This is a genomic window from Paenarthrobacter sp. AMU7 (assembly GCF_041200195.1).
In the GTDB taxonomy this organism is placed as follows: domain Bacteria; phylum Actinomycetota; class Actinomycetes; order Actinomycetales; family Micrococcaceae; genus Arthrobacter.
The window spans coordinates 849,666-1,311,038 of record NZ_CP165735.1 but is presented as its reverse complement, the minus strand read 5'-3'; the positions used below and the strand labels follow the sequence as shown (position 1 = coordinate 1,311,038).

The window sequence follows — 461,373 nt, the reverse complement described above, 5'->3', positions numbered from 1 at the left end:
ACCCGGTACCCATCCGCCTCATCCACGATCGTTGGGTGAGTAAATACGCAGAACCATGGGCCGCTGCCCTCAGCGACCTCAAATCCAGATTGGAAAGTCCCATGGAAAAGATCTTCGAGATTTACATCAAGACCACTCCCGAACGGCTCTGGGAAGCCATCACCGACAGCGACATCCGCAGCAAGTACCAGTTCGGAAACACCTTCACATCGGACTGGACGCCCGGAAGCCGCTTCGAGATGCACAACGTCAACGCTGACGCACCACTCGGCGAGGGCGAGAACATCGAAGTCGATCCTCCGCGCCGGCTCGTCCAAACCATGCGTGCACTCTGGGGCGAGGACGTGAAGGCAGAGGGAACCTCGCGGATCACCTGGGAGATTGAACCCGTCGGCGACTCCTGCCACCTGACCGTCACGCACGATCAACTCCGCGAAGGCGCCAACGACCAACTTTACGGAGGCTGGCCCATGATCCTCTCCGGCCTCAAGACGTGGTTGGAAACCGGCGAAAAGCTCACCACACCTGGCTCGCTCATGTACACGTAGGCGGCTTAAACGAGGACGACGACGGCGGGCCGCTGCCGCCGTCGTCGTCGATACCCCAGTCTCCCGCCTGTCAGGCGACGGGCACTGCCTCCTGCTCTTCAGGGAGCCAGGCCCCCTGCAGGGTTCCAAGCAGGTGCGGTGCGAAGTCCTCGCCAATTTCCATCACTACCCGGCAGCGTGCCCCGCGCTGCTCCGGGAAGCCCGCGTACTGTCCCCGGAGATCGCACACCGTCTGGCCGCGACCGGGTCCGTCAGTGGTGTCCACCTGGACACGAACGGTGGGAGCCAGCGTCAGCTCCACTCCCCTGACGGCGATGGCCGCGGCAAGGGGATCGTGCATCGCCGAGCATGCCCGGCCGAAGATGTCGACGTAGAAGCCAAAGTAGTAGCCCAGCATTTCTCCCAGCGCCTGCGAGACCGGGTGCTCGGTGGCCAGCAACTCCTGGCGGTGTTTTTCCTCCAGGACGTTGGTCATGGTGACATCCAGGGGTACCAGGGTGACGTTCCAGTCGGCGGCCAGCACCTCGGCAGCGGCTTCGGGGTCGTTGGCGATGTTGGCCTCGGCTACCGGCGTAATATTCCCGGGGGCCAGTGCTGCGCCGCCCATGATGGTGACCTCAGCAATGAGCTCCGGAAGCTTGGGTTCCAGGCGCAGCGCCTCGGCAATGTTGGTCAGCGGGCCGATGGCCACCAAGCGCAGTTCCCCGGCGTACTGGTGTGCCAACTGCACCAACAGTTCGGCGGCCGTTGCGTCCACCGGTTCGCGGTCAGACTGGACCAGGTCCACTCCGCCGATGCCGTTGTCGCCGTGGACATGTGGGGCACCGCCGTGGAACGTACCCACCTGTGGATCGTGCGCACCGACAGCCACCGGGATGTCCGGGTGGCCGGCCAGGTTCAGCAGGTCCAGGGTGTTCCGGGCGCCGCCTGCTGCACTGACGTTGCCACTGACCGTGCCGATTCCTACCAGTTCCGCCCGCGGGGCGGCCAGGAGGTAGGCGAGGGCGAGGGCGTCGTCGATGCCGGTATCGCAGTCAAGGAAGAAGGGTGCGGACTGGGTCATGATGGTCTCTCGTTTCAGGATGGAGCGGGTCGTGGGGCGGGCGGGGTGAAGTTCTGGTCTGTGGCACGCCCAGCCAGGTGCCGGCGTCGTGCGTTAGATTTTTTCGCCCTTGGGTGCCGCGATGAAGAGGCTGACGATGAAGGCAAGTGCTGTGATGGACACCGAAATCCAGAGGGCTGTGGAGTATCCGGCGGCAGTTCCCTGACCTGCGAAGGGGGCAACAATCACGACGCCGAGGCTCGCGCCGATGCCGAAGGAGGCACCGTTGATGCCCGGCAAGGCGGCCGGTGCTTCCTTGGGAGAGAGCAGCACGGACAAGCCGTTGATGGCCGTGAGGAAGAAGCCGTTGTAGAAGATGCCCAGGGCTGCAATGGCGATGAGGACCGCGATCTGGTGGTGGGCGAACAGTGCTGCGACGATCGCGCAGGCGAGGCTGGTTGCCGTGCCGACGCGGACGGTCTTGATCCAACCGCGGCGGTCGGCGATCCATCCGGCCAGGGGTGCGGCGAACACGCCGATGAGTGCCGCAGGGGTGAGGAACAGCAGGGCGGCGACCGAGGCGGACAGACCGAAGCCGTTCTCCTTGTCCTGGCTGAGCAGCACCACAGTGAAGTTGATGATGGCGAAGATGCCCGCGAGCGTCAGCACGGTGGTGGCAATGACGGGCCAGACCTGGCGTGAACGGAGGTGGTGTACTGCAACCAGCGGAGTTTCGCGCTTCTTTTCGATGAGCCAGAACGCCGCAAAGGAAGCGATGCTGCCGGCCAACAGGCCGAGGGCGGCAGGCGAGGTCCAGCCGGCTGAAGAACCGGTGGAGACAAAGTAGGTGATGAAGACCAGGAACACGGACAGCGAGCCTGCGCCCCACCAGTCCATCCGGCCCGGAGCCGCCGCGGACTTGCCGCCGGGGACCACTTTAATGACGCAGACGACGGCGATCGCGGCCAAAACCAGGACGGCGACAAAAATCGACTGGAAGCCAAGGGTCTCGGCCATGAGTCCGCCGAAGTAGCCATCCACGCCACCAACGCCGCCATTGATGGCCGCGATGATGCCGATGGAAGTGCCGAAGAGCCGCGCCGGCAGGTACTCATTGAGGACGATGTAGGACAGCGCAAAGATGGCACTGGAGACACCCTGCATGAAGCGGCCCGTGACCAGCAGGGGCAGGGTGGGCGCGAAAATACACAGGACCGTTCCGGCGCCCATGATCGCCAGCACCAGCAGGAGGGCATTGCGGCGGCCAATGAAGTCGCTCCATCGCCCGATGACTGGACCAGCAATGGCGCCCGCCAGGAAGAACATCGACTGGACCTGCGCAACGGCCTCGGGCGTTTCGCCGAAGAAGGAGCCGATGTGCGGGAGCGCCGGGGTGATCATGCTGGCGTTGAGCTGGAAGGCCAGCACTGCCAGGACCAGCGTGGTGATCAGCAGCGCGGCGGCTTTTCCGTGGAAGCGGCTTTCTTCCGCGGCTGCTGGTGTCTGCGTTGATGCCGGGGCCTGCGGGTCTGCAGGCTGCTGGCCAGTGGCGGTGGGGATGTTCACATCAAACTCCTTTGTCCGAGGGCGCGGGGCGGCGCCACGAGATGTGAGTTGTTATACAAGCATGTATTACGAGCTTGTGCAACCTGTCACAGTCATCCGGTACAGTGTCGGTAACCCATCTCAAGTGAGGCACCCTTGACCGACAACGCCGTCCAATTCCTGTCACGACCCATCGCTGCCCAGCCAGGTCAGCCATTGCGCGTCGCGGCCTACTCCCGCATCGCTGAGGCCATCCGCACCAAGATCCTGCCGCCTGGTTCGCTGCTCCCCACGGAGACCGAGCTGGGCACCATGATGGACGTCAGCCGCACCGTGATCCGGGAAGCGCTGATGTTGCTCGAAGAAGACGGCCTCACCCGGGCTCGGCGCGGCGTCGGCCGCTTCGTAGCGGATTCGCTTCCCCGTATCGGCATCGAACACATCCGCCCGTTTGACCAACTCCTTGGCGGACCCGACCAGGACATCCAGGTCAAACGGGTCGCGGCGATCAAGCAGCCGGCGTCGGAATTCGTGGCTCCCGGCATCGGCGTGCAGCCTGATGAAGACGTGTGGTTCTGGGAAAGCGTGCTCATCCGCAACGGTGAGCCTGTTGCCCACCTCCAGGAAAACGTGGCCCAAGGGATCCCCGAAGCCCAGGCCCTGGCCGAAGCGGCAGAAGCTCCCACCCTTTCCGCGTCCACGCTGCTCGAAGTCCTCAGCGGACTTCCTGGGGTTTCCCTCGGACCCGGCGAATGTGAAATCAGCCTCAGCACCGCAGGTCCCAGCCGTGCAAAGCTGCTGGGCCTCCGCCCGTCCGACCCCGTACTGGTCCTGACCCAGTACGTGCGCCGGAACGGCAACGCCTTCTACCTCGCCAAATGCCTGGTGGCTGCCAAGGCCGGCCACCTCTCCGTCATCCAGTCCTCCTGAAATTACCCGTAAAGGACCTTCCATGAGCACGTCCCCTCAGTTTGCCGCGCCCTCATCCCTGACCGTGGTGGGCAGCATCAACCTCGACATCACGGCCACCGCCGACAGGCTCCCCTCACCGGGTGAAACCGTCGGCGGCGGCATCCTCCGCCAGCAGCCCGGAGGCAAGGGCGCCAACCAGGCCGTTGCGGCGGCCCGGCTCGCGGGTACTTCCCGCATGGTGGGGGCAGTGGGCCAGGACGACGCGGGACTCAGCCTCATCAGCGCGATGGCGGGTGCCGGCGTCGATGTCCGGGACATTGCCCGCGTGGATGCCGCCACGGGAACGGCGCTGGTGCTGGTGGACAGCGAGGGCGAGAACCAGATTGTGGTCTGCCCCGGCGCCAACGGCTCCGTGGCCTTGAACGGTGTCTCCTTCGGTGACGGCGAGGCCCTGCTCTGCCAGCTCGAAGTGGACCAGGACCTGGTGTTGGAGGCCGCCCGCCGAGCAAACGGATTCTTCGCCCTGAACGCGGCCCCGGCCGCACCGATCCTTCCCGAACTCCTGGAACGCTGCGACCTGGTGATCGTGAACGAGACAGAGTACGAACTGATTCCGGCCCTTCGAAATGCCCCGCTGGTTGCCGTCACTTACGGGGGCGACGGCTCAGCCATCTTTGTCGATGGAGAACGAGTGGCCGAGGGCCCGGCCGTACGTGTCACGGACATTGCCAACACCATTGGAGCCGGGGATGCTTTCTGTGCCGCTTTGGTCCTGGCACTCCAGTCCGGCCTTGAGTACGGTCACGCACTGGCCGTGGCGAACGCCGTCGGCGCGGATGCAGTCCGGGATGCTTCATCCCAGCCGGCGCTGAAGCCTTTGGAGCATTACATCGAAGCGACCCGGGCAGCCCTCCACGCAGGTTCGGCCACCAAATAATCAGTCGCTAGTCGGTGATCCTGAAGTCCTCGAAATCCCTGGTGGCCTCCGAGACTTCGAAGTCCACGTTCTCCACCCGGCCCGGCGCCCGTGTTGAATGCAGCCACGTCACCATGCTGTCAACGTCTGCCGCTGACCCCTCTGCAACCAACTGCACGGATCCGTCATGGTTGTTTCGGACCGTTCCCGTCAGCATGAGTTCTTCAGCTTTCCTGGCAGTCCAATAGCGAAAACCCACACCCTGGACAACGCCGGTGATGCGGGCTGTGAGGCGAACGGTTTCGTCAGTCATGGACCCACCTTAACGAATCCCGCCCTTGTTCGGCCCCTGCCGTTCAACGGCTCATGGGACGAACAAGGGCGGGATCCAGCCAGGAAATACTCAGCCGATCACAATGTCCCGCGTCGCGTGGCTGTACGTGATGGTGACGGGGCCGCCGTCGTGGTTCAACTCGTGGTTGGCGCCATCGCGGGCGCCGAACGCACCATAGTTCTCGTCCCACGACCGGTTGAGCGCGATCTTGTACGTGTAGAAGCCGGCAGGCAGTTCAGCCGTGATGGTCCACACCTGGACCAGCGGGTTGAACTCCATCTGGGCTTCGTCGTACTGCGGCGCCCAATCTTCGGGCGCACCGAGGATCTTGTTGAAGTCACCGGCAATCGCGACGGCCTCGGGCTGCGGCACGGTTTCGACGGCGGTCGCCGCCGCTGCCTTGGCCGGCGCCTTCCGCGTGGACTTCTTCGCGGCAGGCGCTGCCTTGGCTGTCGCAGCCTTGGCTTTCGGCGCAGAAACCTTGGCAGCGGCAACCTTCGGCTCGGCGACCTCAGCAGCCGCCGCCTTGGGCTCGGTGGTCTTTTTTGCAGCGGCCCGCTTGCTGGCAGCTGCCTTCCTGGCCGGAGCCTTTACCGGCGGGGCCGTCGGAACCGGAACGTCGGCTGGTACCGGAGTTCCGGCGTCGAGCGCTGCCGCAAAAGCGGCGACATCAGGGAACGCCACCGTCGCACGCAGGCCGTCCTCCGGAATGGTCCAGCCGGAACGGCCCTTGACCAGCCAGCCGGCCTTGACCAGCTTGGCCGATGCCGAGGTAAGGGTCTTGTGGCCGCGGGGGATGCCGCCACTGAGGAGTTCAGCCTCGTGGTCATTGAAAGGTACGCGGACGATCGCTTCGGCCAGGACCTCGCCGGCGTTGAGGGTTGTCTCGGACCACACGCTTTCAGCGAGGATGTCCAGTACGGCCTTCAGACGAAGGTTGGTGTTCTCGGCGGTGTTCGCGCCCATGCTTCTCCTTCAACGGGTGAATACTTTCTTGCAGTTTGCCAATGAATTGTTAATTCCCGCGACTGCAGAAGGTAAACACCGTGTGTCGTGACCGAGTGTGACATTGCGGACGCCGCAAGTGATCCACGGGTATCGGCTGACTGGGTTTATGGGCCGTTTAAGCGTGGGGTACCGATGCCTTGACCCATTCGGTGACCTCGTCCAGCAGCACCGATTTCCGGGCGTCACTGGCGAACGAAGAACGGATGGAGTTGGCCGCCAACGTGGCCTGCTCCGGTACGGAGAACTCCAGGACTTTGGCCAGCTGCTCAAAGTTGTCGTCCACATAACCACCGAAATAGGCGGGGTCGTCGGAGTTCACGCAAACGTTCAGGCCGATGGCGAGCATTTCGGGCAATGGGTGGTCCTCCAGCTTGTCCACTGCCCGCAGCCGGACGTTGGAGAGGGGGCACACTGTCAGGGGCACCTGCTCAGCCACCAACCGCTGCACAACGTCCGTGTCTTCCATGCAGCGGATGCCGTGATCGATCCGCTCGACATGGAGCACATCCAACGCCTCAGTGATATAGCTGGCCGGGCCTTCCTCGCCCGCGTGGGCGATCCTGCGCAGCCCGGCCTCGCCGGCGCGCTGGTACAGGCGCTCAAATTTCGACGGCGGATTGCCCACCTCTGCGGAGTCCAGGCCGATGCCGGCAATCGGAGCCTTCATGGCCAGGAGCTGGTCCAACACTTCGAGGGCGGAGTCCTCGGACATGTCCCGCAGGAAAGCGGCGATGAGGAGGGTGGAGACACCAAAGTCTTCTTCGGAGGTGGCCAGGGCGTTGGCCACACCATTGACGCAGGTTTCCAATGCCACACCCCGGGAGACGTGGGCTTGGGGGTCCATCATGATTTCCGCGTGGCGCACTCCCCCGGCGGCTGCCCGCTTCAGGTAGGCACGCGTCATGTCAGTAAAGTCCTGCTCGGTTTGCAGGACGGCCATGTTGGCGTAGTAGAGGTCCAGGAAGGACTGAAGATCCGTGAACTCGTACTTCTCTCGGAGTTCCTCGATGTCTTGGTACGGCAGCTCGATGCCGTTTCGTTCGGCCAGGGCAAAGATCAACTCTGGCTGGAGTGTCCCTTCGATGTGCAGGTGCAGTTCGGCAACCGGGGGCGCCGTGGTGACAGTTTTCTCGTCAAAAGTTTCCACCCTGCAACTCTAGGCCCCAACAAAGGCACGTGTCCCGGAGCACTCAACTTGGTTCTCACGCCCGGCACCCTCAAACTGAAAGGATGCAGACTTTCCTCCCCTTCGCCGATTTCCGTGAGAGTGCCAAGGCTCTCGACACCTCAAGGCTCGGCAAGCAGCGCGTCGAAGCACTCCAGGTCCTCCGCGCTTTGGTGATCCCGGAGTACGGTTGGCAGCAGCACCCCGCCGTGCGCATGTGGATGGGCCACGTCCCTGCCCTCACCATGTACGGCCTGGCCATGGCAGACGAATGGATGGACCGCGGGCACCCGGACAACACGCGCGCGAACATCGCCGAATTCGCCCCGCAGGCAGCCCACCCGGACTACGCTTCCCGGATTGTCATGCCGCCGTGGCTCGGACACGAGGACCTGCACCTCAGCCACCGCTCCAAACTGTTGGGCAAGGATCCCAAGCACTATGCGGAGATTTTCCCCGGCATCGAGGAAAAGCTGGAATACGTGTGGCCCGAGCCCAAGCACGAGTTCCACCCGGAGGACCCGGAAGAGGACCGCCTCCTGATCCTGCGCTCCAACGTGGAGGACCTCCGCCCGGAGCAGCTCACCACCGTCAGCATGCCGCCGCACGGCAAGGCCAAGTCCACGCCTGTTGCGGACCCTGACGAGTACCAGTTTGTGTACGCGGAGGAGAAGTCCCGCCGGCAGGTAGGCGGCCCCAAGAAGCGCCCGGTGGCACCGCGCGAGAAGAAGCCTACGCGGAAGCGCCAGGCACAGGAGCGGGCCTTCAACACCTTGCCCGGCAAGACCGAATTGGCCGTTCCGTTCGATGATGGCCAGACGTTCGCCGTTGGCTTGATCCAGGGCCGGCCCATCACGGTGGATGGCCGTTTCGCCCGCAACTTCGAGGTCACCAACGTGATCAAGCGCTCAGACTTCGACTATCCCGCGCTTCTGCAGGATCCCCGGGTCTTCTTCCCGGTCCCGGCACCCGCGCTGTAGCGGCAGCCTGCAACATCGCACGACTCAACAGCGCACGACGACGGCAGCCAGGTTCTGTTTTTACAGAACCCGGCTGCCGCCGTCGTTGGTTGCTGTGTGAGACGGTGGAGACACGCAGCTATGGAGGAGGGCCATGGATTTCCAGCACGTCATCGAAGAAGTCGGCCGGTACATGGACGCAGCCGGGGTGGCGGTCATGGTGATCGGCGCACTGGTTTCCATTCCGATGGCCTTGCGCGGCTACCAGCCAAAGCGCGCCGCCGGCCTCACACCGTTCTCTCCCTACCGTTCCTACCGGCAGCTCCTGGGGCGGTCCATCCTTTTGGGGCTCGAGCTCCTGGTGGCCGCGGACATCATCCGGACCGTCGCCGTCACTCCCACTTTTGAGAGCGTGGGCGTCCTCGCGATCATCGTGCTGATCCGGACCTTCCTCAGCTTCTCGCTTGAGCTGGAAATCACTGGCCGCTGGCCCTGGCAGAAGGAAAAGGACGCATGAGGCAGGAATGGGTCCCGGACATTCTTGGCGAAGGCTTTGAGCAGCAAACGCTCAACCTCGACGGCGGCGCTGTCGCCACCGTGGTGCGGTACCTAGGAGCCGAACCAGAGTGGCCTTGGACTGCGGGCGGAGCTCCCGTCAACAGTGCAATCGACGCAGACGTCCTCTACGTACACGGCTGGTCCGACTACTTCTTCCAACGCCACGTCGCTGAGTTCTGGCACCGGGCCGGAGCACGCTTCCATGCCCTGGACCTGCACAACTACGGCCGCAGCCTGAGCCCGGGCATGGTGCCGGGATTCGTCACCGACCTGGCCGACTACGACGCTGACATCGCAGCAGCACTGTCAGCGATGGGACGCTCAGGTGATCCTGGGCGGGATCGGCCGCTCATTCTTTTGGGGCACTCCACTGGTGGGCTCACCCTCAGCCTGTGGGCTGCCCGTCATCCTGGAATGGCGTCGGCGTTGATCCTCAACAGTCCCTGGCTGGAATTCCAGGCGACTGAGCTCGGCCGGCGGGCGATCGCACCCTTGGTAGGCCTCCACGCCCGGCTCCACCCCTTGGCACCACTGCCGCCAGTAGATCCGGGCATCTATACCCGGGCCGTGTCAGCCACCCTCGACGGCGAGTGGGACTACAACCTCGAGTGGCGGCCTGACCGGGGCTTCCCTGTCACGCCCGCATTCCTTGACGCCGTATTCCGCGGCCAAGCCACCGTCGCAGCGGGACTGGGTATCGACGTTCCCGTGCTCGTGCTGCTCTCGGACAAGAGCTATCTGCAGCCAAAGTGGTCCGCTGATGCACTCACCGCCGACGTCGCCTTGAACGTTGACGCCGTGGCCCACCGCTCGCTGTCCTTGGCGGACACCGTCACGGTGAGCCGGCTGCCGAATGCCTTCCACGACATTTTCCTGTCGCCCGAACCTGTCAGGCGACAGGCATTCGAACGCATCGGACGTTGGCTGCCTATGGCCCTCCAGCCTTCGGACGCAGAAGTGTGGGACGCCAGGACCGCAGGCCTGTAGGGCCCGCGGTACCTCCCGGCTCCTGATACTTCCTGCTACTTCCCGGTTCCGGCTACTTCCCGAGTCCGGCCCGGCGCAGTGCTTCAGCCATGGCCGTGTTCGCGGCCTCCGGAGCCTGCCGGGGCTTGCTTTGCCGTGCGCCGCCATGACGACGATCACCCTGCCCGCCCGAAGCACGCCCGCCGGAGCCGCGTCCGGCAGCGGCGCCGGGTTCGTCGTCGAGCCTCAACGTCAGGGAGATGCGCTTCCGCTCGGGGTCGGCTTCAAGGACCTTCACCCGGACCACCTGGCCGGACTTCACTACTTCGCGGGGATCCGAGACGAACTTGTTGGACAGCGCCGAAACGTGGACCAAGCCGTCCTGGTGCACTCCGACGTCGACGAAAGCGCCGAAGGCAGCCACGTTGGTGACTGTTCCTTCCAGGATCATGCCGGGCTTGAGGTCGGAGATCTTCTCGATCCCTTCGGAGAACGACGCCGCCTGGAACGCAGGACGCGGATCGCGGCCCGGCTTCTCCAGTTCGGACATGATGTCCTTGACCGTAGGCAGACCGAAGGTGCCGTCCACGAAGGCCTGCGGATCCAGCGCCGCGGCGGGCCCACCGCCTGCTGCGACCAGAATCTTGCGGGCAACGGAGTAGGCCTCTGGATGGACACTGGAGGCATCCAGCGGCTCCGCTCCCCCGGTGATCCGGAGGAAGCCCGCGCACTGTTCAAAGGCCTTGGCGCCCAGACGCGGCACCTTCTTCAAGTCGCTGCGCTTGGCGAACGGGCCATTCTCGTTCCGGTAAGCCACGATGTTCTCGCTCAGCAACGGGCCAACGCCGGCAACCCGGCTCAGCAGCGCTGGCGATGCTGTGTTCACATCCACCCCCACGGCGTTAACGCAGTCTTCCACCACGGCATCCAGGGACCGGTCGAGCTTCGCGGCGGTGACGTCGTGCTGGTACTGCCCAACGCCGATGGACTTCGGCTCGATCTTGACCAGTTCCGCCAGGGGATCCTGAAGGCGGCGGGCAATGGACACGGCACCGCGAAGCGATACGTCCATGCCCGGAAGTTCGGAAGCGGCCAAGGCAGACGCCGAATACACGGAGGCTCCGGCTTCGGACACCACCAGCTTCTGGATCCCCTTGGAGCCGGAAGCTTCGAGGGACTTGATGAGCTCCGTGGCCAGTTTGTCCGTCTCGCGGGAGGCGGTTCCGTTGCCGATCGCGACGAGTTCCACGTTGTGCTGCCTGGCGAGCCGACCGAGAGTGGCCAACGCTTCGTTCCACTTGTTCGCTGGGGCATGCGGGTAGATGGTGTCTGTGGTGACTACCTTGCCCGTACCGTCCACCACGGCCACTTTCACACCGGTCCGGAGCCCCGGGTCCAAGCCAAGCGTGGCCCTGTTCCCGGCAGGAGCGGCCAGCAGGACGTCGCGCAGGTTGGCGGCGAAAACGCGAACAGCTTCATCTTCGGCGTCGGCAAACATGCGTCCGCGAAGATCAGTGGTCAGCCGGTCCAGGATGCGTCCCCGCCAGGCGAGCTGAGCGGTTTGCATCAGCCAGGTATCGGCGGGCCGCCCCTGGTTGGCGACTCCGAGGCACTTGGCCACAGCGTTCTCGTACTTTCCGCGGGCGGCGGCCAGGGCGTCGTCGTCGGCTGGGTCTGCCTCAGCGAGATCCAACTCCAGGACGCCGTCCTTTTCACCGCGCAGCAGGGCCAGCACGCGGTGCGAGGGCATGCCGGAGGGCACCTGCGTGAACTCGAAGTAGTCCTTGAACTTCTGGCCCTCGGCCTCCATGCCCTTTTTCACGCGGGACACCATGCGTCCCTGCTTCCAGAGGCGTTCTCGCAGATCTTCGGCGAGATCGGCATCCTGCCCGACGCGCTCCACCAGGATGGCGCGGGCTCCTGCGAGCGCCACGGTGGCGTCGTCGATGGAGTGCTCGGCATTCAGGTACTTGGCGGCCTCGGTAGCGGGGTCAAGCTGGGGATTGGCGAGCAGGACATCGGCCAGCGGCTCCAACCCGGCTTCGCGGGCTATCTGGGCCTTGGTGCGGCGCTTGGATTTGAAGGGGAGGTAGATGTCCTCCAGGCGCGCCTTGGTATCGGCACCGACGACGGCGGCTTCCAGCTCCGGGGTCAGCTTGCCTTGGGCTGCAATCGCCTCGAGGACTGACTTGCGCCGTTCTTCCAGCTCGCGCAGGTATCTGAGCCGTTCTTCGAGGTCGCGGAGCTGGGTGTCATCGAGCGTCCCGGTGACTTCCTTGCGGTATCGGGCGATGAAGGGGACGGTGGATCCGGCGTCGAGCAGTTCCACCGCGGCCTTGACCTGCCAGGCCTTGACGCCGAGTTCAGCGGCGATCTGGGCGTGGATGGCGGTATCAGCTGACTGGTGTTGGAGATTTAAAGTCACCATGACAGTTTGCCTCACGTGGCCGACAGTTTCCGAAGACGGGTAGCAGGAAGGCCTATCCCGGGGACGCTGATAGTGCTGTAGTTGGACCATGCAGGAACTGCTGATCATCCTTCAGGACGGATTTGATGCCGATGACGTGACCGTCACCGTCAACGGCAAGGAAGCCGTGTCCGAGCACGGCATTTCCACCAAGATGCTGTTGGGGATGGCCGACGAAGTCACGGTGGAACTTCCCGCCAAGGGTGCCACCGTGGGGGTGGAAGTCAGCAGCAGACAACTCAGCGCAACCAGGAAGCTCGTGGGGAAACCCAAGAGCCTGATCGTCTCCATCGAAGAGGGCGAACTCGTGATGCGTGAAGGAACGGGCCGCGAGGCCTTCCTCTGAGGGAAGGCCTCGCGGCGGCTGGAGTGGATACTGGGAACCGCTGTGACTGGCTCAGCGGGACATGTGCTCCTTGGCCGAGATGTGCTCCACCATCTCGCCGAGGCGCTGTTCCGCGTAGTGGTTGCGGGCGATATCGCCTTGGCTGATGATGCCCACCAACTTGTGGTCGCTGATAACGGGCAGGCGGCGGACTTGGCGTTCCTCCATCATGGTGACGGCCTCGTCCACGTTGGCATCGGCGTCCACCCAGTAGGGCTTTCCGGTGGCGAGCTCGCGGGCAAGGACTTCGCGGGCATCCTTACCTTCGGCCAAACACTTGACCACGATGTCGCGGTCGGTGATGAAGCCGGTGAGCTTGCCGTCGCTGCCGCAGATGGGAAGTGAACCGCAGTCCAGATCCCTCATCAGCATGGCGGCTTCCTGGAGAGTTTTATCCTCGGCGATGCACTGCGCATTCGTGGTCATGAATTCACGTACGGCACTCATGGGTCCTCCTTCATCGATTGGGGTGATCGACGCGGGGCCTTCGGCATGGTTCCTTCGGCTCCGAGCGCCGATGATGCCAGCCTACGCCCGGCGGGTACCGCTGACCAGATCATGGGGACCCTCTGGAGGCCAAAAAATGGCCGCGTTTCTCTAGATATAGTCCATTCGCTGGAGTATCCTCAGTGTGGGTTACACACGGCTTCCGGGCATCGGCCATTTCGTCTCATCTGAGCCTCATCACGCGCACCCCGCCCCGCCCTGGACCGTCATGCCGCCTCTGCGCCAAGCGCGCGGGCGATCGCATATTTGACTGCTTCAGCGTGAGAAAGATCCCCCATGGACACCCCCAACGTCCCCAGCACCTACTACACCCCTGCCCCCGCCTCCGATCTTTGGAGTTGCCGCCAACCCAGCACGGTCAGCGGACGCTATGAAGGCTTTCAAGGCAACCCCGGCCCCATCGGGAGCGCCCTGGACCTCCGGCTGGACATTGACGCCCGCAACGGGGTCGAGTCCCCGGTCATGAACAAGGTCAGCGGCGATCTGTACAGCACCCGCTTCGTGAAGGTCGCCGGCGTCAACCAGTTGGTGAAGACGTATGTGGAGTCCTGGATTGTGGACACGCCTCTTGTGACATTCACAGATACCGACGTGCATATCGTCGGGACCGTCCGCTATTGGAAAGGAACCCACCCTGCCACCACGGTGGACATAGTGGTCTCGTGGTCCTCCGGTGCTGTGACCGGGGCTGTTGCCACGTTGACGTCCGGCGGGATCCTCGGCCAGCCCTATGCGTGCTCTTACCGTTCGGAAGCCTTCCGCGACATGAACCTGGAGTTGGACTACTGCTCGTCCGTGGACATCGAGCCCAAGGTCCCCGTCTACAACAGCCATGCCCACACCAACCGTCCCCCTGACCTGCCCCACCGGACCATCACCATCGAGTCCTCATACAGGGATGCCGGGATCGCGGTCACTATCGATCCGGTGCACACAGTCATCGACGACACCGCGCCAGGCTTCGCTTCCTGGAATGTCGGCGAACTCCACGACGCCATGGAAACCTCGTTCGGCAAGTACAACTCGGGGTGGCCCGCGTGGAACATGTGGGGCATCCAGGCCGGCATCTTTGACAGCGCGGGGGTGGGTGGCATTATGTTCGACGCCGCTGCGGGCTTTGGCGGCGCAGGTCGCGGACCGGACCGCCAAGGTTTTGCGGTCTTCCGGAACCACTCCTGGTTCACCAACCTCGTCTCCAATCCGGTCACCCAGGATCAGGCGTGGGCCATGCGGCACTTCCTCTACACCTGGGTCCACGAAGCCGGGCACGCGTTCAACTTCCTGCATGCCTGGGACAAGGCCCGCCCGGACTCGCTGTCCTGGATGAACTACGACTGGAAATACGATCAGCGCAACGGCACTGACTCCTTCTGGGGCAACTTCCGCTTCCGCTTCGACGACGACGAACTGCTCCACATGCGCCACGGAGACCGCGCCTCCGTGATCATGGGCGGCGATCCATGGGCCTCCGGAGGGCACTTGGAATCCCCTGCCGGCGCCATGACGGTTTCCGGTCCGGGCAGCGACGTGGAACTGACGCTCTCCGCAAAGGACCATTTCGACTACATGGAACCTGTGTCCATCGAGTTCCGGTTGCGGAATACCACTGACGTGCCGGTTATGGTGGACGGCCGGCTGGACCCCCGCTATGGCAACACCACCGTGTACGTCCAGAAGCCCAACGGAACCGTGATCCTGCATGAATCAGTGGTCTGCTTCTACGGCCTCCCGGAAATGGTCACGCTGGCACCGGCTCCGGTGGGCGACGATGACGGCAGCGATCGCTTCAGCCAGCTGGTCCACCTCGCATACGGAGTGGAGGGCTTCGCTTTCGACGAGCCGGGGCAGTATCTGGTTCGCGCCATCTATTCCACGGACGGCATCGTACAGGCGTCCAACACGTTGCCGTTGCGCGTTGGTTTCCCCGTCACCAGGGAAGAGGACCGCTTCGCTCCCGAGTTCTTTACCCGGGAAGTTGGCCTGACCTTGGCGTTTGAAGGGTCCATGTCACCCTATTTGGAGAGAGGGTTGAATGCCCTGACCGAGGCCGCCGAACGCTTTGGCGGTGAGCCTTTGGGCGTCAAGGCGGCCACCGCCGTCGCGCAGTCTGTGGGCGATGATTTCTATCGCCGCAAGGACGAAAAGATGGTCAAGCACCATAGCGCTGATCCCCAGCGGGCGCTGGCGCTGACCGACGCCGGCCTCGCCGGCTATCAACAGTCTGCCGGTGCGGCGAGCAACCTTGCCTACCGCGGCCTGGTGGAACTGCGCACGGAACTCCATGCGAAGGCGGACAACAGCGCCGCCGCAAGGTCGGAGGTGGAAACCCTCGCAAAGGACCTGGGCGCCCGGGGCGCCAACTCCACCGTGGTGGCCCAGATCAAGGAACTGATTTCCCCCACTCCGACGACCCGGTCCCGCCGGGCGGCGCCGAGGAAGCCCGCCAAAAAGTCGTCGGATGGCTAGCTGGTATATGGACCCTTTGTAGCCGGCGACGGTTATTCCGCGATGTCCTCTGCCCACAGTTCAGGGTGCTCGTCCTGGAACGAGCGCATCATGTCCACGCAACGGGGATCGTCCAGGACCACCACCTCGACTCCACGTGAACGCAGGAGGTCGAATTCGCCGGGGAAGGTCTCGGCTTCGCCCACGACAACCCGCGGGATCTTGAACTGGATGATGGTTCCCGTGCACATCGCGCAGGGCGCCAGGGTGGTGTAGAGCGTGGTGTCGCGATAAGTCTTTTGGCGTCCGGCCGCCCGGAGCGCGGACATCTCGCCGTGCGCAATCGGGTCGCCGTGCTGGACACGTTCGTTATGGCCACTGGCGACCACCACGCCGTTGCGGGCCAACGCGGCACCGATGGGAATGCCGCCCTCGCTAAGGCTCTTTTGTGCGGCCTGGAAGGCGGCTTCGAAGGCTGGGTCCACGGTGGGGGCTGAATCGGTCATGGGTGCAGTCTAAAGTGGCCGATGCTGTTTTGCCGGAAGTCATTTTGTCGGTGCCCGCTGATAGCTTGGCTACAAGGATTTCAACCGGCATGGAAGGAAGGTGGGTCGCTGTGTTCTTTCTCGATCCGGAGACGGCGGGCGCCCCGCAGGACTTAGTCTTCTCTGCCAGCGACCTCGTCATTGCAGCAACCTGCGAGTACCAACTTCTCCGCAAACTCGACGAAAAACTCGGCCGTTCGCCCAAGCCGGACTTCGCGGCAGACGCCATGTTGGAACGTACCGCCGCCCTTGGCGATGTTCACGAGCATCGGGTACTGGATGGGTTCGTAGACAAGTTCGGGCACTGGGATGCGGCCACCGGAAGGGGCGTTTACGACGTCGTCCCCGCCACGGTGATGGACCGCGCCACTCTTTCGGCAAAGCACGCGGAATCCATCGAAGCCCTGCGCTCCGGAGCGGATGTGGTGTTTCAAGCCGCTTTCTTCGACGGTGAGTTCCATGGGCGTTCCGATTTCCTGGTGAAGCAGCCCGGCGGGCTTTTTGCGGTGTTCGATACCAAGCTGGCACGTCATGCCAAGGTCACAGCCCTCCTGCAGCTCGCGGCCTATGGAGACCAGCTGCTTAAAGCAGGAATCACTCCGGATCCCACCGTCACCCTGGTGCTGGGCAACCGGGTCCACAGCGACCATCCCCTCTCGCAGATCCTCCCTGTGTTCAAGGAACGGCGTCAACGCTTCCTTGGCATGACTTCTGCGCATGCCTCGGAGCCGGGTCCGGTGGAATGGGGCGACTCCCGCTACTCAGCCTGCGGCCGCTGCGACTATTGCGCCGAACAGGTCCAACTGCACCGCGATCTCCTCATGGTCGCGGGCATGCGCATCAGCCGCCGTAAGAAGCTGCTCGAGTCCGGCATCACCACCATCGACCAACTCGCCACCATGCCGGCAACCGGAGACTCCACGCAACTGAGGCTCCGCGAGCAAGCCCAACTGCAAACTGGTACCGGCAGCCCTGACGGCACCGTCACGTACTCGGACAAGTCCGGAGAAACCAAGGCCATCAGTTACAACGTCCTCCCGGACAACACCCTCGGCAGGCTTCCCGCGCCGGACCCGGGCGACATCTTCTTCGACTTCGAAGGTGATCCCCTCTGGCAGGACCCCGCCACGGGCAAGTGGGGACTGGAGTACCTCTTCGGCGTCATCGAAAACCCCGTGGCTCCCGGGACGGAGCCTGTGTTCCGCCCTTTCTGGGCGCATTCACGCGCTGAGGAAGGCCAGGCATTCGTCGACTTCCTGGACTACGTAGCCCAGCGCCGTGCCAAGTATCCCGGTATGCACATTTACCACTACGCCTCTTACGAGAAAACGGCGCTGCGGAACCTGTCCCTGACGCATGTGGTGGGCGAAACGGCCGTCGACGACCTCCTGCGCCAAGGAGTCCTGGTGGACCTCTTTGACACCGTCCGGCACAGCATCCGGGTCTCCGAGAACTCCTACAGCATCAAGAAACTTGAGCCACTGTACATGGGCCAGCGCCTGCGCTCCGGGGACGTCACCGACGCCGGAGCTTCCGTGGTGGCCTACGCGGACTATTGCACGGCCCGCGACAATGGGGATCGCGGGCAAGCTGCCGCCATTCTCGATGGGATCAGGGACTACAACGAGTACGACTGCTTGTCGACGCTGGAGCTGCGCAACTGGCTGCTTGCCCGTGCTGCGGAGCGATCCATCGTTCCCGGCAGCCCTGTGCAGGAGCAACCACAGCCAGACACCGAGCCGGAGAAGTACGAGGCACCGCCCGAAGAGACGGCGCTGTTCGACTATGTGGCCGGCCTGCCCGTGGAGCAACAGACAACGCCGGATTCCCGGGCCATCGGCATCGTCGCAGCCGGCGTCGGGTACCACCGCCGCGAGGACAAACAGCACTGGTGGGAACACTTCGACCGTCTGGAAAAGCCGACCTCGCAGTGGGACGAATCCCGCGACCAGTTCTTGGTTGACCACTCGGAGTTGCTGCAGGACTGGGCCAAACCAACACCTCGCAGCAACCCTGCCCGGATCGTCAAACTCCTGGGCCGGTCCGGTGACGGCGCGGGATTGGATCCAGGCAGGAAGTACTTCAGAATGTATGCGTCTCCGTTGCCGGATGCTCTTGCTGCCAAGGAATCCTCAGTGCTGGGCCGTGCGGGTTGGGGCGGGACGGAGGTTATCGAGGTCGGTGAAGAGGGCGACCTCGAGTCCGTCACCATCGTCGAGAAGCTTCGAAAAGACTCCACGGAGTTCGTCCAGACCCCTATGGCGCTGACCCCTGACAGCCCGATTCAGACAACCGGGCAACGGGCTGCGTTGGCCGCATTGGCCACCAAGCTCCGCGCGGCGTTGCCTTCCTGGCCCAAGGATCCTGCCTTGGACCTGGTGCGCCGACTGCCGCCAAGGCTGCGCACCCTCGCCAACCTTCCAGCAGTCCCCTCCGGCCCCGATGGCTACATTAATGCCATCACAGCGGCGGTCAAGGACCTGGACCATTCCTACCTGGCCGTCCAGGGTCCTCCCGGCAGCGGGAAGACATATGTTGGCGCCCACGTGCTGGCCAGGCTGGTGGCCGACGGGTGGAAAGTCGGCGTCGTTGCGCAATCCCACGCCGTAGTGGAAAACATGCTCTGCGCTGCCGTGGAGAAGGCGGGTATTGATCCCCGTCTGGTGGCCAAGGACGTCAAGCACAACGATCCTGTGCCGTGGACCAACTGTGCCAAAGGCGACGTGGAAGAGCTCTTGTCCCAGCCGGGTGGCGCCTTGATCGGCGGCACCGCGTGGACCATGGTGGGCAAGGAAGTCCCTGCCGGATCGCTCGATCTCCTGGTCATCGATGAAGCGGGACAGTTCTCGCTGGCCAACACCATGGCTGTCAGCCGGGCCGCCACGCGGCTCCTGCTCCTCGGTGACCCGCAGCAGCTTCCTCAGGTCACTCAAGGCAAGCATCCGGAACCCGTTGATGAATCGGCCCTGGGTTGGTTGTCGGATGGCTACAACACTTTGCCGCCCCATCTGGGCTACTTCCTGGCGTTGTCATGGCGTATGCATCCGGAATTGTGCAGCGCAGTGTCAGAGCTGTCCTACGACAACCGGCTCGAGGCTGCACCTGCCGCCACCCTGCGTGAACTGGAGGGGGCGAGCCCCGGAATTTCCTGTGTCTACGTTACGCACAACGCCAACTCCACTGCCTCGCAGGAAGAAGCTGTTGAGGTTGTCCGGCAAGTCCAAGCCCACCTCGGCCTGAAATGGCTGGACCCTTCGGACTCCCCGGAACGCCGCTCCCTCGAGGAAACCGACATCCTCGTGGTAGCGGCGTACAACGCCCAGGTACAACTCATCAAACATGAGCTCCGGTCTGCCGGCCTCAGGACAGTGCGGGTAGGTACCGTGGACAAATTCCAAGGCCAGGAAGCCCCGGTGGTCATCGTCTCCATGGCCGCATCAGCCGCCGGCGAAGTTCCCCGCGGCATGGAGTTCCTGCTGTCCCGCAACCGGATCAACGTGGCGGTGTCGCGCGGTCAGTGGCGTGCCGTCGTCGTGCGTTCGCCTGAACTGACCAACTACCTGCCGACCCATCCGGAAGGCCTCGAAAACCTCGGCGGTTTCGTGGCCCTCTGCCAGCGAGCGGCCCTCTAAGACCGGCTGGCGATATCCAGAGCTTCGTCCAGGACCCGGCCGAAGTTGCTGGCGTCGTGCGCGAAGCGGCCAAGGAAAAGCCCGGAAACCCCGTCCAGTTGCGGCAACAGGCCGGGTTTCGCCGACCCGCCATAAATGATGGGAAGCCCGGCCAGCGCGTGCCGGGCAAGCACCGAACGCAAGGTACCGACGACCCGCGAAACATATGCCGCTGAGGCAGGCTCAGGAGCGCCGATCGCCCAGACGGGCTCGTAGGCGACCACAAGCTTCGAGGCAAGGGACCAGTCGCCGGACACTGCGGCTTTGATCTGCCCGAGTACCGTGTCCGCGGCTGCCTCCGGTTCCAGCATCTCGGACTCTCCCACACACAGCAGCGGAGTCAGCCCGGCATCGACGGCTGCACTGACCTTGAGAGCGATCATCGCCTCATCTTCGGCAAAGTAGCGCCGCCGCTCAGCGTGACCGATTTCCACCAATCCCACTCCAAGCTCAGCGAGCATGGACGGTGACACCTCACCTGTCCACGGCCCATCGGCCCAGCCACAGTTCTGAGCGCCCAAGACCAGTGACGTGCCGTGAAGCATATGCGCCGCTGCGGGCAACACTGGATGCGACGGGATCACGAACGGGACCACCCGCCCGGCCGCGAGGGCCGGGCGGGCGTCTGCTTCTGCCACCAATTGCTCCAGCCACGCCAAGCTCTGCCCGTAGCCCATGTACATCTTGGTGCTGACGCCAATGAATACCGTGTCCAGCGCGGCGTCCTTCGCAGAGTCCGCAGCAGAAGGGAAAGCAGGCAGGTTCACGACCTATTTCTCCAGCAGTTCGTCGGCCTTGTTGCTGAAACGCTTCGTACCGAACATCAGCAGCGCGGCCAGGAACGGCAGGACACCCAAGGCGTAGACACCCATGGTTCCGGTGTCCGAGGCCGTGACCTGGTTGACCGTAGTCCGCAGGATCGGCGCCACGAAACCACCCAGGTTTCCGAGGGAGTTGATCAGGCCGATACCGGCGGCCGCGGCAGTTCCGGTGAGGAACGCCGTCGGATAGGACCAGCAAATGGGGCCGGTGGACAGGAAGCTGCACACCGCGAGGGTGATGAAGATGATGCCCAGGGCCGGCATTTGGTTGGCACCGGCCCACGCGGAACCAAAGATGCACAGGCCCGTGGAGATGAACAATGCTGTACCCCAGCGACGGCGGCGCGCCACGGTGTTGGCTGCCTTGCCGATGAAGTAGCAGGCGAAGATGCCGAAGAACCACGGGATGGCCGCGAGGAGTCCGACGGCGATGCCCACCTTTTGCCCGGTCAGCTGCGCCACCTGCTGTGGCAGGTAGAACGTCACGCCATACACGGCCACCTGCAGGCAGAAGTAGATGACCGTGAAGTACCAGACCCGGCCGTTACGCATGGAGGCAAGGACGCCACGAGGGCCGGATTCCTCCTTCACGGTATCTTCGAGCGCCATGACATCGGACAAAGCCCGTTTCTCTTCCTTGGTCAGGAACTTGGCATCCTGGGGACTGTTGATGAGGAAGAAGTAGGCGGCAATACCGGCCAGGACGGCGAGCATGCCCTCAACGAAGAACATCACCTGCCAGCCTGCGACGCCCGGAACCTGGTCGCCGATGTTGATGAGCCAGCCGGACAGGGGTGCACCCATCATCTGGGAGAACGGCTGGGCCAGGTAGAAGATGGCGAACATCTTCACACGAACCTTGTTGGGGAACCAAGCCGCCAGGAACATGATGACGCCGGGGAACAGACCGGCTTCGGTGACGCCCAGCAGGAACCGGAGGATGATGAAGGACGTTTCACCCTGGACGAACGCGAAACACGCAGAGACGATGCCCCACGTGATGGCGATGCGGGCCAGCCACACCTTGGCACCAAATTTGGTGAGCAGCAGGTTGCTGGGAATCTCGAACAGGGCGTAGCCGATGAAGAAAATGCCGGCACCCAGGGCGTAAGCCCCGGCGGTGATGCCCCTGTCCACTTCCAGCGCAGCTTCGGCGAAGCCAACATTGGTGCGGTCCAGGAAGGCCACCACGTAGAGGATGACGAGCATCGGCATGAGTCGCCGCGAAGCTTTGGAGATCGCCGATTTGAGGACCGGCGTGTCCAGCAACTCCTTGGTGGAATTGGTGGCAACAGACATTGAAACTCCTCTTTGAGTGACAGGAAATGACCAGCGCAGCGCGGTCAGCCGCGCACAGGCGCGGTCAGCGCGGGAAGAATATGAGCACCAGGCCCACGGCGCAGGCAAGGACGCCCACGGCAAGGTAGATCTTGCGTTCTCGAGTCCAGGTCCGCATGACGGCCTAGTGCATGTACAGTCCGCCATCCACATTCAGCGTCTGGCCGGAGATGTATCCGGAGTCCTCGCTGATGAGGAAAGCGATAGCGGCTGCGATGTCACGGGTGGAGCCCACGCGGTTCACCACAAGGTCCTTGGTGAGTTCATCCTTGCGTTCCTGGCTCAGCGTGCCACCCATGATGTCGGTGTCGATGGGGCCCGGAGAAATGGCGTTGACGGTGATGTCGTATTCGCCGAGCTCCCTGGCCGTTGCGCGGGTCAGGCCAATGACGCCGGCCTTGGCCACGGAGTACGGGGTCTTGGAGAAGGTGCCGCCGCCGCGTTGAGCGGACACGGAGGAAATGTTCACGATGCGGCCGATGCGGTTCTTGACCATGGACTCGGCCACACGGCGGGTGGCGTAGTGGACGCCGTTGAGGTTGATGTTCAGGACCCGGTCCCACTCAGCAGGTTCGAGTTCCAGGTAGCCAACAGGCGAGCTGACTCCGGCAACGTTGGCCAGCGCGACAATCTGCGGCAGTTCCTTTTCAAGCTCGTCAATGGCGGCGCGGACCTCGGCTTCGCTGGCCACGTTGGCACCAACGCCATGGGCCTGGACGCCATATTCGGCGGCGATCTCTTTGGCTGCGATCTTGCATGCGGCGTCATCAAGGTCGATGATGCCGATGTTCCACCCTTGGGCAGCCAGGTAATTCACGGTGGCACGGCCGATGCCGCGCTCGGAAACGGCGCCGGTGACAATTGCTGTGCGTTCTGCGGGGAAAGTCATAGGTCTTCTCCTGAAAGGTCTTAGTTGATGGGGGCGGGGCCGAGCTCTTCAATGAGCTTCTGCATGGCCACGTAGGCCTTGTTGCGGTAGGCGATGAGTTCCGGAGTGCGTTCGGCGGGAACATTGAGGAAGCCTGCACCGGTCTTGGTGCCCAACTTGCCTGCGTCCACCAGGTCCGAAAGGATCTTCGGCGTCGCGAAGCGTTCCGGGAAGCCGGTCTGCAGCGACTTGTAGCAGAAGTTGTACACATCCAAACCGGCCATATCCGCGATGGCGAACGGGCCGAAGAAGGGCAAGCGGAAGCCGAACGTCGTACGCACCAGCGTGTCGACGTCGTCCGCTGTAGCGACTCCCTGCTCCACCAACTGCGCGGCTTCGTGGAACAGCGCGTACTGCAGACGGTTCAGTACGAAGCCGGTGACGTCCTTGACGACGGCGGTCTGCTTACCGGCCGCGTGGACCAGCTCGCGGGACGCGGCAACCGTTGCGGCATCCGTGCCGGCGTGCGGGATGATCTCGACGCCGGGAATGAACGGTGACGGGTTGGAGAAGTGCACACCCAGGAACCGCTCCGGGTTGGTGACGGCTTCTGCCAGTGCGCCAATGGAAATCGTGGAGGTGTTGGAACCGATCAGGGCGTCCGGGCGGGCAGCGGCACTGATGCGGGCGAGGGTTTGGTGCTTGATGTCCAGGACCTCAGGAACGCACTCCTCAATGAAATCTGCGTCCGCAACGGCCTCTTCGATGTCCTTGGCTGCCCACAGATTCTGCTTGAGGATCTCCGTGGACCCTGCCGGAAAGAGCCCGTCGGCGATGAACTGCTCCGACTCCTCCAGCAGGCGGTCGTAGTTCTTCTGCGCGACCTCGGCAGAGACATCGGCCAGGGCAACACGTGCCCCGCCAAGAGCCAGCACCTGGGCGATGCCGCCACCCATGTAGCCGGAGCCGACGACGGCGATCTTCCGGGCTGCGTTGTCGGCTGTAGCTTCGGTTGTCTCGGGAGTGGTCATGATCAGACTGCCTTCGTGTAGTCGGGCTCGTACGAGCAGATGGCGTCCACCTTGGCGGCGGAGGAGGAGGTGTGGTCGAAGCGGTGGCCCAGCCACTCCCCTACGAGCTTTTTGGCCAGTTCCAGGCCAATCACCCGCTGGCCGAGCGTGAGGACCTGTGCGTTGTTGCTCAGGACGGACCTTTCCACGGAGTAGCTGTCGTGGGCAGTGACGGCGCGGATTCCGGGGACCTTGTTGGCCGCGATGGCTACACCGAGGCCCGTTCCGCAGATCAACAGTGCACGGTCGGCTTCGCCTTCGGCCACTTTGCGGGCGGCGTCAACGGCGACGTGCGGGTACGCGGTGGAGTCGTTGAAACCAACGCCGACGTCCGTCACTGTTGCCACGCGGGGATCCGCTTCCAGCAACGCCATGAGTGCCTGCTTGTATTCGACTCCGGCTTCGTCATTGCCAACGACGATGCGCCAGCCTTCGGTGTTGCTCATGCTTGGGCTCCGTTCCCGGCCGACCGCTGCCCCGTGGGGGCAGCCGAGGCCAGTTGTGAATCGATGAATTGCGAGATCCTGGCGGCGATCAGCCCGAAGGAGACCGCCCCTGGATCGGGATGGCCAAGGCTCTTTTCCGCGAGCGGGCGTGCCCTGCCCTTGAGCGGGCGCAAATCCGCGGTTGTGGCGGCAGCGGACTCAGCAGCCGCAGCGGCAACTGCCAGCGCCCGGTCAACGGGAGCCCCGCCGTCGAGCTCTGTCAGGAAGGCGTCCCGGAAGGGCAGGAGCGCGTCCACCATGGTCTTGTCCCCAGGCTCTGCCTTGCCGAGCTCGGTGATGGCGCGGACGAACGCCTGTACAGCGGCCCCTGCGTCCTCCGATGTGTACGTTTCGCGGTTCCCGAGCGACAACCCGGCGGCGATGACCGCTGAGCCCCACAGGGCTCCCGAGGTTCCGCCGGCGCGCTCACTCCAGGCCTCGCCGGCTGCGGTCAGGACCCGCGCCGCGGATCCACCGCTCACAGCTTCCCCAGCCGCAGCTGCAGCGTCGACGCCGCGGCGCATGCCAATGCCATGGTCGCCATCGCCGGCGATCGCGTCCAGCTTGCCGAGTTCCTCTTCATGCTCGACGACGACGTCCCTCACCTGGGCGAGGACGGCCACGGCCAACTGCCCAAGGTCAGCCGCAGCGGCGGTGGGCTGTTCGACGTCGGCGGTTTCGGCGTCGTCGGCTGCGATGCCAGCACGGGGCGCGCGGGGCGCCATACTGCCCTTGCGGAACGCCGGAGTGTTCGCGGGTGCGGCCCAGAACTGCTCAAGCTCTTCGTCCAGCCACAGCAGCGTCAGCGACAGTCCGGACATGTCCAGGCTGGTTACCAGCTCGCCGCACTCGGGTTCAACAACGGTGAGTCCCGCGGCCGTGAGCAGCTTTTCCACCTTGCCGAACAGCAGGAAGAGTTCGTCGTACTTCACCGTTCCCAGTCCGTTGACGATAGCCACCACGCGGTCCCCGGCGTCCTCGGGCTTGTCGTTGAGAAGCTTCGACACAAGGAGTTCGGCCAGCTCGGATGCTGTGGGCATGGTGTGCTCGGAAATGCCGGGCTCGCCATGAATGCCCAGGCCGAGCGACATCTGCCCGGCAGGCACATGGAACAGCGGATCCTTGGCACCGGGAAGCGTGCAGCCGTCAAAGGCCACTCCCAGGGAACGGGTCCGATGGTTCGTCTTGATGGCCAAGCGTTCGACGCCGTCAAGGTCCAGTCCCGCCTCGGCCGCGGCGCCGGCAATCTTGAAGACGGTGAGGTCGCCGGCAATGCCCCTGCGCTTCTCGAGTTGTTCGATCGGCGCGCTGGCGATGTCGTCAGTGACGGTGACTGTCCGCGTTTCGATGCCCTCGGCGTTGAGGCGGAGCTGCGCCTGGCCGAAGTGCAGGACGTCCCCTGCGTAGTTGCCGTAGCTGAGCAGGACGCCACCGCCGGCGTTGGCAGCCTTGGCCACCCGATACACCTGGCCTGCCGCCGGCGACGCGAACATGTTGCCGCACGCCGAACCCGTGGCAAGTCCGGGTCCGACGAGTCCAGCGAAGGCCGGGTAGTGCCCGGAACCGCCGCCGACCACCAGTGCGACCTGGCCGTGGGGGACTTCGGTGGAGCGGACGACGCCACCGTCAACGCGGGCGACGTAGCCGCGATTGGCGGCTACGAAGCCGTCCAGCGCTTCATCGGCAAAATCTGCCGGGTTGTCAAAAATCCGGGTCATCTTCCTACACTCCTGCGAGCTGCGTTGCCGGTACCTGGCGTCCTTGGGCCACCTGGCTCTTGCCGAGTTCATAGCCTGCGGTCTTCGGCAGGACGTGGCGGCGGAGGTAATCCTGGTTGCTGGCCGTGACGCTGAGACCGTCGCCACCGTAGTGCTCAGTGCAGAGGATGCCCTGGAATCCGACGGACAGCGCGAACTTGAAGGCCTCGCGGTAGTTGATGAGACCGCTCTCCATCGGCGCCGGCATGGTGATGTAGCTGTCGCGCGCCACATCTTCGTCCCGGAGGTAATTCTTCATGTGCCAGTAGTTGGAGTACGGCAGGGTCTTTGCCACCATCTCGCGCCAGTCCTCGATGGGCCGGTGGAGGCGGATCAGGTTCCCGAGGTCCGGGTTCAGGCCGACGTTGTCCAAGCCAATGTCCTGGACCAGCTGAACCGAGGAGTCAGCAGTTCCGAGGTAGGTGTCCTCGTACATTTCCAGCGAGATCAGCACCCCCGCCTCTGCTGCGTGCTGACCGAGCTCGCGAAGGCGGGAGACGGCGTTGCCCCATGCTTCCTTGTCCCCCACCGGATCCTTATAACCCTCAACGGTCCAGAACCAGAGCTGTTTCTGCTGCTCTGGGGTGATGGCTTGGTGAAGCCCGAAGGACACCACTTCACAGCCAAGCTCGGCAGCGGCGTCGATGGTGCGGTGGCTGTAGGCGAGGTTGTTTGCCCAGTCCTTTGCGTGGATGATGCTGCGGCGGATAGCGGAGATGACGGGAACCCCGATGCCAACCTCGTCGGCGGTTTGCTTGAACTCGGCCAGCCGGTCCTTGCTGAGGTCGCCAGGACGAACCCAGCTGTCGGTGAGGTCCGCCTTGGCGAAACCGGCGTCCTTCACTTCCTGGAGGACTGCCGCCCAAACGGAAGCATCGGCGTCGTTGACGTGGTTTCCCGAAGCGTCGGTGCCGGGGAACTGCAGGAGGGCCGCCGTAATGGGCCAGTCCTTGGCGGTGTACGCCATAGTGATCACTCCTTCGTGGAATCCTGTTTCCTATAGGATTTACGAACCAAGCAAGACTGTCAACCCTTTTGCGAAACTTCCTAGATCCTATATGTCATACATTTGACTGTGAAGGGGGTCACGAAACCCAGCAGGAAGGGCCCGCCGGCAAGGGCCAGCGGACCCTCGTGGGTCCGGGAGCTAGTCCTCCGGAGCGTCAGCCATGGCCCTGCCACGAACCTTTTCGACGTGGTCGATCATCATCTTCGCGGCCTTGTCCGGATCGCCGCTGGCCATGGCGTCGAGTACGGCCTGGTGTTCGGCGATGGCCTGCTCGGCGTCGGTGATGCCCACTCCCCCGAACAGTCGGAACCGCTGGATCTGCCCACCCAGGGTGTTGTAGGCCGCGAGCAGGAACTGGTTGTTTGCCTGCGCGGCGATGAGTTGGTGAAAACGTTCGTCGGCCTCGAGATAGCTGCGGTACTCGGCAAAAGTTCCGCCCCGGGGTGCAGTCTTCAGGTCTTCGACGGCCTGCTTCAGGGCATCCAATCCCTCCGGCGTCATGCGCGAACACGCCAATTTTGCATTGACGGGTTCAATGGAGAGCCTGGCTTCCATCAGTTCCGCGAAGTCTTCGCGGGTAAACACGGGGGCAACCCTGTAGCCCTTGAGCGCCACCCGCCGGACCATGCCTGTGTGCTCCAACCGGGCCAAGGCTTCTCTCACGGGAGTCGGCGAGACGTCCAGTTCACGAGCCATCCCGTCGATGCTCACTGCCGCCCCCGGTTCCAAACGGCCGTCCATGAGCCACTCGAGGAGGGCTTCGTAGACGTGGTCGGCCAGCACTTGGCGGCTGACGGGAAAGCCAGCGCGGGCACCGGCCGGGGAAGGATCAGACATGCCACAAATCCTATAGGAAGCCGCGCTCGGGACCGGGCACGTGGTCCTGTCACCTTCCCTCACCAGCTGCCAGTCAATGGGGTGGCCACAGGTTAAACCACGACGTCGGCACTCAGGTGAGTGCCGACGTCGTGGTTTTACTGGGGGTGCTGGGCTTTAGTTCGCGTAGAACGGGTAGTCCGTGTAGCCCTCGGCGCCGTCGGCGTAGAAGGTGGAGGCGTCCGGCTCGTTGAGCGGCAGGCTCTCGCGCCAGCGGCGGGCAAGGTCCGGGTTGGCGATGGCGGGGCGGCCCACCACCACAGCGTCCGCGAGGCCGTCTTCGATGATGGCGAAGGCTTCATCGCGGGTCGTGATTTCGCTGAAGCCGGTGTTCACCAGGAACGTTCCGTTGAACCGTTCGCGAAGATCCTGGACCAAAGCACTCTTGGGGTCGTGGTGCAGGATGCTCAGGTAAGCAAGGTTGAGCGGGGCGATGGTGTCCACCAGCACCTCGTAGGTTGCCCGGACGTCGGCAGCATCAACCTCGGCGATGCCCTGGACGTTGTGCTCCGGAGAAATCCGGATGCCGACGCGGTTGGCACCGAGGGCTTCGACCACGGCATTGACCGTCTCGATCACGAAGCGGGCGCGGTTCTCCGGGGAGCCGCCGTAGCTGTCTGTGCGGACGTTCGAGTTCGGTGCAAGGAATTCGTGCAGCAGGTAACCGTTGGCGGAGTGGAGCTCGACGCCGTCGAACCCTGCCTCGATAGCGTTCTTGGACGCTGTGACGATCTCCTGAATGACGCCCGGAAGTTCGTCGGTGCGGAGTTCACGCGGTACGGGGTACGGCTGCTTGCCATTGGGGGTGCGGACATCACCTTCGATGGCAACAGCGCTGGGGCCCACGATCTCGTGCCCACCGGTGATGTCGGCATGGGAAACGCGGCCTCCGTGCATGACCTGCGCGAAGATGCGGCCACCCTCAGCATGCACGGCGTCGGTTACTGTCTTCCAGCCGGCGATCTGAGCCTCGGTGACGAGCCCTGGCTGTCCCGGGTAGGACTGACCGGCCGGAACCGGGTAGGTTCCCTCGCTGACGATCAGCCCCAGGGAAGCCCGCTGGCGGTAGTGCTCGGCGATCAACGGACCCGGCACGCCGTTCTGACCGGCGCGAAGACGCGTCAAGGGCGCCATCACCAGTCGGTTGGAAAGTTCAAGCTCGCCGAGGGCCAGAGGGGAAAACAGCATGCGCAGTTCCTTTCAGAATGAAACAGGTTCACTCTGCGCAACTGCATGGCGTCTGCAACTATTCCAAACGAGGTGCAGATCACACGCCCGGGCTGGCCTTCTCCGCCACCCGGCCCAGTCAGTCCGGGGTCACGCCGGCTTGACGTGCTTCAGTGCGTCATCAAAGCATTCGCAGAGAGCCAACACCGCCACCAGATGCGCTTCCTCGGCGTGTGGCGGATCGGTGTTGATGCATATTGCTTCATTGACCGACTGCGCGAGCTCCTTGGACTCCTTACCCGTCAGGGCCCACACGATCGCACCACCCGATTTTGCGGCGGCAGCAGCGTCGCGGAGCTCGTCGGTGATTCCCTTGGCAGCCAGCAGCACCACGATGTCTCCACGCCGCACCTGTTCAGAGAGCTGGGCACTGATGCTTGGGGTAGTCCCGTTGGAGCCACTGGCGCCCTTGGGAATGTAGATCGCTTTGAAGCCGGACCCGTCTCCGCGGTCGTGAGCCGCCAGTTCCGAGGTGAACCTCTGCGCCTCGTGCGAGGATCCGTCGCTGCCTGCGGCGAACACAGTTCCACCGCGCAGCCTGACAAGCGCCAGTTGTTCGCCCCATTCGGCCAGCCTGGACGATTCGCGGCGCAGGGCCGCAACGGCCGGTCCGATCTCGCCCAAGTGTCCCAGAACCACATCTACCGCATGCCGCGTCGCCTTCGACTCAGTCGACCGCACAGCCTCACCTGTTCGCCTCACCACGATGCTCACTTCCCGCCCTCCGTTTCTCCTGTGAAACTACAAGTTCCTGTCACCTTCGTGTGGGGTTCGTTCGCGCGTGGCGCCGTCGCGGCCACTGCGGTCCCGAGTCAGGCGTTCGCCTTCAACTGCGGCCGGGCGGCCCTCGTCGGCCCGGCGATCCGGGTCCTGTGAGCGATCTGCGTCAGTCGAGCGATCCTGCCCGGTATTGGGGTCCAACTTGTCTGCGTGCCGCAGGTGTTCCTCTACCCGCCCATGAGCCTCGTTGGCCTTCTCCGCGTGGCGTTCCGCTTCCTGCCGGAGCCGATTGGCTTCGACCTCGGCCTGCAGCGCATTCGCCTCCGCCTGGGCCGATTCGGCCTTGGCTTGGTGGGCTCCGATGGCTTCTTCCGCGGCCTTCTCGCGAAGTTCCGCTGCTCGGTGGCGGTTGACCTCCGCCTTCTTCCGACGTCCGATGACGACCGCGACGATCACAGCGGCGATGACGACGACGGCCACCACGATGATGAGAACCAGCTGTCCTGTATCCATGCGGATTACCTCCCTGGTGAGCGGCTTCTATGGGCGCCGCTCGTAGCCCACGCTGTGGTTGCTGCTTGGGACGTACCCAGTTCAGGGCGCCCCCAAACGATGCCCGCCTTCATGCCGGCAGCTCCATCCGGAAGCCGCACCGGCACTCGATGACGCGCGTTTTCAAGTACACCTCGAGGAGGCCGTCCTCAACGACTTCCGTGGTCATGGGTGCATAGACGCTTCGAGCTGAGGATTTGGTGAACTGCATTGGTTCACCGCAATGGAAGTACTGTCCGCCAAATTGCAGCAGTCCCGACGCCGACCCGTTGCGGTTGAGGACCGCGGCCACGTCGTGGAAGGCAGCGTTGTGGGTGTACGGGACTTCACAGGCCAGGCAACTATAAGAGACCCGGACCATCAAGTCGCCGGCATGCGGCTCAAGGGATTCGATGGTTTCCAGATCCAAGTGATCGTCGGACCGGCATTGACGGCACTGGAGGGGTTCGGCGTGGGGACGGGTTGCGTCGCCTGGAACCAGAGGGTTTTTCATCGATGACAACGCAGACACTCCTCGGTCAACTCTGCCCGAAACTCTCCCTTGCCCACCATGTTAACACTACTGGTCAGATTACTTACTAGTTTTAGCTTCCCGTCGCTTCGGGATGCTCCCTGGCCCGCTTCTCCACCGGGGATTCGCCGCTTTCATCAGGGATAAAGGTGGGGTCCACTTCCGTGGTGAAGTCACCGTTTCCGGCGGCACTTTTGTCATGCTCGACGCCGGCAGGCACCGTGGGTTTGGAGGCTTCAGAGGGCGCAACGTCAGCTTCGTTCGGTTCTTCGCTCATAGCCTCAATCTAGGCTCGGCCGCGAGCAGTGTCGAGGGCGGCCGGCCTTGTGCGCCGATGCCATCTCTGATTCGCTGGGGTGGTCTCCTGCAGCGCGGGACACCTCCAGCCGAAAGCAGGGAGAGTAATTGTGAAAGCAGTGACATGGCAAGGCCGGCGCTCACTCAGCGTTGAAGACGTCCCCGATCCCAGCATCCAAGAGCCTACGGATGCGATTGTCCGGATCACCTCCACCGCGATTTGCGGCTCGGACCTCCACCTTTACGAAGTGCTCGGCCCGTACATGCACAAGGGCGATGTCATCGGCCACGAGCCGATGGGAATCGTCGAAGAAGTGGGCCCGGGTGTCCACCGGCTCAAGAAGGGCGACCGTGTTGTGGTGCCCTTCAACATCTCCTGCGGGCGCTGTTACATGTGCAACCAAGGCTTGCAGTCGCAGTGCGAGACCACCCAGGTCAAGGAGAAGGGATCCGGGGCGGCCCTCTTTGGCTACTCAGAGCTCTACGGTTCCGTTCCCGGTGGCCAGGCCCAGTTCCTCCGCGTTCCCTATGCCGACTACGGCCCCATCAAAGTGGAGTCGGGCGCCCCGGATGAGCGCTACCTCTTCCTCTCGGACATCCTTCCCACGGCCTGGCAGGCAGTGGACTACGCGAACGTTCCGGAAGGGGGCACCCTCGCGGTGCTCGGACTGGGTCCCGTGGGCCAGTTTGCTGCGAGGATCGGGGCCTACAAGGGCTTCCGGGTGATCGGCGTTGATCCGGTTGCTGAACGCCGCGCGATGGCGGAGGCCCACGGCATTGAAACCATGGATTACAGCTCAGACGTGGCCGGCCGGATCCGCGAACAAACACTGGGTCGCGGCCCGGATTCCGTGGTGGATGCTGTGGGCATGGAGGCCCATGGATCCCCTGTGGCGTCCTTCCTTCACAAGGCGGTTTCCCTGCTGCCGGACAAACCCGCGCAGATTGCCATGGAAACCATGAGCGTCGATCGGCTCGCTGCACTGCATACAGCCGTGGATCTGGTGCGTCGTGGCGGGACGATCTCGCTGAGCGGGGTCTACGGCGGGCAGGCGGACCCGATGCCCCTGATGACTATGTTCGACAAGCAGATCCAACTCCGCATGGGGCAATGCAATGTGCGCCGCTGGACTGACGATCTGCTTCCCTTGGTGGAGGACGACGCCGATCCGCTGGGCGTCATGCATCTGGTCACCCACACGGGAGGACTGGATGAAGCACCGGCACTCTACGAGAAGTTCCAGAAGAAGCAGGACGGATGCATCAAGGTGGTCCTCAAGCCATAATGACGCTCAGACAAACCACTAGGCGAGGTGTTTGCCGCCGGTGACGCCGATGACCGATCCGGAGATATAACTGGAATCTTCGCTGGCCAGCAGGACATAGGTCCCGGCAAGTTCGGCAGGCTGCCCTGCGCGCCCCAAGGGGGTGTCCTGGCCAAACTCTTGGATCTTTTCCGCGGGCTGGGTGGGCGGCTGCAGTGGCGTCCACACGGGACCCGGCGCTACTGCATTGACGCGGATCCCCTGAGGACCCAGTGACTCTGCCAACGAAAAGGTCATGCTGTTGATGGCTGCTTTCGTCGCTGCGTAGTCGATGAGTGATGGGCTGGGATGGTAACCCTGGACGGACGAGGTGTTGATGATCGCGGCGCCGGGCTTCAAATGCGGTAGGGCCGCCTTGGTGAGCCAGAACAGCGCATAAACGTTGGTTTTGAAGGTTTGATCGAACTGTTCGGTGCTGAGGTCTTCGATCCCCCGGCTCGTGGTCATCTGGAACCCGGCGTTGTTCACAAGCACATTGAGCCCACCGAATTCGGCAACGGTTTGGGCAATGACTTCCTGGCAGAACTCTTCGTCCCGCAAGTCACCAGGTAGCGCGAGCGCCCTGCTGCCGGCGTCTTCGATCAGCTGGACAGTATGCTCGGCGTCCTGCTCTTCTTCAGGCAGGTAGGTGAAAGCGACGTCCGCACCTTCACGGGCAAAAGCAATCGCTACGGCTTTACCGATCCCGCTGTCGCCGCCCGTAATCAGGGTCCGGCGGCCCAGCATCCGGCTGTGCCCCACGTAGCTTTGTTCGCCGTGATCGGGGCGGGGAGTCATGGCCTCGGTCCAGCCCGGATAATCCTGGGTTTGTGGCTCGAACCCTTCGGACGGGTATTTGGTACGGGGATCCGATGCTTCGTCCTCCGGATCGTAGGATTCGGAGACCACATTGTTAACCAGGGCCATGGCGATGTCCTCGTCCAGGTCCGTTTGCTCCGTCTGTTCGTTCAGGATCTCCTCAGCCATGATCTCAGTGTAAGCATCCTGACTATCTTGGAAGTCGTTCAGGAAGTACCCAGAATTGCTCGCTAGCCTAGCAATCGTCAACGTTGGATTACATCGAAGGAGGGCCCATGGGACTCGGAGACAAGATCAGCAACAAGGCACAGGAAGTTTCGGGCAAGGCGAAGGAAGCCTTGGGAGACGCCACCAACAACGAGAAACTGCAGGCCGAGGGTGTCGCTGACCAAGCCGCCGCCAAGACCAAGCAGGCTGGCGAGAACGTCAAGGACGCCGCGAAGGACGCCTTCGACAAGTAAGCCTCACAGCAGCAATACACAGCACGAAAACACACAGCGCAACGCCCCGGCTCCCTTGATGGAAGCCGGGGCGTTTCGCGTGGGCCCAAGTAGGTAACAGCACACGCTCCAATGACCACTCAATAGAGCAGGTGCTGTTACTTAGTTGGGTTGGGAGGGTTATTTCTGGGCCGGGAGCACCAACTCGCCCGACTTATCCGTGGACAAGGCGAGGGACGAGATGTACTGGGGTTCGCCGTCGGGCCCATCCTGACCGGACCGGAGCATGTCCGGGCGTTCGAATTCAAGACCGGTGACGTGGCAGAGGAGTTTCTGGTCGCTGGGGTTGCCGTCGGCGTCGAACATCGGGAGGTCAATGCCGTCGTCGGTGCGCCGCAGGTAGTAGCGTCCCTTGGTGGCCAGAGCCAGCACGGGCGGCAGGATCAGCGCCAGGCCCACTGCGAAGATCGGCGAGAACGGCTGGACACCGGAACCAAAGGCCCCGAAGAACACTGCGATGGAAACCCCGGCAGAGACCAGCATGGACACGAAGCCCACGGGGTTCACGGCGTAGAGCATCCCGCGACGGAACTCCGGAACCTTGGGTGAAATCTTCAGCAGGTATTTGTTGATGGCGATGTCAGAGGCAACAGTGACCACCCAGGCCATGGCGCAGTTGGCGTAGAAGCCCAGGATCGTGTTGAGGAACTCGAACATGTTCGACTCCATCAGGATCAATGCGATGACCAGGTTCACCACCACAAACACCATGCGCCCCGGGTAGGTCTTGGTGACGCGCGTGAAGGAGTTTGTCCAAGCCAGCGAGCCGGAGTAGGCGTTGGTGACGTTGATTTTGATCTGGGAAATGACGACGAGCACCACGGCCAGGGTCATCGCGAGCCACGCCGGCATCATTTCTTCGTAGACGCCCAGGAACTGGTGGACCGGTTCATTCGCGGTAGATGCCGCTGCGGGGTCGAGCTTGGCGATGAGGTAGATGGCAATGAACAGGCCGATGATCTGCTTGATGGCGCCGAAGATGACCCAGCCCGGTCCAGCGAGGATCACTGCGCGCCACCAGGCGCCCTTGTTTTCGGCGGTCTTGGGCGGCATGAAGCGAAGGTAGTCGATCTGCTCAGCGATCTGCGCCATCAGGGACAGGCAGACGCCCGCAGCCAGCATTACCGAAGCCAGGTTGGGACCACCTTCGCCGGATGCTCCGGTGAAAGCGAAGAACGCGTCGATGCTTTCGGGGTGGGACAGCAGCAGGTAGCCCACTGGGACCACCATGAGCAGCAGCCAGAGCGGCGTGGTCCACACCTGCAACGTGGCGAGCGTCTTCATCCCATAGATCACCAGCGGGATGATGATGATGGTGGACACGGCGTAGCCGATCCACTGCGGAATGCCCAGGCCCAATTGCAGGCCCTGGGCCATGATGGAGCCTTCGAGGGCGAAGAAGATGAACGTGAAGGTGGCGAAGATGATGTTCGTGACCACCGAACCGTAGTAGCCAAAACCCGAGCCGCGGGTGATCAAGTCCAAATCGATGTTGTACCGGGCTGCGTAGTACGCCAACGGGAACCCCGTGGCGAAGATGATCACCGCGGCCACGATGATGCCGAAGATGGCGTTCACCGTTCCGTAGGCGATGCCGATGTTCGCGCCAATGGAGAAGTCGGCCAGGTAGGCAATGCCACCCAGCGCACTTGTGGCCACCACACCGGCACTCCACTTCCGGTAGGAACGCGGGGCGAACCGGAGCGTGTAATCCTCCAGGCTCTCCTTGGCCGCACTCATGGCATCGGCGTTGCCTGGAGCCGTTGAAACGGAGCCGCCGATTCCGACGGCGGTGCTTGCCGCCGTCGTCGGCTCCAGTGTTGCGGTACTCGTCTTGTCGTCGCTCATGCGTGGTCGCTTTCGTCCGGGGAGGGGTGCCTCGTCCCCGACGCTAGTCACGCAGCGCGTCAATTCAGTCACGTGCATGTTTCACAGCTGTAACTTCTGCGCCAGCCGCCCCGGACAGTCACCTCCAAAATCCACCACGTCAGTTTGTACGCACCCCACAAAATCGCCCTTCACCAGCGCGGATACCGTCAAGGACATGACCACGAAAGCACCCCAAGAAGCCCCTGAATCCACTGGCTACGGCATCCTGGACACCGCCCGGGAGCAGGTCCTCGAACGCGGCGAGGGCCTGAACGAGGCCCAGCTCATCGAGATCCTGGAGCTACCGGATGACGCCATCCCCGCAGCCCTGCAACTTGCCCACGAGGTTCGGCTCAAGCACTGCGGCGAGGACGTGGAGGTGGAAGGGATCATCTCCATCAAGACCGGGGGCTGCCCGGAAGACTGCCATTTTTGCAGCCAGTCCGGGCTGTTCGACTCCCCCGTCCGCGGAGTCTGGTTGGACATCCCGGAGCTGGTCAAGGCCGCCAAGGAAACCGCAGCCACGGGGGCCACGGAGTTCTGCATCGTCGCAGCCGTCCGCGGGCCTGACATCAAGCTCATGAACCAGATCAAATTCGCGATCGACCGCATCAATGAAGCCGTGGACATCAACATCGCCTGCTCGCTGGGCATGCTCACGCAGCGGCAAGTAGACCAGTTGGCCGAGTGGGGCGTCCACCGCTACAACCACAACCTGGAAACCGCGCGCAGCTACTTCCCCGAGGTAGTTACCACCCACAGCTATGAGGAACGCCTGGAAACCTGCGCCATGGTCAAGGCGGCCGGCATGGAACTGTGCTGCGGTGCCTTGATCGGCATGGGTGAGTCGTTGGCGCAGCGCGCTGAACTTGCCGCCCAACTCGCAGCCCTTGAACCCCATGAAGTCCCGCTGAACTTTCTCAACCCACGCCCCGGTACACCCCTGGAAAACCAGGGAATCATGGACGGCAAAGATGCCCTCCGGGCCATCGCCGCGTTCCGGCTGGCCATGCCCCGCACCGTTCTTCGTTATGCGGGCGGCCGCGAACTGACCCTCGGCGACCTCGGCACACGGGAGGGCCTGCTCGGCGGAATCAACGCGGTCATCGTAGGCAACTACCTCACCACACTGGGCCGCCCCGCCAACGCCGACCTGAACCTGTTGGTGGAGCTCAACATGCCCATCAAGGAATTCCAGAAGTCGCTGTGACCACGGCGTTTAGCCAGCAGTACTGCGGCCACTGCGGCGGTGGGGGCGACGGCAACGGTGACAGCCCGACGTCGGACGCCCACGATGGCTGCCAACAGCGCCTGACGATGGAGCCACCGCGCTTTTGCCCGCAATGCCGCCGCCGCATGAAAGTCCAGGTCACCCCGTTGGGCTGGACCGCAGAGTGCTCCAGGCACGGGAGGCTCGCGTCATGAACTCGCGGCTGAAGCGCGACCGGTGCCATGGTGCCGACATCCTGCGGACAGCGGTGGCGGAGCCTGGGTAGGCTGGGATTATGGGCGAGAGCCGGGACCTCCTGACGCCGGAGCAGCGCAGCCGCAACATGTCCAGAATCCGCGGCAAGAACACCAAGCCGGAGCTGCTGGTCCGCAGATTGCTGCATGCGAAAGGTTACCGGTATCGGCTGCACGGACAGGCCGGAACGGCAAAGCTTCCCGGGCGACCAGACTTGGTGTTCGCGGGCCGGCGAAAAGTCATCTTCGTCAACGGCTGTTTCTGGCATTTTCATACGTGCCGCGTAGGGCAGCATGCGCCTGCGGCCAATGCGGAGTTCTGGGAAACCAAGCGGACCCGGACCCGCGAGCGCGACGCCCTGCAACGGGAGCAACTAGCCGACAGCGGCTGGGACGTGTTGACGGTGTGGGAGTGCGAACTGAAAGACCAATCGGTTCTCGAAGACAGGCTCACACAGTTTTTGGAGGGCGGTCTGCAGGCCCCTACGGCTACGGGGCGGAAGTGGGCGGTGCAGAGCTTGCGGTCTGGTCGGTGACGGTGGTGCGGGTGCCCTGTTCCCATAATGCGTAGGCGGCGGTCCCGCCAATGCCCAGAAGGACGGTCATGCACAAAACGATGGTGACCATCAAGCCAGGTGATGGACGAGGACTGCTGTTCATGCTTTTTCCCGATCCTTGATTCAAGCCTGGAATCCCCCAGATCCGTGATCTTGCCTCTGCTGTCCTACTCTGGGGGGCGGCAATCAAGACTCCCTCTGAGTCCGCTCAAGATTGGATCAAGCTTTCGTTTTCTGGCGCTTCCGCCGTTCCACGGGTCCTACTGTTGAATCGTGAATCTATTGTTTGGAGGCGGGAGGAGTCAGGTGTCTGAGTACGACGAGTGCACTGACTCCCTGGTAGATCGGACCGTCCTCACCGAGCTCCAGGCGGAGCTTGGCGGAGACCATGCCATCATCAGCGCCTTCGTCCGCAACTACGTAGCCTTGCTGCCTTGGCGGGTGTCCCGGCTCCATAGGGCCCTAGAGAACCTGGACATGGAAGACGCCATGGACGCGGTCCTCAGCCTGAAGACCTCCAGCCACATGGTGGGTGCCATCTGCATGAACCGCTTGGCTACGGAGTTGGAGATCAGCCTCAGGCTCCTGCCCAATGCGGACCATCTTAACGAGCTCGGGCCCCAGGTTGTGGAAATCGAACAGTTTGTCTTCGGCACCATTACGGAGCTGGAAACGCCGATCCTCTGAGCATGCCCGAGGACCCCGCCCGCAACCACCCGGTGATCGCGGCGGAGCCCCAGCGCGTGGCTAGTTGTTGCTTGAGGAGGGCGCGAGTCGGTATCCGACGCCGCGGACTGTCTCCAGCCAGCGGGGGGCCTGGATGCTGTCGCCAAGTTTCTTGCGCAGGTTGCCCATGTGCACCTCGACGGCGCGTTCGTCGGCATCGCTGACGTAACTTCCGACGTCGTACGGTTCGTTGCGGAGGCGACGGGCCAGGTCTGCCTTGGTCCGGACGATCCGGCCGGTTTCCAGCAGCGCGAGCAGGAGGTCGAATTCGGTCCTGGTGAGTTTCAGTTCCGCACCGTTCAGAACGGCGGTGCGGGAACCTGCAGAGACGGCCAGGCCGTTGTGGCTCACCTCGGGGTCAACTTCTTCAACAACGTTCTTGGTGTCCGACGACGCGCGGGGCCTTCGCATCATGGCCTCAACACGGGCGCGCAGTTCGCGGGGACGGAACGGCTTGGTGAGGTAATCGTCGCCGCCGGCCTCCAGCCCCATGAGGGTATCGAGTTCCTCGGCGCGGGCGGTCAGCATGATGATGTAGGCATCGGAGGACTTGCGGATCTGGCGGGCAACCTCAAAGCCGTCAATATCCGGGAGGCCGAGATCCAGCGTAATGACATCCGGATTCAGTTCACGTGCCGACGTCACACCAGCAGAACCGGTGGACGCAGTGTGAACATCGAACCCTGCCTGGGATAGGACAACCCTTACCAGCTCGCGAATATCCTGGTCATCTTCAATGACCAGCCCCACACGTACTTCACTCATCGCTGCCCCTCAGCCCCTTCGATAACCTCAGAAGTATATCCATTATGGTTAGGCTGATCTTATGAACCGACTTTCTTCTGCATCCGTGGTGGATGTGCCATGACCCACCCTTCGACGTGGGACATCGGTGAAAAGAAGAAACTGTTGGTTTTTCAGCGCTCGTTCCACGAACATACCCTGCGGATGCGGGTTGTCCTCAGCCAACTGCCGTTGTCTGTCTGTGTTTGTCTTTCGGCCATTCTGGTCTGGCTGTTTTTCCCGGCAACACTGGAGAATCCATACTTCCTGATATTCCTGCTGAGCCAGGCATTCCTCCTTGCCGCATGCGTCATTGTCCCGTGGCACCGGTTACCCTTCCCCAGCTTCCTCGTCATCCCTGTCCTTGACATGGTTTCCATAGCCTTCGGACGTGAAGGTGGACAAGAAGCACTCACTGGCCTCAGCGTTTTGGTGGTTCTGCCTGTCATCTGGCTCTGCGCGTCGGGCCTCTATCCAAAGCTGGCCATAGTCCTGTCATTCCTCGGGCCCTTGGCTATCGTGTGGGTTCCTGTGTTTGTCAAGGGTGACATCACCGAACAGGCGCTCACCAAGCCGTTGCTCTTCCCCATCCTGATCCTGGGAATCGGGGTGTCCGTCAGCGTCCTGACCTTGAGCATGGTGCGACAGCAGCGCGCCTTGGAGGAAAAGGACGAGGCCCTCAAAGAAGCCTTGGAGGTCAGCACCAAGCAGGAACGGCTCCTGAATACCGTGATGGAAGCACTGCCGCTGGGAGTAGTAGCGGTCGACGGCGAGGGACACGACATCCTCATGAACCGCCGCCAACGCCAAACCCACGTGTTGGCCACTCCTACCGATATCGACGATCCCAACGAGTCCCAGTTGCTGGTCTTCGACATCGACAGGACCACGCCGCTGGACGCGGACCGCCGGCCCGTCAGACGCGCCGTTCTGGGCGAGCGGTTCACCGATCAGTTGGTCTGGCTCGGTGCCGGAGAGGGTCAACGCGCCTTCACCGCCAGTGCCCGGCCCATGGTGGACGACGCTGGAAAGTTCACGGGATCGGTGGTGGTGTTCAGCGACGTCACAGACCTGATGAACGCCTTGGCGGCCAAGGACGACTTTGTTTCCAACGTCTCCCACGAGTTCAGGACCCCGTTGACGTCCATCCTGGGCTACGTGGAGTTGATCTTGGACGATCCCGACGCCCTCGATGTCCGGTCCCGTCAACAACTCGACATCGTCAGGCGCAACGCCGAGCGGCTCCTCACTCTTGTTTCCGACCTCCTGGCCGTGCGCTCAGGCCAGATCGTCATCCAGCCACACGCCGTTGATGTGGCTGAGCTGGTGCGAGGCAGCGTGAGCTCCGCGGAACCCCGGGCAGCCAAAGCAGGTATCCGCCTCTCGGTGGACCTTCCCGATGCCCTGGAAGCCCACGTCGATTCCTCACGCATTGCGCAGGTACTGGACAACCTTGTGTCCAATGCGATCAAGTACTCACCCGACGGCGGCGACGTGGAAGTGGCAGCGTGGGAGGACGAGGACTTTGTGTTCTGCCGCGTCACTGACACGGGCATGGGCATGAACGAAGAGGAACAGGCGGAAGCTTTCACCAAGTTCTTCCGGGCCGGCGGGGTTCGCAAGAGCGCCATACCCGGTGTGGGGCTGGGGCTGCCCATCAGCAAGGCAATCGTCGAAGCCCACGGCGGCACCATCACGCTGGAGAGCGAGCCGGGCCGCGGCACCACGTTTACGGTGAAAGTGCCCGCCTGAGCCCTTCTTAGTTCTTCAAACCCGCTGCATCACGTCGGCGGCCGAACAGGAAGTAGCTGACCGGGCCGAAGAAGTTGATGAACGACACCGCGCGCCAGACAGCCTTCTTGCCCCTGATGTCTGAATCCGGGGTCTTGGCGATGCTGCGCTGCGCGGCCACCAACAAAGCCAGGTTCAGGGCTCCGCTGGCCAGAACCGAGATGCGTTGGCCCTTGCTCATGTCACGCCAGGATTTCTTGCCGGCCATGGTGCCTCCTAATCGCCGAACGGTTTACCTCTCAGGCTAGTCCGACGCCGACCGGCCCGCCACAGCCTGGCGTACTACTTCACCCCAGGACTGTTCAGCGAGGTCAGCCACCGCAGCCAGAATTTCCGAGGGCGGCAGCGACAGGTCCAACGGGTACTCCACGATGTCGATATCCGTGTTCAGGATGCGCCGCAGCTTCACTTCCCCTGAACCGGCGTAGACCAACCACGCTGTGGGAACCCGGAGCGCCGTGCAGTACGCCAGCAACTGGTAATGATCGGCACTGAGCGAGGCACCGGCGTCGGAAGCTGCCTTGTATTTGGAGTCGTAAACCACCACCGGACGGCCGCCCAGGAAATGGACGGCGTCGGGGCGGACTGTCAGTCGGTCCGAGTCATTCACGGCCTCGTTGAGCAGCGCACCGTACTGGAGCCGCATCTCACCCGGGTGGGCGCTCATGGCAGCGCGCAAGGCAGCACCTACGAATTCCTCAAACACCTGGCCCATATCCACCACGAAGGACGCGGTCTGCTGCTTGCCTTCACCGGCCTCGGCAGAGGCATTGCGGAGGATTACCTCGGACAGGCGCAGCACAGCGTGGTATCTGAGATTCATCCGGCTGGCCCGCCACGCCGGCAGCGGCGCACCGGACTGAAGCCGGGTGACGGCGTCGAGCTTTCCTTTGAGCTGCCGCAAGCGGCTCAGGACGTCGGGCCGGACACCGGGAACCTTACCCATCCTTTCCAAGGCAGCCCGGAGGATGCGGTTCTCAGCGATGTCCTCGGTGAATTCGTCGTAGGAGACTTCCAGCGGCACCATCATTCCGGGCCGGCGCGAGATCTGGTCAGAGATCCGGATCCGGCCTTTCACGGTCCGCAGTGACTCTTCCACTGTCAGGTAGCCCTGCAGGACGCCGCGGCTGAGGGCCCTGTCCGCCAACTGAGCCAGCGATTCCGACAGGGCACTCCACAAATCCGGGTGTTCCACGGCCTCCACTGAATGGTCCCGGAAGCCCTGTTCCCCGGCGTAGCTGAGCAGGAACAGCAACCGGCTCAGGCCAAGGCGATCCTTGGGCCGGACTTCCAACTGCACCGCGGCAGTCCGCACCGAACCCACTTTGCCCACCGGCTCAATCCGGTACAGGCCCATGCCCATGGGCGAGGTCTTCGCCAGGCCGCTGGTATTGATGAATGCCGCCGACTGGGGGTCGAGCTTATCCACCACGCCTCCGGAGAGCTCGTCCAGGACGATGTGCCGGGGGCCCGCGGTGATCCGGCCCGCGCTGGTGACCCGGGCGGCGCTGGCGGGCGCCCGGCCCGGCCGCGGCGGGATGGCCTTAGCGGGCTGCAAGACGTCCCAGCAGCTGGTCCAGGCCGAAGCGCTCCTCCAGCTGTGCCCGGTTCAGTTGCCCGTGGTAGTGCTCTTCCAACAGCGGCATGAGCTCGTATTTCCAGATCCGGCGCAGGCCCGTGGGGTTCTGGGCGGCGTTCTTCATGAAATACGACGGCCCGATCATCAGGTCCCGGTCCCAGTCGTCAATCGCGTCGTTGAGCGCATCCAGCAGGTCCGCGTTGAGCGTGTCCAGCCCCCGCGCTTCTAGGAACCGGCGCAACGTGCCGCGGATCGGTTCCTCCTTGGGGTGCAGCTCGATGAACGCGAAACGGCGGCGGATGGCCGCATCCATCATGGCGATGGAACGGTCAGCGGTGTTCATGGTGCCGATGATGTAGAGGTTGTCAGGCAAGCTGAACGGCTCATTGGGGCTGTATTGCAGGTAAATCCGGTCGTCCCGGTACTCAAGCAGGAAGTACAGCTCACCGAAAACCTTGGCCAGGTTGGCGCGGTTCATTTCGTCGATGATGAGGAAGTACGGCTTATGCGCGTTTTCCGGTTTGGCGGCTTCCTCCGCGAGCCGGCGCAAGGGTCCCGCCACGAGCTTGAAGGAGACCTGGCCGTCGTCGGTCTTGTCCGGGCGGTAGCCCTCGAAGAAGTCCTCGTAGGCATACGACGGGTGGAACTGGACCAGCTTCACCCGTTCATCGGTGTGATCGCCCGCGAGCTCGGCGGCAAGGTGTTTGGCGAGGTACGTCTTACCGGTTCCCGGAGGACCATAGAGAACCAACTGCCGGTTCTCCTCCAGCAGCTCCGCGATCTCCTCGAGGGGTTCGAGGTCCATGTGCAGGGACGCTGCAAACTCTTCGGTCAGGGGCCGGAAACCTTGTTGGACAACCTCGACGACGGCGGTGGGCGGGGCCTCGTCCTCGCCGTCGGTTTCGGCTTCTACCGGGAGCAGTTCCTGCAGGGCCTGGATGACCCTGGTGACATCCACCAGGATCCCGGGCGTGGACAGTTGACGCTGGGCATGCCGCGGAAGTTCGGGGATGGCGTAACTGTCATCGAACCAGCGGACCTTGCGGCGGATGCGGCGGTTGTCCTCGTGGTGTTCGGGCTCGCCCAGGACAACGCCAACACGGACCCTGCCCGCATGCTGGTAGAGCGTGAGATCGCCCGGTTTCATCACCGTCAGGAAGGCAAAGACGGCGGTCTTGGTATCCTCGCGTTCCACATAGCCAAGGTGTTTGTAGTCCTCGTCCACGGCGTGCTGGACCACGCCTGCAGTAACGCCTGCCGTCAGGGTCCGCAGGTGTTCCACATCCAAGGTGGCCTTCTCTTCGGCTACCCAGGCAGCCAAGAGGTCCGCATTATCGTGATGGGTGCGCAGGAGCCAGGAGCGACGACCTGGATCTCCCACTTTGCGCCATTGGCTCACCAGTTGGCGGGCGTACCAGTCGATGCGCTGCCCGGCTTGTTCGTCCAGGTGCAGGCGGATGCGGTGGATATCCGCAGTGATGTCCTCGTCCGAGTCACCCTTGGCTCCGCCCACGAGCGAAGCAAAGGCGTCCCGGATCTCCTGGCGTTCTACATCGGCCACCACGGGCTCAAAATAACTGGGCCACACCAGGTACTCGATGCTGCGGCGCAGGGCAGGTTGGTCTTCGGGTGTTGCGGCTGCGAGTTCGTGGAACTTCAGCGGGTCCTCAAGAGCCTGATTGATGGTGGCTGTGCTCTGGCGGTCCACGTGGGCCACAAAGCGGCACAGCCACTTCAAGTGATCCCAGATGGTCCAGTTGAACTCCGCCGTACGGTCACGGATGACTCCATGGTCCGTCATGCCCTCGTAGAGTTCTTCAGGCAGCTCAATGGCCGGCTCAACCCAGGACGCGGCCTCGGCAACACGGGCACGCTTCACCCTGAGGGACTTGACCTCGTGCGCGAGCGGCAGCGACTGCAGGAACAGCAATTCCACAGCCAACAACTTGGCCTCACGCGACGCGCCTTCCAGGTTCTGCCGAAGATTGGTCATCATGGGAGCTTTGGAATCTTCCACCCCACGCTCAAGCCGTTCCAGCAGCTCACCGGCGGCATCCGCTGTCCACGTCAGTGTCCGGCCGTCCAGCGCCGAAGGTCTCCCCTGCAGCGCCGGACCGAGCACGTACCAGGCCGCGTCCTCGATCTCCTTGGAGACTCCGGGGGCGCGGTCAATGGCAGGTTTCACGGAGGGAATCACCATGCCAACTTACCTTGTTTGGTTTACCCAAGCATCTGGATATCCACAGGCAGCCGCTCCACCCGTTTGACCCGGGCTAACTTCCGTCGCGCAAATCTGCCGGAGGTTCTTCCGTCCATTCGATGGCGTCAAAACGCGCCTCGCAGCTCTCTCCCATGGGCGCCTGCGACATGAACCCGACGTGCACGGGTTTGTCCGAATCCAACCTGAACAGGCGGACAAAGGACCATTCCCTGCCATCGGCTGATGAGTGGAACGCCCACGCTGGACCAACCCTGCTGACCCGCAAATAGATCCAAGGCGCCGTAACCAGCGGGCCGTTGGAATCGTCGGAATATCCGTTGGTGACCACGCTGACCACCATGGCTTCCCCTTGCGGCGAGTACTCGAAGCAGAGCTTGGCCCAATGATCGCTGTCCGCCCACAACGTCAACACGCCGGCGTCGAACGTTGTCCTGGGCGAGGCCACCAGAACCCGGGCCGAGAGCGAGAAAGCCGCCGGCGCCCTGAAGCCCAGCGCCGTGGCCGCATGCTGCGGCTCCCCGCCCAGGGAATCGTTGGTCCAATCGACGCCGGGAGCTGCCGTGAGCGTCAGCGTCCCCTCCGCCTCGTCGTAGCTCACGTGTCCAAGCGAAGACGTCCACTCCATCTGCGGCAGTCCTGGTATTTCGGGGATCAATCCGTGCTCCGTTCGTCGTCGCTGATTCGTCCAGAACACGCTTTCAGACATTGACCCGGATGTGCGGGAGGCCACACCGGGGCAGGGGTCAGTGCATTCCGAATTGGTAAGGAGCCGGAACAGGCTGGTCCGGGCAGACTTCTTCCCACAGGGCCGCGATGGCGTCTTCACCTTCACGTAGGTCCGGAATCTCCACGCCCTCACGCAGGATCGCGGCCGCCTCCCCCGGATTTCCGGTTCGTGCAAGCGCCAAGGCCCTCAGGAACCGCAAACGTCCGACGCCGATCCCCTCCTTGGGCGCCGATGCACTCAGTTCCAGCGCCATGGCCGGGTCACCGTGCCGGATGCTGAGGGTGACGGCTTCGGTCAGCAAGGCTGCGTTTGAAGGGTCGCTGTCCACTCCGTTCCTGAGCTCGGCGAGCCCTTCCGTGTCCTGGCCGCCGGCTAGCAGCGCCAATCCCAGCCCACGATGTGCGAGCGCCTTTGTCCCCGGCGTGGCGTCCGTGGCCAGCACCTCGCTGTAGGCAGCCTTCGCTCCCTCCAGGTCCTGCCGGGCGTGCCTCATGGTGGCCAGATGCAGTTTCGCGCCAGGGCTGTCCTGCCGTGCCAGCAACTCCTCCCAGTCCGCCCCGGCGACGAAGCTGGGCGCGCCGTCGAACGCTTTTCCTTGCAGTAGCCCAAGCCAGGGCTCCTGCTCCCCTGTGACGCTCTCATCCATGAATGGGGTTCCGGTCTCATCGATCCACGCCCTGCCTGTTTTCAGGCGGCGCGCACGCTCCACCACGCCCCACCCGCTGCCGCGCAGCAGCATTGTCGACGGTGGGACGTTGGCGTCGGCAATGGCTGCGGGAAGCATCGCTTCGAGTACGTCGTGCGGCAGAAGCTGCTCCAAACGTTCGCCGGCGTGTGCCACCGCGGCGTCCCAGTCGGTGCCATGCGATGCGTCCGGATCCAGATGCCCGTTCCCGTACGCCTCTACCCACGCCCACTCCGCGCCGGCTGGCATCACCAGGTGTTCAAACTGCGTCTGGGCCAACCCAGCCTGGATCTCGGCATAAGGCCCGGCACCGGGGCTTAACCACTCCTGCCACCGTTTCCCGCCTTGGCCCTGGCCCCACACGAAGAGCTTCTTTCCCCTCAGGAGGTCCGTTGACAGCATCGCCAGCCCATCGCCGTCGTCATCTGCGGCCACAACCCAACGCCGCTCGGAGGGGTCGATGTCGAAGAAAAAGTCAGCCGCGTGCGGGCTGTTGACCAGCCACGTGCCGTCATAGCCTTCGTGGTTGGTGGGTCGGACGCGGGTGATGTCCGTGGTGTAGTCGCTGCCGTAGGCTTCGCCCGCCGGCGCGATCACGCGGGTGCCGGCCGTTTCCGGGATGGCGGCGTTGCTCCACCAATACATGGGAACGTCATGGTCGTTGGGGTTCCGCAGCCGGACGGCGGCGAACAAAACGGCTGAGTCTTCCGGCAACCAGATGTCCACTTGGAACACCACTTCCCGCAGCCGTTCGAACTCCCACATCCGCAGGATGTGCTTCCCGCCCGGGGTGTGCACGATCGCGGTGTGCAGCGGATCGCAACTTGTGGGCGAATGGCCGCGGGTACCGATGTTCCATTCCAGCCCGCCCGCGAACCACGCCTTGCGCAGCGCGATGTTGGCCAGCTGCGGGGCGTCGTGGGTGTGGAGGAGCTGTTTGCCCGTCGCTTTGTCCAGCAGCTCCCAGATGCGCCCGCCCAGGGACGGGAGGACTGTCACCTTGAGCTTGCTGTTTTCAAGCACGACGGCGGGGACCTCCCGGGGTGCCGCGTCGCGGCTGTACCCGTCCTGCATGAGATACGGGTAGACGTTGGGCACCACACCATAGCGGGCCGACGCCTGGAGTTCCTCCGGGACGCCTTCGCCCACGGTGTAGGGCTGGTCAAGCTCGGCGGCTACCACGGGCAACGGGTTGAGCGGACCGAGCTCGGCCATGGTCAGGGTAATGGTGGTGACGGTGAGGTTCGAGCTGGTAGTGGTGGCCACGTCAGTATCCGATCGTGAGGAGGAGGCCGCGCTGCGGATCAAGGGTGATGGAATCGCCGGGCGCATAGCTCGCGGCGGGTTGGAAACCGGGGATCGCCGGGGCGATGATGCGGCTGGTGGCGGCAGCGACGTCGTCGAACAGCAACCTCACGTGTTCAGTGTGCCTGGCCCAGGAAGCCAGCGCCACCACCATTCCGCGTTCCGTGAGCCAGGTGGTGGCCCGGATGTCCGGATGGCTGGACCGCACGGGTGATTGCGGGTCCCAGAACCCCTGCATGTGGGCGTGCTCCAGCCCGGTTTCGGACCAGAATTCCCAGAGCGGCCGGTTGTCGACGGCGGGCGCCCGGCCGGTCATGCCGAACACCATTCCCCGCCACGGATTGCCGCCGCCTTCCAACATCTCGCCCATAAGCCCGAACGGAATGCCGGACAGTTCCACCAGCCAATACTCGGGATCGGTGGAGTCATAGTCGAAATACTCCCCCAGCCAGAGCCTGTCCACATGGGGAAGCTGCTCCATGTACAGATTGGCCGAGGACGCGTACCCGTCGTGCGCCGTGAACTGGTTTGCAGAGTGAAGGTCTATCTCGGGACCGTCCACGCCACGGGCGTGGCAGGCCCTCTCCAGGACCTTGCGGACCCGAAGCATCGCGTGGCGGTCGTAGGCAATGTCGTCAAGATAGATGCCGTCGATCCCATCCTCCCCGCTGGCCAGCTCCTGCAAGCTGCGAACGTAGAAGTTCTCCCACCGGGACTCACCCGTCGTCACCACTGCGATGTCCTCCACATCAGGAGCGAACCAGGCGGACACGTAGCCGTTCCCGGCATGCTCCTGGAGCCAGATGTGTCCCTTGCCCCGGCCGTCGCTGAAGATCTCGTGGTCCAGTTGCAGCAGCGGCAATAACTCCGGGCTGTGGAACGTGAGCTCACGGACCGTGTTGTACACCTTGGCTTTCAGTCCGTGCCGGTGGCATTCGTCGATGTACTTCCGCAGCGGGTCCGCAGTCAGCAGGGGGTCGTTGATATAGGGCGCCGGTGCCGTGGCGTGGTGGACGTTGACTACCGTGGCTCCGGCAGCTGAGATGTCCGCGGGGGCCGCAGGCTGATGGAAGTAGCGCTTGGCCAAGTGGCGGCCGGGTTGGAGTGGTTTGAACGGTGTCAGGAGCAGGCGAAAGTTGAAGTCCAGTGGCTCGTTCGCCGCGAGCGTCCGGGCGCCGCTGAAGGCGTTCAGTGTCACGCAGCCCCCGCCGGTCCGGAGGGTGACCCCGCCGCGGACTGTGCTTTCGCCGCCTGCCTCCTGCCGATTGGCCCAGGACACCGGTTCCACCAACGGCTTTTCCCGGTAGAAATTGGTGTTCAGAGGCCGCTCGTAGCTCCCATCCCGAAGGGCCACCTGTATCCCCACGTTCACGTTCCCGAGCCATAGCGCATCTTGGTTCTTCGTCGCCACGTCCCACGTCCAGTCCAAGGACTCCGGACGCCGCCCGCCGGGAAGTCCCAGGCCCATCGCGAGCGGAACCGCAGCCTCTTGAAACTCAAGCTGCAGGCCGACGTCGTTCACGTCCGTGGTTCCCCCGGGACTGAGCCGCAGCGAGTACGAAACCGCTCCTTCGGCGTCGAGCACGCCGTTCAGCTCCAGAGCCAGCACGGCCTTGGCCTCCTTCAGCCCCGTCCACGTGGATCGCCACGAGATCCGGGCTGGCCCCTCCTCTCTGAAGGCTATTGGTGCATAGCTCCATTCGATGCCGTCGACGTCCAGGCGTATCGGGCCACTGAAGAGCTCGACGTCGGGACCGTCCGTTGCGGTCACGGCGGCGGTGAAGGTCGACGTCACCTGCGCAGGGAGTCCCGACTCCGCCAACCGCAGGGACCTGCCCAGAATCCCCAGCGTCCTGCTGGATTGGTCCAGCGTGATGGCCGTGAAAGGGCTGACGAGCTCCGCATCCTGGGCCACCCGCGAATCCAGCCACGCCAAGCGGCGCAGCAAACGGGGATCGCCGAAGCCGCCGGCGGCAACCGCCGGGTCCGCACCGCTGTCGGCGGCCACGTCCAGCCTGACCTCAACCTCTTGGGCCGCTTGGCCGGCGGCAGTGACCCTCAGCAACGCTTCCAGAGTGGTTCCGGCTCTTTCCTGGGGGACCGGCAGAATCACATACAGCGCCTGCACCTGTCCGGCCGGAACAGCCAGGCTGGTGTGCCACGGCTTCCCAAGACGGTCTACGCCATCGGTGTTGAGGCAATGACCGCCGGCCGACGAGGTGACGTCGACCCTCACGCCGTGCAGATCCTCCAGCGCGTAGAGGCCTACCTGGACCACGTAGTCCTCCCCCGGTTCTGCACTCGCGTGGAAGCTCCGCTGCGGTCCATTGATGACCCAATGCGCCGGCAGATCCCCTTGCATGGAGACCGGATTCAGCCGGTCCTCGGGGAAAAGCAGGAAAGCCTCGCCCGCATGTCTGGTGTTGAGTACTTCCGCCTCGTCCGCCCGGGCCGTGAAGTTCATCGGAGCGAAGGAGTCGCGTCCGCTGGCGGCTTCATAGCGGAGGACGGTTGCCTGGGGTAGTTCGTTGTCCGGATGTTCGGCGTCAGCCGCCTGCCACCACGGTGAAGGCACGACGCCGGCGGCCCATCCAGGCTCTGCCGATGGACGATGCGGGAGGTACTCAGCTTGGGGGTAGTGGGGCTTCCCCAGCATGGCGTAAGGCAAGTAATAGAAGAAATAAATCCCGTGGCCGTCGATCGCTTCGAAAACGATGCTTCCGGACTCACGGGTGGCCACTTCCACGATCACGTTCCGGACCCTGGAACCGGTCCTTTCCGAGACGACGATGACGTCCACCGACGCCGGGTCCTTGTCCTGTCGACGCCATGGGAGGACCACCCTGTGGGCCTGACCCGCGCCGTGGGGGGCTTCCACAACTTCCACGACGAATCGGTGGTTTCCATAGAGCAGCTTGTCCCATGCCCCCAGGCCACATTCCACCTCCGGGTGGCCTGTTGTCCTGTTGCTTGGGGTGATGATGGGTGGGGACGTGACGGCCGGTGAAACCGGCGTGGGCAGCGGCATCGCTGGGACTCCTGAAGGGTAGCGTCCGGGGCTTTTCACCACGTTGGTGAATCCTTACATCATCCCGGCCTTCAGAGGGCTCGTAAAGGGTTATTGCGATGCGTACTTACTGGGATTTCTGCCCCAAGACGGTGGATGTCTGGGTTATCTTGCGGCGGCCAGGTCCAGCGCGTTCACCATCGCCTTTGCTGCCCGAACCACTTCGCGGTCGGTGACGGTGTAGGCGGTGGGGTCTGCCCCATCCTGGGCGCCAAGGGAGATGGCACCATCCCCGAGGGTGGATACCGTCTTCTTGGCGGACAAGTGAACGGCGGACAGGCCCGCGGCGTGCATGGCAGGGATGTCTTCAAGGGTCAATCCTCCACCAGCCATGATTTCCACAGCACCCCCGAACCGTTCTGCCATTGCAGCCAAGGTCTTCAGACCCGCACCAGCGGTGGCTTCGTGTCCGGACGTCAGGACCCTGGTGAAGCCCAGCTCAACAAGCTGCTCCAGCACGGCCAACGGTTCCTTGGATTGATCGATGGCCCGGTGAAAGGTCAGCTGGGCTCCGGGGTTGGCCGCCCTGGCGGCCTCCACCAGGCGCTGGATCGTGTGAACGTCCAAATCTCCGGACGGAGTCAGCGCCCCCACCACCACCCCATGGGCACCCTGCGCCAGAAGGTGGCGGATCTCATGGACCATCGTGTCCACGTCCGAGGCTGAGTATCGGAAGTCGCCGGGCCTGCAGCGAATCAACGGATGGATCTCCAGACGGCCGTCAACGTGCTCCATGCTGGCTTCCATGAGCCCCTGGCTGGGCGTGATGCCACCCAGTTCCAGGCTGCTGCAGAGCTCCACCCTGTGGGCTCCCTCAGCGGCAGCGGTACCCGCACCGGCGGCACTGACCACGGCAATTTCAAGTTTCATGCTGAAACTCTACGCGCGGTAACGCTCCAACTTTTCCTTCTGCCCGGGAGTGAGCCTGAGGACCCGGCCGGTGTCCTCGGCAACGAACGCCAAGTGCGTGGTGGCCTTGACGCAATCCTCCCGCGTAACGGGGTCCTTGATGACGTAGTGAAGATCGAAGCTTGCGCCTTTGACGGCACCAACCCAGATCTCCACGACAGCCGGCATGTTGCGGTACTCCAAGGTCCGGACATACCGGACCTTGTGCTCCACCACGAGTGTCATGATGCCTTCTTCAACGTCGTTGAAAAGGGCAGCTGGAGGCTCTACGCCGGGAAGTCCCGCGCCGCGGGGAGGCCCGAAGGCTGCGATGCGGGCCTCCTCCAACATGCGAACGATCTGCACATTGTTGATGTGTCCATAAGCGTCCATGTCACCCCAGCGCATGGGTACAAGGACCTCAATGCGCTGGGGTGCAAGGGAATTCCGTGCAGGTTGCCCGGTCTTCAATGAATCGGTACTCAGCTGTGCACCGCCGTCGAATCATTCACAGCGGTCTCTTCCTCGCCGGCGAACTGCGACATGTACAACCGGTAGTACGCGCCTTGGAGGGCGAGCAGTTGGGTGTGGTTGCCCTGCTCCACGATCTTGCCGTTCTCCATAACCAAAATGGTGTCAGCGTCCCGGATGGTGGAGAGGCGGTGGGCGATCACGAAGCTCGTCCGGTCCGTGCGGAGGGCAGCCATGGCCTTCTGCAGCAGCAGTTCGGTGCGGGTATCCACGGAGCTGGTGGCTTCGTCCAGGATCAGCAACGAGGGATCGGAGACGAAGGCCCGGGCGATCGTGATCAGCTGCTTCTCACCAGCACTGACGTTGTTTCCTTCTTCGTCAATGATCGTCTGGTAGCCGTCAGGCAGTGCACGGACGAAGCGGTCCACGTAGGTGGCCTTGGCCGCCTCCATGATCTGCTCCTCTGTAGCGTCCAGGTTGCCGTACTTGATGTTGTCGTAGATGGTCCCGCCGAAGAGCCAGGCATCCTGCAACACCATGCCCACCTTGGATCGAAGCTCGGAACGGGTGAGGTCCTTGATGTCCACGCCATCCAAGGTGATCCGGCCGGCGTTGAGCTCGTAGAAACGCATCACGAGGTTCACCAAGGTGGTTTTACCGGCACCCGTGGGTCCTACGATGGCCACCGTGTGGCCAGGTTCAGCCGAGAAGGACAGGTCCTCAATGAGCGGTTTGTCCTCCACGTAGCTGAACGAGACGTGCTCGAACTCAACGTGACCATCGGTCTTGGAAGGCAGGTGACGTGTGCCGTTTTCTTCGACTTCTTCATCAGCATCAAGGAACTCGAAGACGCGCTCGGCAGAGGCCACGCCGGACTGGAGCATGTTCGCCATACCGGCGATCTGGCCCAGGGGCTGGGTGAACTCACGCGAGTATTGGATGAATGCCGTGGCATCGCCCAGGCTCATGGAGCCCGACGCAACCCGGAGGCCACCCACCACGGCGATGCCGACGTAGGACAGGTAGGACACGAAGTTCATGGCGGGGAAGATGACGCCGGACACGAACTGCGCACCGAAGGAGGCCTTGTAGAGTTCCTCGTTCTTGTCGTCGAAACGCTCCAGCATGTCGGCATCGCGCCCGAAGACCTTCACGAGGTCGTGGCCGGAGAACGATTCTTCGATCTGGCCGTTCAGTGCGCCGGTGTTCTTCCACTGTGCTGCGAAGAGTTTCTGGCTGCGGGCACCAATAACACCTGCCACGATGCCGGACAACGGCAGGGCGATCAAAGCAATCAGCGCCAACTCCCAGGACACGATGAACATCATGACCGTGATGCCAAGGACTGTGAGCACCGAGCTGACCAACTGGGAGAACGCCTGCTGGAGGCCTTGCTGGACGTTGTCGACGTCGTTGGTGACGCGGGACAGGATGTCACCGCGCTGGCGGGTGTCGAAGTAGTTCAACGGAAGCCGGTTGAGCTTGGCCTGGACGTCGTTGCGGAGCTTCTTGATGACCCGCATGACGATCCTGTTGAGCAACCACCCCTGGGCCCACAGGAAGATATTGGCCACAAAATACATGAGGAGCACGATCGAAATCAGGAACGTCAGCTTGGGGAAGTCGATCCCGTTGGTGAGCTCCATCTTGGAGACCATGTCCGCAAAGTTGCCCTCGCCCTGCTGGCGCATAAGCTCCACGAACTGCTCTTTGGAGACGCCCTCAGGGATCTGCTTGCCCATGACGCCCCCGAAAATGACGTCCATGGCATTGCCCAGGACCTTGGGGGCGATCACGTTAAGGACCACCGATACGATGACGAGCCCGATCACGATGTACACGCCAACGGCCTCGGGCTTGAGCAAGCCCATGAGTCGCTTGGCGGACGGCCAGAACTCCTTGGCCTTCTTTGCCGGGACATCGCCGAACATGCCGCCATCGGCTTCTGAAGGGACGTATTCCTCTTCGACGAAGTCGTCGTCGTCAAGTGCTTCGGTTGCTGCTTCAGCCTCGGCTGTAGCCTTGGCATCCTTTGCGGCTTGTGCTTTGTCAGCCCAGCCGCGCTTCTTCTGCTGGTCCTGCTCGCTCATGCCACTTCCTCCACGCTCAGCTGGGATTCAACGATTTCCTGGTACGTGGGTGACGTCTCAAGCAGTTCGTCGTGCGTTCCGCGGTCAACGATCCTGCCGTTATCCAGCACAAGGATCTCGTCCGCGTCCGCGATGGTGGAGACACGTTGGGCCACAATAATGACCGTCGCATCCCGGGTTTTGGCCTTCAGGGCCTTTCGGAGCCGGGCGTCCGTAGCGACGTCCAAGGCAGAGAATGAGTCATCGAACAGGTAGACGTTGGGTTTCGTCACCAAGGCACGGGCAATGGAGAGTCTCTGGCGTTGTCCACCGGAGACGTTGGTTCCGCCCTGGGCGATGCGCCTGTTCAGGCCCGAAGACTTTTCCTCCACGAAGCCCTTGGCTTGGGCGGTTTCCAAGGCATCCCAGAGTTCCTCGTCAGTGGCGTCCGGTTTGCCAAAGCGCAGGTTGTGCTCGATGGTTCCGGAGAACAGATACGGCTTCTGCGGAACGGCCGATACCCGGCTGGTGATCTCTGAGGCATCCATGTTGGTGACGGGGACGCCGTCGAGCAGTACTTCGCCGGAGGCGACATCGTAAAGTCGCGGCAGCAGCGAAACCAGGGTGGTCTTGCCGGCACCCGTGGAACCAATGATGGCCAGGGTCTTGCCCGGCTCAGCAGTGAAGGAAATGTTGCTCAGCACCGGAGCCTCGGCACCGGGGTACTTGAAGGTGACGTCCCGGAATTCGACGCGTCCCTTCTTCTCTGCGGGAACCACCGGCGAACTGGGGTTGTGGATGGACGGCTCGACATCGAGAACCTCGCCGATGCGGTCTGCACAAACCGACGCACGGGGGATCATCATGGCCATGAACGTGCCCATCATGACGGCCATCAGGATCTGCAGCAGGTACTGGAGGAATGCCGTGAGCGCACCCACCTGCATCTCGCCGGAGTCCACGCGCTGGCCGCCGAACCAGAGAACGGCAGCAGTGGAGAGGTGGAGGATCATGCCGATGGCCGGGAACATCAGCACAAACAGGTTGCCGATTTTCACGGATACAGCCGTGAGGTCGTCATTGGCATCGCCGAAGCGCTTGGCCTCGTGGGGTTCACGCACAAAAGCGCGAACCACCCGGATACCGATGATCTGCTCCCGCAGCACGCCGTTGATGGCATCGATCTTGGTCTGCATGGAGCGGAAAAGCGGCATGAGCCGGACCACAAGGTAGCCCACAACCGCTACCAGGACGGGAACGGAAACCCACACGAGCCAGGAGAGGTTGAGGTCCTCGCGGAGCGCCATAATGATGCCGCCAACGCACATAATAGGCGTGGACACCATGAAGTTCAGGCCCATGAGCACCAACATCTGAACCTGCTGGACATCATTGGTTCCACGCGTAATCAGTGTGGGAGCACCAAACTTGTTGACATCCTGGGCGGAGAAACTACTCACCTGACGGAAGACGCTGCGGCGCAAATCCCGACCGATCGCCATGGCAACGCGGGAGCCGAAGTACACGGCGACGATGGCAGTGAGCACCTGCCCAAGGGCGACGGCGAGCATGAGCGCACCCGTCTGCCAGATGAAATCGGTGTCGCCTCGGGACACTCCCTCATCAATGATTCTGGCGTTGAGGCTGGGGAGATAGAGCGTGGCGATGGTGGACGCCAGCTGAAAGATCAGCACGGCCACAATCTGCGGCAAATACGGCTTGGAATAGCGCCGTATAAGGGTGACAAGCATGCCCACGGGTCCTTAGAAAAAGTGCGCGAATGAGATAAGAGAAGTGTTGCAGCAAGGGCTGACAGTATTAGCCTCCCTACTCTACGAAATCCGTTGCCCGGGCGAAACAACCTACGGAAAAGATCATCCCAGCGGAGTATTTGCCGTGTCGCAGGTGACCGGACGGCAGCCGGCACCAGAGGCCCGGAGACAGCAAAAAAGCGCCGGCTGGAATCCCACCCGGCGCTTCCGTCCGCCTCTCTTCAGCCCGGCGGTGTCAGCCTGCGTGCTTGCCGTGGTCCGGACGCGCTTCCACGCCTTGGATAAGCAGTAACGCCATCCGTTCCTGCTGCCGGCGTTCCCGCTTCAGTTCCTTTCGGATTGCTGCGAGTTCCTCGGCGGTGCTGGCCTGCTGTTCAGCGATGGCCTGCTGCTCCCGCAACCTCGCCTGCAGTTCGACGTTGGCACGGCTCAGCTGCAACTGCTGTTCGGCCAGGACGTACTGGGTGCGTGACAGTTGCTCCTGCACTTCCCTCACGTCATTTCCCGCATGCGGGCGTTCCTGCGTAAGGATCCTGGCGAACTCAAGATCCAGGTCGGAGCCGGAGTCCGGACTGGAGGTAGTGCGTTCGGTCTGCGGAACCTGACGTTCGCCCACCGGAACCTGACGCCCGGCACCCAGGGTGCCGGCGCCGTCGTCGTCCGCGTTCAGACCGTCAGCAGTCAGACCGGCAGTCTTCAGATCCTCCGCCTTCAGCGCGTCCATCGACGCCGTGTCCAGGGACATCCCGGCGTCCGAGGAGGCCGTCGCAACAAGTTCCTTCTCCGGAGCTGCATCCACGGTTCGGCGCAGCGGCCGTTCCTTGATGAAGAGCACTGCCAGGAGTGCCACGACGCTGATGATCGCGGAGATCAGGAAGATCTGGGCAGTCGCGTCGCCATAGGCAGCCCTCATGATGTCGGCGACGGGGGCGGGCATATCGGCCAGGTCCATGCTGGCACCGGAGGCACCGCCCTGGACAGGAATACCCGCAGCCGCCATGCCTTCAACGGCCAGGTCTTTCACATGGGTGGACATGATGGCGCCCAGGACGGAGACACCGATCGCGCCACCGACCGAGCGGAAGAACGCCACCGAAGCACTGGCCGTTCCGATGTCCTTGGCCTGGACCGTGTTCTGCACGGCCAGCACCAGGTTCTGCATCAGCATGCCAAGGCCCAGGCCAAAGACGCCCGTGTAGATCGCCACGATCCACAGTTCCGTGGTGTGGTCCATGGTTCCAGCAAACGCCAGCCCGCCGATCAGCAGGACGGAGCCGGCGATCAGGAACCTCTTCCACTTACCGAAGCGGCTGATCAGGATGCCGGATGCGACCGAACCAATCAGGTTGCCGGCGATCATCGGAAGCGTCAGCAGGCCCGCCTCTGTGGGCGTAGCGCCGCGGGCAACCTGGAAGTACTGGCCCAGGAAGGTAGAGGAACCGAACATGGCGATGCCGACGGCAACCGAGGCAACAATAGCCAATGCCGTGGTGCGCTCGGAGATGATCTTCAGCGGAATGATCGGCTGTGCAACTTTGGTTTCCACGAACACCAGGACGGCCAACAGGGCAACGCCGCCACCCACCATGAGGGCCGACTGCCAGGAGAACCAGTCGTAGTAGTCCGGGTTGCCTGCGAAGGAAACCCAGATCAGGAGCAGGCTCACGCCGGAGGTCAGCAGGATGGAACCGAGCCAGTCGATCTTGGCGGGGCGTTTGATGTGCTGGATCTTCAGGGTCACCTGGAGCAGGATGAGTGCGACGACGGCCAGCGGTACGCAGACGAAGAACGTCCAGCGCCAGCCGAGCGGGCTGTCAACGATGAATCCACCCAGCAGCGGGCCACCCGCGGTGCCTACAGCCATGACGGCGCCCATGTAACCGGAGTACTTGCCACGATCGCGCGGCGGGATCATCGAACCGATAATGGCTTGCGCCAAGGCCGTGAGGCCACCCATCGCCACACCTTGGATGACGCGGGCGGTCAGCAGCAGCGGGATGGTTTCGGACAGGCCCGCCATCACCGAGCCGGCCACGAAGATGATGATGCTCAGCTGGACCAACAGCTTCTTGTCGAAGAGGTCAGCGAGTTTGCCCCAGATGGGCGTGGTGGCCGCGTTCGCAAGCAGCGCGGCGGTAATGACCCAGGCGAAGTCGGTCTGCGTGCCCTTGAGCTCGGACATGATGGTGGGCAGGGCGTTGGCAACAATGGTGCTGCTGAGGATCGCCGTGAAGAAGGCTGCAAGGAGCCCGGTGAGGGCTTCCATGATCTGCCGGTGGGTCATGGGCGCGGCGGCCTTGCTGGCCGCAGGGCTCACTGAGGCGTCCACCGCCTTGGTGTTCTGAACTGCTGGTGTGGCCATGGTGGCTCCTAAGCTGTCTGGTGTGTTGTGATGGAGCCGGCCGCCGTTGCCCGGATTGAGTCCTTGAGGGACACAGTGAGTTTGTTGATGACCTGGGAGGCCTCGAGGGCGTCTGCCTCGCTCCAATCCGCCAGGTAATCCCGCAGTCTCACGCTGCGTTGTTCTTCGAATTCGCGCAGCTTGGCCGCGCCACTTTCTGTCAGGGCGAGGAGTTGGGCCCTGCCATCCGCAGGATCCGGTCGCCGCACCACAAAGCCAAGGTCCTCAAGCTCGGTGACATGCCTGCTCAGGACCGGAGCGCTGACGCCCAGGCGTGTGGCCAGTTGGGTAGCCCGGGCCTCCCCCTCGCCAATGAACCGCATGACCCCTTGGAGCGCCATTCCGACGTCGGGAACGCGGGCCATGTGGGCGGTCACCACGCAACGTAGGGTGCGCTGGAGGTCGAAAATTTGATGAACAAGATCTGTTGCCGTGGCCGAACCGACGGACATGGAAAACACCCCTCTTTTTGTTTGCCTAAAGCAACTATAACTCAGATTGATTGCTTTGGGAAACTAAAGATGGCTTGGACTGGTGTTGCGGGGCCTGCTCGGCGCTCTGTCTCCCAGGATTGGGGCGCAGAGCAGGCCCCACAACGCAAGCAGCCCCCGCACGGTATTCCGTGCGGGGGCTGGCTAGGGGATATTCAGTCGCGGCTGCTTAATCCAAATGCGTGGGGCCGAACATCTTCAGCAATGTTTCAACCACGACGACGTTGGGTCCGTCCGCTTCGAAGGAGGCCTTGAGCGCGTCGCCCACTTCTTCCGGTGCTACCCGGCGTGCCGGGACACCGAAGGACTCGGCAAGCTTCACGAAGTCCGGACGGGCAAGTTCGGTGGCAGTGGCCTGGCCGAAGGCACCCACCATGTACTCCCGCAGGATGCCGTAACCGCCGTCGTCCACGATCAGCCACGTGACCGGGACGTTGTGCTGCTTGGCCGTGGCGAGTTCGGAGATGGAGTACATCGACGAGCCGTCACCGGACACAGCCAGCACGCGACTCGGTTTGCCCGTGGTTTCCAAGCCGACGGCACCACCGATGGCAGCCGGGAAACCGTAGCCGAGGCCACCGGCGCCTTGGGCGGAGTGGAACTGGCCCTGCCGGGCGTCCCAGCAGCTCCAGCCCCAATAAGCGGAAATGGTCATGTCCCAGAACGTCTGCATGTCGGCCGGGACGGCCTCGCGGATGTCCGACATGAACTTCAGTTCCTTGGCAAGGTCCTGGGATTCCAGGCGGGCCTTGACCTTGGCCAGAGAATCCTTGACTACGTCTTCCGGGCTGGTGCCGTGCCAGGATCGCGTCACCTTGTCCGCGGCCCCTGCCGCCGCGAGGGCTTCGTCCAGTGCTGCGAGGGCCTGGCCGGCGTCGGCACGGATGCCCAGGCCCGGCCTGTTGGATTCGAGGACACGGGGTTCGGCGTCGATCTGGATGATGCGGCCGCGGGGTTCGAACGTGAAGTAGTTGGATGTCACTTCGCCCAGCGACGAGCCGATCACAATGAGGACGTCGGCGTCTTCCAGGACGTCGGTCATGTACCGGTCCTCGATCCATGACTGCAGGGACAGCTCATGGGTCCACGGGAACGCACCGTTGCCGCCCGGAGTGCAGATGACCGGAGCACGGAGCTGTTCGGCGATGGAGAGCAGCGACTTCTCAGCACGGCCACGGCGTGTACCGCCGCCTGCGATGATCGCCGGACGTTCCGCCGTCGAAAGCCACTTCACGGCCTCGCGGATCAGCTCGACGCGGGGCGGGTTGTCGAATGCCTCGGCGAGGGCGTCCTCAACCGGGGGCACCATGATCGGGTCCAGCAGGACATTCTGCGGGATTTCGATCCAGACCGGACCCTGCGGCGAGGAAATCGCTTCGGTCCAGGCGTCCTGGATGGCCGACGGGATACCGGAGGCGTGCTGGATCAGTCGCTGGCTCTTGGTGACGTTCGCGGCCGAAGCCTTCTGGTCATCAAGCTGGTGCAGCATGCCCTTGCGACGTGCACCCAGGCCATCGAGCGGGATCTGGCTGGCGACAACCACCATGGGAACGCCCGTGGCGTAGGCCTCCTGCAAACCTGCCAGGGACGTCAACGCGCCCGGACCGGTGGACAGGAACAGCACACCTACCTCGCCGGTGGCGCGGGAGTAGCCGTCGGCGGCGAACGCCGAGTTGTTCTCCACACGGGAGGAGACAAAGTGGAGGTTGCCGCGGCCCATGGCGTCAAAAAGACCCAGTGCGTGCTGGCCTGGAATACCGAAAACGGTTTTCGCGCCCAGCGCTTCAAGGGTCTCGACGACGAGGTCCCCGCCGTTACGCTGGTTGGTCCCCTTGGTGGGCGCTGCCGTGCCGGGATCAAAATCAATCATCGCTGGTCTCCCGTTGCCTTGGCGAGCTCCGCGATGCGGGCGCCCAGTGCCTGCTGTGCATAACCGTTCGGGGCACCTTGGCGGTCACCTTCGACGGCGTTGTCGGCCATGAGGGTCACGAGCTCGTAGGCTACGTGGCTGCCTGCCACACCGGTAATTTCTGCGTGGTCATACGCCGGGGCGACTTCCACGATGTCGGCACCGACGAGGTTCATGCCGCGGAAGCCACGGATGATTTCGAGGAGTTCGCGGCTGGTGATGCCACCGGCCTCGGGGGTGCCGGTACCCGGGGCGTGGGCCGGGTCCAGGACGTCGATATCGACTGAGATGTACAGCGGACGGTTGCCGATGCGGTCACGGATCTTGGCCACAGTTTCCAGCACGCCCTGGTAGTAGACGTCTGCGGAGGTGACGATTCCAAAGCCGAAGCGGTGGTCGTCGTCGAGGTCCTTCTTGCCGTACAGCGGGCCGCGGGTACCCACGTGGCTGATGGCTTCGGTGTCCAGGATGCCTTCCTCGACGGCTCGCCGGAAGGGCGTGCCGTGCGTGTACTCGGCACCGAAGTAGGTGTCCCAGGTGTCCAGGTGTGCGTCGAAGTGAAGCATGGCAATCGGCTCACCGGCGCGCTCGGCGGCTGCGCGGAGGAGGGGCAGGGCAATGGTGTGGTCGCCACCCAGGGTGACCAGCTTGCTGCCGTTGGCCGTGAGGTCCAGGGCGTTCTGCTGGACGGTTTCGATGGCCTCGTTGATGTTGAACGGGTTCACGGCCATGTCGCCGGCGTCGGCAACCTGGATGTTCTCGAACGGGCTCACGTCCCAGGCGGGGTTGTACGGGCGGAGCAGGCGGCTGGCCTCGCGTACGTGGTTGGCGCCGAAGCGCGCGCCGGGGCGGTAAGAGACGCCGGAGTCAAAGGGAACGCCAACTACCGTGACGTCGGCTTTGGAGACCTGATCCAGGCGGGGCAGACGGGCATAGGTGGCGGCACCGGCATAGCGCGGGATGCGGGACGAATCGATGGGACCAAGGTTGCCGTTGGCCTCAATACGGAGCTCTTCCAAAATGCGCCACTCCTTAGTGGATAGCTGGGATAACTGTGACACCCATCATACACTCAAAGTTGCCTAATATGCATCACCTGTTTACAAGTTGATTTTGATGGCGCGCTTCATGAGATGCCGGTCACAGTGGGCGTAAAGATTCCATAAAAACCGGGGTCCCGGCGTCGAAAGCGGCCATACGCTCCTTGCGGAAGCAGCACCGTGCTGCACGAAAGGACACAGTGACAACCTTGTCGAGGCCTCCGGCCGATCCGGCCAACCGGCCAAAGAACTCCTTCAAGCTCAAGCCCTGGCTGCTGGAAGGAATGCCGGACACCTCGGGCAAGAGGCAAGGCCCCCACGGCCGCCCGTCGGACGCCCACAAGCCACAAGCCTGGTGGAAGGTCATGTGCCTCACCGGCCTGGACTACTTCTCCACGCTCGGCTACCAGCCCGCCATCGCCGCACTGGCAGCGGGCCTGCTGTCCCCCTTGGCCACCCTGCTCCTGGTGCTGGCAACCCTGGCCGGCGCACTGCCCGTCTACCGGCGCGTGGCCCGCGAGAGTCCTCGCGGCGAAGGCTCCATTGCCATGCTGGAACGACTCCTCCCCCGCTGGGGCGGCAAGCTCTTTGTCCTGGCCCTCCTGGGATTCGCCGCCACGGACTTCATGATCACCATCACGCTCTCAGCTGCCGACGCCACAGCACACTTGATCGAGAACCCCTTCGCGCCGCACTTCCTGGAAGGCCAGCACGTTGTCATTACACTGGCTTTGATCGCCGGGCTGGGTGTGGTCTTCCTTCGCGGATTCAAGGAAGCCATCAATGTGGCAGTGGTACTGGTGGCAGCGTTCCTGGCACTGAACCTTGTGGTCATCGTCGTATCCATGACCCACCTCTTCACCGAAGCCGGAGTCATTACCGACTGGTGGACCGCACTCACCACCTCCCACGGCGACCCCATCATGATGATCGCCCTGGCCCTTCTGGTCTTCCCACGCCTGGCACTGGGGCTCTCCGGATTTGAAACCGGCGTGGCCGTCATGCCCCAGATCAAGGGGCACGCCACAGACACCGAAGCCAACCCCGCAGGCCGGATCAAGGGCGCCCACAAGCTCCTCACCACGGCCGCCATCATCATGAGCTCGTTCCTCATCACCTCCAGCTTCACCACCGTCATGCTGATTCCAGCCGCCGAGTTCCAGGACGGTGGCAAAGCAGAGGGCCGCGCGCTCGCCTACCTTGCCCACAAGTTCCTCGGCGACGGCTTCGGTACCGTCTACGACGTCAGCACCATCGCCATCCTCTGGTTCGCCGGGGCGTCCGCCATGGCCGGGCTGCTGAACCTCGTTCCGCGATACCTGCCCCGCTACGGCATGGCCCCCGCCTGGGCCCGGGCACTGCGCCCGTTGGTCCTGGTGTTCACCGTGATCGCCTTCATCGTCACCATCATCTTCCAGGCCGACGTCAACGCCCAGGGTGGCGCGTATGCCACCGGCGTACTGGTCCTGATCACCTCTGCTTCCATCGCAGTCACCCTGTCCGCACGCCGAAAGAAGCAACGTGGCCAGTTCATCGGCTTCGGAATCATCTCCCTCGTCTTCATCTACACCACAGTGGTCAACTCGATCGAGCGTCCTGACGGCCTGAAGATCGCGGCACTCTTCATCCTGGGCATCATGGTGGTCAGCTTCATCTCCCGCATGCGGCGCGCCTTCGAGCTCCGGGCCACCCACATCAAAATGGACGAGAAAGCCCTGGAATTCACCGCCAATGCTTCCGAGGGGCCCGTCCGGATCATCGCGCATGAACCCAAACACCTCAGCGCCAGCAGGTACCGCGAGAAGCTACAGCACGCCCAGCAGGCCAGCCACCTGCCCGTCGACTGCGACGCCGTCTTCATCGAGGTCATTGTGGATGACAGCTCGGACTTCGAACAGGAACTCCAGGTTGTGGGCAAGATCCGGCACGGTTTCAAGATCCTTGAAGTACACAGCAACAACGTCCCCAACACTGTGGCGGCCGTGCTGCTCCACATCCGGGACGTCACTGGATTCATGCCCCACATCTACTTCCGCTGGACCGAGGGCAACCCGATTTCAAACCTCAGCAAGTTCCTCTTCTTCGGCGAAGGCGAGATCGCGCCGGTGACCCGGGAAGTGCTGAGGGAAGCCGAGCCGGACATCACCCGCCGGCCGTGGGTGCACGTGGGCTGACCGCATCAGCGGCGCGGGGAGAAAAACTAGCGGCTCGCCGCCGGCACCAACACCCAGAGCACCTCGACGGTCTCGTCCGTGGGGTTGATCCACGTGTGCGGTTCGCGGCCGGGGAAGGAGAGCGTGTCCCCTTCCTCGAGGTCGTATGCCTCGTTGGTCAGAATGAGCTTGATCCTGCCCTTGATCACGTGCAGGACATCGACGTCGCAGTCCACGGCGTAGAGCTCGTTCTCCCCGCGGCCCCGCGGCTCAATGGTGGCCTGCAAAATCTGGAGCCTGCGTTCGGAGCGGGCCGTCAGCAACCGCTCCACGATGCCTTGGCCACCCAGGGAGATGCGGGGGCCGTCGTCGCGCTTGGTCAGGTGCGTCTCCGGGGCGGCGAACAAGTCACCCACAGAGACCGACAACACCTGGCACAGGGTGACCAGTGAAGCGACCGACGGCGACGTCAGGTCACGCTCCACGCGGCTGAGGAAGCCCTTGGTCAGCCCGGTGGCATCAGCCACCTGCTCAATGGTGAGGCGCTGCGCCTGCCGGGCTGCGCGGATTCTGGAACCGATGGCAACGGGAACATTGCTCGGTTCAACGGGGAGAGCCTTCATTCACGAACCTTTCAGGCCTGTCATCTGGCCCTGTCATTGGAGCAATAGTAGCCGGGAGACGAGCCAACAGGACCAGAACCGGCGGAACCGTGACTAAAGCATCTTGACTGTTACTCCGATCACAACATATCCTCATAGGCAACAAGTGTTGTCTGTGAGGCACACAACACCCTTCCCCAATCTCCAACCATCAGCACAGAGACTTCGACGCTTCGCAGGAGTATCGTCGAAAACCCCAACCTCCGTGCATCAGCTCCAAGGACCGCTCATGGAATCTTCGGCTATAAACATCGCAATCGTGGTGGTGTACCTGCTCGCCATGCTGGCATTCGGCTGGTGGGGCAAGTCCCGCACCAAGAACAACAGCGACTTCCTGGTGGCTGGCCGCCGCCTGGGACCGTTCCTTTACACCGGCACCATGGCCGCTGTGGTCCTCGGTGGCGCTTCCACCGTGGGCGGCGTCGGCCTCGGCTACAAGTTCGGCATCTCCGGCATGTGGCTGGTAGTGGCCATCGGCGCAGGCGTTCTGCTGCTCAGCCTCCTGTTCGCCGGTACCATCCAGCGCCTGAAGATCTACACGGTCTCCCAGATGCTGAGCCTTCGCTACGGCAGCAGGGCCACGCAGACCTCCGGCATCGTCATGCTGGCGTACACGCTCATGCTCTGCGCTACTTCCACCGGCGCCTACGCCACCATCTTCGTGGTGCTCTTCGACTGGGAACGCTGGCTTGCCATCGCCGTTGGCGGCGCGATCGTCCTGGTTTACTCCACCATTGGCGGCATGTGGTCCATCACGCTGGCCGACCAGGTTCAGTTCATCATCAAGACCGTCGGTATCTTCTTCCTGATGCTCCCGTTCGTCCTGAACGCTGCCGGCGGCATGGACGGCATCCGTGAGCGCCTCGATGACACCTTCTTCCAGATCGATGGCATCGGCGCCCAGACCATCATCACGTACTTCGTGGTCTACACACTGGGCCTCCTGATCGGTCAGGACATCTGGCAGCGCGTCTTCACTGCCAAGACCCCCGCCGTTGCCCGTTGGGGCGGCGCCACGGCCGGCGTCTACTGCATCCTCTACGGCATCGCCGGCGCCCTGATCGGCTTGGCCGCCCGGGTGGCACTGCCGGACATCGATGTCACCAACCTCGGCAAGGACGTTGTTTACGCCGAGGTGGCAACCCACATCCTGCCTGTCGGCATCGGCGGCCTGGTCATGGCCGCGGCTGTTGCGGCCATGATGTCCACCGCTTCCGGCGCCCTGATCGCCGCAGCCACGGTGGCACGTGCGGACGTTGTCCCGTTCGTGGCCAGCTGGTTCGGCAAGAACATCAACACCGATGACAGCGAAAACCCCGAGCACGACGTCAAAGCCAACCGCTACTGGGTTCTTGGACTCGGCATCGTGGCAGTACTGATTTCCATGGCGGCTCAGGACGTGGTGATTGCCCTCACCATCGCCTACGACATCCTGGTGGGTGGCCTCCTGGTCGCAATTCTGGGCGGTTTGGTGTGGAAGCGCGGCACGGGCATCGCTGCTGCATGGTCCATGGCAGTTGGATCGGTGCTGACGCTGACCCTGCTGATCCTCTTCGCCCTGGGTGTCATTCCGAGCGCGGACGGCGTCTACGCCAACGAACCGATCTACTACGGTCTCGCCGCTTCGTTCATCGCCTACGTAGTGATTTCACTGCTCACCCCGCCCACTGATCCCGCAGTCCGCGAGGCCTGGGACAAGCGCGTTGCCGGTGCCGTCTCTGAGGAACTCCCGCCTGAGGCCCACCCGGTCAGCAGCCACAAGTAGCGCTGCAAGCAACAGAGCAAAATTCGACGGCGGCGCCTCCCCTTTCCGGGGTGGCGCCGCCGTTGTTTTGTCCCCGGGAAGAGGGCGCCCCAACTTGCTGGACAGCCGTGCGGTAAGGTGGTCCCAGCTTCAAGAGATGTGGTGCCAAGCTCCGACTGGCCACACACCAACCCCATGTTCACGGGTGGTTCGGATGAGGAAGCGGCCCGTCCCGGACCAGAGACAACCGAGCGGGCAAGAGCACTCCCCCAAGGAGCAGTCCCTTGCCGTACCAAGGCGATACCACCCCGGCTACCAGTACCCCGGCAACAACAGCCACCCACACAGTCGCGGTGATTCCCGCCGTCGACCTCTTCCTGGGCACGGTGACCATCACTGCCAAGGCCGGAACCATGCGGTTCGGACATCCCCAACCGCACCTGATCGCGCAGGCGTTGGCCCGAGCGGTCCGGCCGACCCTTTGGTGTGATGCGTCGAGAACCCTAACCGTGACTGTTGCGGCGGCCGGCAAACGCGCCGGCGTGCAGCTTCACTACACACTCAGCCACGAGGAGCCCGCCTAGATTTCCTCGTCTGCTTCGCGGAATTCCTCGGTCTCGTCGATGGGGACCACACGTTCGTCGTCCTCGGGGGCGTCCACTTCTTCCACCCAGGCCTCGTCCACTTCCTGGTCCTCGGCGTAGTCATAGGCCGGATCTGACTCAATGGTGGTCCGTTCCGGGTAGTTGGCGTGTGATTCGGTGGTGTTCATGGTGCAACCTCCGTCTCGTGGGCCGCTCAAGCCCTGTTGAACGTGCGCGGGGTGGGCCCCCGCCCCTGTCCTTCCATCTGAGCACCGGCTAAGTCGGGGGTCAAGGACGGCCGGAAATTACGGTGCGCCGAACATTCCAAGTGAGGAATACCAGCCAAAAAACCGCGCAGATAAGCGGTACAGTGGGGCGTGCAATGGGGCCGCAACTACCCCACCCAGCACAGGAGAGAAAGTGCAACAGCACCAGGAATCCCCCGGTTCGTCGAGCCCAGCTCCGGACCCCACCCCGGAATCGGCAGCCATCGAGAACGTCGGAACGCAACCCGCGGCGCCCTCGCACGCCGACATCCGCCGGTGGCGTCAGTACCTCGCCGACGAGCGCGCCGAGGCCGCGGTCTACCGCGAACTCGCCCAGAGGCGCGACGGCGAAGAACGCCAAATCCTGCTGGCCCTGGCCGAGGCCGAAGGCCGGCACGAGGCCCACTGGCTCAAGCTCCTGGGTGAGCACGCCGGAATGCCCAAGGCCGCGTCAGCCCGCAGCCAGTTCCTGGGATTCCTGGCCCGCAACTTCGGGTCGGTCTTTGTACTGGCCCTGGCCCAACGCGCAGAAGGCCGCTCCCCCTACGGCTCCGAACCCGCGGCAACACCCGCCATGGTGGCTGACGAACAGATCCACGAAGAGGTGGTCAGGGGCCTGGCTACCCGTGGTCGGAACCGGCTCTCCGGGACCTTCCGTGCCGCGGTCTTCGGCGCCAACGACGGCCTGGTGAGCAACCTTTCGCTGGTCATGGGCATGGCCGCCACCGGCGTACCCAGTCCGGTGGTGCTGATGAGCGGTGTGGCAGGTCTTTTGGCGGGCGCACTGTCCATGGGCGCCGGCGAGTACGTCTCGGTCCGCTCCCAGCGGGAACTGCTCAACGCGACGCTGCCCACCCAAGCCACCCTCACGGCAGCACCGTCGTTGGACATCGAACACAACGAATTGGTACTGGTCTACCTTGCCCGCGGCATGACGCGCGAGGCCGCTGAGCATCGCGCCGCAGAGCGCATGGGCCTGTTCAGCTGCGACTGCGATCCCAGCCTCTCCTTGCAGCCCGAGAAACCTCCCACCGACGAGCACGAATCCGTCGGTTCGGCATGGGGCGCAGCGATGTCCAGCTTCTGCTTCTTCGCGTCCGGTGCCATCGTTCCCATCCTGCCCTTCATCTTCGGCATGACGGGCTTTGCCGCCTTGATGGTGGCCGGTGTGCTGGTGGGCATCGCGCTCTTGGCGACCGGCGCCGTCGTGGGCTTGCTGTCCGGGACCTCGCCGCTGAGCCGCGGGCTGCGCCAACTCGCGATCGGCCTGGCAGCGGCTGCCGCCACGTACGGGCTGGGCCTGGTGTTCGGGGCAACCATCGTCTAGTTTGGACGGTTCCCCCCGCAGCCCGTAATGTTGGTTCGTCCTCCGCGCTGCCCCGCGTGACCAGGGCGTGAGGAATGGAGAACCGTGGACTCGGAGCGGGAAACGCGTGCGCCAAAGCACCGGCGGACCGGCACGGCCTGGCACATTCTCCGTGGCGTGCTCATGGCCGGAATTGCCGCTGTGGTGGCAGTGTTGGTCAGCGGATTCCTGCATGGAGACCCGCGGATCACCGCCCTTTTCCCGGGTGTGAGCGTCCCTGGTGCCGCGCACGACGGGACACCCGGGCAGAAGCAGACGGCGCCAGCACGTGCAGCAGACGCCCCGCCGCCCGGATTTGAGGAGGCGGACGCCCCGCTGGCCTCGCCGAAGGTGCCGGAGACTACCAACGAGTCGTATAAGTTCCTGGCTACCAACGACGACGGCACTCCGGTGGGGTACTCGCCATGCCGCCCGCTGCACTACGTGGTGAACGAAGGGTCCGCGCCGGAAGGTTCCGATGCACTGCTGGAGGCAGCGATCGCGAACGTCTCCGCAGCTTCAGGAATCCAGTTCGTCAACGACGGGACCACCGACGAGTTGCCGGTAGACCGACGGGAGCCATACCAACCGGCCAAGTACGGCGACCGATGGGCGCCCCTGCTGATTTCGTGGACCACTCCGGAGGCAGCACCGGCGTTGGCGGACAAAGTCATTGGTACGGGCGGCAGCACCATGTACTCGCTGAACAATGGACCCAAAAGCTACATCACGGGCAGCCTGGAGCTGGACACCCCGCAGGTCGCTGAACTCCTTGCTGATCCCGAAGGCGCCGACTACGTCCTCGCCGTCATGAAGCACGAGTTGGGGCACGTCATGGGCCTGGACCATGTTGATGACCCGGTCCAACTCATGTACCCGGAAATCGGCGCCCCTGACGGCCTTGCGGCCGGCGACCTGACCGGACTGCACCTCCTTGCCTCGGCCCCCTGCCGCAAGGACATCTAACAGCCGGTTCGGGGGGCCATGGACTCCCGGCCTGTCCGGACTTATGCTGGCGGCTACGGTCGACGGCGGCGCCCCACCTCCCGTCGCGGCCTCCACGTCAGGGGGTTCCATGGAACCTAACGGGTCGCCCCAGTGGCAGGACCCCGATCCCCTTCGCCCGCATGATCCTCCGAATGGCCCCTACCGACCCGGGGCCGCGCTGCCACCGGCACCGCCGGTCAAGCACAGCAGCATCGCCGCAATCCTGTTCTTCCTGGGCATCCTCGGCCTGGTGTGCGCGGGGGCGTATTTCAGCGGCGACCTGCAGCGGTTCCTGTACGGCTCCTCCGCCTCGCAAAGCCAGGCACCCCGGCCCGGGTTGGTCCCGTTCGGGCAGCGCCAAGAGCCTGTGCCCGGCCTGGAAGAAGCCGATGCGCCACTGGGAACTCCGGCACCGGTGAACCGGACCAGTACCTCGTACAAGTTCCTTGCCATCAAGGAGGACGGCACTCCCCTGGCCTACTCCCCGTGCAGGCCCATCCACTACGTGGTGAACGCCGATCTCGGGGATCCGTCCTGGCAACCACTGGTGGACGAGGCCATTCGCCAAGCCAGCGTGGCCACCGGATTGAAGTTCGTCTACGACGGCCCCAGTTCCGAGGTCCCCTCCACCAACAGGCAGGGATACCAGCCCGCCAGATATGGTGACCGATGGGCGCCCGTCCTGATTGCGTGGAGCACTCCGGAGCAGGTGCCGCGCCTGACCGGCCAAACCGTGGGCCTGGGAGGGAGCTCCTCGATTGGCCTGAGCGACGGCTACAAGGCCTATGTCACCGGTACGGTGTCCCTGGACGCCCCGCAGTTCGCCGGCATCGTGGACACCTCCGAGGGCAAGGAGATCGGCGTAGCGGTGATCATGCATGAGCTGGGACACCTGCTGGGCCTTGACCACGTGGACGATCCCCGGCAACTGATGTTCGACCAGGCGTCCTGGGTCCGCCAGTACGCTGCCGGCGACAGGACCGGCCTGGCCCAACTCGGCTCGGGTCCCTGCAGCAAGGACTTCTAGCCGCGCCTTACGCCTGGCCGGCCACCACTGCGAGCGCTTCTTCCACGGTGTCCACCAGGAAGATCTTCTCCTCCATGGGTCTTCCCGCGGCCAGGCTCTGCAGCATGGGCCAGGCCGGGAGTGTCCGTTCCCAGTGTTCACGTCCCACCAGCACCATGGGGCTGATGGTTTCGGGCGCTCCGTAGTAGTTCTCGCAGGCGTCCTGGAAGATCTCCTGCACCGTTCCAGCGGCGCCCGGAAGGAAGACGATCCCGCCGGTGCACAGCTCCAGCAGGATGGCTTCCCTGACGGCATTGGCGAAGTACTTGGCAACATGTGTGGCGAACAGGTTGGGAGGCTCGTGGCCGTAGAACCAGGTGGGAATCCCCAGGGTCGGTGTGCCTTCCGGATGACGTTCGACGACGGCGGCTGCTTGCCGTGCCCAAGCCGTCACCGAGGGTCTGAACCCCGGCACTCCGGCGAGGCTTTCCAGCGCGGCCTCAGCATCGGCGTCGGACGTTCCACTCAAGTAGGCACCCAGGTTGGCCGCCTCCATGGCCCCGGGTCCCCCGCCGGTGGCGACGGCAAATCCTGATTGGGCGAGCAGCCGGCCCAACCGGGCGGCGTCGGCGAAGTCGCTGCTGCCGCGCTGGGCGGCGTGTCCACCCATGACACCCACCACTTGGGTCCCGGAAAGTGCCCCGTGGTCCAGGAGTTCGTCCAGGGCATCGCCGATTGCGTGGTCGTGCAGGGCCGCGGCCAGGGTGGCGTCCAGGCTTCCCCGCTGCCCGGGGAGGATACTCCACTGGTAGACCAGGGCGTCGAGGGTTGACTCGTACTCAGTGGCGGAGATGTTCTGGTAGAGCTCCCCTGCCGTGTAGAGGCTGTTCCGGTAGGGATCGAACGGTACGCCGTGAAGCTTGGGAAAGATCAGCGCGCCACGGCGACGCAGGCTCTCTTCCACGCCGTCGTCGAAGGTGCACCCCAGAAAGATCGCGCCTTGGGCATCCATGGACTTGAGCTCCCGTGCGTGGCCACGCAGGTCCAGCGACTGCGCGTGCCAGCCATTCATGGTCCCGGCTCCTGCGGTTACCAGATGGCGGAACTGGACCACGCTTTCTATGTCGAGTGTCCGCGGGCTCGGGTTCAGGGCTCCGGTGCGATTCATGGTTTCAGCGTAGTATCGACGGACCGTGACGCGGGCGTTTGCGCCCCGGGCGGCTGTCCAGTGCATCATGAAACATGAAGAGTTCAGAAGTTGCCCGTCCGCGTATCGGTGTTCCGATCCGTCTTAGCAGTTCGGACACCCCCGATGCCCGGGTGGGCGAAGCCAATCGACTTTTCACCTTCATCGTGGATTTGTTGCGCGAGGCCGGTGCGCAGCCGGTGCTGCTGACGCCGGTGTCGGCAGACAGCGCCGGCCGCCTGGCTGCCGAAATGCAGATGCTCGACGGCGTGCTGCTGCCGGGAGGCGGCGACATTGATCCCCGCTTGTACGGCCAGGATCCCGAGGATTCGCTGTACGACGTGAACCAGGAGCAGGACCATTTGGACGTGGATGTTGCCCGGGCAACCATCGACGCCGGCCTGCCGCTGCTGGGTGTCTGCCGCGGCCACCAGTTGTTGAACGTGCTGTACGGCGGAACGCTGATTCAGGACATGGCCGCTACCTCGGTAACCCACAGTGGCCTGGATCCACACGATCCCGCTGCCGGCGAGTGGGCTTGGCATGACGTTCGCCTTACGGCTGGATCCAAAGCGGCGGCACTCTATGGAGCTCCCGGGGGGACCACCATCAAGATTGCTTCCGGGCACCACCAGGCGGTGGACAGGGTGGGCGAGGGCCTGGTGGTCACGGCCATCGCCGAAGACGGGACGGTGGAGGCCTTGGAGGATCCCACCCGGTGGGTAGCCTCCGTGCAGTGGCATCCCGAGGCGTCCGTCATTCCCGATGCGGAGCGGTTGCTGCCCTTCAAGAAGTTCGTGGACGTTTGCCGGCACTCTATTCACGCTCCCGCAGTTGGGCTACAGTAACTCTCACTGCATCGCTTTCAGTTCCGTCGGAAGTACAGCCAGTACCAACTTCATTCATAGACGTCCGGGGGGCGTCGTAAGTTTGCCGGCTGGGGGGCCCAACATCTGCTCAAAGGAGCATGGTTGTGGACCGTCCAAAATACGCCAGTCGTCCTCTCCTTCAGATTAGCCGCCCTTCTCTCACCAAACGCCTTCTGGGCCTTCTCCTGGGGCCCGCGTTGGTCGTAGGCGGATTCGCCCTCACCACCGCAGCTCCCGCCGCTGCTGCTGAACCGCCGTGCGCGGGCACCGGCGGCGCCATGCAGATCGTGGCGCACACCGACGATGACCTGCTCTTCCTCAGCCCGGACTTTATGCGCGACATTCAGGCGAAGCGCTGCGTCCAAACGGTGTTCGCCACCGCCGGCGAGGCCGGAGAGGGAGCCACCTACTGGCGCAGCCTCGAATCAGGGATCCAGGCCAGCTACGCCAAGATGGCCGGGGTCTCCAACAGTTGGACTACCTCCGATGCCGGCGTCCCGGGACGCCCGCTGACCCTGCGGACCCTCAACGGCGCCCCGAACATCTCCGTGGTGTACATGCGGCTTCCGGACGGCTTCCCCAATGGCTTGGGCAGCGCAGCATACAACAGCCAGAGCATCCTCAAACTCTGGGACGGCCGGCTGTCCTCCATACGCCCGGTGGACAACGCCGCAACCTTCACCAAGTCCCAGTTCCAGTCAGCGTTGAACCGCCTCGTGGCGAACTTCCAGCCCACCACCTTCCGCACCCAGGACTGGACCGGGAACTTCACCAGCCCGTACGACCACAGCGACCACTGGGCCACCGCAAAATTTGCCCAGCTTGCCACCCGCAGCTACACCGGACCGCACACGTCCATGGCCTACGACGCCTATGTCATTGATGAATACGCCCAGAACGTGACCGGGGCTGAGCTCACCGCCAAGGTGGACACCTTTGTGCGGTTCGCTGATTTCGACATGTACGTCTGCAGCAGTCCCGGCGAGGGCTGTCCGGATTCTCCCTACGACGAGTGGCTGAAACGGCAGTACATTACGGCCATCGAGTGGGTGGGCAACGCCGCTAAATCGGCAGGTACCACCGTCACGGCGTCGTCGCAGAAGGCTGCAGCGCAGAGCCCCGAAAAGGTCCGTGACGGTTACCACTGGGGCACTCCAATGGATGCCACGCGTGAATGGGTCTCCGCCGGGGAAAAGGCCGGCAGCTGGATCCAATACAATTTCACCCCCACCCGGACCATCAATGCGGTCACCCTGTCCGACCGCCCCCTCCTGACGGATCAGATCACCGGCGGGAACCTGCAGTTCTCGGATGGAAGCACTGTGGCGGTCCCGTCCCTGCCCAATAACGGATCGGGGCTCACCATCAAGTTTCCTGCCAAGACAGTGAGCTCGGTACGGCTCAACATCACCTCAGTCAGTACCGGCACCACCAACGCCGGGTTGGCCGAATTTGAGGCCTACCTTGGCGCGGACACCGTGGCCCCCGTCGTCACCGCGGCACCCCCGGGTGGAACCTACGCGGTGGGCCAGTCCATCACCCTGACCGCCAATGAAACATCCACCATTTACTACACCACCAATGGAAGCACTCCCACGACGGCCAGCAGCAAGTACACCGCTCCACTGACGTTGAGCGGCCCGCTGACCCTGAAGTACTTCGCCGTGGACAGCGCGAACAACGCCTCCGCTGTGGTCACGCAGACCTACTCCACGGGCCCGGATGTTATCAAGCCCGTGGTGACCGCCAACCCGGTGGGTGGCCAGTATGCTCCGGGCACCACCATCACACTGTCCGCGAACGAGCCCGCCGATATCCGATACACCACAGACGGTACCGATCCTCTGACGGCCGGGCTTTCCTACACCACGGCGATCCCCTTCAACGGTCCCGGCCCGATGACGTTGAAGTACTTCGCCAGGGATACCGCGGGCAACGTTTCCGAGGTGGCCACCCAGACTTACACCGTGCCACCGGACACTGCGGCCCCCACTGTGACGGCCAACCCCACCGGCCGGGCCTTGGCCAGTGGAGCCACCATCGCACTGTCCGCCAATGAGCCTGCCGCCATCTACTACACCACTAATGGCAGTACGCCCACGGCCACGGAGTCAGCCACCAACATCAAGTACAACGCCGCCAATCCGATCGTCATGGGCAGCTCCACACTGGTGCTCAAGTACATCGGCGTAGATACCGCCGGCAACACCTCGGCTGTGGGGACGCAGACCTACACCGTGCCTGCAGCGGGACCGCCGTCGGCCCATGACTACGACGGTGACGGCCGCGCTGACGTACTGGCCGCCGATACTGCCGGAAACCTGTATCTCTACCCCGGCAACGGATCCGGCGGACTGGACCCCAGGAAGATCGCGCTGGCCGCACCAGCCTGGTCCACCATCACGGACACCGTCACCCCCGGCGACTTCAACAAGGACGGCAAGCCCGACCTCCTGGCACGGGCGGGTGACATCCTCTGGTTCTACCCCGGCGACGGGGCAGGCAGCTTCGGGGCACGTACCCAGGTCAGCACGGGCTGGAGCACCATGACGCAGCTCTTCTCCCCCGGCGACTTCAGCGGCGATGGCATCCCTGATTTCATCGGCCGTCGAAGCAACGGCGAGCTCCGCTTGTACGAAGGAAACGGCACCGGAGGACAGCGGACGCCCTACACGGTCGGCTGGGGCTGGGACGTCATGAATGCCATCTTCAGCACCGGTGATTTCAACGGCGACGGCAAGGGAGATGTACTGGCGCGGCGGACCGACACAGGCGCATTATGGCTGTATCCGGGAAATGGTTCCGGGGGCTGGCTGCAGTGGACGCAGATCGGCACGGGCTGGGGAACCCGCACTGCGATGGCCGGGCCGCGGGACCTTGACGGCGACGGCAAGAACGACGTCGTAGGCCGCATCGGAGACACCTTGTGGCTGTATCCCGGATCGGGAGGCGGAACGTTCAGCAGCGTACCGCCGATCAGCCTCGGCACCGGCTGGCAGGCCATGAAAGTCATCGCCTAGCCGGCCCCATGAACCTGGCGCGGGTCGGAGTTTTCCCCCAGACTCTTCGGCCCGCGTCAGCCATGTCCAGCACGTGGAAAGACCATCGCTTAAAGCGCGACGACGGCCCGGTACCTTCCGTGGGGAAGGCGCCGGGCCGTCGTCGTACTTCAGGTGCCTTTCGGCGATAAACCTAGAGCGTTGCGAAAACTTCGCGCAGCAGCTTGGCGGTCTCGGACGGCGTCTTGCCGACCTTCACGCCGGCAGCTTCGAGAGCTTCCTTCTTGGCCTGTGCGGTGCCAGCGGAGCCGGACACGATGGCGCCTGCGTGGCCCATGGTCTTGCCCTCGGGAGCCGTGAAGCCGGCAACGTAGCCCACAACCGGCTTGGTGACGTTGGCCTTGATGAAGTCGGCTGCCCGCTCTTCAGCGTCGCCACCGATTTCGCCGATCATGACGATTGCCTTGGTCTCGGGGTCAGCTTCGAACGCAGCCAGGGCGTCGATGTGCGTGGTGCCGATGATGGGGTCGCCACCGATACCAATCGCGGTGGAGAAGCCGAGGTCGCGGAGTTCATACATCATCTGGTAGGTCAGGGTACCGGACTTGGACACGAGGCCGATGGGGCCCTTGCCCGTGATGTTCGCCGGGGTGATGCCCACCAGGGCTTCGCCCGGGGTGATGATGCCGGGGCAGTTCGGCCCGATGATGCGGGTGATCTGCTTGCCGTCAGCGTCAACCTTGGACTGGGCCAGTGCCCAGAATTCGGCGGAATCCTGAACCGGAACGCCTTCTGTGATGACCACAACGAGGCCGATGCCGGCTTCGATGGCTTCAACAACGGCGTCCTTGGTGAATGCCGGCGGGACGAAGACGATGGAGACGTCTGCGCCGGTTTCAGCGATGGCTTCCTTGACGGTGCCGAAGACGTTGATTTCCTTGTCGCCGTGCAGGACCGTGGTGCCGGCCTTGCGGGCGTTGACGCCACCAACAATGTTGGTGCCCGCCTTGAGCATCAGGGCGGTGTGCTTGGTGCCTTCGCCGCCGGTGATGCCCTGAACGATGACCTTGGAGTCTTTGTTGAGGTAGATAGACATTGTCGCGTCCCTTTACTTAGCTGCGTTGGCGAGCTCGGCAGCCTTGTCGGCGCCCTCGTCCATGGTGGCGGCCAGGGTTACCAGCGGGTGGTTGGCCTCGGTCAGGATGCGGCGGCCTTCCTCAACGTTGTTGCCGTCGAGGCGGACTACCAGCGGCTTGTTCGCGGAGGAACCAAGCTCAGCAAGTGCACCCACGATGCCCTTTGCCACGGCGTCACACGCAGTGATGCCACCGAAGACGTTCACGAACACGCTCTTGACCTGGGAATCGCCAAGGATGACGTCCAGACCGTTGGCCATGACCTCGGCGGAAGCTCCACCGCCGATGTCCAGGAAGTTGGCGGGCTTGACGTTGCCGTGGTTCTCACCTGCGTAAGCGACGACGTCGAGGGTGGACATCACGAGACCGGCGCCGTTGCCGATGATGCCTACTTCGCCGTCCAGCTTGACGTAGTTGAGGTCCTGGGCCTTGGCCTTGGCCTCGAGCGGGTCAGCTGCGTCCTTGTCTTCCAGCGTGGCGTGGTGCACGTGGCGGAAGTCAGCGTTCTCGTCCAGGGAGACCTTGCCGTCGAGGGCGACGATCTCGCCTGCGCCGGTGCGGACCAGCGGGTTGACCTCAACCAGGGTTGCGTCTTCCTTCTTGAAGACGTCCCACAGCTTCAGAATGACGTCGGCGACTTTGCCGCGCAGTTCTTCAGCGAAACCTGCAGCTGCGACGATCTCGTCAGCCTTTGCCTGGTCGATGCCCACAGCGGGGTCGATGGCGATCTTGGCCAGGGCCTCGGGACGCTCGACAGCAAGCTGCTCGATCTCCATGCCGCCCTCTACCGAGCACATGGCCAGGTAGTTGCGGTTGGCGCGGTCCAGGAGGACCGAGAAGTAGAATTCCTCGGCGATGTCAGCACCCTGGGCGATCATCACCTTGTTGACGGTGTGGCCCTTGATGTCCATGCCCAGGATGTTGGTGGAGTGCTCAAGTGCCTCTTCGGCAGTCTTGGCAACCTTGACGCCGCCAGCCTTGCCGCGGCCACCAACCTTAACCTGTGCCTTGACGACAGTTACGCCGCCGATCTTCTCGGCAGCTGCCTTTGCTTCTTCAGGAGTGTGCGCCACGATGCCGGCGAGCACGGGTACACCGTGCGCTTCGAACATATCGCGCGCCTGATATTCAAACAGGTCCACGGTTTAGTGTCCTTCTACGTCGAAGTAGTTTTCTGTTCAGCCGGGAACCGCGATGACCGCGATAGCCAGCTGCGGAAAGTACGCGGTAACAACCAGGATTGAAGCCGGTCACATTGCGTAAGGTCCTCTCGGAACTTTAGCCCTATGAGGAGTCCCGCCAGCTACACACTACCTGTTAAGTGAGTAACCTTACACTTCTATCTCCTGTAGAAAAACCGCAGAATGGCGCGGTTTTTGGGCCTTTCGCCGCCCGTCCGTCCGGCCTCAGCCGGCCTGTTTCAGGTTCCCCGTGACTGTTTTGCCGCCGTCGGAAATCAGTTGGTACCCCTCGGGAGTCACGAAGAATGCCACGCCACCGGAGACGTTTCCGCAGGCAACACCGCTGTTGTAGGCAGAGCAGCGCAGCCCGTTGCGCTCGATGTTCTGCCCATCGGCCAACTCCCGCAGCTTGGAGATGGGCCCGTTGCGGCTGCCTTTGGGCCCAAACTCCGACTCCATTTGTGTTACGCCGGAACGACATGAGCCGTAGACGGCTTTGTCCGGCGAGAGGAGGGCCGTGCCGCCGAGGTAGCCCAGGCCCGTTCCGGCGCAGTCATCGGCGATGTCGGCCAGGTCCGGCTTGGCATACTTGGCCAGTTCGCAATGAGCCACAGGGACTACGGCGAACTTGTTGTTGGCGGCGTCCGAGTAGGAATTGGCCTCGTAGGGCAAGTTCAGGTGGCCACCCCTGGCGGATGTCAGGGCGCACACGATGGTGCGGTCCTTGGTGACGAAGGCGGTGACATCCTCGCCTGCGGACAGGGTGGTCTGCTCGGTGACGGGAACCTGTTTCAGTTGCTCCAGGGGCGCCAACGGGGCCGGAGGGACGTAGTCCGGATCCTCCGTGGCGAAGGAACACCCTGTGGTCAAGACCAAGAGCGCGGCAGCAAGAATCCCCAAAACAGTCCGTCGCATGCCACCAATTATGCCGGTTGCCTCACACCGGGCTGCTTCGCCGGCGCCTGAGGCTGTTGATCGCCGTCAGGGCAGCGCCCGCAGCCAGCAGACCCACGGCAGCCCACAGCGTGGCGTTCAGGCGTCCGGACTCCAAGCCGGTCGCCGCGAGTTCAACGCCGGTAAGGTCAGCGCTGGTAAGTTCAGCGCCCGACGCCGGGACCACCGCTCCTGCCGGTGTCACCGCCGCCGGAGGTGCTGGAACTGCCGGCGGCGGCGGGTTCTCCGCGGGTGGCCGGGTGGCCAGGACCGTCACGGTCGTCCAGAAAATGCGCTGCTTCAGCTGATCGGAGTCGCGGACCCACACAGCGATACTGAAACTGCCAACGCGGGTGGGTATCCCCGTAAGGAATCCGTTCGCATCCACCTCCAAACCCTCTGGCCCGGGATCGCTCGACGACAGACCACCGGCAAAGTGCCTCCGCGTGGAATAGCCGAAGACGTAGGGGGCTACTCCCCCGGTTGCCTCTGCGATCTTGGCCGAGTAGGGCTCGCCCAAGACAGCCGGCGGAACGTCGAATCCAGTGGTCTGCATTCCCAAGGCATGGACGATGATGCTGGACGTCCTGTCCGAGGAACCGAAACGGTCTTGGACACGGAGGATAAATCCATAGGTACCCGCAGTGGTCGGCACTCCGGAAACCGATGCTTCGCGGAGCTCAAGGCCCGGGGGAAGTTGCCCCGAGACCAATGAGATCCGGGCGTGCTCACGGTCTACCCCGGAGTACTGAAGGAACTCGTCGTAGTGCCACCCCACCACACCGTCGTCGAACGTGCCCATGCCCGGCAGCAGCTCGGCATCCGACACGTAGACGCTCGGCGGGTAGTAGCTTTTGACCTCGATGTTTATCTGTTCAGTCAGTGTTTGTTGGGGATCCGATGAGTCTGAAACAGTGACCGACGGCGATGGGCTGTACAGCTCTGTAGGTGTTCCTGTGAAGCTCAGGGTCGCGGAGTCGAAAACCAAACCTGCCGGGACATCGGTCGCCACAACGGTGTACGGAGCGGTCCCGCCGACAACCTGGAGCTGAGCCTCAAACGGTTTGCCCACGAAAGCGAGGTCCTCGCTGATCTTGACCGACAACGGGGCTGTCGCCTCGATGACGGCTTTTTCGACGGCGGGTGCCTGGGCTTCTGCAGGGCTGACGGTTGGTGACGGGGTCGCCGGCGAAGCGTCGGGAGCTGAGGGGCTCGCGGTTGCTGTCGGCGTCGGACTGGCCGTCGGGCTCGCTGTGGGGCTGGGAGTGGCACGGCCGGTAGCCGTCGGACTGGCGGTTGCTGCCGGCTCGCTGGACGACGCTGACGGCTCCGCATCGGCTGTCCCAGGAGGAGCGAACTGGAGCGCCATGGCGCTCACCACGGCCCCAACCAGCAGCAGCCTCGAGGCCTTAGCCAATAATCGACGTTCCCCAGCAAAAGAGCCCACGCGCGTCCTCCCCCACAGGAATACAACCTTTTTGGCGTTGCAAGGTGGGGCAGCAAACAGACGGTGGCCCCAGTGCAACGCCCGGTCAGTCTAGGCCGGGAAGGAGATCAGGACAATGGGTACGGCACCCTGCGAAGCTTAAGCATCCAGTTTGGTCAGCGGCGCGTAGCGCAACAGCAGGCGCTTCTCGCCGACGTCGAACTTCACCTTGGCCACTGTCTTATCGCCGGCACCTTCGACGCCCAACACCACACCATTGCCGAAGCTCGTGTGGTTGACCTTGTCCCCCACCACCACGGAAATGACTTCCTTTTGCGGCTGGACCCTGTTGCGTGCGACGGCGGCAGGAACGTCGGCGTCGAACCCTGCAGTGGGGCTGGCGGCAGCACCGCGTGAGGTGCCCGCTCCCCAGAACGATCCGCCATAACGATTGGAGCCGATGGGGGCGCTGCCCCAACCGCCCGCCTGGCGGCTCATGCCTTCGCGCTTCCACTCCACCAGTTCGGAGGGTATTTCTTCGAGGAACTGGCTGGCAGGGTTGTACTGGCTTTGGCCCCACATGCTGCGGACTTCGGATCGCGTGACGTAGAGCCGCTTGCGGGCGCGGGTGAGGCCCACGTAGGCGAGCCTGCGTTCTTCAGCGAGTTCCTTGGGGTCCGTGGCTGAGCGCTGGTGCGGGAAGATCCCGTGCTCCATGCCGGTCAGGAAGACCACCGGGAACTCCAAGCCCTTGGCGGTGTGCAGGGTCATCAAAGTGACCACGCCCATGCGCTTGGCCTCGGCCACGGCGGCATCGATGTCAGCGCCGGGAGCATCGGGAATCTGGTCGGCGTCCGCTACCAGGGACACCTGCTCCAGGAACTCCCCCAGGGAACCTTCGGGGTTGTCGCGTTCGTACTCGCGGACCACGGCCACGAGTTCGGCGAGGTTCTCCACCCGGGATTCATCCTGCGGATCAGTGCTGGCCCGCAGCCCCGCAAGATAGCCGGTCTGCTCCAGGACGGCTTCCAGCGCGGCAGCGGCACCGGAACCTGACGCGACCTCGGCGAGGTCATCCATCAGCTTCACGAAACCGAGGACCAGGTTGACCGAACGGCTGGCCATTCCGGGCGCCTGGTCTGCGCGGCGGGCTGCCGCCATGAAGGAGGACCGCTCGCGTTCCGCCAGGGCAGCAACGGCGCCTTCGGCCCGGTCACCGATCCCGCGCTTGGGTTCGTTGAGGATACGGCGCAGGTTGACGTCGTCGTCCGGGTTCACCAGGACGCGCAAGTAGGCAAGGGCGTCCTTGATTTCCTTGCGCTCATAGAAGCGGGTGCCGCCCACCACTTTGTACGGCAAGCCCACCCGGACCAACACGTCTTCTATGGAGCGTGACTGGGCATTGGTCCGGTAGAAGATGGCGACGTCGCCGGGCCGCAGGTTTTCCTCGTCCTGCAGGCGGTCGATTTCCTTCGCGATGAACTGGGCTTCATCGTGTTCGTTCTCGCCCACATAGCCAACGATCTTCTCGCCATCGCCCTCGGCGGTCCACAAGCGCTTTTCCTGGCGGTTGGGGTTCCGCGAGATCACCGAGTTGGCGGCGCTGAGGATGTTCTGGGTGGAGCGGTAGTTTTGCTCAAGCTTGATGGTCCGGGCATTGGGATAATCGGCCTCGAACTCCACGATATTGCGGATATCCGCACCGCGGAAAGCATAGATGGACTGGTCGGAGTCGCCCACCACGGTCAACTCGCTGGGCTCGACGTTGGTATCTGTGCCTACGCCCACGATTTCCCTGACAAGGGCGTACTGGGCATGGTTGGTGTCCTGGTACTCATCCACCAGGACATGCCGGAATCGGCGCCGGTAGGACTCAGCGAGCGCAGGGAAAGCGCGGAACATGTAGACGGTCTCGGCAATGAGGTCGTCGAAGTCCATGGCGTTGGCTTGGCGGAGGCGCTGCGTGTACCCCTTGAAGACTTCCGCCACGGCGGTGTCGAAAGGGTCGTTGTAGTTCGCCGACGACGCGTAGGAATCAGCGTCGATCAGCTCATTTTTGAGTGCTGAGATCTTGTGCTGGATGGCCTTGGGCGCGAACTTCTTGGGATCAAGGTCCAGGTTCTTGGCTACCAGGGTGATCAGGCGCAGGGAGTCCGCGGAGTCGTAGATGGAGAAGTTCGAGTTCAGACCCACCGTGGTGGCTTCCCTGCGCAGGATGCGGACACAGGAGGAGTGGAACGTGGAGATCCACATGGCCTTGGCCCTGCCGCCAACCAAGGCTTCGATGCGTTCCCGCATTTCCGCTGCCGCTTTGTTGGTGAAGGTGATGGCCAGGATTTCCCCGTGGTGGGCGCGCTTGGTGGCGATCAGGTAGGCGATCCGGTTACTGAGGACACGTGTTTTGCCGGATCCCGCACCGGCCACAATCAGCAAGGGGCTGCCGGCGTGCTTGACGGCTTCTTCCTGCTGCGGGTTCAGCCCCTGCAGGAGTGCATCGGCAGACGGAAGTCCCGACCCTCCGGTGTTGCCCCATCCTCCCGACGCCGGCCCGTCAGCAGTGTCCGACGACCCGCTGCTGCCCCCTTGGAGGCGGGCACCGGCAGCGCCTCCCCCTGAGTGGGAAAGCTCCGGGGCAGCCTTGGCTGCGGCTTTGGTGCCTGCTTTGAAGGGTCCGTCTGCGTAGGGGTCAAACAACATATCCATGGTGCCTACCAGTCTAGGCGGTGGCCCCGACACAATAAGGCGCCGGGTAGTCGGCCCTCGCCAAGCGACGCTGCAAACGCCTCAGCGACTAAGCAAACTGGGGAACCGAGGCCAGCGCGGCGCTCAACCCGCGCACCGCCGTCGGGCCTCCAGCGACGAACCAGTTCAGTCCGTTGACCTTCACGACGGCGGTGTCCCCGCCTGCTGCGCGGACGATCGCTTTTCCGGGCAACCAGTCCCATTCCGGGCAGCTGTGTTGGAACCAACAGCCGAGTTCGCCGTCGGCTACGCGGCCGAGGTCGCACGAACCCGAGCCGAACATGCGCAGGGACGCCGCGGTGACCGCAGCGGCGTGCCAAGGCATTGCCGCGCGGGGATCTGCCAGCCAGGTGGGATGAATATAGGTGGCAGCGCTGATTTCACCCACGGCACGGTCACCCGAGCCGGAGATCGGTTCGCCGTTCAACGTGGCGGGGTGTCCTTCCCCGCCGAGCCACAGCTTGTCCAGTTCGGGCTGGTAAATGGCGCCGAGCAGCACGTCCGGATCTGCAACGGGGTTGGTTCCATGGTCGGAGCCGTCCCGCTTGAGGGCGATCGCCGAGCACCAATAGGTGGATCCGTGCAGGAAGTTATAGGTGCCGTCCACGGGGTCAATCACCCAGGTTCGGCCGCTCGTTCCCGCCACGGACGCACCTTCTTCGCCGAGGATGCCATCCTCAGGCCGGCAGCGCCGCAACTGTTCCAGAACATACGCCTCGGCTGCGTGATCGGCTGCAGTGACGACGTCGGACACCGAGGTCTTGCGTTCGCCCTGCAGGCCTCCCATCCGCATGAGCAGCGCCAACTGGCCTGCCTCACGGACCAGCGCGCTGGCCAGTTGGTAGTCATTCAGTGTTGGATCGAGTTCAGTTGCTGTGTGCCTGCCGGTGGTCATGGTTCCAGCTTATGTGGCGGGATAATGAATGACATGGCCAAGACACCAGCCCAGCGCATCAAGAAGCACGGAGCAAAGGCAGTGGTTCCTGATCACACGCTGCCTCCCGTGATCAACACCACCACCCAACGCACCCCGCAGAAGGCGCAGAGCAACTCCAAGCTCATTGTGATCGCGGGCGTGGTGGCCAGCTTGTTCCTGTTCTGGTATCTGCACCTGCTGACGTTGAACCAGATGACCCAGCTCTCAGGCGGCTTGGCCATGCCGGATTCATTGATCGGCGGATTCTCGCAGGAATACGTCAGTCAGCTCCGCGCGGCCATGGACGAATCCGCGCGCGGCCAGCTGAACTACGTACACAAGACCGCAGGCACTTTGTTTCCCCTGATTTTCGGCTTCAGCTGGCTCCTGCTCATCGGCACCAACGTGGCCCGGAAGTCATGGCGTTGGGCCATGTGGGCGGCTCCGATGCTGTTCGCCGTGGCCCATCTGTGGTCCAACGTCGCCATCGATTCGATGCTGGCTTCGGACGCGCCCGACGCCGGATCGGTGGCTTTGGCTTCCGGCCTCACCATCGCGTCGTGGGTACTGTTCCTGGTCAGCCTCGGGTGCGGCGTGCTGGCTGTTTTCCTGGGACGGAAGAGCGCACAGCCCTCCTGACAATCCGCCGGTGCTTGGTCCGCGCCCGGCGCATCCCTGGTTACCGCAACCGTGCCGCTTTCCGTTCCGTGTGCACCCGCTGCGCGATGACCAAACCGGCGGCAGCCAGCCCTATGGTCACCGGATACCCCATGAACCGCTCCAAGAGCCCGGGCAAGGGCACCTCCATCCCGGTGAGCCCGCCGATAATAAGCGCACCGATACAGATCAGGCCGCACGCCCCAAGGAACCAGCTCATCGGTGTCTGCCGGAACCACAGGATGCCCAACAGCAGCAGCGCGAAACCACCACCGATGAAGAACATCAGTGCACCCGCAAAATGCCAGGGCGAGCCGAGGTCTTCGGGCACCAGGCCAACAATGACGGTTCCGACGCCGGCCACTCCGGTGAGGACACGGATGGCCACAGCCAGGATCCACGGCACGGTCAGCACGCGGGCCGGAACGGACCCAGCGCCACCCGCCCCAGCCCTACCAACTCCGGCCCCACCCGCAACTGACCGGAATCGGCGGGCCGCCACACCCGGCTTTGCCGCGACGCACAGGAGCCCCGCGGTCAGGAACAACGCACCCAGCACCAGGGCCAGTCCCTGCACCACGAACGAGGCATTCATCAGCACGTGCAACGGCGAGCACACGGCCCGGTCCTCGTACACACCGCAGGACACTGCTCCGAGGTCGCTGATGTATCCGGTGGCCCGGCTGTAGGGCTCGGGGCCCGCCCACGCCTGGATCACGGCGGCCTCGGCCACGAAGTACTGGACGACGCTCAACTGCGCCCACCCGCCGATGTTGGCCCGGATGTTATGGAGGTCGGGAAAGAACGATCCGGCCTGCGCCGGTGCAGTGGAAGGCCCTGTCATGCTCGCCAGCCTAGCGGTGTTCGGGCAGCGCCCCGGCAGCTTGTATGCTTGTAGTCGTGTCCGGGCCCCTGAGCTCCAGCAGTGGGATTCAGAGCCATGGACATACAGGCCCTCGTAGCTCAGTGGATAGAGCACGGCTCTCCTAAAGCCGGTGTCGTTGGTTCGATTCCAATCGAGGGCACTTGAATCACCAGCAACCCACCCAGGACTTGCAGGCCTACCTGGCCGGCAGCTGGAGTGTGGAGCGAACCCTCCTGGACCGCGCCTCAGGCACCAACGGTACCTTTACCGGCGTCGTGCGCTATTCCTTGAATCCCGACGGCGGACTGGACTACCGCGAAGACGGAACCATGCAATGGCCTTCGCATTCAGGCCCGGCTTTCCGCGAATATTCCCTCAAACCAGGCGCCACAGCGGATTCGATGGACGTGTTCTTTCCCGACGGCAGGCCATTCCACGTCATGAGCTTCTCTGAGCAGGGCCATCAGGACAAGCACTGGTGCGATCCCGACGATTACCGCGTCAACTACATCTACCGGGGCCCGGATTCGTTCAGCTTCACGTGGGATGTCCATGGACCGGCGAAGGATCTCCTGTTGGAATCGCATCTGGTCCGCCTCGATGCCGGGAGGCCAGTGTGACCGGACCAGACCTGATCGTGGTGAGCGCCGTCTGCGTCTACAACCAGGATGGCCAACTGTTGACCGTCCGGAAGCGTGGCACAAACAAGTTCATGCATCCTGGCGGTAAGCCGGAGCCCGGCGAAACGGCGGCTGAAGCAGCGTCGCGGGAACTGCATGAAGAAGTGGGCATCGAGGTAGCACCGCACTTGCTCCAGCCGCTGGGCGTCTGGCTTGCGGTCGCTGCCAACGAAGCGGCGACCACCATCGAGGCCACCGTTTTCACAGCCCCTGGAACCTGGGAAGCGCACCCCTCAGCGGAGATCGCCGAGATCCGCTGGCTGGACCTCAACGGACCTTTGCCCAGCGATCTGGCGCCGTTGCTGACGGATCACATCATCCCGCTGCTCACGTAAAAAGCCCTACAGCTCCGGGACAGCTTCCTGCGCCACCGCCGTGGCCTCAGCGAACTGCGTTTGGTACAGCTCGGCGTAACGTCCGTCCGCGGCCAGCAGTTCGGTGTGCGTGCCACGCTCCACGATCCTGCCGTCTTCCACCACCAGAATGGCGTCGGCCGCACGGATGGTGGACAACCGGTGCGCAATCACGACGGCGGTACGCCCCTCGAGTGCCTCACCCAGGGCCGCCTGGACGGCGGCTTCGTTGGTGGAGTCCAGCGCTGCTGTGGCCTCATCGAGAATCACTACGCGGGGCTGCTTGATGAGCAGGCGGGCAATGGTGAGCCGTTGGCGTTCGCCGCCGGACAGCCGGTAGCCGCGCTCTCCCACCACGGTTTCGAGGCCATCGGGCAAGGACCGGATCATCGGCTCCAGGCGTGCCCGCCGGAGCACATCCCACATGTCCTCTTCGGTGGCATCGGGCCGGGCGAGGCGCAGGTTGGAGGCGATGGTTTCGTGGAACAGGTGCCCGTCCTGGGTCACCATGCCCATGGTGTCCCGGAGGGAATCGAAACTGAGGTCGCGAACGTCCACACCGGCTCCTGGCTGTTGTCCGCCCAGGCGCACCGCGCCGGAGTCGACGTCGTACAAGCGTGAGAGCAGTTGGGCCACGGTGGACTTGCCGGCGCCCGAGGAACCCACCAGGGCTACGGTCTGTCCGGGTTCAACCCGGAAGCTGACCCCGTGCAGGACTTCCTCCCCGCCGCGGGTATCCAAGGTGGCAACGTCCTCCAGGGAAGCCAGCGATACCTTTTCGGCGGAGGGGTAGGAGAACCGGACGTCGTCGAATTCCACAGCAACCGGCCCGGTCGGAACAGCCACTGCGTCGGGCTTCTGCGTGATCAGCGGCTTCAGGTCAAGGATTTCAAAGACCCGCTCGAAACTGACCAATGCGCTCATGATTTCCACCCGGGCATTGGACAGGGCTGTCAGTGGGGCGTAAAGCCGAGTGAGAAGGAGCGCCAGGACCACAACATCGCCCGGGGCAAGCTGCCCGCCGAGCGCCAGCCAACCGCCCAGGCCATAGACCAGGGCCAAGGCGAGCGCCGATACCAACGTCAGGGCCGTGACAAACGTGAACTGGAGCATGGCGGTCCGGATTCCGATGTCCCGGACCCGGCCTGCCCGCTCAGCAAATTCACGGGACTCTTCATCCGGGCGGCCGAACAACTTCACCAACGTGGCGCCCGGGGCAGAGAACCTTTCGGTCATTTGTGTGCCCATGGCGGCGTTGTGCGCGGCAGCTTCACGGCGGAGGTCGGCCAGTTTGGAGCCCATGCGCCGGGCCGGGATCAGGAAGATCGGCAGCAACACCATGGCCAGCACAGTGACCAGCCAGGAGGTGTTCAACATGACCACCAGGGTCAGGACCAAAGCCACCACGTTGCTGACGACGCCGGACAGCGTGCCGGCGAAGGCGGACTGCGCCCCGATGACATCGTTGTTGAGGCGGCTGACCAGCGCGCCCGTCCGGGTTCTCGTAAAGAAGGCGATAGGCATGCGCTGAACGTGGTCGAACACGCGGGTGCGGAGGTCCACAATGACGCCCTCGCCAATGATGGAGGACAGCCAGCGGGTCACCAGCCCCACACCGGCTTCACCTACGGCGACGATGGCGATCAGGACCGCAAGCCAAATGACCGTCCCCACCCCGGCGTTGGCGATGATGGCATCAACCACCTGGCCTGCCAGCACGGGCGTGGCGACAGCCAGGAAAGCACCTGCGATTGAAGCGATCACGAAGGCGATGAGCTTGCCCTTGTGCGGTGCGGCGAAGGCCATGACCCGCTTCAGGGTTTCCTTGGAGAACGGCTTGGATCCGCTCTTGGCAGTGGTGATGTTGTACAGCGAGCTCCAGGCCACGCGGTCCATGCTCATGGTTGCTTCTCCTGGCTGGGGGTGTGGTGCAGTTCCTGGACCTGTCCGTTGTTGAGGTGCCAGCGTGAATCGAGGCGCACGTTTTCCAGCAGCCGGCGATCGTGGGTGACCAGCAGGAGTGCGCCCTCGTAGTGTTCCAGCGCCTCTTCGAGTTGCTCGATCGCCGGGAGGTCCAGGTGGTTGGTGGGCTCGTCCAGTACCAGCAGGTTCACGCCACGGGCCTGCAGCAGCGCAAGGGCCGCACGTGTCCGCTCCCCTGGGGACAACGAATCCACCGTGCGCGAGGTGTGGTCGGCCTTCAGCCCGAACTTGGCCAGGAGCGTCCGGACATCGGCGCTGTTCCAGTCCACCAGCACGGCTTCGACGGCGTCACCAAGCGGCTGCCCGCCGTCGAGCAGTCCACGTGCTTGGTCAATCTCGCCGACGGCGACGGAGGCACCCATGGAGGCATCGCCGTCGTCCGGTTCCTGCGTTCCAAGCAACAGGCGCAGCAGTGTCGATTTACCGGCGCCGTTGGGTCCTGTGATGCCGATGCGTTCGCCGCCGTTGAGTTGGAGGTTCACCGGTCCCAACGTGAAGTCACCTTGGCGCGCGACGACGTCACGCAAGGTGGCGACGACGGCACTTGAGCGGGGTGCCTGGCCGATGCTGAACTGCAGCTGCCACTCCTTGCGCGGCTCCTCCACCTCGGTGAGGCGGGCAATGCGCGACTCCATCTGCCGGACCTTCTGGGCCTGCTTCTCAGACGATTCGCTGCTTGCGGCGCGACGGATCTTGTCGTTGTCCGGGTTCTTTTTCATGGCGTTCCGGACGCCCTGGGAACTCCATTCGCGCTGGGTGCGCGCACGGGAGATGAGGTCTGCTTTGGTGTTGGCGAATTCGTCGTAGCGTTCACGGGCGTGGCGCTTGGCCACGGCGCGCTCTTCGAGGAACGCCTCGTAGCCGCCGTCATACACGGCCACGGAGTTCTGCGCGAGGTCCAGTTCCACCACAGTGGTGACGCAGCGGGCCAGGAATTCGCGGTCGTGGGACACCAGGACAGCGCCGCCCCGCAGGCCCTGAACAAAAGCTTCAAGACGGGCAAGGCCGTCAAGGTCGAGATCGTTGGTGGGCTCGTCGAGGAGGACGACATCGAAGCGGCTGAGCAGCAGCGCGGCCAAAGCCACGCGTGCTGCCTGCCCACCGGAGAGCCCTGTCATGAGGGCGTCGGCGCCAAGTTCCAGACCGAGATCGGACAGCACAGCCGGAATGCGGTCCTCAAGGTCCGCTGCCCCGGAGGCCATCCAGCGGTCGAAGGCCAAGGAGTACGCGTCATCGGACCCCGGAGCCCCGGACCCGAGGGCCTCGGCGGTTGTTTCCATCTCCACGGTGGCCTGGGCGCACCCCGTCCGGCGCGCAATGTAGGCAGCGATGGTCTCCCCCGCAGTGCGCTCGTGCTCCTGGGGCAGCCAGCCCACAAACGCGTCCGACGGCGCCAGGCTGACGCTGCCCGCTTGCGACTGGTCCACGCCGGCCAGGATGCGAAGCAGCGTGGACTTTCCGGCGCCGTTCGCCCCCACGACGCCCACAACGTCGCCGGGCGCAACGGTCAGGGAAAGGTCGGAAAAAAGGGTGCGATGGCCGTGGCCACCGGCAAGATCCTTGGCCACCAAGGTTGCTGTCATGTGTCTATCCTCCAGCAGGGAAACGCAGGAACTCAGGCCGCGATTCCCGCAGGCATGGAAAAACCCGTTGGTCCGGACTTGGGGGGTGTACGGACCAACGGGTTCAAGCATCAAGCATAATTCAATGTGGCGTCGGCGTAAAATCGTTTCGTACTCCCACGTGCGGCTTTCTCATACCCTCCCCCGCGACCCGTCCCGGAAAGTTCCCCATGCCCTTACCGTCCAAGGCGTTCCAGCGCTGGCTTCACGGCGTCGCGCCCAACGCCAGCACGGCTGATGTCTGCAGGATCGCCGGCATCAAACGGACAACGCTGGCCCAGCAACTGGTCCGCGGAAAGGTTGCCGAGTCCACGCTGGTGAGCATCAGCCGCGGATTCCAGGTGGATCCGGTGCAGGCCCTGTCGACGTTTGACCTTTACGCCGACCTCAGGGGTGGCCCGGTGCCCCCGACGCCCTGTGAACTGGTCAGCCAGGTCGCCACGATCGATCTGCTGCGGCCAGTGGTGGAACGCAGCGAGCCAAGCGCTGCCCCTGCGGCCCTGCTTTCCGAACCTCCGCACCCTACGTCGGTGCGGAACTGGGTAGACGCGATCGACGACGGCGAGTTGCGGCACCGCGTCAGCGAAGCCACCGGGATTGCGCCGCAGAACTTCTCGGCCCATCTGACGGCCAACAGGCTGCCGCCGGAACTGGCCATCGCCACTTCCCGGGCTGCCGGCGTCGGACCCGCCGGAGGACTGGTAGCTGGCGGGCTGATCACTGAGGCCGAGGCCGGGTGGCCACCGAATGCCCGCCGGGAAGCCCTGGACCGAATGACCCAAAGCTCGCTGGTTACCCTGGCCGGCGAACGGCTCCTGGCACTGGGCAAGACCTTGAAGCGCCAGGAACAAGACCACGAACGTACCGAAAGAATTTGGGAGAACCTAGGATGACGGCTGTCCTGCCATGGGTGACGCTGGTTGTATGCCTGGCTGTCACGGTCGCACGGATCCCCAGCGCATTGCGGGGCGAGAACCGTGTGGTGTTCTACATCTTCTCCCTGATCTCGTTGAGCATTTTCATCAGCATCGAAGCGCCCTACCTGGTCCTTGACGGCTGGCTTGGCGGAATAAACGTCGGGAACCTGATCCTGCGCTTCCTCCTGTATGCCACGTTCTTCCTCATGGGCATCAAGATCGCCACCGCGTTCGGTTCGCCCTCTGCCGTCCGTGCCATCCGGGGTCCCGTTGGTCTTTGTGTCGGGGCCATCGTGGCAATCCTTACCGTCTACTTCTTCGTCATCACGGACACGCGAGGGTCCTCAGCGGGCATGAGCGGACTGACCTGGGGGCCGTCCCTGGAGGCCTATGCGTTCATGGGGCGCTTCTACCCGGGATTCGTAGCGGCCTGCTTGGTGCCCGCGATCTGGCGGACCGTGGTGAGCGCGGCCCCTGTGCTGCTCCGGGTAGCTTCGGCGTTGCTGCTCCTGGGATTGAGCCTGCTCCTGCTGTCCCAACTTTTCCCGTTGATCCCCTTTTCCGAGGCATGGCTAAGGGTCCTCATCAACTACTCGGCAGCCATGTCCACGTGCATTGGCCTGGCCGGAATCTGGTTCTCCAAGGCCTATTCGCGAAGAAAACAACGTCTCGCAGCGTAAGACTTTCACAAAAGCATTAGATCGTGGCACAATCATGAATGTGTGAACACGGTTTGCAGCCTGACACCGGAATCAGAGAACGGGTTTCCGGTGGATGTGGCGCCCATGCGATCACAATTGGGGGGATGAGTGGTGGCGGGCTGTTGGGGACCGCCCCCACTCAGCCTTTTTAACGCCCTTGGTGCGGGCATCAGCGGTCCCACTCCCAGCAAGGCTCCTTACGGTGGCTAAGATGGCTCCATGAACAGCCTTCGCACCCGCCGCTCCGTCATTGCCGCCACTCTGGCCTCGGCCGCCCTAGCGCTCACAGCGTGCGGTGGGGGTTCAACTCCCGCTCAGTCAGGCGGAGACACCTCCCTTTCGGACGTCAAGTCCAAGGGTGAGTTGGTCATCGCCACCGAGGGCACCTACCGCCCCTTCAGCTTCCATGCAGAGGGCGCCGGGGACCTCACAGGTTTCGATGTCGAGATCGCACAGGCTGTGGCCGGAAAGCTCGGCGTGAAGGCAACGTTCCAGGAGACACAGTTTGATGGCATCTTTGCCGGCTTGGACTCCAAGCGCTTCGACACCATCGCCAACCAGATTTCCATCAACGACGAACGCAAGGCCAAGTACGAGTTCTCCACTCCGTACACCATCTCCACAGGCGTCGTGGTGACCAAGTCGGACAACACCGGCATCAACAGTTTCGCGGACCTCAAAGGCAAGACCACCGCCCAGTCGCTGACCAGCAACTTCTACAAAATGGCCGTGGAAGCCGGCGCCAATGTGCAGGCAGTGGAAGGGTGGGCACAGTCCGCCACGCTGGTCCAGCAGGGCCGCGTGGACGCGACCGTGAATGACAAGCTCACGTACCTCGACTACGCCAAGAACACCCCTGACTCCGGTCTGAAGGTCGCGGCCGAAGCGCCCGAGAAGACCGAAAGCGCGTTCGTCTTCCGCAAGGGTTCAACGGAACTCACGGCGGCCGTGGACAAGGCCCTGGCCGACCTCCAGGCAGATGGAACCATGGCAAAGATCTCCGAAAAGTACTTCGGCGCGGACGTCACCAAATAGATGAACTGGGACCTCATCTGGAGTTCCTTCGGGCCGATCATCACAGGCGCCGTGACGGGCACCATTCCCCTGACGCTCGCTTCATTCGCCTTCGGGCTGGTTCTGGCGTTGGTTGTTGCCCTATTGCGGCTGAGCCCCAACTGGCTGCTGTCCGGAATCGGCCGGTTCTACGTATCGGTCATCCGCGGCACTCCCCTGCTGGTGCAACTCTTCGTGATCTTCTTCGGCCTCCCCAGCATTGGCATCCGGCTTGATCCCTGGCCGAGTGCCATCATCGCGTTCTCGTTGAACGTGGGCGGTTACGCCGCCGAAATCATCCGGGCAGCCATTTTGTCCGTGCCCAAGGGCCAATGGGAAGCAGGCCACACCATCGGCATGTCCAGGCCGCAGACGCTGGTGCGCATCATCCTCCCCCAAGCTGCCAGGGTGTCAGTACCGCCTTTGTCCAACACCTTCATTTCGCTGGTGAAAGACACCTCCCTCGCGTCGCTGATCCTGGTCACCGAACTCTTCCGCAATGCCCAGCAGATCGCTGCTTTCAGCCAGGAGTTCATGACCCTGTACCTGCAGGCGGCCCTGGTCTATTGGGTCATTTGCCTGGTCCTTTCCACGGGGCAGTCCGCCGTGGAAAGGAGATTGGACCGCTATGTCGCCCACTAACGAACCACACTCCACATCAGTCCTGAAGGCCCGCAGCCTCGCCAAGGCATTCGGCAGCAACGTGGTGTTGCGCGACATCGATGTCGATATCCGCCGCGGCCAGGTGGTGGCCCTGATCGGGCCATCGGGATCCGGGAAGACCACCGTCCTGCGATCGCTTAACGGCCTTGAAATTCCCGACGGCGGCACGGTCACCTTCGGGGACAGCGACGGCGGAGGTGAACTCGCCATCGACTTCGGCGCGAAGGTTGGCAAGAAGGATCTTGCCGCCTTGCGTGACCGCAGCGCCATGGTCTTCCAGCACTACAACCTGTTCCCGCACATGACGGTCCTGAAGAACATCACCGAGGGCCCCATCCAGGTCCAGAAGAGGCCACGGGCCGAGGCCATCGCGGAGGCAGAACGGCTCTTGGAACGCGTGGGCCTGGCAGATAAACGCGACGCCTACCCTTTTGAACTCTCCGGTGGCCAGCAGCAACGTGTAGGCATCGTCAGGGCGCTGGCGCTTAAGCCCCAACTGCTGCTGTTCGACGAACCGACCTCTGCGTTGGACCCGGAACTGGTGGGGGAAGTCCTGGGTGTTATCAAGGAACTCGCCGAGGAAGGCTGGACCATGGTGATCGTGACCCACGAGCTCGCCTTCGCCCAACACGTAGCGGACGAGGTCATCTTCATGGACGGCGGTGTGGTGGTGGAACGAGGTCCTGCTGCCGAGGTCCTGCGTGCGCCCACGCAGGAACGGACCAAGCTTTTTGTGAAACGGCTCCAGCACGACGTCTAGGAGACTCAAGGAAAATGGGGGAAAAGACTTTGGATACAGCAGCCGAACCGGGGCGCAGGAAGCCCCGGCGTGCCGTCATCATTGCCGCAGTTGTTGCCGCTGCCGTTGTGGCTGGAGGGCTTGGCACGTGGTTTGTCCTCTCTCGCCCGGCAGGCGTTCAGCGCGCAGATGTTGTCCGCTTGGACAAGGAGCGCGCCATTCTGGACAACTCGATGAACCTCTACGATCCACTGGTCACCCGCTTTTCGGTACGGCTGACGAACGTGATGTCCGAAACTGCCGGGCAAGAGGCACAGGACACTGTCCTCAGCCAGGATGGTGACCTCCTGAAACGCGAGTCCGGGATAAACCGGGATCGCCTTGACCGGATGGGTTCATCACCAGCGGTGCAGGAGCAGGAAATCAGCGAGGCCTACAATCGTTTCAAGGAAAACTACGGGGCCGTCATCGCCTACAACGACCAATTGGCGGTCAACACCGCCAAGGTCACCCAATCCCTCGGTGGGCCATGCGCTCCGCTGCATTCGTCCCTGAATGTTGGCAGCGAGACGTATTCCGAAGACTACGTCAAGGGCGCTGACGCCTGCCTTACCGCCGTTGGCGCTGCCAAAGACGGCACCGATGCCGATACCACCGAACTCCTGACATCGGTTGAAGGCATTATCCGCGGACAGCGGGACAAACAGCAGGAAGTCCTGGATGCCAAGGACGACTTCGAACGCACCGCCAAACGCACGCTGGCCGGACTCGCCATGCTGGAAATCAACGACGCCCTCAAAACCGCCGAAACGAAGTATGAGGGCACCGCGACAGAGAAATACACCCAGCTCATCAACAATGCCAACGAGTCCAACAAGGCCTTTGAAAGTGCCCTCAGGAAACGCACGGACCAGTTTGATGCTTCAGGCAAGGACGGGGAATAGGCCATGACGATCGAACCCGGACCCACGCCTCAACCGGACCCCGCACAGCAGCCGGCGCCCAAGAAGCGCAAGCTGGCCCTCATCCTGGTCTCCAGTGTCGTTGTCCTGCTGCTGGTGGCCGCAGCGGCTGTCGTGGCGGTGACCCAAATCTCCGGCCAACAACGCAAGGAAAGCCTGCAGACGCTGAAGGACCAGCATGTCTCCGCCCTGGTGGACGCCCGGAGCAAGCTTCAGCCTGCGGCCAATGCGTATCTCGCGGCGTACAAGAAGGCGCGGAATGCCCCGGCCTCGCAGGAGGAAGCTGAGAAGAATTCCTCCACGGAGCGCGAGGAGTTCCAACGCGCGGTGGAGGCTGCCCGGACAGCGCTGAAGAACGTCCAGGATGCCCACTCTTCGAAGGAAGACGGGGTCGGCATCGCCGTCGGGCAACTTGGCGGCTCGTACGGTGGCTTCGTTGACCATATGGAAGGCCTGGTGGAGTCCTACCCGGAGTTTGAAGGCCTTTTCCGGGCTGACGGCGCAGGATGCAACGGTTTGTTCGTCGGTTCCAAGGCCTCAACCTTGAGGGAACGCCAAACCTTGCTCAGCCAGGCCGCGGCCCCCTGCAGGGAAGCTGCGAACCAACTCAAGCAATCAAAGAATGTGGCCTATGTCGAATTTGCCCGCACCTTTGACAACAGCGTCGCGCAGCTCGAATCCAACGCGGAGATCACGGCGAAATCGGAAGAGAACTACAACGAATTCGTCCGGCTCAAGGATCAAATGGTCCAAAAGACCGATGATGCCACCGCACGCAACGCCTCCGACGAGGAGTTCCTCAAGATTGCCGACGAACTGAAGGTCCTCAACGCAAGGATCAGGTACAACCGCTCGGAGTTCGATTTTGCCGCCAAACGGTACCTGTCCGGCGTCAAGGACATGCCCGTCTTGGTGGAGGAAGTCTTCTCAAAGAGGATCGCCGACGAAATCAAGAGCTACGACGCCGTGATCCCCTTGCGGGTTCAGATTCTGAAGGATGCAGTGGACGTCGAATTGGTCGAATAACCCACCGCGCCACCACCACAAACGCCGGCGGCCTTGCACGATTTCCCGTGCAAGGCCGCCGGCGTTCTACTGTATTCCGGGTCAGCGTGTGAAGCGCAGGGTCACCAGTTGGAACGGCCGAAGCACCAGCTCCACCTCCGAGCGTTCCCCCACCGTCACTCCAGGCGCCTCTGCAACGCGTTCCAGTAGGTCGGTGGCAGTGGCACCAACTACCTCAAATCCGGGCCGTACCGTGGCAGCTGAGCGCTCCCCCAGCGATTCGTAGAGCCGGACGATCACGTCGCCGGATCCGTCCTCGGCCAGCTTCACGGCTTCCACCACAATGGCCGGGTTCGAGACCGAAACCAGCGGCTCCACGGGGTGCCCACCGGTCACGAACCGTGGCTTCAGGTTGGTGCGGTAGCCCTCTTCCACGGCATCGGCGATTTCAGCGCCGGGCCGGATGGAAACCTCTAAGGTGTGTTCTCCCCTGTCGGCTTCAGGGTCCGGGAACCGGGCCGAGCGCAGCAGCGAGGTGCGGACCGTCGTCGTCGTACCGCCATCGGTGCGGACCGCCCTGGTGACATCGTGTCCGTAGCTGGAGGAGTTGCTGACGGCAACTCCATAGCCTGGTTCTGCGACGTGGATCCAGCGGTGCGCGCAAATTTCGAACTTGGCGGCTTCCCAGGACGTGTTGGTGTGGGTCGGCCGGAAGACGTGGCCGAACTGTGTCTCGGACGCCGAACGATCCGCCCTGACGTCCAGCGGGAAGGCGATCTTCAGCATCTTTTCGCGTTCCTGCCAGTCCACCGTGGTAGAGATCCCCAGGGACTTGGCACCGGCGTCGAGCGTGATGCGCTGGGTGATGGTGGAGGCGCCCACCTTCCGTTGGACCACCACGACGGCGCCACGCGGCGTGCGCTCGAGGTCGATGGTGTCCGCTTGGGTCAGCTGGGTGACGTTCCGGCGATAGAACTCTTCGATGTCCCACGCGTCCCATTCATTGGGGGTATCCCGGAACAGCTCCAGCAGGTTGCCGGACTGCCCGGGGGCTATGGCGTCGCGGCCGCCGGCATGGTCCACCAAGGAGGTGAGCAGGCCGTTGCCGTCCAGAACCGCACGAATGATGCCGTTGTCCAGCACGAAGCCGCCGCCGTATTCCTCCACCTGGACATCGTCGCCGGGTCCATCGGCTTCGGCTATTGCCAGAGCCGGCACGCCGCTGCGCGGATGTGGGGCTGCGTTGAGCAGGTAGCCCGTGCTGCCGGTCCCCACCAGAGCCTGGGCGGCATGGCTGATGATGGCCTCAAGGTCACGGGAAATGGCCTCATAGTTGCGCTCGGCATCCTGGTGGACCCAGGCGATGGAGCTGCCCGGCAGGATGTCGTGGAACTGCTGCAGGAGCACCAGTTGCCAGAGCCGCTTCAGCTCGGCTTGGGGATATGTGTAGTCCGCACCGAGACGGACGGCGGCGGTGGAGCACCACAGCTCGGCCTCGCGCAGCAGGTGTTCGCTGCGGCGGTTGCCTCGCTTGGTCTTGGCTTGGCTGGTGTAAGTTCCGCGGTGCATTTCCAGGTACATCTCGCCCACCCAGACCGGAAGGTTGGTGTACTCCGCCTCGGCCTTGGTGAAGAAGTCCTTGGCAGTGCCCATCCGGACCTTCGGCGAACCTTCAAGGTCTGCAGTGCGGTGCGCGGCGGCCACCATTTCACGCGTGGGTCCGCCACCGCCGTCGCCATAACCGAACGGCACCAGTGACATGGTTCCGCGGCCGTGTTCGCGGTAGTTGCGTTCCGCGTGGGCCAGTTCGCGGCCGTGCAGTTCAGCGTTGTACGTATCCACCGGCGGGAAATGCGTGAACAGCCGGGTTCCGTCAATGCCCTCCCAGGTGAAGGTATGGTGCGGCATCCGGTTGACCTTGTTCCAGGAAATCTTCTGTGTCAGGAACCAACGGGAACCGGCCTCCTTCACGATCTGCGGGATGGCACCGGAGTAGCCGAAGGAGTCCGGCAGCCAGGCCTCCTGGCATTCGACGTCGAATTCCTTCAGGAAGAAGCTCTTGCCCTCCACGAACTGGCGGGCCATGGCCTCGCCTCCGGGCATGTTGGTATCCGATTCCACCCACATGCCGCCCACGGGGATGAACTGACCGGCCTTGACCTTCTCCCGGATCCGGACAAAGAGCTCAGGGAAGTACTCCTTGATCCACGCCATCTGCTGGGCCGAGGAGCAGGAGAACACAAAGTCAGGATCCTCGTCCATGAGTGCCACCACGTTGGAGAACGTCCGGGCACATTTACGGATGGTCTCGCGGACAGGCCACAACCATGCGGAGTCGATGTGGGCATGGCCCGTAGCCAGGAGCTGGTGGGCGGAAGCATAAGCGGGCCGGCCCAGCACTTCCTTCAGCGCTTCGCGACCGGCCGCAGCAGTTCCAGCGACGTCGTCCGGGTCCATGATGTCCAGCATCCGTTCCAGCGCCCGCAGGATTTCATGGCGGCGGGGAAGTTCCATGGGAAGTTCATGCATGAGTCCGCTCAGTGTCCAGATGTCCTGGTTGAGTTCCCACACCGTCTCGTTCAGCTCTGCCATGGCGATGCGGCCCAGGCGGTAGCGGGGCTCGTCGCCGGACGTCGCTTTGTCTCCCAGCGGAGTGGGAGCAAAGGACCACCCCTGGGCAACGTCCGGGTTCGCCGCTGCTTCAACATAAAAATCCACGGAGTGTCCGCCGCCAAGCAGTTTGACGGGGACGTGATAGTTCCGGGGCGAGATCGCCTTGATGATGCTGCCGTCGGCGCGCCAGGCGGTGCCCTCGCACTGGAACCCGGGGACGTCGCTGTTGAAGCCGAGGTCCACGATGATTTCCACCGACGTGGATTCAGCCATACCCCAGTCCTGCGGGACTTCACCCTGCAGGTGGAGCCACTTGGTGCTCCAGGCCTTTCCCCACGGGGCGCCGTGCTCCTGCGGGGTGAAGAGCTGGCGCACAGCCTCTGCCGCCGGCACGGGCTCGCCGGGAACATCCCAGCTGCTGAGCTGCAGCGGTAAGGCTCTCCCGTAAATGGCCGGAAGAATGCGTTCCCGAACGAATCGATCGAGGCGCTGTTCAGTGATCCGGCGGTCGTCGTGCAATTAATTCCCCTTTGGGCTTTAGCTGGATTTCACGCTTGGTACACGCACCAGGCGTGCAGGTTCAGACGGCGATTCTGGGCTCGCCGCGCTTCCAATCGATGGATAAAATCTACTTTGTTCCAGCCTAATAGCCAAGTGATTGACGGCTATCCCCTACGGGCAGCGCATCTGCCGGGGCCGGTTCTGCGAGGATTCTGTCCCGGCCGGCATAGACATTGAGACTATGCCCCCGGCTGAACCCTGCCAGCGTAATCCCCGTTTCTTCTGCGAGTTCAGCTGCGAGGCTTGACGGTGCGCTGACCGCGGAGAGCACGGGAATGCCCGCCATGGCAGCCTTCTGGACCAATTCAAAGGACGCCCTCCCGGAGACCTGGAGGACTGTCCCTCTCAGCGGCAGCATGCCCGCCCGCAAAGCCCAGCCCACTACCTTGTCCACCGCGTTGTGCCTGCCAACATCTTCGCGCAGGCAGAGCAGCTCGGTGGTTCCGTCGTCGTGAATCCGGAAGAGTCCGGCAGCGTGCACACCGCCCGTTTTGTCAAAGACCGCTTGCGCCTCCCGGAGACGGTCCGGCAGTGCGGCCAAGGCGCGGACCGGCACCGTGACGTTGTCCTCGCGCGGACTGTGATGGGAGGACTTGCGGACAGCTTCGATGGAGTCCGTCCCGCAGATTCCACAGGAACTGGAGGTGTAGACGTTCCGGCCGGTATCGGGCCGCACCACGTCAGGCCGGAGTTGTGCGTCCACCACGTTGAAGGTCTGCACACCGTCTTCGTTCTCCCCCGCGCAGAATCGCTCAGAGATCAGTTGGGCGGGCTCCCAGATGATCCCTTCCGAGACGAGGAATCCGGCCACGAGGTCGAAGTCGTCCCCGGGGGTCCGCATGGTCACGGAGAAGGACATCTCCCCCAAGCGGATCTCCAGGGGCTCCTCCACGGCCAGTACATCTTCCTTGTATCGGACAGGATGCTCCAGCGCCTGCGGTGAGCCGTCCAGGACAAACTTATGCACCTTGCGGCGCTGGGTCACGCGTCCCATATCAGGCTCCGTTCTCCACATGCTTGACGAAGTGAACCGTCATGGCCTTATAGCCGGGGGTGTTGGATTCCCTGGCCACCAGTTCGCGGTGGACCAGGGCGTTGGCCTCCGGGAAGTACGCAGCGGCACAGCCCTTGGCCGTGGGGTATCCGATGAGCCGGAACTTGTCGGCCCGCCGTTCCGTTCCCGCGAAGGTGGAGATGACATCCACCAGGTCCCGGTCCTCGAAGCCCAGCTCCTTCAGGTCATCCGGGTGGACCAGGATGACCCGCCGCCCCTCCGAAACGCCGCGATACCGGTCATCCAAACCGTAGAAGGTGGTGTTGTACTGGTCGTGGCTGCGGACGGTCTGGAGGATCAAGTGGCCCGGCGGCGCTTCGAGGTACTCAAGTGGCCGCACGGAGAAACGTCCCTTGCCGATGTCCGTGGCGAAGGTCCGCGTGTCCCGGGGCGGGTTGGGCAGCACAAAGCCGTTCTTGGTCCGAACCCGGGCGTTGAAGTCCTCAAAACCGGGAATGACCCTGGAGATGTGGTCCCGGATCACGTCGTAGTCCTCGGCCATGGACCGCCAGTCCACGCTGTGGTCATCACCCAGGGTGGCTTGCGCCATCCGGGCTACGATCACAGGCTCACTCAGGAGGTGCTCAGAGACCGGCTCCAGCCTCCCCTGCGTCTTGTGGATGACGGACATGGAGTCTTCCACGGACAGGAACTGCTTGCCTTTAGGGTGTTTGTCGTCGGTGTCCGTCCGGCCCAGGGTGGGCAGGATCAGGGAGGTCTTGCCGTGGACCACGTGGGCACGGTTGGGTTTGGTGGAGATGTGGACCGTCAGCCCTGCCCTCTTCAACCCTTCTTCCAAGGCTGCCGTATCCGAGCCGGCCGCAGCGAAATTCCCGCCCATGGAGACGAAAACATCCACTTCGCCCTTCTCCAGGGCGTGTTGGGTCTCCACGGAGTCATAGCCGTGGTCTCGCGGCATGTGGAAGCCGAATTCCTTGTCCAACGCAGCCAGGAACGGCTCCTTGGGTTTCTCCCAGATCCCCATCGTGCGGTCGCCCTGCACATTTGAGTGCCCGCGGACGGGGCAGGCTCCGGCACCGCGCTTGCCGAAGTTCCCTTGGAGCAGCAGCAGATTAATGATCTCGCGCAAGGTATCCACCGAGTGTGGCTGCTGGGTCAGTCCAAGGGCCCAACAGATGATGGTGGCCTTGGACGCGGCCATCATTTCCGCGGCCTTGGTGATCTCTGCACGCGTCAGGCCAGTGGCGCGCCCGGTCTCTTCCCAGTCCAGGACTGAACGTGCTTCCTTGTACGCGGCGAAACCTTCGGTCTGCCCCTCAATAAAGGAATGGTCGACGACGGTGCCCGGGTTGCGCTGCTCTTCTTCCAGGAGCAGGTGGCCCAGCGCCTGGAACAGCGCGAGGTCGCCACCGACCTTGATCTGCAGGAATTCGTCCGCGATGGTGGTGCCACCGCCAATTACGCCGTTGAGGGACTGCGGGTCCTTGAAGTTCAGCAGGCCTGCCTCGGGAAGCGGGTTGACGGCGATGATCTTCCCGCCGTTGTTCTTGCAATCCCGCAGTGCGGACAGCATCCGGGGATGGTTGGTTCCCGGGTTCTGGCCCACCACCAGGACCAGTTCGGCGTGGTGGATATCCTCCAGCGAGACCGTGCCCTTGCCGATTCCAATGGTGGGGTTCAGTGCGCTGCCGGAGGATTCGTGGCACATGTTGGAGCAGTCGGGCAGGTTGTTGGTGCCCAGGCTCCGGGCGAACAACTGATACATGAAAGCGGTCTCGTTGGCCGTACGGCCGGAGGTGTAGAAAACGCATTTGTCCGGCGTGGTGGCGTTGATGTGCTCGCCGATCAGCGCGAAGGCCTCGGTCCAGCTGATGGGCGAATAGTGTGTATCCCCGGGCTTGATGACCACGGGCTCGGACAACCTTCCCTGGCTCCCCAGCCAGTATTCGGTCTTGTCTTCGAGGTCAGCCAGGGAGTGTTTCGCCCAAAATTCCGCGCCCACAGTGCGGGTGGTGCTTTCCTCGGCAATCGCCTTGGCGCCGTTCTCGCAGAACTCGGCGGGGCTGCGCCTGCCGGTAATGGATTCGGGCCAGGCGCATCCCGGGCAATCGAAGCCGTCGTGCTGGTTGACCCTGAGCATGGAACGGACCGTGCGGGCCACTCCGGCCTGGGCGTAACCGCGTTCAAGAGCCACCGTGACAGCCTTGAGGCCGGCAGCGGCTTGTTTGGGTGGGTGGATTTGCAGGTCATCTTCATTGATGTCCTGTTCGGGAGCATGCCTGTTCATAAGTCCATCATTGCACTTTGTTAGCACCCTCACCTGGTTCGCTGCAGTGCTCCGGAGTCCAGCACTCAGGCGTCCAGCGCGCTCCAGTCCACCGGGCCGGAGGGAGTCTTCTTTGCCTGCCGCGCCGGGGCCTTGCGGGGCTTGTCTTCCGCGGACTTGGGCGCGGGCAACGGTTTGCCCCACGGCAAGGCAAACGCCGGGACCAGCTCGCCCAGTTGGACTCCGTGGGGCGGTACCACCATGACCCCGTCCGCGCCGGCCAGGCCCCGCATCATCCCGGGACCCGTGTGCTGCGCCGGCGATGCCAGGCCATACACCAGCTTGAACGGCATCAGGCGGGTCCGGCCGGGATCCGCGTCGATCATGGCGCCGCAAGGAACTTCACCTACCCCGTCCAGCTGCCGATGACCCAAAGCCGCCAGCAACGGCGCACCCACCGTTAGCAGCGCCATCATCGCGGCAAGTGGATTTCCCGGCAGGCCCAGCACAAAACGGCCATCGGGCAGTTCAGCCAGCACAGCAGGATGACCGGGGCGCATGGCAATGCCGTCGATCAACAGCCGGCCGCCGAGTTCAGCCACGGCCCGCCTGAAGTGGTCAGTCCCGGACCGACCGGTCCCGCCGGTAGTGATGACGACGTCCGCCGGGGGCTCAGTTTCCTGGTAAGGGTCATCAGCTGTCAGCTCATCCAGGGCCGGTTCGGTGTCCTGGAGTGCGGAAATCCATTCTTCATAGTTGTCGCCCACCCTGAGCTGCTCTCCTGCGATGCCACCAAGGAGCTCCACCACAGCGCCCAATTGCGGGCCGAAAGTATCACGCACTTGTCCGGGCAGCGGAACCCCTTGTGCCACAACCTCGGAGCCCGTCAGCAGAAACCTGACCAGCGGCTTGCCGAGGACCTCCAGCTGGTCCAGACCGGCCAGCGCAGCCAAAGCGATGTGGGCCGGGTTGAGCACGGTTCCGGCAGTAAGCAAGACCTCCCCCGCCGCCGCTTCTTCTGCGGCTTTACGGATGTGCTGGCCGTTGCGGGGTTCGCCGGGTTTGGCGGTTCCGCCCAGCGCAAGGACCGGAAGGCCGTCGTCGTCGGTGGTTATGACGCCGCTCTCGCTGCGAAGTACTGCTTTAGCACCCGGCGGAATCAGCCCGCCCGTAACAATGGGACTTGCTTGGTGGGGAGCAAGCCTCTGGCCCGGTTCACTCAGGATCCACGGACCGCTTCCGTTGACGGCCCACCCATCCATGGCTGAGGAAGCGTAGTGCGGCATATCCTGCACCGCCCGGGCATCGGCAGCTAGGGTGCGGCCGAGGGCTGACCTGAGCGGGACAGGAGCCGGAGGGATGGGAGCGGCACAATCGAACGCCCGCTGCCGGGCCTCCTGCCAGGTGTGTGCCGCGTGATGGCCCTCGGCGGGGGCCTCCGTCATTCGGCGTCAGCCTCGGACTCCGAGTACTCCTTGGCAACTTTGCGGGCCAGTTCCAAGGCGGCATTCATGGACGCATCATCGCTTGCCTGGCCAATGCCGCGGGCCATGCCCGCCGCGTAGCCGGCAATGAAGGTGGTCAAGGGCGCTGCGGGGCGCACCACTGAGTGCGCCGCCACTCCGGCAACAGCGAGCACTTCATTGACGTCCACTTCAACGCCTTCAAGCTCGAATGCCTGCAGCAGTGTGCGGCACCATTCCTCGAGCGTCTCTTCCTGGCTCTTCACGTCCGCCTCCAACTTGTAGTCAATGCCCAGGGCCGCAGCGTCCTCCCATGTATCCACGTCATCCGTGGAGCCTGGGGGGACGGCTACGTCCAGCAGGTTCAGCCTAGCAAGCAGGCGGAACACTGAAGCGTTCGTTAACCCGGAACCTTCGGAAGCTTGAGCCACTTCCCGTTCGAGGGCACTGGTGCCGTAGGCACCAAGGAGGGGCTGCTTCCGGCCATCGGCAGAGACAGCCATGGCACCGTCCACCCCCGCATGGGCCTCCAGGGCTTTCCAGAGGAACGAAACGCCACGGGACACGTGCGGCATATCGCATGCCAGGACGAGCGTCCAGGGAGCGTTGTTTCCGTTGTCCTTCATCGCCGCCAACCCCGCAGCAATCGCTGCGGCGGGACCCGCAAATGCCGGTTCCTCCCGTGCCCGCAGCACCTCGACCGGTAACGGCTCACCGCCCGTTCCTGAAGCGTCAGGACCTACCACCACCACAGCTGACGCACCCCGGGCCGCCTGCAGGGCGCGTGAAAGGAGCGTCCCGCCGTCGTACATCAACGACGGCTTGGGCACGCCACCGAGGCGGGTGGCCCTGCCACCCGCCAGAATCACGGCATTGAACTCCATTCGCCCAGATTACCGGGGCGGCCGGAGTTCAGCAGAAATCGATCAGGCAGCGGATTCCGGCAACAGGAACGGGTCCCAGTCCGGCGCAGGTTTCTCGAGTTCTTTGATCTGCCACATGGTTCCCTGGGGCACTCCAGGCGTGAAACGGAGTTTCCAACCCATTTCAGCCAGCGTGTGGTCGCTCTTGGCGTTGTTGCATTTCAGACACGCCGCGACCAGGTTTTCCCAGGAATCCGCGCCGCCCCTGGATTTGGGGTGGACGTGGTCTATGGTGTGGGCTGTTTTCCCGCAATAGGCGCAGCGATGGCCGTCGCGGCGAAGGACCCCGCGTCGGCTCACGGCGGTAATCCTGTTGTACCGGGGACGGATGTAGCGGTTAAGGAGGATCACGGAGGGGCGTCCGAGAATCTCCTGTGGCCCGACGACAGGCTCGTCGCCTTCGGCCACTACGCTAGCTTTCCCAGTCAACACTAGGACCAGCGCCCGGCGGAATGTTATTACCGCCAGCGGTTCATATCCAGCATTCAGAACGAGTGTGCGCATGCACGTACCTCTTCACGGCCGCACCCGTCAGGGGCACGAGGGCCGGCTGCCCTCTGCTTGTACGGGCTGTGGATCGACAAGATAAGGGTAAGCACTCATATGCCGTATCAACGAATTTTTCGGTCGTTTCCCGTGCAGTGTCGCCAAGAGTTCATGCGAGGTTAAGGGGCCTGGAGCCGAATCCGTCCCTTAAAGCAGAACACCCCGCCGGCCTGAGCCTGCGGGGTGTTGCTGTCAAAACCAAAGGCTGGATCAGCCGTTCACGCGGATGAAAACCGGGCCGGAGCCTACGTTGACGCTGAACAGTGCCGTGGTGGATCCGTTCCATCCACCGTGGACTGCCTGGCCGTTGCCGACGTATACAGCGATGTGGGCCTGTCCGGCCAGACCGCCGTTGGCGTAGTAGGCGAGGTCGCCCGGCTTCGCTTCCGCTGCGCTGACCGTGCGGCCGAGGGAGAGGTAGCCGGCCGGCCAGTCGTGGAAGTTGATGCCAACAGCTGCCAGGGAGTTGGTTACCAGCATGGTGCAGTCCTGGGTGACGCCGAGCTGCGCATAGGCGGCAGCGGCAATTGCAGCACCCAGGCCACTTGCAGCGGCCGGAGCCTTTGCCTCAGGAGCCGCGGTGTTGACGGCCAGTGTGGCGTTGCCGGCAGTTGCCGTGCTTTCTGCTGCCTTCTTGGTTTCTGCCTTCGCAGGAGCCTTCTTCTCTACGGGGGCCGGAGCCTGCACCGTGGTGACCACGGGGCGCTCGTAGGAGATGGCAACGGTGGAGTCCGCAGCGATGGTGGCCTGGACTACCGACTGGACGTCAAGGGTGGACGTCGCGGTGGACTCACGGTCCACGGTGGTGTCGGCCGCGTTGGCAGCAACACTGCCGGTCAGGACCAGGCCTGAAGCTGCGGCAATAACAGCCGCCTGGCGGCCGACGCCGCCGGCGTTTTCACTGACGGCCTTGGCGATCACGGCAAGCGAGCTGGTCTTGGGGGCCTCAGCGCGATGCCGTGCAACCTTGGATGCACTGGTCATGGTTTTCTCTTTTCGTATCCGCGTGCAGTTGGGGTACACGCGGCTCATTGGCGCGCCAGCACTTGGGGGCATGCTGGCGAACCCCGAACCGGATTGTTTCTAGCGGAGGGTAAAGAAGGAGGACGTGCCCGTGGAGGCAGCCGAGTGCAGGAGCGTGCCCTGTCCCGGGTTCAATGCGCTGATCATCATGCCGTTGCCAACGTAGATGCCTACGTGTGCTCCGCCGTTCTGCATGACCAGGTCACCGGGGACAGGAGTGCTGGTGGGCTTCATGGCCGTCCAGGCGTTGACGCGCGGGATGCTGATGCCGGCCTGGGCGTAGACCCACTGGGTGAAGCCGGAGCAGTCCCATCCGTTGGGCGTGGTGCCGCCCCAAACGTAAGGGTGGCCGATTCCGGTGTAGGCGATCGCGGCGAGGCCGGAAGCGGCGGCGCTGGAAGCAGCATCCTTGGCTTCGGACGACTTCGCAGTCACGGCGCCTGCGGTGGCCTGGTTGCCGTTGGCCGCGGTGCGCTGGGTGGTCTGCGAAGCGCGCTGCACAACCTTGGGAGCTTCCTTGGTGGCCACTACGGGGCTCTCGAAGGAAACGGTGGCGGTGGGCTCTGCGGTGACTACCGCAGTGGTGACCATCTGCTGGGTGCTGGAGGCTTCCGACTTGGAAACGTCGGTGTCCGCTGCCTGGGCCGGCAGACCGACACTGAGGACGAGGCCTGAGGCTGCTGCCAGTACGACGGCCTGACGGCCAACGGTACCGGCGTTGGATGAAACAGCCTTGGAAAGCGTGTTCAAGGGGTTCGTACGAACCGATTCGGCGCGGTGGCGCGCAGGGGTAGTGCGTGATGACACGAAGGTAGCCTCTCCCAATGCCTGCGAGGTGAGCTGTCGGATTCGGATGGGAGTCATCCGGCCACGCTGCTTCAAGGAAGCTTTGCGACTTAACCCCAAGGCCTTCTTGCGAAGACCAGAAGTGGTTCCCCCGCCCCTGCCAGACGATTTATGCGAACGGACCTCGAGTGGTGGCAGAGCTAGGCAATCCACTCAAGTGCACCGGCCCCCTAAAAAGCCGATGCGCTTTGTACGGTACAACAGTTGAACGCGAATGTCACATTCAGGTCACGGGGTGTGTCACCAATGCGAGAGACAACCATCAACTGGACTTAGAGCCAGCCCATGGGGTCAACAACTTCACCGTTGACCTGTACTTCGAAGTGGAGGTGGCAGCCGGTGGAGGCGCCCGTGGTGCCGCTCAGCGCTACAGTGTCGCCGCGGCTGACCGTCTGGCCTACTTTGACGGTGAAGGACGACAAGTGGTTGTACGTGGTCTCAAGGCCGTTGCCGTGGTCTACCACCACGCGGTTGCCTCCGCCGTACTCGTGCCATCCCGCAAAGGTGACCTTGCCACTGGCCGCAGCATGGACGGCCGTGCCGCACTGGGCCACGAAGTCCTGGCCGCGGTGGAAGTCACCGGCACCACCTGTGAGGGGGCTGATGCGGTAGCCGAACGGGGAAGCCGTGGTCAGGGTGTCCAGGGGGCTGGCCATGGTGCCCGTGGACGAGGCACGCTGGATGCTGTCGGCGGACTGCGCACTGAGCAGCTGCTTCAGCTTGCCGTCGGGGTCGGCGGCGGTAGCTACCGCAGCACGGCTGAAGTCGATCTTGGCTGATGCAGCGGCGGAAACCTCGGGCTGGCTGCCCCCGGTGACGGCCAGGGCCGACTCGGTCTGACCGGATTCCGAGGTTGCCATTACCGGGCTGGTGGCCGGCAGACCGACAGTCAGGGCAAGTCCGGTGGCGGCAAGCGCAACTCCGGCCTTTTGCCCTACACCACTGGCTGCGGCGAAATCGGCAACCTGGCGCAACGGGCTCTTACGGCGACGCACCTGGCGTTCGGTGTCGCGTGGCCGGATCTCCGATACGACGCGGGCTGGCCGCAGCTCAGCAGCGGGGCCGGACGCGCGGCGGCGGCCCCTGACGTTCTGCGTTGTCAAACTCTATTCCTCTCTAAAAAGCCTGCGAAGTTAGCTGTCGGATTCGGGTCAGAGAGTTCAAAGACCCGGTCCGCACGAAGCGCTCACGGCACACAGGTATCCCAAGAGGGACTTGCGTAATGGGCACTTCTGCTGCGGACTTCACCCCAAGGCTGCTTCTTTAGACAGCCGCTTGTGGTTCCCCCGCCTCTGCCAGTGGTGGATGGCACACCTGTTCCGCTGGCAGAGCTCGGCTCCGGAACAGGTAACGCTTTGGTATCAGCGCTAGTAGATAACTATAGGCGATTAAGGCTCGCAGTAATAAATTCGTTATCAACAGGAACAGGCGTGGCGCGGCGTCCCCTTATCACCAATCCTGAAAAACTGCAGGTCACACGCGCGCTTGGAGCTCAAAAGTGAGATATGACACCGGGTGAAGGGAAGGGTGCTTCAGCCGACGGAGACGAAGACGTGCGCCGCCACCTCGGGCGGAAGTTCCAGTGCACCCTCAATGCCGGGGACCCGGACGGAAATGTACTCGCCTACACGCTCCAGGGAGACGGCCGCGCCGGGGCGGATACCACCCTCGTCCAGCTGGGTAAGGAGTTCAGGCTCAACCTGGATGGGCTCCGCAAGGCGGGTAACTGCCACGCGGGAATCCGGTGCATAGCCGTCCATGGCCTGCAGGAGGTTGACGTCGAGGCGGGGGAACGGCTGGCTGGCAAGGCCACCGAGGGCTTCAAGGCCCGGGATGGGGTTGCCATATGGGGATTCGGTGGGGTGCTCCAGGAGTTCGTACAGCCGGCGCTCCACGCGCTCGCTCATCACGTGTTCCCAGCGGCAGGCTTCGTCATGGACATAGGCCCAGTCCAAGCCAATGACATCAGCCAGGAGACGCTCGGCGAGGCGGTGCTTTCGCATCACCTCGGTGGCGCGTTTCCGCCCCGCTTCGGTCAGTTCCAGGTGACGGTCATTGGAAACAATCACCAAGCCATCGCGCTCCATGCGTCCGATGGTCTGGGAAACAGTGGGTCCGGAGTGCCGCAGCCGCTCGGCGATGCGGGCCCTGAGAGCCACAATGTTCTCTTCTTCAAGCTCCAAAATGGTCCGAAGATACATCTCAGTGGTATCGATCAGATCCGTCATCCAGCTCAGCTCTCCTCGAACGCAGTTCCTTGCGTAATCTCCACCGTACCGCGTCCCTTGCCGGGTGGGCGGTGTAGACCGCCGCCCCATGAACGCCAACCACCAGCCTAGCTTATTTGGAATTACTCTGGATAATTCCGGTCGCATATGGTGGGCCTGCGTTCCACGTGGCGGACTATGACGGCCACAGGTTCCTGCCTCCGCGCCGGGTCAGGCAGAATTGGGGTGTCGAAGGGGCAGCTGATGCCACCTGCCACGACCCATCTCTAGCCGATACCCATTGGAGCCACACGTGAGCGACAACAGCATCACCATTCCCGCCGATCTGCTGCCCAAGGACGGACGCTTCGGCGCAGGACCGTCCAAGGTCCGTCCGGAACAGATCGAGGCCCTGTCTGCCGCGTCGTCCACCATCCTTGGCACGTCCCACCGCCAAGCTCCGGTCAAGAACCTTGTAGGTTCGGTCCGGGAGGGCCTCAGCCAGTTCTTCCGTGCACCCGAAGGATACGAAGTTGTCCTCGGCGTCGGCGGTTCCACGGCATTCTGGGATGTCGCCGCATTCGGCCTGGTAGAGAAGAAAGCACAGCACCTCTCCTTCGGTGAATTCGGTTCCAAATTCGCTGCTGCCACCAACAAGGCGCCGTTCCTTGATGCTTCCTCCATCATCAAGTCCGAACCCGGCACCCGCCCGGTGGCACAGGCCGAAGCCGGCGTTGACGTCTACGCCTGGCCCCAGAATGAAACGTCAACCGGCGTGGCCGCCCCCGTCAAGCGCGTCGAGGGGGCTGACGAAGGCGCCCTCGTCCTGGTGGACGCCACGTCTGCTGCCGGCGGGCTGGATGTCGACGTCTCAGAGTCTGACGTCTACTACTTCGCACCGCAGAAGAACTTCGCCTCCGATGGTGGTCTCTGGCTGGGCCTCTTCTCCCCCGCCGCACTGGAGCGTGCGGCACGGATCAAGGCGAGCGACCGCTGGATCCCGGACTTCCTGGACCTGCAGACGGCTATCGACAACTCCAAGCTGAACCAGACGTACAACACGCCTTCCCTGTCCACGTTGGTCACCCTGGACGCCCAGGTGCAGTGGCTCAACAGCAACGGTGGCCTGGATTTCGCCAGCAAGCGCACGGCGGACTCCGCCAACCGCATCTACTCCTGGGCCGAGGCCTCGGAGTACGCGACGCCGTTCGTCACCAACGCCGAAGACCGCTCCAACGTCATCGCTACCATCGACTTCGACGACTCCATTGATGCCGCAGCCATCGCCAAGGTCCTGCGCGCCAACGGTGTGGTGGACACCGAGCCGTACCGCAAGCTTGGCCGCAACCAGCTGCGCATCGCGACGTTTGTCGCCATTGAACCGGACGACGTTTCCGCCCTGCTTGCCAGCATCGACTACGTGGTTGGCGAACTGAAGAAGTAGTACCACAGGCTGTCAGTCGGCGTCGTTCGGAATGTTCCGGACGGCGCCGCTGCCGTTTAACACCGCGGCCCTCGAGGGCCTGACTAACGAACCGGCCCCGGGCCGCCGTCGTCGTCCTCGTCGGTGACCGGGCGGGCCAGCAACGACTCCACCCGGAAATGGCGCAGGCCACGGGCACGGCGGTCGAAACGCAGCCGCAGCTGCTTTGCCCGGATGATCCAGGCCAAGCCCACGACGGCGGCGCTGACGCCGGCCAACGCTGCAACGCCCACGGCCCACCGCGGCCCGCCAACATTGGCCACCCACCCCACCAGCGGCGCCCCGATGGGAGTGCCACCCATGAAGATGGCCATGTACAAGGACATGACCCGCCCGCGCATGACAGCTTCGGTGGTGGACTGCACGTAGCCGTTGGCGCTGGTGATCAGTGTCAGGGCGAACAGGCCACAGGGAACGAGGGCCAGTCCGAAGAGCATGGCGTTGGGGGCCAGTGCCGCCAACGCGCTGGCGACGCCGAATCCCCCGGCGGCAATGAAGATCAGCCGCAGGCGGGGCCGACCGCGTCGGGCAGCCAGCAGGGCACCCGTCACGGATCCGATGGCCATGACCGAATTCAGCAGTCCAAAAGCGCCGGCGTCCATCCCGAACTGGGTGCCCACCATCGCGGCAATGAAGAGGGGAAAGTTGAGCCCAAAGGTGCCCACAATGAAGACCGCTGCCAGGACCACCTGGATATCGGGTCTGTTGCGGACGTAGCGGAGGCCCTCGCGGATCCGCCCTTTGCCCGCCGCAGCCCGGGGCTGGACCCGGAGCGAAGACGCCGGAATGAGCTTCAGCGCCCAGAGCATGGCAACAAAAGACACAGTGTTGATAAGGAACACCCAGCCCGGCCCCACCACCACCGTCAGCACACCGGAGACGGCCGGCCCGATCATCCGGGCCACATTGAAGGAGGCACTGTTGAGGGCCACGGCGTTGGGCAGGTATTCGTCGGTAACCAGCTCGGAGACGAAAGTCTGGCGGACGGGAGCGTCCAGGGCCGTCACGATGCCCAGCAGCAACGCGAAGACATAGACGTGCCAAAGTTCAGCTATCCCCAGCAACACCAGGATGCCCAGGCCCGTACTCAGGAGCGCCATGGCTACCAAGGTGATGAGGAGCAGTTTCCGCCGGCTGTAGCGGTCGGCCAGCAGCCCGGCCCAGGGGGCAAGGAACAGCTGCGGACCCAGTTGGAGGGCCAAGGTAATACCCATGGCTCCGGCGTCGTGCGCGGTCAGGTGGTCAAAGACCAACCAGTCCTGCGCGGTACGTTGCATCCACGTGCCGATGTTGGAGATCAGGGCACCGAAAAACCAGATGCGGTAGTTGAGGATTCCGAGTGACCTAAAGGTGGACATCAGCGTCCGCCCCTACTTTGGTCACCCCGGGTTTCCGCAATGCTTATTCAGCCCCGGCTTCGTCGTGGTCATCGTCAGGATCGTCGGACTCGTCGGACTCGTCCGCGTCGTCGGCATCCTCAGCGGGTTCAGTCGCCTCGTCTTCGTCCGCCTGCACGGACTCTTCCGTGACGTCCTCCACGGTTTCCTCCACCAACGGCGTCTCGTCCTCGGGACGGACACGCTTGGCCCACGGAACCCACTCGGGCGCCAGGATGGAGTCCTCGGAGGGCAGCAGGCCAAGCTCGCTCACCGTGACGATCTTGGACCGCGAGTTGCGGGTCACCACGGCGTACCACTGCCACCCGCCGTAACCGGCAAGCCTGGATTCAAACAGGTGGGTCACCACACGGTCACCCTCCGACTTGGCACCGAGGTGTGCCCCGACTTCGCCAGGGTTGGCAATGCCCTCCACTGCCTCACGGGCAACCTCGACGGCGGCAGCGAGGAAGGCATCCGGCTTGCCGGTGCGCCACACGGGCAAACCGGCGCGCGGCTTGTCCGCAACCGGCTTCCGCGCGGGGGCTTCCCCGATGCCAGGAGCCCGGGCAGCGTCAGGGCCGGCTGCAGGGTTTGCCTGGGCGCCCCTTCCGGCCTTTGTTTCCTGTGCGGATTCCGATGTCATGGCCGGTCCTAGGCTTCCAGCTCGTCGGCAACCTTGCGCAGCGCCAGGCTGATGGCCTTGGCCTTGTTGCCGTCCGGGTATTTGCCGGAGGACAACGAACCGGAAAGGTTGTCCAGAACCGTCACAAGGTCCTGCACCATAGGGGCGAGGTCCTTGGCGTTCATCCGCTTGGCCTTGGCAAGGGACGGCGTCTTTTCCAGGACGCGCAACCCCAGTGCCTGTGCTCCGCGGCGGCCATCGGCCACGCCGAACTCCACTCGGGTTCCAGCCTTGAGCTCCGTTACGCCCGCAGGCAGGGACGTCTTGGGCAGGAAAACTTCCTGGCCGTCCTCAGCCGCGAGGAATCCGAAGCCTTTTTCCTTGTCATACCACTTGACCTTGCCGGTAGGCACGTAATCAACCTTCTTCGTTTCTTGCTGTGGGAGACACGTCGGGCCAGACACCGCATCCGCAGGGTTCTGCGGGATCGAGGGTGACAGCCCGGTCCGTGTTGGTCTGTTCCTTCAAGGTTATCCTGCCCGGCCCGCTATTCCCGCCTTGCCGCGGTCACGCCGCGATCACAGAGGGCAGGAGCTGCACCCAAAGGGCGGCAATGACGCAGCAATACCTCCCGTTCCGGCGCTGCTGCTAGCGTTGGGGACATGACTTCCCCGGGTTACCGCCGCCCCCTCATGATCATCGCCGCCGTGATCGCTGTGGCCTCCTTGGCCGCCGTCGGTGCCGTCATGGCAATCGCTTACAACAGCGGAACGGCCCCGGTATGGATTACGACGACTGCCCTTTACGGCTTGCCCGCTGCATTCATGCTGGCAGTGGTCCTGGTATTGGACGCTGTCCGCCAGCGCCGTCGGCAATAACCATCTGAGCTGCCGGCAGGCACCAGCGGCCCAGGGGCGGTAACGTTGGATTGATGTCCCTCATTCGCGCGCTCAGCAAGGAACTGGAAGCGCGCAGCGACGATTCGCTGCGGGCCTTGTTTGCTGCGCGACCGGACTTGATCTCCCCCATGGCGCCGGACTTCGCGGCCCTGGCAGCAAGGGCAAGTGCCCGTGTCAGTGTGCAACGGGCCCTGGAACGGCTGAACAAGCCCGAAATGCAGGTCCTGGAGACACTGCATCTGTGTACCAACGCCGATACAGGCCACAGCATTTCAGCAGCCGGCTTGAAGAAAGTCATTGCCGGCTCCACTCTTTCGGCCCTGGACCCGATCCTTGCCAAGCTGCAGGAGCTGGCCCTCATCCACCGTGCCGATCCACCCGCCGGATCACCGGCCACCTCCTCCCGGCAGCGTTTCTACCTTCCTGTGGGCAGCCTGAAGGATGTCATCGGCATCTACCCGGCAGGCCTTGGCAGGAGTTACACGGAACTGGTTCGGCTGCAGCCGGCCTTTGCCCAGCGGGTAGTGCAGTTGGTAGCCGAGCTCCATCAAAGCGGCGCCGGCATCCACCCCGCCAGCACTCCCATGGATGCCGCGCTCGCCCTGCAGCGCTGGACGTCAACACCGGAGAACCTGCGCGCCATCCTGGCCACCGCGCCGGACCGGACCGTCGGCCTGCTGGATAAATTCGGCAGTTGGGCCATGGGCGCAGTACCCCAGGCACAGCGGCGGGCGTCGGTCACCCACGAAAGCCACGACGTCGGGCCCATCGACTGGCTGTTGGCGCGTGGCTTGCTGGTCCCCTTGGACGCCGGCCACGTGGAACTGCCCCACAGTGTGGGCCTTGCGCTTCGCGGCGGCGCCATTGTGGATGACTTCACACTCTCGCCACCGGTTCCCGAGTTGGGCCACACCAGTGCTGCCCTGCGCCGCAACGCTGCCATGGGGGCCATCGCGGAGATCCTGCGGCTGACCGGCGAGCTGCTGTTCGCTGTGCGGGAACAACCCCTGGCCACCCTCCGGAGCGGTGGTGTGGGTGTGCGCGAACTGCGGCGCCTTGCCGAGTCCATCCGCATGGGCGTCCATGAAACCGCCGTCCTCTTGGAGTTGTGCGCCATGGCCGGGCTGCTCCGCCTGGACGTGGACAGCTCCACGTGGGTGCAGCCGCCGTCGCTGGAGTGGCTCAACCTCCCCCGGCAGGAACAGTGGCTTTGGCTGGTCAATGCCTGGCTGGCCAGCGAGCGTGCACCTTCTCTGGTGGGCCAGCCCCTTACCGGTCCCGCGTCGTCGGCCTCCCATCAGGGCGCCGCCGGGACCACCATCAATGCCTTGTCCGCGGAAGCGCAGCGGCCTGATGCCCCGGTGGTCCGACGACGCGTCCTCGAGATCCTGCACGAACTCACGGCCGAAGCCGCCGCTCCGGATGGGAAAGCGCCCGTCCTGGACGCCAGGGCCGTCCTGCAGCGGGCTGAATGGTCGCAGCCGCGGATGTCCCGGCGGTTCAGTTCACTGGTCCGCGGCATTCTTGAGGAAGCCACGCTCCTGGGCCTGATGGGCTCCGGTGCGTTGACGCAGTTGGGTGCGGCCATTGCCGACGGCCAACCCGAACAGGCCATGACCATCCTCGGCGAGCATTTGCCCGCCGCAGTGAACCACATCCTCCTGCAGGCCGACCTCACCGCCGTGGCCCCCGGCTACCTGGCTCCGGAACTGAGTGAGACACTGCTGTTGATGGCAGACGCCGAGGGCCAGGGTCCAGCGTCCATCTACCGTTTCTCTGCTGCCACCATCCGCAGGGCGCTCGACGCCGGACAAGATGCGGAATCGCTGTTGGCATTCCTTCGGGAGCACTCGGCCACGGACGTGCCGCAGCCCTTGGCGTACCTTGTCCAGGACACGGCGTCCCGGCATGGCCGCTTGCGGATCGGCACCAGTGCCAGCTTCATCCAAAGCGATGACGAAACTGCCATCACCGATTTGCTGCGCGAGGCCCGTACATCGGCATTGAGCCTGGTGCGCATCGCACCGACTGTCCTGACATCCTCAGCCAGCCCCCGGGAAGCCGCACGAGTGCTGCGCGAGCTGGGACTTTCCCCGGCCGTGCAAGAGGCCGAGCCCGCCGTCGTGCGTTTCAAACGGACAACAGCGGTGCCGGGCAGTGCCCGCCCTGTCTACACCGCGCCGCGGACGGCTCCCCCGGACGACGACGTTGATGCACAGTTGTCGGTTCTTCGGCAGCACCGCGGAGTGCGGTCCGAAGCGGCGGGCGAAGCGTCCACGCAGCTTGGCCTGGAGACCCTGCAAACGGCCATCCGGCTCAAACAGGCCGTCACCATGAATGTGGTGGACAGCCTGGGGAATGCCAACACTGAAACCGTTGTTCCTGTATCCGTCTCCGGTGGACGTGTCAGGGTGTTCGACCCCGCGAAGGACACCGAACGGGTATTGTCCATCCACCGGATCATCGATGTGGAACCCGCAGGCGAACTGCGTTCATGAAAACCGCGCCGTGATGCTGCGCAAGTGAGGATTCAACAGTGACCGACGGTCCGCTGATCGTACAAAGTGACAAGACCATCCTGCTGGAAGTGGACCACGAGCTCGCTACCGAGGCCCGGCACGCGATCGCGGCCTTTGCAGAGTTGGAACGCGCCCCCGAGCACATGCACAGCTACCGGCTGACACCATTGGGCCTCTGGAACGCGCGGGCCGCGGGGCTGGACGCCGAGCAGGTGCTGGACACCTTGCTGAAGTACTCCCGCTTCCCCGTGCCACACGCCCTGCTGATCGACATCGCAGAGACCATGTCCCGCTACGGGCGGCTGCGCCTGGAGAAAGATGCACAGCACGGGCTGGTGATGCGCACCGACGACTACCCCGTGCTTGAGGAAGTCATCCGTGCCAAGAAGATCGCTCCCCTGCTGGGGCCCAGAATCGATGGCGAAACCGTGGTGGTGCACTCCTCGCAGCGGGGCCAATTGAAGCAGCTGCTGCTCAAACTCGGCTGGCCGGCCGAGGACCTGGCCGGGTACGTGGATGGGCAGCCCCACCTGATCATGCTGGACGAGAGTGGCTGGCAGCTGCGCCCGTACCAAAAGCTGGCTACGGAGAACTTCTGGGCCGGCGGCAGCGGCGTCGTCGTACTCCCCTGTGGTGCCGGTAAGACGCTGGTGGGTGCGGCCGCAATGGCGACGTCCTCCACCACCACACTGATCCTGGTCACCAACACCGTCTCTGCCCGCCAGTGGAAGGATGAGCTGCTCAAGCGGACCTCCCTGACCGAAGACGAGATCGGCGAATACTCCGGAGCCGTCAAGGAAGTCCGCCCTGTCACCATCGCCACCTACCAGGTCCTCACCACCAAGCGCGGCGGGCTGTATCCGCACCTGGAGCTCGTGGACGGGCACGACTGGGGACTCATCATTTACGACGAAGTCCACCTTCTGCCCGCCCCGATCTTCCGCATGACCGCCGACCTCCAGGCCCGGCGCCGCCTTGGCCTCACGGCCACCTTGGTTCGGGAAGACGGCCGTGAGGGTGAGGTCTTCAGCCTCATTGGGCCCAAGCGGTATGACGCACCGTGGAAGGACATCGAAGCGCAGGGCTACATCGCACCTGCAGACTGCGTGGAAGTCCGCGTGGATCTGCCCCGCGACGAACGGGTGGCCTACGCCATGGCCGATGACGCGGACAAGTACAGGCTCTGCGCAACCTCGGAAACCAAGACCAAGTTGGTGGAAGACCTCGTAGCGGTCCACAAAGGCGAACAGCTGCTGGTGATCGGCCAGTACATCGACCAGTTGGATGAGATCGCCGAGCGCTTGGACGCTCCCCTGATCAAGGGCGAAACCACCGTCAAAGCACGGCAGAAACTTTTTGACGCCTTCCGCAAGGGTGAGATCCACACGTTGGTGGTGTCCAAGGTGGCCAACTTCTCCATCGACCTTCCGGAAGCGTCAGTGGCCATCCAGGTGTCGGGCTCGTTCGGCTCACGCCAGGAAGAGGCACAGCGGCTGGGCCGGCTCCTGCGGCCCAAGCAGGACGGCCGCGCTGCCCGATTCTATTCGTTGGTGGCCCGTGACACCCTGGACCAGGATTTCGCTGCCAAACGGCAGCGTTTCCTGGCCGAACAGGGCTACGCCTACCGGATCATGGATGCCAAGGATGTGGGCAAGGATGTGGGGCAGGAACAGTAAAAGCGCTGGCGTGAAGCGGCAAACCCTTGCTATTCATCTCCAGCAACTTTACGATTCCAAGTGAAGCTCTCCGCCCTTAATGGTTGCCCCCGGTCCAGGCATCCAGGCGGCCAGCCGTCGGCGGTGGGGGAAGCCCGCAGCCAGGGAGCCGGCGGTTCGAAGGCCTAGAAGAATCTGAGAAATTCCACCAGAGGATTCCCCATGCGCAAAGCCCTCTTGGTCCTCTCCGCGATCGTCCTGCTGTCAGCACTCGCACAGCTGTTCTTCGCCGGATACTTCCATTTCCAGAACACCATCGAAGCCCAGCGTGAAGCGGGCGTCTACCACGCGGTGAACGGTCAGTACGTACTCCGCTATTCAGCACTGCTGGCCGCCATCGTCGCTGCCATTGCCCGGATGGGATCCCGGACGATCTGGTTGGCTGCAGGCATTTTCCTGCTGACGTGGCTCCAGTTGTTCATTTTCATCATCGGCGGCATGCTGACCGGTTCTTCGCCGGAATTCATCACCCCGGCGGGCTCGTGGGTGGTCTCAATCCACCCCATCGTCGGCGTGATGATGATCTTCATGTCGTATTGGCTGTTCAACCGCGCCCGGGCGGCAGCCCTCAACCCACAACCGCTGCCTCCCAAAGCTGCATCCCCGGATGCTTCAACGTCGCCCACCACAGCCTGACCAGCGGCAGCTGTGACCACCTCACAGCTGCTGGCGGTTGACCTGGTGTTGTCCGTCCTCTCGGCCGGCGCCTGGATCACCGCTGTTTGGTTGACTGTTTGGTTGACTGCTTCCTCAACCAGGTCCACCACCAACCGCGATATGGCCACGTCACGGGCAGCCGGCTTGGGCGTGCTGGTGGTGGTTGCCGCCGTCGCACTGACAGTGGCGCGTTATGCCGTACTTCCTGCTTTGGTGGCCGGGAGTTGGTGGTTTGCCAGCGAACGCACAACCATCAACCTGCCTCTGACCGCCATCCCCGCGGCTTGGGCCGCGCTGGCCGGTGTTCCGTACTTGCTGAGGAGGCGGAACACCGGCTCCTCACTTGATGGGACAAAACCGCCACGCCCGGGCCGGGGAAAGACGGCCTGGTCCCGGGAGTGGACGGTCCTGGCCATGGTGGCAGCAGCGGCATCGGCTGTGGCTTCCCTCGCCCTGACGTTCATCCTCGGCCCCTTCCCGGCACCGTGGAGCCTCGCGGTGCTGCTGTCGCTGATGGCTTTGACGGTGCTGCTGGCCAAGCTCGCGCTGTTCACACCCCACCGCCCCAGCCCCCGCCGCCTCAACCGGTCAAAAAGGGGAGTTGAGGGCGGCATTGCGCCAGGACCTGAGGATCGAACCAGCGGCCCTCCCCCATGGGGCAGGCGTCCGACGGCGGCTGCCGCGGTAGCCGGGCTCATGGCGTGTACCGCTTTTGGCTCCGGAGTCTTTGCTTGGCTGGGGAGCCGGTCAGCGGACGGTGCGGTGATCGCGGCCGCCGTTGGGCATCATGAGGGTGGCAACGCCACCCTTGCGGATCCGACGCCCGTGACCAGCCTTCTGGGCGAGTCCCCTGCCAATCCCGTGCTGCGGCGCTATGAACTCACGGCCCGGGTGGAGCAGGTGACGCTGCCGTCCGGCCAGCGCACGGAAGCCTGGACGTTCGGCAGCCTTCCGGGCCCCGCATTGGAAGCCACGTTGGGCGAGGTGATGGAGGTGGAGCTCAAAAATCGTGATGTGGCTGCCGGTGTCACCCTGCACTGGCACGGGTACGACGTCCCCAATGCCATGGACGGAGTAGCCGGTGCAACCCAGGATGCGGTGATGCCCGGGCAGTCCATGACCTATCGCTTTACGGCCGCCCAAGCCGGCACCTACTGGTATCACACCCACCAGGACTCAGCCGAGGGGGTCCGCAAGGGCCTCTACGGCGCCTTCGTCGTGCACGATCCCACAGTGTCCCGCGCAGAAATGGACATCGTGGTGGCCGGTCACGACCTCAGCGGTCTGGGGTTGCTGGGCTCCTCAGACCGCAAGAGCATGTACTCGGCCGCGCCGGGATCGAGCGTCAGGATGCGGCTCATCAACACCGATTCCCTGCCGCAGCGCTACCTCGTGGAGGGGACGTCCTTCAGGGCGGTGGCGGTGGACGGGACCGAGGTGAACCAACCTGGCGAGGTGTCCGGCAAGCTGGTGCGCCTGGGGGCGGGTGGCAGGGTGGACATCGCCTTCACCATGACGGACCGGCCCGTGGCTCTTCGCTCCGACTCCGCGTCCAGCGCTGTTGTTGTGATAGCTCCATCGGGTGTCCCGGGGTCGGGCGCGGCTGAGATGAGCGTTCCTGGGAAAGCCCCGACGGGTGTCTTCAACACCACCCCTGTGCTCGACCTGCTGGAATATGGCAAACCATTGGTTGGCAAGAAGGCTGGTTCAGATGGCGTGGCCATCACCCGGGAAGAGGTGGTTGTGCTGGATCGGCAGTTCCGCTTTGTCAACGGCATCCCGCGCTACGCCTTTACGGTCAACGGGGCGGCGTACCCGCTGGTTCCGTCCATCGATGTGGCTCTGGGTGACACCGTGAAAGTGACGGTGGTGAACCGCACCGCGGACCCCCACCCGATGCATCCCCACGGCCACCATGTCCAAGTGCTCAGCAGGAACGGTGTAGTACCGACGGGGTCGCCACTTGTCCTGGACACCGTCGATGTACTGCCAGGCGAAGTGTGGGAGCTGCTGCTGCACGCCGATAACCCCGGGATCTGGATGGACCACTGCCACAATCTGGATCATGCAGCTGAAGGAATGATGATGCTGCTGAAGTACCAAGGCGTGTCATCGCCGTTTGTCCATGGCGGCCATTCGGGGAACCGGCCTGAATAATGCAGGCGTGCCGCGCCTAAGCAACCATCCGGCGGGTGTGCTGGACGGTGACGCGGTCCACCACTGCCCAGCAATTCTCGTCACGAAGCTGGGCACTGGCGAAGCGCTCGGCGGCTGTGAGGTCGTGGAAGTCCTCACGCCTGACCCTGCCCGTCTCGCTGTCGAGGTAGGTCACGTGGAACTCGATGTCCGCCGTGTCCTGATGCTGGTGGATGCTGACTGGAGCTGCTGTGTTTGCCATGTTTTAAGTGTGGAACGGGGCACTGACATTTTTGGAAGCATCCTTGGGCGTGTTCGGATTTCGCCTCGTTCAGGCGGGGCTGAGGTACCGCGCGGATACTTCACGCACCGTATCGCTGAGAACGTCCAATACCCTGGAAGCCGTCTTCCAGCGCTGCCAATAGAGTGGGACATCAAAAGGTCTCTCCGGGGCAAGTTCAATGAGGCGGCCGTCGGCAATATCGGGGCCGCATTGGACCTCCGGGATCAGACCCCAACCCAGGCCAAGCCGGATCGCGTCACCGAAATCGTGGGAGGCCGGAACATAGTGGCGGGGCCCGCGCCCTTCCGTCACTGGTTTTCCGGCTGCCCCCGGCCACGACTGCACAAAGGCCCACTGGTAGGTGTCCTTACGGTCGAAATCCACCGTAGGGGCTGCATTGAGGGCTTCTCCGTCCAGTCCTCGGGGGAAATCAGGGAACCACCGGTCCACGTAGTCCGGCGCTGCGACGGCGCGGTAGCGCATGATACCCAGGCTTTCCACACGGCACCCCTGCACGGGCTCGGGGGTCGCCGTCACCGCAGCCATGACCGTACCGGAGCGCAGCAGGGACGTTGAATGCTGTTCATCATCCCGGTGGAGGTCGAACGTGACGTTGAGATCGTCGGGGACGCCCGCCAGCGCCTGCAGGAACCACACCGCCAGCGAGTCCGCGTTGACCACAATGGGCACGGCGAGCTGCGCCCCGTCCGCACCCAGCCCGAGTTCCCTTCCTGCATCCGCTTCGAGCTGCGCCACCTGTCGGGCCAAGCGGAGAACCACCTCGCCCGCTTCGGTGGCTTTGGCCGGGTTGCTCCGCTGCAGCAGGACACGACCCGCAGATTGCTCCAGGGCCTTCAATCTCTGGGACACCGCTGAGGGCGTGATGTGCAGGAGTCGCGCTGCTGCATCGAGCGTCCCTTCGGAAAGGACGGTGGCAAAGGTCAGCAACTGTTCGGAAGGAAACTGGGGCATAAGGGAATCTTACGTGGCATCAGAATCATTAGCTGGTCTAAACATGGGCCGAACCGTAGTTTCGAAGAGTGACCTTTATCGACTTCTTCCACTCCGCAGGCCTCGGCCTGGCCACCGGCCTTGCCCTTATTGTCGCCATCGGCGCGCAGAATGCGTTCGTGCTGCGACAAGGTATCCGCGGCGAGCACATCGTCCCCATCGTGGCCGTCTGCGCATTGTCCGACGCCATACTGATCGCTGCCGGCGTCCTTGGCACCGGTGCCCTTATTACGGCAGCCCCTGCCGCCGTCGTCGTCCTCCGCTATGTGGGTGCCGCATTCCTGGTGACGTATGGCCTGATGGCCGCCAAGCGTGCATTGCGTCCGCAATCGCTGACTGCAAGCGAGGGATCAGCCCACGACGGCGGCGCGAAACGCGGCCTCGCGGCAGCCGTCACCACCGTCCTGGCGCTGACCTGGCTCAACCCGCACGTCTACCTGGACATCGCCCTGTTGGGTTCAATAGCCAGCGCGCAGGGCACGCCCCAGCAATGGTGGTTTGGGGCCGGTGCCATGCTGGGCAGCATCCTCTGGTTCTGCTCCCTGGGTTTCGGTGCCCGCTTTCTCCGCGGCTTCTTTGCAAAGCCCCTGTCGTGGCGGTTCCTGGACGGCGGCATCGCCGTGACCATGGTGGCGCTGGGGGCGGGCTTGGCACTGGGGGCGTAACCAGCCACGCAGTCCGCTCACATGCAGCGTCCAGATAACTCCCAGTTTCTGGGAGCATCATGGATGTCATGAAAAAGAACGGCCCCGAAGCCAAGCTCCTTGTCGTCGATGACGAACCCAACATCCGCGAGCTGCTCTCCACGTCCCTGCGTTTTGCAGGTTTCGAGGTCGTTGCCGCGTCCAATGGCCGAGAAGCCCTCGCCGCGGCCGACCTCCACGCACCGGACCTCGCCGTCCTGGACGTCATGCTCCCTGACATGGATGGCTTCACGGTAACGCGTCGCCTCCGCGCCGCAGGCAAGCACTTCCCCGTCCTGTTCCTCACCGCGAAGGACGACACCGAGGACAAAGTCACAGGCCTGACCGTCGGCGGCGATGACTATGTCACCAAACCCTTCAGCCTCGACGAAGTAGTGGCGCGAATCCGGGCAGTCCTCCGCCGCACCCAACCGCTGGAAGATGACGACGCCGTAATCCGCGTCGACGATCTTGAACTCGACGACGACGCCCACGAGGTCCGCCGCGGCGGCACCGTGATCGAGTTGTCCCCCACCGAGTTCAAGCTCCTGCGCTACCTCATGCTGAACCCCAACCGGGTGCTTTCCAAGGCCCAGATCCTGGACCACGTCTGGGAATACGACTTCAACGGTGACGCGTCGATCGTTGAGTCCTATATTTCCTACCTGCGCCGCAAAGTGGACATCGATCCCGATGCCGCCGCCCTGATCCAGACCAAGCGCGGCGTGGGCTACGTGCTGCGAACGGCAGAGAAGCGCTGACCTTGCTGCAACGCTGGAAGTCGGCGTCCCTGCGGTCGCAGCTCGTCGCCATCATCATGGGCCTGCTCCTGTTGGCCCTGGCGGCAACAGGCGCGGGAACGCTGACGCTCGTCAAGAGCTACCTGCAAGGCCAGGTGGACGACAAACTCAAGGCTGCGGTAGCGCTGGCGCAGGACCAACAATCCTTTGACAAGTTGACCCAGCCCAACCCCACCGCGCCCAACGACTCCGCCGTGCCCACGGACTACTCGCTGACGCTGTATGTCCCCGGGCTTGATCCGTACCCGTTCGGCGGCAGCCAGACTGACCGTCCCGCAATCTCCAACATCACCTCGACCGAGGCCAAACAGCGTGGCAATACCCCCTTCCAGGTCAGAGGCACAGCAGGCACCAACTGGCGTGTAGTAGCTGTAGGTGTGGTGGCCAATGGACAAAACGGCGTGGTCATCATCGGGCTGCCGCTCACCCCGGTGGACAAAGTGATGGAGCACGCTGTCCTGGTAGTGGTAGGCGTAGGTCTGTTGACGCTGGTACTGGCCTTCTTCATCGCCACCTGGACTGTGGCCCGGTCCTTCCGCCCCTTGGCCAAGGTGGAAAAGACGGCTGCTGCCATCGCTGCGGGAGATCTCTCCCGGCGTGTGGACATCGACAATCCCCACACCGAAGTCGGCAGGCTCGGCGGTTCGCTGAACGCCATGCTCGCGCACATTGAGGCCTCCTTTGCGGCCCGTGCGGCTTCCGAGGGGCGGATGCGTCGCTTCGCGGCGGATGCTTCCCATGAACTGCGCACGCCCTTGGTGACCATCCGTGGCTTCTCGGAGCTCTACCGCCACGGCGCCCTGACGTCGCAGGAAGACATCGCGATGGCCATGGGCAGAATCGAAAGCGAAGCCAAGCGCATGGGCTCCATGGTGGAAGACCTGTTGATGCTGGCCCGCTTGGACGAGCAGCGGCCGCTTCAACTCAAGCCCGTGGACCTGCAACTCCTCGCCCACGACGCCATGGTGGACACCAAGGCCTCCTCCGGGGACCGGAGCATCACGCTCACAGGACTCGACGGCGCCTCCCCCACTGCTGCTCCTGTCCAAGGCGACGAAGCCAAACTGCGCCAAGTCATTGGGAACCTGGTGGGCAACGCGTTGAGGTACACACCAGACGGAAGCCCCATCGAACTTGCCGTCGGCGTTCGAACTACGCCTGAGGGCTCGTTCTCGGTGATAGAGATCCGCGATCACGGGCCGGGTATTCCTGATGCGGAAACCAACAAGATCTTCGAACGGTTCTACCGCGCGGATACGTCGCGCACCCGGGAGACCGGTGGCAGCGGACTGGGTCTGGCGATTGTTGCCGCCATCGTGGGCTCCCACGGCGGTACCGTGCGGGTCACGGAGACCGACGGCGGCGGGGCCACTATGGTGGTCAGCCTTCCGTTCCATGAGGAGCCGGCCGAGCTGGTATCCAGCTAGTGCCGTCCCGGGTTCACAGTCGTCTGATGTGCGCTGTTTGTCCACATAACTGTGTCATCCGGCAGTTGTCCACATAGCGGCAAAGCTGCGTTCCGGGGCTGCAGGCGGGTGCCTAGGCTCAATGGTGTGGCCCACGCATCCCACCGCATCCTGCGGAACATCTTCGTCGAAAGGCACCACCCATGAGCGTCATTTCCGTCGATACCGAGCTGCTTCAGCTCAAGTCGGCCACTGTCAAAGGAACCGTGGATCGCATCAGCTCTGATGTGCTGGCCATGAAACGGGGACTGGACGAACTCGAGGCAACGTGGCGCGGATCTGCCGCCACCAACTTCCAGTCATTGGTCCTTGAATGGTCCATCACCCAGGGCAAAGTTGAAGCCTCGCTGGCATCCATCAACCTGGCACTGTCCTCGGCCGCAGCGAGTTACTCCGAGGTGGAGCAGGGAAACACCCAGCGCTTCGCCTACTAACGATCCCACCCATGAGCTCCTGCGGGGCCGGCTGTCTTCCCCCTGTGCATGCCGGCCCTGCAGGTCATGAGTTTGCGGGTCAGAGTCCTTGGCTCTCCGGAGTCCCTAGCTCTCTAAGGTCCCCTGGTGGAACCGGAGCCGCCATTGGCCACGGTCCAACATCCAAACGGAGCTCCGCAGCGCTGAACCCGTGTGGGCGAGGCTGCGATAGTTCAGCAGGATAGTGTTCTCGCTGAGACGGTCCGCACTGAGCAGCTCCAGGTCAGTGGGTTCGCCGGGTTCCTCTTCCAAAGCCATCATCATGGCGTCCCGGGTCCAGAACCGTCCCGAACTGCCAATCTCGGCGAAGTCGGGGTGGAGCAGCACGCCGATCCTGCCAATGTCAGCACGAACGTCGGGCCGCAGGAGTTCCCGTTCCAAGGCCAGCACCGTCTCCTCGGCGGAGAGCTCCTGGGTGGAAGCATCCTCGAGTTCGCTGAAGAGATCAGGCTGGCCAAAGATCCCGGCCTCGCCAAAGAGTGTTGGCTCAAAATGGGGGCGGGTGCTGCGTTCGGCCTTCGATGGAGCGGAACCAACTGTTGCTCCGGGAACGTTCGCCGACCCCGAAGAGGCAGCCGCTGCCCGTGCAACCACGGGCTCTGCAGCCCGGCTGCGTGTTTGTTCCAGAGGGGCCGACTGCAGCTGCGCCTGGCCCCGCCCTTTCGCGTCTCCCAGCCCCGGGGCGCCAGGGAACCCAGGGCCGCTGCGGTGCGCGACACCCTGCTGGTAGGCCGTCGCTGCGGCGCGTGCACGCTCATCGGCAGCCTCGTTGAGGTCATGTCCGGCGTGCCCTTTGACCCATTCGAATTTGTACTTTCGGCCAACTATCGCCTGGTCGATGTCCTTGAGGAGGTCCACGTTCAGCACAGGCTTGCCGTCGGCTTTACGCCAGCCTTTGCGCTTCCATCCCGGCATCCACTTGCTGATGCAGTTGATGACGTACTGGCTGTCGCAGAGGATCAGCAAGTCCTCCTCCGGCACATGTGCCGTGGAACGGAACAGATCCAGGACGGCCATGAGTTCACCCTGGTTGTTGGTGCCGTGCGGCCAACCTCCTGCGCGCCAACAGGAGTCATCAACGTACCAGGCCCAACCGGCCGGCCCAGGATTGCCGAGGGCGGACCCATCGGCGGCAGCAATAATCGTCATGACCTTAATCCTGCCAGACCCCACCGACACTGAATCCGTGATAGGAGCCCCACCACACAGCAAAACGGCGGCCCCCACCAGGTGGGGACCGCCGTCGCTTGCTCTAAAGCGTGACGCTTGGGCGCTGCATTGCTACAGCGTGGGGGCTTAGAAGCCGCCCATGCCGCCCATGTCGTCGCCGCCGGCGGCCGGAGCGTTCTTCTCAGGCTTGTCGGCAACTACAGCCTCGGTGGTCAGGAACAGACCAGCGATGGAAGCAGCGTTCTGGAGAGCCGAGCGGGTGACCTTTACGGGGTCGTTCACACCGGCAGCCAGAAGGTCTTCGTAGACGCCCGTGGCAGCGTTCAGGCCGTGGCCGGAAGGCAGGCCGCGAACCTTGTCCACCACAACGCCGGGCTCGAGGCCGGCGTTGAAGGCGATCTGCTTCAGCGGAGCGTCGATGGCAACCTTGACGATGTTGGCACCCGTTGCCTCGTCACCCTGGAGGGTGAGGTTGGCGAATGCCTTGGCGCCGGCCTGGATGAGGGCTACGCCACCACCGGCAACGATGCCTTCTTCAACAGCAGCCTTGGCGTTGCGGACTGCGTCCTCAATGCGGTGCTTGCGTTCCTTGAGCTCAACTTCGGTTGCGGCACCGGCCTTGATGACTGCAACGCCGCCGGCCAGCTTGGCCAGGCGCTCCTGCAGCTTCTCGCGGTCGTAGTCGGAGTCGGAGTTCTCGATCTCGGCGCGGATCTGGGCCACACGGCCTGCGATCTGCTCGGCGTCGCCGGCACCTTCAACGATGGTGGTCTCGTCCTTGGTGACAACAACCTTGCGGGCGGTGCCGAGGAGTTCCAGGCCGGCGTTTTCGAGCTTGAGGCCAACTTCTTCGGAGATGACCTGGCCACCGGTGAGGATGGCGATGTCGGCCAGCTGCGCCTTGCGGCGGTCACCGAAGCCCGGAGCCTTGACGGCGACAGACTTGAAGGTGCCACGGATCTTGTTGACGATCAGGGTGGCCAGGGCTTCGCCCTCGATGTCTTCGGCAATGATCAGCAGCGGCTTGTTGGACTGCATGACCTTCTCCAGAACCGTGACGAGTTCCTTCACGTTGGAGATCTTGGAGTTGACGATCAGGATGTACGGGTCTTCGAGGACCGTTTCCTGGCGCTCTGCGTCGGTGACGAAGTAAGCGGAGATGTAGCCCTTGTCGAAGCGCATGCCCTCGGTGAGCTCGAGCTCCAGGCCGAAGGTGTTGGATTCCTCGACCGTGATGACGCCTTCCTTGCCCACCTTGTCCAGGGCTTCGGCGATGAGGCTGCCGATTTCCGGGTCACCGGCGGAGATGGAAGCCGTAGCGGCGATCTCTTCCTTGGTTTCGATCTCCTTGGCGGAGGCCAGCAGTTCGCTGATGACTGCCTCAACAGCCTTCTCGATGCCGCGCTTGAGGGACAGCGGGTCGGCGCCGGCGGCAACGTTGCGCAGGCCTTCCTTCACCAGTGCCTGGGCGAGGACGGTTGCAGTGGTAGTACCGTCGCCAGCGACGTCATCCGTCTTCTTGGCAACTTCCTTGACCAGTTCTGCACCGATCTTCTCGTAAGGGTCGTCCAGTTCGATCTCCTTGGCGATGGAAACACCATCGTTGGTGATCGTGGGGGCGCCCCACTTCTTTTCGAGGACGACGTTGCGTCCACGCGGGCCGAGGGTGACCTTGACGGCGTCTGCGAGGATGTTCAGGCCCCGCTCGAGGCCGCGGCGTGCCTCTTCATCAAATGCAATGATCTTGGCCATAACGGCGGTAGTCCTTTCGGGACAGTCGTTAAGAAGGTACCTGTCAGATGGGGTGCCCGCGACGGACGGTCTTTCGCTCGCAGCCTCTGTATGCCCCGTGCTCCGGACCTCACCCCACCAAGGTGTTTCTTGATCCTCCGCTGGAACGAATGCCGCCCAACGCCGGGGTAACCCGGCCTGGACTTAGCAGTCGAACCATAGGAGTGCTAAATCAATAATTAGCACTCGACCGGGGAGAGTGCAAGCAGAGATGCCACTTTGCTCTATAAACAAAGGGCTTTCAGCCGAGGGCTGACGGAGAGGGAGCGAAATCCTGCAAGAAGCTATGCGACGCGCACACCTTCGGCTTGCGGACCCTTTTGCCCCTCCCCCAGTTCAAACTCAACCCGCTGGCCCTCTTCAAGGGCGCGGAAGCCGTCCATTTGGATGGCGGACCAGTGTACAAAGACGTCGTCACCCGAATCATCCACAGTGATGAATCCGTAGCCTTTTTCGGCGTTGAACCATTTGACGGTTCCCAATGCCATGATGCCCACACTTTCGCAGTAGCCAAGACCGGTTGCCGGGATCTCCGTACCGGAATCAATCCACTGTAACCACAGTCACTCTGCCGGCGCTCCCATGGAGGCCCGGGGCATCACTTTTGTTATTGAGGCTTAACCGGGTTGGGGCTTAAGACCCACCGGGAAGGCCGAGGGTTTACTGGTAGCCAGGTCCTGCTACAACCACCAACTGCTGCTGCACCTCGGGCGACTCAAGGATCGTCTGGATGCCCAACAAGGTGCCCAACGCCTCGGCGTTGACCTTCTGCTCAGGCGCGTTGTAGAAGATCACGGATGTCTGCTGCGGCAGGCCGCCCCAGTTGCCCACGGTGCTGAGCGTCCAGCCGTCGGCTTCCACAAGACCGGCCACGCGGCCAGCCAAGCCAGCGGTGCCGGCACCGTTGTACACGGCAACCGGGGTGGACTTGTCCACCGGTGCGGAGGACGGCGTTGCGGAGGGGCTCTCTGACGGTGTCGGCTCGCTGGAAGCGGACGGTGCACTGCTGGATTCGCCCGGTGCCGCCGACGGCGACGAATCAGTCTGCTGCGGCGCCGGCGTCGAGACGCTGGGCGCGGCATTGGGAGCCACCACGCCGAGGTTCGGAAGGACCAGGAAGGCCACCAACCCCAAAACCAGGGCCACAGCCCCAACAGTCAGGACCGGCCACAACGTGGGGCGTGTGGTTTCCTGGGCGTCCCGGTGAACGCCCTGCCGCGAGGTGTTCTGCGGGACCTGGTCGAATTCGTCCTTGGCATATTTGGTCATGGTGAAGCGTTGTCCTTGCTGGTTGCTGCTGACAGATCAGCCTGGCGATTTACGCGTCGGACCCCAAGCGACGTGCCGTCCGCGCACGCTGGCGGGACGTACGTAGTCTACGCAATCTCTTGACGAGCATGGGATCGTGGGCCAACGCGTCTTCGGTATCTATCAGCGCGTTGAGGATCTGGTAATAGTGTGTTGCCGAGAGATCGAACAGCTCACGGATGGCCTGTTCCTTGGCCCCTGAGTACTTCCACCACTGCCGTTCCAGGGCCAGCATCTGCTGGTCCCGTTCGCTGAGCGGAGAGTCACTGCGGATCCCGGCCGCAAGGTCTGCAAGGGCAAACCCTGTTGACTGCGGCGCCATCGGTTCCGGTGCTGGTTCTGCCACGGCACACTCCTTCGACGCGTGTTGGGGGAAAATGTCCTACCCCTATGTTACGGGCGAATAACAACGCTGTCATTCGCCCGTCCGGGATTGCGCGGGAGACAATGGCGTGGTGAATGGCGAGGATGCACTCTTTGACCTTGAGCCGGACAACCTGGACCAAACAGGTTTTGCCGAGCTCCCTGACCGCCCACTGGAACATCTGATGGCCCCCGACTGGGCCGATGCCCTGCGGCCCGTGGAAGGGGAGCTGCGAAGCGCCTTGGACTTCGTCGCGACCCAAGCCAAGAACGGTACCCACGTCCTTCCGTCGGCCGGCCACCTTCTGCGCGCCTTCCAGCAGCCGCTGGCAGAGGTCAAAGTACTGATTCTGGGCCAAGACCCCTACCCCACGCCGGGACACGCCGTCGGGCTCTCCTTTGCAGTCTCCCCACAGACGCGGCCCATCCCGCGCAGCCTCGCCAATATCTACCGGGAACTGCACGACGACCTCGGGTTACCTCCCCGGGTCCATGGCGACCTCAGCGCCTGGACGGGCCAGGGCGTCCTCCTGCTGAACCGTGTCCTCAGCGTCACCGCCGGAGCTGCCGGCTCGCATCGCGGCAAAGGCTGGGAGGCCATCACGACGGCGGCAGTCACCGCCGTCGCCCGCCGTACGGACGGTGCGGGGCGGCGCAGCCCGTTGGTTGCCATCCTCTGGGGCAAAGACGCCGAGGGCGTCCTGCCGCTGCTGGATGGAGCACCATCCATCGTGTCGGTCCATCCCAGTCCCCTCTCGGCCTCCCGGGGATTCTTCGGCTCCAAGCCCTTCAGTCGCAGCAACGAGCTGCTGGTGGAACAGGGCGCCGAACCCATCAACTGGGAACTGCCTGTCCCGTAACCTTTGACTCATCCCCAGCGCACGTGCAGGAAATTAGCTTAGGCTTACCTACATGTCTGCTCTCCCCGTGACTTCGTCCGCCACCCGTACAACCCGCCCGCAGGTCACCCTGACAGTCCTGCGGAATGAACGCCTTTCACCGCATATGGTGCGGATCGTGGCCGGCGGACCAGGGTTCAGTGACTACACGAACAACCAGTACGTGGACCGCTACGTCAAGATCGTCTTCCCCCAGCCGGGCGTCGAGTACGAGCTTCCGCTGGACCTGTGGGCCATCCGCGAGACCATGCCACGGGAGCTGTGGCCGCACACCAGGACCTACACCATCCGCTGGGTGGACCTTGAAGCCCAGGAACTGGCCATCGACTTCGTGGTGCACGGCGACGAAGGGCTGGCAGGCCCTTGGGCGGCCGCAGCAGAACCCGGCGACTCGTTGGTCTTCACAGGACCTGGCGGTGCCTACAACCCGGCCCCCGACGCCGACTGGTACTTGTTCGCCGGCGACGACGCCGCGATCCCGGCCATTGCAGCATGCGTGGAGGCTCTTGCCCCTGATGCCCGCGGAACGGTGTTCCTGGAAGTGGACAATGAGGCCGACATCCTGCCGATCTCCGCCCCCGCCGGCGTGAAGCTGCACTGGCTGCAGCGCAACGGGGTACCCGCGGGCTCCAGCGACTTGCTGCTCGAAGCCCTGCGCACCACTGAATGGCTGCCCGGCCGGGTGGACGTTTTCGCCCATGGTGAGCGGGGTTACATGAAGGGCCTCCGTGAGATCTTCTTCGTCCAGCGGGGATTGGAGCGTTCCCAGGTGTCACTGTCCGGCTACTGGGCACAGGGTCGCGTCGAAGAAGTGTTCCAAGCGGAGAAGAAGCTTCCGGTCGGACAGATCTAGGTTCGGCGCAGGTACAACTTCAGCACTTAAAACACGAACGGCGCCGCCTCATGGCAGCGCCGTTCGTAGTGTTCCACTTATCGCCTGCGGACCCTGCGCCGCTCGTTGCTGGACAGGCCCTTGGTCAATGGCCGGGCGAGGTTGTCGCCGAGCACGATGCCCGCAGCCACACCAAGGACAATCGCCCCGGCGTTCAGCATGCCACCCGCACCGAGCAGAATGTCTCCCTCTTCGACGGTCAAAACATACATTGACCGGAATATGGTGAGGCCGGGAAGCAGGATCAACGCGGCCGGAACCGCAACCACCAGCTGCGGTGCTCCGAGTTTGAGCGCCACCACACGTCCCAGCAGGCCAATGACCACCGCGGCGACCGCGGGTGACAGGCGATCGCCGAGCCCGGCGGCCCCAGCCCCCCACAGAACGAAGAAGCCCACAATGCCCACTGCCGCCGTCGGGAACAACAGGCGCAGTTGCGTTTGTTCGGTGACACCGATGGCCACCACCGCGATCGCGATCAGGATCGCCTGACCCCACAAGGGATACGCATCGGGGAAGGTGTCCGTGACGTCCAGGACCTCGCTGCCAATCAGTGTTCCAACCACCACGGCGACGCCGATACCTGCCACGATGGCACCGAACGTCAGCGCCGTGGAAAGGAATCGGCCGGCCGCCGTCACCGGGAAGCCGTTGATCGCATCTTGGACAGACGAGACAAGTCGACCCGTTGGCAGCAACAGCAGGATTCCGCCGGCAACCACAATGGACGGAGCAATGTCCACACCCGCCCACCGCAGCATCAGCGCGATAAAGGTGACCAGGAACGCGCACGCCATGGTGTTGAAGAAGTCCGCTGTCCGCCACCGTGCAAGCTGGCGTGAGAGCAGGCTGATCAGGATATTGGAGCAGAAGGCCACCGCGGACGCGCCCAGGCCACCTCCCAGGACGCCCACGAAAACTGCGGAGAAGATGCCGAAGGCAATCGTGACCATCCAGCGCGGGAAAGGCTTGGCGCTGCGGATGATTTCGTTCAAGCGGCGTACGGCTTCATCGCGGCCCACTCCCCCGGCAACTATGTCAGTCACCAGCTGGTGCACCTGCGCCAAGCCGGCGTAGTTGTTGGTCCAGGATCGAACAACACGCAGCAGCGTGATGGGCGTCTGGTCCTTGGGAGCGTAGTTGATGGCCACCGACTGGTTGGTGATGTCCACTTCGACGTTCTTCAGGCCCAGGGCAGCCGTCACCGCGATCATGCTCGTCTCAACTTCAAGGGCGCCCGCTCCATAACGGAACATGACCTCCGCCAGATGCAGGGCGAAGTCGATGGTTTTGCGGGCCGAAGCATCCACTCCCACTACCTGGATGGTGGGGTTGGCATAAGGGCTTCCCGCCAAACGGTCCACGATGTTCATGGGCGCCGTGGGCGGGCTGTCACCTTGGACAAGACGCATGAGCATACGCTTGGCGTTGACGTTTTGCCGGACCTGGGATGGCCTGAGCGGCTGGGTTTTGGGCAACCCGTCAGTATGGGGCCTGCTGGCGGACCCGTCGGGGCGTTCAGTCACGCGGTGATCCTCCCTTGGCTTGTTTGATTAGCGGTTCCTCCGAAATTTTCCTACTACCGGCAATTTCTCCAGTGGCAATCGTCCCAGTACTGTCTGGGCAGCCCCTGCAAGCTTCCTGACCACGCGGTAGGCGTTGAAGATGAGCGGGTTCACCGGTGTAACGAAGTCCCCCACCAGCTGGACCACCTCGCCCCCGAATCCCTTCTTGAATTCGTAACCGCCGTGCCCGGTCTCGTCCTGGCCTTGGATGCCGAACGTGCCGTAGAAGTTGTAGCGCGAGTATCCGTTGTTGAGCGCGTGGAGCATCATGCCCCAGTACAGGGACGTAGCGCCATTGAAGTAGATATAGTCCTGCACGGTGCCGCCAATGACGCACACCAGTTCGTCGCCCGAGCATGCGAAGTGGATGGCAGCCACAGTGGCCACGCCTACGGAGTCAGGGAAGCGTTCGATGTCCTTGAGGCTGCGCTCATAGCTGTCCACGAGGTCCTGGACTACCTTGACGCGGTTGGCCTTTTTCTTGCTGCCAGTCTCTTCGACTTCACGCTTGAGGTCTGCGAGGGTCTTTGATTCAGCCTCCAGCCGTTCCGTGATGGACGCCCGGTACTCAGGGATGTTGATCTTGGCCATCATGAGCTTGGTGAACTCGTCCGAAGTGTTGCGGAGCAGTTGCTCGTAGTACTCGCGTTCGCGGTACGTGAAGCCCTTCTCATCTCCAGCGGTACTCAGCGCGTTGTAGAACTCATCCAGCGTTTCCAGCGTGGCCTGTTCCAGGTACACACCGTTCTTCTCGGCTTTACGGATGGCCTTGCGGGTGCGGTAGTTCATGCCCATGATGAGCTCTTCGGAATCAGCAATCCCGTTGAGCTGTTTGACGAACATCCAGTTGATGTTGGCGAAGTTCATGTCGAAGCCTTGGTGCTTGAAGCCCAAACCCTCGAATTCCTTCAGCAGGGGACGGTTGTCCTCCACCTCGGGGTGCTCTGCGCCCTCTTCGTCGCGCGCGATGTACCGGATGTTGGGTGAGATCCGCAGTTCAGCGGCCTTCTTTGAGGCTGCATGCTTTTTCAACTGCTCGACGACGAAGCGCACCACTGTGGGGTCGCTGTAGTCCATCAGTGGTCCCTTGGCGCAGTCTGCGATCTTGTAGCCCAGGCGGTTGGACGAGTAGACGAGTTTTCCCGCAGCGATCAGGCTGCCGCCCTGCATGACCCCGAAGAGTTCCACTTCCTGGCCACGGGCACGCTGGAATCGCGTGAGGTCCATGGACTGGATGAAGCTTCCCTGTGGGTGTCCCTTGGCAAAGGTCTCGAAATCAGCGTCACTGAGAATCACGAATTCCATGGCGGTTCCAGCCTCAATCGGAGTCAAAGAAATTTCCTCACCTAAATGTAGATTTGCACCCGTTGGTGGCAGGGGCGGGCCTGAAGTTGCTTGGCTTGCGGGCTGCGGTGGCCGTCAGTAGAACTGGCCGCCGGTGCGCATGGTCTCGAGTCGGCGGAAGATTCGTTCCGCACCCTTGAGCCAAAGTTTGTAGCGGACAGGTCCCAGGACGAGGTCGTAGCAGCCCACAAAGTCCGTGACGGTTTTGGTGAAGCTTGTCTTGAACGATCCAAGGCCGTAGAGCGGGTGGCTCTTGTCCTTGATCCTTGCGGCAGGCGGCGTACCGCAGAAGTCGTACTCCACGCAGCCGAGCTCCTGCATGCGCTGGATCGCTGCCCACTGGACCAGATGTGAGTCGCCGTACTGCTTGCGGTTCTGGGTGGATCCGCCGTCCTTGTAGGTGGCCTTGGAGCCGTAGTTGATGACGAAAGCCCCCACGCTCGGTGCCCCATCTTCGTAGACGAAGAAGAAGTGACCCTGGCCCCGGCTGCAGAACTCTTCCCAAAACTTTGCGTAGTACTCGTAGCTCCGCAGTGGCATGGCGCCTTTAGCGTCCATGGTGTTCCGCATGAGGGCGTAAAGCTTGCGATAACTGTCCTCGCCGGGCTCTCCCTGCACAACCTCGCAGCCTTCGCGCTGCGCCCTGCGGACCGCATTCCGGGCGCGCGAGGAAATGCTGCGGAGGACCTCGTTGGCGGGCGCCGAGATGTCCAGCAGCGCGGTGGAATCGTTGGACTGGATGTTGGGCGCCTTGACCAGTCCTGCGGCCTTGAGTTGTGCCGCAACCTCTGGCGATTCAACGATGTCCGGCTCGATCTTGATGGTGAAGACGTTCATCTTCTGCTCCTTGGCCAAGGCGGAGATGGCCTTGAGCAGGGGGCTGATGTCATCCACGGCGGCAGCGTCCGGCCCCTTGATCAGGTACCAAAGCCGGCCCAGGACCGGGAACTTCTTCTCCAGGAGCAGGTTGTAGCTGGTGTAATCGGCGGTCTCCACCACCAGGCGGCGGACCAGCCAGCCGTTGCCGTCCTTGACGGCGGCGTAGGCGTCCGACTGCAGCATGTTGCCGCCGTTCGGATTGGCCGTGACGTGCTTGTCCCAGTTGTCGATTTCCTCGGCGGTGGCAAAGCGGGCGGTAAATTCTCGCAAGGTGGCCGTGTCCAATCTCAGGGGTTTGGTGCGGTGTTCAAAAGCGTGGTGCGCATGCGGACATGCAGCCCCAAGTCTATCGGGCCGGGAAAAATCTGCTGGTTGACGGGCAAACCCACAGTCCTGAGGTTGCCTACAACCTGATCTGGTCCGCGCTATCCAGCTGGATCGCCTTCGGCTGCCTGCCCAGTTCCCGCTGGCCGCTGACGAGCCGGTCCGCGTTGGTGAGCCTGCTGAGGCTCAGTCCTGTCAGGTCTGCTATCTGACCAATAGGAACCTGGAAGGTCCGGAACGGTCCCAGTGGAGGTGGCTCCCCCTCCAGAAGCTTCTGGTTGATGGCCCTCTTCAGTTCCACTTTGCCCAGCAGCGGCGACTGGTCAAGGACGAACCCCACGGCGGCCAGCTTGGCGTCGTTGGTCCAGGCCGCGATCTTCCAGAACTTTCGCGGGATCTGAACGCCCCGGTAGGGCTGGTCATCGTCAAGGAAGACGGGCCCGGTGAAAACACTGAGCTTGGCGTCGTGGGCATCGGCATGGCTCAGCACGTGATCCTCGAGGCCCACCCACAGCTCTTTGCCTTGGTTGAAGTCATCCACCTGCGGCGCAGCGTTGGTGAATGCAAACGTGTCCTGGTTGGCTTTCTTGGCCGTGGCCGCATCTCCCCACACCGGGTCCAGGCGTCTCACCAGGTGGCCGCGGTCGAACGCGTTGTTCTTGTAGACGTCCGGGCCTGCCTGCTGTTCCCTGGGAATCCTGTCGTCGAAATGCCAGGTGCCCTCACGGGCCAGTGGGTTCAGTTCCTTGCCGTGAATGTTGACCCCCACGATCGCCGCGAGTTTCCGGGCAGCCCGGAAACGCACGGAGAAGTGGACGTAGTCCAAAAGAATCGTCGTTGCCGACGGACTGGGCAGCTCGAGGCGTGCCCGCAAAAAATCCCTGTCGTATCCCCCGCTCATGGATACAGCATGGCACTAGGCACTGACAGTAAACAGACTCAGCATTCGACGACGTTGACGGCGAGGCCGCCCATCGCGGTTTCCTTGTACTTATGGGACATGTCCTTGCCCGTTTCCCGCATGGTCACGATCACCTCATCCAGGGACACCCGGTGCGTCCCATCACCCCACAACGCCATCTTCGCGGCGTTGATAGCCTTCGCCGCCGCGATCGCGTTCCGCTCAATACACGGAATCTGCACCAACCCACCGATCGGATCACACGTCAGCCCCAGGTTGTGTTCCATCGCGATCTCCGCGGCGTTCTCCACCTGACCCGGCGTACCACCCATCACCTCAGCCAACCCGGCAGCAGCCATCGACGACGCCGACCCCACCTCACCCTGGCAGCCCACCTCAGCCCCCGAAATGGAGGCCTGTTCCTTGTACAACACACCCACAGCACCGGCAGTGAGCAGGAACTTCACCACCACATCATCCCGATCCTCCTGGGAGGCCTGATCCATGCCCGGGGCATAATTCAACGCGTAATACAGCACCGCCGGAATGATCCCCGCAGCACCATTGGTCGGCGCCGTGACCACCCGGCCACCCGAGGCGTTCTCCTCATTGACGGCCAGGGCGATCAGGTTCACCCACTCCTGCCAATACTTCGGATCGTTCCGGTCCTTGTCCTCCTTCAGCAGCCGCTCCAACCAGTCAGGAGCACGACGCCGGACCCTCAACCCACCGGGCAACACACCCTCACGCTTCAAACTCGTTTCAACACAGGCTTCCATCACATGCCAGATATGCAGCAAACCCTCCCGGATCTCCTCCTCCGACCGGGACGCCCGCTCATTGATGAACATGATGTCGCTGATCCCCAAACCCTTGGACGCACACCGGCCCAACAACTCCGCCGCCGTCCGGAACGGCAACGGCAACTCCTTCTTCGACTCCTCCAACTCCTGCTGTGCAGCGTTCTCCTCACCCTCCCGGACAATGAACCCGCCACCGACCGAAAAGAACGTCGCCTCCCGCAAGGTGTTTCCCTCAGCGTCGGCCACGGCGAACTTCATCCCGTTCGTATGCCGCGGCAACACCGTCAACGGATGCAACACCATATCCTCCACCGCATACGGCAGCTCCACACCTTCACCGGACGCACCGGCCAGGTTGAGCTTCCCCGTCTCCGCGATAGCGGCCAACCGCGCTTCCACCTCGTCAGGCAGAATGAGCTCGGGGTGGTACCCCTCCAAGCCCAACAGTGTGGCAGTCATGGTCCCGTGGCCACGTCCCGTCGCAGCCAACGAGCCGTACAGATCAACCCGCAACGAGGCCACCGAGCTCAGGACACCAGCGTCCTTCAGCTCACCGGCGAACACAGCAGCAGCGCGCATCGGTCCCACAGTATGGGAACTCGACGGGCCAATACCCACGGAAAAAAGATCGAAAACACCAACAGCCATGGTCGGGATTCCTTAATACAGTTTGAAACGGTCCGGCAGATGGTCCTGCCGGATGGCCTCCCCCGCTTGTGGCGGAGATCGACCGAAGCACGACGCCGGATGGCCCCCAAAGGCGGCAACCCGGCGTCGCGAATTATTCAGTTACTACAGTCCCACGCTACGCCACTGGATGCGTGCCTGGGTTGCCCCCTGGAACGGGCGGCATTCCCCGGTTGGAGGAACCTAGGAGAGGTCTCCGCCATTCTTGGAGGCGTATTCCTCGGCCGAGAGCAGCGGGCCGTCGGACTCAGCAGCGACCTTGAAGAGCCAACCGGCACCATAGGGGTCATTGTTGATCAGGGCGGGGTCGCCGACAACAGCGTCGTTGATCTCGGTGACCTCACCGGTAACGGGCGAGTACAGGTCCGAGACGGACTTGGTGGACTCAACTTCGCCGCAGGTCTCGCCGGCGGTCACGGAAGAACCAACCTCGGGGAGGTCAACATACACAATGTCACCCAGTGCGTCGGTGGCAACCTCGGAGATGCCAACGGACACGAGGTTTCCTTCGCCGCGGGAGACCCACTCGTGCTCGTCGGAGTACTGAAGTTCGGGCGCTACTTTGGGCATTCTGTTTCCTTACTATGGTTGGTCAAAACTATGGCTGGGTCGGAGATAAGGCCCCGAATACTTCGGCAGGTGGCCCCCAGCACCTTAGCGGCTCACGAAGGGCTGGCAGGCAGACCCGGCTTATTTTTGGCGCTTGTAGAACGGCAGCGCGACGACTTCGAACGGCTCGCTCTTACCGCGCAGGTCAATGTCCAGGGCGGTACCAAGCTCTGAATGCTCGACGTCGACATAGGCCAACGCTACCGGGTAACCGAGCGTCGGGCTCGGCTGGCCGGACGTGACTTCGCCAACCACTGCGCCGTCCTTGAGGACCGGGTAGTGTCCGCGTCCGGCGCGACGCCCCAGGCCCTTGAGGCCAACGAGCTTGCGCCCGCTGGTGGAGCCGGCACCGTCGGCCTTCAACGCCGCGAGTGCGTCCTTGCCAACGAAGTCGCCTTCCTTGGACAGAGCCACCACGGGCCCGAGCCCTGCTGCGAAGGGGTTGCCTTCACGGGAGAGCTCGTTGCCGTAGAGGGGCATGCCGGCTTCGAGGCGGAGGGAATCGCGGGAAGCGAGGCCTGCCGGGGTAAGTTCGCCTTCTTCAGCGGCGTCGGCGATGGCCTGCCAGAGGGCGGCTGCGGAGTCGTTGGCAACGAAGATCTCAAAACCGTCTTCGCCGGTGTAGCCGGTGCGGGCCAGCAGGAGTTCCTGAGTGCCGCCGTCGACCGTGAACGGGACATCAACCGCCGCGTAGTACTTCAGTTCAGTGACCAGTGCGTGCTGTTCAGCCGGCACAAGGCGGAGGAGGATCGCTTCGGCCAGCGGCCCCTGAACAGCAATCAACGAGGTCTCAGCGGAAGCGTCTTCAACAACGACGTCGAACCCGGCGGCGCGTTCCAGCAGTGCTGAAGCAACAACCGCAGCATTGCCGGCGTTCGGAACCACCAGGAACTTCTGGTCACCCCGCCGGTACGTGATGAGGTCATCGATGATGCCGCCGTCTTCCTGGCAGATCAGCGAGTATTTGGCCTTGCCCACAGCCATGGCGGAGATCTTCCCCACCAGCGCGTAGTCAAGGAACGCTGCGGCCTCTGGACCGGTGACCCAGACTTCACCCATGTGGGAGAGGTCGAACAAGCCCGCGGACTTGCGGACGGCGTGGTGCTCGGCCAACTCGGACGAGTACTTCAGCGGCATCTGCCAGCCACCGAAGTCGGTGAAGGACGCGCCGAGCTTCTTGTGCTCTTCGTAGAGCGCGGTGTAGTTCTCAGACATGGAGTCAGTCCTTAGTTCTCAAAATCTTCGATCGGCGGGCACGAGCAGACCAGGTTGCGGTCACCGGCTGCGCCGTCGATGCGGCCGACGGGCGGGAAGTACTTGTCCTGCTTGAGGTGGTGGACCGGGAAGGCCGCCTGCTCGCGCGGGTACGCCCGGTCCCAATCAGAACTTACGACGGCGGCAGCCGTGTGGGGTGCCTTGCGCAGCGGCGAGTTCTCTACGGTGAATTCGCCGTGGGCAACCTGGTCGATTTCCTTGCGGATGGTGATCATGGCTTCGATGAAGCGGTCGATCTCCACGAGGTCCTCGGACTCCGTCGGCTCCACCATCAACGTGCCGGCAACCGGGAACGCCAGGGTGGGGGCGTGGAAGCCGAAGTCGATCAGGCGCTTGGCCACGTCCTCAGCGGTGACGCCGGTCTTGGCCGTCAGTTCACGAAGGTCCAGGATGCACTCGTGGGCCACGAGTCCGCCTTCGCCGGTGTAAAGCACCGGGAAGTGGTCGTTGAGACGGGATGCGATGTAGTTTGCAGCGAGCAGGGCCGACTTGGTTGCTTCCGTCAGTCCCTGGCCACCCATGAGCTTCACGTAGGCCCAGGAAATCGGCAGGACACCGGCGGAACCGAAGCGGGATGCGGAGATCGGGACGTCGTTGCCCTCGGTCCAGGAGGCTGCATCGCCTGGCATGAACGGTGCGAGGTGTGCCTTGGCAGCAACCGGGCCCACGCCCGGTCCGCCGCCGCCGTGCGGGATGCAGAAGGTCTTGTGCAGGTTCAGGTGGGACACGTCGCCGCCGAACTTGCCCGGCTGTGCAAGGCCAACGAGTGCGTTGAGGTTTGCGCCATCAATGTAGACCTGGCCGCCGGCCTCGTGGATGGCGTCGCAGACCTCGCGGACGTCGGCGTCGTACACGCCGTGCGTGGAGGGGTAGGTGATCATGATGGCCGAGAGGGCATCCCGGTGCGCTTCGATCTTGTTCTTGAGGTCAACGTGGTCGATGGTGCCGTCAGGCGCCGTAGCAACAACTACCACCTTCATGCCGGCCAGCACTGCCGAGGCAGCGTTGGTGCCGTGGGCAGAAGCGGGGATGAGGCAAACATTGCGCTGCTCATCGCCGCGGGACAGGTGGTAGCCGCGGATCGCCAGCAGACCTGCCAGTTCACCCTGGGAACCGGCGTTCGGCTGAATGGAGACCTGGTCATATCCGGTGATCTCGGTCAGCTGCGCCTCGAGGTCGGTGATGAGTTCACGCCAGCCCTCGGTCTGGGAATCCGGAGCGAACGGGTGGATGGAGGCAAACTCCGGCCAGGAAATGGCTTCCATTTCAGCGGTGGCGTTGAGCTTCATGGTGCAGGAACCCAGCGGGATCATGGTGCGGTCCAGCGCGAGGTCGCGGTCCGAGAGCTTGCGGATATAGCGCAACAGCTGCGTCTCGGAACGATGCGTATTGAATACCGGGTGCTGCATGAAGTCGCTGGTGCGCTCCACGGAAGCCTCAAGAGCGAAGCCTTCAGCGGCTTCGGAAACCGAAGCTCCGAAGACATCAAGGAGACCGCCGACAATCTCGGACGTAGTGGTTTCATCAACAGAGATGCCAACCGTGTCAGCGTCGACGCCGCGCAGGTTGATGCCCTTGGCCTCGGCGGCGGCGACGATCTCGCCTGCCTTGCCGGGAACGCGGACGGTGATGGTGTCGAAGAAGGATCCGTGCAGGACCTCGACGCCGGCAGCCTTCAGTGACGCTGCCAGGGTGCGGGCGTGGCCGTGCGCGGTTTCAGCGATCGCCTTGAGACCCTCGGGGCCGTGGTAAACGGCGTACATCGAGGCCACGATGGCCAGCAGTGCCTGCGCGGTACAGATGTTGGACGTGGCCTTTTCGCGGCGGATGTGCTGCTCGCGGGTCTGCAGCGCCAAGCGGTAGGCGGGGACACCGGCGTCGTCCTTGGAAACGCCCACCAGACGGCCCGGCATGGAACGCTCCAGGCCCTTTTGGACCGCCATGTAGGCGGCGTGCGGGCCGCCGAAGAACAGCGGAACACCCAGGCGCTGCGCGGATCCAACGGCGATGTCCGCGCCCTGCTCGCCCGGAGGGGTGATGAGAGTGAGGGACAGGAGGTCGGCAGCGACCGTCACCAGCGCGCCACGCTCCTTGGCCTCGGCGATCACAGCTGAGTGATCGAAGACGCGGCCGGAAACACCGGGCTGCTGGAGGACGACGCCGTTGATGTCACCTTCCGGGAGACCGAGCGAGAGGTCAGCAACCTCGACCTCAAAGCCGAGAGCCTCAGCGCGGCCCTTCACAATGGCGATGGTCTGCGGGAGGCAGTCTGCGTCGAGGACGGTCTTGCCATCCCGTGCACCTGCGGACTTATTGGCCCTGCGCATCATCAGGACGGCCTCGGCCACGGCCGTGGCTTCGTCCAGCAGGGAGGCGTTGGCGATCGGGAGGCCAACCAGATCCTGGACCATGGTCTGGAAGTTCAGGAGAGCCTCTAGACGGCCTTGGGAGATTTCCGGCTGGTAGGGGGTATAGGCGGTGTACCAGGCCGGGGACTCAAGGATGTTACGGCGGATCACCGGCGGCGTCACGGTATCGAAGTAGCCCTGGCCGATCATCTGGACAGCGGTCTTGTTCTTGGACGCAAGCTTGCGGAGCTCGGCCAGAACCTCAACTTCGCTCAAAGCGTTCTGCAGGGTGAGGGCGACGTCCTGGCGGATGTCGTTCGGGACGGCGGTGTCCACCAGCGAATCAACGGTGTCGTAGCCGACGGACTTGAGCATGGTCTCAATGTCGGCTTGGCGGCGGGCGCCAATATGCCGATCAACGAAGGTGGTGGAGGCAGAACTAACCGTCACGAAGGAACTCCATTACTTGGGCGGCGTTTGGGTACGCCACAGCGGCTGGGTTCCTCCCCGCTCTGTATTGGACCTGAGAGTTTCCGCGCGTTGCGTGAACAACCATCGCTTGCACCGTCGGTGAGCACAGCACTCTTTCACCCTTGAGGTGGGCAGAATGCCTGCTGCTTTCCAGAGTTGCCTCGCCGCGGCGGTGCGTGGGCCTGAGAGATTCCTGGGGAGGGTTTGCTCCTACGGCGCCTGCATCACATGCTTGCAGGACTCTCCCGCCGCAGATCAAAGGCATTTTCAGTTATGTATGACCCCGATCAGGGCAGGCCACAGGGGTTAATTGTCCTACGTCACGGTCGCCGCCGCAAATGGACTGCCCGTTACTTCCTCAGCCGCTCGAGGACACTGAGCAGGATTTCGACGTCGGCCTCCCGCCCGGCATTGCCGCCCTCTTGCCCGCCCTCGAACATCGCGTTGAAATAGAGCCCGTCACCCATGTAACTGACTGCCTTGGCAACCTCTGGGCCGACGTCCTCGGCGAGCACGTCCAGCCACCGCTGTTGAATGGCGGCGAATCTGCGACGCGTTTCCTCGTGGGCCACTTCAGCCAATCTGGTGACTGCAACAAAAGCCCGGTCCATCGGCGTGTCCGCCCAGAGCGAGGAGCGAATGAAGTAGGCGGCGGAACCATCGGGCGACGCCTTCATCAGCTCCGTGTCCTCGTCGGCCAAGAGATCCAGCCGTTCAAGCAGGGCCGTGATCAGTGCTTCCTTATTGGGGAAGTGGTAGAGCAGCCCACCTTTGGACACCCCTGCGCGCTTGGCAACGGCGTCGAGCGTGGCAGCTCGCTCCCCCACCTCGATGAGGAGGGCTTCGAAAGCATCCAGGACGGCGTCCCGGGCAACTGGTTTTCGTGGCATGTGTCCATCATTCCCTAAAGGCTCGCCGGGTTGTATTTGAAACTGTACCGTCTGGACGGTATAGTAAATGACATGTACTCGCCGTCCTCAACCCAAGCACCCCGTTCCGCTCGTCCCGATATGGGCCAGGCAGCACCGTGGCGCGATTGGACGGCACTGGCACTCCTGATGTTCCCGGTGCTGCTGGTGGCCGTCGACAACACCGCGCTCACCTTCGCCCTGCCCGAGATCGCCCGATCCCTGGAAGTGGGCGGCGTTCAGCTGCTGTGGATTGTTGACGCCTATCCCCTGGTCCTCGCCGCACTGCTCGTCTCCATGGGCAACCTCGGCGACAGAATCGGACGACGGCGGCTGCTGCTGATCGGCAGCACCGGCTTCGCAGCGGTTTCGGCTGCTACGGCATTCGCGCCTTCCGCTGAATGGCTCATTGCCGGACGCGCGGGCCTTGGTGTCTTCGGCGCCATGCTGATGCCCTCAACGCTGTCCCTGATCCGGAACATCTTCACCGATCCCAACCGCCGGCGGCTCGCGATCGCTGTGTGGGCTGCCGGCTTCTCCGGTGGTGCGGCGCTCGGCCCGATCTTCGGCGGCTGGCTGGTGGAGCACTTCTGGTGGGGTGCCGTCTTCCTGGTGGCAGCGTTCCTGCTCCTGCCGCTTCTGGCCTTCGGCCGGGTCCTGATTCCCGAGTCCAAGGACGCCAATCCTGGCCGCGTGGACGTGAACAGCATTGTCCTGTCCGTGGTCACCATGGCCCCGTTCGTCTACGGCATCAAGGAATTCGCAGTTCACGGCTTCGGAGCGTCGGCTGCAGCTTTCATGGGCTTCGGCCTGGTGATGGGCAGCCTGTTCGTTCGCCGCCAGCAGCGGATCGAAAACCCCATGCTGGACGTCGCTTTGTTCAAGAACAAGGTGTTCAGCACGGCAATCGTGGCAAACGTGCTGTCCTTGTTCTCCATGACGGGCTTCATCTACTTCTTCGCCCAGCACCTGCAGCTGGTTGAGGGACAGTCCCCCATGGAGGCAGGCATCGCCATGATTCCTGCCCTCCTGGCAACAGTCATCGCAGGCCTGCTGGTGGTGCCGCTGGTCAAGCGTGTCCGGCCCGGCTTCGTTGTCGCTGCTGGTCTGACGCTCAGCGCCATCGGTTACTTGATTGTGGTGGTGGGCGACCACGGCAGCGGCCCCATATTCCTGCTGTCAGCCCTGACCGTTCTCGCCGTGGGCGTGGGTGCTGCGGAGACCATCTCCAACGACCTCATCCTGGCCTCAGTACCTGCCGACAAGTCCGGCGCCGCCTCAGCCATTTCCGAGACCGGCTACGAGCTGGGTTCGCTCCTGGGGACGGCCGTGCTCGGCTCGATCCTCACCGCTTCCTACCAGCACAACCTCATCATTCCGGACGGCGTCTCCTCACAAGCCGCCGGGAAGTCAGGGGAAACCCTCGCCGGTGCTGTTGATGCGGCAGCCGCACTCCCGGCGCCATTGTCGGAAGCGTTGACAGTCGCCGCCCGGACAGCTTTGGAGTCCGGCGTCCACATCACTGCGGCGATTGGGCTGGTCCTGATGGCCGGCGCGGCAGTGCTCGCCGCCGTCGTGCTCCGGCGTGTGCCGAAGGCGCAGTAGCGGGCACAGCGCCGAAGGCGCAGTAGGAAACGCGGTGCCGACTGAAGCTAGACAGCTTCGGTCGGCACCGCTTTTTTGTCGACGGCGGCAGTCAGTTCGTCGATCCTGTCGAGGGCGTCGCTGAGTCGGGTCACCGTATTCCACAGCTTTGGATGCTGTTCCCTGACTTCCTGGAGCGTGGTGCCGGCGGAGGTCAGCGACCCGAGGTCAAAGCTAACGTTGGTTCGAGCTCCCGCTATGGCTGCACGGAGGGCTCCAAAGCCCACAACGACATCGGCGATCAACGCAGGGTTCCCGTTGGAAGCGAGCCAGCCCAGGTCTTCGATGGCGTTGATGGCGCGCTCGCCCAGGACGGCTGAAGCCTTGGCAGCATCGACGGAGGCCTGATGGATCGCTGCGTCCCGTTCCGGACCGGGGTCGAGGCGGAAGGCGGCACCGAAAGCGTTGGAGGCGGACGCGTCGTCGTCGGCTAGTTCAAGCGCAGCTTGGCGGAGAGCGTGGGCCCGGGCGTGGATGTCACCGAGCTGTTCGCGTTGGGCCTCTTCCGCCTCGGTGTATCCGGCCACCATGGATGTCAACGAGGCGGCAATGGAGAGCATGACCCCGGTCCCGGCACCCCCGCCCGGGGAACCGGTGGATTCCGCCAAGGACTTGGTCCACTCTTCAACGGTGGATTGCTGAGTGGTGACTGATTCAGAATCTTTCATGCCATCCAGTGTGCAGGTGCTTCCCAGCCTTTGCAGCTTTGGGCTGGATACACTGGCCAGATCCAGGCGTCGAACGAAAAGGGCTGACTCATGACCATTGACCTCGAAAAGCTTTACAAGGACCTGCACGCCCATCCCGAATTGTCCTTCCAGGAAACCCGAACCGCCGGGATCGCCGCTGGTTATCTTGAAGACCTCGGCTTCACGGTTCACCGCAATATCGGAAAGACCGGGGTTGTTGGTGTCCTGGTCAATGGGCCCGGACCGGTGGTGATGCTCAGGGCGGACATGGATGCGTTGCCGGTCAAGGAAGCAACGGGTTTGGACTACGCAAGTACGGCCGTAGGTGTTGATCATGAGGGCAAGGACATGCCGGTCATGCACGCTTGCGGCCATGACGTGCACGTGAGCTGCCTGGTTGGCGCGGTGGAGGTCCTGGCCTCGCAGCGTGATGAGTGGCAAGGCACCCTGATAGCCCTCTTCCAACCGGCAGAAGAATGGGGCGGCGGGGCAGAAACCATGGTTGCCGACGGGTTGTATGACGTGGTCCCGAAACCCGACGTCGTCCTGGGCCAGCATGTGGCCCCTTTCCCTGCCGGATGGTTCGGCATGCGGCCCCTTTCCCTGCCGGATGGTTCGGCATGCGGCCCGGCGTCACCATGGCGTCCGCTGATTCCCTCAACATCACTTTGCATGGACGAGGGGGCCACGGATCGCGCCCGGAGACCACTATTGATCCGGTATTGATGGCTGCTGCAACCACTGTCAGGTTGCAGGGCATCGTCTCGCGTGAACTGGCAGCCAGTGACTCCGCAGTGGTAAGCGTTGGGCAGATTCACTCAGGCACCAAGAACAACATCATCCCGGAGACGGCAACCCTGGGCCTCAGCGTACGCACTTTCAACGAGGCCACCAGGGACAAGATCCTCGGTTCAATTGAGCGTATTGCCAAGGGGGAAGCCACAGCTTCAGGGGCTCCCAAGGAACCGGAAATCCACTTCGAAGAACGGTTCCCGCTGACAGTCAACGACGAAGCTGCCACCGGGAGGGTGTCGGCAGCGTTCAAGGCAAAGTTTGGTGAAACACAGATTATCGACCCCGGGCCCGTGTCCGGCAGCGAGGACGTGGGAGTCCTGGCCAAGGCTGCCGGTGCTCCGCTGGTGTTCTGGTTCCTGGGTGGCGCCGAGCCTGCCTTGTTCAAGGAGTTCGCTTCAACAGGTCGCCTGCCCGAGGACATTCCGTCGAATCACTCGCCATACTTTGCGCCGGTTATCCAGCCAACGCTGACACGAGGAACGGAAGCCCTGGTGACGGCTGCCCGGGAGTTCCTGGCCGCTCCGTCATAAGGCTTCAGCCACCAAACCAGCAGCAAAAAGGGCGAAGGCGCTGCGAGCGCAGCGCCTTCACCCTTTTGCTTCGAGCAAGTGCAGCTTCCTTGACCGTGACAATGAATGCCTAGACTTTCTCGCGGATGCGGTTCATCGTCCGTTCCGGAACCTCCGATTCCTTGCGACGGCGGGCCAGGAAAGTCCACAACGTTCCTTCCGTCCGTTGACGGCTCTCCGTCGGAGCTGCTTCCTTCTTTGCATCAGACTTTGCGTCAGACGTATGCGTCTCGGGCCTGCGCGCGGAGTCCTTCTTCGTGCGCCGCTCGAAGTCGTCGTAGTACGCGTAGCACATACCCAACCTCCTTTAACGGCTGTCCCTTAATCGTCCTCTGGCGGGGCCTGCACGTCGATGGTTTTGTGCTTTGTGATCGGCTGGATCACTGTGCGGCCGCGGCTGCATCCGACCTAGTGGGATAGAGATGCCTGACGCGCTGCCCGCACAGCCGCTTTGGTCTCCTCCATTATGAGATCGGCATTGATGGCAGCCCCTGCCATGACTCCTGACGCTGCAGAAGCCATGACCTGCCCCATGAGATCCGCGACGTTTCCCGCTGCCCAGACACCTGGCACCGATGTGGCGCCGCCCATGGGATTCACTTCCACGTGCCTTCCTACGCCCATGGGGTGCTCCACCGACGGAACTCCCAAAGACTCGAGCACAGTGGACCGGGCCTCCAAACGCGGTCCGGTTACCACAGCTTCCATGGGGATCACTTTGCCCGTAGCCAGGACAACACCGCTCAACACGTCGTCAGTGACTGCCAGCGCTTGGACTTTGCCTTCCACCACAGTGATGGAACGGGCAGCAAGTTGTTCCCATTCTTCTTCCGTTGGCTCCACCACGTCATTGAGGAAAAGCGTGACGTTGGGGCTCCATTGACGGAACAGCAGTGTCTGATGCAAAGCCATCGGTCCTGAGCCCAGAATTCCAATAGCCTTGTTCCGGACCTCCCAGCCATGGCAGTAGGGACAATGCAGGACATCGCGGCCCCACCGTTCCCGGATGCCCTCGATGTCCGGGAGCACGTCCGTCAAACCCGTGGTGACCAACAAGCGGCGGGCACCCGTGGTCCGGCCGTCTGCCAACTCCACCTCGAAGGCGGGTTCCGCTCCGTTGGTGGGGTCCGCCGTCGAACGTGCCGCAACGGCTACGCCCTCCACGATGTCCGCCCCGTAGTGCCGGGCTTCGGTCCGGCCCAGTTCCAGTAGTTCCCGCGGGTCGATTCCGTCCCGGGAAAGGAATCCGTGAACCCCGGCGGCGGGCGCGTTCCGGGGCTCTCCGGCGTCGATGACGAGGACGGACCGCAAGGCCCTGCCCAGCGTCACGGCGGCACTTAACCCAGCTGCGCCACCTCCCACCACAACGACGTCGTACTCCCCGGCCATCTGACGGTCTGTTACTTCTTCGCTCACTGTGCCTCCAGGCGTATCCAGCGGCCCTTCGCCGCTTCTTCCATGGTTGGCCACAGTTGAATCAATCAGCAAGGAAGTTTGCCAATATGGCAAACTGTGGGCATGACTACCGATTTCAGCACCATGCTCGATGCCGTCGGCCCTCGCCTGCGCGCATTGCGGACCCAGCGCAACGTGACCCTCGCAGAAGCCTCGGAAGGGACGGGCATTTCCGTCAGCACGCTGTCCAGGTTGGAATCGGGCCAACGCAAGCCAACACTTGAACTTCTTCTCCCCATAGCGAGGCTGCATCAAGTCCCCCTCGAAGAATTGATTGACGCGCCGCAAACAGGTGATCCCCGCATTCACCTCAAGCCGCACGTTCACGAGTGGGGAACCGCCGTTCCCTTGACCCGACGCCCCGGTGGAATCCAGGCGTTCAAAATGGTCCTTAGGAGTGGGACGGGCAAAGAGACCCCGACGCCGCAATCACATGAGGGCTACGACTGGGTGTATGTCCTCAACGGCAAGCTCCGGCTGGTGTTGGGCGAGAACGACTTTGTCCTCAAGCCGGGCGAGGTGGCGGAATTCGATACCAGAACTCCGCACTGGTTTGCCAGTGCCACGTCGGAGCCCGTCGAGCTCCTTACCCTGTTCGGCCAACAAGGCGAACGCCTTCACGTGCGGGCACGACCCAAACGATAGGAAGGGCTCCCTACGGGACTAGGAGGCAAGCCATTCCCGAGCGTTTCGGCGCGAAGCCACCGGCTCAGCATCGGGCGCAGGGCGGTTGATCTCTGACCACACCTCATCAAGGGACAACCCAAGGACGTCGGCAATCGCGGCCACCGTGGGGAATGCGGGAGTAGCCACCCTGCCGGACTCGATCTTCCGGAGCGTTTCCGGGGAGACCCGGGCATCAAGGGCGATCTCGAGCATTGAGCGTTCACCCCGGGCGCGACGCAAGAGCGCACCGAGACGCTGTCCACGCTCGGCCTCTGCGGGTGTTAGCGGCAACCTGACCATGGCTCCAATTGTAATACCGGGATAATATGGCCGGGATAGTTATTGGTCATACACGAGAAAGGTGCCGCATGATTGAGATCCTGAGCCCCACCGAACTGGACCGGGCAAAAGAGGCAGGCTCGCTGGTTGCCAACATCCTGCAGACGCTGAAGCGCCGGGCAACAGTGGGCACAAATCTCCTGGATATCGACCGCTGGGCCAAGTCCATGATCCTCGAAGCCGGGGCCGTCTCCTGCTATGTCGACTACGCTCCTTCCTTCGGCCGCGGACCGTTCGGCCACTACATCTGCACAGGTGTCAACGACGCCGTCCTGCACGGCCTCCCCCGAAACTACGCACTGGCCGACGGCGACCTGCTGACCCTCGATCTGGCTGTCTTGAAAGATGGAATCGCAGCCGACTCGGCGATCAGCTTCATTGTGGGTGAATCCAAGCCCTCGGAGAGCGTTGCGATGATTGAGGCCACCGAACTCGCCCTGCGAGCCGGGATTGCGGCCGCCCGGCCAGGAGCCCGCATCGGAGACATCTCCTATGCCATCGGGTCGGTCCTCAGCGACGCCGGCTACCCCGTCAACACCGAGTTCGGTGGCCACGGCATCGGGTCAACCATGCATCAGGATCCCCACGTTCCCAACATGGGACGGCCCGGCCGCGGATACAAACTCCGCCCCGGCTTGCTGCTCGCTTTGGAGCCCTGGGTGATGGCAGACACCGCACAATTGGTCACAGACGCCGACGGCTGGACGCTTCGAAGCGCAACAGGCTGCCGCACGGCGCACAGCGAGCACACCATCGCCATCACCGATGGTGAAGCCGAAATCCTCACTCTGCCGACGCTGGCTTCCTAGCCGAAAACGGCCCAGCGGCGGGAGCTAAAAGGCCCATCGGATCCCCATCCGGGTTCCGACACCTCTGGATCATGTTCTGGAGGGTCGGTGTCCGGGGAGTGGTGGGGCTTTGGAGTGGTAGGTGTGTCCGGTGGGTGTACTGATGTGCAGGGTGTGGGTGTCTGCGGGCAGGGGTGTGGCGTTCCAGCCGGGGTTTTCCTTGGTGTGGTTGCACGCTTCGCAGAGCCCTGCAGCGTTGTCCAAGGTGGTGGTTCCGCCGGAGTGCCAGGGCACGATGTGGTCGATGTGCCGGATGGGCGCGTCGCAGTACGGGGTGCGGCAGGTATGGTCCCGGGTTTGGATGAATCGCCGGTGTCGGTGTGGGAAGAGCCGGGCTCTGGAGTCCATGGCCAGCAGTTCCCCGCTGCCGGGCGCGGTGTAGAGCCGCCGGACCCAGACCGCGAAGTCCCGACCCGGCCCTGTCGCGGCTTTTGTCCCGGCCCGGCCGTGTGTCTCTTCAGCGCCGATCAGGGTTCTGGCCCACTCCGCGGGGACGATGCCGTAGCCCTGCAGCCTGGCCGGTTCGCTGTCTCCCTGAAAGAGGGTGCGGTCGGTCATGACGAGGTCCAGGTTGATGCCCGTAAACCCGGCCCGGGTGCCGGTGACACGTTCGACCAGGGTGTCGGCCATGACCTGGCCACGGCCCCGGGGATCACCACTGGAACGGGCAGCATCAGCGGACCGGGTCAACGCCGCATACACCGCCACCCCTTGGGCGACCGGGAGCAGCGCGGTCAGGTACGTCATGGTGTCCGGTGCCGGGCGCAGACTCACGGTCCGCTCACTGGCGGCGTGGCTGGCCCGCTGCGCCACGGACCGTGGGTCACGACGGTACGCGGCCGCTTTCACGGCAGCGACCAGGGCCCGGTCACCGAAACCCTCGAAAGTCCCGGCATCGGGAGCGAGTTCCTCATCCACGGCGGCCCGGTCCTCAACACTGAGGCAGGCTGTTTCCTTCACCAGCAGTGTGGCCCGCCACTCGTTCAACAGGCCTTTGTTCAACGCCGCCAGCGTGTGTGGCATCTCCAGCACCAGGGCCTTGGCAAGGCCCAACAACCTCGAGCCCCGGTTCGGTGATTCCCGACGCGCCAACGCCACCTGCGAACCGACACCCTTGCCACGCTCGGCCGCAGGGATTCCGGCCTCGGCCTGTTCAGCCCGCTGCGCCAGATCAAAAGCCACAGCAATCTGCGCCTGCAAACCGGAGATGGCCGACTTCATCTCCTCCAACACCCGCAACTGACCGATCAGGTCACCGCTGACAGTGCTGGGCTGAACTGAACTGCCGGCCTGAGCCACCCCTCGAGACAGAGCAGGAAGAGGCACAGCAGAGACCGCCGCCCTCGCTTGCCCGTCCCGGATCTGTTTCATACTCCTACTCTCGCAAGAGGCACCGACATTATTACCCCCGCCCACCCCGGCGACCCACCCGTTCCCGGGACCGTATGCCAGTCATGATTGGAAGCCATTCGGTTTGCGCCTTGCGCTTTGGGAGTGACTCGCGCCATACTAAATGAACGCTATTCATTTAGTGACTGTCGTCTCACCGGAGTACATGCCGCCATGATTGAAACCTGCCTGCCTCGAAGTCCCCGTTCCCGGGTCGGCGTCGAGCCCGGGACACGTACCCCGCGATCCTCCAAGTTCCCAACAGTTTCAACGACCCCATGGACGGGAAAGCGCTCCGCATTCCCGCCGACCCTTACCCCGGACGCCGCGTGATCGGTGTTGACACGCGCGAACTCTTCACCCGGGGCGGCGGCATGCACTGCATCACGCAGCAACAGCCTTCGGCCATCTAGAAAGGGCCTCTTATGAGCCAGACAATCCGCCGCAGCGGCAGTGACGCTGCAACGTCGCACGACATCAGCGGCAAGGGACTGAAGACGGGGCAGTTGGGGCTCCTCGCCGTCGTCGTTCTTGGCATTTCAACCATCGCCCCGGCGTATACGCTGACGGGCGCCCTTGGCCCTACGGTCAACGAAGTGGGGCTGCAACTGCCCGTGATCTTCCTGATCGGCTTCATCCCGATGATCCTGGTGTCGCTCGCGTACCGGGAACTTAACGCAGACTCTCCGGACAGCGGCACCACGTTCACCTGGGTCACCAAAGCGTTCGGCCCCTGGGTGGGCTGGATGGGTGGCTGGGGCCTGCTCGCGGCCAATATCATTGTCCTGTCCAACCTGGCGGGCGTCGCCGTGGACTTCTTCTACCTGTTCCTCGCGCAGGCCACCGGCTCACCGGAGCTCGCCGATCTCGCCTCCAACAAGCTCCTTAACGTCGCCACGTGCTTCGTATTCGTGGCCTTGGCCGTCTGGATCAGCTACCGGGGCCTGCACACCACCAAGATTGTGCAGTACGGCCTGGTGGGCTTCCAACTGCTGGTCCTTGGACTTTTCGTGGGCATGGCCTTCGCCAACTGGTCCACGTCAGAGACGGCTGTTCCCTTCAGCTGGGACTGGTTCGACGTCACCAAGATCGAAACCTTTGGCCAGATCGCAGCCGGCATCTCGTTGTCGATCTTCGTCTACTGGGGCTGGGATGTCTGCCTGACCGTGAACGAGGAAACCGCCAACGGCAAGAAGACCGCCGGACTTGCGGGCACTCTCACGGCCGTCATGGTCCTGGGCATCTACCTGCTGGTCACCATCGCCACCATGATGTTCGCCGGCGTGGGTGACACAGGAATCGGCCTGAACAACGAGGAAAACCACGCAAACGTTTTCACCGCACTCGCCTCACCCGTAATGGGCCCGTTCGCAATCCTCATGTCCCTCGCCGTGCTCTCCAGCTCCGCGGCGTCCCTGCAGTCCACCTTCACGTCGCCGTCCCGCAGCCTGCTGGCCATGGCGCACTACGGGGCCCTGCCGGAACGCTTCAGCCACATGAGCAAGAAGTTCTCGACGCCGGGCTTCGCCACCGTCGCGGCCGGCGTCCTGTCCGCGGGCTTCTACGCGGTGATGCACGTGATCAGTGAGAACGTCCTGAACGACACCATCCTGGCCCTGGGCCTGATGATCTGCTTCTACTACGGGCTCACCGCCATCGCCTGTGTTTGGTACTTCCGGAACAGCCTGTTCGCCAATGCCCGGAACTTCTTCCTGCGGCTCGTATGCCCGTTGATTGGTGGCGTAGGCCTGTTCGTGGTGTTTCTGCAGACCGCAGTGGACAGCTGGGCTCCGGAGTTTGGCAGTGGCTCGGAGATCTTCGGGGTGGGACTGGTATTCGTCCTCGGCATCGGCATCCTGGTATTGGGCGCCGTTGTCATGCTGATCATGTCCCGCGTCCGGCCCGGGTTCTTCCGCGGCGAGACAATCCGGAAGGATACCCCGGCTTTGGTGGTGCCTGAATAACGAGCGTCGAAAACGCTGAAAAGCGGCCAGTTCACCCGGAAAGTTCCGGCGAACTGGCCGCTTTCGTACATTCTCGGAGACCCGCGGCTTCAATCACCAGCGATGGGCGACGTCCACTACCAGGCGGGAGCCGCCGTCGGGCCCGTCCAAGGTGAAGACCCTGAACGGAAGCCGGGCCCGGACACCCAGCCCAATGCTCGTGGTGCCCTCAAAGCTGCCGGCATAAACCACCTGGCGGAAGGTCTGATAACCGGAGACGTTGGAGAGCTCCGCTTTGGCTGCGGGCAGGTAGGTGGGCTGGCTGTACTGGTTATAGGACGGCGCAGTCACCACCACTTGCAGGTCTGCGTCACCAAGCACGGGGATCGGGTAGCCGGTGGCGTCCTGGGTGATTACCGGGACATAGCGGACGGAATAGCCGGCCACCTTTCCGGTCATGTCGATCACCAGACGGTCGAAACACGGCTGTTGGCCCGTGCGGACATTGGTGACGTAGGCGGAACTCATGTCGGGGTCGGCTTTGGCCAACGAACCCCAGGCAAGTCCGCAGTAAGATGCCGCCGAGGCAGGCCCCGGCGCCGCCAGACCGAGTCCGGCTGCGGCCAGGACGGCTGCCAGACCCGCTCCAATTTTCCTCATTTTTTGTGCCCCCTTCAGGCGAAGTTGATACTTCAACATTAGGAGGACGCAAGCCACTTTGGACTGGTTGTTGCCGCTTCGGCGCATAACCGTTAAAGGGGCAACAAGGTGGTCACGGGAGGGACATCAAATACCAAATCCACGGCCGGTGCGGGCAGTTTTTAAGGGCCTTCGCACCCATGTTCGTGATCGAAGATAACGAGACCCCGGCGTTATCTAGCCTTCGCAGTCCTTGCAGAACTTGAGGCCGTTCTTTTCGAGCGCAATCTGGGACCGGTGACGGACCAGGAAACATGAACCACAGGTGAATTCGTCCGACTGCTCCGGGACAACAATGACGGTCAGCTCTTCACCGGAAAGATCAGCACCGGGAAGGTCGATACCTTCGGCAGTGTCGTTTTCTTCGACGTCGATGACTGCAGTCTGTGCAGCGTTGCCACGGGATGCCTGAAGAGCCTCAAGAGATTCAGCCGGAGAGTCTTCTTCGGTCTTGCGCGGGGCGTCGTAATCAGTAGCCATTGAGGGTTCGCTTTCGTTGCTGCATAGTGCCTATTCCGGCACCTCAGTGAAGCAGTTTAGGGCATACTCCCCGCGTTTAACGAATAGTGTGCCCAACGCAACATATGGCAGCTTTCGCAGCGTTCTCTATGGCTCTGGCTGCACCCTCGCAGTGTGCGATTGGATGGCCTGGGCGCTGGCCACCGTCACGCCGCTCAGCGCGGGCAGCCACGCCAGACGGTGCTCGTCCCGGGCCTCCACTTCAGCGCAATCCAGGACGTAGGCGGCCTCGATCCATGCCCCCAAGGTGGTGCCGAGACGGGTTGCCAGCGAAGCCAATGAAGCGATCATGCGGCAACCGTATCCAGCCTGCGTTTGGGGTCAGTTTCCGTCTGGTCACAAGCTTGTTAACTACTCGGCTAGGCTCGCATGATGAACACTCGGGGGATGCTGTTGCCAACTAACTCTTGTAACCAAGCTGGAGCAACCTCCTCGCCGCCTCCGGCAATATCACTGAAACAGGCTTTGTGGGCCCTGATGTGGATTGCCGTGTACGTTGCCGCAGTCTTTTTGGGAATGGTTGCAGCGGGATTGTCCGGCCTGGTTCATTTCACTGCAGAAACCGCTGTTCCAGTCATCCTCGGAGGGGCAACAGCAGCCGCAATGCTGGCAACATACGTACATTTGGTTCGAAGAAACCAACTCACTCCGAGCATGCTCGGATTCCGACGCTTTGACTCACGCATGCTGCACTTGCTCTGGCAGATTCCCACAGCCATCGTGGCTTCCGCCTGCGCCCAGGGTCTTTTCCTGGCTGTTCTCAGCCTCTTTGGAGTGGACGGCGCTGCGTCCAGTTCCTCCAACGGTGCGCTGGGCCGGGTTGCCGAACTTCCGGCACCGCTGATTGGCCTGACCGTGCTCATCGCTGCCGTGTTGACCCCTCTCTGGGAAGAAGTCCTCTTTCGGGGAGCTTTTCTGAGCGGGTTGATGCAACGTTGCAGGCCGTTTGCAGCCGCGGCAATTTCAGCGGCAATCTTTGCCGCTGTCCACCTGGTCCTGTTGACCTTCGTATATCTCTTTATGCTCGGCATGGCCCTGGCGCTTCTGAAAAAATTCCACCAAAATCTCTGGGCGCCCGTACTTCTGCATGCTGTCAACAACGCTGTGGTGCTGCTCATCATCTTGTCGGCTACGCAAAATTAGCCACCCTGCAGCGCCTGCTCCACGATGTACTCCGCGATGGCCATCGACGACGTCGCCCCCGGCGATGGTGCGTTACGCACCAAAACCGTGTCCCGGCGTCGCGCAATCACAAAATCGTCCACCAGCGAGCCATCACTGTTCATGGCCTGTGCGCGCACGCCACGGGTGCCGGGCAGGATGCTGGCGCCTTCCAAGGACGGAACAAAGCGCATCGCTTCCCGGATGAATTTCTTCCGGCTCACTACGGTCTGGAATTCTCGGACCGCCGACGGCACATTCTGCCGGGCAAAGTTCCAGAAGCCCGGAAAGAGCGCATAGCTGGCAACATCACGCATCTTCACCTGGTTCCAGGCATAGGACTCCCGCCCGAAGGAGATGAAGGCATTGGGGCCAAGCATCATTTCGCCGTCAATCCGCTTGGTGAGGTGCACGCCGAGGAACGGGTGTTTGGGGTCCGGCACGGGATAGATCAAGCCCTTCACCTGATGGCGGGCTTCGGGGCCCACCAGGAAGTACTGGCCGAAGAACGGGACGATTTTCGGGGTCGCCGGCTCGCCAGTCGCCTCAGCCAGACGGTCCGACTGGAGCCCCGCGCACGCCACCACCAGGTCAAAATGTTCGCCACCATCCCGGGTGGTCACCACTACCCCACTGGCCTGCTGCTCCAGCCCGAGTACTTCCTGCCCCAGCCGGATGGTCCCGCCCATGGCTCGAACGTCCTCGGCGAGCGCCTCGGTAATGGCCGTATAGTCGACGATCGCCGTTTCCGGCGAGTGCAAGGCAGAAAGTCCGACGGCGTTCGGCTCCACCTCGTGTATCTGCCCGCCGCCCAGCATCCTCACTCCGGGGACACCGTTGGCTGTGGCCCGGGCGAAGATGGCGTCCAAACGCGTGGACTCCTCCGGTGTCTGGGCGATCACCAACTTGCCGCAGGCCTCATAGGGAAGGTTCTTCGCGGCGCAAAATTCCCGCAGCAACTCCACTCCCCTGCGGCACAGCCTTGCTTTCAGCCCTCCCGGCTCGTAGTAGAGGCCCGCATGGACCACACCCGAGTTGTGGCCGGTCTGGTGTGCCGCGAGCCGGTTTTCCTTTTCGTAAATGGTGACCTGGACGCCGTCGAGTGTGGTGGCGAGCTCCCTGGCCACCGCAACACCGATGATCCCACCGCCCACCACGGCGCAACGCCTGATGGTTCTCCTGCGTGGACGGTTGGGCATGGCACTCCTCGTCATTGGGGCTCGGTCCGCGTCAGTCCCAGCATGTCATGACCGCCGGGGCGGAACGGTGAAGGGGGACAAAGAGGGCACAAAAAAGGGCGGCACACGAGGCGCCGCCCTTTTTCGTTGGAGCGTTTTACTTAGTGCTTGGCTGACTATGCAGTCGGCTGGTCAAAACGCTGGCCGGCCGGGTTGGACGGCAGAAGCGAGAACACCAGCAGCGCAAGTCCGCCCAAGCCGGGAATCAGGCCGATCAGGACGAGCCACCCGCTGAAGTTGCCGTCGTGGAGGCGGCGAACCAGCAGGGCGATGGACGGGATGAGGATTGCCAGGTAAAAAACGACGGCCAGAATCAGGCCGACAACAGAGCCCGGGCCAGGAGTGGTGGTTCCGTTTGCAGAAACGGTGGCGCCGGCGCTGCCAAGAACCAGGGTCAGGATCTGCAGGACGAAGCCCACGACACCCAGAACCAGTGCCACCCACCAGTATTCGCTGCGGCTGGCGCGGCCGCTGAACGCGGTGTACTTCTTGAAGAAACGCTTGACGGCTGCACCGATCGGAGCGCCGTAGTACGGTGCCCACAGCGGCGGTTCGCCAGCCTGTGCGGTGTAGGGCTGGGTCTGCTGCGGTTGTTGCGGGTAAGTGCTCATTGGTATATCCCCCGGGGTTAGGTGTGAGTCGTTACGATGCGTTCGTACTCAGGTGATGAGTCGTGCCTATCGTAATGCCCCCGAGGCCAATTAGGCAGTTCGATGGATGAAATTAACCCGGATTTAGCCTGATAACGGATTGTGTCGGCCGTTGGCTGCTCTCAGACCCCTCATTACCCGACACGAATTACGTCGATTTCCACCGGGCCCGACCGGCGGCGTCACAGGGCGTAGTGCTTCCGCAGGTCCGTCTTGCGGATCTTGCCGCTGGCCGTGCGCGGCATTTCCTCAACGAACACCACTGACTTGGGGATCTTGTACCGCGCCAGCCGGCCGTCGAGATGCGAGCGCAGTTGCTCCTCGGTCAGGGAACTTCCGTCCCGCAGGGTGACGATGGCGCGGGGCACTTCACCCCAGGTATCGTCGGCAACGCCGATCACCGCCACGCTCCCTACCGCGGTCAACTCCGCGATGGCCGCCTCAACCTCGGCCGGGTAGATGTTCTCGCCGCCGGAGATGATCATGTCTTTGATCCGGTCGGACACGAACAGGAATCCCTCCGCGTCCTGATGGCCCATGTCGCCGGAGCGGAACCACGAGGAATCCGCGTAGCTGTCTGCGGTGGCTTCCGGGCGGTTCCAATACTCCTTGATGACGTTGGGCCCGGAGATCTGGATTTCCCCTACCTCGCCCGCGGGAGCAACGCCGCCCATCGGACCGGCGATCCGCACGTCCGTGAAGAAGTGCGGCAGCCCGGCAGATCCGGCCTTCTCCTTGGACCGCGATACCGGCAGCATCGTTGCGCCAGGCGCGGTCTCGGTCATGCCATAACAACTGGTGAATCCAATACCGCGGGCCTCATATGCTTCCAGGACCCTGCCCGGTACCGCGGAACCACCGCACGTGAGCTTATCCAGGGAGCTGAGGTCCGCCGTCGACCATCCGGGGTGATCACAGAGCATCTGGAAGGTGGTGGGAACGCCGTTGAGCGTGGTGATCTTGTGCCGGCCCACCAACTCCAGGACCCGCCCAGCGTCGAACTTCGCTTCAAGCACCACGGTGGCTCCTTTGAGGAGCATGGGAAGCAGACCCATATCCAGGGACGCTACGTGGAACAGCGGCGAGATCATGAGCGCTACATCGTTGCGGTTCAGGTCCATGTCCACCACCGTGTTGATGCAGTTCCACGTGATGTTGCCATGCGTCAGCAGCGCGCCTTTGGGCTTGCCGGTGGTGCCTGAGGTGTAAAGGATCATGGCGGCGTCGTCCAGCGTCACGGTCTCATCAAGCGGCTCCGCGGTTGCAGCGTCAAGCACCTCGCCATAGTGCTCGACGCCGGACGGCAGCTTGTGGGCGGAACCGTCGGTGGCGTCGTCGGACGCCACTACAAGACGGTGGGTTACCACTGTGTCGGTCACGGACGCGGAGGCCACGACGTCCAGGGCCTCGGCGTTGATCAGGAGCCGCGCGCCGGAATCCTGCAGTTGAAACTGCAGCTCCGGAGCCGCCAAGCGGGTGTTCAACGGAACGAAGATCGCGCCCAGCAGACCGCAGGCGAAGAACGTCTCCACAAAGGACGCGTGGTTCTCACCGAGGTAGGCCACGCGGTCCCCTTTGGTTACTCCCCTGGTTTTGAGGGCGTTGGCCAAACGGTCGGTGCGGTCGGCGAGCGCGTCGTAGCTCAGCGCTTGATCACCGGAAATGAGGGCCGTTGCGGTTCCGGACTTATTGCGGCGGCGGTGCAGCCAGGATCCAACTCCGTTGTTGTCCATGGTGTGCTACTCCTAACTGACCGTTGAAAGGTCGTTGTTCTTAGACTCCCGCGTCAGCAGGATGAAGACAATCGATACCAGCGACATGATGGACAGGAACACCACCACGGGGACGATGCTTTGGCCGGAGTCCTTATAGAGGCCGGCCACAATGCCCGGTGTGAAGCCCGCGCCGATCAGGGTGGCCAATTGGTAGCCGACGGCTGCCCCCGTGTAGCGGTTGGTGGTGCCGAACTGTTCGGAAACAAACGCGGCAAGGGGTCCGTAGAGGGACGAGTGCAGAACCAGCGCCACCGTGAAGGCCAGGAAGACCAAAGCGATGTTGCCGGAGCTGAGCATCCCGAACATGGGGAACAGGTAAAGGATGAACAAGGCCAAGCCAGTCACCATGACCGGGCGGCGGCCGAAACGGTCCGAGAGCCTGCCGCCCAAGAGGACGAACAGGATGGAAATAGCCGAGGCACCTGCGAAAGCATAGAGCACGCCTTGCTGTGGTGCGCCCTTGGATACGGCGTAGGTCACGGAGAAGGTGGGCAGTACTACCTGCAGTCCGAAGCCGGCGGCACCGGCAAACATGATCATGATGAGCGCCTTGGGGCGTTTCAGAACTTCCAGGAGCGGGATTTTGCGCTTGGTCCCCTGGGCACTTTCCTTGGCCACGGCTTCGGCGAAGATGGGGCTTTCGGAAACCCGCAACCTCACGAACATGCCCACGATCAGCAGCACGAAGGACAACAGGAACGGCACCCGCCAGCCCCATGCCAGGAATGCGTCCTGCGGGAGGGCGGAGAAGATGCCCATGACCACGGTGCCCAGGACAGCCCCGGTGGGTGCGCCAGCGTTCACGAACGACGCCGCGAAGCCTCGCCTCTTGGGATCGGAGTGTTCCAGGGCCATCAGTGCGGCCCCACCCCATTCACCGCCGACAGCGATCCCCTGGCAGACACGCAGGACCACCAGGATCACAGCTCCCCACGGGCCAATGACGCTGGCTCCCGGAATCAGGCCAATCAACGTGGAGGCAATGCCCATCATCGCCATGGACACGATCAGCATGCCCTTGCGCCCTATGCGGTCGCCGAAGTGGCCGAAGATGATGCCGCCCAAGGGACGGGCGACATAGCCTGCCGCGAACGTGGCATAGGCAGCAACTACGCCAACCCATTCATCGGTGCCTGCGAAGAAGACTTTGGGGAAAGCGACCGCTGCCGCCGTTGCGTAGAGCAGGAAATCGTAGAACTCGATGGTGCTGCCCAGATAGCTGGACATGATGACCGTGCGCGCCTCTTTGCGCTTGGCGGCCGTGCTCGGCTGTGCGAGCGCAGTGTGTCCTGACATGGCTGTTCCTTGGGAGAGGAGGGAAGGGAATTGGATCTTTATTTGTAGAAACGGGCCAGGAATTCGGCCACGACAGCGGGGCGTTCCTGGCCTTCGATTTCAATGGTGGCGTTGACCTTGATCTGGGCGCCGCCCTTGACTTCGGTAACTTCGGCGATGCTGCCGTTCATACGGACTTTGGAGCCGACCTTGACCGGGGAGGTGAAGCGGACTTTGTCCAGGCCGTAGTTGACCTTGGTGGTGACCCCGTCTACGTCGAACAGTTCGCCCCAGAAAGGGATGATCAGGGACAGGGTGAGGAAGCCGTGCGCGATCGGAGCCCCGAACGGACCGCTCTTGGCGCGCTCGGGGTCGGTGTGGATCCACTGCTGATCGTCCGTGGCGTCAGCGAACAGGTTGATCTGCTGCTGGGTAATCTCGCGGTAATCGGTGGTGCCGAGGTCCTTGCCGGACATGGTGAGCAGGGTGTCGAAATCGACGACGAGATTGGGCATCTTTGCCTCCTGGCAGTTGGTGTTGAGGTTTGAGAAGGATTAGTTGGTAAAGGCGCTGGCACCGGTGAGGGCGCGTCCCACGATGAGGGCGTTGATCTCGTGGGTGCCTTCGTAGGAGTAGACGGCTTCGGCATCGGCATGGAAACGCGCGACGTCGGCCGCGAGGGTGATGCCGTTGCCGCCCACCACTTCACGGGCCAAGGCGACGGTTTCGCGCATCATCAAGGACGTCTGCATCTTGGCCAAGGCCGAGTCCTGGTCCCGGTAGATGCCCCATCCCTGCTGCTCAGTCAGCCGCACCACCAGTGAAAGCGAAGCGGTGATGTTGCCGAGCATCCGGGCCAGCTTCTCCTGGACCAGCTGGAAGGACCCCAGCGACCGGCCGAACTGCTGGCGTTCCTTGACGTAGGCCAGCGCTGCTTCGAACGCGCCTGCTTGAATGCCGGTGGCGATCCAGGCTACGTCCGAGCGCATCGCCCGAAGCATCGAGGCAACGTCCTTGAACGAGTTCACCTTGTGGAGGCGCATGGCCTCGGGTACACGGACCTTGTTCAGGGTGATATGGGCGTTCTGCATCATCCGGAGCGAGGTTTTGCCATGGATCTTTTCCAGGCTGACGCCGGTGGCGGTCCGGTCCACGAGGAACGCTTTGACCTGTCCATCGGCAACGTCCCTGGCGAACACACACAATACATCGGCCGTGGAGGCGCCCCCGATCCACCGCTTTGCGCCGTCCAGAACCCAGCTTCCGCCGTCGGGACCTTCTTCGAAACGGGCAGTGGTGGAAAGCCCTCCGGCGATGTCCGAGCCGTGCCCTGGTTCGGTCAGCGAGAAGACACCTTTGAGGGAGAAGTCGATGACCTTGGGCATCCACTCGCGCTGCTGCTCCTCGGAAGCACCAACACGGATCGCTGTCCTGAACAGCCCCGCCTGGGCGGTGTACCAGGTTGCCAACGAAGCGTCCGTGCGGGCCAGTTCGAAGATCCGGAAGCCGTGGTAGATCCCTCTTGCCGGCCCCTCCACGGTGAGATCGGAAGGTTCCATCACGTCAAGATCGATCAGCGGCTGAGCCAGCTGCTCCGGGAACTCTCCCCGTTCCCAGTACTCAGCCAGCAGTGGCTTCGCTTCCGCCTCCAGGAAGCCGCGCAGCCGGCCCAAAACCTGACGCTCTTCAGTGGTGAGGAGTGCTTCGGCGTCGTACCAGTCCGCCACGGAATAGAGCCGCTGTTCGGCATCTGTTGCTGTACTCGTGGTCATGTCAGCCACCGAGTCCCAGCAGCCGGACAGCGTTGTCCTTGAGGATTTTTGGACGGACTTCATCCTTCAGTGGCAGGTCAGCGAACGCACCCAGCCACTTTTGTGGGGTGATCAGCGGGTAGTCCGTGCCGAACAGGACCTTGTCCTGCAGCACCGAATTCGAGGCTTTCACCAGCGACTCCGGGAAATACTTCGGCGACCATCCGGACAGGTCAATGAACACGTTGGACTTGTGCGTCGCGATCGAGTTCGCCTCGTCCTGCCACGGCACCGAGGGGTGGGCCATGATGACCTGCAGGCCCGGAAAGTCAGCGGCAACAGCATCCAGCAGCAACGGGTTGGAGTACGCGAGCTTGATCCCATACCCACCGGGCAGCCCTGCACCCATGCCGTTCTGGCCCGTGTGGAAAATACACGGCAGCCCAAGTTCCTGAAGGGTTTCCCAGAGCGGATAGAAGGCCTCATTGGACGGGTCGAAGCCCTGCAGCGAGGGGTGGAACTTGAAACCCCGGGCACCAAGTTCAACAGCCTGGTGCTTCGCCCCGGCGATTGCGTCCTCCCCCGTCCGAGGATCAACGCTGCCGAAGGGAATCAGCACATCGTTGTTCCGGGCAGCGCCCTCGATCAGCTCCGGGATGCTGTTGGGCTCATGCTTGAGCTGCGTCCGTGCGTCGACAGTGAAGACGACGGCGGCCATGTTCAGTTCGCGGTATACCTCAGCGATCCGGTCCAGGGACGGCGTCCTGTCCTCGGACTTGAAATACTTCGCCGAGGCCTCCGTCAGCGCTTCCGGGAGCGAGCCATGACCGCAGCTGTCCACTTCCAGGTGGACGTGCATGTCGATCGCGTCGAGCTTCGCAACGTCGATGCCCAGTTCGTAGCGGTCGGCCATGATCAGCGGGCCTGCGCCGGTACGGCCGCCGGCTCGGGCCGGAGTTCCTCAGGCAGCGGCAGGAATTCCTCGCCGTAGCTCTGCAGCGCATCCGAACCAAACAGCGAAGCTGCATTCTCCTGCAGGGCCTCGTAGCTCCAGCCACCGTCGCGGTACTCGGTGGTGGCCGCCGTCGGGTGGGTCCAGACCTGGAGCCGGTCACCACCGGCACCGATTGCCTGGCCGGTAATCCCCGCGGCCGCGTCAGAGGCGAGGAAGGCAATCAGCCCGGCGACGTCGTCGGCCGTTCCGAAACCGAGGTCGTGGCGGAAGAACGCCGGCATGGCCTCGCCACGCTCGTCTGCTTCAACGGCCTTCTGGAAATACGGGACCGTCTTGGTCATCGCCGTCGCCGCCACCGGAATGACGGAGTTGACGGTCACGCCCGCCTTCTTCATCTCAAGCGCCCAGGTCCGGACCATGCCCACGATCCCGGCCTTGGCAGCGGCGTAGTTGGTCTGGCCGAAGTTACCGCGCTGGCCGGTCGGCGAACCGATGGTGATGATCCGCCCGGGAATGTTGTTTTCCTTGAAGTAGGCGAACGCCTCGCGGACGCAGGTGAAGGTTCCGCGCAGGTGGACGTTGATGACCAGATCGAAATCCTCATCCGTCATCTTCAACAGGCTCTTGTCCCGCAGGATCCCGGCGTTGGTGACCAGGATGTCCAGGCGGCCAAATGCTTCAACAGCACCCGCCACCAACGCCTTCGCAGCATCAGTGCTGCCCACCGGAACCACCACGGCGGCGGCCCGGCCACCGTCGGCCTCAATGTGCGCGACAGCCTCAGCAGCGGTTTCAGCATTCACGTCATTAATAACGACGGCGGCACCCTGGCGGGCGAGCTCCCTCGCATAAGCGAGTCCAAGACCCTGTCCACTTCCAGTAACGATTGCAACCTTGTCGTTCAAGCTCATGGCGTGCTCCTTCGCATGCAGTAACCGGCCGGAGCCGGTGAGGCCGATCCCACTGCGTCGTGAGATCCTTGTCATGATCAATGAGAATACGGATCATTGAAAAAGTCAACGATTGTTTTTCATTACTATTGGAGTTGTCATGGGCCCGCAAAGCACCGAAGTGGAAACCCCGCGCTTGGCCGCAGCAAAAATCGGCAGCGATGTGGGCCTGTTGCTGGCCAAACTGCATGCCACGGGTTCATTGCTGAACAACAAGGCCCTGGCAGATTACGGACTCAGGGAACGGTCCTTCTCAGTGCTGACTCTTGCGTGCAGCGGGCTGGAACCTACGCAGCGGGAGCTCGCCGATTTCCTCAGCCTGGACCCCAGCCAGGTGGTCAGCCTTGTGGACGACCTGGAACACCGCGGCCTGGTCAAGAGGGCTCAGGGCAAACAGGACCGCCGGGCGAAGATCATCGTCTCCACAGCCGAGGGCCGGCGGATCCACAACAAGGCGAGGGCTGCCCTTGAAGTGTGCGAAGAGACCCAGCTTGCGGGACTCAGCGAGGACGAGAATGCCCAATTGAGGACCCTGCTGAAAAAGGCTCTCTGGGGCTAGGTGCCTGCCCCGGCCCGGATGGACATTTGCACAGCCGTGCCGTGACGGCGTATGCACCTGTCCATACCGGCCCAGGGCCGCTTCTGTCAGGATCGGGAAGTATGAACCTCCCACTCTTCCACGATCCCCTGCAGGGAGCCGTCACTGTCGACGCGCCCTCGCGCGATCCGCAGCTTCACCGCCCAGCCCGCACGTCCCGACGGCCTGCACACCCGGCAACGCGCAGCAGCAAACCCGGTTCCAATCCAACGCCCAGCGCCCGGCAGCGCGAAGTAGCCAAGGTGGCCGAAGATCTCCAGGCCTTGATGGCCCGGAGCGGCAAGCTGTAACACCCGGGTTGGGGAGGTCCAGCGCGGGTACATTCACACCATGGGCATCCACATCGGCACCTCGGGCTGGAGCTACGACCACTGGGAAAATGTGCTCTATCCGCCGGGGCTTCCGGCATCAAAGCGCCTGGCCCAGTACATGGCCAGGTTCACCACAGTGGAACTCAACGCGAGCTTTTATCGCTGGCCCCGGGACACCTCGTTTGCGAGTTGGCGAAACCGCCTGCCTCCGGGCTTTGCCATGTCCGTCAAAGCGCCACGGGGACTCACGCACGCCAAGAAGCTGTACAGCCCGGAGGTGTGGGTGGAACGGATCATTCGCTGCTGGCACGAGCTCGGCGACAAACGGGCCGTCCTGTTGGTCCAGCTCCCACCCGGTTTTGCCCGCGACGACGCCCGGCTGGACTACTTCCTGGCCGCCCTGCCCCACTGGATCCGAGTTGCCGTCGAGTTCCGCCACGACAGCTGGGACCACCCCGACGTCTATTCACTGCTGGAGCGCCACGGGGCCGCATACTGCATCATGAGTGGCGCCAATCTGCCCTGCATCCTGCGCGCCACCGCGCCGTTTGTTTACGTTCGACTGCACGGCCCGGACCATGAGCACCTCTACGGCGGCTCATACTCCGATGACGATCTCCGCTGGTGGGCGGAACGGATTCGGGAGTGGGACGGTTCCGGCAAGGACGTGTACGTCTACTTCAACAACGACGGCGGTGGTAACGCCGTGCGAAACGCTGACACTTTGCGGTGGCTGCTGGGGGTCAACTGACCTCGCTACGCCAAGCGTCCGCGCACGATCTCGCTGACAGTCTTGCCGTCAAAACGTCCTGCAACCTTGGCGGTGACGGGCTTCATCACGGCTCCGATGGAACGCATGGAAAGCTCTTGGCCATCAGCCTTCAGTGCCTGGACGGCGTCGTCAACGATTGCTTCCACTTCTTCCCTGGTCAGGGCCTTTGGCAGGTAAGCCTCGATAATTTCAGCCTCCGCCACTTCGGCGGCTGCGCGCTCGGATTCGCCGGCCTCCGTGTAGATGCGGGCGGTGTCCCGGCGCTTGGCGGCTTCCTTTTGGAGCAGTGATGTCATCTGGGCGTCGTCCAACTCGACCGGCGTCTTCCCGGACTTCTCACGGGTAGTAATCTCACCCAGCACGTTGCGCACTGTGGTCAGCGCAACCTTGTTGCCCGCCTTCATGTGGTCAACCACGTCGGCTTTCAAGCGTTCTTTGAGGGTCATGATGTTGCTCCTTGCTTCGGGATTCCTTCTGCTATCTTCCCAGTTTGGCCGCTCAATAAGATCCCGCCCCACGGAGACAACCTCGTACCATGGGCGGTGTGATGCTACAGGCTTGCCTCAACGGGGCTCGGAACGTCTCGCTCCACCAACGGCTGGCGGCAGATCCCGCCATGATTGCCCAGGAAGCTGCGGCGGCCGTGGCTGCAGGCGCCCACAGCCTGCATGTCCATCCTAAGAATCCTCAGGGCGCGGACACCATGGAACCGCACTACGTCACCCAATGGCTGCGCGCAGTGCGTCATGCCTGTCCTGACGTACCTGTGGGCGTGACAACGGGTGCCTGGACTTCCCCCGACGCATCGTCGCGCGTGAAGATGGTGGAGTCATGGCGTGAGGCACCGGATTTCGCATCCGTAAATTGGCACGAGGACGGTGCCGAAGAAGTGGCCGGCGCCCTTCACGCCCGCGGTATTGGCATCGAGGCGGGAATCTGGCATGCGGACGCTGCCCGCCGATGGGCCTGCTCGCTATTCCGGGCTGAATGCCTGAGGGTGTTGATCGAGCTACAGGACATCCCGGCCGAGGCTGTGGAAGGCGAGGCCAAATGTCTCTTGGAACTCTTGCGGGAACCAGCGGTCCAGGTGCCGACCCTGCTCCAGGCGAGGAACGGTCCACCTGGGCTGCGCTGAAGCTGGCAGCCCGGTGGGGATTGGACACCAGAATCGGTCTCGAAGATACGCTCCTACTCCCCCATGGAGAGCGCGCTGAAGGCAATGCTGAGCTGATTGCTGCAGCCAAGAACTTGCTTGCCGCCTGAAGAGAAAGCGCGGCTGTTCAACCAGGGACCCCGCAAAACAGCTGCCGGTTCCTCGTCAGGACCCCTGGGAAACCTCCGGGCCCGGTGGATCCTGTTCCGTTGGTTCCTTCTCAATCGGCCCGCTGACTACTACCTGCGCAGGGCTGTGAAGGAGGTAGCCGTTGAGCCAGGAGAACAAGGCACGGATCTTTTGCTGGAGCCCGGACAGCAATGCGAGGTGGACGAGGAGCCAGGATAAGAAGGCGAAAATCCCCTGCAGCTGGATGCGTTTACGGCCAAGTTCCGCCACAGCAGCACCCCGCCCGACCATCGCCATGTAGCCCTTGTCGACGTACCGGAATGGGGTACGGGTCCCGCCATTGAGGTCCGCAAGGATGTTCTTGGCGGCCCACTTTCCTGCCTGTTGAGCCACGGACCCCAGTTGCGGAAGCTTCGCACCGGTGGAGTCCGTGATGTTGGCGCAATCCCCAATGACGTATACGCCCTTCGCGTCCGGAGCCGTCAGGTCAGTGTTGACGTCAATGCGCCCCCCTCTCCCCTGCGTCAGCCCGGACCCGGCAATGAGATCGCCCGCTTTCAGGCCTCCGGCCCACACCACGATCTGTCCCGGCACGGAGCTGCCGTCTGCCAGGATCACTCCGTCCGGCCGGACCTCGGTGACACCCACTCCCATATGAAGGTGAACGCCCACCTTCTTCAAATGATCCGTGGCATAGCTCTGGGATTTCTTGGAGAACATGTTCAGGACACTGGGAACCATGTCCACCAAATGCACCCGGCATCGTGCTGCGAGCTCCGGCGAGAAATACTTGCTCACCACATATTTGACGTTTTCCGCCATCGCTCCGGCGGTCTCCACGCCGGTGGGCCCGCCTCCCACCACCACTACGTCGACGGAACCGTCGGGGTTTCTGTCGGCTTGGTCCAGCAGCCGGGTAAGGCCAGTGCCAAGCCTGGTGGCGTCCGTGACGGAATACAGCGGGAACGCCAACTCCTCTGCGCCAGGGGTATTAAAAAAGTTCGGAACGGCGCCGACTGCAATAACGAGGATCTTCGCGCGCAGGGTCTGTCCGTCTTCCGTGGTGACGGACCGCTGTGCTGCATCCACGGACTCGACCTTCGCCGTGAGGACCTTAACTGACTTGAAGCGTCGGAACACGGACCGGAGTGGCCGCGCAATTGCCGAGACCCCGATCTGGGATGTAGCTACCTGATAAAGGAGTGGCTGGAATTGGTGGTAGTTGTTCGAGTCGATCAGCAAGACCTTGACGCCCTTGCGCCCGAGTTCCTTGGCTGTCGCTACGCCCGCGAATCCGGCACCCACAACGATGACTTGATATGAGTCCTCCATGCGAGCAACTTACTTCACTGAAGGTCCGGGCGACAGAGGTTCCCGGACGCCGTCGTGCGTTTATTCTCTGGACCCGTGGGTACGCACTGGGTAGTGTTCTGCATTCGGCAACACACGCGGAGGAGTGATCTTTGTGAACGAGGACGGACTGACGGACGCAGTCCAGGAGGCCGGTGCCGTGGAGTTGCTGCTGATCCGGCACGGTGAAAGCGAAGGAAACGTGGCCGCGACGGAGGCACGCTTGGCTGGAGCGGAGGTTATCCAGGTTCCTGCCAGGGATCCCGACGTGAACTTATCCGGCACGGGCCGGGAGCAGGCGAAAGCACTGGGAACGGCGCTCGCCCGGATGGCCGAAGAGCTCCGGCCCGATGCTGTGGTGTCCTCCCCCTATGCCCGTGCCAGACAGACAGCGGAAATCGCTGTGGAGACCGCCGGCTGGCCCGTCAAGGTACTCACCGATGAACGCCTCAGGGACCGGGAACTGGGTATTTTGGACCGGCTGACGCGCTTGGGCGTCGAGACGAGGTACCCCGACGAAGCCGAGCGGCGGCTTTGGCTCGGCAAGCTGTACTACCGCCCGCCCGGCGGGGAGTCGTGGGCTGACGTCGCACTCCGCCTGCGTTCGATACTGGATGAGCTCAACACCCTGGGAACAGGGCACCGGGTGATGCTGGTCTGCCACGATGCCGTCATCCTGCTGGTCCGTTACGTCCTGGAAGGGATGTCCGAGGACGAAATCCTGGACCTTGCCGCGACCACGTCGGTGCTGAATGCGTCGATCACCCGTTACGTACGTCCTACCGGCTCAGGCCTGTGGGAACTGGAGAGCTTCAATGTGGCTGACCATCTGGCGGAGCAGGGTGTTGCAGTGACAGAACATGCAGGAGACGCCAGTGTCCACCCGCAGTGAATCCAGTGCCGCCATCCTGGTGACGCCCTCGCTGCTGCGTGACTGGCCGTTGCCGGCACCGGGCGAGGACAAGTACTCGCGGGGAGCAGTGCTGGTGATCGGAGGGGCCCGGACTACGCCCGGCGCGGCGCTGCTGGCCGGCACTGCGGCGCTCCGTGCCGGGGCCGGGAAAATCACTCTGGCAGTCGCCGAGTCCGCTGCGGTGCAGATTGGCGTGGCCTTGCCTGAATGCGGATCTGTTGGCCTGCCCGAAAACCCCAACGGCTCAGTGACCGGAGAAGGCTTGGACCGCATCGCCGGCGACCTGGAGAAGGCGGACGCCCTCCTCATTGGGCCCGGCCTGGACGACCTCGACCTCGCTGAGGCACTGCTGCGGGCGTTACTGGAGCAGGAACAGTCCGACGACGGCGGCGGCACCGCGGGAGGTCCCGCCGTCGTTCTTGATGCTTTTGCCCTGGGAGTGCTGGGCAGGATCGAGGAGGAGCTCGAACCGTGGCGGGGAAGGCTGATACTGACGCCCAATCCGACGGAGACCGGGATATTGCTGGGCCGGGACGTGGAAGACCTCGAACGCGATGTTGCCGCTGTGGCAGACCGGTTTGATGCAGTGGTGAGCTGCCAGGGCATTATTGCCGGGCCGTCGGGCGCAGGTGGGAACTTATGGAAGATCACCACCGGGTACGGCGGACTGGGGACGTCCGGCAGCGGTGACGTTCTCGCTGGCGCCGTAGCCGGTTTGCGGGCGCGGGGAACCAGTGATGCGCAGGCCGCCTGTTGGGGAACCCACCTTCACGCAGCGGCGGCTGACCGTTTGGCCAGCAAGCTCGGCCCGTTGGGTTTCCTGGCACGCGAGCTGGCCGACGAACTGCCGGCCCTGATGCTGGAGCTGAACACCTGAGCTCCAGCCCTGCGGCAGCCGGCCGGCGGCTGCCGCAGGCACCTAGGCAGGCTTCAACAATTCATGCTCGACGACGGCGGAACGGGACAGGGTTTTATAGCCCTCCTGTTCGAACAGGACAGTGATGACGTCATCCTCGTGGCGCATCACCAAGCCCTGCCCCCATTCCTTATGCACCACCGTGGATTGCAAAGGAAACGTCTCCTCCGCGTCGGAGACGGGCGCCCGGTCCAGCCTGCCGTCGTCGTGCCCGTCAGCGCACGAGTCACAGTTGCCGCAAGGCTCCGGCAGGTCCTCACCGAAGTAGCCCAACAGGAACTGGCGGCGGCAACTGTCCGTCTCCGCGTAGGCGCGCATCATGGTGAGCCGCGACTGTTCCACTCGTTGCCGGGCCTCAGCACGTTCGACGGCGCGGCCCACCAGGGTGGACAGCCTGGCTTTCGATTCAAGCCGCGTTCCACGCTTGCCCGTGCTGACGGCATCCACTTCTTCCAACTGGTTCACCAGTGCGGTGATCCGCCGCGCGGGGAAGCCCGTGAGTTCCACCAATGCGGTCTTCGGGGCAGGAGCGCCGGCATTCTTGATGACTTTCAGCACCGCTGTGAGTGCATCGGGGTCCGGGGAATGGGTGCTGAAGAACTTACGCAGCCCCAGGTCCTCCGCCCGGTAATGCAGGATCGCCTCGGCGGGCGCGCCATCCCGGCCGGCCCGGCCAACCTCCTGGTAGTACGAGTCCAATGACGCCGGAATGTCGGCATGCACCACAAACCGCACATTGGGCTTGTCGATGCCCATGCCGAACGCCGTTGTGGCCACTACTACATCCACTTGATCATCCATGAACGACTCGTGGATGGTCTCACGGTCAGTATCCGATCTGCCCGCGTGATACGCCTCCGCACGGAGCCCGGCATCTGTCAGTTTGGCTGCATACTTTTCGCTGTCCTTGCGGGTGGCAACGTACAGCAATCCCATCCCTTTCGCCGCGGCCAGGGAGGCAACGTGGTCCAGCACGGCTTCCCGCTTGGCTTTGTCTTCCTGGTGCCGGACCACTGTGAGGCTGATGTTTGGCCGGTCGAAGCCGCGGATCAGGACCAAGGGGGCCTTCATTCCCAGCCGTTCCACTATTTCGTCGCGCACCGGCGGGGAGGCGGTGGCAGTCAGCGCCACCACAGGTGGGTTGCCCAACTGTTCGCGGACGGTGCCCAAGTCGAGGTAATCGGGGCGGAAGTCATGGCCCCAGGAGGACACACAATGGGCCTCGTCCACCACGAACATGGTGATGTCCAGCGCGGCGATCCGTTCTACGGTCGCCTGCTTGGCCAGTTGCTCCGGAGCGAGAAACAAGAAGGTGGCCTTGCCGGATTCGGCCGCCTGCCAGGCGGCCTCCACTTCGGAATCGCTGCGGGAAGAGTTGATGGCGACGGCGGCATGGTGGCCCAGGTCCTCCGTGAGCCCGTCAAGCTGGTCTTCCTGCAGGGCAATGAGAGGCGACACCACGACGGCGGGCCGTCCCGTCTGCTGGTAAAGGTACTGTGCCGCCACCTGATAGGTTGCGGATTTGCCGTACCCGGTGGGCATGACAGCCAAGACATCACGGCCCTCAGCAAGGGCGCTCATACCCGCGAGTTGGCCATCACGCAGTTCAGGAAGGGAAAAAGAGGACGCCGCGAGGGCGCTCAGGGCAAGGTCAACAGACATTTCGTAGGGTGGCTCCGCATAGAGGTTCCTGCGGCCACTTGCATCAGCCGAGGTGTCCAGCCTAGCGGAGGCGGGGACCCGACGTCGTCCGCTGCTTGACCCGCTGTGGATAACGCCCTGTTGCCTTCGCCCCTATCGGCGGACCCGGTAGACCAGGTGGGTCACCCGGGTGCCCGGCACAATTACGGGCTCATTAAACAGGAGGTCGCCATCCAGTGCTCCAAACCACGGGATACCGCTTCCGAGCAGCACCGGCACCAGGTCCACACGGAGCTCATCCACCACGCCGCGCCTTAGGCACTGCTGCACGACGTCTGCCCCGGCAACTCCGATTTCTCCGCCGGCGGCGTGAACGGCGGCCCGCTCCAGCGCCGTTTCCAGGTCCCCGGCAAACTCGAAGGGCACGGGCTGGCCGTCCCGTCTGGTGGGCGGCCAATCCACTGGGGGTTCGCGGTGCGTCAACACTACGGTGGGCGATTCATTGGGCGGATGGCCTCCCCACCCCTTGGTGATGTCGAACAGCCTTCGGCCTGAGATGAACGCCCCCTCACGCGGAAGTGAGTTCCAGTACGCAGCATCGGCTTCACTCAGGTGGAACGGAACGGGATGTCCCGGCATCCAGGTCTCAACGTCCCCGGCCTCGTACCAATCGAACAAGGGCCCCACGGTGTCATCCACGCGGGCGATGAAGCCGTCCAGGGACATCGAAAACTGGGCCGAGACCCGGCAATTCCTATACATGACATCAGTGTCGTGGGTGCCTGCGGGTTGTCAAGGCTGAGACCACCCACCGGACCGGAAGAACGACGGCGACGCTGCCGCCCGCTTTAGTGTCGCCGTCGTTCTTTCCAACCTTGGAGCGCAGCCTTAGATGGGGGTCCCGAACTCGCGGATGGTGATTCCGGTGAAGTTTGCCGGACCGCCGTCAGCATAAAGGGAGATCCCCGTGTCCCCGACCGCGAAATGCACCTGCTGCGAAATCACCGAGTGCCCGGAATTCACAAAAACCTCAACACTTTGGGTGTCGACAAAGATACGCAGGTGGACGGATCTGGCATTGGCGTCAATTGGCGCCGCGGCGCGGGTGTACGGTGCCAGCGCATAGCCGCTTTGGTCCGATGGTGCGCGATCGACGTACAGTTCGTCGCCGTATTTGCCGATGTTCGTATGACGGCTGCCATTCGACGAGCGGCCCACCGACACTCCAACGTTCGCGGCGGTGTCCCAAGAGATATCGAGCTCCAGCTCATACGCGCGCCCGCTCCACGGCAGTATGAAACTGCCGTTGACCGTGCGGTCCGGCAGTGTGGTGCTGGACGTGGCATAGTTCGAAAGCGCCGGAACGGGCGTGCTGAGCAAGGTGTACCAGCCACCCGGTTGGCGCTCAAGCCTGAGCTCGCGCGTGATGGAATTTTGTCCGTTGTAACCATCGGATGCGTCTGTGGGTACGTCGCGGGCTGCGTATTTCCAATTGTTCATCCATGCGGTGGCAAGTCGCTTCGTCTCAGGTGCTTCCACGGCCGGCCAGGTTACGGCGGCGTACCAGTCCCATCCCCAGTCAAGCCACTGCGGTGTGAGGTTGTCCGCGATGAACGCTGTGCCGTTCCATGAACCTGTCCAGTAGGCAAAAGTCATCGGCAATCCAATGCTGTAGGCGTCCATGCTCGCGCCGAACACCCAATGCCGGGTGCCGTCTCCGGCGGTCATCTCGAACAGATCCGGGCATTCGATGCCACCAAGGGCGTGGTTGGGGAAGTCGAAGTTGGACTTCCATTGCCAATCACGCAGGTTGGGAGAGGTGTAGAAGGCAGCGTAGCGGGCCCTGCCGATGACACAGACCCATTCGTTGCGCGTCGCGTCCCAATGGATCTTGGGGTCGCGGAACCATTCTGCGTTCTCCACCTCGGCGGGGGTGGTGGCCGTCCGTCCATCAGTGTTCACAATGACCGCGTCAGGCAATGCGGTAAAGGTGAAGCCGCCATCCGTAGACCAGTAAAGGTACTGTTCCTGGAATTTGCGGATGCCGTCCGTGGGCTGGGTGGCGAGCGCGACAACTGCGCCGGCACCGAAGCCGGCGGTGTTGGCGGTGTCCACTACGGCCGATCCCGACCAGACGGGGAAGTCCGGCTGCAGTGGCATCACCACTCCATGGTGGGTGTACGACACTCCGTCGGAGGTGGTCGCATGGTCCCATCCGCCCGGTCCGTTGTTCTGGCCTGAGTGAAGGTAGTAGAGCTGGTAGGCGCCGTTGGTATGAACGGGACGTTGCGGATCACACAGCCAGCCCGTGGGCGGCGTCATGTGGTAAATCGCCCGGAGGGACGTCTGGGCGTGGGCTGCCACGGGGACGGCGCTGCTCATGAACAGTGCCAGGGCACCAACTCCTGCACCTTGCAGGGCAGTGCGGCGAGAGATGTCATACGTCATTGATGTGTTTCCTCTCAGTGCTTGGCGGGCGCGACGGCCTGCCAAACGTCATGGTGATGAACGTGCGCGGCCGTCGGGAAAGTCCCGGGCAGCCTGGTACTGCGCGTGAGATGGAGAGCTGGATTGGTACTCATGGCCGGGTTCGGACGGCTCAGCATCGAGCGGCCCGGTGAGTCATCGGCTACGCAGGACATTAGTGGCGGCCGCTTCGACGGTCAAGCGTTTTAGCACCACAATTTTGGTGGAAAACAAAAATTGCTAAAACGCTTGATCGACCGGAGTTTTCACGCTAGCTTACGAGTGATCAAACGCTTTAGCAGAATGGACATCAGCGCAGATGAAACGCCCAGTCTTCTTCCAACCCGCCGACGGATGGGTTGGGGACCTTATCCCCTACGAGAAGGACGGGGAGTTCTGGCTCTTCTACCTTCACGAAGACCGCTCAGACCCAAAACCCGGAACATCATGGAACCTCGTCACCACCAAGGACCTCACCCAGTTTGAGAACCATGGCGTCTCCCTGCACCATGGCAGCGAAAGCGACATGGACTTCAACGCCTACACCGGCAGCGTCGTGGCGGACGGGTCCGGCGTCCACCACCTCTTCTACACCGGACAAAACCCCCGGAACCTCGGGGCCGACGGCGCGCCCCTCCAGTTGGTCATGCACGCCACCAGTACCGATGGCATGCGGACCTGGCAAAAACATCCGGAACTGACTTTCGGCGCTCCGGACGGCTATGAGTCCGGAGACTGGCGCGATCCCTTCGTGTTGTGGGATGACGACAAGAAGCAGTGGAGGATGCTGCTGGCAGCCCGGCACTCCACCGGTCCGGAACGCCGCCGCGGCGTCATAGCCCAGTGTGTGTCCACTGACCTGATGGCCTGGCAGTACACCGATCCGTTCTGGGACCCGCGCCGGTACATCACCCACGAATGCCCGGATGTGTTCGTTTGGGGTGACTGGTGGTACATGGTGTACTCCGAGTTCTCGGAATCGTTCACCACCCGCTACCGCATGGCCAAGAGCCCCGACGGCCCGTGGACTGTGCCGCACCTGGACAGCATCGACGGCCGCGCCTTTTACGCCTCAAAGTCCGCAGAACGCGACGGTCGCCGGTTCTTCTTTGGCTGGATCGCCACCAAGGAAGGCAACACCGATCATGGGCCATGGCAGTGGGCCGGCACCATGTCCGTGCTGGAAGCCCGCCAAAACCCGGACGGAACCTTGGCATTCTCCTTCGCGGACGAGCTGGTAGAGAGCTTCTGGGATGACGTCCCGGTGTCCTTGGCCAGTGCGTTGCCTGCCCGGGTCGATGTGCCGGACGGGTACACGGCTTTGCTGTCCGATGAGGAGTTGCCGCAGCAATTTTACGCAAAGGTGGTCCTGGACATAGCTCCGAACACCACCGAGTGCGGGTTGCTGCTCCGCTCAAGCGCCGACGGCGACCGTTCCTACGTCCTCCGTCTGGAACCCAAGCGTGGCCGGCTCGTCTTCGACCGCTGGCCGCGCGCCATCACCGGAGATGCCCAGTGGCATGTCTCCGGTGACGTGCCGTTCGACGTCGAACTTGAGCGGCCCTGTGACCTCACCCCCGGCGTGCACACGCTTGAGGTCATCGTCGACGGCGACATTTGCGTGGCCGTCGTCGACCGTCAAGTGGCGCTCAGCGCCAGGATGTACGACCTCACAACCGGCAGGATCGGCGTCTTTGCCGGCGAAGGAACCGTCACCGTCACCGAACTTGAGATACGACAGCGCATCGACAACTGAATATCCCACCCCAACCTCTGTTCCAATCAAGGGAGATTGCCGCAATGAAGAAACTACTCCGTGCTGCTGCCGTCGCAGCCGTCACCGCGTTGGCCTTGACAGCCTGTGGCGGCGGAGGAGCTGCTACAGACCCCTCCAACGTCAGCCCCACCGGGGAGATCAAGCCCCGCGAAATCTCGTGGCTCCTCTCCAGGCCTGCCGATGGCGCCGTCATCAACATCATGAAGAAGCTCGCCGACGACTACGCCAAGGACCACCCGGGGTTTGCACTGAACCTCATCACCACCCCGGACCGGCCCTCCTACATCCAGAAGCTCGAAACCCTGGCTGCGGCCAACAAGCTCCCCGAACTGTTTGACACGGACGCCACCCCATTCGCGCAGCAGCTGGCCAAGCAGGGCAAAATGGTGGAGGCCGACAAACTGCTGAAGTCGCTGGACCTCTACGACGACTACCGGCCCGGAGCCTTGGACTACCAGCGCTTCGATGACGGATCCCTCTACATGATCCCGTTCCAGTTCGAGCTGGAATTCATCTGGTACAACAAGGCCCTGCTCCAAAAAGCGGGCGTGGCTGTCCCTCAGTCCTTGGACGACATCCCAGCGATGTGCACGGCTTTGCGCAACGCAGGAATCACGCCGATCGCCATCGACGGGCAGGACCAGTGGCCGCTGGAACGCTATGTCGCCTACCAGCCGTTCCGGGCTGCCGGGCCCGACTTCGTCCAGAAACTCAAGAAGGGCGAAGCTGCGTTCAGCGATCCCGCGGGTCAGAAGACTGTTCAATGGATGGCCGAACTCGGCAAGGCCAAGTGCTTCCAGGAAGGATTCTCTGCGCAGGGCTACTCCGATGCCCAGAACCAGTTCACCTCCGGCCAAGCCGCGATGTACAACATCGGCACGTGGGAACTGCCCAGCCTCGCCACGGACAAACTCAACCCTGACGTCCGGGATGACGTCGACTTCTTCACCCTTCCCACGACACCGGGTTCCGTGACAGCGGCCAACGAGTTCGTTTCACCGTCCGGCATCGGCATGGCCGTGAACTCGAAGACGTACGATCCCCTGGTCAGCGATTTCCTGAAGTTCGCCCTGGAGAAGTACCCGGCTGAATACGCTGCCACCGGGGCGCTCTCCCCCACCACCACCGTGGAAACCACCATCCCCGCGAACGCTACGCCGCTGTACAAAAAGGCCCTCGAAACGGCCAACGCCCTCGGGGAAAAGCAGGCCATGCCGTGGGACACCCAACTGGACCCCACCACCAACGGCCGTCTGCAGCAAGAGCTGGTCCTCCTGGTCCAGGGCAACATCACGCCCGAACAATTCACCAAGACCATGGACGACGCCATCAAGCAGAACGCGCCCAAGTTCTTCAAGTAAACCGAAACGGCGGGGGCCGGTAAGGCCCCCGCCCGAAAGGCCCACCATGCTTCCCAACAGGTCAAGGACCTCAGTCCTGGTTTTCCTGCTCCCACCACTGCTGCTCTACTGCGCAGCAGTCCTCTTCCCCATCCTTCAGTCCCTGTTCCTAAGCTTCTTCTCCTGGAATGGCATCAGTGACATGGAGTTCGTCGGGCTGGCCAACTACGTCCGAATGCTCACGGCTGACGACATCTTCTGGCGTTCCTTCTTCAACGCCCTGGTCTACCTGGCCATCTGCCTGGTCCTGCAGCTGGGCGGTGCCCTGGTTGTCGCCAGCCTGCTCACGTCCCTGCGCAGGGGGCGTGAACTGATCAAGACCCTGTACTTGCTGCCCGCCGTGATCTCCACGGTCGCCATTGCGTTCCTTTTTGTCCGTATCTACTCCATTGACCCTGTCGGCCTGCTGAACCAGCTGCTGCACTGGATAGGACTGGGTTCCTTGGAGCGTGCCTGGTTGTCCGACGTCACCACAGTGCTGGCCGCGGTCTCCGCCCCTGAAGGGTGGCGGTTCACCGGGCTGTACATGCTCATCATTTACGCGGCCTTGATCGCCGTACCCAAGGAACTCGAAGAAGCCGCGGTCCTGGACGGCGCATCGAAGTGGACGCTCTTCACCAAGATCCGCTTCCCTTACATCCGGCCCGTGTGGATTACCACCACCATCATGGCCACGACCTACGGCCTGCGCGGTTTTGATATCCCGTACCTCATGACCAACGGCGGCCCGGGACAATCCTCCGAGCTCCTCACCACCTACATGTACAAGACAGCCTTCACCAGCACGGATTTTGGCTACGCAAGTACCATCGCCGTCTTCATCGTGATCGAGTGCCTTGTCGCCGTCGGCCTCATCTTGTTCATGCTCAAGCGGAAGGCAGATTCATGATCACCCAGACAGCCCCGGCTCAGCCGACCCGCGCCAGGGTTCCTTCCCCCGTCCCCCAGCGCCGGCGTCGGAAGCCCAGCTTGTACCGGACACTCTCGAGGGTCCTGATCCTGCTCATCGTGATCGTCCAGGTGTACCCGCTCGCCTGGCTGTTCGTGACCAGCCTGCGGACCGAAAACGACTTTGCCAGCGGTGATCCGTTCGGGCTTCCCAGCTCGTTGACGTGGGAAAACTATGCCCGCGCCTTTGAAACCGGCGACCTGGGACGGAACATCCTGAACAGTTTCATCGTCACCATGGGCGCCAACATTCTGATTGTCCTGTTCGGCATGATGGCCGCTTACGCCATCCAGGTCCTTGGCTTCCGCCTCAGCAAGTTCGTCCGGGGCTTGTTCCTCATCGGCATCATTGTTCCCGTCCAAATCGCGCTGGTCCCGCTGTTCATCGACTACTCCGCCGTGAACCTGCTGGACACTTACCAGTCGATGATCATCCCACTGGCCGGCTTCGCCCTGCCGATGTCCATCTACCTTTTCTCGTCCTTCTTCGAGTACATTCCGCGCGAAACCTACGAGGCAGCATCCCTGGACGGGGCCGGACCGTACCGGATCTTCGGGCTGATCACGCTGCCGCTCTCCCTCAACACCGTGGTCACCGTGGTGCTGGTCAACAGCATCTTCATCTGGAACGACTTCATCTTCGCCAACACCTTTGTTCTCTCCGAGGACCTCAAGACCATCCCCCTGGGCTTGCAGAACTACATCGGCGCCATGGGCAAGGTGGACTGGACGGCCACCTTCGCCGCCGTCTGCGTGACCATCACACCGCTGCTGCTGGTCTTCCTGGTCCTCAACAAGGCCATGATCCAAGGCCTTGAGAGCGGAGCGAACAAGGGATGACCGCTAAGGCCGACGGTTATACTCCTGATGGAGGACAGATGATTTCGCAGGAGAGAGAGTCAGGCAACGCGGCCGCCCCCGCCGTTCCTGCCAGAACAGGCCGCGCCCATCCGGTGACCCTCCGCGAAGTGGCTGAACTGGCCGGAGTGTCCACTGCCACGGTCTCGCTGGTGATCAACAAGAAGAAGAACGCGCGGATCGCCGACGAAACCCGCCAACGCGTCACCGAAGCGATCACCCAATTGGGATACCGTCCCAACGCCATGGCCAAAACGTTGGTGAGTGGCACGTCCAAGTTCATCGGACTGGTTGCCGACGGCGTAGCCACCACACCATTCGCTGGCCAAATCATTCACGGCGCTCAAGACGAAGCCTGGAAACATGGTTATGCCCTGCTGATCGCGAATACCGAAGGCAACCAGGAGCTCGAAAAAGACGCGATCGCCATGATGCTGGAATACAAAGTACGCGGCATCCTGTACTCCACCTGGTTCCACCGCCCCACGGACATCCCCGAAACCCTGCGGGAATCGGACTTCGTCCTGGTCAACTGTTTTTCACCAGAAGCCGGAGCAGCCCGCGCCGTGGTCCCCGACGAGACCCTAGGCGGACAATCGGCAACCGAGATCCTGCTCCGCGGTGGCCACCGTCGCATCGCGTTCATCAACGCCACCACCCCTGCACCGGCCAGGGATGGCCGGCTCCAGGGATACAAAGACGCGCTCGATGCCGCCGGAATTCCCTTTGATCCGGCGTTGGTGCTGGAGGCCTACCCTGATCAGGAAGGCGGCTACGGGGCCACGGAAAGCCTGCTCACGCTTGGGGTGAGTGCCGTGTACTGCTACAACGACCGTATGGCCATGGGACTTTACGATGGGCTGCGGGAAAACGGGCTGTCCATCCCGGAGGACATTGCCGTGGTGGGTTTCGACAACCAGGAAGTCATCGCTGCCCACCTGCGCCCGCCGCTCTCCACAGTGTCACTGCCTCATTACGAGCTGGGCGCAGCCGGCGTACGCATGCTCCTGGGCCTGGATGCTGCTCCCCTTGAATCCGCTGTGAAGATCGCCTGTCCGCCGGTTGAGCGGGCGTCCGTAGCAGTGCATTCACCGGCTTAGCAATCCTGTACAAAGAACTGCTCATTGCCCACAGGCGCTCATGGGAATAGCGTTGAGGGTGGAAGCCCAGTGGTCCCCCATCACTGGGCTTCCCTTGTGAACCTGTCAGCTCTTGGGAAGGACATCGCTTTGATCGGCTCTCTGGAAACGGGTGGTTCCACCGACGAGCTGACCGGGATCGTCGGTGTCGCCGCTCAAGTAATCGAGGCCCTCGGCGAATGGGGTGTGGGCCTGCTGACCCTTCTGGAGACGGTATTCCCGCCGATTCCCAGCGAGGTCATCCTCCCCCTGGCAGGTTTCCTCACCCAGCAGGGCAGCATCAACCTGCTCCTGGTGTTCCTTACCAGCACTCTCGGCGCCTATGTGGGAGCGCTGCTGTTGTACTGGTTGGGGTACAAAGTAGGGCTTAAGCGCTCCATCCACTTGCTGTCGAAACTTCCACTGGTTGATCGGGAAGATTTCGAGAAAGCCGCCGATTGGTTCGAACGCCACGGTAAGTCCGCGATCTTCTTCGGCAGGCTTTTGCCCGGGGTGCGCAGTCTCATCTCCCTCCCGGCGGGCGCCGAACGCATGAACCTTATGACCTTCAGCATCTTCACCATCGCCGGCACCGGAGTATGGAACGCGCTGCTCATCGGCTTGGGCGCGTTGCTCGGCAAGCAATACCACTTGGTTGACCAGTACTCACGATTCCTCAACTATGCCGTGTACGCAGGGCTTGCCGCCTTCATTGCGTGGCTCGTTGTCCGGAGGGTAAAACGGGGAAAGGAAAGCGCCAAGTAGGCGCTTTCAGTCAGTCACCCGACCCCGTAGGCGTGCAAATCAGCTCACGATCGGCGTGGTTGGACGGGAGCCGTGGGGAAGCGTTTGAGCGGCGGATGGATGTGCCGGTCCGTGGCGGTGAACAGCGCGGCCGGGGCACCGCCGGTTGAACCGCGGGTCTTCCGGCCGGTGTCAGTCAACTGAGGCATCATCTTGCGGGTGAAGTTACCAGCGGCCAGCGTTGTTTCCCACACGGCGTCATAGACGGTGCGAAGCTGAGTCAGCGTGAACTCCTCCGGCAGAAGTCGGGCAGCGACGGTGGTGTATTCCATTTTCCCTGCCAGCCGCGCCAAGCCGTCGCCCAGGATAACGGCGTGATCAAAGGCCAGCCCGTCGCTTCTGAGAATGTCATGGACGGCATACCAGCCAGCAGAGGCAGCATCGGACCCGGCGGCGATCATTGGCAGCGAGGTCCCGCTGGAAGCCAAGAGCGCCAGATGGGCCACCGAGACAACGCGCATCCGGGGATCCCGATCCGGACTCGTGTAGGTAGCCAACTGCTCGATATGGACCGGCAGTCTTCCGAGGTCCAGACCTGTCTCTTCAGCGAGCTCACGCTCTGCTGCTTTTCCGGCTGATTCCTCCGCGCCGACAAAGCCTCCTGGTAGGGCAAGCACATCCTTGAAAGGGTGCTCTCCCCGCCGGACCAAAGCGACTTTCAGCACCCCTCGGGCGACGGCAAAGACCACCAGGTCCACCGTCAGGGCTACGGAGGGATAGTCCCGGGGGTTGTAGCTTTCCAGAAATTTCCCGGCGGAATCCGTTTCGGGTGTCATGCCCCTACTCCTTCCAGAACGGTCCTGGTCGCCCAGGGCGGAGAAGTAAGGCTGCTCCGTTGGGCAAGGATCAGGTCAATAATCTCGACGGCGGTTTTCATGCGCCGTTCGTGGTCGCCCGTGACCAATATCCAGGAGTGCCCTTCCTCAGTTAGGGTCTCTTTAAACCACTCAGTCATTTCTGCACGCCGGTGTTCGCCTTCACGCCACCCATCGTCTTCGAACTCCACACCCTCGTGATCGGTGACCAGGTACACATCACGCCGAGGCAGAACGTCGGCAGCGTGGTACGAACCGAAACTTCCTTCCCCCAGGTAGAACCGCTCCCAGAGCGTGGTCGCCAGTGCGTCCGTGTCTGCAATCACCAAGGGACAGGCGTCAGCTGCCGCATTTTCCATATCGGTCTGTCGCGCGCCAATCAGGCCGAAGTCCTGCGCTGTCCACACCATGTTCTGAAGTTCCGCGTCCGGGGTCCGGGCGCGCAGTTCGTCGAACTTCGTGTAGGTGTATTCGCGGCCAAATTCTGGGACTTCCGTGAGCCGGGGGAAGCGCGGCCGGTAATGCTCGGTCAGCGCCTTGGCCAGTGTGGTGGTGCCCGTGGACTCGGCGCCAACCACAATGATGCGCGTTGCCATCTCCTGGCGGGCGGGTGTGATGATGCAGGACCAGGCCGCCCCAAGGTCATCACGGCATACAGTGCCACTGATCGGGTAGGTGGTCCGGGCCAGGTCCACCAGGACGTGTTCAGCGTCAAAGGCCTCGGCCAATTGGATGCCGTATTCTTCCGAGCTGAACACGGCATCAATGGAGGTTACGCCGTGGGACTTCAGCGCCAGACGCATCAGCTCGGTCTGGGCCTTCCAGATTTCGTCCGAGTAATAATCCTCAGGGCAGTCGTTGCGCATACCGATGACCTCCACGCCGCCGACGCCATCAAACTCTTCGGCAAGCCACGTGGCACGGTCTTCAACGCCGATGGACTCAAAGCGGGTGCCCAGTACCAGGACAGCGACCTTTTCGGCCTGCGCTGCGGCAGTGGTGATCAGGTGGGCGTGGCCTACGTGCGGCGGGTAGAACTTACCGATGACCAGGGCCTGCTTGTACATGTCATGCTCCTGTCTTGAGAGCTTCGGGGATAACCGGTGTTTCAGTGCTGCGGGCACGTTTCCAGTCGATAAGTCCGTAGGTGCAGAGGGCCAGGAACCCGACGTAAAGGATGGCTGTCAGTGCCAGACCGCGGCTGAAGTAGAGCGGGATGGAGACCACATCGATGAGAATCCATACATACCAGTGTTGGAAGATTTTCTTGGCCTGCCCGTATGTTGCTACAAGTGAGGCGGTCAGTACGAAAGCGTCCGGCCAAGGAACCTGGGAGTCGGTTCCGTGCGTGAGGACCAGCGCCACAGCAGCAGTGCCGGCCAAGGTGGCACCGACGCCAAGGAGGATCTCCTTGACAGCGGCGTCGCGGATCCGCAAGTCGTTCTTGTTGTCGGTGTCGGCACTGCCCCGCACCCAGTTGTACCAGCCATAAACGGCAACAGCCGCGAAGATCACTTGCAGAACGGTCTCCCCGTAAAGGCCGGCTCCGAGAAACAACACGATGAACGCAAGATTGTTCAGGATACCGACAGGCCAGTTCCAAAGCTTTTGCCGGGCTACGCCATAAACACATGCAGCACCGGTGACGAAGCCGATGACTTCGATCCAACTCACGGGACTGCCGAAGAGGTTGGGAATTGCTGCGGAATTCATCCAATCGAGCAGTGTCGTCATCGTCGTTCTTCCATCCGTTATTATCAACCTGACAAGAATGACTGTAGCAGAGTTATCGTCAGTCTGACAACAACTCTTCCAGGCGGTCCGGGAGGACAGTCCGGGACCCGGGTTTGGGCCATGGGTGAGTCTTGAGGTTTTCCTGAGGAAGTGTTGCGGGTTTGCAGGATTTGTTCTTGATCCAGCCCCGGCACAGTAGTTCTTGTCAGCCAGAGAGGCTGGAAGAAACGGCCGGCCGGACCCGCGGTGGCCTCCCGAAAGGACCATACTCAGATGGCCATCAGCCTCAAGACCACCTCCGGCAAAATCCTCGCCTCCGTCGCACTGGTCGGCACCGCAGCCGCCGTCGCCGGCATGGGAACCTACGGTGCGTTCACCTCGTCGACCTCCGCGTCGCAGGCTGTCACCGTAGGCACGGTCACCATCGCCCTGGGCGCCCCCGGCCCGGCCAACACCCTCAACGTCCCCATCGCAGGACTGCTCCCCGGAGACAAGGTCGAAAAGCTCGTCACCCTGGCCAACACCGGCAACTCGGACCTGAACAACGTCACCCTCACCACCTCCGCCGGGGCCACCGGGTCCCTGCTCACCACGGACGCCACCAACGGCCTGCAGCTGACCATCGAAAACTGCTCCGTGGCCTGGACCGGCACCGCAGCCCCCTACAACTGCACCGGAACCAAGAGCACCGTCCTGGCCTCCGCCCCGGTCATCACCGCCAACAAGGCCCTCACCAACCTCACCTCCGTGACCTCGGCCAAGACCGACAACCTCAAAGTCACCACCGCATTCCCCACCACCGCGAACAACGACTTCCAAGGCGCCACCTCCACCATCGCCTTCTCCTTCACCGGCACCCAACGCACCGAAACCACCAAGTAGCACCCCCGCTGACCCTCAACGGTCAGTCCGATAGACCCCAGGGGCCGGCCGGTATGCCCTTCCGGCCGGTTCCTGGCCATTTCCTGATCAAGTCTTGAGGCCTACCCGCACGCTCTCTTGAGCGAGGGAGGACAGACTGAAAGCACGTCGAACACCACGAAAGGAACGCCAGGCATGAGCGCACTGAGCACCATCACCACTCCCGCAGTTCGTGGCCGGCGTTCTGCCGCAGCAGAGAACGGGACCCGACCCGCCGCCGTCGTTCCTTCCGTCATTGAGACCGCCGCTGTGAAGCAGCCCGCAGCGGCCACCTCCATTGCAAGCACTACCGGCACCTTCCGCCGGATTGCCGGCAAAGTGGTGAGGGGTATCGGCGTGGGCATGCTGGTCCTCGCTGCGTTGGTGTTCCTGTTCCTCGCGATCGGCCCGCGCGTCCTGGGTTACCAGACCTCCACCATGCTCACCGGATCCATGGCCCCGCTGATCAACCCGGGCGACGTCGTCGTCACCGTCCCCACCCCCATCACCGACGTCAAGGTCGGCGACATCATCACCTACCACATCCCGGTCGAAGACCAGCGGGTGGAAACCCACCGGATCACCGAGATCAGCACCACCGCCGACGGCGGCGTGGCAGTCCAGACCAAAGGCGACGCCAACAACGGTATCGACCCCTGGATAGCCACCCTGCAGGGCCAAACCGTGGACAAGCAGGTCACCACCATCCCCTACGTAGGCAACGCCATCCGCGCCCTTCGCGAACCCATCGTCATGAACATCCTGATGTACGGCGCACCCGCCGTACTGGTCATCGGAATGCTCGCCTCCATCTGGACCAAAGAGCCCGCCAAGACCACACCCGGGGAAACGGCCGGAGGCCGCGATGAAGCCATCGGGTAATCCAGGCGGTGAACTGGACCTGGGCAGGCTCCAATCACTCGCCGAGGAACTGGGAAGCCCTGAACCGGCACTGCGTTTCCTCGCCAAATACCTCGCGATGCTTCCGCAGCGCGTCGAACGCATAGTCCACGCTGTGGACGAGCATGACGCAACGGAGACCACCACCGCTGTTCTTAGCCTCAAGATCAGCTCTTCCATGGTGGGAGCCAGGGAAACGGAGCACCAATGCCGGGCCATCGAATCAATGATCCGGGAAAACCACTTCGACGACGCCGCCCATGCGCTGCCGGCGCTGAGGCAGACGGCAGACCGCTGTCTCGCTTCACGGTCCGACCTCATCAGGGCCGCGCATACATCGCTGAGCCGGCACCGGGGTTTTTTTCGGTCTTGAGCGGACCTTGAGTGTTCACCGAGGTGTTTCCTGAGGCCCGTTCGGCACACTGGAAACACATCATTCGCACTACCGGGACGGCATCACGCACATGCATGGCAAAGGCATCATCCGGCAAGTACCGGCCACCATCCTGGCGGTCATGCTACTGCTGATGGGCGTCTACATTTCACCGGCCCACGCCCAGTTCAGCGACACCGCGCCAGGTGCGATGGCTGTCAGTGCGGCAAAGATCCCCGCGCCGGCAGCCAGCACGGTAAGTGTGTCGAAGTCCTGCGATTCATTCCTCTGGTTTGGCCAAGCCAAAATCAGCGTCAGCAGTTTCGCGGCCGTCGCCTACGCGAACTACCACGAGCTTAAGGTCATAGACCCCGACGGCGTCGTACGGTTCACGGGCGACCTCAGCAAGGCCTCAGGAAAGGCCTACAGCTCAGGGGTCCAAAGCACGAGCAACCTCTCAGGCACCTGGACGTACCAGATCCGTGGCTACTACAAGGTGCCCAACTCCACCAACGCGTGGGCGGACACACCCCTGACAGGGACGCTGAACTGCCCGTGAGCCAGATGTAGGGCTTCTGCCTGTGGGGCTTAGTTGGCGGACATCGCCGGTTTGCGCAGGAACAGGCCCACAACCAGTGCGGTGAGCAGGCAAAGGCCGGCGTTGACCCAAATGGCGGTTGTGACACCGCTGAGGACGGCGGGGGCCTCGTTGTTACCGATGCTGAGGATTTGAGCCGTGAAGATGGCACTCATAATGGGGATGCCCATGGTGATGCCGATCTGCTGGCTCATGGTTGCCAGTCCCGTGGCCAGGCCTTGTTCTTCATCAGGCAGCCCGGACGTTGCAGTGACCATGAAGCCGACGATGACAACAAGGTTTGCTACACCACCGATGAAGGTGGCGACCAGGAGCAGACCGATGGATGCGGGGTCTGCGCTGAGCAGGACGAGGATGCCTGTGGCAATGGCCTGGCCTATAAATCCGTAGACGATGGCTTTCTTGTTGCCGATCTTTCCGATCACCCTGGGTCCGAGGACGCCACCGAGTACCGTGCCGAGACCGAGGACCGCGAAGGCCAATCCTGCACCGAGCGGGGTGTAGCCGAGAACCTGCTGCAGGTACAGCGTCAGCAAGAACACCAGGGACGTTTCAGTGACGAAGGCCAGGATGCCGGCGATGTTGCCCCAGGCGACAGTGGAGCGCTTCAAGATCTCCAGCGGTACCAGCGGCGAGCTTGCCCGGCGTTCGACCGCCACAAAGGCAACAAAGAGCACAACGGCTGCCGCGAGGGAGCCCAAAGTCAATGGATTGGTCCAGGAGTGCTCGGCGGCGTTCGTCAAACCGAAGACAAGGGCCAGAAGGCCGAGGGTAACGGTGACAGCACCCGGAACGTCCAGCTTCAACTTCGTGGTGGGCTTGCTCTCGGCAAGGACGATGGGAGCGATAACCAGTACTCCGATGGCAACAGGCACGTTGATGAAGAACGCCCACCGCCAGCTCAGCAGGTCCGTCAGCAGTCCGCCGAGGATAGCGCCGGTCGTAAAGCCCGCGGCCATGAGTGATCCATTAAGGCCCAGTGCCTTATCGCGCAGCGGGCCTTCCGGGAAGGATGCCAGCAACAGGGACAGGGCAGCGGGAACGACAATGGCCGTCGCGACGCCTTGTCCCACGCGTGCAATGAGCAACAAGGCCGGGTCGGCAGCCAATCCGCCGGCCAGCGACGCCGCGCCAAGCAGGGCCATGCCGATGATGAACATTTTGCGGCGTCCGGCAATATCGGCGACACGTCCGAACAGCAATGTCAGGCCCGCAGCGCACAGGGCGAATGACGTCGCTATCCACTGAAGGTTCTCCAGGCTGAAGCCAACATCGGTGCCGATGGCCGGGAGGGCGACGTTAAGGATGGAGAAGTCAACAGCGAGGGTGAAACTCGCTGCGAGCAGGACAATAAGGGCCAGCCGCTGCCGGCCTGTCATCTGCCTTTTCGAGTCCGGTTGGGGTTCGTGGACGGTGGCAGATGGAAGGCTGGTGCCTTTGGTGACATCCGGTTGTGTCGTCATATCGGTGATCCTTTGCTGGAGCTGTAACCGCCCGTGGGCGGCTTCTTCACAGCTCCAACGGTCTACGCATGTGCCCGGATGAACCACACCCCCTCCTGCCTACCCCTGACAGGGACAGGACACTGCCGGTGGGGACCGGCAGAATGGTGGTCATGACTATGGTGAGTGAACTTGGGGAGTTCCTTCGAGTCCGAAGGGCGGCTCTGCAGCCGGAAGACGTTGGCCTGCTCAATTACGGCATCCGCCGCGTACCAGGCCTCCGACGGGAGGAACTGGCCATGCTCGCGGGAGTCAGCAATACCTACTACACCCGTCTGGAGCAGGGCCTCAGTAACAATGCTTCTGATGCCATCATTGATGCGATCGCCCGGGCCCTGAATCTCAACACTGACGAGCGAGCCCACCTGTTCAATCTTGCCCGGGCCCGCACCACCAAACGCCGCACTGTGACGAAGCCGGACAAGGCCAGGACCGGGACGCTCCGCCTGATTCAGTCAATGTCGAGCACCCCCGCCATTGTGCTGGGACGCCGCAGCGAGGTGCTTGCCTGGAACCGGCTCGGTCATCGATTGGTTGCAGGGCACTTGGACTACGACGCACCGAAGTCGGCTGCAACAAGGCCTAACATGACTCGTTTGTTGTTCCTTGACCAGCACACCCGCGAACTTTACCCACGCTGGCTGGAGGAAGCCACGCGTGCGGTGTCATCACTACGGCTCGTCGCCGGCCGGGCCACAGATGACCCTGAACTCGCTTCCTTGGTGGGTGAGCTCACCTTGAAGAGTGAGGAGTTCGCGAAATTCTGGGCTCGGCACCCCGTTGAGAACTGCATGTCCGGGTTGAAGCATATGCACCACCCCGAAGTAGGTGACCTGGAGCTGAATTTCGAGGTCCTCACACCGCCCGACGAGTCCGGGCACAGGATCCTCATGTACGCTGCGGACCCTGGGACGCCTGCCGCGGAAGCACTTCAACTGCTGGCCGCCGGCGATGCGGTAGGGCCGGAGGGCCCGGCCCGATTGCCCCTTGATCAACGATCGTCCACGCTGCCACAGCCCGATAGTCACTTCCGAATTCGCTAGGCTGGCCGTATGCCCTCGCCGTGGACTTTCCTGATCGCTCTGCACGCCATCGCAGCGGGCTACGCCCTGATCTTCGGCGCCGTCAACCTGCTCCGCCGCAACAAAGGCAGCGCAGCGCACAAAATCCTGGGGCGCATCTGGGCGGTGGCCATGTATGTCGTGGTCCTCACCTCGTTCGGGATCCGGACCATCGACGGCGGATTCAACTGGCTTCACGCCCTGTCCGTGCTGACGTTCTGCACCCTGACGATGGGCCTGGTGACCGTCCGCCGCGGCAACATCCGGGCGCATCAGCGGTTTATGACCGGAAGCTACTTCGGCCTCGTCGGCGCCTTCATTGGCGTGATCGCCGTGCCTGATCGACGGCTCCCCCAAATGGCCATCCACGACCTCACCGGCCTCACACTGTGGGTAGCGGCCCTGGCGCTTACTGCCGGGCTGACTGTCGCCGGCCTGATGCAGCTTCGTCAGAAGACTGCACCGGTGATCAGCGTCCGAAAGTAGCACCTTCCAGCCGCTTTCAGTGTTGCCGCGGACCTGGTGAGGCCAAATAATCCATCCATGTGAGACGCCTCTTGGAGTAGCGCTGTGCGCCGCCAGCGCTGAATTCGACGCCGTTCAGCGCCTGGGTCCGCCCGGACTCGTTGTTGCTGAAATCTGATTCCTGCAACAACAGTCGTGCGTCGCCCAAAACCCGACACAAAAACCCCTCCATCCCGGAAAAATCGCCGGAATGGAGGGGTTCGTGGAGCCCCCTGTCGGATTCGAACCGACGACCCCCGCTTTACAAGAGCGGTGCTCTGGCCAACTGAGCTAAGGAGGCACGCTCCGGTTACCCGAAGCACAGCGCGAAAGAGCGCTAGATAAGGTTAGCCCAGACCATCCCCGTCAACGAAATTCGCCGGGACCAAACCGGAAGCGAACGGTACAACAGCGGCCAGCCACCCAGGAACAAGGGTGACCGGCCGCCGTCGTGCATTCAGCGGGGGCTACTAGCCCTTGGCGTCAACGGCCGTCTGGATTTCAGCGTTCAGATCGGTGCTGCCGTCCCACTGCTTGCCGTCAATGAACACGGTGGGAGTGCCGGTGATGCCTACTGCTGCAGCTTCCTGCGTGGCAACCTTCACCCACGGACGGAACTGCTTGCTGTCAACGCAGGTGTCGATGTTGGCCGCACCAACCTCGGTGGCCATTTTCTTCAGGTCGTTGTCGGAGATGCCCGCTCCTCCTTCAGCCGGCTGGCGCTCGAAGAGCAAGTTGAAGAAGTCCGCGTACTTTTCCGGGGATGAGTTCACTACGCACGCAGCAGCGTTGGCCGCGCGGGAGGAGTAGTTGGTGGTGGACTGGCGGTCCAGGAACCCGAGGGGCCGGTACTCAAGGGAGATCTTGCCCTCATTGCGGAGATTGGTCAGCGACTCTCCGTAAGTGGTCTCGAACCGCTTGCAGACGGGGCAGATGAAGTCGATGTAGGCAATGACCTTGACGGGCTTGCCGGCTTCGGCTTCGCCGCCAGGCACCGTCACGGTGGCAGGCGGGGTAGCTGCAGGGCTGGGGACGTCGGCAACGTTGACGGTGGCCGGCTCCGACTTAACAACTTCACTGTTGGCGAGCAGCGTCACGCCGCCGTGGACGTTGCCGTTGGCCGGCGTCGGGCCCTGATCGGCGATAGGTGCGTTGTTCTGCGCTTGGCCGATGACCACGAACGCCACCAAGGCGATGATGACCACAACGGCAACCACAATGCCCCAGCCGACCAAAAGCTTGTTGCGCTTGTCCTTCTTCAGCTGCTCTTCTCGGATTGCGCGCGCCTTTTCCCGTGCCTGGGCGGTGCGTTCAGCCTTGGACAGGCGTTGTTCGTTTGCAGGGCTCATCAGTTCCTCGGGGTATTCGACGTCAAAGGGCATAGCTAGGGCAACGGGGTCAGTTTACGGGAGCAAACTTGAAGATCTGGCGCAGACCCCTTGCCCGGTTGTTGAACGATCAAGTGCCATGGAAGATTCCGCTAGTAGGCTGGGAGTTGAGTCACAGCAACCCCAGGGAGCATTAATGCAGGATTTGGCAAGCGAGAAACTCAAGACCGAAGAAGGCGTTCGGGCTTCTCCCGTCAAGAAGCCCACGGCAACCAAGTTCGACTTCATGGTGGTCTCCAACAGGCTGCCCGTTGACCGCATCAGCGATGACAACGGGCATGGCAGCGACGGTTGGCGGCGTTCGCCCGGCGGTCTCGTAACGGCGCTGGCGCCAATGATGACGAAGTCCGACGGCGCGTGGGTGGGTTGGCATGGCGCCCCGGACGAGACGGTGCGCCCGTTCAGCCATGAAGGCATGGACCTCATACCGGTCCAGTTGAGCAGCGACGATGTCGAGCTGTTCTACGAAGGCTTCTCCAACGCGACCATTTGGCCGCTTTATCACGACGTCATTGCGCCGCCGGAGTTCCACCGTACGTGGTGGGATTCCTACCGCAAGGTCAACCGGAAGTTTGCCGACGCCGTGACCCGCCATGCCGCCGACGGTGCCACAGTGTGGGTGCAGGACTACCAACTCCAGTTGGTTCCCCGCCTGCTGCGCGAAACCCGGCCGGACCTCAAAATTGGTTTCTTCAACCACATCCCGTTCCCGCCGCCGGAGATCTTCGCGCAACTGCCGTGGCGCCGTGAAATCATTGACGGCCTGCTTGGCGCGGACCTCCTGGGCTTCCAGCGGCCCAGCGACGCCGGCAACTTCATGCGTTCAGCCCGCCGCTTCCTCGGCGCCAGCGTCAAGCAGCAGCAGGTGCACGTCAAGGGTCCCGACGGCGAGGTCACGCACATTGCCAGGGCGCAGGCTTTCCCGATCTCCATCGACGTTGCCCAGATCCGCGAGCTCGCGTCCAAGCCTGAGATCATCCAGCGCGCACAGCAGATCCGCAAGGACCTCGGCAATCCGAAGACCATCCTCCTGGGCGTGGACCGCCTGGACTACACCAAGGGCATCAGGCACCGGCTCAAGGCTTTCGAGGAACTCCTGGCGGACGGCCACATCAAGGTGGAGGACGCCACCCTGATTCAAGTGGCCAGCCCCAGCCGGGAACGGGTTGAACAGTACAGGCTGCTCCGCGAGGAGATCGAAGGCACCGTGGGCCACATCAACGGCACCTACGACACCATCCAGAACACTGCGGTCCGCTACCTGCACCACAGCTACCCGGTGGAAGAAATGGTGGCGCTGTACCTCGCTGCGGACGTCATGCTGGTCACCGCGCTGCGCGACGGCATGAACTTGGTGGCCAAGGAGTACGTCACGGCCCGTTCCGAGGATGACGGCGCGTTGGTCCTGAGTGAATTCGCCGGCGCTGCCGACCAACTCAAACAGGCGCTCCTGATCAACCCGCACGACATCGACGGACTCAAGTCCACCGTTCTGCGGGCCATCAACATGCCCGCCAAGGAAGCGCGCCGCCGCATGAAGCTGATGCGCAAGCAAATTCTGGATCACGACGTCGATCACTGGTCGGCGGAGTTCCTGGCCGCCCTGGAAGAGAAGGTGGTGCGCGATGACAGCTGAGAGTCTTTCCCTGTCACCGGAGTTGCTTGAAGCAGTCCGGCGCATTTCCGGCACGGAGCATCTGTTGGTAGCCCTCGATTTCGATGGCACGCTCTCCCCCATCGTGGACCGGGCGGAGGATGCCCGCCCCCTGCCCCGCTCGGCTGCCGCATTGGCGAGCCTCGCCGAACTTCCGCGCACGACGACGGCACTCATCTCAGGCAGGGCCCTGGACAGCCTGCGGCTGGTCGCTTCACCTCCGGCAGACACGCTGCTGATCGGCAGCCATGGGGCTGAAGTGTGGCTCGGCGAAGGATCCCTTGGCCTGGAACTGGACGATGAGCAGCGCAGCAAACTGGCCTCGGTGCGTGAGGTCCTCGCGGAAATCGTGAACATCGCTCCGGGGACGTTGCTCGAAGACAAGCCCGCCGGCGTCGTCCTCCACACGAGGATGGCCGACGACGACGTCGCGGAAGACGCCGTCGAAGCCGCCATGCGGGTGCTCCGGGAGCATCCGGGCGTCTACCTCAAAACGGGCAAACGTGTGCTGGAGACGTCCGTGGTTCACGCCTCCAAGGGCGAGGCCGTTGAATTCCTGCGTCAGGCAACCGGGGCCACTGCCATCCTGTTCGCGGGTGACGACGTCACCGATGAGGACGCGTTGGGCCGGCTTCTGGGCGATGATGTGGGCATCAAGGTTGGCTTGGACTTCACTCAGGCCCAGTACAGGGTGGAGGCGCCGGTACACGTGGCGGAGTTGCTGGAAGCCCTCCTAAGGGAGCGCCGGAAGGTCACCGCCGAGGCTTAGCGCGTGACCAGGGCAACATGTGATGTTTGTAACAGTTAGGCAGTAAGTCTAAAAGTCTGACATACTCTTGGATGTGATGTGACGCACAGTACCGTGCGACGTCACATGATCCTCCCCGGCCATTGGCCGGGGAGTTCAACTGAAGAAAATGAACCATTCACAACGGATCGTCCGGCACGTACCTGCCGGTGAAGGGATTGATAACTGTGGCTACAGTTACTTTTGATAACGCTACGCGTCTGTACCCGGGCACAGATAAGCCCGCCGTCGATAAGCTCAACATCGACATCGCCGATGGCGAATTCCTGGTCCTCGTTGGACCCTCCGGTTGCGGTAAGTCCACCTCGCTGCGCATGCTCGCAGGCCTTGAGGACGTCAACGCCGGCCGCATCCTGATTGGCGACCGCGACGTCACCGACGTTCCGCCGAAGGACCGCGACATCGCAATGGTCTTCCAGAACTACGCCTTGTACCCGCACATGACCGTTGCCGACAACATGGGCTTCGCCCTGAAGATCGCCGGCGTCTCCAAGGAAGAGCGCGCCGAGCGTGTTCGCGAAGCCGCCAAGCTTCTCGACCTTGAGCAGTACCTGGACCGCAAGCCGAAGGCTCTCTCCGGTGGTCAGCGCCAGCGTGTTGCCATGGGTCGTGCAATCGTCCGTAACCCGCAGGTCTTCCTCATGGATGAGCCGCTGTCCAACCTTGACGCCAAGCTTCGCGTCCAGACCCGTACGCAGATCGCGTCCCTGACCCGCCGCCTCGGTGTCACCACCGTTTACGTGACGCACGACCAGGTTGAGGCCATGACCATGGGCGACCGCGTCGCAGTGCTGAAGGACGGCCTGCTCCAGCAGGTTGACACCCCGCGCAACCTGTACGACCGCCCGCAGAACGTCTTCGTTGCAGGCTTCATCGGCTCCCCTGCCATGAACCTGCTGGAACTGCCGGTAGTCGACGGCGGTGTCCAGTTCGGTGGAACGGTTTACCCCGTGCCGCGCAACATCCTCGAAGAGGCTCACGGCCAGACCGTCACCGTTGGTTCGCGTCCGGAAGACCTTGAGACCGTCGGCAACGGCGAAGGCCTCCAGGTTGAGGTTGACGTTGTCGAAGAACTCGGCGCCGACGCTTACGTCTACGGCCACACCATCCTCGATGGCAAGAGCCACGACATCGTTGCACGCGTCGACGGTCGTCGCCCCCCGATGAAGGGCGAGTCCATCTTCGTTCGTCCGCAGTCCGGCCACGTGCACCTGTTCGACACCAAGACCGGCCTCCGCCTGGGCGACTAGTCCCACCGGCAGTCACATAACTCCGCATGAAAGCGGCCCGACCCCTCCAGGTCGGGCCGCTCTCGCGTTAACCTAACTCCTGCGAAAGAATGGCATGAACACGACGGACACCTTGATCCCCCGCCCCTCCCACGTCGCACTCCTGGACAGCCCTGCCTTCACACTTGCCCCCACAGCACGGATCAGCGCCACAGCCCCAGCCACGCAGCTCGCAGAACAGTTGGCCTCGTTGCTGCGCGCCGGCACCGGTTTCGAACTGCCCATCGTTGAGGCCACCCGCCCCGGTGACATCTCCCTTGAGTTCTCGGAAGCGTTCGACGGCGGCCCGGAAGCGTACGCGCTCAATGTCACCGAGGCTGGCGTCAGGCTCACGGCCGCCACCAGTGTTGGACTCTTCAACGGGGTGCAGACGCTCCGTCAGCTGTTTCCTGCGTCCCTTGAGAAGGCGGACGCAAGCGACGCCGAATGGGTGATTCCCGCCGTCGACATCGCCGACGCGCCGCGGTTCCAGTACCGCGGTCTGATGCTGGACGTTGCCCGCAGCTTCTTCACGGTGGAGGAGGTCAAGGCACAGATCGACGTCATGGCCCAGTTCAAGCTGAACGCCCTCCACCTGCACCTCACGGACGATCAAGCGTGGCGCATCGAAATCCACGATCCCGGGGCTTCCGGTAATCCTTTGGGGTTGCCCTACCGCAAGCTGACCGAGGTGGGCGGCGAAGGCGCGGTTGAGGTCTCCACCGCCACGCCTCCCCGCGGCAACTCCGGCTTCTACACCCAGCAGGACTTCAGGGATATCCAGGCTTACGCGGCCACCAAAAACGTGCTGGTAGTGCCGGAAATCGACCTCCCCGGCCACGTCAACGCCGCCCTCGCCGCCATTCCACAGCTCAACCCTGACGGCCAAGCCAAGCCCATGAGCACCACAGCCGAGGTGGGCTGGTCCACTTTATCGGCAGATCTGCCCGCTACGTACGAGTTTGTCCGCGAGGTCCTTGGCCAACTCGCCGCCATCACGGCAGGCCCGTACCTCCATATCGGCGGCGACGAAGCGAAGGTCACCCATCATGACGACTACGTGGCCATGGTGCAGCAGTTCGTCCGGATCGGTGCCGAAACAGGCAAGACGGTGGTGGGCTGGAACGAATTCGCCGCCGTCGAACTCCCGGAAGGTGCCGTCATCCAGTATTGGCACGGTGATTTCGCCCCGGTGGTCCGGCAGGCTGAAGAAAGCGGCGCAAAGGTGATCATGTCTCCCGCCGCCACTACATACCTGGACCAAAAATATGCCTCTGACAGCCCCATCGGGCTCGAATGGGTGGAAGGCGGGCCCTTCACCTGGTCCGAGTACTACAACTGGGATCCCGCACAGGGCGGCCTCAAGGACCACCAGGTCCTCGGCGTCGAAGGACCCCTGTGGACAGAAACCGTACGGAACAACGAGCAAGCGCAGTGGCTCCTCTACCCCCGGGCTGTTTCCTTGGCGGAAGTCGCGTGGTCAGGCCAGGAAGTCCGCAACGCAGGTGACTTCCGACGTCGTCTGGGCGCCTTGGGCGAGCGGCTCGCCCACCAAGGCGTCGCCTTCCAGGCCGCACCCGACGTCGAGTGGTCAGCCACCTCGAAGTGGCCGTTCCCGGAAGCCGGAACGTCCTCCACCCCCGAGTACGGAACAATTGAGGCATGAGCGAGCAAAACGGAGCCCAGTGGCACGACGAACCTACCGACTACGGGCAGATCGGCAAGCTCCCCCGCACTGAAGCGGCGAGTGCGCAGGACACGGCACCGCCCGCGAGCGTCATCGGTTCCCTGAACATCACGGCGGCTTCGGCCGATCCTGAACTGCTGGATCTTCCGTGGCACATCGCTTTGGAGGATTGGCCGGCGGAGAACCTTGCGGCGCTCCCCCGCGGTATTTCGCGGCACATTGTGCGGTTCGCGCACTTGGGTGGTTCGGTCATCGCCATCAAGGAAACCTCCGAGCACGTGGCCCGCCACGAGTACCACATGCTGCGGAAGCTGGCCCGGCTGGATGTTCCGTGCGTGGAGCCGGTTGCTGTGATCACCGGACGCACCACCGCGGATGGCCGGCCGCTGAACCCTGTGCTGGTGACCCGGCACCTGAAGTTCTCCATGCCGTACCGTGCCTTGTTCTCGCAGATGCTGCGCAAGGACACCCTGACCCGGCTCATTGACGCGCAGGCACTGCTGCTGGTCCGCCTGCACCTTGTGGGCTTCTACTGGGGCGACGTTTCGCTGTCCAACACGTTGTTCCGCCGTGATGCCGGGGCCTTTGCCGCTTATTTGGTGGACGCCGAAACGGGCGAGCTCTATCCGGACCTCTCCATGGGCCAACGTGACTACGACCTCGAAATCGCCCGCGTGAACATCGCTGGTGAACTGATGGACCTGCTGGACGGCGGGCTGATCGAGGAAAAGGTGGATCCCGTGGCCACCAGTGAGCTGATCATGGACAGCTACCGCCGTCTCTGGACCGAGCTGACGGAGAAGGAGTCCTTCGAATTGGGCGAAAGGTGGCGCGTGGCTGCCCGTATCCGGCGCCTCAACGAGCTGGGCTTCGACGTGGAGGAATACGCCATCAAGACCACGGCGGACGGCTCCACCATCCAGCTCCAGCCCAAAGTGGTCGACGCCGGCCACCACCAGCGTCGCTTGCTGCGCCTGACCGGGTTGGACGCCCAAGAGAACCAGGCCCGCCGGCTCTTGAACGACATGGACCAATTCCGGGCGGACAACAACCCGGACCTGGACGAGGAAATCAGCGCCCACATTTGGGTCAGCCAGATCTTTGAGCCCATAGTCCGTTCCATTCCACGGCACCTGGCCGGAAAGCTGGAGCCCGCGGAAGTGGTGCACGAGGTCCTGGAGCATCGCTGGTACATGAGCCAGAAACAGGACAGGTACGTCCCGTTGGCAGAGACGGTTCAGTCCTACCTGGACACTGTGCTGCAACACCGTCGCGACGAGGCTGCCATCATGCTGAACCCGGATACGGAGCTGCTGAAGATCCTTGAGGTCGAGGTGGAGGAATCCGGCCGGTACGACGATGAAGACGAGGACGAATACCCGGACGCCGACGACTGACACACGGTGAGACGAACTCGACGTCGGCACTCAGGTGAGTGCCGACGTCGAGCCCTTTAACTACTACGGTTCCAGGGTTTCGGCGAGGCCAGCCAGGACTGGTTCCCGCCCCAGCTCGATGTGCGAGTATGCCAGCGAGTAGGCCAGGTCCGGCCGGCCTTTCAGAATCGCATTGCACAGTTCCGTGTGCTCGTCGCGTTGGAGTTCGTTGCTGCGGTTGTGGGCCAGCCCGAAGATCCAGCGCATCCGGCCAAAAAGGGGCTTCACGGATTCGATTAGGAGCCGGTTGCCGGACAGGCGGACGATTTCGGCGTGCAACTCGGCGCTGATGACGGCAACGTCGTCTGTCCGCTCCTCGTCGATGGCAGTCTTGGACGCTTCCATGAGTTCTTCGAGTCGTCCGCCATCGCTGCCTTCGGCAACACGGGTGGCAGCCATGCGCGCGGCGAAGGTTTCAAGGCACAGCCGGATATCGAAGAGCTCATTGACATCCGTGAGTGTCAGTTGGCGCACCACGGCACCACGGCGCGGGAACGTTGCGACAAAACCGTCCTGCTCCAAGCGCTGGATGGCTTCCCGGACCGGTATGCGGGACACGTTGTAGAGTTCGGAAAGTTCGCGTTCGCGTAAGCGCATGCCCTGCGCGTAGGTACCCGTGACAATGCCTTCCAACACCAGTTGGTAGACGTTTTCCGCGCGGGCCTCATCATCACGGCCGTTTCCGGTACCCGGCATCGCCTCAGCCACTGTCGAACTTCCTTTCATGCCGACGCCAGTCCTTTGAGTGACGCTAGCCCTACGGTACTTTGGTATACAAGAATTTCACAGCATCCGCTTTCACTGTCTTCGTCGAGTCGATGTTGAACAGGGGCGGCCACCAAGGGAGCAACCATTGAACACCCTGATCCGCGCCGTCCGCCCTTGGGGGCAATCACTGAGCGACGTAACCCTCGTTGCCGCCGAAGGAGGCGGCAAGATCACCGCCGTGAAGCCGCATGACCCTGCCACCGTTGTCCCGGGCGACACAACCGTGGTTGAAGGCCGCGGCCGGATTCTACTCCCGTCGTTCTCCGACGTCCACGTACACCTCGATTCCACCCGGATCGGCTTGCCTTTCCGTGAGCACACCGGCGGTCCGGGCGTGTGGACCATGATGATGAACGACCGTCAGAACTGGCGCAACGCCGAGGTCCCGCTGCAGGATCGGGTGAATGACACTCTGGGGCGGATGATCGCGAGGGGCACCACCCGCGTACGTTCCTATGCGCAGGTGGATGTGGACTGCAGGCTGGAGCGTTTCGACGCCGTTGCTGCCGCCAAGGAGAAGTTTGCCGGTCAGGCTTCGGTGGACATCATCGCTTTCCCGCAGGCTGGACTGTTGCTTGAAGCGGGCACTGTTGACCTTATGGAAGAGGCCTTGAAAGCCGGGGCCAACGTGATGGGTGGCATCGATCCCTGCACGCTGGACCGGGACCCGGCGAAGCACCTCGACATCGTCTTCGGCCTGGCGGAGAAGTACCAGGTTCCCATCGATATCCACCTCCACGAACCGGGCGAGCTGGGTGTGTTCAGCACGGAGCTGGTGCTTGAGCGCACGCGCGCGCTGGGTATGCAGGGCAAGGTGACCATGTCCCACGCCTACCAGCTGGGCAGCGTCAGCGAGGCCACCACCCGCAGGCTGATTGATGCGTTCGCGGAATTGGATGTTTCCCTCGCATCGGTTGCTTCGTCCGCTGCCGGCCAACTGCCCATCCCGCTCCTCACCGAGGCCGGGGTCCGATTGGGCTTGGGCGAGGACGGACAGCGTGATTACTGGTCCCCCTACGGCAACACCGACATGCTGGACCGCACCTGGCAACTCGCCTTCACTCACGGTTTCCGCAAGGACGAGCTGATCGAACATTGCCTGGCCATCGCCACCATCGGCGGCGCCAGCATCCTTGACCCCAACGCGACCCGGCTCAAGAACACTGCCCACCGTCCCGGCGTCGAGGTTGGCGACCCAGCGGAACTGCTGCTGGTGGACGGCGAAACGGTGGCCTCCACTGTGATGGATCGGGGCAAGGACCGCACGGTGATCCATGCCGGCCAGGTGGTGGCAGACCAGTTGGAACTGGTCCAGCGACGACCCTAGCGCTACTCGCTCCGCCCTGTGGGCGCATCATCCAACGGGGTCCACCAGGTGACCGGGGGTGTCACCGTGAAACGGCGGCCCGTCACGGTGGTGGGGGTGATACGGATGAACTGGTCCTTTTGCCCCGCCTCCCACGGAAACAGGAGAAGCCCGACGGTATCCAAGACGTCCTCGGTAAGCTTCACCGCGGCCGCCTGGCCCTTGACCACCACACTCCACGCCACGCCCGTTTCGACGTTGACGCCGTCAGCCTCTATGGCCACCGGGGCGTCGCTGAGGGCGGCATGGAGCTTGGTACCTTCACCCGTCCGGAACACCATGGTTCCGTGGTCCACTTTGTAGTTCACCGGGAAGATGTCCGGGTGGTCGTCCACCCAGACGGCAAGCCGTCCCACTGAGACTCCGCGGAGGAGCTCCCAGCACTGGTTGGTCTCAAGAATTTCCGTGGCGGGCGTGCCTGGTTGATTGGTCCCGGCTGGTGAAGTCGTCATACCGCAGAGGATACGCCGGGCCCCTGACATTCAACAGGCCACGGCTTACCGGACGAGGGCTGGGGTAGCGCCGGCTCCTCGGTCATGACGCGGGCGCGAAGGCCAATCTCGACAGACATCCTTCAGCGGCACCAGCCCAAGGCGCTGCTAGTGTTTCGATGTGACCACCCACGACAATGCTGGCCGCACAAGGGATGCCGCCGAAGACGAACTCCTGGATGCCATGCGAGCGAGTGACCTTGAAGCGTTGGACCGGCTCATTTCCGATGACCTGAAGTTCATCGACCCTGAGGGCACCGTCCTCACCAAGAAGGCAGATCTGGAAGCACACCGCACTGGGGCCACCAACTTTGCCCGAATCGAGGAAACCAACCGGCGCACCCTCGAATCCGACGGCAGCGGCACAACAGACACCACTGCCCGCGCTGTGCTCCACATCAACGGATCACAGATCGAGATCCAGCTGCTCTGGCACCGGGAATGGCGGATCATTGACGGGCGCTGGCAAGTGCTCGCCGGCTCCGTCGTAGTACTCGACTGAGAACTCCGGCCGGTGCCCACTTATCGGAAGAAGCGCCGGTTCGGCCAGGGTCGCAGCCGACGCCTAGCCCCTTAGGCAGAAATACGCCATCCCGAGTACACCCCGGTAGCCCTCTTCATATGCTGCGCGCTGTTCCTCATATCGCCGGCGGACCTGCTCTGCGGCGGGATGATCGGCATCATGTGATTCCAGCCAACGGGTGAACCTGCCGCGATACCCGGCTTCGAAGACATCCCACTCCTGAACGCTTGCCTGGTCATCGTCCACCACCTCGAAACCAGCGGCGCGGATCTGCTCGCGTAGCGCATCTTGGGTGAGGTACTCGTCATCGCGTCCGGCCAGAGGGGCGGTGGCAGCCGGATGAGGTGTGGCTGACCAGATCGCCTCGCCGTAGACGAGCCGGCCGCCGGGAAGCACCAGTGCCCGAAGGGCGCGCAGGGCCGCGGCGTAGTCGAGCGGCTGCGCGTCCTCTACCGGCGGCCCCCAGATTTGGCTCGCGCCGATGCAGATGACAGCGTCTGCAGGGCGATCCTGGACCTCGAGCCCGGGCATCGAATCAAACCTCGCCCTGCCGAGCAGCCCACGAGTCACAGCTTGTTGCCTGGCTCGGTCGATGAACGAGCCAGCACTGTCCACTCCGCGTCCCCGTGCCTGCGGGGCCGCCGTCAAAACCCGAAGTAGTAGTTCACCCCATCCGCACCCCATGTCCAGAACTTCAGCCGGCGCCGGCTCGGACAAGAACGATACAAGGTGCGCGGCGCGTTCCTCGGAAAGCGGGGTAAGCCAGGTCAGGGACTCGTAGAGGGGCGGCAATTCAAGCGAAGTACTGTCGGTCACTCCATGATGCTCTCACGATCCACAGAAACGGCTGCTTGTCCTTAAGCCCGTGGTGCTGCGGACTGCTTGGCGGCCGTGGACGAAGCAATTCGTCGCGTGGGTCAACTGCTGGGCGTGGGACCGGTGGGGAGCCGGGCGGTCCTGGATTTGCAGGCCAGAAGATTCACCCGAGGCCAGCGTCAGGCCAGCGCTATTCGTGCTGAAGAACTCAGGTCGATGTTGCCCTATGGGCGCTGAGGTGGCGCCGGAGGTGTCGCTTCTTGCGCTCCCCCTCGGGAAGGCCTACCCGAAACGACTACTCTTGAGGCCCGGTCACGGTTGTTTGGTGCAGGGCTTTCAGGAATAGGTACCCAAAGTAAATCCAATCATCTGCTGATGCTTTGTCGTCGGCAACGCGATTCAGGCAATCGGCGATCGGCATTTCCTCAAAGGCGGGCAATAGGTGAGGAACGGAGTGGTCCTCCCACGCCGCGATAACGCCGCGGCGGCTTCCCGACTTTTCCATACCAGCCCAGATGTCCCTCCCGGCCTCTGGCCCGTATACGTTCCCGAAGTCTCCTGCTCTGGGCCAAGACTCCCAGGCACTGTTCAACGCCGTCTCTAATGCGAGCCTCTCGCTGGGCAGTCGTTCTACGCCGTAGGCCAGGACACCTAGCGCCAAGCCTTCAGCTATCCGCCTTGTCTGTTGACGTTTTGCCACGGATCCCACACCCGCGACATGCCAAACCTCCCGCCCCGCCTGTACAGGCAGAGCCACAGTCGGCTCCACCTGCGGGTATACCGGCACCTTCCAACTGGCCGGCGGAGGGCAGAGCGGTCTTGTCCACTCCACATCGCGTTCCGGAGACTCGGCTGTCGAAGTCCCCTTCTCGGGCCACGTTCTACTGCCACCCAACTTGCGCTGGATGGCCCTGAGGATCCTTATCGTTTCGTCGTCTTGATAGCCGGTGACCACGGACCAGTCCAGCCCAACACCAACGGTGCTGCTAACGAAAACAATCTCGGTGGCCAGCAGGGCCCGGCGCCAGTCAGCTTTTGTCAGGGATTGCCCGTCCCGGATGAACCCGGCAATCCGCTCGCCTTCAGCAAACAAATCAGCAACGTCACGAAAGCCCATAGCCAAGGCCATGGCCTCCGTGGGGTCCGCCGGTCCAGCCCATTCCATGAGGCCTCGACGCAGGACCTCACGTTCATCCTCATCGAGGTCGAACTGAACCCGATCATGCGCATCCACAGCTCATCCTCCATCACCTCGGCATACAGCAGCCACACTAACCCCGCAATAAGTCCCGGCGCGTCAGGTGGCGGCCAAGAGCAGGGATGTCCGATAAAGGATCCTCAACCGGACGCCTTCTCCTAGCTCACCAACTTGTGGCCGGTAGCCCCATATGGTGGTGCCATGACCGATATGATCGCTTGGAACCTGGCCTTTCGTTGTGGCACTGGCCTTGGCAAAGCACCAGGACGAACTGTCGAAGCTGCCCTGCCAAGCCAGCCGCCCTCAGGGTGGACAGGAAGTCATGGGCCGGGTGTTCGTTGGGAACACTGGCCACGAAGCCTCAACACTGGTTTGCCCATGATGCATGTGCTGACTCTCTGGCTACCCGCAGACTTCCAAAGGCGCGGTGCCCAGTTTTCAGGGATTGCAATTTTTGCTGGTGAGGGCCAATTCGCAGTGGAAGACGAATTTCCCATGCCGAGCGCTGAATCAACCGATCCATTCCTGCGCGACCTTGCAGCAGCCGAGAACCATCCCGGCCTGCTTAGGCGCAGAGACCTGATCGATGGAGAATTTGCGATCCTTTGGCTCATGCATGATGAGTTGGCTGCCGGCCCTACGGCACCTCGTCCCGATCTTCGTGCCAAGGGTGAGCATGTCGACGAGTCGCAAGGTACTAATGCTTGGGACAACGTCGAACCAACCACCGACATTTGGTTGATACCGCGAGTCGATCCGAATGCTGGCAAGACACCTGTTGAACTCTGGGGAGATCAGGTCGGCCCCGATGGGTATGTCCATCCCTCAACAGATGCGGGCAGTCTCGCGGACTGGGCAGAACCTCTATTCGCCAGAAGCCACTTGGGCGGAACGGCCTTCCCTATCCAAGCGATGCCTGACGGGCTTACCCCTTGGTACCTCGAACTGGAAGAGATCTCGGGGCTCAACTTCGGCGGTGGCGGCAACGCTCAATTCGATCTGGAATCCGATACGTTCGATTGGGCCTGCGGATAGCGCAATCGGGATATCTAGCCGGAGGTTTCTAAGCGCCTTAGACGATCGCGAGCGCGGCTACGGGGTGGAGATCACCCGCGCGGGAGCGGCCGTGCTGCGGGCGATGGGTTCCTCCAGTGTGGTGGTGGCCGCAGAAGGCGTCAGCAAGGGCGCTCTGGCAACCTATCTCGCGGCGGGGTTCGTTGCTGCCACGCCTATTGTGGACATGTCACGCTCCGCAACCAGCCCAACCTCATCCACCCGCACCAACGGCCCCCGGATGGCAAAGAAGCCAGCGCCTGCCAGCACCACAGCCTCGGCCGCGAGCGCCCAGAACGTTGCTTCCCACCCGCCTGTCATGGAGTGTAGAAGCCCCGCTCCGAGTGGACCGAGCGACGCCGCAGCGAACCCAAATCCCTGGCTCATGGCGGACAATCGTCCCGCGGATTGCGGCCCGGCCGAGCGAATCACCACCAGGGCCATGGCCAGCCCGAATCCGGCGCTCTGGACGATTCCCAGCACCCCGACAGCAAGGAACTGAAGCTCCGCTGGTGCCACCAGGACACCGAGCAGTGCCACGGCCACCAGCACGCCAAGTCCCGGAGCCATCCAGCGCAGAATGGCCGGTCGGCTGGCAAGGACCGGGGCCAGCAGACTGGCCGGGAGCCCCGCGAGACTGAACCAGGCCAAGAGCGCTGCAGCGTCCGCGGACGCGAGCCCCCGGGACACCAGGTACACGGCCAGCCAGGATGTGATGGCAAAGTAAAGCATCGCCTGGAGCCCGAAGAATGCCGTCACCGCCCAGGCTGTGCGCTGCTTCCGCAGGGGCATAGCGGGTGCGGTGGGGACAACAGCGGACGACGCCGCATCCCACCGCGGCGTCGAAGCGTCCCCCGCCGCTGCGGTGGCTTTGCCCGCGGCAGCCAGTGCCGCCGTCGGGCGTCTTCCGGTGCGCTGGATGAGGACAGCTCCGAAGAGTGCTGGGACCGCCCACACAGCCAGCGCCCCTGCGAGGCTCCCCCCAAAGGACTGCTGGAGAGGTTGAACCAGGCCGGCCCCCAGCGCGGCCCCCAGCCCAAAGCCCATGGTGCAGAGCCCTGTCCACCAGCCTGTGCCCCGGTTGGCTTTGACGATCTGCGGAACCAGCACGCTGGCTGTCATGATCGCCATGCCTGCAACGAAGGTGCCCGGCAGCAAGAGCGCCGGGACTGTGGCCCGGAGGACCAGCGCGGCGGCCAAGGCGGTGAGCGCAATGGCCACCGCTGGACCGGTTCCGAATCGTCGAGCCAGCCAGGGGCCCATCGGCCCGGAGATTCCGAACGCCAGGACCGGCAAGGTTCCCAGGAGCGGCAGCAGTGCGGGGTCAAGGTCGAAGACGTCCGGAATCTGGTCCATCACACCGGCGATGGTGGTGATGGCGGGCCGGAGATTGATGGACACCATGACCAGCGCAAGCAGCACCAAGCCCGTCATCAACCTCGGACTTGCTCCAACCCGGGCCTGCCGCTTCTCGCGCACATCTTCTCCTCATAGCAACTTTGGTATACCAAGTAAGACTATGGGGAGAATGGTGGGAAGTAAATGCAGGTAATTTAGCTGATCAGATGTGACAGGCAGGCCGCATGGACCTTTTGGAATACCAGAAGACCTAAATTGCCTTTCCCGGATTCAGGATTCCCTGCGGATCGAACAGCTCCTTGATCCGCCGCTGCAACTCCCGCACGGGCTCCGGTTGTTCCAGGCCCAGCCAGCGCAGTTTGTATTGCCCCACGCCGTGCTCGCCGGTGATGGTGCCACCCATTTCGAGGCCTATCCGGATGGATTCATCCAACGCCGCGTTGAGCCGCTCCAAAGCAGCCGCATCCGTAACAGGGTCCACACGTTCCATCCAGAACGTCGGGTGCAGATTGCCGTCTCCTGCATGCGCCACCACCTTAAGCATCACGCTGAAGCGGGCTGCCATGGCCTCGAGCTCGGCCACGAAGTCCACCAACCGTGATCGCGGCACGGCAATGTCCTCGCCAACCCTGAATTCGTCATCCACTTCCGCGCCCCGGCTGTTGCGGCGTAGTTCCACCAGCATCTCGGCTTCCTCGCTGGCCTCGGTGGTCACCGTTGCGCCGCCTGCGGCCAGCACCTGCCGCACCACGTCCGCTTCCGCAGCCGCGCCGAAGCCATCGGTCTGGATCAGGAGCAGCGACTTGCCACGGGTCTGGAGGTCACCTCCATGCATTTCATCCAACTGCACCAGGGTTCCGTTATCCAGCAGTTCCATGATGGCCGGCTGGACCCGGGCCTTGCCCACGGCGAGCACTCCGGCGGCCGCGCTGCGGAAGTCCTGGTAAAACGCCGCAATGGTGTGGACCTCTCGCGGCAGGTACTTCAGGCGGACGGTCACGCCCACCACAATCCCCAGCGTCCCTTCGGAGCCCACCAGCAGCGCTGTGAGGTCGTAGCCGGCAACTCCCTTAAAAGTCTGGTGTCCTGTGTGCATCAACGAGCCATCAGCCATCACGACGTCCAGGGCCAGCACGGAATCCCGTGTCACCCCGTATTTAGCGCATCGCAGTCCCCCGGCATTGGTGGCCACGTTGCCACCGATGGTGGACATTTTGTAGCTTGCGGGGTCAGGCGCATACATGAGGCCGTGCTCTGCGGCGGCAGCGTTCAAATCGGCGTTGATGACGCCGGGTTCGACCACGGCTGTCTCGTCGTCCGGGTTGAGCTCCAGGATACGGTTCATCCGTTCAAGGCCCAGGACGATGCAGCCTTCCGTGGCATGGGCTCCGCCGGACACACCGGTGCCTGCTCCCCTGGCCACGATAGGAATCCGGTGCGCGGCGCACCTCCGGACTATGTGCTGAACGTCCTCCACCGATTCCGCCCAGACGACGGCGAGCGGCAGGTGACGCTCCAGCAGTGGTCCTTGATCGACGGAGTACACGGTGAGGGTTTCTTCATCCTCTGCCACCTGCCCGGCACGTAGTCCGGATGCGAGCTCCTTCAGGAACAACTGCCGCCCAGTTGTGGGGTGGGAGGCTTCCCGATGGCCCGTCGTCCTGCCAGTGATGCTTTCCGCTGATGTTCCGGCCATAGCCGTTTCGTCCGACACAGTGGTCCCTCCACGTACGCACCGCGGACACGCCAAACCGGCAGTCTTCGCAGTGTTTTGGTGCTCACAGTCTAGCCAGCACAGAACGGCAGAGCACGGCCACACCCACCTGCTACCCGGCGGGGATCACCATTCCGGGCAGCTCCCAGATCCCGGCAGAGATGCCGTCGGCGCGTAGATAGACACCCTCGACGCCGGCTGGCTGGGCAGGTGCCGACGTCACTGTTCCGGAGCGGTGCAGCGGCGAGGCAAGGAACGCTTCGAGCTGCGCGTCGCTGAGAACCGAGTTGTCGAGGACAATGTCGGCGGCGAACACCACGGGCACCCCCGGCAGGCAGAAGGTGAGCGCGGCGCCCACGTCCGGGCCGGGTCGATCATGACCGTTGCCGCCCGTGCCGTGTCGTGCGTGTTCAGTGCGTTCATGTTGTTTTGTCGCACACTCCAGCTAAATCCCGCGGCGAGGTCCTGGTGCGTCGCGAGGAAGTCCTCGGCGTCGATCCTGTGCGGCCCTGGTTGGGGCGAGCCACAGAAGTTGACGTTGGGGGCGTCCTTGGCGAGCCACGACCACAGCGGGCGGGTGAGGTTGGGGTAGGTCATGGCGCCTTGCCAGTGCTCGCCAGTGAAATCGGGGGCGGCGTCGGACGTGGATTCCGCCAGCAGTGCCGCGTTCGGGTTAATCTCACGAACCCGGTCCGCGATAAGCCGGGCAACCTCATGGTTGAGATCTACAGATCCCAGGCGTCCTGTCATACTGCCGACGTCGATCCTCCAGCCATCGAGGTTGAACGGCAGCTCAGCCAGCGGGCCACTACCAAATCAACTGCAAGCGCTTCCACTCAGTACAGGGCGGCATGCGAATTTGAAAAGCCCAGCCCTCACGCGCATTGCAAAGACAGTAGCCTTAGGACTGGAAACGTTTACACTTTGGGGTATTCTCTTCTACGATGTGTTCATGTCCGTTGATTCATTGCTCTCGGTTGCGACCCACGAGCCCACTGCAGCTTTTACGCAGCTGACCCCGATCCACGATGCCTCCACGGCCCACGGTTGGTGGCGTTCCGCTGTGATCTACCAGATCTATCCGCGCTCGTTCCGGGACCTCAACGGCGACGGCGTCGGAGACTTGGCGGGCATCACCGCAGAACTCCCGCAATTGGCGGCGTTGGGCGTCGACGCCGTGTGGTTGTCGCCGTTCTACCGCTCACCCCAGCGGGACGCGGGTTATGACGTCAGCGACTACTGCGACGTCGATCCCCTGTTTGGCACCTTGGCCGACTTCGACGCCCTTATCGCCGAAGCCAACAGGCTCAACCTGCGCGTCATCGCGGACCTCGTCCCCAATCACTGCTCCGACCAGCACGTCGCCTTCCAAGCAGCACTTGCCGCGGGTGCAGGCAGCGTGGAGCGGGAGATGTTCATCTTCCGCGACGGCCAGGGGCACGACGGCAGCGAGCCGCCCAACAACTGGCAGTCGCACTTCGGCGGTCCGGCATGGACGCGTATCACCGAGCCGAACGGTCAGCCCGGTCAATGGTTCCTGCACCTCTTCGACTCCTCGCAGCCGGACTTCAACTGGGACAACCCAGCCGTCCACGCTGAATTCGAACGCGTGCTCCGGTTCTGGCTGGACCGCGGCATCTCCGGCTTCCGGGTGGACGTAGCCCACGCGCTGGTCAAGGCAGCCGGCCTGCCCAACTGGGGCGGCCGCGCCGACGGCAACAGCTCCGATGGTTTCCCGGGCCAGGACGCTCCGATGTTCGGCCAGCCTGCCCTCCACGACATTTACCGCCGGTGGCGTTCCATCCTGGAAGAGTACGGCCCGGACCGAATCCTCTGTGCGGAAGCCAATGTGGATCCGCTCCCCCGACTGGCGCAGTGGGTCCGCCCTGATGAAATGCACCAGGCCTTCAACTTCCCTTACCTGCACGCCGGCCTGGACGTACATCGCCTGCGCCACATCATCACCGACTCGTTGGTGTCCCTCGACGCCGTCGGTGCCCCCAGCACGTGGGTACTGTCCAACCATGATGTTGTCCGGCACGTCTCACGCTTCGGGTACGACGGACCTGGTCCCCGCGACGGAGACGGCATCGGCCCCGATGACGCGCAGCCCAACGAAGAACTCGGACGACGCCGGGCTGCCGCGGCTACCATGTTCATGCTCGGCCTCCCAGGCGGCGCATACCTCTACCAGGGCGAAGAACTGGGCCTGCCCGATTCTTCCAGCATTCCCGGCAACATGCGCCAGGATCCCACTTTCGCCCGCACCGGCGGAGCCCGTATCGGCCGCGACGGTTGCCGCGTGCCGCTCCCTTGGCGTTCGGCCGAACCCCACTCCGGGTTTGGCAGCGGCATGGACCCTTGGTTGCCGCAGCCCGAGTCCTGGCCCACGCTGGCGAGGGACCTGCAGGAGTCCGATCCGGCGTCGCACCTTAACCTGTACCGCGCCATGCTCACCGAACGCGCCACGCTCCGGCTCGGGCAAGGTTCCCTGGCCTGGGTTGAGGACTACTGCACTTGGTCCTCGCTGGCGTACCTAAATGGCAACACCTTGGTGATCATGAACGTAGGCCCCGATCCCCTGCCACTTCCGGCTGGTAGCACCATCCTGCGCAGCGCCCCTGCATCAGGCGCCGATCAACTAGGCTCAGGGGAGACAATCTGGCTGACAGTCAGCTGATTTTTCACCTAGGAGCGGCATGACGGGCATCAAGGACGTGGCCGAGCGAGCAGGGCTGTCCGTTGCCACCGTGTCACGGGCGCTCAGCGGCAAGGGCAATGTATCGCCGACCAGCCGGGAGCGTGCCCGCGCCGCCGCATCAGAGCTGGGCTTCGTGCTGTCCTACCACGCCTCCAGCCTGGCCTCCGGGCGCACGCACAACGTTGGCTTGGTGGTGCCCTCGGTCCACCGCTGGTTCTTCTCAGCGGTGATCGAGGGCGCATCGGCCGCGCTGCTTGAAGCGGGGTACGACCTCACCCTGTACAACATCGGGGAGAATCCCGAGCACCGGCACAGCGTCTTCAACGACTTCCTGTTGCGCAAGCGGGTGGACGCGGTCATCGCGGTATCGCTGGAACTGAGCGAGGACGAGCTACAGCAGCTCCACGCCATGCACCGGCCGATCGTCGGAATTGGCGGGCCCTTACCCGGAGCATCAACCATCAGGATCGACGACTCCTCGATCGCGCGAAAGGCCACCAACCACCTGCTCGGTCTGGGGCACACCAAGATCGCGCACATCACCGGCAACGAAGCCTACGACCAGGACTTCCATCTTCCAGGAACGCGTCGGAGCGGATTCGAAGAAGCAATGAACGACGCCGGCTGTCCCGTCAGGCCCGAATGGATCGTTTCCGCTGACTTCACCATTGAAGGCGCTTACGCTGCGGCACGGCAGCTGCTGGCCAGTGCCCCGGACAGGCCAACCGCCGTCTTCGCTGCCTCCGACGAAATGGCCATCGGCACCATCCTCGCGGCGCGGGACTTCGGGCTCCGCATCCCGGATGACCTCTCGGTCATGGGGATCGACGGACATGATCTCGGCAATGTCCTGGGCTTGACCACCATCGACCAGGACGCCAAAGGCCAAGGAGCGCTGGCCGTCCGCACCTTGTTGGGTGCCATCACCAAGGGCCTCGTCCTGGAACCTGCCGATACCGAACACCCCACTAAGCTGGTGGTGCGCTCCAGTACCGCGGTTCCCAAAGCAGGTACCTTCTAGCAGCTTCTTGCTGTGCTCCTCGAGTCGACTGCTACGACAGCTGGCGCTCCATGGTGAGCTCAAGCTTGGAAGTGTCCTGCGGATAAGGCCTGCTGGCACCCGTGGTCTCGAAACCGTGACGCCGGTAGAAGGCCAGCGCCCTTGAATTGTCCTCATGCACCCCGAGCTGGATGCTCCCGGCGGCGAGTTCTTCCGAGGCGGCTTTGCACGCCTCGTTGAGGAGTTCGTCGGCCAATCCCAGCCCCCGGTGCCCGGGTGCCACGTAGACGCTGAGCAGCATGGCCTGCAGCGGCTTCTCCGTGCTTTGGCGGTCCTTGACCACCACACGCATCAATCCGCAGAAGGTGCTGCCGTCCTGGCCTGCATCGGCAACCAATGTAAGGCTGCAGTTCCCGGACATTGCAGCCGCACGTTCCTGCCACTGCGTATCGGTCTGCCGCCGCGCTGACTCCAGGCTCTCCACGTAAGCCATAGGTGTGTCTTTGAGCATCTCCAGCCGCACCTCACGCAGCAAACGCCAATCACTGGGTTGGAGCCGGCGGACCCTAGGCACTGGCTCCACCCATGAACCGTACGTAGCATGCCAGCACGCGGGGCCAGCCCTCGGCGTAAGATTCCCTGGACGCTACCGGATCCTCGGCACCTTCCCACCCGTCGTGGATCAGGCGTACCTCCGTGCCCTCATCCACGGCACCAAAAACAACCCGGATCTCCGTGGACCACAACGGCGTTCCAGCCGGGTACCAGCTTGCGTGGAAGGACAGCGGGGGCTGCCAGTCATCAATAGTGCCCCACACCGACGTCCGGCCGTCCTCGGCCGTTTCAAGAATCAGGTTCTCTTCAAACTCAACATGGGACCCCGCACCAAACACGCTTTCCTGCTCCAGCGGCCACCACAGGTGCGGATGATCAGTGAACCCCTGGAAAGCATGCGAAACGTTGGTGGGCACCACAACAGTGAAGATGAGCGGCTGAAGTGCGTCGCCTGCCTGCTGGGACGGTTCGGGTTCAGAGGCTGGGTGGCTGAAGAGGTTTTCCATGACCACCAACTCTACCGCCGGCGCAGGAATTTGAAGGGGTTGGGTGGTTAAAGGGGAAGAGCCCCGACCTGTGGTCGGGGCTCTTGCCTTAATGGTTGTCCGGCGGTGTCCTACTCTCCCACACCCTCCCGGGTGCAGTACCATCGGCGCTGTGGGTCTTAGCTTCCGGGTTCGGAATGGGACCGGGCGTTTCCCCCACGCTATGACCGCCGTAACTCTGTTACCCGTCCCGGCCCCTTTTTGGTGGGGGTGGGTGGGAAGACTTGTGGTTACAACTGTGGTGTTGTTATTTAGTTGTTGGTTCCGGCAACCCTTGGTGCGGGTTGTTGTTCGGGAACCACATAGTGGACGCGTGCAGTGTGTTGTGTGGTGTAAGTTGTTGGCCTATTAGTACCGGTCAGCTTCACGAGTCTTTAGTCCTCGCTTCCACATCCGGCCTATCAACCCAGTGGTCTGGCTGGGGGCCTCTCACACATAAATGTGTATGGAAATCTCATCTTGAAGCGAGCTTCCCGCTTAGATGCTTTCAGCGGTTATCCCATCCGAACGTAGCTAATCAGCGATGCACTTGGCAGTACAACTGACACACCAGAGGTTCGTCCGTCCCGGTCCTCTCGTACTAAGGACAGCCCTTCTCAAATTTCCTGCGCGCGCAGCGGATAGGGACCGAACTGTCTCACGACGTTCTAAACCCAGCTCGCGTACCGCTTTAATGGGCGAACAGCCCAACCCTTGGGACCTACTCCAGCCCCAGGATGCGACGAGCCGACATCGAGGTGCCAAACCATGCCGTCGATATGGACTCTTGGGCAAGATCAGCCTGTTATCCCCGAGGTACCTTTTATCCGTTGAGCGACGGCCATTCCACAATGTACCGCCGGATCACTAGTCCCGACTTTCGTCCCTGCTTGAGATGTCTCTCTCACAGTCAAGCTCCCTTGTGCACTTACACTCGACACCTGATTGCCAACCAGGCTGAGGGAACCTTTGGGCGCCTCCGTTACTTTTTAGGAGGCAACCGCCCCAGTTAAACTACCCATCAGGCACTGTCCCTGACCCGGATCACGGGCCGAAGTTAGATGTCCAAAGTGACCAGAGTGGTATTTCAACGATGACTCCACCCGAACTGGCGTCCGGGTTTCAACGTCTCCCACCTATCCTACACAAGCCACTCCGAACACCAATACCAAACTATAGTAAAGGTCTCGGGGTCTTTCCGTCCTGCTGCGCGTAACGAGCATCTTTACTCGTACTGCAATTTCGCCGAGTTTATGGTTGAGACAGCGGGGAAGTCGTTACTCCATTCGTGCAGGTCGGAACTTACCCGACAAGGAATTTCGCTACCTTAGGATGGTTATAGTTACCACCGCCGTTTACTGGGGCTTAAATTCTCAGCTTCGCCACACAAGGTGGCTAACCGGTCCTCTTAACCTTCCAGCACCGGGCAGGAGTCAGTCCGTATACATCGTCTTGCGACTTCGCACGGACCTGTGTTTTTAGTAAACAGTCGCTTCCCCCTGGTCTCTGCGGCCCACACCCGCTCACGGAGAGCAAGTCTCCATCACGGGGCAGGCCCCCCTTCTCCCGAAGTTACGGGGGCATTTTGCCGAGTTCCTTAACCATAATTCTCTCGATCGCCTTGGTATTCTCTACCTGATCACCTGTGTCGGTTTGGGGTACGGGCGGCTAAAACCTCGCGTCGATGCTTTTCTAGGCAGCATAGGATCACCGGATCCCCCCATACGGGAGTCCCATCAGATCTCAGGAACGTGCTCGAAGCACACAGGAACGGATTTGCCTATCCCTGACCCTACATCCTTAGACCGGGGCAACCATCGCCCGGCCCGGCTACCTTCCTGCGTCACACCTGTTAATACGCTTACCTCCCGGGATCAGGTCCCGCGCTCGGCCAAAACCCACAACACCACAAGGGTGAGCGGGCAGGCTCCGGGCGGTTAGTATCCCCCGCTTGGCATGGGCGGTTTTTCGCCGGTACGGGAATATCAACCCGTTGTCCATCGACTACGCCTGTCGGCCTCGCCTTAGGTCCCGACTTACCCAGGGCAGATTAGCTTGACCCTGGAACCCTTGATCATTCGGCGGACGGGTTTCTCACCCGTCTTTCGCTACTCATGCCTGCATTCTCACTCGTGTAGGCTCCACCGCTGGTTTCCACCGCGACTTCACTGCCCACACGACGCTCCCCTACCACTCCACACCCCTGAACCACGAAGGCTAGGGCAATGTGTGAAATCCACAACTTCGGCGGTGTACTTGAGCCCCGCTACATTGTCGGCGCGGAATCACTTGACCAGTGAGCTATTACGCACTCTTTCAAGGATGGCTGCTTCTAAGCCAACCTCCTGGTTGTCTTCGCAACTCCACATCCTTTCCCACTTAGCACACGCTTAGGGGCCTTAGTTGGTGGTCTGGGCTGTTTCCCTCTCGACTATGAAGCTTATCCCCCACAGTCTCACTGCTGCGCTCTCACTTACCGGCATTCGGAGTTTGGCTGACGTCAGTAACCTTGTAGGGCCCATCGGCCATCCAGTAGCTCTACCTCCGGCAAGAAACACGCAACGCTGCACCTAAATGCATTTCGGGGAGAACCAGCTATCACGGAGTTTGATTGGCCTTTCACCCCTACCCACAGCTCATCCCCTCCATTTTCAACTGAAGTGGGTTCGGTCCTCCACGACGTCTTACCGTCGCTTCAACCTGGCCATGGGTAGATCACTCCGCTTCGGGTCTAGATCACGCCACTACACTCGCCCTGTTCAGACTCGCTTTCGCTACGGCTACCCCACACGGGTTAACCTCGCGACGTAACACTAACTCGCAGGCTCATTCTTCAAAAGGCACGCCGTCACAACTACTATGCGATCACTCGCGGTTGCTCCGACGGATTGTAAGCACACGGTTTCAGGTACTGTTTCACTCCCCTCCCGGGGTACTTTTCACCTTTCCCTCACGGTACTGGTCCGCTATCGGTCATTAGGAAGTATTTAGGCTTATCAGGTGGTCCTGACAGATTCGCACGGGATTTCTCGGGCCCCGTGCTACTTGGGATACTCTCCAGGCTGCACACAACATTACGGTTACGGGGCTCCCACCCTCTCTGGCCGGCCTTTCAAGACCGTTCACCTATGCCTGCACATCACCCCAACGGTCCGGCAGAACCATCACGGAAAGTCCCACAACCCCGCCCATGCAACGCCCGCCGGCTATCACACATGGAACGGTTTAGCCTGATCCGCGTTCGCTCGCCACTACTAACGGAATCACTATTGTTTTCTCTTCCTGCGGGTACTGAGATGTTTCACTTCCCCGCGTTCCCCCCACGCACCCTATGTGTTCAGATGCGGGTCACACAATCACCTTGCAGCGTTGTGCGGGGTTTCCCCATTCGGACATCCTGGGATCAACGCTCGGTTATCAACTCCCCCAGGCTTATCGCAGATTCCTACGTCCTTCTTCGGCTCCTAATGCCAAGGCATCCACCGTGTGCCCTTAAAAACTTGACCACACAAAGATCAAAAACTTACTCGAGAGAACCACGACCACAAGGGCCAGGTTCATTCATAAGAAATTGCTGTAGAAACACACACACCAACCCCGAAAGGCCAGCCATGCATGTCTCAGATGCTCGCGTCCACTATGTAGTTCTCAAACAACAACCCCATCAACCAGACCACCACCACCCCACACAGGGACACGCGGCAGAACCGGAAGCAGGAACAAAAGAAACACCAGAACGATGCCCTCTGCATTGCTGCAAAAAGGTCCTGTTGCCTCAGGACCCAACAGTGCGCCAAACACAACCCCCACAAACCATGCACCCCGGCAGCGTTCCCAACAACACCCACCCCCACAAAAAGCAGAGACACATGCTGCCGTACTGGCACCAGGACACAACCGGTAAAGGCCATGCCAAACAAGTTTGATTCGTTGATATTCCACCCATGAGCACCCACCGCAGAACAGACGCCTGCGCAATGGGCAACACTGACAACCACCACGAACTGCATACACAGAACACGGAACAGCTGCTAGCAGCTCCTTAGAAAGGAGGTGATCCAGCCGCACCTTCCGGTACGGCTACCTTGTTACGACTTAGTCCCAATCGCCGGTCCCACCTTCGACGGCTCCCCCCACAAGGGTTAGGCCACCGGCTTCGGGTGTTACCAACTTTCGTGACTTGACGGGCGGTGTGTACAAGGCCCGGGAACGTATTCACCGCAGCGTTGCTGATCTGCGATTACTAGCGACTCCGACTTCATGGGGTCGAGTTGCAGACCCCAATCCGAACTGAGACCGGCTTTTTGGGATTAGCTCCACCTCACAGTATCGCAACCCTTTGTACCGGCCATTGTAGCATGCGTGAAGCCCAAGACATAAGGGGCATGATGATTTGACGTCGTCCCCACCTTCCTCCGAGTTGACCCCGGCAGTCTCCTATGAGTCCCCGCCATAACGCGCTGGCAACATAGAACGAGGGTTGCGCTCGTTGCGGGACTTAACCCAACATCTCACGACACGAGCTGACGACAACCATGCACCACCTGTAAACCGACCGCAAGCGGGGCACCTGTTTCCAGGTATTACCGGTTCATGTCAAGCCTTGGTAAGGTTCTTCGCGTTGCATCGAATTAATCCGCATGCTCCGCCGCTTGTGCGGGCCCCCGTCAATTCCTTTGAGTTTTAGCCTTGCGGCCGTACTCCCCAGGCGGGGCACTTAATGCGTTAGCTACGGCGCGGAAAACGTGGAATGTCCCCCACACCTAGTGCCCAACGTTTACGGCATGGACTACCAGGGTATCTAATCCTGTTCGCTCCCCATGCTTTCGCTCCTCAGCGTCAGTTACAGCCCAGAGACCTGCCTTCGCCATCGGTGTTCCTCCTGATATCTGCGCATTTCACCGCTACACCAGGAATTCCAGTCTCCCCTACTGCACTCTAGTCTGCCCGTACCCACTGCAGAACCGGAGTTGAGCCCCGGTCTTTCACAGCAGACGCGACAAACCGCCTACGAGCTCTTTACGCCCAATAATTCCGGATAACGCTTGCGCCCTACGTATTACCGCGGCTGCTGGCACGTAGTTAGCCGGCGCTTCTTCTGCAGGTACCGTCACTTTCGCTTCTTCCCTACTGAAAGAGGTTTACAACCCGAAGGCCGTCATCCCTCACGCGGCGTCGCTGCATCAGGCTTGCGCCCATTGTGCAATATTCCCCACTGCTGCCTCCCGTAGGAGTCTGGGCCGTGTCTCAGTCCCAGTGTGGCCGGTCACCCTCTCAGGCCGGCTACCCGTCGTCGCCTTGGTAGGCCATTACCCCACCAACAAGCTGATAGGCCGCGAGTCCATCCAAAACCACAAAAGCTTTCCACCACCTGACATGCGTCAGACGGTCATATCCGGTATTAGACCCAGTTTCCCAGGCTTATCCCAGAGTCAAGGGCAGGTTACTCACGTGTTACTCACCCGTTCGCCACTAATCCCCCAGCAAGCTGGGATCATCGTTCGACTTGCATGTGTTAAGCACGCCGCCAGCGTTCATCCTGAGCCAGGATCAAACTCTCCGTTGAAGAAAAACAAATCAAACAGACACAACCACACCCACCGGAAATAACGGCCGGCACGGCTGCACAAAATTCGAAACCAGCTGAAAACCAGACCACCACACACGGGGGTGCGCAATGATCCAGCCATAATTTCAACCAATCAATAAAACAATCGGTATCAACAAACTTGGCACACTATTGAGTTCTCAAACAACAGGTCACAATCCCAGAGCAGTACCACCAGCCTTCGCTGGATCGCTCCGGAGCAACTTTTCAAACTTACACGCTGCCTGCCTCCGGGTCAAATCGGCGAACTTGACTTGATTTTCCTTGCGGTTTCTTGTCAGCTTCACCGTCCTCCACTGGGGAGCAGCGCGGGTACTAACTATACCCCTACTTCCCCGCGATGGCAAAACCCGGCAACGACACGGTCGCTTAGCCTGGCAAAATCCCCGGAAACAAAGGGAAGAGGGCCCGGAATCCTGGATCCGGGCCCTCTCCGCCTGAAGAGCTACTGCCCTACGGGGTGATTACGAACGCCCGGGCTGCCCGGCCGGTGCGAACCAGGAGGCGCCGAGCGGAGGAAGAGTAACGGTCAGCGCGGCGGGCTGGCCATCGGTTCCGGGTGACGAGGCTTTCAGGGAACCTGCATTCACCACTCCGGAACCGCCGTACGTTTCCGAGTCGGTGTTCAGGACTTCGGTCCATTCCCCCGCTGCAGGCACACCCAGGATGTAGTCCTTATGCGGACCGCCGGAGAAGTTCACAGCGCAGACCAACGGTTTGCCATCCTGGTCCCAGCGAATGAAGGACAAGACGTTGTGGTCGGCATCCCCGCCGTTGATCCACTGGAACCCGCCGGCATCGTTGTCCCGCTGGTAAAGGGCGGGCGTCGAGGTGTAGAGCTCGTTGAGATCCTTGATCAGGAGTTGCAGTCCGCGGTGCGCCGGAATGTCCGCGAGGAACCAGTCCAGTCCATACTGCTCGGACCATTCGGCTTCCTGGCCGAACTCGGTGCCCATGAAGATGAGTTGCTTGCCCGGATGCGCCCACTGGTAGGCGAAGAAGGCGCGGAGGTTGGCCAGCTGCTGCCAGCGGTCACCGGGCATCTTCCGGAGCATTGAGCCCTTGCCGTGAACTACTTCGTCGTGGCTGATGGGCAGCAGGAAGTTCTCGGTGAAGGCGTAAACCAGGGAGAACGTAATGGTGCCGTGATGCCACTTGCGGTTGATGGGGTCTTCGGAGATGTACTTGAGCGAGTCATGCATCCAGCCCATGTTCCATTTAAGCCCGAAGCCCAGTCCGCCGTGGTTGGTGGGGGCCGTGACGCCGGGGAAGGCGGTGGATTCCTCGGCGATGATGATGGCCCCGGGATGGGACTTGTAGACGGTGGCGTTGACTTCCTGCATGAAGGAGATGGCTTCGAGGTTCTCGCGGCCGCCGAACTTGTTGGGCTTCCACTGCCCTTCTTCGCGGGAGTAGTCCAGGTAGATCATCGAGGCAACAGCGTCCACCCGGAGGCCATCGATGTGGAATTCTTCCAGCCAGTACAGCGCATTGGACACCAGGAAGTTGCGGACCTCGCTGCGCCCGAAATCGAAGATCAGGGTTCCCCAGTCCGGGTGTTCACCCAACGCGGGGTCGGAGTGCTCGTACAGCGGCTGACCGTCGAACTGCGCCAACGCCCAGGAGTCCTTGGGGAAGTGCGCAGGTACCCAGTCGAGGAGGACGCCGATGCCGGCCTGGTGGAGTGAATCCACCAGGAAACGGAACTCGTCCGGGTGGCCAAAGCGGGAAGTCGGCGCAAAGTAGGACGTCACCTGGTAGCCCCATGAACCACCGAAGGGGTGCTCGGCCACTGGCATGAACTCGACGTGGGAGAACCCGAGCCATTTCACATAGTCCACGAGCTCCTTGGCAAGTTCCTTGTAGCCAAGACCCAATCGCCAGGAGCCCAGGTGAACTTCGTAAACGCTCATGGGCGAGTTATGCGGATCTTTCGCGGCGCGGGCTGTCATCCACTCCGCATCCTTGAAGCGGTAACTGGTGTCCACAACGCGCGACGCCGTCAATGGCGGGACCTCTGTACCGAACGCCAACGGGTCGGCTTTTTCTATCCAGTGGCCGGACTTGGTCAGGATCTCGTATTTGTAGCACGCCCCTGCTACAACCCCCGGAATGAAGAGTTCCCAGACTCCGGAGGAACCCAGGGAACGCATGCCATGCTGACGGCCATCCCAGCCGTTGAAGTCGCCCTTGACGCGAACTGCCTGGGCGTTCGGGGCCCACACTGCGAACGAGACACCGTCCACCTCGCTGAGCGCGGAGCGGTAATGCTGCACGTGGGCGCCGAGCACATCCCAAAGGCGCTCATGGCGGCCTTCACCGATCAAGTGCAGGTCCACTTCACCGACGGTAGGCAGGTAGTGGTACGGGTCATCGATGGTGACGGGTTCGACGTCGTACACCACTTCCAAACGGTAGTCCGGCACGTGGCCGGCCTGCAGCGGTTCCAGGACGGCGGCCCACACGCCATGGGCTTCATGCTCCATGTCGGTCCGGCCGCTTTCGGTCACCACCGCCACGGACTTTGCGAGGTGCTTCACCGTACGGACGGTGACGTGGCCGTGGTCGTCCAAGTGTGCGCCCAGGACCGAGTGCGGCGCGTGATAGGCGCCGGCTGCCACGCGTTCCAAGGTCTCGGAGTCCACGTGCAAGGGAACTCGGGGCCGTTCGGTGCGTGCAGAGCCAGTCATGTCATTACCTTCCGCTGTAGCTGCCGCATGCTTGCCGCGGCTTGTGTTGTCGAGGATTCGTCGTGATGCGTTGACCGGAATCGACAGCCAGTCGGGCCGGTTCCGCAACTCGTACACCACCTCGTATAAGGCCTTGTCCAGCCACAATGCCACAAAGAGCGGCGAGCGGCGGTCTATGGTTCCGGGGGTGACGTCGCTGTAGCCCTCAAGGAACGCTGCAGCGCAGTCATCCACCCACGTTTCAGGCACGTTGGCATGGGAATTTTCGCGCGTAGCAGCACCCGCCGCATAGTCGAAGGAGCGCAGCATGCCCGTGACATCACGCAGGGGAAGATCAGGACTGTTGCGCTCGTCAATGGTCCGCAGGGGCTCGCCTTCGAAGTCGAGTATTGCCCACCGCCCTGGCCGTCGGTCGTCGCCGGACACCGATTCGTCTGCAGGAACCAACAGGATCTGTCCCAGGTGGAGGTCTCCGTGGACGCGCTGCAGTTGCCCCACATCCCGGGGATCCAGTGCGGCCAGCAGCTGGTCGAGGTTGCCGTCATAGGGCCCGACGGCGGATGCCGCCTCAGCCCACGACTGGCGGACGCGCCGGACTACAGCCGCGATGATATTGGGCCCCTGTTCCTGCCCGTCCTGGGTACCGAACGTTTCCGCCAGCCTTGCGTGAACCGTGGCGGTCGCGGCCCCGAGCCCGCGGGCCTCAGCAGTGAAATCCTTACCGGCTGCGGCTGCTTCGACGGCCAACCGCCAGGCGTCCAACCCACCAAGCAGAAATTCATGTGCCACGGTCAGTTCGCCGGTAGCCGGCGCGGATCCGTTCGATGCCGGGCCCTCCCACGAGCCGGTGATCCAGCCGAGCGTCGCAGGAACTTCGGCGGTCCCGGCGGCGGTCAGGGCGGCGCCAAGCTCTACTTCGGGATTCTTTCCAGCCGCCAGCACGCGGAAGATCTTCACGATCGCGGCCGAATCGCCGTCGTCGATGATGACCGACGTGTTGGACTGCTCGCCGGACAGGACCCGTACGGAGGTGGGGTTTTCAGGGAGCGCGACGCGGCCACGGGTGAGGTGTCCCCGTGCACCTCCCACGCTGCCTTCACTTCGCATCAGTTCCAGCCAGGCGGTGACGAAATCGGAATCGTAGACGGCGTCGTACACCAGGCGCAGGCCCGAGTCGTCCGTAAACTCCCCCAACAATGCCGCCGGGGCGTCCACCAGTGGTTGGCTCCGGTAGCTCAACGGAACCTGCACCACGTCAGTCCGGGGACCGCCGTCGGCCGTCCGGTGGGTCACCGCCAGCAGCACCACCTCAAAAGCAGTGTCGCCGTGAGTGCCAGGGAGGCTGACAGCGCCCACCTGCTCCAGCGCAAAGTCGGGGCTCTGGACCGGGAACCAGCGCTTGCCTGGCAGCCAGTGACGGAGAAGTCCTTCAATGGAGGGGTTCAAGTTTGCCTTGCTCATCTCATCCTTTGGAGGTCACCACGGGAATCGCCTGGGTAAAAGGCGACGACGGATTGGAAAAGGCCGAGCGCACCCGCAGCCAGTAGAAGCTGTGGCTGCCCAGCATCACGGTCAGATGACCGTTGTCGCCGACGGCCGGGAATGGCTGGCCGCCGAAAATATCGCGCAGGCCGCGGCCCGCGAATTCGGGGATGTCCAACGTTGCCGACACAGGGTGCTGGGAGAGGTTGAAGACGCACAGAATCGTTTCGGCGTCCTCGCCCTCGGGGTTGCCTGCCGGCAATTCCCGTACATAGGCCAACACCACTTCATGATCGGCTTCGATGTGCCGGAAGCCGCCCAGACCAAACACCGGGTGGTTCTTGCGGACGCTGAGGATCTGGCGGGTCCAGCGCAGCAGCGAACCGGAGTGCGCGGCCTGGGCCTCAACGTTGGCCATGCCGTAGTTGTAAACCAGCGACTGGATGACCGGCAGGTACAGCTTGCCCGGATCTGCTCCGGAGAAACCTGCGTTGCGGTCCGGGTTCCACTGCATCGGCGTGCGGACGGCATCACGGTCATCGAGCCAAATGTTGTCGCCCATCCCGATCTCATCCCCGTAATACAGGAAGGGACTGCCGGGCAGGGAAAGGAGCAGCGCATTGATGAGCTCAATCTCGGACCGGGAGTTGTCCAGCAGCGGCGCGAGCCGGCGGCGGATGCCGATGTTTGCCCTCATCCGGGGATCAGGGGCATACCAGCCCAGCATCGCGGCGCGTTCCTCGGCCGGCACCATCTCCAGGGTGAGCTCATCATGGTTGCGTAGGAAAGTTCCCCACTGGGCGCCCTTGGGAATGTCCGGGGTCTCCCGCAGGGTCTCGATGATGGGTGCGGCCTTCTGGTCACGCAGTGCGTAGTAGAGCCGCGGCATGATGGGGAAGTGGAACGCCATATGGCATTCGGGTGCTTCCTCGGTGCCGAAGTATTCCACCACTTCATGCGGCGGCTGGTTGGCCTCCGCAATGATCACCCTGCCGGGATAGTTCGCGTCCACCATGCGCCGAAGGTCCTGCAGGAAGGTGTGCGTGGCCGGCAGGTTCTCGCAGTTGGTGCCATCTTCCTCAAACAGGTAGGGAATGGCGTCCGCACGGAACCCGTCAATCCCCTGGTCCAACCAGAACCGGATCACGTCATAGAGGGCCTCGATGACTTTGGGGTTCTCAAAGTTCAGATCCGGCTGGTGGCTGAAGAAGCGGTGCCAGAAGAACTGCCGGCGGATGGGATCGAACGTCCAGTTGGATTCCTCGGTGTCAACGAAGATGATCCGGGCGTCCTGGTATTTCTCATCCGTATCGCTCCAGACGTAGAAATCGCCGTAGGGACCCGTGGGGTCCTTGCGCGACTCCTGGAACCACGGGTGCTGGTCCGAGGTGTGGTTCAACGGAAGGTCGATAATGACGCGGACGCCCCTGGCATGTGCCTCGGCAACCAACCGCTTGAAATCGCTGATGGTGCCGAACTCATCCAACACGGACGTGTAGTCCGCAATGTCGTAGCCACCATCCCGCAGCGGCGAATGGAAGAACGGTGGCAACCAGAGGCAATCAACGCCCAGCCATTGGAGGTAGTCCAGTTTCTCGATCAACCCATGGAAATCGCCGGAGCCATCCCCGTTGGCATCCGCAAAGGCCCGCACCAGTACCTCGTAGAAGACTGCCTTGCGGTACCAGTGTGGATCATGCTGGAGACCGGGGGCGTTCAACTCGAAGGTGTTCTTCGGAGTGAAGTACTGGCTGGGGTTCTGCGGAGAAAAACTCACTAAAGCTGCCTCCGGATGCTCAGGATGTGTGCCGGTTCAACATGCGCATCCAGGCGGACGTAGTTGTGCTCGCCCCACTCCCAGCTCTCGCCGCTGATGAGGTCATCCACCCGGAACCGGCCGTCCTCGTTAAGGTCCCGTGGGTCCAGTTGCAGGGCCGCGAGGTCCAGGGAGACCGTGCTTTCGCGGGTGCTGTGCGGATCCACGTTGACCACGATGATCAAGGTGTCCTTGGTGCCATCCGGCAGCGTCTTGTGCTTGGAGTACACGATCGTGGCATCATCCGTGCTGCTGTGCAGTGTCAGGTTCTGCAGGTCGCCCAGCGCCACGTGCTTCTTGCGGATGGTGTTGAGCCTGGTGATGTAGGGCGCCAGCGTGCGTCCGGATTCGGCGGCGCCCTCCCAGTCCCTCGCCTTGAACTCGTACTTTTCGTTGTCGATGTACTCCTCGGCACCCGGACGGGCCACGTGCTCGTAGAGCTCGAACCCTGCGTAGACACCCCAGAGCGGGCTGGCCGTTGCAGCCAGTGCAGCCCGGATGCGGAAGGCTGCCGGACCGCCATACTGCAGGTACTCGGTGAGGATGTCCGGGGTATTCACAAAGAAGTTCGGGCGGAAGTAAGCCGGGCTCACATGGCTGACTTCGTGGAAGTACTCTTCCAGTTCGGTCTTGGTGTTCCGCCACGTGAAGTAGGTGTAGGACTGCTGGAAGCCCGCACGCCCCAAGGCGTGCATCATCGGCGGGCGTGTGAAGGCCTCCGCCAGGAAGACAACCTCGGGGTTCTTCTTGTTGATCTTGCCGATCAGCCATTCCCAGAACCACACAGGCTTGGTGTGCGGGTTGTCCACGCGGAAAATCTTCACGCCGTGGCTGATCCACAACTGCACGATGCGCAGGATTTCCTTGGACAGTCCCGTCGGGTCATTATCAAAGTTCAGGGGATAAATATCCTGGTACTTCTTCGGTGGGTTTTCCGCATAGGCGATGGAACCGTCCACCCGCGTAGTGAACCACTCGGGGTTGGACGTCACCCACGGGTGGTCCGGGGCTGCCTGCAGGGCAAGGTCCAAGGCAACCTCAAGCCCCAGCTCGTTGGCGCGCGCCACAAAGGCGTCGAAGTCGTCAAAGGTGCCCAGTTCAGGGTGGATGGCGTCATGGCCGCCGTCCTTGGAACCGATGGCCCACGGCGAACCCGGGTCCTGTGGTCCCGGCGTCAAGGTGTTGTTGCGACCCTTGCGGTGCTGGAAACCGATCGGGTGGATGGGCGGCAGGTAGATGACATCGAAGCCCATCTCCGCCACGGCGTCGAGCCTCCTGGCTGCCGTACGGAAATTACCGGAGGTCCACACTCCAGTGGAGTGATCCAGGACAGCGCCCTCTGAGCGGGGGAAGAACTCATACCAGGAACCACGACCCGCGAGGTCGCGCTCCACCTGCAGCGGGAAACGTTCGGAAACAGTCACCAGTTCGCGGATCGGAACGCGTCCGACGGCGGCCAGCACCTCAGGGCTGAAACCGGCGCCAAGGCGCTCCTCGGCAGTCTTGGTGGTATCGGCCAGCACGACGGAAGCGGCACGCAAGGTGCGCTTCTCAACAGCGCTGCGTCCGGCGTCGTCGGCTGCTTCCGCGAGGAGGGCAGCGCCCTCGGCGAGCATCAGCTCAACGTCGATGCCTGCGCCCACCTTGACCTCAGCGTTGTGATGCCAAGTGCCGTAACGGTCGTGCCACGCCTCAATAACGAAAGACCAAGCCCCGGTGCCGGTGGGCGTGATCAGGCCCTCCCAGCGGTCCAGGCCTTTCCACTGCTCACCCTCGGCAGGGGTCAGGCGGACACGCTGACGTTCCTTGCCCCGGGGATCGAGCAGCACAGCGGACACGCCGAGCTGGTCATGGCCCTCACGGAAGACTGTGGCGCCGACGACGAGGTCCTCGCCCGGCAAGGCCTTCGCCGGGAAACGGCCACCTTCAACCACTGGCTGCACGGCAGTGATGGGGAACCGGCCGAAGCGCAGTCCCTGGGTGATGTCCGTAGTCGTCTTGGATTTCAGAGCGGTGATGGTTCGCGCGGTTTTCGTCACAACCACGACGTTAGCGACAAAAATCACAGAATGCTAAGCACACGACCTATCTACTCGACGCAAGATGACTTTTACCTAAAAGAAACCCAATCCAGTTCCGACTGCCATGTCCGTCCGTTAGTGTGGCGCTCGTGAAGGCTATTCGAAGGTTTACAGTCCGTACCGTCCTCCCCGAGCCCATCCGGCCCCTGGCCCGATTGGCGACCAATCTGCGCTGGTCCTGGCACCGGCCCACACGGGAACTTTTCGGGAGCCTCAACCCGGCTCTTTGGGAGGCGTCGCAGCACGACCCCATAGCCCTTCTGGGGTCCATCAGCCGCGAACAACTGCAGGACCTCGCCAACAACGGCGACGTGGTGGAGCGGGTTCAGGCAGCTGCCTCCGACCTGGACCGGTACCTCAGCGAACCGCGCTGGTACCAGGGCCTCGGCGAAGACGCTCCCGCCTGCATTGCGTACTTCTCCCCCGAATTCGGCATCACTGAGGTCCTTCCGCAGTACTCCGGCGGCCTCGGCATCCTGGCAGGCGACCATCTTAAAGCCGCCTCGGACCTCGGCGTGCCGCTGATCGGCGTCGGGCTCCTCTACCAGGCCGGCTACTTCAAGCAGTCCCTGTCCCGGGACGCCTGGCAGCAGGAAACCTACCCGGTGCTGGACCCCGACGGCCTGCCGCTCACGCTTCTTCGCCACCCCGGCAAGGACGGTATGCCCGGCAAGCCCGTCCACATTTCCCTTCCGTTGCCCAACGGCCGCGAACTCCACGCGCACGTCTGGCGTGCCGACGTCGGACGCGTTCCGCTGCTGCTGCTGGACTCCAACGTTCCCTCCAACGATGAAGCCGCCCGCGGCATCACCGACCGCCTGTACGGCGGCGGGGGCGACCACCGGCTTCAGCAGGAACTCCTCCTGGGCATGGGTGGCGTCAAGGCCCTCCGCGTCTATCAGGAACTCACCGGCACCCCCGCGCCGGAAGTCTTCCACACCAACGAAGGCCACGCAGGGTTCCTGGGCATCGAACGCATCCAGGAAGCCATGTCCGATCCCACCGTGCCCCTCAGCTGGGACGAGGCCCTCGCGGCCGGACGCGCGTCCACCGTCTTCACTACGCATACGCCCGTCCCTGCCGGCATCGACCGCTTCGAGACCGTCCAGATCAAGCACTTCTTCGAAGCCGGACTGGCACCTGCGGTGCCCACGGACCGCATCCTGGAACTCGGCCGTGAAAACTTCGACGGCGGAAACCCTTCCGTTTTCAACATGGCAGTCATGGGCCTGCGCCTGGCGCAGCGTGCCAACGGCGTGGCAAAGCTGCACGGCGTGGTGTCCCGCGAAATGTTCGCAGGCCTGTGGCCGGGATTCGACCACTCCGAGATCCCCATCACCTCCGTCACCAACGGCGTCCACGTCCCCACTTGGGTGGACCCCCGCATCTCCACCCTGGCCCGGAACCAGTTTGGCGCCGAGGCTGAAGCGTTGGGTCGGTGGGACCTTGCCTACAACGTCAGCGACGAAGACGTCTGGGCACTCCGCCGGGAGCTCCGCGCCCAACTCATCGAAGACGTCCGACGCCGGCTCCGGGCCTCCTGGAAGAAGCGCGGCGCCGCCGACGCCGAGCTCGGCTGGACCGACTCCGTGCTGGACCCGGACGTGCTCACCATCGGCTTTGCCCGTCGCGTGCCCACCTACAAGCGACTTACCCTCATGCTGCGCGACCCCGCACGCTTGAAGGCCCTGTTGCTCGATCCGAAACACCCCATCCAGCTGGTCATCGCCGGCAAGTCGCACCCCGCAGACGACGCCGGCAAGAAGATGATCCAGGACCTGGTGCGCTTCACCGACGATCCCGAAGTCCGGCACAGGATCGTCTTCCTGCCCAACTACGACATCGCCATGGCCCGGACCCTGTTCCCGGGCTGCGACGTGTGGCTCAACAACCCGCTCCGCCCGTTGGAAGCCTGTGGCACCTCCGGCATGAAGGCAGCCATCAACGGCTCACTCAACCTGTCCGTCCTGGACGGCTGGTGGGACGAAATGTACGACGGCGAAAACGGTTGGGCGATTCCCACCGCCAACAACGGCGCCTCAGCGGATGAACGTGACGACATCGAAGCGTCCGCACTGTACGAGCTCCTCGAAAACCAGGTAGCTCCGCGCTTCTACGGCACCACCGTTGCCCAAGGCGCTGGAGCTGCGGGACCGTCCGAGTCCAGCCGCGAGACCGTTCCCACCCACTGGGTGTCCATGATCAAGCACACCTTGGCAAACCTCGGCCCCGCCGTTTCCGCGGAACGTATGCTCCACGACTACGTCAACAACCTCTACTGCCCGGCCGCTGTTTCCGGGCGCAGGGCTGTGGCCGAATCCTTCAAGGAAGCAAAGGAACTCGCCGCATGGACCACCAAGGTCCGGAACGCGTGGCCCCAGGTAATGGTGGAGCACGTTGACTCCGTGGGGGTCTCCGAGGAACCCCAGGTAGGCGACAGCCTCCAGGTCAACGCCTACGTGGCCCTCAACAGCCTCACCCCGGACGACGTGTCCGTCGAGGTAGCTTTTGGGCGGGCCGAGGAGTCCGACGAACTCGAGGACATCGTGGTGGCTGAACTGGACTCCTTGGAAGACCTCGGCGGCGGACGCCACCTCTTCCACGGCTCCCTGGTCATCAACCGCTCAGGGTCCTTCGGCTACACCGTCCGGGTGTTCCCGAAGCACTCGGCGCTGGCTTCCAAAGCTGAGCTGGGGCTGATCGCGAACGCCTAAGCCTTTGAAAGTGTATGGCCCCGCTTTTCCGTTGTTGCTCAACGACGGAAAAGCGGGCGGCCGCTCGGGGAGGGTACTGTTTTGCATCCACGAAGCTGGTTCGGGGGGAAACTCAGGTGGGATTGCTACGCGCGAATTGCAATAGCGGGATCTTGGCGACTGGCGACCCACGCGGGGTATATGGCACTCACAATACCGGTGGTCGCACCCAGAAGGACTCCCACCAGCCATAGCTCCGGGGGCAATACGGGCGGCCAGGCCTGGATCCAGGAGACGCAAAGCGTGGTCACAGTTCCGATGATGCCGCCGAGCGAACCTGCTGTCATTCCAACGATGAAGCCCTCAAGGATGAAGGATCGGCAAATTAGCCATCGACTTGAGCCGATCGCTCGTCGAAGGGCTATCTCTGCCGATCGGTTCTGAACGGTCAGGTACATCGAGGAAGCCGCAGTGATGATCGCCAGGAGCATCAGGACCAGCGATAGCAAAGCGATGAGCGACCCGAGATCATTTGAGACATCCTGCCTGATTGACTGAATATCGGCTGTGACGTCTACTTTTGCCTTCCCCGGGTCGCTCGGCGAGTATGCAAGCGGTGCTACTCGGGCAATCGCAGCCGAGAAGCCCTTTTCGGTTCGAACTTGAACTTTTAGGTCTGATCTTGAGACGGCACGCATGATGCTGGCGTTTACGAATACGGAGTCAGCGTACTCAGGAAAGTTTGGGCCAGGTTCGAAGACACCAACAATCGGCACAAGTTGGTCATCGATCCATATGCTCACCCCTGCCGCCGGCCCGGATTTCTTGCTGTACGGTATGTCGAGCGCAATTGCCGCCTTTGTCGAGACTACTGCGAGTGGACCAGCTAGTGGGTCATCGAGGGCACTTCGGATGTTGTGGGGAATTAGCTCGATTCCGAAGTCATTGAAGTAGTTCTTCGAGGAGGAGTGAAGTGACAATGGCGTTTCGGGTTCCAGGTCGGAGGGCCTAACCCGTGTTATGTGTACGTCTGCCGGAACCGCTGAGTACACATAGGATGCGCCGACTACATGAGGAAGACGGGCAATGCGATCTACCCCGGAGCGAAGCCCATCGAAATCGTCTCGAAGCACGCCAGGTCCGTCTTCGATGGAGATGGACAGCCGATCCTGTGAGGCGATAGCCAGCCGATTGTTTATGGCATTCGACGTCGTCGAACTGATACCCAGGGCACCCGTCATCCCCCCGATGGCAATCGCAAATGCAAGGATGAGAAGCATTGTTCGCAGGGTACGGGCCGAGAGCGCGCTCACTGCATCGCCCCAGTCATCCATGAGGGAACACACGGTGCGAGAGACCCATGACTGCTGACTGGCTGCACCAAACGGCTCGAGGTCGACCGGAACCCTAGGTTGCGGCATTGGTTGGGACTTCGTTTCGACGTCACTCGTGATTCGACCGTCCCGGATCTCAATTCGGCGATCCGCTTGGTTCGCCACGTCCACATCATGGGTGATGACAATGACGGTGACACCTTCGGAGTTGAGTTTCCGAAGGTATTCAATGACCCGTCTGCTGTTGTTTGAATCAAGATTGCCTGTTGGCTCGTCGGCAAGAATGATCCGCGGGTGCGTCGCAATTGCCCGTGCTATTGCAAGTCGTTGCCGTTCGCCGCCTGATAGGAGCTTGGCTTGGACCTTGCGTTTATGCTCCAGACCTACGAACTCCAGCGCGTCCAAGGCAGCCGACGCCCGCTCGTCCATCGGCACGCCTTGGACCCGTAATCCGATAGCAGCATTGCTGATCACACTATCGTCACCGATGACGTTTGAGGACTGGAAAACGAACCCAATCAGGCGTAATCGCATCGTGTCGAGGCTTCGTTCTGAAGCGGCGTCGACGGCTTGCCCACGAATGGCGAGACGTCCGGAGCTTGCTCTGTCCAACAAGCCCAAGACGTTCAAAAGCGTCGATTTCCCTGAGCCTGAAGGGCCCACAATGGACACGAACTCACCGGACTCAATTGCCAGTGAGACGTCAGATAGAGCGGGGGAATCGGCACCTGGATATGTACGCGATACTCTCTCCAGGCTGATCGCCAATGCGTTATCGGAGCCTGTATATTCTGCTCTGCGCGTGAGAGGCCCCGATCGTGAAATCGTCACGATATTTGGACCTCGTCACCTTGGCTGAGATCACCAGAGACTGCGGCGAAACCTCCCCCCGACCGAAGAATCGTGATGGCGACGCGCGTTGCGGGGACCTTTGAGTTTCTTCCGTCGCCCGAGCTTCTGAGAACGTAGGTGCCTTCGGCATCCTGTCGGATACCAGATAACGGCACAGCGAGGGCTTCTGCCGCGCTACCTTGGCCAGCCACCGTGACACTCAAGTTAGGAGTCAATAAGACCAGATCCGCCTTACTCGTAGGCTCAACCGTCACGGGATGTCCCGCACGTTGGCCATTTCCCGCATCAGTGAATGGACCCAGCCCAGTTATCCGTCCTGTCATTTGCTTTTCCGCGACCCTGACAGTGACATCCTGGCCTGCCTTAAGAGACTCAGCCTGCTGGACCTCGGCGATAAACTCCACGAAGTTATCTTCGGCCTGGAACATGGCGAGAGGACTTTCGGGCGTAACTTTCTGCCCTATGTTCAGCGCGGAGACAACGGTCGCGCTGGCGACGGGAAGGGCTATCAGTTGCCTGTACGGGATCGAGAGCGCGGGGGTTTTAGCGTCGACTGGTGCCGTGGTTTTTGGTGTAGCTCCCGGTTCGACTTGTTGACTTTGCTCGGTAGGCATTCTCCCGCTGCTCAAGGCGAAACCCTCGCTGGCAAAGAAAGAGGATGCAGCATCCATGGTTGCGCTGTCCATGTGACCAGATTCGGAGGAAGAGTACCCCAACTGCAGAAGTGCCCGTTGCAGCGCCAAAACGTCATCTCCCGCATCTCCTCGGGAAAGATTGCGATACAAAGGGAGCGGACCAGGCAGGACGAAATAGGGCTTGCCTGAAACCACACCTGCAAGGTCGCCCCACTTCAACGTGTCCCCCGCCTGAAGCGTCTGGCGCACGACAATCGGTTCCTGACCCTCTAAGTCAATGTGGATAGGCACCGCCGGTCCGGCCTTAACAACTCCTGAGTAGGTAAGACGGTCGTCGACGACACGGTTTTCAACCATGGCATAGACAGGAATCTCAGCCATGGAGTCCTCTGGCCGGATGATCTCTGATTGATCAAAGACGATTCCAGCGAGCAACCCCACCCCCGCGGACATAACTGCGGTGACTGCCAACAGGACGATTAGCCACCGTCGCGAGAGTCGACTCAATCCGACAGCTTCCGCAGCTCTCTGCCGGGAATGTTCATCGATCACTGCGTCTCTTTCAGTAACTTCTCAGCGGCATCTACATAGTTCTGGCTCTTCTTCTTGAGCTCGGTAAGAACTGCCTCATTCTGCTTGATAAGCGGCAGCTGGTAGCTTGCCTGAATATCACCGAGCGTTTGGGTGAGTCGGACTTCCTGGTTGCATTCGGCCTCAATCGTGGCGATTCGGACGCCCTCGGCTGTGTCCGACTTCGACGGGTTTTGCTGATCTGTCCTCGCCTGCAGGTCAAAGGACTGCTGGCTCGACCACTTGGCGTTGGCGGCGTCCCGCCCGGGTGTCAGGCCAGCCGCTGAGATGCATTTGTCCCAGTCGCCCTTGGCATTCTTCCAAGCGTCAGTTTCTGATGCCATACCGAGACTTTTCACAGCGATCTCCGCTGCAGCACCACCATTCATCAGGTCATCAGGTGGAGTGACTTCATCGATCTTGCTCTTTTCACTGGCAAGACACTTGTACCTGGCATCCCCCCACGTACCTGCCTCGTCGTGCTTCTTGTTCGATTGAGCGTCTTCTCCAATAAGCCGAAAGCCGTGCTGTCTCACGCGATCAACGTTCCACACGCCGAAGTTCCGGTTCTCTGCCTTCGGATAAGCAGCATTCGGATCATCGATGAAGCCAAATTTCTTCATGCACGTGGTCATGATGACTTCCCTCGCCAGGAGAATCTGAGAGCGATCACGGGCCGAAATCCTATACGCGTCCACTGGGAATACGATCAGAGAGTTCTCGTAATCCAGATTCACTTTTCCCGATGAGTCCGGCGTGATTGAACTGTCCACACCCTCCGAACACGACGAAATAGCCAACGCTACGCCTATGGCAAGCGAGGCCACAAAATACCTTTTCCAGCATGCCCGTCGCTTAAGAGTTGTCCTCGACACCATCCCGCATCCAATCTCGTTTCTTACGCCTCGACTTAGTAGTAGCCGAGCCTCTTCACAGACAGGAACTTTGACCTGCCGATTCTTTGATCAGCAGGTCAAAGCGTGGTGCTATTCACATTTCGTTATGCGAACGGCCGTGTAGGTTTAGCCCCTGTGGAAGCTGCTGATGTTGTCATTCCACGTACCCAGGAAGGGTACATACCAACCCATGGCGCTATAGTCGTTAGCGCTGCCAAAGCCGGCACCGCCATAGTTTATGTCCTGCCACCAAGTGACGTAGTAGCCGAAGTTCTTTACCGAACTTGCCTTGTTATCAAACGACCCCATCCAGGTCGAGTTGTCGGCTCCGTATGTAGCACCGCCGTAGTTATTGTCTGCATAGAAAATACTGGCATTCGCCGACTGACTGGCGGCAAAGAGCACCGAGGTAGATAGTGTGCGATGACAGCAGCCATCCGTGCAAGCTTCTTCATATCGTGATCCTCATTTCAGCTGGTGCGGAATGAGGTCAGCAATTAATCCTGCGCGTTTCCCAATACGCATTGACGTAGACCCTAAAGGCCCCTCAAAATGTATCGCTCGACACATTTAACGTCAAACTATGGTAATAACCGGAGAAAGCACAGAAATGTTTAAATTCTTGCGTCACGATTGGGTGGCACGCACCACTTAAGCGTCTCGGCGGGCATCACGAACGCACGGGAGTCAATGCTGAGCCACATCCCAGCTCTCCGTCAGAGCACGCAAGCCGCTGTTTGTGCAGTGGCCAGCAACCTTGGCGCGACTAATTCTCGAAAACGGCGATGACTGCGAGGTCGCGGCCGGCGTAGCGCTCTGCGTCTTGGAGGACTTCGCAGACTACCCCGAAGGATCGGTCTGTGCGGTAGGCGGCCGGGACCTGCCAGATCATGGTGACGGGGCCGCCGTCGTCCTCTGAGAGGGCATCGGCGTAGTCGTGCAGGGAGTCGTTCAGGGCGTCCAGGTTCACGCCGTAGTACTCAGGGAAGTCCAGGACCTGGGCGAAGACTTCCAGGACCGCCTGCTTGGTGGTTGCCGGGGGGACCATCACGGTCCTGCGGCCGGCGTCGGAAATCTGTTCCTGCAGTTCTTCCAGGGTCCAGGTGTCTGCGGAATATATCTTCATGGGCTCCTACTTGCCTTCGACGATGAACTTGAACGACTTGTAATGGTCCGGGGTGTAGTACTTGGCTGAGTCCTTGCCCACGACGATTCTGCGGGCGCCCCGGTCCGATTCTCCTGGCGTGGTCACCGTGTATTCCTTGTAGAAGCCGCTGGTCTTCTTGGGCAGGAGGCCTTCAAAGTTACCGAAGCTGACACCGTCACGGTCGTACGGATAAGGGCCGCCCTTGGCGATCAGCGCCAGCGTTTGACGGGCTTCCTTGGGCAACTGGGAGGCATTGATGGCGGGCAGCGTTGAGGGGTTTGCCACCGCTGCGGCCGACGTCGACACGGAGCCAGGTTCCGGCGTCGTGCTTGGCGCTGTGGGTGTGGCCGTGAGCGAGCCACCGCCCACCATGGCGACCACCAACACGACGACGGCGATCACCAACCCCGCGAACGCCACCAGTTTGCTGCGGCTGCGGTTCATGCGAAGAGCTCCTGAAGGGTGAGTGCCTACGTGCGGTAGATGTTGATGGTGTTGGCTTGCAGGATATCCCGCTCGCCTGAGGCCACCAACGCGCCCTTCCGCCGTTCATGCAGCACCGACGTTGTGAAGCGGAGCTCAAACATGCGCTTGCCGATGCCCGTTTCACTCAGGATCTCCGGCAGCACCATCTTCACATCGTGGTTGCTTCCGTTCACTACGATCAAGCCACGGATTTCGCTGTCCTCGTGCCCCATCAGGAGCTGGACGGAGCGCACATTGGGATCGTTCCAACGTGCGGGAGTCATTCGCTGACCTTTGTCGTCGAACCATTGCAGGCTGGAATTGTTCGCGTTGCCGGGGAAACTCTCAGGCTGGTGGCGCAGGAACCAGCGGCGGAGCCGGACAAGCTCACGCGTAGTCCGGAACATGGCGTTGGCTTCCTGGGTGCGGCTCCAATCCAGCCATGCCGTGGGGTTGTCCTGGCAGTAGGCGTTGTTGTTGCCCTGCTGGGTCCGGCCGATTTCGTCGCCTGCCGTGATCATGGGGACGCCGAAGGACAACAGCAGGGTTGCCATCAGGTTGCGGACGGACAGGGCGCGGGCGGCCACAATAGCCTCGTTCTCGCTCCGGCCCTCAACACCGTGGTTGTAGCTGCGGTTATCGCCGTGGCCGTCGCGGTTCTGCTCACCGTTGGCCTCGTTGTGCTTCCGGTCGTAGCTCACCAGGTCCTTCAACGTGAAGCCGTCGTGGGCCGTGATGAAGTTGACCGATGCAAGCCGCGTGCGTCCGGAAGATGCGAAGAGGTTCGCGGAACCGGCCATGAGTTCAGCCAACGATGCCACGGAACCGCCCTGGCCGCCTGCTTCGATGGCGGCACGGTCGGACAGCCAGAAGCTGCGGACGCCGTCACGGAAATGGTCGTTCCAATCCGACCAACCGTGGGGGAAACGGCCTGTTTGCCAGCCGCCGTAACCGACGTCCCACGGCTCGGCAATGAGCTTGACCTCGGACAGTACCGGGTCCTCCGCGATGGCCTGCAGGAAGGGATGCTGGGGGTCGAAGGTGTTGCCCGCGTCCCGGCACAAGGTCACGGCAAGGTCAAAGCGGAAGCCGTCCACGTGGAAGTCGTTCACCCAATACCGCAGGGAATCCAGGGCCAGGTCCACCACCACGGGATCGCTGAAGTCCAAGGTGTTTCCACAGCCGGTGGTGTCCAGGTAGCGCCCATGGGCATCGTGCCGGTAGTAGCGCTTCTCTGCCAGTCCACGGAAGCTCAGGGCCGGTCCATCCGGACCAGCTTCGGCGGTGTGGTTGTACACCACGTCCAGGATGACCTCGATGCCCGCCGCATGCAGCAACTTGATCATGCCCTTGAGCTCGTCCTGTACCGCGTGGGGACCGGCCTTGCGCGCCGCCTCTGTGGCATAGTCCGAATGCGGTGCAAAGAAGGCGGCCGTGTTGTAGCCCCAGTAGTTGGTCATGCCCAGGTCCTGGAGGTGGGACTCATCCAGGTGGAAGTGGATGGGCAGGAGCTGGACGGCCGTGATGCCGAGCTCGGTAAGGTGCTGGATCATCACCGGATGTGCCATCCCGGCGTAGGTACCTCTTAGGTGTTCCGGTATCTCCGGGTGCAGCATCGTCTGTCCACGGACATGCGCTTCGTAGATGACGGAGGTTCGCAAAGGAATGCGGGGCGGACGGTCCTCGCCCCAGTCAAAACCTGTTTCCACGTGCACACTGGTGAGGAACTCGCCCCGCTGGTCCACAGCGCGTCCGTAGGGGTCAAGCAACAGGCGATGATCGCCGTCGTCGTCCAGGTCCACAGCCGGCAGGGACAAGGGGAAGCCGCGCTCGGACGGGGCCTCGCGGAAACCGTAACGGGTGCCCGGAGGCATCCCGCTGACCAGCCCGAAGTGCACTCCATCCTCAAGGTTGGGAAGGATGTGGGCGCGCCACGGCTCTCCGGGAGCCTGGAAGGCGATCTCCACCTGTTTCAGGTCGGGCGCGAAAACTGCCACGTTCACCTGGTGGTCCTGCGTCATTTCGGCATCGTCAAGGCCGGGCTGGGGCGTGCTCAGTCCGAGGGGCCGTGGCCGCGAGGCGTCGACGGCGGCTGCTGTGTCAAAAATAGGCATAACCATTGCTTGCAAGTTTAGTTCCACGCCAAGTATGTGCCGCGCCGGCCGCGCATGTGACGACGTTCCACGTCGCGATTTGATTACTTGCCTGCTGATGGCCGGATTACTTGGGCCGCTCACGTGCTGGAACGCTGTTCCGACGCCACCTGCGCGGCGGGGAGACGACGCGAATAAGTCGCATGGACCAGCTGTTGTCCCACCCCCTTGGCATACTGGGACGGAGACAACAGGAGGTTCTATCGTGCGCGTGGCACTCGCCCAAGTCATCACCGGCCGGGATCTGGCCGACAATCTGCGGCTCCTGGAGGAGTACGCCCGCCTGGCGAAAGGCGGCGGCGCCGAACTTGTGGTCTTTCCCGAGGCCATGATGCGCGCGTTCGGGAATTCTCTGCTGGATGTCGCTGAACCCCTGGATGGGCCGTGGGCCGGGCGGGTGCGCGCCCTCGCCGACGAACTGCAGATAGTGATCGTGGCCGGCATGTTCACCCCCGGCACTCCTTCGGATTCAGGAGCGCGTCGCGTGCGGAACACGCTGCTGGCCACCGGGCCTGGCGTCGAGGCTAGCTACGACAAGATCCATCTCTTTGACGCGTTCGGCTTCGCCGAGTCGGACACCGTTGAGGCAGGTACAGACCCCGTAACGTTCGACGCCGGCGGCCTCACCTTTGGTTTAGCCACCTGCTACGACATCCGGTTCCCTGCCTTGTTCACGGCCAACGCTGATCGTGGCGCGGTGGTGAACATCGTCTCGGCGTCCTGGGGAGCCGGGCCGGGCAAAGCCGAGCAGTGGCAACTTCTTGCCCGCGCCCGCGCCGTGGACACCACCACGTTCGTGCTCGCGTGCGGCCAAGGAGATCCCGCCACGCAGGGCGTTGAGCCCAAAGGTGCCGCGCCCACGGGGGTGGGGTACTCCGCCGTCGTATCCCCGTTCGGCCAGGTCCTGGAATCCCTCGACGGCGAACCCGGCCTGATCTTCTACGACCTGGATCCCGCCGTGGTGCAGGAAGCCCGCCAAAAACTCCCGGTGCTGGCCAACCGCCGCGACTTCTGACTCCCCCACCGATCCTCTCTCACATCCCTAGCCCTTCAAACCAACGCTCTCTCACATCCCTAGCCCTTCCGGCCGATCCTCTCTCACATCCCTAGGGCTCGGAGTGAAGGAAAGCACGCTGGGGTACTGGGACCAGCACCGACAGTAAGTGGCCCGAAGAGTTCAGAGCGTTCGACTCAAGCCCGAGGGACGTGAGAGAGCGTGCCGCTCAAGCCCGAGGGACGTGAGAGAGGGTTGTAGCCGCCTACGGCACTCCAGGCACACAAAAGGCGCCGCAGGGGCCATCCGGAAGCATGCGTCCAAGCGGGGAACGATCGAGCATGCGGAGGATGGCGCTTGCGGCGCCTCAGCGAGGACTACTTAGCTGCGCGCTGCCTCGACACTTCGTACAGCGAGATGCCTACGGCCATGGAAGCGTTGAGCGACTCCATGGCGGAGTCGATCGGGATGGAGACGATCTGGTCGCAGTTTTCGCGGACGAGCCGGCTGAGGCCCTTGCCTTCGGAGCCGACCACGATGCAGACGGGCTCGGTGGCAACGGTGAGGTCAGGCAGGGAGACATCGCCATCGCCGTCCAGGCCCAGGACGTAGATGCCCATGTTCTTGAACTGCTTGAGGGCATTGTTGAGGTTCGACGCGCGGGCCACAGGTACGCGGACAGCGGCACCGGCGCTGGTCTTCCACGCGGACGCGGTGACGCCTACGGAGCGACGCTCGGGAACGATCACGCCGTGGCCGCTGAACGCGGACACGGAGCGGATGATTGCACCGAGGTTACGGGGGTCGGTGATGCCGTCCAGGGCAACGAAGATGGGGGCGTTGGAGATGTGCCCCTTCTTCCACTTGGCCAGGGTTGTCTCTGCGAGGTCATAGGCGTCCTCGTACTCGTACGGCGGGATCTGCAGGACGAGGCCCTGGTGGACAGCATCCTCGGTCATGCGGTCCAGTTCAACCTTGCCGGTTTCGAGCAAGGGGATGCCACGCTCAGCTGCGAGTTTGAGGGATTCCTTGACGCGGTCGTCCATCTCGATGCGGATGGCGACGTGCAGTGCCTTGGCCGGGATGCCGGCGCGGAGGGCTTCGACCACCGAGTTACGGCCGGTGACCAGCTCTTCGGTTGCACGTCCCTTGGGGCCGGAGCGTGCACCCGCGCCACCGGGACGGGTGCCGGATCCGCGCTTGGCAGCTGAGCGTTCAGCCAGCTGCTTGTTCTTGTATGCCTTGTGGTAGGTGCGTTCCTCCGCCTTGGGCGTGGGACCCTTGCCCTCCAGGGCCTTGCGGCCGTGGCCACCGGTTCCGGTGGTGGGGCCCTTCTTCTGCTTGACCGACCGGCGACCATTGTTGGCCATGAGATTCCATCCTTGATTTTGTGAGTAAGTCTGGAATCAAGTCTACTGACCCGATGCAATTCGGCCGCCGCGCGGGTTTCTCAGTCGCGTTTAAGGCTCCAGGTGGCCCCGTCCGCACCATCTTCGACGACGACGCCGGCGGCGGCCAGGGTGTCGCGGATCGCGTCGGATGCGGCCCAGTCCTTGCTGGCCCTGGCGGTGGCCCGGGCTGCGAGTTGAGCGTCGATCAGCACTTCCAATGCGGCGTGCTCGCGCCCCTGCACGGCTTCCGGACGCTTGACCGCATCCAAGCCAAGAACTTCGGTCATGGAGAGCACGCTGTAGAGGGCAGTCTTGGCGGCATCGAGGTCGCCGGACGCCAACGCGGTGTTGCCCGCGCGGACGGTCTCGTGGAGCACACCCAGCGCCTGCGGAACATTCAGGTCGTCGTCCATGGCAGCAATAAAGGCCGCCGGCATGTTGGCCTGCGGTGCCACCTCAGCGGCGGAGCCGCCGCTGAGCCTGGCCGACGCTTTGGCAATGAAACCGTCAATACGCTCGACGGCGGCAGCTGCCTCCTGCAGCGAGGTGGGCCGGTAATCCAGGATGGAGCGATAGTGCGCCTGGCCCAGGTAGTAACGGACCACGCGGGGCGATGCGAGCTCCAGCATTTCGGCCGGGCTCACCGTGTTGCCGATGGACTTGGACATCTTTTCGCCCTCGAAGGTGACCATGCCGTTGTGCATCCAGAAGTTGGCGAATTCATCGCCGGCAGCCTGGGACTGGGCCATCTCGTTCTCGTGGTGCGGGAAACGGAGATCCAGTCCCCCACCGTGGATGTCGAACCGCGGGCCAAGGTATTTGGTGACCATGGCAGAGCATTCGAGGTGCCAGCCGGGACGTCCGGCACCCCACGGGGAGTCCCATTTGGCGGTAACGGGCTCGCCGTCCTTGAAACCCTTCCACAGGGCGAAGTCCCGCGGGTCACGCTTGCCGCGAGGGTCGGCGTCGGGGGCTCCCTGCATGTCATCGATATTCTGCCGCGTCAGCGAGCCGTACTTGCTCCAGGAGCGGACATCGAAGTAGACATCGCCGGAATCGTCCAAGGCAGGGTAGGCATGGCCGCGGTCGATGAGGCGCTGGATGAGCGCGTGCATTTCCGGGATGTGGCCGGTGGCGCGGGGCTCGTAGGTTGGCCGCTGGACTCCCAGGGAGTCGTAGGCGTCCTCGAACTCCTGCTCGTAGCGGTAGGCCAACGCCCACCATTCTTCAGCTTGGCGCGCGCTGGGTTCGGCGTCCCAGTCCGGCCCAAAGGACTGGGCGGACTTGGCAAGGATTTTGTCGTCGATGTCGGTGACGTTCCGCACCACTGTGACGCGGAGGCCACGGAATTCGAGCCAGCGGGTCAGCTGGTCGAAGGCAATGGCCGACCTGACGTGGCCCACGTGCGGCATTCCCTGGACAGTGGCCCCGCAGTAGTAGACGCTGGCCTTGCCGTCTTCGAGGGGAACGAAGTCGCGGACTTCGGCGGAGGCGGTGTCATAGAAGCGCAGGGTCACCGCTCCAGATTAGCCGATGACACGGCATGACCTGCCTACTTGCAGTATTCGCCGATCTTGTTGAACTGGACGGTGAGCTTCTCCTGTTGGTCCTTGGTGGCCGCGCCGAGCGATGAAGCGGCGGCTTCGTCCATGATCGCCGCCATGTCCTTGATCGGGTTGCCGATCTCCGGAGCCAGTTTGTCCGCGATCCCGTGATAGTGCGCAGCGATCTGCTTGGACTGCTGCTGCTGGTTGCCCTCGGGCTTGAAGGTGTCGTTGTTCAGGAACTCGCAGCTGGCCGCCACGTCCATCTTCGGTGTCCCGGCACAACCGCCCAGCAGGAGGACCGCGGCAAGGCCTGCGGACAGCGCCACTGCGGAACGCACGACGTCGGCAGGCAGCTTACGCATGCGGCGCACCTTTCGCGGGACCCGGCTCCGCCGGCGCCACCTCGTGGGCGCTGACCGGGTAAACGAGGGCCGTGGCGACAGCGGAGATTCCCTCGCCGCGGCCGGTGAAGCCCAGGCCATCGCTGGTGGTGGCCGTAACGCTGACGGGAGCACCCGCGGCCTCGCTCAAAACCTGCTGGGATTCTTCCCGTCGGGGGCCGAACTTGGGTCGGTTGGCAACGAACTGCACGGCGACGTTCCCGATCTCGAACCCTGCTGCACGGACGATGCGGGCTGCCTCGCTGAGCAGCGTCACCCCGGAGGCTCCTGCATATTCGGGTCGGTCCGTACCGAAGTGCGTGCCGAGGTCCCCGATCCCGCAGGCGGAGAAGAGCGCATCGGCTGCCGCGTGGGCCACACAATCGCCGTCCGAATGCCCCGAGAGTCCTTGCTCGCCTTCCCAGAAGAGCCCGCCCAACCAGAGCGGTTGGGGATCATCATCGGGGGCGAACGCGTGTACGTCCACACCAATGCCGGTACGGGGCAGGATCATGTCCCGGCTCGACGTCATCAGCCCTCCACCCATCGAATCCCCAGCGGACCTTCCAGGAGGCCTTCAGCGATGATGAGGTCCAGCGGAGTGGTGATCTTAAGGGACTGGCTGGCCCCGCGGACGGAGTGGACCGGAACACCCAGCAGCTCCACCAGCATGGCGTCGTCCGTCACGGTGGCGGCTTGTTTGTCGTCAAAGAGTCCAGCAGCCTCGTGGGCGCGGCGCAGGGTGGCCAGTTCGAAGCCTTGCGGCGTCTGCACGGCCCTGAGGTGTTCGCGCGGCGCCGTTCCCGTGACTACCTCCGGCGCAATGGACGAGTCCGTGCCCGTGGTCTCGGCGACGGTCTTAATGGTGTCCACCACCGGCATGGCCGGAATGACAGCTTTCGCACCGGAGGCCAGGGCATCGGCTACGCGCTCGAAGACGCGCTCCGGGGCCAAGGCGCGGGCTGCATCGTGCACAAGGACGAATTCCGTGCCGTCTTCCAAAGCAGCCAAAGCGGCCCGGACGGAATCAGCACGGGATGATCCGCCGTCGACCACTGAGATTTCCGGGCCACCATCCACCAGGTCAATGGTGAAGTCGGCGATCAACTCGCGGAGTTCGGTGTCGCCCTTGGGCACTGCAATGCAGATCTGGCGCGCAACGTCCGCCGCGACCACCCCACGGAGGGCATGCATCAGGATGGCTTCGCCGCCCAGCGGAACCCGGGCTTTGGGCATGCCGTAGCCGAGGCGCTCACCGGAACCGGCGGCAACCACGATCACGGCCGTAACGGCGCGCTTGGAAGGATTACTCATGGTCACCAGAGTACTTTGTGGCAAAAAGAAACCCGGCGGCGCTTTCGCACCACCGGGGCTCAATTCTTAGGAAGCCAAGACCTCGTCAAGAACGCTTGCAGCCTTCTCTTCGTCTGTCTTCTCAGCCAGGGCCAGTTCTGAAATCAGAATCTGCCGCGCCTTGGCCAGCATCCGCTTCTCGCCTGCGGAAAGGCCGCGATCGTGATCACGACGCCAAAGATCGCGAACGACCTCCGCCACCTTGATGACATCGCCTGAAGCAAGCTTCTCCAGGTTCGCCTTGTAACGACGTGACCAGTTGGTAGGCTCTTCAGTGAACTCGGCGCGGAGAACGTCAAAAACGTGCTCCAAGCCTTCTTTGCCCACTACGTCCCGGACCCCAACAAGGTCAACGTTCTCTGCTGGAACTTCAATGGTCAGATCACCCTGAGCCACCTTGAGCTTGAGATACATCTTCTCTTCGCCCTTGATGGTGCGCATCTTGATTTCCTCAATTTTTGCTGCACCGTGGTGAGGGTAAACTACTGTCTCGCCGACCTCAAAAACCATGTGGACTTTCCCCTTTCCCGCAGATTAGTCTATCACGATTAAGGCATACGACTGGCACCCAGCAGGCCGTTCTACCGCGCCAATACAGGGAAAAAGGCCTTAAACGACTTCCTCCAAGGTCTTGACGTAATCCGGGAAAGATGCTTCGAGCAAGCAACGTGCGACCAAGATCTCCTCCGATGCCCGCGCCATAATGGCCTCCCGAATCCTTATTTTGGCGGGTTTGCCGATAGGCTATGGCTGAAAAGTGTTCCAATGACTCTTGAGGAGTAGGTGTCGTGCGCAATACTGCGATGAACCCTGTCCAGCGCGGCAAGCTGGCAATTGCGGCGGCTGCAATCGGCGTCGGTCTTCTGTCCGTCACCGGCTGCGGATTCGTCAACGCCCAGCAGACTACCCACCAGTACTCGGCATCGGACGGGATCAAAGCTGATCTCGGTCAGTTGCAGTTGCGCAACATCCTGATTGTTGCCTCCGGTGAGAACGAGCCCGGCCGTGTGATCGGCGCCGTCTTCAACCAGTCCAGCACTGATGCGACGCTCACGATCAGCGGCGCGAACGGCGCCCAGACGGAGATCCCGGTCAAGGCCAACTCGGAAACGTTGTTGAACGACACCACGGACGCCGCCATCCTGAGCACCGCAGGCGTGATCCCGGGTGGACTGACTCCGGTCACCATCCGCAGCGGGTCGGATTCCGCCACGATCAACGTTCCGGTGGTCGACGGCACGCTGGCTGAGTACACCAAGTACCTGCCCACCACGCCGACTCCCACGGCAACGCCGACGTCGACGTCGACGTCCACCGAATCCGCAGCAGCCGGCCACTAGCAGGCAGCGCGCTGCAAGACATACAACACAAGGAAGGGTCCCGCCGAGGCGGGACCCTTCCTTTTGTCATTACCGCAGCTATTGCAGCGAAATCTTTACGGCTCGAACTTGTAGCCGAGTCCACGCACCGTCACCAGGTAGCGGGGCGCAGAGGGATCGGGCTCGATCTTGCTGCGGAGGCGTTTCACGTGAACGTCCAGCGTCTTGGTGTCGCCAACATAATCCGAACCCCACACACGATCAATCAACTGGCCGCGCGTCAGCACCCTGCCCGAGTTGCGGAGCAGCATCTCCAACAGTTCGAACTCCTTCAACGGCAGTGATACTTGTTCGCCGTTGACGCTGACCACGTGCCGTTCAATGTCCATGCGGACAGGACCGGCCTGCACGGTGGATGTGATGAGCTCCTCCGGCTCGCCCTGACGGCGCAGGACGGCACGGACTCGAGCCACCAGCTCACGGGAGGAGTAGGGCTTGGTGACGTAGTCGTCGGCGCCGAGTTCCAGGCCAACCACCTTGTCGATCTCCGAGTCCTTGGCCGTGAGCATGATGACGGGCACGCTGGAACGCTGGCGCAACTGTCGGCACACCTCCGTTCCCGGAGTTCCTGGCAGTTGCAGGTCCAGGAGGACCAGGTCCGCACCGTTCCGGTCGAACTCCACCAAGGCATCGCTGCCGTTGTCCACTACCTCGACGTCAAAGCCCTCTTTGCCCAGGAGATAGGACAGAGGGTCGCTGAAGGACTCTTCGTCCTCCACAATCAAAATCCGGCTCAAGCGCTGGCTCCTTGCTCTTGGGCGCCGCTGGCGCCCCCTTGTTGACCCGCGATATGGGGCTGTTGACCCGCGACAGGGGTTTGTTGAATCGCAGTGTTGGCTTGGTTAACCGCCCGGTGGGGTTCGACGGCGGCAGCAGGCGCCTTAGGTTCCCCGGACGCGTCCGCTGTGGCAGCGGGAGCCGGGAGGGCGCCGTCGTCCTCCTGGCCTTCCATCTCCGGCAGGCGGATAGTGAACGTGGACCCCTGGCCGGGCTGGGACCAGACGGTCACCTCGCCACCGTGGTTGGAGACCACATGCTTGACGATGCTCAGGCCAAGACCGGTGCCGCCTGTATGCCGCGAACGTGCGGCGTCAACGCGGTAGAAGCGTTCAAAAACGCGTTCCTGGTCCTCGGGTGTCAAACCCTCGCCCTGGTCCGTCACGGAGATGGCGACGACGCCTTCCCGGGTTCGGATGCCCACTCCCACCCGGGTGTTTTCGGGTGAGTAGCGGATGGCGTTGTCTATCAGGTTGCGCAGCGCAGTCACCAGCAGGTCGCGGTCGCCGAAGACCAGTGAGTCTGAATGGCCGCCCACGACAATCTGGATGTTCTTGCTCTCCGCCGGCAGCTGCGAGCGGTCCACTGCCTCGGTAATCACTGTGTTGATGTCCACCGCATGCCCTTGCTGGGCGACGTTGGCACCCTGCAGGCGGGAAAGTTCAATGATGTCCTGTACCAGGGCTGCGAGCCGGCCGGATTCCTTGTGCATGCGCTTGGCGAAGCGGCGTACGGCTTCCTCGTCATCCGGCGAGGCTTCCAGAGCTTCAGCCAGGAGGGAGATGGCGCCGACGGGAGTCTTGAGCTCGTGGGACACGTTGGCCACGAAGTCGTTGCGGATCTCTTCGGTGCGGGTGATTTCCGTGCGGTCGTCCGCGAGGAGCACGATGTATTCCTGGCCCAGCATGGCCGCCCGCACCTGCACCACGATGGTTCCCTTGCCCAAAGGACCACGGGGAAGCTCGTACTGCTCCTCCAGGATCACGCCGTCGCGGCGGACTTTGGCAGTCATGTCCAGGAGCTGCTTGTGCACCACGGTGTGACCGCGGACCAGGCCGTAGGCATACGCAGCGGGACTCGCACGCACCACGCCGTCGATCACGTCCACCACAACAAACGCACGCCCGACGACGGCTAGCACTTCCGCAGCTCCGTCAGGAAGGCGGGGCTCAGCAACGTCCAGGTCCACAATGCTCCGCTGCCGCTCACTGATCCTGAACGCGAGCATGCCAAAGACGCCCAACGACAGGCCAACGAGGCCGGCGACGACACCTATGAGCAATGGATCCACGGCTCCAGCTTATGCTGTGGAAAGACGGACAAGCATTGATCCGGCGCCAAACGCGGACGGTTCAACTAACGTTCATCTAAAGGTGCCGAACAGTTCACTGGCTCCTGACACAGTTACTGGTTGGACTGCCAATGGTTTTGAAGTCCGGCCCGCATCCAGGGAACCGGATTTCCAAAGAAAGGACGCCTTAGTGCGCAAGGTTTTTCAGGAGGAGCTCACCCAGGTAGGTGACGACCTCATCGAGATCTCCAAGCTGGTTCACGAAGCAATCACGAAGGCCACAACGTCCTTCGAAGGCGCCGACGTGGACCTTGCCCAGGACGTCATCGCGGCGGATGCACGGATCGATTTCCTGCAGAACAGCCTCGACGAGCGTGCCATCGACATCCTTGCCTTGCAGGGCCCTGTGGCCAGCGACCTCCGCATGATCGTGGGTTCGCTGCGCATGAGTGCGTCGCTGGAACGCATGGGTGACCTGGCCCGACACGTAGCCCAGCTGGCGCGTCTCCGCTACCCGGCCACCGTGATCCCTGCTCCGCTGACCCAGACCTTCAAGGCCATGGCGCAGCACGACATCGAGATCACCTCCAAGGTCATCGAGCTCCTTGAAACCCGCGACCTTGAGGTCGCCCGCGACATCCTCAAGATCAACATCGCCGTGGACGACCTCCACCTCAGCGTCTTCAAGGCCATCGCCGCCCCTGAGTGGAGCGAGAGCCCGTCCACCACCGTGGACGTTGCCTTGGCCAGCCGCTACTTCGAGCGCTTCGCTGATCACGGTGTGTCCGTAGCCCGCAAGGTCACCTACCTGGTGACGGGTGAATGGCAGCCTGAAGGCTTCTAGCCCTTCCTATACCGCAGAAACAACGACGGCGGCCGGTCACCTCAGGTGACCGGCCGCCGTCGTGTGGTGCTCAGGCGCTACTTTTTGCCCTGGTTGGCTACCGCGAGGATGGCCTGGGCTGCGGCGTCGGGATCCAGGTAGGTTCCGCCGGGGTTGATGGGCTGGAAGTCCTCATCCAGTTCATAGACCAGCGGGATGCCCGTGGGGATGTTCAGCCCGGCGATGGCGTCGTCGCTGATGCCATCCAGGTGCTTCACGAGGGCACGCAGGGAGTTGCCGTGCGCGGTGACCAGGACGGTCTTGCCGGCTTTGAGGTCTTCCTTGATGTCCGATTCCCAGTAAGGGAGCAGGCGTACCAGGACGTCCTTGAGGCACTCGGTGCGCGGCAGTGCGTCACCAAGATCCTTGTAGCGGACGTCGTGTGCCTGGGAGAATTCGCTGTCGTCGGACAGGGGCGGCGGCGGAGTGTCGTAGCTGCGGCGCCATTCCATGAACTGCTCTTCACCGAACTCGGCCAGGGTCTGGGCCTTGTCCTTGCCCTGCAGCGCGCCGTAGTGGCGTTCGTTCAGGCGCCAGTCGCGCTTGACCGGGATCCAGCCTCGGTTGGCTTTGTCCAGTGCCATGTTGGCGGTGTTGATGGCACGCTTCAAGAGCGAGGTGTAGAGGACGTCCGGCAGGATGTTGTTCTCCACGAGGAGCTCTCCACCGCGGACTGCTTCTTCGCGGCCTTGATCGTTCAGGTCTACGTCCACCCAGCCGGTGAACAGGTTCTTGGCGTTCCAGTCGCTGTGGCCATGGCGCAGCAGAATCAGCTTGTAAGTCATGGTTTTCATCCTAGCCGAGCGGCTCCATTGCCTGCCCGGCATTACGTCCGCGCGAGATAAAGTGGGGGCCGTGGTGCAAAAAGCGGAACGGGTGGGTTCTCCCCGCAGTCGGGGCGGCAACCTGTCAGGCAAACCGATCGGCAACATCACCCGCGGCACCACGAATCCCAACCGCATGCGCCGCCTGGACCGTTGGCTTGCCGGGCCTCAGGCGTGGCGGCTTCGCGCCGCCGTCGAGCCCCTGGTGGTGGACCTGGGGTATGGCGCTTCGCCGACCACCGCCGTCGAGCTTTTTGAACGCCTGCAGTCCGTACGGCCTGATGTCCGCGTCTGCGGGATCGAGATTGAACCGGAACGCGTCAGGACCGCCAAAGCATTGGAGCGGCCCGGGCTGAGCTTCCACGTTGGGGGCTTCGAGGTTCCCGTACCCGGAAATCCGGTGCTGGTCCGCGCCTTCAATGTGCTGCGCCAATACGAGGAGGCCGACGTTGCCCGAATTTGGCGGCTGGTGCAGTCGCGGCTGGCGCCGGGAGGCCTGTTCATTGACGGCACGTGTGATGAGATCGGCCGCCGGGTGACATGGGTGGCCCTGGATTCCGAGCGCCCGTTGAGCCTCAGTTTTTCAGTACGGTTCGGCAGTTTCGAACTGCCGTCCGAAATCGCTGAGCGGCTGCCAAAAGCCCTTATTCACAGGAACGTTCCCGGCGAACCGGTTCACGCGTTCCTGCAGGCGATGGACAAGGCGTGGCTGGAGGCGGCACCTCTGGCGTCGTTCGGAAACCGGCAGCGGTGGACAGGCATGTGCCGTTCACTGCGCGACGCCGGATGGCCGCTTCACGACGGGCCGGCGCGGTGGCGCCTCGGTGAAGTGACCGTGGCGTGGGACGCTGTGGCGCCCCAGTAGCGCTTTCCGGAAGTGCTTACCAGGGACCGTAAGGGCCAACGTTGCGGTTGCCGCCGCTGCCGGCCTCGCGCAGGGCGGGGCGGACATCGGCAAGGTACACGCAGGCCGCGGTGACTGCAGCGATGCCGAAGAGGCCCAAGCCGCTTCCGCCGGTGAAGACCGTCAGTGCCCCGATGGCGAAAGCAATGCCGGTTAGCGCAGTCCAGAACGTCTTGGTCCGCTTGGAAGCGGCCACGAAGAGCGTCGGGCGGTGGCGCAGGCAGTCAGCGAAGGCCCACACTTCCAAGGCAAGGGCTACCAGGCCAAGGATGAAGTACACCGCATTGGTGACAATCGCGATCAAGAATTTTCCGTCCACGCCCTTTAGCCTAGCCGTCCAGCGACTTCAGCGCTTGCTCAAGGTCGGACCAGAGGTCCTCCGCGTTCTCGATTCCAACACTCAACCGGACCAGGTTCTCCGGAACGCTCAGCGGCTCAGCGGTGTGCCGGCGCCGGCGCTCAATCAGTGACTCGACGCCACCCAGCGACGTTGCGGGCAGCCAGAGCTGCAGCGCCCGGACCAGTTCGTCCGCAGCGTCAGCACCGCTGCGCTGTTCGTCTCCGGCAATCTGGATGCACAGGATGGAGCCGAAGCCCTTCATCTGCACCTTGGCGCGCTCGTGTCCGGGATCTGTGGGAAGGCCCGGATAGCGGATCGCTTCAACCCGCGGGTGGGTGCTGAGGCGTTCGGCGAGGGTTGCAGCCGTTGCCTGCGAGCGTTCAATCCGCAGGGCGAGGGTGCGGAGGCCGCGCAGAGCCAGCCAGGCTTCGAACGGTCCGGCGATGCCACCATGGATGATGCGGTGGTGCAGAAGCGTGGCGCGCAGCTCCGGATTGGATGTCACCAGGGCGCCAAGGACCACATCCGAATGTCCGGCCAGGTACTTGGTCACCGAGTGAAGCACGACGTCGGATCCCAGGCTGAGCGGTTGCTGCACCAACGGCGTCGAGAAAGTGTTGTCCGTGACCACGATTGCGCCCACTGCGTGCGCGGCATCGGCCAGTGCACGGATATCGGCGATGCCTAGCATGGGGTTGGTGGGGCTCTCCAGCCAGAGGAGATCGGCTTTCTTGCCGTTCTCCGGGCTGATGAGGGCCTTCACGGCATCCGTGTCCGTGATGTCCACAGTGCGCAGCTCCAGGAAACCCTTCTCTGCCAGCTCCGCGGCCATCACCAAGGACCCCGCGTAGCTGTGGGACGGCATGACAACCACGCCGCCTGCAGGTACCAGCGATAGTGCGGAACTGACGGCCGCGAGGCCGGAGGCGTACAGCAGGCCCGGGAGGGTGGCACCTTCCAACTTGGCGAGTGCATCCTCGAACGGGTCCCACGTGGGGTTGGCATACCGTCCGTAGCCGCGGTCCCCGTCGCTTAATGAACCTGTGCCGAAATAGGTGGAGGACAGGACGATAGGCGGATTCACCGGCTCATCGTGGGCCCGTTCGGGGCGGCCTGCAGCAACGACAACGGTTTCCGGAGACAAATCGGCGGCATGCTGATCGGAAAGGCTCATGGTTTCAGCGTAGCCGCGGGCAAGGCTGCGGATGAAAGGCGTTACGCGTCTTGATGTCAGTGAAGCTCGGTAGGCTAGACGCGTGAGTATTCAGAGCCCAGGTCTTTTTATCGCCTTCGAAGGCGGGGATGGAGCGGGCAAGTCCACGCAGGCCGCCCGGCTCTCTGACGCCCTTCAGTCGCGGGGATTTTCCGTGCTGCACACACGGGAACCCGGCGGCACCCCCATTGGCGAGAAATTGCGTTCCCTGGTCCTGGACCATGGGCACGGAACCATCGATGCCCGTACGGAAGCGCTCATGTTTGCTGCGGCCCGCGCCGCCCATGCGAGCCAGGTGATCCGCCCTGCATTGGCTGAGGGAACGGTAGTCATCACTGACCGCTACATCGACTCGTCAGTGGCCTATCAGGGTGCTGGACGCGGTTTGGGTGCCGAGGGAGTCTTGACGCTCAACCAGTGGGCCACTGATGGCTTGCGCCCGGACCTGACCGTACTGCTCGACGTCGACCCCTCCGATGGCCGCCGGCGGCGGACTGCCGGGGACGCCGCGGAGGACAGGCTGGAGTCCGAGCCTGATGCCTTCCACGCCGCCATCCGCCATGCTTTCCTGGAACTCGCCGAGGCCACACCGTCGGGCTACTTGGTCCTGCCGGCCAATTCCGACATTGACACCCTCGCCGCCCAGATCCTTGAACGGGTGGAATCTTTGCTGGGTGACCGCGTTCCGGGCGACCGTCCGTGAGTGTTTGGGACGACCTCCAAGGGCAGGCACCCGTCGTAGCGCAATTGAAGCAGGCGGCGCAGGGTGAAACCGGCCTCACCCATGCGTGGCTGTTCACCGGTCCGCCGGGATCCGGACGTTCCAATGCAGCCAAGGCCTTCGCGGCAGCGCTGAATTGCGAGCAGGACGACGTCGCCCTTCGCGGTTGCGGTGAATGCGCGGCCTGTCACACGATTCTCGGCGAGACACACTCTGATGTGACATTTGTGCGGACCGAGAAAGTCACCATCACCATTGACGAGGCCCGTGCACTGGTATCCAAAGCGGGTGACAGGCCGGCGACTGGCCGGTGGCGGATCATCGTGGTGGAGGACGCAGACCGCATGGCCGAGCGGACCACCAACGTGCTGTTGAAGGCCATCGAGGAACCCACGCCCCGCACCATATGGATGTTGTGTGCCCCCTCCCCCGCCGACGTCCTGGTCACCATCCGTTCCCGGTGCCGTCCGGTAAGCCTTCGACTTCCGCCGGCATCCGACGTCGCCGATCTCCTGGTAAGGCGCGACGGCGTCGAACGGCAACTCGCTGACCGCGCCGCACGCGCTGCGCAAAGCCATATCGGTATTGCCCGGCGGCTGGCACGCGACGCCGATGCCAGGCAACGCCGCTTGGATACGGTAAGGATTCCCCTTGGCCTTCGCGGCGTCACTGCTGCGGTGATGATGGCCGAGAAGCTGGTGAAAATCGCCACCGAAGAGGCCAACAGCTCCAATGACGAGCGTGATGCGGCGGAGAAAATCGCCCTGTTGGCAAGCCTCGGCGCCCCAGAGTCCGGCACGTTGCCGCCCTCCATGCGCAGCCAGGTCAGACAACTTGAGGACGACCAGAAAAGGCGGGCCAAGCGGTCCATCACCGACTCCCTGGACCGTACCCTGACAGATCTGCTGTCCTTCTACAGGGACGTGTTGATCATCCAGTTGGGGAACGCTGTGGAACTGGTCAACGTTGAGCTCAAGAGCGAACTGGAAGACTACGCCGGCAGTTCAACCCCGGAAACCACCCTGGCCCGGATGGACGCCATCAACAAAGCCCGTGTCCGAATCACCACCACCAACGTGGCTCCCCTGTTGGCGGTCGAGTCCATGGCCACGAGCCTCATCCAGCAATAGGAGAACCCATGACGTCCGCACCCCACCGGCCCGCCGGTGCCCCTTCAAGGGACCGGTCCGCCCAGCGTGGGGCCCGTCGCGGCTTCGTGGCTGTTGGTGTTGCCGTAGCTGCCGCACTGGTGCTGAGCGCCTGCACTGTGCCGTTCCTGCCGGCACCCACGGCCAAGCCGTCCACCAGCACCGTGGATCCCTCAATAGCGGCCTCGGCCCCCAAGGGCCTGGAGAAGTTCTACTCGCAGCCGGTGGAGTGGAGTTCCTGCGAAAATGGCTTCCAGTGCGGCGAAGTCCAGGTGCCCAAGGACTACGCAAACCCAGGGGCCGGCGACATCACGCTCTCCGTCATCAAGTTGCCCAGCACCGGCAACAAGCAGGGATCAATCCTGGTCAACCCCGGTGGCCCCGGCGGCTCCGGGGTGGATTACATCAAGGATGCAGGCAACACCAACTTCACCGAAAAACTGAAGAACAACTTCGATCTGGTGGGCTTTGATCCCCGCGGCGTGAAACGCTCAGCTCCCGTCAAGTGCATGACCGACGCCGAACGTGATGCTGCCCGCGAAAAGGTGTTCCGGAAGAACACCGACGAAGGACTGGAAGCCGCACTGGCCTTCAACAAAGCCTTCGCTGAACAGTGCTTGGAGCAGACCGGGGATGTCCTGGGACAGATTGATACCGTCAGCGCGGCCAAGGACCTGGATGTCCTTCGCGCCGTGGTCAACGACGCCAAGCTCAACTACTTGGGCTTCTCCTACGGCACCTTCCTTGGATCCACTTATGCTGCACTTTTCCCGGACAACGTGGGCCGCCTGGTCCTGGACGGCGCCGTGGATCCGTCCATCAGCAACGAGGAACTGACCGCCGGACAAGCACGGGCCTTCGAACGGGCGATCCGCACCTACGTAGCCAGCTGCCAGGGCCAGAACCAGTGTCCCCTCAGCGGATCCGTAGATAACGGCGTCCAGGAGATCAGGGACCTCATCAACGCCGTGGACCAGAATCCCCAGACCGCCAAGGACGGCCGTTTGGTGACCAGCAATGACTTCGTCAACGGACTGATCCTGCCGCTGTACAACGACCAAAGCTGGCCCGCCCTGACCCAGGCTCTGGAGAGCGCCTTCTCCGGGGACGTGTCCCAGATGATGCGGCTTGCCGATCTTGGGGCCGACCGTGAGGCCAACGGCACCTACAGCTCCAACTCCGCCTTCGCGTTCCAGGCCATCAACTGCCTGGACTACCCCATGGTCACTGACACCGTGGGTATGCGGGCCGAGGAAGCCCGCCTGATCCAGGATTCCCCCACCTTCGGTTCCTTCTTTGCCTACGGCGGAGTCAACTGCAAGGACTGGCCGTACAAGAACACCCGCACGCCTGCACCTGTTGAATACAACGGGTCCGCTCCCATCGTGGTGGTGGGCACCACCGGCGACCCCGCCACTCCCCTGGAGTGGTCCCAGTCGCTGCGCAAGCAGTTGGAAAACGCCTCACTGGTCACTTGGGAAGGTGAGGGGCACACCGCCTACGGCCGCTCGAACTCCTGCGTCAGCACCGCCGTCGACGAGTACTTTGTTGATGGCAAGCTGCCGCAGGACGGCCTGAAGTGCTAGAGGTGCCTGGCTTCGCGTTTTTCCACCAAGAGCGGTAGTTGCTTAATGGAATCCACCACGACGGTGGCGCCGGCTGCTCGCAGCGTCGCTTCGGAGTGCGAGCCCGTCAGCACCCCGGCGATGAGGGACGCGCCCGAGCGGATGCCTGAGAGCATGTCCGAGCTCGTATCGCCGACCACCGCTACCTCGCGCACGTCGTCAAGGTCCAGGGCGAGCACGGCAGTCAGGATCATGTCCGGGTAAGGCCGGCCACGTCCGGCATCGGCAGGACACAGGCTGAGGTCGGCCAGGCCCATCCATCCCAAAGATTCCAGCACCATGTTCTGCGTGTGCCGGCCAAAGCCCGTGGCCAGGCACACCTGCATGCCGGACTCACGCATCCACAGGATGGCGTCCTCCGCGCCCGGAATGGCGCGGACGCCGCCGTCGTCGATCATTTCGTCGTACGCCTTCTCAAAGACCTTGTTGGCACTGGCAGCCACCTCTGCGTCGTCGAAAAGGTGGCTGAACACGGTCATTTTCGAAAAGCCCATGGTGTCCCGGGCATAGCCCAACATGCTCTCGAATCTGCTGCTGCCGGGTTCGATGCCGTGCTCGGCCAGCGCCCGGGACATGGCCAATTCCGTGCGGCCATCATCGGTGATGGTGGTGCCCACCATGTCCACCACCGCCAGCCTCAGCCGGTTGGATGTGTGGCTGGCGTCCCTGGTCAATGCGTCCCCGGTCATTGAGCGGCTCCTTTGGCTTGTCTGTGTGGCGGGTGTACCTCGCCACAGTTGATTCCCCAGCTTCCGGCGGCAGGGAAACGCCTGCCTGAACCCGGCCCGACGCTGGGGTGAACATCCCTGCAACGGCCGCCACCGCTCTCGTTTTGACCCGGATGCGGTGCCTCTACTACAGTTATGTCTTGCGTGATCGCCCGGGAAACCGGTGATTGGCGCGGTGCTTCCTTAGCTCAGTCGGTAGAGCGTTTCACTCGTAATGAAAAGGTCATCAGTTCGATTCTGATAGGAAGCTCAGAGAAAAACCCCGCTGGTTCGTTGAACCAGCGGGGTTTTTGTTTGTTAAGTCCGGGACTGAGCCGCCCAGCTTTATGGTGGAAATATCGAACATTTCCCCAAATTCTCGAAATGTTTGAGAGCGCCGGTGCCGTCCAGGTCCTGTCGCCCGGGGAAGCCCCCCTCGGGAAGGCGCTGCAGAGCCCATGACCGAAGAAGAGGTCATCAGCGTGGTCGAATCCCAAAGGATCTTCAATTTCCCCCATGGGCACCCTCCTAGGACGCTCCAGGCCGTTCAGATCCCTGGACTGTCTGGAACCCGGAACGTGGGTCGCGGGAGTCAGCTGCCCAGCCGGGACATCAGCACGGCGACGGCGGCCGATACTCCCCCGGCCAGAGAACCTTCCAGCTCGGGTGCGAAGAACGGCGAATGGTTGACGGGCACTGGACCTTCAATCCCCGAGGCGGGCGTGCCACCGAACATCCAGAACACCGACGGCACTCCGATCGCGGTACCCAGGTGCCCGAAGTCCTCGCTGCCCATCATCGGCGGTGTGATGTCCACTGCCTCAGCCCCCAACGCCAGCCGCAGTGCCTCGATGACGGGAGGGACGGCGTCGGGATCGTTGAAGCACTGCGGGAAGCGGTACATCTCCTCGATGTCCGGTGCGGGCGCCCCCGAGGCAGCGGCCTCGGCCTCGATGATGCGGCGAACGGCAGCGAGGACCTGGCCGCGGACGTCGTCGTCGAAGGTTCGGATGTTGAGCGTGAACTCGGCCGAGGCCGGGATGATGTTCTCCTTAAGTCCCGCGTGGAAGGTCCCCACGGTGACGACGGCGGACTTCCGCGGATCCAGCTCACGGGACACTATCCCCTGGAGCCGCGTGACCATATGGGCGGCCATGACGATGGGATCGATGGAGTCCTGCGGCTGGGAGCCATGCGACTGCTGGCCGTACACGGTGACCCGCAGCGAATCTGCCATGGCAGCCACCGGGCCGCTGGAAATCGCGACAGTGCCGACAGGCCGGGGCATGACGTGCTGCCCGAAAACCACCTCCGGCCGCGGCGCCTTGTCCCACAGTCCGTCGTCGAGCATGGCGAGCGCGCCGGCGGCAGTTTCCTCGCCAGGTTGGAAAATCAGCACCAGCGTTCCCGACCAAGCCTCCGGATTCCCTGCCAGCACCTCCGCGGCGCCAAGCAGGCTGGCTACATGCGTGTCGTGACCGCAGCCGTGCATAACGGGGACCACTGTGCCGTCCGGGAGGGTTCCGGTATCGGTGCTGGCGTAGTCGAGCCCGGTGGCTTCCTCGATCGGAAGGCCATCCGAGTCGGCACGGAACGCCACCACGGGACCCTCACCGTTCCGCAGGATTCCCACCACGCCCGTCCCGCCGCATCGGAAGTGCTCGAAACCGAGCCCGTCCAACTGTTCCTCAATCAATTCAGCAGTGGCGAACTCCTGCATGGACAGTTCCGGATGTGCGTGGAGGTGCCGGTACAGGGAGTGAAGCTTGGCGGTTTGTTGGGCATCGAGCTGGAGGGCTGTGGCGGTGTGGGTCATGGGCCTGTCTTCCTGGTGATTGTGGGGACGGGGTGCTGGAGAGTGCTATTCGATGTGGATCGGCTTCGCTTCGGTGATGGTGGTCGTACCCCGGAAGAACCATGCGAGCAGGATGGTGCCCAGCACGGCGATAGCGGTTGACACCATGGCGAGCGACGGCGCCAGGGGCAGCACAACAAACACGACGACGGCCGAGACGACCAGCGCAAACACTGTGGTGCGGGGCTGCTTCATGGACACGATGGCCTGCACGAGCACTGCGCCAAGAACGGCGGGCAGCACGTACAGGCGGGTCACCAGCAGCACCGACGGCGGGATGACGCTGATCAGCCAGCTCCCCAGGAGTCCCACGAAGATCGCCAGCGAGATCAGGTGGACTGCCGCGGCACCGCAGATGGCGACCACGGCGGCCAGCTCGGCGCGCTTGCTGCCCGGCTTGGCACCGATATTGGTTTGTGCGATCAAAGCGGCCGGCAGGAGCTTGTTGGAGATATTGCCGATCATGAAGGCCTGGTACATCGCGGCAGGCCCGAGGATCGGGTAGTACGTGAGTGGCTCAACGATCCAGATGATGCCGAAGGTTGCGGCCACCGCAGCAAAGGCGATCCAAAGCTGTGCGGGGCCTATGTCCAGGCCACTGGCGAAGACAAGAAACAGTGGACCAGCTACCGAGACCAGCAGTCCGAAGATCATGGTGATCTGACCCCAACGGGACGTGGTGCGGCCGAACTCAGCCATGGCGGAGGTGCTGGTGGTGATGGGAGCGGAAGTAGTGGAAGACATACGGGGTGTTCCTTTCGTGCTCACAGACAGGGGCTGGACGTGTGGATCAGGCGCCGACGGCGAGGTAGGCAGCGCCCAGTCCGATGACGATGGAGAAGCCGAGCCCCCACTCGCGCAGCCAGCTCTTGCCGAGCTTCCTGGCCAGCAGCAGACACAACCCCATGACTGCCGCGGAGATAAGGAAGGACACAACGTGAACGCCGGACTTGGGGAGTTCGGTGAAGCCCAGGCAGGAGAAGGCTCCCATCAGGGCAGCCGCTGGGACGATGGCCATGGCCGCAGGGTTCACGGAGCGGATCTTGGCATCACCTTTGCGAAGCAGCGGTGTCAGGATCAGGGTGGCGAGCATCCACATGGCACCGCCGATACTCATGGCGAAGAACGCGACGGCGAAGACACTCTGCGTGTAGCTGGCGTCGCCGAGCTTCGCGCCCATGGAGCCTGCGGCGATGCCGGCCGCAGAGACGTCGTACGCAGCAGAGCCGATCAAACCAATCCTGGAAAGCACAGCCGGGGCGCCGAAGAGGCCCAGCAGGGCGATGGCAACGAGTGATACGGCCAGGGATGGTCCGATGGCGGAGACCGCACCGGAACGGAACGAAGTCTTGATGTCCTGCGGACTCATCTCTACGGATGGCGCTGCGCGTTGGGCAGCCTTCATGAAGATGACGGACTGGATGATGATCACGCCGAAGACACCGGCCACGCAGATCCACAGGACAGGATTGTTGGCGATAGCCATGATGTCGGTCGAATCGGTGGGGGTGAACGGTTGCAGTGCCAGGGGTTGGTGCATGGGAACCTCCGGGTGTGAGCCCCCCAGTCCGCGGCCGGACGACGCTGTGCGGCCCGTGGCGTTGTGGGGCAAATCCATACCCAGTAACCAGATCGGCCATGGGGTTACCAACACCATTTACTATGAGCCGGATCACACACAATAGCTGACGGAATCAGCCGGAATGTTGGCTGAATCCGTCACGGCTTGCTTTCTTCGGGTTCCGGCTTCCGCGGTCAGGTGTGACCGGGCACACTTCAAGCAGTAGACATCCAGCAAAGGAGCACCATGCCTGACACCATCGGCGAGCTGTCCGCCGTCGAACTTTCCGCAGCGATCCGGGAGAAGAAGATCTCTGCGCGCGAAGCCCTTGCCGACCACCTGGAGCGCATCGCGGACGTGAACCCCGTGATCAACGCAGTGGTGACTCTCGACGCCGAAGGGGCCCAAGCCCTGGCGCACCGCGCGGACCAACTGACGGCTTCGGGGGCAGACCTTCCGCCACTGCACGGCGTGCCCATGACCCACAAAGACACGAACAATACCGCCGGGATGCGCACCACTCAGGGCTCGCTTGCCTTGCGCGACTTTGTGCCCGACGCCGATGACCTCATCATTGCCCGGCTGAAGGCGGCCGGGGTTGTCAGCACCGGGAAGTCGAACGTTCCCGAGTTTGGCGCCGGATCCCACACGTTCAACGACCTTTTCGGAACCACCACCAACCCGTACGCACCCACCCTCAGCGCCGGCGGCAGCAGCGGCGGGGTGGCCGCCGTCGTCGCTTCCCGCGTCCAGAGCATCGGCGACGGCAGCGACATGGGCGGCTCGCTCCGCATCCCGGCCTCCTTTTGCAATGTGGTGGGTTTCAGGCCATCGACGGCGGTGATCCCCATGCCGTCCGACGTCAACGCCTACGGGTGGCTGGGCCGAACCGGACCCATGGCACGCAGCGTGGAGGACATTGCCCTGTTCATGTCCGTGACGGCCGGCAAGGACCCTCGAGTGCCCCATCCGGAAGGCCTTGATCCGGAGGTTTTCCGAGCTGGGCTCGAGGCCGATATGCGCGGGGTCCGGATTGGCTGGTCACGGGACTTTGGCATTGGGGTGCCGGTGGACCCTGAAATCCTGGAGCATCTCGAACGGCAACTCGCGGTCTTCGAAGGCCTCGGCGCGATCGTGGAAGAAGCCACCCCCGATTTCAGCGAAGCCGACCTTGTGTTCGGCAACACCCGCGCCATGGACTTCGCCGCAGGACTGGGTCCCATCCTGGAGCGCTCTGGTGACGTTATCAAACCGGAAGTGCACTGGAACGTCCACAAAGGTTTCGACCTCACCGCCCGCGACCTGATCGAGACAGCCGCAGCCCGCACTCGCCTGGAACGCAGCGTGCAGTCATTTTTTGGGCGCTACGACCTCTTTGCCAGCCCCTGCGCCCAGGTCCTTCCCTTCGACGCCGCACTGCGGTACCCCCAGGACATCGCGGGTGTTCTTTCACAGACCTACCTCGACTGGATGCGCTCAGCCTGCCTGTTGTCCGCCACAGGGCTGCCCGTGCTCAGCGTCCCGGCAGGCTTCAGCTCCGCAGGGCTCCCCATCGGCTTGCAGCTCGCCGGCAACCACTACACGGACATGCAGTTGCTCCGCTACGGCCGTGCCTTCGAACAGCAGACCGGCTACGCCGCGATCGCTCCTGTTTTTTCTACGGCAGGCGAGGCCATCACTACCGTGCGCGCATAACCCGCCCGCCACGCTTTCGGGCGTCCAGCAGGATGGACACTTCCACAGTGACAGCATGCTGCGCCCACTCCGAGTCCGTGATGAAGCGGTAGAGGTCTGCCATGTCCTCCACCGTGACATCGGCCATAATCTGGTAATTACCGGCGATCGCCGCCGCATAACGGACAGTAGGCAGCTCCGCCAGGCTCTTGCCAACCTGTTCAACGTGCTGCGGAGAAGCCCGGATCCAGAGCAGTGCCTCGACATACAAGCCAAAGGATGCCGGCTCAACGATGGCGCGCAAGTGAACCTGGTTATTGGCAAGCAGCCACTCAGTACGGCGGCGTGCTGTTGCTTCAGAAACACCCACCCGGCGGCCCAACGCTTCAAAACTCATCCGGCCATCGGCACAGAGGGCAGCCACGAGCTCGTGGTCCTGCCTGCTCAAATCCTGCCGCGGCACCAGGATGCCGGAGTCCGGGGTGAGACTGGAGCGGAGCGCCTCCGCCTTGTCACTGGTGAGGATTTCCGGCCGCCACCCCCGGATGGTGCGGAAGTAACGCAACACGGGGTAGCTGGTGGAATCGCGCAGACCGATGGTGGCGGGCAACTCGTCAGAGAGGACATCGGCCATGCGTGCAGGCTCGGTGAGGATCTCTGCCACGCAGTCTCCGGTACCCGTGGTGGTGTAGACAAAGGTGGTATCCGGCCTCTGCCCCAGTGCGTGGGCCGCGGCCCGCACAGTGCCGGGCATGCATCTCATCTCCACCAACACCACGGACGGCCGGGGCCGGATGCCCACTACAGCGACAGCTCCGGACTCCACAAGCTGTGAACCCCGGCGCGCGACAGTTCGTTCTGCTTCCCCAAGGACCGCCGCCATCTTCCGCCAGGGGCACCGCGGATCCAGTTGGAGCGCGGCAACGATCTGCCGCTCCAATGCGTCAAAAACCTCCATGCAAGCTCCGTCCTCCGTCCGCTGGGGTTGCTCAATTCCACCACGGACTGAGGTGCGTTACGTCACGACGGCGAATGCCGGCGTCGTGCCTTAACGGCAGGTGCCCCGCCCCCAAGGAGGGGACGGGGCACCAGGGTCAGGCTTGGGACTTAAGCGAAGTCGGAGACTGCCGGGTCCGGTCCGATGCGGCCTTCGGCACCGCGGTCGAGGCCGTTGATGGCCTCGATGTCGGTGGCATCCAGCGTGACGTTGAGCGCCGCGAAGTTTTCTTGGATGCGGGACTCGGTGACGGACTTGGGAATGACCACATTGCCGATGTCCAGGTGCCAGGCGATGACCACCTGGGCGGGCGTGGCATCGTGCTTGGCGGCGATTTCAGCAACTGTGGCGCTTTGAAGGAGCTCGCCACCCTGGCCCAGTGGGGACCAAGCCTGGGTCAGGATGCCCTTGGAAGCGTTGAATTCGCGAAGGTCAGCCTGGTTGAAGAAGGGGTGCAGTTCCACCTGGTTGATGGCCGGAACAACGCCGGTTTCATCGATGATGTGCTGCAGGCCTTCCTTGGTGAAGTTGGATACACCGATGGACTTGACGCGGCCACGCTTCTTGAGCTCGATGAGCGCCTTCCAGGTGTCAACGTACTTTTCCTGCTTGGGCTGCTGCCAGTGAATCAGGTAGAGATCCAGGGTCTCCAGGCCGAGTCGGTCCATGGACTCCTCGAAGGCTGCGAGCGTGGAGTCGTAGCCCTGGTCTGCGTTCCACAGCTTGGTGGTGATGAAGATTTCGTCGGCGGAGAGGCCGGAGGAGGCGATGGCCCGGCCGACACCTGCCTCATTGCCGTAGATCTTGGCGGTATCGATGTGGCGGAAGCCGGCTTCAAAAGCCTGGCGCACCACCTTTTCGGCTACATCGTCTTCAACTTGCCACACCCCGTAGCCGAGCTGGGGGATGGTGTTGCCGTCGTTGAAAGTAAGTGTTGGTGACGAAGTCATGATTGCCATACTGCCAGCACGAACCTGTGAAAAGCCCGGAATGTTACGGAGATCAGCTATGCGCTTAACTTCTTGTGCAGGAGGAATAAAGGCGCACGCTTGTAGTTGCTCACGCCTTACATCTTTCTCCCGGCCCTTCAGGCTCCGAGCTGGCGCTCTGCATCGGCAACCTGCTCAAAGACGGCTTCCGAGCGCCGCCTCACGGAGAGTGCACCCACAGGAACAGGGCCAACGGCCAACCTCAACATCGCGGCCGCCTCCGCGGTGGTGGCCAGGGAATTTCCAGCCTTGGACAACGCACGGTGCACCCCTGCCAGGGCCCCGGGAACATCCAGGCCGTCGCTTGGGGAGCGTCTCTGCGCCTCGACGCAAATGGTCCTCACGCGCGGAGACAACTCGGCAAGATCATTGGCGATCTGCACAAGCTCGTTGTACAGCTGCTCATCATCAACGCCCTCAAGAACTTGGTGGTACCGGTCCAGGCCGCGGTGGAAACGGTCGTGGGCGCGTCGCCACAACCCCTTGCCGAGCTCCAGATCGTCCTTCCGTCCTTGGCGGACGGCCCCAAAGAAACCCACGAGCGAACTCAGAGGTACTGACCCGGACCGTGGTCGGGGTCTTCCGGCCGGCCGTGCGAAGCAGCACCGGGAGCCCCCGGCGCTGCGGCACGCTGCGGCTGGCCATTTTCGCCAATGACGATGCCCGGCGCGATGACAGTTCCCGGCGGGAGCTGGCGAAGTTGCAGCTGCGCGGCGGCATGTTCCTTGGCGGCCTGCTGTGCGGCGATGGCGGCCTGGATACCGTGGAACAAGCCTTCCAACCACCCCACCAGCTGTGCCTGGGCGATGCGAAGTTCCGCATCGGAGGGCGCCTTTTCGTCGGGAAAAGGCAAGCTGATGCGTTCCAGCTCCTCGATGAGTTCAGGTGCGAGACCGTCCTCGAGTTCCTTGATGGAGCGCTCATGGATTTCGGCGAGGCGCCCACGTGCAGCGTCGTCCAGAGGCGCGGCTTTAACTTCCTCCAAAAGTTGGCGGATCATGGTGCCGATCCGCATCACCTTTGCCGGTTCGTCAACAAGTTCGTGAAGATTGCCGCCCTTGGGCTTGGCATCCTTTCCGGACTCTCCCCCGCCGGGTTGCTGTCCGTTGGGCCTATTGTGGCCCTCTTCCAGCATGGTTCCCTCCACGGGGGTGTCGTCCGAAGCCTCATCCGTGGGCTGAATGTCGTTCAGATCGCTCATTCGTTCATACTCTCATGGGGTTCACGCGAACCCCCGTCCAGTTCCTCGATTCCGACTTCGTTCGTAGCGAAACTTGGTTCTCCGTCAGCAGCAGCGGCCCTGGGGATTGCTGTCCTGCCGGTCCATCCGGTCCCGCCAAAACTCACGCTCCGTCATGGCAGGACCGGTATGGCCGCTGGCATTGAAGTGTTCCAGATACTTGCGGTAGGCGTCTGCACCCATGAGCGAACCCATGTAGGTGGCGAACCCGCGAAGCCCTTTGGCCACCGCATTCATCAGTGATGCCCGGCCTTCTGCGTGCGCTTCTCCGCAGGCAGGGCATTCCACTCCGCCAGCAGGGCCTTCTCCGCTGAGGTGGGGATCAGTCCGGCCGGAGCATACACCTTGGATGGCAGGGCCGGGTCCTCATGGTCTTGTCCGCCGCCTGCACGGATTGCCCTGATGGTCGCCAACAGGGCGGCGACAATCACGATGATGCTCAACGTCACGAAGATGACCGAAAGGACGCCCTGGATCATGGTGTTACGGACCACCGCTTCCATGGCTGCAACGGTCTTTGCCGTGCCGAACTCCGTCTTGCCGTCCGCCAAGGCCTTGGAGAAGGCCTGGTTGTTGGCGAAGTAGCCCACTGCCGGAACCGGCGAGAAGATCTTGTGGAAGCTGGCAGTAATCGTCACTACTGCCGCAAAGGCCAGAGGGACCGCCACGATCCACAGCCACTTGAAGACGCCACGCTTGGCAGTGATGGCCAGGCACACCGCCAGCGCGATGGCCGCAAGGAGTTGGTTGGCGATGCCGAACAACGGGAAGAGCGTATTGATCCCGCCTAGGGGGTCGGTGACACCCATCAGGAGCACTGCACCCCATGCACCCACCATGATGGCGGTGCATAGCCAAGCGCCGGGACGCCAGGAGGCTTCCTTGAACTTGGGAACAAAGTTGCCAATGGAATCCTGCAGCATGAACCGGGCAACACGCGTGCCGGCGTCAACTGCGGTCAGGATGAACAGCGCCTCAAACATGATGGCGAAGTGGTACCAGAAGGCCATCATGCCGGGTCCACCGATGAACTGCTGCATGATGTGCGCCAAGCCTACGGCCAGTGTGGGTGCACCACCGGACCGGGAGACGATGCTCTCCTCGCCCACGTCCTTGGCCGTCTGGGCCAGCACGTCCGGGGTGATGTTCACGTTGGCCAGGCCGAGGCTGTTCACCCACTGCGCTGCGGATTCCACCGTGCCTCCGGTGAGGGCAAGGGGTGCGTTCATGGCGAAGTAGATGCCGCGGTCGATCGAAATCGCAGCTACCAGGGCCATGATGGCCACAAAGGACTCCATGAGCATGCCGCCATAGCCGATGAAGCGCGTCTGGCGTTCTTTCTCGATCAGCTTGGGAGTGGTGCCGGAGGAAATAAGGGCGTGGAATCCTGACAGGGCGCCACAGGCGATGGTGACAAAGAGGAAGGGGAACAGCGCCCCGGAGAAAACGGGTCCGTTCTCACGGCTGGCGAACTCGCTGAACGCGGGGACAGTGATTTCCGGACGAACCACAATGATGGCCAAAGCCAGCATCACGATCACGCCGATCTTCATGAAGGTGGAGAGGTAGTCGCGAGGGGCCAGGAGCAGCCACACCGGCAGGATGGCAGCAATGAAGCCGTAGATGATGATGCCCCAGGCAATGGTGACCTTGTCGAGGTGGAAGAAGGCTGCACCCCATTCGGTTCCGGCCACTGCGCCGCCGCCGATGATGGCCGCCATCAGTAAAACGAAGCCGATGATGGACACTTCCATCACCTTTCCTGGCCGGATGAAGCGCAGGTAAACGCCCATGAACAGTGCGATGGGGATGGTCATCCCCACAGAGAAGACACCCCACGGACTCTCGCCCAGGGCGTTGACCACGACGAGCGCAAGGATGGCCACAATGATGATCATGATGAGCAGGGTGGCCACGAGGGCCGCCGTGCCGCCAATGACGCCAAGTTCTTCACGTGCCATCTGGCCGAGGGAACGGCCACCGCGGCGCATGGAGAAGAACATGACCAGGTAGTCCTGCACGGCACCGGCAAGAACGACACCGATGATGATCCAGATGGTGCCTGGCAGATAGCCCATCTGGGCTGCGATGACAGGTCCCACCAGCGGCCCCGCGCCGGCAATGGCGGCGAAGTGGTGGCCGAACAGCACATTCCGGTCGGTGCGGACATAGTCCTGCATAGTCCTTGCCATCAGCCTTGTACTCGGCAGGAGTGGCGCGGCGATCATCCGGCTTGAGCAAGTAGCGCTCAATAACCTTGGAATAGAACCGGTAGCCAATCAGATAGGTGCATACCGCAGCGAAAACGAACCAGATGGCGTTCACGGTTTCGCCGCGTACCAGCGCCAGCATGAACCATGCCACCGCTCCCAGCAGCGAGATCGCCACCCACAGCCCGATCTTTGCCGGGGTCCATCTACGCTCTTCTGCCTCACGGACTGAGTCATCCACGGCCGGGGAAGGCAGCGTAGGATCCAATCCTTCCGTGAGTCCGGCCTTGTCAGAAACCTTGCCCATATCTCCTCCTTGAGAACTGCTGCAGTGATGGGTGCTGCCGTTGGTGGCGATCTTCGCGGTGGGGGCCGCATCGCCGGGTGCCTTCCAGCACAGTAACAACCGTCACAGACAAGTAAAGGGGGAACGCGCCAACGTGGAACAACGCGGCGGTGAACGGTCACAGCCTTGCGGCGGATGACCATGCTCCCGCACCGGAGGAGACTAGGTGGCTCCCCCGTTGGCCTGCGCCTGCACCATGCGCGCTTCACACAGGTCCAACCAGCGCACTTCGGCTTCGGCTTGGAAAATCAGGGAATCGAGTACCAGCAGCCCCGCGGTGTCCACGGAACGTTGGTTGGCGGACACTGCCTTCCTCGCCAGCGTGTGCTCCTGCAACGCCCTGACGGACACCTCACGCTGGGATTGGATCACCGCGGAGGTATCCACACCGGGCAGCGTCACGGCAAGGGCAAGCTTGATGGCGATCTCGTTCCGCGGCGGGGCGCCACGGTCCACGGCGCCGCCAAACCACGCCTCGACTTCCTCGGCACCGGCGTCAGTGATGCTGTAGATGACGTGGCCACCGCCGTCGTCGCCGTCTTTACTGACCAGGCCATCGCGCTCAAGGCGGTCCAGGGTGGTGTAAACCTGTCCGATGTTCAACGGCCAGGCGGCACCGGTCCGGTCCTCGAATTCGACGCGCAGTTCGTAGCCGTACCGGGGCTGGTCCTGAAGCAGGGCCAGCAGACTGTGCCGGATGGACATATGGCTCCTCGCAGCGGTTGGACGGAACGATCAGAGGAGCAGCAGGACCTTGCCCACGTGCTCGCCCGAGTCGAAATACTGATGGGCTTCCCGGACATGTTCCAGTGGGAAGGATTTGGCCACGAGCGGCCTGATCCTGCCGTCGGTGAGCATCGGCCATACGGACTCGCGGACCGCGGACATGATGATGCCTTTTTCGGCCACGGACCGCGGCCGAAGCGCCGTACCAATCACGGCAGCCCGTTTGCTGAGGAGTTGGCCGAGGTTGATCTCGGCGGTGGTCCCGCCCTGCAGGCCAATGACGATCAGGCGGCCGTACTCGGCGAGCGCGTCGACGTTCTGCTGGAGGTACTTGGCACCCACGACGTCGAGGATCACGTCCGCGCCTTTGCCCCCGTTTTGCGCCTTGAGGCTTTCAGCGAAGTCCTCTTCGGTGTAGTTGATGGCGATGTCGGCGCCCAGGAAGGCCTTGGCGGTTCCCACCTTCTCGTCGGTTCCGGCAGTGGTCGCTACCGTTGCACCGCAGGCCTTGGCCAACTGGATGGCCATGGTGCCGATGCCGCCGGTGGCGCCATGGATGAGTACTGTCTCCCCGGGCTGCATCTGCGCTGTCATGATGAGGTTGGAATAGACGGTGGCAGCAACTTCAGGCAGGGCCGCGGCGGTAATGAGGTCCACACCTTCGGGAATCCGCAAAACCTGCTCCGCAGGTACGGCCACCTGCTGGGCGTAGCCTCCGCCGGAGAGCAGCGCAACAACTTTATCCCCCACGGAGAACGCCTTGGTGACGCCGGGACCAAAGGCTGCGATGCGTCCGGAGACTTCAAGCCCGGGAATGTCGGATGCGCCTGGCGGTGGCGGGTAGAAGCCGCGCCGCTGCTGGACGTCCGCACGGTTCAGTCCGGCAGCCACGACGTCGATCAGGACCTCCCCGGCGCCTGGCACCGGTGCGGGGACCTCGCGGATTTCGAGGACTTCGGGCCCGCCTGGCTCTGAGATGTAGACGGCTTTCATGACGAACTCCCGGTTTCTTGCTGGTCCTCAAACCCCCGGGGAAGGGGCTGGAGGACGTGATGTTTTGGAACAGCCAACTCCCTATGAAACACTACTAGGCGAGGAAGGTTGTCCGAGCGGCCTAAGGAGCTGGTCTTGAAAACCAGTGTGCGGTAACCCCGTACCAAGGGTTCAAATCCCTTACCTTCCGCCAATGAGATGCCCCGGGTTCCAGGACCCGGGGCATTTTTGTTTGTTTGATTGTTGTTCCGCAGGGCCGCCAAGCGCGCAACTGAGAACTGACACCCGTTAGATCATTGAAACTGTCAGACCCCCCGCATAGTGTTCTTTCTGTCTCCACACCACTGACATATGCCGTAGCTTTGGCCGCGGAATAACAACAGGAGCCTGACCCATGCCTAAGCCTGACATCACTCCCGGCGCACCCTGCTGGATTGATCTGATGACGTCCGATACTGAGAAAGCGAAGACGTTCTACAGCGCGCTTTTCGGCTGGACGTATGAGACCGGGGATGAGGAAAAGTACGGCGGCTACATCACGGCGCTGAAGGACGGCCGGATGGTGGCGGGCATCATGGCGAAGCAGGCTGACATGGGTGCCATGCCGGATGTCTGGTCCACTTACCTTCGTACCGATGACATCAAGGCAACCACCGAGGCAGCAGCCACCCATGGGGGTCAGGTGTATTTGGAACCCATGGAAGTTCCCGAGCAGGGCACCATGGCCATGTACGGTGACGCCTCAGGCGCGTCCATCGGAGCTTGGGAATTCGGGGAAATGACGGGCTACGAGCTGGCGGCTGAGGCCGGCGCTCCTGCGTGGCACGAACTCCTTTCCAAGGATTACGAGGCAGCGGTCACCTTCTACCAGGAAGTCTTTGGCTGGGACACGGACGTCATGAGCGATACTCCGGAGTTCCGGTACACCACCCTCGGCGCCGGAGACGACGCCAAGGCGGGCATCATGGATGCCTCCGGTTTCCTTCCGGAACAGGTCCCCTCCATGTGGAGCGTGTACTTCGCAGTGGAGGACACGGACGCCACAGTGGAGCAAGCAACAGCCTTGGGCGCCACCATCACACAACCTGCAGAGGACACACCGTTTGGTCGTTTGGCTACGCTGCAGGACCCCACGGGAGCTGTCTTCAAAGTCATCCAGGACCTGGGCCAAACGGCCTAGGGTTTCACTGCACCGGGTCTGCCCGGCGCCCTCCACCGAGGGCAGCCGGCCGGATCCACTCATTGCCGGCGTTGGGGGATCAGCCGGCGTGGGTCCTTGTCAGGTCCCTCACTGTCGATCGCAGGCCCCTTGCCTGCTGTCCCGCGGGGAATGAGGACCCACATGCACCACTTTTCACGACGATTGAGGACCGCTGCCGTGCTGGGCATGGCATCGATTGCGCTGGCGGGCTGTTCGTTGATCAGCAGCGGCGACGCCAAGCGGGATGAGTCAGGAAAGCCTACGGAATCGTCCAAGGCCGATGCCTTCAAGGTGAAGTTGGGCGACTGCATCGCCAATCCGGACAGCCAGGAAGTTATGGATGTCACCATCATTCCGTGCGATCAGAGCCACGACCTTGAGGCCTACGCGCTGACCAACATGGACGCGTCTGCGTTCCCCGGCGACACTGAGGTGGGCACCCAGGCTGAAGAATACTGCGGTGCCCAGTTCGCAACGTTTGTTGGCCTGCCGTTCGAGGAATCTGCGCTGGATGTGACCTTCCTCCACCCCACCAGCGACTCCTGGAAAAACGGTGACCGGGAGATCGTCTGCCTGATCGGTGGCGAGGCTGGAGCCGCCACCACCGGCACCCTTAAGGGTGCCGCCAGGTAACGCACGAGTGCCAAGGGAACCCAGCGGCCACCCCCGGTCCACCTCCCATTCATTCCATCGTGTTCTGCTATGCCCGAGCAATAGGTTTACCCCGGAGTAACTTCCGGAACAACGCCCACTTCACAAGATTGTGGGCGTCGTCCAAAGGGCCCCACAGGGTCCCCTAATGAAAGTTAGAGCGGATGCACCAACAACAGTGGAAAGTACTGGCAGGAACGGTCTTGTCAGTGGGGTTGCTCGCCGCCCCGCTGACGGCCGCTCCGGCCATGGCGGCGGATGATCCGTCCGCCCCTGCCGGCTCATCGGCGGTAGTCATCAACGAGGCTTACCTCAGCGGTGGCAGTGCCGGCGCCGCGTTCAAGAACAAGTTCGTTGAGCTCTACAACTCCTCGGATTCCCCGGTCAGCCTGGCAGGCTGGTCGTTGCAGTACCGTTCAGGCACAGCCACCGCCGCACCCACGGGGATCACCCCCCTGACCGGCACCATCCCTGCCAAGGGCTACTTCCTGGTCCAGGGAGCCACCAACAGCGGAGCCTCCACCGCCCCGGCCCTTCCCACGGCCGATGTCCAAGCCACCGGGACGCTGAACCCCAGCGGAACCACAGGAACACTGGTCCTGGCCAAGCAGTCCACCGCTGTGTCCCCGCTCCCGGCTGGATCAGTGACCGGCAACGCCGCCATTGCCGACCTCCTGGGCTATGGCACCTCCAACACGTTCGAAACCGCCGCGGCCACTGCGCCCACCGGCAACTCGGACGTCAAGAGCCTGAACCGCACCAACGGGGGGGACACGGACTCCAACGCCACGGACTTCAGCCTGAACGCCACCATTACCCCCACGGCCTCCAACGGCGGTGGAACCCCTCCCACGGATCCGGAGCCGGAGCCCGGTGTCAAGGCCATTGCCGAGATCCAGGGAACGGGTACGGCGAGCCCCCTGGTCGGCAGCACCGTGACCACGCGCGGCAAGGTCACCGCCCTCTACGCCACCGGCGGGTTCAACGGCTACTACGTCCAGACCCCCGGAACCGGCGGCGATACTGCCGGGGCGGCCAGGACGGCGTCGGACGCTTTGTTCGTCTACTCACCCACGACCACGGGAACCGTCCAGCAGGGCGACTACCTGGAACTCACAGGCGTCGTCAGCGAATTCGCCAACCAGACCCAGCTCACGGTTGAAGCTGCAGGGTTGAAGAAGCTCGCTGAGGCGGCCCCCGAGGTCAAGTCCACGCCGTTTGCCTTGCCAGCGAATGAGGCCGCGAGGGAAAGCCTCGAAGGCATGCTCGTAGCCCCCCAGGGCGATTTCACGGTCACGGATAACTACTCCCTGAACCAGTACGGCGAAATCGGCCTCGCGGCCGGGACCTCGCCCTTGGTGCAGCCCACGGCCGTGGCCGCTTACGGCTCGCCGGAGTACGCTGCCGTGGTGGCGGACAACGCGCTGCGGGGCATCAAGCTCGACGACGGTGCGTCCACCAACTTCCTCAAGGACGCCACCACCAAGGCCCAGCAACTGCCGTACCTGACAACCTCGGATCCCGTTCGTGTGGGTTCGCCCGCACAGTTCCGGACCGACGTCATCCTTGGCTACGGCAACAACTCCTGGAAGTTCCAGCCGCTCACCGCACTCAACGCGGCCAATGCTGGTTCGGTCCAACCGGCCAGCTTCACCGCCACCCGGCCGGAAGGTCCTGCCGATGTGGGAGGCAGCCTCAAGCTCGCTTCCTTCAACGTGCTCAACTACTTCCCCACCACCGGTGACCAGCTGGCCGGCTGCGTCTTCTATACCGACCGCGAGGGCAACCCCATCACGGTCAAGGAAGGCTGCAACGCCCGCGGTGCTGCCAACGCGGAGAACTTCGAGCGCCAGCAGGCCAAGATCGTAGCGGCCATCACCAAGTCCGGCGCCGACGTCGTATCCCTCGAGGAAATCGAGAACTCCGCGCAGTTCGGCAAGGAGCGCGACTACGCGTTGTCCAAGCTGGTGGAGGCCCTCAACGTCAAGACACCTGGCGTGTGGGACTACGTGCGGACGCCCGCCAACGCTCCCCCGCTGAGCGATGAAGACATGATCCGCACCGCGTTCATCTACAAAAAGGCCGTGGCGGAGCCCGTGGGCGAGTCCATCATCCACAACGACACCGTGGCTTTCGCCAGCGCACGCAAGCCGCTGGCCCAGGTCTTCAAACCGGTTGGCGGTGCCGATGACAAGAAGTTCATCGCGATCGTGAACCACTTCAAGTCCAAGGGCTCGGCCGCTACCCCGGACGATACCGACAAGGGCCAGGGTGCCTCGAACATTGCCCGCACCAAGCAGGCTGAATCGCTGCTCGCTTTCTCGAAGGATCTTCAGGCGTCCAAGGGCACGGACAAGGTCTTCCTGATCGGTGACTTCAACGCCTATGCCAAGGAAGATCCCATCAACGTCCTCACGGGCGCCGGTTATGCCGATCTTGAGGTGGGCACCGGCAAGCACTCATACCTGTTCGGGGGCATGGTGGGTTCCCTGGACCACATCCTGGCTTCACCTGCCGCAGCCAAGGCCGTCACGGGAACCGACATCTGGAACATCAATTCCGTGGAGTCCGTCGCACTGGAGTACAGCAGGTATAACAACAATGTGACCAACTACTATGCCGCGGACGAGTTCCGGGCCAGCGACCACGATCCTGTGGTGGTGGGCCTGGACCTGACCGCGGAGGCACCCGCAAGCGTTGACCTGCAGTTCCTGGGGATCAACGACTTCCACGGCCGCATCGACACCAACACCGTGCTCTTTGCCGGAACGGTGGAGAAGCTCCGCGCGGCAGCTGCCCCCGGGGCTACGGCCTTCATCTCGGCGGGCGACAACATCGGCGCCTCCCTCTTCGCTTCTTCAGTGGCGAAGGACCAGCCCACCATCGACGTCCTGAACACCTTGGAGCTGCAGGCTTCCGCTGTGGGCAACCACGAGTTCGACGGCGGCTGGCAGGACCTACGCGACCGCGTCGTCGCAGGAGGTACCAACGCAAAGTTCGCGTACCTCGGTGCGAACGTCTACCAAAAGGGCACCACCACGCCGGTCTTGCCGGAGTACAAGGTGCTGGATATGAACGGCATGCGGGTGGCCGTCATCGGCACTGTCACCCAGGAAGTTCCTTCACTGGTGACTCCCGCCGGAATCTCGGACCTCGAATTCGGGGATCCTGTGGAGGCCATCAACCGGGTGGCCGCGAAGATCAAGGCCGACGATCTGGCCGACCTCATCATCGTGGAAAGCCACGACGGCGCCGCGTCCGGCACTCCTGAGGGCGCCACGCTGGAGCAGGAAGTCGCCGCGGGCGGCCCCTTCGCCAAGCTGGTCAACGAAACCACTCCCGACGTCGCTGCCATCTTCACCGGACATACCCACAAGGAATACGCCTGGGACGCACCGGTACTGGACGCCAACGGCCAGCCGACCGGCAAGACCCGTCCCATCGTGCAGACCGGCAATTACGGCGAGAACGTGGGCAGCGTGACGCTCACTGTGGACACCGCCAGCAAGTCCGTGACGGCGTACAAGGCCGCAATCGTGGATCGGACCACCGAGACCGCCGAAAGCCTGGTTGCTGCGTACCCGAGGGTGGCTGCAGTGAAGACCATCGTGGACAAGGCGCTGGCCCAAGCTGCTGAAATCGGCAACCAGCCCGTTGGTGCAGTGACCGCCGATATCACCACCGCCTTCACCCCGGATCCTGCCGGAGGCGCCCCCAAGCGGGACGACCGCGCGAATGAATCCACGCTGGGCAACCTGGTGGCAGACTCCCTGGTGGATACACTCAAGGCACCCGAACTGGGTGCGGCGGAGATCGGCGTCGTGAACCCCGGAGGCCTGCGTAACGAGCTCTACTACGCCCCGGATGGCACCATCACCTACGCAGAGGCCAACGCGGTCCTGCCGTTCGTGAACAACCTGTGGACCACGTCCCTGACAGGTGCCCAGTTCAAGACGCTCCTGGAGCAGCAATGGCAGACCAACGCTGACGGAACCGTGCCCAGCCGCCCCTACCAGCAGCTTGGCCTGTCCAAGAACATCAACTACACCTACGACGCCGCCCGTCCCGCAGGCGACCGCGTCACCGGCATCTGGGTGAACGGCGCCGTCATCGATCCCGCGAAGCAGTACAGGATCGGCACGTTCAGCTTCCTGGCCACCGGTGGTGACAACTTCCGGGTCTTCAAGGAAGGCAGCAACACCAAGGACACCGGACTGGTGGACCGGGATGCCTGGATCAAATACCTGCAGGAGCACAAGCCGGTGTCGCCGGACTTTGCCCGTCGTTCCGTCGCTGTGGTGAACTCCACCGCAGCCGGGGTCAAGGCCGGCGAACCCATCGCACTGGCTGTCTCAAAGCTGAACCTGACATCGATCGGCAGCCCCGCCAATGCCACCCTCAATGCCGTCTTTATTGACAGCAAGGGTGCAGCGGTGACGCTCGGATCCGTACCGGTAACAGCAGGTGCAGCCACGGTGGACCTCAAGGTTCCCGCCTCGGCAGCGGCCGGCACTGGCACGTTGGTGCTCACCGCCGTCGAAAGCGGAACCGTGGTGAAGACGCTCGTGACGGTTGCTGAGAGCGGCCCGAACCCGCCGCAATGCACCGCGCCCACCAAGCCGTCCAAGTGGTACGACATTGTGGGGTGGCTGCGGTACGCGTTCGCCTGGTTGGAGTACCAGAGGTGCCTGCGGGGCTAGCAAACCCGTAACGCCATAAGGCAGGGCCCTCACGAACTTACCCTTCGTGAGGGCCCTGCCTTTGTGCTGAACGCTAAGACTTTGCCGAACGCTACACCGATCCGTAGCCGTGCGTGGCTCAGCGGGCCAGAATACTGCGGGCAATCTCGTCGGCATCCCTGAGGGTCCGCTGTCCGCTGGCGTAGGCCGGTCCGGTCCGGGGCCGGGCTTCCGCAGCGATGGCCGTGCCCCACTGCACCGCGGAGAGCTGAAGACCCAAGACGTACAGGTTCCTTGTGACGGATCCATTCGCCGCCAGGGGCCTGTATGGATGCGGTTCAACGTCCAATCCCGTGGTCTGCACAGGAGCGCCTTCGCCGCCCATCATGATCTTGGTGCGCACCAGGCCATCAGCCATCAGCTGCTCCAGCAGCGGGGAGACGTTCATTCCCACCCTGTTGGCCGGCGACATCGCCTCGATCAAGGTAGGTGCTTCGGCCGGCGCATCGTGCACCCACGGCGAAACCGCCCGGAACACCTTGGCTGCCCGGTCCACGCTGAACTTCGGGTCGGGGCCCACGAAACTCACGACGCCGGCACGCGCCAAAGCGGCCAGCTGCTCCGAGCGCAGTGCAGGGGCTCCGCTGGCCAGCCCTTCGACGAAGGACTCGAACCAGCCGCGCAACCCTGAGAGCCACGATTCGTCCGTGATGCCGCCGTCTGCCACCACCGATTTGAGGATGGCCCGGCCGGTGTGGAGCGCACCGATGGCCATCTTGACGGGGTCCGCCTCCCCGAGGGCCGATCGCCGCGCATCATCATCCAGGTAGGCCGTGATGGCTGCGTCCAGCTCACGTCGAGAGGCAAAGGTGCGTCCTGCCAGTGGAGCGGCCAGTCCGCGGAGGTTCAACCGGCGGGAAGACACAACATGCTTTTCCACGAGGTCGCCCACGCTGCTTTCCCAGTGCGTGGTGGTGTGCGCGTGCGGTTGGAGCGCATCCTCAAGATCAGCCAGGAACTGCGCAGGGTCCTTGATTGCCGTCGGCTGGGAGCGGGCCAGCGTTGAGTAGTAGGCCCACAAGGCGTCGCGGTGCAGGAGTGGCCAAAGATCATGGTCAAAACCAGGTTGGATTCCCGCTGCACGGAACCGGTCCACTGCGTCTTCGGTCAGGTACCGCATGGTGATGCTGCCCGGATAGTAGGCATCCAGGCCGGCCTTGGCCCGGTACGGCGTGCCACGGCGGGAGGCGGCGATGATTTTCGGTTCGCGCCCCGATGCCCTGTACTCCAATACCCCGGCTCCCGGCGCACCGGCGTCAACAAACTTGCCCCCGCGCCCCTCCGTCAGCTGGCCCATGACGTCAAAGAAGTTCAATCCCATGCCCCGGACCAGCACGGGCTCGTTATCCGGCACGGATTGCCAGTCCACGTCGGCCGGCGGTGCGGGCGGAAAATACAGCAGGCCCTGTTCGTCAGCGGCGCGCTTGAATGAGCGCTGTTCCGGATTCAGCCGGGACTCAATGTGCCCCAGGGCGAGGACCACGGAGCCGACGGTGAGGGTGAGGCCATTGGCGAGTTCGACGTCGAACCCGTCCCCCGCGCTGTTCACAAAAGGGCGTGCCGCCACGGCGGTGGTCTCATGGAAGGTGACCTCGACGCCGTCGGGAAGCCGTTCCAGCAATCCCGCCAAGGTTTGGCGCAGGTACCTGCCGTACAGCGCGCGGCTGGGGAAATTGTTCGACTCGAGGGTGGCCAACTCGGCCTTCTCAGCATCGTTCAGTCCCGCACCATCACGACGCCGGGCCTCACGCCACTGGTCGAAGGAACCACCTGCCAGCGGCGGGGCCAGCATCGGGTCTTCGGGGATGAGCGTCGGATAGAAAGACTGGGTGTTCATCAGATACAAGCGCGACTGCTCGGGCTGCCACACGTGGCCCGATCCGGCCGGAAAAGGATCCACCACATCAAGGTGCAGGGTGGTTCCCGGAGGGCTACCGGCAGCCCAATTCGCAAGCAACCGCTCAAGGACGCTGGTGCCCCGAGGGCCGGCCCCAATAAGGGCAACACGGATGGTTTGCGATTTAGCCACGCTCAAGCCTAACTTCCTGTGACTTGCTTACGGTCGAACAGTGTTGCTTGGATGGGGCGATGACCACCACAGAAGCTGATCAGACGCCACTTCCCGAGAATGACACCGCCACCACCTCCGGGCCCCGCCATGCTGCGGACGTGGCGGCTGAGCCCACGGATGAAAACGTCTGGCTCGAGGACATCCACGGCGAGGAACAGCTGGCGTGGGTCCGCGAACAAAACGCCCGCACCGAGGAATTGCTCGAGGATGCCGAATATGCAGCTGTTGAAGCCGGCATCCTTGAGGTCCTCGACTCAACAGACCGCATCGCCATGGTCTCCAAGCGGGGCGACTACTACTACAACTTCTGGAAGGACCAGGAACACCCCAAAGGCCTCTGGCGCCGCACCACCTGGGAAAGCTACCTCACCGACGAGCCCGAGTGGGACGTCCTGCTGAACGTCGATGCCCTTGCCGCCGCCGAAGGTGTGGAGTGGGTCTTCCACGGCGCCGGTTTCCTCCGGCCGGCCGATGGCGACGAGTACCGCCTGGCCATGGTCTCACTCTCCCCCGACGGAGGCGACGCAGACCGCCACCGCGAGTTCGACGTCGAATCCCGCACCTTCGTGGAAGGCGGCTTTGACCTCCCCACTGCCAAGGGAAACGTCAGCTGGCTCGATGCCGACACCCTGCTGGTGTCCAGCACTGCGGAGGGACTGCCTGCGACGACGTCTTCCTATGCGAGGACCGGCGTGAAGCTGAGGCGCGGACAGACGCTGGCCCAGGCCGAGCGCCTCTTTGAGATTCCCGAGGACCACATGCTGGCCATGGTGGCCCACGATTCGACCCCGGGCTACGAGCGGACCTTCGCCGTGGACTACATCGACTTCTACAACCGGAGCACCTGGCTGCTGCGCGAGGACTCGTGGGTGGCAATCGACGTTCCCACCGACGTCAACATCAGCGCCCACCGCGACTGGCTGCTGTTCCGTCCGCAGAAAGACTGGGAGGTTGAGGGCTCCGTGTACCCGGCGGGAGCTCTGCTGGCGGCCGATTTCGACTCCTACCTGGCGGGGTCCCGTTCGCTGCTGGTCCTGTTTACGCCGGATGCCCAAACCTCGCTGCAGTCCTGGAGCTGGACCAAGGATTACCTGCTGCTGAACCTCCTGCGCGACGTCTCCTCGGAAATCCGGGTGCTGGACCCTTCCACGGTTGACTCCGCGGGTGCATGGGCATCCACCCTCCTGGATGCCTGCCCGCCGCTGCACGATGTCAATGCCTATGCCGTGGACGACGAAGACCTGGGCGCAGCCGGCAACGACTTCTGGCTGGTGGCTACCGGCTTCACCACTCCCACCACTCTCACCCGGGGAGCGCTGACACGCGGCGATGACGGGCAGTCCAGCGGCGTGGTGAGCCGGCATGCCGAAGTGAAGCGGTCGCCGTCGTTCTTCAACGAAGCCGGGTACGAGGTCCAACAGCACTTTGCTGTCTCTGCCGATGGAACGAAGGTTCCCTACTTCCAGGTGGCGGCCAAGGATCTGGTACTTGATGGCCAGAACCCCACGCAGCTTTCCGGCTACGGCGGGTTCGAGATCTCGCGGACCCCGGCCTACAGCGGATCCATCGGCCGGGCATGGCTTGAGCGGCGAACTGTGGGCGTTGCCTCCGAGGACGGCACCGGCACGCACTCGCGCGGCGGCGTGTACGTTGTGGCCAACATCCGGGGCGGTGGCGAATACGGGCCCTCATGGCACCGCGCTGCCCTCCAGGAAAACCGCCACCGTGCCTACGAGGACTTCGCTGCGGTGGCCCGGGACTTGATCTCCCGCGGCGTTACCAGCCGTCCGCGTCTGGGCTGCGTCGGAGGCTCCAACGGCGGGCTTCTGGTGGGAAACATGCTGACCCAGTACCCCGAACTGTTCGGTGCCGTGTCCTGCGGCGTGCCGCTCCTGGACATGCGCCGGTACACCAAGCTCTCGGCCGGGTACTCGTGGATTGCCGAATACGGGGACCCCGATGTCCCCGCGCAGTGGGAGTTCATCCGCACCTTCTCGCCGTACCACCTCCTTCATGACGGCGTGGATTACCCCGAGACGTTCATCTGGACTGCCACTTCGGATGACCGGGTGGGACCCGTCCAAGCCCGAAAGATGGCTGCACGCATGCAGGCCATGGGCATCCCGAATGTGTGGTTCCACGAAGCCCTCGAAGGTGGCCATGCCGGTGCCTCGGACAACAGGCAGGCTGCGGCGTTGCAGGCGCGGAGCAACCACTTCTTGTGGCGTTCGCTGGCCGGAAGCAACTAGCCGCTCCGTCAGGTCCGATTCGCTGGTTCGCTGCCTGCCAGGCCGTTCGCACGGCCCGTCCCGCCGCGAACCAGCGAAATGGGCAGGAGAATGGCCGCGTTTTGCGCTCGACGGCACGTTCTGCGTATCCTTGGTGGGCTAGCAATAGCAAAGGGAGACGTGCCAGAGCGGCCGAATGGGCTTCACTGCTAATGAAGTGTGGGGCACAACTCCACCGGGGGTTCAAATCCCCCCGTCTCCGCGAACAGGTCCCGGTTTTCAAACCGGGACCTTTTGCGTTTAACCCCGCTTTGAACCGCCGCTGACTTCAGCCCCCGCATGGCGGTGGAGGGTGAGGCTGTCCACAGTGCTGATCAGCATCAGAACTGCCATGGCCACGAAGGCCCCCTTATAGGCCGCCACTTGATCCGGACCGAACACCTCGGTGGCCTCGAACAGGCGCAGGAACAAAGCACCCACGGCGATCCCGGCCGCTGCCGCCAACTGAACCAGCGTTGCCGATATGGCGTTGGCCGAGGGCAACTGCCCCGGGACGATGTCTGCGTACTGCACCGAGGCGTAGGCGGAGAAACCGATGGAACGGAAGGCGCCGCTGAACAGCAGCAGGGCGAAAATGAGCGGTTCGGGTGTTTGGGCGTCAAGGAAAGCGCATATGGCAAACGTCACGGCCGACGCGAACGAGGCAAAAACGAGCACCGCTTTGAATCCGAAACGCCGGATCAACGGCGTTGTAGCCGGTTTGATCCCAATGTTGCCTACGAACACCGCTGCCACCATGACACCGGCCTTCAGGGGATCCCAGCCAAACCCGTCCTGGAACATCAGGGGCAGCAGGAAAGGGACCGAGCTGATGGTCAACCGGTAGATGAAACCCCCGGTGGATGTTGCCCTGAAGGTCCGGGTACCGAAGACGCTGAGGTTGAACAGGGGAACTTTCGCTTTGCTCATCCACCAGACCGCGCCGGCCAGCGACAGTACTCCGGCAAAGACAACTCCGGCGGCCAGGACATTTGATGCGTGCCCACCCAGGGTCTCCAAGCCCACCACCAACGCGCCTACACCCAGCGTGGTCAGCAACAGGCCGAACCAGTCCAGTCGGCGCTTCCCGTCGAATTGTGTCCGCGGCACCAGCCTGAGGGCCGCAATGAAGGCAGCCAGCCCCAGTGGGACGTTGATGATGAAGATCCAGTGCCATGACAGGAAGGTGGTCAGGGCGCCGCCAACCATCGGAGCCAGCACGGGAGCAAGCAGGCCAGGCCACACGAGGTAGGCGGTGGCCCGGAGAAGTTCGGATTTGGGAGTGCCCCGCAGCACCACCAGGGTCCCCACGGGAACCATCATGGCTCCGCCCATGCCCTGGGCCACCCGGCTGAGCGTGAGCATGGTCAGGTCGGTGCTGATCGCGCAGAACAGGGAGGCAAGAGTGAACACCGAGATTGCGAGACAGAAAATCCTGCGCGCGCCGAAACGCTCCGCCAGCCAACTGCTCAACGGGATGCCCATGGCGACCGTTACCAGATACGCCGTCATGGTGATGTTGATGTCGGCCGGTGCTACCCGGAAATCGGAGGCAATGCTGGGAATGGCCGTGGTGAGGATGGTCCCGTCCAGGAACTCCATGAAAAACGTCGCAGCCACCAGCAGCGCCAGGCGCGGCCGCCACGTCGTCTGGTCGGCGGCATCGACGTCGGTGTTGCTCGGGTTTGCGCTCATGGCTCCGGTCCGGGTTCTGGCGTGTGCCTGCCACGGTGAGCAGGCTGTTTGCTCGATCCTATAGATGCAGCGTGGGAGCGATCACAACATGACGTAGTTCCAGCGGAGAGGGACCGATGGGCTACCCAGCTTGGGCGGCACTACCCGGCTCTCGCCGGACTACCCAGCTTGGGCCAGCGCGAGAGGCAGCACCGCGCCCACTCCGGCTTGGCGCAACGCCCTGGCCGAGACCGTCATGGTCCATCGGCTGTCAATGAGGTCATCGACCAACAGCACGGGTTGGCCACCGAGGCCCGCCAAAGCCTGGGCGAGATCGGGACCGACCACCAGCCTGTCCCACACCCCTGCCAGCCGGTACGCACTGTTCCCTCCACGTGCGCCGGTGGGCTCGCCGTGCTGGGGTTGCAGTTGTCCGAGGTAGGGCATTTGCCCTATGCCCGCGATTCCTTGAGCCAAGGTCCCGACCAACTGCGGCTTGCTCCGTGAGGGGACACTGACCACGGCTGCCGGACGGCCGACTCCGCTCCAGGGAGTCCCGCCCTCAGCACCTGACCATTCGCGCAGGACCTGGACACATGCCTGCAGCATGGCTGGATCCACCGCCCGGTCCGGCGCCCCGGCAGCGAACAGTTCGCGGAGCGCCCCACCCCAGCCAAGGTCGGTGAGCCTGGCAAGAATCCGGCCCTCGGACACACTCTCATCGGGCTTGATCTTTCCCTTGACCGCCACACCGAGCCGGTCCATTCCACTGGGCCATTGAAGGCGTGGTTCCACGGCTATTCCGGCCCGGCGCAGAGTCTGTCCTGCGGCATCGGCGGCGGAGGCTGCCACGTCCACGGGAAACCATCGGCCGGCGCAGTTGTCACAGCGCCCACACGCGGCCGCGGTTTCGTCGTCCAGCACCGAGGTGATGTATTCCATGCGGCACCCGGCGGTGTCCTGGTAGATCACCATGGAATCCTGCTCGTCCACGCGTGCCTCGGCAATACGTGAGTAACGATCGGCGTCGTAGTTCCACGGGACCCCGGTGGAGCGCCAGCCCCCACCGACGCGTTCCACGGCTCCATCGACCGCCAGGACTTTGAGGAGGAGTTCCAGCGGTGTTCGGCGAAGGTCCACCCTGGCTTCCAGAGCCACCGTGGACAGCGCCGAACCGGCTTCGCCGAGGACAGTGAGGACAGCGTTCGCTTTCTCGGCCGACGGCATGGAGGCCGTGGCAAAGTACTGCCAGATTTCACGGTCCTCGGAGCCGGGAAGCAACAGGACATCTGCGTTGGCCGCTCCACGTCCTGCACGGCCAACTTGTTGGTAGTAAGCCACAGGCGAGGACGGCGCGCCGAGGTGGATGACAAAGCCCAGGTCCGGCTTGTCGAATCCCATTCCCAAGGCGGACGTGGCCACGAGAGCCTTTACCTGGTTGTCCTTAAGGAGTTGTTCTGCGCGCTCCCTGTCGGCAGGGTCTGTGCGTCCGGTATAGGAGAGAACATTGTGTCCGGCTTCAGCCAGAAGCCTGGCAGTATCCTCAGCCGCCGAGACCGTGAGCGTATAAATGATGCCACTGCCAGGCATATCGGCCAGATGCGTCAGCAACCAGCCCAAGCGGTCCCGGGAATCGGGCAGTGTCAGGACGCCCAGGCGCAGCGATTCACGGCCCAGGGCGCCACGGATGGTCAGTACACCATCACCGAGTTGCTCCTCGATGTCATGGACCACCCTGGAATTGGCGGTGGCCGTGGTGGCCAGGACGGGAACGGACGCCGGCAGTTGTGCAATGAGGTCCGCAATCCGGCGGTAATCCGGACGGAAGTCATGTCCCCAGTCCGAAATACAGTGAGCCTCATCAATGACCAAAAGGCCGGTACGGCGGATGAGTTCCGGGAGCTGGTTCTCCCGGAAGGAGGGGTTGGTCAGCCGTTCAGGAGAGACCAGGAGGACATCCACCTCGTCAGCGGCCAATTGGGCCAGGACGGTGTCCCATTCCAAGGCATTGGCGGAGTTGATGGCCACAGCCCGGACTCCTGCCCGTGCGGCAGCGGCAACCTGGTCCCGCATGAGCGCCAGCAACGGCGAAACAATCAGAGTGGGGCCCGCACCCCGCCTGCGCAGCAGCAGCGAGGCAACGAAGTAGACAGCCGATTTTCCCCAACCGGTACGCTGAACCACCAAGGCCCGGCGTCCGGCATCAACCAACGCTTCGATGGCCTCGTACTGGCCGTCATGGAACTGGGCTTCCGGGTGCCCCACCAACTCCCGCAGACATTCCAAAGCCTGGTGCTGGGTAGGTGATTGCACGGAAACGGCAGCGTTCTGGGAGTTGTTGGCCATCACCCCAGTATTCCAGCCGACCCTGACAGCCATAACCTGCAGGTCCTGCTATGTGGACAACGATTATCCACAAGCCAGGTTCCGCATTCCAGCCCGTTTGCGTTGCCACAGTAGGATTGAGCGCGTGACTAGCGAGCAGAACAAGACATTCGACCTCTCGGCATCCTTTAAGGCGTATGACGTCCGTGGGATCGTTGGTGAGTCCATCACGGCGGAAATCGTCGAGGCCGTGGGTGCTGCCTTTATCGACGTCCTGGGCCTCGAAGGCGAGACCGTCCTGGTCGGAGGGGACATGCGTCCGTCCTCTCCGGAGTTCAGCCAGGCCTTCGCCAACGGCGCAGCAACGCGCGGAGCGAACGTCCTTCTGTTGGACCTGATCTCCACCGATGAGCTCTACTACGCTTGCGGTGCGTTGAACGCCGCCGGTGCCACGTTCACGGCCAGCCACAACCCGGCCGAATACAACGGCATCAAAATGGCCAAAGCCGGCGCCCAGCCCATCTCCTCGGAGTCCGGCCTGAAGGAAATCCAGGCCTTGGCAGAGCAGTACCTGAACTCCGGGACCATCCCGGCTGCGGGTACCCGCGGCGAGATCGGCGTGCGTGATGTGCTGAAGGACTACTCGGAATACCTGCGCCAGCTCGTGGACCTTTCCGGCTCCCGTCCGCTGAAGATCGTGGTCGACGCCGGTAATGGCATGGCGGGGCTGACCACCCCGGCAGTCCTTGGCGACAAACTGCTCCCGGCACTGCCGTTCGAGATTGTCCCGCTGTACTTTGAACTGGATGGTTCTTTCCCCAACCACCCGGCCAACCCCCTGGAGCCGGAGAACCTGCGCGATCTGCAGGCCGCCGTCGTCAAGCACGGCGCGGACATCGGTCTGGCATTCGACGGCGACGCTGACCGCTGCTTCGTGATCGACGAGAAGGGCGAGTCTGTCTCGCCGTCTGCAATCACCGGCATGGTGGCCCGGCGCGAAATCGCCCGTGCCCAGGCCGCAGGGGAAGACACCCCTGTGATCATCCACAACCTCCTCACCTCAAAAGCCGTCCCGGAGCTCGTCGCCAAGGATGGCGGCCGTGCGGTACGGACCCGTGTGGGACACTCCTTCATCAAAGCCGTCATGGCCGAAGAAGGTGCCGTGTTCGGCGGGGAGCACTCCGCTCACTTCTACTTCCGGGACTTCTGGAACGCCGATACCGGCATGCTCGCCGCCATGCACGTCCTGGCTGCTTTGGGCGAGCAGGACGGTCCGTTGTCCGAACTCGGCCGCCAGTACGAGCCCTACGTCTCTTCCGGAGAAATCAACTCCGAGATCGAGGACAAAGCAGCCGCCGTTGAACGCGTCCGCGCCGACTTTGAAACAGAAGACATTGACATCGACCACATGGACGGCAGCACCTTTACGGCCAAGGACGGCAGCTGGTGGTTCAACTTGCGCCCCTCCAACACCGAACCCTTCCTCCGCCTGAACGCCGAAGCGAAGGATCAGCCCACCATGGAAAAGATCCGCGACCGCGTCCTCGCACTGGTCCGGGCCTAGGTTCAGGCATGAACGATCAGCACGCTGCCACAGACGTCCCGGAAGAAACCGACCAGGACCGCGAACTCCGTGAAACCTTGGGCACCGCTTTGGGCACTGCCCAGGAACACATCCAGCAGAACGGCGGATTTTTCCCTTTCGGCATCACGCTGTCCAACGACGGCGAACTGCGGATAGTGATGATTGCTCCCGGTGAGCCGGACGAAAACGGTGACGTCGACGCCGGCCAAATGCTGACCGACGTCCATGATCTGCTGCGACAGGGCCGGGACGATTACCGGGCCGTAGCAGTGGTGAGCGACGTCAGCCTGCCGGACCATGGGTCCGACGGTATCCATGGTGCAGCCGAACACCGGAACGGCGAAGTCCTGGCAGCGATCATTCCGTACACTCCCACGGCGGAGGGCTTTGCCTTCAGCGCGATGGAACCCGATACACACGAGCCATCCATCTGGGTGGACTAGACCCTGCCCGTGAGCTGGACCCTACCCGGGAGCTGATGCCATGAAAATCAACGCGTTCGCAGATGTCAGCCTCCGCGCCATCATGGTGTTGGCCGCGGCCCCCGAAGGTTTGCTCCTGACCACCCAGGCAGTGGCGGATGCCGTGGGTACACCGTACAACCATGTCAGCAAGGCCATGGTCCGCCTCCGTGCCCTGGGATATATCGACGTTGAACGAGGACGGCTGGGCGGTTCCCGGCTCAATGAATCAGGGCGGCGAGCCACCGTTGGGGAAGTCCTGAGGCATCTGGACAGCCGACAGGATCCAGCGGAGTGTCAGTCCCCCACCAAGAACTGCCCGCTCATCAATGAATGCGCCCTGCGCCACGCGATGAATCGGGCCAGGGAAGCGTTCTACACCGAACTGGATACCGTGGTTATCGCTTCTCTCCCCCACGCCCGCCAGATGAACCCGGTGTTCCAGTCCATCGGGCTGCGGCCGGAGTTCAGGGTACCGGCCACCCAGCCATAAGCGGCCACCCTCCCGGCACTTTGGGTGGGTTGGGCACTCAGTGGGCAATGACGGCAGACGCTGCGAACATCGACTTCCACCCGGATCCACTACGAAGTCTTCGGCCCGGACGTGCGGCCCGCCAAAACCAAGGTAGGAATAACCGCCGGTGACAGCTGCCGCAAGAACGACGGCGGCCCGCCACCTTTCAATCGTAAGGTGACGGGCCGTCGTCGTTCACTTAAGAACGCCGTTGTTCCTAAGAGGTCTAGCCCAGACGGGTCTTCAGACCGTCCAGCTCGGACTGGAGCGCCGCCGGGAGCGAATCGCCGAAGTTCGCGAACCATTCTTCAATGGATGCCAACTCAGTTGCCCATTCCTCAGGATCGACTCGAACAGCCGACTCAACCTCGGCCGGGGTCATGTCCAGGCCCTCGAGGTCGATGGATTCGCCGGTGGGCACGAAGCCGATCGGCGTTTCCACAGCGTCGGCCTTGCCCTCGAGACGCTCGATGGCCCATTTGAGCACACGGGCGTTGTCTCCGAAGCCAGGCCAGGCGAAGCCGCCTTCGGCCGTGCGACGGAACCAGTTGACCAGGAAGATCTTTGGCAGTCGCTCCGGATTGGCCTTGGCGGACAGGTTCACCCAGTGATTCAGGTAGTCCCCCGCGTCGTAGCCGATGAACGGCAGCATGGCCATGGGGTCGCGGCGGACGACGCCGACGGCACCGGCGGCAGCAGCGGTGGTCTCGGAGGACAGCGTGGAACCCATGAAGATGCCGTTGGACCAGTCGCGGGCCTCGGTGACCAGCGGGATGGTGGTCTTGCGTCGGCCGCCGAACAGGATTGCGGAGAGCTCCACGCCTTCCGGGCTGAAGTATTCCTCGGCCAGCATGTCGATCTGGTCGATCGGCGTGCAGAAGCGGGAGTTCGGGTGCGCTGCCGGGGCGTCGGAGTCCGGAGTCCAGGACTCGCCGCGCCAGTCGGTCAGGTGCGCCGGAGTTTCCTCCGTCATACCTTCCCACCAGACGCCACCGTCGTCGGTCAGTGCCACGTTGGTGAAGATGCTGTTGCCCTTGGCGATGGCGCGCATGGCGTTCGGGTTGGTGCCCCAGCCGGTACCCGGTGCAACGCCGAAAAGGCCGGCTTCGGGGTTGACGGCGCGGAGTTCGCCTTCCTTGCCGAAGCGCATCCACGTGATGTCGTCGCCAAGGGTCTCAACCTTCCAGCCCTTGATGGTGGGGTCGAGCAACGCAAGGTTGGTCTTGCCACAAGCGGACGGGAATGCCGCGGAAACGTAGTAGGTCTTCTGCTCCGGCGAGGTCAGCTTAAGGATGAGCATGTGCTCGGCCAGCCAGCCTTCGTCGCGTGCCATCACCGAAGCGATGCGCAGCGCGTAGCACTTCTTGCCCAGGAGGGCGTTTCCGCCGTAGCCGGAGCCGAAGGACCAGATGGAGCGCTCTTCGGGGAAGTGCACAATCCACTTGTCCGTGTTGCACGGCCAGGCAACGTCACCCTGGCCGGCTTCCAGCGGTGCACCCAGCGAGTGGAGGGCGGGGACGAAGAAGGCGTCGGTCTGTGTGATGCGGTCCAGGACATCCGTGCCGATGCGGGCCATGATGCGCATGGAGGCAACAACGTAGGCGGAGTCGGTGATCTCGACGCCAAACTTGGGGTCCTCGGCATCCAGGTGGCCCATGACGAACGGAATGACGTACATGGTGCGGCCGCGCATGGAGCCGGCGAACAATCCGCGCAGCTTCTGCTTCATTTCGGCCGGGGCCATCCAGTTGTTGGTGAAGCCTGCGTCGCGCTCGTTCTCGGAGCAGATGAAGGTCTGCTCTTCTACACGGGCAACGTCAGCAGGGTCGGAGAATGCTGCGAAAGAGTTCGGGAACGTCTCCGGGTTCAGCCGCTTCAACGTGCCGGCCTCAACGAGTTCGTCGGTGAGCTTCTTGTTTTCTGCTTCGCTGCCATCAACCCAGTGGATGCGGTCCGGCTGAGTCAGCTCGGCAACTTCCTCAACCCAGGCCAGCAGGCGTGCATGCGTAGTAGGTGCCTTCTCAAGCAGCGGCAGTCGCGCCAGATCGCCCATTGCGGTTCCCTTCCTCGGGTTCAGTGGTGTGTCCTAAACGATAGGGGCCGCGGACCAGACCAATCCGTTGTCAGACATCGGACATCCACACAGCCCAAAAGTAAAAACCGCTAGAAATAAGGGGTTGGGTTAGCCAGAACGGAGATTTAAGTGACTAAGGTCACGTAGACCGGTCTAGTTGCGCAGATTACAGCTTTTCGATTTGGAACTTCACATGAACTTCTGTAAAGTTTATTGAGGTTCGAGGGGGTCAGAGAAACAGACCGCCGAGAATCACACGAAATGCGCCCATAGCTCAGCTGGATAGAGCGTCTGTCTACGGAACAGAAGGTCAGGGGTTCGAATCCCTTTGGGCGCACAAATCAAGACCCGCACCGGTTCGCCGGTGCGGGTCTTTTGTTGTGCTCGGGCCAGCCCCACTGACTTGCATGTGCGGTGACTTGCACGCCGAACGCAAAGGGCCGTCGTCGTACTTTTCGCAAGTACGACGACGGCCCTTTCGTTAAGTACGGGGCGTTTACTCCCCGACTGCCTCGCTGATGCGGCGGCGGATGCCATCGAAGTGTCGGTTGAGCAGCTCGGACGCCAGGACCTTGTCCCCTGCCGCCACAGCTCCGTAAATGTCTCGGTGCATCGCAGCAGTCTTCGCCAAGTCCTCGTTCCCTGGACCGATCTCCACGTGGATCTTCCGGTACACCTTCCAAAACACGCCCATGAGGTTGATCAGGAGCTCGTTGTTGAGGGGTTCGAAGAGGCGACGGTGGAATTCGGCGTCCGCGGCCACGAAGTTTTCGCCGGCAGCGGCCAGCTCTTCCATCTGCTTCACGGCTTCTTCGATGGACGCGAGCTGTTCCTTGGTCATGACATCCATGGACGAGCCGATCAGGCCGGACTCCAACGCCTGGCGCACATCCACCAGCTGCAGGGCCTCCAGCCCCTGATGCCGCAGGGAGAGCCGGCCCCTGAACGTCAGGCCGTCAGCCAGTGCGTCAAAGTTGCTCGGCGCCACGAACATGCCGAAGCCGTGACGGATTTCGATGACACCCAAGGCCTGTAGCACCTTGAGTGACTCACGGAGCGTGTTGCGGCCCACGCCCAGGGCACCGGAAAGCTCGCTCTCGGTCGGCAACGGATCGCCTGCCTCGAGCTCGCGCTCAAGAATCAATTCCATAATGTCCGACTGCAACGCACGCAGCCGGGCCTGTGCACTGAACCGCGCCTGCGGAACCACACCGGAAGTTGTCATGGCTTTCTCCTTGCCGATGCACCGGCCCCGCAGACCGGCAAAGGCCGGTTCCGAGAGCAGGTGCGGTGTTAACATTGAGGCGAGCTTAGTGCCCACCCCAGAATGAGTGACTCGCAACATACAATATCGGATGTCCCACCTCCGTCATAGCTATGTACTGGGAAATCGTTGAGATTTCCCCTCAGGACCGGCCGCAGCCGGCAGGCCGCCAGGCGCGCGGCAGCAACCCAAGCGCACATTCTCACTTGACGTTCCGTTGTGACCGCCCTTACAGTTTCCATACGAGCATCGGACGTCCTACATCCGATAACCCACGAAACGCGAATGGTGAGGCACCCTATGAGCAAGACGATCCACAGCCTGCCGCTGGTCAACGACGCCAGCCGCCGGAACTTCCTGAAGCTAAGCGGCGCAGTTGGTGCAGCAGCCGCCTTCACGGCAACACTCTCTGCGTGCGGCGGCGCTGCCAGCACCACCACCGGTACCACCACCAACACTGCCGCGGTCAATAAGGACCTCACCATTGAGGCCGGCATCTCCTACGCGCTGTCCACCGGTTTCGATCCCCTCAGCTCCTCCGGAGCCACGCCGATGGCCGCCAACCTGCACATCTTCGAAGGCCTCATCGAACTGCACCCGGCCACCCGCGAGCCTTACAACGCCCTCGCCGCAGCGGACCCCAAAAAGGTCAACGACACCACCTACCAGGTGACCATTCGCGAGGGCGCGAAATTCCACGACGGCTCCCCCGTCACCACCGAGGACGTCGCTTTCTCCTTCACCCGTGTGATGGATCCGGCCAACAAGTCCTTGTTCTCCCAGTTCATTCCCTTCATCCAGGACGTCAAGCCGCTGGACGCCAAGACGGTGGAGTTCACCCTTAAGTACGCCTTCCCCGGCTTCGGACCCCGCATCTCAGTGGTCAAGATCGTCCCCAAGGCACTCGCTACCGACCTTAAGGCGTTCGACGCCAAGCCAGTCGGCTCCGGACCGTACAAACTCATCTCCGCAGTCAAGGACGACAAGATCGTCTTCGAGGCGTTCGCCGACTACAACGGCCCCAAGCCTGCGCTGGCCAAGGGCATGACCTGGCTGCTGCTCTCAGATGCCGCAGCCCGTGTCACGGCGGTCCAGTCCGGCCGTGTCCAAGCGATCGAAGACGTTCCTTACCTTGACGTCGACGGACTGAAGTCCAAGGTCAAAGTTGAATCCGTCCAATCCTTCGGCTTGCTGTTCCTCATGTTCAACTGCGCCAAGGCCCCGTTCGACAACAAGCTGGTCCGCCAGGCCCTGCACTACGGCATGGACAAAGAATCCATCATCAAGAAAGCGCTGTTCGGCAACGCCAAAGCCGCCACTTCCTACTTCCAGGAAGGCCACCCGGACTACGTCAAGGCCAAGAACGTCTACAGCTTTGATACTTCCAAAGCTGAAGACCTCCTGAAGCAGGCCGGCGTCACCACCCTCGAATTCGAGCTCCTCACCACGGACACCGCTTGGGTCAAGGACGTTGCACCGCTGATCCTCGAGTCCTGGAACAAGATCCCGGGCGTCAAGGTCACCGTCAAGAGCCTTCAGTCCGGCGCGTTGTACAGCGACCGCGTGGGCAAGGGCGACTTCTCCGTAGTCGCGGCCCCTGGCGATCCCTCGGTCTTCGGCAATGACGCAGACCTTCTCCTGAGCTGGTTCTACTCCGGCGCAACCTGGATGGACAAGCGCGCCTTCTGGACCACCCCGGAACGCGCCAAGCTGCAGGAACTCATGAACAAGGGCTCCCAGGCATCCGGTGACGCGGCCAAGAAGATCGTGGGTGAAATCGTGGACATGGTTTCCGACGAGGTTCCGTTGTACCCGGTCTTCCATCGCCAGCTCCCCAGCGCCTGGGACGAGAAGAAGCTCAACGGCTTCCAGCCTCTGCCCACCACCGGCTTGTCATTTATCGACGTCGGACGAACCAACTAAGCACCCTCCCTGTTGTGAGGCCCGCCCTGCGGCCTGAATCTCCCTTGTAGCCCCGCGGAGCGGGCCCCACAACCAGCACCACCCCAACCAACCGGAGAACACATTGGTCACGATATTGCGTTTGCTTGGCCGCAGACTTGCAGCATTGCCATTAATGATCCTGGGCATTACGTTGCTCGTCTTCCTCGTCCTGCAGGCCGCTCCCGGCGACCAGGCCAGTTCGGCCCTCGGCGACGGCGCCAGCGAAGAAGCCAAGCAGCAGTACCGCCAGGACAATGGCCTGAACGATCCCCTGGTCCTGCAGTACTTCCGATTCCTCGGCAAGCTCCTGCAGTTCGACCTCGGTGTCACCACCCCACCGGCAAAGTCGGTGGCGTCCATGATCGGCTCAGCGTTTCCCCTGACGCTGCAGCTGACCTTCCTGGGTGTCCTTATCGCGATTGTGCTCTCGCTCGCGTTCGGCATCCTCGGCGCCCTGTATCGCGACAAGTGGCAGGACCAGTTGGTCCGCGTCTTCTCCATCGCCGCGATCGCCACGCCGTCCTTCTGGCTGGGCATCCTGCTCATCCAGTGGTTCGCGCTCGGCGCCAACCCCATGTTCCCCTCGGGCGGAATCGCGACGCCGGAATCCGGCTTCGGCGGTTGGCTCAACTCCATGGCCCTCCCGGCCTTGGCGCTCGGCATCCCGGTGTCTGCGTCGCTGATCCGCGTGGTCCGTACCTCAATGGTGGAAGAACTTGACCGCGACTACGTCCGCACCGCCATCGGCAACGGCGTCCCTTACCGCGAGGTCGTCTCCAAGAACGTCCTCCGCAACGCGCTCGTCACCCCGGTGACCGTGCTGGGACTTCGCGTCGGCTACTTGCTGGGCGGCGCCGTCGTGATTGAAATGATTTTCGCCCTGCCCGGCATGGGCCAACTGATCCTCAACGGCATCACCAACCTGGACGTCAACCTGGTCCAGGGTGTGGTGCTCACCATCTCGGTCACCTTTGTCTTGGTGAACATCGTGGTGGACCTTCTCTACCTGCTCATCAACCCCCGAATCAGGACGGTATAGCTCATGCGCAGCAAGCTCGCAGAACGGCTAAGTGCCCCGGGCATTCGTTTCAAGGCCCTGCCCTGGGGCTCGCGTATCGCCCTGCTCTTCCTCATCGTGATTGTCCTCGCCGCCATTTTCGCGCCGGTCATCGCCCCGCACGATCCACTGGAGACCTTCATCCCGGCCACCCCGCCCGGCGCCGAGCACTTCTTCGGCACCGACCGCCTGGGCCGCGACATCTTCTCGCGCCTCCTCTTCGGCGCACAGTCCTCGCTGATGATCGGCCTCGGGGCGGTTGCGTTGGCCATCCTTGCCGGAGCGCTCCTTGGTTCCTTCGCCGCGACCTCCAGCAAATCCGTCAACGAGATCATCATGCGGCTCATGGACATCCTCATGGCGTTCCCGGGTATCGCTCTCGCAGCTGTGTTGCTGGCCGCGTTCGGCAACTCGGTCCCCACCATCATCATTGCCATCGCCATCATCTACACACCGCAGCTTGCCCGCGTAGTCCGCGCCAACGTGCTGGCACAGTACGGCGAAGACTACGTCCGTGCTGAACGCGTGATCGGCGCCGGACGTTTCTACATCCTGGTCAAGCACATCGTCCGCAACACCGCGGCTCCAGTGCTGGTGTTCGCAACGGTCATGGTGGCTGACGCCATCATCCTGGAAGCCTCGCTTTCCTTCCTGGGGGCCGGCGTCCAGGATCCCGCGCCGTCCTGGGGAAATGTGATTTCCTATGGCCGCAACCTGGTCCTCTCCGGCGGTTGGTGGGCTACCACCTTCGCGGGTCTGACCATCCTGCTGACCGTGTTGTCCCTGAACATCCTGGCTGAGGGCCTCACCGACGCCATGGTGAACCCGAAGCTTCGGCGCGCGCCGGTGGTGAAGGACGACGACGGTGCTTCAGCCGCCGTTGCTGTCGACGCTGAGGTAGCAACCTCGGTGGCCCAGCCGTCCGTGGTTGAGCAACACGAGCTCGACGGCGTTCGTGCGGCTTCCAGCGACACCGTCACCTCCGGTGTCGAGACTGCGGCCGTCCTCACCGACGTGAGGCTGGCAGCCGCCAACCCGCACCTCCTCCTGGACCGCGAACTGGAGCTCCTGGCAGCCATCGAGGCGAAGCGCACCGACCGGCTCCCGCAGGTCTCCCCAGGAGCCCGCAATGTCCTCGAAGTGAAGAACCTGTCCATCCGTTTCCCAAGCCGCTTCGGCGACATCGCAATCGTGGACAACGTCTCTTTCACGGTCCGCGAAGGTGAGACCATGGGCTTGGTAGGCGAATCCGGTTGTGGCAAGTCCATCACCTCACTTGCTGTGATGGGGCTCCTGCCCAAGACCGCCCAAGTCACCGGGTCCATCACCTTCGATGGCAAGGAACTCCTGGACTCCACCACCGAACACAGCAACCCCAAGGCGTACGAAGGCCTTCGCGGCGAGCAGATCGCCATGGTCTACCAGGACGCGCTGAGCTCGCTGAACCCGTCCATGAAGATCAAGGACCAGCTGGAACAGCTCACCAAGCGCGGCGGCCGCAAGACTCCCACCGAGCTCTTGGAGATGGTGAAACTGGATCCCGTCCGGACCCTCGCCAGCTACCCGCACGAGCTCTCCGGCGGCCAGCGCCAACGCGTGCTGATCGCCATGGCGTTGTCGCGTTCACCGAAGATCGTTGTAGCCGACGAGCCCACCACCGCCCTTGACGTCACTGTCCAGAAACAGGTGGTGGACCTCCTCAACGAGCTCCGCGAACAGCTCGGCTTCGCGATGGTGTTCGTCAGCCACGACCTCGCCTTGGTTGCTTCCCTGGCGCACCGCATCACGGTGATGTACGCGGGCCAGGTGGTGGAGTCCGCACAGGCCTCCGAGCTCCTGCAGAACCCCAAGCATGAGTACACCCGTGGCCTGCTGGGTGCTGTCCTCTCCATTGAGGCCGACGCCGTCCGTCTCCACCAGATTCCGGGCACGGTGCCGTCCCCTCGGGACTTTGCCACGGGAGACCGCTTCGCGGCCCGCTCACTGAGGCCCGACGCCGATCCCCACCAGAAGCTGGTCCTCACCACGGTTTCTTCGGTTGACTCCGTCAACGGCGGTGACGCCGACCACTACTGGGCGAGCCATTTGAAGGAGGACGCGAAATGAGCCAATCAATTCACCAAGAATCAAAACCGGTCATTGAGCTCAAGGACGTCAAGGTCTATCACCACGCACGGACTGGTGGCCTGTTCCGTCCGAACATCGTCAAAGCGGTGGACGGCGTGGACTTCACCATCAGCCGCGGCGAAACCGTGGGCATCGTTGGTGAGTCCGGCTGCGGCAAGTCCACACTCGCGTCAGTGCTTGTGGGACTTCAACCGCCGACGTCGGGCAAGGTCCTTTTCCACGGAAAGCCGGCCATCAAGCGGAACGCGGCCATGCGCAAGGAATTCGGCCGTTCGGTCTCCGTGGTCTTCCAGGACCCGGCAACGGCACTGAACCCGCGCATGACCATCCTGGACATCCTGACGGATCCCCTGCAGATCCATGGCATCGGCAACGCGTCATCCCGTGCTGCCAAGGTCAAGGAACTGTTGGCGCTGGTGGGCTTGCCGCAATCGGCAGCCGAAGTGACGCCGTCGCAAGTTTCCGGAGGTCAACGCCAGCGCGTGGCGATTGCCCGGGCGCTGGCCTTGGACCCGGACATCATCGTGGCGGACGAGCCGACGTCGGCCCTGGACGTTTCCGTCCGGGCGCAGGTCCTGAACCTGCTGTCCGACCTGAAGAAGCAGCTCAACCTCGGCATGGTGTTCATCTCGCACGACATCCAGACCGTCCGCTACGTCTCGGACCGGATCTGCGTCATGTACTTCGGCAAGATCGTCGAGCAAGGCACAGCCAGCCAGGTCTTCGACAACCCGAGCAACGACTACACCAAGAAGCTGCTGGGCGCCGCGCCGAGCCTGCTCCACATCTAGTTTTTCCCTTCACAAGCTACAAACAACGGAGAATTCTGTGTCCACTCAGTTCCAGGGCGTCATCCCCCCGGTCATCACCCCCCGCCACGCAGACGGCAGCATCGACACCGCGTCGCTGAAGAACGTCACCAAGCACCTGATCGACGGCGGTGTGTCCGGCCTTTTCGTCCTGGGCTCCTCCGGCGAAGTCCCCTACCTGACCAACGACGAGCGTGAGCTGGTGGTCTCCACCATCGCCGACGCCAATGCCGGGGCGGTCCCGCTGATCGTGGGTGCCAACGAGCAGACCACCACCCGCGTCATCGAGGAAGCCCGCAAGGTGGTTGACCTCGGCGCTGACGCGATCGTGGTCACCTCCATGTACTACGCAATCGGCAACGCCGCGGAGACCGAAACGCACTTCCGCAGCATCCACGCGGCCATCGAAAAGCCGATCTTCGCCTACGACGTTCCTGTCCGCACGCACTTCAAGCTGCCCACCGACCTGCTGGTCCGGCTCGGCCGCGACGGCGTCCTTGCCGGCGTCAAGGACTCTTCCGGCGACGACGTCTCCTTCCGCCAACTCCTCCTCGCGGCCAAGGACATCCCCAACTTCGACATCTTCACGGGTCACGAAGTTGTGGTGGACGGCGCTCTCCTCGGCGGCGCGCAGGGTGTTGTTCCGGGCCTCGGCAACGTTGATCCGGCCGGCTACCGCCGCCTGTTCGACGCCGCCCAGGCCGGTGACTGGGCTCTCGCGGCAAGGGAGCAGGACCGCCTGGCCGACGTCTTCGAGATCGTCTACGCCCCCAACGGCCGCGTTTCCGGTGGTGCTGCGGGCCTGGGCGCCTTCAAGACCGCACTGCAGGTGATGGGCGTCATCGAATCCAACACCATGAGCTCGCCGATGCTTTCCTTGGATGACTCCGAGACTGCTCTCATTCGTTCAATCCTGGAGCGGAACGGGCTGGTCTAAGCTTCGATGACCCCTTCCATGAACCACGTGATCGGCGTTGACCTCGGCGGCACCAAAACCGCCGCCGGAGTTGTCACGCCTTCCGGCGACGTGTTGATGTCGGAGACCATTCCTACGTTGAACCGGGCCGGTGGCGAAGCAATTTTGGACGCCACCGCTGCGCTGATCGCGGGCTTGGTGGAGCGCGCTACCGACGCCGGCATGTCGGTTTCCGGCGTCGGCATCGGCTCCGCCGGTGTGATAGACGCGTCTTCAGGGGTGGTGGTCTCCGCGACCGATGCGATTCATGGTTGGGCCGGGACTGCGCTTGTTTCGGGGCTTGCCGCGCGTCTTTCGCTTCCTGCCCCGGCCGTCCGCGCCGTCAACGACGTCCACGCACACGCGCTCGGAGAAGCTTGGCTTGGCGCCGCCGCCGGGTCATCGAGTTCACTCATGGTGGCGTTCGGAACAGGAGTTGGCGGGAGTTTTGTCCTGAACGGCGTTCCTGTAGTGGGTCACCGTTTTGTGGGTGGGCATGTGGGGCATTTCGCTTCTCCCTATGCCTACTCCGACGGTGTTCCACTGCCGTGCGTGTGCGGTGGTTCCGGGCACGTTGAGGCTGTGGCTTCCGGGCCCGCTCTTTTTGAGGCGTTTCTTCGCTGTGGCGGTTCTGCACGGGAGGCTTTGGACGCGCGGGGCGTGTTTGCGCTGGCCGCTGCTGAAGCCCACGACGGCGGTGCTGCCGCAGGCTCTGCGGACAGCCGCGCCGCGGCTTTGCGTGCTGTCGACATGGGCGCAGCCGCTGCTGGACAGGCAGTGGGCGGCCTTATCAACATCCTTGATCCTGAAACCGTGGTGATCTCCGGCGGCCTTGCCGATGCCGGTGAACTGTGGTGGAAGCCCATGGAAACGGCACTCCGGGAAGAACTCCTGGCTCCCTTGGCTGCCATCCCTGTCCTCCGGGCAACACTTGGCAACACGGCGGCGATTGTTGGCGCCGCGAAACTCGTCCTACCAGGCCCTAAGTAAAGGGAGATCCCATGATTCTCACCACCGAAGGCCTCGAGGCCCTCCGCTCACAACTGATCGTCTCGTGCCAGGCCTACCCCGGCGAGCCCATGCGCGATCCCCGGACCACCGCCCAGGTGGCGGCCTCGGCTGTCATCGGAGGCGCTGCGGCGATCCGCGTCCAAGGCTTGGCCGACGTGCAGTTCACGCGCGCCGCCGTCGAGGTTCCTGTCATTGGCCTGTGGAAAGACGGCCACGATGGCGTCTTCATCACACCCACGCTGCGCCACGCCTTGGCGGTAGCGAATGCCGGTGCGCACGTTGTGGCGATTGACGGAACGCGGAGGGCCCGCCCGGATGGGCTTTCCCTGGGCGAAACGGTGGCTGGTCTCCACGCGGAATCACACGCACTGGTCATGGCTGATTGCGGTTCCTTCGACGACGCTGTTGCCGCCGTCGAGGCGGGTGCTGACCTGATCGGCACTACATTGTCCGGCTACACCGGCGAGCGCCCCAAGACTGACGGCCCGGACCTGGAGCTCCTGGAGCAGATCGCGTCCGCCCAACTGGGCAAGCCACTCATCGCAGAGGGCCGCATCCATACCCCTGCGCACGCACGGCAAGCCCTTGACGCCGGGGCGTTCGCCGCGGTGGTGGGCACCGCCATCACGCACCCGGCCACCATCACGGGCTGGTTCAAAGGCGCAATGCACGCGTGATTCGCAGCGTTGCGAGGCCCGCTCCGCACCTCAAAATCCGCGCCGGGCCCGCAAAGCAGGCCTCACAACCCCGGTGTCAGCGTCGCCTCTGGCATCTCCTGCGCACGGGAGTACTGGGACCACCCGCCGACGAACAGCCTCCCATGGCCCATACCCACATGCTCCATGGCCAGCAGGTTATGGCAGGCCGTTACTCCAGAGCCGCAGTAGGAGACCACGCCCTCTGCGGACAGAACGCCGGCAAGCTCGAAGTTCGCGCGAACCTGCAGTTCCGGGATCAAGTGTCCCGTGGAGTCGAGGTTCCCGCGGCACGGAACATTCACGGCACCGGGTATGTGTCCGGGACGAGGATCCACGGGATCCTGAAGTCCATCGAAGCGGTCACGGTTCCTCGCATCCACTCTCAGGTACGTGGCAGACGAGGCCTCGGAGATATCCGCCAGTAGATGCGCTGGCCAGGCCTGGGCCGAAAAATCCCCCATCCGTGGTGAAGGTGCCTGCGTGGTGAGTTCGCCTTGGTAAGCGGCCATGCCGCCGTTCAGTATCGCTGCGTTGTGTCCTGTCGACCGGAGCATCCACACGAGTCTGGCCGCGATGACTCCTCCGGCGTCGTCGTAGGCGACCACCGTGTCCGAGTCGTTGATCCCTGCACGCCGCATGCCTTCGGCAAACACGTTGGGGTCGGGCAACGGGTTCCTCCCGGCTTCAGGAGACGCCGGCCCGGACAACCATTGGTCAAGGTCCATGAACACAGCACCAGGAAGATGGCCGCTGTCATAGGCGTCCTTCCCGGAGGATCCGTCCAGATACCAGCGGGTATCGGCAAGAACGAATTTTCCGGCGTTCTCCGCGCACCAGTCCCAATCGACGAAAGGCCTCAAATCTTCTCCCATGCGAAGCAGCCTAGCCACCAATCCCACAATATGAGATGTGCATCTCGAAATATGGACGGTGCGGCCGCCTGGCTGGGCCCTTTTGCGCCCCAAAATCCGGCGCTGGCGCGCAGAGCGGGCCCCACAACGTACAGGTGCCGGTTGTAGGCTTCTCCCATGACTGCCGAGACCTCCCGGGAATTCGATGTAATCGTGATCGGCGCGGGCGCCGTAGGGGAAAACGTGGCGGACCGGGTGGTTCGCGGCGGCCTTACGGCGGTGATTATCGAGAGCGAGTTGGTGGGCGGCGAGTGCTCCTATTGGGCCTGCATCCCTTCCAAGGCACTTCTTCGTCCCGGGAACGTGCTCCACGCTGCCCAGGTGGTGCCCGGCGCGAGCGAGGCTGTTACTGGAGTGGTTGACGCCCAAGCTGCGCTGAAGAACAGGGATTGGTTCACCAACAACTGGCAGGACGGCAGCCAGGTGGAGTGGCTGGACAGCGCGGGCATCGAGCTCATCCGTGGCCGCGGCCGCATCACGGGCCCGCGCGAGGTCCAGGTGGATGGCCTCGACGGTAACAGTTACGCGCTCAAGGCACACCATGCCGTGGTGGTCGCGACCGGCTCCACCCCCACCATCCCGGACATTGAGGGCTTGAAAGATGTCCCGTTCTGGACCACCCGCGGAGCCACGGCAGCGAAGGAAATTCCCAGGCGCTTTACCGTGCTCGGCGGCGGCGTAGCGGGCGTGGAGATGGCGCAGGCATTCGCCCGGCTCGGCTCGGACGTGACCCTGATTGCCCGCGGTCGTTTGTTGAGCAGCTATCCGGAAGAGGCGGCCACCCTGGTGATGGCCGGACTCCGCGCCGACGGCGTCACCGTTCACGTCCACACCGATGTGGAGAGAACACAGAAGAACGACGACGGCACAGTGACAGTCGCGTTCGACGGCAAAACTGTCACCGCTGACAAACTGTTGGTGGCCTCAGGCAGGCACCCCGCACTGGCCAATCTGGGCTTGGAGAATGTTGGCGTCGAGCCCCGGAACGGCAAGCCGCTCCGCGTCACGACCGATGCCAGCGGCCTGGTTGAGGGCCCGGCCAGCGATGGCACCAGCGGACTCTGGCTGTATGCCGCGGGGGATGCCGCCGGTAAGGTCCTTTTGACCCACCAGGGCAAGTACGAGGCCCGCGCTACCGGTGACGCGATCGTGGCAAGGGCCAACGGCAAGCTCCAGGGCACACCGAAACCGTGGAGCCCGTGGGCCCATACTGCCAACGACCATGCCGTGCCGAGCGTGGTGTTCACCGACCCCGAGGTTGCCTCCGTGGGGCCCAGCCTGGAGCAGGCCCTCTTGCAGGGAAGGAACGTCACTGGCGTGGAACTCCCCATCAACGTGTCCGGTTCCCAACTGCACTCCCCCGACTACAAGGGCTGGGCCCAGATCGTGGTGGATGAGGATCGGCAGGTGATCATCGGCGCCACCTTCGTGGGCCCAGGCGTTGCAGAACTCCTGCACTCAGCCACCATCGCGATCGTGGGCGAGGTGAAGTTGGACCGCCTCTGGCACGCCGTTCCTTCATATCCGACCATCAGCGAAGTATGGCTGCGGCTCCTGGAAAAGTACGGACTCTAAATCTCTATTTGAACTGACCAGTCAGTTTAGTTAGACTTTCAGCAGACACCATTTCTGCGAAAGGCTTCATTGTGCTGTCCGTACAGCAACTCCAGATCAACGGCCGCCGGGACGATCTCCTGCCGGCAACGTCACTTCAGGTCCGCCGCGGCGAACTTCTGCTCGTTGCCGGAGAGGGCCAGGACCAGCGGACCGCTTTGGCGTTGGCCCTGAGCGGCCGCATGAAGCCCAGCAACGGCGTCCTCAGCTGGGACACCACCACCAAAACCAAAAAGATCCGGCTCGCCAGCGCCCTGGTGGACTCCCCCGGCGTCAACGAACCCGAGCAGCACCTCAGCGTCCGTGACCTCGTCACCGAAGACCTCTCCCTCATCCCCCGCCGCTACCGCGGCGCGTTGCTGAGCAAGCCGTGGCTGAAGGTCAACAGCTTCGAGGACATCGCGGGACTCTGGATCGAACAAATTCCCGCCACCCGCCGGCTCGAACTCCTGACCGCACTCGCCCTCGCAGATCCGGCCACGGACCTCCTCGTGGTGGACTCCCCCGACCGCCACAGCGCAGATCCCGCAGCGTGGTTGCCCAGGCTTCAGGCTTTGGCGTCCGACGCCGGGCGGCCGCTTGCCGTGGTCGCCGTCGTCGGTGCCCTCCCGGAGAACTGGACCGGAGCCGCCGCGGTGATCGGCAACTCCGTGATGCATCCACCCGAACCGGAGGCTGAGGGCCCGCACTCCGAAACCAAGCCAGCGGCCGCCGTCGAGCCTAAAGCCAAACATGCTGCCGAGCCGGTGACTGAAGAGCCGCAAACACTCGAAACTCCAGCGGCGCCCCAGGCGGCCGTCGACCCCGAATCCGAAAACCTCCAAAGGACTGCAAAGTGACTGTTCTGCGGCTCGCCCGCTCCGAACTCAAGCGCATGACCGGCGGGCTCCTGCCCAAGCTGACCATCCTCGCCCTGACGATGGTCCCGTTGCTGTACGGCGCCGTGTACCTCTATGCGAACTGGGATCCGTACGGCAACCTGAACCAGATCGACGCCGCCCTGGTAGTGGAGGACACGGGAGCAACGTCGTCGGACGGCACCGAACTGCAGGCCGGCCGGAAAGTGGCCGACAGCTTGGTGGAGGGACACGTCTTTAACTGGAAGCCGGTCTCCAGCGCCGAGGATGCAGACGCCGGTGTCCGTACGGGTGAGTACGCCTTCGCGCTGCGCATCCCCAAGGACTTCTCCGCCAACCTGGTCTCGCCCGGCAGCTTCGACGCCGCCAACCAGGCCATGCTGCACGTCACCACCAACGACGCCAACAACTACCTTTTGAGCACCATCGTGGACAAGCTCACCACGGCGGTTCACTCCACAGTGGCCAAGGAGGTGGGTGAGGAAACGGCAAACCAGCTCCTCACAGGCTTCGGAACCATCCATGCCTCCATCGTCAAAGCCGCGGACGGAGCCTCGGAACTGGCCACGGGCGTGACGAAGCTGAGCGACGGCGCCACAACCCTCCATGGCGGCACCACCGAACTGGTGGCCGGCGCCGACCAACTCGTGGCCGGTCAAACCAAACTGCGGGACGGTGCTGTCCAGCTCAACACCGGGGCCAGCCAGCTGAGCTCAGGCCTCACGGAGCTGAAGAACAAGACGGCGACGCTGCCTGCGGACTCCAGGAAACTCGCCGACGGCGCCGCCCAAGTAGCCGCCGGAAACGCCGAGCTGAACGCCAAAGTCCAGGACGTCGTCGGGCAGCTCGAAGCGGCAGACAAAGGCCTCCGTAACCGGGTGGTCGAGTCCAACGCGCGGCTGGTCGCGGCCGGTGTGCTGACGCAGGAGCAGGCCGCCAAGGTCCTGGCGGACTTCGACGCCGCCGCGGCATCGAGCCCCGTGACGGACGCGAAGGCCAAGATTTCCGGCGACGCCGCCAAGATCCAGCAACTCTCGGACGGCTCTGCTGCCGTGAGCGCCGGAGCTGCCAAACTCGCCGGCGCCACGCCAACACTCACCGACGCGATTTCGAAAGCCGCCGCAGGTGCCGGACAGCTGAACACCGGCGCAGCCACACTGGCCGCCGGACAGCAGACCGCTTTGGACGGCGCGGCCAAGCTCGACGACGGTGCCCGCCAACTGGACGACGGCGCAGGCCAGCTAGCCAGCGGCGCAGTGACCGCAGCCGATGGATCACACACCCTTGCCACCGAGCTCGCCAAGGGGGCGGGAGACATCCCCAACCCGAACGATGAGCAGAAGAGCAGCGTGTCCAAGGTGATTGCTGATCCCGTGGCGGTGGACAACGTCTCGCAGGCGAAGGCGGGCTCTTACGGCGCCGGACTGGCACCCTTCTTCCTGACCCTGGCACTGTGGATCGGCGTGTTTATGCTGGTCCAGGCCATGCGGCCCATCACCCAGCGGGCCCTGGCGTCGAACGCCCCCGCCTGGAAAATCGCCGTCGGAGGCTGGCTGCCGTTCTTCGTGGTCTCGGTGCTGCAGGCCACCATCCTCACTCTCGTGGTGAACCTTGGCCTGGGATTGAACCCCGCACACCCCATCGGCATGTGGCTGTTCATGCTGGCCGCAGTGATGGCCTTCAGCGCGATCATCCAGGGCATCGTGGCGCTGATGGGGACACCCGGCAAGTTCGTGGTGCTGATCCTGTTGGTCCTGCAGCTGGTGTCCTCGGGAGGAACGTTCCCGTGGCAAACCACCCCCATGCCGCTGCACGTGGTGCACGAGGTCCTGCCCATGGGCTACGTGGTGACCGGCATGCGGCACTTGATCTACGGAGGTGAGCTCAGCATGATCTGGCCCACTGTCCTGGGCCTGCTTGGATACACTTTGCTGGGAATGGCGTTGTCCACGCTCGCCGTCCGCAAGCACAAGGTGTGGACCCTCAAGACGCTGAAGCCGGAGATCGCAGTATGAGCACCACCGAGCCCGTCCCCACCGGTCCTGCAGAGAAGAAACTCCGCCCCGGCCGCACCAACGCCACCAAGCAGCGCCTGTTCGAGGCCTCCATGGAATTGATCGGCGAGCGCGGCGCCGCGGGGGTCACAGTGGACGAGATCGCGGCCGCGGCCGGTGTCTCCAAGGGGACCGTCTATTACAACTTCGGCAGTAAGTCGGACCTGATTGCCCAGCTGCTTCGGCACGGTGTGGACATCATGCTGGTCCGGCTCCAGGACGTTCGCGGACAGGCCAGCGACCCCTTGGAATCCATGAACAACATGGTGGGCCAAGCCATGGAATTCATGGACGACTACCCCTCCTTCGCCCGCCTGTGGGTCAGTGAAAACTGGCGCACGCCCGGCGAGTGGAGCGCCGTATTCGCCGAACTCCGGGCTGAGCTCCTGGCCGTGATTGGTTCGGCCGTGGAAAGCGTTGCGTCCGGGTACAAGGTCAACGAGTCCATTGCCCGCGGTTCACTGGAGGCAGCAATCTTCGGAGCGATCTTCGTGGTGGGACTGGACCGTCAGACGTACAACCCGGAACGGACCCGCGAGCAGAGCGTCGACGCCGTGATGACCATCATGCACGGGTACGTCATCAAGTAGCGCTGTCCGAGCGGGCCTCGGAACGGTATTCAACTGCAATGTACGGCGGCGTGGCGTGGCCACTTGGTCGGCGATGATTAACCTCATGCGTCACATGGGGAACAGTGGAAAGCTTGCGGTAGTGGCAGCCTTTGTGTCGCTCGGGCTCTTGGTACTGGCGGCCGTGGTCTTGGAAGAGCTGGTGCTGTACCTGTTCTTGGGCGCCGTGCTGGTCTGCTATTTGGCGTCCCTCGTCCAGGTTTTCAACCGCCGCCGCTACTTCGTGGTCCTCCTTGGCGCGGCGGGCACCAGCCTGTTCATTGGTTGCGGCATCGCGTTCCTGAGGATGTGGGGTATCGCCTTCAACCAGGATGCCAACGCCTTGGGCAGTGCCGGGAGCACCCAGGACTCCGACATCTACTTCTACCTGGCTGCCGCGGCCGGGGTCGGGACACTGGCTGTGCTGTTCCTCGGCGCGGTGGTGCCGTCGTTTGGTTCGCGTGCCGCTGCCTCTGCCGAAAGGCCTTCGACGGCGGCAAAGCGCACCCCCGCGCCGCGCAAACCCGCGACGCGCGCAGGGACACCGGCCAAGCGACCGGTTCAATCAGCACCGCGTACTTCCGGCGCCACGAAAACCCCGGCCGTGAAGCGTCCCGCACCCCGGACGCCAACGACGCCTGCCAAGCGACCGGCGTCGAGCGCGTCCGCCCAACGCAAGCCGGCCCCCAAGCGCTAACGTCCCCAAGTAGGTAACAGCACATGTCGCAATGGGCACTCATTACGACATGTGCTGTTACTTAGTTGGGAGGGTCAGGAGTCGAAACCCAGCCCGACGGCGTCGAGCGCTTTGAGGATGAGGTTCCGTTTCCCTTGATTGTGGTCGGCCCTGTCCATGGACCAGCGGGTCAGGTTGATGCCCAGGGAGGCCAGCGGCTCGGGAGGGAAGGGAAGCGGCCGTTTCCGAACCATCTCCACCCGGGTGCGCTCGGTGTCGAGGCCGGCCAGCAGGTCGAGGAGGACGTCCGCCGCGAAGGCTGTGGCCCCCACTCCCAGCCCCGTGAAACCAGCCGCGTACGCAACGCGCCCTTTCCGCGCTGTACCGAAGAACGCGCAGAACTGCGTGCTCGAGTCGATGGGACCGGCCCACTTGTGCGTGAACTTCAGTCCCTCCAACTGCGGGAACGTCGTGAAGAAGTGGGAGGCGATCCTCTCCCAGGTCTCCGGCTGGTATTCGTGCCGCTGGTCCACGCGACGGCCCCAGAAGTAGAGAGCATCGTACCCGCCAAAAAGAATCCTGTGGTCCTTGGTGATGCGGTAGTAGTGGAACTGGTTGGCAACATCGCCAATTCCCTGGCGTTTGCTCCACCCGATGGACTCCAGCTGTTTTGCCGTCAGGGGTTCGGTCATGAGCGCATAGTCGTACACCGGAACAGTCATGAGCTGGTTCCGCTTGAGCAGGGACGGAAACACGTTGGTGCCAAGAACCACGTACCCGGCCTCTACGTTGCCTCTTTCCGTGACCACGGTGACGCCGCAATCATGGTCCTTGAGTTCACGCACACGCGTTCCTTCGTGGATCACCACGCCCAACTCCGTTGCCACCCTCGCCAGTTCAAGGCCGAGTTTGTACGGGTGGACCATCGCCACGGAGTCCTTGTGCCAACGTCCCGCCAAGTACGTAGGGGAATTGACCTCTGCCCGGATGGCCTCCTGGTCCAGGAAGACACTGCCGGGGCTGTCGTCCCCCTGGAGCCACGCCACCTGATGGGGTTCGACGGCAACGTTGAGCTCACCGGTCCGCTCCCAGTCGCAGTCCATCCCGTATTTCTCCACGGCTTCCTGCATGCGGTCCAGGTTCTCCATGCCCAGACGGTCCAGGATCTCCAACTCGCCGGGCCAACGGTTCTTGCCGTTCTCGTGGCCGTGGGTGAGGCTCGCCTCGCAGAAGCCGCCATTACGGCCGGACGCCGCCCAGGCAACGTGTTCTGCTTCCAGCAGGATCACCGTCCGGCCAGGGTCACGTTCCTTGGCGCGAAGTGCTGTCCACAGGCCGGTGTATCCGCCGCCGATAATCACGAGGTCGGCGGCAGCATCGCCGTCGAGCTGTGGGTAATGAGTAGCTGAGTCCTTCAGGTCGTCGATCCAGAAGGGCCGATGGGCGGCACCTTCCAGCGCGTGGGATACGACGGCGGTCTGCGGGACATTCCGTTCGAAAACGGTGGTCTTCACGGGAGGTTCTCCTGTTTCAATGGTGATGTTCTTATCCGGTCAGGCAATGACCGGTTGGACGTCCCACAAGGGCCGGGGACGGGAGGCGATGAGGTTCCGCGTGTACTCATCTCCAGGGTCCTCAAGGATTCGTGCCGTGAGCCCCTGCTCCACGATCCGTCCCTGATGCATCACGATGAGCGCAGAACAGAGGCGTGACACCACGGCCAGGTCGTGGGTGACGAACAGGATGGTCAGTCCAAGCTGGTCACGCAGTTCCTCCACGAGTTCGAGCACCTGGGCCTGGACGGAGACGTCCAACGCACTGGTGGCCTCGTCCAGTACCAACAGGCGGGGTCGTGCGGCAAGGGCCTTGGCCAAGGCGACACGTTGACGCTGTCCGCCAGAGAGGGCCCGGGGCTTGGCGTCGAACCGTTCGGACCCGATCCCCACCCTTGCCAGGAGGTCGCGTGCACTGTCCTTGGCTTCCTTGCGTCCCTGCTTTTGGTGCAGCCGGAAAACATCGGCAACAGCATTGCCAACAGCGATCCGGGGATCCAAGGACAGGTACGGATCCTGGAAAACAATCTGTACTTCCTTGGCCAACACTTTCCTTTCGGATGCCTTCAGCGGCCGGTGTGGCCTGGTGACTCCGCGAAGGGTGAGTTCGCCTGCTGTGGCGGTTTCAAGCCCCAGCACCAGCCTGGCGAGCGTGGACTTCCCGGAACCGGACTCGCCCACGATGCCCAAGGACCCGCCCTCAGGCAAGCTGAAATGGGCGTTTTCCAAGGCGCTGATGACTTCTCCGCCGGGCAGGTGGTAGCTCTTGGACAACCCGGAGACCTCCAGCAAAGGAGACCCTGCCGGCTCATGCCCGGGAGCCGCAGCCAAGGCGGAGCCAGACCCCACCTCTATGACAGGAGTCGCCTCCACCAACTGCCGTGTGTAGTCCTGCTGGGGCGTCAGGAAAACAGCCTGGGTTGGTCCGTGTTCCACCACTTCCCCGCGACGGAGAACATAGACGCGCTCACACAGGCCCGCAGCCAGGTTGAGATCATGTGTGATGAACAGCATGCCCATCCCGCGGGACTGTTGTTCTTCGCGCAGGAGCCGCACAATCCCGGCTTGGGTGGTGACATCCAGGGCGGTGGTGGGCTCGTCGCACAGCAACAGGTCCGGCGAGTTCAGGAGGGCCGCAGCAATCATGACGCGCTGGAGCATGCCGCCGGAAAGTTGGTGCGGGTGCTGGTCCATGAGTTCCTTGGCCCGCCGAAGCCCCACTTGCTCCAGTTGTTTCACTGCGCGTTCTGTGGCCTCGGCGCGGCTCAGGCCGTCAAACCGCACGAGTGTTTCAGTGAGGAAGTCCCCCACGGTCCGGACCGGGTTGATGCCTGCCCGGGGGTCCTGGAAGATCATCGACGCATGTCCGCGGCGCAGCTCCATGAGCCGCTGCTTGCTGGCCGTCAGGGTGTCGAGGCCCTTCACGGACACGACGCCGGAGGACTCTGCACCACCGGGAAACAACCCCAGCGCGGCACGGGTGGTCAGGGACTTGCCTGAGCCGGACTCCCCCACCAAGGCGACCGCTTCGCCGTCGTTCACGTGCAGGGAAACGCTGTCCAGCAGCGGCGGCCTGCCCGGAAACCCAAGCGTAAAGTTTTCAATCTGCAAGAGCTGGCTCATGAAATTTTTCCTCCGATGCGGTCTGAGATTTCCTCGCCGATGACGTTGACGGCCACCACCACCAGGACCACCACCACAGCGGGCCAGAAGGCAGGCAGGAGATAGCCGCCCAGCAGGGCGCCGCGGGATTCCTCGATCATGGCGCCCCAGTCGCTGGTGGGCGGTTGGACCCCAAGCCCGATAAAGGAGAGCGCCGCGAGGTCTGCCAGCACGTAGCCGAAATTCAGGGTCGATTGGGCGCCAACAGTGGGAATGAGGTTGGGGAGAACCCGTCCCAGCACCACCCAGGGTGTCCGGAAACCGAGCACCCTGTACGCCTGGACGTACGGCCTGCTGCGTTCGGCCACCACCAATGACTGCGCGAGCCGGGCCACGTACGGAACGTACGCAATGGTCATGGCCAGGATGGGCGCCAAGAGCCCCTTACCGAACAGGGCGATGGCAAGCATGGCCATGAGCAGCGCGGGAAAAGCAAAGAGGAGATCGAAAAGGCGGCCCAAAACCTTGCCCAGCCAGCCCTCCGACCAGCCAGCCACCAAGCCAAGCAGCAATCCGAGGACAGTGGATCCGATCACCACGATGGTGGGCCCCAGCAGCGACGTCCGACCACCGTGCATGAGCCGGCTGAGGAGATCGCGGCCCAAGGCATCCGTACCCAGCAGATGCTGCCCGCTGGGACCGGCCAAAACGTTGTTGAGGTCTACATAGTCCGGGTCGTACGGCGCCAGGACCGGGGCGAACAGGGAAAGAAGTACGACGGCGGCGGCAACGGCAAGCGCGCCCCACGCCATGGGTGACAAGAGGCTGCCGTAACGGCGAAGCCCCGCCTGTGGCAGCTGGATGGCTAACGTCATCGGGACTCCGTTCCGGCCGCGATCCGCGGATCAATGAGGGGTTGGACGAGATCCACCACGGTGTTGACCAGGACGAACGCTGCAACCACCACCATGACGATCGCTTGGACAACACCGAAGTCGAGCCTGTCGATGGACTGCACCAGGAGTTGCCCGATGCCGGAGAGGCCGAAGGTCCGCTCGATGATGGCGCTGGAGACCAGGAGTCCGGCCACGAGCACGCCGCTCACGGTCAGGATGGGCCCCAAGGCGTTGCGCAGCACATGGCGTGCCACCACGGACCCACGGGTGAGTCCACGGCTGGTGGCCACCTCCACGTGTTCGCGGAGCAATTGCTCGTTCATGGAGGACCGCGTCACCCTGGCAACCATGGCGATGTAGGTGATGCCCAACGCGAGCGCCGGGAGGGTGAGATGCCAGATCCGGTCCCATCCGCCGTCGCCGCTTCCAAAGGAGGGGAACCAGCCCAGCCCCACGGAGAAGAGCGCTACCAGGGCAATGGCCGCAACGAACGGAGGAACAGCCCCGGCCGCAGTGAGCGTGATGAGGATGAAGCGGTCGCTGAAACCCTTGTTAAGGCTGGCGACGATCCCGGCAAACAAGCCGAGGACAGTAATGAACACCGCGGCCAAGGCGACGAGTTGCAGGGTGGTGGGCAGCCGGCCGAGCAAGACGTCGGAGACGTCCTGGCGGTAGGTCAGTGAGCGGCCCCAGTCCCCGTGCAGGATGCCGCCGAGCCAGTTCAGGTACTGTTCCCAGGCCGGCTTATCCAAGCCGAACTGCCGGGTGATCTCTTCCAGTGCCTCGGGTTTGGGGCTGCGTCCCCTGAGCAGGAAGCGGGCAGGGTCTCCGGGGACCAGGAAACGGGAGAAGAACACGGCCACGGATGCAACGAACAACGTCAGCACCAGGGCAAGCAGCTTCTTCACGATGTAGACCGCCGGGCGGACCGCCCTGCGTTTGTCCCGCTTGTGGCTGGGAGCGCCCGGCGTGTTGACAGCCTGGACTTGTTCTGTAGCGGTCATATCAGCGACCTCCTATCTGGGCTGCCCACGGGTAGTACATGTAATTGATGGACGGGTCCGCACCGGTGATGCGTTTGCCGAGCCACATGGAGGTGACGGTTTCGTAGAGCGGTCCCCAGACCACTTCCTCGCTGGCCAGCTTGGCGGCCTGGCCGGTGAGTTTGCCGCGGGCCTCCGGGTCCTGCACGCTGTAGGCGGAGTTCACCAGGTCATCGAATTCCGCGTTGCTCCAGCCGCCGTAATTGCTGAAGTCGCCGGTCCGCAGCACGCTGTACATTTCCAAGGGCTCGGTGCTGGAGAGGTACCAGGACGTCACCAGCAGGTCCACATTCTTGCGGGCCTCCGGGTCCGAGAACAAGGTGGTGTATTTGTCGTTGGACATGGTCTGGATTTCCGGTTCCAAGCCGATCTCCTTGGCTGCGGACGCGATGGCCCGTGCAGTGATGTCGAACGCGGCATTCAGGGAGGCGGTGGCAAAGACGAACTTGCTGCCTTCGGCCCCGGCTTCCTTCACCAGCTTCTTTGCCTCTTCCAGGTCATAGGGCGTGGAGAGGAGCCCATCAAAGGCCTCATCAGCTGTGGCAGCCGGGACGTCCTTCCACACGCTCCTGGTGGTCAGTCCATCCGTGTTCTTGGCGTAGCCCTGCTCCGCGGCCTTGATCAGTGCGTCCCGGTTGATGGCCATCATGAGTGCCTTGCGCACCCGGACGTCCTGGAAGGTCCCGGCCAGGTTGGTGAAGACCATGCTCTGTACGGAGGTGTCATTGCCGAAGTACAGGGACCCGGCGTCCTTGTTGGCTTTGAGGATGTCGATCGCATTGGACGGGATCGCGAAGCCGCCGTCGATTTCGCCCGTTTGGAAGGCGTTGATGCGGGAGGTGGCGTCCGGGAGCATGGTGAACGTGACCTGCTTCGATTTGGGTTTCAGGTCCGGATCCCAGTAGTCGTCGAAGCGTTTGAGGGTGATGCTCTCCCCCGCTTCCCACTGATCGAACTGGAACGGTCCCGTGCAGTTCACTCCCGCTTTTGAGTTGCCGTAGTCCTTGCCTGCTTCCTCAAGGGTTGCTGCGGACTCCACCACACCCGGGGCGCCCACCAGGGAAGAGTTGAACACGTAGTCCGGACGCGTGGTGGTGACCGTGACTTCGTAGTCGCCGGTCTTCTCGATGGACTCCACGTTTTGGTAGGACGATGCCCAGAACGAGCCCACCTCCGGGTCGAGGTGGCGGCTCAGGGAAGCGACGACGTCATCCGCCGTCATCTCGGTGCCGTCGTGGAACTTCACCCCTTGGCGGATGGTGTAAATCCACGTCAGGGGATCAGGGTTCTCCACTCCCGTGGCCAGGCCGGGCGACGTCGAGAGGTCCGCGTTCCATCTGAAGAGCGATTCGCACACATTGGACAGGACGGTGTTGTCCGGGTAATCGAACGCGTAGGCGTAGTCCAGGGAGAACGGCTCCGCGTACATGGCCCAACTGAAGTTGTCGATCTCCTTGGTGGGCGCTTCTGTGGAGTCGGCCAGGGTGTACTTGGCACCGCCCGCGGAGCCGGTCACGCTGGCGGGCTGCGCGCCGCAGCCGCCCAGGACCAGGCCGAGCACGACGCCGGCCACCATCACCGCGGTGATGCGCGACGGCGTCGTCCGCTGTTTGCGGCGCATGGTGCCACCCGCTGTTGGCGGCCTCACTGCATCACCGCCGGCTGCTGGCCGCGGGCTGTTTCCGCGACCGGGCTTTGGGCTGCCGCCCGGTCATAGACGCACTCGCCCCCAATCCACGTCTGCGTCACCACTCCCCGGTGCAGTTCCTCCACAGGAAGCTCGAAAAGATTGACATCCAGGACCGCGAGGTCGGCGAGTTTCCCCGGTTCCACAGTCCCCGTTGCGGCGTCCAGGTGGTTGATCCAAGCAGTGCCGTGGGTGTAGGCGTCCACGATCTGTTTGAGGCTGAGCTTTTGTGATGCCGGGCCGAGCGGGGGGAGGTTTTCTCCCGGGGCTGTGCGGTTCACTGCCACATGGATGGCCGCAATGGGGTCGGCAGTGGAGACCGGCCAATCGCTGCCCGCCACCAATCGGGCACCCGCAGAAGCCAGCTCACCGAAGGGATAGTGTCTGTCCTCGGCGCCCGGTTCAAGGAACGGGAGCGTCAGGGTGTCCATCTGTTCCTCGTGGCAGGCCCACAGTGCCTGTACGTTGGCGGCCGCATTGAGCTCAGGGAAACGGGGAATGTCCTGGCCGCGGACCACCTGCAAGTGGGCGAGGTGGTGCCGGTGATCGTTGGCGCCGTTGCTGTTCCGGGCTGCCTCCAGCGCGTCCAGGGCATCCGTGACAGCGCGGTCGCCAAGGGCATGGAAGTGAACCTGCATACCCTCGGCATCTATGGCGGTGACAAACTCCTTCAACTGCTCTGGCTCGAAGAACTCGATCCCGCGGTTGTCCGTGTGGTGGCCGTGGTGGTCCAGGTAGACGTGGTGCATGGCGGCCGTGTAGTTCTCGGCCACGCCGTCCACCATGACTTTGACCGTGTTGGCGTTGAGCTGCAGGGGGTCGAATGCTGCGGCCACCGTGTTCCGGCGTTCCACGATTGCTTCCAGCTGGGACATACCGGCGGTCCTGTCCCACCACTGGCATGCCGTGACCCTGACTTTGAGGTCCCCTGCCTTCGCTGCGTCCTGGTAGACCTCCAGGTGATCGGCATGTCCGCCCTCCGGGATGGGGACCCAGGCGTCCTGCCAGGCAGTGATGCCTTGGGCGAGCAGCAATTTCTGGGATGCGAGCAACCCTTGGTACGCCAACTCGTAAGGCACTGCCGGCTTTACCGCGTTGAAGAGGTCCATGGCACCTTCGTGGACGGTGCCTGCCGGTGTGCCGTCCTCTTCGCGTTCCAGCCGACCACCGTCCGGATCAGGTGTGTCCTTGGTGATCCCGGCGGCTTTGAACGCCGCAGTGTTGGCCCAAGCTCCGTGGTGGTCCCTGTTGACGAGGTACACGGGCCGGTCCGGGACCACGGCATCAAGCAACTCCCGGCCAGGGGTGCCCCCGTGGAACAGGTCCATGGACCATCCTGCGCCCACGATCCACGGTTGGTCCGGGTTGTCCGCGGCGTAGCGGGCCACTGTTTCTACAGCTTCTTCTGCGCTGCCCACCTCCGTCAGGTCGCACTGGAGCAGCTCTATCCCTGCGAAGATGGGGTGGATGTGGGCGTCCTGGAATCCGGGAAGCACCAGTTGCCCTTCCAGGTCCACACGGCGGGTGTCCGGCGTCGCCGTTGCCTCGAGGTCTTCAGCACCGCCGACGGCGATCACCCTGCCCTCGCCTATTGCCACGCTGGCCTGGACGGGTCCGGCGTCATTGCCGGTGTAAACCCATCCGTTCTCCAACAAAATCTCTGCGTGCACGATCGAGTCCTTTCGTGGGAAATTCAACTCTGCGAGACAGACTATGAGCCGGATCACACTAATGTCAACAGTGTTGACATCAGTGCTGACAAAGACTTTGACTTGTCCTCGAAAGGAGGTGGCCATGGATCATGTAGGTTGATAATCAACCGGGGATCGCATGGAAGGCGGACAACAGATGGTGCAGCCAGCACAGTCAACGGACCGCCGCACGCGCTTGGACCCAGCTACCATCATTGACGCCGTCCTCCGGATTTCCAGCCAGGAACCCAGTGAGCGGCTGACCGTCCGACGACTGGGGCAGGAACTTGAAGTAGACGCCACCGCCGTCTACCGCCACTTCCGGAACCGGGACGCAATCGTCAGGGCAGCGCTGGACAAGTTGTTCATGATGTCCGTGGATCGAACGCTGGCCTCGGCACGCGACCAGGACTGGCGCACCCGGCTGGAGACGTACCTCGATGAACTCCTCCGGGTCTTCATGCAGCACCCCTCCCTGGGCAGCGAGTCCTTCGCCACGGACACTTACGGCCCCGGTGAATTGACGGCAATCGAGTTCGTCCTCCAATGCCTCACCGACGCCGGGCTCGAAGAGGACCGCGTGGTGCACTACTACGCCGCCTTGGAAAGCTACACCCTTGCGCTCGGCGCCGGCATTGCGGTGGAAATCCAACGGCTCCCGGACTCCGAGGGCCACGATCCCTGGCTCAACCCCAGGGTCTTCACCCGAATCACCGGGCACCCGCTCCTTGAAAAGCACCACGCTGCACTGCAAACCCTCGACTCACTGAAAGCTTTCCAAGCCGGTCTCGCAGCCATCCTGGACAGCGCCGAACGCGAAAGCGCGCAGGCGCCGCAGGCCTGACAGCCTGCCACGCACCCAACCCACCTTCACCGCACGCACGCCGCCACCCGGCGTCGTTCCTTCATCACTGCCCGGACACCGACGCCCGGCAGGGAAAGCACGGCACCCCATGCATCAGTTCATTAACGGAAAACTCCTGCCCGGCACCTCGGGAAACACCCTGGACGTCATCAACCCGGCGACTTCGGAGGTGGTGGAAACCGTCAGCCTCGCCTCGGTGGCGGACCTCGAGGCCGCGGTGGCTGCAGCCCGTTCAGCCTTCCCGGCGTGGTCCCGAACTACCGCAGGAGAACGAGCCGGGATTTTGCAAAAGTTCGCCCGGATTATGGAGGAACGGGCCGCGGAGTTCTCCCGGGTGGAAAGTTCACAGACGGGCAAACCGTTGCGGTTGACCCGCGAATTCGACGTCCCCGGCACCGTCGACAACATCGACTTCTTCGCAGGAGCCTCACGCCATCTCGAAGGCAAAGCCACAGCTGAGTACTCGCCCCAGCACACCTCCTCCATCCGCCGCGAGGCGATTGGCGTGGTGGGGTCCATTGCGCCGTGGAACTACCCTCTGCAGATGGCGGCGTGGAAGATACTGCCCGCGATCGCCGCAGGCAACACCATTGTCCTCAAGCCTGCCGAGATCACACCACTGACATCCCTCATGTTCGCGCAGGCGCTCACGGATGCCGGACTGCCCGACGGCGTGGTGAACGTGGTGGTGGGTGACGGAGCCTCAGTAGGGGCCGCCCTCATGCAGCACCCGGACGTGGACATGGTGTCCTTTACAGGCTCCACCGCCATTGGCCGCACGGTCCTGGAAGCTGCTGCCGTCAACGCCAAGCGCGTGCACCTTGAACTGGGCGGAAAAGCACCTTTTGTGGTGTTCGACGACGCCACCTTGGACGCCGCAGTGCATGGCGCTGTGGCCGGCTCCCTCATCAACACGGGTCAGGACTGCACCGCAGCAACCCGCGCCATTGTGCACCGCAGTGTTTATGACGAGTTCGTGGCAAAGGTCGCCGAGCACTTCGAGGGGATCGTTCTTGGTGCACCCGGGGATCCCGACGCGGACCTTGGCCCGCTGGTCTCCTTCAAGCAACGGGACCACGTGGCGGGAATGGTGGAGCGGGCCCGGGGCTACAGCAAAGTGGTGGCCGGGGGCTACGCTCCCACGGGCAAGGGCCTTGCCGACGGAGCCTTTTACCGCCCCACGTTGGTGGTGGATGCGGCGCCTGACTCGGAGATTGTCAAAGACGAGGTCTTCGGCCCGGTCCTGGTGGTTCTTCCCTTCGACACCGATGACGAAGCGATCCATCTCGCCAACGACACCGTCTACGGACTCGCAGCGTCAGCCTGGACCAACAACCTCCAACGAGCCATGCGCGCCACCCGCGAGATCAAGGCGGGTTGCGTCTGGGTCAACGACCACATCCCGATCATTTCCGAGATGCCCCATGGCGGTTTCAAGCAGTCCGGATTCGGAAAGGACATGTCTGCGTACTCCTTCGAGGAATACACCCAGGTGAAGCACGTGATGGTGGAGCTGGACGGCGTCATCAAGAAGGACTGGCACCGGACGATCTTCACGCTGCGCTGATTCCGCCGTTGCGAGGCCCGCTCTGCATGACTCCGCGGGATTTATAGCCGCAGAGCGGGCCCCGCAATGGTCACTTCGGGCCGGATTTTTCGTCCAGTCCCCAGCACTGCCGTGGCCACGCCCAGCAGCAGGATCAGCCCACCCATGATTTCGGTAAGGGTGGGAATTTCATTCAAGACCAGCCACGCCGCCGTCATCCCCACCACCGGGACCAACAGCGTAAAGGGCACGACGTCGGAACTCGGGTACAGCGACAACAACCGGTTCCAGATGCCATACCCGATCAGGGAAGCAAACACCGCCGTGTAAATCGCGCTGAGGATGGTCGCCGGTTGCAGGTCCGTGAGCGTTGCCCACACGGTGCCAGGCCCGTCGACTACCAACGACAACCCCGCCAACGGAATAGGGACCACTGCGCCGGACCACACCACCAGTCCCAACCCGGAAGCGGCTTTGGAGTGCCGGGCCACCACGTTGCCAACAGCCCAGGACAACGCCGCGGCCAAAACGATCATGAGGGGAAGGACCGGCGCCACAGCGCTGCGCCCCAGTGCCACCACGCCCAGGCCTGCGATGCCCAGCACCACTCCGGCCATCTGACGCCGGCTGGGCTTCTCCCCCAGGAACTTCGATGCCAGCAGGATGGTCAACAGGACCTGCGCTTGGAGGACCAGCGAGGCCAAGCCCGCCGGCATCCCGAGTGCCATGCCCAGGTACAAGAGGCCGAATTGACCGGCACTCATGAAGAGTCCGACGCCGACTATCGCCTTCCAGCCCACGTCCGGCTTTCGGATGAACAGGATGAACGGAAAAACGACGAGAAGGAAGCGCATTGCCACGAAGAGCAGCGGAGGGACTTCCCTGCCGTTCGTGTGCAGGCCGAGGTCAATGGCGACGAAGTTGATACCCCATAAGACGGCGACCAAGACGGCAAGGGCAGCGTGGCGAAGGTTCACAAGTACACTCTGCCTCCCTTTAGCGTGAAGCACCAGCGTTGAATTCTGTATCTAACCGCGTAGATTTGCTTCATGATCGATATCTCAGCCCTGAGGGCGCTTGTAGCCGTGGAACAGCATGGCTCGGTAGTGGCAGCATCCGACGTCATGGGGTTCAGCCCCTCCGCGGTGTCACAGCAGATCAAAAAACTGGAAAAACAGACCGGTGTTGTGGTCCTGGAGCGCAATGGCCGCGGCGTGCTCCTCACCGAGCGTGGGCTGGCATTGGCCGGCTATGGCCGCCGGATCATGGGTGAACTCGAGGAGCTTCAGGCAACGCTGCTCGCTGATCCCGCCAAGCCGTCGGGCCTGCTGAGATTGGTGGCCTTCTCCACCGCATGCCGGGGGTTGGTGGGACCCATGCTCGGGCGCATGGCGGCCACCCACCCCGCCGTGAAGATTACGGTGCTGGCTGAAGACCCGCGCGAAGCCGTGCAGCGGGTGGCATCCGGCGAGGCGGAACTGGCAGTGGTCCACAACTGGAACTCCGTACCCCTGGTGATCCCGGAGAACCTGGTCCACGAGGATCTCTGCGTTGACCAAGCCGATGTCCTTGTTAACAGCACCCACCCTCTCGCGTCCCGCACCGCCGTCGAGCGTGAAGACTTGCTGAACGAGACCTGGATCAGCACCCCGGCGGGGGCTATCTGCAACGAGGCCCTGCTGCAGATCTTCGCCGGGCTGGGGCGGGTTCCCGACATCCGCGTTTACGATCCGGACTTTTCCACGCACATCGCCATGGTGGAGCAAGGGGTAGCCGTGGCGCTGGTACCACGCCTGGGAAGGCCGCTGCTCCCACCGGGAGTCGTTGCCATCCCCGTCATGAATCCCGTCCAGCAACGTTCAGTTGGGGTTGTGTACAGGAAAACGATGACCGCCAGCCCCACCATTCGCCAGGCCGTTCGCATACTGCGCGAGGTTTCGGGTGGGTTGCCCCTGCCCTAAGGCTAAGCGGCTGCGATCAACGTCACACAGGGGAACATTCGACGCTCGGCTCTCTGTTAGCTTAGGCTAACCTTACCTAGCGTTCCGCGCCGTCCGGAGCGCGATCGTCAAAACTTTTTGAAGGGGCCCAACTGTGGAAGCAATCCTCTTTCCAACGGACATGAACCACCATCACACCTATGGCCTGGTGAGTTACATCATGATCGACGACGGACTGTATCCGAGTGCCCACAACCGGCGCGATCCCTACGCACTGCCGGCGTTCGATATCCGCGGGCAATGGGTGTACCCCAGCCGTTACAACGAATACATGGCACCGCAATTGCCGGTATATATGTTCGACGGCGAGTATCTGATCGCAACAGGGCACGGAGACGAAGCGGCGGGCCTGCCCGTTTTCGAGATTCGTTGCATGTGCATGCCGCAGTTAGCCCACGGAGACCCAAGTAACTCGCAATAGCAGATTATGCGCGGGGCACAGTGAAGTGCGTCAGCCGCGCGTCCTGCCCGTCCAGCTCAGCCCAGGACTTCTCCGTCTCCAGTACCGTCAACGCACTCGTTGGGTATCGGGTAGCGGCATCCATGTACGCGTCGTGGTCCGAATCACGCGAAGCCAAGTGCATGGCCAGATCCTGGACGCCGGGCATGTGTGAGATGACCATCAGCGTGGTCACCGTGTCAGGAACATGATTGATGACCGTCAACATGCGGTTCGCGGAGGCGGCGTACAGGCCGTCCTCGAGTTTAGGGGTCGGCGCTTTGTCACCCAGCTCATCGCAGACCCAGGTGCAGGTCTGGCGGGTCCTCAGCGCGGACGAGCACAGGATGAAATCCGGCACCACGCCCTGCTTGAGCAACCATTTGCCCGCGAGCGGCGCTTCCCGATGCCCACGCTCTTCGAGGGGACGCTCATGATCAGGCACACCCATGGGCCAATCAGCCTTGGCATGCCGCATGATCACGAGGCGCTTGATGTGGTGGTCGCTCATGAACCAACCCTATCCGCTGCAGACTCCCTCCCCCGGGCCTTCCTGACCTTCTTTGGGAGATCAACAGCCCGTGGTCAACCTGGTGCGGTTGCTCAAGGGCTGTTGGCAGATCAAAGTGGGTCAGGACCCCACGCACGCCGGTCCGTGGGCTTGCGAGGTGGGGGCGGCCGTGGGGAGGAACGAGCGCCGGCGCAGAGGGATGTTGCCGCCTTTCGGCTGCGGTGCTACTTAGATCGAGTATTCCGGAGCGGCCCAGACAATAACTTCGGGGTGCTCGTAGAAGCGGTAGCCCTGGCCGCGGACCGTGCGGACGGTGTTGGCGAGGCGGCCGAGCTTGGAGCGGAGGCGGCGGATGTGGACGTCGATGGTGCGCTCGTTGGGCACCTCTTCGGCGTTGCGCCACAGACCCTCAAGGAGTTCGTCGCGACCCACGGTGCGAGTGCCGTTCTCGACGAGGTAGTTGAGGAGCTCGAATTCCTTGAATGTCAGGTTCAGTGACTCGCCGTCGAGGTGCACTTCGCGGCGGGCGAGGTCGATCAGCACGCCGGAGGGGCGCGATTCCTGCTGGGGCGTCGGACGGGCAGCTTCGGTGCGCTGGCGTGCGGCGACGGTGGGGTCCCCGAACGTGGAACGCACGACGTCGAGTGCGGACCCGGGTGCCCCGGCTGGGGCGACTGCGACGGCAGCGTAGCTCTCAGCGCCGGTCACGAGGGACTGCGCATAGGCCCGGATTTCCTGGGCCAGCTTGGCAATGGAGGTGCCGGCTGCCGCTGCTGTTTCCTCGTCAATGCCCATGTAGAGCACAAAGCCGCGGGCCACATTGTCGTTGGCAACGGGGCGGAGCCTGTCGGACTGGGCAATCACCGGAGTGGGCGCAGTCATGGGTGCCGGCTCGGCGGTAGGTACGGCGCGCAACTGGCCATAGGAGTTGGGGTTGTAACCCTGCGGAACGTAACCGGGAGCCTGCTGGCCTGCGCCCTGCTGGGCGGGGGCGTAGCCGGGGCGGTTGCCAAAGCCGGGGCGGAGCCCCGCGTTCGACGCGGCCTTGTTGGCGTTACGGACGGAGATGTGGACGTATCCAGATGCAACTGACATGGAGTGCTTACCTCAAAAGTGAATAGCCGTCATCGCGGCTTCGAATGCTGGTTGTCCCCGCAATGAGTTTGGGGAGGGGCGCCCAACGCTGGGCTAGGGGGCGAATGCCTGAAACTTCTTGGGGTGGAAAGTTAGGCTTGCATTCGACAACAGCGGTCATCATGGCCAGCGGGTGTGCTGGACCAGGTTGCTGCGGCTGCAGGTGCTGTTGAGTTCTTGTTCACATTGGAAGTGTGCAACGTAACAATGGCAACACGCAAGTAACAAAGCGCCGAACCGTCCACATTTTGAGACGCAGAGGTCTATTGTGTCGCAAATCACAATTCAGTTCTGACCTAAAATGAACGTCTCTCAATTCTGCCGCGACTGCCTTTTTTAGTGCCCTGCCGAATTTCCTTCGCGTCGGAGGGCATTTGGCGCATCTGCCTCCACGCGAACCCTGCCTCCGCGGAATCTCACGATCTGAAACAACTGTTGTCCAATCGCGGAAACGAAAATCCCCGCATTTTCGACCCCGTGTCCCCGCAAATCGCCTCACTCTCGGACGTGAGAGAGCGTCGGCCGGAAACAAACGGGACGTGAGCGAGCGTCGGCCGGAAACCAACGGGACGTGAGAGAGCGTCGGCCGGGGCCGGACACGTGTCACCGCACTTCCACGTCGCTAGTGTTGACTTCACAGCGTTCTCACAGGACCGGCAAAGCGCGGGCTAACCAGCAGATCGGAGAGTTGTCCCATGGCCTCCTCGCACTCCATGACCAACAACCTTCCTCAACTCTCCCACCCGGACGGCTCCCCTATCCGTGCCCTGGTGGTGGATGACGAGCCCAGCCTCGCTGAGCTCATGAGCATGGGGCTTCGAATGGCCGGGTGGTCAGTTGCTGTTGCCGGCGACGGCCCTGGGGCCGTGAAGCTTTCCAAAGAGTTCCGGCCCGATGTCCTCGTACTGGACGTCATGCTTCCCGGATTCGACGGTGTGGAAGTCCTCAACCGCATCCGTGCGTTTGCCCCGGAAGTTCCCGCGCTTTTCCTCACAGCCAAGGACGCCGTGCAGGACCGCATCGTCGGGCTGGCTGCCGGCGGCGACGACTATGTCACCAAACCCTTCAGCATGGAGGAAGTCCTCCTGCGACTGCACCGCCTGGTCCAGCGTTCCGGCGTGGCCGCCATGGACACAGCCGAACTGGTGGTGGGTGACCTTACCCTGAACGTGGACACCCGTGAAGTCACCCGGGCCGGCGAGGACATTCCGCTTACCGCCACCCAGTTTGAGCTTTTGCGCTACCTCATGGAGAACCCTAAACGAGTGGTCAGCAAAGCACAGATCCTGGACCGTGTGTGGGACTACGACTTCGGTGGACAAGCCAACATCGTGGAGCTCTACATTTCCTACCTGCGCAAGAAGATCGAAGCAAACCACCCTCCGATGATCCACACCATCCGCGGCGCCGGCTATGTCATCAAGCCTGCGGACTAGGCGTTGAGCACCCTTTCAGGAGTGGCCAAAAAGTCACACCGCAGTTGGCTCAGCCCCTCCGCGTGGCACCTGCGTACCCGACTGGTCCTGGTCGCCATGGCCTTGCTGGTCGCCATTTGCGCTGCCGTGGGAGTGGTCAGCTACGCCTCCATGGACATGGTGTTCAACAAGCAGCTCGACCGGCAGTTGGAGCAGGCGTCAAGCCGCGCGACCAGCTTCGGCAGGCCGCCGTCGAACTTTCCGTCCTCCCCCTCCGGAAGGCCGGACCCGCTGGAAGCGCGCGGCCAGGCCGCTGGAACGCTGAACGCACGGATCGATGGAACAACCGTGATCAATCCAGGCGTTATTGAGGCCTCCGGCAAGCGGGCCGAACTCACGGCGGACGACAAACAGATTCTGCTGTCGTTGCCCCGGGACAACCGGCCTGTGGACCGATCGCTCTCCTATGGGGATTACCGGCTCGTGGCCGTCGAAACTGCCGGCGACGTGATCGTGACGGGACTGCCTCTCGCGGACAAGCAAAGCGCCGAGGCCTCGCTGGTGTGGACCATGGTGCTGGTGTCGCTCGGCGGACTGGCTGTGATCGGCCTCGCGGGAACGGTAATCATCCGGCGGACCATGCGTCCATTGGAGCAGCTCTCCGAGGTAGCCACCAAAGTTTCCCGCCTCCCTCTCGACGCCGGTGAGGTGGCACTTGCGGTGCGGGTCCCGCCGTCGGCCGCCCATCCCGGAACCGAAGTCGGCAGCGTTGGCCATGCCCTCAACCAGATGCTGAACAACGTCTCCAGTGCTTTGGAAGCCCGCCAGGAAAGCGAAACCAAGGTGCGCCAGTTCGTCGCGGACGCGTCGCACGAACTTCGAACGCCGCTTACGGCCATCCGCGGTTACACCGAACTGTTGAGCATGACCGAGAACTTCACCGATGACGGCCGAAAGTCGCTGGCACGCGTCCGGAGCCAGTCCGAACGGATGACCACCCTGGTGGAGGATCTGCTGCTGCTTGCCAGGCTGGACGAAGGCCAGGCGCTCAAGATCACGGACGTGGACCTCACCCAGTTGGTGATTGAAACTGTCAGCGACGAGAAAATCATGGCACCGGACCAGATTTGGCAACTCCAACTCCCGGATGAACCCGTCACGGTCCGCGGCGACGTTACGCAACTGCACCAGGTCCTGGCCAATCTTCTCTCCAACGCCCGTAAACACACCGATGCCGGCACCACGGTGGTCACGAGCGTGATGCTCTCCGCCGACGGCAGCCCAGTGGTGACCGTAACGGACAACGGGCCCGGCATTCCAGAGGATTTCCAGGGCCGGATCTTCTCCCGTTTTGCCCGCGCCGACGCTGCGAGATCGGGGTCCGAGGGCACGTCGGGGCTGGGTCTGTCGATCGTTGAATCCATCGTGGAAGCTCACGGCGGCAGCGTGCACGTGGCGTCCCGTCCAGGGGGCACGGAATTCACCCTTCGATTCCCTGTGGTCGCCACCGAACAGAAGTTACGAACCCAGCAAGGCGACTCACCGTCGTCGTGATCTCTGTTACCTAAATGTGACTTCTACGAATTCCTCCTGTACCGTCGAAAGGGTGGGTCGCCCCAACTGGCCCACATCCGGGATGCGCCGAGCTCTGCCACTTCCCGGAGTCCGTACTTACTCCGAGGCAGAGACGGGGGACCCAGAGTCTCCGGGACCAGGCATTTATGCCGGACCCTTGGGGTGAAGCCGCAGCGTGATGCGCGGCCGGATGACCTCATCCGAACCCGACAGCTAACTCCGCAGGCGCTGAGAGGTAATCACACATGTCTGAATTTAATGATCAGACGCGCCCTTCCGCGCGTCACCGCGATGAGCACAACGCACCGTTGACCAAGTCGCAGGCTGTCCTCAAGAACGCTGCCCGCCAGGGCAAGTCCGGCCACCGCATGTCGGTTGTTGCCGGTGTTGTAGCTGCTGCGCTGGGCGTTGCATCGCTCGGTACTGCTGCCAACGCCGCCCTGACCCTTCCCGAGGTAAGCCGCGTTGCAGAGACCCAGGCGAATGCCCAGGTCAGCAACAACAAGACAGCTGAAATCTCCGCTTCCTTGGATGCAGCCGCTGCAAAGGGCGCCGCTGACAGGGCAGCCGTGGACAAAGCCGCAGCCGAAAAGGCCGCAGCCGAGAAGGCCGCGGCGGACCAGGCCGCCGCTGAAAAGGCCGCCGCCGAGAAGGCCGCTGCCGACCAGGCCGCCGCTGAAAAGGCCGCCGCTGATGCTGCAGCCAAGCAGGCCGCCGACGCCGCTGCTGCCGCCGCCGCTGCCGAAGCTGCAGCTGCTGCTGCCGCCCCCAAGGCCGTGGACGATCCCGCCGCTGCCAAAGCCTACGCTGCCAGCATCCTTGGCAACTACGGCTGGAGCGCCAGCGAAATGACTGCGCTGAACACCCTGTGGGAGAAGGAATCCAACTGGAGGACGACCGCCACCAACGCTTCCAGCGGTGCTTACGGCATTGTCCAGTCGCTGCCGGCTAGCAAGATGGCAACCGCGGGCGCTGATTGGCAGACCAACTACCAGACCCAAATCAAGTGGGGCTTGAACTACATCAAGGAACGCTACGGATCCCCGTCGGCCGCCCTGGGCTTCCACTTGGCCAACAACTGGTACTAAGCCAGACTGCTTGATTACCGCGCCGGTTGCCGCCGCCCGCACCAGTACAGACTGGAGCGGATGGCGGGAACCGGCGCGGTTTTCGCGTTACACAGACTCCGGTTCGGCTTCCAACGCGCTGCGCACCGCCGCGATGGACGCAGCAACATCCCCTGCATCCGTGGTCCAGTTACTCACCGAAATCCTGAGGATTTCACGGCCACGCCAGGAGGACCCGGACATCCACACCGCGCCCTCGGCCATCAGCCGTTGCGTGACACGGTGTGTGCGGTCATCACTGCCGAAGCTCACCGATACCTGCGTGAAGACGACGTCGTTGAGCACCTCGACTCCCGGAATCGCGGCGAGCCCCTCAGCCAACGCGCGGGCGTTTGCAGCGAGCCGCTCCACCATGGAGATCACCCCGTTACGGCCCAGTTGCCTCAGCGCCGCCCACACAGGGATGCCCCGGGCACGGCGGGACATCTCAGGCACTTTCTCGAAAGGATCTCCCGGGCCGGCATCCGTAGCAATGAGGTAACTTGTGTGAACACTGAAAGCACGCCTCAAGGCTTCCGGCCTCGCAACGATGGCCAAGCCGCAGTCGTAAGGAACATTCAGCGTCTTGTGGGCATCCGTGGCCCAGGAATCTGCTTCCTCTACTCCCGCCAGCCGGGCCCGCAGCGTCGGGCTAACGGCGGCCCATAAACCAAAAGCACCATCCACGTGCACCCATGCGCCGCGATCGTGGGCCACCGCAATGGCTTCCTGCATGGGATCAAAGGCGCCGGAATGCAGGTTGCCCGCTTGCAGACAGACCAGTGACAGTCCTGGTTGCTGGTCCATGGCCTCGGCAAGTGCGTCGGGGAGAATCCGTCCTTCCTCGTCGGCATCTACGGGCACGCAGGCACCCAATCCGAGATACCGCAAAGCCAGGTCCACTGCGGCGTGCCGCTCCCTGCCCGCAAAGGTGGTGATGCGTGGGGCGCCTGTCAGCCCCAGCGCCTCAAGGTCCCAACCCGCCTCGTCCATCAGATATTGGCGGCCCGCTGCCAACCCCACGAAGTTGGCGGTGGTGGCGCCGGTGGTGAATCCGACGTCGGCACTCGAAGGAAGGTGGAGAAGGTCCAGCAACCACGCGGCGGCAGATTCCTCGATGGCAGCAGCCGCCGGCGTAGCGAACCGAAGCCCCGTGTTCTGGTCCCACGCCGAAACGAGCCAATCCGCAGCCATGGCAGCGGGAAGGGTTCCGCCCATGACCCACCCAAAGAACCGTCCGGACTGGATCGCCATCAAGCCGGGCTCAGCCAGAGCGGCGAGCTCATCAACTACCTCCGCAGCATCGGTGGCCTCGTCCGGCAGCCGCGACGTCATGCTGTTGGCTACCTGATCGGCATCGGAGGACGGGCGGACAGGACGTGTTGGGACCGACGCAAGCCAGTCACCGGCATGGACCATGGCCCGCTCCAGTGCAGCACCGTACGCCTCCGGCATCGCAGACATGCCCACAGCCTACGCCCGGTTTATCGCTTGGAACAGTCCTAACCCGGCGGTACTAAAGGGTCAGCGTGAGGAGGTGCCCGCCGTCGTCGTCCTTTACCGAAATGACCGTCACGTCCGAGTAGTCCGGGATGCGCCACATGCCATCTTCAAGATGACCGGCGTCGCCTACTACCACGGTCCGCATCCCGGCTGCGCGCGCCGCAGCGATACCGGCTGGCGCATCTTCGAAGACCACGACGTCGGCCGGGTCGACTCCCAGCAGGGTGGCCGCCTTGAGGTAGCCCTCCGGGTGCGGCTTGCCGAGGGTTACGGCCTCCGAGGTAACGGTGGTGGTTGGCATGGAAAGCCCGGCAGCCTTCATGCGGATGCCCGCGAGGATATGGTCGGCTGACGTGACCAGGGCGATCGCTTCATCCGGCAAGGCACTCAACAGCGCTTCGGCGCCCGGCAGTGCAATCACGCCGTCTGTCCGCGTGCGCTCCATGGCGTCCAACTCAGCAGTCAGAGCCACGACGTCGGCACCCGCCGGAGCATAACGGCGCACCGTATCGCCGGAACGGACACCGTGGGAGGTCCGGAGAATCTCCTCGATGTCCAAGCCGTAGCGGCCAGCGAACTCAGACCACACCTGCTCCACGATGGCCGTGGAATCGACGAGTGTGCCGTCCATGTCGAAGAGGACGGCGCGGACGGTCAGCACGGGTGCGGCAGGATGGCTCATGGTTCCATCCTGCCGCACGCTCATGGGGTAGTGCTGAAGTATGACTTAGCCATTCGGCCGCTGCGGAAGGTATTGCACCGCCCACTGGTTGCCGTCAGGGTCAGCGAAGTAAACGAAGTGACCCCAGTCCTGGACGTCGACGTCGCTGACCTCCACGCCGTTGGCCTTGAGGTGTTCGTGGGCCTTGTTGATGTCCGCCACCACCACTTGCAGGTTGGGCGCAGAACCCGGAGGGGCGTCGGTGAGACCTTCACCGATGGCGATGGAACACGCCGAACCCGGAGGTGTCAGTTGCACGAAGCGGATGCCGTCCATGGGACGCTCATCGAAATCGGCGTTGAAACCAACCTTGTTGACGTAGAAGTCCTTCGCGCGATCGACGTCGGAGACAGGGACAAATACCAGTTCAAGTTTCCAGTCCATGCGCCACAGGCTAACGGGGCACGGCGGAAACCGGTAGGGGTCTACCTTTAGCCAGCCACGCCGTAGAGGCGGTCGCCGGCGTCGCCCAGACCGGGCACGATGTACGACTTCTCGTTGAGCTTCTCGTCAATCGAGGCGAGGACAATGTTCACATTGGCGTCCGCGAGTTCCTCTTCCAGCTTGGCCAGACCCTCGGGAGCGGCAAGCAGACAGATGCACGTGACGTCAGAGGCGCCGCGCTTGAAGAGGAACTTGATGGCCTCGCGCAGGGTGCCGCCGGTAGCAAGCATGGGGTCCAGGACAAAGATCTGGCGTCCGGTGAGGTCCTCGGGGAGGCGCTCGGCGTAGGTGATGATGTCCAGGGTTTCTTCGTCGCGGGCCATGCCCAGGAAGCCCACCTCGGCGGTGGGGACCAGCTTGGTCATGCCCTCGAGCATGCCCAGGCCTGCGCGCAGGATGGGGACCACCAGCGGCGTGGGCTTGGTGAAAGCCGTGCCGATGGTCTTGGTGACAGGGGTCTCGATCTCCACTGGCTGCGTCTTGACCTCGCGGGTGGCTTCGTAGGCCAGGAGGGTGACGAGTTCTTCAGTGAGTTGCCGGAAGACCGGTGAAGGGGTGTTCTTATCCCGCAGAACGGTGAGCTTGTGGGCGACCAGCGGGTGGTCCACGACGAGTGTGCGCATCCCCCAAAACTATCATTGAGACATGAGCGCCACCGAGCCGTATCACGCAGACCACATGGCCTGGATGGGCCTTGCCCTGGACGAGGCCCGGTTGGCGCTGAAAACGGACGACGTACCGATCGGCGCCGTGGTGTTGGGGCCCGACGGCGGCGTGCTGGGTTCCGGACGCAACGAACGGGAAGCGCATGGGGACCCGACCGCCCACGCGGAGGTGGTCGCCATCCGTCAAGCGGCTGCTTCGCTGCGCCAGCGCGCGGCGGAGGCGGGCTCGGACGGTGACGGTTGGCGGCTTGAGGACTGCACGCTGGTGGTCACGTTGGAGCCATGTGCCATGTGCGCCGGGGCTATTGTCCTGGCCCGGATTCCGCGCGTCGTGTTTGGCGCGTGGGACGAGAAGGCGGGAGCGGTGGGATCCGTGTTCGATATTCTCCGCGAGCGTCGTCTCAATCATTGGGTGGAGGTCTACGCCGGTGTGCGGGAGGAAGAATGCGCGGCCCTGCTGAAGGAGTTCTTCGCCTCTCATCGCGTGCCCGGCGGGAGTAACTACCCGGCCTGATCCTCTTCTTTGCAGGAGTAGAAATGCCAGTCTCTTTCAACCACACCATCGTCTACGCAACGGATAAGCACGCCTCAGCCGACTTTCTGGCGCGCATCTTCGGCCTTCCGAAGCCGCAACCCATGTGGTCCTTCGTCACGGTGTTGTTGGACAATGGCGTCACGTTGGACTTCCTGGAGGCGTCCGGGGAGATAGCGCCCCAGCACTACGCCTTCCTGGTCAGCGAAGAGGAGTTTGACCAAATCTTCCTCCGGATCACTGCCGAACACATTCCTTATTGGGCCGACCCTTCCCGTGCTCGTGCACAACAGATCAACCACAACGACGGCGGCCGCGGCATCTACTTTTCCGATCCGGACGGGCACTTCCTTGAGGCGATTACCCGCCCGTACGGATCGGGCTGAGCTGGCCGTTTTGCCCGCGCGGCCGACAGGTGAGCTTAGACTGACACATGCTCGAAAAGTCGTGGGGAGCTTTTTGTCTTGCTGCTGTGGTGGTCGCAGGAACTATGACGGCATGCGGACAACAGGCATGCGATTCGATGCTTCGGCGCACTGACGTGAGTATCGATTTTTCCCGGCTTGGCGCGCCGTGGGAAACCTTGGAGTACACCGTCAACTGTCCGGGGCAGGAATCGTGCGTCTACACACCGGGCAGCAACACCAAGCGCTACGCCGCTGTGGCCGACAACCCGCTCTGGATCGTCGGCGGGACCAAGACCTTGGAAGTGACGGTGTACCTCACGGGTTCCTCCACACCACTGGCAAAGTCGACGGCCGACCTGAAGTGGGATCCCCCGTTCGATCCCTCCGCCTGCTCGACTAGTGCTACAGCAAACTTTGTGGTTTAGTCCCCAGCGCGCTGAGGACAGTGGCTGCCGTGGTGTCCCAGCCTTGTAGATGCTGGCGGGCTTGGAGGGCGTTGTTGCGCCAGCGCTGCTGCAGGGCGGGGTCGGTGAGCCAGTTCCTGAGAGTCCTTGTCAGGTTGTGGGGGTCGCTGAGGTCCAGCGCCGCACCCGCTCCGGTGCCGCCCAAGGCTTCGACTGCACCGGTCCCCTGCCGGACAATCACCGGGACGCCATGGGCCAACGATTCCGTGACCACCATGCCGAAGGATTCTGATCGGGAAAGAAGGACGCTGAGGTCAGCTTTGTGCCACTCCTCATCGAAGGCGTTGCCGGTCAGCTCGCCGGTAACGCTGATGCGGTTGTGGAGCCCGTAATGCTCGACGGCGGCCCTCACCTCAGCTGCGTACATCGGGTCTGCGTCCTCCGAGCCTATGAGGGCGACCGTCCACGGCAGATCCGTTATCTGGCTGAGGGCCTCTACCAAGAGTGTTTGGCTCTTGTTGGGCAGCAGTGCGGCCACGGCTACGATGTGCCGTGGCTGCGACCCCTTGGCGGGGTCTGCTTTGTCGGCCCCGGGCGTGGCGATGACTATATCCTGCGTCCCGTGCTTCGTCTCAAGCTCATCAGCGGCGTGGGCACTCGGGCAGATGATCCCCGTCGCGGCAGCCAGCGCCTTGGCCTCAAGGTCATGGTGATCCGCCAACGCCATATGGGACAGGATCCACACACTGGTTCCTTTACCCACGGCGCCTGCGATCTCGTCCGGCGACCCACTCGCTACCAGCCCATCGGCAATCACCGTTGCGCCGCCGTCGAGCGCTTCCGCGAATCGCTGCCGGTCCGCTGGGCTGCCAACCGGCCAGTCGCCGTCGACCACTACCGTCTCGATGTCCGCGCCCAAGGCGGTCAGGTGCTCCGCGAGTTTGGCGTTGTATTTGTTCCCCCCGGAGCCGTGGCGAACGTTCCCCGGGACCAGGAAGCGCACGTGCATCTACTTGGCCGGGAGCTCCAGCGAGTAGCCGGCCCAAGCATCGGGGTTTTCGCGGAGGACGACGTCGATGCCACTGAGCGCCGGGCCGTCTTCTGTGTCCTGGATCCGGGTGGCCATGGCGTCGGCGATGTGCTTGGCCAGTGCCTCGGTGGTGGAGAGCTTTCCCTTGAACGCCGGGTGCTCGTCGAGGTTCTTGTAGTTCAGGTCCGCCAGGATTTCCTCCAGGATGCCGCCCGCGGCGCCAATGTCCAGAACGATCGCGTCGTCGTTGAGGTCCGGACGCCGGAAGCTGACTTCGGCAACGAACGTAGCCCCGTGGAGGCCCTGCGCTGGGCCGAACGCTTCGCGGGGAAGGCTGTGGGCGATCATGAAGTGGCGTCGGACGGTCAGGCTGAACATGTACTAATCCTCCGGGGTGGGATAGGCGACCACGTGGCAGAAACCGCCGGGCCGTTCGAACAATTTAACGAGTGTGGTGGGCAGGTTCTGGAACTGGCATTCGCTGCTCAGGAACGTGTCGAACAGCGGGTCTTTGAGCTGGTTCACCGCTTCCTGCAGGCGCAGGGCGTTGGTTCGCCGGTGCCTTCTTGGAAGGGCAACGGCGCCGACCTGGCTGGAGCGGATGTTCAGCCTGCGCGCGTGGAAGTCCTCGCCGAGTGGGAGGGTGACTTCCTTGTCCGCGAACCAGGAGAGTTCGATGACGTCGGAGTCGTCGCCGGCCAGTTGCAGGCTCAGCTTGAGTCCGTCGTTGGACGCGGAGCAGTGGAAGACGATGTCGTTATCGTTTTTGGCGTCTTCAGGCTCGGCGAATTCGATGCTGAGCTTTTCGGCGAGGTTGCGCTTCTCCGGGTCCGCATCCACCAGCTGCAGGCGACCGAGCGGGTACTTCCGCAGGAGCGTCGTCAAAACGCCGCCCACAAGGCCACCACCGACGACGGCGACACGGTCACCCAGCCTCGGTCCGGCTTCCCAGAGGGCATTGATGGCGACTTCCACGATGCCCGTGAGCACCGCGCGACGGGCAGGGACATCCTCGGGGATGGCCGTGAGCTGGCTTGTGGGAACGATGTAGAAGTCCTGATGGGGATGAAGGCTGAAGACGGTTTTTCCTACCCACTCTTCCGGTCCTTGCTCTACCGTCCCCACACTCAAATAGCCGTACTTCACCGGGCCTGGGAAGTCACCTTCCTGGTGCGGGGCCTGCATCAGGTCAGCAACGCGTTCCGGGACCCGACCTTCGTGGACCACACGCTCCGTGCCTCGGCTGACACCTGAGTACAGGGTCCTGACGAGGGCTTCTCCTTCTTGCCTTGCTGGCAGGTCTTCCGGGCGCAGCTCACCATCGCCCGTCTCAGTGACCCAGTAGGCGTGGGCTTCGTGCTCTTGTTTCCGTTCGTGTTCCTGAGAAATCGTCATGATGCTTACGAATCTATCGGTGCGGAGCTGTGGACGGAAGTTGGCGTGGATTGAAGGGTGCGCCACCTGCTTATTGGGCAGGGTCCAGAGGGGCTCGTTTTGGGGAACCGGGCCAATCTCGGGTAGCCTATTTCAGTTGGTGACGTGTCCGAGCGGCCGAAGGTGCAACACTCGAAATGTTGTTTGGTGTAAAAGCCAACGTGGGTTCAAATCCCACCGTCACCGCCAATGAGAAAGGCCCTGCTTCCCTTTGTTTATAAGGGAGGCGGGGCCTTTTGCTGTGTTCGGGCTAGCCGTCTGCCCACATTCTGCCCACACCCGACTGTGAAACTGCGTGATCTAGAGCGTCTGAAACTGAGTCTAGGTTGAAGGGATATGCCATGAGCAGGGAAGACGAAATTGTGTATTTGCGCCTCAAGATCGGCCAGTACACGTACGAGGTCACCAACCAAGATCGCAACCTTAATGAGTGGATGATCCGCAGAGTCTGGGATGAGGGTTCGGAAGAGATCGGCGTACTTGTAAAGGATGATGGACCGGATCCGAGTTACTTCACGAAGCCGCTTAATCGACCGGTCGATGGAACTATCATGTGGCACACCATGGAGGATGCAGTCAGGTTTGCTGCGAGGGGCTTCCGGTAGGACGCGCTTGTCCCCTTGAGTTGGCCTGACTTGAGCATGGAACGGATCTGCACCTCACTGGTTGCGAGTTCCTCCGCGACCTGCTCAATCGTCAGGAACCGGCGCTTATTCATTTCATCGGGCATTCATCCATTCTAAAGTCCTGCAGCTGTGGAGTCCTTTGGCCGGCTACATGGGTTATGCTAATCGTTGGATTTATTGTTCGCTTTATGGGGGACGGGCATGAGTTTTAACTTTGGTGACGGCGCGGACGTCGGGATTGTCTTTAATGATGGCGCTGCCGACGCTGTGATCAGTGCTGCTGATTCAGCGGATCAGGTTCTGCGTGGCGAGGGTGGGTTCCTGGACGGGACCATGGATCATGCTGTGGAGGACTTCAAAGGCGGATACGCGCAGCTATTCACCCAGGCTTGTGCCATCAGGGCTGATGACCGCGCCAGGCTTGCCGGGGTTCTCGCAGCGTTGGCGGAGGACGTCCGGCAAGCAAAGCTCAAAGCGCAGGAGGAGAAGTCTCGGCTAAAGAAACTCACCGCCTGGCGGCAACGCGCCGATATCCGTGAACAACACTTTCAGACTTTCCAGAGCGTGGCGAGCGATCCGATGCCCATGGAATGGCCGGTCGCTGCACCGACGATTTCAGCGGTGTTCTCGGCGAGGGACCGGGCCCGGTTCGCCGGCGGAGCGGGGGGCGCAACCAGCTCGGCTGATCCTGGAAAGCTGCGGGAATTTGTAGCCCAGTCCCGCGCCTCCTCGAACATCCTGGACGCGGAGCTGGGGAGAGTCCGGAGCGCGTGGAGCGGATTCACCGCATCGTGTTCCTGGGTGAACATGGGCATTGTCACAGTTGTGTCCGGTTTCGAGCAGCTTCTGATGCAGAACGCCGCTGACGCGGCTTGGCTTGAGCAGATCGCCGCGGCATTCGAAACAGCCGGCAGCGGTTCCATGGTTGACACCATGCTCAACAGCGCCCTCATACAGTACGCGCCAGCCGGGCAAGTCGGTTTGAATGACGTCGGGGCCCTGAACGCCGATCAATTGAAAGCCTGGCTCGCCGCCCCTGCGAACAAGGACCGGCTTCAGGGGCTCCTCAGCCAACCGGGGCTTGACCCCGTGGTGATAGCCAAGTGGTGGGCCGGTCTTGGCCAGACCGTCGCCGGCAGAACAATTAAACCCGGTGCTAGTCAGAAGCTCCTGATCGAAGCCCTCCCCGGGGTTATCGGGAACCTGAACGGAGTCACCGCCACTGCCCGGAATGAAGCCAACCGGATACGTCTCTTTACCGAGCAGGAGCGCATCAACGCCGAACTCGCCAGGACGCCGGAGTCCTTGTTCACCAGCACAGGGCGGTCCATTCAAAACCCGCACTGGATACAGCTGCAAACGCAGCAGAAAGCCCTTGACGGTATCGGTCAAGCCCTCGTCAACGCGGGAGCCTCAGGCGAAGCTGCCCTGCTCGGTTTCGACCTCACCCACGGCCCACCGAAGGCACAGGTCTCTGCGGGCAACCCCGATACGGCCGACAACGTTACCTACGCAGTGTCCGGCATGCTCATCACACCGCAAAGCGGCTTCAACGACTGGGCAACAAACGCCGCGAACCTCCAGAAGCGACAAAGCCGAAACGACCCGGGCAAGTCCTTTGCGGTGGTGGCATGGATCAACTACGAGCCTCCCACTGTTCCGACCGTGAACAGCGGCGATGCCGCCCGGGCCGGTGCCGACCGGTTCGTCGCAGACCTTCAGGGGTTCAACGCCGTCAGAGAGGGTTTGGGCAACAGGACCCCGGAAACCCTGAACGTACTGGCCCATTCCTACGGCACCACCGTGACGTCCAACGCTCTTGCTGCTGCGGATTTGCGCGTCGCCTCCTTCACGATGCTCGGCTCCGCCGGCATAGAAAAAGAGATCCGAAACACCGGAGACCTCCACGTCCCAGCCGGCCAGGTCTACGCCACCCACGCCGCAGGCGATGGACTGGCCCAAATGGGCCGCTTCCTGCGCCAGGATCCGCGCCTGGAATCCTTCGGCGCGAAAGTGTTCTCCTCAGAAGAGGCCACGATCGACGGGACCCAATATCACGGCACCACAGAACACAACACACTGGTACATGAAAATGGCGGCAACGGCTACGGGTATCTAAACAAGGACACCACCGCTCTGTACGAGGCGGCCCTGACAACAACCGGCAACGGAGACCGTATCCTGCCAGGCGCACGACCAGTATCGCCACCGGCCGGATTTGCGGGCCGGTGAACAACTCAGGAAGAGTGAACCGCATGCCCCATGAACCCAAGAACCGTCTAAAGGCGCGCCGCATAATTGTCGCGTTGTTTTGCGCGAGCATTGCACTGAGTGCCTGCACGCCCCCTACCCCGGAGAACACCATGACCGGCTCAAGCAATCCCAGCGACCCCGCAACCGTCAAAGCCCAGGTCGAAGAACTTAAACAGGCCCTCGCGGACCTCCACGCCTTCAAAACGGAAACCCAAAAAGCTATCGGACCCCAGAAGTGGAAGGACGAAGGTCTCCGAAACATGAGCTGCAGCACCAGCGACGGCAAAGACGGCGTGAACTACAGCGTCCTGAGCCAAACTATGGAGCCCCTCGATTTGGAAGCGTCTGTGGAGCTGGTCAAGGCGTTCTGGGAATCCAAGGGTTTCACTACGCAAACCGAACCACGGGATCCAGGGCTCATCGACCTCAACGCTGCCGGGAACGACGGACACCGAATCTCCTTCACCGCAAATGTAAAAGGCTCCAGTCTGGAGATGGACAGCGTCTGCGTTGCCGGGGACCAAACCGCAATCTACAAAGAGCTGTATCCCGAAAATTTCGGCCTCCCTGCCAACCCCAGCACCTCGTCGACCGCAAAGTAGAGCTGTTACAGCACGTTTCTCTCTGATCAGAGCCGATTCCGCGGTGCAGGTTCTCCGTTCCAAAAAGGCCGGTTTTCCGGGTGATGCCGTGAAGTATGCCGGTACGGAGGCGAGAACTTCGTCAAAACAACTGTAGTCTTAGCCCGAGAAATTCGTCTTGGGACTCACTACCGGTAAATATGAGATAAGCCTCGGCGGAAATACTCGGTGTGTTCCCGACCCGGAAAGAAATTCCGCTGGAAGATCGGCTGCACGGAAAGCTGACGGTCTGGCCAGGTGGGCCTCCTGGGTGTAATACCTTCGGAGTTGCCCGTCGCTTCGGGCCGCTATCGATTAGCGCGTGTACGGCTTCCAAGCGTCAAGAACGGTGATGAGCGGCCTGATTTCCCCGTTGGCCTGGGTAATTGCGGCATCGCAGGCTTCGCTTCGTTTGTCTTCGCAGGCGATCGGTGCAGGATTCTTGGCCCAGGACATCCAAGCTGGTAAGCGTCCGGGCGACCAGGCTTTGCAACTCAGCAGGCGGGGTAGGAAGCCTTCGGACCTGAACAGCCGCTTGCTTCGCAGTCAACGCCACCGTGCTCACGGAGTACCCGCAGGTAGTCCGCTTGGCGAAATCAATGGCGGTGTCCCCTATCGACGCCAAGGCGCAGGCAACAATGTTGTCTTCGTACTCACGCCAGGCCTCTTCACGTTCGGTGATGATGCTCGCGAACTGTTCGGCGGACGCCGTGGGAGTCGGCGTAGGCGTAGGGGTCGATGTTGCCGAAGAGGGAGCGCCGGCCTCCGCAGCTCCACCGGGCCCTGCGCAACCAGTAGCTGCGAGCGGAGACATGACGATGCACAGCGCCAGCACCTTGAACAGTTGTTGATGAACGGTGGAACTCATTTGGCCTCCTGGGCCTAGGCGGGAGTTGTGATCATCAAACTTTGTCCGCCCCTCCGCGTACCCTCATGGGCATGGCGAAGTTTGACCCTGAGGGTTTCCAGAAGATGATGGCTGAACTCAACGAGGAGGACCGCGGCGCCGTGGTTGTGCGCAGCCCGTACGAGGACATGGAATCAGACCTGGAGTACCTTTCAACTGGCAAGAACTAGCCCCGCAAGCCTATGTACGCGTAGACATCTTCTGTCGTAGCGTCTAGCGAAGGTGCCGCTCTCAGAACTTCACTCTCCAAGGTGTCCACGTGTGCCTTGGAGGCTGCTATCCATGCACTGTGCGCCTGGAAGTCGTCACCAGTTAAGCCTTCGCTGGCCTCTTGCAGACGAGACAGGAACGCGCGTCTTTCAGTGACCTGCTTCCATACCTCGAAGCGCTTCTCGAATTCAGCAAGCTGCCTCTGCACAAGTATGGAGCGTCCGACTATTCTGCGGAGCTCGGGCATGTGATCGTCAGCCAAGCGAGCCAGCCGCAGGTCTTCTTCCCTACGCCTTAGGGCGAATGTGGATTCAGCTTCTGCTTCACGAAAGAACCGCGGCAGGGAAAGTGGCGCGCCCGTGGAACCACCCCAACTGACTTCAAGCTGACCCGTGGGAACAAAAGTGTTCTGCCTGTCGCGCATCCACGCAGGAGTCTTCGGGTCTGTTCGAACATAGTATTTCTGCCTTTCGGAACCAGTCCCGCGCGTTTCCGAGACGTTAACCGTAATGACCATGTGTGGGGGCCTGATTTGAATGTGAGCACCCTCCGCTAATTTCCCATCCGACGGGCTAGGATCGCCGTGCATGTATGTGCCCCACCCTCGCCGGCGGGCTTCCTGGCGAATCTGCTGAAGGATCAGCGCAGCAGGCTCGGGTATGGGACTCCATTGCCGTAGAAAGTATCCGATGCGAGGTGGTTTCGGCTGAGCCGCGTACTAGTTCAGGCGGATCGAGGGGGTCAGCATCTACTGCCGGTGTTTTAGTGCAGACTTCTAATTGCGGAAGCATTTCGGTGTCCCAAGGAGTAACTTTCCAAAATAAAGAGAAGATTGCGTCGTCTTTCATGAAAGGCAGTGTGTTCGAGTTCGACATCGGTGTGACAGGAAGACGATGTCCAATAGAAATAGACCTTCTGAAGGCAAGGCTCCCAGGCGGAAGTTTCAGAGGCTCTGGCAGGTAGCAGGAGTCCTCATACTCCCTCTCGGGTTTCGTCAATTCATTGCTTGCAGCTATTAAGTACTAGTTCCAGCATGCTTACTGGGCTCATCACTGCGTGAACGGCGCCAGACCGATGCGTTCCGGTGCAATTTGCGGAACAGCCAGATGCACTTAATCCAGCACCATCCAGTAGGTTCCGTCGAGCGATCGCCAGTGTAACCCTGCGAACTGCCGTCGCCCGTCAGCGGGGGTCGAAGCGCCGACCTTCCTCCTTGGACGGCATAAGCGCCAAAATCAAAACAGCCAGTCCGCCGACCATCGGAACAAGCCCAACGAACGCAAGCGGACCCGCAAGATTTGCATCATGCAAACGCCGCCAAAGCAACGACAGCTGAGGCACCACAATGGCCAGCCCCAGAACAACGACGAGAATGAAACCTACCACCATGAGGCTTCCAGTCGGGGCATTCACGATACCAGGAGCGGCCTCATAGAACACTTCTTTACCGGTGGCCGGATCGAAACCCATGGATTGCACATTAGGGTTCTGTTGAGCCCAGGCAGTACTGGCCACGAACCCGACAGTCATCACGAGGTATGGGACCACCATCACCAGGAAAACGAAAAGCTGACTCCACCAGAACTCACTCCGCGAGGCGCGACCAGCGAACTTCGCATACTTGGCAAAGAACCGCTTCACCGACTTACCAAACGACGCTCCATATAGAGGACCAGCCAGCTCACCCGAACCTTTAACCTCCGCAACGCCTCCGCCTGCAGGATCAACAGTCTTCATATCCATCTGTCTTCATGTCCTTCCCAGAAATATCTATAGAAACCAACAAACAACTATCTTCCGAACGCAAACGTTCTGCGCCCGATAATCTCTTCCGTAGAAGATAACTTGAATGAGCAGAACGAATAACCACTGATCAGAAGTGGAAACCTCACAAATTAGACCTTCCCGCGAAACCTCCCTTTTTGGCAGCTCAAGCCATCTGGTGCACTGAACACAAACACAGTCACCAGCTAAAAGCTAACGATGTTCACCGGCAGTCAGCGTCAAGCCAATCAATGGGCCGAGAGGGCATCCCGTCCACAGCGCACCGCCCGTCAAGCCAATCACCGGGATAACATTGGAAAGAACTGCGAAGGCTAAGCTGCCTAGGATGATGGTGGCACCAAACGATAACGTGGCGGCGAAGTTGGATTTCCAATACGTCACACATCCAATGCCAAGGGCAGTAGCAACAAGGACAATAGCGTTAGCAATCCAAACGGATATTCCGTACTCTTCAGTCCTATTGACGCACAGAACCAGCATGAGAATTCCCGGTATAACGCTCCCGGTCCAGTAATACCATTCCGGAGCGACTCGTTTAGTTGGCGCATACACCCTTTGCTTCGAGATCATCTTAGTTCACTTCCACAACTCGTCAACAACGACATTTGTGCTCAAACCCCTCGCTCCTTCAATACTTCAGCACTCATCCTGCTGCGGCGAGGCCGCCACGGGATGAGCCGTCGTTGCTTTCAGGTCCGCGTCGTTCAGGGGCCCGCAACCCGGTCGGGTCAGGAGTGTTGAGGGGATTGTTCCCGGCGTAGCAGTAGAGGCAGACTCAGCAGCGCGCCCCATGCCAAACCCGGAAAGCGACCTCAACGAGATGTCGTCTCCACCCAAGACCGGAAAATTCACGCCACCACAGAACGGAAAGAAATACTAAGTTCCGAAGTAACCGCCTGCAGTAAGGATGGACTGACCCATAACCCACTGGCCAGCAAGACATGCCATGATCATGGCTGTTCCTAGAATGTAGGTCCCGACGCGAGATCCCTTTCGCATCCGGTGCGCATCGGGCTTTCTACCGGACCGCCAAAAGAGGAAGAGCACAAGAAACACAATGAGCATGGCCATCTGCATTGGAATCCCATTGCCAGAGCGATCAAACCTTCCGTCGTAGGGCATTCGCGTATCCCAAGGGACGTGAGTGAAAACAAACACTGCAATACCTACACAAGCAATGCGACAATCACGCAAAGTATGTCTATATATCTACAGGCTTTCCTTCCCAATCGCAGATCTTCATCCGTGAAATCATCCTTTGCCTCCGAATTCCCCTTTGCACCATTCTCATCATCTACCACAGTGGCGCCCCTGTTCCTTGCTTTACAACTTCATTGCCCACAAATTTCACGCTTTCAACGATAGCCCCGGCATGCGCTCCGCCGTAGGCTGCCATGCTGTGAGTCATCCAGCCTGGATTGGGACTCAGTTCCGCGGCCCCTGGGAAGCGTGTAAGCAGCCCCCCGCCCAGTCCGTCATAGACCATCTCCGCGGCTCCGTAGCCCTCACCACGAATCGCATGATCAACGGAGCCGCCAGCGAGTGATCCTCCCGCGCCGACACCGTATTGAACGAATGACGAGAACCGACCTGTCAGCGGTTGGGCTAAATAGCCCGCTTGGGAGCCAATGGCTCCGCTGACGATACCGCCACCTGCAGCTCCGAGGACGCCCTCGGGTTTCCACTCGTTCGGTGATCGCTGTACAAGGTACATGCCTGTGTTGCCTAGTCCCCCCGATATCCCATTCGTCAGTGCCGCCCGGCCCATCTGCTGGGCCGACAACTGCGACAAGTAACTCCCCGCACCGGCACTGACACGGGACACCCCCGCAGTGACCGCAGTCCCAACACGCGAACCCACAGCCGACACAGCAGATCCTGCCCTGGCCGCACCCGACGCAACCACGGAGCCCGCACGGCCCATCGCAGGAAGCAACTGCGTACTCACTGCCGTACCAGCCCGACCGAGCCCTGCCGTCACAACGCTGCTGACCTTCCCAGCCAACGGCCCTGCAACCACGCCAACGGCACCCGTCAAGGCCACCTGCCCCCAATTGACCGAACCGGTGGTTGCTTTCTGGATGATCGTGTCAGCACCCGCACCGATCAAGGCCAAACCAACCGGCCCACCAACACCGGTAGCCATCAACACACCACCAGCAATCACCATCGCACCACCAGCCAAATACTCCCAGTTGTCTCCGAGCCAGTCCCCGGTCGCTGCGAGGGCGCCCCGGGAGGAGCCGTCGTAGGCTTTCAGGTCAGCATCGGTCAGGGGACGCAGGCCGGTGGGGTCGGTGGTGTTGAGGGGGTTGTTTCCGGCGTAGGAGTAGGGGTTGCCGTCCCAGCCCGCGCCAAGGACGGGGGCGAGGGGGTCGGTGGAGAGGAATCCCCGGGTGACCGGGTCGTAAGCGCGCTTGCCGAGCCATTTGAGTCCGACGATGTCGATCCCGGCACCAGCGGTCAGGGCAATACCGGCCGGCTCCGGGTCCGGGCTCTGTGGTCGAATTACGACGGCGACACGAACCGTGCCGCTTTCACCGACGCGCCGGAGCTACTATCACCTAAATACGCCGCGTGCCGGGTCAGCAGTTTGGCGATACCCGTGCCAAATTTGCCGAAGTAGAAGCGGCCCACGCCCAAGTCACCGAGAAGGAGGGCCAATAGGCATGGAGTTAGAAATGACTGTCTGGACCACTGACATGGGAAATTTGCTGACTTCCGGTTGACTGCTAGCCTGCCGGGCCTTGCCAACCGAAGTCGGTTGGCGTCTTGGCGCGCACGTCAGGCGTGACGTTCACTCACAACCACCATCAACGATGACTACCGCGTTCTGTCGCGCTTGTTTATGTAAAATTGCCAGCCTCGCGCAGGATTGTTATGGCCAACATCACCTGAAAGGAAATGAGCACAAAGATTGTTGCTGGTCCGGAAATATAGCGCAGTTTGCGCGCTTTTTCACGAGGGCGATTCTCACTAAACACTCGTTCCGTTGCCCAAAATAGGAAAAGACCAACGACAGGTAGAGCAAGAGCAAAAGGTATTGGTATATGCTTCCCATAATAGATGATCCCGGTATCAATGGGAACATTCACAACGACAAATATCGAAACACCAAGGCAAATAATAAAGCCGACAATACAAATTACGTCTATATAGACGCATGTCTTTTTCGACTTCCAGGCAATTTCACTTACTAATTCCCGCTGCGGAACATCGCTCCTCAATTTGGGATCTACCGGATCATTCACCACGGCCCCTCCCAGCTCATTAAACGTCGATACCAACAAGCCTAAGACTTGCGTCCCCAGCTACTCCGGTCAAAGCACAGCTCACACCTCACAACGCGCCCAGCCCTACCAGGTGCAATCACTAGTGACCGCACAGCGGCAGGCCGCGTCCTGGTTGATGCCGGAAACCAGCACTCCACCGATGACGCCGTAGCTTGGCCAGAAACGTAGGGCCAAGCAGTGAGCTATTTCCCGAAAGCATGTCCTGTCCACCAGGACCATCATCCATTGCAACCTCCGTCCAGCCCCTTGTCCGAGCGCCCACCTATCGTCGTTCACCAGCAGTCAATGTCAGTCCAATCAATAATCCCAGAGGGCACCCCGTCCATAATGCGCCCCCAGTCAACGCAGCCACCGGAATGACATGGGAAAGCCCAGCGAAGGCTAAACTTCCTAAGACGATCGCGGCACCAAACGATAGCGCGGCGGCAATATTTGATTTCCAATATGTTACGCAACCAACAGCTATGGCACAGAGGATAAGAACAATAAAGTTAGCAACCCATACAGATATTCCGAACTCTTCCGTTCTGTTGACGCACAGGATCAGCACAAGAATTCCCGGAACCACAACCCCAGTCCAATAATACCACTCCGGAATGGCCCGGACACTTAGGGTTTTATTACCTGATTCATTCTTCTTCATCTATTTTGGCCACATCTCATCCGTGTAAAAGTTTGCACCGGTTCCTATCCCTCCATTAGCAGCCTCAGTGAACACATTGCCCCAGTTGAAGTACTTTATCGGGGAAGGTGTATTTGGTCCGATAAGATCCCCGTAACCCTGCGGAATTTTGCCACGCAGCGATGCCAGAGTGGAAGACCCTGTACCCGCCATCACAGATGACACTCCGGACTTTAGCGGGTCGAAGGCTTCCCCGTTCACACCACTCTTCACCATTTCGCCTGCGAATCCAGCGCCGATATTGATGCCAAGGGTCGAACCATACTGGAGGCTCTTGGTGGCAGCATGGCCCGCTGCAGGGCCAAGGGCCCCGCTGATAACGTTTGTGGCGGCGCCTCCGGCAACGCTCCCTAACAGTCCTTGGGCCGTCCAAGGACCTCCTTTCTGAACGCGCTCGCGGAGGTAATCTATCGCCCCAACTACACTGCCTGACGCCCCGCTCCCGACCATGTCTTTCATCACACCTGCACCGAATCTCCGCGCGATGACGGCGGCATTTCCTGTCCCACGGGTCAGTGTCGAAGTCGCGTTTGAAGCCATGCTTCGCGCAGCCTGCTGTGCCACCACTTTCCCAACAATATGCGAAGCAGTTTTAGTAATGGCAACCCCGACTCCGCCGCCGATTATGCCGAGGCCGCCGGAGATGGCTGCTTGGCCCCAGTTGACTTGGCCGGTGGTTGCTTTTTGGATGACTACGTCGGCGCCGAAGCTCATCAGTCCCATGCCCGCGACTTGGCCGCCGGGGACGAACATCAGCACGGCCCCGCCGACCACAGCGGCCCCTCCGACGACGTATTCCCAGTTGTCTCCGAGCCAGTCGCCTGCTGCGGCGATGGCGCCGCGGGAGGAGCCGTCGTAGGCTTTCAGGTCAGCGTCGGTGAGCGGCCGCAAGCCAGTGGGGTCAGAAGTGTTGAGTGGGTTGTTCCCGGCGTAGGAGTAGGGGTTCCCGTCCCAGCCCGCGCCCAGGACAGGGGCGAGAGGGTCGGTGGAAAGGAAGCCCCGGGTAGCCGGGTCGTAGGCGCGTTTGCCGAGCCATTCGAGTCCGGCGATGTCGATCCCGCCACCAGCGGTCAGGGCGATACCGGCTGGCAACACACCACCGGCACCCAAACCCGCACCAGCACCGGCACCAGCCAGCCCGGCACCGTTTGTTGTGGGACTGCCCGGGGGTGGGGGTGGTGGGGGTTCCGAGGACGGCCCAGGGGTCGTGTTGGTCGGTGGGGCGGGCGGTACGCCACCCCGGCGCGGTCCACGCCGCGCCTGTGCCGGTGACCCCGCCGGGCAAGGACAACACCTGGGTGGTGTTGGCACCGGCCAGGGTCGGCACGGGCGCGGCGGTGTCCCACCACAACGATGTCCCGTCCACGGTGGCAAGTTCACCGAGCGCGTCGACGTGGAGCCGGTGCCGGGACACCTCGGCCCCGTCCCGGTCCTTCTCGATGGTTCCGGTGAGGTAGCCGATGGGGCCCCAGGCATATTCGGTCCAGGACCCGTCCGCCCCGATCACCCTGACCCGTCGGCCCAACCCGTCATACACGTACTCGGTGACCGCACCGTCAGGTTCCGTCACAGTTAGGAGCTGGCCTGCGGCGTCGTACTCAAACGTTCGGGCCCCGGTGGGGGTGGTTTCGCGGAGAAGCCGCCCACCGGCGTCGTACTCCCACCCCAACACCGACGCCGACGCCGACACGTTGTGGCTGTCGGTGGTGGCGGAGACCAGTTGCCCGGCAGTGGTCCGTGATGACCACCCGGCGACGGGTTGGGTCGCGTTCGATGGCGGCGATCAATGCACCGTCCACCGCGGTGGTCGCTTCCCGGCCCGCAGTGTCGTAGGTCCACGTGGTCGTGCGCCCGTCAGGATGCAGGCTGTTGCTTCTGGTTTCTTTTCTTATCACCCTAGACAGAGAAATCGAGCCGCTGGGCCCCCACGGAGACGTGAGCTAAGCTCCAGCGCTAGCAGCAAGCCAAAGCACTTCCTCAAATTTCAGTTGCTTCGGAAATTTTCTTGCCCAGCGCACAGCCAACAACTCCCCCCGCGGCCGAGGTCAGCGCACCAATCGATAGTCGTGAGCCGACGGAATGCCGCTCCTAAGGTCCTTCATGACAACACGAGAGAACCAGCCAATATCAAACTCATAATCTTTGCCAATTTCGAAAGAAGAAGAAATTTCCTGTTGATTTTCAAAAGTTATACCTTGCGATATGGAAATCGTTCCGCAGTTCGACGTTTCGACTAAAACGCCAGCGCTCGAGGCGGAGCCTCTGGAGCCCCCTGAATTCGTATTCGGCGATGCAGAAACTACCTTGCAACGAATGCTTTCAACTGCAATCGAATCCCAAGTGGGAATAAGCAGAACGAATAAACCAGCTACCAGGATAAGGACTCCCGTAAGCTTCCAGAACCGCTTAGATCTGCGGTTGGGGTTCTGCTGTTCTGAAGCATCGATATTGTTCTTCGACATCCATTTTCCTGTTCCTCACCAACCACTTGAACGACGTCCGCTCAGTGGGCCTGTTGCACCGTTGGCAAATCCTTGAACGGCTCCATTTACGAGGTCATCCGTGGTAGCAGTACCCGGCTGCAGCTCTGTGTTGACTGCACCCACAATTCCACCACCGATCCGATTGACCACCTGCTCAGTCACGACCGAACCCCAATTGTAGGGTGCGCCGCTGTGAGAGCCTCTGGAGATTGGGCCTGTCCAATTGGGCAAGCGCGCAGCCACGTCATCAGCCCATGCGGCTCCCGCCTTGCCGACAACCCAGGATCCCCCAGCGCCGGTCAAGAATCCGGTTCCGGCCGTGGCGAGGTACCCTCCGATCGTCTGATCTTCTTTATCGTCAAGGGCATAAGCCACGACGTTGCTACCCGACCCGCCCACACCGGCTGACAAGGTGCTCCGAACGGTCGTGCTTCCCAGCACTGTGTTTGCCCTCGTCACGAGAGACGACGTTGAGCCCATGGATGTCGCCACTCGAGTCGCGTTCGCAGCACGTGCCAGCAGACCGCCCGCGGCCCCGCCAAACCCACCGCCGACAGCGCCAATGGCGGCATCCTGCCATACCTTTCCCATGTCGACTTTTCCAGAAGAAGCCTTCTGCACGATCACTGAAGCTCCGCCCGATGTCAGCGCGCCCGCAGCCGCTCCGACGAGGGCCATTCCAACTGGTCCTCCAACACCGGTGAACATCAGCCCCACACCCACGGCGATCGCGGCCCCGGCAGCGACGTACTCCCAGTTGTCTTTCCACCAGTCCCCGGCTGCGGCGAACGCGCCGCGGGAGGAGCCGTCGTAGGCTTTCAGGTCAGCGTCGGTCAGGGGCCGCAAGCCAGTGGGGTCAGTGGTGTTCAGGGGGTTGTTCCCGGCGTAGGAATAGGGGTTCCCGTCCCAGCCCGCGCCCAGGACCGGAGCGAGCGGGTCGGTGGAGAGGAACCCCCGGGTGGCCGGGTCATAGGCGCGCCGGCCGAGCCATTCGAGCCCGGCGACGTCGATCCCGCCACCTGCCGTCAGCGCGATACCGGCAGGCAACACACTAGCCAACCCACCAGCGGAGCTTACTCCTGCACCTGCGTTGGTTGTTGTGGTGGGGTGTGGGGTGGTGGGGGTGCCGAGGACGGCCCAGGGGTCGTGTTGGTCGGTGGGGCGGGCGGTACGCCACCCGGGCGCGGTCCACGCGTCTCCGATGCCGGTGACCCCACCGGGCAAGGACAACACCTGGGTGGTGTTGGCACCGGCCAGGGTCGGCACGGGCGCGGCGGTGTCCCACCACAACGATGTCCCGTCCACGGTGGCAAGTTCACCGAGCGCGTCGACGTGGAGCCGGTGCCGGGACACCTCGGCCCCGTCCCGGTCCTTCTCGATGGTTCCGGTGAGGTAGCCGATGGGGCCCCAGGCATATTCGGTCCAGGACCCGTCCGCCCCGATCACCCTGACCCGTCGGCCCAACCCGTCATACACGTACTCGGTGACCGCACCGTCAGGTTCCGTCACAGTTAGGAGCTGGCCTGCGGCGTCGTACTCAAACGTTCGGGCCCCGGTGGGGGTGGTTTCGCGGAGAAGCCGCCCACCGGCGTCGTACTCCCACCCCACCACCTTCGCGGTGGTTCCTGTTTCTGTGGTGGTGGTGGTGGCGGAGGTCAGTTGCCCGGCGGTGTCGTACCCGTACCGGGTGGTGACCCCGCCCCGGGACAGGCCAGTGATCCTGCCGCCGTCCTCCCGGCCAATCAGGGTCACATCAGCTGTTCCTGGGTCATCGGTGGTGGTTCGGATGTGTTCTGCAAGGTCCCCGTCCCGGTAGACCCATTCCTGGGTGTAGTTCCCGGCGGTCGCCGAAACGATGCGCCCGGAGGGGTCGTGGGTGAAGGTGGCGTCCCCGAGCAACGGGTTCGAGACCTTCACAACCCGCCCGGCGGGGTCGCGGGTGTAGCGGGTGGTGGTCCCGGTGGGGTCGGTGAACCCGATCCGGTTCCCGTCACCGTCGTACTCCCACCCCAGCGCCTGCGTCCCGTTCCCGTTGGACTTTCGGGTGAGGAGGCCGCGGCGGTCAAAGCACAGTTCGTGCTCCACCGCATACCCCGCCCCACCCGTGTGGTCCGTGATGACCACCCGTCGGCCCGCCAGGTCGCGTTCGATGGCGGCAAGCAGTGTCCCGTCCACCGCGGTGGTCGCTTCCCGGCCGGCAGCGTCGTAGGTCCAGGTGGTCGTGCGCCCGTCAGGGTCCGTTTGCGACAACTGCCGGCCCGCCGGATCATACGTCGCCGTGGTGGCCCTGCCGAGCGGGTCCGTCACACTATCGACCTTGTCCGTGGCCGTATACGTCCGGGTGGTCACCCCACCCAAAGGGTCGGTGATCTTAGTGAGGCGGCCGCGGGTGTCGTACTCGAACCCGGTCCTGCCCCCCACCCCGTTCGTCGTGGACACTAACTCCCCGGCAAGGTTGTATTCAAAGCGGCGGGTCCCGTACCAGGAATCCTGGGAGAAGCTCAGCCGCCCGACCTTGTCATACCCGTACCGGGCCGTCCCCTCCCCCGGCGTATGCCTCGCGGTCAACCGCCCACACGCGTCGTAGGCGAAGGTTTCGACCTCCCCGGTCGGCAGTCTCCTCGCGGTGAGGCGCTGGTCCGGGTTGTAGGACAGTTCCGTGACGGCCCCGACCGGGTCGATACTGCGGAAGGGTCGGCCGCAGTGGTCGTATTCGAACCGGGTCACCGCCCCTGTGGGGGAGGTGATCGAGGTGATCTTCCCGGCAGCGTCGCGGCCCAGGACCGTCAACCCGCCCTCACCATCGACCAACTCAACCGGGTTCCCCGCACCGTCGTAAGACACCAGCTCCGCGGACCCGTCGACAGATTCGATTTTCGTGGGGCGGCCGTACTCATCAAAACTGTAAGTATTCGTGGCGAACGCATCGGTCAGGGACGCCGTCCCGTTGGACCGGTCCGTGACCGCTCCGGTCCGGACACCGGTCGGATCAACGACGGCAGTCAGGGCACCGACCGTGTCGTACTCCCTCACCCAGTCATGCCCGCCCGGGTCCGTTACTGCGATGAGCCGGGAGAGGTTGTCATGGGTGAACCCCCACCTGCCCCCGTCCGGCAACACCGCCGCGGAGAGGTTCCCGAGCTCATCAACCACCCGCTCGATACTGCGGCCCAGCGGGTCGGTGGTGCGGGACAGTTCACCGTTGGGTGCGTACTCGAACACCGTCCGGCCCCCATCAGGGGCAACCATTACGGTGGTCCGGCCCGCGGCGTCGTGCTCGAACGCCCACACCGCCCCGTCCGGATCCACCCGACGCACCAACACCCCGGCAGCGTCGTAACTGAACCGGGTCTCAGCCCCCGACGGGCTCAACGCCGTCACCGGACGACCCGCCCGGTCCCGGATGATCCGGGCGGTGTCGCCGGCTGCGTTACGGGTTCCGATCAGGTCCCCGAACCCGTCGTACTCAAAACCAATAGTGACCCCGACCGGGTCTGTGACCTGGGTCAGGAGCCCGTCCCGCCATACCAGTTCGGTCCGGCCACCCAACGGATCCACCACCACAGAGGGGTCCCGGGACAGATCATCGGCGTACTCATAGGCCACGACGGCACCGGATGCGGTGACCAAGGTGGTGATACGGTCCTGCTCATCCCACCCATACGTCAGGTCCGCGCCTTCCGGAGTCACGGTGCGGATCTTCCGGCCGCGGGCGTCATAGCCGTGGACCGTGACCGCACCGTCCCGCTCAGTCAAAGACACCAGATTCGAATGCGCGTCATAAGCCATGGACTGGCGCCGGTCCTCCGCATCCAACACCCCCACCAAGCGGCCCTTGGAATCAGCAACCCACGAATTCGACCGGGACCCGTCCTCATCCGAAACCACCGTGACCCGGCCCGGTAAATACGCGAACCGCGTCCGCCGCCCATGCTGTGTGACCTGCATGATGACACGGCCGGTCTCGTCATACGTGTTTTCGGCCTCCACCACACCCGCAGCAGAGACCACCGAACCGATCAGGCCCTGCTCGTTCCACCCATACGTACGGGTGCCGGTCTCCGTGCCGACGGTGACCAGGCGGCCCTCGGCGTCGTACCCGTACTCAACCCGGCGCCCATCCGAACCCCGCACCACCCCGACAACACCGTCAACGTAATCGATCTCCACAAACCGGCCCCGCACATGCACCAACCGGTCAACCGCCCCCAACCCACCACCATCGACCGCAGTCTCCGTATCGGGTGCAGCCGCGGCTTCGCGGTGGGCGGAGATGGTCCGGCCGGGCCCTGCCCCGGTACCGAGCCACACCCCGGCGGTCGTGTAAGCCCACCAACCGCCCTGGTTATCGGTCACGACCAACACCTCGGAGACACCTGTAGGGACCGAGGACAGCTCCGCCAACCACGGTGTGCCGGCATCTTCGCGGGTGAGCCAGTAATTCTCCCCGACCGCACGGGCCCAGCCTGCACCCTCGCGGGGGAAGTCCACCGCCCGGCCGTCAGCCATCACCCACCGGCAACCCTCATCGGACATGACCAGGTGCTGATCCAACACCGAGGCCCACCCAGGACCAAACACCCCAACAGCGTCCAGGCCGGAACCGAGGGAGTTATACATCCGGGTGAGAACCAGGTCCGAGCTGGCCCCGGCGAACCCAAGATCTGTTTCGGGTTCAATGAAGTTACCCGTGGCCGTGTTCACCGGATCATTCGCATACCCGGACGAGGGCATCGCCCCGGCCGCGGTGGGCGGGTCAATGACCAGGCCCGTCCGGTTCGCCGAGACCCCGGCCGCGGCCAGTGCCTCGTTCACCGCCGCGTCCGAGAGGGTCGAGACCGCGCCCTCGCTGCCGGCGGCAGCGAACGCGTCCGCGACCACCACCGCCCACGCCGCGTCCGCCTCGTTCAACCGCAAATACTCCCGGAACGCCGTCACCACACCAGCGGCGTCGATCCGGCCCCACCCGCACCGGTCCGCGAACGAAGACAACTCCGACTCCAAGGACCCCGGCACCGACGCGATCCCGTCATCCAGGCCACGGGAACCCGCAGCGAAACTCCGCAACGACTCCGGACGGGCCGAGGACGTCCCGCCCCCGTACCCGCCACCCGGGCCCGGGGTCTCCCGCCGCCCCGACGCCGGAGACTCCGAAGGGAACGACGGCGCACTGCCGGGCTCCATATTCGGACGGGCCTCCTCACCCCAAAGGTTGTCCCAGCCCTCTTCGAGCCAGTTGCGGTTGTTATGCCGCCGCACCCACTCGTTGTTCTCCCGGCGCCGGTCATCCTCGTCCCGCGCCTCCGAAATCATCGTCCCCACATACCCGGCCACCGTCCGTAACGCCGCGGCCAGGGACTCCGCGTCCCGGGACGCCGTAGCCGCGTTCGCCGCGAACACCTCCGAAAAATGCCCCCAGAAATCCTCCCCCGCCGAGGTCACCAACGGCGTCCGCGAGCCCGAATGCTCCTGGACCCGCGACGCTGCGGACTCAAAAGCACCCTTCACCGACTCGGCAACCCCATACACAAACCGGCCACCATGGCCAGCATCGGAATCCGGCAACAACGGCATCTCAACGAACTCGGTCACAACCACAGCCCCCAACAGAACAAGAACGCGAACAAAACCCAACAACCCACAAAACCCGGCACCACAACCAACAAACCCGGCGCCACCAGACCACAGCGGAACGGCCGGGCAACCACACCGCACTAAAGCGGCACGATCACCCGGCCCCCACACTCACAGCAAAGAAGGAATCAGGCCCCGCCACCGGCAGAGAAAATATCCTGCGAAATCTTCTGCAACTGACCGCGCAACTGCTCCAGCTCTTCCTTGGCCTTATCCAACGCAGCCTTCGTCTCCGGCCACGTCGAACCACGGAACTCAGCAGCCAACGGCCCATCCCACACATTCGGATCCGACAACACACGACCCTGCGCATCCAACGCCGAAATCTGATCCGTAAACCCACCAGTAATAATCGACTGCACCTGACCAATAGCAGCCTTGGCTTGCTCAGTAGACAACACACGCGACATAGAACTTTCCTCCCAATAAGAACAATCGCAACACCCAAGCCAAAAAACCCAGGCAACCAAACACCCACAAACTACCAACACCACCGAATAAATCCAACAAACAGACAAACAAAGTTCGAAAAACATGATTCGTTCGTGAACTGCGGGCGGTGCCCCGCACGGTGGGATTAGTCCATTCGGGAGCGCAACCTTATGATACTCAAGGCACCGTGAACGGAAAGAGGGGGACGATCCATGCCCAGGCAGGCTAGTTTTAACCAGTACAAACCGGGGCGTCGTATCCCCTCGGGCCGTTCTCTGGGCATCGCCCTGATAGCGCTGGGACTGATCGCGACCACTTCGTGCACCCAGACTCCCGAGCCAGAGCCGGTGTCCAACCCGGTCAAACTCCTGCAGAGCGTCCGTGTAGGCCTGTCCCCCGCCGCCGGAGTGCAGAAGATCGAAGGCACCACCATCTCCGTGTCCGCTGCGGGTGACTCTTCGGCGGAAAACACCACCTATGACACCGCCCAGGTAGTGGGCGAACTCCCGGTGCGCGTGAGCCTCCAGTACCGTGCCGGCGAGAAATCGGGTTCCGACCTCGCCGAGTTGAAAGGCCACACCGGCCCGGTAGAGATCAACCTGACGCTTGAGAACCTCACCGTCAAACCACAGACCATCCAGTACGACGCCGCCGGCCAGGCCCGCTCTGACACCGCTCTGGTAGGCGCTCCGCTGACAATCGCAGCGTCCACCAAGCTCCCGGGCATCCGGGCGGACGACGTAACACCCGGCTCAGCCGACGGCACTACCGGTACCAACGGAGTCCTGAGCAGCACCGAAGACGGCGCCACCGTTGTCCAGTGGGCCACTGTCCTGGCTCCCCCGCGTTCCGGCGCCAGCACCACGTTGCGCCTCGCCGCCGACGTGAAGGACTTCCAGGTTCCCGAATTCGACGTCGCAGTCCAGCCTGGCCTCAATACAGACCTCAGTGCCAACGGTGTGCTCGCCAGCGCCTTCTCATCCGGAACCGGTTCGGAGATGGAGCTGCAACGCCGCACCATTTCGCTCGTATCTGATGTCAACACGGTCCTGGCGAAGGCCGGATCCACCATCACCGATGTCCGCAGGAACCTGCAGGCAACCTCGCAGACTCTCGGCGCAAAGACGGCCGGTGAACTGCGGGACAACTCCCAGGCCCTTGCCGCGACGATGTCTGACCTGAAGCAGCAGCTGCAGGTTCTCGGCTCTGATTTGGAGTCTTCAACAACTGCCACCCAGTCCACCACCATGTCGCAGTTGAAACTGACGGTCTCCGCCGTGGACGCCATGCTGGGCGACACTTCCGCGACACCGCCGGTCACCCCCATCACCGGTGACGGCTGCACCGCCGAGGTGGCCAAGGCCGCGCCGGCAGCCACCGTTTACTCCAGCGTTCTCACCATGTCCTCACAGCTGGACGCCTACGCTAAGGTCAGCGCGAGTTGCCGGGACACCGTTGCCGGCGCCCTCAAAGCCACCATGGGACCGGAAAACCCCACGCCAGCGGAATGCGCTGAGCAGGGTTCCATGACCTGCTCCCTTTATGGTTCGGCTGTGACAGTTACCGGAGCGCTTCTGGGCCTGGTGCAAAAGGGCGACGAGCTCGTCTCCGGTCTCCAGCCGCAGGTCATCGAAGGCGCGATCAAAGACCAGGCAACTTCCGCCGTCGCACTTGAAAAAGTGCGCACCGACCTCGGTGCGATGCTTGACGGCTCTGGAACGTCCGAGGATTACAGCAAGGCACTGGCTGCACTGGATACGGCCATCAAGTCCGCCGCCGACTCTGCAGCCGCGACGCGGAAAGCAGCCACGGCAGCCCAGACCAGCGTTGACGCCCTCCGGCAGAAACTGCTCGCCATCGCCACCAATGCCAAGGATGCCAAGGGCGAACTCGGTCAGGGAACCTGGCTGAACGGCTCCATGCTGCAGCAGAACCAGAAGGTGGCGGACGAGCTATGCAAGCTGTCCGATGACAGCCTCATCCCCGGCAAGGGCAAGCTGTCCGCAAAGGATGTTGAGCGGCTGCGTTCCTATTTGACCTCAGTGCCGTGCGAACCGACTGATGAGGACGGCAACCCCACACCCGCGCTGAATCCGCCGGCGGGCTTCAAGGAGCCACTGGACGTGCGGCTCGAAGGTCAGTCAGCCGCTTGGGACGAGGTTCTTGCAGCCACTGACACGACTGCCGCCGACCAGGCAATTGGCCAGGCGTTCACCGCCTTGGAAGCGACGTTCGACGACGCCGACACCAAGCTCGAAGCGATCAAGACGGGCGTCAAGACGCTCGACGGCGCCGCAACAGGAAACGCCAATGGCACCAAAAAGGGACTTGAGGCGCTCGATACTGCACTGGCTGACGCGATTGACTCCTCCGGCACAGTGACGACCGCACTCGCGAAGTTGAAAGAGCAGCAGGACATGCTCGGCGACAAGATCAAAGAGTCACTCCGCGACGTTTCGGCCGAAACCGCCGCCGAGGTCTACAAAACCGTCGGCGAACAAGTACGCCAGGTTGCCGACATCGGCGATGCCAGCTCTGAATCCGTGACCACAGCCTTCAACCGGTCCATTTCCGGGCTGAAGTCCACCTCAGACGACGTTGTGAAGGACGCCGAGGGCACGGTCAACAAACAGCGCGACGAACTCCTCGGTCAAAGCGGTGACCTCACAGCCGCCCTGTCCAAGAGCACTCAGTCCTCGCTGGAGAACATTGCGTCCAGCACGTCCGGCTCCACCCGCGACGTCGAGGGTGCCAGCGCCCTTCTCGCCTCCAGCCTCAATAAAGTGATGCTGGATCTCGGTGACCGCACGGTCAACGGCTCGGGTCTGCTCGGCTCCATGGCCACCAGCGCGGCAAAAGCGGACACAGCGGACTTCCAACTGGCCCTGGCCTCCCAGAATGCTGAAGGCTACGCCAACATACGCTCCCGCGACGTTGCAGGACTTCTCCTGCGCCAGGCCCAGTTCAAGGCCTCGCTCACTGCAGTGGATGAACTGCCACCGTTCCAACTCGAGGTCCCTGCAGGTGCGACGTCACAGACGCTGTACACACTGAAGATCGGCGGCAACGCGTGAACCCCCGCAACCGTCTCTTCGTCCTGATCGCTGCGGGAGCCGCCGTCGTGATTGCTGCTGCTGTGGTCCTGACCATGACACTGAACCGCCCCACGGAAGCTCCCCGGCCCGATCCTGTGGCTGCCACAGTTCCTGTTGCCCTCAAGGCTGACGGCCTGCCGGCGGACTTTTCGATCGGCGTCGTCATGACATTCGGCCAGTCCGGTGAGCCCGGAACCGAATACAACCGCGCAGCACAGGGTGCCGTGGTGGCGGCACAGCGTTTCGCCCAAGGCGGCGCGACAGTCACCCTCCCCACCCAGAACGACCAAGGCACCGAAGACGGCGCCCGTGCCGCAGTCGGCGCGCTTGCCGAGCAAGGTGTGTCCGGCGTTCTCGTTGCCAGCACAGGTCCGCAAGCCCGTGCAGCAGCGAAGGCCGCTGAGGAGCGGGGCCTCCCGGTCATCTTGCCCTACAGCGAGGCGTCGGAACCGACCCAAACGACGTGGACCACTGGACCAACGTCAGCCTCTGTCCAAGCCGCTCTGGGGACCGCACTTGCCGGCAAGAGCCGGGTGCTGCTGGTCAGCGACGGCGGCCAGGTCCCGGCATCCGTCACTCCCGCTGACACACTGACGCTGGAGGGCTTCTCCGACGTGTCCGGCTTGGCCCAGGAAGCAGCCATCCGTACGGGCGACCAGCTTCGACCTCCGGCCAAGGACGCGCCGGCTGATGCTGAAGGCACACGGATTGCCAACCCCGCAGACGCTGTTGTGGTGTCGGCGGCAACCCCGCAGCGCCTGGCCCGGCTGGTCCAAGCCCTCCAGTCACGCGACGTGTCCGTTCCGCTGGTACTTCCCGACGGCGCCATCACCCCCGCGTTCGCGTCCTCGCTCGCGGAGCTTGACGGCACCGCTTCAGGACAACTTGTCAGCGTCGCCCCGGCGACCGGCGATGCAATCGCACTTCAGCAGGACGCCCAAGGGCGGGGCATGTCCGCGTTCCTCTCCGGCATTAGATTGGCTGGCGGGAACCCGGAGATCAAGAACCTGACAGACGATACCCCGTTCTCGGCGGATGCCTGGGCCGCGGACGCCCGAAGCCATGACGCCGTGGTGGCCCTGGTCCGCGCGGCTGCACTGGCCGGCAGCAAGGAACCGTCGAAGGTCGCAGCGTCGCTGCGCACCCTGTCCTTCGGCGCCGGGGAAGGCCTCGCCGGACCGCCGCTGGACTTCTCGCAATCCCAAGCACTGACTGCCGAAGCGATCCCCGTCTTCGCGTCACCTCAGGACCTCGGTCTTCGTCCGGCAGACGAGAACGCTCCACGGCTCGTCTGGGTACCGGCACCAGCCAGCCCTTAACAACCCTTTCTGTCCCCACGCCTGAGGGGAACAGTTCCACTACAGGAGGAGCGCCCGTTGCGTGTGCTGATCGACCTGGACGATCGTCGTTTCGAGTGCGAGGTTGCCCATGCTGCGCCCGCCACCACGCTGTCCGACTTAGTGGAAGCTGCCGGCGGACCCAGGGTTTCGCCTGATGAGCCGGTGTTTGTCAATGAGACAGAGGTCCGGGGTGCCACGCCGCTCTCCGAACTGATTCTGTTGGAGGGCAGCCGCATCTCACGCGCACCGTGGCCCGCGCCGCACCGTGTCCGTGGTTGGAGCCTGACGTTGGCCGGCGGGCAACGTACGGGTGGTGTGGTGGATGTTCCGCAGGGGCGTGACATGCTGGTCGGCAGGTCGCCCCATGCCGACCTCAGTCTCCCCACCGAAAGTGCCTCGTGGGATCACTTCCGTCTTCGCCGCGAAGAGGAGGGGCTCCGGGTGGTGGATGGCGGTTCCACCAACGGCACCTTGGTCAACGGGGAGCCTGTGGGCGAGGACGGGGTTTTGGTCACACAAACGGCCACCATCACGGCAGGTGGCACGGTCCTTCTCCTCCGCCCCACCTTGGATGAGACCCCCGCTCCCGCCCCCGGCAGCCTGCACAACCTGACCCCGGCAGCCACTGCTCCCTTTAACAGGCCACCGCGCCCCGGCCGCGCACCCGCCGGGGATCCGTTGGTCCCGCCGAGCCGCAAGGACGTTCCGCCAGCCAACAAGTTCAGTTACATCACAGTGCTGGCACCGCTGGTCATGGCCGTTGCGATGGTGATGATCCTGAGGGACATGCGCTTCGCGATGTTCGCCATGCTCAGTCCGGTGATGGCGGTGGGCATGTGGTTCGAGCAAAAGCGTCGCCATGCCCGGGGCCTCAAGGAAGAGGCAGAGCGCTTCGACGGAGCCCTCAAAGAGTTTGAGCAACAGATCCGCACAGCCGCAGAGGTGGAAACCGCCCGCCGGCACAAGATGGTCCCCGATCCCGCTACGGTGGTCCGCCGTCCGTCACTTCCGGCGACGTCACTGTGGCAGCGCCGTGCTGACTCCGACGACTTCCTGGTCCTGCACGCGGGCACAGGTGACGTGCCGTGGAAGCCCGAAGTTGACCGCGCTGCGGGCTCGCGCCCGGACGAAAAAGTCAAGGAAACCCTCACCGCAGCCCGTCTCCTGGCAGCCCCTGTTCTGGTGGACCTGACCGACGCCGGCGTCGTTGGCATTGTTGGCTCACGGGAAGGAGCCCTGGCGTTGGCCCGTTCACTGGTTGCCCAGGCCGCGGTGCACGTTGGTCCTGCCGATCTGACGATCGGCGTTTTCTGCGACGCCGGCCGGGCCGATGAATGGGAATGGGCGTCCTGGCTCCCCCACACACGCCAAACCGGCAGCAGCACGGGCGATCGCTGGATGTCCGCGCATCGTGAGACCAGCCTGGCCATGCTGCGCATGCTGAAGGATTCAGTGGAGGAATTGCCCACCCCAGCGCTCATGGTGGTCTTGGATTCCGACGTACTGACAGAGGGCAGGGACGCCCCTGCCCGCGCCTTGCTCGGCATGGGGCGTTCCGTTCCCGGTGGCCACGTCAACCCGCAGCAGCGGCCTCCCCGCGTGGCTGGCATCGTCATAGCGACGTCCGAGGAACAACTGCCGGCGTCCTGCACCACCATTATCAGGGTTGGGACGGATGCTGCAGCCACCGTGGACCAGCCGGAGGACCTGACCCGCGTGGAGGACGTCATCCTGGCAGGTCTCGACCAGGAAGAAGCCCTGCGCTGCGCCACACGCTTGGCACACTTCGATGATCCCGAACTCAGCGTTCCCGGGGCCTCCTTGCCCTCTTTGGTACGGATGCCCGGGCTTCTGGGCTACGAACGCCCCGACGCGGCCACGATCCGCCGGATGTGGCAGGCCCCCACCGGCGTTTCCACGCCAATAGGTACCGGCGAAAACGGACCCCTGACCCTGGACCTCGTCAAGGACGGACCGCACGGGCTGGTGGGCGGCACCACCGGCTCCGGAAAGTCCGAATTCCTGCGCTCCCTGGTAGCTGGCCTCGCCGCCCGCAACGATCCCACCCGATTGAACTTCATTCTGGTGGACTTCAAGGGAGGGGCAGCCTTCAAGGCCTGTGAGCGCCTCCCGCACACCATCGGAACCATCTCCAACCTGGACGAACAACTGGCTGACAGGGCCCTGATCGCCCTGGAAGCAGAGATGGAGCGCCGCCAGCGGGTTTTCGCAGAGGCAGGCGAGGGAATCGACAACCTCAATGCCTACTTGGCCACGAACCCCGCCGAGCCGATGCCGCGCCTCCTGCTGGTGGTCGATGAGTTCGCCATGCTGGCCAAGGATTTCCCGGATGTCCTGACAGCCCTCGTCAGCATTGGCGCCGTGGGCCGCACCTTGGGAGTGCACATGATCCTGGCTACGCAGCGTCCGGCTGGGGTGGTGAGCGACGACATCCTCGCGAACACCAACCTTCGGGTGGCGCTGCGCGTCCAGAGCCGCGACGACTCCAACAACGTTATTGGCGTCCCAGCCGCCTCAGCGATCGGCAGGGCCCAGATGGGCCGCGCCTTCGTGAAACTCGGCCAAGACGACATCACGCCCGTCCAGACCGCGCTGGTCACCGGACAGGCACAGCTCGACGGCGGCCCCGCCGTCGATGTTCGCGACATCCGGCAGTTCGGTGTCCCCGCCCCCGCGCCCGTACTTCCACGGTCCGCTGCGATGGACGAAAACGATCTGGATCTCCTTATCGACGCCGTGGTGGAAGCCAATGCCGAAGCCGGATACGCCCCTCCGCGGCAGGTCTGGCCGGAGGCGCTGGGCGAGCGGGTGGAGCTGGAAGGATTCCTGGCGGAGGGATCTCCCGAGGAGACCTCTACAGCCGACCGTCCATCGGTCGGAAGCGTAAAGGGGTCCACCGTCCTCGTGACCCTGTTGGACGAGCCTGACTTGCAGCGCCAGTCTGCCGCCGGATGGGACATGTCCATGGGCAACCTGATGCTGATGGGTGTAGCGGGCTCCGGTACAAGCACCACCCTGGCGACCATCGCGCTGACCCTTGCGAAGAATACAGATCCCGCCGACTTGGACCTGATGATTCTGGACATGGGTTCCGGCGACCTGGAGATGCTCAAACGCCTGCCCCACACGGTGGCCTATGTGGGAACCGGTGCCGGCGCCAAGGAGCAGCAAGCGCGTTTCCTGCGGCACCTGAACACCGAATTGGAAAGTCGCAGGGCAGCACCAGGTACGCATCGCCGCACGGTGGTCCTTCTCGACGGCCTGGCGTCGCTGCGCGATGAATTCCAGGACTTTGAGGGGCAGCAACTCCTGGGCCTGCTGTACCGGGCCTATGCCGACGGGCCGGCCCTGGGGCTCTCCTTCGCCGTGACCACGACCCGTGCCAAAGCAGTTCCTTCCGTGATGAATGAAGTAACGCTGCAGAAGTGGCTCTTCCGGCTTGCCGACACCTACGACTACTCGTCGCTCGGGGTGCGGGCAAAACATGTCCCGGCCGCCCTCCCCGGACGTTGCGTGGATCCGCGGACCTCCCTGCAGATGCACGTTGCTACTCCCGGCATCGGCTTGGAAGCCGCTGTGGACCGTGTCCGCCAAGGCTGGGGAGATGCGCCTGCCAAGACCACAGCGATCAGGAGCTTGCCCACCAACGTCACTATGGCGGATCTCGGCGTGAAGCCACAACTCGAGACCGAGCCGTGGCACATCCCCGTGGGAATCCGCGAAACAGACCTCTCACCGGCTTTCCTGGAAATTTATGAGGGCGAGCACGCCCTGATTGCCGGGCCGGCCCGTTCTGGTAAATCCACCGTGCTGCTGGCTCTGGCCGAGGCTGTCCGTGGCGTATCCACCTCCCGGGGCCCGGCCCAGGTCTGGGGCATCTGCGACCGCCGCTCCCCTTTGGCCACCGCCGATCTGGACCGGATAGCCGTAGGCACCGACGAAGTACCTGCGTTGTTGGCTTCGCTGCGGATCGAGCGCGGCCCGGTGTTCCTCTTGATCGATGACGCCGAACGCTTTGAGGACACCGATCAGTCCATTGCGGGGATCGTAGCCTCCGGGCTGCCTGGGCTCTGCATTATTGCCTCAGGGCGGGCCGCTGACCTCCGTGGGCTGTACAGTCACTGGACCAAGGCCATCCGAAAATCCCGTCTGGGCGTGGTGCTCCAGCCCGACGTCAATTACGACGGCGAGCTGCTGGGTGCCACGCTTCCGCGGAAGGCACCCGTGGCGCTCACTGCCGGACGCGGATACCTCGGTGTGGGCGGGCAAATGTCGCTGATCCAGTCCCTGAGTCCCGGGAGCTAAACCAACAGCAGATACTTTGCAGGGGTCCGCGGAACGGCCCGGATATCAGATCGACAGCTTTGGAGAGTACGGACATGCAATTGGCACAAACGGGTCAGGCGTTGGGCGCGTCCTACCGCTTTGGGGAGCGCGTGGGCTCAGGGGCAGTGGGCGAAGTCTGGACGGTCACGTCCCCCGACGGCCGCACCCTGGCGGCCAAAGTCCTGCGACCGGAGCATGCCGATGACCCTTCCTTGGTAGAGCGGTTCGTCCGCGAGCGCTCCGTGCTGCTCGGTCTGCAGGATTCCGGCATCGTCACAGTACGGGACATGGTGGTTGAGGGTGAACGGTTGGCCATCGTCATGGACTACATCGCGGGCGGCTCGCTGCGCGACGTCGTCAAGGACGCTGGCCCGATGCCCTCCGAAGAAGCAGTGAAAGTTGCCGCCGAAATCTTCGATGCCCTCGCGTTCGCCCACTCGCGGGGCGTGACGCACCGCGACATCAAGCCGGACAATGTGCTCCTGGCCCGCCCGTGGTCCGAGTGTGAAAGCGGCGACGTGCGTGTGTCCGACTTTGGCATTTCCGACGTCGTGGGCGAGAAAATCCGCCAGACGACAGGCCTGATCGGCACTCCGCAGTACATGCCTCCCGAACTCATCAGCCAAGGGCGGTCCGGGCCCGCCGGAGATGTCTATTCCACGGGAGTCCTGCTCTACGAACTCCTTGCCGGCCGCACGCCGTTCGCGGGTCCGGGGACGGACTTCAGCGTTGCGTACCGCCATGTCTCTTCGCGACCGCCCCGTATTCCGGTGGATGATGCTTTGTGGAGCGTCCTGGATCGGCTGTTGTCCAAGGATCCCAACCAACGCCCAACAGCCGGTGAAGCTGCGTCGTCGCTCCGACGCCTGGCGCCCGGTCTTGCGGGCAAGCCCGCTCTCCTCCGGGGGACAGCGCCCGAAGAGTTCGACGACGTCGAACGTCCCGCTACCGTCGTCCGCGGCGCCTTTACCGATGACGAACTCGCAGCCTTTGCAGCGGCCCCACCCGCCGGCGTCGATGTTGAGGCTCCGGACCTTGGGCAGGCCGGCAGCGCTACCATTGCCCGCCCCATGCCGCGCCGCGAGGTCCTTCCCCAAGCGGAGGAAAAGGCAGAGGAAAAAGACTCGACCCCGTTTTGGCGGACACGCAAGGCGCTGCTTCTGGCCGCCAGCGCGGTCTTCCTGATCGTGGCCATGGTGGTGGGTTTTATTCTCCTGTCCCCCACCACCCAGCAGGCAGCACCCCCGCCTCCCGGACAGCAGCTGTCAGCGCAACTTCAGGACCCTGCCCTTCCGACAGGCCTCGCCATTTCGCGGAGCGCAGCGTACGAGCCTTCGTCCGGCCAGGTCCGTTTAACGGTGTCCTACTCGGCGCAGAAAGCGCCCTTGTCCGGTGAGTTCCTGGAGGTCATCCCCGGACTTGCCGACGGCGAAGCATGCCCGGCTGTGACGTGGGATGGTGGCACGGTGAGCCGTAACCAGGCTTCCATCACCGGCCTGGATGTTGAATGCGGCTGGAAGCTGTCCGGGGTGGAGATTCCCGCCGGAGGATCTGTACAACTGACCGCCAAGGTACCTGTGCAGCCCGCGGACCAGAAGGCAATGGATGCCTGGCTTCGCAGCTCATCGGCTGCAACCACGGCTGCCACGCAAAATCCTGCCGTCAAAGGCACCGCGTACCCGGTGCAACGCCTCAAGGGCGTAGAGGTCCGCACCCCTGCCCGCGTTGTCACGCCCAGTCCCCTGAAAATCACGCTGGTTCCGGTGTGGGCCGGCGGCGCCGATGAACTCAACCCCCTCTACGTCAGCCCGGCCGCGGGTAAGCCATCGCAGATGCTCGACGCAGTCACCGGCGGTGAAAAGGGAGTTCGGTTCGCCGACGGTTGTGGCGGGGCGTTGGCAGTGGACAGCTCAGGACTCACCGTCACTGCCCTGCAAATCACGCCGCAATGCACGGTCCGGGCCAGCGTGGGAAACTTCACCGAACTCAAGTCTGCCCCCTTTGGCATCACATCCCGGGAGAACTCGGGCGAGTAGCTTTGTCTTCGCTTCCGCCGAGGGGCGGGATCTCACCCCTTTCGCGACCGGCGAGGGGCGGGATCTCAACCCTTTCACGCTGTCAAAGGGGCGAGAACTAACCCTTCGACGATGCCAAGAGTAGATTAATCACGGATGCCACCAGACACCCTCGGAACCAGCACGGACCTCGGAGGCAACAATGGCCGGGACCACCAAAAGAACCAGCAAAAGCAGTGACTACGAGTTCGTTACAGTGTGGCGTGTGGCGGGATCCCGCGAGGAAGTGGTGGACATCCTCGGTGATGCCGCGGCGCTCAAGCAATGGTGGCCGTCCGTCTATCTCACGGTCACTCCCGTCGCCGACGGCGGACCCGACGGTGTTGGCGCCAGCTTCGACCTCCACACCAAGGGCTGGCTCCCGTACACCCTGCGTTGGCGGCTGACCGTCACTGAACCGGTGACCCTCGACGGCTTCGCCCTCACAGCACAAGGCGACCTCAACGGAACAGGCCGCTGGACGTTCGAAACCGACGGCCCGGAAGTGGTCATCACCTACGACTGGCGGGTCAGCGCAGCCAAGCCACTGCTCCGTTGGCTGAGCTGGCTTCTCAAACCCGCATTCTCGGCCAACCATCACTGGGCCATGGCACGCGGCGAGGAAAGCCTCAAACTGGAGCTCCGCCGTCGTCGTTCCACGTCGATAGCGAAAGTGCCTCAGCCCCCACAAGCAACCTTCGTCCGGCGGGCGAGGGGTTAGCTCTCACCTCTTTCGTCGCTGCCAAAGTGCCGGGATCCCGCCCCTCGGCGCACCTATCCACATAGCCACCCATCCGAGGCCAGGCCGGCGCCGAACTCCCGATAGAATCAAGACGCCGACAATCAAGCAACAAATGAGATCAGGGAGGACCACGTGCGCACATCGCGGACCCGGGCTCCCTTCCATGCTCTGCGGTCCGGCGCCGTCTCCCTTGTGGTGGTTCTCCTCGCAGCAGGTGCCCACATTGTGGGCGGCGGGACGCTTCCCACGGCCCCGGTCCTGTTGGCGCTCGTGGTGCTGACGGCTCTGGTGGCAACACTGGCTACCCGTTTCAAGCTGAACCTCGTCTCCATGGCGGGCCTCTTAGGCGCGGGACAATTGGTGCTTCACGAGGCCTTCACGGCCCTGGGGCCCATCACAGCCACGGGTCCGGCGGCAAACCACCACCTGGGCGGTGAATCCCTGGACCCCGGGATGGATATCGCGGCGACCCACACCCACGAGCTCGGGACGGCTTTCGGCGCACTGATGCTGGTGGGTCACATCCTGGCGACCCTCGCTTCCGCCGTCGTCCTGGCCAAGGGCGAGGACGCGATGTGGAAGCTGGCTGCCTGGCTTCGTCCCCTGCTCAACCTTCCCACCTTGGTGTTCAGGCCCGACGCCGGCGCCTCCCCTGTCGCGGTTGGCGCACCCGACGTCTTCATCCCCCGCCCTTGGCGGAACCTCAGGCAAGACAGCCGACGCGGCCCGCCCGCCGTCGTCGTACTTCCCTAGTTCCGCCCGGCACCAACGCGACGCGACAATGCGCCGCACACGCAAAGCCTTTGCATGGTGACGGGCCCCAAACCCGTACCCCTGCGCCGGTTCAGCCAGCGCATCTGAAAGGCATTCCCATGAACAAGTCCGCCCTCCGTCGCACCCTTTCCGCTACCGCCGTCGCCGGTGGAACCGCCGCCCTGATGATGGCCGGCCTGGCCGGAGCGTCAGCCCACGTTTCCGCAGACCCGAACAAGACCGCTGCCAACTCATACGCCCTGGTTACCTTCGGCATCCCGCACGGTTGCGACACGTTCGGCACCACCAAGGTAGCCATTTCACTCCCCGAGGAGCTGAACGACGCCCAGCCCACGGTCAACCCGAACTGGACCGTGGAGAAGGTCACGGAGACCCTCGCAGAGCCCAAGAAGCTGGACGATGGCACCACCATCACCAAGCGCACCAGCCAGATCGTGTACACAGCCAAAGCTCCGCTGGACCCGCACCTCCGTGACGCTCTGGTCCTGTCGGTCAAACTGCCGGACGCGGCTGGCAAGACCATCTACTTCCCCACCTTGCAGACCTGCGAGCAGGGCCAGACTGACTGGTCGGAGATCGCCAAGGAGGGACAGGACGAGCACGAACTCAAAGCTCCTGCGCCGTCGGTGACCATCACCCCTGCTGCCGCGGAAGGTGACCACCACGCGGCAACCGCCGTCTCCACCGAGCAGGCCGCCGCGGTGACCTCCGATGACGGCTCGCAAGCACGCAGCTGGGCCGGCCTGATCGCCGGTATCGCGGGTTTGGGCCTGGGCGGTGCGGCGTTCTTCCGTAGCCGCGCTGCCAAGCCCGCAGCGGCCAAGGCTGACTCCGCCAAGTAGTCGTCGTGGATTGGCGCCCGGAAGATCACGATCCGGGCGCCAATCCGCACACTGTGCCGTGGCTCAATTGACTCGCGTCACGGCCGGGGCAAGGCTGGTGCCCATGTGGACTCAGCGCATCAAAACCGGACTTGTCACGACGACGGCAGCCGCTTCATTGCTGCTCCTGGCGGCTTGCGGGCCAAGCCCCAGCCCGGCGGGAACCAGCAGTGCCCCGCCCACTTCTTCAACTCCGTCGGCCTCGTCGACACCCAGCTCATCATCGGCGACGGCCACGACGACGCCCTCCCCATCGCCGACCGCCACGTCCGCCGCGCCAGCAGACGCCACCCTGTGCAAAGCGGCGTCGCTGACGGCGGCTACCGATTCAACCGGCGGCGGAGCAGCAGGCAGCATCTACGAAAAGCTGATCCTGACGAACTCCGGCACAACCCCCTGTGTCCTCGAAGGCTTCGCCGGCGTCTCACTGACAGCCGATGCCAGCGGCGAACCGATCGGCGAACCGGCAACCCGCGAGACCACCACTCCGGTCACCAAGATCGAACTGGCCCCGGGCAAGTCTGCGTGGGCTGAAATCCGTTACACGCAGGCCGGCAACTACGGCGACTGCACCAAGGTCCCTGCCGCCGGCTTCCGGATCTACCCGCCAAACGACACAGCATCGCTGTTCGTCGCAGAGCCCCACGACGCCTGCAGCAATGCCGGCATCAAGCTCCTGACCATCACCGCGTTCCAAGCAGTCTGACGTTGACTCCACGGCTCCCGGCTTATTCTGTCGGGGCCGTGGGGCATGATGGAGGGATGCAGGAGCCGCAGGCGTCGGATGGCGCCATCAGCCGTTTCACCCAGGCAACCAGGGAATGGTTCCTCGGCGCTTTTTCCGAGCCCACCCCCGCGCAGGACGGGGCGTGGAACGCGATCTCGTCAGGTTCGCATGCCCTGGTAGTTGCGCCCACTGGTTCCGGTAAAACCCTCGCAGCGTTCCTTTGGGCCTTGGATCGGTTGCATTCCACACCCTCGGACACCCTCCCAGGGCTGGAGACTGTCCCCGCCAACGGCAAGGGCCGCGCCAAACGTCCCAAGACCAAAACCCGCGTCCTGTATATCTCCCCGCTCAAGGCACTCGGGGTGGACGTAGAGCGGAACCTCCGTGCGCCACTGATAGGCATCACCCAGACGGCCAAGCGATTAGGGCTGCCTGCACCGCTTGTGACAGTCGGCGTCCGTTCAGGAGATACGACGGCGGCAGATCGCCGAACGCTGCTGACCAACCCGCCGGACATCCTGATCACCACGCCCGAATCCCTGTTCCTCATGCTGACCTCCCGTGCCCGGGAGACTCTCAGTGAAGTGGACACCATCATCATCGACGAAGTGCACGCCGTTGCGGGTACCAAACGCGGGGCCCACCTGGCCGTTTCCTTGGAGCGCCTGGATGCCTTGCTTCCCAAGCCGGCGCAGAGGATCGGGCTCTCGGCCACCGTGCAGCCGCGTGAATTGGTGGCGCAGTTCCTGGCGGGCCAGGCTCCAGTGGAAATCGTAGCTCCACCATCCAAGAAAAACTGGAACCTCACAGTCACCGTGCCTGTGGAGGACATGTCGGACCTCCAAGGTGCCGCGGGAGCATTCGATTCCGGGCCGGCCTCCGGGTTGCAGCCCCAGGCGTCCATCTGGCCCCATGTGGAGGAACAGATTGTTGATCTTGTCCTGTCCAAGCAATCCACTATTGTCTTCGCAAATTCGCGGCGCCTTTCCGAGCGTCTGACGGCCCGGCTCAACGAAATCTACGCTGAACGGCAATTGATGGCTGTAGGCGGCAGCGAGTGGGCCGCCCCGGCATCGGACGCCGGAGTACCGGCATCCACAGCCACCCCGGCCCACATGATGGCGCAGGCCGGCAGCACCACCGGCGCCGATCCTGTCCTGGCCCGGGCCCACCACGGCTCGGTCTCCAAGGACCAGCGGGCCATGATCGAGGACGACCTCAAATCCGGCAGGCTCCGCTGCGTGGTGGCAACCTCGTCACTGGAACTGGGCATCGATATGGGTGCGGTGGACTTGGTCATCCAGGTGGAGTCTCCTCCGTCAGTGGCCAGTGGCCTCCAGCGTGTGGGGCGTGCCGGCCACCAGGTGGGCGAGATTTCCGAGGGCGTGCTGTTCCCGAAGCACCGGGCGGATCTCCTGCACACGAGTGTCACCGTGGAACGCATGCTGAGCGGGCAAATTGAACGGTTGAGCATCCCCACGAATCCCTTGGACATCCTGGCCCAGCAGACGGTGGCGGCGACTGCCTTGGGGAGCATCGACGTCGAAGACTGGTTCAGCACTGTGCGCCGGTCAGCACCGTTCGCCAGCCTCCCGCGGTCCGCGTTCGAGGCCACACTGGACCTGTTGGCGGGACGCTATCCATCGGACGAATTCGCCGAGCTCCGGCCGCGCATCATCTGGGACCGGCATGCGGGAACCATCGAGGGCAGGCCGGGGGCCCAGCGTCTTGCAGTGACCTCCGGTGGCACCATCCCGGACCGTGGACTGTTCGGCGTGTACATCATCGGCACAGAAGTTGAGGGCTCAGCCTCGCCGGGCAGCGCGGACGGGAGCGAACCAACTGCCTCGGCCCGCGCGGCCAAGGGCGGCCGCCGCGTTGGTGAACTCGATGAAGAAATGGTGTACGAGTCACGGGTGGGCGACGTCTTTGCACTGGGCGCTACCAGTTGGAAAATCGAGGACATCACCCACGACCGCGTCCTGGTCTCCCCGGCCTTCGGCCAACCCGGCAAGCTCCCCTTCTGGAAGGGCGATTCCCTCGGCCGCCCCGTTGACCTCGGCCGGGCGCTCGGCGCCTTCATCCGCGAACTCTCCGCCGCTGACGAGGCTCCCGCCATGGAACGCTGCCAAGCCAGCGGCCTGGACGCCTTCGCGGCAAGCAACCTGCTTCAGTACCTCAGGGAACAGAAGGAAGCCACGGAGATCGTCCCCAGTGACCGAACCTTGGTGGTCGAACGCTTCCATGACGAGCTGGGCGACTGGCGGGTAGTCCTCCACAGCCCCTTTGGCATGCCCGTCCACGCCCCCTGGGCACTCGCCGTGGGGCAACGTCTGCAGCAGCGTTACGGACTGGACGGTTCCGCGATGGCGGCCGACGACGGCATCGTCCTGCGCGTGCCCATGATGGAAGATGAGCCGCCCGGCGCTGAGCTGTTCCTGTTTGACCCGGAGGAACTGGAACAAATCGTCACCGCCGAAGTAGGGGGAAGCGCGCTGTTCGCCTCCCGGTTCCGCGAGTGCGCGGCCCGGGCGCTGCTGCTGCCGCGCCAAAACCCCGCCAAGCGCCAGCCGCTGTGGCAGCAACGGCAACGCTCGGCCCAGTTGCTGGACGTCGCCCGGAAGTATCCTTCGTTCCCTATCGTGCTCGAAACGGTGCGCGAATGCTTGCAGGATGTTTACGATCTGCCCGCTCTCAAAGACATTGCGGCCTCTGTGGAGCGTCGTGAACTCAGGATCGTGGAGACCACCACGCAGCAGCCGTCCCCCTTCGCCAAGTCGCTGCTCTTCGGCTATGTGGCCCAGTTCCTGTACGAGGGCGACTCCCCCTTGGCGGAACGCCGGGCCGCTGCCCTGGCGTTGGACTCCACTCTCCTCAACGAACTCCTGGGGCGTGTGGAACTGCGCGAGCTCCTGGATGCGGCAGTTATCGACTCCACGGAAAGGGAACTGCAGCGGCTGGCCCCTGACAGGCGCGTGCGTGGGATGGAGGGCGTGGCTGACCTGCTGCGGTTGTTGGGTCCGCTCAGCGTTGAAGAAGTGGCGGAACGGCTTCAAGGCGTGGAGCCAGCTGGAACAGTGCAGCAGGATGGAACGCTGGAGCAGCTTATCAGCGCAGATCATCCGGACGGCACAGATCATCCGGACGGCGCCGAACACCTGGAGGAAGCTCCGCCGGCCGCGCCACCGGGCACCGTCACCGACGCCGGATCCCACCTCGCTGCCCTGCAGAAAGCCAACCGTGCGCTTAAGGTGACCATCGGCGGCGTCGAACGCTTCGCTGCGGTGGAGGATTCCGCAAGACTCCGCGACGCAATCGGCGTTCCCTTGCCGATGGGTGTTCCTTTGGCGTTCATTGAGCCGGTCAATGATCCTTTGGGTGACCTCGTCTCCCGGTATGCACGCACACACGGACCGTTCACGGCGTCGGAAGCAGCCACAAGGTTGGGACTCGGTGTAGCGGTGGTCAACACGGCCCTGAAACGCTTGGCCGGGGACGGCCGGGTGGTGGAGGGAGAGTTCCGTCCGCATGCTGTGGCCGAACCCCAGCCCACGGCGGAAGCTGTGGATCGCGAGCTCATGACCCTGGACGCCCCGCCGTCCAGCGAGTGGTGCGATGCCGAAGTCCTGCGCAAGCTGCGTCGCCGTTCCCTTGCTGCCCTCCGCGCCGAAGTGGAGCCCGTGGACACCGCCGCTTACGGGCGGTTCCTGCCGGCTTGGCAAAACGTCACCCCACCGGGCAAGTCGCGGAGCCAGGCGTTGCGCGGACTGGACGGCATCATCACGGCCGTGGACCAGCTGTCCGGCGTACCAATCCCCGCCTCAGCCTGGGAGCCTTTGGTGCTGGCGAGCCGGGTGGCAGACTACAAACCCGCCATGCTGGACGAACTGATGGCCGCGGGCGAACTCCTCTGGTCCGGGGCGGGCTCGCTGCCCGGAAATGACGGCTGGATCAGCCTCCACGTGGCTGATTCCGCTGAGCTGACCCTCAGCCCGTCCCCCGAGTTCGAACCTGGCGACGCACAGCAGCGGCTTTTGGAGCACTTCAGTGCGGGCGGCGGCTACTTCTTCCGGCAACTCACGGACGTGGCCTGCGGCATGGACGCAGTGTTGAGTGACGACGCCGTGGTCTCCGCGCTGTGGGACCTGGTCTGGGCCGGCAGGGTGACAGGAGATACTTTTGCCCCGGTGCGCGCCATGATCGCCGGCGGCAAAACCGCACACCGGCAGGTGGCCAAGGCGCCAAGGGCGCGGGCTCCCCGCCTCAGCAGGCTGGGCCGCTCCCATGGGTCAGGTCTGCTGGGCTCGCCCGGGCTTACTGGTGGCCGCTACGGATCGGTTTCAGGCGGAATTGCTGCTGCACCGCCGTCTGCTGTGGGCCGCTGGTCGGCCCTGCCTGCCCCGGAATTGGATCCCACCATCCATGCCCGCGGCACGGCCGAACTGCTGTTGGACAGGTACGGCGTGGTCACCAGAGGTTCGGTCATGGCGGAGAACATCATTGGCGGCTTCGGGCTCATGTACAAAGTGCTTGCCCGGTTGGAGGAGGCAGGCCGGTGCCGCCGCGGGTACTTTATCGAGCATTTGGGTGCTGCCCAGTTCGCAGTCCCGGCAACGGTGGACCGGCTGAGGTCCTTCACAGAGGATGCCCGCATTTCCAAGGCAGAACCGTCGGCTTTGGCCTTGGCCGCAACGGATCCGGCCAATCCGTACGGCGCGGCCCTTCCGTGGCCTGCTTTGTCAGTCGACGCCGGGTCCGGGCACCGTCCCGGTCGGAAGGCCGGAGCGCTGGTGGTGATGGTCGACGGCGAGTTGGTCCTTTACGTGGAACGCGGCGGCAAAACGCTGCTCACGTTCAACCAAGACGAGGCCGTGCTGACACTTGCGGCCCAGGCTTTGGTGGATGTGGTGCGCCGCGGCGCCGTGGACAAGCTCTTCATGGAGAAGGTCAACGGCCACGACCTCCTCGAAACCCCCATTGCCGTTGCCCTGGCAGCAGCCGGCGCCTACTCCACTCCGAAGGGACTCCGGATCCGTGCCTGAGGGTGATTCCATTTGGCGCGCTGCGTCGCGGCTGAACGAGGCCTTGGCCGGACAAACCATCACGGCCTCCGACTTCCGTGTGCCACGCTTCGCCACCCTGAACCTCGCAGGCTGGACCATGACCGAGGTGGTCCCCCGGGGCAAACACCTCTTGATGCGCCTCACCGGCCCCGTGGACGAGGCACCCGGCGCCAGCAAAAGGCCGCGTGCCCTGACCATCCACTCCCACCTGAAAATGGAGGGGAACTGGATGATCTATCCGCCGGGTGGTCGATGGACCAAGCCCGGCCATACGGCACGGTGTGTGCTCCGCACAGCCACGGCTGACGCAGTGGGGTTCTCGCTGGGCATCCTGGAAGTGGTGCCCACCGCCGAGGAAGACAAGATAGTTGGACATCTGGGACCGGACCTGCTCGGCCCTGATTGGAACGAGGACGAGGCTCTGCGGAGGCTGCGGGCCGAGCCGGACGTCACCGTGGGTTTCGCGCTGTTGGACCAGCGGAAACTGGCAGGCATCGGCAACATCTACCGCTGCGAAGCCTGCTACCTCTCCGGCATCCACCCCGCCCTCCCTGTGGGAGAGGTCCCGGACCTCGCCAAGACGGTGAACGACGCCAAGCGTCTCCTCGGCGAAAACCTTGGTCCAGGCCGCCGGACCACTCTGGGCCCACGCGCCTTGAGGCCCGGGTATTGGGTCTACGGCAGGGAACGCCAACCGTGCAGGCGCTGTGGCGCCACGGTTCGGCGTGGCCTGTTGGCCGGCCCGGATGGAACCGAGGAACGGGACATCTACTTCTGCCCGAGGTGCCAGCCGGCTCCGTAACGCGGAAACGGCAATCACTCCACCGAAGAACCAACCCAGCCGTAGCCCGCCCAGCCGGGCCCGGAACAACCTGCCCGGCCGGGCGACCCACCATCCGCCGCGACAACGACGCACACCCACGGCTCCGGCCGACTACTCCAGGAAGCTCCCCAGCCGCCCCAGCAATAGTCGAACGGACCCCGTAAAGCCGCGCGCCGCCGTCGGACGCTTTCCTACGCCATCCGCCACCACTTCTGGTTGGCGGACCCGGCGCAATCCCATAATTGCAGCCGTGCACCGTTGGATGGACTCCAATCGGCGACGTCAACACACTTATTGGCCTGTGGATTAACCAGGTCCCCGGCGTTGTTCAGGACGAACTTCTGCGCCGCGTTGCCGTTGCACCCGGTGAGTTGAATGCGTGCGCCGTTGGATGTGGATCCCCAGGCGACGTCCATGCATTTGCCCAGTGAGCGGATGGTGCCGTCGGCGGCGAAAGTCCACTGCTCCGAGGCTGCTGTGTCGCAGTCCCATAGCTGGAGTTGAGCACCGTCCACGGCTTGCCTCCCGGCGACGTCGATGCACTTGCCCGCGTAGCCCTGGATCCGGGTTCCGGCCGCGCTTGCAGGTGGTGACGGAGGGGCAGCGAGTTCATAGACCCGGACGTAATCGACCAGGAGGGACTGCGGAAACGCTGTGCCTGCGTCCGGAGCTCCCGGCCAGTAGCCGCCGACGGCCAGGTTCAGCAGGAGGAAGAAGTTGTGATCGAAGACCCAAGGGCCCGGAGTTGTGGCTTTGGTTTTCCGTGAGTAGGGAGTGCCGTCGATGTACCACGTGATGGATTCGGGCCCCCAGTCCACAGTGAATGTATGGAACGCGTCGCCCAGTGCTTTGCCGTTGGTTACGGTGTAGCTGGCGTTGGACGAGTTCGCGCCCGAGTAGCCAGGGCCGTGGATGCTTCCCCACACGGTTCCAGGTTCCTTGCCGACATTTTCCATGACGTCCAGTTCCCCGCTGGCTGGCCAACCGTCGGTGAAGACGTTGTTGCCCAGCATCCAGAATGCGGGCCACATACCTTGCCCTTGAGGTAATTTGAGCCTGGCTTCGAACCGACCTTGCGTCCGGCTGAATTTTCCGGCGGTGAGGAGGCGTGCGGACGTGTATTGGCATGAGCCGTAGTGGCACTGGTAGCCGGCAGGATTCTCCTTGCGTGCCGTGATGGCCATGTTTCCCCTGCCGTCTGCTGCGGCATTCCTGGGGCTGGATGTGTAGTACTGAAGTTCGCCGTTGCCCCAGCCGGATCCTCCAGTGTCGTAGGACCATTTTCCGGGGTCCGGCGCGGTTCCGGCAGGGCCGTTGAACTCGTCACTCCACACCAGCGCACCCGGGGCCGGCATGCCCGCGGCGGCCATTGCGGACGGCTCCGGAGCTATGACAGCAGCTGCGAGGGTCAGGCCGGCGACGAGCATCGTCAGGGGCATGAGTCTTCGCTTCATGGTTGCCACTCTGACGGTGCGGCAACCCGCGCGCAAGCCTTTTCAGGACGACACACAAAACGTCACGGCCTGGAAATAATCACCGCGACTTTACTTTTCTTTTTCGTAACAGCGATGAAATAGAAGCGGGGGAAAGTGGAATGAGGAACCATTTGGGTGACGAAAATGATGTCACTCCAGATGGCATAGGGAAATTCCGTTCGCAGCCGAATTCCTTCCTCTGAGCATCGACGATGCATGCTCCAGGCGCGTCAGCCGTGTCCTCCCAACCTTCACTTCGAGGGTGTTCGGGCATGCTGCGCGCCTTGGCCTTTTCCCCAGCAGTTACCGGAGGCTAAAAATGGGCATTTACAGACAAATACTTGTAAGGATTCTTGCAGTTCTGGTGGTTTCCTTTGGATTGATCTACATCAGTTGGCGATGGTCCGGCACGGTCGCGTGGGACGCATGGTGGATTTCGCTGCCACTCGTGGTGGCCGAGACTTACAGTCTGGGCGAATCCGCTCTGTACGCGGTCACCATGTGGAACGCCCGACGACGGCCGCCTCCCCCGCCGGCCCTTCCGGGCAGGACGGTAGACGTGTTCATCGCCACCTACAACGAACCACTCGACCTGGTCCTCAAAACGGCCATCGCCGCCAGGGACATGGAGTACCCGCACCAAACATGGATCCTGGACGATGGCAACCGCACCGAATTCGCGAAGGCAGCCGGGCAGATAGGCGTCGGGTACATCACCCGCGGACCCGAATGGGATGGCAGGCAGCGCTTCGCAAAAGCGGGCAACGTCAACAACGCCCTGTCCTTGACCACGGGCGAGTTCGTGGCCATCCTGGACGCCGATCAGGTCCCGGAACCCCGTTTCCTGGACCGCGTCCTGGGCTATTTCGATGCTGAAGAGGTGGCCTTCGTCCAGACCCCGCAGCACTTTTGGAACGTCACAGACCGGGATCCCCTGGGCAGCCAGGCGGAACTGTTCTACGGACCCATCCAGCAAGGCAAGGATGGCTGGGACGCGGCGTTCTTCTGCGGCTCGAATGCTGTCCTGCGCCGGGAAGCCCTCATGGCCCTGGGCCTGACCCGATACACACGCACAGCAACGGAACAGACGTGGAGTTCCCTGCGTAAGGGACGCTCAAGGCTGCAGGATCTCCTGGGTGAACTCGGCAGGCGCCATCCCGCGGCAATGCCGGTGGTCGAACAGGCCCTGGAAGCGATGGCGCGTGCGGAGCGCCAGCTCCGCAGGGGCGATGTCTTGGCGGAGATCACCTTCGAGCTTCGCGTAGCTTTCCATACGGCCGCATTGTCAGTACCTGATGCCATGGATGATGTGGTTCCCGAACTCGACGCCATCCTGGAGTCGGTGGATGTGGCACACACAGACCAAGCACTGGCCATCCACCCCATGGACACCACCACCATTACCGAGGATATGGCCACCGCCATGCACCTTCACGCGATGGGGTGGGGCAGCGTTTACCACCACGAGGTCCTGGTCCACGGCCTGGCGCCTGAGGATGTGTCCACCATGCTCTCCCAGCGTCATCGCTGGGCAGCCGGAACCATGCAGGTGTTCTTCAACGACAACCCGCTGTTGCTTCGTGGCCTCACGGTGGCCCAGCGCCTGATGTATCTGGGCACCATGACAAGCTACCTCAACGGGTTTGCCGCCCTGAGCTATATCGCAGCGCCGGTGGTTTTCCTGTGGGCCGGCACCTATCCGTTGACGGCCAGCCCTGTGGTGTTCTTCTGCCTGTTCCTTCCCTTCTTCATTTCGTGCCAGGTGCTGTTCCAGGTAGCGGGCAATGGCGCGAAGGGTCTGTGGCGTGGCCAGCAATGGTCTTTCGCGCTCTTTCCCACCTGGATCGCTGCCACTTGCTCAGGAGCAGCTGCCGTTTTTCTCGGCAGGCACCTCACCTTCTCCGTCACAGCCAAGAGCAAACAGGCCACGGGACGCGGTTTCCAGCACGTCAGGCTGCAGGTAGCGGCCATGGCGTTGCTGGCTATTTCCGCGGTAATTGGCCTCGCCCGCGTAACTACCGGGGAAGCGCCGCTGTATCCCACGCTCATCACGTTGGCCTGGGTTGCTTTGGACCTGGCACTTTTGAGCGTGGTGATCGGGGCCGCACGGTACCGCGGTCCCGGCGAGGATCTGGCGGGCCCGGTTCCCACCCCGCATGAGCTCAACCGCGTCCTCGAATCCACGCAAGGTTCACGCCCAACACATCCCTGACAACAAACCTGAATAAAGCCGTTCCAACCCCCAGCCAGGAGCGCCCCATGTCCGTTCTTTCCCATGCCCCGAATTCCATCCCCACCTTGTTGACATCAATCGATCTGACCATCGCGGGCCCTTTGGACGCTTTGAGCGTCCTGGATGTTCGCCACCTCTCCGCAGAAGCCGCGGCCGACGGCCCCATAGTGGTCCTGCTGAACGTTGCCGACGTGACAGCTGTCGGCGCGTCCGGCGTCGTTGGCCTGCTTGAAGTACTGCACGTGCTCCGCGCCCGCGGCGGCGATCTACGTCTTTTCGGCACATCCTCCGCCCTCGACCAAACACTGCTCCAAGCCCATCTGGGGCAGGTAGCCCGTATCTACGCCACCCGCCAGGAAGCGCTCGACGGCGGTACGAACCTGGTGGGGGCACGTCACCTCGCGCCGCAGTCACGCTGGCGTGGGCTCTTCGCGCGTCCGCGCCGCACCCTGGGATGGGGATGACGGTGGCCCCGGCACCTCCCACCTTTAGCGGCCACCCGAATCGCAAGCGCCGGCGGGCCAGCCTGCTCATCCCTTTGGTGGTGACGGCCCTCGCCGCCACTGGACTGGGTTTCGCGTCCAAGGAGGTGGTGCCTGTGGTGCAGGCGCTCTCCCTCTGCAGGGCTGTGGATGCTTCCACCATCGTGCCCAAGGACGGGGTGTTGCTGGGCGTCAACCTGGACTGGAACTCTGAAACCCTTGCAGAACACCAGGCCAATCTCGGGCATGATCCGGCGGTGGTGGTCCAGTTTTCGGACATCCCATACGACGACGAAACGTGGTCCCACACCACCAACGCCGTCACCCAGGTCCGTCCCACAGGCGGCGTCCTCCTCCTGACGCTGGAACCACACGGTGGCTTGGCGACCATGAGCGACGAAGTAATCGCCACGTTGGCCACCGACTTACGGGCCATCAACGATCAGGGAACGCCCGTCGTCGTGCGCTTTGCGCATGAGATGAACGGTTCCTGGTATTCCTGGGGCCAGCAGCCGCTGCGCTACGTGGAGGTTTTCCGAAAGGTGGCAGCAGCCGTGCATACCCAGGCGCCGGGTACGTCCATGATGTGGGCACCGAACTACGGCGGCGGCTACCCGTTTACGGGAGGCCAGTTCGCCGCCAGACCGGGCACCCCGGACTTCGCCACCCTGGACACTGACCACGACGGTACGCTCACCATGAACGATGACACGTACGCCCCCTATTACCCCGGGGACGACGCCGTGGATTGGGTGGGCGTGTCGCTGTATCACTGGGGCAACCAACGGCCCTGGGGCAACAACGACATCTCCGAACCGGGCAAATTCCTGGCCATGCTTACCGGCACCTACAACGGAACCGCAGGCGATGACAGTGCCGTCCCGGACTTCTACCAGGTCTACGGAGTGGACCATCAGAAGCCGGTAGGGATACCGGAGACGGCTGCGATCTTCACGCCGGCGCGCGGTGGAGCGTCAGAGCTGGACGTCAAACGGGCCTGGTGGCGCCAGGTCTTCTCCCCCGAAACCCACCAACAGTTTCCGCAATTGAAAATGATCAACTGGTTCGAGTGGAAGAAGTACGAAATCGAAATTAACGACGACGTCGATTGGCGGAGCGCTGGAACACCCGCCATCCGCGATGCCCTGACGCAGGACCTGCCGGACTGGTTGCGGTACGGCGAGGATCTGGGTGTGTGCCGCTAAGGTCCGCCGGTCAAGCGGCGGGGCTTAGGCGGCTGGCGCTGTCGGCACGGCTTCTGCGGGTTCCGTTGCCGGGCTGGAAGCCGTGCCGTCCGTTGCCTTGGCCCGTTCCGGAACCATAAATTTGGGCAGCAGCACTTGCACGATCGGGCCAATCGCCAAGGCATAGACCACGGTTCCCACTCCTACTGAGCCTCCCAGCAGGAAACCCACGGCAAGGACCACCACTTCGATGCCGGTGCGCACCAGCCTGACGGACCATCCGGTGCGGCGAACCAGGCCTGTCATGAGGCCATCGCGGGCACCGGGACCGAGCCGGGCACCGATGTAGCAGGCGGAAGCAATACCGTTGAGGATCACGGCTCCGGCAAGCATGGCGATCTGGCCTCCAAGGTGGGATAACCCGGGGATCAGCCACAGTCCAAGGTCGGCAAAAAGTCCCACGAGCACCGCGTTGGCGATGGTTCCGATCCCCGGCATTTGCCGCAGCGGAATCCAGAGGAGCAGGACAAGGAAGCTGACCGCGATGACCACAACGCCAATGCTGAAACCGGTCTTCTGGGACACGCCTTGGTGGAACACGTCCCAGGGGTCCAAGCCAAGGCCGGCCCGGATGAACATGGCCAAGGAGATGCCATACATCGCGAGGCCGATCAGGAGTTGTGTGATTCTTCGGGTCATCATGATGTCAATCATCCAAGAGAACTGGCCTTGTATTCCATAGCCAGTTTGGAATACTGGTCTTATGTCCGGCTCACTGAATCCCATTGCACTCGTCCGCCTGCTGGGCTCTTGGAACTCCGGCGCCCTGCCTGCCTACCGCGAGTTGGCCGACGTCGTGCGGTTGCTGGTGATGGACGGGCGCATCCCACTGGACGTCGCGCTGCCCAGCGAACGGGCACTCGCCCAGACGCTTGGCCTCAGTCGCACCACCGTCACCGCCGCCTATGCGAGCCTGCGCGAGCAGGGTTTCCTCACTGCCGGGCAGGGCAGCCGCGGCAGGACCTGCATCCCGCACCGCACGGTGCCCGTCAGCGCGCCCGGGCTTGCCGTTCCGGAGGGGCTGCTGGACCTCGCCTATGCATCGCTGCCCGCCGCCGGAGAAGTGGTGCATCGGGCATTCGCGGAGGCACTGACCGAGCTGCCGGCACTCTTGCCGGGCTTTGGGTACGACTCCGTCGGCGTACCCGCCCTGCGTGAAGCCATCGCGGAAAAATATACCGCCGAGGGCGTGCCCACCACAGCCGGCCAGATCCTGGTCACCTCCGGCGCCCAGCATGCCCTCAACATCGTGCTGCGGACGCTCGCCGGTAAACAGGACCGGGTCCTGGTGGAACACCCCACCTATCCCAACGCGCTGGACGCCATCCGCTCCGCCGGCTGCAAACCGCTGCCGGTGGCGTTACCCGTCATAGAGTCGAGTACATCTCCTGCCTGGGACATCGACGCGATGGTGTCCACGATGAACCAGCAGCGGCCCGCCATGGCCTACCTCGTGCCGGACTTCCACAATCCAACAGGACGCATCATGTCGGATCTGCAGCGGCGGCGGTTGGTGCGCGCTGCAACTGCGTCCGGGACGGTGCTGGTGGTGGATGAGACGTTGCGGGGTTTGAACCTCGACGGCGTCCGTACGGCTCCGATGTCGTCCTTCAGCCCCTCGGTGGTTTCCATTGGGTCGCTGAGCAAATCGCATTGGGCAGGCCTCAGGACCGGATGGATCCGGGCCGATGAAGCGCTGATCACCCGTTTTGTTGCGGCGAGGACCGTCATGGATTTGGGGGGTCCTGTGGTGGAACAGTTGGCGGCTGCGCGCCTGATCAGGTCCTTCTCGGAGCCATTGGACGCCCGGCTGGAGGAACTCCGGCGCAACCGGGAATCGCTGTTGGACCTACTGGCCGAGCACTTGCCATCGTGGGAGGTGGAGCGACCACAGGGCGGACTCACCGCCTGGTGCCGGCTTCCCTCGCCGTGCAGCACGGCGCTGACGGTGCTCGCACCTGACTTCGGGCTCCGCTTGGCCGCCGGTCCGCGCTTTGGAGTGGGCGGAGCGTTCGAGCACTACCTGCGTGTGCCCTACACCTTGCCGCCCGCGCAGTTGGAGTCTGCCGTCGGTGCGCTCCGCACCGCCCAGGACAAGCTCGACGCCGCCCCCCACCTGCGCCGTACCCTCAAGGCCGGGCGACCCGCCGTCGTCGCGGTTGCCTAAGCCGCAGTACTCCGGGTCCCGCCCATGCGCTGCTTCGCCGTGTTGCTGCCGGGTCCCACTGGGACATGCGAGGTTGCCTTGGCTAATCCGAACAGTGGCATCCCGTTGTAAACCACTTCAATGCCCGACGCCGGAACCTGGTACGTTTCGTGCCACACACCGACGTCGCCGCTGCCCGCAATCTCCTTCATGAATTTCCGCCACGGACCCAGATGCGGCGAATCCTTGTCGGCAGCAAATGCGCGAAGATGCCCGGGGCTTTCCCAGTAGCTGAGCAGCATGGTGGTCCGCCCGAACCACTGCTCACTGCCGAGCAGTCCAGCCTCGGGGTTTTCTGCGAGGTGCCGCATCATGGCGGGCATGGCCGAGGCAACCTTCGCCACACGGCCCATCTTCCACCACCGGTTGGCGCGCATCCCGATGAGGAAAAGGGTCACGGTGTCGCGCTCGATGTCCGCCGTGAAGCGGCCGGGGAAAATCTCCTGTGCCATGTGAAGCCTTCCTGGATGCGGTCCTGGTTGCCAGTTTCATAACGCTGTTATGAAACAATGTTATGAAAGACTTGAGGGCATGGCAAGACCCGTCGTTCATGATCAGCACGTCCAGCAGCGTCTCCTGGCGGTCACTGCAGACCTTGTGGACCGCGAAGGTCCTGCCCGCGTCACCCTTCGGGACGTCGCAGCGGCGGCAGAGACCTCCACCACGGCCATCTACTCGCTGTTCGGCGGAAAGGCGCAGCTGCTGACGGCCGCCGTCGACGACGGTTTTCGGTCCTTCGGCCAGTCCCAAAAGGAGGCCGCCAAGGGCGGACTGCTGGAGCTTGGGCGCGCCTACCGAGTGTGGGCCTTGGAACATCCGGCGTTGTACCGGCTCATGTTCGGTGGCGCGTTGGCCGGCTACGTTGACTGCAGCCCGACGCCGGACGTCGCCTCGGATTCCATGCTCCCCTTGGTGGAGGCGGTGGTGGCTGCCCAGTCAGCCGGCAGGCTCCGCGATGACGATCCCACCATGGTGGCAATGGCCATTTGGGGTCAGGTCCACGGGCTGGTCAGCCTCGAGCTGGCTCAAATGAATGACCCCGCAACGGACTGGGCTGGAATCTACGAGGCGGCCCTGGAATCCGTGGCACGGGCCTGGGCCGCCTAACCCGGTCCGCCTACGAGTAGACCTTCTGCAGGAATCCGCCCCAGGCCTTCGCCGTAAGCTCCGAGTCGCCCGAGCCGCTGAAGTCGTGCACGGTCATGCCAACGGGAGCGCCGAAAGCATTCCGGCCAAAAAAGCGGTAAAGGGTGTCGCCGGTCCGCAGACCCAGGAAGTTCTCATTGGAGAAATCCACTTCGCCGCTCAGCTGCCCCACGCCGTCCACGTTCAGGTCGAATCGCGAGCCGGCATCAACATCCTCCACACCCAAGGCCTTCTTCAGCTGCACAAACCCTTCGGGGGTCTGTGAAGAAGCGGGCGCCTGGATGTCGGTGAACACTACGGGCTTGCCGTCGAAGTACTGCAGGTACTGGCCCAACGTGTGGAGGTAGAACTCCGTATGCTTGCTGGCGCCGTCGTACTGCTCGTCCCAGTTATCGGCGAAGATGCCGCTGTGGACGTAATGCAGCTTGGCACGGCCACCGTCGAGCGGCTCCAGGACGTGCTCCAACTGGTTGAACCAGCCGTCCGGGCCATTCATCCGGGACACCAAGTGCGTGGGAAACTCCTCGGTGGTCTTCACGTCGGGCCACTGATCCGTGGGGAACATCCAAGCGGCCGTGTCCGCCGTGACAGCATTCCATACCCGCTCGGGGGTGCCGGGCAGTTCAGTATCCGCCACGATGTCGAATCTCCGGTTGTCAGTCATTGCCTTGGTCCTTTTCTGCTATTGGATCTGCTGGGGGCTCGTGTTGCGTCTTCAGTGCGGGGTGAAGCACGACGACGAGCCGGTGCTTGCGTGCCCCGCCCGCCTCCGCGGCAGCACCGCCGTCGTGGTACTTATCCACCAGTTGGGTCACCGCCACGCCGAGCTCTTCGGCGAACGCTGCGCGTTCCGCCGCAGAGCGGAAGGTGATCTCGCCGTCGATCGCGAAACTGGCCAGCTTCTTCTTCGCCACGGCGGCGCCGGAGATGAGCTTGCCCATTTCCTGCACGGTGCGCGAGGCAAGGGAGAGAAGCCAAAACGCGGAGAAGCGGTCCGCAAAACGTCGAGGGTCCGGCGCCACAGATGCCAAGGCGACGGGCGAGATCAGGTAGGAGGCCGCCGTCGCACGCACCACACGTTCGGTGACATTGCCCTTTCGACGCTCCTCCACCAGTTCCACCAATCCGTGCCGTTCGAGCGCTTTCAGGTGGTAGTTCACCTTCTGCCGCGGCAGCCCGACCTTGAGCGCCAGTTGCGTGGCGGACGCCGGCTCGGCGAGCTCGCGGAGGATGCGGGTGCGGATCGGGTCCAGCGACGCTTCCGCCGCGGCCGGGTCCTCGATCACTTCGATGTCCAACATGCTTCAAGTATGTTTACCGACAACTTTTATTGTCAAGAACTTTTTTATCGTCGGTTGCGGGCTGGTTGTGAGGCCCGCTCTGCACGCTTCAGCGCGGCCAAAGTACGCAGAGCGGGCCCCACAACGCAGCCGGTAGAATTGTCCGGTGATGCAATCCCCCCTCCCCGTGCGCGACGGCGTGAATGCGACCCGCCTCCGCCTCCCGGACGAGGGGCCGTGGACCACCGCCATGGACTACATGATGCATCGTTGGGGACATATCGACCCCCAAGGCATTGAGGACCGTTTCGATGCCGGCGAAATCGTAGGCGAGGGCGGCGTGCCGCTGGACCGGAACACCAAACTGGAGGACCACACCTTCATTTGGTACTACCGGACCTTGCCGCCGGAGACACGGCTGCCGGTGGATATCACCATCCTGCATCAGGACGAACACATCCTGGTGGTGGATAAGCCACACTTCCTCCCCACCACTCCCGGCGGGACCTACATCCAGGAATCCGCTCTGGTCCGGCTCCGGAACCTCCTGAACCTCCCGGACCTCATCCCCATGCACCGCCTGGACCGCATGACCGCCGGCCTCCTCCTGCTGTCCACCAACCCGGACACCCGGGGAAAGTACCAGGTGCTCTTCGAGAAGCGCCAGGTCCAGAAGGAATACGAGTGCGTCTCTGCCGCGACGCCCGCCGCAGGCTATCCCGCCGTCGAGTTCCCCACGGTGGTCCGCAACCGCATGACCAAGTCCCGCAGCTATCTGCTCGCCGAAGTCATCGACGGCGAACCAAACGCCGAAACGCGGATCGAACAAACAGCAACGTTCGACGCCGGCACTCACCAACGCGCGCTGTACCGCTTGGAACCCCACACCGGAAAAACGCACCAACTTCGCGTCCACATGGCGTCGTTGGGCCTGGGCATCATCAACGATGCCTTCTACCCGGACCTGCTGGACAAGGCCCCGGACGATTACAGCAAGCCGCTCCAGCTCCTGGCCCGCGGCATCCGGTTCGTTGACCCCATCACCAAACAACCCGTGGAATACCGGAGCCAGCTGGAGCTCAGCGAAGCCCACGCTTGAGCATCTGGCGCGGGTCTTTCCGGCACTTGTTCCGCGCGGCCCGGTGCGGACCCCGGCGGCTGCGTCAGTCCCCCGGCGTCAGGTGGTCGAAGACCAGGTTTGTTTGAGTGTTCGCGATAGCCGGATCCGAGGCCAGGTGAACCGCAATGAAGTCCCGGAGTTCCTTGGGCGTCCCGCAGGCCACATGCATGAGGAAGTCCTGGTCCCCGGCCAGCAGGAAGACGCTCTGGACGTTCGGCAGCGCCCTCAACCGTTGGACGATGGCCAGCATCTTGTTCCTTGCCTGCGGATTCACGCGCACTGAGATCAGCGCGTAGACCAGGAACCCCAGCGCTTCCAGGTCCACCGAAGCGTGGAAACCCCGGATGATCCCGGCGTCCCGCAGTGCCCGGACCCGTCCGAGGCACGTGGAGGGCGCGATGCCCGCCTTCGAGGCGAGCACGTTGTTGGGGATCCTGGCGTCGGCCATGAGTTCTTTGAGGATCAGCCGGTCGGTTTCGTCGAGTCGAACCCGGTTCGGAACCGCTCCCCATGTACGCGCCGTAGGTGAATCCGACACGAACACACCTCCAATATTCTCGTGATGCTTCGAAATCCGTTGTTCTGCCTTGAGCTGGATTCTATCTTGAAGCGATTTGCAGAATCGACGAGGAGGTCGCGATGGGCAGTTTCGACAAGATCCAGGCACGTGAAGGTGGGCTTAAACGGCAGCTCACCTCCCGCCAGATGACCATGATCGCGCTGGGCGGTGCTATCGGCACAGGACTGTTCCTGGGGAGCAAGTTTGCCATCGGCCTTGCCGGTCCCAGCGTGATCATCAGCTACGCCATTGGAGGGCTGATCGCACTGCTGCTCATGGGCAGTTTGTCCGAGATGACGGTGGCACACCCCACGTCAGGCTCGTTCGGTGCCTTTGCCGAGCACTACGTGAGCCCGCTGGCCGGGTTCCTGGTCAAGTACATGTATTGGTCCTGCATTGTGCTGGCTGTGGGAACTGAAGTAACGGCCGTTGGCGAATACATGAAGCTGTGGTTCCCGGACGTTCCATCAGTGCTATGGGTCATCTTCTTCTCCGCAGTGCTGATCGGCGTGAACACCATGAACGTGAAGGTATTCGGGACCCTGGAGTATTGGTTCTCCAGCATCAAGGTCTTCGCGATCATCGCCTTCATTGTGCTTGGCGCCTACATCGTGTTCGGCGCCCGTACGGAGGGCACGGGCTTCCACAACTACACCGCCGAAGGCGGCTTCTTCCCCAATGGCCTGTCCGGCACCTGGTTCGCCGTGATCGTGTCCATCTTCAGCTACCTCAGCATCGAAATGATCGCCATCGCGGCAGGTGAAGCAAAGGACCCCGCAACAGCAGTAAAGAAGGCTTTCCGCACCACCATCGCAAGGCTGCTCCTGTTCTACATCGTCACCCTGGCGCTCATCCTTGCGATCGCACCGGTCAGCCAGATCCTTGCCGGCGGCAGCCCCTTCGTCACTGTCATGCAAAACCTGGGCATCCCTTTCGCCGACAGCCTGCTGACTTTTGTGGTGATCATTGCCGCGCTCTCCGCCATGAACAGCCAGCTCTACATCTCCACCCGCATGATCTTCAGCCTCTCCCGCAGCGGGGACGCTCCGGCCATGTTCGGAAAGCTGCGCTCCAACGGCGCCCCCGTGAATGCACTGGTCCTGTCCACGGCCGGAATCGCCGTTGCCACGGTGGTCTACGCGATGTTCCCGGAGACAGCCTTCACCTTCATGATGGCCATTTCCATGTTCGGTGCCATGTTCACCTGGTTCATGATTTTCACCACCCACTGGTTCTTCCGCCGCAGTATGAAGCGCAGCGGAACGGAGCTCTCCTACAAGACCCGCTTCTACCCAGCGGGCACCATTCTTGGCGCAGTGCTCATGCTCTCCATCGGCATCAGTACGCTGGGCACCTCGGCCTTCAATATGACGTTGATCTTCGGCCTGCCGTCGTTGGCGCTCGTCGCGGCTCTCTATTTCGTGGTTCAGCGCCGCAAACGTCAGGAGTCCGGCCCCGGTGAGGAACCAAACACCGCCCGGAAGACCGCCGTCGTATCCTCTGAAAACAGCACGAACTCCACCACCTCAAGCAGGTTGTCCGCAGCCACGCCGCCGGAAGATGACGACGAAAACGACCTCACGGCGTCGAGCGCTACCCCGGCAACCTGACGGGCGTCCCATCCGTAAATTCCGGCGCTGATCGCGGGAAAGGCGACCGTCCTGGCGCCCAGACCGGCCGCGACTTTCAGGCTTTCGTGGAAACACGAGGCGAGCAGCGCCGGATCCGTCTGCCCCGCGTGCCGGTTGGGACCCACCGTATGCACCACCCACTGGGCGGGAAGCCGGAACCCGGGGGTCGCGACGGCACAGCCCACCGGCAGCCCGTCCGGCAACGACGTCCGCCTCACCTCGCGACACGCGGCGAGGAGTTCCGGGCCGGCGGCCCTGTGGATGGCCCCGTCCACTCCCCCTCCACCGAGCAGAGACGAGTTGGCGGCATTGACAATCGCGTCCACCGGGCGGCTGGTGATGTCCCCCTTCAAAATGTCGATTCGCATGGCGTCAGTCTCGCGCCGGAGCGGCGGATGCGGCAAGTGCGGTACCTTGTGCCCATGGACATCACCGCCCCTGAGACGTGGGGATCCGCGATTTACCTGTGGATCGTCCCCATTGTGCTGGGCGACGCCATCTTCCCGCCCATCCCCTCGGAAATGGTGGTGATCACCGGCGGTGCCCTCGCCGCCGACGGCCACGCCAACTTCTGGCTGATCTTGTTCCTCGCCGCCTTGGCATCCTGGCTCGGCGACATGGCGGTTTTTATCCTCTTCAAACGGCGCATCAGCCATGTCCTGGACCGGTGGTCGTGGGGCCGTCGGCTACACCGCGGAATCCACGAGGCCATCGCCAAAGCCGGACGCTCCTCCACTTACGGCGCCATCATCGGCGCACGCTTCATCCCCGGAGGCCGGCTTGCTACATCCTCGGCGGCGGGCATTGCCAACGTTTCCGTCCGCGGTTTCAGCCTCTGCGCCGGCCTGGGTGCGGTCCTCTGGGCGGTCTGGCAAGTGGGCCTCGGCTACTTCACCGGCTCAACCACCAAGCTGCCGTTTTGGGCCAGTTCACTCATCGGCGTGGCCGTAGGCCTGGTGATCGGCGTGATGGTGGGACTGATCGTCACGCGTCGCCGCGGCAGCAGCTCACCCGTTGACGAACCGTACAACGCCGATGAGCCCGGCGACGTACCCCAGCCCGAGTAACTTTCCCCGATTTAGACCGGTGACCAGCGTCGTTAGACCGGTGACCAGCGTCCGCGGCTGCGGCGCAATACGTAAAGGCTGCCCGTGATGGCCACGCGTTCGACGGCGTCACGCATCATGGCTGCCGACGTCCGGGCTTCGTCGTTCTCACCTGAATAATCGCGGTCGCCCACTGTGAAGCGCAGGCTGATCTGGGGTACGCCGCCCACGATATCCAGCTGGTTCGACTCCACGTGGTGGCGGGTTTCCAAGGCTTCCACGGCTGCGGCCATCACTGACTCAGGCGCATTCCCCGGTTTGAGGCCAGTGATCTTCAACTTGGTTTGGAACGACGGCATCCCACCACCCTAACGCTCTCTCACATCCCGCGCCCTTGGGCAGCTCCCTCTCTCACATCCCGCGCCCTTGGGCGGATCCCTCTCTCACCAGATGAGAGAGGGATCCTCGAAACACCGAGGGACGTGAGTGAGCGTTTGTTAGCCGGTGTTGCGCAGGCCCGCGGCTACACCGTTGACCGTGATGAGCATGGCACGCTGCAGGCGCTCGTCGATCTCGGTTCCGGACACGGACTCTTCGCGCACGCGGCGAAGCAGCTCCACCTGAAGGTAGCTGATCGGATCCAGGTACTGGTCGCGGATCTCCAGCGACCGCTTGAGCGTGGGCTGGGCATCGAGGAGCTCGATCTCGCCTGTAAGCCGCTCAATTTCGGCCACGGTGAGCTCGTATTCGTCACGAATCATGTGGAACAGGCGGTGAAGTTCCTCCGGTACCAGCGACGAAACGTAGTGACCGGCAATTTCCATGTCAGTCTTTGCCAGCGTCATCTCCACGTTGGAGATGACGGAGCGGAAGAAGTGCCAGCGGTCCATCATCTCCAGGAGCTGGTCGGTGTTGCCTGCCTCGCGGGCAGCCTTCAGGCCTGAACCCACACCAAACCACCCCGGAACGATCTGCCGGGACTGGGTCCAACCGAAGACCCAGGGGATAGCCCTGAGACCCCCGAGGCCTGCGCCGGAATCCGGACGCTTGGACGGGCGCGATCCGATGTTCAGCGAACCCAACTGCTCTACCGGGGTGGAGGCAAGGAAGTAGGCCGGCAACTCGGGATCGTCAATCAGTGCGCGGTAGCGGTCGAATGCTGCGTCGGAGATGGTTTCCATGACGTTCGCGTAGCGCTCGCGCTCGTCCTCCGAAGTACGCGGAGTCCGGTGCAGGGCCGAGCCCTGCATCACCGCTGCAAGAGACAACTCAAGATTTTCGCGTGCCAGTTCGGGCAGGGAGTACTTGTCCGAAATGACCTCACCTTGCTCGGTGAACTTGATCTCACCTTCCAGGACGCCGTTGGGCTGCGCCATGATGGCGTCGTATGTTGGTCCGCCGCCGCGGCCCACGGAACCACCGCGGCCATGGAACAAACGGACTCGCACACCATGTTTGGCCGCAACATCGCGCAGTTTGCGCTGGGTCTTGTGGATTTCCCATTGGCTGGTCATCACACCGGATTCCTTGTTGGAATCGGAGTAGCCCAGCATGACCTCCTGGACATCGCCGCGGAGACGGACAAGTTCCCGGTATGACGGATCGGACAGCAACTGGTCCACGATCTCAGCAGAAGCGCGCAGTTCTTCCACGGTTTCCAGCAGCGGGGCGAACCCGATCTTGGCGTGAGGCTTGGCCCCGAAAAGGTCAATCAATCCAGCTTCACGGGCCAGGACGGCTGCGGCAAGGACATCATCAGCGCCCCGGGTCATTGAGATGATGTACGTCTCCACGACGTCCGGCCCATAGGTGTGAAGCGCCTGCCGGATGCTCCGGAAGACGTCATACGTGCCGTCGGCAGTACCCTCCAGCTTGATGGGGTGCCCGGAGAGCGGGCGGTGGGAGGCCAGTTCTGCGCCCAGGAACGTAAAGCGCTCCTCACGGCTGAGGTCGCCGTACGGCTTCTCCGTGCCGAGTCGGTCCACAAGCTGGCCAACAGCGTCGTGGTGGTAATCGGCGTGCTCGCGGATATCCAGCGTTGCCAAATGCAGGCCGAAGGCTGCGATTGCCCGGCGAACACGGGCCAGAGCACCATCTGCCACCAGCGCGGCTGAGTGGTTCCGCAGTGAGTCCTCCAACAGCCCGAACTCTGCCAGCAGCTCGGAGGTGGTGGCGTAGTCCCGGCCAGGCTCGTGATACGTCGACGCCGAAACGCGGCGTCCAGTGTTGATGAGCTTGGCCTTGATGCATGTCAGCTTGAGCCTGTAGGGCTCTTGAGCGTTCAGTTCAAGGATGCGCTTGTCCAGCCCCGGGAGGTTCTTGAGGTCTTCGGCGATCGAATCCAGCAGTACCTGGTCGGCCCCAAAAAGTGCCGTGGAGTTGGACAAAACCGAAATGAGTTCGTCGATCAAGGCAATGCTGATGCGCACGGCGTTCTGATTCTGCAGCTGCAGGATCTCCCGGGTGACAGCGGCTGTGACGTTGGGGTTGCCGTCACGGTCACCACCGATCCACGAACCGAACCGCAGCGGAGCGGCGGCCACCGGGAGTGCGACACCGTGCTCGGCCAAAAGCTCGGACAGGTCCGTCAGCATTTCCGGCATGGCGTCGGTCAGGATGCTGTTCAAATAGTAGATGGCGTTTCGTGCCTCATCCACGGGCGTGGGGCGGACTTGGCGCAACTCATCGGTCTGCCACATCTGATCAATGATTTCGGCAAGCTGCCGGTCCTGTCGACGACGCGCGGACGTGCCTTCCGCCGTGGGCTCGGCAAGGACATCGGAGAGTTTGCGGACCTTGTCCAGCACGGACCGGCGTGAGGCCTCCGTAGGGTGCGCCGTGAAAATGGGGCGGACATCGAGCTCGTTGATCACGTCCTGCAAGACCTGTGGACCCGCTTGGCCGGCGATCTCGGAAACCGCTTTGGCCAACCAGCCGTCCTTTTCCTGCCGGGTGCGGAGGCCTCGGACACGATGGACTTGTTCCGCCGCATTGGTGAGGTGGAAGTAGAACGCAAAGGCCCTCACCAAATCCGTCGCCTGGTCCAGCGGCAGGGAGGCGAGCAATTCGCGGACCTGGGCAACGACGTCGTGCGCGCTCCAAGGCCCGGTGGCATCAGCACCGCCGCGCGCGGCTTCCTTGGACTCCTTGGTCAGCAGGCGGACCTGCTCCACCAGGGCAAGCAATTCCGGACCGTGCTGGCGAACCAACGATTCACCCAGGAGGGTGGAAACGCGGCGCACATCGGCGCGCAATTCGGCAGCGAGATCGGTGTCTTGAGGGGCAGTGTGAACCATGGATGCATACCTTCGGGATCTGGTTTTGGCCCGTACACTGCGCTGGATACTGTGAGCCGGATTACTAGGGTTTCCTACGGGATCTTACCCGCCCCGAACTCGACCCATGGAATGCGTCTCAGATTCTGGCGTCACCTTTTGATCAGTCCGCCCGGGCAGGACCACCTTGCCACTCATCAGCTCGTCGTGCACCAAGCCGGGCCCCGCGGAGAGCTTCTCGTGCCTGCGCTGCCGCATTTCTTCGATCGCAGCAGCCGCCTCCACTCTGGTAGGCGCACCGGTGGCAGGTTCAATCATCGAGAGGACACTACCCAGTGTGCCTGTTGCCCCCTTCGCGCGAACACCCCGTTTAACAAGTCCCGTGCCAGCCCAAATGGAGCCGCAGATCAGGGCACCACTGACAACGATTGCAACCACTGTGTCCATCCCCATGCGGTCAGCGTACTCCGCGGGGAATCGGCTCAACAGTGCTCACTTCCCCACCCAGGCCTTCCTCAGTTCCCCCCAGTGCTGCTCCTCCATGAGACTGGCGGGCGTCACGGATACAGAAGAGGCCCCGCCGAGCGCCGCCTCCCGCAAAGCTGTACCGAACTCTCCCGCCGTTATCCGGCCCTCATTGGACCAAAGTCCCACCGACAAGGACATGCGGGAACCCGCGCGGCGGTTCATGGATTCAGCCAATTCCCGGGTCTTGGGGGACCGTTCGCTGTTGAGCCCCACGTACTCCCACACGTGAAGCCGGTCCACCTGCTTGAGTAGGAGATCGTAGTCATGTCCGCTGTCCGCCCGGTCCCCGGACGGTGAATCGCGCGGCGAGCGCACGTCCATGTCCAGATTGACACCATAAGGTTCGACGGCGGCACTCACCTTGCGCACGATGTCCGCCATGGCTTCGCTGCGCCACGTATGGATTCGTGGGTCTGACGTATCGATGGTTCCGTCACCGTTTCGGGGCCAGTCCGTGGAGCCGGTGGTGATTTTGAAGTCCTTGAGATCGTTGCCGCCGAAAGTGAAGTCGTCGAACATGAGCTCTGTGAGGTTCACTGCCGAGGGCCTGTACTTCTTGGCGACAGCAGCGGCTAGGGAAGCCAGCCGGGTACCGGCCGCGCCGTGCCTCAATGACCACACACCCGCAAAGGAATCGGATGCCGCCCCGTCAACGTTCCTCCCGGCAAGGGCAGGATCTTCCTTCAGCGCGCGGTCCAATAAGACGTCGATGGTCAGGATGACATCGCGTTTGCTTCCGTCATCCGCAGTCTCCAGCGCCGTGATGGACTCTGCCACGAAGTCCCGTCCTGACTGGGAAACCTCACTGGACTCCGCCCCGGATTGGTCCGGCCATGGGAAAGCTGTCCAATCGGTGCGTCCAACGGAGATGGACACCGCCGTGGCATTCACTGAGTCCAAACGTTCTGAGAGTTTCGCAAGGTAGCCGGGCTCACTGTTCACCACGTCCTCAAAGCCCAGGTTGATCATGCGGTCCGCAGGCTTGGGAAGTGGCTCCCCGGCGCACGAGGCCATCGTCAGGGTCGAGGCCAGCAGGGCGCCTGCGATCGCTGAGGCTGCGCGGTTCACGCGCCCACCTCTTTCGGGACTTTGGCCTCGGCAGCAATCACGCTGATGACACCGGTGCGTTGCAACTTGTTCCATTTGGCCGGTGTGCCACGGATCTCCTTGGCGATTGCGCTGGCCAACGCCAGTCCAACGAACACCGAATAGAAGGGCCATAACGGCAGGGTCCAAAGGAATCGCAGATCCCGCCATGACCGGTTAAGACCAATGGAAAAACACACCAAGGCCAGAGACACGAAAAGGCCCAACCAGCCAAGAATCGCGAAGACCTGGCCCGGCACCGGACCTTCACCGGCGATGTAGAGAAAGGGCAGGACCGCCAAGATGGCAAGTTGCAGCACGGGTATCACCACCATGGTGATGGCGTTGAACACCAGGAACATGCCAAACAGTCCGTAACGACGCCGCCCGAGCATCCCCATGTGCATCCGGAGTGTTTGCAGCAACCCGCGCGACCAGCGCACACGCTGGCGCCACAGTCCTCCTATGGTGGAGGGCGACTCAGCGTAGACCAGGGCACTGGGCTGGAAGCGAACCCGGTAGCCCGCCTTGTAGACCCTCCACGTCAGTTCGAGGTCTTCACCAAGGGTGTCCTCGTGGAATCCGCCCACTTCCCTCACAAGTTCGCTCCGGAAGGCGCCAATGTTCCCGGAAACAATGGGCAGGCAGTGCAACAAGGAGAGAGCCCTGCGGACCAGGCCCGTGCCAACGTGGCTCAGGACGGCAAGCATCATGGTTTGGACACGGTTCAGGTTCACGGGCCGGTCATCGCCGCACACCGCTCCGACCTTTGGATGGTCAAAACCTTCCAGCATGTTCACGAGTGTGTCCGGTGCAAAGATCCCGTCAGCGTCAACAAACATCAGGATGTCGCCGTGCGCTGCGGCGATTCCATTGTTGAGGGCGGCCCCTTTCCCGGCGTTCGTCTGCGACAGGAAGCGCACCCTGTCATACTGCTCCGCCAGTCCCGCCATGATGCGTGCAGTGGAATCGGTGGAGCCGTCGTCTACCAGGATGACCTCGAGCCGCAGATACCTGCTCGCCAGGATCGACTCGACGCATTTGGTGATGACCACGGCTTCGTTGTAGCCGGGGACGATGACCGACACCAAGGGCCTCTGGCTGAGAACCGAGTAGCGATGCTTTGGAGCTTTGGAACGGTGGAACCAGTTGAAATACAAGGCCAATGGAACGTAGGCGATCTTGACCGCTCCGAAACCCAGGATCACCAAGCCACCACACTGGACGAACACCATGGCCGCGTCAACCAAACTCACACAGTCCGTCCGAGCATTGGCCCGTGGATATAGCTCCGCAGGACCCGTTCCAGGAGTTCCGGTGCGAAGGCACTATTGGCACCAAATCTGGCGTTGACCTCCAGAACTACCGGAGTTCCGTCCCACATGCGGCGGACGTCAACGTCGACGGGACCAGCCAGGCCCAGTGCGGCGGAGGCTGCTTCCGCTATCCGGGCGATATCGGGAGCCTCCGGCGTATCCACTCTCCTGACCGAGAGCGCGTTGCCGATGCGACCGTGTTTAAGCTCTGTCTTTTCCAGCACCACCACAAGATCGTCCTGCTCCGACTCCTGCCAGGGCCGAAACACCACAGGCGCATACTCGGCGCCCGGCGCAAAGCGCTGCACGATCCAGGAATCATCCAATGAGGACCATATGCGCGCGGCGCTTCTTCCGCCGTCGGCAGCCCTTTCCAGGATCTGGACTCCGCGTCCACCGCGCGATACCCGGGGCTTGACCACCAAGGATCCGCCAAAGCGGGCCATTGCCTCATTGATTGAGCTGAAATCCCCCGGCAACGCGAAATCCGGAACCCCCACATTGGCGTTGGCAAGGCACTTCATGGTGAGGTACTTGTCATTCGCGAGCCGAACGGGTGTCGGGTCCGCGATCAGGATCTCGACTCCCGGAGCGAAACCATCCCGGGCCTCCGCCACCATCACCAGTTCCTCGCTGACGGTTGGCACCACCAGTTCTATCTCATAAGCGGCTACGAGTCCGCGAAGTTCCCACAAGTAGCCCGGTGCACTAGAGGGTGACACCACAGACACGGCGTCCGCCGCCGAAGCGTGGACCTGTTTCATATCGACGCCCAGAACCCAATGTCCCTGGTCCACCAATTGACGTGCCAAGGAATCCCCAGCCGGCCCGCCAACACCCGTCACCAGCACGCGCACCATCAGAACTCCCCTACGGCAGAGCCGAGCAACCGGACAGGTTCAAAACCCTCTGCATAGGTGGTCTTGACCTGTGAGCCCCGGAAGGCCGCGAGACTGCGGACCCTTTCAGCGCTCATGTACGGCTTTCCCTTTTGATTCCGGTGCATACCCACGGCATGGATTTTTACGTCCACATACCCGGCGATGTCCACGAAAACGCTGGGATCGAACTGCCGCGTGGATGACGGACTTTCAAAACACAGAATGGAGGAGTGCCGCCGCGCCGCCCGCATAGTGGCACTATGGACCGCTTGGTGGTCCTGGTGGTAGTCATTGCGGGAATGCGTGATGACAACGTCCGGACGGAAGTCCTCAATGGCCTCCTCGATCGCTTTGACCATCTCCGGCCCATGCCCGGACAAGTTGGTGTCTTGGAAGTGGTGGACCTGCACTGCAGTGGCGCCCATGAAGTCCGAGCCTGCAGCAGCCTCCGTTACGCGGACTCTGCTGTCTCCGCCCTGGCTCCCGTTACTCATCACCATGGTCCTGACGTCATGGCCGGCGTCGGACAACTTGGCCAGCGTGGCCCCACAGGCCAATTCCAGATCATCGGGGTGTGCTCCGATGGCGAGCACTCTTCGAGGCCGGGCAGCCACCCTGTAGCGGATCCGAAAAGCCGGAGCAACAAGGCACGCAACAATCAGCCCTGCACCGGCAAGCACAACCACCGTATTCAGCCAGGAAGGATGTGTCCGGCCGACTGCGCACCCCGCAAGGGCTACCAGCAGCAAACTTCCAAAACAGGCCAACGTCCAACGGAGCCTGTTCGGTGAGCTGAACTTTCGCGCGAACCAGTTCCGGCCAGCTGGAACCAAAGTCCAGCCAGCTACCAGAATCCCCAACAAACCAGCAACGGAGAACAGCGTTGCTTCCATAATGCCCCCATAATGCGTAGCGAATTAGCACGGTTCCCATCTCCGGAGACCGCCGTAGAAGTAGTGAACTGGGAAGGAGATTCGTGACGCTGCCGATGAATCCCTTTAATAGCGGTACTCAAACTCCCCCGTGACCAGGCCGCTTCCGCTCAGTGAGTACCTCAGCACGCTGTTGGACTTATGGCGCTTGGATTGCACCGTCACGTGGAAGTGCAGATCGCTGCGCTGGACTAAATCCGTGTTGCACGTAACTTCTGTGCCCCCCGCCATGGAACACGACCATCCTTCTGGTGCCTCGATGGAGTTCTCCACAATCCGTGAATCCCTGCCCACTGCAAACACCGCCGTACCTGAGCCCAAGGGTCGGGTGCCTGAGGCATTGAAGTCGATTTCCATGGCAGTGCCGCGGAAGTAGCCCTCAGAGGTGCGCCTGGCAGTACCGGAGACCTGTGCCCGCCCAGATTGCGAAGGCACCGCAGAGGGAACTGGTACAGGCGTGGTGGGGGTGGACGTCGGAACCGGAACGGGATCCGGCTCCGGTACTGGTGGCGCCACGGGCTCCGTTGACGGCTCCGGCACTGACACCGGAGGGGTGGTCTCCACCGGCGCCGGCTGAACCTCGGCCGATGGGGCAGGGGCCGAGGTACTGGTTGGGGACGCTGAAGGTGTAACGAGCGCTCGGCCCGTCCCCACCGGAGGGGCGCCGGTTTCGACAGCGCGCTCTTCCATATAAGCGTCAGGGGTTAGTTGGTCCACTATTCCCACTGTTCCCAAGACCAGTCCCACTCCTGCCGCTGCAATGACGGCCATCACGGCGGGTTTCGCAAGGGCGGGAACGACCACCGCCTTTGCCGGCGCCATCCCGCCAAGAACGCCCAGACCGCCCCCTTTTGCCGCCCACGCAGTCACTGGGATACCCGTCACCAGCGGAAGAAGTACCACCCTCATGCTGTTCTGGACGTCTTTCAGTTCTGCAAGGGCTGCCGTGCATTTGGAGCAGCCGTTCAGGTGCTCGCGAACTTTGCGTTCCGTTCCAGTGGAGAGTCCGCCCCGGAGATAGTTACCCAGTTTCGTGACGAACGCGGCGCACCCGTCATCAGGCTGATCTGCGATATGGAATTGGAGATAATGCCGCCTCAGCCCCTCTCGTGCTCGCAGCGCCAGTGCAGAAACCGCGTTGGCGGACAGCCCAAGAATGGGAGCGACGGCCGCCGGCTTCATGCGCTCAACGTCCAGGTACCACAGCACAGCCTGCCAACGTTCCGGCAGGGCACGGAACGCCCTGGCCACTGTTTGTGATTCGAAGGCGCTGACGGCTGGATCGGAATCTGCCAGAGTTTGGTCCAGGACAGATTCGTCACTGCTTGGCAGGACCCTGCCGGCTTTTCGATTCCGTTGGTGGGACAGCCGGGTTACCGTGGACAACAAGTACGCCCGGAAGAAGGTATCCGGCCCTTTCCCTGCCACCAGGCTTTGCAGCACGGACTGGAACGCCTCGGCAACTACATCCTCGGCATCGCTCGGATTGTCCACGTTGCGCTTGGCTACGGCGGAGGCGATGGAAATGTGGCGCGCGTAGAGCCCGTCGAATGCGGACATCTCTCCGGCACGGACCATCCTGATGAGGTGCCCGTCGCTATCGACGTCGACGTCCGCTTGACTGTCCACTTGTGACCTTCGTGCCATCTATGGCACCCCCAAAACGTAAATAATCCTGCCCATATCTATTGAGTGGGGGTAAGCGGCAAGACGTGACGCGGTTTATACACTGTCTTTAGCAACGATTTTGCCGTCCGCTTCGTCACGAAACGGCTTCTCCGCACACTCTTCGGATATGACATCGTTCCGGACAAAATCATTCGCAGAGTGCACGTTCTCGCGGCACCTTTTGCTGCGTAGATGGCAGACCACCAGTTACCAGACAGGCTGGCGCTTCCATGCTGACTGGTTCTTGCCCGAAGTCCGGACCGTCGTCTCCTCACTGGCTGACAGCGCATCCGTTCCGGCACCTGCAGCAAAATCGCTAGGCGCCGCACGGGCCAGGAATGGCGTGGGCATCGGTGAGACCATGACTGATTTCCGGGCACTCTTTTCGGCCGCGGAAAGGACCCTGGACGTCGATGCCCTGCAGTCAGTGGCGGAAGGCTGGGCGGAGGTTGCGGAAACGGCGCCGCCGATCTCGTGCACGGATGTCTACACAGGACTGGCTACACAGGCACACTTCCAGCGGCGGATCCATGAAGTCTCGTCAATGGGGACCGGGCCCGATTGCCCGGGCGCGCATGCCATGGCCATCATCTCCATCGCCGGCCCTCGAGACGGCCGGAGCCATTGCTGGACCCTCCTGGCCCGGATGGGAGAAGCCGTTAAAGGGCAACTGCATGGCACCGGAGCGATGGCCATATACCAAAACTCCGCCGTGCATGTGCTGTTCCCTTTCAGTGAAAGCAACCTGTGCAGGTTGGTGGAGTGCAAAGCCGCGCTGGAAGCTTTGGGGGATGGCACCCTGGGCCCTGCCCGGCTGCGGTTCTACCCGCTGTCTTCCGCTGCTGCAGCGGTGTCCGCCGACACGGCAACAGCAGCCAAGGATTCATCCTGCGAAACAAAATAGGCCGGCTCCCTACGATGCCGTCACGAACCAGTATGGCCCAACACTCATCTATTGACGGAGCATCTCACCACGGATTCTAAGGACCATCCAGCACATGAAAAATCAGATCCATCTAAAAACCGCGTCATTGGTGGCCGCCCTTCTGGCGGTTGTCATGGCCGTCCTGGGGCTGGGCCTGTCAGCCTTGCCCGCCAACGCTGCAGAGCTGACGGACGCGGACATCACCCTGAGGACGGAATCAGTAGTTTCCAGTCAGTGGGACCAGGTGGATTTGACGTGTGAATGGTCCGTGCCGGACAACTCCCGGCCGGGTGACACCTTCAGCATCCAACTGCCCCCGCAACTGCGGTGGTTTGGAGTCACAGAATTTGATCTCCAGAATCCTGACGGCGAAACGGTCGCCACCGCAAGGGCCAACGACTCAGGCCTGGTGGTATTCACGCTGACGGACTTTGTGGCAGAACAGCCCCTCAATGTCGGTGGGACGTGTTCCTTCAGCACGCAGTACTCGGTTGATCCCGGTGACGGCGAAATTGAAGAACTGAGCTTTAAGGTCGGCTCCACAGTGCTGCGTGTCCCAGTGGCTGTTCAGCCGTGCACGTCGGAGTGCGGTCCGTCCCTCCCGACTGAAGCAGGCAAGGCCATGTGGTGGGTTGACCCTGCCCAGACAGTCCTTGAGTCGATCTTCTACATGCCGCCGATGGCTGCGGAGACCAACGATGTGGTGGTTACCGATACCCCGTCAGCCGGCATGGAGATCGACTGCAGCCGGGTCACACCCCGCGTTGGACGAGTCTTGAACGACGACGGGAACATCACCGAGCCATATGCCAACGAGCAGTACCCTGCAACCCTCGACTGCACTCCGCAGAAACTCACGGCGAGCTGGACTGGCCTTCCCAAAGGCCTTCATGTGGAGCTCTACGTTGTGACCCAGGTGACCGATGCCGCATTGAACGTCTACGAGAACAGCGGAACTGTCACCATCTCGGGGCAGGAAACACCTGTGGCGGCCCAGACCCGCCGGAGCAGCGGAAGTGGCACAGGCAACGGTTCGCCCACTCCGACGGCAACACCGACGGCCACCGCAACACCCACACCTAGCTCAAGCACCCCCACTCCGACGGCCACCGCAACACCCACACCAAGCCCAAGCACCCCCACTCCGACGGCAACTCCGACGGCCACCGCAACACCAACACCGAGCCCTAGCCCCAGCACCCCCACCCCCACTCCCACCCCGACCGCTACGTCAATGCCCACTGAAACGGATGAGCCGATTGTCGTGACTACCGACCCCCTGGTTGTGGCGCCCACGGAGAACCCGTCGGAGCCCGCGGCAGAGGAACCCGAGGAACCGTTGGCAAACACGGGCACGCAGGGATCGGCATTCGTCTTCATAGCGGCCGCGCTCCTGGCCGTCGGATCGTTGCTCGCCTTCGCAGGATCACGCTGGTCCGGCCGCAGGTCGCACTAACAAGGCCCGCTGAGCGCCGGATCGGCTGATGGGCCGGGCACATGATGTCCAGCCCATCAGCCGGTTCTTCAATCTCGGCTCGCGCTGGCATGGGTTGGGGGCCAGCGCGAGCCGTCCCAATGCAGCTGCGCCCCGGCGTCGACTCGAGTTCAGGGAATGCCCACACACGGCGCATAGTTGAGGAAAGTGCAACCACGCCACGTGCCGCGAAGACAAGCCGAGGAGACCCATGAGCTCGCCCACCACAGCAACCGATCCCCAGCTGGCCCGTTGGGAGCGGTTCCGCACGGGCCGGCACACGGCGCTTGCAACCGAGCATGGCTGGCTGACCCTGACCTCTTTCCAGTGGCTGGAGTCGGACCCGGCCGAGGTCGAACTCGCCCCCGGTCTCTGGTCAACCGACGGTTCTACCGCTTTTCTTTCGGCGAGCGCAGCGGACGGCCTCACATTTGTCCAGACTGGCGAGCCTGTGGACGGGACAGTCAGCGCAGTCCTACAGGACGAAGAGTCACTGATGTGGGTTCAGTACGGTGGCGTCGACGGTAAGCAAGTGGTGGTGGAACTTGCCATGCGTGCGGACAAGTACGCCATCCGCACCCGTGACAACAGCTCCCCCGTTCTCACGGAGTTCCAAGGCGTTCCCACCTACGACTACAACCCCGAGTGGGTCATCCAGGGACGTTTCGAGGCGTACGAGGAGCCTCGCGATGTTCCCATCGGCACAGCTAATCCATTGGTGGACGGGGTCCATCGCTCAGTGGGAGAGGTCGTTTTCCGGGTACCGGGTGTGCCCCATGAAATCCGGCTCCATGCGGAGGAAGAGAAGCTGGGCGCCCTCAACGTGACCTTCCACGATGAGACCAACGGTGCCACCACGGACGAGTGGCGAAAGGTCTTCATTCCTCGCCCCCGCCCGGACGGGTCCGTTGTGATCGACTTCAACCGCAGCATCAACTACCCCAGCGCCTTCACCCCCTACGGCACATGCCCTATGCCGGTGCGGGGCAACTCGATCGATGTAAGGGTGGAAGCCGGTGAGAAACTCCCCCGAGACTAAATTACGGACCGCCAAGCCCACCCGGACTAGGTGATTGCTGAAACCCCCGTCACTGCGCGGCCAACGATCAACGAATTGATCTCGTAGGAGCCCTCATAGGTGTAAATGGCTTCAGCGTCGGCGAAGATTTTGGCGATCCGGTAGTCGGTGACAATTCCGTTTCCGCCCAGAATGGACCTGCCCAGAGCCACTGTCTCCCGCATCCGGGCGCTGCAGTAGGCCTTGGCGAGGGCCACTTGGGCCATGTCGGCGCCGCCGTGCCGAATGCCTTGGGCATCCGTGGAGATGTCTTCCTGCAGCTGGGCGATCCTCACCATCATCCCCATGCTGGCTACAGCGTTTCCCAGCATGTCCACCAAATGTTGTTGGATGAGTTGGAATTTGGCGAGCGGCTTCCCGAATTGCATGCGCTCGACGGCGTACTGCCGGGCAACATCGAACGCCGCCAGTTGCTGGCCAACGGCTTGCCAGGCAACCATGATTCGGGAGCCTCGCAATAAGTGGTTGGTGTCGGAGAAGCTGCTGATCCCGGCGAAGCGATCCGATTCGGCGACTTCGACGTCCACGAACCGGATGTCGGCGTTCTGCACCGTCCGCAGCGCGATCTTGTTTTCGATGCGGCTGCGGGTGATGCCAGGCAGGGAAGCGTCAACGATGAACGCGCGGATGGCTCCGTCGGCTTCGTCTTTGGCCCACACCAGCATGTAGTCGCAGAACGTCCCGTTGCCAATCCAGCGTTTGGCGCCGTTGACCACCCAGTAGTCACCGCCGTCGGAAGCTGCCCGTTGGATCCTGCGCGCCGTGGTCTCCATGCCACCTGCCACATCAGACCCATGGTTTGGCTCGGTGAGCGCGAAGGCGCCGGTGGTGCGCAGGTTTGAGGCGTCGTCGAGGTAGCGGTCCTGTTGTGAGTCGCTCCCGAAGTCGTACAGCGACTCAACGAAGAGATCGTGATGGACCATGAAGAACGTGGCGATCGAGGTGTCCACACGGGTCATTTCGGCGATCACCAGGCCGGCGAACAGGTGCGTGTACCCCCGCTGGGCCGGCGCACTGAGCCGCAGCGCCGCGAGCTTGGGCAGGATGTGTTCCGGGAACTCGGCCTTTTCCCACCACTGCCCGGCGTAGGGGGCGATTTCCGAAGCAAGGAAGGCCCGGAGTTCGTTGAGTTTCCGCTGTTCCTGGACGCTGAGCAGCGACTCGAAGTCGAAGAAGTCCGCGGTGGGCAACCCCGCCACGGAGGAAGGTATCGCACCGGCGGAGCCCGCGGGCACCGCCGGCGAAGATGGGGAATCCGCGCCGCCGCTGTAGTCGCCCATTATTTGATTCCCATGCGGATGGCGCCGTCCAGCCGGATGGTTTCACCGTTCAGCATGGCGTTCTCCACGATGTGCGCGGCCAATTGTGCGTATTCAGCCGCACGTCCCAGCCGCGCTGGATGCGGGACCTGCTGGCCCAAGGAATCCTGTGCCGCTTGCGGAAGACCGGCCATCATGGGTGTTTCAAAGATGCCGGGCGCTATGGTGGCCACCCTGATCAGAGAACGTGCGAGCTCGCGTGCCAATGGCAGGGTCATGGCCGCCACAGCGCCTTTCGAAGCAGCATAGGCGGGCTGTCCGATCTGGCCTTCGAACGCTGCCACGGATGCGGTGTTGATGATAACGCCGCGCTCGGGCCCGCCCAGTTCGGTGGAAACCGGTTCCGTTTCCACCATGGCTGCGGCGGCAAGGCGGATCACGTTGAAGGTTCCCACGAGGTTGATTTGGATAACTTTGTTGAAAGTTTCCAAGGGCAGCACGCCGTCGCGTCCCAACACTTTGCCGGGTGTGGCAATGCCGGCGCAGTTCACGACGATCCGCAGCGGGCCAAGGGCGGTTGCAGCATCGACCGCGGCCTGAATCTGCGCTTCATGGGTGACGTCCGCGGGGACAAAGACCGCCCTCGGACCAGAACCTGCACCCAAGGCGTTCAGTTCTGCGGCGTAAGCATCCCCTGCGGACTGCGGCAGGTCCACCAGGACCACCGACGCTCCGGCCTCGAACAACCGCCTTGCGGTGGCGGCCCCCAGCCCTGATGCCCCGCCGGTAATCAGCGCGACCGTGCCCTCGATGTCCATTCATCCTCCTTGATGCAGACCCAAAATCCGTTAATGCATGTTAACTGGAATTGTGGGCCAGCGCACCCTCGGTAGGCTGGGACCATGCCCGCCGACGCTTTCGCTGCCGACCAGCCGCTCCCCCTCACGGACCAGGACGAGTGGGCAACGCGCGCCAACCAGGCCGCCCGATCAGTGACGCGGACCTTCGGCCGGCGCCTGCTCTTCCTTCCCGGCACGCACATCGGGGCGGTCAGCCTTCCCGCCACTACTCTCCGCAGCGTCTTTGGTCCCTGGCATTACTGGTGGCAGGCGCACTATGTCGATTGCCTGGTGGACGCCGGCCGCCGTGAGCTGGCCACCACAACAAAGTTCGACGGCGCCTCCCGCCCCAGTGCGGGCAGGCTCGCTTCGCGGCTGGTCACCACCATCCGGTTGCGGAATCTGCTGAGGTTCGAGAACCACTTCTATGACGACATGGCGTGGCTCGCCCTCGCTACGCACCGGCTGGAGAAGCTGGCGGAGGAAACCAGGAAACCGGGTCGTCGGCGCAATGCGTACGTCCGCAAGAAGCTCACCCTGCAGTTCCACTCGGCCTCCACGGACGATCTGGGCGGCGGAACGTTTTGGAGCACCCAACGGGACTTCAAGAACACTCCTGCTACAGCTCCCGTAGCGCTCTACTTTGCGCGGACCGGGCACAGGGAACGGGCGCAGTCCCTGGTGACGTGGCTCAACAGCAGGCTTTTCGACCCGCAACGGGGTGTCTACTTGGATGGACTTCGCATCCGCAATGGCGAGACCGTCCTCGAGGAGGCGGTCTACACCTACAACCAAGGTCCAATCCTTGGTGCCTTGCTGGAACTTGGTGGCCAGGAGAACCTGGAACGTGCTGCGCGGCTGGTTGAGTCGGTGTCCCGCGAACTGACGGTCCCCGGAACACGAGTCATCCATGGTGACGGCACGGGCGACGGCGGACTTTTCACCGGCATCCTGGTCCGCTACCTCGCACTTGCCGCGCGGGACCAACGGTTGCCCGCAACTGCTCGGGACACTGCCCGGGCCTTGGTGCACGCTACGGCCGGGGCGTTCTGGATGACGCGTCGTGAGGCGTCGGAACCAGCCCCCACCGAAGCCCCGGCGCTCATATTCTCCCCCAATCCGCTGCGGCCGGCGGCCGAGACGTATCCGGTGGGTGCCGCCGTCGAACTGTCCACGCAGCTTCAAGCCTGGATGACGCTGGAAGCTGCGGCCACGCTCTAACCGCCGTCGGCAGCCGGGCGCTTCTTCTGCGGATACGGCGTTTCGTGCCGGGCCAGCATCTCCACGAACCCGGCAATCTTGCGGGCCCGGGTCTCTGCACGTTTCACTCCGTTGGTGCGGTGGATCAACGCGAAGCGGTTTTGGGAGGTCAGGACCTCGAACATCGCCTGCGCTTCCGGCACCGCGGCGATGGCGGCAGCCAGATCGTCAGGGACCACGGAGTCCGCAGGACCTGCATAGGCAGCTTCCCAGCGGCCATCGGCCTTGGCGGCTTCGACGGCGGCACGTCCGGCGTCGGTCATTTTGCCCTCGGATTCCAGCCGGGCAATGTGGCCCACGTTCCGGACTGACCAGATGCTTTTGCGGCCCCGCGGCGTCATGCGCTGCATGTAGCTTTCGTCGTCGCGGCTCTTCGATTAACCGTCGATCCAGCCAAAGCACAGTGCCTCATCCAGGGCGGCATCGTAGTCCAGCTCCGTGACCGTGCCGCCTTTCTTGTGCAGGATCAGCCACACTCCCGGGCTCTCGGCAGCGTGCGCCGAAAGCCAGTCACGCCACGCGGCGCCGTCTTTGAGAAGGAGTTCCGGAAGCTCAATGGGCATGAGCCTATTCTGCTGTGAAACGGGCGGCCCAAGGCAAGTCCACGCGGCATAGGCTGGGAAGTGACTACCCAGCCCAGGAGGACCAATGCTGCGAGCCCGCCCCACCCACTACACGTCCCGCCCCGATCAGTGGTCCACGCTCCTCCAAGCGCTCGGGATGGTGAAGACCGTGGACGACGACGCCTGGTGCGAGTTCGACGCCGGTTCAGGTCGCCTCGCGGTGGGATTCGTGGAGCACGGTCATCCGTTGGACGGCTCCACGATTTTCGGTGTGGAGGTGGGGAACCTGGCGGAATTTGCGCGCCGCACCGAGGAAGACGGCACCCAGGCTGACTGGAACGAAACCCAGGACGGACCCACCGTGCGGATCTCTGCCGAGGACGGTTTCGAGTTCTTCGCGTTCCCTGCGACCAGGGCAGCGGATGGCACCTGGGCCACGTCTACGGAGGCTGACCCGGCGCTGGCCGTAGTAGGCAACTGGATCAGCCCTTTCGTGGGCCTTGCGGCCAACGATCTGCGGAACATCGGCGCCCGGCCGCGCACGGAGGACGACGAATCAGCCACGTTCACCACCAAGAACGGCGGCATCCTGCGCGCGATCCACGGCGCGGACAGCGCCAACGGGGATCTTTCCTTCGAGTACGACGGTGGGCTGGAGCCGTTGTTGCACCGGCTCACCGAAGCGAAAATCGAAGCCAGGATCAGCGAGGACGTGCTGTACGTCGCCAACCCGGATGCTGCGGGTGGGGCAGCGCCGGCGTCGATCGTGATCGAACAATCACCATCGCAGCAGGCGCCGGCGAGCCCAAGCAGCTAGTCCTTGGCAGCTGCCCTGCGGAAGCTCCGTTTGATCGCATCCGCAGGAGAAAATCCTCGTCCACATAACACCCGGGAAGCCGCACGAGACGATTCTGGTCCTCTAATACCGCCGAGAGCGTAACCTCGCAGCCACCGGAACGCCACCAAGGAAGTTCGGCTGGGGATGGGGTAGAACTTAACCATGAGCGTACGTACACCCGACCCGTATCCAGGCTGGCTTTCAGATGAAGACCTCTTCGAAGCCCGCGGCCGACTTCCCATGGTCTACGTGGAGGCTGTTCCGGTCAGGCTGGATCCGCTCGGGTATGTGAATGAGGTTGGCACGCTCCTGCAGGGCGATGCCGACGGCAACATGGTCCGCTACCTCGTCTCCGGCCGCGTCCTCTACCGCGAGACCATCCGCGCAGCTCTCCTGCGTCACATGGAGAAGGACCTCGGTCCCTTGGCCTTCCCGCAGCTCCCCATCAGCCCGGTCCCCTTCACCGTGGCCGAATACTTCCCGGCCCCCTCCCAAACCGGCTTTACGGATGACCGCCAGCATGCGGTCTCGCTGGCCTACGTCATCCCGGTGACCGGCGAATGCGAACCACGCCAGGACGCACTGGAACTCACCTGGATGACGCCGCAAGAGGTGCTGAGCGAGAACGTCCAGCAGGAATTCGACGGCGGACGCGGGAACCTCGTGCGCCAGGCGCTGGCTTTTTCGGGCATCGTTCTCTAGCGGGTCCCCGCACCTGCACCAGCCGCCCTTTGTAGACTGGACGGCGGACCCCAAGAGAACCAAAGGACTTCCGATGACTCACAGCCCAGCCACACAGCAGTACAGAGAGAAGCAGGCTGGGGACCTGCGGCCCGGAGATTTTGTCTATCCGCCCGGCGACGGGCCAGCCGCTGAAATCGCCGGCATCGAGGTGCAGAACGACGATTACGGCGTTGCCGCGTTGCTGCTGGTGACCATGGTCGACGGCGGCACGGTGCGGATCGCTGCCGGGTCCAGTGTCCCTGTGGGGGACGCCGTCGATGCAGGCGTGGATGCGGAGAGCGACGCCGGGACGGCGGGCGCGGGCGCCCCCGAGTCCAATACGCCGGATTCCAGCATTCCGGACTCTGGTGCACCCGACTCCAGCACCCCTGCCTCCAGTACCTCCGCAGAAGGAGGCTCCGATGCCTCCCCCGAGCCGGCCGTCGTCGTTCCTCCCCGTCCGGAAATGCCACCCACGTACACCCGCCCTAGCGCCGAAGAGTTGGCCCTGATCCCCGAACCGAATGGCACCCCGGAGGCCGTGGTGAGCGCAGCCGCGGCCAACCATAAGGGCAAGAACGGCGTCCAGGTCCTGGCGGATCGCCTGACGAAGGGCATCAACACCAAATCAGGCAGCTGCCTCCGGGATCTCAGCAACCTGGCGTTCGACCTCTGCATTGTGCTGCGCGATCCGGACCATGCCCTGGCCGTAGCGGACCTGCTCAACGTGCTGCCCTTTGACGGCAACCTGGACCGCTGGGCATCCATTGAGCGGGCGCTGGCATTGTCCAGTTTCATCTGCCGCGAAGCCGGCCAAGCCGAACGTGCCGCGGTCTACGAGAAACTGTTGCGCGCGCCCGAGTCCCAGGAAGAGGACCCGTTCAAGGCCCGGATCAACGCCCGGGTCCGGCAGCGCTCGCTCAACGAACCCAACCTGTACGACAAAGAAATCTTCCGCGCGATCGACAACGGCAACCACGAGGCCGAACGCGATTGGCGGTTCCTCCGACTCGAAGCGCTCATGTTCCTGCGCGCCCACGGCGGCTCCAAGACCATCGGCGAAGACGAGTTGGCCCGGCGGATCAGCAACGAACTCGAAGCAGTGCGGGCATAAATTTCCGGACCCGCCGCTTCTGGGTATTTCAAGACCTGTTATGCGGGCGCGAACGGCGGTAGATTCGGGGCCATGACGAACAATCTGAGCGTTGTGATTAATGCCGACGCGCAGCAGGTTTGGACAATGCTGCGTGAACCGTCGCTGGTGGCTCAATGGCACGGCTGGGAAGCCGACGATCTCACCGACGAAATCAAACAGATCTATTTCAACACCGACGTTGTGGAGGGGCCCGATCACACGAGCCTGACCGTCAATGGCGGCGATGTCTTTGAGCTCCACCCTGTCTCCGGCGGAACGGAAGTGAGGGTCACCAGGGCGGCGCTCGACCATAATTCCGAGTGGGCTGAATGGGACGAGGACATCACCCAGGGCTGGCTCACCTTCCTGCATCAGCTGCGCTTCGCCTTGGAACGTCACCCGCATGGGCACCGCCGGACGCACTTTATTTCGCTTCCAGGCAAGGGCGGGCCGGCGATTGAAAAGCTGGGACTCGGGGATTTGCCGCCCGTTGGGGAGGAGTATTCGCTCACCCTGGCAACGGGCGAGAAGATCTCCGGCAAGGTCTGGTTCAAGAGCCGGCATCAAGTAGGCCTCACCGTCCACAGCTACGCGGAGCACGGAGACGGCCTGTTGATCGTCGCGGAACAGCTGCCGATTCCGGAGAAAAGGCCCGACGGCGGCTCCATGGTGATCGCCTCCACTTACGATCTGGGGGCCCACACCTTGGAGGACATCCGCTCGTCGTGGGACAACTGGAAGTCTGAGAAATACGGCTCGTAGGGCTTCCTCCGCGGGTTACTTCGGGTAAAGCTGGCACACTTGGTAGCGTGCCAGCTTCCGTTTCTGCTTCCGCGTCTGTGTCTTCCCCTACTCCCGGCCAGCCTGACTTGCCAGGGTTGTCCTCCCGGCAATCCGGGTTCTCCTTTTCGGTGGGCCAGCGCCTGACTGAAACGTGCTCGCCGTCGGACGCCCAAGTGAATGCCAACGGCGGAGCTTTCCTGGGCCGCACCGGAACCATCACCACACCGCACGGAACCATCCAGACGCCCGCGTTCATCGCCGTCGGGACCAAAGCCACCGTGAAAGCGGTGCTGCCCGAGTCCGTCGCCGACCTCGGTGCGCAGGCTGTGCTGGCCAACGCATACCACCTGTACCTGCAGCCGGGGCCAGAGATCCTCGACGCCGCCGGCGGGCTGGGCGCGTTCATGAACTGGTCCGGGCCGACCTTCACCGACTCCGGAGGATTCCAGGTGATGAGCCTGGGCTCTGGGTTCAAGAAGGTCATCGACATGAAGAACGTCGATTCGTCCGGACCCGACGACGCCGTGGCACCGGGCAAGGAACGGCTGGCGCACATTGACGACGACGGCGTCTGGTTCAAATCGCACCTCAACGGGGACAGGCACCGCTTCTCCCCCGAGATTTCCATGCAGGTCCAGCACCAGATCGGCGCGGACATCATGTTCGCCTTCGACGAGCTCACCACGCTGCAGAACTCGCGGGCCTACCAGGAGGAGTCCCTGGAGCGGACCCGGCTGTGGGCGCTGCGGTGCTTGGAGGAGCACGCTTCCTTGACTTCTTCCCGCATGGGCAAGCCCTATCAAGCCTTGTTCGGCGTGATCCAGGGTGCGCAGTATGAGGACCTTCGCCGCAAGGCGTGCCGGGACCTCGGTGCCATGCCCTTTGATGGGTACGGGATCGGCGGGGCGCTGGAGAAGGAAAACCTGGGCACGATTGTGCGCTGGTGCAACGAGGAATTGCCCGAGAACAAGCCGCGGCACCTTCTGGGCATCTCCGAGCCGGACGACATCTTCACTGCCATCGAGAACGGCGCCGACACCTTCGATTGCGTCTCCCCCACCCGCGTGGCCCGAAATTCGGCGTTCTACACACCGTTCGGCCGGTTCAACCTGTCCGGGGCCCGCTATAAAACCGATTTCGGGCCGTTGCAGGACGGCTGCGACTGCTACACGTGCGTGAACTACTCGCGCGCGTACATCCACCACCTGTTCAAGGCCAAGGAAATGCTCTCGGCAACGCTCATCTCCATCCACAACGAGCGCTTCGTGGTGAAGATGGTGGACGACGCCCGCTTGGCCATCGAATCCGGGGATTTCTTTGAGTTCAAGGCGGAGACCCTGGGCCGGTACTACTCGTAGGCGTCGAGATCGCCGGAAGCCTGCGTGGGCGTGCGGAAACTTCCGGCGAACTCACACGGTTCCGGCGAACTCGGCCCGAGCCTAGGCTGCCGTTACCCCGTAGCTTGGCTCGCGCTTCTTGATCCACCCGACAACCAGCACGGTGACGGGCACGAACAGGAACTCCACGGCCGTCTTGTAGACGAAGCCAACCAGGGCGTAGTTCAGGAACGAGCCAAAGTCCGTGATGCCGATGACCGATGCTGCGATGCTGCAGAAGATCAGGGTGTCCACGAATTCGCCCACCACGGACGAGCCCATCAGGCGTGCCCACAGGGACTTCTCGCCGGTGCGGGCCTTCATCTTCACCAGGATCCAGGCGTTGATGGTCTGTCCGGCAAGGAAGGCAAGGAGCGATCCAAGGACGATCAGCGGCACGGGTCCGAGGGCGCCTTCGAGGGCTGCTTGCTTGCCGATGCTGTACTCGTCATTGAAACCGGGCAGCACGATGATGATCCAGTAGCAGAGAGAGGCAAAGACCGAGAGGGCAAACGAGGTGATGATGGCCTTGCGCGCCACCTTGAAGCCGTACACCTCGCTCATCACATCACCCAGGATGTAGGCGATGGGGAACAGGAAGAACCCGCCGTCAGTCAGGATTGGCCCGAGCGCGACGCCCTTGGAAGCGCCGATGTTGGACAGGATCAGCACCACGGCCATGATGGCCAGCATGATGCCGAAATACGGGGAGCCTATTGAAGCAAAGCGTGGGGCGGGCTTGCTCAAGGTACTGGAGCCTGAGGGCGAGGGCATGGGTCATCCATTTCGTAGTGGTTCGCGCAGGCTCCTTCGTTCAGGGCGCCCCGCTGTATTAGCACTGTGGTTGCTGGGGCATGTGGCCCGGCACCGGTTCCATTCTCCCACTCCTTCACCCCAACGCTCACTCACATCCCTCGGGCTTGAACCCAACGCTCTCCCACATCCCACGGGCTTGAACCCAACGCTCACTCACGCCCCCTTTTGAACGTGTTCAGAAATATGCCATACTCAGTCTTGAACACGTTCAAAATACGTCCCAGGGAGCGGCACCATGGCAGCAAAGAGTGAGCAGACCCGCCAATTAGTGGCCGAGGTCGCGCTGAAAATGTTCCGCGAGGTTGGCTTTGAGAAGACCACCATGCGAGCCATTGCCCAGGAGGCCGGGGTCTCCGTCGGCAATGCCTACTACTATTTCGCATCCAAGGACGAGCTCGTCCAGGAGCTTTACGTTCAAGTGCAGGATGAACACGCCGTGGTCGCGGCGCAGGCCTTGGAAGGAGTCCAAGATCTCGCGGGCCGCCTGAAGGCAGTGCTGCACACCGGCGTCGACGTCATGGCGCCGTACCACCAGTTTGGTTCCGACTTCATCGCGACGGCGATCCGGCCGTCGTCGCCCGTCAATCCGTTCGGCGAGGCGTCCACCGCCGCACGGGAGGCTTCGCTCGCGATCTTCCGGTCCGCCGTCGAGGGCTCCTCCCCCGCCGTCGCAAAGAAGCTGCGCGGCGATCTTCCCGAGCTGCTGTGGCTGGCGTACATGGGAGTCGCACTGTTCTGGGTTTACGACACCTCCGAGAACCAGCGCCGCACACGCAAGCTGATCGACGGCGCCGCCCCGCTGGTGGCGCGCGGCTTGTCGCTGGCGAAGATTCCGGGCGTCAGCAAGATGTTCGATGACGTTCTGGGACTCGTGCGCAACGTCAAGGAAGATTCGTGATGCGGCGGACAGTAGTCATCGCCGGCGCTACTGGCTTCATAGGCAGCTACTTTCAGCGGCGGTTCCTTCAAGAGGGCTGGCAGGTCCGGACCGTTGGGAGGGACGCTTCGGCTGACGCGCAATGGCACGACGACGGCGCCATCACCAAAGTGCTGGACGGTGCCGAACTGCTGGTGAACCTCGCCGGACGATCCGTGAATTGCCGTTATGACGAGCGGCACCGCCGGCAGATTCTGGACTCCCGGGTTCTCACCACGCGTGCCTTGGGCCGGGCTGTTGCTGCCTGCGCCGAACCGCCCAGGACGTGGATCAACTCCAGCACCGGAACCATTTACCGGCACGCGGAAGATCACCCGCAGTCCGAGGTCTCGGGTGAATTGGGCAGCGGGTTCTCCGTGGACGTGGCCCGTGCGTGGGAAGACGAGTTGGCGGCTGCCGTTGTCCCCGGCACCCGCAAAGTGCCGCTCCGCATCGCGATTGTCCTGGGGGCGGGCGGCGTCATGAGTCCCCTCCGGAACCTCGCCCGCCTCGGTTTGGGTGGGCACATGGGTCCGGGCACGCAGAAGTTCAGCTGGATCCATGTGGAGGACCTGTTCAGGACGGTGCTGTTCGTCCACGATCACGGAGAGCTGAGCGGTCCGGTGAACGCGGCGACGCCCCACCCAGTGGACAATCGGGAGCTCATGGCCATGGTTCGGCGAAGCATGGGTGTCCCCTTTGGCATCCCGACACCCGCATGGCTGCTCGAGGCCGGCGCCGTCCTCATTCGGACACAGACCGAGCTGGTCCTCAAGAGCCGGTGGGTAGAACCCCGGAAGTTGCTCGACGCGGGGTTCGCGTTTGAGTATCCATCGCTGGCTGGCGCGCTTAACGAGATCGCCAACGCGCACCCCAAACCCTCTCTCACATAACCGCACCTTCAAGCGAACCGTCTCTCACATCCCCGCCCCTTCAGGCGAACCGTCTCTCACATCCCCCGGAGGTATTCATGAGTCAGGAACCCTGGTCAGACAAGGAGGAATTCGCGCTGGCGACGCGGAGCCCGTCGGGAGGCTGGCGATACGGGCCAAAGGACAGAGTGGTGCTCGGCGGCAAAGGACTGGCAGTTGGCATCGCCGTAGCGCATCTGACTTTCTGCGTTCTCGTGAGCATCCAAGCACCTGAGTGGTGGATCATCTTTTTCATTTACAGCTTGCTCCCCGCCTGGGCAGTTGGTGCTGCAGTGGGATCGCTCCTTGGGCTGGCGCTGCGTCGCATTCGGAGCCAGTGGGTTCACGTGGCCGCGTTCTTCTCCATCGGACTACTCATGTGCGCACCGTTTGGCGGACTCTCGGCAACCGGTCCGTTGCTGCTCTCGTTGTCCATCGCCCTCGCCGCCGGCGTAGGCCGTCTGGCTGTCTGGAAACTGGTGCGAATCAATCCCTCTCCCACATGATGGCCTCTTCAGCAGGACGCTTGCTCACATAATCGCCCCTTCAGCCGGACGCTCCTTCACTATCCAGATGGAAAACCGTGAGCCAGGCACCATGGAGTGACGAAGATAAGCACTCTTTGGCGACGCGGAGCCCGTCGGGAGGCTGGCGATACTGATCCAAGGGCCGGGTGGTGCCCAGCGGCAGTGGACTGACTGTGGGAATCGCCGTAGCGCACGTGACATTTTGCGCCTCATGGGCATCCAAGCACCAGGATGGGCCCTCATCTTTTCTTCGCTAAACGTCTGCTCCCGGTCTCGGCCACGCGGGCTCGCTCACCATGGAGTTTGCCCCTGACTCATCGAAGACTTGGGTCACGCCCAAGACCAATGCCAGCCAAACCCGAGGGTGGTGAAAGAGCGTCCGTCGGAAACCCGAGGGTGGTGAAAGAGCGTCCGTTGGAAACCCGAGGGATGTGAGCGAGCGACACGCTCAAGCCCGAGGGATGTGAGCGAGCGTGCGTCCGGACGCGCCAGCCAACGCTTCGCCCCGCCGTCCGGTCCCAACCGCCCTCCGGTCCCGACCGCCGTCGAACCTCACCCGGCACCCGTGATACCAGCCGTACCGGCCGAAACCTAAGGAAGTGTTAGGAAATGCCCTGCCAGCTATGGCTGTGCCGTGCATCACCCATAGCTTGGAACATGTCCTCTTCACCCTGGAGGGCCTTTCTTAGTCGACGAAGAGCCATGCGCAAGGACGCCATGAGCACCAGCTTCATGGACAGAACGAACTCATGCAAGACACGGCTGCCGTATCAGGCGCCGTCCAGGAAGGTTCATTGATGAGCACCCAACAAGCTGCACCTCTGAGCGAAGCCGCCCAGACACGTAAGGCCGTGAGCAACATCCTCAAGGGCTCCGCGGGCAACCTCGTGGAGTGGTTCGACCTCTACGTTTATACGGTTTTCGCGGCGTATTTCCAGTCGCACTTCTTCAACTCCTCGGACGACCTGCAGGCAGGCCTTGAGGCGATGGCTGTCTTCTCGACGTCGTTCCTCATGCGTCCCATCGGCAGTTGGTTCTTCGGCCGCTATGCCGACCGGAAGGGCCGCAAGGCTGCCCTGACACTCAGTGTGACGCTGATGTCGGCCGGTTCCTTCGCCATCGCGATCCTGCCAACGCAAGACGTGATCGGCCTCTGGGCCCTGATCCTGCTGGTGTTCATCCGCGTCGTGCAGGGCTTCTCTGTCGGTGGCGAATACGGCACCAGCGCCACGTACATGTCCGAGGCAGCGACGGCCAAGCGCCGCGGTTTCTTCTCCAGCTTCCAGTACGTGACGCTTATTGGCGGGCAGATGCTTGCCCTCTTGGTGCTCGTGATCCTGCAGAACACCATGAGCAAAGAAGACCTGACCGCGTGGGGCTGGCGTATTCCGTTTGCCATAGGTGGTGTGGCTGCCCTGGTTGTTCTCTGGCTCCGCCGTTCCATGGAAGAAACCCTTTCGGCCGATCAGCTCCGCGCCGCCCACGTCAAGGTTGAGGGCGAAGCCCAGCCAGGCACCATGAAGCTGCTGTTCACCAAGCACTGGAAGCCGCTGCTCATCTGCATCGGAATCACCCTGGGCGGTACCGTGGCGTTCTACACGTACACCAACTTCATCCTGAAGTTCATGAACGATACGTCCGGCATCGCGAAGACAGATACCTCCGTCATCAACTTCTGGGCTCTGTTCATCTTCATGCTGCTGCAGCCGGTGTACGGCCTGATATCGGACAAGGTTGGCCGCAAGCCCTTGCTGATCTGGTTCGGCGTGACCGGTGTGCTCTTCACGTGGCCGCTGCTCTCCACCCTGTCCGGCACCAAAGATCCGTTCATGGCGTTCCTGCTGATGCTCGGCGGCCTGCTGATGGTTGGCGGCTACACGTCCATCAACGCGCTGGTGAAGGCCGAACTGTTCCCGGCTTCCATCCGCGCGCTCGGCGTCGGGCTCGGTTACGCGATCGCCAACTCGCTGTTCGGCGGCACCGTTCCGCTGATTGGCGCAGCGCTGCAGAAGTCGGATCAGGTGGACTTGTTCTTCACCTACGTCACGGCAGCCATTTTCATCTCGCTCCTGGTGTACATCTTCGCGTTGAAGAACAAGAAGGCCACTCACCTGGATGCCGAGCAAGGCAACGCTTTTGTGGCTAAGGGCACTGCGAAGGACGACGACGACAAGAAGGACCTCGTCAACGCCTGACCTGGCCGCTTTGTGAGGCCCGCTCTGCCCCCTTTGGACACTCCGAAGGGCGCAGAGCGGGCCTCACAACGTTAAGCTCTAGTAGCGGACCAGGACCAGCGGACCAGGACCAGCGAACCAGCCCGCAGTAAACCAGCCGAGCAAGACAAAGGACCCTGACAGTGCAAGTGCTCATCGTCGAGGATGACGACGCCATGGCGTCAGCCTTGAGCGCTGCCGTCGCCTCAGCCGGCCACAAGCACACCAGGGTATCCCGTGGCGAGGATGCACTCCTGGCTCATCGGCAGCACGAAGTGATCCTGCTGGACCTCGGCCTCCCGGACCTGGATGGCTTGGACGTCCTGCGGAAACTCCGCCAAGTAACCCAGGTCCCCATCCTGATCCTGACAGCACGCGACGACGAGCGCAGCGTGGTGCTGGGTCTTCGGTCCGGGGCGGATGACTACCTGGTCAAGCCCGTGAAGCTCGTGGAGCTGCTCGCCAGAATCGAAGCGGTCACCAGGCGCACCAATCGCTCAGGCCAGGAAACCCCGCACACCATAGTCCTCGGGGAACTGGAAGTGGACCTCCACCGTCGCGTGGCATCCGTGGGCCAAAGGCACCTCGCCCTCACCGCAACCGAGTTCGACCTCCTCAGCCTCTTGGCCAGGAATGCAGGCTCCGTGGTCACCCGGGAACAGATCCTGGACGCACTCTGGGGAGATGCTTTCCTGGCCCACTCCCGGTCCTTGGACGTGCACCTGACAGGCCTCAGGTCCAAGCTCCAACTTCCCGGATTCATCATCAACGTCCGGGGCGTCGGCTACCGCGTAGAGCAACCGTGAAAGTCCGCGTCCTCGGCATCCTGAGCCTGCTGATGGTGATCATTGTTGTGACGGTATCCAGCGTGATCCTGACCTCGGCCAGCCGGGAACTCACCCAGGAACTGCAGATCAACCGCGTCGCAGCCCTCAACCGCTTCGCGCAACTGGCCAGTGACGCCGTGGAGGACAACAACACAATTCAACTTCAGCGGGAAATGGACCGCTATTCCGAGCTTTATGGCGAGGGAATCCTGATCCGGCTCCAGCAGGAAACCCTCCGCTCCGGCGGTCTCAGCGAAGACCATTCAGAGGTCGAGGACGCCCTCAACCGGGCAAGCCTCAACCTCAGCGACACCACGCTCAACCCGATCCGCGCTTTCGGTACCGGCAACGACTTCATCTCCAGGTCCTTCGGGACAGCCAGCCAGGTACTCGGAGAGGTGGTCCTTGAAGTCGACCTCGATGCAGCCCGGCAGAAGTTACGGGAGCGGTGGCTCGTCGTCGTACTTGCCGCGGTGGCGTTGGGCGTGCTGCTGCTCGTAGCGGCATCGCGCATCACGGGATGGGTTTTGCGCCCGGTCCATCGCCTCAGCAAGGCAGTCCACGAGCTCGAAGCGACGGGAAAAACCAGCCAGCTCCCCGAAGCCGGACCGCCTGAGCTCCGGGAACTGAGCCGATCCTTCACCGCCATGGCGGATACGGTGACCGAGAGCATGGAGTCACAACGCCGGCTCATCGCCGATACCTCGCACCAACTGCGCAACCCCGTAGGGGCGCTGCGGTTGAGGATCGACCTGCTGCAGCTCGCCTTGCGTTCGGTGCCCGAAAAAGAAGCGGCGGCCGGCGTCGTGGCGGAACTTGAGCGGGTGGAAGAGATGCTCGACGGCGTGCTGAAGCTCGCGACGGCGGAACACCGCGCCTTTGAGGGGTCTGCCCGGGCTGAAAAAGCACCGGAACACCAGCGGTTGGCCGTCATCGACCCGTACCCGATTCTGCAAGGCGAGGTTGAACGGGCGACGCCGGCCGCTCACCGTGCCGGATCAGAGCTCACCTTGGAGGGCCCTGGGTCAGAAAGCCCGATCGTCTGCGACCCCGATGAACTCGCGCACATGGTGGGCGAACTCCTCGCCAACGCCATCAAATACGCGCCGGGGGCCACCATCACGGTGGCGACCCGGCAGACGCAAGGAGGCACCGCCGTCGTGATTTCCGACGACGGCCCGGGCCTCCCGGCCGAACAGCTCGCCGCATCCACCACCAGGTTCTGGCGGGCTCCGCAACACAGCAGGATCCCCGGCAACGGGCTGGGGATGACCATCGTGGAGCGGCTTGCAGAAGCAAATGGCGCGAGGCTGGTCCTGGAGGCCCGCGAGCCCCATGGCCTGGCGGCACGCCTCGAGTTCGTGAAACCGGAGGAGGACACGCATGCCTGAACCCCTCAAAGTCTCGCGGCGGAGTGTCCTCCAGACAGCCGTGGCGCTTGGCTTGGGCGGCAGTCTGCTCGCTTCAACAGCAGGCTGCACCACAGAGGAACGCCCTCAGGAAATCACCGTTGCCGGCGGCGAATCGGGCGGCTTCTACCTTGAGTTCGCCAGCCTGCTCGCCGACTTGCTGGAGCGTGAAGGGGTCGCTGGGAGGTCAGTTGCATTAACCACCGGCGGAAGCCTCGAGAACATTCAGCGGGTCTTATCCGGCGAGGCGACGCTCGCCGTCGCGCTGGCCGACGCAGCCGCCCAGGCAGCTCCCGGACGGGGTGAAAGCCAGTTGGTGGCCTTGGGAAAGGTGTACCAGAACTACGTCCACTGCATCGTTCGGGAAGACAGCGGAATCCGAACCTTCGCTGACCTCGCCGGGAAGACTGCGGGCGTGGGTGAGGTGGGCTCGGGAACCACCCTCACGGCCGGGCGCATCATTGCTGCCGCCGGGCTGTCTCCTGAAACGGCCGGGCCGGAACGGGCACTGAAGCAAGCCAACTTTGGGTTGAACCAAGCCCTGGCCGCCTTGCGGGAGGGTTCCCTTGACGTGATGATCCAGTCCGGAGGTGTCCCGACGGCACCCATCGCTGCTGCAGCCCAGGAAACAGGCATGCGTCTCCTCGACATCTCGGAGTTCATCCCGGCGACCCGGGCCCAATCGGGTTTCTTCTACGACCGCGTCCTCATCCCCGCGAACAGCTACGGGAACGCACCCGCCGTCTGGACCGTGGGCGTAGCCAACCTGCTCCTGTGCCGCAGGGATCTGGCCGATCACGTTGTCCGGCAAACCGTTGAACTCCTGGTGGAACAGGCCCAGGATCTGGTGCCGAAATCCAGCACCGGCGTGCAGTTCCTCAGCCCCGAAACACTGATTAACACCGCCGGCGTCCCGTTGCACCCGGCTGCACAGGCTGCCTACCGGGCGCTGCACGGCTAGCCCCGTTTAGGAGTCAAACCGGAGCAACTGCCAAAATGATGACATGACTTCAGCCGTTGCCCCTGCCATTGCCCTGACCATTGCCGGCTCCGAAGCGACCGGTGGCGCCGGCGCGCAGGCCGACCTCAAGACCTTCCAGGAACTCGGAGTGTTCGGCATTGCGAACCTCACCTGCATCGTGTCCTTCAACCCGCAGGACAACTGGAACCACCGCTTTGTGCCGGTGGACCAGCACGTCATTGCAGACCAGCTGGAAGCCACGACGGCGGCCTATGGTGCGGCTTCCGGCGCACCGTCGGTGTTGGACACCGTGAAGATCGGTATGCTCGGAAGCCCGGCAACCATCAGCACCGTGGAGAAGGCACTGACCGACGGATCCTTCAAGCACGTGGTGCTGGACCCGGTCCTCATCTGCAAGGGACAAGAACCAGGCCACGCCCTGGACACGGACCAGGCGTTGAAGGCGCAGATCCTGCCACTGGCCACCTTCGTCACTCCGAACCACTTCGAAGCCGAGTCGCTGTCCGGCCTCACCATTACTGACGAAGAGACGCTCAAGGCCGCCGCCATCCGCATCCACGAGATCAGCGGCGCAGCAGTCCTCGCCAAAGGCGGGGTTCGGCTGGAAGGCCCCGACGCCGTCGACGTTTACTACGACGGCGAGACGCTGGAAGTCCTGCGTGCCCCGAAGGTCGGCGAAGTTGCTGTGTCCGGAGCCGGTTGCTCCCTTGCTGCAGCTGTGACGGCCGAATTGGCCAAGGGTGCCACGCCGCTTGAAGCAGCCCGTACGGCGAAGGCGTTCGTGACCGCGGGTATCAAGAACCGCGTGTCCTCCGGGGCTCCCTTTGATGCGCTGTGGCAGGGCGGGGCCCTGTCCTAACCTCTGCGTCACGCAAAAACAGCCGCCCCGGAAACACTTCCGAGGCGGCTGTTTTTGCGTGCGGGTTAGCGGGAGACCTTGCCCATGAGCGAGGCGATCGGGCGCAGGAACAAGGGCCGGGCGAGGAACCAGGCGGCCGCTGTGAACACAATGGAAGCTGCGAAGATCCCAAAGCCCCACCAGCTGTTGTTGTCGTCGTTTGCGGCGTACATGTGGTTCAGGTTCCTCAGCGCGCCAGTGGCCAGCACCAGCGTCACGTGGACGATCACGAACGCGACGAAGTAGATCATCACCGGGAAGTGGATCTTCCGGGCCAGTTCGATGGGGTAGAACTTGTTGATCGCGGCCTTCTTTGGCCATGCCCCAGACATCCGAAGGCCCGTGATGATGGCCAGCGGGGCCGCGATGAAGACCGTGATGAAGTAGGTGAGGAGCTGCAGGCTGTTGTAGTTGTTCCAGCCGTTTTCGACGGGCCAGTTCAGCGAGGCGTACTGCAGGCCGGCCGAGATTGCGTTGGGGAAGACGTCCCAGCTGGTCGGCACGATCCTCAACCACTGCCCGGTGGCGAAGAGCAACACGATGAAGATGATGCCGTTCAAGACCCAGAGCGCGTCAAGCGTCAGGTGGAACCAAAGGTCCAGGCTGATCTTGGTAGGCGGGTTCTTGGTCTTGATGAAGCCCTTGTTGTTCCGCGTCCAGTTGGCCGCCGGGCGGGTGGTGGTCCGCACCTGCCAGCCCGAACGGATGATCAGGACGATGAAGAACATGTTGAGGAAGTGCTGCCAGCCGAGCCACGCGGGAAAGCCGGTAGGAGTGCCCTCGGGAACGGCCGAGTGCCCGGGGTAGTCCGTCAGGAATTGCTGGACCGGCTGGAGAGTCCGGAGCCATTGCGCAACGAGCACCAGGATCAGTGCCACCACCAAAGCTCCTGCGGTGACGACGACGGGTTTGAACCACCTGTTCGACGTGATCCCGGACGACTTGCTTGAAACGGACATCAGGCCGCGTTCCTCTCTGGCTTGTTTGGCTGCGACCAGTTGGCGCTATACAGCGATTCAACCAGTTGCAGCCCGACGGTGAAAACGGCACCCGGGTTTCGGGGCGTTCGACGTCAAAAATCGCAGCATTCGGATACATGCCGCAATACGTATTTCTAGAACAGACTTCCAGAATTATTTCCTGTGTTTCATGAGCCAGTCAAGGCTTGTTGCTGGCTATCTGGTTTCCTTGGGAGGTAGGATTCCAAAAAATAGCCGTCCGACACTCCGATCTACGTCCTGCCGCGAAGGGAGGCCAAGCGTGGTCCGTAAGACTTCCGAAGTAGCCAGCCATGCCGGCTCCTGGAAATGGAACCGCACCGCGGCAACCCAACGCAACCTGCTGGATGCGGCCAGCGATGTATTCGTCGAGCATGGCTTCACCGGCGCGAGCATCTCGGACATCGTGGCCCGCGCTGGATCCAGCGTCGGCAGCCTTTATCACCACTTTGGCGGCAAGACAGAACTCTTCCTTGCACTATGGGACGACTATCAAAATGAACACGAGCGCTTGGTCGCCGCGGCCGTGGCCAAAGCCCGCAAAGCCGGCGAGAACGATCCCCTGACTCTGTTCAACGTGGGCAGCCGCAGCTACTTCGACTACACCTGGAAACACCGCGGCCTTGAGCGGGTGTTCATTGAAGGCGACACTCCCCCGGGCTTCGAGGTTCTACGACGCGAGCGCGGACGCGAGTGGGTCCGGCAAAACACCGTGCTCCTGGGTGCCAGCGACGACACCTTGGGCCGCCTCACGGTCGCTGTCATCACGGACATCGTCACCGTGGCAGGGCAGGAAGTAGCCCTCAGCGCCACCAAGCGCGAGGCCGACGAAGTGGTAGATGCGGCGGCCATACTGGTGAGCCGCCTGGTCCGCTAACCGCGGCCACTACCGGCACTGAGGTCGCGGGAAAACGCCGGGAACCCCCGGAAACTTCCGGCGTTACCGCAGCGTTCCAGCGAACTCGATTGGCCGGCCCTCACCGCGGGTCAGCCACCCACCCCGTGAACAGAGGCATTCCCGTCTCCACATGCACGATCTCGTAGTGGAACGGGCGGTCGAGGATCAGCTCGCGTTGGGGTTCGGGCGCTGCGGCTGAGCCCACGGCGTTAAGTTGAGTGACGGCCGACGCGATGGTGCCCTTCTCGGCAACCGTAATGTTGGCGGCCTGCGCAGCCTGTGTCAGTTTCATGTCCGGCTGGATGTCGTTGAAGTCCTTGTCCGTGGCCAGCATCTGGTTGAGTCCGAGTGTTTCGAAGACCTTACGCAGGTCGAACGTGGTCTTGTGGTCCCATTTGGGTAGCTGAAGGTAGACCATATCCACAGGAGCGCTGCTCAACCTGGCTGCCACCTCACCCAGCACCTCCGCAGAAACCGCAGCCGAACCAGCCGAACCCGACGCACCGCCGTCGGGCAGTATCAGCCGCATCACGAAGCCCTCGGCGTAAGGCAGGTCCACGGCCTTCCATCCGGGGCCCTCTGCGTAGGCCAACCCCAAGAGGGCGCTCATGGCCGGTACCTCGATGACTTCTCCACCAGCCTTGGTAAAGGGCGCGTCCGAGGTGTCGCTCGCGTCGAAGGGCTCTTGCCAGGTGGCGGCGAAATAGAGGGTATTGAGCAGGCTGAAAGTGTTGTCGGGATCGTATTGTGCGGGTGCTTCCTTGATCCGACCCCTGGTGTTCCTGCTGACCCAGCGGTCGATGGCCGGTTTGGTGACGGCCTCGTCCCGGAACGACACCGGGTACACCCCCGTGCCGAAATGTTTGGCGAGCGTGGCCAGGAAGGCCTCGCCGGTAGGGACGCCTCTATCAATGAACAGCCCGTTGGCAGCATGCATCACCGGTTTGCGCGGCGGGTCGTCTTCGTCCACCGAGCCGGGGTCGCCGTCGAACTTTTCCAAGGAGGCGAGCAGCGCGTTCATCGCTTCGTCGCGCCCCTCGGTGGGCAACCCCAGAGCTGAGTCCATCTCCGTGGCCGTGGCACCCGAGGCGCCTGCGCGGAGCATGCTCAACGCGATCAACAGGCTTGCCGGCGACGACACGACGTTCCCGTTGGAACTCTCGCCGCCATCGGCGAGCAAGGCGGCACCGAGCTTGCGCGCTGACGCGTTGAAGGCTTTAAGCTGCGCCGGGTAGTCCGCCGTTTGCACCGACGCCCGGGTCACGCCGTCGGCCGTTTGGAGTTCGACGCCGGATGGTTGGGGTGCGCAGGCGCTGAGAGTCGCAGAACCACTTACCACTGCGGCTGCCGCGATGGCCGCGGCCACCTTCCGGACTGAATTCATGGCGCATCCCCTGCTTGGCGTTGTCTTCACATGGTGCCCCCTTTGACGTGGGAACTCACTCGATGTGAGAGAGGGATCGCCAAATGTTGCCGGAAGGTGATAGACGGTCACGCTCAAGCACGAGTGATGTGAGAGAGCGTGGGGCTCAAGCACGAGTGATGTGAGAGAGGGTCAGCGGTCGGAGTGGGCGGCCAGGAAGCTGTACACCTCGGTCTCGTCCACGCCGGGGAAGGCTCCTGGAGGCATGGCCGCGAGCAGGTGCGAATGCGCCCTGGCGGATGGCCAGGCGTTGCCCGCCCACTCGTTGGCGAGAGAGGCCGGCGGCCGCTTGCAGCAATTGGGATCCGGACAGTTGGACGTGGCCCGGGCCGTGGTCTCCCGGCCGCGGAACCATTTCACGTGCTGGTAGGGAACACCGATACTGAGTGAGAACTCGCCGTTGGCTGACCGCTCGGTGCGCGCTGTGCACCAGTACGTGCCCGAGGGTGTGTCGGTGTACTGGCTGTAAGCGCTGAACTTGTCAGGCACGTCGAACACGGCACGTGAGGTCCACGCCTTGCACGATGGCTGCCCCTCAATGGCCCCGGTATGGTCCTGCGGGAAAGTGACGCCGTCGTTCTCGTACGCCTTGTAGATGATGCCGGACTGGTGCGTCTTCTGGAAATGCGTGGTGATGCCGAGGTGCTTCGTGGCCAGGTTGGTGAATCGGTGCGCGGCGGTCTCGTAGGACACGGCGAAAGCATCCCGAATGTCTTCCACAGCGATTTCCTTGGCCGCTTTGGCTTTTTGCAGGAACTCCACCGTTGCTTGCTCCGGAAGCAACAAAGCAGCCGCGAAGTAGTTGGTGGCCACCCTCTGTGCCAGGAAATCCCCGTAGTTGCGCGGAGTTTCGTGTCCGAGGACGTAGTGGCCCAGCGCCTGGAGGAGGACCGACCGGGGATCATGGTCCTGGCGTTGATTCTGCGTCAGGTAAATTCTGCGGTTCTTCAAGTCCGTCACGGACCGTGTGGAGTGCGGCAAATCGCCCACATGATGAAGGGAAAACCCGAGGTTCTCGGCGATGTCGGCAATGACGTGCTGGCTCAGCGGACCGGTGGTGTAGCCGACCCCTTTGAGGACCTTCTGCGCCTCGGCCTCATACTCGGGGAAATAGTTACCGCGCTCGCGCATCATGGCACGCAACTCGCCGTTGGCACGGCGGGCTTCTTCCGGCGTCGCAACTTGCTCATTAAGTTTGCGTTCGAGCTCCTGCAGCAGCCCCACCTGCGACTCCAGCACATCAAGCGGAAGCCGCGAGCTGATGCGGATTTTCGGCAGGTTCAGGGACTCGTAGAGTGGTCCGCGCTGGTACCGCTCGAGCTCGATTTCCAGCGCAGCCCTGCGACTCGGCGGCTCGGCCCCCAACAGCTGGTCGATGCTCACATTCAGCGACACGGCCAGCTGCTGCAGCAACCCCAGTTTGGGCTCCCGCTTGCCGTTTTCAAGCAGGCTCAGCTGGCTTGGTGCGGTCCCGACGGCGGCACTCAAGTCGTCCAGCGTCAGTCCGGCCTGCTTGCGCAGGTGGCGCACACGGCGGCCAAGGCTGATGACGTCCAGTTCAGGGGGCGCAGGCGACAACGACGGCGATGCGACTTCACGATTCCAGCTCACAGGCGACATTTCTTGAGAATACGCGAAGAAGTGCATTTCTTTCCATAGTTTTCCTCTAGCAACCCTCTTGGAAGTGCAGAAAAGTAGGACTTACGAAAAAGAAAGACACACCCCGGGTAAGCCGGCCGATGCAGCAAAGGCGCAGCGGAGGCCGGCCCGGGAGCCCCATTTGGATATTAGGAGACATGCAATGACCGCATCGTTTGAACCCGCAGAGCAGTCCGCAGAGCAGCAGGCAGCGGCGCTGGAACTTGAATGGTCTGCCAACCCGCGGTGGGAAGGCGTCACCCGTGATTACTCGGCCACCGACGTCGTCCGCCTCCGCGGTCGCGTCTCCGAAGAGCACACCCTGGCCCGCCGCGGTTCGGAGAAGCTCTGGAAGCAGCTCACCGAGGAAGCTCCCACCGGCGGCTATACCAACGCGTTGGGCGCACTGACCGGCAACCAGGCAGTGCAGCAGGTCAAGGCCGGCCTCCGCGCCATCTACCTCTCCGGCTGGCAAGTGGCAGCAGACGCCAACCTCTCGGGCCAGACCTACCCGGACCAGTCCCTCTACCCGGCCAACTCGGTCCCGCAGGTTGTCCGCCGCATCAACAACGCACTGCTCCGCGCAGACCAGATTGAGTATGCCGAGGGCGTCAAGACCGTTGAGGACTGGCTGGTCCCGATCGTCGCCGATGCCGAAGCAGGTTTCGGTGGCCCGCTGAACGCCTACGAACTCATGAAATCCATGATCACCGCCGGTGCCTCAGGCGTTCACTGGGAAGACCAGCTCGCTTCCGAAAAGAAGTGCGGACACCTGGGCGGTAAGGTGCTGATCCCCACCCAGCAGCACATCCGGACCCTGAACGCCGCCCGCCTGGCAGCCGACGTCGCCGACACCCCCACCGTCGTCATCGCCCGCACCGACGCCGAAGCAGCAACCCTGATCACCTCCGACGTTGACGAGCGCGACCAGGAATTCATCCTCCGCGAAGGCGGACAGCCGGTTCGTACCGCCGAGGGCTTCTACAAGGTCCGCAACGGCATCGAACCCTGCATCGCCCGTGCCAAGGCCTACGCACCGTACTCCGACCTCATCTGGATGGAGACCGGCACCCCGGACCTGGAGCTGGCCCGTAAGTTCGCCGAATCGGTCAAAGCCGAGTTCCCGGACCAGATGCTTTCCTACAACTGCTCCCCGTCCTTCAACTGGCGCAAGCACCTGGACGACACCACCATCGCCAAGTTCCAGCGCGAACTCGGTGCCATGGGCTTCACGTTCCAGTTCATCACCCTGGCCGGCTTCCACGCCCTGAACTACTCGATGTTCGACCTCGCCCACGGCTACGCCCGTGAAGGCATGAGCGCCTACGTCGAGCTCCAGGAGAAGGAATTCGCCTCCGAATCCCGCGGCTACACCGCCACCAAGCACCAGCGCGAAGTCGGCACCGGCTACTTCGACGACATCGCAACCGCGCTCAACCCGAACGCATCCACCCTTGCCCTGGTGGGATCCACCGAAGAAGGCCAGTTCCACTAACCAACACCCGACGGCGGTCCTCGCCTCCGACCTGCAGTGCGGTAATGCTCTGCCTGCTATCCCCATGCCCGCCCCATGACCTCGCAGAACTCGGTCGGGGGCGGGCACAGGGCCCCTTTACGCAGGCTGCCGCATCACCGCACCTCCGGCCTCGTGTCCACCTCACCGAGGCGCCGCCGTCGAACCTTTTTAGGAGAATTAGAATGAACAGCTTCACTGACAACTTCACCATCAATGGCATCACTATCACCGCGCAGCCCATCTGCCGGCAGAACGAGGTTTTGACTCCGGACGCCTTGGAGTTCATCGGCAAGTTGCACAGGGCTACTGCTGATCGTCGTCAGGAGCTGATGCAGGCACGGCACGCCCGCCGTAACCAGATTTCCGGTGGCCAGGATCCGCGGTTCCTGCCGCAAACCGAGGGCATCCGGAATGATCCGAGCTGGCGTGTAGCTCCCCCGGCTCCGGGTTTGGAGGACCGCCGCGTGGAGATCACGGGCCCGGTGGACAAGAAGATGACCATCAACGCCTTGAACTCCGGGGCCAAGGTCTGGCTGGCCGACATGGAGGACTCGTCCACGCCGACGTGGCGCAACGTCATCCAGGGCCAGCTGAACCTGACCGATGCTTTGGAGCGGCGCATCGACTTCACGTCCCCTGAGGGCAAGGAGTACAAGCTCAAGTCCGCCGAGGACCTGCCCACCATCGTGGTCCGTCCCCGTGGCTGGCACCTGCCCGAGAAGCACATGCTGATCGACGGCAAGCCGATCGCCGGCGGCATTGTGGACTTCGGTTTGTTCTTCTTCCACAATGCCCGCCGCCTGCTCGCCCAGGGCAAGGGCCCGTACTTCTACCTGCCGAAGATCGAGAACCACCTCGAAGCCCGCCTGTGGAACGACATCTTCGTCCTGGCCCAGGACCTGCTCGGCATCCCGCAGGGCACCATTCGTGCCACTGTCCTGATCGAAACCATCACGGCCGCATTCGAGATGGAAGAGATCCTTTACGAACTGCGCGACCATGCGTCGGGTTTGAACGCCGGCCGCTGGGACTACATCTTCTCCCTGATCAAGAACTTCCGCACCCGCGGACCGCGTTTTGTGCTCCCGGACCGCGGCCAGGTGACCATGACCCAGCCGTTCATGCGCGCTTACACCGAGCAACTGGTCCGGGCCTGCCACCGTCGCGGGGCAATGGCGATCGGTGGGATGGCCGCCGCTGTTCCCAACCGCAAGGACGAAGCCGCCAACACCGCGTCCTTCGAGAAAGTCCGCGCCGACAAGACCCGTGAGGCCAACGACGGTTTTGATGGTTCGTGGGTGGCCCACCCGGATCTGGTGCCGGTATGCCGGGAAGTGTTCGACTCAGTTCTCGGAAACCGCCCCAACCAGTTGGATCGCTCCCGCGAGGATGTCACCCCCGATGACCGCGCACTGATCGACATCGCCAGCACCGAGGGAACCATCACCGAGGGCGGGGTCCGCCTGAACATCGAGGTAGGCATCCGGTACATCGAGTCCTGGCTGCGCGGCAACGGAGCTGTGGCCATCCACAACCTCATGGAAGACGCCGCCACCGCGGAGATCTCCCGGTCCCAGCTGTGGCAGTGGATCCATTCCCACGCCATCACCGACCACGGCGATATCATCACCCGCGAATGGGTGGAAGACATGCTGGACGAGGAATACGCCCGCCTGGAACGCTTCGATGGAGACCGCTTCGCTGACGCCCGCGCCATCTTCGAAGAAGTCACACTGGCCGAAGAATTCCCCACCTTCCTGACCATCCCCGCGTACGCCCGCTTCCTCACCGAGGCCCGTGAAGAGGCCACGGAGGAGGAACTCGTCGCCGCCTAGCTTTTCGCTGGCCAGCGACACACCAAGCCCCGACGCTGGGCTGCCTGCACTCTTCGCAACAAGTGACCCCGACCGTCGGGGAGGCAGCCCAGCAGCGGGGCTTACCCATGCCCGGCCGATTTACCGCTGCCGGGCCACCCAGCGCACGGACAACGTGGTGCACACACAGAACGTCAGGACCGAGCCGAGGATCACGAACAGCGGCACCGTCCAGCCGTCGGTAACACTGTGCACGAACCCGATGGCAGTAGGAGCCAACGCTGCGAAGCAGTAACCCACCCCCTGCACCACGGCGGACATCCTGCCGGCGGCGGCCTGCGATTGCGCGAACTTGATGATGGCTATGAAGATCACCGTGATACCGCCGCCTTGGGCAATTCCGCCCAGCGAGGACCACACCCACCACCCCGAAGGTGCCAGCAACAATCCGAAGGGTACGGTCAGCCACAGCGCACTCAAGGTGACCGCAACCGTCGTCGTACTGGCGAAACGAGCCAGGAGTGGTACGCCCAGGCCGCCCACAATCGCGAAGATCTGGAAGAGGGAGGATCCTGCCCCGGCTTCGGCGGTGCCCATGGCGAGTTCGTCGGAGAGGAAGCTCGGGAGCCAGGCGGTAACCCCGTAGTAGGAGAATGCCTGCCCCGCGAAGCCGAGTGTGAGGCCCACAGTCAGCCAGCGGACACCCGCGACGCGCCCCGCCGGGGAAGCCGGAGGAGCAGGAACCGCAAGGGGAACAAACGCCCGGCGGGCTCCAACCGTAGGAACCCAGAACAGAATCGCGGCCAAAGCCAGCAGAGCACTGGCCGCGAGGGAAAGCCGCCACCCCACCAGCTCAGCAAGGGGCGCAGTAGCCACTGAGGTGAGGAACGAGCCAACATTCAGCGCGGCGGTGTAAACGCCCATCGCGGTCGCCTGGCGCCGGGGTGCGAAGTCGCGCCGGATGATCAGCGGCACCGCGATGTTGCCGATGGTGATGGCCACGCCAATGACCACCGTGCCCACCATCACCGAGGCACCGCCACCGCTGGAGCGGATGATCACGCCGGCCAACACTCCGAGCAACGTCAGCATGACGGCGAACTCGGCCCCAAACCGGCGTCCCGCCAGCGAAGCCAACGGGGAAGCGAGGGAGAAGCACAGCACGGGAATGCCAGTCAGCAGTCCAAGCTCAACCGGCGAGAAGCCGAGGTCCTGCTGCAGCGAGTCCACCACAGGAGCCACAGCCACAAAGGGGCCGCGCATGTTCAGGGCAATGAGGCCAATGCACGCAAGGATCAGCCAGCCGCGGGGAACTTTAGCGAGGAACTGGGTCATCGGGCGCAGGGGCAAGCACAGAATGCAGGAGGAGTTTTCATCACTTTCATTGCTATCACGCCCTCATCCGGCAACCGGCACCCAACAAGACCTAACCCGCTGCTTGGAGCGTGGCCTCAATCACGGCCGGCGACAAGACATGCTGGGTGACCATTTGGCTGGCGCCCAGGACCGCGGCACGCTGGCCTGCCATGGAGATGCCGATGCGCAGGTGCGTGGTGGCCAGCGGCAAGGACCGCCGGTAGACCACTTCGCGGATGCCGGCCACAAGGTGCTCGCCGGCCTCCCCCACACTGCCGCCGATGATGATCATGGACGGATTGAGCAGGTTGACCACGGTGGCCAGCACATCGCCGACGTCGCGCCCCGCCTGCCGCAGCGCCTGGATCGCCTGCAGATTTCCTTCACCAACGAGCCTGAGGACATCACCGCCGGTAGACGCTTCCAGCCCCTGGGCCTGCAGCTGACGCGCGACGGCGGGACCTGATGCAAGCGCCTCAAGGCATCCGTGATTGCCACACCGGCAGAGAACGTCGTCCCCGCGTGGGACACGGACGTGGCCGAGGTCGCCGGCGGTGCCGTTGGCGCCGCGCTGCAATTGACCACTGCTGATAATGCCGGCTCCGATGCCCGTAGCCACTTTGATGAACAGGAAGTTCTGGTGGTCCGGCCAGTAGGCGGTGCGCTCGCCGAGCGCCATGATGTTGACGTCGTTGTCCACCAAGACAGGAACCGGCCAAGAACGCTGAACGTAGGAGACGACGTCGAATCCGTCCCAGCCAGGCATGATCGGCGGCTTCACGGGTCGCCCGGTATGGTGCTCCACAGGCCCGGGCAATCCGATTCCCATGCCGGCGAGGTCGCCGGGTTTCCGTCCGGCTTCGGCCAGGAGTTCACGGCCCGCAGCCACCACGCGGCCCAGGACCGCGTCCGGGCCGTCGGCGACTTCCTGCGCCAGGCGCCGCTCGGCCAGGACGCTGCCACCGAGGTCGGTGACGGCAACAATCACGTGGGTAGCTCCGACGTCGACGGCCAGGACCACCCTCGCGGCGGGGTTGAAAGCAAAGCGCGACGGCGGCCTGCCGCCACTGGAGGAAGCCTCACCGGCGGGACCCACAAGTCCGGAACTGATGAGGGCGTCAATGCGGGCAGCAACGGTGGAACGGGCCAGTCCAGTGGTTTCAACAAGCTCAGCACGTGTACGGGCCCTGCCGTCGCGGAGGAGCTGAAACAAATTCCCAGGGCGTGAAAGGTTGCCGGCCTCTGGCGCGGAGGTTCTTCCGGCGTCAGTTCCGGCAGCTGATGTCATCCACATAGTGAAGCACGATTGCTTATGCATGTCATCCACCAGAACTTTGTCAGAATATCTTCGACTTTTGCTAGACGATCGGCAAAAGTCCCTCTAGGCTGAAATGAGTGCTCGAACAGTCCATTGCCGGGCGGAATCGGTAGCTCCCCCAGTGGGTGCTCACTAGACTGGCGCCAAGTCCCTGATCTCCCGGAAACACCCTCTCCCGAAAAGGAACCCAATGTCGTATTCACTTCAGCTGTACACACTCCGCGATGCCATCCAGGAGGACCTGCCGGGAACCATCAGGAAGGTCGCCGGGATCGGTTTCACGCAGGTGGAGCCGTACAACTTTGTGGCCACGGCCAAGGAACTCGGTGCAGCGTTGAAGGAGAACGGCCTGACCGCGCCGTCCGGGCACGCCCCGCTGTTGTCCCAGGATCAGGACGAGATCTTCGCAGCCGCCAAGGAACTGGGCATCACCACGGTGATCGATCCTTTCCTTCCCGCGGAGCACTGGCAGGACGCCGAAACCATCCAGGCCACCGCCGCCAAGCTCAACGCCGCAGCGAAGAAGGGCGCCGGGTACGGCATCCGCGTGGGGTACCACAACCACGCCTGGGAGCTGGAGTCCACCATCGAGGGCAAAACCGCACTGGAATACTTCGAAGGGTTGCTGGACCCGGAAGTGGTCCTGGAAATAGACACCTACTGGGTAGCCGTCGGCGGCCAGGATCCCGTGGAAGTCCTGGCCCGCCTGGGTGACCGGGTAAAGCTCATCCACATCAAGGACGGCCCGGCCACCACCGACACCAAAGCCCAACAGCCCGCAGGCCAGGGCACCATCCCGGTCCTGGACGTCATCGCCGCAGCGAAGTCACTGGAAGTAGGCGTGGTGGAATTCGATGACTACTCCGGCGACATCTTCGAAGGCATCACCCAAAGCCTGGCCTACCTCACCGCCGCAGCCAGCGCAGACGCAGCCGAAGGAGTACAGGCATGAGCTTCGCACCCTCCACCCGTAAAGGCCCCGTAGGTGTTGCCGTCATCGGCGCAGGCAACATCAGCAAGCAGTACCTGGACAACCTCACCACCTTCCCTGATGTGAAGGTCCTGGTTGTCGCGGACCTCTTCGCCGAAGCCGCGCAGGCCCGCGCCAAGGAATACGGCATCGCCGAATTCGGCACCCCGGAGCTGGCACTGACCCACCCCGACGTCGAACTCATCATCAACCTGACCATCCCCGCAGCCCATGTGGAGGTCGCCACCGCCGCGGTGGCCGCCGGCAAACACGTCTGGACCGAGAAGCCTTTCTCCCTGGACCGCGACTCCGGGCTGGGGTTGCTTAAAGCTGCCGACGCCGCGGGCATCCGGCTCGGCACCGCCCCGGACACCTTCCTCGGCGCCGGTTTGCAGACCGCCCGCCGCATCATCGAACGCGGTGACATCGGCACACCGTTGACGGGCATGACCACGTTCCAGACCCCAGGTCCGGAATCCTGGCACCCGAACCCCGCGTTCCTCTTCCAGCACGGCGCCGGTCCCCTGTTCGACATGGGCCCGTACTACCTCACGGCCTTGATTCAGACCTTCGGATCCGTCCGCAAGGTCGCCGCCGTCGGCTCATCGGCGAAGGCCACCCGCATCATCGGTTCCGGACCCAAAGCCGGCGAGGAATTCGCCGTCGAGGTCCCTACCCATGTCTCCGCGATGGCGCAGTTCGAGGGCGGGCAGTCCTCCCACAGCGTCTTCTCCTTCGAATCCCCGCGCCAGCGCATGGGCTTCGTGGAAATCACCGGCTCCGAAGCGACCCTGTCCCTGCCGGACCCGAACAACTTCGACGGCGACCTGAAGCTCTGGCGCCCAGGCGCTGAAGAGCCCGAGATCATCCCCGCCACAGGCCCGGCCAACGGACGTGGCATGGGGGCCCTGGACATGGCACGCGCCCTCCGTTCCGGCCTCCCGCACCGCGCCACCGGCGACCTCGCCTACCACGTACTGGACACCATGGTCTCGATCGCAGAGTCCATGGAATCCGGCACGTTCGTACACGTCACCAGCAACGCACCCGTCTCGGCCGCCCTCCCCGAGGACTGGGCACCCGAAACAGCAACGCTTTCCTAAGCAGCGAGGACCCACATCCATGACCACTCCTCCACACCTGCCCTCCACCTTGGGAGTGGCCGCTATTGGTTACGCCTTCATGGGGAAGGCCCACTCGAATGCCTGGCGGAACGTCGCCAGCTTCTTCGACGTCCCGGGGTTCGAACAGAAAGTGCTGGTTGGCCGGGACGCAGAGGCCGTTGCGGAAGCCGCTGCCAAGTACGGCTGGACCGAATCCGCCACCGACTGGCGCTCCGTCATTGAACGGGACGACATCCACATCATCGACATCTGCGCGCCGGGGTGGATGCACGCCGAAATCGCCATCGCTGCTTTGGAGGCGGGCAAGCATGTGCTCGTGGAGAAGCCGCTGGCCAACACCTTGGGTGAAGCCGAGTTGATGACCGCCGCGGCCGCCAAAGCCCGTGCCCGCGGGGTCCAGTCGATGATCGGATTCAACTACCGCCGCGTCCCGGCGTTGGCGCTGGCCCGCGAACTCATCGCCGAAGGACGTCTCGGCACCATCCGGCACGTCCGCGCCGCCTATCTGCAGGACTGGCTCACCGACGCGAAGTCCCCCATGTCCTGGCGCCTGCGGAAGGAAACCGCCGGTTCCGGTGCACTGGGCGATATCGCCTCGCACGCCATCGACCAGATCCTGTTCCTCCTCGGTGACACCGTCACTGAGGTCACCGGCCGCCTGAACACCTTCGTTGACCGCCGCCCCGGGCCGCAGGGCCCGGAAGATGTCACGGTCGACGACGCCGCTTGGGCTACGCTCACACTCGCCTCCGGAGCAATCGCCTCGGTGGAAGCGTCCCGCGTGGCTACGGGCCAGAAGAACTCCCTCAAGCTCGAAATTTACGGGGAAAAGGGAACCATTCTCTTTGACTTGGAGGCCCTGAACGAACTCGGTTTCCTTGACGCGACCGCACCGGTTCGCGAGCAGGGCTTCCGCCGGATCCTGGTCAACGAACCGGAGCACCCGTACCTTGGAGCGTGGTGGCCACAGGGTCACATCATCGGCTGGGAACACACTTTCACGCACCAGATCCGGGACTTCCTCACCGCGATCGCGGCCGGTGAGTCGCCGTCGCCGTCGTTCGAGGATGGACTGAACGTCCAGCACATCCTGGCCGCCGTGGAAGAATCCGCGGCCGCCAAAAGCTCACTGATCCAGCTCAACGCATCCGCTACTGAAGGAGCCTGACATGCCCCGCCCGTACACCTTGTTTACCGGCCAGTGGGCCGATCTCCCCTTCGAGGAAGTCGCGCGCCTTGCCTCGGGCTGGGGCTACGACGGCCTGGAAATCGCCGTCTCCGGAGACCACCTGGACGCCTGGCGCTGGGACGAACCCGGCTACGTCGAATCCAAACTTGCCGTCCTGGAGAAGTACAACCTGAAGGTCTGGGCCATCTCCAACCACCTCAAAGGCCAGGCCGTCTGCGATGACCCCATCGACTTCCGCCACGAAGCCATCGTCGGCTCACGCGTCTGGGGCGACGGGGAGCCCGAAGGCGTCCGCCAACGCGCCGCCGAAGAAATGAAGCACACCGCACGCCTCGCCCGCGCCCTGGGCGTGGACACCGTGGTGGGGTTCACCGGTTCTTCCATCTGGCAATACGTCGCCATGTTCCCGCCCGTCCCCGAAAAAGTCATCGAGGCCGGCTACCAGGACTTCGCCGACCGCTGGAACCCCATCCTGGACGTCTTCGACGAAAACGGTGTCCGCTTCGCCCACGAAGTCCACCCGAGTGAGATCGCCTACGACTACTGGACCACCGTCCGGACCCTCGAAGCGATCGGCCACCGGGAAGCGTTCGGCCTGAACTGGGACCCCTCCCACTTCATGTGGCAAGGCATCGACCCCGTGTCCTTCATCTGGGACTTCAAGGACCGGATCTACCACGTGGACTGCAAAGACACCAAGCTTCGCCCCACCGGCCGGAACACCGTGATGGGCTCGCACCTGCCGTGGGGCGACCCCCGCCGCGGCTGGGACTTCGTCTCCGCCGGGCGCGGCGATGTGCCCTGGGAATCGTCCTTCCGCGCCCTCACCGCCATCGGCTACAACGGCCCCATCTCCGTAGAATGGGAAGACGCCGGCATGGACCGCCTCCACGGCGCCCCCGAAGCCCTCGCCGCCCTCAAGAAGTTCGACTTCCCGGCGTCGCAGACCTCCTTCGACGCCGCATTCAGCAGCAAGGACTAACACGTGACCCTCAGCAACGGCACCTCCGATGGAACAATCCGCTGGGGAATCCTCGGCACAGGATTCATCGCAGGGCTCCAGACCAAGGACTTGAAGGAGAACGGTTTCACGGTGCAAGCCGTGGGATCCCGCTCGTTGGAATCGAGTGAGTCGTTCGCTGAGGAGTACGGCGTGGCCACCGCGCACGGCAGTTATGAGGATCTGGTAGCGGACCCGTTGGTTGACGTGGTCTATGTGGCCACGCCACACCCTTTCCACCACGCGAATGCCCTGCTGGCACTCAACGCTGGAAAGCATGTCCTGGTGGAGAAGGCGTTCACCATGAACGCCCGCGAGGCGCAGGACATCGTTGACCTCGCGGAATCCAAGGGGCTCGTTGCCTTGGAGGCCATGTGGACGCGGTTCCTGCCGCACATGATCCGTCTGCGCGACATCATCGCTGCAGGCACTATCGGTGAGGTACGCAAGGTGGTGGCCAGCCACAACCAAAGCCTCCCCAAGGATCCAGCCCACCGGCTGAACGATCCCGCACTGGGCGGCGGAGCGCTCCTGGACCTGGGCATTTACCCGATCTCCTTCGCGTTCGACATCCTGGGCACGCCTGCGTCAATTAAGGCAAGTGCCTCCATGTCGGCAACGGGCGTCGACCGCCAAACGGCAGCGATCTTCGAATACGCCAGTGGTGCCCAGGCGATGGTGGATTGCGAACTCGACGCCGCCAGCGCCAACCGTGCCATGGTCATCGGCAGCGAAGGGTGGATCGACATCGAGCACACCTGGTACAATCCGGTTCCGTTCACTGTTCATGCCGTGGATGGCACTGTCGTGGAGCGCTACGACCACCCCGTGGACAGCCGGGGCATGCAGTACCAGGCAGCAGAACTCGAACGCCTGATCCGCGCCGGCGAGACTGCCGGGACCATCTTGCCGCCAGCCGAGACCGTGGCCATCATGGCCGCCATGGACGAAATCCGGAAGCAGATCGGGCTTCGCTACGAGTCCGATTCCGTCCTGGAAGGAACAACTAATGACTGATTCACCGCGCCTCGCTGAACTCCGCCAGCAGGAAGATGAGCTGGTCTTCGCTTCGTTCGACCACCACGACGCATGGCGGCTCGGGTCGCTGATCGCCAACCATGCCATCGCTTCCGATCTTGGCGTTGCAATCGACATCCGTCGGCACAACCTCGTCCTCTTCCGCTGTGTCCTGCCCGGTACCACCGCCGACCAGGAAGAGTGGATCCGACGCAAGTCTGCTGCCGTGCTGCGGTTTGAGCACAGCACCGCGTTGTTGGGTGAACAGTTTGCCGAACGCAACCCCCTTGGTGGCGGGTGGCTGGCACCGGAGGACTACACGTTGGACGGCGGTTCTTTCCCCATCCGTGTGCGAGGCGCCGGCGTCATCGGCGCGATTACGGTGTCCGGGTTGTCTTCGGACGAGGACCACCAGATGGTGGTGGACGGAATCCGGAGCTACTTGAAGACGGTGGGGGCTTAGGAGCGGATGCTCCACAGGTTCATCGTCCCGGGTACACCACGGCCTTGAGTTGGCCGGGCTGCTTACCGGCTTTGAGTGCCGCCTCAGACTCAGAGAGGGAGAACTTGCCCGTGACCAGGATGTCTAAATCCACTTTGCCGTCCGCGAGCAGTTGGATGGCAAGGGGCCAGGTGTTGGTGTAGCGGAAGACACCGGAGAGCCAGATCTCCCGGTTCTGGATGAAGGAAACGGGCAGTTCGACCTCATCCGCGCCGAGTCCCACCAGGATCACCCGGCCCGCAGGCCCCACGGCCCTGATCCCGGAACGGACCGCCTGCGGTGCGCCCGACGCGTCAATGAAGGCATCGACGTCGAGCCCTTCCACGCTGTCCGTCTTCGCGTTCAACGCGTGCGTCGCACCGTGTTCCAAGGCGAAGGCGAGACGGTCGTGGGCGATGTCGGTGACGTATATTTCACTCGCACCGTAAGCCCGTGCTGCTTGCACCGCGATGATGCCGATGGGGCCTGCCCCGGCGATCAAGACCCGGCTACCAGGCTTGATTTTTGCACGCTCGCACGCCCAGAGCCCTACGGACAGCGGCTCGATCAAGGCAGCGGCTTCGTCGCTGACATTGTCCGGGATGTCGTATGCGAAGTCACTTTGAATGGTGACGTACTCGGCGAACGCGCCGTCCACGGGCGGCGTCGCGTAAAACTTCATCTCCGGGCAGAGGTTGTAGCGTCCGGCCTTGCACTGCTTGCAGGTCCGGCAAGGGCGTTGGGGCTCTACGGCGACTCTCGCACCAAGGCGGGCGGGGTCTACGGAACTCCCGACGGCGGCAATCCGCCCCGCGAGTTCGTGGCCCAGGATCAAAGGGTGGTCCACCACGTAATCGCCGATCCGGCCATGCTCGTAGTAGTGAACATCGCTTCCGCAGACTCCGACGGCGGAAACCTGCACCAGCACTTGGTCGGCTTCGAGGTGCGGTATGGGGACCGTCGCCAGGGTCATCGCACCCTGGCGATGCAGGATGGCGGCGCGCATGGTGGCTGGCAGTTCAGGCGGGTCGAGCAGAGGGGTTCGGGTGGTTGAGGTAGTCATGATCGGAATCCTTTGGAGTTGGTTACTTAACCGCGCCGAGCGAGAGACCTTGGACAAGCTTGTCCTGGGCGGCGAAGCCGGCGAACAGTACGGGGAGCGAAATGACGACAGCGGCGGCGCAGACCTTGGCGAGGAAGAGACCTTGGCCTGAGACGAAACCGGTCAGGAAAACAGGTGCGGTTCCGGCGACGACTCCAGTGAGTACCCGCGCCAACAGCAGTTCGTTCCAACTGAAGATGAAGCAGATCAGCGCTGTCGCCGCGATCCCGGGCATTGCTACGGGTGCAATGACTTTGCGGAGCGTGACGATGAGGTTGGCTCCGTCGATCTGCGCTGCTTCCAGCATTTCCACTGGAACCTCGGCGAGGAAGGAGCGCATCATCCATACCGCGATGGGGAGATTCATGGAGGTGTACATCAGGATGAGGAACCAGATGTTGTCCAGAGCGCCTACGGTCCTTGCGAAGAGGTACAACGGAAGGATCGCTGCCACGACGGGCATCATCTTGGTGGACAGGAAGAAGAACATGACGTCGGTCCACTTCTTCACTGGCTTGATGGACAGCGCATAAGCGGCCGGAATGGCAAGGATGAGGACGAGGACCGTTGACAGGATGGAAGCGGTAGCGGAGTTGATCAATGATGGCCACGGGCTGACACCGGATGCTTCCCCGAAGAACTCCTTGTAGGCGTCCAGGGTGAGGTTCGCCGCGATGGAGGGCGGGTTGGTTGCGGCATCGGTTTCGGAGTGGAAGGAGGTCAGGATCATCCACAGGACCGGTGTGGCAAAAAGCAGTGCCAGCAGCCAAGCTGCGATTCCGGCGGCTGTGTTGTTGCGGGTGGGCTCCATCCGGGACTTGCCGCGACGACGGATGCCGGCTGGCGTGCTGGATTTTTCAGGCGTGATGCGGGCTGCGGCAGGACTGAGTGTGCTCATCGTGCTGCCTCCTTCTTGAATAGCGAGAAAACGGTGCGGAGGGCGAAGGTCGCCACAAGGATGGTGCCGATGACAACCACAACGCCGGCCGCGGAGGCAAGCCCGTATTCGTTGGCGAAATAGAACGTCTGGTAGATCGCGTAGGGCAGATTGGCTGTGCCGAGTCCGCCCGCTGTGAGGGTGAAGACTGCGTCGAAGTTCTGCACGATATAGATCGCGCCGAGAAGACCACCAAGCTCCAGATACTGGCGAAGATGGGGCAGGGTCAGGTGCCGGAATATGGCCCACGGCGTTGCACCGTCCATTTGGGCTGCTTCCACGGTGTCCATGGGCCGTGACTGAAGACCGGCGAGCAAGATGAGCATCATGAACGGCGTCCACTGCCACACCAGCGAGATGATGACCGCCATCAGCGGCGCTTGGGACAGCAGGTCCAACTGCGGAGGAGTGTCGCTGCCGAACAGGGACCAGATCCAGGTCAGGACACCGTTGATCAATCCGTACGTGGGATTGAGCAGTGCGTGCTTCCAGATCAGGGCAGCGGCCACGGGCACCACAAGGAACGGAGCAATCAGCAGCGTCCTTGCCAGTCCGCGTCCGATGAATTTCTTGTCCAGCAGCAGGGCCAGGCCCAGGCCGACGACCAGGCTGGCCAGGACCACGGCAACTGTGAGGAGGATGGTGGTGAAGATTGCTTGGCGGAGGTCGGGATCGGTGAGGACCGTGACGTAGTTCTCGAAGCCGGCGAAACCCGTGGTGCCGGGGCTCAGGCTGTTCCAGTTCAGGAACGAGATGATCAGTGTCACCACGAACGGGAGCTGCGTGACGATGATGAGGAAGATCAGGGCTGGAAGCAGCGGTGCACGCCGCGCCCAGGCCAGTGCGCGTTCCCGCGGTGCTTTGTTTCGTGATGGTTTGGCTGTGGCATGTCCCGGGCGGGAGATGCGCGCCGTTGCGGTAGTCATGATGTTCTCCTGCGGTTCGGTTATTGCTTGTTCTTGTACTTGTCGCCGACCTTTTGCGCGGCTTCCTGGCCTTTTGCCAGTGCCTCGGCCACACTCCCTTGACCGGCAATGGCAGAGCTGACGCCTTGGGAGACATTGGTGCCAAGCGCGGCAAACTCGGGGATGCCCACAAACTGGATGCCGACCGCAGGACGTTCCTGGAGGCCAGGGTTCTTAGGGTCTGCATTCTCGATGGCAAAGCGTTCGGCTTCGAAGAACGGCGCCGCGTCCTGGAACTCCGGGTTCTCGTACGTGGAGATGCGCTTACCGGAAGGCACCTTGGACCAGCCGAGCTTGGAGGCCACCAGTTCTTCGTATTCTTTTGAACTTGCCCAGGCTATGAACGCTTCCGCGGAGTCCTTCTTCTTCGACGCCGCCTGCAAGGCCCAAGACCACGTCCACAACCAGCCCGATGATGAGGTTTCCTTCACCGGGGCCTGCGCATAGCCAATCTTGCCCTTCACCGGGGAGGCCTCCGCCTCCAGTGCGCCGGCGGCCGAAGTTGCGTCGTACCACATGGCCACTTTGCTTTGCGTTAGGTTATTCAGGCATTCCGTGAAGCCTGACTGGGCTGCACCGGCCTGACCGTGCTCCCGGACCAGTTTGGCGTAGAACTCCGTGGCTTCCGTGAACTCAGGCGAGGTGACCTTGGCGTTCCAGTCTTTGTCGAACCACGTACCACCAAAGGTGTTGACCACAGTTGTCAGCGGCGCGAAGACCTGCCCCCAACCGGGCTGGCCGCGGAGGCAGATCCCCTTCATCCCGGGTTCTGCCCCGTCCACTTGGGCGGCGAGCTCTGCCACTTCGTCCCAGGTTGGCTTCTCCGGCATGGTCAGGCCCTTGGCCGCGAAAACATCCTTGCGGTACATGAGGAAGGACGATTCACCATAGAAGGGTTCCCCGTAGAGCTTGCCGTCGTCCCCGGTGAGGGAGGCGGTATACGCCGGAAGGATGTCGGCCTGGTTGAACTCCGGGTCCGCGGCTACGTTGTCCAGCGGAGCCAGCCAGCCGTTGGCCGAGTAAAACGGGATCTCATAGTTGGACAATGCGGCCACATCGTACTGTCCGGCCTGGCTGGAGAACTCCTGGCTGATCTTTGCCCGGACGTCATTCTCGGGCAGCACCGTGTAGTTCACCCGAATGCCGGTCTCTCTGGTGAAGTTGTCCGCAGTAAGCCTCTGCAGGTCTTCCATCTGCGGGTTGTTGACCATCAGGACGCTGATGCTGTTCTGGTCACCAGTCCCTATTCCACCCGCTCCGGCACAGGCCGTAGCGGTCAGCGCGATGCACAGGGCGCCGGCGGCAAGGGCTGCCGCACGTGTTTTTGGGCGCATTGAGGACTCCTTCGTTCTTCATTGGGGTGCGCAGTCTCTGCACTCCTACCACTGCGTGGAAGTACAAGACTTGGGCGGGGCATTCGACCGGATATCCGGGTCGCCTCGCTGTGTTCCTCAAGACTAGGCGTGTGGGGTGGGGCACAACTAGCGTCATTGATGACGCATACTGATACTTATTTTCCCGATTTCTCCGGAGGCCCCTATGAGTTCCGCCCCTCCTGGCAACGCTGCGGCCCGCCTGGCCCAACGACTGGTGGGGATGCGCGCCAATCGCGAGGTGATCCCGGAGGATCCGAACCATTCGGTCCGCTGGCACCAACATGACTATCCCAGTCCGGTAGCGCGCTGGAACTATCACCCTGAATACGAGATCCACCTGATCCGAAAGGGCCACGGGAAGTTCATTGTGGGCGACCACATCGGTACGTTCGAGGCCGGCCACGTGACCTTGGTAGGGTCCGGACTCCCCCACGACTGGGTCAGTGATCTCGAACCAGGGGAAAAGCTGGCCAACCGTGACGCCGTGATCCAGTTCGACGGAAAATGGTTGGATCAGGCGGCTGCCCTGGTCCCCGAACTAGCCGAAGTGCGTCCGCTGCTGGAACAGGCTGCACGCGGAATCGAATTCACCGGCACCACAGCCAAAGCGGCAGCATCTTCCATCGAAGCCATGGGCACCTCCACCGGCTTGGAGCGCCTACGCCATTTGCTGGCCCTGTTCGCGACCCTTTGCCAGGCGCCGGATCACGAGCGCACTTACCTCGCCGACGAATGGTTCCGGCCGCAATTGGACGGTCAGGCCCAAGCAGTAGTGGACATCGTCCTGGAGTACGTCTTCAGCAACCACGCCGGAAGTATCTCCATGTCAGAAGCAGCAGCCATGGTGGGAATGGCCGAGCCCACTTTCTCCAAGTACTTCAAACGATCCACGGGCCAAAACTTCACGGACCTTGTCCGCAAGCTGCGGCTGGCGCACGCACGCCGCCTCCTGGAACGCACCGACAAGCCCATCTCGGACATTTGCTACGAGGTGGGATTCAACAATCTGTCCAACTTCAACCGTCGTTTCCTGTCAGACGCGGGGGTGAGCCCCAGCCAGTTCCGAAAGCGCCTACAAGGCCAGCCTCATTGACGAATAAGCACAGCCGGGATATCCACCAGCACTAACACGCACCCTCTGTATCACCGCCCCTTCAGCACATATCGCCTTTCAGGACGTCCGACGCCGTACTTGAGTCGCACGTCCAGCGCCCCCTCGTCGTGGAGGTACTCAAGGTAACGGCGGGCGCTGACGCGTGAGGTCCCCAGTTGCTCGGCAAGCTCAGCAGCGGAAAGGTCACCCGGGGCCGACTTCAGCGCGGACTCAACCAGTTCGAGGGTCTCCACGCTGCACCCTTTGGGCAGCGTCCGCTCGGAAACACCCAGGCCAAAGACCCGATTGACGTCTGACTGTTCGGCCTCCTGTTTCGAAGCATCCAGCCCTTGGTAAGCACTGAGGTAGTGCTCCAGCCGTTCCTGCAGGTCAGCTTGGGAGAACGGCTTGATGAGGTAGTGCACAATCCCGCCACGCAAGGCCTTCCGCACGGTCTCCACTTCGCGGGCCGCGCTGATCACCAGCACGTCCAGGTCGGGAGCGACGTCCCGCAGCTGGTGCATGAGGTCCAAGCCATTGATGTCGGGAAGATGGATGTCCAACAACACAAGGTCGGGCTGGAGCCTTTGCGTCTCCGCCAAGGCCTGGGCACCCGTATGCGCCACGCCCACCACCCCGAACCCTGGGGTCCGTTGAATGAATCCGGCGTGCACCTTGGCCACCATAAAGTCGTCGTCAACAATCAGTACCTTGATCACGGCTTCGCTGCCCCTTCGCTTGAATCTGGTTCGTGCTTTCCGAACCGCGCCGTGAACACGGCTCCGTTGTCGTTGGACACAGTGAGGTCTCCTCCGGAGCGCCGGCAGATCACCCGCGACAGCGCCAAGCCAAATCCCCTCGCATCACCGGGCCCCGGGTCCTTGGTGGAAAAGCCCTGACGAAAGATATCTTCCGCGGAGCCGGAGGGAACACCCGGTCCGTTGTCCCGGACGGTAACCGTGACACCGTCCGGGGAGTTGACCACCAACACGCGGACCGAAGCCCCGGCGCGGCCAGTGACGGCGTCGAACGCGTTGTCCACCAGGTTGCCCACCACGGTGGTGAGGTCGCGCGACAGTTCCTCTTTGACGCGTGGCAGCGCAGAGTCCGGATCCAGTTGCAGTTCCACGCCCCGTTCGGTGGCAAGACTGGCTTTGGCGATCAGGAGGGCGGCGAGCGCAGGGTCCTCGATCCGGCTGGTGACGTCGTCATTGAGCCGGGTGCGGTCCACGGTGGCGCCGTTGACGAACTGGACCACGGAGTCGTATTCGCCGATCTGGATGAGCCCGGAGATGACGTGGAGTTGATTGGCGAACTCGTGGGCTTGCGCCCGCAGGGTATCGGTGACGGTCTTGGTGGCGCCGAGTTCGCTCTCCAGAGACGACAACTCGGTCCGGTCCCTCAGCGTTGTCACCGAACCGATGTCGCGGCCGCGCGAGCGCAGTGCCACGCGGTTCATGACCACCAGCCGCTCCCCCACGAGCACCAGCTGGTCGGGGTCGGACTGTTCACGGGTCAGGACGATCTTCAAGGCCGGGTCGACGTGGAGGGATCGCAGCTTCTTCCCGACGCAATCCGGAGGCAGTCCAAGGAGTTGGCGGGCACTCTGGTTGGCCACCGTGATGCGCTCATGGGGATCCAGGGCCACCACCCCTTCCTTCAGGCCCTGCAGCATCGCTTCCCTGTTTTCAACCAGTCCCGTGATCTCCCGCGGTTCCATGCCCAGGGTTTGCCGTTTGACGCGGCGTGACAACAGGAGGGATCCGGCGACGCCCAGGACGCTGGCAACACCCAGGTAGGTGAGGAGGTTGGGCACGGCATCGCCCAGGCGCTCGATGGTGGAGGGGTAGTTCCTGCTGACGGAAGCTACGCCGATCATGATTCCGGCGTCATCCAGGACGGGGACATGGGCGGAAAGTACGGCCCCTCCACCGGTCGGCAGGACGCCGGTCCACGCCCGGCCCTCCATAACCCTGCTTTCACCGAGGGGCAGCGATTGTCCTACCAGGCTGGGATCGGACGAGGCCACCACCGTACCGTCCAGCTTGGCGAGGGCCACGTGGGAAGATCCCGACACGGTGCGGACGGATTCGGCCACGGCGGGAAGGGCGGAACCGGCGCGGGGTTCGGCTGTGGGCAGCAACGCGCGCACGGTGGGGTTGTTGCCCAAAGCCTCGGCAGCGGACAGTGCCCGACGCCCCTCTGTCCGTTCGAAAACAGCAGCGGATTGGGCGAGTGAAATGGCCACCACCGCCACAAGAACAGCCAGGACAATGAGCAACTGCAGCACAAGGTACTGCCCCGCCAGGGACATTCCTCTTCTTCGAGACAGTCGAGTCACTGCTGGGTTCCTTTGGTGGTGCCAGTGAGCGGGAGGGTGGATTGCAGCTTCCCCCGTGGCGTACCGGAACTATACCCCAGCGGTACGTAAGGCCAGATCAAACGGCCAAAAACCGTGAACGCAATGAACTTAAAGATCACTGCGAACACAAGAGTGATCGTCGTCACGTACACGCCTAGCATCAAAGGAACGGGGCATAACGCTGATCGCCCTGCACCGTATTTTCAATGATGAGAAGAGGAACACCATGCGCCAGATCCGCGCATTGCGAGTCGCCGCCGTCGCCGCCGGCATCGCCCTGATGGCCACCGGCTGCGGTGCCACAGGTAAGTCCACAGGTTCTGAAAGCTCCGGCGCTGCCGCGGGGCCCATCACCGGTCTCCAGATCATGGTCCCCAACACTCCCGGTGGCGGCTACGACACCACCGCCCGGGCAGCCGCCAAGGTACTGGACGACGAGAAGATCTCCACCAACACCGAGGTATTCAACCTTGCCGGCGCCGGCGGAACAGTTGGCTTGGCCCGCATCGTCAATGAAAAGGGCAACGGTGACCTCACGATGCTCATGGGCCTGGGCGTTGTGGGAGCCAGCTACACCAACAAGTCCGAGTCGAAGCTGACCGAGACCACCCCGTTGGCAAAGCTGATCGAGGAACCCGGCGCCATCATGGTGGGCAAGGACTCCCCGTACAAGACCATTGATGATCTGGTGAAGGCCTGGAAGGCCAACCCGGCTTCCATCTCGGTTGGCGGCGGCTCCTCGCCTGGCGGCCCGGACCACCTCCTGCCGATGCAGTTGGCGGGCGCTGTTGGCATCGACGCTACCAAGGTCAACTTTGTGTCGTACGACGGCGGTGGCGACCTTTTGCCCGCCATCCTCGGCAACAAGCTTGGTTTCGCCGCTTCCGGCGCAGGCGAGTACCTCCAGCAGATCAAGTCCGGCGAGATCCGCGTCCTTGCCACCAGTGGCGAGAACCGTTTGGAGGGCGTGGATGCTCCCACGTTGAAAGAGTCCAACATTGACTTGGTCTTCACCAACTGGCGCGGCATTGTGGCCCCTCCGGGCATCAGCGAGGACGACAAAAAATCCTTGATCGCCGCCCTCGAGAAGATGCACGAATCTGCCGGTTGGAAGGAAGCCCTGAAGACCCACAGCTGGACGGACGCTTTTGTCACCGGTGACGAGTTCCAGACCTTCCTGACGGACCAGGACAAGCGCGTTGCGGATGTCCTCACCAAGCTCGGGTTGGCGTGAGCTCCACAGCCACAGGCCTTAAAGGCCGCGCCGAGCTGGGGGTAGCCCTTCTGCTCGGCGCGGTGGGCGTCCTGGTCTTCCTGGACGCGAACGGCCTGGTGACCCCGTACTCCCAGTCGGACCCCGTGGGTCCGAAGACTGTTCCGTTCATTGTTTCCGGGCTGCTGATCATCTGCGCCATCCTCCTTGCCATCAACGTCCTCCGCGGCGGCAAGGGCGAAGCCGAAGGCGGCGAAGACGTTGACCTGGCACACCCCGCCGATTGGAAGACCGTCCTCCCGCTGGCCGGAGCTTTCATCCTGAACATCCTGCTCATCGACTGGGCCGGGTGGGTTATCTCCGGAACGGTCCTCTTCTGGGGCAGCGTGCTGGCACTTGGCAGCCGCCGCTACATCCGGGACGGCCTCATCTCCGTCGCATTGTCACTGCTGACCTTCTACGGCTTCTACCTCGGTTTGGGCATCGCCCTTCCTGCCGGGCTCCTGGAAGGAATCCTCTAATGGACGTCTGGTCCTCCTTGATGGACGGTTTCGCCACCGCCCTGACCCCCATGAACCTCTTGTTCGCCGTGATCGGCGTGCTCCTGGGTACCGCCGTCGGCGTTCTTCCCGGGCTGGGCCCGGCCATGACCGTGGCACTGCTGCTTCCGGTGACCGCTGCATTGGAACCCACCAGCGCCTTCATCATGTTCGCCGGCATCTACTATGGCGGCATGTTCGGCGGTTCCACCACCTCCATCCTCCTGAACACACCGGGTGAATCGTCGTCAGTGGTGACGGCCATCGAAGGCAACAAAATGGCCAAGGCGGGCAGGGCCGCGCAGGCGCTTGCCACCGCGGCCATCGGTTCGTTCATCGCCGGTACCATCGGCACCGCATTGCTGGCAGTGTTCGCGCCCATTGTGGTGCAGTTCGCCGTGAGTTTGGGCGCTCCGAGCTACTTCGCCATCATGGTCCTCGCCCTGCTGGCCGTCACCGCGGTCCTGGGCTCTTCCAGGCTCCGCGGTTTCGCGTCGCTTGCCCTTGGCCTGGCCATTGGCCTGGTGGGCATCGATTCGGTGACGGGCCAACGCCGCCTGACCTTCGGCCAGCCCCTGCTGGTGGACGGCCTGGACATCGTGGTGGTGGCCGTCGCAATCTTCGCCGTGGGTGAAGCCCTCTGGGTTGCTGCCCACCTGCGCCGCACTCCTCTCCATGTCATTCCCGTTGGCCGTCCGTGGATGGGTAAGAAGGACTGGGGACGTTCCTGGAAGCCCTGGCTTCGCGGCACGGCTTTCGGTTTCCCCTTCGGAGCGCTTCCGGCTGGCGGCGCGGAAATCCCCACGTTCCTCTCCTACGTCACGGAGAAGCGGCTCAGCAAGCACCCGGAAGAATTCGGCAAGGGCGCCATCGAAGGCGTGGCAGGACCCGAGGCGGCCAACAATGCTGCCGCCGCCGGAACCATGACGCCGCTGCTCGCACTCGGCCTCCCCACCAACGCAACAGCCGCCGTCATGCTCGCCGCGTTCACGTCCTACGGCATCCAACCCGGCCCGCAGCTGTTCTCCAGCCAAGGCCCCTTGGTGTGGGCATTGATCGCCAGCCTCTTCATTGGCAACTTCCTGCTCCTGCTCATCAACCTGCCCTTGGCACCCGTCTGGGCCAAGCTTCTGCAGCTTCCCCGCCCCTACCTCTATGCAGGCATCCTGTTCTTCGCCACCTTGGGCGCCTACTCGGTCAACCTGCAGGCCTTCGATCTTGTGATCCTGCTGGTACTTGGCGCACTTGGCTTCATGATGCGGCGCTTCGGGCTTCCGGTCCTGCCGCTGATCCTGGGCGTCATCCTCGGGCCGCGCATCGAAGGGCAGCTTCGTAAGACGTTGCAGCTGAGCGCCGGCGACCCCGCAGGCCTCTTCAGCGAACCGATTGCAATCGTGGTCTACATCATCGTGGCAATCATCTTGGTGTGGCCATTCATCTTCAAGCTCATCCGCCGCAACCGTCCAGTAGCTCCCGCAGGACCGTCCGGGCAGGCGACTCCCGCAGAACCGGAGACGGCAGCTCCCACCGAGTCAACCACCCCGACCCACCAGAAACAGGAGAAACCATGACCATCGTGGTGGGATACGTCCCCACACCAGAAGGCGAAGCAGCACTGACACAGGCCATCGCCGAGGCCAAGAAGAGCAACGACACCCTCCTGGTTATCAACTCGTCCAAGGGCGACGCCTTGGTGGACAACCGGTACGCCCAGGAACCGGACATCCAGAGCATCGAGGAGCGTCTGGCCGAACAGGGCATCCAGCACATCATCAAGCAGCCGATCCGTGGTCACGATGCCGCTGCCGAAGTCCTGGACGCCGCCGACGAAAACGACGCCGCCCTTATTGTCATCGGCCTTCGCCGCCGCAGCCCCGTAGGCAAGCTCATCATGGGCAGCGTTTCCCAACGGATCCTGCTGGAGGCGGACTGCCCGGTGCTGGCGGTCAAAGCCGACTAGGAGTCCGGTCAGAGGACAGGGAAGCACGACGGCGGCTGGTCACCTAGGTGACCAGCCGCCGTCGTGCCTTTAAACAGGGATTACCACATGGCCCTGGTAAGGGGCGTGACGGTAAGGCTTTCCAGCCGGGCCGTCCCTCCCTCAGAGAACAGGGACAACGAGTTGGCACCCTCTGAAGGAAAGACCTGGTCCGTCAGAGTCACAAGGCCATCCTGCGCAAATACCTCCACGGATGCCCGGTCCACATAGAGCCGCAAGCGGAGCCTGCCATTGATGAGTTGGACGGGGACATCGTCGATCGACGCGAAGGACGGATGGAAGTCCTCGTTTCCGGAGTTGGTCCTGTCAATGAACGCCCGTCCCGAGGCCGTGGTGTAGCCGACTTTGGTTGCCTCCGGGCCGTTGCCCAGCACCTTGAGCCCGAAGGCGGAGGCCGTTCCCGGCGAGAACTCCGCATCGATCTGGACCACGTCCCCCGTGATGGGAAGATTGTTGGTCCCTGGAGCGATGTCCTGCGCCGGCGCGGTAAAGGCGGCAGCCGTGTTTTTCAGTCCGTCCACTTGCGCTACCACTTTTTGGGTTAGCCGGGGACCTTGGCCGGTCTGCGTGAGCTGGACTTCCCGCGGCAGGGCCATGGAGCCCCGCCAGGTGGTTGTTGGCGTGGACTGGCCGTAATCCCAGTTGTTCATCCAGCCCAGCATGATCCGTTTTCCGTCAGGGGCGTTGCTGAAGGAAACCGCAGCGTAGTAGTCCCTGCCCCAGTCCAACCAGTCGTGTTGCTCCAGCCGGTTGATATCCGAGGCCACAAATTCGTCGGCGAGGATGTGACCCCACCCGCCACGGTTGTTGTCCACAATCCGGAGGGTGGCCTGGCTGCCTTTGAGGCCGCTCACGTCCCAGGCTTTCCAGCCCAGGTGTTCGGAATCGGAGCCCGTGGTGCTGCGGACAGCCTGACCGTTGACCATGAGGTTGACCGTGGTTTCACTGCTTCGCGGTTGTGCTGGCTGTGAGCCGAGGACCATGTTGTCCAACGTCAGGTGGCCCCACTGTCCCGCGGCGTTGTCCACGATCCGTAGGCGGGCGATTTGGCCGTAGTACTGGGAGACATCCCAGTTTTTCCAGTTCAGGTCTCCCGAATTGCTGCCGGTGGTGCTGCGGACCGGAACTCCACTCACCAGCAGTTCCACCTGGAGGCTGCCGTCTGTCCGGTTGCCCCCACCCAGCAGAAAACCAATGTTGGTGTTGGTGAGGTAGAACTCCGGTGAGGTGATGGTGCCGACGTTGTTATCGGCGTTGGGGCCGCCCTCGAAGGTGTTGATGCGCTTTCCGATTGCGTATTCACCGCCCGCAGTGGAGGGGTTCCTGGCTGCCTCGAAATCGCCGGTCAGTTGCCACCCTGCTGCACTGAGGGTCCCGGGGTAGTCGAAGCCATCGAATAGGAGGTAGCCAGGCGGCGGCGTGTTCCCGGGCTGTTCACCAGCTTGTCGGGGGTGGTTCCCGCCACCGACCAGGAAATTGATGTAATCCTTGGTGACGGTGAAGGGCGCAGATTCCAAGGTGCCGGTGGGTGCATCCCCGCCGGTGAACCCGTTCACGAGCCCGGCGCCGATGGATCCCGTGACAGTTTGCTGCCCTGGGAGCGCTCCGGGAGCGGGGCTGCTTCCCCAAGGACCTCCGGGGTTGGCGGGGTCATTGCCCACGTTCCACCCGCTGTAACTACCGCCATTGAATCCGGCGAGCAGATTTCCCGGTGGTGCCACGCCCAAGGGATCCGTGGTTTCTGACGTGAAGCGCGTCCCGTCAAAACTTCCGACGAAATACTGGCCGCCGCTGCCGCCTGCCACCGCTCCAGGGTTGATGTTGACTGCCAGCACCCATTTGATGTTGTTGGGATTGCCATCCACGGCCAAGGGGAACATGTCCGGGCATTCCCACTGCCCTCCTGTGGCATTGGCTGGTTTGAAGTCATCCAGGTAGGTCCAGTTTTTCAGGTCGGTGCTCTTGTAGAAAAGGACCCGGTGCTCGTTGGCTTCCACGGCTGACATCACCCAGTACGAGCCCGCTGCCCCTTGGTACCAGAAGACCTTGGGATCGCGGAAATCCGTAGTGTTCCTGCTGAGCACGGGATTTCCGGAGTACTTGGTCCAGGTTTGGCCGCTGTCCGTGCTGTAGGCCAGGGACTGCGCCTGTTTCCCGGGGTACAGGGGATGGTTGCCGGTGTAATTGCTGGTATAGACGGCAACCAGTGGCGGGTTCTGGGCTGTTCCGAATCCGCTGGTGTTCTGCGAATCCACCACGATGGAGCCGGAGAAAATGTCTTCTGTTGCCTGCCCGCTGCCGTTGAACGTCTGGGCAATGGCGAGTGGCTGTTCGGTCCAGTGCAGCAGATCCGCCGAGGTGGCGTGGCCCCAGCTCATGTTTCCCCAGGTAGTCCCGTTGGGGTTGTACTGGTAGTAGATGTGGTAGGTGCCGTTGTGGTAGACCAAGCCGTTGGGATCGTTCATCCAATTCTTCAAAGGCGTGTAGTGCAGGTAGGGCCGGTATTGCTGGGTGGCGGGGTCGGGGTCGGCAGCCTGCGCCGGTGCCGCAGTCAATCCTGCGGCCAATGAAAGAACGACGGCGGCGATCACTCTGGCGATTGCCGGAACTTTAGTACGTCTGGTCATCATTGACAGACCTTTTCTTCCTCTGCGCTGGATCAGGGAGTAGCCCGGAATGAGTAAGAGCTTGTGAAGTGCACAAATTCACCGGCTCCGCCACTGTCCATCACTTTGGTCCCGGTAGTGGAACCGTCCAGCACCACGGTGTTCGCAGCCACCGAAGAGACGGTGTTGTTCGCGGCGATGTAGTTGTTGGCACCGGATGCCACCAGGATGATGGTGGGCTTCTGGCCTGAGGGCCTCACCGAACCCGAGGGCACGTCGTAACTGAAGTGGTTGCCGGTGACCGTGTTCCCGCTGCCTGCCAGATGCACCAGGCCGAACAGGTCATCCAGGCCATTGTTGTACGGCTTCAGGGGGTCGAACGGTTCCATCTGCCGCAGGAAATGGTTTGCTCCCACCAGGTTCTCCGTGCAATTGCCCTCGAAATTCACCATGCCTGGGTAGAAAGCATGGAAGCGGTTACTGGTGACAGTGGAGCGGGTGGTGTTCTTGAAGTGGACACTGCTCTTTCCCCGCGGGAAGACGTTGTTGGCACTGACCAGCAGGCCCATATGTCCTTCTGCATAGATGGAGAAACCCACGTAGCCTGCCCCGATCAGGTTGTCCGTGACTTTGGAGGCTTGCCCAGAGCCTGTGAGTTCCACGCAGGAACCGCACTCTGCCAGGAAGTTGCCGCTGACGCTGAGGGCGTCGGTATCCCGGACCACCAGGCCGTGTTCCAGGTACACCATGCCCATGCCTTCCACACGGCAGGAGTCGTTGGCCGAGTCGAACCGAATGCCGGTTTTGCCGTTGATGTAGGAGTTCTGGTTGGAGTTGAATGAGACGCCGTCCAAGCAGAAGTTCTGGAACACGATCGAGCTAAGCCGCGGGTCTCCGGTGCGGTAGACCCTGAAAGCGTCTGTATTTCCGTCGGTGTTTTCCACGCGGATCCGGCTGCCCCCGGGGTTGATTTCATGCCAGGCGGAGGTGTTGCCGGCGTTGTAGCGGATGCTGCTGGAGGTGAATCCGTGCCCGGATCCACGGATGGTCAAAAAGCTGATGTCCACGTTGACGCGGGTCTTGAGCGAGTAGTCTCCGGGTGGGATGTAGATGACGGCGCCAGGTTTGGATGCTTGATTGCTTTGTTGGGCTTTCACATCGGCGATGATGCTGTTGATGATCACCCCAATATCGTTGTAGGGCGTTGCGGACGGATTCCCGGGGACAGACCAGGTGGTGACGTCGTAGACAGTGGTCACAGCGTTTTCTCCTCACATCGTTGGGGGTACTGCTCGAGTGGCCTTGCGGTGGTGCTGGTGGTGCCGTGGCTTCTAGAGCACACCGATGATGCCCCGGTGCCCTGGCGCTGCCTGGGCACCTCCCGTAGCAGGCACCTGCTGCGCCGGGCCTTTCGCCATGGCTTCCTTTGCTGACAGCACGACGGCGGTGCCGGCAACTGCCGCTGCTGGAATCAGCCGAAGGATGCTCCTTCGGCTGAGGTATGGGGATGGAGTTGGATTCATGGTTCTCCTTTGAACTCGATGGTGACTTGGCGGACCGGCAGCCCTGCGGCCCGGAACGGATCAGGGCTGGGAGGTTTGCCAAAAAATGCCAAATCAGCCAAAATGTGCCAAAACGATTTGTCGGCTGGCGCGGCTTACTTTATGATCAAGTCGCCTCTGGCGTCAAGGGGCCTGAAATCTTTCGCGGAAGCCATTGACAGAACTCGTTCGACAGTCCTAATGTCAATGCCAAGTCGTTTTGGCAAAACGATTTTCCAAGCCAACAGCACTCCCCTTCATCTCTCTGCAATTTCCGTTCAAGAGAAAGTGAGTCGACAGCGATGTCCACTCGAAACACCATCTCCAAGCTCGTCACCCTCGGCGGGCTGTGCACCGCCGTCGCACTCGCTGCCACCGGTTGTGGCGCAGGCGGCCCGGCACCATCCTCCGGCGGCTCCGCCGGCTCCAGCTCCATCAACGTCCTGGTCGAAGCCGGTGGTCACGCCGAACTCACAGGTGTGGCCGAGCAGTGCAAGAAGGACACTGGAGTCGAAGCGAACTTTGTGGAGCTCCCCTACGACGGCATGTTCAACCGCCTGTCCAGCGAGTTCTCCTCGGGCAACGTGTCCTTTGACGTCGCGGCTTTGGACTCCGTCTGGCTGCCGAGCTTCAAGGACGCCGTCCAAACCATCGATGAGCTGTTCACAGACGACGTCAAGAAGGACATTTTCCCCGCGCTCGTCAAGGAAGCAAACGTGGATGGCCACTTCATCGGCTTGCCGGCGTGGACCAACGCCGAGATCATCCTGTACCGCAAAGACCTCTTCGAAGACGCCAAGAACAAGGCCGATTTCCAGGCAAAGTACGGGTACGAACTCGCCGCGCCGACCACGTGGAAGCAGTACCAGGACATTTCCGAGTTCTTCACCAAGGACGGCATGTACGGCACGGACGTGAAGGGCGCCGTGGAAACAGAATGGCTGGCCCACGTGCTCCAGGCCGGCTCCCCCATGGTGCTGGACCAAGACAACAACGTGGTCATCGACAACGCGGCCCACAAGGAAGCCCTCGACTTCTATGTGAGCCTGGCCAAATCTGCCCCCACCGGTGCCGCACAGGTTGACTGGGCCGCGGCACAGAACCTGTTCAACCAGGGCAAGACAGCCATGACCCGCTTCTGGGCCCATGCCTACCGCCAGATCCCTGCTGATGCTCCCGTGGCAGGAAAAGTAGGCGCCGCAGCGATGATCGGCGGCAGCGCCGGCGTCGCAGGCGTTCCGGGCCCTTGGTACCTGGCCGTTCCCAAGGCAACCAAGAACACGGAAGCCGCCAAGAAGTTCGTCAAATGTGCTTATGACTACAACAGCCTGGGCATCGACTCCAAGCTCGGCCTGGCTTCGCGCATCAGCGCGTTTGAGAAATACCAGGACCAGCCTGGCTACGAAAGCTTCAAGCCGCTGATTGAAACTCTCAACGCTCCGGCAACGGCCACCCGGCCGGCAACCGCCAAGTGGCAGCAGATCGTTGACACCGTCCTGATCCCGTTGCTGCAGAAGGCCGTGGCCGGGGGAGACACCTCGGCGCTCCTGGCCGATGCCAAGAAGCAGGTCCAGGACCTCCTGAAGTAAAACTCCGCGGCCGGCACCGGCCCGCGCACAGCGCGAAAGACAGTGCCGGCCGCGGTCCCAACCAGCAGAAAAGAAAACCGTGCGTATCTCCGATCGCCGCTTCGCCCTCTACCTGATGACGCCCGCGGCACTGTTCCTGGCCGTATTCGTGGCCTATCCCCTCTTCCGCCTGGTGGCTGACAGCTTCTTCAAGATCTCCCCCATCGCCGGCGGCCCCCGTGACTTTGTGGGTTTCCAAAACTACGTCACCGCGTTCACCTCCGAAGCCTTCACCAGCGCCGGATGGCGGACCCTTGCCTACACCCTGGTGGTGGTGACGCTCGAGTTCGCACTCGGCTTGGGCATGGCCCTGCTGTTCACCACCTTGGGGAAGAAATCCCAAATCTGGCGGACCGTCTTCCTCTACCCCCTGATGATTGCGCCGATCGTGGCAGGCCTGCTGTGGAAGTTCCTGATGATCGATAACTTCGGCCTCATCGGCACACTCCTCCACCAAGCCGGCATCCTGTCCGATCCCAACCAGATCGGCTGGCTGTCCGACCCCAACATCGTGTTGTTCTCAGTGGCCATTCCGGACATCTGGCTCACCACCTCCTTCATGTGCCTGGTGCTCTTCGCGGGCCTCCAGAACATCCCGGGCGATCTGATCGAGGCCGCCCGCCTTGATGGGGCACGGGCTCCAGCACTCCTCTTCCGGATCATCCTTCCGCTGCTGCGTCCAGTCATCGCAGTTGCGCTGGTGGTTCGCGGCATTGACGCAGCAAGGGCCTTCGACACCATCCTCATCCAGACCAACGGCGGACCGCAGTCGGCCTCGGAAACCATGAGCCTGTTGATCTACCGGACCATGATCCGCTTCGGCGATCCCGGGCTCGCCAGTGCCATGGGCACCATCTACCTCCTCGCAATGCTTGCCATTGCCTTCGTTGCAGTGGCCACCATCTGGCGGCCTGGAAAGGACAACTGATGAGCAACGCGAGCCTAGCCACCAAAGCCAGCCCGCCTGCGTCGGACATTTCCGAACCTCAGCCGATGCGCAAACGGCGGGGGGTCAACCGTGAAGGCCTCGAAGCCGGCAAGCGGAGCACCCGCACCATCCTCTGGATCCTGCTGGCGGTGGCCATGGTGCTGTACGGCTTCCCGTTCCTGTACTTGCTGTTCACGTCGTTCAAGACGCCGATCGACACCATCGCTGTTCCGCCCACCATCCTGCCGCGCGAGTGGACGCTGGAGAACTACACCAACGCCCTGGGCCGCAGCGGGGTCGTGGCGTCCTTCATCAACAGCATCCAAACGGCTGTTATCAGCACTGTGTTGTCACTGGTCCTGGCCGTTCCAGCCGCTTATGGCATCACGCGCTACAAGACACCCAGCGGCCAGGTGTTCATCATGGCTGCCCTGGTCACCCGCATGGTCCCGCCGGTAGCAATCGGCATCCCGCTGGCGTCCATGATGTCCTCGGTGGGCTTGGCGGATACCCCCATAGCCCTTTCCATTGCACACACCACCATCTCGCTTCCGCTGTCCATCTGGCTGATGTCCAGCTTCTTCGAGTCGGTCCCCCGGGATCTGGAAGAAGCCGCAACCGTGGATGGTTGCAGCAGGCTTGGAGCCCTGTGGCGGGTGGTGATCCCGGTAGTGTCCGGCGGTATCGCGGTCACGGCGATCTTCGCGTTCCTGGCTTCTTGGAACGAGTTCCTGTTCGCCCTCCTGATGACAGCCATCCGGTCCCAGACCACGCCCGTGGTGATTGCGAACTTCCAAACGCAGTTCGGCCTGGACTGGGGATCCATGACGGCCCTCGCCGCCGTCTACTCGATCCCGGTCATCCTGCTGACGCTGCTGCTGCAGCGCAAAATCGTGGCGGGCATGACGCTGGGCGCTGTGAAGGGCTGATCATCAAGTCCAGTACTCAAGGGCCAGTGCCACCATCAACGAGTAGCCTACTGATAGCCCCCAAGGGCATCACCAACCATAAGGACGTGGGAGTCGGATGAGCAACAAGAACATCGGTATCAAGGACGTAGCCGTCGCCGCCGGCGTGTCCGTCACCACGGTGTCCCATGTCCTCAACGAGGTGTCCTACGCCCGGATCAGCAGCGAAACCAGGGACAAAGTCAAGACCGCGGCAGAGGAACTCGGCTATGGCCCCAACCGCCTGGCCCAGGCCCTTCGCACGCAGAGGACCGGCATGCTGGGGTTGGTGAGCGAGGAAATCGCCACCACTCCCCACGCCGGCCGGATCATTCTGGGCGCTGATGAGGCCGCCAAGGCCCGGGGCTACAACCTCATGATCATCAACACTCCGGGTTCGGCCAGCCTCGAATCGAGGCAAGCCGACGTCCAGGCCCTCCTGGAACGTCGCGTGGACGGAATTCTTTATGCCACCATGTACCACCGCAACGTGGAACTCCCGGACAACCTGGGCAGCGTCCCATCCGTGCTGGTGGACTCCGTCGCTATCGGCGGCAACATCACGGCTGTGGTCCCGGACGAGGACGGAGGCGCCCGCGCTGCTGTTGGGGCACTCCTCGAAGCCGGCCACACCCGGATAGCTTTCCTCAACAACACCGACGACGTCCCCGCAACCCGCCAGCGGCTTCAGGCCTTCCGGGCCATGCTGAACGAAGCAGGGCTCGACGGCGATGCGGCACCTGTGGAGTCCGAGATCTCCGAGGTGCAAGGCGGCTACGAGGCGGCCAAACGGATCCTCTCACGGAAAGACCGGCCCACAGGCCTGTTTTGCTACAACGACCGTATGGCCATGGGTGCCTACCGGGCGGCCGCAGAGCTGGGCCTGAGCATCCCGGCAGACCTTTCAGTAGTTGGCTTTGACGACCAGGAACTCATCGCCGCCAACCTCTACCCCGGCCTCACCACTGTGGCCCTCCCCCACTACGAGATGGGTGCCTGGGCCACTGAACACCTCATTGACGCCATTGAGGGCAAGGACGACCTCTCCTTGATGGCGCTCCACCCAACCATCCTGGGTTGCCCCCTGGTCAGCCGTGACTCCGTCGCAGCTCCCCGGTAACCCCAACAAGCCACTCCAACGTCCCAAAAGGAACGCACCACATGTCCAGTAGCCTTGATGCCGCACGCCCGGAAACAGCCCCGGCCGTAACTCCCCGATTCCGGCCTGCCATCCATTTCACGGCAAGGGACACCTGGCTGAACGATCCCAACGGCTTGGTTTTCCACGACGGTTTGTATCACCTCTTCTTCCAGAACAACCCTTACGGCAACGTTTGGGGGAACATGTCCTGGGGCCACGCCACCTCCACGGATCTCCTGCAGTGGACGGAGCATCCTGTCGCCATTGCCGGCGATGAGAAAGAGGACATCTTCTCCGGAAGCGTGGTGGTGGACCACGGCAACACCTCCGGTTTCGGCACCGTCGAGTCACCGGCATTGGTGGCTGTGTACACCAGCGCCTTCAAGGCCGGGACCGTGCACAGCGGAACGCAGGCCCAGTCCCTGGCGTACAGCACCGATGGCGGAATGACATGGCGCAAATACGCTCAGAACCCTGTGGTGACCAGGAATTCCGAGCACTTCCGCGATCCGAAAGTGTTCCGTTACCAAGGCGGGGAGGGTTCCTATTGGGTGATGGTCGCCGTCGAAGCGCAGCAGCAGAAGGTGGTTCTCTACCGTTCCGACGACCTCAAACGCTGGGCAATCCTGAGCGACTTTGGCCCTGCGAACGCCGACGCCGGCGAATGGGAATGCCCCGATCTCTTCCCCTTGGCGGTGGACGGGGATCCGCAGAACATCAAATGGGTCCTGATCGTCAACGTCAACCCGGGTGCGGTGGCGGGCGGTTCAGGCGGACAGTACTTTGTGGGACAGTTCGACGGCGTCCGCTTCGTTCCGGACGCCGGTTCTGTGGTGGCTCCTGCCGGTATCTCGTCAATCGGAGATTCTGATGAGGCCGCTGCGGCCCTGCAGCGCTGCCTGTGGCTGGACTGGGGACGCGACTGCTACGCCTCCGTGTCCTTCAGCAACACCCCGGATGGCCGGCGGGTCATCATGGGTTGGATGAATAACTGGGACTACGCCAACCAGTTGCCCACAGCACCGTGGCGGTCCTCCATGACTCTTGCCCGAGAGGTCGTGCTGAGTTCGGCGAGTGGCGCCGCCCGGCTGGTCCAGCGGCCCATCCTGGGAGATCTGAAACAAGATCTGGCCAAGACCGGCAGCTTCACGTTGGGCCCCACGGCCTTCCGGTTGCCGGATGCAAGGCCGGATACCGCTCAAGTGATCGAGGCCGAAATCGTGCCGGGAACCGCTGAGCGCGTTGATCTGCGGCTTCTCGCGAGCTCCGACAGGAGCCAGGGCACTGTCCTGAGCTACACAACAAGCAACGGCCGCATCACCCTTGACCGCACCCGGTCAGGAGACACCACGTTCCACGAAAAGTTCGCGTCGGCCGAATCAGCGCCCGCTGCATTGGAGGACGGCATCCTCAAGCTGCTCATCGTCGTGGACCAGAGCTCAGTGGAAGTCTTTGCCCAGGACGGCAAGGTGGTCCTGACCGACCTCGTTTTCCCGGACGCCAGGAGCCAGGAGAACTGGTTGACCGCCGAGGGCGGTACGGCAACGGTTCTGAAGCTCACGGTTTCGTCACACGTTTAAGGAGAAGCAGGAATGAACAACGTACACGGAACCCGCTCAGGCGCGGGCGCCGACGTCGTAGTTGTCGGTGAAGCTCTGATCGACATAGTCGTTTCGTCACGGGGCACCGTTGAGCACCCGGGAGGATCACCCGCCAACGTTGCCTACGGCCTCGGCCGGCTCAACGTGCCAACCGCCCTGTTGACGTCCATCGGAGACGACCACCACGGTGCTGCCATTGAGCATTTGGCGAGCGCCGGCGTCGAACTCCTGACAACTGCCGGGAGGCCCGACCGGACCGCTACGGCCACCGCCACCCTGGCGCCGGACGGTTCAGCCCACTACGACTTCGACATCCAATGGGAGCTTCCCGCAATTGCCCCCGTGACTGTGCCGAAAATCCTGCACACCGGATCAATCGCCACCTTCCTGGAACCTGGAGCATCCGCCGTGCGGGAACTCCTTGAACAGGTGCATCAGCGATGCGTGGTCACCTACGATCCCAACGTCCGCCCTGCCCTGCTGGGCAGCCAGACCGAGGCAAAGACCATTTTCGACGGCCTCATCCCCCTCATCGAGGTGGTCAAACTCAGCGACGAGGACGCGCGGTGGCTCTACCCGGGCTGGTCGCTCGAAGACACTTCACAGCGCATATTGGACCTTGGGGCCGGGCTTGTTGTGGTCACCAAGGGCTCCGATGGATCCATGCTTTCGACCCCCGGCACGCGGCTGTTGCTTCCATCCTTGAAGTCCACCGTGGTGGACACCATTGGCGCCGGAGACTCGTACATGTCCGCCCTGATCTACGGGCTTCTCCTGACCGGGGCGGTCGGCTTACCGCAGGAAGCCCTGGAATCGTTGGGACGAAGGGCCACTAAGGCCGCGGCAATCACAGTGCGGCGCGCAGGCGCCACCCCACCGACGTCGGACGAACTGCTGGCTGACTTGGTTGAACACCAACCTGCCATCTGACTACGCCCAAACAACCCACCACATCAAGGGAACTCAAGCCATGTCCAGCAAGAACTACTACGACGTGACCAACTGGCCCATCGGCAACCCGGTCGAGGACGTCGGCGAGGTCATCAACAGCATCATCGCTGACATCAAGGAACGGCAGAACGCCTCAGCCGTGAACGACGGCGGAAAGCCTGGAGCGGTGATCTACCTGCCGCCGGGTGACTACCGCCTGCGCACTCAGGTTTTGATAGACATCAGCTTCCTCAGGATCCAAGGCTCGGGCCACGGGTTCACGTCCTCAAGCATCCGGTTCAACGTCCCCGAAGACGAATGGCCCGATCTGCACGAACTGTGGCCGGGCGGGAGCCGCGTCCTGGTGGACCTGCTCCCGGCTGGCGAGGGCACTGACCCGTCCAACGCTGTCCCGTCCCAGGGAGCTGCCTTCCTTGTTGAGCGTGCGGGCCGTCCCCGGATCAGTTCGGTGGAGTTTGCCAACTTCTGCATCGATGGGCTCCATTTCGCTCCGGACGGCTCGGACCTGCCCGCGGAAAACAGCTATGTGAATGACAAGACCGGTATTCATGTCTCCAGTGCCAACGATTCCTTCCGCGTCAATGAGATGGGCTTTATCTACCTGGAACACGCCCTGACCATCCACAACGCGGACGCGCTGTCCATCCACAACAACTTCATCGCGGAATGTGGAAGCTGCATCGAGCTGCGTGGCTGGGGACAGGCGTCCAAAATCACCGACAACCTGATCGGTGCCGGTTTCAAGGGTCATTCCATCTACGCGGAAAACCACGGCGGGCTCCTTGTCACCGCCAACAACGTCTTTCCAAGAGGGGCCAGCAGCGTCCACTTCAACGGCGTAACCCGTTCAAGCGTCACGAACAACCGACTGCATTCCTTCTACGCCGGCATGGTTGTCCTGGACGGGAACAGCTCGGAAAACCTCGTGGCTACCAATCATTTCCTCCGTGACCACGAGCCCTGGACACCTTTCCTCGGGATCGACAACGGGCTGGATGACCTGCACGGAGTCCTGAGTGTCAGCGGCAGCAACAACTCCGTCATCGGCAACCACTTCTCCCAGATCATCGATTCGGTGAGCATCCGTCCGGAAGGCGCGACGCCGGTCATCATCCGTTTGCGCGAAGGGGCAGGGAATTTCGTGTCCAACAACCACGTCGTTGCAATGAACGTGCACGCCACCGCCAGCGACGATTGCTTCGAAGCACAAGTAGATGCCCTGCTGACAACAGATGCAGCTAATGCCCTCGCCGTGACGGCTGTCCTGGTTGATCCCGAATCAACACGCAACACCATCCTCGATTCGGGCAGTGAACCGCAAGTACTTGCGGACAGGGCAACCAACGCCATCCGCTCCACCCCCACTGTGGGTTAGGAGTTTTCGTACAGCCAATGCCCCTAAGATTCGTTCCTAGGGGCATTAGCTGTCCAAGAAACTTCCAAGGGGGCCACGTGACTGAAACCATCCGCACCGCAACAACGCACGACGCCGGGAAGCTGGCTGAGCTTGCGGCCGCCACCTTCCCGCTGGCGTGCCCGCCGGGGTCGTCACCGGCTGATATCCAAGCCCACCTCGAAAAGACGCTCAGCGAGGCCAACTTCGAGGATTACCTCGCCGACGCCAACATCACCATCATGGTGCTCGACGACGACGGGCAGCTCCTGGGGTACACCATGCTCATCGCCAAGCCAGCCACCGACCCTGACGTCGCCTCTGTGCTGTCCGCCCTCCCCTCCACGGAGCTGAGCAAGTGCTACGTCCACCCCGACCACCACGGCAAAGGCGCCGCATCACAACTCATCAAAGCTTCCCTGGCTGATGCGGCGGATAAGGGCGCATCAGGGGTGTGGCTGGGTGTCAACAGCGAGAATGCCAAAGCCATCCGTTTCTACGAGAAGAGCGGGTTCCAGCGCGTCGGCACCAAGTCCTTCACACTCGGGACCACGGTGGAACACGACTTCGTCATGGAGCACGAACTCTAGGACGCTAGCCGAACAAGTCCCCTGCCAGAGGCGGCCGGGGATCGGAACGCAGTTCGAGCCCGGCCGGCAGCCCGGTCACGGTCCCGGACGAACCAGAGGCTTGCACCGTGATCCGCGAGCGCCCCAGCAGCACATTGTCCGCGCGGAACGACCCATAAGCGTCGGGCAGTATCGGCGCCAGGTGCAACACGTCCCGGGTGAAGTCCGGATCGAAGCGCAGCAGGATCCGGGCCAGTTGGACGGGCGCCGCAGCCGCCCACGCTTGCGGGGAACACGCCGTCGGATACGGAACCGGCTCCGCAAAGTCGCTGCGGTCAAAGCCGCAGAACAACTCCGGAAGTCGACCACCAAAGTGCTCGGCGGCGTCGAACAATCCGCTCGCAATCCGGCTGGCTTCCTTCACGAAGCCGTACCGCATGAGGCCGGTGGCGACCAGCGCGGTGTCGTGCGGCCAGACGGAGCCGTTGTGGTAGCTGACGGGGTTGTACGCGCCCATGTCCGAACCCAACGTCCGGATGCCCCACCCCGTGAACATCTCCGGCGACATCAGCCGCTCGGCCACCAGCGGCGCCTTGTCCTCGTCCACAATGCCCACCCACAGGCAGTGCCCCATGTTCGAGGTACAGGAGTCCACGGGCTTCTTGTCTTTGTCCAGCGCCAGCGCAAAGTAGCCGCGGTCCGGTAGCCAGAAGGCCTCGTTGAAGGCGGCTTTCAGCGCTTCGGCGCGGTCCGCGCACCGGCGTTCGACGGCGGTATCGCCCGCCGCCCGCGCCAACAGCGACCGCCCCACATAGGCCGCGTAGGCGTAGGCCTGCACTTCGCAGAGCGCGATGGGCGTCTCCGCCATCCGGCCGTCCGCAAAGTTGATGCCGTCCCAGGAGTCCTTCCAGCCCTGGTTCACCAGCCCATGCTCGTTGGGCCGCTGGTATTCGATGAAGCCGTCGCCGTCGCGGTCCCCGTACTGCTCCATCCATTCGATGGCACGGTCGGCGTGCGGGAGGAGGGATTCGATGATGTCCGCCCCAAGGCCCCACCTGCTGAGCTCACCGAGCGTCGAGACGAACAGGGGTGTCGCGTCGGCCGTTCCGTAGTAGGCTGTTCCGCCCAGCGAGAGTCCGGCAGTGACACCGAGCCTGACCTCATGAGGGATGCGTCCGGGTTCCTCCTCGGAGTCCACATCCACTGTGCTGCCTTGGAGCCCTGCCAGGGTCTGCAAGGTTCCCGCTGCAAGGTTGGGATCCACCATGAGCGACATATAAGAGGCCAGGAGCGAGTCGCGTCCGAACAACGCCATAAACCACGGTGCTCCGGCGGCCACGGCGGCGCGTCCTGGATGGGCGGGGTCGAAGATCCGCAGCGAGCCCAGATCGCGTTGGCTACGCTCCAGGACTTCCTCCACGTTGGCATCAGTCACAGCGATCCGGGGTACGTGCTCTTCCCAGGCAGCGTGGCGCCGGACGCTGGGGGTGTGGTGCAAAGGTGTGGTCTCGGTAAAGGGGTCGTGGGGCCCCTCCCCATTGACCAGGGGGAGCGCGATGATGCTGGTGCTCCATTGGCTGCGGGCCGGGATGGTGATCTGGAACGTCAATCCTTCATCGGAGACCTTGGCGCCGGAGGCCCGGAAAGCCACTCCCCGGCGTTGGCCGCTGGAGTGGAGGGAATCGATGTGAAGTTCCTTCTTGTGAGCCTTCTTGGTGGGTGCTCCGGCTTTGTTGGTCCGGCCGCCCTTGACGTCAAAGAGGTCCGCCAGGTCGGCGTCGAGCAGCAGTTCAATTCCGCAGGGGGCGTCCTGTCCCGAGTAGTTCCTGATAGTGATGTCATCCCGCAGGCCGGCACCCACATGCCGTTGATGGTGGACTACCAAGGGGCTGTCGAACCTGCCGTCGGCCGAGCACGCCCGACCCACGTACTCCGCCTGGAAAGCAGTGGGATTCCGCGCCACCAGCGGTTCCCTCAGCGCCCCGTTGACCCGCAGGATCCAGCGAGACACGATCCTGGTGTCCTGGTAGTAGGCACCCTGGGATCCGCCTCCATGGATGTCACCCGAGTGCGAGGAAATACAGAAGGACGAACCTTCAACGACGGTGACGGCGCCGAGCTCTGACGCTCCGGCTTCAGTGTCTTCGTTCCAAGCAGTCATGGCCAACAGGCCTCCTCGGGAGTCTTCCGTGAGGGCAGTCCCTACAGGGCTTGCCTCTGATTTTCTTGCAATAGACTCCCTCCGGAAAGAGGTCCAGCCGAAAATTGTTCGATGACTTTGGCGTAAAGGTCCAGGTGGTCCGCAGCCATTCGCGCTGAACTGAAGGACTCCTCCACTGATCGTCGGCAGGCATCCCGGCTGAGGAACGGAACCCGTTCAACGCAGGCCGCCAACTCACTGGGGGAACCCACAAAGCCCGTGATCCCGTGCCGGACAATCTCCGGGGCGGCACCCATTGGGGTGGCCAGGACAGGGGTACCCGTGGCGAGTGCTTCGATCATCACCAACCCAAAAGGTTCATGCCACTGGATAGGGTTGATCAGGGCGAGAGCATCACCCATCAGCTCGAATTTTTCCGGGTCCGACAGTTCTCCCAGGAACTCCTCCTGATTTCCCAGGGCCGGCCGCACCACGTCACGAAAATACTCTTGCTCGTCCTTGGCATGCATCTTTGCCGCGATCTTCAGGGGGACGCCGGCTTCCCGGGCAACGGCCACGGCTTCCAGGAGTCCTTTGTCCGGGCACATGCGGCCTACAAAACAGGCATACCCTCCGGCTCCACTCCCTATGCTCACCGCTGACAGATCGATTCCGTGGTGGATCACGGCTGTGACCGGTACATCCCGGGTCCTGCTGCATTGATCGTGGGAGATCGCGATGATGGCGGTATCTTGTGCCATGGCGCGGTAAAGGGGCGAGTAGATGGGCGACAACGGCCCGTGGATGGTGGTGACTACGGGGATGCCAGCTGGCCGATGCGCGTAGAGGGGTCCAGCAAGAGTGTGATCGTGGATGACGTCCATGTCCTGCATCTGTGCATAGGCCCTGATGACGTGCCCAAGTTCGCTGGCGGTCTGTCCCAGTTCCTCCGGGGCTGAGGGGCCAAAGCCGGGTACTTGGGGCACCGGGCAGGTGCTGTCCGAGGCGGTTGCCAGCAGGACATCGTGTCCCGCGTCCGCCAACGCCCGCGCCAGGGCATCGACTACACGCTCTGTTCCACCATATTTTTCCGGTGGCACTGTAAACCACGGGCCAACGATGAGTCCGATGCGCATGCTGGAGCCTCCGCGCAAAACCCCCAGTCCAAGGGCTGGCTTCATAACCCATTCCAAGAGTATGGGGCCTGGGACCGGACGGCAACGGGTGAGCAAAATAACAGCCGTGTGAGGAATGCCCCGCCGGCCCGACGGGTTGTCCAGAGCATGAAGATTGAGATCTGGTCAGACGTCGCGTGCCCGTGGTGCTACATCGGCAAGCGCCGTTTCGAGACCGCGCTGGCACAGTTCCCGCACCGCGATTCGGTGGACATCGAGTGGAAGAGCTACCAGCTGGACCCCTCCGTACCCGAGCACTACGACGGCACCGAATTGGACTACCTCAGCAAGCGCAAGGGTATGGCTCCTGAGCAGGTAAAGCAGATGTTCGCCCACGTCACCGAGACTGCCAAGGGCGAAGGCCTGGATTATCACTTCGACAAGGTGGTGGTGGCCAACAGCTTCACAGCCCACCGCCTGATCCACCTTGCCGCCGCACACGGCCGCCAGGACGCAGCCAAGGAGCAGTTGCTCAGCGACCACTTTGAGCACGGCAAGGACATCGGCAACCAGGAGTACCTCACGGAACTCGGCGCGACGCTCGGGCTGCCGTCCGATGAAGTGGCAGAGCTCTTCACTTCCGACAAGTTTGCCGAAGAGGTCAACCAGGACATCAATGAGGCCCGCGCCATAGGCGTCACCGGCGTCCCGTTCTTCGTCATCGACCGCAAGTACGGCATCTCCGGCGCCCAGCCCGCCGAACTTTTCAGCGAGGCACTGAACCAGGCCTGGCAGGAAGCCAATCCCCTGATCCCGGTGGGCGCCTCGGACGCCGAGGCCTGCGGGCCCGACGGCTGCGCGATCTAGCCAGCCAACCGCCGTCGTACCTTAACCCAAGTAGGTAACAGCAAACGTCGCTATGAGTGCTCATTGCGACGTTTGCTGTTACTCAGTTGGGTCAGCGGCTAGCCTTTCACCACGTCAAGCTCGACGACGGCCCAGGACAGGGCGGGCAGCGTCAGGCGGAGCTCGGAACCAGTCGCCTTCACGCCCTCCAGTGCCGTCAGGCCAACGCGGCCCGGCTGCTCCTGGCTGTTGATGGTGAAGCGGTCGCCAGCCTCCGGGATCTCCAGAACCTCGGCGCGGAGCACCTGGCGGGCGTCGAAACCGCGCAGGGCGACCTCGACGTCGGCCGCTTCTTCCAAGCCGCGGTTCGCGAAGAACAGGGCAACCCGGCCTGTTTCCTCGTTCCATGTAGCGCTGACATCCACCAGGTCCGTGTCGCCGAAACGGTTGTTCGAGTACTTATCCGAGTCCACCGAGAGCCGCAGAATCTGGCCCTTGGCGAGCTCGGCCATGCGGGCGAACGGGTGGAAGATGGTCTGCTTCCACGCTGGCCCGTTCTCTTCCGAAAGGATCGGCGCGATCACGTTGACCAACTGCGCCTGATT

At 63.0% G+C, this 461,373-nt stretch carries 395 protein-coding genes, 7 tRNA genes, 3 rRNA genes, 6 pseudogenes and 5 riboswitches (2 of these 416 running past the window's edge); of the genes and pseudogenes, 189 read left to right on the top strand and 222 right to left on the bottom strand.

Annotated features, from left to right (window positions below; all coding sequences use genetic code 11):
* Positions 1-548, top strand: the 3' portion of a protein-coding gene (locus ABQM86_RS06135) for a metalloregulator ArsR/SmtB family transcription factor (RefSeq protein WP_207597496.1). Its footprint begins 205 nt before the window's first position; 548 of the gene's 753 nt are visible here — the last part of the coding sequence; its start codon lies beyond the left edge, outside the window; its stop codon occupies positions 546-548.
* A 70-nt stretch (positions 549-618) separates the two neighbouring features.
* Here ABQM86_RS06135 and ABQM86_RS06130 read toward each other — a convergent pair whose 3' ends face one another.
* Together ABQM86_RS06130 and ABQM86_RS06125 are read right to left on the bottom strand one after the other, a co-directional pair.
* Positions 619-1,611, bottom strand: a complete 993-nt coding sequence (locus ABQM86_RS06130) for a nucleoside hydrolase (RefSeq protein ID WP_207596658.1) — start codon at positions 1,609-1,611, stop codon at positions 619-621.
* A 93-nt stretch (positions 1,612-1,704) separates the two neighbouring features.
* On the bottom strand, positions 1,705-3,156 hold the full coding sequence (locus tag ABQM86_RS06125; RefSeq protein ID WP_369746164.1) for an MFS transporter: 1,452 nt from the start codon (positions 3,154-3,156) through the stop codon (positions 1,705-1,707).
* 135 nt (positions 3,157-3,291) lie between these two features.
* Here ABQM86_RS06125 and ABQM86_RS06120 point away from each other — a divergent pair, with 135 nt between their 5' ends.
* Both ABQM86_RS06120 and ABQM86_RS06115 read left to right on the top strand, forming a co-directional pair.
* Positions 3,292-4,065: a GntR family transcriptional regulator gene (locus ABQM86_RS06120; protein WP_207596656.1), complete on the top strand. Its 774-nt coding sequence runs from the start codon at positions 3,292-3,294 to the stop codon at positions 4,063-4,065.
* 22 nt (positions 4,066-4,087) lie between these two features.
* A complete protein-coding gene (locus ABQM86_RS06115) occupies positions 4,088-4,984 on the top strand; it encodes a ribokinase (protein WP_369746163.1) in 897 nt (298 codons plus the stop codon).
* A 7-nt stretch (positions 4,985-4,991) separates the two neighbouring features.
* On the opposite strand, the gene ABQM86_RS06110 is transcribed toward ABQM86_RS06115, so the two are convergent.
* From ABQM86_RS06110 to ABQM86_RS06100, 3 genes are all read right to left on the bottom strand, one after another.
* Positions 4,992-5,276, bottom strand: coding sequence for an acylphosphatase (locus ABQM86_RS06110; RefSeq protein ID WP_207596654.1), 285 nt, complete (start codon positions 5,274-5,276; stop codon positions 4,992-4,994).
* A gap of 90 nt (positions 5,277-5,366) precedes the next feature.
* Positions 5,367-6,263: a glycosidase gene (locus tag ABQM86_RS06105; RefSeq protein WP_337340859.1), complete on the bottom strand. Its 897-nt coding sequence runs from the start codon at positions 6,261-6,263 to the stop codon at positions 5,367-5,369.
* A gap of 157 nt (positions 6,264-6,420) precedes the next feature.
* Entirely contained in the window at positions 6,421-7,452 is a 1,032-nt protein-coding gene (locus tag ABQM86_RS06100; RefSeq protein WP_207596652.1) for an adenosine deaminase, read from the bottom strand.
* 83 nt (positions 7,453-7,535) lie between these two features.
* Between ABQM86_RS06100 and ABQM86_RS06095 the strand changes: the two genes are divergently transcribed.
* The 3 genes from ABQM86_RS06095 (at position 7,536) to ABQM86_RS06085 (ending at position 9,974) form a co-directional block, all read left to right on the top strand.
* Positions 7,536-8,450 (top strand): MSMEG_6728 family protein, encoded by a 915-nt coding sequence (locus ABQM86_RS06095; protein ID WP_369746162.1) that lies wholly within the window; start codon positions 7,536-7,538, stop codon positions 8,448-8,450.
* 133 nt (positions 8,451-8,583) lie between these two features.
* Positions 8,584-8,946 carry a DUF1622 domain-containing protein gene (locus ABQM86_RS06090; RefSeq protein WP_207596650.1) on the top strand — a complete coding sequence of 121 codons (363 nt, stop codon included), beginning with the start codon at positions 8,584-8,586 and terminating at the stop codon, positions 8,944-8,946.
* On the top strand, positions 8,943-9,974 hold the full coding sequence (locus ABQM86_RS06085; protein WP_337340860.1) for an alpha/beta hydrolase: 1,032 nt from the start codon (positions 8,943-8,945) through the stop codon (positions 9,972-9,974). The genes ABQM86_RS06090 and ABQM86_RS06085 overlap by 4 nt, the downstream gene beginning before the upstream one ends.
* Positions 9,975-10,026: 52 nt before the next feature.
* On the opposite strand, the gene ABQM86_RS06080 is transcribed toward ABQM86_RS06085, so the two are convergent.
* Positions 10,027-12,381 carry a Tex family protein gene (locus ABQM86_RS06080; RefSeq protein WP_369746161.1) on the bottom strand — a complete coding sequence of 785 codons (2,355 nt, stop codon included), beginning with the start codon at positions 12,379-12,381 and terminating at the stop codon, positions 10,027-10,029.
* A gap of 88 nt (positions 12,382-12,469) precedes the next feature.
* On the opposite strand from ABQM86_RS06080, the gene ABQM86_RS06075 reads away from it, so the two are divergent.
* Positions 12,470-12,766, top strand: a complete 297-nt coding sequence (locus ABQM86_RS06075; RefSeq protein ID WP_207596647.1) for a hypothetical protein — start codon at positions 12,470-12,472, stop codon at positions 12,764-12,766.
* Between the two features lie 51 nt (positions 12,767-12,817).
* On the opposite strand, the gene ABQM86_RS06070 is transcribed toward ABQM86_RS06075, so the two are convergent.
* Positions 12,818-13,252, bottom strand: a complete 435-nt coding sequence (locus ABQM86_RS06070; RefSeq protein WP_207596646.1) for a CBS domain-containing protein — start codon at positions 13,250-13,252, stop codon at positions 12,818-12,820.
* Between the two features lie 336 nt (positions 13,253-13,588).
* On the opposite strand from ABQM86_RS06070, the gene ABQM86_RS06065 reads away from it, so the two are divergent.
* A complete protein-coding gene (locus ABQM86_RS06065) occupies positions 13,589-15,778 on the top strand; it encodes a hypothetical protein (RefSeq protein ID WP_369746160.1) in 2,190 nt (729 codons plus the stop codon).
* Positions 15,779-15,810: 32 nt separating this feature from the next.
* Here ABQM86_RS06065 and ABQM86_RS06060 read toward each other — a convergent pair whose 3' ends face one another.
* On the bottom strand, positions 15,811-16,263 hold the full coding sequence (locus tag ABQM86_RS06060; RefSeq protein WP_207596644.1) for a nucleoside deaminase: 453 nt from the start codon (positions 16,261-16,263) through the stop codon (positions 15,811-15,813).
* Positions 16,264-16,373: 110 nt separating this feature from the next.
* Here ABQM86_RS06060 and ABQM86_RS06055 point away from each other — a divergent pair, with 110 nt between their 5' ends.
* Complete coding sequence (locus ABQM86_RS06055; RefSeq protein WP_369746638.1) at positions 16,374-19,934, top strand: TM0106 family RecB-like putative nuclease; 3,561 nt, start codon at positions 16,374-16,376, stop codon at positions 19,932-19,934.
* Here the strand turns inward: ABQM86_RS06055 and ABQM86_RS06050 are convergent.
* The 13 genes from ABQM86_RS06050 to ABQM86_RS05990 all read right to left on the bottom strand — a co-directional run bounded on the left by ABQM86_RS06050 (position 19,931) and on the right by ABQM86_RS05990 (position 31,484).
* A complete protein-coding gene (locus ABQM86_RS06050) occupies positions 19,931-20,740 on the bottom strand; it encodes a triose-phosphate isomerase (protein ID WP_369746159.1) in 810 nt (269 codons plus the stop codon). The two genes, ABQM86_RS06055 and ABQM86_RS06050, sit on opposite strands and share 4 nt — an antisense overlap.
* 3 nt (positions 20,741-20,743) lie before the next feature.
* On the bottom strand, positions 20,744-22,093 hold the full coding sequence (locus ABQM86_RS06045; protein WP_207596643.1) for an MFS transporter: 1,350 nt from the start codon (positions 22,091-22,093) through the stop codon (positions 20,744-20,746).
* A gap of 163 nt (positions 22,094-22,256) precedes the next feature.
* The gene (locus ABQM86_RS06040; RefSeq protein WP_207596642.1) at positions 22,257-23,021 is read right to left on the bottom strand and encodes an SDR family NAD(P)-dependent oxidoreductase; all 765 of its coding nucleotides are present in this window, start codon (positions 23,019-23,021) and stop codon (positions 22,257-22,259) included.
* A gap of 20 nt (positions 23,022-23,041) precedes the next feature.
* The gene (locus tag ABQM86_RS06035; protein WP_369746158.1) at positions 23,042-24,031 is read right to left on the bottom strand and encodes a 3-hydroxyacyl-CoA dehydrogenase family protein; all 990 of its coding nucleotides are present in this window, start codon (positions 24,029-24,031) and stop codon (positions 23,042-23,044) included.
* Positions 24,032-24,033: 2 nt separating this feature from the next.
* On the bottom strand, positions 24,034-24,516 hold the full coding sequence (locus ABQM86_RS06030; RefSeq protein WP_369746157.1) for a ribose-5-phosphate isomerase: 483 nt from the start codon (positions 24,514-24,516) through the stop codon (positions 24,034-24,036).
* Complete coding sequence (gene dhaL, locus ABQM86_RS06025; RefSeq protein WP_369746156.1) at positions 24,513-26,273, bottom strand: dihydroxyacetone kinase subunit DhaL; 1,761 nt, start codon at positions 26,271-26,273, stop codon at positions 24,513-24,515. Before dhaL ends, ABQM86_RS06030 begins: the two co-directional genes overlap by 4 nt.
* 4 nt (positions 26,274-26,277) lie before the next feature.
* The gene (locus ABQM86_RS06020; RefSeq protein ID WP_369746155.1) at positions 26,278-27,279 is read right to left on the bottom strand and encodes a sugar phosphate isomerase/epimerase family protein; all 1,002 of its coding nucleotides are present in this window, start codon (positions 27,277-27,279) and stop codon (positions 26,278-26,280) included.
* A gap of 180 nt (positions 27,280-27,459) precedes the next feature.
* Positions 27,460-28,158 carry a GntR family transcriptional regulator gene (locus ABQM86_RS06015; RefSeq protein WP_207596637.1) on the bottom strand — a complete coding sequence of 233 codons (699 nt, stop codon included), beginning with the start codon at positions 28,156-28,158 and terminating at the stop codon, positions 27,460-27,462.
* Positions 28,159-28,314: 156 nt separating this feature from the next.
* On the bottom strand, positions 28,315-29,385 hold the full coding sequence (locus tag ABQM86_RS06010; protein WP_207596636.1) for an alkene reductase: 1,071 nt from the start codon (positions 29,383-29,385) through the stop codon (positions 28,315-28,317).
* 129 nt (positions 29,386-29,514) lie between these two features.
* Positions 29,515-30,105 carry an SIS domain-containing protein gene (locus tag ABQM86_RS06005; protein WP_369746154.1) on the bottom strand — a complete coding sequence of 197 codons (591 nt, stop codon included), beginning with the start codon at positions 30,103-30,105 and terminating at the stop codon, positions 29,515-29,517.
* Positions 30,106-30,165: 60 nt separating this feature from the next.
* Positions 30,166-30,657, bottom strand: a complete 492-nt coding sequence (locus tag ABQM86_RS06000) for a hypothetical protein (protein ID WP_369746153.1) — start codon at positions 30,655-30,657, stop codon at positions 30,166-30,168.
* Positions 30,658-30,766: 109 nt separating this feature from the next.
* On the bottom strand, positions 30,767-31,189 hold the full coding sequence (locus ABQM86_RS05995) for a hypothetical protein (RefSeq protein WP_280627980.1): 423 nt from the start codon (positions 31,187-31,189) through the stop codon (positions 30,767-30,769).
* Between the two features lie 91 nt (positions 31,190-31,280).
* Complete coding sequence (locus tag ABQM86_RS05990; RefSeq protein ID WP_089593987.1) at positions 31,281-31,484, bottom strand: hypothetical protein; 204 nt, start codon at positions 31,482-31,484, stop codon at positions 31,281-31,283.
* A 130-nt stretch (positions 31,485-31,614) separates the two neighbouring features.
* Between ABQM86_RS05990 and ABQM86_RS05985 the strand changes: the two genes are divergently transcribed.
* Complete coding sequence (locus ABQM86_RS05985; protein WP_280627182.1) at positions 31,615-32,790, top strand: zinc-dependent alcohol dehydrogenase; 1,176 nt, start codon at positions 31,615-31,617, stop codon at positions 32,788-32,790.
* 18 nt (positions 32,791-32,808) lie between these two features.
* On the opposite strand, the gene ABQM86_RS05980 is transcribed toward ABQM86_RS05985, so the two are convergent.
* Positions 32,809-33,795, bottom strand: a complete 987-nt coding sequence (locus ABQM86_RS05980; RefSeq protein WP_280627180.1) for an SDR family oxidoreductase — start codon at positions 33,793-33,795, stop codon at positions 32,809-32,811.
* 107 nt (positions 33,796-33,902) lie between these two features.
* Here ABQM86_RS05980 and ABQM86_RS05975 point away from each other — a divergent pair, with 107 nt between their 5' ends.
* Positions 33,903-34,088, top strand: coding sequence for a CsbD family protein (locus tag ABQM86_RS05975; RefSeq protein WP_089593984.1), 186 nt, complete (start codon positions 33,903-33,905; stop codon positions 34,086-34,088).
* Positions 34,089-34,247: 159 nt separating this feature from the next.
* On the opposite strand, the gene ABQM86_RS05970 is transcribed toward ABQM86_RS05975, so the two are convergent.
* On the bottom strand, positions 34,248-35,975 hold the full coding sequence (locus tag ABQM86_RS05970; RefSeq protein ID WP_369746152.1) for a cytosine permease: 1,728 nt from the start codon (positions 35,973-35,975) through the stop codon (positions 34,248-34,250).
* A 196-nt stretch (positions 35,976-36,171) separates the two neighbouring features.
* Here ABQM86_RS05970 and bioB point away from each other — a divergent pair, with 196 nt between their 5' ends.
* From bioB to ABQM86_RS05955, 3 genes are all read left to right on the top strand, one after another.
* Complete coding sequence (gene bioB, locus ABQM86_RS05965) at positions 36,172-37,206, top strand: biotin synthase BioB (RefSeq protein WP_369746151.1); 1,035 nt, start codon at positions 36,172-36,174, stop codon at positions 37,204-37,206.
* A gap of 295 nt (positions 37,207-37,501) precedes the next feature.
* Entirely contained in the window at positions 37,502-37,996 is a 495-nt protein-coding gene (locus ABQM86_RS05960) for a very short patch repair endonuclease (RefSeq protein ID WP_369746150.1), read from the top strand.
* A 327-nt stretch (positions 37,997-38,323) separates the two neighbouring features.
* Positions 38,324-38,704: an Hpt domain-containing protein gene (locus tag ABQM86_RS05955; protein ID WP_280627173.1), complete on the top strand. Its 381-nt coding sequence runs from the start codon at positions 38,324-38,326 to the stop codon at positions 38,702-38,704.
* A gap of 60 nt (positions 38,705-38,764) precedes the next feature.
* Here ABQM86_RS05955 and ABQM86_RS05950 read toward each other — a convergent pair whose 3' ends face one another.
* Positions 38,765-39,508: a response regulator transcription factor gene (locus tag ABQM86_RS05950; protein ID WP_280627171.1), complete on the bottom strand. Its 744-nt coding sequence runs from the start codon at positions 39,506-39,508 to the stop codon at positions 38,765-38,767.
* A 99-nt stretch (positions 39,509-39,607) separates the two neighbouring features.
* Here ABQM86_RS05950 and ABQM86_RS05945 point away from each other — a divergent pair, with 99 nt between their 5' ends.
* Positions 39,608-41,278 carry an ATP-binding protein gene (locus ABQM86_RS05945; protein WP_337340872.1) on the top strand — a complete coding sequence of 557 codons (1,671 nt, stop codon included), beginning with the start codon at positions 39,608-39,610 and terminating at the stop codon, positions 41,276-41,278.
* Between the two features lie 7 nt (positions 41,279-41,285).
* Here the strand turns inward: ABQM86_RS05945 and ABQM86_RS05940 are convergent, their stop codons facing one another.
* The 14 genes from ABQM86_RS05940 to speB all read right to left on the bottom strand — a co-directional run bounded on the left by ABQM86_RS05940 (position 41,286) and on the right by speB (position 61,921).
* Positions 41,286-41,525, bottom strand: coding sequence for a PLD nuclease N-terminal domain-containing protein (locus ABQM86_RS05940; RefSeq protein ID WP_089593976.1), 240 nt, complete (start codon positions 41,523-41,525; stop codon positions 41,286-41,288).
* 36 nt (positions 41,526-41,561) lie between these two features.
* Positions 41,562-42,770 (bottom strand): restriction endonuclease, encoded by a 1,209-nt coding sequence (locus ABQM86_RS05935; RefSeq protein ID WP_369746637.1) that lies wholly within the window; start codon positions 42,768-42,770, stop codon positions 41,562-41,564.
* 91 nt (positions 42,771-42,861) lie between these two features.
* A complete protein-coding gene (locus tag ABQM86_RS05930) occupies positions 42,862-45,096 on the bottom strand; it encodes an McrB family protein (protein WP_207596623.1) in 2,235 nt (744 codons plus the stop codon).
* Positions 45,097-45,169: 73 nt separating this feature from the next.
* The gene (locus ABQM86_RS05925) at positions 45,170-45,742 is read right to left on the bottom strand and encodes a DUF1349 domain-containing protein (protein ID WP_369746149.1); all 573 of its coding nucleotides are present in this window, start codon (positions 45,740-45,742) and stop codon (positions 45,170-45,172) included.
* A 118-nt stretch (positions 45,743-45,860) separates the two neighbouring features.
* Positions 45,861-47,795 carry a DUF5107 domain-containing protein gene (locus tag ABQM86_RS05920; protein ID WP_369746148.1) on the bottom strand — a complete coding sequence of 645 codons (1,935 nt, stop codon included), beginning with the start codon at positions 47,793-47,795 and terminating at the stop codon, positions 45,861-45,863.
* Position 47,796: 1 nt separating this feature from the next.
* The gene (locus ABQM86_RS05915) at positions 47,797-50,904 is read right to left on the bottom strand and encodes a glycoside hydrolase domain-containing protein (protein ID WP_369746147.1); all 3,108 of its coding nucleotides are present in this window, start codon (positions 50,902-50,904) and stop codon (positions 47,797-47,799) included.
* Between the two features lie 102 nt (positions 50,905-51,006).
* Positions 51,007-51,771, bottom strand: coding sequence for a copper homeostasis protein CutC (locus tag ABQM86_RS05910; protein WP_369746146.1), 765 nt, complete (start codon positions 51,769-51,771; stop codon positions 51,007-51,009).
* 9 nt (positions 51,772-51,780) lie between these two features.
* Complete coding sequence (locus ABQM86_RS05905; protein ID WP_369746636.1) at positions 51,781-52,197, bottom strand: acyl-CoA thioesterase; 417 nt, start codon at positions 52,195-52,197, stop codon at positions 51,781-51,783.
* 74 nt (positions 52,198-52,271) lie between these two features.
* Positions 52,272-54,350, bottom strand: coding sequence for an ABC transporter ATP-binding protein (locus ABQM86_RS05900; protein WP_369746145.1), 2,079 nt, complete (start codon positions 54,348-54,350; stop codon positions 52,272-52,274).
* Positions 54,347-56,080 (bottom strand): ABC transporter ATP-binding protein, encoded by a 1,734-nt coding sequence (locus tag ABQM86_RS05895; protein ID WP_207596619.1) that lies wholly within the window; start codon positions 56,078-56,080, stop codon positions 54,347-54,349. The genes ABQM86_RS05900 and ABQM86_RS05895 overlap by 4 nt, the downstream gene beginning before the upstream one ends.
* A gap of 256 nt (positions 56,081-56,336) precedes the next feature.
* The gene (locus ABQM86_RS05890; RefSeq protein ID WP_369746144.1) at positions 56,337-58,463 is read right to left on the bottom strand and encodes an MFS transporter; all 2,127 of its coding nucleotides are present in this window, start codon (positions 58,461-58,463) and stop codon (positions 56,337-56,339) included.
* Between the two features lie 8 nt (positions 58,464-58,471).
* The gene (locus ABQM86_RS05885; protein WP_207596617.1) at positions 58,472-58,954 is read right to left on the bottom strand and encodes a MarR family winged helix-turn-helix transcriptional regulator; all 483 of its coding nucleotides are present in this window, start codon (positions 58,952-58,954) and stop codon (positions 58,472-58,474) included.
* 208 nt (positions 58,955-59,162) lie between these two features.
* Positions 59,163-60,863 (bottom strand): thiamine pyrophosphate-binding protein, encoded by a 1,701-nt coding sequence (locus tag ABQM86_RS05880; protein ID WP_369746143.1) that lies wholly within the window; start codon positions 60,861-60,863, stop codon positions 59,163-59,165.
* A complete protein-coding gene (gene speB, locus ABQM86_RS05875; RefSeq protein ID WP_207596615.1) occupies positions 60,860-61,921 on the bottom strand; it encodes an agmatinase in 1,062 nt (353 codons plus the stop codon). Before speB ends, ABQM86_RS05880 begins: the two co-directional genes overlap by 4 nt.
* A 221-nt stretch (positions 61,922-62,142) precedes the next feature.
* Between speB and ABQM86_RS05870 the strand changes: the two genes are divergently transcribed.
* The gene (locus ABQM86_RS05870) at positions 62,143-64,116 is read left to right on the top strand and encodes an amino acid transporter (RefSeq protein WP_337340880.1); all 1,974 of its coding nucleotides are present in this window, start codon (positions 62,143-62,145) and stop codon (positions 64,114-64,116) included.
* A 26-nt stretch (positions 64,117-64,142) separates the two neighbouring features.
* Here the strand turns inward: ABQM86_RS05870 and ABQM86_RS05865 are convergent, their stop codons facing one another.
* Entirely contained in the window at positions 64,143-64,718 is a 576-nt protein-coding gene (locus ABQM86_RS05865) for a helix-turn-helix domain-containing protein (protein ID WP_207596613.1), read from the bottom strand.
* Positions 64,719-64,986: 268 nt separating this feature from the next.
* Here ABQM86_RS05865 and ABQM86_RS05860 point away from each other — a divergent pair, with 268 nt between their 5' ends.
* Together ABQM86_RS05860 and ABQM86_RS05855 are read left to right on the top strand one after the other, a co-directional pair.
* The gene (locus ABQM86_RS05860; protein ID WP_280627140.1) at positions 64,987-66,522 is read left to right on the top strand and encodes a sodium:solute symporter; all 1,536 of its coding nucleotides are present in this window, start codon (positions 64,987-64,989) and stop codon (positions 66,520-66,522) included.
* A 127-nt stretch (positions 66,523-66,649) separates the two neighbouring features.
* A riboswitch (SAM riboswitch) is annotated at positions 66,650-66,769 on the top strand.
* A 16-nt stretch (positions 66,770-66,785) separates the two neighbouring features.
* On the top strand, positions 66,786-67,085 hold the full coding sequence (locus ABQM86_RS05855) for a hypothetical protein (protein ID WP_207596611.1): 300 nt from the start codon (positions 66,786-66,788) through the stop codon (positions 67,083-67,085).
* Here the strand turns inward: ABQM86_RS05855 and ABQM86_RS05850 are convergent.
* Positions 67,082-67,273, bottom strand: a complete 192-nt coding sequence (locus tag ABQM86_RS05850) for a hypothetical protein (RefSeq protein WP_207596610.1) — start codon at positions 67,271-67,273, stop codon at positions 67,082-67,084. The genes ABQM86_RS05855 and ABQM86_RS05850 overlap by 4 nt on opposite strands.
* 232 nt (positions 67,274-67,505) lie before the next feature.
* On the opposite strand from ABQM86_RS05850, the gene ABQM86_RS05845 reads away from it, so the two are divergent.
* From ABQM86_RS05845 to ABQM86_RS05835, 3 genes are all read left to right on the top strand, one after another.
* Positions 67,506-68,678: a VIT1/CCC1 transporter family protein gene (locus ABQM86_RS05845; protein ID WP_369746142.1), complete on the top strand. Its 1,173-nt coding sequence runs from the start codon at positions 67,506-67,508 to the stop codon at positions 68,676-68,678.
* An 84-nt stretch (positions 68,679-68,762) separates the two neighbouring features.
* Complete coding sequence (locus tag ABQM86_RS05840; RefSeq protein ID WP_369746141.1) at positions 68,763-69,662, top strand: matrixin family metalloprotease; 900 nt, start codon at positions 68,763-68,765, stop codon at positions 69,660-69,662.
* Between the two features lie 109 nt (positions 69,663-69,771).
* Entirely contained in the window at positions 69,772-70,710 is a 939-nt protein-coding gene (locus ABQM86_RS05835) for a matrixin family metalloprotease (RefSeq protein WP_369746140.1), read from the top strand.
* Between the two features lie 7 nt (positions 70,711-70,717).
* On the opposite strand, the gene ABQM86_RS05830 is transcribed toward ABQM86_RS05835, so the two are convergent.
* The gene (locus ABQM86_RS05830) at positions 70,718-71,857 is read right to left on the bottom strand and encodes an LOG family protein (RefSeq protein ID WP_369746139.1); all 1,140 of its coding nucleotides are present in this window, start codon (positions 71,855-71,857) and stop codon (positions 70,718-70,720) included.
* A 74-nt stretch (positions 71,858-71,931) separates the two neighbouring features.
* Here ABQM86_RS05830 and ABQM86_RS05825 point away from each other — a divergent pair, with 74 nt between their 5' ends.
* Positions 71,932-72,723, top strand: coding sequence for a gamma-glutamyl-gamma-aminobutyrate hydrolase family protein (locus ABQM86_RS05825; RefSeq protein ID WP_369746138.1), 792 nt, complete (start codon positions 71,932-71,934; stop codon positions 72,721-72,723).
* A gap of 119 nt (positions 72,724-72,842) precedes the next feature.
* A complete protein-coding gene (locus ABQM86_RS05820) occupies positions 72,843-75,764 on the top strand; it encodes a chitobiase/beta-hexosaminidase C-terminal domain-containing protein (RefSeq protein ID WP_280627124.1) in 2,922 nt (973 codons plus the stop codon).
* Positions 75,765-75,936: 172 nt separating this feature from the next.
* On the opposite strand, the gene sucD is transcribed toward ABQM86_RS05820, so the two are convergent.
* From sucD to ABQM86_RS05790, 6 genes are all read right to left on the bottom strand, one after another.
* Positions 75,937-76,839, bottom strand: a complete 903-nt coding sequence (gene sucD / locus ABQM86_RS05815) for a succinate--CoA ligase subunit alpha (RefSeq protein WP_090820359.1) — start codon at positions 76,837-76,839, stop codon at positions 75,937-75,939.
* A 12-nt stretch (positions 76,840-76,851) separates the two neighbouring features.
* Positions 76,852-78,021 carry an ADP-forming succinate--CoA ligase subunit beta gene (sucC, locus tag ABQM86_RS05810; protein ID WP_089593935.1) on the bottom strand — a complete coding sequence of 390 codons (1,170 nt, stop codon included), beginning with the start codon at positions 78,019-78,021 and terminating at the stop codon, positions 76,852-76,854.
* A 264-nt stretch (positions 78,022-78,285) separates the two neighbouring features.
* Entirely contained in the window at positions 78,286-78,975 is a 690-nt protein-coding gene (locus tag ABQM86_RS05805; protein WP_207596604.1) for a hypothetical protein, read from the bottom strand.
* Between the two features lie 22 nt (positions 78,976-78,997).
* Positions 78,998-80,440, bottom strand: coding sequence for a putative Ig domain-containing protein (locus tag ABQM86_RS05800; RefSeq protein ID WP_369746137.1), 1,443 nt, complete (start codon positions 80,438-80,440; stop codon positions 78,998-79,000).
* A gap of 138 nt (positions 80,441-80,578) precedes the next feature.
* Positions 80,579-83,122: a DNA helicase PcrA gene (gene pcrA / locus ABQM86_RS05795; RefSeq protein ID WP_369746135.1), complete on the bottom strand. Its 2,544-nt coding sequence runs from the start codon at positions 83,120-83,122 to the stop codon at positions 80,579-80,581.
* 88 nt (positions 83,123-83,210) lie between these two features.
* A complete protein-coding gene (locus tag ABQM86_RS05790) occupies positions 83,211-84,056 on the bottom strand; it encodes an inositol monophosphatase (protein WP_369746134.1) in 846 nt (281 codons plus the stop codon).
* A 33-nt stretch (positions 84,057-84,089) separates the two neighbouring features.
* Between ABQM86_RS05790 and ABQM86_RS05785 the strand changes: the two genes are divergently transcribed.
* Positions 84,090-84,716: a hypothetical protein gene (locus ABQM86_RS05785; protein ID WP_207596599.1), complete on the top strand. Its 627-nt coding sequence runs from the start codon at positions 84,090-84,092 to the stop codon at positions 84,714-84,716.
* A gap of 40 nt (positions 84,717-84,756) precedes the next feature.
* Here ABQM86_RS05785 and ABQM86_RS05780 read toward each other — a convergent pair whose 3' ends face one another.
* Positions 84,757-85,578: a DUF998 domain-containing protein gene (locus ABQM86_RS05780; RefSeq protein WP_369746133.1), complete on the bottom strand. Its 822-nt coding sequence runs from the start codon at positions 85,576-85,578 to the stop codon at positions 84,757-84,759.
* Positions 85,579-85,686: 108 nt separating this feature from the next.
* Here ABQM86_RS05780 and ABQM86_RS05775 point away from each other — a divergent pair.
* The 3 genes from ABQM86_RS05775 (at position 85,687) to ABQM86_RS05765 (ending at position 86,614) form a co-directional block, all read left to right on the top strand.
* A tRNA-Arg gene (locus tag ABQM86_RS05775) sits at positions 85,687-85,759 on the top strand.
* A 1-nt stretch (position 85,760) separates the two neighbouring features.
* A complete protein-coding gene (locus tag ABQM86_RS05770) occupies positions 85,761-86,219 on the top strand; it encodes a DUF6314 family protein (protein ID WP_369746132.1) in 459 nt (152 codons plus the stop codon).
* A complete protein-coding gene (locus ABQM86_RS05765; protein WP_207596596.1) occupies positions 86,216-86,614 on the top strand; it encodes an NUDIX domain-containing protein in 399 nt (132 codons plus the stop codon). Before ABQM86_RS05770 ends, ABQM86_RS05765 begins: the two co-directional genes overlap by 4 nt.
* A 6-nt stretch (positions 86,615-86,620) precedes the next feature.
* On the opposite strand, the gene ABQM86_RS05760 is transcribed toward ABQM86_RS05765, so the two are convergent.
* The gene (locus tag ABQM86_RS05760; protein WP_207596595.1) at positions 86,621-88,534 is read right to left on the bottom strand and encodes an ABC transporter ATP-binding protein; all 1,914 of its coding nucleotides are present in this window, start codon (positions 88,532-88,534) and stop codon (positions 86,621-86,623) included.
* Positions 88,531-90,198 carry an ABC-F family ATP-binding cassette domain-containing protein gene (locus ABQM86_RS05755; protein WP_207596594.1) on the bottom strand — a complete coding sequence of 556 codons (1,668 nt, stop codon included), beginning with the start codon at positions 90,196-90,198 and terminating at the stop codon, positions 88,531-88,533. Before ABQM86_RS05755 ends, ABQM86_RS05760 begins: the two co-directional genes overlap by 4 nt.
* Positions 90,199-90,407: 209 nt before the next feature.
* On the opposite strand from ABQM86_RS05755, the gene ABQM86_RS05750 reads away from it, so the two are divergent.
* From ABQM86_RS05750 to ABQM86_RS05720, 7 genes are all read left to right on the top strand, one after another.
* Positions 90,408-91,130, top strand: coding sequence for a hypothetical protein (locus ABQM86_RS05750; protein WP_369746131.1), 723 nt, complete (start codon positions 90,408-90,410; stop codon positions 91,128-91,130).
* Positions 91,127-91,834, top strand: coding sequence for a hypothetical protein (locus ABQM86_RS05745; protein ID WP_207596592.1), 708 nt, complete (start codon positions 91,127-91,129; stop codon positions 91,832-91,834). Before ABQM86_RS05750 ends, ABQM86_RS05745 begins: the two co-directional genes overlap by 4 nt.
* 240 nt (positions 91,835-92,074) lie before the next feature.
* Positions 92,075-92,890 carry an amino acid ABC transporter substrate-binding protein gene (locus tag ABQM86_RS05740; RefSeq protein WP_207596591.1) on the top strand — a complete coding sequence of 272 codons (816 nt, stop codon included), beginning with the start codon at positions 92,075-92,077 and terminating at the stop codon, positions 92,888-92,890.
* Complete coding sequence (locus tag ABQM86_RS05735; protein ID WP_207596590.1) at positions 92,891-93,550, top strand: amino acid ABC transporter permease; 660 nt, start codon at positions 92,891-92,893, stop codon at positions 93,548-93,550. It abuts the gene before it with no gap.
* On the top strand, positions 93,537-94,331 hold the full coding sequence (locus ABQM86_RS05730) for an amino acid ABC transporter ATP-binding protein (RefSeq protein ID WP_280627105.1): 795 nt from the start codon (positions 93,537-93,539) through the stop codon (positions 94,329-94,331). The genes ABQM86_RS05735 and ABQM86_RS05730 overlap by 14 nt, the downstream gene beginning before the upstream one ends.
* A gap of 14 nt (positions 94,332-94,345) precedes the next feature.
* A complete protein-coding gene (locus tag ABQM86_RS05725; protein WP_369746130.1) occupies positions 94,346-95,254 on the top strand; it encodes a hypothetical protein in 909 nt (302 codons plus the stop codon).
* Positions 95,255-95,257: 3 nt separating this feature from the next.
* Positions 95,258-96,298: a hypothetical protein gene (locus ABQM86_RS05720; RefSeq protein WP_369746129.1), complete on the top strand. Its 1,041-nt coding sequence runs from the start codon at positions 95,258-95,260 to the stop codon at positions 96,296-96,298.
* Between the two features lie 81 nt (positions 96,299-96,379).
* Here the strand turns inward: ABQM86_RS05720 and ABQM86_RS05715 are convergent, their stop codons facing one another.
* The 10 genes from ABQM86_RS05715 to ABQM86_RS05670 form a co-directional block, all read right to left on the bottom strand.
* Entirely contained in the window at positions 96,380-99,409 is a 3,030-nt protein-coding gene (locus ABQM86_RS05715) for a glycoside hydrolase family 38 C-terminal domain-containing protein (protein WP_280627100.1), read from the bottom strand.
* Between the two features lie 124 nt (positions 99,410-99,533).
* Positions 99,534-100,445, bottom strand: coding sequence for a formate dehydrogenase accessory sulfurtransferase FdhD (fdhD, locus tag ABQM86_RS05710; RefSeq protein ID WP_207596585.1), 912 nt, complete (start codon positions 100,443-100,445; stop codon positions 99,534-99,536).
* Between the two features lies 1 nt (position 100,446).
* Positions 100,447-102,753, bottom strand: coding sequence for an FdhF/YdeP family oxidoreductase (locus ABQM86_RS05705; protein ID WP_280627097.1), 2,307 nt, complete (start codon positions 102,751-102,753; stop codon positions 100,447-100,449).
* Between the two features lie 65 nt (positions 102,754-102,818).
* On the bottom strand, positions 102,819-104,177 hold the full coding sequence (locus ABQM86_RS05700; protein WP_207596583.1) for a molybdopterin molybdotransferase MoeA: 1,359 nt from the start codon (positions 104,175-104,177) through the stop codon (positions 102,819-102,821).
* A complete protein-coding gene (locus tag ABQM86_RS05695) occupies positions 104,174-105,079 on the bottom strand; it encodes an NTP transferase domain-containing protein (protein ID WP_337340897.1) in 906 nt (301 codons plus the stop codon). The genes ABQM86_RS05700 and ABQM86_RS05695 overlap by 4 nt, the downstream gene beginning before the upstream one ends.
* A gap of 42 nt (positions 105,080-105,121) precedes the next feature.
* Positions 105,122-105,622: an HNH endonuclease gene (locus ABQM86_RS05690; RefSeq protein ID WP_024819811.1), complete on the bottom strand. Its 501-nt coding sequence runs from the start codon at positions 105,620-105,622 to the stop codon at positions 105,122-105,124.
* Between the two features lie 252 nt (positions 105,623-105,874).
* Positions 105,875-106,648: an NlpC/P60 family protein gene (locus ABQM86_RS05685; RefSeq protein WP_280627091.1), complete on the bottom strand. Its 774-nt coding sequence runs from the start codon at positions 106,646-106,648 to the stop codon at positions 105,875-105,877.
* A 99-nt stretch (positions 106,649-106,747) separates the two neighbouring features.
* The gene (locus ABQM86_RS05680; protein WP_242703539.1) at positions 106,748-107,494 is read right to left on the bottom strand and encodes a C40 family peptidase; all 747 of its coding nucleotides are present in this window, start codon (positions 107,492-107,494) and stop codon (positions 106,748-106,750) included.
* A gap of 4 nt (positions 107,495-107,498) precedes the next feature.
* Positions 107,499-107,680: riboswitch (cyclic di-AMP (ydaO/yuaA leader) on the bottom strand.
* A gap of 125 nt (positions 107,681-107,805) precedes the next feature.
* Positions 107,806-108,636: a M23 family metallopeptidase gene (locus tag ABQM86_RS05675; RefSeq protein ID WP_207596579.1), complete on the bottom strand. Its 831-nt coding sequence runs from the start codon at positions 108,634-108,636 to the stop codon at positions 107,806-107,808.
* A gap of 4 nt (positions 108,637-108,640) precedes the next feature.
* Positions 108,641-108,881, bottom strand: a riboswitch (cyclic di-AMP (ydaO/yuaA leader).
* A 184-nt stretch (positions 108,882-109,065) separates the two neighbouring features.
* Complete coding sequence (locus ABQM86_RS05670; protein ID WP_207596578.1) at positions 109,066-109,761, bottom strand: metal-dependent transcriptional regulator; 696 nt, start codon at positions 109,759-109,761, stop codon at positions 109,066-109,068.
* A gap of 292 nt (positions 109,762-110,053) precedes the next feature.
* Between ABQM86_RS05670 and serC the strand changes: the two genes are divergently transcribed.
* Positions 110,054-111,184 (top strand): phosphoserine transaminase, encoded by a 1,131-nt coding sequence (serC, locus tag ABQM86_RS05665; RefSeq protein ID WP_280627088.1) that lies wholly within the window; start codon positions 110,054-110,056, stop codon positions 111,182-111,184.
* Positions 111,185-111,267: 83 nt separating this feature from the next.
* On the opposite strand, the gene ABQM86_RS05660 is transcribed toward serC, so the two are convergent.
* From ABQM86_RS05660 to ABQM86_RS05650, 3 genes are read right to left on the bottom strand one after another with little or no spacing between them, the layout of a single operon-like run.
* Positions 111,268-112,581: an MFS transporter gene (locus ABQM86_RS05660; protein WP_369746126.1), complete on the bottom strand. Its 1,314-nt coding sequence runs from the start codon at positions 112,579-112,581 to the stop codon at positions 111,268-111,270.
* A 43-nt stretch (positions 112,582-112,624) separates the two neighbouring features.
* On the bottom strand, positions 112,625-113,245 hold the full coding sequence (locus ABQM86_RS05655; RefSeq protein WP_369746125.1) for a DUF3027 domain-containing protein: 621 nt from the start codon (positions 113,243-113,245) through the stop codon (positions 112,625-112,627).
* An 8-nt stretch (positions 113,246-113,253) separates the two neighbouring features.
* Positions 113,254-113,637 carry a cold-shock protein gene (locus tag ABQM86_RS05650; protein ID WP_089593906.1) on the bottom strand — a complete coding sequence of 128 codons (384 nt, stop codon included), beginning with the start codon at positions 113,635-113,637 and terminating at the stop codon, positions 113,254-113,256.
* 249 nt (positions 113,638-113,886) lie between these two features.
* On the opposite strand from ABQM86_RS05650, the gene ABQM86_RS05645 reads away from it, so the two are divergent.
* The 5 genes from ABQM86_RS05645 (at position 113,887) to ABQM86_RS05625 (ending at position 121,171) form a co-directional block, all read left to right on the top strand.
* On the top strand, positions 113,887-114,102 hold the full coding sequence (locus tag ABQM86_RS05645; protein WP_369746124.1) for a hypothetical protein: 216 nt from the start codon (positions 113,887-113,889) through the stop codon (positions 114,100-114,102).
* Positions 114,103-114,155: 53 nt separating this feature from the next.
* Positions 114,156-116,621, top strand: a complete 2,466-nt coding sequence (locus ABQM86_RS05640; RefSeq protein WP_369746123.1) for a helicase-associated domain-containing protein — start codon at positions 114,156-114,158, stop codon at positions 116,619-116,621.
* Between the two features lie 38 nt (positions 116,622-116,659).
* Positions 116,660-118,318 (top strand): DNA repair helicase XPB, encoded by a 1,659-nt coding sequence (locus ABQM86_RS05635; RefSeq protein ID WP_337340901.1) that lies wholly within the window; start codon positions 116,660-116,662, stop codon positions 118,316-118,318.
* Positions 118,319-118,519: 201 nt separating this feature from the next.
* Positions 118,520-118,993, top strand: coding sequence for a hypothetical protein (locus tag ABQM86_RS05630; RefSeq protein ID WP_207596571.1), 474 nt, complete (start codon positions 118,520-118,522; stop codon positions 118,991-118,993).
* A gap of 12 nt (positions 118,994-119,005) precedes the next feature.
* Entirely contained in the window at positions 119,006-121,171 is a 2,166-nt protein-coding gene (locus ABQM86_RS05625; protein WP_369746122.1) for a multicopper oxidase family protein, read from the top strand.
* Positions 121,172-121,187: 16 nt separating this feature from the next.
* Here the strand turns inward: ABQM86_RS05625 and ABQM86_RS05620 are convergent, their stop codons facing one another.
* Both ABQM86_RS05620 and ABQM86_RS05615 read right to left on the bottom strand, forming a co-directional pair.
* Positions 121,188-121,412 (bottom strand): hypothetical protein, encoded by a 225-nt coding sequence (locus ABQM86_RS05620; RefSeq protein WP_207596569.1) that lies wholly within the window; start codon positions 121,410-121,412, stop codon positions 121,188-121,190.
* 69 nt (positions 121,413-121,481) lie between these two features.
* Positions 121,482-122,405 carry a LysR family transcriptional regulator ArgP gene (locus ABQM86_RS05615; protein WP_369746121.1) on the bottom strand — a complete coding sequence of 308 codons (924 nt, stop codon included), beginning with the start codon at positions 122,403-122,405 and terminating at the stop codon, positions 121,482-121,484.
* 68 nt (positions 122,406-122,473) lie between these two features.
* Here ABQM86_RS05615 and ABQM86_RS05610 point away from each other — a divergent pair, with 68 nt between their 5' ends.
* The 4 genes from ABQM86_RS05610 to ABQM86_RS05595 all read left to right on the top strand — a co-directional run bounded on the left by ABQM86_RS05610 (position 122,474) and on the right by ABQM86_RS05595 (position 125,827).
* Positions 122,474-123,109: a LysE/ArgO family amino acid transporter gene (locus ABQM86_RS05610; RefSeq protein ID WP_207596567.1), complete on the top strand. Its 636-nt coding sequence runs from the start codon at positions 122,474-122,476 to the stop codon at positions 123,107-123,109.
* A 68-nt stretch (positions 123,110-123,177) separates the two neighbouring features.
* On the top strand, positions 123,178-123,888 hold the full coding sequence (locus ABQM86_RS05605) for a response regulator transcription factor (RefSeq protein WP_026543233.1): 711 nt from the start codon (positions 123,178-123,180) through the stop codon (positions 123,886-123,888).
* A gap of 2 nt (positions 123,889-123,890) precedes the next feature.
* Positions 123,891-125,354, top strand: a complete 1,464-nt coding sequence (locus ABQM86_RS05600) for a HAMP domain-containing sensor histidine kinase (protein ID WP_280627072.1) — start codon at positions 123,891-123,893, stop codon at positions 125,352-125,354.
* A gap of 182 nt (positions 125,355-125,536) precedes the next feature.
* A complete protein-coding gene (locus ABQM86_RS05595) occupies positions 125,537-125,827 on the top strand; it encodes a WXG100 family type VII secretion target (protein ID WP_207596565.1) in 291 nt (96 codons plus the stop codon).
* Positions 125,828-125,932: 105 nt separating this feature from the next.
* Here the strand turns inward: ABQM86_RS05595 and ABQM86_RS05590 are convergent, their stop codons facing one another.
* The 5 genes from ABQM86_RS05590 to ABQM86_RS05570 form a co-directional block, all read right to left on the bottom strand.
* On the bottom strand, positions 125,933-127,015 hold the full coding sequence (locus tag ABQM86_RS05590; RefSeq protein ID WP_369746120.1) for an RNase H family protein: 1,083 nt from the start codon (positions 127,013-127,015) through the stop codon (positions 125,933-125,935).
* Positions 127,016-127,162: 147 nt separating this feature from the next.
* A complete protein-coding gene (gene groL, locus ABQM86_RS05585) occupies positions 127,163-128,788 on the bottom strand; it encodes a chaperonin GroEL (protein WP_089593895.1) in 1,626 nt (541 codons plus the stop codon).
* 323 nt (positions 128,789-129,111) lie between these two features.
* On the bottom strand, positions 129,112-129,315 hold the full coding sequence (locus tag ABQM86_RS05580; RefSeq protein WP_144662708.1) for a cold-shock protein: 204 nt from the start codon (positions 129,313-129,315) through the stop codon (positions 129,112-129,114).
* Positions 129,316-129,487: 172 nt separating this feature from the next.
* Positions 129,488-130,096: a LytR C-terminal domain-containing protein gene (locus ABQM86_RS05575; protein ID WP_207596562.1), complete on the bottom strand. Its 609-nt coding sequence runs from the start codon at positions 130,094-130,096 to the stop codon at positions 129,488-129,490.
* Between the two features lie 49 nt (positions 130,097-130,145).
* Positions 130,146-130,481, bottom strand: a complete 336-nt coding sequence (locus ABQM86_RS05570) for a DUF3263 domain-containing protein (RefSeq protein WP_089593893.1) — start codon at positions 130,479-130,481, stop codon at positions 130,146-130,148.
* Between the two features lie 106 nt (positions 130,482-130,587).
* Here ABQM86_RS05570 and ABQM86_RS05565 point away from each other — a divergent pair, with 106 nt between their 5' ends.
* Together ABQM86_RS05565 and ABQM86_RS05560 are read left to right on the top strand one after the other, a co-directional pair.
* Positions 130,588-131,358, top strand: coding sequence for a uracil-DNA glycosylase (locus ABQM86_RS05565; RefSeq protein WP_369746119.1), 771 nt, complete (start codon positions 130,588-130,590; stop codon positions 131,356-131,358).
* A 52-nt stretch (positions 131,359-131,410) separates the two neighbouring features.
* Positions 131,411-132,250 (top strand): siderophore-interacting protein, encoded by an 840-nt coding sequence (locus ABQM86_RS05560; RefSeq protein ID WP_369746118.1) that lies wholly within the window; start codon positions 131,411-131,413, stop codon positions 132,248-132,250.
* Between the two features lie 77 nt (positions 132,251-132,327).
* Here the strand turns inward: ABQM86_RS05560 and ABQM86_RS05555 are convergent, their stop codons facing one another.
* The 9 genes from ABQM86_RS05555 to ABQM86_RS05515 form a co-directional block, all read right to left on the bottom strand.
* Positions 132,328-133,815: a threonine/serine exporter ThrE family protein gene (locus tag ABQM86_RS05555; protein ID WP_207596559.1), complete on the bottom strand. Its 1,488-nt coding sequence runs from the start codon at positions 133,813-133,815 to the stop codon at positions 132,328-132,330.
* 27 nt (positions 133,816-133,842) lie between these two features.
* Positions 133,843-135,159, bottom strand: a complete 1,317-nt coding sequence (locus ABQM86_RS05550) for a peptidoglycan bridge formation glycyltransferase FemA/FemB family protein (protein ID WP_369746635.1) — start codon at positions 135,157-135,159, stop codon at positions 133,843-133,845.
* Positions 135,160-135,273: 114 nt separating this feature from the next.
* Positions 135,274-136,362, bottom strand: coding sequence for a lipid II:glycine glycyltransferase FemX (locus tag ABQM86_RS05545; RefSeq protein WP_369746117.1), 1,089 nt, complete (start codon positions 136,360-136,362; stop codon positions 135,274-135,276).
* Between the two features lie 118 nt (positions 136,363-136,480).
* Positions 136,481-137,302: a DNA/RNA non-specific endonuclease gene (locus ABQM86_RS05540; RefSeq protein ID WP_280627051.1), complete on the bottom strand. Its 822-nt coding sequence runs from the start codon at positions 137,300-137,302 to the stop codon at positions 136,481-136,483.
* A gap of 38 nt (positions 137,303-137,340) precedes the next feature.
* Positions 137,341-138,753, bottom strand: coding sequence for an L-serine ammonia-lyase (locus tag ABQM86_RS05535; RefSeq protein WP_280627050.1), 1,413 nt, complete (start codon positions 138,751-138,753; stop codon positions 137,341-137,343).
* Between the two features lie 222 nt (positions 138,754-138,975).
* Positions 138,976-139,362 carry a glycine cleavage system protein GcvH gene (gene gcvH / locus ABQM86_RS05530; RefSeq protein WP_280627048.1) on the bottom strand — a complete coding sequence of 129 codons (387 nt, stop codon included), beginning with the start codon at positions 139,360-139,362 and terminating at the stop codon, positions 138,976-138,978.
* A 120-nt stretch (positions 139,363-139,482) separates the two neighbouring features.
* Positions 139,483-140,616, bottom strand: a complete 1,134-nt coding sequence (gene gcvT, locus ABQM86_RS05525; RefSeq protein WP_280627046.1) for a glycine cleavage system aminomethyltransferase GcvT — start codon at positions 140,614-140,616, stop codon at positions 139,483-139,485.
* 11 nt (positions 140,617-140,627) lie between these two features.
* On the bottom strand, positions 140,628-143,474 hold the full coding sequence (gene gcvP / locus ABQM86_RS05520) for an aminomethyl-transferring glycine dehydrogenase (protein ID WP_369746116.1): 2,847 nt from the start codon (positions 143,472-143,474) through the stop codon (positions 140,628-140,630).
* A gap of 181 nt (positions 143,475-143,655) precedes the next feature.
* A riboswitch (glycine riboswitch) is annotated at positions 143,656-143,753 on the bottom strand.
* 92 nt (positions 143,754-143,845) lie between these two features.
* Entirely contained in the window at positions 143,846-144,385 is a 540-nt protein-coding gene (locus tag ABQM86_RS05515; RefSeq protein WP_369746115.1) for a TetR/AcrR family transcriptional regulator, read from the bottom strand.
* A 72-nt stretch (positions 144,386-144,457) separates the two neighbouring features.
* Here ABQM86_RS05515 and ABQM86_RS05510 point away from each other — a divergent pair, with 72 nt between their 5' ends.
* On the top strand, positions 144,458-146,008 hold the full coding sequence (locus ABQM86_RS05510; RefSeq protein WP_369746114.1) for an MFS transporter: 1,551 nt from the start codon (positions 144,458-144,460) through the stop codon (positions 146,006-146,008).
* Between the two features lie 47 nt (positions 146,009-146,055).
* On the opposite strand, the gene ABQM86_RS05505 is transcribed toward ABQM86_RS05510, so the two are convergent.
* The gene (locus ABQM86_RS05505) at positions 146,056-146,715 is read right to left on the bottom strand and encodes a cyclodeaminase/cyclohydrolase family protein (RefSeq protein ID WP_280627038.1); all 660 of its coding nucleotides are present in this window, start codon (positions 146,713-146,715) and stop codon (positions 146,056-146,058) included.
* A gap of 90 nt (positions 146,716-146,805) precedes the next feature.
* On the opposite strand from ABQM86_RS05505, the gene ABQM86_RS05500 reads away from it, so the two are divergent.
* Both ABQM86_RS05500 and ABQM86_RS05495 read left to right on the top strand, forming a co-directional pair.
* A complete protein-coding gene (locus ABQM86_RS05500; protein ID WP_369746113.1) occupies positions 146,806-147,462 on the top strand; it encodes a M20/M25/M40 family metallo-hydrolase in 657 nt (218 codons plus the stop codon).
* On the top strand, positions 147,357-148,061 hold the full coding sequence (locus ABQM86_RS05495; protein ID WP_369746112.1) for a peptidase dimerization domain-containing protein: 705 nt from the start codon (positions 147,357-147,359) through the stop codon (positions 148,059-148,061). Before ABQM86_RS05500 ends, ABQM86_RS05495 begins: the two co-directional genes overlap by 106 nt.
* A gap of 109 nt (positions 148,062-148,170) precedes the next feature.
* Here ABQM86_RS05495 and ABQM86_RS05490 read toward each other — a convergent pair whose 3' ends face one another.
* The gene (locus ABQM86_RS05490; protein WP_369746111.1) at positions 148,171-148,395 is read right to left on the bottom strand and encodes a hypothetical protein; all 225 of its coding nucleotides are present in this window, start codon (positions 148,393-148,395) and stop codon (positions 148,171-148,173) included.
* Positions 148,396-148,508: 113 nt separating this feature from the next.
* The gene (locus ABQM86_RS05485) at positions 148,509-149,489 is read right to left on the bottom strand and encodes an NAD(P)/FAD-dependent oxidoreductase (protein ID WP_369746634.1); all 981 of its coding nucleotides are present in this window, start codon (positions 149,487-149,489) and stop codon (positions 148,509-148,511) included.
* A 129-nt stretch (positions 149,490-149,618) separates the two neighbouring features.
* Between ABQM86_RS05485 and ABQM86_RS05480 the strand changes: the two genes are divergently transcribed.
* Complete coding sequence (locus ABQM86_RS05480; RefSeq protein WP_280627033.1) at positions 149,619-150,200, top strand: XRE family transcriptional regulator; 582 nt, start codon at positions 149,619-149,621, stop codon at positions 150,198-150,200.
* An 18-nt stretch (positions 150,201-150,218) separates the two neighbouring features.
* On the opposite strand, the gene ABQM86_RS05475 is transcribed toward ABQM86_RS05480, so the two are convergent.
* On the bottom strand, positions 150,219-150,521 hold the full coding sequence (locus tag ABQM86_RS05475) for a helix-turn-helix transcriptional regulator (RefSeq protein ID WP_280627031.1): 303 nt from the start codon (positions 150,519-150,521) through the stop codon (positions 150,219-150,221).
* Positions 150,522-150,589: 68 nt separating this feature from the next.
* Between ABQM86_RS05475 and map the strand changes: the two genes are divergently transcribed.
* A complete protein-coding gene (gene map, locus ABQM86_RS05470) occupies positions 150,590-151,369 on the top strand; it encodes a type I methionyl aminopeptidase (protein WP_369746110.1) in 780 nt (259 codons plus the stop codon).
* A gap of 69 nt (positions 151,370-151,438) precedes the next feature.
* On the opposite strand, the gene ABQM86_RS05465 is transcribed toward map, so the two are convergent.
* Positions 151,439-152,779: a DUF222 domain-containing protein gene (locus tag ABQM86_RS05465; protein WP_369746109.1), complete on the bottom strand. Its 1,341-nt coding sequence runs from the start codon at positions 152,777-152,779 to the stop codon at positions 151,439-151,441.
* Between the two features lie 281 nt (positions 152,780-153,060).
* Here ABQM86_RS05465 and ABQM86_RS05460 point away from each other — a divergent pair.
* Together ABQM86_RS05460 and ABQM86_RS05455 are read left to right on the top strand one after the other, a co-directional pair.
* Positions 153,061-153,210 (top strand): annotated as a pseudogene (locus ABQM86_RS05460) (agmatine deiminase family protein); the annotation flags it as partial.
* A gap of 12 nt (positions 153,211-153,222) precedes the next feature.
* Positions 153,223-154,761 carry an APC family permease gene (locus tag ABQM86_RS05455; protein ID WP_369746108.1) on the top strand — a complete coding sequence of 513 codons (1,539 nt, stop codon included), beginning with the start codon at positions 153,223-153,225 and terminating at the stop codon, positions 154,759-154,761.
* A 93-nt stretch (positions 154,762-154,854) separates the two neighbouring features.
* Here the strand turns inward: ABQM86_RS05455 and ABQM86_RS05450 are convergent, their stop codons facing one another.
* The 3 genes from ABQM86_RS05450 to ABQM86_RS05440 form a co-directional block, all read right to left on the bottom strand.
* Positions 154,855-155,400, bottom strand: a complete 546-nt coding sequence (locus ABQM86_RS05450; RefSeq protein WP_280627023.1) for a hypothetical protein — start codon at positions 155,398-155,400, stop codon at positions 154,855-154,857.
* A gap of 216 nt (positions 155,401-155,616) precedes the next feature.
* Positions 155,617-155,919 carry a DUF4193 domain-containing protein gene (locus ABQM86_RS05445; RefSeq protein ID WP_207596486.1) on the bottom strand — a complete coding sequence of 101 codons (303 nt, stop codon included), beginning with the start codon at positions 155,917-155,919 and terminating at the stop codon, positions 155,617-155,619.
* A gap of 126 nt (positions 155,920-156,045) precedes the next feature.
* The gene (locus tag ABQM86_RS05440; RefSeq protein WP_369746107.1) at positions 156,046-156,249 is read right to left on the bottom strand and encodes a hypothetical protein; all 204 of its coding nucleotides are present in this window, start codon (positions 156,247-156,249) and stop codon (positions 156,046-156,048) included.
* A 363-nt stretch (positions 156,250-156,612) separates the two neighbouring features.
* On the opposite strand from ABQM86_RS05440, the gene ABQM86_RS05435 reads away from it, so the two are divergent.
* Positions 156,613-157,101, top strand: coding sequence for a lysostaphin resistance A-like protein (locus ABQM86_RS05435; protein WP_369746106.1), 489 nt, complete (start codon positions 156,613-156,615; stop codon positions 157,099-157,101).
* Here the strand turns inward: ABQM86_RS05435 and lhgO are convergent.
* The 8 genes from lhgO to ABQM86_RS05395 form a co-directional block, all read right to left on the bottom strand.
* Entirely contained in the window at positions 157,098-158,318 is a 1,221-nt protein-coding gene (gene lhgO / locus ABQM86_RS05430) for an L-2-hydroxyglutarate oxidase (protein WP_369746105.1), read from the bottom strand. The two genes, ABQM86_RS05435 and lhgO, sit on opposite strands and share 4 nt — an antisense overlap.
* 155 nt (positions 158,319-158,473) lie before the next feature.
* Positions 158,474-158,968: a DUF805 domain-containing protein gene (locus tag ABQM86_RS05425; protein ID WP_207596483.1), complete on the bottom strand. Its 495-nt coding sequence runs from the start codon at positions 158,966-158,968 to the stop codon at positions 158,474-158,476.
* Between the two features lie 221 nt (positions 158,969-159,189).
* A complete protein-coding gene (menE, locus tag ABQM86_RS05420) occupies positions 159,190-160,740 on the bottom strand; it encodes an o-succinylbenzoate--CoA ligase (protein WP_369746104.1) in 1,551 nt (516 codons plus the stop codon).
* A 12-nt stretch (positions 160,741-160,752) separates the two neighbouring features.
* On the bottom strand, positions 160,753-162,078 hold the full coding sequence (locus tag ABQM86_RS05415; RefSeq protein WP_207596479.1) for an MFS transporter: 1,326 nt from the start codon (positions 162,076-162,078) through the stop codon (positions 160,753-160,755).
* 38 nt (positions 162,079-162,116) lie between these two features.
* A complete protein-coding gene (locus ABQM86_RS05410) occupies positions 162,117-162,572 on the bottom strand; it encodes a MaoC family dehydratase (protein WP_207596477.1) in 456 nt (151 codons plus the stop codon).
* A gap of 39 nt (positions 162,573-162,611) precedes the next feature.
* Positions 162,612-163,829: an acyl-CoA dehydrogenase family protein gene (locus ABQM86_RS05405; RefSeq protein WP_369746103.1), complete on the bottom strand. Its 1,218-nt coding sequence runs from the start codon at positions 163,827-163,829 to the stop codon at positions 162,612-162,614.
* 1 nt (position 163,830) lies between these two features.
* Positions 163,831-164,721 carry an amidohydrolase family protein gene (locus ABQM86_RS05400; protein WP_280627011.1) on the bottom strand — a complete coding sequence of 297 codons (891 nt, stop codon included), beginning with the start codon at positions 164,719-164,721 and terminating at the stop codon, positions 163,831-163,833.
* 2 nt (positions 164,722-164,723) lie between these two features.
* Positions 164,724-165,674 (bottom strand): SDR family NAD(P)-dependent oxidoreductase, encoded by a 951-nt coding sequence (locus ABQM86_RS05395; RefSeq protein ID WP_369746102.1) that lies wholly within the window; start codon positions 165,672-165,674, stop codon positions 164,724-164,726.
* A gap of 139 nt (positions 165,675-165,813) precedes the next feature.
* Between ABQM86_RS05395 and ABQM86_RS05390 the strand changes: the two genes are divergently transcribed.
* From ABQM86_RS05390 to ABQM86_RS05380, 3 genes are all read left to right on the top strand, one after another.
* Complete coding sequence (locus tag ABQM86_RS05390; protein WP_207596470.1) at positions 165,814-166,272, top strand: MarR family winged helix-turn-helix transcriptional regulator; 459 nt, start codon at positions 165,814-165,816, stop codon at positions 166,270-166,272.
* 101 nt (positions 166,273-166,373) lie between these two features.
* Positions 166,374-166,601 carry a hypothetical protein gene (locus ABQM86_RS05385; RefSeq protein ID WP_207596468.1) on the top strand — a complete coding sequence of 76 codons (228 nt, stop codon included), beginning with the start codon at positions 166,374-166,376 and terminating at the stop codon, positions 166,599-166,601.
* Between the two features lie 40 nt (positions 166,602-166,641).
* Positions 166,642-167,373, top strand: coding sequence for a DUF72 domain-containing protein (locus ABQM86_RS05380; RefSeq protein ID WP_207596466.1), 732 nt, complete (start codon positions 166,642-166,644; stop codon positions 167,371-167,373).
* A 5-nt stretch (positions 167,374-167,378) separates the two neighbouring features.
* Here the strand turns inward: ABQM86_RS05380 and ABQM86_RS05375 are convergent, their stop codons facing one another.
* Positions 167,379-167,840, bottom strand: coding sequence for a GatB/YqeY domain-containing protein (locus tag ABQM86_RS05375; RefSeq protein WP_369746101.1), 462 nt, complete (start codon positions 167,838-167,840; stop codon positions 167,379-167,381).
* A gap of 89 nt (positions 167,841-167,929) precedes the next feature.
* Between ABQM86_RS05375 and ABQM86_RS05370 the strand changes: the two genes are divergently transcribed.
* The gene (locus ABQM86_RS05370) at positions 167,930-168,529 is read left to right on the top strand and encodes a 3-keto-5-aminohexanoate cleavage protein (protein WP_369746100.1); all 600 of its coding nucleotides are present in this window, start codon (positions 167,930-167,932) and stop codon (positions 168,527-168,529) included.
* Positions 168,445-168,657, top strand: a complete 213-nt coding sequence (locus ABQM86_RS05365; RefSeq protein ID WP_369746099.1) for a 3-keto-5-aminohexanoate cleavage protein — start codon at positions 168,445-168,447, stop codon at positions 168,655-168,657. Before ABQM86_RS05370 ends, ABQM86_RS05365 begins: the two co-directional genes overlap by 85 nt.
* Before the next feature lie 55 nt (positions 168,658-168,712).
* On the opposite strand, the gene ABQM86_RS05360 is transcribed toward ABQM86_RS05365, so the two are convergent.
* Complete coding sequence (locus tag ABQM86_RS05360; RefSeq protein ID WP_369746098.1) at positions 168,713-170,008, bottom strand: NAD(P)/FAD-dependent oxidoreductase; 1,296 nt, start codon at positions 170,006-170,008, stop codon at positions 168,713-168,715.
* Positions 170,009-170,132: 124 nt separating this feature from the next.
* On the opposite strand from ABQM86_RS05360, the gene ABQM86_RS05355 reads away from it, so the two are divergent.
* Positions 170,133-170,918, top strand: a complete 786-nt coding sequence (locus ABQM86_RS05355) for a histidine phosphatase family protein (RefSeq protein ID WP_369746097.1) — start codon at positions 170,133-170,135, stop codon at positions 170,916-170,918.
* On the top strand, positions 170,902-171,816 hold the full coding sequence (locus tag ABQM86_RS05350; protein WP_369746096.1) for an NAD(P)H-hydrate dehydratase: 915 nt from the start codon (positions 170,902-170,904) through the stop codon (positions 171,814-171,816). Before ABQM86_RS05355 ends, ABQM86_RS05350 begins: the two co-directional genes overlap by 17 nt.
* 42 nt (positions 171,817-171,858) lie before the next feature.
* Here the strand turns inward: ABQM86_RS05350 and ABQM86_RS05345 are convergent, their stop codons facing one another.
* From ABQM86_RS05345 to ABQM86_RS05335, 3 genes are all read right to left on the bottom strand, one after another.
* The gene (locus ABQM86_RS05345; RefSeq protein WP_369746095.1) at positions 171,859-173,517 is read right to left on the bottom strand and encodes an ATP-dependent DNA helicase RecQ; all 1,659 of its coding nucleotides are present in this window, start codon (positions 173,515-173,517) and stop codon (positions 171,859-171,861) included.
* A gap of 132 nt (positions 173,518-173,649) precedes the next feature.
* Complete coding sequence (locus ABQM86_RS05340) at positions 173,650-174,258, bottom strand: dihydrofolate reductase family protein (protein WP_369746094.1); 609 nt, start codon at positions 174,256-174,258, stop codon at positions 173,650-173,652.
* Positions 174,259-174,384: 126 nt separating this feature from the next.
* Complete coding sequence (locus tag ABQM86_RS05335; protein WP_280626995.1) at positions 174,385-175,944, bottom strand: glycoside hydrolase family 32 protein; 1,560 nt, start codon at positions 175,942-175,944, stop codon at positions 174,385-174,387.
* Between the two features lie 337 nt (positions 175,945-176,281).
* Here ABQM86_RS05335 and ABQM86_RS05330 point away from each other — a divergent pair, with 337 nt between their 5' ends.
* From ABQM86_RS05330 to ABQM86_RS05305, 6 genes are all read left to right on the top strand, one after another.
* Positions 176,282-177,718: a GH32 C-terminal domain-containing protein gene (locus ABQM86_RS05330; RefSeq protein WP_369746093.1), complete on the top strand. Its 1,437-nt coding sequence runs from the start codon at positions 176,282-176,284 to the stop codon at positions 177,716-177,718.
* A gap of 44 nt (positions 177,719-177,762) precedes the next feature.
* Positions 177,763-179,100: an ABC transporter substrate-binding protein gene (locus ABQM86_RS05325; RefSeq protein WP_369746092.1), complete on the top strand. Its 1,338-nt coding sequence runs from the start codon at positions 177,763-177,765 to the stop codon at positions 179,098-179,100.
* A gap of 46 nt (positions 179,101-179,146) precedes the next feature.
* Positions 179,147-180,028: a carbohydrate ABC transporter permease gene (locus ABQM86_RS05320; protein ID WP_207596442.1), complete on the top strand. Its 882-nt coding sequence runs from the start codon at positions 179,147-179,149 to the stop codon at positions 180,026-180,028.
* On the top strand, positions 180,025-180,927 hold the full coding sequence (locus tag ABQM86_RS05315; protein ID WP_207596440.1) for a carbohydrate ABC transporter permease: 903 nt from the start codon (positions 180,025-180,027) through the stop codon (positions 180,925-180,927). The genes ABQM86_RS05320 and ABQM86_RS05315 overlap by 4 nt, the downstream gene beginning before the upstream one ends.
* Positions 180,928-180,965: 38 nt before the next feature.
* Positions 180,966-182,045 (top strand): LacI family DNA-binding transcriptional regulator, encoded by a 1,080-nt coding sequence (locus ABQM86_RS05310; protein ID WP_369746091.1) that lies wholly within the window; start codon positions 180,966-180,968, stop codon positions 182,043-182,045.
* 102 nt (positions 182,046-182,147) lie between these two features.
* A complete protein-coding gene (locus ABQM86_RS05305; RefSeq protein WP_242703615.1) occupies positions 182,148-182,828 on the top strand; it encodes a DedA family protein in 681 nt (226 codons plus the stop codon).
* A 44-nt stretch (positions 182,829-182,872) separates the two neighbouring features.
* Here the strand turns inward: ABQM86_RS05305 and ABQM86_RS05300 are convergent, their stop codons facing one another.
* The 3 genes from ABQM86_RS05300 to pnuC are packed head-to-tail and all read right to left on the bottom strand — an operon-like array spanning position 182,873 to position 185,416.
* Positions 182,873-183,643, bottom strand: coding sequence for an NUDIX domain-containing protein (locus ABQM86_RS05300; protein WP_369746090.1), 771 nt, complete (start codon positions 183,641-183,643; stop codon positions 182,873-182,875).
* A complete protein-coding gene (locus ABQM86_RS05295) occupies positions 183,640-184,749 on the bottom strand; it encodes an AAA family ATPase (protein ID WP_369746089.1) in 1,110 nt (369 codons plus the stop codon). The genes ABQM86_RS05300 and ABQM86_RS05295 overlap by 4 nt, the downstream gene beginning before the upstream one ends.
* A 1-nt stretch (position 184,750) precedes the next feature.
* Positions 184,751-185,416, bottom strand: a complete 666-nt coding sequence (gene pnuC / locus ABQM86_RS05290; protein ID WP_369746088.1) for a nicotinamide riboside transporter PnuC — start codon at positions 185,414-185,416, stop codon at positions 184,751-184,753.
* Between the two features lie 273 nt (positions 185,417-185,689).
* Between pnuC and ABQM86_RS05285 the strand changes: the two genes are divergently transcribed.
* From ABQM86_RS05285 to ABQM86_RS05270, 4 genes are all read left to right on the top strand, one after another.
* Complete coding sequence (locus ABQM86_RS05285) at positions 185,690-186,298, top strand: TasA family protein (protein WP_369746087.1); 609 nt, start codon at positions 185,690-185,692, stop codon at positions 186,296-186,298.
* A 174-nt stretch (positions 186,299-186,472) separates the two neighbouring features.
* A complete protein-coding gene (locus ABQM86_RS05280; protein ID WP_369746086.1) occupies positions 186,473-187,198 on the top strand; it encodes a signal peptidase I in 726 nt (241 codons plus the stop codon).
* Entirely contained in the window at positions 187,182-187,589 is a 408-nt protein-coding gene (locus ABQM86_RS05275; RefSeq protein ID WP_207596431.1) for an Hpt domain-containing protein, read from the top strand. Before ABQM86_RS05280 ends, ABQM86_RS05275 begins: the two co-directional genes overlap by 17 nt.
* Before the next feature lie 91 nt (positions 187,590-187,680).
* Positions 187,681-188,148, top strand: a complete 468-nt coding sequence (locus ABQM86_RS05270; protein WP_369746085.1) for a hypothetical protein — start codon at positions 187,681-187,683, stop codon at positions 188,146-188,148.
* Between the two features lie 29 nt (positions 188,149-188,177).
* Here the strand turns inward: ABQM86_RS05270 and ABQM86_RS05265 are convergent, their stop codons facing one another.
* On the bottom strand, positions 188,178-189,566 hold the full coding sequence (locus ABQM86_RS05265; RefSeq protein ID WP_369746633.1) for an MFS transporter: 1,389 nt from the start codon (positions 189,564-189,566) through the stop codon (positions 188,178-188,180).
* A 236-nt stretch (positions 189,567-189,802) separates the two neighbouring features.
* On the opposite strand from ABQM86_RS05265, the gene ABQM86_RS05260 reads away from it, so the two are divergent.
* Together ABQM86_RS05260 and ABQM86_RS05255 are read left to right on the top strand one after the other, a co-directional pair.
* A complete protein-coding gene (locus ABQM86_RS05260; RefSeq protein ID WP_369746084.1) occupies positions 189,803-190,732 on the top strand; it encodes a helix-turn-helix domain-containing protein in 930 nt (309 codons plus the stop codon).
* A gap of 9 nt (positions 190,733-190,741) precedes the next feature.
* Complete coding sequence (locus ABQM86_RS05255) at positions 190,742-191,236, top strand: DUF2306 domain-containing protein (protein WP_207596425.1); 495 nt, start codon at positions 190,742-190,744, stop codon at positions 191,234-191,236.
* Positions 191,237-191,478: 242 nt separating this feature from the next.
* On the opposite strand, the gene ABQM86_RS05250 is transcribed toward ABQM86_RS05255, so the two are convergent.
* Together ABQM86_RS05250 and ABQM86_RS05245 are read right to left on the bottom strand one after the other, a co-directional pair.
* Positions 191,479-191,555: transfer RNA gene (locus tag ABQM86_RS05250), tRNA-Thr, on the bottom strand.
* Between the two features lie 169 nt (positions 191,556-191,724).
* Positions 191,725-192,603: a thioredoxin domain-containing protein gene (locus ABQM86_RS05245; protein WP_207596422.1), complete on the bottom strand. Its 879-nt coding sequence runs from the start codon at positions 192,601-192,603 to the stop codon at positions 191,725-191,727.
* 175 nt (positions 192,604-192,778) lie between these two features.
* Here ABQM86_RS05245 and ABQM86_RS05240 point away from each other — a divergent pair, with 175 nt between their 5' ends.
* From ABQM86_RS05240 to ABQM86_RS05220, 5 genes are all read left to right on the top strand, one after another.
* Entirely contained in the window at positions 192,779-194,278 is a 1,500-nt protein-coding gene (locus ABQM86_RS05240; RefSeq protein WP_280626965.1) for a trehalose-6-phosphate synthase, read from the top strand.
* The gene (gene otsB, locus ABQM86_RS05235; RefSeq protein WP_207596418.1) at positions 194,268-195,065 is read left to right on the top strand and encodes a trehalose-phosphatase; all 798 of its coding nucleotides are present in this window, start codon (positions 194,268-194,270) and stop codon (positions 195,063-195,065) included. Before ABQM86_RS05240 ends, otsB begins: the two co-directional genes overlap by 11 nt.
* Positions 195,066-195,271: 206 nt before the next feature.
* Positions 195,272-196,354 carry an ABC transporter ATP-binding protein gene (locus ABQM86_RS05230; RefSeq protein ID WP_207596410.1) on the top strand — a complete coding sequence of 361 codons (1,083 nt, stop codon included), beginning with the start codon at positions 195,272-195,274 and terminating at the stop codon, positions 196,352-196,354.
* 94 nt (positions 196,355-196,448) lie between these two features.
* Complete coding sequence (locus ABQM86_RS05225; protein WP_369746083.1) at positions 196,449-198,038, top strand: beta-N-acetylhexosaminidase; 1,590 nt, start codon at positions 196,449-196,451, stop codon at positions 198,036-198,038.
* The gene (locus tag ABQM86_RS05220) at positions 198,035-199,456 is read left to right on the top strand and encodes a DUF4032 domain-containing protein (protein WP_369746082.1); all 1,422 of its coding nucleotides are present in this window, start codon (positions 198,035-198,037) and stop codon (positions 199,454-199,456) included. Before ABQM86_RS05225 ends, ABQM86_RS05220 begins: the two co-directional genes overlap by 4 nt.
* A gap of 63 nt (positions 199,457-199,519) precedes the next feature.
* On the opposite strand, the gene ABQM86_RS05215 is transcribed toward ABQM86_RS05220, so the two are convergent.
* Positions 199,520-200,221: a GntR family transcriptional regulator gene (locus tag ABQM86_RS05215; protein ID WP_280626961.1), complete on the bottom strand. Its 702-nt coding sequence runs from the start codon at positions 200,219-200,221 to the stop codon at positions 199,520-199,522.
* Positions 200,222-200,348: 127 nt separating this feature from the next.
* Here ABQM86_RS05215 and ABQM86_RS05210 point away from each other — a divergent pair, with 127 nt between their 5' ends.
* Positions 200,349-201,590, top strand: coding sequence for an amidohydrolase family protein (locus tag ABQM86_RS05210; RefSeq protein ID WP_369746081.1), 1,242 nt, complete (start codon positions 200,349-200,351; stop codon positions 201,588-201,590).
* 2 nt (positions 201,591-201,592) lie between these two features.
* Here the strand turns inward: ABQM86_RS05210 and ABQM86_RS05205 are convergent, their stop codons facing one another.
* Positions 201,593-202,081, bottom strand: a complete 489-nt coding sequence (locus ABQM86_RS05205; RefSeq protein WP_207596403.1) for a pyridoxamine 5'-phosphate oxidase family protein — start codon at positions 202,079-202,081, stop codon at positions 201,593-201,595.
* Positions 202,082-202,241: 160 nt separating this feature from the next.
* Here ABQM86_RS05205 and ABQM86_RS05200 point away from each other — a divergent pair, with 160 nt between their 5' ends.
* On the top strand, positions 202,242-202,622 hold the full coding sequence (locus ABQM86_RS05200) for a nuclear transport factor 2 family protein (RefSeq protein ID WP_369746079.1): 381 nt from the start codon (positions 202,242-202,244) through the stop codon (positions 202,620-202,622).
* A 63-nt stretch (positions 202,623-202,685) separates the two neighbouring features.
* Here the strand turns inward: ABQM86_RS05200 and ABQM86_RS05195 are convergent, their stop codons facing one another.
* A complete protein-coding gene (locus tag ABQM86_RS05195) occupies positions 202,686-203,459 on the bottom strand; it encodes a cyclopropane-fatty-acyl-phospholipid synthase family protein (protein ID WP_369746078.1) in 774 nt (257 codons plus the stop codon).
* A gap of 295 nt (positions 203,460-203,754) precedes the next feature.
* Complete coding sequence (locus ABQM86_RS05190) at positions 203,755-204,588, bottom strand: hypothetical protein (protein WP_369746077.1); 834 nt, start codon at positions 204,586-204,588, stop codon at positions 203,755-203,757.
* A gap of 270 nt (positions 204,589-204,858) precedes the next feature.
* On the opposite strand from ABQM86_RS05190, the gene ABQM86_RS05185 reads away from it, so the two are divergent.
* Positions 204,859-205,692, top strand: coding sequence for a hypothetical protein (locus ABQM86_RS05185; RefSeq protein WP_369746076.1), 834 nt, complete (start codon positions 204,859-204,861; stop codon positions 205,690-205,692).
* 162 nt (positions 205,693-205,854) lie between these two features.
* On the opposite strand, the gene ABQM86_RS05180 is transcribed toward ABQM86_RS05185, so the two are convergent.
* From ABQM86_RS05180 to ABQM86_RS05170, 3 genes are all read right to left on the bottom strand, one after another.
* Complete coding sequence (locus ABQM86_RS05180; RefSeq protein WP_369746075.1) at positions 205,855-207,189, bottom strand: MFS transporter; 1,335 nt, start codon at positions 207,187-207,189, stop codon at positions 205,855-205,857.
* Positions 207,190-207,319: 130 nt separating this feature from the next.
* A complete protein-coding gene (locus ABQM86_RS05175) occupies positions 207,320-208,765 on the bottom strand; it encodes an FAD-binding oxidoreductase (RefSeq protein WP_369746632.1) in 1,446 nt (481 codons plus the stop codon).
* A 130-nt stretch (positions 208,766-208,895) separates the two neighbouring features.
* The gene (locus ABQM86_RS05170; protein WP_369746074.1) at positions 208,896-209,141 is read right to left on the bottom strand and encodes a hypothetical protein; all 246 of its coding nucleotides are present in this window, start codon (positions 209,139-209,141) and stop codon (positions 208,896-208,898) included.
* A gap of 594 nt (positions 209,142-209,735) precedes the next feature.
* Here ABQM86_RS05170 and ABQM86_RS05165 point away from each other — a divergent pair.
* Both ABQM86_RS05165 and ABQM86_RS05160 read left to right on the top strand, forming a co-directional pair.
* Entirely contained in the window at positions 209,736-211,463 is a 1,728-nt protein-coding gene (locus tag ABQM86_RS05165; protein ID WP_369746073.1) for a glycoside hydrolase family 13 protein, read from the top strand.
* Between the two features lie 19 nt (positions 211,464-211,482).
* A complete protein-coding gene (locus tag ABQM86_RS05160; RefSeq protein WP_280626943.1) occupies positions 211,483-212,505 on the top strand; it encodes a LacI family DNA-binding transcriptional regulator in 1,023 nt (340 codons plus the stop codon).
* Between the two features lie 31 nt (positions 212,506-212,536).
* Here ABQM86_RS05160 and ABQM86_RS05155 read toward each other — a convergent pair whose 3' ends face one another.
* The 8 genes from ABQM86_RS05155 to ABQM86_RS05120 all read right to left on the bottom strand — a co-directional run bounded on the left by ABQM86_RS05155 (position 212,537) and on the right by ABQM86_RS05120 (position 227,204).
* Positions 212,537-213,067 carry an N-acetyltransferase gene (locus ABQM86_RS05155; RefSeq protein WP_280626937.1) on the bottom strand — a complete coding sequence of 177 codons (531 nt, stop codon included), beginning with the start codon at positions 213,065-213,067 and terminating at the stop codon, positions 212,537-212,539.
* Complete coding sequence (locus ABQM86_RS05150; RefSeq protein WP_369746072.1) at positions 213,051-213,545, bottom strand: hypothetical protein; 495 nt, start codon at positions 213,543-213,545, stop codon at positions 213,051-213,053. Before ABQM86_RS05150 ends, ABQM86_RS05155 begins: the two co-directional genes overlap by 17 nt.
* 97 nt (positions 213,546-213,642) lie before the next feature.
* Positions 213,643-213,759, bottom strand: a 5S ribosomal RNA gene (gene rrf / locus ABQM86_RS05145).
* 152 nt (positions 213,760-213,911) lie between these two features.
* Positions 213,912-217,069: ribosomal RNA gene (locus tag ABQM86_RS05140) — 23S ribosomal RNA — on the bottom strand.
* Positions 217,070-217,609: 540 nt separating this feature from the next.
* Positions 217,610-219,129, bottom strand: a 16S ribosomal RNA gene (locus ABQM86_RS05135).
* Together the 16S, 23S and 5S rRNA genes form the textbook arrangement of a ribosomal RNA operon.
* 506 nt (positions 219,130-219,635) lie before the next feature.
* Entirely contained in the window at positions 219,636-223,322 is a 3,687-nt protein-coding gene (locus ABQM86_RS05130) for a 1,4-alpha-glucan branching enzyme (protein ID WP_369746071.1), read from the bottom strand.
* Between the two features lies 1 nt (position 223,323).
* Positions 223,324-225,120, bottom strand: a complete 1,797-nt coding sequence (gene treS / locus ABQM86_RS05125; RefSeq protein ID WP_207596393.1) for a maltose alpha-D-glucosyltransferase — start codon at positions 225,118-225,120, stop codon at positions 223,324-223,326.
* Positions 225,120-227,204: an alpha-1,4-glucan--maltose-1-phosphate maltosyltransferase gene (locus ABQM86_RS05120; RefSeq protein WP_278251956.1), complete on the bottom strand. Its 2,085-nt coding sequence runs from the start codon at positions 227,202-227,204 to the stop codon at positions 225,120-225,122. The genes treS and ABQM86_RS05120 overlap by 1 nt, the downstream gene beginning before the upstream one ends.
* A gap of 125 nt (positions 227,205-227,329) precedes the next feature.
* On the opposite strand from ABQM86_RS05120, the gene glgP reads away from it, so the two are divergent.
* Positions 227,330-229,954: an alpha-glucan family phosphorylase gene (gene glgP / locus ABQM86_RS05115; RefSeq protein ID WP_369746070.1), complete on the top strand. Its 2,625-nt coding sequence runs from the start codon at positions 227,330-227,332 to the stop codon at positions 229,952-229,954.
* Positions 229,955-230,079: 125 nt separating this feature from the next.
* On the opposite strand, the gene ABQM86_RS05110 is transcribed toward glgP, so the two are convergent.
* The 7 genes from ABQM86_RS05110 to glgX form a co-directional block, all read right to left on the bottom strand.
* Entirely contained in the window at positions 230,080-232,035 is a 1,956-nt protein-coding gene (locus tag ABQM86_RS05110; RefSeq protein ID WP_369746069.1) for an ATP-binding cassette domain-containing protein, read from the bottom strand.
* A gap of 59 nt (positions 232,036-232,094) precedes the next feature.
* Positions 232,095-233,135, bottom strand: a complete 1,041-nt coding sequence (locus ABQM86_RS05105) for a hypothetical protein (RefSeq protein ID WP_369746068.1) — start codon at positions 233,133-233,135, stop codon at positions 232,095-232,097.
* Positions 233,136-233,302: 167 nt separating this feature from the next.
* Complete coding sequence (locus ABQM86_RS05100) at positions 233,303-234,151, bottom strand: hypothetical protein (RefSeq protein WP_207596382.1); 849 nt, start codon at positions 234,149-234,151, stop codon at positions 233,303-233,305.
* Between the two features lie 195 nt (positions 234,152-234,346).
* A complete protein-coding gene (locus tag ABQM86_RS05095; RefSeq protein ID WP_369746067.1) occupies positions 234,347-234,625 on the bottom strand; it encodes a hypothetical protein in 279 nt (92 codons plus the stop codon).
* Positions 234,626-234,986: 361 nt separating this feature from the next.
* On the bottom strand, positions 234,987-235,346 hold the full coding sequence (locus tag ABQM86_RS05090; RefSeq protein ID WP_207596380.1) for a barstar family protein: 360 nt from the start codon (positions 235,344-235,346) through the stop codon (positions 234,987-234,989).
* A 6-nt stretch (positions 235,347-235,352) separates the two neighbouring features.
* Positions 235,353-235,811, bottom strand: a complete 459-nt coding sequence (locus ABQM86_RS05085) for a ribonuclease domain-containing protein (RefSeq protein WP_337340378.1) — start codon at positions 235,809-235,811, stop codon at positions 235,353-235,355.
* Positions 235,812-235,837: 26 nt separating this feature from the next.
* Positions 235,838-237,952 carry a glycogen debranching protein GlgX gene (gene glgX / locus ABQM86_RS05080; protein WP_369746066.1) on the bottom strand — a complete coding sequence of 705 codons (2,115 nt, stop codon included), beginning with the start codon at positions 237,950-237,952 and terminating at the stop codon, positions 235,838-235,840.
* Between the two features lie 238 nt (positions 237,953-238,190).
* Between glgX and ABQM86_RS05075 the strand changes: the two genes are divergently transcribed.
* Positions 238,191-239,000 carry a carbon-nitrogen hydrolase family protein gene (locus tag ABQM86_RS05075; RefSeq protein ID WP_280626921.1) on the top strand — a complete coding sequence of 270 codons (810 nt, stop codon included), beginning with the start codon at positions 238,191-238,193 and terminating at the stop codon, positions 238,998-239,000.
* 356 nt (positions 239,001-239,356) lie between these two features.
* Here the strand turns inward: ABQM86_RS05075 and rlmB are convergent, their stop codons facing one another.
* From rlmB to ABQM86_RS05045, 6 genes are all read right to left on the bottom strand, one after another.
* Positions 239,357-240,349 carry a 23S rRNA (guanosine(2251)-2'-O)-methyltransferase RlmB gene (gene rlmB, locus ABQM86_RS05070; RefSeq protein WP_142936564.1) on the bottom strand — a complete coding sequence of 331 codons (993 nt, stop codon included), beginning with the start codon at positions 240,347-240,349 and terminating at the stop codon, positions 239,357-239,359.
* 80 nt (positions 240,350-240,429) lie between these two features.
* The gene (gene cysS, locus ABQM86_RS05065; RefSeq protein WP_369746065.1) at positions 240,430-241,887 is read right to left on the bottom strand and encodes a cysteine--tRNA ligase; all 1,458 of its coding nucleotides are present in this window, start codon (positions 241,885-241,887) and stop codon (positions 240,430-240,432) included.
* A 35-nt stretch (positions 241,888-241,922) separates the two neighbouring features.
* Complete coding sequence (locus ABQM86_RS05060; RefSeq protein ID WP_280626918.1) at positions 241,923-242,279, bottom strand: hypothetical protein; 357 nt, start codon at positions 242,277-242,279, stop codon at positions 241,923-241,925.
* A complete protein-coding gene (ispF, locus tag ABQM86_RS05055; protein WP_369746631.1) occupies positions 242,272-242,811 on the bottom strand; it encodes a 2-C-methyl-D-erythritol 2,4-cyclodiphosphate synthase in 540 nt (179 codons plus the stop codon). Before ispF ends, ABQM86_RS05060 begins: the two co-directional genes overlap by 8 nt.
* A gap of 17 nt (positions 242,812-242,828) precedes the next feature.
* Positions 242,829-243,611 carry a 2-C-methyl-D-erythritol 4-phosphate cytidylyltransferase gene (ispD, locus tag ABQM86_RS05050; protein WP_337340381.1) on the bottom strand — a complete coding sequence of 261 codons (783 nt, stop codon included), beginning with the start codon at positions 243,609-243,611 and terminating at the stop codon, positions 242,829-242,831.
* Between the two features lie 66 nt (positions 243,612-243,677).
* The gene (locus ABQM86_RS05045) at positions 243,678-244,160 is read right to left on the bottom strand and encodes a CarD family transcriptional regulator (RefSeq protein WP_011690592.1); all 483 of its coding nucleotides are present in this window, start codon (positions 244,158-244,160) and stop codon (positions 243,678-243,680) included.
* A 293-nt stretch (positions 244,161-244,453) separates the two neighbouring features.
* On the opposite strand from ABQM86_RS05045, the gene ABQM86_RS05040 reads away from it, so the two are divergent.
* Positions 244,454-244,990 carry a hypothetical protein gene (locus ABQM86_RS05040; protein ID WP_207597477.1) on the top strand — a complete coding sequence of 179 codons (537 nt, stop codon included), beginning with the start codon at positions 244,454-244,456 and terminating at the stop codon, positions 244,988-244,990.
* A gap of 95 nt (positions 244,991-245,085) precedes the next feature.
* On the opposite strand, the gene ABQM86_RS05035 is transcribed toward ABQM86_RS05040, so the two are convergent.
* Both ABQM86_RS05035 and ABQM86_RS05030 read right to left on the bottom strand, forming a co-directional pair.
* Positions 245,086-245,766: a response regulator transcription factor gene (locus ABQM86_RS05035; protein WP_020608526.1), complete on the bottom strand. Its 681-nt coding sequence runs from the start codon at positions 245,764-245,766 to the stop codon at positions 245,086-245,088.
* Entirely contained in the window at positions 245,763-247,088 is a 1,326-nt protein-coding gene (locus tag ABQM86_RS05030; RefSeq protein ID WP_369746630.1) for a sensor histidine kinase, read from the bottom strand. Before ABQM86_RS05030 ends, ABQM86_RS05035 begins: the two co-directional genes overlap by 4 nt.
* Before the next feature lie 199 nt (positions 247,089-247,287).
* Here ABQM86_RS05030 and phoU point away from each other — a divergent pair, with 199 nt between their 5' ends.
* Positions 247,288-247,941, top strand: coding sequence for a phosphate signaling complex protein PhoU (gene phoU / locus ABQM86_RS05025; RefSeq protein ID WP_207596369.1), 654 nt, complete (start codon positions 247,288-247,290; stop codon positions 247,939-247,941).
* A 77-nt stretch (positions 247,942-248,018) separates the two neighbouring features.
* Here phoU and ABQM86_RS05020 read toward each other — a convergent pair whose 3' ends face one another.
* Positions 248,019-248,765 (bottom strand): phosphoglyceromutase, encoded by a 747-nt coding sequence (locus ABQM86_RS05020; RefSeq protein WP_207596368.1) that lies wholly within the window; start codon positions 248,763-248,765, stop codon positions 248,019-248,021.
* A 70-nt stretch (positions 248,766-248,835) separates the two neighbouring features.
* Between ABQM86_RS05020 and ABQM86_RS05015 the strand changes: the two genes are divergently transcribed.
* The gene (locus tag ABQM86_RS05015) at positions 248,836-249,669 is read left to right on the top strand and encodes a class I SAM-dependent methyltransferase (RefSeq protein WP_280626841.1); all 834 of its coding nucleotides are present in this window, start codon (positions 248,836-248,838) and stop codon (positions 249,667-249,669) included.
* A 16-nt stretch (positions 249,670-249,685) separates the two neighbouring features.
* Here ABQM86_RS05015 and ABQM86_RS05010 read toward each other — a convergent pair whose 3' ends face one another.
* Both ABQM86_RS05010 and ABQM86_RS05005 read right to left on the bottom strand, forming a co-directional pair.
* Positions 249,686-250,027, bottom strand: coding sequence for a DUF2516 family protein (locus ABQM86_RS05010; RefSeq protein WP_089593784.1), 342 nt, complete (start codon positions 250,025-250,027; stop codon positions 249,686-249,688).
* Positions 250,028-250,037: 10 nt separating this feature from the next.
* On the bottom strand, positions 250,038-251,222 hold the full coding sequence (locus ABQM86_RS05005) for a PLP-dependent aspartate aminotransferase family protein (RefSeq protein ID WP_369746064.1): 1,185 nt from the start codon (positions 251,220-251,222) through the stop codon (positions 250,038-250,040).
* A gap of 82 nt (positions 251,223-251,304) precedes the next feature.
* Here ABQM86_RS05005 and tmk point away from each other — a divergent pair, with 82 nt between their 5' ends.
* From tmk to ABQM86_RS04990, 3 genes are read left to right on the top strand one after another with little or no spacing between them, the layout of a single operon-like run.
* Positions 251,305-251,964, top strand: coding sequence for a dTMP kinase (tmk, locus tag ABQM86_RS05000; RefSeq protein WP_337340385.1), 660 nt, complete (start codon positions 251,305-251,307; stop codon positions 251,962-251,964).
* Complete coding sequence (locus ABQM86_RS04995) at positions 251,961-253,112, top strand: DNA polymerase III subunit delta' (protein ID WP_369746063.1); 1,152 nt, start codon at positions 251,961-251,963, stop codon at positions 253,110-253,112. The genes tmk and ABQM86_RS04995 overlap by 4 nt, the downstream gene beginning before the upstream one ends.
* Positions 253,113-253,120: 8 nt before the next feature.
* A complete protein-coding gene (locus ABQM86_RS04990; RefSeq protein ID WP_337340387.1) occupies positions 253,121-254,716 on the top strand; it encodes an alpha/beta hydrolase in 1,596 nt (531 codons plus the stop codon).
* Here the strand turns inward: ABQM86_RS04990 and ABQM86_RS04985 are convergent.
* Positions 254,713-255,444, bottom strand: coding sequence for an HAD family hydrolase (locus tag ABQM86_RS04985; protein ID WP_207596359.1), 732 nt, complete (start codon positions 255,442-255,444; stop codon positions 254,713-254,715). The two genes, ABQM86_RS04990 and ABQM86_RS04985, sit on opposite strands and share 4 nt — an antisense overlap.
* A gap of 216 nt (positions 255,445-255,660) precedes the next feature.
* On the opposite strand from ABQM86_RS04985, the gene ABQM86_RS04980 reads away from it, so the two are divergent.
* Positions 255,661-255,733, top strand: a tRNA-Thr gene (locus ABQM86_RS04980).
* A 321-nt stretch (positions 255,734-256,054) separates the two neighbouring features.
* Here the strand turns inward: ABQM86_RS04980 and ABQM86_RS04975 are convergent.
* From ABQM86_RS04975 to ABQM86_RS04965, 3 genes are read right to left on the bottom strand one after another with little or no spacing between them, the layout of a single operon-like run.
* Entirely contained in the window at positions 256,055-257,278 is a 1,224-nt protein-coding gene (locus ABQM86_RS04975; RefSeq protein ID WP_207596357.1) for an amidohydrolase, read from the bottom strand.
* A 45-nt stretch (positions 257,279-257,323) separates the two neighbouring features.
* Positions 257,324-258,061: a hypothetical protein gene (locus ABQM86_RS04970; protein WP_369746062.1), complete on the bottom strand. Its 738-nt coding sequence runs from the start codon at positions 258,059-258,061 to the stop codon at positions 257,324-257,326.
* 46 nt (positions 258,062-258,107) lie between these two features.
* The gene (locus tag ABQM86_RS04965) at positions 258,108-258,857 is read right to left on the bottom strand and encodes a DUF5058 family protein (protein ID WP_280627970.1); all 750 of its coding nucleotides are present in this window, start codon (positions 258,855-258,857) and stop codon (positions 258,108-258,110) included.
* A gap of 267 nt (positions 258,858-259,124) precedes the next feature.
* Here ABQM86_RS04965 and ABQM86_RS04960 point away from each other — a divergent pair, with 267 nt between their 5' ends.
* A complete protein-coding gene (locus ABQM86_RS04960) occupies positions 259,125-260,573 on the top strand; it encodes an amidase (RefSeq protein ID WP_369746061.1) in 1,449 nt (482 codons plus the stop codon).
* Here the strand turns inward: ABQM86_RS04960 and ABQM86_RS04955 are convergent.
* From ABQM86_RS04955 to ABQM86_RS04920, 8 genes and pseudogenes are all read right to left on the bottom strand, one after another.
* Entirely contained in the window at positions 260,557-261,510 is a 954-nt protein-coding gene (locus tag ABQM86_RS04955; protein WP_369746060.1) for an Lrp/AsnC family transcriptional regulator, read from the bottom strand. The two genes, ABQM86_RS04960 and ABQM86_RS04955, sit on opposite strands and share 17 nt — an antisense overlap.
* Before the next feature lie 149 nt (positions 261,511-261,659).
* Positions 261,660-262,499: an aldo/keto reductase gene (locus ABQM86_RS04950; RefSeq protein ID WP_369746059.1), complete on the bottom strand. Its 840-nt coding sequence runs from the start codon at positions 262,497-262,499 to the stop codon at positions 261,660-261,662.
* Between the two features lie 137 nt (positions 262,500-262,636).
* Entirely contained in the window at positions 262,637-263,077 is a 441-nt protein-coding gene (locus tag ABQM86_RS04945) for a hypothetical protein (protein ID WP_207596350.1), read from the bottom strand.
* Positions 263,078-263,085: 8 nt separating this feature from the next.
* Positions 263,086-263,739, bottom strand: coding sequence for a bacterial proteasome activator family protein (locus ABQM86_RS04940; protein WP_369746058.1), 654 nt, complete (start codon positions 263,737-263,739; stop codon positions 263,086-263,088).
* 84 nt (positions 263,740-263,823) lie between these two features.
* Complete coding sequence (locus ABQM86_RS04935) at positions 263,824-264,015, bottom strand: YbdD/YjiX family protein (RefSeq protein ID WP_207596348.1); 192 nt, start codon at positions 264,013-264,015, stop codon at positions 263,824-263,826.
* Positions 264,015-266,295: pseudogene (locus ABQM86_RS04930) on the bottom strand (carbon starvation CstA family protein). Before ABQM86_RS04930 ends, ABQM86_RS04935 begins: the two are co-directional and overlap by 1 nt.
* 201 nt (positions 266,296-266,496) lie before the next feature.
* Complete coding sequence (locus tag ABQM86_RS04925) at positions 266,497-267,039, bottom strand: PadR family transcriptional regulator (RefSeq protein ID WP_207596346.1); 543 nt, start codon at positions 267,037-267,039, stop codon at positions 266,497-266,499.
* A gap of 30 nt (positions 267,040-267,069) precedes the next feature.
* Positions 267,070-268,053, bottom strand: coding sequence for an NAD(P)H-quinone oxidoreductase (locus ABQM86_RS04920; protein WP_207596345.1), 984 nt, complete (start codon positions 268,051-268,053; stop codon positions 267,070-267,072).
* A 102-nt stretch (positions 268,054-268,155) separates the two neighbouring features.
* Here ABQM86_RS04920 and ABQM86_RS04915 point away from each other — a divergent pair.
* The 4 genes from ABQM86_RS04915 to ABQM86_RS04900 all read left to right on the top strand — a co-directional run bounded on the left by ABQM86_RS04915 (position 268,156) and on the right by ABQM86_RS04900 (position 274,605).
* Positions 268,156-268,246 (top strand) — tRNA-Ser (locus ABQM86_RS04915).
* A gap of 201 nt (positions 268,247-268,447) precedes the next feature.
* Complete coding sequence (locus ABQM86_RS04910) at positions 268,448-269,233, top strand: VOC family protein (RefSeq protein WP_280626813.1); 786 nt, start codon at positions 268,448-268,450, stop codon at positions 269,231-269,233.
* Between the two features lie 162 nt (positions 269,234-269,395).
* Positions 269,396-269,887 (top strand): septum formation family protein, encoded by a 492-nt coding sequence (locus ABQM86_RS04905; protein WP_207596342.1) that lies wholly within the window; start codon positions 269,396-269,398, stop codon positions 269,885-269,887.
* Between the two features lie 182 nt (positions 269,888-270,069).
* Positions 270,070-274,605 carry an ExeM/NucH family extracellular endonuclease gene (locus ABQM86_RS04900; protein WP_369746057.1) on the top strand — a complete coding sequence of 1,512 codons (4,536 nt, stop codon included), beginning with the start codon at positions 270,070-270,072 and terminating at the stop codon, positions 274,603-274,605.
* Between the two features lie 118 nt (positions 274,606-274,723).
* Here the strand turns inward: ABQM86_RS04900 and ABQM86_RS04895 are convergent, their stop codons facing one another.
* Complete coding sequence (locus ABQM86_RS04895) at positions 274,724-276,673, bottom strand: FAD/NAD(P)-binding protein (RefSeq protein WP_369746056.1); 1,950 nt, start codon at positions 276,671-276,673, stop codon at positions 274,724-274,726.
* 59 nt (positions 276,674-276,732) lie between these two features.
* On the opposite strand from ABQM86_RS04895, the gene ABQM86_RS04890 reads away from it, so the two are divergent.
* Positions 276,733-278,964, top strand: coding sequence for a prolyl oligopeptidase family protein (locus ABQM86_RS04890; RefSeq protein ID WP_369746055.1), 2,232 nt, complete (start codon positions 276,733-276,735; stop codon positions 278,962-278,964).
* Between the two features lie 153 nt (positions 278,965-279,117).
* Positions 279,118-279,205: transfer RNA gene (locus tag ABQM86_RS04885), tRNA-Ser, on the top strand.
* Positions 279,206-279,243: 38 nt separating this feature from the next.
* On the opposite strand, the gene ABQM86_RS04880 is transcribed toward ABQM86_RS04885, so the two are convergent.
* Together ABQM86_RS04880 and ABQM86_RS04875 are read right to left on the bottom strand one after the other, a co-directional pair.
* Positions 279,244-280,677, bottom strand: a complete 1,434-nt coding sequence (locus ABQM86_RS04880) for an MFS transporter (RefSeq protein ID WP_337340397.1) — start codon at positions 280,675-280,677, stop codon at positions 279,244-279,246.
* A gap of 159 nt (positions 280,678-280,836) precedes the next feature.
* Complete coding sequence (locus ABQM86_RS04875) at positions 280,837-283,002, bottom strand: RecQ family ATP-dependent DNA helicase (protein ID WP_369746054.1); 2,166 nt, start codon at positions 283,000-283,002, stop codon at positions 280,837-280,839.
* A gap of 124 nt (positions 283,003-283,126) precedes the next feature.
* Between ABQM86_RS04875 and ABQM86_RS04870 the strand changes: the two genes are divergently transcribed.
* From ABQM86_RS04870 to ABQM86_RS04860, 3 genes are read left to right on the top strand one after another with little or no spacing between them, the layout of a single operon-like run.
* On the top strand, positions 283,127-284,545 hold the full coding sequence (locus ABQM86_RS04870) for a phosphomannomutase/phosphoglucomutase (protein ID WP_369746053.1): 1,419 nt from the start codon (positions 283,127-283,129) through the stop codon (positions 284,543-284,545).
* Positions 284,546-284,553: 8 nt separating this feature from the next.
* Positions 284,554-285,009: a hypothetical protein gene (locus tag ABQM86_RS04865; RefSeq protein WP_207596330.1), complete on the top strand. Its 456-nt coding sequence runs from the start codon at positions 284,554-284,556 to the stop codon at positions 285,007-285,009.
* Between the two features lie 40 nt (positions 285,010-285,049).
* Positions 285,050-285,520, top strand: a complete 471-nt coding sequence (locus ABQM86_RS04860; protein WP_280626797.1) for an Rrf2 family transcriptional regulator — start codon at positions 285,050-285,052, stop codon at positions 285,518-285,520.
* A gap of 247 nt (positions 285,521-285,767) precedes the next feature.
* Here the strand turns inward: ABQM86_RS04860 and ABQM86_RS04855 are convergent, their stop codons facing one another.
* On the bottom strand, positions 285,768-287,594 hold the full coding sequence (locus tag ABQM86_RS04855) for a phosphoenolpyruvate carboxykinase (GTP) (RefSeq protein WP_369746052.1): 1,827 nt from the start codon (positions 287,592-287,594) through the stop codon (positions 285,768-285,770).
* A 284-nt stretch (positions 287,595-287,878) separates the two neighbouring features.
* Between ABQM86_RS04855 and ABQM86_RS04850 the strand changes: the two genes are divergently transcribed.
* Positions 287,879-287,952, top strand: a tRNA-Arg gene (locus tag ABQM86_RS04850).
* A 159-nt stretch (positions 287,953-288,111) separates the two neighbouring features.
* On the opposite strand, the gene ABQM86_RS04845 is transcribed toward ABQM86_RS04850, so the two are convergent.
* A complete protein-coding gene (locus ABQM86_RS04845) occupies positions 288,112-288,840 on the bottom strand; it encodes a FadR/GntR family transcriptional regulator (protein ID WP_089593757.1) in 729 nt (242 codons plus the stop codon).
* A gap of 339 nt (positions 288,841-289,179) precedes the next feature.
* On the opposite strand from ABQM86_RS04845, the gene ABQM86_RS04840 reads away from it, so the two are divergent.
* The 7 genes from ABQM86_RS04840 to ABQM86_RS04810 all read left to right on the top strand — a co-directional run bounded on the left by ABQM86_RS04840 (position 289,180) and on the right by ABQM86_RS04810 (position 297,459).
* On the top strand, positions 289,180-290,802 hold the full coding sequence (locus ABQM86_RS04840; protein WP_369746051.1) for an ABC transporter substrate-binding protein: 1,623 nt from the start codon (positions 289,180-289,182) through the stop codon (positions 290,800-290,802).
* Positions 290,803-290,905: 103 nt separating this feature from the next.
* Positions 290,906-291,862: an ABC transporter permease gene (locus tag ABQM86_RS04835; RefSeq protein ID WP_170224972.1), complete on the top strand. Its 957-nt coding sequence runs from the start codon at positions 290,906-290,908 to the stop codon at positions 291,860-291,862.
* A gap of 3 nt (positions 291,863-291,865) precedes the next feature.
* Positions 291,866-293,986, top strand: coding sequence for a dipeptide/oligopeptide/nickel ABC transporter permease/ATP-binding protein (locus ABQM86_RS04830; protein WP_280626784.1), 2,121 nt, complete (start codon positions 291,866-291,868; stop codon positions 293,984-293,986).
* The gene (locus ABQM86_RS04825) at positions 293,983-294,798 is read left to right on the top strand and encodes an ABC transporter ATP-binding protein (RefSeq protein ID WP_280626782.1); all 816 of its coding nucleotides are present in this window, start codon (positions 293,983-293,985) and stop codon (positions 294,796-294,798) included. Before ABQM86_RS04830 ends, ABQM86_RS04825 begins: the two co-directional genes overlap by 4 nt.
* 37 nt (positions 294,799-294,835) lie before the next feature.
* The gene (locus tag ABQM86_RS04820) at positions 294,836-295,753 is read left to right on the top strand and encodes a dihydrodipicolinate synthase family protein (protein ID WP_337340404.1); all 918 of its coding nucleotides are present in this window, start codon (positions 294,836-294,838) and stop codon (positions 295,751-295,753) included.
* Between the two features lie 18 nt (positions 295,754-295,771).
* Entirely contained in the window at positions 295,772-296,761 is a 990-nt protein-coding gene (locus tag ABQM86_RS04815; protein ID WP_369746050.1) for an ROK family protein, read from the top strand.
* 11 nt (positions 296,762-296,772) lie between these two features.
* Positions 296,773-297,459: an N-acetylmannosamine-6-phosphate 2-epimerase gene (locus ABQM86_RS04810; RefSeq protein ID WP_369746049.1), complete on the top strand. Its 687-nt coding sequence runs from the start codon at positions 296,773-296,775 to the stop codon at positions 297,457-297,459.
* 62 nt (positions 297,460-297,521) lie between these two features.
* Here ABQM86_RS04810 and ABQM86_RS04805 read toward each other — a convergent pair whose 3' ends face one another.
* Positions 297,522-298,352 (bottom strand): sulfurtransferase, encoded by an 831-nt coding sequence (locus ABQM86_RS04805; RefSeq protein WP_369746048.1) that lies wholly within the window; start codon positions 298,350-298,352, stop codon positions 297,522-297,524.
* A 156-nt stretch (positions 298,353-298,508) separates the two neighbouring features.
* Between ABQM86_RS04805 and ABQM86_RS04800 the strand changes: the two genes are divergently transcribed.
* The 5 genes from ABQM86_RS04800 to ABQM86_RS04780 all read left to right on the top strand — a co-directional run bounded on the left by ABQM86_RS04800 (position 298,509) and on the right by ABQM86_RS04780 (position 304,221).
* Positions 298,509-299,966, top strand: a complete 1,458-nt coding sequence (locus tag ABQM86_RS04800) for an NAD(P)/FAD-dependent oxidoreductase (protein WP_280626773.1) — start codon at positions 298,509-298,511, stop codon at positions 299,964-299,966.
* A 71-nt stretch (positions 299,967-300,037) separates the two neighbouring features.
* Positions 300,038-300,844 (top strand): ABC transporter ATP-binding protein, encoded by an 807-nt coding sequence (locus tag ABQM86_RS04795; protein WP_369746047.1) that lies wholly within the window; start codon positions 300,038-300,040, stop codon positions 300,842-300,844.
* Positions 300,841-302,877 carry a YhgE/Pip domain-containing protein gene (locus ABQM86_RS04790; protein WP_337340407.1) on the top strand — a complete coding sequence of 679 codons (2,037 nt, stop codon included), beginning with the start codon at positions 300,841-300,843 and terminating at the stop codon, positions 302,875-302,877. Before ABQM86_RS04795 ends, ABQM86_RS04790 begins: the two co-directional genes overlap by 4 nt.
* Positions 302,874-303,506: a TetR/AcrR family transcriptional regulator gene (locus ABQM86_RS04785; protein WP_207596309.1), complete on the top strand. Its 633-nt coding sequence runs from the start codon at positions 302,874-302,876 to the stop codon at positions 303,504-303,506. The genes ABQM86_RS04790 and ABQM86_RS04785 overlap by 4 nt, the downstream gene beginning before the upstream one ends.
* Before the next feature lie 94 nt (positions 303,507-303,600).
* Entirely contained in the window at positions 303,601-304,221 is a 621-nt protein-coding gene (locus ABQM86_RS04780; RefSeq protein WP_242703529.1) for a hypothetical protein, read from the top strand.
* Between the two features lie 74 nt (positions 304,222-304,295).
* On the opposite strand, the gene ABQM86_RS04775 is transcribed toward ABQM86_RS04780, so the two are convergent.
* Genes ABQM86_RS04775 through ABQM86_RS04750 form a run of 6 tightly spaced genes read right to left on the bottom strand, consistent with a single transcriptional unit; the run spans position 304,296 to position 312,651 of the window.
* Entirely contained in the window at positions 304,296-305,714 is a 1,419-nt protein-coding gene (locus ABQM86_RS04775) for an NAD(P)/FAD-dependent oxidoreductase (protein WP_369746046.1), read from the bottom strand.
* A gap of 39 nt (positions 305,715-305,753) precedes the next feature.
* Entirely contained in the window at positions 305,754-307,376 is a 1,623-nt protein-coding gene (gene nikE / locus ABQM86_RS04770) for a nickel ABC transporter ATP-binding protein NikE (protein WP_369746045.1), read from the bottom strand.
* Positions 307,373-308,230, bottom strand: coding sequence for an ABC transporter permease (locus tag ABQM86_RS04765; RefSeq protein WP_207596303.1), 858 nt, complete (start codon positions 308,228-308,230; stop codon positions 307,373-307,375). The genes nikE and ABQM86_RS04765 overlap by 4 nt, the downstream gene beginning before the upstream one ends.
* On the bottom strand, positions 308,227-309,255 hold the full coding sequence (locus ABQM86_RS04760; RefSeq protein ID WP_369746044.1) for an ABC transporter permease: 1,029 nt from the start codon (positions 309,253-309,255) through the stop codon (positions 308,227-308,229). Before ABQM86_RS04760 ends, ABQM86_RS04765 begins: the two co-directional genes overlap by 4 nt.
* A 1-nt stretch (position 309,256) precedes the next feature.
* Positions 309,257-310,915: an ABC transporter substrate-binding protein gene (locus tag ABQM86_RS04755; RefSeq protein ID WP_369746043.1), complete on the bottom strand. Its 1,659-nt coding sequence runs from the start codon at positions 310,913-310,915 to the stop codon at positions 309,257-309,259.
* Between the two features lie 23 nt (positions 310,916-310,938).
* A complete protein-coding gene (locus tag ABQM86_RS04750) occupies positions 310,939-312,651 on the bottom strand; it encodes an amidohydrolase (RefSeq protein ID WP_369746042.1) in 1,713 nt (570 codons plus the stop codon).
* A gap of 178 nt (positions 312,652-312,829) precedes the next feature.
* Here ABQM86_RS04750 and ABQM86_RS04745 point away from each other — a divergent pair, with 178 nt between their 5' ends.
* Together ABQM86_RS04745 and ABQM86_RS04740 are read left to right on the top strand one after the other, a co-directional pair.
* Positions 312,830-313,516: a TetR/AcrR family transcriptional regulator gene (locus ABQM86_RS04745; protein ID WP_242703528.1), complete on the top strand. Its 687-nt coding sequence runs from the start codon at positions 312,830-312,832 to the stop codon at positions 313,514-313,516.
* Positions 313,517-313,625: 109 nt separating this feature from the next.
* On the top strand, positions 313,626-315,104 hold the full coding sequence (locus ABQM86_RS04740; RefSeq protein ID WP_369746041.1) for a gamma-aminobutyraldehyde dehydrogenase: 1,479 nt from the start codon (positions 313,626-313,628) through the stop codon (positions 315,102-315,104).
* A gap of 41 nt (positions 315,105-315,145) precedes the next feature.
* On the opposite strand, the gene ABQM86_RS04735 is transcribed toward ABQM86_RS04740, so the two are convergent.
* A complete protein-coding gene (locus ABQM86_RS04735) occupies positions 315,146-316,060 on the bottom strand; it encodes an EamA family transporter (RefSeq protein ID WP_369746040.1) in 915 nt (304 codons plus the stop codon).
* Positions 316,061-316,132: 72 nt separating this feature from the next.
* Between ABQM86_RS04735 and ABQM86_RS04730 the strand changes: the two genes are divergently transcribed.
* Positions 316,133-317,044 carry a LysR family transcriptional regulator gene (locus ABQM86_RS04730; RefSeq protein WP_369746039.1) on the top strand — a complete coding sequence of 304 codons (912 nt, stop codon included), beginning with the start codon at positions 316,133-316,135 and terminating at the stop codon, positions 317,042-317,044.
* Positions 317,045-317,177: 133 nt separating this feature from the next.
* Positions 317,178-317,504, top strand: coding sequence for a hypothetical protein (locus ABQM86_RS04725; RefSeq protein WP_242703527.1), 327 nt, complete (start codon positions 317,178-317,180; stop codon positions 317,502-317,504).
* A 4-nt stretch (positions 317,505-317,508) separates the two neighbouring features.
* Here the strand turns inward: ABQM86_RS04725 and ABQM86_RS04720 are convergent, their stop codons facing one another.
* Complete coding sequence (locus ABQM86_RS04720) at positions 317,509-318,033, bottom strand: histidine phosphatase family protein (protein WP_089593735.1); 525 nt, start codon at positions 318,031-318,033, stop codon at positions 317,509-317,511.
* A gap of 228 nt (positions 318,034-318,261) precedes the next feature.
* Positions 318,262-319,128, bottom strand: a complete 867-nt coding sequence (locus tag ABQM86_RS04715) for a winged helix-turn-helix domain-containing protein (protein ID WP_207596294.1) — start codon at positions 319,126-319,128, stop codon at positions 318,262-318,264.
* Positions 319,129-319,862: 734 nt separating this feature from the next.
* Between ABQM86_RS04715 and ABQM86_RS04710 the strand changes: the two genes are divergently transcribed.
* The 3 genes from ABQM86_RS04710 (at position 319,863) to ABQM86_RS04700 (ending at position 323,245) form a co-directional block, all read left to right on the top strand.
* Complete coding sequence (locus ABQM86_RS04710; protein WP_207596293.1) at positions 319,863-320,603, top strand: response regulator transcription factor; 741 nt, start codon at positions 319,863-319,865, stop codon at positions 320,601-320,603.
* Positions 320,604-320,606: 3 nt separating this feature from the next.
* Positions 320,607-322,136, top strand: a complete 1,530-nt coding sequence (locus tag ABQM86_RS04705; protein WP_369746038.1) for an ATP-binding protein — start codon at positions 320,607-320,609, stop codon at positions 322,134-322,136.
* A gap of 75 nt (positions 322,137-322,211) precedes the next feature.
* A riboswitch (cyclic di-AMP (ydaO/yuaA leader) is annotated at positions 322,212-322,399 on the top strand.
* Between the two features lie 3 nt (positions 322,400-322,402).
* On the top strand, positions 322,403-323,245 hold the full coding sequence (locus tag ABQM86_RS04700; protein ID WP_280626743.1) for a hypothetical protein: 843 nt from the start codon (positions 322,403-322,405) through the stop codon (positions 323,243-323,245).
* A gap of 87 nt (positions 323,246-323,332) precedes the next feature.
* On the opposite strand, the gene ABQM86_RS04695 is transcribed toward ABQM86_RS04700, so the two are convergent.
* From ABQM86_RS04695 to upp, 4 genes are read right to left on the bottom strand one after another with little or no spacing between them, the layout of a single operon-like run.
* Positions 323,333-324,727: an aspartate aminotransferase family protein gene (locus ABQM86_RS04695; RefSeq protein ID WP_369746037.1), complete on the bottom strand. Its 1,395-nt coding sequence runs from the start codon at positions 324,725-324,727 to the stop codon at positions 323,333-323,335.
* Positions 324,728-324,779: 52 nt separating this feature from the next.
* Positions 324,780-325,448 (bottom strand): HAD-IA family hydrolase, encoded by a 669-nt coding sequence (locus ABQM86_RS04690; RefSeq protein ID WP_207596289.1) that lies wholly within the window; start codon positions 325,446-325,448, stop codon positions 324,780-324,782.
* Positions 325,449-325,493: 45 nt separating this feature from the next.
* Entirely contained in the window at positions 325,494-325,871 is a 378-nt protein-coding gene (locus tag ABQM86_RS04685) for a glyoxalase superfamily protein (RefSeq protein ID WP_089593728.1), read from the bottom strand.
* Positions 325,872-325,918: 47 nt separating this feature from the next.
* Positions 325,919-326,554 carry a uracil phosphoribosyltransferase gene (upp, locus tag ABQM86_RS04680; RefSeq protein WP_089593727.1) on the bottom strand — a complete coding sequence of 212 codons (636 nt, stop codon included), beginning with the start codon at positions 326,552-326,554 and terminating at the stop codon, positions 325,919-325,921.
* 22 nt (positions 326,555-326,576) lie between these two features.
* Here upp and ABQM86_RS04675 point away from each other — a divergent pair, with 22 nt between their 5' ends.
* From ABQM86_RS04675 to ABQM86_RS04665, 3 genes are all read left to right on the top strand, one after another.
* On the top strand, positions 326,577-327,110 hold the full coding sequence (locus tag ABQM86_RS04675) for a nucleoside deaminase (RefSeq protein WP_280626734.1): 534 nt from the start codon (positions 326,577-326,579) through the stop codon (positions 327,108-327,110).
* 23 nt (positions 327,111-327,133) lie between these two features.
* Entirely contained in the window at positions 327,134-327,514 is a 381-nt protein-coding gene (locus ABQM86_RS04670) for a VOC family protein (protein WP_207596287.1), read from the top strand.
* Between the two features lie 155 nt (positions 327,515-327,669).
* The gene (locus tag ABQM86_RS04665; RefSeq protein ID WP_337340416.1) at positions 327,670-327,960 is read left to right on the top strand and encodes a hypothetical protein; all 291 of its coding nucleotides are present in this window, start codon (positions 327,670-327,672) and stop codon (positions 327,958-327,960) included.
* Here the strand turns inward: ABQM86_RS04665 and ABQM86_RS04660 are convergent.
* The 3 genes from ABQM86_RS04660 to ABQM86_RS04650 are packed head-to-tail and all read right to left on the bottom strand — an operon-like array spanning position 327,938 to position 330,364.
* On the bottom strand, positions 327,938-328,948 hold the full coding sequence (locus ABQM86_RS04660) for a glycosyltransferase family 4 protein (protein ID WP_337340417.1): 1,011 nt from the start codon (positions 328,946-328,948) through the stop codon (positions 327,938-327,940). The two genes, ABQM86_RS04665 and ABQM86_RS04660, sit on opposite strands and share 23 nt — an antisense overlap.
* On the bottom strand, positions 328,949-329,347 hold the full coding sequence (locus tag ABQM86_RS04655; protein ID WP_337340418.1) for a 6-carboxytetrahydropterin synthase: 399 nt from the start codon (positions 329,345-329,347) through the stop codon (positions 328,949-328,951).
* 3 nt (positions 329,348-329,350) lie between these two features.
* Positions 329,351-330,364, bottom strand: a complete 1,014-nt coding sequence (locus ABQM86_RS04650; protein WP_280626727.1) for a zinc-binding alcohol dehydrogenase — start codon at positions 330,362-330,364, stop codon at positions 329,351-329,353.
* 138 nt (positions 330,365-330,502) lie between these two features.
* Between ABQM86_RS04650 and ABQM86_RS04645 the strand changes: the two genes are divergently transcribed.
* From ABQM86_RS04645 to ABQM86_RS04630, 4 genes are all read left to right on the top strand, one after another.
* Positions 330,503-330,592, top strand: a tRNA-Ser gene (locus ABQM86_RS04645).
* Positions 330,593-330,744: 152 nt separating this feature from the next.
* The gene (locus ABQM86_RS04640) at positions 330,745-331,008 is read left to right on the top strand and encodes a hypothetical protein (protein ID WP_207596284.1); all 264 of its coding nucleotides are present in this window, start codon (positions 330,745-330,747) and stop codon (positions 331,006-331,008) included.
* Positions 331,009-331,230: 222 nt separating this feature from the next.
* Positions 331,231-333,261, top strand: a complete 2,031-nt coding sequence (locus tag ABQM86_RS04635) for an alpha/beta hydrolase (protein WP_207596283.1) — start codon at positions 331,231-331,233, stop codon at positions 333,259-333,261.
* Between the two features lie 23 nt (positions 333,262-333,284).
* The gene (locus tag ABQM86_RS04630; RefSeq protein WP_207596282.1) at positions 333,285-333,884 is read left to right on the top strand and encodes a hypothetical protein; all 600 of its coding nucleotides are present in this window, start codon (positions 333,285-333,287) and stop codon (positions 333,882-333,884) included.
* Positions 333,885-334,242: 358 nt separating this feature from the next.
* On the opposite strand, the gene ABQM86_RS04625 is transcribed toward ABQM86_RS04630, so the two are convergent.
* Positions 334,243-334,770: a hypothetical protein gene (locus tag ABQM86_RS04625; RefSeq protein ID WP_280626723.1), complete on the bottom strand. Its 528-nt coding sequence runs from the start codon at positions 334,768-334,770 to the stop codon at positions 334,243-334,245.
* Between the two features lie 71 nt (positions 334,771-334,841).
* Between ABQM86_RS04625 and ABQM86_RS04620 the strand changes: the two genes are divergently transcribed.
* Entirely contained in the window at positions 334,842-334,979 is a 138-nt protein-coding gene (locus ABQM86_RS04620; RefSeq protein ID WP_280626721.1) for a hypothetical protein, read from the top strand.
* Between the two features lie 1,222 nt (positions 334,980-336,201).
* Here the strand turns inward: ABQM86_RS04620 and ABQM86_RS04615 are convergent.
* From ABQM86_RS04615 to ABQM86_RS04585, 7 genes and pseudogenes are all read right to left on the bottom strand, one after another.
* The gene (locus ABQM86_RS04615; RefSeq protein WP_369746036.1) at positions 336,202-336,756 is read right to left on the bottom strand and encodes a DUF805 domain-containing protein; all 555 of its coding nucleotides are present in this window, start codon (positions 336,754-336,756) and stop codon (positions 336,202-336,204) included.
* A gap of 1,342 nt (positions 336,757-338,098) precedes the next feature.
* Positions 338,099-338,950 carry a hypothetical protein gene (locus ABQM86_RS04610; RefSeq protein WP_242703525.1) on the bottom strand — a complete coding sequence of 284 codons (852 nt, stop codon included), beginning with the start codon at positions 338,948-338,950 and terminating at the stop codon, positions 338,099-338,101.
* A 147-nt stretch (positions 338,951-339,097) separates the two neighbouring features.
* Positions 339,098-339,247: pseudogene (locus tag ABQM86_RS04605) on the bottom strand (RHS repeat-associated core domain-containing protein); the annotation flags it as partial.
* Between the two features lie 65 nt (positions 339,248-339,312).
* Positions 339,313-339,558, bottom strand: coding sequence for an NINE protein (locus ABQM86_RS04600; protein ID WP_089593720.1), 246 nt, complete (start codon positions 339,556-339,558; stop codon positions 339,313-339,315).
* Between the two features lie 92 nt (positions 339,559-339,650).
* Positions 339,651-340,055, bottom strand: a complete 405-nt coding sequence (locus ABQM86_RS04595) for a hypothetical protein (RefSeq protein ID WP_157731599.1) — start codon at positions 340,053-340,055, stop codon at positions 339,651-339,653.
* Between the two features lie 304 nt (positions 340,056-340,359).
* On the bottom strand, positions 340,360-340,740 hold the full coding sequence (locus tag ABQM86_RS04590; protein ID WP_280626714.1) for a hypothetical protein: 381 nt from the start codon (positions 340,738-340,740) through the stop codon (positions 340,360-340,362).
* Positions 340,741-341,874: an RHS repeat-associated core domain-containing protein gene (locus ABQM86_RS04585; RefSeq protein ID WP_369746035.1), complete on the bottom strand. Its 1,134-nt coding sequence runs from the start codon at positions 341,872-341,874 to the stop codon at positions 340,741-340,743.
* 122 nt (positions 341,875-341,996) lie between these two features.
* On the opposite strand from ABQM86_RS04585, the gene ABQM86_RS04580 reads away from it, so the two are divergent.
* Entirely contained in the window at positions 341,997-342,236 is a 240-nt protein-coding gene (locus ABQM86_RS04580) for a hypothetical protein (protein ID WP_369746711.1), read from the top strand.
* Positions 342,237-342,265: 29 nt separating this feature from the next.
* Here ABQM86_RS04580 and ABQM86_RS04575 read toward each other — a convergent pair.
* The 5 genes and pseudogenes from ABQM86_RS04575 to ABQM86_RS04555 form a co-directional block, all read right to left on the bottom strand.
* Positions 342,266-342,451: pseudogene (locus tag ABQM86_RS04575) on the bottom strand (hypothetical protein); the annotation flags it as partial.
* Positions 342,378-342,674, bottom strand: a complete 297-nt coding sequence (locus tag ABQM86_RS04570) for a hypothetical protein (RefSeq protein WP_369746034.1) — start codon at positions 342,672-342,674, stop codon at positions 342,378-342,380. The gene ABQM86_RS04570 and the pseudogene ABQM86_RS04575, both read right to left, overlap by 74 nt.
* 150 nt (positions 342,675-342,824) lie before the next feature.
* The gene (locus ABQM86_RS04565) at positions 342,825-343,241 is read right to left on the bottom strand and encodes a hypothetical protein (RefSeq protein ID WP_207596280.1); all 417 of its coding nucleotides are present in this window, start codon (positions 343,239-343,241) and stop codon (positions 342,825-342,827) included.
* A gap of 15 nt (positions 343,242-343,256) precedes the next feature.
* The gene (locus tag ABQM86_RS04560) at positions 343,257-348,854 is read right to left on the bottom strand and encodes a DUF6531 domain-containing protein (RefSeq protein ID WP_369746033.1); all 5,598 of its coding nucleotides are present in this window, start codon (positions 348,852-348,854) and stop codon (positions 343,257-343,259) included.
* A gap of 170 nt (positions 348,855-349,024) precedes the next feature.
* Complete coding sequence (locus tag ABQM86_RS04555; protein WP_280626706.1) at positions 349,025-349,432, bottom strand: hypothetical protein; 408 nt, start codon at positions 349,430-349,432, stop codon at positions 349,025-349,027.
* Positions 349,433-349,540: 108 nt separating this feature from the next.
* Between ABQM86_RS04555 and ABQM86_RS04550 the strand changes: the two genes are divergently transcribed.
* The 10 genes from ABQM86_RS04550 (at position 349,541) to ABQM86_RS04505 (ending at position 369,153) form a co-directional block, all read left to right on the top strand.
* Complete coding sequence (locus tag ABQM86_RS04550; RefSeq protein ID WP_369746032.1) at positions 349,541-352,402, top strand: hypothetical protein; 2,862 nt, start codon at positions 349,541-349,543, stop codon at positions 352,400-352,402.
* The gene (locus ABQM86_RS04545; protein ID WP_369746031.1) at positions 352,399-353,742 is read left to right on the top strand and encodes a hypothetical protein; all 1,344 of its coding nucleotides are present in this window, start codon (positions 352,399-352,401) and stop codon (positions 353,740-353,742) included. Before ABQM86_RS04550 ends, ABQM86_RS04545 begins: the two co-directional genes overlap by 4 nt.
* A 57-nt stretch (positions 353,743-353,799) precedes the next feature.
* Complete coding sequence (locus tag ABQM86_RS04540; RefSeq protein ID WP_369746030.1) at positions 353,800-358,089, top strand: FtsK/SpoIIIE domain-containing protein; 4,290 nt, start codon at positions 353,800-353,802, stop codon at positions 358,087-358,089.
* A gap of 74 nt (positions 358,090-358,163) precedes the next feature.
* Positions 358,164-360,146, top strand: coding sequence for a serine/threonine-protein kinase (locus tag ABQM86_RS04535; RefSeq protein ID WP_369746029.1), 1,983 nt, complete (start codon positions 358,164-358,166; stop codon positions 360,144-360,146).
* 181 nt (positions 360,147-360,327) lie between these two features.
* Positions 360,328-360,885: an SRPBCC family protein gene (locus tag ABQM86_RS04530; RefSeq protein ID WP_207596274.1), complete on the top strand. Its 558-nt coding sequence runs from the start codon at positions 360,328-360,330 to the stop codon at positions 360,883-360,885.
* 153 nt (positions 360,886-361,038) lie between these two features.
* Positions 361,039-361,659, top strand: a complete 621-nt coding sequence (locus ABQM86_RS04525; RefSeq protein ID WP_369746028.1) for a hypothetical protein — start codon at positions 361,039-361,041, stop codon at positions 361,657-361,659.
* Between the two features lie 119 nt (positions 361,660-361,778).
* Positions 361,779-362,522 carry a YcnI family protein gene (locus ABQM86_RS04520; protein WP_280626694.1) on the top strand — a complete coding sequence of 248 codons (744 nt, stop codon included), beginning with the start codon at positions 361,779-361,781 and terminating at the stop codon, positions 362,520-362,522.
* Positions 362,523-362,625: 103 nt separating this feature from the next.
* On the top strand, positions 362,626-363,267 hold the full coding sequence (locus ABQM86_RS04515) for a DUF4232 domain-containing protein (RefSeq protein WP_369746629.1): 642 nt from the start codon (positions 362,626-362,628) through the stop codon (positions 363,265-363,267).
* A gap of 56 nt (positions 363,268-363,323) precedes the next feature.
* Positions 363,324-368,330, top strand: a complete 5,007-nt coding sequence (locus ABQM86_RS04510) for a DEAD/DEAH box helicase (protein ID WP_369746027.1) — start codon at positions 363,324-363,326, stop codon at positions 368,328-368,330.
* A complete protein-coding gene (locus tag ABQM86_RS04505) occupies positions 368,323-369,153 on the top strand; it encodes an Fpg/Nei family DNA glycosylase (RefSeq protein WP_207596270.1) in 831 nt (276 codons plus the stop codon). Before ABQM86_RS04510 ends, ABQM86_RS04505 begins: the two co-directional genes overlap by 8 nt.
* Positions 369,154-369,365: 212 nt before the next feature.
* Here the strand turns inward: ABQM86_RS04505 and ABQM86_RS04500 are convergent, their stop codons facing one another.
* Positions 369,366-370,628, bottom strand: coding sequence for a glycoside hydrolase family 16 protein (locus ABQM86_RS04500; protein ID WP_280626691.1), 1,263 nt, complete (start codon positions 370,626-370,628; stop codon positions 369,366-369,368).
* Positions 370,629-370,968: 340 nt separating this feature from the next.
* Here ABQM86_RS04500 and ABQM86_RS04495 point away from each other — a divergent pair, with 340 nt between their 5' ends.
* From ABQM86_RS04495 to ABQM86_RS04485, 3 genes are read left to right on the top strand one after another with little or no spacing between them, the layout of a single operon-like run.
* Positions 370,969-372,861 (top strand): glycosyltransferase, encoded by a 1,893-nt coding sequence (locus ABQM86_RS04495; RefSeq protein ID WP_207596268.1) that lies wholly within the window; start codon positions 370,969-370,971, stop codon positions 372,859-372,861.
* 47 nt (positions 372,862-372,908) lie between these two features.
* Positions 372,909-373,346, top strand: coding sequence for an STAS domain-containing protein (locus ABQM86_RS04490; RefSeq protein WP_207596267.1), 438 nt, complete (start codon positions 372,909-372,911; stop codon positions 373,344-373,346).
* Positions 373,337-374,569, top strand: a complete 1,233-nt coding sequence (locus ABQM86_RS04485) for a glycoside hydrolase family 26 protein (protein WP_089593706.1) — start codon at positions 373,337-373,339, stop codon at positions 374,567-374,569. Before ABQM86_RS04490 ends, ABQM86_RS04485 begins: the two co-directional genes overlap by 10 nt.
* A 24-nt stretch (positions 374,570-374,593) precedes the next feature.
* Here ABQM86_RS04485 and ABQM86_RS04480 read toward each other — a convergent pair whose 3' ends face one another.
* Entirely contained in the window at positions 374,594-375,250 is a 657-nt protein-coding gene (locus ABQM86_RS04480; RefSeq protein ID WP_337340513.1) for a hypothetical protein, read from the bottom strand.
* Positions 375,251-375,311: 61 nt separating this feature from the next.
* Here ABQM86_RS04480 and ABQM86_RS04475 point away from each other — a divergent pair, with 61 nt between their 5' ends.
* Positions 375,312-376,775, top strand: a complete 1,464-nt coding sequence (locus ABQM86_RS04475; RefSeq protein ID WP_369746026.1) for a PLP-dependent aminotransferase family protein — start codon at positions 375,312-375,314, stop codon at positions 376,773-376,775.
* Here the strand turns inward: ABQM86_RS04475 and ABQM86_RS04470 are convergent.
* Positions 376,772-377,266 carry a DUF4188 domain-containing protein gene (locus ABQM86_RS04470; protein WP_369746025.1) on the bottom strand — a complete coding sequence of 165 codons (495 nt, stop codon included), beginning with the start codon at positions 377,264-377,266 and terminating at the stop codon, positions 376,772-376,774. The two genes, ABQM86_RS04475 and ABQM86_RS04470, sit on opposite strands and share 4 nt — an antisense overlap.
* 79 nt (positions 377,267-377,345) lie before the next feature.
* Between ABQM86_RS04470 and ABQM86_RS04465 the strand changes: the two genes are divergently transcribed.
* Positions 377,346-377,921: a TetR-like C-terminal domain-containing protein gene (locus ABQM86_RS04465; RefSeq protein ID WP_369746024.1), complete on the top strand. Its 576-nt coding sequence runs from the start codon at positions 377,346-377,348 to the stop codon at positions 377,919-377,921.
* Between the two features lie 10 nt (positions 377,922-377,931).
* Here ABQM86_RS04465 and ABQM86_RS04460 read toward each other — a convergent pair whose 3' ends face one another.
* Both ABQM86_RS04460 and ABQM86_RS04455 read right to left on the bottom strand, forming a co-directional pair.
* Positions 377,932-378,624: an SRPBCC domain-containing protein gene (locus ABQM86_RS04460; protein ID WP_369746023.1), complete on the bottom strand. Its 693-nt coding sequence runs from the start codon at positions 378,622-378,624 to the stop codon at positions 377,932-377,934.
* Positions 378,617-379,261 (bottom strand): helix-turn-helix domain-containing protein, encoded by a 645-nt coding sequence (locus tag ABQM86_RS04455; protein WP_207596261.1) that lies wholly within the window; start codon positions 379,259-379,261, stop codon positions 378,617-378,619. Before ABQM86_RS04455 ends, ABQM86_RS04460 begins: the two co-directional genes overlap by 8 nt.
* Positions 379,262-379,409: 148 nt before the next feature.
* On the opposite strand from ABQM86_RS04455, the gene ABQM86_RS04450 reads away from it, so the two are divergent.
* Positions 379,410-380,339, top strand: a complete 930-nt coding sequence (locus ABQM86_RS04450; protein ID WP_369746628.1) for a pseudouridine synthase — start codon at positions 379,410-379,412, stop codon at positions 380,337-380,339.
* A gap of 64 nt (positions 380,340-380,403) precedes the next feature.
* Here ABQM86_RS04450 and ABQM86_RS04445 read toward each other — a convergent pair whose 3' ends face one another.
* Positions 380,404-380,898 carry an Lrp/AsnC family transcriptional regulator gene (locus ABQM86_RS04445; protein ID WP_369746022.1) on the bottom strand — a complete coding sequence of 165 codons (495 nt, stop codon included), beginning with the start codon at positions 380,896-380,898 and terminating at the stop codon, positions 380,404-380,406.
* 101 nt (positions 380,899-380,999) lie between these two features.
* Here ABQM86_RS04445 and ABQM86_RS04440 point away from each other — a divergent pair.
* Positions 381,000-382,274 (top strand): annotated as a pseudogene (locus ABQM86_RS04440) (amino acid permease); the annotation flags it as partial.
* 86 nt (positions 382,275-382,360) lie between these two features.
* Here the strand turns inward: ABQM86_RS04440 and ABQM86_RS04435 are convergent.
* Positions 382,361-382,918 carry an O-acetyl-ADP-ribose deacetylase gene (locus ABQM86_RS04435; protein WP_207596260.1) on the bottom strand — a complete coding sequence of 186 codons (558 nt, stop codon included), beginning with the start codon at positions 382,916-382,918 and terminating at the stop codon, positions 382,361-382,363.
* 54 nt (positions 382,919-382,972) lie between these two features.
* Between ABQM86_RS04435 and ABQM86_RS04430 the strand changes: the two genes are divergently transcribed.
* A complete protein-coding gene (locus ABQM86_RS04430) occupies positions 382,973-383,617 on the top strand; it encodes a DedA family protein (protein ID WP_369746021.1) in 645 nt (214 codons plus the stop codon).
* A gap of 32 nt (positions 383,618-383,649) precedes the next feature.
* Here ABQM86_RS04430 and ABQM86_RS04425 read toward each other — a convergent pair whose 3' ends face one another.
* From ABQM86_RS04425 to ABQM86_RS04390, 8 genes are all read right to left on the bottom strand, one after another.
* On the bottom strand, positions 383,650-383,955 hold the full coding sequence (locus ABQM86_RS04425) for a hypothetical protein (RefSeq protein ID WP_089593699.1): 306 nt from the start codon (positions 383,953-383,955) through the stop codon (positions 383,650-383,652).
* Between the two features lie 138 nt (positions 383,956-384,093).
* On the bottom strand, positions 384,094-386,892 hold the full coding sequence (ppc, locus tag ABQM86_RS04420; protein WP_207596258.1) for a phosphoenolpyruvate carboxylase: 2,799 nt from the start codon (positions 386,890-386,892) through the stop codon (positions 384,094-384,096).
* 84 nt (positions 386,893-386,976) lie between these two features.
* Positions 386,977-387,189 carry a hypothetical protein gene (locus ABQM86_RS04415; RefSeq protein WP_369746020.1) on the bottom strand — a complete coding sequence of 71 codons (213 nt, stop codon included), beginning with the start codon at positions 387,187-387,189 and terminating at the stop codon, positions 386,977-386,979.
* A gap of 174 nt (positions 387,190-387,363) precedes the next feature.
* Entirely contained in the window at positions 387,364-388,467 is a 1,104-nt protein-coding gene (locus ABQM86_RS04410) for a hypothetical protein (protein WP_369746019.1), read from the bottom strand.
* Positions 388,464-389,741 carry a glycosyltransferase family 2 protein gene (locus ABQM86_RS04405; RefSeq protein WP_242703521.1) on the bottom strand — a complete coding sequence of 426 codons (1,278 nt, stop codon included), beginning with the start codon at positions 389,739-389,741 and terminating at the stop codon, positions 388,464-388,466. Before ABQM86_RS04405 ends, ABQM86_RS04410 begins: the two co-directional genes overlap by 4 nt.
* Positions 389,738-390,661, bottom strand: a complete 924-nt coding sequence (locus ABQM86_RS04400) for an ATP-grasp domain-containing protein (protein ID WP_280626667.1) — start codon at positions 390,659-390,661, stop codon at positions 389,738-389,740. Before ABQM86_RS04400 ends, ABQM86_RS04405 begins: the two co-directional genes overlap by 4 nt.
* Positions 390,661-391,575 (bottom strand): PIG-L deacetylase family protein, encoded by a 915-nt coding sequence (locus tag ABQM86_RS04395; protein WP_207596255.1) that lies wholly within the window; start codon positions 391,573-391,575, stop codon positions 390,661-390,663. Before ABQM86_RS04395 ends, ABQM86_RS04400 begins: the two co-directional genes overlap by 1 nt.
* A 105-nt stretch (positions 391,576-391,680) precedes the next feature.
* The gene (locus tag ABQM86_RS04390; RefSeq protein ID WP_369746018.1) at positions 391,681-393,243 is read right to left on the bottom strand and encodes a sigma-70 family RNA polymerase sigma factor; all 1,563 of its coding nucleotides are present in this window, start codon (positions 393,241-393,243) and stop codon (positions 391,681-391,683) included.
* Positions 393,244-393,625: 382 nt separating this feature from the next.
* On the opposite strand from ABQM86_RS04390, the gene ABQM86_RS04385 reads away from it, so the two are divergent.
* The 3 genes from ABQM86_RS04385 (at position 393,626) to ABQM86_RS04375 (ending at position 396,720) form a co-directional block, all read left to right on the top strand.
* Complete coding sequence (locus ABQM86_RS04385; RefSeq protein WP_369746017.1) at positions 393,626-394,186, top strand: hypothetical protein; 561 nt, start codon at positions 393,626-393,628, stop codon at positions 394,184-394,186.
* A 94-nt stretch (positions 394,187-394,280) separates the two neighbouring features.
* Complete coding sequence (locus ABQM86_RS04380; RefSeq protein ID WP_369746016.1) at positions 394,281-395,663, top strand: Ig-like domain-containing protein; 1,383 nt, start codon at positions 394,281-394,283, stop codon at positions 395,661-395,663.
* A 229-nt stretch (positions 395,664-395,892) separates the two neighbouring features.
* Complete coding sequence (locus tag ABQM86_RS04375) at positions 395,893-396,720, top strand: DUF1684 domain-containing protein (protein ID WP_280626658.1); 828 nt, start codon at positions 395,893-395,895, stop codon at positions 396,718-396,720.
* 26 nt (positions 396,721-396,746) lie between these two features.
* Here the strand turns inward: ABQM86_RS04375 and ABQM86_RS04370 are convergent, their stop codons facing one another.
* The gene (locus tag ABQM86_RS04370; RefSeq protein ID WP_242703518.1) at positions 396,747-398,039 is read right to left on the bottom strand and encodes an acyl-CoA dehydrogenase family protein; all 1,293 of its coding nucleotides are present in this window, start codon (positions 398,037-398,039) and stop codon (positions 396,747-396,749) included.
* The gene (locus tag ABQM86_RS04365) at positions 398,039-398,836 is read right to left on the bottom strand and encodes an SDR family NAD(P)-dependent oxidoreductase (RefSeq protein WP_280626654.1); all 798 of its coding nucleotides are present in this window, start codon (positions 398,834-398,836) and stop codon (positions 398,039-398,041) included. Before ABQM86_RS04365 ends, ABQM86_RS04370 begins: the two co-directional genes overlap by 1 nt.
* 84 nt (positions 398,837-398,920) lie before the next feature.
* Here ABQM86_RS04365 and ABQM86_RS04360 point away from each other — a divergent pair, with 84 nt between their 5' ends.
* Complete coding sequence (locus tag ABQM86_RS04360) at positions 398,921-400,078, top strand: glycoside hydrolase family 76 protein (protein ID WP_337340447.1); 1,158 nt, start codon at positions 398,921-398,923, stop codon at positions 400,076-400,078.
* Here ABQM86_RS04360 and ABQM86_RS04355 read toward each other — a convergent pair.
* Positions 400,075-400,680, bottom strand: a pseudogene (locus tag ABQM86_RS04355) (YdeI family protein). The gene ABQM86_RS04360 and the pseudogene ABQM86_RS04355 sit on opposite strands and share 4 nt — an antisense overlap.
* An 85-nt stretch (positions 400,681-400,765) precedes the next feature.
* On the opposite strand from ABQM86_RS04355, the gene ABQM86_RS04350 reads away from it, so the two are divergent.
* From ABQM86_RS04350 to tgt, 5 genes are all read left to right on the top strand, one after another.
* A complete protein-coding gene (locus ABQM86_RS04350; protein ID WP_369746015.1) occupies positions 400,766-401,497 on the top strand; it encodes a hypothetical protein in 732 nt (243 codons plus the stop codon).
* Positions 401,498-401,680: 183 nt separating this feature from the next.
* Positions 401,681-402,220 carry an NUDIX hydrolase family protein gene (locus ABQM86_RS04345; RefSeq protein ID WP_024819523.1) on the top strand — a complete coding sequence of 180 codons (540 nt, stop codon included), beginning with the start codon at positions 401,681-401,683 and terminating at the stop codon, positions 402,218-402,220.
* Between the two features lie 73 nt (positions 402,221-402,293).
* On the top strand, positions 402,294-403,355 hold the full coding sequence (locus ABQM86_RS04340; RefSeq protein ID WP_280626647.1) for a DUF6707 family protein: 1,062 nt from the start codon (positions 402,294-402,296) through the stop codon (positions 403,353-403,355).
* A 72-nt stretch (positions 403,356-403,427) separates the two neighbouring features.
* Positions 403,428-404,138 carry an SRPBCC domain-containing protein gene (locus ABQM86_RS04335; protein WP_369746014.1) on the top strand — a complete coding sequence of 237 codons (711 nt, stop codon included), beginning with the start codon at positions 403,428-403,430 and terminating at the stop codon, positions 404,136-404,138.
* A 107-nt stretch (positions 404,139-404,245) separates the two neighbouring features.
* Positions 404,246-405,517 carry a tRNA guanosine(34) transglycosylase Tgt gene (gene tgt, locus ABQM86_RS04330; RefSeq protein ID WP_369746627.1) on the top strand — a complete coding sequence of 424 codons (1,272 nt, stop codon included), beginning with the start codon at positions 404,246-404,248 and terminating at the stop codon, positions 405,515-405,517.
* Positions 405,518-405,598: 81 nt separating this feature from the next.
* Here tgt and ABQM86_RS04325 read toward each other — a convergent pair whose 3' ends face one another.
* Positions 405,599-406,309 (bottom strand): queuosine precursor transporter, encoded by a 711-nt coding sequence (locus ABQM86_RS04325; protein ID WP_369746013.1) that lies wholly within the window; start codon positions 406,307-406,309, stop codon positions 405,599-405,601.
* Between the two features lie 277 nt (positions 406,310-406,586).
* Here ABQM86_RS04325 and ABQM86_RS04320 point away from each other — a divergent pair, with 277 nt between their 5' ends.
* The 8 genes from ABQM86_RS04320 (at position 406,587) to ABQM86_RS04285 (ending at position 414,995) form a co-directional block, all read left to right on the top strand.
* Positions 406,587-407,249 (top strand): TetR/AcrR family transcriptional regulator, encoded by a 663-nt coding sequence (locus ABQM86_RS04320; protein WP_369746012.1) that lies wholly within the window; start codon positions 406,587-406,589, stop codon positions 407,247-407,249.
* The gene (locus ABQM86_RS04315; protein ID WP_369746011.1) at positions 407,246-408,160 is read left to right on the top strand and encodes a TIGR01777 family oxidoreductase; all 915 of its coding nucleotides are present in this window, start codon (positions 407,246-407,248) and stop codon (positions 408,158-408,160) included. The genes ABQM86_RS04320 and ABQM86_RS04315 overlap by 4 nt, the downstream gene beginning before the upstream one ends.
* A 77-nt stretch (positions 408,161-408,237) precedes the next feature.
* A complete protein-coding gene (locus ABQM86_RS04310; RefSeq protein WP_369746010.1) occupies positions 408,238-408,684 on the top strand; it encodes a hypothetical protein in 447 nt (148 codons plus the stop codon).
* Positions 408,685-409,502: 818 nt separating this feature from the next.
* A complete protein-coding gene (locus tag ABQM86_RS04305) occupies positions 409,503-410,900 on the top strand; it encodes an MFS transporter (RefSeq protein WP_207596241.1) in 1,398 nt (465 codons plus the stop codon).
* A gap of 161 nt (positions 410,901-411,061) precedes the next feature.
* Positions 411,062-411,724, top strand: coding sequence for a response regulator transcription factor (locus ABQM86_RS04300; protein ID WP_280626641.1), 663 nt, complete (start codon positions 411,062-411,064; stop codon positions 411,722-411,724).
* Entirely contained in the window at positions 411,721-413,136 is a 1,416-nt protein-coding gene (locus tag ABQM86_RS04295; RefSeq protein ID WP_369746009.1) for a sensor histidine kinase, read from the top strand. Before ABQM86_RS04300 ends, ABQM86_RS04295 begins: the two co-directional genes overlap by 4 nt.
* The gene (locus tag ABQM86_RS04290; RefSeq protein ID WP_369746008.1) at positions 413,129-414,115 is read left to right on the top strand and encodes a TAXI family TRAP transporter solute-binding subunit; all 987 of its coding nucleotides are present in this window, start codon (positions 413,129-413,131) and stop codon (positions 414,113-414,115) included. Before ABQM86_RS04295 ends, ABQM86_RS04290 begins: the two co-directional genes overlap by 8 nt.
* Positions 414,116-414,158: 43 nt before the next feature.
* A complete protein-coding gene (locus ABQM86_RS04285) occupies positions 414,159-414,995 on the top strand; it encodes a hydroxymethylpyrimidine/phosphomethylpyrimidine kinase (RefSeq protein WP_207596237.1) in 837 nt (278 codons plus the stop codon).
* A gap of 65 nt (positions 414,996-415,060) precedes the next feature.
* Here ABQM86_RS04285 and ABQM86_RS04280 read toward each other — a convergent pair whose 3' ends face one another.
* Positions 415,061-415,993 carry a cytochrome b/b6 domain-containing protein gene (locus ABQM86_RS04280; RefSeq protein WP_207596236.1) on the bottom strand — a complete coding sequence of 311 codons (933 nt, stop codon included), beginning with the start codon at positions 415,991-415,993 and terminating at the stop codon, positions 415,061-415,063.
* A 301-nt stretch (positions 415,994-416,294) separates the two neighbouring features.
* Between ABQM86_RS04280 and ABQM86_RS04275 the strand changes: the two genes are divergently transcribed.
* Positions 416,295-416,909, top strand: coding sequence for a TetR/AcrR family transcriptional regulator (locus ABQM86_RS04275; RefSeq protein WP_369746007.1), 615 nt, complete (start codon positions 416,295-416,297; stop codon positions 416,907-416,909).
* Between the two features lie 100 nt (positions 416,910-417,009).
* Here ABQM86_RS04275 and ABQM86_RS04270 read toward each other — a convergent pair whose 3' ends face one another.
* Together ABQM86_RS04270 and ABQM86_RS04265 are read right to left on the bottom strand one after the other, a co-directional pair.
* Positions 417,010-418,314 carry a serpin family protein gene (locus ABQM86_RS04270; RefSeq protein WP_369746006.1) on the bottom strand — a complete coding sequence of 435 codons (1,305 nt, stop codon included), beginning with the start codon at positions 418,312-418,314 and terminating at the stop codon, positions 417,010-417,012.
* A gap of 171 nt (positions 418,315-418,485) precedes the next feature.
* Positions 418,486-420,000, bottom strand: coding sequence for an XRE family transcriptional regulator (locus ABQM86_RS04265; RefSeq protein ID WP_207597461.1), 1,515 nt, complete (start codon positions 419,998-420,000; stop codon positions 418,486-418,488).
* 154 nt (positions 420,001-420,154) lie between these two features.
* Between ABQM86_RS04265 and aceA the strand changes: the two genes are divergently transcribed.
* Together aceA and aceB are read left to right on the top strand one after the other, a co-directional pair.
* Entirely contained in the window at positions 420,155-421,486 is a 1,332-nt protein-coding gene (gene aceA, locus ABQM86_RS04260; RefSeq protein ID WP_089593676.1) for an isocitrate lyase, read from the top strand.
* Positions 421,487-421,689: 203 nt separating this feature from the next.
* A complete protein-coding gene (gene aceB / locus ABQM86_RS04255; RefSeq protein ID WP_207596233.1) occupies positions 421,690-423,342 on the top strand; it encodes a malate synthase A in 1,653 nt (550 codons plus the stop codon).
* A gap of 120 nt (positions 423,343-423,462) precedes the next feature.
* On the opposite strand, the gene ABQM86_RS04250 is transcribed toward aceB, so the two are convergent.
* Together ABQM86_RS04250 and ABQM86_RS04245 are read right to left on the bottom strand one after the other, a co-directional pair.
* The gene (locus ABQM86_RS04250; RefSeq protein WP_369746005.1) at positions 423,463-424,656 is read right to left on the bottom strand and encodes a CynX/NimT family MFS transporter; all 1,194 of its coding nucleotides are present in this window, start codon (positions 424,654-424,656) and stop codon (positions 423,463-423,465) included.
* A gap of 91 nt (positions 424,657-424,747) precedes the next feature.
* On the bottom strand, positions 424,748-425,965 hold the full coding sequence (locus ABQM86_RS04245) for an ROK family transcriptional regulator (RefSeq protein WP_369746004.1): 1,218 nt from the start codon (positions 425,963-425,965) through the stop codon (positions 424,748-424,750).
* Between the two features lie 220 nt (positions 425,966-426,185).
* Here ABQM86_RS04245 and ABQM86_RS04240 point away from each other — a divergent pair, with 220 nt between their 5' ends.
* Genes ABQM86_RS04240 through ABQM86_RS04215 form a run of 6 tightly spaced genes read left to right on the top strand, consistent with a single transcriptional unit; the run spans position 426,186 to position 431,758 of the window.
* Positions 426,186-426,947 (top strand): sugar phosphate isomerase/epimerase, encoded by a 762-nt coding sequence (locus tag ABQM86_RS04240; protein ID WP_207596230.1) that lies wholly within the window; start codon positions 426,186-426,188, stop codon positions 426,945-426,947.
* Entirely contained in the window at positions 426,944-428,068 is a 1,125-nt protein-coding gene (locus ABQM86_RS04235; protein ID WP_280626622.1) for a Gfo/Idh/MocA family oxidoreductase, read from the top strand. The genes ABQM86_RS04240 and ABQM86_RS04235 overlap by 4 nt, the downstream gene beginning before the upstream one ends.
* A 19-nt stretch (positions 428,069-428,087) precedes the next feature.
* Complete coding sequence (locus tag ABQM86_RS04230; protein ID WP_369746003.1) at positions 428,088-429,257, top strand: Gfo/Idh/MocA family protein; 1,170 nt, start codon at positions 428,088-428,090, stop codon at positions 429,255-429,257.
* 1 nt (position 429,258) lies between these two features.
* The gene (locus tag ABQM86_RS04225; RefSeq protein WP_280626618.1) at positions 429,259-430,260 is read left to right on the top strand and encodes a sugar phosphate isomerase/epimerase family protein; all 1,002 of its coding nucleotides are present in this window, start codon (positions 429,259-429,261) and stop codon (positions 430,258-430,260) included.
* Positions 430,261-430,263: 3 nt separating this feature from the next.
* Positions 430,264-431,295, top strand: coding sequence for a Gfo/Idh/MocA family oxidoreductase (locus tag ABQM86_RS04220; RefSeq protein WP_280626616.1), 1,032 nt, complete (start codon positions 430,264-430,266; stop codon positions 431,293-431,295).
* Positions 431,288-431,758 carry a heme-degrading domain-containing protein gene (locus ABQM86_RS04215; protein WP_280626614.1) on the top strand — a complete coding sequence of 157 codons (471 nt, stop codon included), beginning with the start codon at positions 431,288-431,290 and terminating at the stop codon, positions 431,756-431,758. Before ABQM86_RS04220 ends, ABQM86_RS04215 begins: the two co-directional genes overlap by 8 nt.
* A gap of 19 nt (positions 431,759-431,777) precedes the next feature.
* Here ABQM86_RS04215 and ABQM86_RS04210 read toward each other — a convergent pair whose 3' ends face one another.
* Genes ABQM86_RS04210 through ABQM86_RS04195 form a run of 4 tightly spaced genes read right to left on the bottom strand, consistent with a single transcriptional unit; the run spans position 431,778 to position 436,114 of the window.
* Positions 431,778-432,839, bottom strand: a complete 1,062-nt coding sequence (locus tag ABQM86_RS04210; protein WP_369746002.1) for an NAD(P)-dependent alcohol dehydrogenase — start codon at positions 432,837-432,839, stop codon at positions 431,778-431,780.
* Positions 432,840-432,861: 22 nt separating this feature from the next.
* Positions 432,862-433,776 carry a carbohydrate ABC transporter permease gene (locus ABQM86_RS04205; protein ID WP_369746001.1) on the bottom strand — a complete coding sequence of 305 codons (915 nt, stop codon included), beginning with the start codon at positions 433,774-433,776 and terminating at the stop codon, positions 432,862-432,864.
* On the bottom strand, positions 433,773-434,741 hold the full coding sequence (locus tag ABQM86_RS04200; RefSeq protein WP_369746000.1) for a carbohydrate ABC transporter permease: 969 nt from the start codon (positions 434,739-434,741) through the stop codon (positions 433,773-433,775). Before ABQM86_RS04200 ends, ABQM86_RS04205 begins: the two co-directional genes overlap by 4 nt.
* Before the next feature lie 20 nt (positions 434,742-434,761).
* Entirely contained in the window at positions 434,762-436,114 is a 1,353-nt protein-coding gene (locus ABQM86_RS04195) for a sugar ABC transporter substrate-binding protein (RefSeq protein ID WP_369745999.1), read from the bottom strand.
* A gap of 205 nt (positions 436,115-436,319) precedes the next feature.
* On the opposite strand from ABQM86_RS04195, the gene ABQM86_RS04190 reads away from it, so the two are divergent.
* Entirely contained in the window at positions 436,320-437,249 is a 930-nt protein-coding gene (locus tag ABQM86_RS04190) for an AraC family transcriptional regulator (RefSeq protein WP_337340468.1), read from the top strand.
* Positions 437,250-437,299: 50 nt separating this feature from the next.
* On the opposite strand, the gene ABQM86_RS04185 is transcribed toward ABQM86_RS04190, so the two are convergent.
* Together ABQM86_RS04185 and ABQM86_RS04180 are read right to left on the bottom strand one after the other, a co-directional pair.
* The gene (locus tag ABQM86_RS04185; protein WP_207596212.1) at positions 437,300-437,968 is read right to left on the bottom strand and encodes a response regulator; all 669 of its coding nucleotides are present in this window, start codon (positions 437,966-437,968) and stop codon (positions 437,300-437,302) included.
* Positions 437,965-439,563, bottom strand: a complete 1,599-nt coding sequence (locus tag ABQM86_RS04180; protein ID WP_369746626.1) for an ATP-binding protein — start codon at positions 439,561-439,563, stop codon at positions 437,965-437,967. The genes ABQM86_RS04185 and ABQM86_RS04180 overlap by 4 nt, the downstream gene beginning before the upstream one ends.
* 274 nt (positions 439,564-439,837) lie before the next feature.
* On the opposite strand from ABQM86_RS04180, the gene ABQM86_RS04175 reads away from it, so the two are divergent.
* The 4 genes from ABQM86_RS04175 to ABQM86_RS04160 are packed head-to-tail and all read left to right on the top strand — an operon-like array spanning position 439,838 to position 443,323.
* Positions 439,838-440,845, top strand: a complete 1,008-nt coding sequence (locus tag ABQM86_RS04175) for a tripartite tricarboxylate transporter substrate binding protein (RefSeq protein ID WP_089593660.1) — start codon at positions 439,838-439,840, stop codon at positions 440,843-440,845.
* Entirely contained in the window at positions 440,842-441,345 is a 504-nt protein-coding gene (locus ABQM86_RS04170) for a tripartite tricarboxylate transporter TctB family protein (RefSeq protein WP_207596211.1), read from the top strand. The genes ABQM86_RS04175 and ABQM86_RS04170 overlap by 4 nt, the downstream gene beginning before the upstream one ends.
* Positions 441,345-442,934: a tripartite tricarboxylate transporter permease gene (locus ABQM86_RS04165; RefSeq protein ID WP_369745998.1), complete on the top strand. Its 1,590-nt coding sequence runs from the start codon at positions 441,345-441,347 to the stop codon at positions 442,932-442,934. Before ABQM86_RS04170 ends, ABQM86_RS04165 begins: the two co-directional genes overlap by 1 nt.
* Positions 442,931-443,323 (top strand): universal stress protein, encoded by a 393-nt coding sequence (locus ABQM86_RS04160; RefSeq protein WP_207596209.1) that lies wholly within the window; start codon positions 442,931-442,933, stop codon positions 443,321-443,323. The genes ABQM86_RS04165 and ABQM86_RS04160 overlap by 4 nt, the downstream gene beginning before the upstream one ends.
* Before the next feature lie 80 nt (positions 443,324-443,403).
* Here the strand turns inward: ABQM86_RS04160 and ABQM86_RS04155 are convergent, their stop codons facing one another.
* From ABQM86_RS04155 to ABQM86_RS04145, 3 genes are all read right to left on the bottom strand, one after another.
* Positions 443,404-445,989: a GH32 C-terminal domain-containing protein gene (locus ABQM86_RS04155; protein WP_280626591.1), complete on the bottom strand. Its 2,586-nt coding sequence runs from the start codon at positions 445,987-445,989 to the stop codon at positions 443,404-443,406.
* Positions 445,990-446,021: 32 nt separating this feature from the next.
* Positions 446,022-447,227 (bottom strand): NosD domain-containing protein, encoded by a 1,206-nt coding sequence (locus ABQM86_RS04150; protein WP_089593656.1) that lies wholly within the window; start codon positions 447,225-447,227, stop codon positions 446,022-446,024.
* A 72-nt stretch (positions 447,228-447,299) separates the two neighbouring features.
* On the bottom strand, positions 447,300-447,491 hold the full coding sequence (locus tag ABQM86_RS04145; protein ID WP_280626588.1) for a hypothetical protein: 192 nt from the start codon (positions 447,489-447,491) through the stop codon (positions 447,300-447,302).
* Positions 447,492-447,811: 320 nt separating this feature from the next.
* Here ABQM86_RS04145 and ABQM86_RS04140 point away from each other — a divergent pair, with 320 nt between their 5' ends.
* The 8 genes from ABQM86_RS04140 to ABQM86_RS04105 all read left to right on the top strand — a co-directional run bounded on the left by ABQM86_RS04140 (position 447,812) and on the right by ABQM86_RS04105 (position 456,688).
* Positions 447,812-449,098 (top strand): extracellular solute-binding protein, encoded by a 1,287-nt coding sequence (locus ABQM86_RS04140; protein WP_369745997.1) that lies wholly within the window; start codon positions 447,812-447,814, stop codon positions 449,096-449,098.
* A 79-nt stretch (positions 449,099-449,177) separates the two neighbouring features.
* Complete coding sequence (locus ABQM86_RS04135; protein WP_105692744.1) at positions 449,178-450,065, top strand: carbohydrate ABC transporter permease; 888 nt, start codon at positions 449,178-449,180, stop codon at positions 450,063-450,065.
* A 65-nt stretch (positions 450,066-450,130) separates the two neighbouring features.
* The gene (locus ABQM86_RS04130; RefSeq protein ID WP_089597158.1) at positions 450,131-450,994 is read left to right on the top strand and encodes a carbohydrate ABC transporter permease; all 864 of its coding nucleotides are present in this window, start codon (positions 450,131-450,133) and stop codon (positions 450,992-450,994) included.
* A gap of 97 nt (positions 450,995-451,091) precedes the next feature.
* Positions 451,092-452,132 (top strand): LacI family DNA-binding transcriptional regulator, encoded by a 1,041-nt coding sequence (locus ABQM86_RS04125; protein WP_280626584.1) that lies wholly within the window; start codon positions 451,092-451,094, stop codon positions 452,130-452,132.
* Positions 452,133-452,173: 41 nt separating this feature from the next.
* Positions 452,174-453,733 (top strand): glycoside hydrolase family 32 protein, encoded by a 1,560-nt coding sequence (locus ABQM86_RS04120; RefSeq protein ID WP_280626582.1) that lies wholly within the window; start codon positions 452,174-452,176, stop codon positions 453,731-453,733.
* A gap of 12 nt (positions 453,734-453,745) precedes the next feature.
* Positions 453,746-454,684 (top strand): carbohydrate kinase, encoded by a 939-nt coding sequence (locus ABQM86_RS04115; RefSeq protein WP_369745996.1) that lies wholly within the window; start codon positions 453,746-453,748, stop codon positions 454,682-454,684.
* Positions 454,685-454,724: 40 nt separating this feature from the next.
* Positions 454,725-456,080 carry a NosD domain-containing protein gene (locus ABQM86_RS04110; protein ID WP_369745995.1) on the top strand — a complete coding sequence of 452 codons (1,356 nt, stop codon included), beginning with the start codon at positions 454,725-454,727 and terminating at the stop codon, positions 456,078-456,080.
* 77 nt (positions 456,081-456,157) lie between these two features.
* On the top strand, positions 456,158-456,688 hold the full coding sequence (locus tag ABQM86_RS04105; protein ID WP_369745994.1) for an N-acetyltransferase family protein: 531 nt from the start codon (positions 456,158-456,160) through the stop codon (positions 456,686-456,688).
* Between the two features lie 4 nt (positions 456,689-456,692).
* On the opposite strand, the gene ABQM86_RS04100 is transcribed toward ABQM86_RS04105, so the two are convergent.
* Together ABQM86_RS04100 and ABQM86_RS04095 are read right to left on the bottom strand one after the other, a co-directional pair.
* The gene (locus ABQM86_RS04100; RefSeq protein WP_280626576.1) at positions 456,693-458,828 is read right to left on the bottom strand and encodes a glycogen debranching N-terminal domain-containing protein; all 2,136 of its coding nucleotides are present in this window, start codon (positions 458,826-458,828) and stop codon (positions 456,693-456,695) included.
* Between the two features lie 41 nt (positions 458,829-458,869).
* Positions 458,870-459,943, bottom strand: a complete 1,074-nt coding sequence (locus ABQM86_RS04095; protein WP_207596206.1) for a glycosyltransferase family 4 protein — start codon at positions 459,941-459,943, stop codon at positions 458,870-458,872.
* A 147-nt stretch (positions 459,944-460,090) separates the two neighbouring features.
* Between ABQM86_RS04095 and ABQM86_RS04090 the strand changes: the two genes are divergently transcribed.
* Positions 460,091-460,789 (top strand): DsbA family oxidoreductase, encoded by a 699-nt coding sequence (locus ABQM86_RS04090; protein ID WP_369745993.1) that lies wholly within the window; start codon positions 460,091-460,093, stop codon positions 460,787-460,789.
* Between the two features lie 98 nt (positions 460,790-460,887).
* Here ABQM86_RS04090 and ABQM86_RS04085 read toward each other — a convergent pair whose 3' ends face one another.
* A protein-coding gene (locus ABQM86_RS04085; RefSeq protein WP_369745992.1) for an alpha-N-arabinofuranosidase crosses the window boundary here: on the bottom strand, positions 460,888-461,373 show its end. Its footprint extends 1,053 nt past the window's final position; the window shows 486 of its 1,539 coding nt (coding positions 1,054-1,539); the start codon falls outside the window, past its right edge; the stop codon is at positions 460,888-460,890.

What these genes read in the sequence shown, in the direction of transcription:
- ABQM86_RS06130 (WP_207596658.1), bottom strand. Translation starts at nt 1,611, where the DNA reads ATGACCCAGTCCGCACCCTTCTTCCTTGACTGCGATACCGGCATCGAC.
- ABQM86_RS06115 (WP_369746163.1), top strand. Translation starts at nt 4,088, where the DNA reads ATGAGCACGTCCCCTCAGTTTGCCGCGCCCTCATCCCTGACCGTGGTG.
- ABQM86_RS06110 (WP_207596654.1), bottom strand. Translation starts at nt 5,276, where the DNA reads ATGACTGACGAAACCGTTCGCCTCACAGCCCGCATCACCGGCGTTGTC.
- ABQM86_RS06105 (WP_337340859.1), bottom strand. Translation starts at nt 6,263, where the DNA reads ATGGGCGCGAACACCGCCGAGAACACCAACCTTCGTCTGAAGGCCGTA.
- ABQM86_RS06095 (WP_369746162.1), top strand. Translation starts at nt 7,536, where the DNA reads ATGCAGACTTTCCTCCCCTTCGCCGATTTCCGTGAGAGTGCCAAGGCT.
- ABQM86_RS06090 (WP_207596650.1), top strand. Translation starts at nt 8,584, where the DNA reads ATGGATTTCCAGCACGTCATCGAAGAAGTCGGCCGGTACATGGACGCA.
- ABQM86_RS06085 (WP_337340860.1), top strand. Translation starts at nt 8,943, where the DNA reads ATGAGGCAGGAATGGGTCCCGGACATTCTTGGCGAAGGCTTTGAGCAG.
- ABQM86_RS06080 (WP_369746161.1), bottom strand. Translation starts at nt 12,381, where the DNA reads ATGGTGACTTTAAATCTCCAACACCAGTCAGCTGATACCGCCATCCAC.
- ABQM86_RS06075 (WP_207596647.1), top strand. Translation starts at nt 12,470, where the DNA reads ATGCAGGAACTGCTGATCATCCTTCAGGACGGATTTGATGCCGATGAC.
- ABQM86_RS06070 (WP_207596646.1), bottom strand. Translation starts at nt 13,252, where the DNA reads ATGAGTGCCGTACGTGAATTCATGACCACGAATGCGCAGTGCATCGCC.
- ABQM86_RS06065 (WP_369746160.1), top strand. Translation starts at nt 13,589, where the DNA reads ATGGACACCCCCAACGTCCCCAGCACCTACTACACCCCTGCCCCCGCC.
- ABQM86_RS06060 (WP_207596644.1), bottom strand. Translation starts at nt 16,263, where the DNA reads ATGACCGATTCAGCCCCCACCGTGGACCCAGCCTTCGAAGCCGCCTTC.
- ABQM86_RS06045 (WP_207596643.1), bottom strand. Translation starts at nt 22,093, where the DNA reads ATGTCTGTTGCCACCAATTCCACCAAGGAGTTGCTGGACACGCCGGTC.
- ABQM86_RS06040 (WP_207596642.1), bottom strand. Translation starts at nt 23,021, where the DNA reads ATGACTTTCCCCGCAGAACGCACAGCAATTGTCACCGGCGCCGTTTCC.
- ABQM86_RS06035 (WP_369746158.1), bottom strand. Translation starts at nt 24,031, where the DNA reads ATGACCACTCCCGAGACAACCGAAGCTACAGCCGACAACGCAGCCCGG.
- ABQM86_RS06030 (WP_369746157.1), bottom strand. Translation starts at nt 24,516, where the DNA reads ATGAGCAACACCGAAGGCTGGCGCATCGTCGTTGGCAATGACGAAGCC.
- dhaL (WP_369746156.1), bottom strand. Translation starts at nt 26,273, where the DNA reads ATGACCCGGATTTTTGACAACCCGGCAGATTTTGCCGATGAAGCGCTG.
- ABQM86_RS06020 (WP_369746155.1), bottom strand. Translation starts at nt 27,279, where the DNA reads ATGGCGTACACCGCCAAGGACTGGCCCATTACGGCGGCCCTCCTGCAG.
- ABQM86_RS06015 (WP_207596637.1), bottom strand. Translation starts at nt 28,158, where the DNA reads ATGTCTGATCCTTCCCCGGCCGGTGCCCGCGCTGGCTTTCCCGTCAGC.
- ABQM86_RS06010 (WP_207596636.1), bottom strand. Translation starts at nt 29,385, where the DNA reads ATGCTGTTTTCCCCTCTGGCCCTCGGCGAGCTTGAACTTTCCAACCGA.
- ABQM86_RS06000 (WP_369746153.1), bottom strand. Translation starts at nt 30,657, where the DNA reads ATGGATACAGGACAGCTGGTTCTCATCATCGTGGTGGCCGTCGTCGTC.
- ABQM86_RS05995 (WP_280627980.1), bottom strand. Translation starts at nt 31,189, where the DNA reads ATGAAAAACCCTCTGGTTCCAGGCGACGCAACCCGTCCCCACGCCGAA.
- ABQM86_RS05990 (WP_089593987.1), bottom strand. Translation starts at nt 31,484, where the DNA reads ATGAGCGAAGAACCGAACGAAGCTGACGTTGCGCCCTCTGAAGCCTCC.
- ABQM86_RS05980 (WP_280627180.1), bottom strand. Translation starts at nt 33,795, where the DNA reads ATGGCTGAGGAGATCCTGAACGAACAGACGGAGCAAACGGACCTGGAC.
- ABQM86_RS05975 (WP_089593984.1), top strand. Translation starts at nt 33,903, where the DNA reads ATGGGACTCGGAGACAAGATCAGCAACAAGGCACAGGAAGTTTCGGGC.
- ABQM86_RS05970 (WP_369746152.1), bottom strand. Translation starts at nt 35,975, where the DNA reads ATGAGCGACGACAAGACGAGTACCGCAACACTGGAGCCGACGACGGCG.
- bioB (WP_369746151.1), top strand. Translation starts at nt 36,172, where the DNA reads ATGACCACGAAAGCACCCCAAGAAGCCCCTGAATCCACTGGCTACGGC.
- ABQM86_RS05960 (WP_369746150.1), top strand. Translation starts at nt 37,502, where the DNA reads ATGGGCGAGAGCCGGGACCTCCTGACGCCGGAGCAGCGCAGCCGCAAC.
- ABQM86_RS05950 (WP_280627171.1), bottom strand. Translation starts at nt 39,508, where the DNA reads ATGAGTGAAGTACGTGTGGGGCTGGTCATTGAAGATGACCAGGATATT.
- ABQM86_RS05945 (WP_337340872.1), top strand. Translation starts at nt 39,608, where the DNA reads ATGACCCACCCTTCGACGTGGGACATCGGTGAAAAGAAGAAACTGTTG.
- ABQM86_RS05940 (WP_089593976.1), bottom strand. Translation starts at nt 41,525, where the DNA reads ATGGCCGGCAAGAAATCCTGGCGTGACATGAGCAAGGGCCAACGCATC.
- ABQM86_RS05930 (WP_207596623.1), bottom strand. Translation starts at nt 45,096, where the DNA reads ATGGTGATTCCCTCCGTGAAACCTGCCATTGACCGCGCCCCCGGAGTC.
- ABQM86_RS05925 (WP_369746149.1), bottom strand. Translation starts at nt 45,742, where the DNA reads ATGGAGTGGACGTCTTCGCTTGGACACGTGAGCTACGACGAGGCGGAG.
- ABQM86_RS05910 (WP_369746146.1), bottom strand. Translation starts at nt 51,771, where the DNA reads ATGAAACTTGAAATTGCCGTGGTCAGTGCCGCCGGTGCGGGTACCGCT.
- ABQM86_RS05905 (WP_369746636.1), bottom strand. Translation starts at nt 52,197, where the DNA reads ATGCGCTGGGGTGACATGGACGCTTATGGACACATCAACAATGTGCAG.
- ABQM86_RS05900 (WP_369746145.1), bottom strand. Translation starts at nt 54,350, where the DNA reads ATGAGCGAGCAGGACCAGCAGAAGAAGCGCGGCTGGGCTGACAAAGCA.
- ABQM86_RS05895 (WP_207596619.1), bottom strand. Translation starts at nt 56,080, where the DNA reads ATGCTTGTCACCCTTATACGGCGCTATTCCAAGCCGTATTTGCCGCAG.
- ABQM86_RS05890 (WP_369746144.1), bottom strand. Translation starts at nt 58,463, where the DNA reads ATGGCCACACCAGCAGTTCAGAACACCAAGGCGGTGGACGCCTCAGTG.
- ABQM86_RS05885 (WP_207596617.1), bottom strand. Translation starts at nt 58,954, where the DNA reads ATGTCCGTCGGTTCGGCCACGGCAACAGATCTTGTTCATCAAATTTTC.
- ABQM86_RS05880 (WP_369746143.1), bottom strand. Translation starts at nt 60,863, where the DNA reads ATGATTGATTTTGATCCCGGCACGGCAGCGCCCACCAAGGGGACCAAC.
- ABQM86_RS05865 (WP_207596613.1), bottom strand. Translation starts at nt 64,718, where the DNA reads ATGAAGGCTCTCCCCGTTGAACCGAGCAATGTTCCCGTTGCCATCGGT.
- ABQM86_RS05860 (WP_280627140.1), top strand. Translation starts at nt 64,987, where the DNA reads ATGGAATCTTCGGCTATAAACATCGCAATCGTGGTGGTGTACCTGCTC.
- ABQM86_RS05850 (WP_207596610.1), bottom strand. Translation starts at nt 67,273, where the DNA reads ATGAACACCACCGAATCACACGCCAACTACCCGGAACGGACCACCATT.
- ABQM86_RS05835 (WP_369746140.1), top strand. Translation starts at nt 69,772, where the DNA reads ATGGAACCTAACGGGTCGCCCCAGTGGCAGGACCCCGATCCCCTTCGC.
- ABQM86_RS05830 (WP_369746139.1), bottom strand. Translation starts at nt 71,857, where the DNA reads ATGAATCGCACCGGAGCCCTGAACCCGAGCCCGCGGACACTCGACATA.
- ABQM86_RS05825 (WP_369746138.1), top strand. Translation starts at nt 71,932, where the DNA reads ATGAAGAGTTCAGAAGTTGCCCGTCCGCGTATCGGTGTTCCGATCCGT.
- ABQM86_RS05820 (WP_280627124.1), top strand. Translation starts at nt 72,843, where the DNA reads ATGGTTGTGGACCGTCCAAAATACGCCAGTCGTCCTCTCCTTCAGATT.
- sucD (WP_090820359.1), bottom strand. Translation starts at nt 76,839, where the DNA reads ATGTCTATCTACCTCAACAAAGACTCCAAGGTCATCGTTCAGGGCATC.
- ABQM86_RS05805 (WP_207596604.1), bottom strand. Translation starts at nt 78,975, where the DNA reads ATGCGACGGACTGTTTTGGGGATTCTTGCTGCCGCGCTCTTGGTCTTG.
- pcrA (WP_369746135.1), bottom strand. Translation starts at nt 83,122, where the DNA reads ATGGATATGTTGTTTGACCCCTACGCAGACGGACCCTTCAAAGCAGGC.
- ABQM86_RS05790 (WP_369746134.1), bottom strand. Translation starts at nt 84,056, where the DNA reads ATGACCACCGGCAGGCACACAGCAACTGAACTCGATCCAACACTGAAT.
- ABQM86_RS05785 (WP_207596599.1), top strand. Translation starts at nt 84,090, where the DNA reads ATGGCCAAGACACCAGCCCAGCGCATCAAGAAGCACGGAGCAAAGGCA.
- ABQM86_RS05780 (WP_369746133.1), bottom strand. Translation starts at nt 85,578, where the DNA reads ATGACAGGGCCTTCCACTGCACCGGCGCAGGCCGGATCGTTCTTTCCC.
- ABQM86_RS05760 (WP_207596595.1), bottom strand. Translation starts at nt 88,534, where the DNA reads ATGAGCATGGACCGCGTGGCCTGGAGCTCGCTGTACAACATCACCACT.
- ABQM86_RS05755 (WP_207596594.1), bottom strand. Translation starts at nt 90,198, where the DNA reads ATGACAGCAACCTTGGTGGCCAAGGATCTTGCCGGTGGCCACGGCCAT.
- ABQM86_RS05750 (WP_369746131.1), top strand. Translation starts at nt 90,408, where the DNA reads ATGCCCTTACCGTCCAAGGCGTTCCAGCGCTGGCTTCACGGCGTCGCG.
- ABQM86_RS05745 (WP_207596592.1), top strand. Translation starts at nt 91,127, where the DNA reads ATGACGGCTGTCCTGCCATGGGTGACGCTGGTTGTATGCCTGGCTGTC.
- ABQM86_RS05740 (WP_207596591.1), top strand. Translation starts at nt 92,075, where the DNA reads ATGAACAGCCTTCGCACCCGCCGCTCCGTCATTGCCGCCACTCTGGCC.
- ABQM86_RS05735 (WP_207596590.1), top strand. Translation starts at nt 92,891, where the DNA reads ATGAACTGGGACCTCATCTGGAGTTCCTTCGGGCCGATCATCACAGGC.
- ABQM86_RS05730 (WP_280627105.1), top strand. Translation starts at nt 93,537, where the DNA reads ATGTCGCCCACTAACGAACCACACTCCACATCAGTCCTGAAGGCCCGC.
- ABQM86_RS05725 (WP_369746130.1), top strand. Translation starts at nt 94,346, where the DNA reads ATGGGGGAAAAGACTTTGGATACAGCAGCCGAACCGGGGCGCAGGAAG.
- ABQM86_RS05720 (WP_369746129.1), top strand. Translation starts at nt 95,258, where the DNA reads ATGACGATCGAACCCGGACCCACGCCTCAACCGGACCCCGCACAGCAG.
- fdhD (WP_207596585.1), bottom strand. Translation starts at nt 100,445, where the DNA reads ATGGGACGCGTGACCCAGCGCCGCAAGGTGCATAAGTTTGTCCTGGAC.
- ABQM86_RS05705 (WP_280627097.1), bottom strand. Translation starts at nt 102,753, where the DNA reads ATGAACAGGCATGCTCCCGAACAGGACATCAATGAAGATGACCTGCAA.
- ABQM86_RS05700 (WP_207596583.1), bottom strand. Translation starts at nt 104,177, where the DNA reads ATGACGGAGGCCCCCGCCGAGGGCCATCACGCGGCACACACCTGGCAG.
- ABQM86_RS05695 (WP_337340897.1), bottom strand. Translation starts at nt 105,079, where the DNA reads ATGGAGTTCAATGCCGTGATTCTGGCGGGTGGCAGGGCCACCCGCCTC.
- ABQM86_RS05690 (WP_024819811.1), bottom strand. Translation starts at nt 105,622, where the DNA reads ATGCGCACACTCGTTCTGAATGCTGGATATGAACCGCTGGCGGTAATA.
- ABQM86_RS05685 (WP_280627091.1), bottom strand. Translation starts at nt 106,648, where the DNA reads ATGACCAGTGCATCCAAGGTTGCACGGCATCGCGCTGAGGCCCCCAAG.
- ABQM86_RS05670 (WP_207596578.1), bottom strand. Translation starts at nt 109,761, where the DNA reads ATGACGGATCTGATCGATACCACTGAGATGTATCTTCGGACCATTTTG.
- ABQM86_RS05660 (WP_369746126.1), bottom strand. Translation starts at nt 112,581, where the DNA reads ATGTCCACCTTTAGGTCACTCGGAATCCTCAACTACCGCATCTGGTTT.
- ABQM86_RS05655 (WP_369746125.1), bottom strand. Translation starts at nt 113,245, where the DNA reads ATGACATCGGAATCCGCACAGGAAACAAAGGCCGGAAGGGGCGCCCAG.
- ABQM86_RS05645 (WP_369746124.1), top strand. Translation starts at nt 113,887, where the DNA reads ATGACTTCCCCGGGTTACCGCCGCCCCCTCATGATCATCGCCGCCGTG.
- ABQM86_RS05640 (WP_369746123.1), top strand. Translation starts at nt 114,156, where the DNA reads ATGTCCCTCATTCGCGCGCTCAGCAAGGAACTGGAAGCGCGCAGCGAC.
- ABQM86_RS05630 (WP_207596571.1), top strand. Translation starts at nt 118,520, where the DNA reads ATGCGCAAAGCCCTCTTGGTCCTCTCCGCGATCGTCCTGCTGTCAGCA.
- ABQM86_RS05620 (WP_207596569.1), bottom strand. Translation starts at nt 121,412, where the DNA reads ATGGCAAACACAGCAGCTCCAGTCAGCATCCACCAGCATCAGGACACG.
- ABQM86_RS05615 (WP_369746121.1), bottom strand. Translation starts at nt 122,405, where the DNA reads ATGCCCCAGTTTCCTTCCGAACAGTTGCTGACCTTTGCCACCGTCCTT.
- ABQM86_RS05605 (WP_026543233.1), top strand. Translation starts at nt 123,178, where the DNA reads ATGAAAAAGAACGGCCCCGAAGCCAAGCTCCTTGTCGTCGATGACGAA.
- ABQM86_RS05595 (WP_207596565.1), top strand. Translation starts at nt 125,537, where the DNA reads ATGAGCGTCATTTCCGTCGATACCGAGCTGCTTCAGCTCAAGTCGGCC.
- ABQM86_RS05590 (WP_369746120.1), bottom strand. Translation starts at nt 127,015, where the DNA reads ATGACGATTATTGCTGCCGCCGATGGGTCCGCCCTCGGCAATCCTGGG.
- groL (WP_089593895.1), bottom strand. Translation starts at nt 128,788, where the DNA reads ATGGCCAAGATCATTGCATTTGATGAAGAGGCACGCCGCGGCCTCGAG.
- ABQM86_RS05580 (WP_144662708.1), bottom strand. Translation starts at nt 129,315, where the DNA reads ATGGCATTGGGAACCGTCAAATGGTTCAACGCCGAAAAAGGCTACGGA.
- ABQM86_RS05575 (WP_207596562.1), bottom strand. Translation starts at nt 130,096, where the DNA reads ATGACCAAATATGCCAAGGACGAATTCGACCAGGTCCCGCAGAACACC.
- ABQM86_RS05560 (WP_369746118.1), top strand. Translation starts at nt 131,411, where the DNA reads ATGTCTGCTCTCCCCGTGACTTCGTCCGCCACCCGTACAACCCGCCCG.
- ABQM86_RS05550 (WP_369746635.1), bottom strand. Translation starts at nt 135,159, where the DNA reads ATGGAATTCGTGATTCTCAGTGACGCTGATTTCGAGACCTTTGCCAAG.
- ABQM86_RS05540 (WP_280627051.1), bottom strand. Translation starts at nt 137,302, where the DNA reads ATGAGCGGGGGATACGACAGGGATTTTTTGCGGGCACGCCTCGAGCTG.
- ABQM86_RS05535 (WP_280627050.1), bottom strand. Translation starts at nt 138,753, where the DNA reads ATGGCTGTTGGTGTTTTCGATCTTTTTTCCGTGGGTATTGGCCCGTCG.
- gcvH (WP_280627048.1), bottom strand. Translation starts at nt 139,362, where the DNA reads ATGCCCAAAGTAGCGCCCGAACTTCAGTACTCCGACGAGCACGAGTGG.
- gcvT (WP_280627046.1), bottom strand. Translation starts at nt 140,616, where the DNA reads ATGTCTGAGAACTACACCGCGCTCTACGAAGAGCACAAGAAGCTCGGC.
- ABQM86_RS05515 (WP_369746115.1), bottom strand. Translation starts at nt 144,385, where the DNA reads ATGCCACGAAAACCAGTTGCCCGGGACGCCGTCCTGGATGCTTTCGAA.
- ABQM86_RS05510 (WP_369746114.1), top strand. Translation starts at nt 144,458, where the DNA reads ATGTACTCGCCGTCCTCAACCCAAGCACCCCGTTCCGCTCGTCCCGAT.
- ABQM86_RS05505 (WP_280627038.1), bottom strand. Translation starts at nt 146,715, where the DNA reads ATGAAAGATTCTGAATCAGTCACCACTCAGCAATCCACCGTTGAAGAG.
- ABQM86_RS05500 (WP_369746113.1), top strand. Translation starts at nt 146,806, where the DNA reads ATGACCATTGACCTCGAAAAGCTTTACAAGGACCTGCACGCCCATCCC.
- ABQM86_RS05495 (WP_369746112.1), top strand. Translation starts at nt 147,357, where the DNA reads ATGCGGCCCGGCGTCACCATGGCGTCCGCTGATTCCCTCAACATCACT.
- ABQM86_RS05490 (WP_369746111.1), bottom strand. Translation starts at nt 148,395, where the DNA reads ATGTGCTACGCGTACTACGACGACTTCGAGCGGCGCACGAAGAAGGAC.
- ABQM86_RS05485 (WP_369746634.1), bottom strand. Translation starts at nt 149,489, where the DNA reads ATGGCCGGGGAGTACGACGTCGTTGTGGTGGGAGGTGGCGCAGCTGGG.
- ABQM86_RS05480 (WP_280627033.1), top strand. Translation starts at nt 149,619, where the DNA reads ATGACTACCGATTTCAGCACCATGCTCGATGCCGTCGGCCCTCGCCTG.
- ABQM86_RS05475 (WP_280627031.1), bottom strand. Translation starts at nt 150,521, where the DNA reads ATGGTCAGGTTGCCGCTAACACCCGCAGAGGCCGAGCGTGGACAGCGT.
- map (WP_369746110.1), top strand. Translation starts at nt 150,590, where the DNA reads ATGATTGAGATCCTGAGCCCCACCGAACTGGACCGGGCAAAAGAGGCA.
- ABQM86_RS05465 (WP_369746109.1), bottom strand. Translation starts at nt 152,779, where the DNA reads ATGAAACAGATCCGGGACGGGCAAGCGAGGGCGGCGGTCTCTGCTGTG.
- ABQM86_RS05455 (WP_369746108.1), top strand. Translation starts at nt 153,223, where the DNA reads ATGAGCCAGACAATCCGCCGCAGCGGCAGTGACGCTGCAACGTCGCAC.
- ABQM86_RS05450 (WP_280627023.1), bottom strand. Translation starts at nt 155,400, where the DNA reads ATGAGGAAAATTGGAGCGGGTCTGGCAGCCGTCCTGGCCGCAGCCGGA.
- ABQM86_RS05445 (WP_207596486.1), bottom strand. Translation starts at nt 155,919, where the DNA reads ATGGCTACTGATTACGACGCCCCGCGCAAGACCGAAGAAGACTCTCCG.
- ABQM86_RS05440 (WP_369746107.1), bottom strand. Translation starts at nt 156,249, where the DNA reads ATGATCGCTTCATTGGCTTCGCTGGCAACCCGTCTCGGCACCACCTTG.
- ABQM86_RS05435 (WP_369746106.1), top strand. Translation starts at nt 156,613, where the DNA reads ATGCTCGGATTCCGACGCTTTGACTCACGCATGCTGCACTTGCTCTGG.
- lhgO (WP_369746105.1), bottom strand. Translation starts at nt 158,318, where the DNA reads ATGCCCAACCGTCCACGCAGGAGAACCATCAGGCGTTGCGCCGTGGTG.
- ABQM86_RS05425 (WP_207596483.1), bottom strand. Translation starts at nt 158,968, where the DNA reads ATGAGCACTTACCCGCAACAACCGCAGCAGACCCAGCCCTACACCGCA.
- menE (WP_369746104.1), bottom strand. Translation starts at nt 160,740, where the DNA reads ATGGACAACAACGGAGTTGGATCCTGGCTGCACCGCCGCCGCAATAAG.
- ABQM86_RS05415 (WP_207596479.1), bottom strand. Translation starts at nt 162,078, where the DNA reads ATGTCAGGACACACTGCGCTCGCACAGCCGAGCACGGCCGCCAAGCGC.
- ABQM86_RS05410 (WP_207596477.1), bottom strand. Translation starts at nt 162,572, where the DNA reads ATGCCCAATCTCGTCGTCGATTTCGACACCCTGCTCACCATGTCCGGC.
- ABQM86_RS05405 (WP_369746103.1), bottom strand. Translation starts at nt 163,829, where the DNA reads ATGACCACGAGTACAGCAACAGATGCCGAACAGCGGCTCTATTCCGTG.
- ABQM86_RS05400 (WP_280627011.1), bottom strand. Translation starts at nt 164,721, where the DNA reads ATGGCCGACCGCTACGAACTGGGCATCGACGTTGCGAAGCTCGACGCG.
- ABQM86_RS05395 (WP_369746102.1), bottom strand. Translation starts at nt 165,674, where the DNA reads ATGAGCTTGAACGACAAGGTTGCAATCGTTACTGGAAGTGGACAGGGT.
- ABQM86_RS05390 (WP_207596470.1), top strand. Translation starts at nt 165,814, where the DNA reads ATGGGCCCGCAAAGCACCGAAGTGGAAACCCCGCGCTTGGCCGCAGCA.
- ABQM86_RS05385 (WP_207596468.1), top strand. Translation starts at nt 166,374, where the DNA reads ATGAACCTCCCACTCTTCCACGATCCCCTGCAGGGAGCCGTCACTGTC.
- ABQM86_RS05380 (WP_207596466.1), top strand. Translation starts at nt 166,642, where the DNA reads ATGGGCATCCACATCGGCACCTCGGGCTGGAGCTACGACCACTGGGAA.
- ABQM86_RS05375 (WP_369746101.1), bottom strand. Translation starts at nt 167,840, where the DNA reads ATGACCCTCAAAGAACGCTTGAAAGCCGACGTGGTTGACCACATGAAG.
- ABQM86_RS05370 (WP_369746100.1), top strand. Translation starts at nt 167,930, where the DNA reads ATGGGCGGTGTGATGCTACAGGCTTGCCTCAACGGGGCTCGGAACGTC.
- ABQM86_RS05365 (WP_369746099.1), top strand. Translation starts at nt 168,445, where the DNA reads ATGTCTCTTGGAACTCTTGCGGGAACCAGCGGTCCAGGTGCCGACCCT.
- ABQM86_RS05360 (WP_369746098.1), bottom strand. Translation starts at nt 170,008, where the DNA reads ATGGAGGACTCATATCAAGTCATCGTTGTGGGTGCCGGATTCGCGGGC.
- ABQM86_RS05345 (WP_369746095.1), bottom strand. Translation starts at nt 173,517, where the DNA reads ATGTCTGTTGACCTTGCCCTGAGCGCCCTCGCGGCGTCCTCTTTTTCC.
- ABQM86_RS05340 (WP_369746094.1), bottom strand. Translation starts at nt 174,258, where the DNA reads ATGTATAGGAATTGCCGGGTCTCGGCCCAGTTTTCGATGTCCCTGGAC.
- ABQM86_RS05335 (WP_280626995.1), bottom strand. Translation starts at nt 175,944, where the DNA reads ATGACGTATGACATCTCTCGCCGCACTGCCCTGCAAGGTGCAGGAGTT.
- ABQM86_RS05330 (WP_369746093.1), top strand. Translation starts at nt 176,282, where the DNA reads ATGAAACGCCCAGTCTTCTTCCAACCCGCCGACGGATGGGTTGGGGAC.
- ABQM86_RS05325 (WP_369746092.1), top strand. Translation starts at nt 177,763, where the DNA reads ATGAAGAAACTACTCCGTGCTGCTGCCGTCGCAGCCGTCACCGCGTTG.
- ABQM86_RS05320 (WP_207596442.1), top strand. Translation starts at nt 179,147, where the DNA reads ATGCTTCCCAACAGGTCAAGGACCTCAGTCCTGGTTTTCCTGCTCCCA.
- ABQM86_RS05315 (WP_207596440.1), top strand. Translation starts at nt 180,025, where the DNA reads ATGATCACCCAGACAGCCCCGGCTCAGCCGACCCGCGCCAGGGTTCCT.
- ABQM86_RS05310 (WP_369746091.1), top strand. Translation starts at nt 180,966, where the DNA reads ATGATTTCGCAGGAGAGAGAGTCAGGCAACGCGGCCGCCCCCGCCGTT.
- ABQM86_RS05300 (WP_369746090.1), bottom strand. Translation starts at nt 183,643, where the DNA reads ATGACACCCGAAACGGATTCCGCCGGGAAATTTCTGGAAAGCTACAAC.
- ABQM86_RS05295 (WP_369746089.1), bottom strand. Translation starts at nt 184,749, where the DNA reads ATGTACAAGCAGGCCCTGGTCATCGGTAAGTTCTACCCGCCGCACGTA.
- pnuC (WP_369746088.1), bottom strand. Translation starts at nt 185,416, where the DNA reads ATGACGACACTGCTCGATTGGATGAATTCCGCAGCAATTCCCAACCTC.
- ABQM86_RS05285 (WP_369746087.1), top strand. Translation starts at nt 185,690, where the DNA reads ATGGCCATCAGCCTCAAGACCACCTCCGGCAAAATCCTCGCCTCCGTC.
- ABQM86_RS05280 (WP_369746086.1), top strand. Translation starts at nt 186,473, where the DNA reads ATGAGCGCACTGAGCACCATCACCACTCCCGCAGTTCGTGGCCGGCGT.
- ABQM86_RS05275 (WP_207596431.1), top strand. Translation starts at nt 187,182, where the DNA reads ATGAAGCCATCGGGTAATCCAGGCGGTGAACTGGACCTGGGCAGGCTC.
- ABQM86_RS05270 (WP_369746085.1), top strand. Translation starts at nt 187,681, where the DNA reads ATGCATGGCAAAGGCATCATCCGGCAAGTACCGGCCACCATCCTGGCG.
- ABQM86_RS05265 (WP_369746633.1), bottom strand. Translation starts at nt 189,566, where the DNA reads ATGACAGGCCGGCAGCGGCTGGCCCTTATTGTCCTGCTCGCAGCGAGT.
- ABQM86_RS05260 (WP_369746084.1), top strand. Translation starts at nt 189,803, where the DNA reads ATGACTATGGTGAGTGAACTTGGGGAGTTCCTTCGAGTCCGAAGGGCG.
- ABQM86_RS05255 (WP_207596425.1), top strand. Translation starts at nt 190,742, where the DNA reads ATGCCCTCGCCGTGGACTTTCCTGATCGCTCTGCACGCCATCGCAGCG.
- ABQM86_RS05245 (WP_207596422.1), bottom strand. Translation starts at nt 192,603, where the DNA reads ATGAGCCCTGCAAACGAACAACGCCTGTCCAAGGCTGAACGCACCGCC.
- ABQM86_RS05240 (WP_280626965.1), top strand. Translation starts at nt 192,779, where the DNA reads ATGCAGGATTTGGCAAGCGAGAAACTCAAGACCGAAGAAGGCGTTCGG.
- otsB (WP_207596418.1), top strand. Translation starts at nt 194,268, where the DNA reads ATGACAGCTGAGAGTCTTTCCCTGTCACCGGAGTTGCTTGAAGCAGTC.
- ABQM86_RS05225 (WP_369746083.1), top strand. Translation starts at nt 196,449, where the DNA reads ATGAACACGACGGACACCTTGATCCCCCGCCCCTCCCACGTCGCACTC.
- ABQM86_RS05220 (WP_369746082.1), top strand. Translation starts at nt 198,035, where the DNA reads ATGAGCGAGCAAAACGGAGCCCAGTGGCACGACGAACCTACCGACTAC.
- ABQM86_RS05215 (WP_280626961.1), bottom strand. Translation starts at nt 200,221, where the DNA reads ATGAAAGGAAGTTCGACAGTGGCTGAGGCGATGCCGGGTACCGGAAAC.
- ABQM86_RS05205 (WP_207596403.1), bottom strand. Translation starts at nt 202,081, where the DNA reads ATGACGACTTCACCAGCCGGGACCAATCAACCAGGCACGCCCGCCACG.
- ABQM86_RS05190 (WP_369746077.1), bottom strand. Translation starts at nt 204,588, where the DNA reads ATGGCCTTGGCTATGGGCTTTCGTGACGTTGCTGATTTGTTTGCTGAA.
- ABQM86_RS05185 (WP_369746076.1), top strand. Translation starts at nt 204,859, where the DNA reads ATGACCGATATGATCGCTTGGAACCTGGCCTTTCGTTGTGGCACTGGC.
- ABQM86_RS05175 (WP_369746632.1), bottom strand. Translation starts at nt 208,765, where the DNA reads ATGGCCGGAACATCAGCGGAAAGCATCACTGGCAGGACGACGGGCCAT.
- ABQM86_RS05165 (WP_369746073.1), top strand. Translation starts at nt 209,736, where the DNA reads ATGTCCGTTGATTCATTGCTCTCGGTTGCGACCCACGAGCCCACTGCA.
- ABQM86_RS05160 (WP_280626943.1), top strand. Translation starts at nt 211,483, where the DNA reads ATGACGGGCATCAAGGACGTGGCCGAGCGAGCAGGGCTGTCCGTTGCC.
- ABQM86_RS05150 (WP_369746072.1), bottom strand. Translation starts at nt 213,545, where the DNA reads ATGGAAAACCTCTTCAGCCACCCAGCCTCTGAACCCGAACCGTCCCAG.
- ABQM86_RS05130 (WP_369746071.1), bottom strand. Translation starts at nt 223,322, where the DNA reads ATGAGCAAGGCAAACTTGAACCCCTCCATTGAAGGACTTCTCCGTCAC.
- ABQM86_RS05105 (WP_369746068.1), bottom strand. Translation starts at nt 233,135, where the DNA reads ATGGCTGAGATTCCTGTCTATGCCATGGTTGAAAACCGTGTCGTCGAC.
- ABQM86_RS05090 (WP_207596380.1), bottom strand. Translation starts at nt 235,346, where the DNA reads ATGAAGATATATTCCGCAGACACCTGGACCCTGGAAGAACTGCAGGAA.
- ABQM86_RS05085 (WP_337340378.1), bottom strand. Translation starts at nt 235,811, where the DNA reads ATGAACCGCAGCCGCAGCAAACTGGTGGCGTTCGCGGGGTTGGTGATC.
- glgX (WP_369746066.1), bottom strand. Translation starts at nt 237,952, where the DNA reads ATGGTTATGCCTATTTTTGACACAGCAGCCGCCGTCGACGCCTCGCGG.
- rlmB (WP_142936564.1), bottom strand. Translation starts at nt 240,349, where the DNA reads ATGGCCAACAATGGTCGCCGGTCGGTCAAGCAGAAGAAGGGCCCCACC.
- ABQM86_RS05060 (WP_280626918.1), bottom strand. Translation starts at nt 242,279, where the DNA reads ATGCGTAAGCTGCCTGCCGACGTCGTGCGTTCCGCAGTGGCGCTGTCC.
- ispF (WP_369746631.1), bottom strand. Translation starts at nt 242,811, where the DNA reads ATGATCCTGCCCCGTACCGGCATTGGTGTGGACGTACACGCGTTCGCC.
- ispD (WP_337340381.1), bottom strand. Translation starts at nt 243,611, where the DNA reads ATGAGTAATCCTTCCAAGCGCGCCGTTACGGCCGTGATCGTGGTTGCC.
- ABQM86_RS05045 (WP_011690592.1), bottom strand. Translation starts at nt 244,160, where the DNA reads ATGGTTTTTGAGGTCGGCGAGACAGTAGTTTACCCTCACCACGGTGCA.
- ABQM86_RS05040 (WP_207597477.1), top strand. Translation starts at nt 244,454, where the DNA reads ATGAACCCTGTCCAGCGCGGCAAGCTGGCAATTGCGGCGGCTGCAATC.
- ABQM86_RS05020 (WP_207596368.1), bottom strand. Translation starts at nt 248,765, where the DNA reads ATGACTTACAAGCTGATTCTGCTGCGCCATGGCCACAGCGACTGGAAC.
- ABQM86_RS05005 (WP_369746064.1), bottom strand. Translation starts at nt 251,222, where the DNA reads ATGAGCCTTTCCGATCAGCATGCCGCCGATTTGTCTCCGGAAACCGTT.
- ABQM86_RS04990 (WP_337340387.1), top strand. Translation starts at nt 253,121, where the DNA reads ATGACGTCCGCACCCCACCGGCCCGCCGGTGCCCCTTCAAGGGACCGG.
- ABQM86_RS04985 (WP_207596359.1), bottom strand. Translation starts at nt 255,444, where the DNA reads ATGACCGGGGACGCATTGACCAGGGACGCCAGCCACACATCCAACCGG.
- ABQM86_RS04975 (WP_207596357.1), bottom strand. Translation starts at nt 257,278, where the DNA reads ATGACCCACACCGCCACAGCCCTCCAGCTCGATGCCCAACAAACCGCC.
- ABQM86_RS04970 (WP_369746062.1), bottom strand. Translation starts at nt 258,061, where the DNA reads ATGTCTTCCACTACTTCCGCTCCCATCACCACCAGCACCTCCGCCATG.
- ABQM86_RS04965 (WP_280627970.1), bottom strand. Translation starts at nt 258,857, where the DNA reads ATGCACCAACCCCTGGCACTGCAACCGTTCACCCCCACCGATTCGACC.
- ABQM86_RS04960 (WP_369746061.1), top strand. Translation starts at nt 259,125, where the DNA reads ATGCCTGACACCATCGGCGAGCTGTCCGCCGTCGAACTTTCCGCAGCG.
- ABQM86_RS04955 (WP_369746060.1), bottom strand. Translation starts at nt 261,510, where the DNA reads ATGGAGGTTTTTGACGCATTGGAGCGGCAGATCGTTGCCGCGCTCCAA.
- ABQM86_RS04950 (WP_369746059.1), bottom strand. Translation starts at nt 262,499, where the DNA reads ATGACTTCGTCACCAACACTTACTTTCAACGACGGCAACACCATCCCC.
- ABQM86_RS04940 (WP_369746058.1), bottom strand. Translation starts at nt 263,739, where the DNA reads ATGAGCGATCTGAACGACATTCAGCCCACGGATGAGGCTTCGGACGAC.
- ABQM86_RS04935 (WP_207596348.1), bottom strand. Translation starts at nt 264,015, where the DNA reads ATGAATGCGGTGGCCAAAGGGCTTCGCGGGTTCGCCACCTACATGGGT.
- ABQM86_RS04925 (WP_207596346.1), bottom strand. Translation starts at nt 267,039, where the DNA reads ATGTCCATCCGGCACAGTCTGCTGGCCCTGCTTCAGGACCAGCCCCGG.
- ABQM86_RS04920 (WP_207596345.1), bottom strand. Translation starts at nt 268,053, where the DNA reads ATGAAAGCCGTCTACATCTCAGAGCCAGGCGGGCCCGAAGTCCTCGAA.
- ABQM86_RS04910 (WP_280626813.1), top strand. Translation starts at nt 268,448, where the DNA reads ATGCCTAAGCCTGACATCACTCCCGGCGCACCCTGCTGGATTGATCTG.
- ABQM86_RS04905 (WP_207596342.1), top strand. Translation starts at nt 269,396, where the DNA reads ATGCACCACTTTTCACGACGATTGAGGACCGCTGCCGTGCTGGGCATG.
- ABQM86_RS04900 (WP_369746057.1), top strand. Translation starts at nt 270,070, where the DNA reads ATGCACCAACAACAGTGGAAAGTACTGGCAGGAACGGTCTTGTCAGTG.
- ABQM86_RS04890 (WP_369746055.1), top strand. Translation starts at nt 276,733, where the DNA reads ATGACCACCACAGAAGCTGATCAGACGCCACTTCCCGAGAATGACACC.
- ABQM86_RS04880 (WP_337340397.1), bottom strand. Translation starts at nt 280,677, where the DNA reads ATGAGCGCAAACCCGAGCAACACCGACGTCGATGCCGCCGACCAGACG.
- ABQM86_RS04875 (WP_369746054.1), bottom strand. Translation starts at nt 283,002, where the DNA reads ATGGCCAACAACTCCCAGAACGCTGCCGTTTCCGTGCAATCACCTACC.
- ABQM86_RS04865 (WP_207596330.1), top strand. Translation starts at nt 284,554, where the DNA reads ATGAACGATCAGCACGCTGCCACAGACGTCCCGGAAGAAACCGACCAG.
- ABQM86_RS04860 (WP_280626797.1), top strand. Translation starts at nt 285,050, where the DNA reads ATGAAAATCAACGCGTTCGCAGATGTCAGCCTCCGCGCCATCATGGTG.
- ABQM86_RS04855 (WP_369746052.1), bottom strand. Translation starts at nt 287,594, where the DNA reads ATGGGCGATCTGGCGCGACTGCCGCTGCTTGAGAAGGCACCTACTACG.
- ABQM86_RS04845 (WP_089593757.1), bottom strand. Translation starts at nt 288,840, where the DNA reads ATGACAACTTCCGGTGTGGTTCCGCAGGCGCGGTTCAGTGCACAGGCC.
- ABQM86_RS04840 (WP_369746051.1), top strand. Translation starts at nt 289,180, where the DNA reads ATGAGCAAGACGATCCACAGCCTGCCGCTGGTCAACGACGCCAGCCGC.
- ABQM86_RS04830 (WP_280626784.1), top strand. Translation starts at nt 291,866, where the DNA reads ATGCGCAGCAAGCTCGCAGAACGGCTAAGTGCCCCGGGCATTCGTTTC.
- ABQM86_RS04825 (WP_280626782.1), top strand. Translation starts at nt 293,983, where the DNA reads ATGAGCCAATCAATTCACCAAGAATCAAAACCGGTCATTGAGCTCAAG.
- ABQM86_RS04815 (WP_369746050.1), top strand. Translation starts at nt 295,772, where the DNA reads ATGAACCACGTGATCGGCGTTGACCTCGGCGGCACCAAAACCGCCGCC.
- ABQM86_RS04810 (WP_369746049.1), top strand. Translation starts at nt 296,773, where the DNA reads ATGATTCTCACCACCGAAGGCCTCGAGGCCCTCCGCTCACAACTGATC.
- ABQM86_RS04805 (WP_369746048.1), bottom strand. Translation starts at nt 298,352, where the DNA reads ATGGGAGAAGATTTGAGGCCTTTCGTCGATTGGGACTGGTGCGCGGAG.
- ABQM86_RS04800 (WP_280626773.1), top strand. Translation starts at nt 298,509, where the DNA reads ATGACTGCCGAGACCTCCCGGGAATTCGATGTAATCGTGATCGGCGCG.
- ABQM86_RS04785 (WP_207596309.1), top strand. Translation starts at nt 302,874, where the DNA reads ATGAGCACCACCGAGCCCGTCCCCACCGGTCCTGCAGAGAAGAAACTC.
- ABQM86_RS04780 (WP_242703529.1), top strand. Translation starts at nt 303,601, where the DNA reads ATGGGGAACAGTGGAAAGCTTGCGGTAGTGGCAGCCTTTGTGTCGCTC.
- nikE (WP_369746045.1), bottom strand. Translation starts at nt 307,376, where the DNA reads ATGAGCCAGCTCTTGCAGATTGAAAACTTTACGCTTGGGTTTCCGGGC.
- ABQM86_RS04765 (WP_207596303.1), bottom strand. Translation starts at nt 308,230, where the DNA reads ATGACGTTAGCCATCCAGCTGCCACAGGCGGGGCTTCGCCGTTACGGC.
- ABQM86_RS04760 (WP_369746044.1), bottom strand. Translation starts at nt 309,255, where the DNA reads ATGACCGCTACAGAACAAGTCCAGGCTGTCAACACGCCGGGCGCTCCC.
- ABQM86_RS04755 (WP_369746043.1), bottom strand. Translation starts at nt 310,915, where the DNA reads ATGCGCCGCAAACAGCGGACGACGCCGTCGCGCATCACCGCGGTGATG.
- ABQM86_RS04745 (WP_242703528.1), top strand. Translation starts at nt 312,830, where the DNA reads ATGGTGCAGCCAGCACAGTCAACGGACCGCCGCACGCGCTTGGACCCA.
- ABQM86_RS04740 (WP_369746041.1), top strand. Translation starts at nt 313,626, where the DNA reads ATGCATCAGTTCATTAACGGAAAACTCCTGCCCGGCACCTCGGGAAAC.
- ABQM86_RS04730 (WP_369746039.1), top strand. Translation starts at nt 316,133, where the DNA reads ATGATCGATATCTCAGCCCTGAGGGCGCTTGTAGCCGTGGAACAGCAT.
- ABQM86_RS04720 (WP_089593735.1), bottom strand. Translation starts at nt 318,033, where the DNA reads ATGAGCGACCACCACATCAAGCGCCTCGTGATCATGCGGCATGCCAAG.
- ABQM86_RS04715 (WP_207596294.1), bottom strand. Translation starts at nt 319,128, where the DNA reads ATGTCAGTTGCATCTGGATACGTCCACATCTCCGTCCGTAACGCCAAC.
- ABQM86_RS04710 (WP_207596293.1), top strand. Translation starts at nt 319,863, where the DNA reads ATGGCCTCCTCGCACTCCATGACCAACAACCTTCCTCAACTCTCCCAC.
- ABQM86_RS04700 (WP_280626743.1), top strand. Translation starts at nt 322,403, where the DNA reads ATGTCTGAATTTAATGATCAGACGCGCCCTTCCGCGCGTCACCGCGAT.
- ABQM86_RS04695 (WP_369746037.1), bottom strand. Translation starts at nt 324,727, where the DNA reads ATGTCTGCGATGCCGGAGGCGTACGGTGCTGCACTGGAGCGGGCCATG.
- ABQM86_RS04690 (WP_207596289.1), bottom strand. Translation starts at nt 325,448, where the DNA reads ATGAGCCATCCTGCCGCACCCGTGCTGACCGTCCGCGCCGTCCTCTTC.
- ABQM86_RS04685 (WP_089593728.1), bottom strand. Translation starts at nt 325,871, where the DNA reads ATGGACTGGAAACTTGAACTGGTATTTGTCCCTGTCTCCGACGTCGAT.
- upp (WP_089593727.1), bottom strand. Translation starts at nt 326,554, where the DNA reads ATGCGCACACTCGTCGTGGACCACCCGCTGGTCGCCCACAAGCTCACC.
- ABQM86_RS04675 (WP_280626734.1), top strand. Translation starts at nt 326,577, where the DNA reads ATGAGCGCCACCGAGCCGTATCACGCAGACCACATGGCCTGGATGGGC.
- ABQM86_RS04670 (WP_207596287.1), top strand. Translation starts at nt 327,134, where the DNA reads ATGCCAGTCTCTTTCAACCACACCATCGTCTACGCAACGGATAAGCAC.
- ABQM86_RS04660 (WP_337340417.1), bottom strand. Translation starts at nt 328,948, where the DNA reads ATGCACGTGCGCTTCCTGGTCCCGGGGAACGTTCGCCACGGCTCCGGG.
- ABQM86_RS04655 (WP_337340418.1), bottom strand. Translation starts at nt 329,347, where the DNA reads ATGTTCAGCCTGACCGTCCGACGCCACTTCATGATCGCCCACAGCCTT.
- ABQM86_RS04650 (WP_280626727.1), bottom strand. Translation starts at nt 330,364, where the DNA reads ATGACGATTTCTCAGGAACACGAACGGAAACAAGAGCACGAAGCCCAC.
- ABQM86_RS04640 (WP_207596284.1), top strand. Translation starts at nt 330,745, where the DNA reads ATGAGCAGGGAAGACGAAATTGTGTATTTGCGCCTCAAGATCGGCCAG.
- ABQM86_RS04635 (WP_207596283.1), top strand. Translation starts at nt 331,231, where the DNA reads ATGAGTTTTAACTTTGGTGACGGCGCGGACGTCGGGATTGTCTTTAAT.
- ABQM86_RS04630 (WP_207596282.1), top strand. Translation starts at nt 333,285, where the DNA reads ATGCCCCATGAACCCAAGAACCGTCTAAAGGCGCGCCGCATAATTGTC.
- ABQM86_RS04625 (WP_280626723.1), bottom strand. Translation starts at nt 334,770, where the DNA reads ATGAGTTCCACCGTTCATCAACAACTGTTCAAGGTGCTGGCGCTGTGC.
- ABQM86_RS04620 (WP_280626721.1), top strand. Translation starts at nt 334,842, where the DNA reads ATGGCGAAGTTTGACCCTGAGGGTTTCCAGAAGATGATGGCTGAACTC.
- ABQM86_RS04615 (WP_369746036.1), bottom strand. Translation starts at nt 336,756, where the DNA reads ATGAAGACTGTTGATCCTGCAGGCGGAGGCGTTGCGGAGGTTAAAGGT.
- ABQM86_RS04610 (WP_242703525.1), bottom strand. Translation starts at nt 338,950, where the DNA reads ATGGCTACCGGTGTTGGTGGGCCGGTTGGTTTGGCCTTGATCGGTGCG.
- ABQM86_RS04590 (WP_280626714.1), bottom strand. Translation starts at nt 340,740, where the DNA reads ATGAAGAAGAATGAATCAGGTAATAAAACCCTAAGTGTCCGGGCCATT.
- ABQM86_RS04565 (WP_207596280.1), bottom strand. Translation starts at nt 343,241, where the DNA reads ATGTCGAAGAACAATATCGATGCTTCAGAACAGCAGAACCCCAACCGC.
- ABQM86_RS04555 (WP_280626706.1), bottom strand. Translation starts at nt 349,432, where the DNA reads ATGTTTTTCGAACTTTGTTTGTCTGTTTGTTGGATTTATTCGGTGGTG.
- ABQM86_RS04550 (WP_369746032.1), top strand. Translation starts at nt 349,541, where the DNA reads ATGCCCAGGCAGGCTAGTTTTAACCAGTACAAACCGGGGCGTCGTATC.
- ABQM86_RS04535 (WP_369746029.1), top strand. Translation starts at nt 358,164, where the DNA reads ATGCAATTGGCACAAACGGGTCAGGCGTTGGGCGCGTCCTACCGCTTT.
- ABQM86_RS04530 (WP_207596274.1), top strand. Translation starts at nt 360,328, where the DNA reads ATGGCCGGGACCACCAAAAGAACCAGCAAAAGCAGTGACTACGAGTTC.
- ABQM86_RS04520 (WP_280626694.1), top strand. Translation starts at nt 361,779, where the DNA reads ATGAACAAGTCCGCCCTCCGTCGCACCCTTTCCGCTACCGCCGTCGCC.
- ABQM86_RS04515 (WP_369746629.1), top strand. Translation starts at nt 362,626, where the DNA reads ATGTGGACTCAGCGCATCAAAACCGGACTTGTCACGACGACGGCAGCC.
- ABQM86_RS04510 (WP_369746027.1), top strand. Translation starts at nt 363,324, where the DNA reads ATGCAGGAGCCGCAGGCGTCGGATGGCGCCATCAGCCGTTTCACCCAG.
- ABQM86_RS04500 (WP_280626691.1), bottom strand. Translation starts at nt 370,628, where the DNA reads ATGAAGCGAAGACTCATGCCCCTGACGATGCTCGTCGCCGGCCTGACC.
- ABQM86_RS04495 (WP_207596268.1), top strand. Translation starts at nt 370,969, where the DNA reads ATGGGCATTTACAGACAAATACTTGTAAGGATTCTTGCAGTTCTGGTG.
- ABQM86_RS04490 (WP_207596267.1), top strand. Translation starts at nt 372,909, where the DNA reads ATGTCCGTTCTTTCCCATGCCCCGAATTCCATCCCCACCTTGTTGACA.
- ABQM86_RS04485 (WP_089593706.1), top strand. Translation starts at nt 373,337, where the DNA reads ATGGGGATGACGGTGGCCCCGGCACCTCCCACCTTTAGCGGCCACCCG.
- ABQM86_RS04480 (WP_337340513.1), bottom strand. Translation starts at nt 375,250, where the DNA reads ATGATGACCCGAAGAATCACACAACTCCTGATCGGCCTCGCGATGTAT.
- ABQM86_RS04475 (WP_369746026.1), top strand. Translation starts at nt 375,312, where the DNA reads ATGTCCGGCTCACTGAATCCCATTGCACTCGTCCGCCTGCTGGGCTCT.
- ABQM86_RS04470 (WP_369746025.1), bottom strand. Translation starts at nt 377,266, where the DNA reads ATGGCACAGGAGATTTTCCCCGGCCGCTTCACGGCGGACATCGAGCGC.
- ABQM86_RS04465 (WP_369746024.1), top strand. Translation starts at nt 377,346, where the DNA reads ATGGCAAGACCCGTCGTTCATGATCAGCACGTCCAGCAGCGTCTCCTG.
- ABQM86_RS04460 (WP_369746023.1), bottom strand. Translation starts at nt 378,624, where the DNA reads ATGACTGACAACCGGAGATTCGACATCGTGGCGGATACTGAACTGCCC.
- ABQM86_RS04455 (WP_207596261.1), bottom strand. Translation starts at nt 379,261, where the DNA reads ATGTTGGACATCGAAGTGATCGAGGACCCGGCCGCGGCGGAAGCGTCG.
- ABQM86_RS04450 (WP_369746628.1), top strand. Translation starts at nt 379,410, where the DNA reads ATGCAATCCCCCCTCCCCGTGCGCGACGGCGTGAATGCGACCCGCCTC.
- ABQM86_RS04435 (WP_207596260.1), bottom strand. Translation starts at nt 382,918, where the DNA reads ATGCGAATCGACATTTTGAAGGGGGACATCACCAGCCGCCCGGTGGAC.
- ABQM86_RS04430 (WP_369746021.1), top strand. Translation starts at nt 382,973, where the DNA reads ATGGACATCACCGCCCCTGAGACGTGGGGATCCGCGATTTACCTGTGG.
- ABQM86_RS04425 (WP_089593699.1), bottom strand. Translation starts at nt 383,955, where the DNA reads ATGCCGTCGTTCCAAACCAAGTTGAAGATCACTGGCCTCAAACCGGGG.
- ppc (WP_207596258.1), bottom strand. Translation starts at nt 386,892, where the DNA reads ATGGTTCACACTGCCCCTCAAGACACCGATCTCGCTGCCGAATTGCGC.
- ABQM86_RS04415 (WP_369746020.1), bottom strand. Translation starts at nt 387,189, where the DNA reads ATGATTGAACCTGCCACCGGTGCGCCTACCAGAGTGGAGGCGGCTGCT.
- ABQM86_RS04400 (WP_280626667.1), bottom strand. Translation starts at nt 390,661, where the DNA reads ATGGTGCGCGTGCTGGTGACGGGTGTTGGCGGGCCGGCTGGGGATTCC.
- ABQM86_RS04395 (WP_207596255.1), bottom strand. Translation starts at nt 391,575, where the DNA reads ATGGAAGCAACGCTGTTCTCCGTTGCTGGTTTGTTGGGGATTCTGGTA.
- ABQM86_RS04380 (WP_369746016.1), top strand. Translation starts at nt 394,281, where the DNA reads ATGAAAAATCAGATCCATCTAAAAACCGCGTCATTGGTGGCCGCCCTT.
- ABQM86_RS04375 (WP_280626658.1), top strand. Translation starts at nt 395,893, where the DNA reads ATGAGCTCGCCCACCACAGCAACCGATCCCCAGCTGGCCCGTTGGGAG.
- ABQM86_RS04370 (WP_242703518.1), bottom strand. Translation starts at nt 398,039, where the DNA reads ATGGGCGACTACAGCGGCGGCGCGGATTCCCCATCTTCGCCGGCGGTG.
- ABQM86_RS04365 (WP_280626654.1), bottom strand. Translation starts at nt 398,836, where the DNA reads ATGGACATCGAGGGCACGGTCGCGCTGATTACCGGCGGGGCATCAGGG.
- ABQM86_RS04360 (WP_337340447.1), top strand. Translation starts at nt 398,921, where the DNA reads ATGCCCGCCGACGCTTTCGCTGCCGACCAGCCGCTCCCCCTCACGGAC.
- ABQM86_RS04350 (WP_369746015.1), top strand. Translation starts at nt 400,766, where the DNA reads ATGCTGCGAGCCCGCCCCACCCACTACACGTCCCGCCCCGATCAGTGG.
- ABQM86_RS04345 (WP_024819523.1), top strand. Translation starts at nt 401,681, where the DNA reads ATGAGCGTACGTACACCCGACCCGTATCCAGGCTGGCTTTCAGATGAA.
- ABQM86_RS04340 (WP_280626647.1), top strand. Translation starts at nt 402,294, where the DNA reads ATGACTCACAGCCCAGCCACACAGCAGTACAGAGAGAAGCAGGCTGGG.
- ABQM86_RS04335 (WP_369746014.1), top strand. Translation starts at nt 403,428, where the DNA reads ATGACGAACAATCTGAGCGTTGTGATTAATGCCGACGCGCAGCAGGTT.
- ABQM86_RS04325 (WP_369746013.1), bottom strand. Translation starts at nt 406,309, where the DNA reads ATGCCCTCGCCCTCAGGCTCCAGTACCTTGAGCAAGCCCGCCCCACGC.
- ABQM86_RS04320 (WP_369746012.1), top strand. Translation starts at nt 406,587, where the DNA reads ATGGCAGCAAAGAGTGAGCAGACCCGCCAATTAGTGGCCGAGGTCGCG.
- ABQM86_RS04310 (WP_369746010.1), top strand. Translation starts at nt 408,238, where the DNA reads ATGAGTCAGGAACCCTGGTCAGACAAGGAGGAATTCGCGCTGGCGACG.
- ABQM86_RS04305 (WP_207596241.1), top strand. Translation starts at nt 409,503, where the DNA reads ATGAGCACCCAACAAGCTGCACCTCTGAGCGAAGCCGCCCAGACACGT.
- ABQM86_RS04290 (WP_369746008.1), top strand. Translation starts at nt 413,129, where the DNA reads ATGCCTGAACCCCTCAAAGTCTCGCGGCGGAGTGTCCTCCAGACAGCC.
- ABQM86_RS04285 (WP_207596237.1), top strand. Translation starts at nt 414,159, where the DNA reads ATGACTTCAGCCGTTGCCCCTGCCATTGCCCTGACCATTGCCGGCTCC.
- ABQM86_RS04280 (WP_207596236.1), bottom strand. Translation starts at nt 415,993, where the DNA reads ATGTCCGTTTCAAGCAAGTCGTCCGGGATCACGTCGAACAGGTGGTTC.
- ABQM86_RS04270 (WP_369746006.1), bottom strand. Translation starts at nt 418,314, where the DNA reads ATGAATTCAGTCCGGAAGGTGGCCGCGGCCATCGCGGCAGCCGCAGTG.
- ABQM86_RS04265 (WP_207597461.1), bottom strand. Translation starts at nt 420,000, where the DNA reads ATGCACTTCTTCGCGTATTCTCAAGAAATGTCGCCTGTGAGCTGGAAT.
- aceA (WP_089593676.1), top strand. Translation starts at nt 420,155, where the DNA reads ATGACCGCATCGTTTGAACCCGCAGAGCAGTCCGCAGAGCAGCAGGCA.
- aceB (WP_207596233.1), top strand. Translation starts at nt 421,690, where the DNA reads ATGAACAGCTTCACTGACAACTTCACCATCAATGGCATCACTATCACC.
- ABQM86_RS04250 (WP_369746005.1), bottom strand. Translation starts at nt 424,656, where the DNA reads ATGACCCAGTTCCTCGCTAAAGTTCCCCGCGGCTGGCTGATCCTTGCG.
- ABQM86_RS04245 (WP_369746004.1), bottom strand. Translation starts at nt 425,965, where the DNA reads ATGACATCAGCTGCCGGAACTGACGCCGGAAGAACCTCCGCGCCAGAG.
- ABQM86_RS04240 (WP_207596230.1), top strand. Translation starts at nt 426,186, where the DNA reads ATGTCGTATTCACTTCAGCTGTACACACTCCGCGATGCCATCCAGGAG.
- ABQM86_RS04235 (WP_280626622.1), top strand. Translation starts at nt 426,944, where the DNA reads ATGAGCTTCGCACCCTCCACCCGTAAAGGCCCCGTAGGTGTTGCCGTC.
- ABQM86_RS04230 (WP_369746003.1), top strand. Translation starts at nt 428,088, where the DNA reads ATGACCACTCCTCCACACCTGCCCTCCACCTTGGGAGTGGCCGCTATT.
- ABQM86_RS04225 (WP_280626618.1), top strand. Translation starts at nt 429,259, where the DNA reads ATGCCCCGCCCGTACACCTTGTTTACCGGCCAGTGGGCCGATCTCCCC.
- ABQM86_RS04215 (WP_280626614.1), top strand. Translation starts at nt 431,288, where the DNA reads ATGACTGATTCACCGCGCCTCGCTGAACTCCGCCAGCAGGAAGATGAG.
- ABQM86_RS04210 (WP_369746002.1), bottom strand. Translation starts at nt 432,839, where the DNA reads ATGACTACCTCAACCACCCGAACCCCTCTGCTCGACCCGCCTGAACTG.
- ABQM86_RS04205 (WP_369746001.1), bottom strand. Translation starts at nt 433,776, where the DNA reads ATGAGCACACTCAGTCCTGCCGCAGCCCGCATCACGCCTGAAAAATCC.
- ABQM86_RS04200 (WP_369746000.1), bottom strand. Translation starts at nt 434,741, where the DNA reads ATGACTACCGCAACGGCGCGCATCTCCCGCCCGGGACATGCCACAGCC.
- ABQM86_RS04195 (WP_369745999.1), bottom strand. Translation starts at nt 436,114, where the DNA reads ATGCGCCCAAAAACACGTGCGGCAGCCCTTGCCGCCGGCGCCCTGTGC.
- ABQM86_RS04190 (WP_337340468.1), top strand. Translation starts at nt 436,320, where the DNA reads ATGAGTTCCGCCCCTCCTGGCAACGCTGCGGCCCGCCTGGCCCAACGA.
- ABQM86_RS04180 (WP_369746626.1), bottom strand. Translation starts at nt 439,563, where the DNA reads ATGTCCCTGGCGGGGCAGTACCTTGTGCTGCAGTTGCTCATTGTCCTG.
- ABQM86_RS04175 (WP_089593660.1), top strand. Translation starts at nt 439,838, where the DNA reads ATGCGCCAGATCCGCGCATTGCGAGTCGCCGCCGTCGCCGCCGGCATC.
- ABQM86_RS04165 (WP_369745998.1), top strand. Translation starts at nt 441,345, where the DNA reads ATGGACGTCTGGTCCTCCTTGATGGACGGTTTCGCCACCGCCCTGACC.
- ABQM86_RS04160 (WP_207596209.1), top strand. Translation starts at nt 442,931, where the DNA reads ATGACCATCGTGGTGGGATACGTCCCCACACCAGAAGGCGAAGCAGCA.
- ABQM86_RS04155 (WP_280626591.1), bottom strand. Translation starts at nt 445,989, where the DNA reads ATGACCAGACGTACTAAAGTTCCGGCAATCGCCAGAGTGATCGCCGCC.
- ABQM86_RS04145 (WP_280626588.1), bottom strand. Translation starts at nt 447,491, where the DNA reads ATGAATCCAACTCCATCCCCATACCTCAGCCGAAGGAGCATCCTTCGG.
- ABQM86_RS04140 (WP_369745997.1), top strand. Translation starts at nt 447,812, where the DNA reads ATGTCCACTCGAAACACCATCTCCAAGCTCGTCACCCTCGGCGGGCTG.
- ABQM86_RS04130 (WP_089597158.1), top strand. Translation starts at nt 450,131, where the DNA reads ATGCGCAAACGGCGGGGGGTCAACCGTGAAGGCCTCGAAGCCGGCAAG.
- ABQM86_RS04125 (WP_280626584.1), top strand. Translation starts at nt 451,092, where the DNA reads ATGAGCAACAAGAACATCGGTATCAAGGACGTAGCCGTCGCCGCCGGC.
- ABQM86_RS04120 (WP_280626582.1), top strand. Translation starts at nt 452,174, where the DNA reads ATGTCCAGTAGCCTTGATGCCGCACGCCCGGAAACAGCCCCGGCCGTA.
- ABQM86_RS04115 (WP_369745996.1), top strand. Translation starts at nt 453,746, where the DNA reads ATGAACAACGTACACGGAACCCGCTCAGGCGCGGGCGCCGACGTCGTA.
- ABQM86_RS04110 (WP_369745995.1), top strand. Translation starts at nt 454,725, where the DNA reads ATGTCCAGCAAGAACTACTACGACGTGACCAACTGGCCCATCGGCAAC.
- ABQM86_RS04100 (WP_280626576.1), bottom strand. Translation starts at nt 458,828, where the DNA reads ATGACTGCTTGGAACGAAGACACTGAAGCCGGAGCGTCAGAGCTCGGC.
- ABQM86_RS04095 (WP_207596206.1), bottom strand. Translation starts at nt 459,943, where the DNA reads ATGCGCATCGGACTCATCGTTGGCCCGTGGTTTACAGTGCCACCGGAA.
- ABQM86_RS04090 (WP_369745993.1), top strand. Translation starts at nt 460,091, where the DNA reads ATGAAGATTGAGATCTGGTCAGACGTCGCGTGCCCGTGGTGCTACATC.